The organism is Actinoalloteichus fjordicus (genome assembly GCF_001941625.1).
GTDB lineage: Bacteria > Actinomycetota > Actinomycetes > Mycobacteriales > Pseudonocardiaceae > Actinoalloteichus_A > Actinoalloteichus_A fjordicus.
This window is the reverse complement of sequence record NZ_CP016076.1, coordinates 6,508,674-6,970,046: the sequence shown is the minus strand read 5'-3', so window position 1 is coordinate 6,970,046 and position 461,373 is coordinate 6,508,674. Positions and strand designations below refer to the sequence as shown.

Sequence of the window (461,373 nt, the reverse complement as noted above, 5' to 3'; positions counted from 1 at the left end):
GACGTGGACCCGGCCAAGGCCGGTCGAGCCGCCCGGCCTGCACGCTCCGACCGTGCCTGCCATCCGTGCCGCGCGCGGAGGCCTGACATCCGCCTGCCGAGCAACGACGGCTCCCGACCAGCGACGCTGATCGGTCGCCTGACCTCGTTCCGTTGTCGGATCGGGCTCCACCCAGCCATCGGCGGGCGAGCGGGAACGGGAAAGCACGCAGTGCGCGATCCATAGCCGAGCCTGCCCGCCGAGGACGGCCCCTCCAGAACCCGCCATCCGAGTGGTGAACAAACCCGCCGCCGCACCGCCCGCCTGCCGCAGGCGAGAACGAGAACGGCCGGGTCGGAGCTGTCTCCCGACCCGGCCGCCTGCGCTCGATGACGCTATTCGGACGTCACTCGTCGCTGTCGTCGCCGCCACCGCAAACGATGCGGGGCTGCGGGTTGTAGGTGACCGAGCGGGGGCCGTCGCGCCGGACCTCGTTGCCGGAGAGATCGCGGAGGATCCGCGTGTCGGTGACGGTGAAGCCCCCGCCGCCGTTGCTGGGGCTGCACGGCTCGCCCTCGGGGATCTCCTTGGTCTGCGGCTCGGTGGGGTTGGTGCGCGGGCCGGTCACGGACTCGACCTCATAGCGCTTGGTTCCCCAGATCGTGACGGTGACCTCGCTGGGCGTCCAGTTCGTCTGGATCGCCACGCCGGTGTCGCTGTCGTTGACGAAGCCGACGTCGATGACGCTGCTGCCGTCCGGGTTCTGGAAGACGGTCGCCTCGCGGCCCTCGGGATAGCGGCTGATGTAGTAGCTGTGCTCCTGGTGGCCGTTGTCCTGGAGCCCCGCGAAGTAGTAGGCGTTGTAGAGCGTGGTGGCGAACTGGGAGATGCCGCCGCCGACCGCTCGGCCGGGCGCACCGTCCTGGATGATGCCCGCGTCCACGTAGCCCTCGGCCGCGCCACGCGGCCCGGTGTGGTTGTTCAGGGTGAACGTCTCGCCGGGCGGGACGATCGCGCCGTTGACCTCCTGAGCGGCCTGCCGGATGTTGATGCCGGAGTCGGGCGCGAACCCGCCGGTGGTGAAGCTGCTGATCACCTCGTTGATGCCGAGGCCTTCGACCTGTTCGGTGGTGATCTCGGCGGGCTGTTCCTCGTACTCCGCCGGGAGGGTGCGCTCGGCGGCGTCGGCGGAGCGCAGCACGTCGGGCAGCGTCTCCAGCGTCGTCTCCCAGTTGATGCCTCGGCCATCCACGGACGGCTCGATCGTCGGCGATCCGCCGGTGAAGAGGATCTCGGCGTCCTGGCCCTCTTCCTCGGTGTCGGCGAGCTGCGGCGCGAGCGACTCGGTCACCTTGCCCATGTCCAGCTCCGGAGTAAGACCGCCCTCGTCGTCCGGGGTGAAGGTGAGTGCCGAGGCGATGGCGCCCGGCTCCAGCATGGCGTTCTTCCCGTCGCCGGTGATGGTGACGGGCGAGGCCACGGCCGGTGCCGCGTAGTCGGTGATCGCCTGCTGGACGCCCTCGCTGGTCGTGCTCACCTCGACGACGTTGACCGGCAGGTCGAGGCGCCGCCCGTCGGCCCAGCCCGAGTACAGGACGTCGACCGAGCGACCGACGTCGAGATTCTGGCCGTTGACCGGCTCGACCGCGACGGGCGTGGCGCCCTCGAAGGTGATGGTGCCCTCGGCGGGCTCCCGGTTGACCTCGGGTGCCAGTGCCTCCACGGTGCTGGTGAGCGCGGCGCGGTCGGTGGCCGTGACGACGTCGACGTCCCGGCTCGTGAAGAAGGACGAGAGCCGGACGAAGGGGTTCAGCGGCTGATCCTGAACCTGGGTGAGCGTCCGGTCCCAGTCCAGGGTGAGCCCCGCCGACTCCGGGTCGATCTCGGTCTCGACGTCGCCCGCCTGCACGGCGACCGGGTCGTCCAGTCGCGGGCCGATCTCGGTGCGCAGCCGATCCTCGGCGGCGTCTCGCTCCATGCCGCCGATCTCGACCCCCGCGACGGTGACGCCCCGAGGGATGTGGTTGGAGGTGAGCATGAGGTCGGCGCCGTACAGCAGCCCGAGCACCCCGACGGCGGCCGCAGCGATCAGACCGCCACGCTTGACCTTGTCGAGCCTGCGGGCGTACTCGGCGTCGCTCATCGGATAATGAGAGTCCGGCTCGGCGCCGGCTTCACGGCGAGCGGATTCCTGCCGGGCGTGCTCCGCCGCCGCCTCGCTGCCGTCGAAGAGCGCGGTCAGGCCGCCCTGCGGCTCCTCGATCTGCATCGCAGGGCCTGCGGCGATCCGGGGGATCACCACCGTCTGCGGCTCGTCCGCGCCGGGGCTGCCGGGCGGCGGCAGCGTCACCGAGCCGAGCAGCGCGCCTTGGAACGCCGGATCGCCGTCGCGGCCCTGATCGCCTGCCGTGAAGTTCTCGGTGGGCCGGGACGCGTTCAGGTTCGTCGTGGCCTGCTGCGCGTTCTGCGGCAGCGCCGTGGTGGAGATGGCCTCGGTCTGCGCGGCGTATCCGTCGCGGTTCTGGAGTGAGCCCGCTGCGACGTGGGTGGTCGCCGACTCGTCGCCGAGCCTGCCCGTCAGCGAGGACTGGGACGACGGGGCGGGACTGCCGGTGCCCTCGAAGCGAGTGGTCTCGGCGTCTCGGATCGGGGAGAACGTGGTGGTGCGTTCCGGCTCGGCCTCGGCGGCGGGCGGTCGCGTTCCGGGTGCGTCAGGCGAGAGTGAGCCGGAGAGCCCACCGGACAGCGAGCCGCTCAGGGCGGAGCCGTCGCCCTGCTGCGGGCGAGTGCCCTGCGGTCCGGTCCGGTCGCCCGGCTGCGAGCCGTGTTCCGGAGCGCTGCCGCTCAGCGAGCCGGTGAGCGATCCGGAGAGCCCGGCGGTGCCCTGATCGGCCGGGCGGTCCGGTCTGTTCTGCCCAGGCCCGGTCTCCCCGGGCTGATGCTGACGCTGGGTCTGCTGATTCTGGTTCAGCGGCTGCTGCTGACCCGGCTGGCCCGGCTGCTGCTGACCCCCCTGGTGCGGGTTCGGCTGCTGTTGTCCCGGCTGCTGTTGGAACGGCTGGAAGAGCGAGGTGCGCTCCTGCCCGCCTGCCCCGCTCGGCTGGCCGCCCTGCTGTTGTGGCTGTCCGCCCGGTGACTGTCCACCGTGTGACTGAGCACCGTGCGGCTGCCCGGCGGCGGGCGGCTGCTGGATCGGCTGGAACAGGGAGGTGCTCTCCTGACCTGCCTGCTGCCTGCCCGGCTCCTGTCCCGACGACGGCCCCGCCTCGGTCGGCTGGACGGGACGGAACAGCGAGGTGCGTTCCTGGCCCGCCGGGGCCTGCCCGGTCTGCCGTTGTGGCGTCGGCGAAGGGTCGGTCCTGCTCTGATTCGGACCGTGATTCGGCGGGCCCTGCTGCGGTTGCGAGGTGCTCGCAGACCCGGCGGGAGCGGCGGCGGAGCCGTCCGATTCCTGGCTCGGCCGCACCGGCCGGAAGGGAGCGGTGTCTGCGTCTACCGGCGGACCCGCCTGCTGCGCGGGATGTGCCTGCGCGGCCTCGCGGGCGGCGTCGCCGTCGTTCCGCTCGGGCCGTGGGTGTGCTGGTACGTCTGACACGTCGTTAGACGCCGCAGCCTGCGGCGAGGTTGCCGCCGCCGTCGGCGAGTTCGTCTCCCTCGAGGTGAGGAAGGTGGTGTGCTCTGACTCCCCGTGCCGAGTGTTCCGCGGTTCAGACGGGCCAGTGCGCTCCGACACCGCTCCCCCAATCTTTCGTGCTCGATCGTGTGGGGCTTGCAGAGAGTGCCTACCTGCCCATCGTCACATCGGGGTCACGATCACAGATAGAGTCCGGTCCCGTGCTCGGCCTGCTCATGGGCGACCGCATGCAGGTCACGTTCCCGCATCACCAGGTGAGCCTGGCCCTGGATCTCGACCTCGAACTGCTCGTCAGGACTGAACAAGACGCGGTCGCCTGCCTTGACCGCGCGGACGTTGTTCCCGACTCCGACGACCTCGCCCCAGATCAGACGCTTCGCGACCTGGGCGGTGGCCGGAATCACGATCCCGCCACTGCTTCGGCGTTCCCCGTCCTCCGATGTGACACGGACCATGACCCGGTCGTGCAGCATCTGGATTTCGAGCTTCGCTACTGACACTCGCTGGAGTCTACTTGTCCCTCACCTGCTGACGTCACCGTCACGGGTGGCTGAACGCCGAGGAGCTCGGCTACCCGGCTGGGTGCGAGCCCAACGTTACACCGGGTGATCCAGCCCACTCGGCACTAGGGGTAGTCGTTCGGATGCTGAGCGCGCATAGGCGATCGGGGCTCCTCGGGCGCCCTGATGAGGCGGACCTGCGGCGATGTGGATCGTCCTGTGCAGTGCCGCTCATCCGCAGGCGTCGGACGTCCCGGTCCCCGACCGCGCGACCTCCCGGACGACCGCGCCGAGACAGGCCGTCAGAGCCTGTCTTTGATCCTCCTTCGTCGTGAGCGGGGATCAGCGTGGCTGAGCTGCCAGGCGGAGGAAGGAGGCATAACGGAGTTATGTTGACTGACGACAACGCCGCAGATCGCCGCGCTGGCCCCGCGCAACAGGAAAGTGGGGATCAAAGACAGGCTCTATAGACCCCGGCGAGGTCGAGCCCGCTGTGCCTTGCCTCTGACGGCCGGTCGGCCGGGCTCGGTCGGCGATTCAGCTCTCGTGATCCAGGCCGCCCATCATCAGCGGGAGGCGAGTGGCACCGGAGGGCACGACGCGGATCGGGATGCCCCAGTCCTGACGCGCGAGCCTGCATGCCGGGTGCTCCACGGCGGGATCGTCGTCGCAGGCCGCTGCCTGGGCCACCACGTGCAGCACGCCGCCCTCGACGTCGTCGGCGATGACGAGCTGCCGCGTCAGCGCCGTGTCGGTCCCGGCACCGGACACGAGCAGCTCCGGCGGCGACGAGGTGATCTCGACCCTGGTCGACGGGCCGTAGCGCTCGTCGAGCTTCTGACCGGGCGGCGGCGTGAACACCACGGCCAGCTCCACGGGGCCGGGAGCCAGCTCGCTCGGCGGACGCCGCACCTGATGGGCCTGCCCCGCGACCAGCGTGGCCGCGATTCCCGGCGGGATCGGCCGGTCGACGCGATGTGCCGCCGAGCTGACCACCACCAGTTCGTCGTCGAGCAGCGCTGCGCCGGAGGGTTCGGCGAGCCCGTCGACCAGCGTCGACACCGAGTCGGCCGCCGGATCGTAGCGGCGGAGGGCACCGTTGTAGGTGTCGGCGACTGCGAGGCTGCCGTCGGCCAGCGCCGTCACGCCGAGCGGATGCTGGAACAGGGCCTGGGCCGCCGGGCCGTCGCGGTGGCCGAAGTCGAAGAGCCCGGTCCCCACGGCGGTGCGCACGGTGAACCGGCCTGCCTCCAGACCCACCCAGCGCAGCGCCGAGGTCTCCGAGTCGACGAACCAGAGCCGATCCTCGGTGGCCGCGAGGCCTGCGGGCTGGGCGAGGAAGGCCTCCTCGGCCGGGCCGTCCGACAGGCCCTCGACGGTCGTGCCCGCGAACCGGGACACCGTGCCGCGCCGAGGATCGAAGAGACCGAGGGTGTGATTGCCCGCCATCGCGACGATCACGGCGTCCGCCCGACCCCACCAGGCGACGTCCGTCGGGCTGGTCAGCGGGACCTCGGTCGCGGGTCCGGCGTCGACACCGGAGCGCCACTGCTCCCCGGTGCCCGCCACCGTCTGTACCCGGCCGGTGGTCAGGTTCACCCCGCGCAGCGTGTGGTTGACCGTGTCGGCGACCACCAGGTGATAGCCGGCCTCGGCCGCGACGTCCTCGGGCAGCAGCGCCAGGCCCGACGGCTCGGAGAACTCGGCGGTCGCCGAGTCGCCGTCCCGGTCGCCTCGCGTTCCCCGGCCGATCCGACGGAGCACCGTCTCGCCGTCGGCGTCCAGTTCGACCACGCGATGGTGCCTCGTGTCGGCCACCAGCAGGGTTCCGGCCGCCGTCGCGATGGCCTTGCTCGGGAAGCGCAGCGTGGTCTCGGCGGGCTCCGGCGCGACGTACGGGCCCTCGCCTCGGTGCAGCGTCCCCTTCGACTCGTGCTCGGCGATCAGCTCGACGATGACCGCGCGCAGCGCCTCGACGTGGCCTTCGCCCGCCGCGACGTGCACGACGTAGCCCTCCGGGTCGATGACGACCAGCGTCGGCCAGGCCCGGACGGCGTGCGCCTGCCAGGTGATCAGCTCCGGGTCGTCCAACACCGGATGAGTGACCTCGTACCGTTCCACGGCCGCCGCGAGTGCGGCCGGGTCGGCCTCATGCACGAACTTCGGCGAGTGCACCCCGATGGTGACCAGCACGTCGGAGAACTCCTCCTCCAACGGCCGCAGCTCATCCAGGACGTGCAGGCAGTTGATGCAGCAGAAGGTCCAGAAGTCCAGGAGGACGATGCGTCCCCGGAAGTCCTTGATCGAGTAGGACTCGCCACCGGTGTTCAGCCAGCCACGGCCCGCCAGCTCGGGAGCCCGGACTCGGGAACGGCGCAGATTCGATACGGCCATAATGTCCTGAACATACCCGCTGACCAGCTTGTTCCCGGCCGTGTCCAGCATGTGGACCGGGGGCGGGCCTGCGGTGTCGACGGCGGGAAGACGCGGTCGACCGTGGCTACTCCTCGATCCGCCCGATGTCGAAAGGCCGCCGCCGAGCCTGCCCGGTCGTCAGGCCTCGTCAGGTCTCGTCGGGCCGGTCTCGGCGGCCCGGCTGCTGCGTGCGGAGGTCGTGCCGGGACACCGTCGAAGCGGCCTCCAACAGCATCCAGGCACTCAGCTGCACCGAGAGATCCCGCTCCGGCCGCCGGGCTCCGTCTCGATCGCGTGCCGAGCCGGTGGTGCCCGAGACCACGGAGGCCCTCGGAACGCTCGGGCCCGCCGGGACCACCGCCTTCGTCGACCAGTCCGGACCGAACAGCGGGCCGCCGTCGGCCGCCGCCCGGTTGCGCCAGGCGGCCTCGGCCGAGGCGAGCACCAGCCGTCGGGCGGTGCCAGCCGCGTCGGCGTGGTGCGTGGGCAGCGTCGTGACGGCGAGCGCCAGGTAACGGGCGAGGATGCCGCCGAACAGCCCGCCGTCCCCGCCGCCGTGGCCAGGTAGCACCCCGTCGCCGTCGGCGAGGTGCGTGTCGACGGCCTCGATCGTGCGCCTCGCCCGCTCCCACCACCGCTCCTCGTCGGTGTCGCTCCCGAGTTCGAGGAAGGAGCCCAGCAGCACGCCCTGGCAGTAGGTGTAGATCCGCTTCACGATCAGTCGGACTCCCGGCGCGACCGGCGGGCCGGACGGCTCGGCGCTCGGCTGCGCGCCCGGCGCGTCGGTGACGCGCAGGCCGTCCCAGGCCAGTCCGGTGTCCGGATCGACGAGCAGGCGGTCCATCCACTCCGCGGTGTCGACGGCCCGTGCCAGGTCCGAGCCGGGCCCGCCCGCCCGCGCGTTCCTGGCCAGCAGGATCGCGGCCGGTCCGTTGGACGGCACGTTCTTGAAGTCGTCGCGGTGACGTTCGGGCCGCCGCCACCAGATTCCGCCGCCCGCGTGGTCGGTCCACGCGCCGCGCAGCTCGGTGAGGAGCAGCCGCATCGCCCTCGGGCGGGCGATCTGGACCGAGTCCTCCGCCCGTTGCAGCGCCAGCCCCAGCCAGGCCATGTCGTCGAAGTAGTGATTCGTCCAGCCCGCGTTGCGCAGGGGGACGGCCCGGACGACGTCGTGGATCACCGCGCGGCGGCGCGGCGACGGGCTGCGCAGCCAGGCGTCGATCGCGCAGTCCAGCAGGTGCGCCTGCCACCAGTAGCCCCATGAGCCGACGCCGAGTCGTTCCAGTCGGCTCGGCGGCCAGTGCATCCGCCCGAGCCGCGCGCCGGGCAGCCCCCAGACCGGCCGCAGATGCCGGGTGCGTACCGCGTGCTCGGCGGCGCCCGCCCGATCCGCCCAGACCGCGGCGGTCCGCTCGGCGGCGTGCCTGCCTGCGGTGTCGTGGCCCGCGCCCGGCTGGTCGGAACTGCGTGCGTCGCTCTGGGAGTCCCGCGTCATCCCGCCATGGTGCTGGTTACCGGCCGGTGTCCGCAGCCGGAGGTGTGGAGTTCTCGCGTCGGGATGTCCCCGGCTGCGGCCTGTTTCGAGGACGTAGTGCCGAGTCTGCTGCTCGGCAGGCGAGGAAGGCGACCCCTGCGCAGCCGTCGGCAGGGCCGAGCCGACGCCTGCGTCACGCAGGTCGAGCCGGCCCGGCGAGAAGCGGGCCTGGCGGAACCGGCGGGGGAGGCGCGGCCGTCACCAGGCGGTCGAGAGGTCCGCGTGTCGGCTGACCCAGTCGTGCATGACGATGCCCGCCGCGACTCCGGCGTTGATCGAGCGGGTGGAGCCGAACTGCGCGATGGAGACCAGCAGGTCGGCGCCCTCGCGTGCCGCAGGCGAGACGCCTGCGCCCTCATGGCCGAACACGAGCACGCAGCGCCGGGGGAGCGCGGTCTCCTCCAGCCGGACCGAGCCCGCCGTGTTGTCCACTGCGACGACGCTCAGGTCCTGTTCGGCGGCGAAGGCCAGCAGCGCGGCGACATCGGGCTGATGCAGGACGTGCTGGTAGCGATCGGTCACCATCGCGCCGCGCCGATTCCAGCGCCGCCGCCCGACGATGTGCACGGCCTTGGCGGCGAAGGCATTGGCGGTGCGCACCACCGTGCCGATGTTGTGGTCATGCTGGAAGTTCTCGATGGCCACGTGGAAGTCGTGTCGACGCTCGTCCAGGTCGGCCACCACGGCCTCGCGCCGCCAGTAGCGGTAGGCGTCCATGACGTTGCGTCGGTCGCCCTCGGCCAGCAGCGTCGGGTCGTAGCGATCGTCCGATGGCGGCGGGCCCTGCCACGGCCCCACCCCCACCGGCTCGCCGAAGATCCACTCGGTCGGACCCGGCTCCTCGGCGGGCTGCGGCTCCTCGGCGGGCCTCGGCCGGTCGGTGCTCAGGACTGGCTCGGCGGCTGCGGGGGGCCTGCGGGGTGACCGCCCGGTGCGGGCTGTCCCTGCGGCTGCCAGCCCTGCGGGGCCTGCTGGCCGAAGCCCTGCTGGCCGAATGCCTGCTGCCCGAAGGTCTGCTGGCCGGGGCCCGCCTGCGGCAGCCCGGCGTGCGGAACCTGCCCTGGCTGCGGAGGCTGGCCGGGGCCAGCGGGCATCCCCGGCTGTCCCTGCCACGCCTGCTGGTACTGCCCCGGCTGGTGGAGCGAGTCGAACGCGCCGGACAGCGTCGGCGATGCCCGCACATACGGGTCGTCGACCTCGAAGTACTCGGCCTGGGTGATCTTCGCGATGCTCGCCACGATGCTGGACGGGATCGACTGCACGCGGGTGTTCAGCGCGCGCACGTTGCCGTTGTAGAACCGGCGGCCTGCGGCGATGCGGTCCTCGGTGTCGGCGAGCTGCTTCTGCAGATGCAGGAAGTTCTGGTTGGACTGGAGTTGCGGGTAGCTCTCGGCCAGGCCGAGGAAGCCGTGCAGGGCGCCGGTGAGCTGCTGCTCCGCGCGGCTCTGGTCGTGCACGCTCGCGTGCGCCTGCCTGGCCTGCATCGCGTGTGATCGCGCCGAGATCACCTGCTGCAGGGTGCTCTGCTCGAACTGGGCGGAGGCGCGCACCGTCTCCACCAGGTTCGGGATCAGGTCGTAGCGCCGCTGCAACTCGACGTCGACCTGTCGCCAGGACTCCTCGACGGTGTTGCGCTGCGCGACGAACCTGTTGTAACTGACGATGTAACCGACTCCGAGGAGTACGACCACGGCCAGTACGAGCAGCAGGATCAACAGCACGGGGTCCACTCTTGGAGGCTACCGGCTGTACACGCCGGGGTCACTGGCCCGCAGGAACCCGCCGCCGATCACGCCGGGAGCGGCTGACGGCTGGCGGCGCTGATGAGATGCCCAGTCGGCCAGGCTGCGGGCCAGACCTCTGACCACCTGAGCAGGCCGAGGTCAGAACACGCATTCTCCCCTTTCGGAATCGCCATCGGCCTGGTATCCGACTCGGTCGGCGTTCGGTAACTCTTTCTTGATTCGTGCGGCGAGTTCACCTCCATTTTCTATCCATTCTCGGTGTTCTCTCCGAGGTGAAGTCGGAGTCTTGCGGGATGTTCATGTGCGGCGTGTCCTGATATTCTTGGTTCCATCGATCAAGCTCCTGAATCACGTTGTCGCTGGACTGAAAGAACCTGCCGTCCTCTTCTGGTGTGTGAGCGATTAATTATTTCTCGCTCTCCGTCGTTAAATAAGTGCGGCGGCTGACGGTATCTGGCGAGAATCTTGAGGTTGACTAGGTCGACTCCCATCGGATTGCCGTTTTCGCATTTTGAGGTTGGGTGGGATTATTTCCCCTCTTACGCGATGCACGTGCCTTTGGGGATGCTGCCGTCGGCCTGGTAGTCAACACTGGTCACCACTGGCGACTCGCGCTTGATCCGCACTGCCAGCTCCTTTCCTTTCTCGATCCAGTTGACCTCGGCCTCGGCGGATGGGAAATTCGACTCGCGGGGGTCGTCGGAATTGTAGATACTCTGGAACTCATTATCCCAATCTGTAAGATCGTTGATGAGGCTCATGCTAGGTCCGAGAAATTCTCCTGCGTCTTCGATAACGTGATTTGTTCCCCATGTATGTGCGTCGCCTGCATCGTAATAAAACGGACCCTGCGTGAATCCGGCTAGCATCGAGATTTTCATGTCATCCTCGCTCGCGATACCGTTTGAACTTTGCTTTCCGGCCTATTGGATAGGCGGTTACAATGTAACCATTGCTGCCGACGACTACACATATTGGTCTGACCTCGCCATTCACCTCGGTCTCGTATACTGCTCCGTCTTTGCCGCTCTGGCCGACTGGAACGTGATTCTCGATCAAATCGAAGATGAGGTCGATGACGTGGTCCGGAGACACTCCCATATTTTCGAAGCTGTCCTCCCGTTCGGGTCGGAATATATGTGCCTTGCCCGAACGGTTCCATATCCCCTCTTCGAGCCAGACAGGATGTCCTCGCGATGTCGGCCGACCCGAATGACCTCCGACGGGGTGATCTTTTTGCCCGCCCTCAGCAGTTCAGTGATCTGCGCGGCGTAACAGACCTCGGGATTCTCTGTGGGGTGACTGGTCGATGTGGGCAGGGGCGCGGTTGGCTCCTCGGAGCGCGACGCGACCGATGGCGCTGCGCCGCCTGCGATGCCGTGTCCGGCGACGGCGTGGCAGTAGACGTCGATGAGGGTCTGGGCTTGTTCGAAGAGTGCGTGGGCGGTGCGGACTTCTGTCCCGGCGGCAGTCGTGTGGTGTCGTGCCGCCTCGACACAGGGCTGTCCTGATCCGGCGGTGGCGGCGGCGAAGAGGTGTGCGCCGTCGGTGATCGCTTCGTCGGCGACCGCCGCCGCCCGTCGGGCGTCTTTGATGAGGGCGTGGGCTCGCTGCAACCGCGCGACCACTTCCATGACGGACACCGCTGGACTCCTCACGTTCGGTGATCACTTGAGGATGCCGGACGGTGCCGCGCCCCGGTCACGCGGGGTGACCGGAACGCGGGTGTGTGGGGTCAGTCGAGTCTGTGGGTCTTGATCGCCTTGAGGAAGCTGTCGAAGTCGGCGTGGCCGACGGTGAGTGTTCCGCCGTCGCGGTTCTTGGTGTCCCGGATGCCGACTAAGCCGGGGGAACGGCCGATCTCGACACAAGCTGTCGCTGTCTGTGATCGACGGGATTTCCGCCAGCCGTCCGGTGCGGTCATGGTGATGCCTCGTTCCTCGCGTGGCTGTCTGCGTACGTCGCGATGAGGCGGGCCGAATCAACTGGACTCATCGCGACGTCTTGCAGGCTACTGGCCGCCTCGACAAAGGATCTTGTGTCGGCTGGCTCATGCAGGAAGACCCCGCTGTCAAGGTGTTCGAGGTGAACGACGACGCCGTCCGGCATGTCCAAGATCATGAATCCGCCTGCCATCCCTCGGTGTGCGCCGATGCTCGTCGGGATGATCAGTACCTCGACATGGCCGGTATTGCTCCAGTCGAGTAGCGCCGTCATCTGCTCAGCCATCACGGCGTGACCACCGATCTGCCGCGTGAGCGCCCCTTCGTCGATGATCGCCGTCATCGCTCCGGCACGACGCCGCAACACCGATTGGCGTCCCATGCGGTAGATCACGCGATCTTCGATTCCGTCGTCAGGGATGTCGCCAGTCGACATGACCGCACGAACGTAGTTCTCCGTCTGCAACAGGCCGGGGATCAACACCGCGTTGACCTCGGTGATCGCTACCGCTTCACGCTCGTAGCGGACCAGAGTGGACAGCTGAGCCGGGACGGCATGTCCGACTGCCGACCATGCAGACCGGCCGACGTCCCGTACCAGTGCCAGCACTGCGGCACGCTCGTCGGCCGTGGCACCAAGGTGTGCCAGCCATGCCGCGATGTCGTCGGTGCTCAGTCGACGACGGCCCTCTTCCGTGCGCGTCACGGCGGTGTGATGCGTCTCCATGCGTCGGGAGACTTCGCGCACTGACAGGCCGGCACGTTCGCGAATAAGTCGCAGCGACTCTCCGACAGCGACGGCGATCGGGCTACGACGTGACGTGGACATGCGCAGACGGTACCGGCTCTGATCAGGCCCGTGGAGCACCCGACTGGGGCATTGACGCCTGTCGGAGCATCTGTCCTACTTGGGTGCGCCAATATGCTCCGAAGTGCTCCAATGTGCTCCATTGTTGAAGATGGAGCGGACGGGAGGCTGTTCGTGCCTCATGCAATCTTGACAATCGGCCTGATCGGCATGGTCGCGTTCCTCGCGACGATCTGGGCAATCTGGCCCGACCGCGACCTACGAGGCGGCATCGGTACGCCGAGTATCTCGTGGAATGGAACCCGCAGCGCGAGCTGTGCACGACCAGCGCAGCCCGTCGCCCCGCAGCGCCCCGGCGGCGTGTCGTGAGCCCGTTCCTGCCGGTCGGGTTGGTGCTGGTCGCGAGTGGTCTTCCGCTGACGATCTGGGGTTATCGCCCGCCGCCGCCCCGGCGCCGAAGCCACGTTCGCACGGTGGCCCTGTCGTCGATTCTGGCTCGGTTGGCCGAGGAGCGGCTGGCCGTGGCGGTGGGCCGATGAGCGGTCTGGATGCGTTGTTCCTCGTCCCCGACTCTTGTTCTCGGAGTAGCAGCATGTTCGTCACCAGCGGCGGGCACGGCGTGCTCGTCGAAGGCGCCCGACCCGGCGCCGATCCTGTTCGCGCCGCCATCAGTGCCACCGATGCCGTCGACGTCCTCGACGCGCTGCGCGCCGGAAGCGCGATCGACCTGCCCGCCGTCGACGATCGCACCGAGCTGCGGCGGCTCCTGCTGCGTCACCGGCCCGACGGCGTGGAGATCTCCCTGCGTACCCGCACCTGCGTGCTCGGCCGCTGGTTCGTCTATGCCGACCGCGTCCCCGAACTCGCCCACGCCCTCCGCCGCGCACTGGATGCCGTTCGCAGCACCGGAGCCCGGCGATGATCGGCCCGTGGTTCGTCCGCACCGTCGGCGACGGCGACACCCACCGCGCCCGCACCGAGCACTGGACCGCCGACGGCCGCGCCCAGATCCGCCCGATCTGCGACCCGACGACGCTGTTCACCGCGCTCAACCGCGAACCCGTCGCCGTGCCCTACTACGACGACCACCGCTGTCCCGGCTGCCTCGCCGCCGCCCACACCCGAGCGCCCTACCGGCCACGACACCTGGCACTCGTCCGATGAGAACTCTCACCGCGCAGAAGACCATCTCGGTCGTACACCGCCTGCGCGCCGCCCGAATCCGCCCGTACATCCTGGCGATCACCGGGAGTCGACGATGACCGGCGAGCGCGAGATCGCCGCCGAGCCGCTGCTCATCGAGCAGGACACCCCGCCAGCGGCAGGCCTGATCCCCGACCGCCATCTGGTGTTCCTCGACCTCGGCGACGCGATCCCCGTCGATGGTGACCAGGTCGCCGCACTCTGCGGTGCGACGGTGACCATCGGCCCGCCGCCCGCCGAGATGCTGCCCGGCATCCCCGCCGCACCCGCCGCCGACTGCGCGGACTGTCAGGCGGTCGTCACCGACACCGCACCGGCTGAGGCCTCGGACACCGAGCCCGCCGTCCGGTTGCTCGTGCGACGAGCGGGCACGGTGCCGGTGCACGTCGTCGAGATCCGCGAACCCGGCGCCGGGACCGAGCCGCCCGCCGTCCTGACCGCCTTGTGCGGGCAGCAGTTTCGCGGGGGCGACGAGCTGGACACCCTGGCGCCCGGTGACGGTGCTCCGTGCGTCCGCTGTCTGCTGCGCTCGTTATCGGCGCGGCATGGGGGTTTGCGCAGATCGGTCGGCCGGGCAGACGTTGAGCGTGCCGGGAGTCCCCGGCCTGCTCGATCAGTTCAGCCCGAGGTCCGGCAGGCCGAGCAGGTAGCGATAAGACAGTCCCTCGGCCTCCACGCGCTCGCGGGCTCCCGTATCCCGGTCGACGACGGTCGCCACGCCGACCACCTCGGCGCCCGCCTCGCGCAGTGCCTCGACGGCAGTGAGCACGCTGCCGCCGGTGGTGGAGGTGTCCTCCACGGCCAGCACCCGGCGGCCCGTGACGTCCGGTCCCTCGATCCGACGCTGCATCCCGTGCTGCTTGGTTGCCTTGCGCACCACGAAGGCGTCCAGCGCCACCTCGTCCCGCGCGGCGTCGTGCAACACCGACATCGCCAGGGGGTCGGCACCGAGGGTCAGTCCGCCCACGGCCGCGTAGTCCCAGTCGGCGGTCAGCTGCCGCAGCAGCCTGCCCAGCAGCGGCGCCGCCGCGTGATGCAGGGTCACCCGCCGCAGGTCGATGTAGTAGTCCGCCTCGGCGCCGGAGGAGAGCACCACCCGGCCGCGCACCACGGCCAGCTTCGAGACCAGCGCGGCCAGCTCACGCCGGGCCGCGTCGTCGACCGAGGGCAGCGCCGGGGTCACCTGAGAGTTCGATTCGCCTCGCACAAGGCCCCAGACTGGCACATCCGTCCCGAGCGCCGCGAGACGCCTCGGCCCCGCCCTCGAATCGATCAGATCCCCCGGGGGCCGGCGTCGCGCCGACGGGCGACGCGGGGTGCCTGTTGCACGGGAATCGGAGCGGGCGGCCTGCGTGAGACTGGGCGGCCCGTCTCGTGGCGCGGTCACCCCGCGAGCCTGCTCAGGTGCGGTTCTGCCAGACGTAGTCGGGCACTCGTTCCAGGATGTCGACCACGAACGTCGCCAGCGGCGCGATGTCCGCCGGGCGCAGCCTGCCCTGTCGCCAGCTCATCAGGTCACCGTTGTCGATGCGGAACGGCAGGGCCTTGAATCGCTCGTCGCCGAGCATCCATTCCATGGTCCTCGGGTGCAGGATGTCGTAGGCGAACCGGTCGTCCTCGGTCTGGATGCGGAAGGCGCGGTTGAACTCCTCGCTCTCCAGTTGAAGGTCCTTGACGCCGAAGACGCCCAACAACCGGTGTCCGACGTGTTCCCGGCTCACTTCCAGCGTCGGTCGCGGTGCTGGGGTGAACACCGAGGCCACGGCGAATCGGTAGGTGACGTTGCGGCGGTTCTTTCCCGACCCCTGCCGTTCCACGTAGAAGTACTCGAAGACCACGAGCCGCCTGCCGCGATGACTACCTTCCACGACGTGGTGCGCGCCCCGCCGATGGCCTCGGTGGAACAGCGGCGCCCGGAAGTGACCGGCCCACCGATCGTCACGGGGCCGATACGACCAGCCGTGGGCGTCCGCCCAGGCCTGGAACTCCGCGCGTTTCCGACGCTGTAAGTATCGGCCGAGGAGGAAGATGCCAAGGATCAGCAGCCCGAAGGCCAGGATCGTCAGAACCCCTAGCGCGTCCATCGGGCTCGCTCCTTCTCGGCCGTGCCTGCTGCTAGTTCGCCCGCGCGTTGACGCGCGAGGTGAGTCGACGTACCAATGCCCTCGGCAGCAGTCCGGCCAACGCGGTGATGGCCTTGTACTGCACTGCGGGGATCGACAGCACGCGATCGCGGCGCAGATCGCGGAGGCACTCGTGCACGACGCGATCGGCGTCGAGCTGAAGCCTGTCGGGGAATCTGGTCATGTCGATGCCCGCGCGCAGGTGAAACTCGGTCTTGGTGAAGCCGGGGCAGAGCGCCAGAACACGCACCTTGCTGCCTGCGGTCATGGCTGCCAGCCCCTCGGTGAACATCGTCACCCATGCCTTGCTGGCCGTATAGGTCGAGCCTCGGCCGGGCAGGAAGCCCGCCACGCTGGACACGTTGATCACCGCGCCGCCGTTCCTTGCGAGCATCGGTCCCAACGCGGCGTGGCTGAGCTGGAGCACTGCGGTGACGTTCACGTCGAGCTGGCCGCGCAACTGCTCGAAGTCCAGATCCAGGAACTTCTCGACGAAGCTGAACCCGGCGTTGTTGACCAGCAGATCCACCGGCCGGTCCTCGTCACGGAGTCGATCGGCCACTCGACCTCGGTCGGCGTCGATCGACAGGTCGGCGGCGATCACCTCGGCGTCGATACCGTGTCGCTCGCGCAGTTCCGCCGCCAACGCGGTCAGTCGGTCCTGATTCCGTGCGACCAGGATCAGGTCGTGGCCCTCGGCCGCGAGCCTCCGGGCGAACGCCCGGCCGATCCCTGCGGTCGGCCCGGTGATGAGAGCGGTGGTCATGACCCGCACGGTATCGGCAGACTCGAGGGCCTGTCACCGGAATCATCGACCCGGGGCGGCGCGGCGAACCGGTCTGCGGGGGCGCGACGCAGGCCGAACGGCTCCGCGATCCGCGCCCGGCGGGCCGGCGGGTGCGGCCTGCGAGGGCGGCGGGCCGCGCAGTGCCTGCCTGCGGCTTCTCGCCGCACGGCATCGCCGAGCAGGAGCAGACCCCCGTCAGGAGCAGACCGGGATCAGGACGACGACGGCCGGTAGACCTCGTCCTGTTCGCGCTTGTCTGCGGAGGGCGCGGCCTCCAACGCCGGGATCTCGTCCTCGACGACGTCCTCGGCGTCGGGATCGAAGGGGTCCACCAGGTCGGCGATCTCGCCGACGTCGCGCAGCAGCTGCTCCAGCCGGGCGGGCGTGGCGCTCGGCGGCGCGGCGGCCACCACCCACTCGTTCTCCAGCCACACCACGACGACGTCATCGCCGATCTCCTCGGCGGCCTCGACGAGGTCCGGGGTCATCAGGGCGCGGGCGGCGTTCAGGTTGGTGACGAAGGCGTAGCGGGAGCCGACGGGGCCGAGCAGGTCGAGGCCCGACTCCTGCGGAACCGGGACGCTGGGGAGCCACAGCTCGACCACGACGTCATGCTTGCGGCGGCAGCGGACGGCGATCAGCACCGAGCTGATCCGGCCGCCGGTCTCGTGGTCGAAGACGTAGACCTGACGCCTGCCGTCGGCGGTGAAGGTGGAACCGGCGACCACGTCCTTGGCGAGCCCGCTGCCGTGCGGAGCGAGCGCGCCGTGTTCCCACCTGGTCGGCAGAACCTGATCGACCTCGGCGAACTGCCAACCACGCAGTGCCGCCCACCGGCGACGCTCCCGGTTGCGCGCCGTGCGCTGGGCACGATCGGCAGCCAACAGGACGAAACCACCCACGGCGAAGAGCACGGCCACCGTGAACCAGACCCAAGTCGGCACGTTCACAGTGCGAAGGGTAGCGACGTGATCGGCGATTGGCGAAGATCGCGGTACCGATAAAGCCAGATCTGACGCAAAGTGACGCCGCTCGGCCTAGAGTCCGGTGGTCACGCGGGATGTTCGCGAAATTCGATCACGTTCGGTGATCACTCGTCGGGCTGTCAGCGGTCGTCGAACCGGCCGCGCTCGGGCGAGGCAGGGCCGGACCGGCGTCGAGCCGCCGGCAGACCGGACGTCCCGCCTGCGCAGGCCGCGTCCCGGCTCGCACGGCCTGACCACGCGACGAGGCCGGCCGGGGACCACCGGAGACCGTCTCGCGTCGGTGCACGGATGCGATCGATGATCCCCCGGCCGGTGTCGCCTTCGGCGTCTCGGACCGGCGCGCTGTCCGGTGCCGCGCGCCGCCCGATGCCCGCCGACCGCTGCGCGCGGTCGCCGAGCGCCGCCTGCCCTCGGCGACCGCCTGCGCGGCGGGGCCTCAGCCGTTCACGGGCTCACCTCGCAGCACCTGGAGTCCCTCGGCGTCCTCGGCCAGTTCGACGACCGCTCGGTCGCCGTCGCGGATCTCGCCAGCGAGCAGCTGCCGGGCCAGCTGGTCGCCGATCGCGGACTGGATGAGCCTGCGCAGCGGCCGGGCGCCGTAGACCGGGTCGAAGCCGTTGATCGCCAGCCATTCCTTGGCGGCCTCGCTGATCTCCAGTTCGAGCCTGCGCTGCGCCAGCCTGCGGGCCAGCCGGGCCACCTGGATGTCGACGATCCCGGTCAGTTCCTCGGTGGCCAGCGAGTGGAAGACCACCAGGTCGTCGAGTCGGTTCACGAACTCCGGCTTGAACCGCCTGCGCACCTCCGTGAGCACCGCGTCCCGCCGGTCGCGTTCGCTCAGGTTGAGGTCGGCGATGGCCTGCGAGCCGAGGTTCGAGGTCAGCACGAGGATCGCATTGCGGAAGTCGACCGTGCGCCCCTGGCCGTCGGTGAGCCTGCCGTCGTCGAGCACCTGGAGCAGCACGTCGAAGACGTCGGGATGCGCCTTCTCCACCTCGTCGAGCAGCACCACCGAGTACGGACGCCTGCGCACCGACTCGGTGAGCTGACCGCCCTGGTCGTAGCCGACGTATCCGGGCGGCGCACCGACGAGCCGCGCCACCGAGTGCTTCTCGCCGTACTCGCTCATGTCGATGCGGATCATCGCCCGCTCGTCGTCGAAGAGGAACTCGGCCAGCGCCTTGGCCAGTTCGGTCTTGCCGACGCCGGTGGGACCGAGGAACAGGAAGGAGCCGGTGGGGCGGTCCGGGTCGGCGACGCCCGCCCTGGCCCGGCGCACGGCGTCGGACACCGCCCGGACGGCCTCGGGCTGCCCGACGACCCGACTGCTCAGCATCTCCTCCATGCGCAGCAGCTTCGCCGTCTCGCCCTCCAGCAGCCTGCCAGCCGGGATGCCCGTCCAGGCGCCGACCACGTCGGCGACGTCGTCGGGAGTGACCTCCTCCTTGAGCATCACCTGTGACTGCGCGCCCGCCTCGGCCGCCGCCGCCAGCTCCTTCTCCAACGCGGGTATCCGGCCGTAGCGCAGTTCGGCGGCCCGGCCGAGGTCGCCGTCCCGCTCCGCCCGCTCCGATTCGCCCCGAAGCTGTTCGAGCTGTTCCTTGAGTTCGCGGGTGCGGTCGATGGAGCCCTTCTCGTTCTGCCAGCGGGCGGTGAGCCCGGCGAGCAGTTCCCGCCGTTCGGCGAGTTCGGCGCGCAGGGCGGCCAGCCGCTCCAGCGAGGCGGCGTCCTCCTCCTTGGCCAGCGCCATCTCCTCGATCTCCAGGCGACGCACCGCGCGCTCCACCTCGTCGACCTCCACCGGCCGCGAGTCAATCTCCATCCGCAGCCGGGACGCCGCCTCGTCGACCAGGTCGATGGCCTTGTCCGGCAGGAAGCGAGCGGTGATGTACCGGCTGGACAGCGTCGCCGCGGCGACCAGCGCGCCGTCGGTGATCCGCACGCCGTGATGGACCTCGTAGCGCTCCTTGAGGCCCCGGAGGATCGCGATGGTGTCCTCCTCGGTCGGCTCGCCGACCAGGACCTGCTGGAAGCGCCGTTCCAGGGCGGCATCGGACTCGATGTGACTGCGGTACTCGTCGAGCGTGGTCGCGCCGACCATCCGCAGTTCGCCCCTGGCGAGCATCGGCTTGATCATGTTGCCCGCGTCCATCGCGCCCTCGCCGGTGGCGCCCGCCCCGACGATGGTGTGCAGCTCGTCGATGAAGGTGACGACCTGGCCAGCCGAGTCGGTGATCTCCTTCAGCACCGCCTTGAGCCGCTCCTCGAACTCGCCTCGGTACTTGGCGCCAGCGACCATCGAGCCGAGGTCGAGACCGACGACGCGCTTGCCGCGCAGTGATTCCGGCACGTCGCCCGCGACGATCCGTTGCGCGAGGCCCTCGACGATGGCGGTCTTGCCGACTCCCGGCTCGCCGATGAGGACCGGGTTGTTCTTGGTCCGCCGGGACAGCACCTGCACGACCCGGCGGATCTCGGCGTCGCGGCCGATGACCGGGTCGAGTTCGCCGCGCCGGGCTCGGTCGGTGAGGTCGACGCCGTACTTCTCCAGGGCCTTGAAGCTGCCCTCCGGATCGGGACTGGTGATCCGCGCCGAGCCGCGCACCTGGGCGAAGGCCTCCCGGAGCGTCTCGGGCGTGGCGCCCTGCTCGCGCAGCAGATCGGCCACCCGGCCGCCCTCGGCGGCCAGCCCCACCAGCAGGTGCTCGGTGGAGACGTACTCGTCGCCCATCTCGGTGGCCAGCCGCTGGGCGTGCGTCATGGTCTTGAGGGCCTCGGCGTCGAACTGCGGGGCGTTGACCGTGGCGCCCACCGCAGAGGGCAGGACGGCGCTCAGCTTGTCGAGTCCGGTCCGCAGCGCGGTCGAGTCGGCGCCGACGGCGGACAGCAGCGGGACGGCCACCCCGTCGCTCTGCGACAGCAGGGCGCCGAGCAGGTGGGCCGGGGCCACGTTCGGGTTGCCCGCCACGGTGGCGGCCTGCGCCGCCGACGAGATCGCCTGTTGCACCTTCGTGGTCGGGTTGAAAGCGTCCATCCCTCACCTCATCGCAGTCGTCGCACAGTCGTTCCCGGCATCGGGAGTCCCGGCGTCTCTTCCGCAGACTTCCGCAGACTTCCGCAGACTTCCGCAGGCGCGCTCGGCGCGCATCGGAGGCCTGCGCCTCTCGGAGACAACGTCAGGAAAGTTGAGTCAGTTCCACTCAAGTTACCCGTATCACCGATCGAATGACGCCGCAGGGGAGGGCGAGAAGCCTCGACAGGCGGGCCACCTGGGCGAACCGGGCCGTCCTCGGGGGCGCCCACTCTCGTCGACGGTTCTTTCGTGCGGCCCGGTCGGCCGCCGGCTGCGCAGGCTGCCTGCGGGGCGGAGGGTGAGCGCGGGTCACCGCCGATCGCAGACCTGGCACGACAGTGCCGGATCGCTCGGAGCCTGTCGGCGGCGGGCTCACGCACCGGCCGATGCAGGTGTGCGCGGGCGACGGTCTGCTCGGCGTGGGGCAGCCGGGGCTCAGGGGCGTCGGCGCGCGCAGTCTTCGTGCCGGGGGACGGCCGACCGCGAAAACAGTCGGCGTTCGGCGCCTGGTCGACCGCGAGAGGAAGCAGGTCCGAGTAGGAACCTCAGCTGCCGGGCGCTCCGAGACCGGAACCGACTCGAAGACAGCGCTTCCGGCCCCGGGTGGAACCAGCGAGCAGTCGGGCCGGGACCGGCCGAGAGTCGTTCATCCTCGGTTCTCCCGCCTGCCTGCCGAACGCACGGGAGCGGGGCGACCGCAGGTCAGCCGAGCGAGATCGAACAGTCAGGCGGGGCCTTACGTGCCGAAGCCCGCCCCGCGCCGGTTCGCAAGGCGCGGGACGGGCTGCACGGCCGAGGCCGGGCAGCACCGTCGATCGGTCACAGCGTCAGGCTGAAGACCAGTCCACCGAGGCCGTACATCGCTGCGGTGATGAGGACCACCGCGATGATGTTCAGCCAGATGCCCGCCCGCACCATCTGCCCGATGGCGACGTAACCGGAGCCGTAGGCGATGGCGTTCGGCGGCGTGGCCACCGGCAGCATGAAGGCACAGGTCGCTGCCAAGGCCACGGGGATGGCGAGCACCATCGGATCGAGTCCGAGGCCGATCGCGACCCCGCCGAGGATGGGCAGGAAGGTAGCGGCGGTCGCGGTGTTGCTCGTCAACTCGGTCAGGAACAGGACCAGCACCGCGACCAGCGCGATCAGCAGGATCAGCGGGAGCACGCCCAGCGCGGTCACCCGCTCGCCGATCCAGGTGCTCAGGCCGGTGGCGGTGAACTGGCCCGACAGGCTCAGCCCGCCGCCGAACAGCAGCAGGATGCCCCAGGGCAGTTCCTTGGCAGTCTCCCAGTCGAGCACGTTCGTCCCGGTGCGCGGCTCGACCGGCAGCAGGAAGAGCAGGATCGCGACGACCATCGCGATCACCCCGTCGCTGATGTTGGCCAGCCAGGGCAGGGTGGCGGCCACCGACTCCACATCGGCCAGCAGCGGAACGCCGATCCAGGAGAGCGCCGCGAAGACGAAGACCCCGAGCGTCAACTTCTCGCCCCGACTCAACGGGCCCAGCTCGTCGAGCTGCTGCTGGATCAGCTCGCGTCCGCCGGGCAGCTCGCGCAGCTTCGGCGGGTAGATGAAGCGGGTCAGGACGAGCCAGGCCAGGAAGAGGAACACCACCGCGATCGGGACGCCGAAGAGCATCCACTGACCGAAGCCGATGGAGATGTCGTGGTTGTCCGCGAGGTAGCCGACCAGCAGGGTGTTCGGCGGGGTGCCGATGATGGTGCCGAGCGAGCCGATGGACGCGGCGTAAGCGATGCCCAGCATCAGCGCCGTGCCGAAGTTCGGATCACCCTTGCCGTCGCCGAGCTGCTTGGTGAGGACGAGCACCGAGAGGCCGATGGGCAGCATCATGACGGCCGTCGCGGTGTTGCTCACCCACATGCTGACGAAGCCGGTGGCGATCATGAAGCCCGCGATCAGCATCTTCGGGCTGGTCCCGACGACGAGGACCGTTCGCAGCGCGATGCGCTTATGCAGGTTCCACCGCTGCATGGCCAGGGCCAGCATGAACCCGCCCATGAACAGGAAGATGATGTCGTTGGCGTAGGGCGGTGCGACGTCGGCCAGCGGGGCGACGTTCAAGATCGGAAACAGCACCAGGGGCAGCAGCGCCGTCGCCGGGATCGGGATGGCCTCGGTCATCCACCAGATCGCCATCAGCAGTGCGATCGCCGCCGTGGCCCTGCCCTCCACGGGCAGGGAGTCCGGGAGCAGGAACAACGCGGCGAGGAAGACGACCGGGCCGACGACCAGACCGATCCACCGACGTGATCCGCCGGAGGGCGTTGCCTTCGCCCCGGCAGCGGACGCCTGCTGATCGTTCGAACTCACCTTGCCACCGTTCGTCGGCTGTTCGTCGGCTTGAGTCACCGCTTCCCTCCCTGGACGCCACCGGCCGTGCCAACGCCGAGGTCATCCGATGGGCATCGGCGACGTCGACAGGCCCTGGGGAGCAGAAGCTATCTCATCGGTGACGCGTCTTACTACGAAAGTTTTTCTTGATCTTGTCGGGCAGGCTACGGGTCGTTGCCTTGTCACGAACTTGCCTCATCGCGTGGTGAAAGATGTCTTTTCGGCTACGGCAGGTCATTTCCTTGCGCCAGCCCTTGTCTCAGCGGCGCGAACCACGTCCACTACGGGGTCATGTCTTGGGACACACTTGCGCCGCCGGATCACGTGCCGTGGGCAGCCGGCTTCACTCAGTCAACGCCGATCGCCGCGGAAGGGGGAGGGCTCTCCGGCATTGAGGAGGGCATCAACAGCGGCTTCGCTCCCGTGGAGGAGTTCGCCGACCGACTGATCTTCGGCGAGATCACCATCTTCGGCATCGCCTTCCCCTGGATCGTCGGCTGGCTGGTCATCGCCGCCGCGATCTTCACCGTGTACTTCGGCCTCATCCAGTTCGGGAAGTTCCGGCTCGCCATCCGTATCGCGCGAGGTCAGTACACCCGGGACGACGAGCCCGGTGAGATCACCCACTTCCAGGCGCTGTCCTCGGCTCTGTCCGGGACAGTGGGTCTCGGCAACATCGCGGGCGTGGGCGTCGCGATGGTCATCGGTGGTGCAGGCGCGACCTTCTGGATGATCATCGCGGGCATCCTCGGCATGTGCACGAAGTTCGTCGAGTGCACGCTCGGGGTGAAGTACCGCGAGATCCATGCGGACGGCACCGTCTCCGGCGGCCCGATGTACTACCTGCGCAAGGGCATGGCGGAACGGTTCCCGAACGGCTTCGGACGTGCGGCGGGCAAGGTCATGGCGGTGGGCGCCTCGGTCTTCCTGCTGTTCTTCGCCCTCGCGGGCGGCAACATGTTCCAGGCCAACCAGACCTTCGCGCAGGTCCAGTCGGTTACCGGCGGTGACGAGGGCCTCTTCGGCGGCGACGGTGCTGCGCTGATCTTCGGCCTGGTGCTGGCGGGCGTGGTGGCGATGGTGATCATCGGCGGCATCAAGTCGATCGGCCGCGTCACCGAGAAGCTGGTGCCCGCGATGGGGATCGTGTACGTGCTGGCCTGTCTGACCGTCATCCTGGTCAACATCGATCAGGTGCCAGGGGCGGTGAACGCCATCATCTCCGGTGCCTTCAATCCGCAGGGCGTCGCAGGCGGCGTCGTCGGCGTCCTGATCGTCGGCTTCCAGCGTGCCGCGTTCTCCAACGAGGCGGGCGTGGGCTCCTCTCCCATCGCACACGCCGCCGTCAAGACGAAGCACCCGGTCACCGAGGGCTTCGTCGCGCTGCTGGAGCCCTTCGTCGACACGGTGATCGTCTGCACCATGACCGCGCTGACCATCATCATCGCCAACACCCAGTTCTGGCGGGACGGTCAGGCCGCCGTGATGGCGGGCGGCGATGCCCCGGACGGCGTCACGGTGACCTCGTCCTCCTTCGAGACGGTGCTGCCGTGGTTCCCCTACGTGCTGACGATTGCGGTGATCCTGTTCGCCGTCTCCACGATGATCACCTGGGCCTACTACGGTCAGAAGGCCTGGACGTTCCTGTTCGGCAAGAGCCGGGGCAGCGAGATCGCCTACAAGGCCGTGTACTGCTTCTTCATCGTCGTCGGCACCGTGCTCACCCTTGGACCGGTGCTGAACTTCGCCGACGCGACACTCTTCGTCGCGGCCCTCTTCAACATCGCCGGCCTGTACTTCCTGGCGCCGATCGTGAAGCGCGAGGTCAAGGACTACCTGGCCAGGCTGCGCTCGGGCGAGATCGTGCGCATCACCGGTAAGGGCGGTGACACCGGTGCGGGCGGGTCCGGCTCCGGTGAGGTGGAGCCGACGAAGGTGAACGACTGAGCCACTGGGCAGACCGAGTGGCAGCGGACCGCCGAGTAGGCAGGCACCCCGTCCTGTCCACAGTGCTGGTCAAGCTGTCCCGAGGTCGGAGCAACTAGTCCACCGGTTATCCCCACCTGCTCCCCGAGTTGTCCACACAGCCTGTGGATAACTCGGGGATGCCCTTGTTCTGGGCTCAAGTTATCCACAGGCTGTGGACCGTCTAGTTGATCTCTGTGTGGACCGCCTGCCCGTCCGGACCGTCCAGCTGAGCTCTAGAGCTCGGCTCATATTCGGTCAGACGTTGTTCACACGGTGGTGCGCAGCGGCACCTCTCGAATGAACAGCACCGCCACCAGTGTGACGACTGCTGCGACTGCGGAGATGCCGAAGACCAGGCCGGTCGCGTCGCCGTAGGCCGCGTGTACCACGTCTTGCAGCGGCTTGGGCAGCGTCGCGATGTCCAGCGAGGCGCCCGCCTCGCCCGCCGCACCGCCCGTCGCCGCCGCGACCCGAGCGGCCACCTGCCCGGAGAGCACCGCGCCCAGCACCGAGACCCCGGTGGCGCCACCGAGGGAGCGGAAGAAGGTGACGGTCGCGGTCGCGGCCCCCAGATCGCGGGCGTGCGTGTTGTTCTGCACGGCCAGCACGAGGTTCTGCATGCTCAGGCCCACTCCCGAGCCCAGCAGGGCGAGGTAGCAGCCGACCAGCCACAGCTGGGTGTCGTGGTCGATCGTCGCCAGCAGGCAGAGGCCGAGCAACAGACTGATGCTGCCTGCCGTCAGGAAGCCCTTCCAACGGCCCCAGCGCGAGATCAGCCAGCCGGACGCGGTCGAGGTGACGAACAGCGAGAGCACGAGCGGGAGGGTCAGCAGGCCCGCCGCCGTCGGGGAGTGCCCCCTGCCGAGCTGGAAGTACTGTCCGATGAACAGTGAGCCGCCGAACATCGCGATGCCCAGCCCGATCCCCGCGACGGTGGCCAGGGTGAACGTGCGGTCGCGGAACAGCCGCAACGGCACGACCGGCTCCGACACCCGCCGTTCCACCAGAACGGCCCCCGCGAGGCAGAGCAGCGCGGCGCCCAGCAGGACCAGACTGGTCGTCGAGGTCCAAGCGAAGGCATTGCCCGCGAACGACACCCAGACCAGCAGCAGGCAGACGCCGCCGACGATCAGCGTGGCGCCCAGCCAGTCGATGCTGACCTTCCGCTTGATCAGCGGCAGCCGCAAAGTCCGGCCCAGGACGATGAAGGCCGCGATCGCCACCGGGACGACGACGAAGAAGCACCACCGCCAGCCGAGCCACGAGGTGTCGACGATCAGCCCGCCGACCAGCGGACCGCTCACGGTCCCCACCGCGAAGACCGCGCCGAGGTAGCCGCTGTACCGGCCGCGTTCCCTCGGGCTGACCATCGCGGCGATGATCACGGCGGCCAGGGCCTGCACCCCGCCGAGGCCGAGGCCCTGAACGGCACGGAAGCCGATCAGCATCGGGACGGACGTGGCGAGCCCGCACAGGATCGAGCCGAGGGCGAAGAGGCTGATCGAGGCCTGCATCAGCACCTTCTTGCTGAACAGGTCGGCGAGCTTGCCCCAGACCGGGGTGGTCGCGGTGGCGGACAGCAGGGTCGCGGTGACCACCCAGGTGTACTGCGACTGGGTGCCGTTCAGCTCGGCCAGGATGGTCGGCAGCGCGTTGGTGACGATGGTCGAACTGAGGATCGCGACCAACAGGGCCAGCAGCAGCCCCGAGAGTGCCTCCAGGATCTGTCGGTGGGTCATCTGGTCATCGGCGACCGGAACGGGCGGCACGGGCGAAGCGGGCGGCGGTGGCGGGGCCTTGGTCGACGGAGCGGGCGCCCCGGAAGTCGAATGCCGCCCGACGGGTGTCGAAACGGGTGTTGAACCCGTCCTGTCGCGCAGCGCGGACCGCGACCGCATCACATCACTCCTCCGGCCTGGTTATTTAGTTGCCGAACACAACTTTACTGGCGCAGGGCGGCGCCCGTCACGGGAATCAGGGAGGCATCCCTCACACCGGGCGATGCGACGCCCGGCCGTCGGGCCGTTCGTGTCGTCTGCCGAGCCCGGCCGAGGGCGGATCTCGCGGGGAGCAGGCCATCGGCTCCTGAGCCGAGCGCGACGGCATCGGGCCGGGCGGGACAGACACTTCCTGCGCGCCGAGACGGCGATCTCGCCCTGGTCGCGCTGCCGCTGTGGGCCGCGTACCGACGCGCGCGCCGGGGCGGCAGGGCGAATTGCGGGGAGCCGGGGAGCCCGGCCTGCGCGGGGTCGGCGTCGGCCGGAACGCCCGGCCTGCACGGGTCGAGCGCGAACGTGTCCGGTCGTGGTCAGCCCTGGTCGGTCGGACGCGACTCAGGCGGGCGCAGCCGGGCTCCCGGGGCGGGCCCCGCCAGTTCCGGCCCTGCCTGCTCGAGCGATGCCGAGCGGGGCCGTGCCGAGCCTGCCGCCGCCGAACCTCCCGCCGCCCAGCCGGGCCCGACCGGGTCCGGCCCGGCCGAGACGAATCGGCGAACGCAGGGCTGCCGGCCCGCGCCGACGCGCCGAGGGGATCAGAGCATCTCGTTGAGCAGCGGCAGCAGCCGCGCCAGTTCGTCGAGGTCGTCCGTCGACCAGGTGCTGAAGTGCTCGTGCAGCCGTTGTCGTCGGCGCTCCCGCAGTCCGCGCAGCCTGCGGTCGCCAACCTCGGTGATCCGTACGAGTCGGGCTCGTCCGTCGGTGGGGTCGGCGACCCGCGCCACGAGGTCCAGTTCGACGAGCTGGGCGATCTGCCTGCTGATCGTGGACTTGTCCAGGCCGAGCATCTCCACCAGTTCGGTGCCGCGCAGCGGCCCGGCGTCGGCGATCAGCGCGAGGGTCCCGTAGGCGGCGGGCTCCAGCGCAGGGTCGATCTGGGCGGCCAGGCTCAGCGAGATCCGCCTGGCACGCCGGAACAGCATCGAGAGCTCGCGTTCCACCGCCTCGGCGGCCACCCGCCGCCGAGGGTGCTCCTCGCCGTCCGAGGCGTCGATCACCGCGATCGAGTCATCGCCCGACTCCGCTCCCACCGAAGCTCCTACCCGAAACTCTCATAACGGTCTCCGGAGTCCAGTGTCGCACTCTCGGCGTCGGTCACCGACTCCCGTCCGACGGCATGTCGCTGCCCGGCACGGGCCGGCTGTCGTTGCCCGGCATCGGCAGGCCGCCGGAGAGCGCGGGCGGGCTCTGCGGCGGGCTCCACGGCCGAGGCATGCCCTTGGCGGCGAAGTAGTCCCCGCCCTTGCGTCGGGTGTCGTCCGTGCCCCAAGGTCGGTCCCTGGCGATCGGCATCAACCGAGGGATGTGCTTGCGGCAGTGGATGTAGGCCTCCTCGACGGAGACCACGACCCAGCGTTCCGGGGTCCGGCCTCGATCGAAGTCGGTCGGCAGACCCGCGTGCTCGGCGCGCAGATCGGCATCCTGGACGACCTTGGCCTTACCGTTGACGTGCAGCCCGATGAGGTCCTGTACGAAATCGACCATGAGGATGCCGACGTGAGGGTTCTCGCTGATGTTGCCGAGACTGGCCATCACCCCGTTGCCTCGGTACTCGGGGTAGGCCAGCGTGTACGGGTCGAGCACCCGGATGAAGCCTGCGGGCCCGGCGCGCAGCGACGCGTCGCACTCGCCGCCGGAGTCGGCCGAGGCGACGAACGCCATGTCCATCCGTCCGATGAACTCGATCATCATGTCGTTGAGCCGGTCCAGCACCTGATCGCGATAGAAGCGCTGGGCACGCTGCTCGCTGCCGAAGGCGGCCTGCAACCGGTGCTCGCCCGCCGAACCGGGAGCCGCGTGCGGATTCGGCGCGACGGGAGGGACCTGCCCTGGGGCGGTCTGCGGCGGCGTGGGCGGCCTGCCAGGTGCGGGAGCAGGGGCCGGCCGGAACCCGGTAGGCGGCGGTCCGAGGGGCTCGACACGGCGAGGGCCCGGACTGGAGATCGGTTCGGCGAGTTCGAGTTCGAGGAGCTCGGCTGCCGCAGTGCCGCTCGGTACCAGTGTCTGGTGGATCACGTGCCCCACCGTGTCATGCCCCACGTCGAAGTTCCACGCCTGTCCCTCTACCTTCATCCTTCTGCCACAGGCATCATCAACGGTGAGTCACTGGCCTACGCCCAAAGGTGGCATCAAGGAACCATTCTGTCCAATGAGGAGTTAGTGTCCCTCTCGGCAGGGACTGTGAACAGGAACGGCGCGTCTGACCGGGCGCGGCGAACTATTTGGAGAAGACTGCACCCGGACCATGACAGCCAACGCCGTGCTTAGCCCTGAGCCTCCCTCACGACGCGCGCCGTCGCCGGGGATCAGTGCCACCGTGCGCCTGATCCGAGACAGCTACGCGCTCATCGAGCCGCACGCCGACGAGGTCGCCAGATTCTTCTACGGGATGCTCTTCAGCCTCGCTCCTCAGACCAGGGAACTGTTCCCGGTCAACATGGAGGTGCAGCGAAGCAGGCTGCTCCGTGCGCTGGTGCACTTCGTCCAGATGGTCGACAGACCCGACGACCTGCTGCCCTTCCTCCGACAACTCGGCCGCGACCACCGCAAGTTCGGCGTGGTGGTCTCGCACTACGAGGCCGTCGGCACCGCACTGCTCTCCGCGATCAAGAAGTTCGCCGGTGACGCCTGGAACCCCAAGATCGAGCTGGCCTGGGCCGAGGCCTACACGATCATGGCCACGACCATGCAGCAGGCGGCCGACGCCGACGAGAACCCCGCCTGGTGGAACGCCCAGGTCATCGATCACCAGCGGCTGAGCTGGGATCTCGCCCTGGTGCGAGTGCAGCCGCAGCATCCGGTGCCCTACCGCGCCGGGCAGTACGTCAGCGTCGAGGTGCCGCAGCGCCCCCGGCTGTGGCGCTACCTGACCCCCGCGAACTCGCCCGGTCCGGACGGTTCCATCGAGTTCCACGTCCGGGCGGTCGACGGCGGCTGGGTCAGCCGCTCGATCGTCGGCCACACCCAGTACGGCGACCACTGGCGCATCGGCCCGCCCATGGGCCGGATGTCGGTGGATCGCGAGCAGGGCCGGGACGTCCTGATGGTGGCGGGCGGGACCGGTCTCGCGCCGATGCGCGCCGTCCTCGACGAGCTGGCCAGGTACGGGGAGAACCCGAGGGTGCACCTGTTCGTCGGCGGTCGCACCCTGGACGACCTTTACGACCTGGACAACCTGCATCGGCTGAGCATCACCAACCCGTGGTTGACCGTGGTCCCGGTGGTGGAGTCGGGGCCGCTCCGATCCGGTATGGAGCAGGGCACCCTGGCCGATGTGGTCACCCGGTACGGAGCCTGGACCGAGCGCGAGGTCCTCGTCTGCGGCTCGCCCTCGATGATCCGCGCGACCGTCTCGCGGATGCTGGTGGCGGGCACGCCGCTGGAACGCATCCGCTACGACCCCTTCACCCTCGACTGACCCTGCGTCCGCGACGGCCGCCTGGTCCGGCGGCCGTCGCGGTCCGCCGGCGAGCCGTACCACCGACTCCGCAGCTCGCACCGGATGGCGCGCCCGACCACACCGTCACGCGGCTGCGCTCACCTGTGCCACGCGACCGCGGTGTCGATCCGGTCCGGGGATGACCCGTAGGCGGGGCACCGGAACGCGAGGGTCGTCTCGGGGACGGGTTCAGGGCGATCACGGATCAGCGGGGCCTGCTGGTGCGGGACCGTGTCGGGGTGAGCCGATCTGGTACGCCCCAGGCCAACCGTGATGCAGCCCGCTTCGTGTCGGCGCCGACCGAGGAACGACGATGATCGAGTCCGTCGGCCTCACCCGGCGCTACGGCCGCGTCCTAGCGGTGAACGACCTCTCCTTCACCGTCCGATCCGGACGCGTCACCGGTCTGCTCGGCCCGCGTGGTGCGGGCAAGTCGACGATCATGCGGATGATCCTCGGCAAGGAACGACCGACGGCGGGCCGGGCGCTCGTCGACGGCAGGCCCTACCGCGAGCTCGACCGGCCGTTGCGCAAGATCGGCGGCCTGCTCGACACGAGTCGGATTCGATCCCGACGATCCGCACGAGCGCGGCTCGGCAGGCTGGCCAGCCGGAACGGACTGCCTGCCCGCCGGATCGACGAGGTGCTCGACCTCGTCGGACTCGCCGAGATGCGGGCGCACGGCGCCGGGCAGTTGTCGCCGCGCGACACCCGCAGGCTCGGGCTCGCAGGCGCACTGCTCGGCGATCCGGAGATCCTCGTGCTCGACGAACCGACCGTCGGCCTCGATTCCGACTGCGTCGGCTGGCTGCGCACGCTGTTACGACGACTGGCGGCCGAGGGGCGCACCGTGCTGATCTCGGGACATCGACTGTCCACCACGGCCGACGTCGCCGACGACCTGGTGGTCATCGGTCGCGGCGAGCTGATCACGCAGTGTCCCGCGGAGGAGTTCCTCGACACCGCGGGCGAGGCGACCATCCGGGTGCGGAGTCCACAGTGCGCGGTGTTCGCCGCCGAGCTGCGGCGTCGGGGGATCACCGTCCACGAGGATCTCGACGGCGAACACGCGGCGCTGCTGATCACCGGCTCGACGAGCCAGGAGATCGGCGAGCTGGCGGCCGCACTCGCCGTCGTGGTGCACGAGTTGTCGATCCACCGCACCTCGGTGGACCAGGCCTTCGCGCTGATCGCCGACCGGGCGCTGCACCGAAGCGACCTGCACCCGGCGGCGGTCGTCGCGGGAGACGCCGCGGTTCTGCACCGTCGCGCCGACGGCGGGCGTGGCTGAGGCGCGGCAGGCGGACCGAGTCTCAGCGGCTCGCAGCGGTCCTCCGCGCTCTTCCTGATCGACCACCTCGTTCGAGGGACGGCGAGAGACCTCGTCGAGCAACTGCGGCGCGAGGTCGAGACCGGCATCGAGCAGTGGTGGACCGAGCACCCCCCGAGCTTCAGCGCCTATCTCGTGCTCGCCGGGCGGGCGACCCCGATCGGGTTCCGCTCGCCGGACCGCCCGCATCCGACCGCCCGACTGCCGAGGCCCGGCCGCCCGGCCGCCCGGCCCGCAGGACATCGATCGCAGTCACCCCGGACGACGTCGGCTCGTCGGGCAATTTCGACGCCCACGCCGCACCTCTCGGCTGAAAAACGCACGTCAGAGACTCGCGCTAGGAATAACTGATATCACTTTGCTAGTCTTCTGATGTACGAGACAACTGGAGGGGACGATGATCGAAGCGAGTGGCCTGACCAAGCGATACGACAAGACCCTTGCTGTGGACGACCTCAGCTTCAGCATTCGTCCCGGCAAGGTCACCGGCTTCCTCGGGCCCAACGGCTCCGGCAAGTCCACGACGATGCGGATGATCCTGGGGCTGGACCGGCCGACCGAGGGCGACGTCCGCATCGACGGCAAGCACTACCGCGACCTGGCGCAGCCCCTGAGCAAGGTGGGGGCCATGCTCGATGCGAAGTGGACCCACCCGAACCGTTCGGCGCGAGCCCACCTGAGCTGGCTCGCCAAGTCCAACCGCCTCCCGGCGAGGCGAGCGGACGAGGTGCTGGAGATCGTCGGACTCAGTGCCGTCGCGCGGCGGCGGGCGGGCGGCTTCTCACTCGGGATGGCCCAGCGGCTCGGCATCGCGGCCGCACTGCTGGGCGACCCGGAGATCCTGCTCTTCGACGAGCCGGTCAACGGGCTCGACCCCGAGGGCATCCTCTGGATCAGGCAGCTCATGCAGCGGCTGGCCGCCGAGGGACGCACGATCCTGGTCTCCAGCCACCTGCTCTCCGAGATGGCGCTCACCGCACAGGAGCTGGTGGTGATCGGCCGAGGCAGGCTGATCGCCCAGTGCAGCACCGCCGAGTTCGTCGATCAGGCCAGCGACACGACGGTCCGAGTGCGCAGTCCGCAACGCGATCGGCTGCGGTCCGCGCTACGCGGCGAAGGGATCACGGCGGCCGTGTCGAGCACCGACGCGAACGAGCTGATCATCAGCGGCAGCACCAGCGAGCAGATCGGCGAACTCGCCGCGGCTGCGGGCGTGGTGCTCCACGAGCTGACGGCTCAACGAGCCTCGCTGGAGGAGGCGTTCCTCGCGCTCACCAACGAGTCGCTCGAATACCAGGCCCGTAGCGAACGCAAGGGCGAACTCGTCGGCGTGGGCACCGCCTCCGCCGCACGACAGGAGGAGAACCGATGACCCTGATCGCCGTCGAGCGCATCAAGCTGCTCTCCATCCGATCACCCTGGTGGTGCATCGCGGCCGGTGTCCTGGTGTCGGTCGCACTCGCGGGTCTCATCGCGGGCTTCTCCGACCCCGAGATGCTGTCGATCGGGCTCACTCAGACGACGAACCAGTTCGGTTTGATCCTCGTCATGGCGATGGCCGCCCTCAGCATCACCACCGAGTACCGCTTCGGTACGATCCGGGCGACCTTTCAGGCCGTGCCAGACCGGGGCTCGGTCCTGTTGGCCAAGGGCGTCGTGATCGCCTTCCTGGCCGGAATCACCGGCCTCGTCACAGCCTTCGGCTCGTGGGGCCTCGCGGTGCTGCTCTCCCCGGAGGCCCAGCTCGCCATCACCACGGCCGGGCAGTGGCGCACGGTCGCGGGCACGGGACTGGTCTACGCGATCGCGGGCGTCTTCGCCCTCGCCGTCGCCACGCTGGTCCGGCAGCCCGCCGCAGCCACCACCGCCGTGATCATGTGGCCGCTCGCGGTGGAGGCCCTGGTCCCGTTGATCCCGAGGGTCGGGCCGGCCGTGGAGCCGTGGCTCCCCTTCTACGCGGCCAACCACTTCCTCTTCGGCGGACAGGATGACTTGGCGGTGAGCATGAACGCGGCCGGGGTGCTGACCAGGTCTGACATGCCTTTCGGGCCGTGGGGCGGCCTCGGCTGGTTCGCGGCGATCTCGGCCGTGCTGCTGGTGCTGGCGGTGATCGTGACGAAGCGGCGCGACGCCTGAGGGGCCTGTCTTCGATCCCGGTCTTCCTGTTGCGCGGGGCAGGCGAGGCGATCTGCGGCAGCTCAGCCACGCCGATCCCCGCTCACGACTCCAGAGGGAGCAAAGGCGGATTCCGCGAACCACCAGATGACGACCGATCGGCAGATGTTTCGGGGACATGTCCGATCGGGTCGGGGGAGAGGTCCGGGCAGGCTCGGTGCGAGCCTGCCCGGACCTTTTTCACTCCACGTGCGGGTGGATCGGTCACTGTTCGTAACCAATCTCGTGATCTCCAACACAACTACATAATAATACTGTTAATTGGAAAGAGGGGTCCCGGCTCGGACGTTAACGTTGGTGATGCTGATAGTCCTACCTACCCCTAGGAGGCATGGATGCCAGCACTCCGCAGCAGGCCCGAGCCGAGCGAATCCGAACGGCCGGACCTCAACCCCGCTGAACGCGCCACGGCCGCAGGCACCTTGTCCGGTACCGGGCTGGCCGACCGAATCCCACTTCCCTCCGCCGACGGGTCAACTCGTCTGACTCTCACTCAGGCCAGATCCACCGGAGACTCCTTGTCCTGGTTGCAGCCCCTCCCCGAGCTCGAATGGTCCCTGGCGCTGGAGGGCAGCGGACCCAGCGTCGCCGACTCGCCGTCGGACGCCCGCAGCTCGTGGGTGCACTTCGGCGCCGAACAAGACGTCCTTGACCTCTACCGGCAGGCGCTCGTCGCAGGCGCCGACCCGGCCGCGCCATGGTGGCTGCGCGCCGTGCACCACGGTGTCCTGGCGTCTCGCGCGGCAGGCTATGCGGTCGAGGACGCTCTGCACGCCGTCCTCGTCGAGCGTCCCGGCTGGGTCTTCGTGCCCTGGGCGGGCAACGGTCGCAGCTGCTACTGGGAGTACACGCCGTCAGACGACGGTCGCGCCCTGCACCCGACCACGATCATCCTGAGTGAGAATCACCCTGGTCTGGTGCTCGTGCTCCCCGCACAGAGCAGCACCCCGGTCCCGCCGGTCCGGTTGGCGGGCGTGGACGAACTGCGTGACCGGCTCACCGAGATCGGAAGCTGGCGGGTGGCCTGAGCCATGGCCGGATCGCAGAAGACGATGGTCTCGGCAGGCGGGCGCGGTGGGCAGGTCCCTGCCGCGCCCGCCTGCCGAGGCGGAGGCGCGAACGCGTCGGGGGGCGAGCGCATTCGCCCCTCCTCGTCTTGATCTTGCCGCACGGGTCCCGGCTCGACAAGGTCGTCGCCCGCCGGAGCATCGACCGCGTTCCGGCTGAGAGCCTGTCTGTGATCCCTGCTGTCGGAGTTGCGCGGGGCAGGCACGGCGATCCGCGGCGTTGTCGTCGGTCCCCATGACTCCGTCCTGGCTCCCTCCTGTCGCCTGGCAGCTCAGCCACGCCGATCCCCGTTCACGACTCCAGCGGGATCACAGACGGACTCTGAGGTCGTCGGCCGAACGACCGTCCCGACTGGACTGATCCTCGGGGCCTGGGGCAGTCTCGGACACCGCGCCAGGTGGCGGAGCCGAACGACGATCTGCCGCGTCTCACCGGACGAGCCTGGCGAAGTGGTCCAGGCCGGAGTCCAGGGAGGCAGATCGGGTGCGAGAGCTCGCCGTGGACTTCGGCACCTCGAACACCGTCGCGGCCGTCCGTACCGGCCCAGAAGCCCCGGCCCGGCTGTTGGGCATCGACGGCAGGCCGGTACTGCCCTCCGCTGTCTGGCTGTCCCCCGACGGGACCCTGGTCGTCGGGCGCGATGCCGAGCGGCAGGCACGGCTCGACCCCAGCAGGTATGAGCCGAACCCGAAGCGACGGATCGACGACGTCGAGGTCCTGCTCGGCGACACGGTCGTTCCGGTGGTCGACCTGATCGCGGCCGTGCTGCGTCGGGTGGCGGAGGAGGCTCGCCGCCAGCTCGGCGCGAACCCGGACCTCGTCCTGCTGACCCATCCGGCCGACTGGCATCGCATCCGGTGCAACACCCTGCGCTCCGCCGCTCGGGCGGCGGGCTGGGCCGATTCGGTGCGGCTGCTCGCCGAGCCTGCCGCAGCGGCTGCACACTTCGCCGGTCTCGAGGATCAACAGCGCAGGCTTGCGCCCGGACATGCGCTGGCCGTCTTCGACATGGGCGGCGGCACCACGGACGCCGCGCTCGTGCTGCGCACCGGAGGCGATGACTGGCAGGTCCTCGCGGAGGCGGGCCTGTCCGATGTCGGCGGCACCGACATCGACCAGGCGCTCCTCGAACACGTGCGTCGGGCGGTGGGCGAGGGCAGACCGGAGTGGCCGGAGCTGCTGCGCCCGACGACGGCCGCGAGCCGCCGATCGGCGCGCGCGATGATCGACGACGTGCGAGAGGGCAAGGAGGCGCTGTCCCGCTACGCGCAGACCGACATCCCGCTGCCCGCCCCGCTCCCGGACGCGCATGTGACCCGCGAGGAGCTGGAGGCGCTGGTCCGACCGCAGCTGGAACGGGCCGTGGCGATGCTGTCCAGCACGATCAACAGCGCAGGCCTGGCTTCCGGTCAGCTCGCGGGCGTCTATCTGGTCGGCGGTGCGTCCAGGATGCCCGCCGTCGCGCAGTCGATCTCCGAGCGCCTCGGGCTGATTCCGGTGGCGGTGGAGTCGCCGGAGAACAGTGTGGTGCTCGGGGCCTTGTCCGCGCCGCCCGCTCGCGACTTCACCGATCCCAGGGAGCGGACTCCCGCGGGCGCGAGTCCGCTCGGCGGCGTGCCAGGGCAAGTTAGGCCTGGCCTCACCAGGCCGGTCTCCCCGGCGTCGGGCACTGCCGGGCCTGCCGTCGGTTCGCACCCCGCCGGGCCGCCGAACCTCGCAGGGCAGGGGCGGTCCCGACCGCCGTCGTCCGAGCCGGTCCCGGTGCAATCGCCAGCCGGGTGGCAGGCGACGAGGTGGCAGCCGATCGCCTCCGACCAGTCCACCGGGTCCTCGGGGCCCGACGAGCCGGTGGGTTCGCAGGTCCCCGAGGGGCCCACTCACGTGATGAACGCGCCGAAACGGCCTCGACGCTCGCCCGGCGCGCTGTGGATCGTTCTGACTGCGGTCGTCGCCGTCGCCGCTCTCGCCGTGGCGGGCGTGGCCGTGTGGTCGCTGAGCAACCGGGAGGACCCGATGGCGGGCGGCGACGGGCTGACGACGGGATCCGGAGCGGACGACCCGACGACCGGAGATCCCCGCCCGCCCGACCCGGACCCGGATTCGACGTCCTCCGGCGGCGAAGATCCCGCGGACGGGTCCGACGCGTTCGGTGACGCCGAGGAACTGCGGGAGTTCGCGGGGGTCGCGGTCGAGCGGGCGGACTCCTGCACCGACGTCAGCGACGACGAGACGTACTCCTACCTGGTCGACGCGGCCGTGCGCTGCGACTACGCGACGGCCGATGGCGACTTCGAGGCGTACTTCTACGACGGCTCGGCCTGCGATCTCATCTTCAGCCCCATCATGGGCTCCGGCGAGACCGGTGAGTGGTCCGGCGCGGGGATGACCGGCGACTGGGTACAGCAGCTGATGCCGACGGACGGCACCGAGCACCTGCTCTACCGGCCGGACGACGGCGGCACGATCTGCGGAGACGCCACCAACGCCGAGGACGACCCGCGCACGGCGGACGAGGTCGTGGCCTTCTGGGAGTCCACGATCCGGCCCGGGAGCTGACGGGCGCCGAGCCGCCTCGTTCGCCGCACCGGTCCGCGATGCGGCGCGGACACGCTCCGCAGTCCGGGCGGGTGCACAGCGTGGAGCGGTCGGATGGCACAGTCTCTTCCTCGGGAGAGGAGCGTGACCAGTCATGTCACCCACTGATCAGCAGGCGCACCACCGCACGGTGGTCAGCTATGTGCGTCGAGGCGAGCGGCTGACCGCAGGCCAGGAGCGTGCCTGGCGACAGCACTGGGGCACCCTGGGGCGCGATCTCGCGACGCTGGACGCAGGCGAGCTGCCGGTCGAGGACTGGTTCGGCAGGCAGGCGCCGCTGACGCTGGAGATCGGCTCCGGGATGGGCGAGACCACCGCACAGCTCGCTGCGGCGGAGCCTGCGGTGAACTACCTGGCGATCGAGGTCTACAAGCCGGGCCTGGCGCAGTTGCTGATGCGCAGCGTGGAACTCGGCGCGACCAACCTGCGTGCGCTGCGAGGCGACGCCGTCGACCTGCTCAACGCGCACCTGCCGCCAGCGTCGCTGGCCGGGGCACGAATCTTCTTTCCCGATCCCTGGCCCAAGACACGCCACCACAAGCGGCGGCTGATCCAGCCCGCCTTCGTTGCGCTGCTCGCCACCCGGCTGGCGCCGGGGGCGACCCTGCACCTGGCCACGGACTGGGCCGACTACGCCGATCAGATGGCGGAGGTCTGCTCGGCGGAGCCGACCCTGCGGAATCGGTACGCCGCCGAGCCGGGCGGCTGGGCACCGAGGCCGGACTGGCGACCGGTGACGAAGTTCGAGCAGCGCGCGAGAGCCGAGGGACGGATCTCGCGCGACCTGATCTTCGAACGCCGGGACTGAATACTCGCCGGCGGGCAGTAGGTTGTCCGGGCGGGATGCTCGATCGCGGTCCGCAGGCAGGCACCCGATCGCACGACACCGAGCGAGGACCCGGCCGGGCCCGACTATCGGAGCATCCACCCCACTCGTCCTCGACCGCAGCGAGCGGTCGCCGGTCGATGGGCGCAGAACGTAGGAAGCCCGCTTGGACGACTTCCGATCCTTGACGACCGTGGACAGCGGGGTGATCCCATCTCGATCGAGCAGAAGCAGGGCAGCACGGCGCGGACGACCGATCACGCCGCTGCCGAGGAGTTCGTCCGCGCCTTTCACGAGGCGCATCCGAGGGCGGGCTCGATGGCGGAACGGCTGGCGAGCGTGCACGCCGAGATCGATGCGACCGGGACCTACCGACATCTCCCCGCCGAACTGGCCTACGGGGCCAGGATCGCGCTGCGGGACAGCGGCTGGTGCGGCAGCGGCGTGCCATGGTGGGCCACCCAGGTTCGTGACCTTCGCGCCGTGCACACCGCCTCAGCGGTGGCGATGCAGTGCTTCGAGCATCTGCGACTCGTCGTCAACCAGACCGGCGTCACACCGATGGTCACGATCTTCGCCCCGGACACGCCGATGGGCTACGGCCCGAGGATCTGGAATCAACAGCTCGTCGGCTACGCCGGACACGTCGACGGCGACGGCAGGGTGCTCGGTGATCCCCGGCAGGCCGAGTTCACCGAGGCGGTTCGAGGACTCGGCTGGCAGCCGCCGGTCGGACGGACGAGGTTCGACCAGCTGCCCCTGGTCGTGGCGACCGAGCAGGAGGGACCCCGGCTGTTTCCGCTGCCTCGGGACGTCGTGGCGGAGATTCCGTTGGAGCACCCGGAACTGCCCTGGTTCGTGGAGTTCGGGCTTCGCTGGTACGCGGTCCCGGTGATCAGCGACATGCGATTGTGCGTCGGAGGCATCGACTATCCGGCCGCGCCGTTCAACACCTGGTTCATCGGCGGAACGGTCGGCAGCCGTGACCTCGGTGCCGAACAGGCCTACGCCATGGCGTTGCCGGTGGCCCGCCGAATGGGGCTGGACACCACGAGCGAGCACACCGGCTGGTACGAGCGGGCCTGTGCCGAGCTGGATCGCGCCGTGCTGCACTCCTTCGGCGCCGCAGGCATCCCGCTCTTCGATCAGGATGCCGAGGCCGCGCAGCGGATGGCCTGGCTGCGGGCCTGGCATCGGCCGGGTGGACGTCATGCCTGCTACGTCCGAGGCGGTTGAGGGCCTTCTCGTGCAGTCGGCGGTTGGCGCCGATGGTGGCAGCGGCGCCGGGGCGGTCGTGGCCGGTGACACCGCCGACCGGGGTGACGCAGGCCGTCCGAGGCTGCGTCGACGGCGCTGCCGTGGCGGCGGGGCCGGGCGGGTCGGGCCAGGCTCTGCCGCTACGGTCGGCCGCCTGCCTGGCCCGGTCGCGCCGGCGGCTCCGTGGCTCCGTCGCCGCGTCTCGTGCCACCGCCGGGCCTCACTGATGACGGACGGCGGCGGCGAGGCGGGGCTCGAACAGGCTCGAGCGGCGGGCGGTCCGCTGCGAAGTGCCCTGCGCGGTGACTCCCTCGGCCGCCGCCTTCCTGGCTGCGACGCGCGGACCCTCGGCTCGCCGCTCCGTGAGGTCGGGCAGCAGGGTGCTCAGCGCCATCAGCAGCAGCATGGTCAGTGCCAGCACGCCTGCGGTCCAGGTCAACACGATGTTCATCATCTTCGGCTCCCGAGTTCGTTGGGTCATCGTCGTGCTACGAGTCTCGCTCTCGAGGGGGCCGGTCCGGATCGGTCGGACGGCCGAGATCGACGGGCCGATCGGCTGGTCTGCACCCGACCGATCGGCCGGGGCCGAGCGACGACCTGTCCGGCGGGGCCTCGGCTGGGCCTCGGCAGGCAGCGTCCGGCGGCGCGGCACGGTCGTGCACTGTGGACGACGAAGCGCAGCGGCGGCGACCCCCGCCGTTCGGCGCGCGGGCACCGCAGCGGACGGCGGCGGCCTGCGACCGTGCCGTTCGCAAAGCCTGTCTTCAATCCCCACTTCCCTGTTGCGCGGGGCAGGCGGCGGCGATCTGTGGCGTTGTCGTCAGTGGACATGACTCCGTTATGCCTCTTTCCTCCGCCTGGCGGCTCGTCCACGCTGATCTCCGCTCACGACTCCAGGGGGATCAAAGACAGGCTCTAGAAGACGCGCCGCGATCCGGCTGCGGCATGGTCGTCGACCAGGCGGATCGGGCGGTCGTCCTCGCGAGTACGCGGGACGAGACGACGGGCTCGGCGCTCTCCCCGGCGATCAGGAGTCGCCCGCTTCCGCACGAGCCGTAGGGCGAAGCCGACGTCCGACTCGCAGGCCGCGCCTGCGAAGCGGGCGCACCGTGCGCTCCACGACGCAGGCGACTCTCGCGCCCTGCTATCCGCGATCGTGCCGAGACGCTGCCCACGGGACGACCGATCGTGCGGTCGCCTGTCCTGGCGGCCGGTGACACCCGCCGTCGTGTCGAACGATCAGCACCGGCCGCCTGCCGCCAGGACGGCGGTCACTCCTCGGCGAAGGGCTCGTCACTCACATTGCGCAGCACCCGGCCCGCCGCCCAGGCGGCCGACACGGCGACGGCGACACCGAGCGCCACCGGAACCGCCAGCGAGGGATGGATCACGAGTTCCAGGCCGAACAGCCGCACGAAGCCCGCGCCCACGCCGAAACCCGCGAGAGCCGCGCCGAGGGACGCCACCAATGCAGGCAGCGCGGCCTCGGTCCGCAAGGCCCGGGCCAGGACCTGCACCGAGGCCCCGGTGGCGGTCAGCGCGCCCAGAGTCCGGCGGCGGTCCAACACCGAGCCCGCCGAGGTGACGACGGTGCTCGCGCAGGCGAGCAGGGCCGCGATACTCAGACCGATGATCGTCACCCGGCGTAGATCGTCGAGCAGGATGCGGCTCTGGACCTCGGTCATGGCGACGCTGTCCACCTCGACTCCGGGCGCAGCCCGGCCGAACGCGGTGCGGACCACCTCGGTCCGGTCGGCGGGCGCACTGACCAGCACGGAGGTCTCGGCGATCGCGGCGGAGTCCTGGACGAGAGCGGGATCGACCAGCACCGACCCGGCCAGCTCCGCAGTCGATCCCGCCATGGCATGCACGGTGACCGGCTCCCCGTCGGCCAGCGGCACCCCCGGCACCGACTCGTCCTGCGCTGCGTCGTCGGGACTCGTCCCGGCCCCGTCTTCGGTTGCGGGCCCGGCCTGCTCCGGTTCTCGGGCGGTCCGAACGTTCTGGAGTCGCAGGCCGGTATCGGGCAGGAACAGTTCGCTGCCCACCCAGACCCCCGGCTCCTCGGCACAGCGGCCGATCGGCAGCCGAGTCAGTTCCGCCGCAGGCGCGCACGCCAGTACCAGCGCGGGGTACTCGTGGTTGCCGTCGCCGGTGCGGAGCCGCGCCCGGCCTGCGGTGACCACCTCGCCGGGCACCTCGTGCTCGGCGAGGCCGATGCGGAGCCGCTCGGCGATCTCCTTGGCGTCGGCGGTGGGCACGTCGGCGTACAGGACGTCGGACTGGAACGAACGTCCGACCGGACTGCTGTTCGCCAGGCTGGGCAGCACGGTCAACGCCAGCGCCCCGACGAACACGGCCAACACCACACCCGAGGACGACCGATAGGCCGCCTGCGGGTCGTCTCGCAGCCGTCGCCCCGCGAGCAGCGTCGACGGTCGGCGCCACAGCGTGGTGAAGAGCAGGCCGATCATCGAGGTCAGCCACGGGCCCACCGTCGAGGCGGACAGGACGATCGCGGCCATCGAGAGGATCAGCAGACCGGGGCCGCCGCCGTTCTGGGCGACGAGCAGGCCTGCGGCGAACAAGGCCCCCACCATGACCAGGACCACCAGTCGCCACGTGCTCGGTGCTCGGCGGCGTCGTGCGGCCACCGCACCGAGCGGGTTCGCCACCACCCGACGGAGGCCGAGAACGGCGGCGAGGACCACGAGCAGCGGGATGCCGAGTCCGACGAGCAGCAGCGTCGAGGCGGCGGGCGTGAAGTCGCCGGGCAGCCAGGTCCCGCCCTGCCAGGAGACCCGTGCGACCAGGCCCGGCACCGGGATGCCGAGCAACAGCCCGAGTGCGGTGCCCGCGACGGCGGCGATCCCGGACTCGACGGCGGTCAGGAACAGCACCTGCCCCGGGGCGGCACCCGCCAGCCGCATCGAGGCGAGCCTGCGTTCCCGGCGGGCGGCGGTCAGCCGGGCGGTCGAGGCGACCAGCACCAGGCTCGGTACCGCCAGGACGGCCAGGCCGATCATCGCGAGGGTGAGCAGGAAGATGTCCGGGCCGCCTCGGTCGCTGATCAGTCCCGAGATCGCATCGGCGTCCGCACTGAGATCAGCCTCGTGGTGTCCGACCACGGCCACCAGCTGTTCCGGAAAGGCGAGGGCCTCCTGACCGAGTTTCCCGACCACGACCCCGGGGAACCGGTCGGCGAGTTCCTCGGGCGGCAGCTGTGCCGCCAGATCGGCGAGGGCGGGAGAGAGCAGCACCTCGCCGGGAGCGGGGAAACCGGGGATCCCCGCCGTGACCGGGACGGTGTCCGGCGCCGCGTCGTCCTGCACCGCCACGTCGAGCCGGGTGATCGGCTGCGTTCCGACGACGTCGGAACTCTGATCGACCAGCGCGGCCGTCGAGGTCGGGGTGCCGTGCGAACCGACGTACTGCCAGGCAAAGCGCTCGCCGCGTGCCGCCGACGCGTCGGGCAGGGTCAGCAGCAGGACGACGAGTGCGGTGCCGACCGCGACGCCTGCCGAGGTCAGGGCGGCGGAGATCCGACTCCGCCGGTCGAAGCGAAGGATGCGCAGGGCGAGCCCGACGGGGTTCATGCCGAGGGCCGTCCGGCGACGAGGCCGTCGCGGATCTCCACCCGACGCCCGGTCCGATCCGCCACGGCGGGGTCATGGGTGACGATGACGACGGCCGCCCCGGTCGTGCTCGCGGCGTCGAGCAGGGCGGTGATCGTCTCCTGCCCGGTGTGCGTGTCCAACGCGCCGGTCGGCTCATCGGCGAAGATCACCTTTGGCTCATGCGCGAGCGCCCTGGCGATGGCGACCCGTTGAGCCTGGCCGCCGGATGCCTCGCCGGGCCTGCGCTGCTCCAGCGCGGCGAGCCCGAGCCGATGCAGCCAGGTCCGGGCCGTCGTCAGCGCGGCGGACCGGTTCGTGCCGCCCAGCAGCAGCGGCAGCGCCACGTTCTCCAGACAGGTCAGCTCCGGGACCAGCATCCCGGCCTGGAACACGAACCCGAAGGCGCTGCGCCGGAGTTCGCTGCGCTTGCGTTCTGGCAGCTTGTCGATCCGCTGATCAGCCAGGAGCACCTCGCCCCCGTCCGGCGGCAGGATGCCTGCCAGGACGTGGAGGAGGGTGGTCTTGCCGGACCCGGACGGCCCGACGATCGCGACGACCTCGCCCCGGTTCACGGTCAGGTCGACGCCCGCCAGGGCATGCTGCTCGCCGTAGCGCTTCGTCAGGCCGTTCCCGACGAGCAGCGTCGCCTCGCGGCCTCCTGGCGTGGAGGTCCCGTGATCTGCGGCCTCAGGTGCGGTGGTCATCGGTGGCACGGTCGGTTCACCTCGGGTTCGCGTCGGACGGAGGTCCCGGCGCCTGATCGACGCGGCGAGCGCGCATCGCCGTGGTGCGGGACCGGACATCACAGTGCCCGGGCGCACCTGCGGGACGCTTCGGTCCAACGGCCGGCGATCTCTGCCGCGCCTCAGCCGTTCGGTCGGCGAGCGCAGGCCGAACGGCCGAGGTCGACATCGACGGCCAGGACGTACGGTCACCGGCATGAAACGGGGGCTGTTGGCAGGGTGGATAGAGGGCATGCCGTCGCGATACCGGGCACTGGCCCGGCAACAGTGGCCGCTGGCCTTGGCGCTGGGACTGTTCCTGCTGCTCCAGCTGGGCGCGCTCGGCTTCGGGCCGTCGGCGCAGATGGGAGTGGGTCTCTCGGCGGTGCTCGTGGTCACGGCCGTGGTGGCGCCGTTGCGGCCCTTCCGGGCGGCGATGGTCACCTCGCTGCTGCTGGTGGGCTTCGCGGTCCTCATGACGGCGGTCGGCGGCCACTCGACCCTGCAGTACAGCCTCGCGGGGCTCTGCGGCGCGATGGCGGTCCTGGCGTACTCGGTGCGCTACCTGGAGAAGGCGCAGGCCCGGCTGAGCGTCGTGACGCTGATCGTCTCCCTCGAGATGAGCATGGCGCCGGAGCTGGTCAGGCATGCGTCCGATCTCGGAGACCTGGTGCGGGGATTCCTGGCCCTGCAACTCTTCGCCGGTCTGATGGTGGTGCCGTCCCTGATCACGGGCCTGTACTTCCGAGGTGCCGACCGGGAGCGTGATCAGCGCACCGGGCGGAAGGTCCTCGCCGCTCAGCAGGCGGAGCGGATGGCGTTGGCCAGGGAATTGCACGACGTGGTCGCGCATCACGTGACCGGCATCGTGGTGCAGTCGCAGGCCGCCAGGATCGTGGCGGCGAACAATCCGGAGGCGGTCGCCAAGGCGCTGGAGCTGATCGAGCACAGCGGAACCGAGGCGCTGACGGCCATGCGCAGGCTGGTGGGGACGATGCGGGAGGGCACCGCACCCGGCGACTCCGCCGCCACGCAGGCGACGATGGACCTCGACTCCGACCTGCGGGCGCTCGTCGATCGCGCCGGGCGCAGCGGCATTCCCGCCCGGCTGGACGCCGTGCCCGGCGGTGACGTGCCGCCCGAGGTGGGCCGCTCGGTGCTGAGGCTGGTGCAGGAGGCGTTGACCAACTCCGGCAAGCACGCCAGGAACATCACCCTGGCGCTGGTCGCGGTGTATCGCACCGAGTCGGGTCTGCGGATCCTGGTGACCGACGACGGCGACGGCGGGGTGCAGGAGCCGGTCGGCGGCTCGGGTGGCTACGGTCTCATCGGGATGCGCGAGCGGGTCGATCTGCTCGGCGGCGAGTTCAGCGCGGGGCCGGGACCACACCACGGATGGCGGGTGGAGGTCCTGCTGCCCATGCAGGATGTTGAAGCGGAGTAGAACATGACGATCAGAGTGCTGATCGCCGACGACCAGGAGATGGTCCGCGCCGGGTTCCGGATGATCCTCGAGGCCCAGCCCGACATCGAGGTGGTCGCGGACGTTCCCAACGGCGTCGAGGCACTGCGTCGTGCCCAGGAGTTGCGGCCCGACGTCTGTCTGCTGGACATCAGGATGCCGGAGCTGGACGGCCTCGAGGTGGCGCGCAGACTGGCCGGTCCCGACGTCGCCGATCCGCTCAAGGTCGTGATCGTGACGACCTTCGACCTCGACGAGTATGTCGCGGCGGCGCTGGCGGGCGGGGCGAGCGGCTTCCTGTTGAAGGACGCGGGCCCCGCGCTGCTGGTGGAGGCGATCAAGGCTGCGGTGCGTGGCGACGCGCTGGTGTCTCCGCAGATCACCGTGCGGCTGCTGAAGCATTTCAGCGCCCCGGCCAAGTCGACCGTCCGTCAGCCCGTCGACGCGCTGACGGAACGCGAGATCGACGTGGTGCGCGAGGTGGCACGGGGCTGTACGAACACCGAGATCGGCGGCGAGCTGTTCATGTCGTTGTCCACGGTGAAGACCCATCTGGCGGCCGTCCAGCAGAAGCTCGGCGCCCGTAACCGGGTGGAGATCGCCGCCTGGGCCTGGCGCTCCGGGATGATGGCGGACGACTGACCGCGCTGGTCGAGGGGATCGGCGGACTCCGGGTCGCCTGCGCGGCCCGGAGGGGGTTCTCGACCGATCGTGATGCGGTGCCTGCTGCGGCGTTGCCTGCCGACGCAACTGCGCCGCTTCGTCATCGACGGTCGGTCCCCGGCCTGCCGATGCTCACCGAGCGCTAGCGAAATCCTCCGGCGGACCGTCGTCTGCGCCGCCGACGGACGTCGTGATCCGGCCGAGCGAACTCGACCTCGACGGTGCCCTCCTGACCGGTCTTTCGCCGCAGTCCGTTGATCTTCCACTTCGCTGCGGTCTCGGTCATCGCCGACGAAATCACTGTTCATAGAGCCCGCAGCCGTCGTCCGGTAGCGATCGTTCTGGCGTGAGCGATGACCAGGAATGGGGAGTCCCCTCGACCACCGACCGACTGACGACCCGTCGTCTGCGGCGGCCTGCCACTTCGGCCACCGCCATCCTGGTTGGTGGCTTGACACTGAGAGTGAGCGCCGAACATGATCGATCCTGTGAACAGTCCGGATCACGAGCAGGTGCCCTCGGCGGCGACCATACGGGCGTTGACCCGTCGGCTGGCCACCGAACAGCGGGACGGCCGGGTGCCCTCGGTGGTGGCCGGTCTCGTCCGGGACGAGACGACCGTCTGGACCGGCTCGCGGGGACGCGTGAACGACGCGACGCCCACGCCGCACACCCAGTACCGGATCGGCTCGATCACCAAGACCTTCATCGCCGTGCTGGTGCTGCGACTGCGTGACGAGGGCCTTCTGCAACTGTCGGACCCGGTCGAGAAGCACCTGCCCGGCACCACGTTCGGCGATCGCACCGTCGCGGCCCTGCTGGCGCACGCGGGCGGTCTGACCGCCGAGCCGCCCGGCCCGTGGTGGGAGCGGACCCAGGGCACCTCCTGGTCGGAGCTCGCCGACCGATTCAGCGCCGAGACCACCCCGCATCGAGCAGGCCGCAGGCACCACTACTCGAATCTCGGCTTCGCGGCGCTGGGCGAGATCGTGGCGCGTATCCGGGGCGAGGACTGGCTCGCCGCACTGGACCGCGAGATCCTCGTGCCGTTGGAGCTGACCCGCACCACGGCGATGCCCGTCGCCCCCCATGCACAGGGCTGGGCCGTGCACCCGTGGGCGGACGTGCTGCTGCCGGAGCCCGCGCACGACGGCGGCGCGATGGGACCGGCGGGCCAGCTCTGGTCGACGGTGACGGACATGCTCCGCTGGTCGACGTTCCTCGGCGGCGACACGGCCGAGGTCCTGCACCCGGACACCCTCGCCGAGATGTCCGACCCCGTGGTGGTCGAGGACGGGGACGGCTGGCGCTCCGGCCAGGGACTCGGACTCCAACTGCTGCGGCACCAGGGCAGGCGGCTCGTCGGACACGGCGGATCGATGCCAGGCTTCCTGTCCACGGTGTGGGCGGATCGCACCGAGAAGAGCGGCGTCGTGTTCCTGGCCAACGCCACCTCCGGCATCGGCGGCGCCCTGGCGATCGGCCTGCTCGACATCCTCGTCGAGCAGGAGCCGAGGGTGCCTGCCGAATGGCGGCCGCAGGCGACGCAGCCCGATCCGGAACTGCTGGCACTGACCGGCGAGTGGTACTGGGGCACTGCGGCGTACGTGCTCCGGCTGCTCCCCGACGGAATGCTGAACCTGACCCCGATGGGCGGCCGGGGACGCACCTCGCGGTTCCGGGCCGTCGACGACGGCTGGATCGGCCTGGACGGCTACTACGCGGGCGAACACCTGCGGGTGGTCCGTCGATCCGACGGCACGGTGAGCCACCTGGACCTGAACACGTTCATCTTCGCCAGGACGCCCTACGACCCGACGGCCCCGATCCCCGGTGACGTCGACCCGGGCGGCTGGCGCGGTTCGGCGACCTACTGAACCCCCGGGCGGCCCGCGCTCTAGGTCGTCGCGGCCTATAGGCCCGGTCGCCCGCCGGTCCGACGGCGGCACCCGCCTGCTGCGGATCGGCGAAGAACATCGAAACTCCGCGAGTCGTCGGACTCGCGTCTGGGGAGGAACCCGCGTCGTGTCGGCTCTGGACACACGACGCGGGTGACGGCGGGCTTGTCGCCACGATCAGATCTCGCACGGAGACCGCAGGGAGGTCTACCGTGACAGGCGTGAAGGTCACCGGACACGCGGCGTTACTGGCGGAGTTGCGTGCCGTGCTCGGGCGCGACGCCGTCCTGACCGATCCCGACGTCGTCGAGGGTTATCGACGGGACATGATGCCGCTCGCCTCGGCCGGGCACCCGTTGGCCGTGGTGCTGCCCGCCACCACCTCCGACGTGCAGCGCATCGTGCGAGCCGCTGCCGCCGCCGGGGTGTCCATCGTGCCGCGTGGCGCGGGCAGCGGGCTGTCGGGCGCCGCCAACGCGATCGACGGCTGTCTCGTGCTGTCCACCGCACGGATGCGGTCGATCGTGGAGATCGACGCGGACAATCGCGTGGCGGTGGTGGAACCGGGCGTGATCAATCTCCAACTGCGCGGTGCCGTCGAGAAGCACGGACTCTTCTATCCTCCCGACCCCTCCAGCTACGACTGGTGCACCATCGGCGGCAACCTGGCCACCAACGCGGGCGGGCTGTGCTGCGTCAAGTACGGCGTCACCACCGACTCCGTGCTGGGCCTGGAGGTGGTGCTCGCCGACGGCGAGCTGCTGCGCACCGGCCGACGCACCATGAAGGGCGTCGCGGGCTACGACCTCACCAAGCTGTTCGTCGGCAGCGAGGGCACGCTCGGCGTGATCACCAAGGCCACCCTCGCGCTGCGTCCGCTGCCCCAGGCACCCGCGACGCTGGTCGCGACCTTCGCCGCCACCGAGACGGCCGCCTCGGCGGTCAGCCGCATCGTCCGGGAGGGCATGGTGCCCTCGTTGTTGGAGATCATGGACGCCGTGTCGATCGACGCGGTGGAACGGCACTTGAACACCGAACTCGGCGCGGGAGCCGGCAGCGCCGCACTCCTGCTGGCCCAGTCGGATGTCGGCGGCGACGCCGGACGCGCCGAGATCGAGGCGCTCGAACGGGTCTGCACTGACAGCGGAGCCGAGTTCACCTACAGCACCGCCGACCTGGCCGAGGGACGCCTGCTGCTGGCGGCCCGCCGAGCGGTGCTGCCCGCGCTGGAGCTGCTCGGCCGAGGCCTGACCGACGACGTCTGCGTCCCGCGCACCCGGATCGGCGAGCTGATCAGCGGCTGCGCGGCCATCGCCGATCGGATCGGGCTGACGATCGCCGTGGTCGGCCATGCGGGCGACGGCAACATGCATCCCACGATCGTCTACGACCCCGACTCGGCGGCCCAGGAGGCGGCGGCCCGTCAGGCGTTCGACGAGATCCTGGCGCTGGGCCTGTCACTCGGCGGCACGATCACCGGCGAGCACGGCGTCGGCAAGATCAAGCAGGACTGGCTGGCGACGGAGATCGGCCCCGTCGGCCTCCGTGCCCATCGCGCGGTGAAGCGGGCCCTCGATCCGGAGAACCTCTTCAACCCTGGCTCGATGTTCTCGATGGACTGATCGGCGGCGATCGGGTGACGCCTGCGCACCGGAGTTCCAGCGCACCCGGAGTCCGGTGCGGCACAGTGTCCTTGAGGTCGCGCAGTCGCTAGAGCAGCGACACCAGTCCCGCCAACGTGCCTGCCAGCAGCCCCACCAGCAGGATCAGCAGCCAGCCGGTCCACCGGAGCGGCCTCGGCTCGTGCCTGCGTCGGCGCGGCGGGGCGGCCTCGGCCGGATGCGTGCCGGAACCGCCGCTGACCGCCTGCGCACGCAGCGCCTGGGACAGCAGCTGTTCCGGATCGCGGGCGGTGCTCACCATGGCACCGTAACCGACCCCGACGACGGCCGGGACCGCCGGCCGACGCTCGCCGTCCGGCGATCCGGCGGTGTCTCGACCCGGGCCGGCGCCCGACCGGTGCCGGACGCCGACGCGACTCAGCGTTCGACCACCTCACCGCGACGCAGCACGTTCCGAACGTGCAGCTGCTCGTCAAGGACCACCAGGTCCGCCCGGTGACCGGGGGCGATCTGCCCGATCTCCTTGTCCATGCCGAGCACGGCGGCGGGCCGCGCCGAGGCCGCGGCGACCGCCTCCTCGACGGTCAGGCCGCAGACCTCCACCAGGTTGCGAAACGCGACGTCCATGGTGAGGCTGCTCCCCGCCAGCGTGCCGCCGTCCAGCAGCGGCACCCCGTCGGTGACGGTCACTCGCAGGCCGCCCAGCTCGTACTGGCCGTCGCCCATTCCCGTGGCGGAGATCGCATCGGTGACCAGCACCGTCCGTGCAGGCCCTGCGTGCCGGGCGGCCAGCCGCACGGTGGTGGGATGCAGGTGCACCAGATCGCAGATCAGCTCCACGGTGACCCGCTCGTCGTCGAGCAGCGCTCCGATCGGCCCCGGCTCGCGATGGTGCAGCGGGCGCATCGCGTTGAACAGGTGAGTGGCGACGGTGGCGCCTGCGGCGACGGCGGGCAGCACCTGCTCCTCGACCGCATCGGTGTGTCCGAGCGCCGCGATCGCACCGCCGTCGACGAGCTGGCCGACCGCTCGGACGGCGCCGTCCAGTTCGGGCGCCAGCGTCACCATGCGCACCGACCCACGCCCGGCCGTCAGCAGCCGGGCCACCGCGTCGCGGTCGGGCGGCAGCAGCAGCTCCGGCGCGTGCGCTCCGCAGCGGGCGGCGGACAGGAAGGGGCCTTCCAGATGGATGCCCGCGAGCAGGTCGTCCTCGACCAGCTCGGCGAGACTGCCGACCTGTCGGGCCAGCTCGGGCACCGAGGCCGAGACGAGGCTGCCGAGCATCGTGGTGGTGCCCCTGGCGCGGTGCGTGCGGATCGCCGTCTCGACCCGCTCCGCAGAGCCGCCGCTGAAGGACTCGCCTCCGCCGCCGTGGCAGTGGATGTCGACGAAACCCGGCACCACCCAGGCGCCGTCCACGGCCTCGGTGCGCGCCGCCGAGGGCGCGACACCCTGCCCGACCTCGACCAGTCGCCCGGCCGCGATGGCCACCCAGCCGTCGTCGAGCACTCCCTCGGCGGTGACGACGCGACCGCCGGACAGCACCAGGTCGACCTCGGTGCGGGGGGCGGTGGTGTGAGCCTGAGTCATCGGTCCTCCTGAATGCCTGCTGCCAACAGTGCCGCGCCGAGGCATCCCGCCTCGTCCCCGAGCTCGGCGGTGCGAAGCACGGGGACGCGCTGGAACGAGATCAACGCGGTGAGTCTCTCGCGCAGCGGGGCGACGAGCAGGTCGCCCGACAACGCGAGGCCGCCGCCCAGCACGATCACCTCCGGGGCGAGCAGCGTGACGAGCAGCAGAATCCCCCTGGCCAGCCCGTCCAGCGCGTCGTTCCACACTTCGACGGCCGCGGGATCGCCCGCCTCGACCTGGACGGCCACCTCGGCGGCGCCGGACACCGGCCGTCCGACCCGCTCGGCGTAGCGGCGGGTCAGGGCGGCGGAGGACGCCACCGCTTCGACGCAGCCGACGGCTCCGCAGGTGCAGCGTTCGTGGTGGCCGATGTCGACGTGGCCGATCTCCCCGGCGAAGCCGCCGCCGCGCAGCATCCTGCCGTCGACGAGCAGCGCCGCCGCGATGCCGGTGCCGATCGGCAGGACCACCGCGTCGCGACAGCCTCGGGCCGCGCCGAGCCGGACCTCGGCCAGGCCGCTCGCGCGAATGTCGTGACCGAAGGCGACCGGGAGATCGGTCCTGGCCCGCAGCAGCTCGCGCAGCGGCGCGTCTTGCCAGCCGAGATTCGCCGAGTAGACCGCGACGCCGCGATCCTCGTCGACGATGCCGGGCACCGCGACGCCCGCCGCGTGGACCGGGCCGTCGGCCTCGGCACGCAGCTCGTCGATCAGCTCGCTCACCGCCTCGATGACGAGTTCGGCCGTCCGAGCCCCGGCGGCGGCCCTGGCGTCGTCCGGGGCGTTCTCGTCGATCGCGGCGCGTGGCGTGCGTCGTCGTCGACGGAGGAGCGCGACGGCGCTCTCGGGGCCGACGGAGACGAGCGCGGCCTTGATGTCGGTGCCGCCGACGTCGACGGCGACCACCTGACGGGTGTCCTCACGGGTGATGCCCACGAGGAGGATCCTGCGGCACGTACCCCACATTGGTCTATACAACCCACGAAAGATCTGGGTTCGTCACCGAATCGGCAGGATGTCGCCTCCCGTCGGATTCGGCGGTCGAGCACACCGCAGGGAACGGCGGGTGAGCCGGATCAGACCCGGTGTCCGCGCGCCGTCCTCACGATTCCCCGCCGTCGGCGGACCGGGTGATCTGCCCTGTGAGCAGGCGCGATGTCCGGATCGCCCCGCTCGGCCGCCGACGAGGTCTGCTCAGGTCGACGGCCGGGCCCCGACCGATGGGGACCCCGTGCCGCCGGGCTCAGCGCCCGGAACGGATGATCGCCTGGAGGGCGTCCAGCGCGCGGGACGCGGTGGACTTCACGGTGCCTCGGGAGATGCCGGTCGCCTCGGCGATCTCGGCCTCGGAGAGGTCTCCGTAGTAGCGCAGCACCAGTACCTCGCGCTGTCTCGGCGGAAGCTGGGCGAGTGCGCGCACCACGGTCTGATGTTCGGCGGTCAGCATGGCCAGCGACTCGGCGGAGCGGGCGTTCGGGTTGTGGGGCGGTGTGTACTCCCGGGCGGTCTTACGCCTGCGCAGCACCGAGCGGCTGCCGTTGACCACGGCGGTGCGCAGGTAGCCCACTGCCGCGGTGGCGTCTCGCAGCCCGGACCAGTTGCGATGCAGGCCGGTGAAGGCCTCCTGGACCACGTCCTCCGCAGTGGAGATGTCGTCGACCAGCAGGATCGCCAGGCGCACCATGCGCATCCGGTGCTGTCGGTAGAGATCTTCGAGCGTCAGCGGCTGCTGTTCCCCGGAGCGTGGCAAGGGCGAGTCGAGCGTTCTGAGATGGCCGAACGTCCGTTCGACCGGGTTGTTCCTGCCATCGCCGACGCCTGGGTGGAATCTGTCCGCCGCCACTCGAGCAAGGTACCCAGGAGGCCGCTCCCCGTCGTAGGCAGTGCGAGCTCGTGCCCAGGACTGCCGGACTTCGTCACACCTTCGTCAGCTCCCCGTGACCGAATGGACACATGGTGTGGATGCTGTCAACAGGATCTCGGCCCTTTCGGGGCCGCACGACGGCGGGTTCGGCACGCCGAAAGGGTCTCTTTCGGGTCACTACTGCGCGGTAGCACCGCGTCGAGGTCCCGGCCGTCGCGTCGCAGGCGGCTGCCGCGACGGAGTCTGGCCGCTGATGACCTGGAGTTTGCCGATCGGCGGTCGAGATCATTTATTCGAGTCGGCTCATCCTGCCATTTCGGTGAATTCGCGCAACTCCGAGTCAGATTCACCTCGTGGAGCTAACTGGCATGGGTGGTGTGGCGGCGGTACCGGCGCGGGGTCAACATTGTGCTCGGTTGGGATTCGGGACCAGCCGGTCGGAGAAAATCAATACGGAGGTCAGACCGTGCAGATTCGTAAGATGCTCGCCAAGACGCTCATTGCAGGCGCCATCGTGGTGGCCCCCGTTCTTGCCGCGACCCCCGCCATGGCGGGCGAGTACGACAAGGGCCACGACGACAAGGGCAAGGGACAGGAGTTCCGCCTCGACGTCGGCGAGTGGAACACCTACAAGGTCTACAGCGACCTCGAGGTCAAGGTCGACTTCAAGACCGGCTTCGAGTTCGAGGGTGGCGACTTCGCGTTCGCCTCGATCGACTTCTGATCGATCTCATGGCGCGCTGAAAATGATCTCGATGAATCAGCTCCTCGGTTCATCGAGATCATTTTTTTATGCCGGCAGGTCGGCCTTCTGATCATTTTCTTCTGATCAATTCGATGCCGAATCGACTGCCGCGTTCCAAGTGGTCTCCGGCGGCTCGATCCGGTTGATCGAATTACTGCTTCTCGGCTGCCGTCGGGTCTCCGGCAGCGATTGATCGACATTTTCTCCGCTGGTCGCGCACCCGCGTCAGGCTGCCCCGCCGGGTGCCGTCGTCTCTGGCGGCTCGCCATTCTCGGACCGTTTCCGGCGGCAGGCTCGGCACGCCCCGAGATCCTCGGTCTGCGTCGGCTGCGGAGGCCCTCGGTTCCGGCCTGCCCGCGCGGCCTCGCACCGCCGACGCAGCGACGGCGGGCCTGCCGAGCGGCGGTAGCGTCGACTCCCGTCAGGACACGCTGTCGACATCGCGGGAGAGACAACGGCATGGCCAGATTCGCAGTCCAGCTCGTCTTCACCTCGGACACCGAGCGGCGGCTCGGCGTCCGCCCGGCGCATCGGGACTACCTCACCACGCTCGCGGAGAAGGGTTCGCTGCTCGTAGCGGGCCCCTGGGCGGACGACACCGGCGCGCTGCTCGTGTACGACGTGGCAGACGAGAACGAGCTGCAGCGACTGCTGCACGAGGACCCCTACTGGCCCGCCGAAGTGGTCGCCGAGGTGATCATCAGGGAGTGGACCCCGCTGATCGGGGCGTGGTTAACGGCTACCTGACGGCGTGTCGTTGTCGACGCGCCGAGGGAGCGGCGAGTCAGGGCTCGAATCAGGACAATCCCTGAGCCGACCGATGGTCACAGCGTCAACAATCGTCGGCATGCGTGACGCGACTGTGGCCGACACTGATCATTGGCCGGCTCCTGCCGTGCGAGCGGTGGCCGGGCTCTCCTTACTGGGAATCCTGCTCTCCGCCATCGCCTTCACCGCGATGCACGTCGGCTTCGGCGACGGTTTCGACGCCGTCAGTCAGACGCTCAGCGAACTCGTCTACGTCGAGGGCGGCGCGTCGCTGATCCCGATCAGCATGGTCACGCTGGGCCTCGGCTCGCTCGTGCTGCTGCCGCTGCTGCGCGGCAGCGGCGCGCTCGACGGCAGGCTGCTGCCGGTGCTGGTCGGCCTCTGGGGCGTCGGCCTCGTCCTCTGCGCGTTCTTCCCGGCCGACCTGCCCGACGCGGCACTCACCTTCTCCGGCTGGACGCATCGGCTCTCCGCCTGCATCGCGTTCCTGAGCCTGGCCGTCGCCGGGCTGATCATGTCGGAGCGCTTCCGCGACCATGCGATCTGGCGGCCGGTCGCGGGCTGGACCCGAGTGCTCGGGGGTCTGACCTTCGTCCAGTTCATCGTCTTCCTGCTCGCCTCGATGCCGATCGTCACGCCCCGGCTGTGGGGCGCACAGCTCTTCGCCGACTTCCTCGTCCGAGGCTTCGTCGAGCGCACCATGCTCGGTACCCAGGTCGCGATGCTGGTGCTCTGGATCGGCAGGCTGATCTACCTGACCCAGGCGCGTCGGGTGCCCGCCGCCTTCGTGACGGCCGCGCGGGCGCCGGAGCCGGGTCCCGAGTTCCTCGCCGCGTCCGACGCGGTGAAGCCCGAGCCGAGCCTCGTCGGCGCCGTCACCGCAGGTGCGGCGGCCGGAGCGGGGTCGGGCGTGCCTGCTGCGGAGGGCCAGGAGATCGAGCGGATCGCGCTGGATCGATCCACTCGGGAGGAGTTGCTGGTCGCGACGGGGGCGGATGATCCTCAGCCGGCAGGAGACCGCGAGCGGGTCTGATCGTAGGATGCTCACCGGGTAGCCGAACGACAGCCATCAGCGCGGACACGCTGCGCCGGGCACCACAGGAGGAAGACCGATGCCCATCGCAACCCCCGAGGTCTACGCGGAGATGCTTGACCGGGCCAAGGCGAACGAGTTCGCCTACCCGGCCATCAACGTCACCTCGTCCGAGACCCTCAACGCGGCATTGCGCGGACTCGCGGAAGCCGAGAGCGACGGCATCATCCAGGTGTCGACCGGCGGCGCGGAGTTCGCCTCCGGCACCAAGGTCAAGGACATGGTCACCGGTGCCACGGCCCTGGCCGAGTTCGCTCACGTCGTCGCCGCGAAGTATCCGGTGAACATCGCGTTGCACACCGACCACTGCCCCAAGGACAAGCTGGACGGCTTCGTCCGGCCGCTGCTGGCGATCAGCCAGGAGCGCGTCGACCGGGGCGAGAACCCGCTGTTCCAGTCGCACATGTGGGACGGCTCCGCGGTGCCGGTCGACGAGAACCTGGAGATCGCCGCCGACCTGCTCGCCCTCTCGGCGAAGGCCAAGATCGTCCTGGAGATCGAGGTCGGCGTCGTCGGCGGCGAAGAGGACGGCGTCGACAACGAGATCAACGACAAGCTGTACACCTCGCCGGAGGACTACCTCAAGACGCTCGACGCACTGGGCAGCGGCGACCGAGGCCGCTACCTGCTCGCGGCGACCTTCGGCAACGTGCACGGCGTCTACAAGCCGGGCAACGTGAAGCTGCGTCCGGAGATCCTCAAGCAGGGCCAGGACGTCGTCTCCGAGAAGCTCGGCCTGCCCGCGGGCTCGAAGCCGTTCGACCTGGTCTTCCACGGCGGCTCCGGCTCGCTGCTCTCGGAGATCCACGAGTCGCTGAGCTACGGCGTGGTGAAGATGAACATCGACACCGACACGCAGTACGCCTTCACCCGTCCGATCGTCAGCCACATGTTCGCCAACTACGACGGCGTGCTGAAGATCGACGGCGAGGTCGGGAACAAGAAGGTCTACGACCCGCGCAGCTACCTCAAGGCCGCCGAGCAGGGCATGGCGGCTCGGGTGGCGCACGCGTGCGAGAACCTGCGGTCCGCAGGCCGCATGCTCGCGGGCTGACCCGCACCGCATCGACGCAAGGCTTTTGACGGGGGCGTCTCGGCGAAACAGGCCGAGGCGCCCCCGCTCGCGTGTTCGGTCGGGGACCTGCCGACCGAGGCGGGAACGCCGCTGATCCTCGGTGGTGTCGAGCGGGACGTTGTGCGGCGTCCGCCCGGCGTCGAGCCGGTGACGGAGGCGACCGAGGGACGCCGAGGCGACCGTTGGCAGAATGAGGTCATGACCCACGCGAACCTGCTCGGCCCGGAGCCCACCCTGCTGCCCGACCTGCCGGGGCCGCAGCAGGAGTTGGACGCAGGCACCGACCCCGCGACGGTGGCCGCGCAGCACCCGACCTTCAGCGAGGCCTGGGCCGCGCTGGCCGAGGCGGCACTGGCCGCCGACGAGTCGGTGGCCGCTTACGCATACGCGCGCACCGGCTACCACCGGGGCCTCGACGCGCTGCGCCGAGCAGGCTGGAAGGGACACGGACCGGTGCCGTGGGAGCACCGACCCAATCAGGGCTTCCTCCGGTGCCTCGCCGCACTGGCCAGGGCCGCGGGCGCGATCGGCGAGGACGACGAGCACCAGCGCTGCCTGACGTTCCTCGCGGACTCCGACCCGAAGGCGCCCGCCGCCGTCGGACTGGCCTGAGTCGATGGCGGACAGCTCCTATGACTTCCACACCCGCTGGCTGATCCCGGCGCCGGTCGGGGAGGTGGCGGACACCCTCTTCGACCCGGCCGACCTGTCTCGATGGTGGCCGTCGGTCTATCTGGACGTCCAGACGCTGCGGCGCGCCGAGGACGGCGGGGTCGGCTCGTCCTATGAGCTGTTCACCACCGGCAGGCTGCCCTACACCCTGCGGTGGCAGCTCCACGTCGAGTCGGTCGCCGAGCACGGCTGCTCCTTCACCGCCACCGGCGACTTCGTCGGCCGAGGCGTGTGGCGGCTGGTCGAGCTCGGCGACGAGAAGACCCAGGTGGACTTCACCTGGAAGATCCGTGCGGACAAGCCCCTGTTACGGAGCAGCCCGAGCTGGCTGAAGCCGGTCTTCGAGGCCAACCACGACTGGGCGATGCGGATGGGCGAGGAGAGCCTGGTGCTCGAACTCCGGCGCCGGGCCGGGGACGCCGTTCCGCCGCCCCGCCCCCCGACTCCGACCTCGTCGGTGCTGATCGCCGCAGGGGGAGCGGTTGCACTGACGGCCTGCGCGGCCGTCCTCGTCAGACGAGCGGGGGCCCGACGCAGCGCGCGTCACCCGCGTTCCGGCGGCTAGTCGTCCTGCGGATCTTGCCAGGGGGCGGACAATCGACCCGTGGACCGGGTGAGTGTGGAGGCGACACGGCGGTTGCGCAGACTGCTGCGCAACCTGATCCCCGTGTTGCAGTGCTCCATCGCGGCGGGGATCGCCTGGTTCATCGCCTTCCACGTCATCGGACACGAACGGCCGTTCTTCGCCCCCATCGCGGCGGTGATCAGCCTGGGCGTGTCGCTGGGCGAGCGGCTGCGCCGGTCGGCCGAACTGGTCGTCGGGGTCAGCGTCGGCATCCTCGTCGGCGACCTGCTGATCTCGGTGATCGGTTCCGGAACCTGGCAGATCGCGTTGGTCGTCGCGCTGGCGATGTCGGTGGCCGTGCTGCTCGACAGTGGGACGGTCATCGCCATGCAGGCGGGCTCCTCCGCCGTGCTGATCGCCACTCTGCTGCCCCCCGGCGCCGTCGGCGGCTTCGACCGCTTCATCGACGCGCTGGTGGGCGGGCTGGTGGGCCTGGCGGTCGCGGCGCTGCTCCCCGCCAATCCGCTGGCCGTCGTCCACCAGAAGGGCCGGGTGGTCCTCGGCGTGCTCGCCGACGCGCTGCGCGCCACGGCGGTGGCGGTGTCCATCGGCGATCCGGCACGGGCGGGCGCCGTGCTGTCCAGCGCGCGGGACGCCCAGGACACCGTCGAGGAGTTCACCACCGCGCTCGCGGCGGGTACCGAGATCGCGAAGATCTCGCCGCTGCGCTGGCGACGTCGCGCGGACCTCGATCGGTACCAGAAGGCCGCAGTGCGGCTGGATCACGCGCTGCGCAACACCAGGGTGCTGGCGCGGCGCGCTCAGGCCGCGCTGCGCGACGGCGAACGGGTGCCGGAACGGCTGCCCATCCTCCTCGAACAGCTCGCGGGCGCCGTCGTCCTGCTCCGAGACGAGTTGTCGGCGGGCCGGGACCCCGTCCAGGCCAGGGCCGCCACTCGGGCGGTCGCCCGGCTGTCGGCGGCCGATCTCATCGGCGCGAGCGGCTTCTCCATGCGGGTCGTCATCGCCCAGTTGCGGTCGATCTCGGTGGACCTGTTGCAGGCAGGGGGTCTCAGCCGCGACGAGGCGGTGGCGGTGCTGCCGCCGCTGCGCAGTGGCCGCACTGACGAGTGACCTTGCGGGCGGGTTCGGAGCAGCAGCGGTGCGGGCCTGCGGCGGCAGTGGGCCTGTCGCCGGTGCAGGCTCGGCGCCGGAGCGGGCTTTCGGACCGCGATGACTGAGAGCGGCGATCCGGCGTTCGCGACCGGCCGCCGTCGGGCCTGAGCAGGACGCCGGGCCGATGAGGACGCCGGATCTCGGGCTGATGCCCAGGAGCGTCGTCGCGCCCGTCTCCGGCCGCCTGCCCCTTTCCGACCGGGCCACGCAGCGGGGCGACGACGTTCCGCGGCCGTAGTCCTCGGTGCACGCCCGCCGACGACACGCCAGGGCACGGCTGCGAGCGATGGGCTCATGAGCCGCCTCGGACGGCTACCGTGGCGTTCGACGTCCCGCGCGGCCGTGCGAGACGGACGAGACGTCGGGCAGCGGAGGAGACTCCCATGGCGGAACTGTGCACGAAGATCACGGTGGCTCGGGGCGGCGTGATGACCGACGAGGTCGGCGTGATCACCGGCGAGCTGGAACTCTGCACCTCGTGTGACGAGAACGGTCAGGTACGGGTCTCCGTGCGCTACCTGGGCGCCGACGAGTTGTACGCCCTCTCGGCGGCCGGCTGCACGCTGCACGATGCCCGCGATCACCAGGCCCTGCATCAGTCCCTCGTCGGCGTGTTGAATCGGCCCGAGGGCTGATCCGGCCGATTCCGCCGATGCGCCCGGCCTCGCGGGCGAAGCCGACGGGAGCGTGGTGCCGGGGTGCCGACGACTGCGGTGCCCTCCGGACGTCTCCCGCGAGGTCGGGCGACTTCGTGCCGGGACCCCTGCCGATGCTGATCCCGACCTGTCCGAGGAGGTGGGCCGGGCCCGCGACGGCATCGCGTGGCCCGGCCCCAACGTGCTCAGCAGGTCGAACTCAGCAGGTGTCGAGCAGACCGGTGAGTGCGGAGCGCTCGCTGGAGGTCACCGTCAGATCCCAGGCGTGCTTGCTGCCGATCCAGATCCGGGCGTAGGTGCAGTGATAGGCGGTGCGCGGCGGGACCCACTCGTCGGGCGTCTGGTCGCCCTTCGAGCTGTTCACGCTGCCGGTGACGGCGATCAGCTGCGGGTTGGTGAGGTCGTTGGCGAAGGCGGTCCGGCGGGAGGCGCTCCAGGAGGACGCCCCGGACCGCCACGCGGCGGCCAGCGGCACGACGTGATCGATGCTGATCTCCGAGGGCACGGTCCGCGTCTGGCCGTCGAACTCGCTGTACCAGCTGCCGGAGGTCGGGTAGCAGTCGTTGCCCACCTGCACGTTGTCACCGTCGCGCCGCAGCACCATCTCGCGGGTGTTGCAGTTGCCCTCCACGGCATTCCAGTGGGGGAACAGATCGCGGGAGTAACCGTCCATCGAGCCTTCCGGGGCCACGGTCAGCGAGGCGAGCTGACTGCGGGCGGTCGCCTCGCTCGGGATTCCCGGCGGTGCGGCGGAGGCGGGCCCCTGTAGGGCAAGCGACAGCAGAGAGGTCAGTAGGGCGAGCAGGCTCAGCCTGCGTAACCGGGTCGAACGGCGAGACGTCATCGGGCGCTCCTATCCCCGTCGTGGGAAGACCCGTCCACCGTTACCTGTCCACATTGATCTGGCAAGACCCGTGAATGAACAACGGATCACCGCGCGCGGAAGAGTCGTGCCGGGGTGGCAGGCAGCCGACGCGCCGGATCTCGCGGCGGTCGCCTGCCGGGCAGCGTCGATGTCGAGCGCACCGTCGAGGACCCTGGGAACCTCGCCGCCCGGCTCCGGTGGGGCTGCTCGGGTGCCGACGCGGGGCTCGGGGGCGCCGAGCGCCGCTACTGCGCGTCGATCACCGAACCGCTCCGCACCGGCACGAAGATCGGTCCCGAGCCGTGGAGTACGCCTCAGGTAGCCGCCCAAGGCAAGTTTTTTGATAGTTTCCGGGTGTCGGGTAGCGCAAAACTAAAGTTAGTTTGTAGTTGGCTGTCCATTCCCTGCTGGAGTGCCTGGTGCTCAGGGATCGGATCATCGGGCAAGGGAACCACCGCGCGAACCCGGCTTGAAACGACTACCCGAACACCTGGCGATCGGCCGAATGCCTCGGCGCGGTCGGGCTCCGATGAGAACGGCCGGTGGCGGATTGTTCGTTCACACTCCGGCGCCCCGCCCGCTCGTCGGTCGGATCAGGCGCTGCGCGCAGAGGGACGCTCCCAATGCGAGCAGCGCGAGAGCGGCGGCCAAGAGGCTGACATACCGGCTGCCGAGGAGTTCGATTCCGGCGCCTCCGACGAGCCCGGACATCGCGATTGCCAGGTACAGCACGCTCTGGTTCAACGAGATCACGATCGGGGTGGCATCGGGCCGTAGGCCGATCAGCCGATGCTGCTGGGGGGTGGTGATCGCGAAGGCGCCCACCACGTAGAACCCGACGACCGCGAGCGCGGCGCCGAAATGCCCGACCGCCAAGGGCACTACGAGCAGCCCCGCCGTCAACCAGCTGAGCGCGACAGCGACCACACGAGCGCCGCCGAGACGATCGGTCAGGAATCCGGCGGCGAGATTGCCGACCGCACCGGCGATGCCGCCGGTGAGCATCAGCACCGCCAGTGCCACGCCGCTGCCGCCGGTTGCCGGAGCGTAGATGACGCCGATGTAGGTGTAGGGGACGAATACTGCTGTGAAAGCCACCAATGTCGTCACCAGCAGCAACAAGACGCGACGGTCTCCCAGCGGGCGGAGTTGCGCACGAAGCCCACCGGCCGAGGGAACGTGCAGGTGCTTGGGCACGAGCACCCAGACGCCGACCAGACCGGTGACCGCCAGGGCGGCGGTGAACCACATGGTCGCCCGCCAGTCCAGCAGCCCGCCCAAAGCGGTGCCGATCGGAGCACCGAAAGCCACCGCGGCGGTGAAGCCGGTCACCACCAGCGCAATCGCCCGGCCCTGCAAGCGCGGCGCGACCAAGGTCGCGGCGGTCACCGAGGCGTTCGGGATGAACAACCCCACCCCGGCTGCGGCCACGATCTGGGCGGCGAGGATCTGACCGTAGGAACCGGCCAACGCCGTGCCGACCGCTCCGAGTAGATAGATGACCGTCGCCGTCACTAAGACGGTGCGACGCCGCCACGCCGCCGTCAGCGCGGTCAGCACCGGCGCGCTCACCGCGCACGTCAGCGCGAACACCGTCACGATCTGCCCCGCGCCTGCCACGGAGATCTCAAATGCCTCGACCAGCATCGGCAGCAGCCCGGCCAACACGAACTCGCCGGTGCCGACCGCGAACACACCCAGGGCCAGGACCGCCACCCGTCCCATTCCTCCGGAAGAGGTCTGCTCGCTCAGAGCCTGCGGAGGGTGCGTCATGCGCTGCGTCCTTCCCTGCGCGGAGTGGGTCGACACGACCATCCGCACTGCTAAAATGGTACCGATCGGTGCCGTTTTTGGACGGTACTGATCGGTACCGTCTGTGTCAAGGATGCATCCTGAAGGAGTCGAACGATGGCCACCAACGCTCGTCAGCGACTGTTGGACGCTGCGGAGAAGCTCTTCTATGCCGAAGGAATCCAGGCCGTTGGCCTGGAGCGGCTGCTCGCCGACTCCGGAGTCGGGCGCGCCTCGTTCTACCGTCACTTCGCCAGTAAGGACGACCTGGTCGTGACCATGCTGAGCAACTACGACCAGGCCTACCGAACGTGGCTGACCGAACGAACCACGGCCCTCGGCGGCACCCCGATCGCGGCCTTCGACGCGCTGATCGAACATGCCAAGACGTCTGGCTTCCGTGGCTGTGCCTTCATCAATGCCATCGCCGAGGTCGCCGAACCGGACAGCCAGATCCGTGCCATGGCCAATCAGCACAAGGAGGCCGTCGCCGACTACCTGCGCCTGCTGCTGGCCGAGGCCGGATACCCCGACGACACGGACCTGGCCCGGCAGCTCCTGCTCCTGATGGACGGCGCCGCGGTCACCGAACTCTATGAACGATCCGATCGAGCCGCCCGGCAGGCCAAGACCATGGCCTTGGCGCTCCTGGACCGGTGAACGCCACCGCAGCGGTTCAGTCCACTGTGGATGAGCCGACACGGTAATTGCAGGCGACGGCGACCGAGCTCTGACTTCTGTCGCAACGACAAGGGCAGCGCGCGAACGGACGCAGCGAAGATCAGCTCGGTGATCAGGTCTCATCGTGTACCCAAAGCCTCGAACTCGCCAGGCCCCTCGGCGAAGCATGTGGCCGAGCCCGGAGTCGCCGTTGCCGCGCTCCATCCGGACGGTGCGCCCGCCACGTAGGCGGTGACCGACACGTCTGCTCCTCGGGTTCGTCGTCATCTGTGCGCGGTGTTGCCGCGAAGAAGCTCGAATGTCACTGACGGTGCCGATCTGTGCGCGGTACGTTGATGTCCATCGGACATCACGTCACGGAAGGTCGCCTTTGTCTGTTACTGCCGTCGTGACGGCCCTCCGACGCGCTCACGCCCTCCTCGCCGAGGCCTACCGCGCCACGACCGACGCCGAGACGGCGATCGACGAGGGTGCCGCCCTGTTCGCCGCCGCCACCATCGGATCGACTCAGCCCGAGGTCGAGTGGATCGCGCACTGTGCCGCCGCGTCCGGTGACGACGTGCGCGCGGCACGGGCGCTCTTCGTCCAAGCCCAGGACCTCATCGACGGCTACTGCTGGACCATCGCCGGACACGGGATCGACGCCGCGTCCAGCACGCCGACCGCGACCGTCCCGACCATCGGGGCACCGGTCGCCGAAACGCCGCCCGAGAGCGTCGAGCGCCGCTACGGCGAGTGGATCGCCGAGCTTCTCCGTTCCGGCACTAAGATCAGTCCCGAACGGGTAGTACGTATGGGGCGGCACTTCGAGGGGCACTTGGTGTGGCTGGAAACCGGCGACATTGATGAATCTGGCCGTGCGCATATCATGCGACCGGAACGGAAGGGCAACTTCGATGACATCGGGATTCCGCCGGAACGAGTGGTAGACACGATATTTGAGTTGGTTGAGACCAGAAAGCCTGTTGGATACCTCGGCCGCAGCGGCGAAGTGTACGACGTAGAGATAGATGGTTGTCAAGGACGATTGCTGGTTGTCATCGGAAGTAACGGGTACATCGTCACGGCATACCCGATAAAACTAGGGCGCAAAATTCGACCGCACCGCAGAAAGTGACGTGATCGCCATGCTAGATGTGTCATTGCACGCCGGTTATGAAGAGGGGCCGTTCTTCTACGTGACAGGACGGCATGAGGGAACCAATCACTTCATTGATGAAGCCCAAGAATTTCTCGGGTTGAGTGATGATCTTGTGAAGGACCTCACGGAGTGGGATGACGAATACCAGTCGTACTACAATCCCGACGTGCCGCAAGATTCCGGATTCCCGTCTGTCGAGGTCAAGCGCGCTTGGGTGGAACGGGGTCGGAAGCTGGCCCCGCGAATCAAGCAGGAATCGTCCAAGGACATCACGGTTCACTACCAGGCGAACGGGTCCATTGAGCGGGGGGACTGTGTTTTCTGAGCTGCGGAAGGATGACTTCCGAGCACGGCAAGATTCTATTGGCCGAGTGATGGGCGCGATATTTGACGTGGTTGGGACCGGCGGCCTGAACGACGACAGTGTATCCGGTCGGCGAGCAGCGCGGAGCCCGATCGGGGACTAGTAGGAGATGAGTGACGTGCTCAACGTGTCCTTGCACGCCGGTTTCGTAGAAGGCCCATTCTTCTATGTGACGGGGAAGCATCGGGGAACGAATCATTTCATCGATAGCGCTCAAGAATTCCTCGGATTGAGTGATGGTCTGACGAAAGACCTCACCGACTGGGACGATGAATACCAGTCATACTACAATCCCGACGTCCCGCAGGATTCCGGGTTCCCCTCCGTCGAAATCGAACGTGCTTGGGTGGAGCGGGGGCGGGAGCTGGCTGCTCGGATCAAGCGGGAATCGCCCATGGACATCACCGTGCACTATCAGGCGAACGGGTCGATGGAGCGGGGGGAATGCGTATTCTGAACTGCGGAAAGAGGACTTCCGAGGGCATCGGGACTCCGTCGGATCGAGTGCCGTCACGGCTGGCGGGCGATGGGTGAGCGCCGCCATGCTGGTGGCCTGATGTCACCGGGTTATCGACGTAAGGAAGGCGATGAACGCCGCCCGGTCGACGAGGAGGGTGCCGCCGTCACGATTCTTCGTGTCGCGGATGCCCACCAGGCCGGGAGTCTGGCCGATCTCGACGCAGTTCCCCTCGCCTCCACTATGGGTTGACACTCGCCAGGCGGTGATGACGGGCACGCTCGTGTTCACTGATCCACCATCTCTGCTGCGACGTGATCGATCAGCCGGGCACCGTGTGCCGAACCGATCCCTTTGTCTGGGGCTGACAGGTTGACGGGGCATGAAGAGTCCCCGCCGCCGGTGCGCTGGTGGCGGGGACGTTGTCGTCAGGCCACTGCCCGCCGGGCCTGGTGGTCTCGTGTTGGTTGTGGGTATGCGCTCAGCGGTGGGCATCCTTCACGGACGCCACGAACGCGGCGAACACTCGGCGGTCGACGATGAGGGTGCCGCCGTCCCGGTTCTTGGTGTCTCGGATGCCGACCAGACCGGGAGCTTCACCGATCTCGACGCAGGTCGAGGATGTCTCGGTGTAGGTCGACGTCCGCCAGTGGCGGAGGTGATGGTTCATCCTGTCCTGCTCCCATCATGTGTATGCCTGGATCGTCGCTCGGGACTCGTCCGGCCCGAGCGTGATGTCCAGCAGGGCTGAGCGTGACTCGATCTGAGGTGCGGTGTCCCGCTGCTGGTGCAGCCACGTCCCTAGCCCTCTGTGCTCAAGATGCACGACGGGTGGTCCATTGTCGAACTCGAAGATCACATAGCCTCCGGCCAGGGATGGATACAGGCCCACGGTCTTCGGAATGATCCTGATGTCCACATGCGGTCGGTGCGACCACTCGATCAGGCGGAGCGCCTGGTGCTGCATTACTTCTGGTGCACCAGCAGGACGCATGAGGACGAACTCATCGATGATCGCGGTGTAGTTCGGCGGGCGACGTGATCTCAGGACTTCCTGTCTGGCCATCCTGTTAGCCACACGAGTCTGAATCTCCTGGGCTGGCAGCCTCCCACTGGCCATGATGGCGTGGGCATAGTCGTACGTCTGCAAGAGACCTGGGATGACCAGCGGGTTTATCTCCGTGATGCTCGCAGCGTCCTGCTCATACTTCACCAGCGCGGCCAGACTCCGGGGCAGGGACTTCGCGCCGGTTGCCGACCACGTCTCGCGGCCCACGTCGCGGGCGAGTGCGATCACGTGCTCGCGCTCGTCGGCTGGTGTCGCATAGATCCCGAGCAGGACGGCTGTCTCATCGACGGTGACCGTCCTCCCTGCTGCCTCGATGCGCCCAATCACCGCTTGGGAGACGCCGAACTTTTCGGCGGCACCCCGCTGCGTCAGCCCAGACGCATTGCGCGCATCGGCTAGCGCGGCCCCCAGCGCCAACGCTCGCGGTGACTTGTTGAGTCCAGTCATGGCCGACACCGTAGATCGCGGCGGCCTCGACGGATACACCCAATTAGGGGATTGCCATGCCGTGACTACGTAGTCGACTGTTGATTACGTAATCCAGACTCCGTGACTTTCAGCACGCGGGAGGCTAGCGGTGAGTAACCAATTCTTGATCATCGGCTTGCTTGGCGTCGTCGCCATGTCGGCGGCGCTCTGGGCGATATGGCCTGATCCCGGCCGCAGGCGCGATTGGACACTGGATGCGTCGGAGCACGGGTGCCGCAGTTTGAGCCGCTCGCAGCCCTCGCCGTCGGTTGCCGTCGCCGACACGGTGGCGATCACCGGAGCATTGCGTCGATGGGGCGGTGCCCTGTGATTGGCCTCGTTGCCCTCGCCCTGGCACTCATCGCCGCAGGCATCCCGCTCACGGTCTGCGGGTATCGGACCCCGCGCCCAGCGCGGTCCCGCACCGTGTCGGCGGTGTCGATCCTGGCGCGGTGTGCGGCGGAGGCGGCGTCGGTGCCTGCGGGTTTTCGCCCGGCGTGGCGGATGCAGGTTGTGGCGGGTCGGCGATGAGCGGGGCGCGGTCGGTGGCCGCGCAGTGGATCGTCCGCTGTGTCCGCCAGCCCGCCTTCGTGTCCGTGTCCCCGGCGGGGCGTTGCCTGCTGGTGGCCGGTGATCGCGGCGATCGGCCCGAGGTGGCGGCGGAGATCACCCGCTCGGACGCGCGGATTCTGCTCGCCGCGTTGGACGGCCGCCAGGACATCTCGCTGGCGGCGATGCACTACGGCGAGGATCGGCGGGTCCGGGTGCTGCACACGGCCGAGGTCGTGGAGCTGTCCATCATGGACTTCCGGGATCTGCTCGGCCGGTGGCTGCTGGACTCGGCACGGGTGCCGGAGCTGGCCGAGTCGATGCGGGCCGCGCTGGCCGAGGCGATGGCGTCGTGACCGGCGTCCGGATCGCCTCGGTGACGAGGCTGCGGCCCCGCCGGGCCGGCCGCCCGGCCGGCCACGACGCCGCCCGCACCGCCGAGCCGGTGGAGTGGTTCGTCCGGTCGGTCCGCCAGGCCGACACCCACCACGGGCGAACCGAGCATCGCGCAGGCTCGACCCTGGTCCGGCCCGCCTGCGGGGAACAGAGCTTCTCGGCGCTCAACCAGCAGCCGATTCTCCAGTGCTATTACGACGATCAGGAATGTCGGCGCTGCCTGGCCCTGCTCGGCATTCGCACCCTCGTCTCGGTGGCAGCGCCATGACCGCCGCAGGCCGACCGCGCAGCCGAGGCGGGCTGACCCTCAGCCGGCCGTTGCCGTCCCGACGCGCGGCACGAATCCGGCCCTATGTCCTGGCGATCACCGGGGGTAGGTAGTGACCGGCGGACGGAGGATCGCCGAGGAGTCGCTGCTGCTGGAGCAGTCCGCGCTGCCGGCGGCGGGATTGTTCCTGGACGTCCATCAGCTTCCGGTGCTCGCGGGCGAGCCGATCCCGGTCGACGGCGACCAGGTCGCCGCGTTGTGCGGGACCTCGGTGGTCATCGGGCCACCACCCGCTGAGGTGTTGCCGGGCATCCCCGCCACCCACACCGCCGCCTGCGCGGACTGCCAGGCCGTCATCGATGACGTCGACACGCCGTCGGTGCTGGTCGAGGACGGCGAACCCGTGGCACCGGCCTACCTCCGCCGAACCGGCACCGTCCTCGTGCACGTCATCGAACTCGCCGCCGCCGAGGTGCTGCCCGCCGTCCTCATCGCGCGATGCGGCGTGACGTTCCACCCCGGCGACCCCGTCGACCGAGTCGAGTTCGGCGACGGCGTCCCGTGCACCCGCTGCCTGCTGCGCTCGTCATCGAGCCTGCTCGGCAGGTCGGGTGCCTGCCTAGCCGAGGCACCCGAGAACGACACGACACACCATCCCGACCCGGCCAGAGGAGCGAACGACGAATGTCCGACACCAGCCCGACCGACACCGCCCGCCTTGTCCCGAATTCGCCCGGTTCGCGGGTCGGCGGCTCGTCCTCGACGGGATCGGCGACCCCGGCAGCGCGAACGGCCTCGCCGCCCCTCGTCGGCGGTCGGCCGACGGCCGCCGACCCGCCCACTCCACCGGTCGCACTGGACATCGCGGTGGGGGCGCGCACGGTTGCGGCCGAGCCCTGGGTGATGTGGGAGACGCTGATCGCCGCCGTCCAACGCTGGACCGTGCAACCCGCCGACGCCCTGCGCAACAACCACGGCATCACCGTCTACGACTACCGACTCCTGCGCCTGCTCGCCCGCGCACCCCGACCCATGCGCAAGGCCATCACCAACACCGCACTCGACCTCCCACCCCGCAGCCTCGACCACAGCGTCACCCGCCTCGCCGACCGCGGCTACCTCACCGTCACCGGCCGAGGCAACGAGAAACGACTGGCACTCACCGACCTCGGCATCGCCTTCCTCGAAGCGGTCATCGACACCCTTCGGACGGCGACGGCGGACAGCCTCCCCGCGAACGCCCTGTCACCCCGAGACCGAACGGTCCTCGTCACCCTCCTCAACCGACTACGCCGCTGAGTTCCACGCCGTGAGCAGCCCCGATGTGCCGTCGGGTCCGTTGGACGGGGGCTGAGGGCGCTGTGGCCGGTCGGCAGTCCGTCTCGCTGCGACGACGGCTCAGACCAGTCCTCGGACCAGCCGAAGGTCCTCGGTGTGCCGGTACCAGATCCACTTGTTGACCGGCCGGGGATGAGTGACGCCGTCGCGGACCACGCGCGTCGGCAGGCAGCCGATCTGCACCGCGCGGCCTGCCGCCGAGGCGCCTCGGCCGCCGAACAGGCTGCGGCGGACGGTCCGCACGACCAGGCCCTCGCCCGCGCCGGGGTCCGGGGTGACCTCGAGCCTGCCCGCCTGGCCGCGCAGCACCAACTCGTCGTCGCAGTAGGCGACCCCGCGCAGCGGCCCGAGGACGCCCCGGCCCAGCAGCACGCCGCCGACGTCGTCGCGGATCAACGGGACCCGGTCCGGATCGCCCGCCAAGGCCAGGTCCAGGGCGCGGCCGGGGTCGCGGGCAGGCAGGTCCCACAGGTCGGCCACCACCGAGGACGCCTCGGCGGGCACGTAGCCGACGGCGACCGAGTCGAGCAGTTCACGGCGCAGCAGTCGGAGCACCACGGCGGACAGGTCGGCGTCGGTGCCGTGGACCAGCAGCCTGCCGTCGGGAAGGTCCGTCAGCAGCGGATCGATCTCCGTCTTCCCCGGCGCAGGGCTCACTCGATGCAGTGAGATATCGCTACGCTGAGTGAGGCCGGGGAACTCGTTGTTTCCGCAGGCCAGTGCGACCACAGCCACCATTCGCTCCTGGTTTACCCTCGTTCACCGGCATTGCCCGTTCAGGCTGGTTGGAGAATCCATATGCCCGCGATCGTGCTGATCGGCGCCCAATGGGGCGACGAGGGCAAGGGTAAGGCCACCGACTTGCTCGGTGGGAGTGTGCAGTGGGTGGTGCGGTACCAGGGCGGTAACAACGCCGGGCACACCGTGGTCCTGCCCGATGGTCAGGACTTCGCCCTGCACCTCATCCCGTCCGGCATCCTCACCCCGCAGATCACGAACGTGATCGGCAACGGCGTGGTCATCGACCCCGCCGTGCTGCTCGAGGAGCTGGCCGGACTCGAAGGTCGCGGAGTGGACACCTCGAAGCTGCTCATCTCCGCCGACGCGCACCTGATCATGCCGTATCACGTCGCCATCGACCGGGTGACCGAGCGTTACCTCGGCAAGGCGAAGATCGGCACCACCGGCCGGGGCATCGGCCCCGCCTACCAGGACAAGGTCGCCAGGGTCGGCGTCCGGGTCCAGGACCTTCTCGACGAGAAGATCCTCCGGCAGAAGGTGGAGGCGGCCCTGGAGTTCAAGAACCAGGTGCTGGTCAAGGTCTACAACCGGCGCGCGCTGGACCTCGACGAGGTCGTGACCGACGCGCTGGAGTACGGCGCCCGCTTCGCGAGCCGGATCGCCGACACGCGGCTGCTGCTCAACCAGGCGTTGGAGCGCGGCGAGACGGTGCTGCTGGAGGGCTCGCAGGGCACGCTGCTCGACGTCGATCACGGCACGTATCCGTTCGTGACCTCCTCCAGCCCCACCTCGGGCGGGGCGTCGGTCGGCTCGGGCATCGGCCCGACGCGGATCGGCACGGTGATCGGCATCGTGAAGGCCTACACCACGCGCGTCGGCTCCGGTCCCTTCCCGACCGAGCTGAACGACGAGATGGGCGAGCGGCTCCGCAAGACCGGCGGCGAGGTGGGCGTGACCACCGGCCGGGCCCGCCGGACCGGCTGGTTCGACGCGGTGATCGCCCGGTACGCGCAGCGGGTCAACGGCATCACCGACTTCTTCCTCACCAAGCTCGACGTGCTCTCCGGGCTGGAGAAGGTGCCGGTGTGCGTCGGCTACGAGGTCGACGGCACGCGGGTCGACGACATGCCGATGACGCAGACCGACGTCCACCACGCCGTCCCGGTGTACGAGGAGCTGCCCGGCTGGTGGGAGGACATCTCCCAGTGCCGGACGTACGAGGAGTTGCCCGCCGCCGCCCGCGCCTACGTCGAGCGGCTGGAGGAGCTGTCCGGCGCCCGGATCTCGGCCATCGGCGTCGGACCGGGCCGGGAGCAGACCATCCAGCGGCACTCGCTCCTCGGCGGCTGACGACGACCCGACGGCACGGACCGGCGCCCGCCGGTTCGTGCCCCGGCGGCCGCCCGCCCGCCGCGCGGTGGGCGGCAGGGGTTCGGCGGCGATCATCGACGACGCCGGGCGGGCCGCGTCGAGTTCGACCGGCGGCGCGTCGTCGGTTCAGCGGTTGCGCCACGAGTTGGAGAGAGCCGCCTCCTCCAGATCCAGTTCCCGCAGCACCCGGCGCAGCACCTCCTCGTCGATCCGGCCGGTATCCCGCTGGTTGATCAACTCGACCCGCTGTGCATCGATCAGCTCGCGTCGAAGTCGCGTGAACAGGCGCTGGGTGTTCTCCCGCCGTTCCGACTCGCTCTGCCCGAGCAGGCGGATGGCCTCGTCGCCCGCCAGCCGCACACTGGTGCGCAGCCTGCGGGCGACCTTCTCGGCCTCCGCCTCACTGGGGAAGTCCTCCTTGGCGATCAGCACGTCGAGTCTGCGCAGGGCGGCCTCCATGGCGCTGCGTCGTGCCTCGATCTCGCTCACCGCGTCCTGTTCGTCCTCCTGTGGATCGCTCATCCCGAGCCTTCTGATCAGCCACGGCAGGGTGAGCCCATGCACGAGCAGGGTGCCCACGGTGACCACGAAGGCGGCGAACTGGATCGATTCCCTGGCCGGGAACGGGCTGCCGTCCAGCGTGGTCAGCGGCACGGCTCCCGCCGCGGCGAGAGTGACGACGCCGCGCATGCCGGTCCAGGACAGCACCAGCACCTGGCGCCACGGTGGTCGATGTCGGCCGCTGGTCGGCCCGAACAGCGACGAGATCACGGGGATGTAGGTCGTGCCGAACAACCAGACCACCCGGATGAGGATGGCGGCCACCAGCAGGAGGAACGAGGCGCCGACCAGTTGGAGCAGGTCGCGGCCCTCGTCGCGGACCGAGGCGATGATGGTCCGCAGCGTCAGACCGATCAACGAGAACACCACGCACTCCAGCAGCAGGTTCACCGCTCGCCAGATCGTCTGCACTTCCAGCCGCTCCCGCGCGCTCAGCTTGTGGGAGTGGTGGCCGATATGCAGCCCGGCGGCGATGACGGCGAGCACCCCGGAGCCGTGGAACTCCTCGGCCAGGCCGTAGGCACCGAACGGCAGCACGATGCTCATCGCCGTGCCGACCCGGCCCGCCACGTCGCTCCCGGACATGCGTTCCCAGGCCAGTCGAACGCCGACGGCGAGCGCCATGCCGATGAGCAGCCCGATGACCACGGCCTGGGCGAAGATCAGGAATCCACCGGAGACCGACGTCGCGGCGCCCAGCGCTGCGGCGAGCGCGATCCGGTAGATCGTCAGCGCGACGGCGTCGTTGATCAGGCTCTCCCCGGTCACCACGGTCATCAGCCGCCGGGGCAGCCGCATCCTGCGGCCGACGGAGGCTGCGGTCACCGCGTCGGGTGGGGCCAGGACCGCGCCGAGCACGAGCGCCGCAGCCAAGGGCAGGTCCTGGATGAACAGGTCCGCGAGGAGCCCGAGGGAGACGGCCGTGACCACCACGAGCACGACCCCGAGCTGGAGGATCGGGCGGGCGCTGCCCCTGAGCCTGATCAGCGAGGAGTCCAGCGCGGCCGTGTACAGCAGGGGCGGGAGCACGACTGTCAGCAGTAGGTCCGGGTTGATCACGAACTCCGACAGGCCCGGAATGAGGGACACGATCAGACCGACCGCGACGAGCAGCAACGGTGCGATCAGGTTGTTCTTCTTCGCGAAGGCGGTCACCAGCAGGGCGCAGAAGAGCACCACGAGCAGCTGACCCACGTGCGCTCCCCGCCTCTCGACGCCGCGACGGATCGACCGTAAACGGGAACGGACGCCCCTGCCGGGTGGCTCGACACGCGTGGGTCCGGGGGCCGCAGGTCGCCCCGACCGAGGCGGAACTACGCTGCTCGGCGTGCGAATCCTGGTAATCGGAGCCGGTGCCCGCGAACACGCGATCCTGCTTGCGCTGTCGCAGGACCCTGCCGTCACGGCCCTGGCCGTCTCACCGGGCAACGCGGGTATCGCCGCGCTCGCCGAGACGCTGGGGATCGATGCGACCGACCCGACGGCCGTGGTGTCGGCGGCGACGAGCTGGGCGGCCGACCTCGTCGTCGTGGGCCCGGAGGTGCCGCTGGTGGCCGGGCTGGGCGACGCGCTGCGCACCGCAGGCATCGCCTGTTTCGGCCCGACGAAGGCCGCGGCGGCCATCGAGGGCTCCAAGGCCTTCGCCAAGGACGTCATGGCGGCGGCGAAGGTCCCGACCGCGCACAGCGAGGTGGTCGACAATCCCGCCCATCTGGACTCGGCGCTGGGCCGGTTCGGCCCGGTCTGGGTCGTCAAGGACGACGGGCTCGCTGCGGGCAAGGGCGTCGTGGTCACCCGTGACGTGGACGAGGCCCGAGCGCACGCGTTGACGCTGTTGGACGGCGGACACCCGGTGCTGCTCGAAGAGTTCCTCGACGGGCCGGAGGCGTCGCTGTTCTGCCTGGTCGACGGGACCACGGTGGTGCCGCTGCTGCCTGCTCAGGACTTCAAGCGCGTCGGCGACGGCGACACCGGGCCCAACACCGGCGGCATGGGCGCCTACGCGCCGCTGCCGTGGGCGGACGAGCACCTCGTGGACCGAGTGGTGGCCGAGGTCGTGCGCCCGACCGTCGAGGAGCTGAGCAGACGCGGGACGCCGTTCTCCGGCCTGTTGTACGCGGGGCTGGCCCTCACCGAGGCAGGCCCGCAGGTGATCGAGTTCAACTGCCGCTTCGGCGACCCCGAGACGCAGGCGGTGCTGGCCCTGCTGCGCACCCCGTTGAGCACCGTGCTGGCCTCGGTGGCGGGCGGCACCCTCGCGGACCTCGCGCCGCTGGACTGGGCGCCCGGTGCGGCCGTGACCGTGGTGATCGCCGCCGAGGGTTATCCGGGCAGGCCGCGCACCGGGGACGTCATCAGCGGCAGCGAGTCGGACGGCGTGCTGCACGCGGGCACCCGACGTCGGGAGGACGGCGCGGTGGTCTCCTCCGGCGGGCGCGTGCTCTCGATCGTCGGCACCGGCGGCGATCTGGCCGAGGCCAGGGCCGACGCCTACCGGCGCGTGGCGGGCGTGCACATCACCGGCTCCCACCATCGGGCGGACATCGCCGCCGCAGCCGTGCGTGGCGAGGTGGTCGACCCGGCGCAGTCGCACGCCTGAGCGCCCGGGAATCCCGTGCGGGACGTCCGGCGAAGACGGCAGACGGCCCAGGCCGCCCCTGTGGCGGAGTGATCCTGCCTGCCCCTCGACGCCGCATCGAACGACCGCATCGCCGAAAGCGGCCGTTCGAGCTGCGGTTGTTCACCTAAGGTGAATCCGACTTCAGCAGGACGACATCGAGGGACTCATGACACCAGGCAGCCGACCACGTCCAGCCGAGGCCTTGTTCCATGAGAAGAGGTACTCACCGCTGTGGAGCCAGCTGGTCGTCGTGTTCGGTGGACTGGCCGCGATCACGGCGGGTGTGGTCACCTACCTGAACGGTGAGGAAAGCCTGGCAGAAGCACTGGTCGCCGGGCTCGTCGGCCTGGCGATCATCGTCGTCCTCCTGCCGGTGGCAGGCACGGTGCTGGTCGCCGACGACTCGCTCATGCTCAGCCTGCGTCCGTTCAGCCGCCGGATCATCGCGGCCGAGGACATCAGCGACGTGCAGCAGCTCGATCAGGTCTCCGGCATGTACTACGGCGGCGTGGGCTGGCGCCGGAGTAGGGACGGACGGGTGCTGATCATGGGATCGGGGACCCGCGTCCAGATCCGGACGACCTCGGGCCCGACCTATGTCGTCGTCACCCGGCGCGCCGAGGAGCTGACGGACGCCCTGCACCGGATCGTGCGCTGACCAGCGGGCGCGACGCATCCGCCGGTACGCGGGATGCGCCGCGCCGACCGGGTGGTCAGCTGCGGCGGGCCAGCCACGGGCCCAGCCTGCGCAGGGCCTCGGCGACATCCTCCGTCGAACCGGCCACCGACATGCGCACGAAGCGGCCGCCGTCGATCGGGTCGAAGTCGATCCCCGGTACGACGGCCACCCCGGTGTCGGCCAGCAGGTGCTCGCAGAAGCCCATGCTGTCCTCGGTGAGGTGCGAGACGTCGGCGTAGACGTAGAACGCCCCGTCGGCCGGGGCGACTCGGGTGATGCCCAGCTCGCTCAGTCCGCGCAGCAGCAGGTCTCGATTCGTGCGATAGCGGACGACCTGTGCATCGGCCTCGGCATAGCTCTCCGGGGTGAACGCGGCGAGCGCCGCCTGCTGGGCCAGCGAGGACGGGCAGACGGTGAAGTTGCCCGCCAACGCCGAGACGGCCGACCGCAGGCCCTCGGGCACCAGTGCCCAGCCCAGCCGCCAGCCCGTCATCGACCAGTACTTCGAGAAGGAGTGCACGACGACGGCGTCCCGGCTGAACTGCCAGGCCGACGCGGTCTCGGCACCGTAGGAGATGCCGTGATAGATCTCGTCGCTGATCAGCCGGACGCCGTTGGCCCCGCACCAGTCGGACAGCGCGCCCAGTTCGGCGGGGCTCACCACGCTGCCGGTCGGATTGGCCGGGCTCGCCACGATCAGCCCGCGCACCGGCTCGTCCAGTGCCGCCAGCATGGCCGCCGTCGGCTGGAACCGGGTCTCGGGGCCGGTGGGCAGCTCGACGACCTCGCAGCCCAGGGCGCGGAGGATGTTGCGATAGGCCGGGTAGCCGGGTCGGGCCAGTGCCACTCGGTCGCCCGCCTCGAAACAGGCGAGGAACGCGAGCAGGAACGCGCCGGAGGCACCCGAGGTGACGACGACGTCCTGCGGGGCGACGGCCAGGTCGTAACGGGTCCGGTAATGGCCCGCGACGGCGGCCCGCAGCTCCTGCGTTCCCAGCTGCTCGGTGTAGCCGAGGGTGGTGGTGTTCAACGCCTCGGCGGCGGCGGCGCGAACGGCGGTGGGGGCGGGTGAGGAGGGCTGCCCCGCCACGAGTGACACCACGTCGCCGTGCTCTCTGGCCCGCTTCGCGGCGGCCGAGACGACGTTCATCACGTAGAAGGGTGCAACCTGCGCTCGGGTCGCGACGCGCAGTGGATCGAGTGCTGCTGGCATGACGCCAGATTAGGTCCGCAGGTTCGGCGGCGGGGTTGGGCGGGATGCGTCGTCGGCGCCTGCGGCGGAGGGGGTCCGGCGATGCGCGCCGGTCGGCGGCGGTCGGGAGGCTGCGGTTCCGTTCCTGACGCGGTATGCGACGCCCGCCTCGGCCTGCCCGCCCCGCCGCCTCGACCCTGCCCGGTCGAAGTCGCCGCCCCCGAAGTCGCCGCCCCCGAAGTCGCCGAGTCGGGCTGGGCAGTCCCGAGATCGACCGGCCTGATCGTGACGCGATTCGATCTCGTCCGGCGGCAGCCCCGCCCCGGGCACCGCCTGCCCGGTCCCGCCGGGTGCCGCTCCGCGTCGGCGCCGCGCCACTCGGGTCCCCTTGGCGACCTGGCACCCGTGGCCCCGCACCCGCCCGTCGGCGGCGGGTCGGGGATGCCCTGAGCTTTCCCTGATGTCTGGTGTCGACTTCTTGTCCCCGCACCAGCTCATGCGAAGCTGGGGGAGCGGTGCTCCCGCGCCGTGGAATGGAGGCTCTTTCGTGTCGACTGTGTGGAAGGTCGTCGGCGTACTGCTCGTCGTCTGGCTGGCACTCTCTGTCCTGGGCGCCGTCGTCAAGGGACTGTTCTGGCTGGCGATCGTGGGTGGCGTGCTGTTCGTGGTGACGGCGGCCGTTGGTGCGCTCAAGAGCGGCAACAAGAAGCAGCTTCCGTAGCCGGGTCCGGCTCGGCGGATCGCCGAGGCAGGCGCACCTCCCTTCGGCGCGAGCCTGCTCGGCGAGGACGGCCTGGGCGATCGACCGGGTGCGGACGGGCGAGGAAGGACGCTGTGCGGGGGAGGCGGCTCCGCCGAGCGCGGGTCGGTGGGCGACCCTGCTCGGCGATCGCCTCAGCCGAGTACGCCCAGCTCCGTCAACCGACGGCGGATGCTCGCCGCGTCGTTCCAGGCCTCGGCCCACAGACCGGCCGTCCTGGCGCCGACCACGTTCGTCTGACGGTCGTCGAGGAAGAGGCAGTGACCGGGCTCGGTGCCGAGCGTCTCGACGAGGCCGCGCCAGATCGCGGGGTCGGGCTTGGCGATGCCGAGGTCACCCGAGAACACGAGGGTGCGGAAGTGCCGGGTCCACGGCTGCTGCTCGGCGGTCCGCGCGAAGGTCGTCGGCGCGTTGGAGAGCAGCGCTAACGGCACGCCGCTCTCGTCCAGTTCCGCGAGCAGCGCCAGGGTCGCCGCATCCGTGTGCAGCCAGCCTGCGACGTCGATCCCGGTCAGCGTGGCGGAGACGTCCTCGTCCACCTCGACCCCCAGCTGGTCGCCCACGGATCGCCAGTAGTCGAGGTCCGCGCAACCCCGGTCGTACGGATCACGGACGGCCCAGTAGGCCTCTTCGAACCGCTGCGGGGTGACGCCGAGCGTGGCGGCCAGCTCGGGCAGGGCAGCCGTGCGGCGGCTGATCACCTCTCCGTAGTCGAATACCACCCAGCGGATGTCGGGTTCGGTCGTCGGCATGGCGTCCTCCAGGGGTCTCGGCACGATCTTGTTGAGCCTGCCGTCCATCCTTGCCGCCTGCTGCGGAGGCGGTCATCCGCGGACGAGGGGCGTCCGTTGCGGAAGTCGGCGGTCGGCGGCGGAGTCGGCAGGCGGTCGTCGCAGACGTCGCTTCAGCGGGCGATTCGGCGCAGCACTGTTCGCAGGTCGCTGCGGGTGACGTCTCGGTGAGTGACGAAGCGGACCCGGCCGGCCATGGGCGTTGCGAGGACTCCCTGGCTCGCGAGCCGCTCCAGCGTCGATCGGACGTCGGCTACCGAGGCGAGCACGATGTTGGTCTGCGGCAGATCGACCTCCCAGCCCAGTTCGACCAGGCCCTTGGCCAGGAAGGTCGCGTTCGCGTGGTCCTTGCCGAGCTGGTCGATCCGGTCCAGGGCGACCAGGCCCGCCGCTGCGAGGACGCCGCCCTGTCGGACGCCGCCGCCCAGCATCTTGCGGACGCGACGGGCCTCGGCGATGAACTCGACGGAACCGGCGATGACCGATCCGACGGGCGCCCCGAGCCCCTTGCTCAGGCAGACCTGGACGGTGTCGACGCCGACGGTCAGGGCGGCAGGCGGCACCTCCATCGCGATCGCGGCATGCCACAGCCGAGCCCCGTCCAGATGTACCCGCAGCCCGCCCGCCGAGGCGGCCGACACGAGCAGCGCGTGCTCGTCGGGCGGCGTCACGACCCCGCCCGCGGCGTTGTGCGTGTTCTCCAGGCACAGCAGCGTGGTGCGCAGCGAGTAGTACGGCCCCTCGGCGGCGGCGGCCTCGGCCACGTCCGACGGCGAGAGACGACCCGCTCCGTCGGTCCACGGCAGGGTGCGGGGCATCCCGCCCGCCAGCCAGGCGGCGGTGCCCAGCTCGTTGTGCAGGACGTGCGCGTGCTCGGCGGCGAGGAAGACGTCGCCCCGCCGGAGGTGGAGCATCAGCGCGATGGCGTTGCCCATGCATCCGGTCGGGACCCAGAGGGCGGCGGCCGTGCCGAGCAGGCCTGCCACGCGCTCCTCCAATGCGCGCATGGTGGGGTCGCCGTCGAGGACGTCGTCGCCGACCTCGGCATCGGCCATGGCGTTGCGCATGGTCTTGTCGGGGCGGGTGACGGTGTCGGATCGGAGATCGATAGGCGGTAGTTTGGTCACGAACAGATCACACCACAGTCGAGACGGCGGTGCGAAGACGGCGTTTCGTCGGGACTTCGCCGCCTGATCGAGAGGATTCTCCTGAAGGCATGTCTGACTTGTCCTGCACCGTCTGATTCGACCACGCCCGCTGGTCCGCCTGCTTCGCCCAGGCCGGCTCGGCGGGCCGAACGCGCACATGCAACCGTCTGGCGGGGATGTTCCGTCTGAAGACATAGAGACCAGGAGCGGAGAGTTCCGCGTGGACCAGCGTGAGGAGCAGGAGTTCGCGACGTACTTCGCGGCTCGGCGGGAGGCGGTGCGTCGGATGGCATATCTGCTGTGCGGCGACTGGCATCGTGCGGACGACCTCGCTCAGACTGCCTTCGTGACGCTGCATCGTCGGTGGCACAAGATCCGCGACCGTGAGGCGTTGGACGCCTATGTCCGCCGGGTCGTGGTCCGGGCGATGATCGACGAGACGCGGCGGCCGTGGCGACGAGAGCACTTCGTCGACCAGCTGCCCGACCAGCCGGACAGCGCGCCGGGGACGGCGGACCGGGTCGCCACCAGGCAGACCCTGTTGGCCGGGCTTCAGCAGGTCGCGCCCCGGCAGCGCGCCGTGCTGGTGCTGAGGTTCCTGGAGGGTCTGGACGTGTCGGGCGTGGCAGCGGTGCTGGGCTGCACGGAGGGCACGGTGAAGAGTCAGACCGCCCGAGGTCTGGAGTCGCTGCGGAGTGTTCTCGGCGACGCTTTGGATGATCTGAGGTCGGCATCATGAGCTGGATGGCCGCACAGTGCCGCGAGGAGGTGGGTTCGGATGGATGAGAAGAAGCTGTCCGGGCTGTTCCACGATGCGGTCGGCGACGCGCCACCCGCCTCGTTCGACGAGCAGGACGTCGTGCGCACGTCGCACCGGGTGACGGTGCGGCGCCGGATGACGGCGGCGGGCGGTTCGGTGCTCGGCGTGGCCGTGTTGACGGGCGGTCTCGTCTTGGGTGGACTGCTGCCGGGATTCGACGGACCAGGACCGAGCGGCGACCTGGCACAGACTGAGGCGCCCTCGGAGGACCAGCGGTCTCCCAGCGTCATGGTGCAACCCCTCCCCGAGTCCTCGCAGGAGTCCGGTCCGACCGCGAGCGAGGGATCGCCGATGAGCAGCGCGGAGACCGGATTCCAGGACGGCTGCGGCGAGGTGGACCCGGTGCTCGCCGATCTGTTGGCCCAGGAACTGCCCGAGACCGCCGACGAGACGCCGCAGCCCGCCGCTCTCAACTGCCTGCCCGGCGCCAGAGCGGTGAGCGTCGAGGTCCAGGACGACTCGGGCATCGGGGTGCTGTCGGTCGTGCTGGCCCCGGAGCCCGCCGGCAGCCCGACCGCCGCCGAGCTTCCCGAGGAGGGCGTGAACGCCTCCATCTCCACGGCGAACGGCGAGCTGCTGACCGTGACGGTGGAGCCGCGACAGGGCTCGGGCGACGCACCCCATGCCGATGAGGTCGGCGATCTCCTCAGTCGCCTCGCGGACCGGTTGTAGCGACGATCCGGGTCTGACGGCTCGCCGCTGACGGGGCGAGCCGGCCTCGGCGGTCCGGCCACGGCGGCGCGGGTGCCGAGACGCGCCGACGGCCGCACGGCCTGTCCATGGCGGCTCGGCTTCGCCGCTGCGCGCTTCCCGGTTTCGCGGTCGTCGCCGTCGGCTCGTCTCGCCTTGTCCTCCGTCGCCGTCGTCTCCGGTCGGCCCTTGCCCGTCTCGCGCCGCCCGACCCGTCGTCCCACGTCTCCCGCCGCCGCGCGGGCCTGCCGCCTGAGGTGGCAGGTCGCGCTCCGGCTGACGCCGCCGCGAATCGCTCAGATCGCCGAGTCATGGTCTCCTTCAGCTGCACTCTTCTCCTTCTTTCTCCGAGCGTCTCGCCGCCCAACGCCCTGGGACGAGCCCGTCGTGTCGTCGTCGGATACGCTCGGGTGCGAAATAGTGGTACGACCGTACAGGAATTGGAGAGGGTAACGATGGCGTGGCTGGTGTTGATCATCTCCGGGGTGTTCGAGGCGGGCTGGGCGATCTCGTTGAAGCTGTCGAACGGCTTCTCCCGGCTGTGGCCGACGGTGAGCTTCGCCGTCCTGGCGGCCGTCAGTTTCAGCGGCCTGGCCTGGGCGCTGCGCGAACTGCCGGTCGGCCCCGCCTACGCGGTCTGGACCGGCATCGGTGCGTCGCTCACCGCGATCATCGGGATGATCTGGCTCGGGGACTCTGTCTCGACCCTCAAGATCGTCTCGCTGGTGCTGATCGTCGCGGGAATCATCGGGCTGAATCTTGCAGGCGGCGGTCACTGATTGGCCCGTCGATCCCGGCTTTGATCGGTGAACCCGCCCCGGACCAGCGAGAACGGGTCCGACGGCGGTCAGCCGGTTCGGCGACGGCCACCCGCATGGCAGCATGGCCCTCTCGAGACGCATGTGTTCCGGCGGCGGAGGTCCGATGACGAGCGCGAGCACCCCCAAGGGGGAACGACGCAGGCAGGCCTTGGTCCAGGCGGCGGCCGACCTGCTGGTGGAGGGCGGCTTCGACGTCGTGCGGCATCGAGCGGTGGCCGAGCGGGCGGGCGTCCCCCTGGCCTCGACCACCTATTACTTCTCCTCACTGGATGACCTGCTCGCCGAGGCCGTCAAGCACACGGCACACGTCGAGCTGACCCGCGCCAGGGACCGCCTCGGCGAGCTGGCCGAGCGCCGACGCAGTGTGGACACGGTGGTGGAGCTGATGCTCGACCTGCTGCTCGGCTCCGCCACGCGCGGCAGCCAGTCGGAGTTGATCCTCGTTCGCTACGAGCGGCTGGTCACCACCGGACGCAGGCCCGCCCTCGCTCCGCTGATCAGGGAACTCGGTCAGGACCTGAGCGAGGTGCTCTCGGAGGCCTTCACCCGCTCGGCGATGCCCGTCGATCGTGCCGGGCTGGCTCGACTGATCGCGCTGGTCGACGGCGCCGTGGTCAACGCACTGATCGACAGCGATCCGGATCCCCGGTCGGCGGCCAGGGAGATGCTGCGAGCCGAGCTGGTCCGGCTCTACCCGGATTCCTGATCGGCCACCGCCGAACAGGGCATCGCCGTTCGACCCCGGACCTCATGGCGGGCGACGATCCCGACTGGCTGCGTCGACCGTGCAGCCGATCCCGCCCAGCGCCGCAGCGGGACCCGACCTCGGCTTCACCACGTCAGCGGGGTCCCGCCGTGATCGCCGAGTCGTCGATCGCCGGAGCACCCGGCCTCGGGCACAGTGCGGCCTCGGCCACCGATCGGCAGTTGCCCTGACGCTACGTCAGGGCGGCAGGCTGGCCTGCATGAATCGCATCGTCGTGTTCTTCCTCGGCGCGGACTTCGCCTCCCTGCTCGGCAACTCGGTGATCGCCGTCGCGCTGCCCTGGCTGGTCTTCCAGCGGACCGGCGATGCCGCCGCGACGGGCACGGTCGCCGCCGTCACCGCGATCCCCGCCCTGCTCGCCGCGTTCTTCGGCGGCCTGCTCATCGACAAGTTCGGGCGCAGGAGGATGAGCATCGTCGCCGACCTCGGCAGCGCGCTGAGCGTCGCGGCCCTCCCGGCCGTGGACGCCGTGTTCGGCCTGGACCTCGGCCTGTTCATCCTGCTGGGCGTCCTCGGGGCACTGTTCGACGTCCCCGGCCTGACGGCGCGGGACGCGCTGCTGCCGGACATCGCCTCGGCCGGGCGGATCGACCTCGATCGGCTGGCGGGCATCCGCGAGTCCCTGTTCGCGGTGTCGTTCCTGGCAGGCCCGGCGCTGGCCGGGCTCGCGCTGACCCTGTTCCCGATCGAGGCGGTGATCTGGTCGGCGGCGGTGATGCCCGCCCTGGCCGCCCTGTTCACCAGCCTGCTGCCCGCCGAGGTCGGTCGGGTGCGCCGCCTCTCGGCGAACGAGGCCAACGGAGCCGCCGATCCCGCCGAGCGCGGTACGAGGGGCCTGCTCGTCGGATTCCGCATCATCATCCGGTCGTCACTGCTGTCCGCCCTGACCATCCTGAGCATCGGATCGGTGCTGGTCATGGGTCCGCTGCAAGCCCTGGTGCTGCCCGTTTACTTTGCCGAGGCAGGCGCCCCCGACCTGCTGGGTTACACGGTGAGCGCGATGGCCCTCGGGATGCTCGGGGGCTCGGTGGCCTATGCGGTGCTGGCCGCGCGCATCAGTCGTCGCGCCGTCTTCCTGACCGCCCTCGCCTGCTGCTCGTTCGGACTCGCCATCGTGGCGTTCCTGCCGCCCTTCCTGCTGTTGGCCCTCGGCCTGCTCCTCGTCGGGATCGGCTCCGGACTGCTGGGTCCGCTCGTGCCGGTGTTGTTCGCCGAGCGGGTGCCCGAGGCCTCGCGAGGCCGGGTCATGGGCGTGCAGAATGCGGCGACGCTGGCCGTCATGCCCCTGGGCGTCATGGCCGCCGGGCTGCTGATCGAAGGGGCGAGCCTGCGGGTCGCCACGGCGGTGATCGCGGGTTCATGGCTGCTCGTCGGGGTCTACGCCATCCTGGCCAGGGGCATGCGCGACCTCGACACTGTGAAGGACGAGCCCGTGCTCGTCGGCGATGAGGGCGAAGGCATGCTCGTCGGACAGAAGGACGAGCCCCGGCTCGTCGACGACAAGGACGAGCCCCGGCTCGTCGACGACGCGACGGGAGGCGGGCGATGATGTTCACCATCGGGCGGCTGAGCGAGATCGCCGGGGTCTCGATCCGCACCATCCGCCACTACCACCAGATCGGCCTGCTGGCCGAGCCCGCCCGCGACGAATACGGACACCGACGCTACGGCTCCGCCGAGCTGATCATGGTGCTGCGGGTGCGGCGCCTGGTCGAGATCGGCTTCGCCCTCCGCGAGATCGGCGACCTGCTCGACGCGCCCGCCGAGACGCTGCGGGCCTCGCTGGACGAACTCGACGCCGAGCTGGCGAGCAGGCAGGAACGGCTGGCGACGCGGCGGGCCGCCCTGGCGCGCTTCCGCGAGCTGGACCGAGACCCCCGACTCCCGGATGCGGTGGCGAACGCCCAGACGATGCTGGCTGCCTGGGGACTCTCGCCCACCGCCATCGAGGCGGAGCGAGACATCGTGCTCCTGGCCTCGGCGGTGCTGCGTCCCGCACTGGTCGATCGGTCGGGATCGGCCGAGCCCGGCGCGCGGTCCGGACCGATCGACGACGCCGAGACGTCGATGGCGAAAGCCCTGTTCGACGACGTCTACACCCGGCTGATCGGCGTGGACGGCGGCCGGGTGAGTCGAGCGATCTATGCGGAGATGGAGGCCGTCCGGGATCTGCCTGCGGACCATCCCCGCGTCGACGCGCTCATCGAAGCCTCCACCGCGTTCCTGCACCGGCATGCCGAGCTGCTGCGGCACTGGGGAGACAGCCAGTGGCAGGCTGCCCCCTCGCTCTCCGAGGCGATGGTCACCACCCTGTTCGAAGACTTCGTTGGCTCGTTGCCGCCCGCCCACGTCCGGCTCATCCGCTCCCTGCAACGGGTCTTCGCCGACCTGGACGCCGCGCCTGCGGACCCCGACACCATCTGATCCGCTCCGCTCGTCGGTCTGCCAGCGCAGGACGCGGCCGGTCCGCGCACCGCTTCGGCCCGGATCAGGCCGAGTCGGGGGATCTCTCGTGCAACCATCTCGCGCGCCTGCTCGTGAGAAAGGGCGGTACTGCGAGAGGAGAACGATGCGAGCCGAGGAAGAGGAACAGTTCCGCGTCTTCGCCAGAGAGAAGGCGGCGTCGTTACGTCGAATGGCCTACCTGGTGTGCGGTGACTGGCACCTCGCCGAGGATCTCGTCCAGACGACGCTGATCAAGCTGCACGGCGCATGGTCGCGAGTGCAGCGCAAGGACACCGTGCACCGGTACGTCCACACCGTGTTGATGCGCTGCTGGCTCGACGAGTTCCGGCGCCCGTGGCGGCGTCGAGAGCACCGCGACGGCGTCGTCCCGGAGGTCGTGGACCCGGCCGTCGACCCGGCCTCGGCCGGGCAGCGCGACTGGGCCAAGGGCGTCGTGCATCGCGCGCTGGCCAGCGTGCCACCGCGTCAGCGGGCGGTCCTGGTGCTGCGGTACTTCGAGGATCTCTCGGTCGCCGAGTCCGCCGCGATCCTGCGGTGCTCAGAGGGAACGGTCAAGAGCCAGACGTCCCGAGGGCTGACGGCCCTGCGGGCGGCGATGGAACGCCAGGACGAGGACCTGCCTCGGCTGGCCGTGGAAGGGATGGCGTGGTGAACGAGGACGAACTGCGGGCAGGCCTACGGGCCGCCGTGGCCGGGGAGCCGCCGATGCGGCTGGACCCGGATCGGATGGCGACGAAGGCGGAGGTCCACACCCGGCGACGGCGGTCCATGTTCGGCGCGGCCGTCGGCACCCTCGCGGTGTTCGGCGCGGTGGCGGTCGCCCCGGCGCTGACGGGGCAGGGCGGCGGGGACGGGATGTCGGCGGCGGCGATCTCCTCCTCGATGGCGCCGCCGCCCCCGGAAGCGGCCGAGCGGCTGCCCGACCTGACCGACATGGAGAAGCTGGCGATCCTGCCGGACGGGTTCGTCTTGGAGGAGCCGGAATTCGTCTGGCCGCCTGAGGGCGTGTCGGCGCCCGAATACTCGAGGGGAGAACTGTACGAGCGGAGCCAGGCGCTGCGGCCCTACCTGGACGAGCGAATCGATCAGGTGGTGCCGGAGGCGTCGGGGGCGTACTACACGGAGGCCTTCGGCACGGAGGGCGTCGGCGACATCGACGAGGACGCGCGGTCAGTGGGCGCGCCGATCTATTTCGAGGATTCGCTCGGCGACGGCATGGCCTTCGTCCAGGTGATGGCGGGCGGGCCGCCCGAGCGGGACATCCTGTGTCAGCCCGGCCAGTTCGCCTGCGGCTATCAGCTGCTCGACGACGGCTCGTTGCTGGTCGCCTACGCGCATGACGCGAGCCAGACCATGACGGCCGGGTTCGCCAGCGTCAACCATCTGCGACTGGACGGCGAGGTCGTGCGGTTCAGCGCCTATGACCACGGCCGGATCGTCGGGGACGAGGTACCGGACCTGCGAGACGGGCCCAGCCTGAACTGGGACCAGCTGATCGAGCTGGCCACCGACGAGTCGATCACCATCTTCTAGAACGTCATGGCGATGCAGCCGTGAACCAGCCAGGGGCAGACCCGATCGCGGGTGTGCCCCGGTGCTGTGCGTGGCACCGCCGAGGCCGCAGCGTGTCGGCGCCGCTGCCGCCGAACCCCACAGCCGCCCAGCCCGTCGCCGTCGAACCCGCAGCCGACGAGGCCTTAGGCTCTTCGGGTGACCGCCACGCCGCCCATCCCCAATGTCCTGGCCGCCCGCTACGCCTCGACGGACCTGGCCACCCTGTGGTCGCCCTCGCACAAGATCGTGCTGGAGCGCAGGCTGTGGCTCGCCGTGCTGAGTGCGCAGGCCGAGTTGGGCGTCGCCGTTCCCGAGACCGCCCTGGCCGACTACCAGCGGGTGCTGGAGCAGGTCGACCTCGCCTCGATCGCCGAGCGGGAGCGGATCAGCAGGCACGACGTGAAGGCCAGGATCGAGGAGTTCAACGCCCTGGCGGGCCACGAGCAGGTGCACAAGGGGATGACCTCTCGGGACCTCACCGAGAACGTCGAGCAGTTGCAGATCCGGCTCAGCCTGCTGCACGTCCGCGACCGCGTCGTCGCCCTGCTCGCCAGGCTGGGCAGCCTGGCCGCCCAGAACTCCGAGCTGGTGATGGCGGGCCGCTCGCACAACGTCGCCGCGCAGGCCACCACGCTGGGCAAGCGCTTCGCCAGCGCCGCCGACGAGCTGCTGTGTGCCTATGACCGGCTGGAGGACCTGCTCGGGCGCTACCCGCTGCGCGGGATCAAGGGACCGATGGGCACCGCCCAGGACATGCTCGACCTGCTCGACGGGGACGCCGACGCTCTGGCGACGCTGGAGAAGACCGTCGCGACCCACCTCGGCTTCGAGCGGGTGCTGACCAGCGTCGGCCAGGTGTATCCGCGTTCGCTGGACTTCGACGTCCTGACCTGCCTGGTGCAGCTGGCGGCGGCGCCGTCGAGCCTGGCCACGACGGTGCGGCTGATGGCGGGCCACGAGCTGGTCACCGAGGGCTTCAAGCCGGGACAGGTCGGCTCCAGCGCGATGCCGCACAAGATGAACACCCGGTCCTGCGAGCGGGTCAACGGGCTCGCCGTGGTGCTGCGCGGCTACTCGTCGATGGTGGGCGAGCTGGCGGGCGACCAGTGGAACGAGGGCGACGTCTCCTGTTCTGTCGTGCGGCGGGTCGCCCTGCCGGACGCCTTCTTCGCCTTCGACGGCCTGGTGGAGACCATGCTCACCGTGCTGGACGAGTTCGGCGCCTTCCCGGCCGTCGTCGACCGCGAACTGAACCGCTACCTGCCGTTCCTGGCCACCACCAAGGTGCTCATCGCGGCCGTGCGCGCCGGCGTGGGCCGCGAGACCGCGCACGAGGTCATCAAGGAGCACGCCGTGGCCGCCGCCCTCGCGATGCGGGAGCAGGGCGCCGAGCAGAACGACCTGCTCGACCGGCTGGCCGCCGACGAACGCCTGCCGCTTGATCGCGGCAGGCTGGCGGAGCTGCTCGCCGACCGGCTCTCCTTCACCGGCGCGGCCACCAGCCAGACCTCGGCCGTGCTCGCCCGGATCGGCGAGGTCGTCGAGCGTCATCCCGGCGCCGCGTCCTACTCGCCGGGCGCGATCCTCTGAGCCGAGCGCAGCCCGCCCGGGGCGTCGCTTCTGATCTGCCGGGCGGTGACGGCGAGGGCGGGCAACCTGCTCCGACACCCCGTCGCCGCGCACGTCCACCGGACGGCATCGACCCCTTCACCTGGGTTTTCCCAGGCAGGGTGCAGGGTGAACACCGGAGGTCGCCGCCGTGCTCACCGAGGCCGTCGGCGAATCGGCGAATCGAGCAGGGGAGTCGCGGCCATGGCCGGTCAAGTGAACATCACCGCCCCGCTGCCCGCCGCCCTTGCGAGCGCATCCGGCGCGGGCGAGGTGTCGTCGGCGGGATTTCAGATCGACATCGAGGCGGTGCCCGCCTTGCGTGAGCGGCTCCTCATCGCGATCGAGCACCTGCGCGAGGCGGGCAGTTCGGCCGAGGAGCTGACCGATCTCAGCGCGCCGGGCGACGATCCGGCCAGCACCGCAGCGGTGCCGGAGTTCGTCGGGCGGGCCACCGATCCGGCGGGTTCGCTGGCCACGACGGTGGCCGCCGCCGTCTCCGCGTTGCACGACGTGATCGCCCGGCTCGATCGGGCCGCAGTCCGCCACCAGGCGATGGACGAGGGGCAATCCGACCTCCGCACCACCTCGACTCACCACTCGGAGTGATTCATTCGTTATTGACCCGAGACTCACGGGGACCCTGCGATGATCGGCCCGTCGTACGAGCTGGGAGGCCCGGCGTTGCCGATCGTCTTGGAACGATCCGAACTGAATCTGCTGTGGCGACACCTTGAGCTGGGCACCAGACCGCTGACGCTGGCCACTCGCGAGTGCGGCGTGACCCTGGCGGAGGCTGCGGAGTTCGATCGGCGCAGCGCCGCGACCCTGCGCGAGCGCGGACTGCTGGACGGGCCGGCCGTCCACCCTGAGCTGGCGGCGGCGCTGCACTGCCTCGCCGCGCCACGTCATGCCGTCGACCTGCGGTGGACGGTGGAACCCGGCCGGGAGATCCGAGCCATGGCGGCCGAAGACGGCAGGCGCGGCGCCCGAGGCGTGCTCGACGAGGAGCGGCTCTTCGTCGACGATGTCCACCCGACGGACGTGATCCCCTCGGTGATCGCCGTGTTGGCCGAGATGCGGGCGGGCACCGGCCAGATGGTGCGCCTGCCCGCCCCGGTCGTCGAGGCCGCCGGGGCGGACGGGCCCCCATCCGACGCGCGGTTCGAGACCGCTTTGGTGGAGCACGGCATCCCGGCCGGTGAGGCCAAGGAGGTGCTCGGGATGCTTGGCACCGCCCGGCTGCGGGGCGGCCAGCTCGGCGTGACGAGCCGGGATCGGCTGGGCGTTCCTCACCGGGCGCCCTGGGTGATCGACGTCTACGACACCGTGCAGGGCCGATACGCCGTGCACCATCGGGACGACTGGATCACCGTCGCGCCTGCGGACTCCGCCCGGCTCGCCGAGATGCTCCGGGAACTGCTCGAGGCCGGGACCGAGGAGGCGTGATCCGGATGCCCGGACGGCGCGGCGAGCAGGACTCGGCGAAGAGACCCGGGTTCGGGTCCGGTCGGCTCGAGCGAGGTCGGCTCGAGGTGACCGACCGTCGGAGGTGCCACCCGGACGGCCCGCCAGATCGAGTCCAGGCCGGCGACCAGCGCATCCGGGCGGCCGACCCCGTGATCGCCGCCACCCGCACCCGTTCGGCATTCCGTCCACGTCGAGCCTTCGATCGCCCGCCGGGACTCGCCGACCTGCTGACGAACCCGCTATCGCCGACTTCGCTCGGGAGGCAGCCGACATGACCGCCACCAACTGGGACGGCATCGCCCACCAGCAGCTCGTCGACTGGTTCCGGGCGGGCTCGACCGACTCGGCCACCGCCTCGGCCGTCCGCTGGCGGGAGCATGTCGGCGGCAGTCTCGGCCGCGTCGCCGAACTCGTCGACGGCGCCCTCCGGGACGGCGGTGCGGTCTGGCACGGGGCGGCGGCGGAGGCGATGCGCGACGGCGTGTCGCCACTGGCGCGGTTCGCCCTCGACGCGCAGGACGCCTCGGTGCGCATCGGCACGGGCGTCGATCAGTGGGTGGCGGCCTTCGAACACGTCACGCGGGAGCTGCCTGCGCCGATTCGCGTGACCGACGACGAGGCATGGCGTGACCAGCCGGTGGCGGCGCTCCTCGGCACGGTGACCGACCGCGAGGCCGTGGAAGGGCAGGCGCGCGAGGCCGAGGAACGCGCCAGGGCCCTGGCGCGAGCCTACGAACGCACCGTGGGCACGACCATCGACGAACTGCCGCTCTTCGCCCCGGCCCTGCCTGCGGGCGCGGCCGGGACCGACCGGCCGCCCGGCGCCTCGGCTCCGCACCCGCCCGCACCGGCGGCGGGACTGCCTGCACCTCTGGGCCAGCCGGACGCGCGACCTGGCTCGCACGCCGCGCCGATCAGCGGCCTCGGGGAGGCCGCCCGTCGAGCCGGGCCACCGAGCGGGCCGGGCCTGCCCGGCCGGTCGCCGCACACGCCGCAGGGCACCGTAACGCCGTACCAGTCCGCACCGCAGCACCCGGCCGCGCCGCATCCATCCCCGTCGTATTCGCCGCCGGGGATGCCGGTGCCCGGACACTCGTCACCGGCTCCCCCCGCTGCACGGACCCCGCAGGCCCAGCCGCCGCAGGGTCCGATCCCACCGGGTCCGGCTCCGCAGGGTCGGATTCCGCAGGCCGCGATCTGGCACGGCCGAGGTTCCCCCGGCGCGACTCCGCAGGCTCGGACCCACTCCGGCCCGGCGACACCTGCCCCGTCGCAGGCCGCACCCCCGTCGGCCGGCGTGGGCCCGACACCCGGCGGGGCGGTTCCGGGCCTGCCGCGTGCGGGGTCCGGCGGCTCGACACACACTGCTCCGGGCGCCCGGAATCGGGCGGTCGCACCACCCGCGACGGCCTCGCATCCCGGCACACCGCAGGCCACGTCGATCAATCCACCCGCACCAACAGGCTTCCACCCACCAGGTCCGAGCGTCGCCGGGCCTGCCTCCCGGCCGCCTGCGGCCCAGCCGCCTGAGCTCCAGGCACCCATGCCCCAGGCACCCGGTTCCCCGGCCGCCCCGCCGCCCACCCAGCCCTCGGCGGAGCCCACGCTCGCCCAGCAGTTCGGTCCCGAGGCCGTCCGGCAGTACGACATCGCCGACTCGGCGGGGGGCTCGGGAAGCGCGGGGAGTTCGGCGGCGCCGTTCCAGCCATCGGTGCTGGACCGCCCCGCCTGGGGGCCGGATGCGGGGCCGAGCCGGTCGGCGCCGAGGAGCTCCGGCCACGCCCACCAGCGGGAGCGCGATGCCCCGGAGTACCTGGAGCCGGTCGACGAGATGTGGGGCGACACCGGTCACGCCGCGCCTGCCGTCCTCGGCGACGAGCTGTTCGACCAACGCTGACCGGCGGCCGGACCCGTCATGAGTCCGGTACGGGTCCGGCGCGGTCAACGGTGCGAGCAACGGCCCGTCCGTGGTCTGGCCGCGAGTCGCCGCGTCGGAGTAGACGCTGACGCTGGAGACGAAGGTCCAGTGCCCGGCGTCGGCGGCAAGCGCCGCGCGTGCCTCGGCCACCCGGGGCAGCGAGGACGTCGCGACGTCCACCACGGCATCGAAGCGCTCGCCCGCCAGCTCGGCGAGCGCGTCCGGCCGGTCTCGGTCCACCACGACCGACCGTGCCCCCGCAGCGGCGATCCGCTGACCCCCTCGGTTGGCGCACACCACCTCATGCCCCCGGCGGACCGCCTCGGCGGCCGCGGCCTTCGAGAGGAACACGCCGCCCGACACCAGTACACGCACGAGAGGTGACTCTCCGCCGCCCGCCCGCTGCGGGGAAGACGCGTTCGCCGAGGCGTTGAGTCTCAGCCGGGGTGTGCCTGCGCCCACCCCGCCCGCGACGTCGGTCGAAAGCACTGCTCAGGTAGCCTCGGTGCCACATTCCGCCGACCTGAACAGCTGGAGCAGCAGCAGTGGCCCGAGTCGTCGTCGACGTCATGCCCAAGCAGGAGATCCTCGACCCCCAAGGCCAGGCGGTGGCAGGCGCGTTGCCCCGGTTGGGCTTTCAGGGAGTGACGAGCATCCGTCAAGGCAAGCACTTCGAGCTGGAGGTCGACGACTCCGTCGACGACGCCACGCTCGAACGCATCGCCGAGACGCTCCTCGCCAATCCGGTCATCGAGGACTGGGCGATCCGGAGGGAACAGTCATGAAGGTCGGGGTGATCACCTTCCCCGGCACCCTCGACGACGTCGATGCGGCGCGTGCCGTCCGCCTCGCGGGCGCGGAGGCGGTCTCGCTGTGGCATCGGGACGCCGACCTGCGCGGTGTCGACGCGGTGGTGGTGCCCGGCGGGTTCTCCTATGGCGACTATCTGCGCTGTGGCGCGATCGCCAGCTTCGCCCCGGTGATGACCGAGGTCGTCGCGGCTGCGGGCCGGGGAATGCCGGTGCTCGGCATCTGCAACGGCTTCCAGATCTTGTGCGAGGCCGGGCTGCTGCCCGGCGCGCTGGTGCGCAACGCCGGACTGCACTTCGTCTGCCGCGACCAGTGGCTGCGCGTCGAGCGCACCGACACGGCCTGGACCGGCCGCTACGAGGCAGGCGCGGAGATCATCGTCCCGCTGAAGTCCATGGAAGGTCGCTACGTCGCGGACGAGGCCACCCTCGACACGCTGGAGGGTGAGGGCCGGGTCGTCCTGCGGTACCTCGGCGACCCGCCCAACGGCGCGCTGCGCGAGATCGCGGGCATCAGCGATCCCAGCGGCCGGATCGTCGGCATGATGCCGCATCCGGAGCATGCCGTCGACGCGCTGACCGGCCCGAGTGACGACGGGCTCGGCGTGTTCCTGTCCCTCCTCGACGCGATGGTGAGCGTGTGACCGGCAACGAGCAGTCCGTAGACACGAACTCCGCCGACACGAACTCGGCAGCCACGAGCTTCGTCGACACGGTGGAGCACGCCCGGGCCACCCCCGACACGGCGCAGCCGCATCGGGAACTGGGCGTGAAGGACGACGAGTACCAGCGCATTCGCGAGATCCTGGGCAGGCGGCCCACGGACGCCGAGCTGGCCATGTACTCGGTGATGTGGAGCGAGCACTGCTCCTACAAGTCCTCCAAGGTGCACCTCGGCTACTTCGGCGAGACCACCACCGAGGAGATGCGCTCGACGATGCTCGCGGGCATCGGCGAGAACGCCGGTGTGATCGACATCGGCGACGGCTGGGCCGTCACCTTCAAGGTCGAGTCGCACAACCACCCGTCGTACGTGGAGCCCTACCAGGGTGCGGCGACCGGCGTGGGCGGCATCGTCCGGGACATCATGGCGATGGGTGCCCGGCCGGTCGCGATCGCGGACCCGCTGCGCTTCGGCCCGGCCGACGCACCCGACACGAAGCGGGTGCTGCCCGGTGTGGTGGCAGGCGTCGGCGGTTACGGCAACTGCCTCGGGCTGCCCAACATCGGCGGCGAGGTCGTCTTCGACGAGAGCTATGCGGGAAACCCGCTGGTCAACGCGCTCTGCATCGGCTCGATGCGCGTGGAGGACCTCCACCTGGCTCATGCGTCCGGGGTCGGTAACAAGATCATCCTCTTCGGTGCTCGGACGGGTCTGGACGGCATCGGCGGCGTGTCCGTGCTGGCCTCCGACAGCTTCGCCGGGGGCGACGCGGGCGGTGGTCGCAAGAAGCTGCCCGCCGTGCAGGTCGGGGACCCCTTCGCCGAGAAGGTCCTGATCGAGTGCTGTCTCGAGCTGTTCGGCAGCAGGCTGGTCGTGGGCATCCAGGACCTGGGCGGCGCGGGGCTGTCCTGCGCCACCTCCGAGCTGGCCTCGGCGGGCGACGGCGGAATGCGCGTCGAGCTGGACCGGGTCCCGCTGCGGGCTGCGGGCATGACCCCGGCGGAGGTCCTCTCCAGCGAGTCGCAGGAGCGCATGTGCGCCGTGGTGCGACCGGAGGACGTGGACGCCTTCCTGGCCGTGTGCGAGAAGTGGGACGTCACCGCGACGGTGATCGGCGAGGTCACCGAGGTCTCCGAGGAGGAGACCGCCCGAGGCGGCAGGCTGATCATCACCTGGAACGGCGAGGTCGTCGTCGACGTGCCGCCGCGTACCGTGGCCCACGAGGGCCCGGTGTATCGGCGTCCGGTGGCCCGGCCCGCCGATCAGGACGACCTCATCGCGAACGACACCTCCGGTCTCGCGCGGCCGAGCGGCCCCCAGGAGCTGAGTGACACGCTGCTGCGGATGATCGCCTCGCCGAACCTGGCCAGCCGGGCCTGGGTGACCGATCAGTACGACCGGTACGTGCAGGGCAACACGGTGCTGTCGCAGCCAGCCGACGCGGGAATGATCCGCATCGACGAGACGACCGGTCTCGGCGTGGCGGTGGCCACCGACTGCAACGGGCGTTACTGCAGGCTCGACCCGTACACGGGCGCGCAGCTCGCGCTGGCCGAGGCGTATCGCAACGTCGCGGTGAGCGGTGCGGTTCCCGCTGCGGTGACGAACTGCCTGAACTTCGGCTCGCCGGAGGACCCTGGCGTGATGTGGCAGTTCGAGCAGGCGGTGCGCGGCCTGGCCGACGGCTGCCGTGAGCTGGGCATCCCCGTGACGGGCGGCAACGTCAGCTTCTACAACCAGACCGGCGCCACGGCGATCCTGCCGACGCCGGTGGTCGGCGTGCTCGGCGTCATCGACGACGTCCATCGGCGGATCCCCAGCGGGATCGGCAACGAGGCGGGCGAGTCGTTGCTGCTGCTCGGCACGACCGCCGACGAGTTCGACGGCTCGGAATGGGCCCGCGTCGTGCACGGTCACCTGGGCGGCAGGCCGCCGAAGGTGGACCTCGCCGCCGAGCGACTGCTCGCGGAGGTCCTCTTCGCAGGCTCCCGCGACGGCATGGTCTCGGCCGCACACGACCTCTCCGAGGGCGGCCTGGCTCAGGCCGTGATCGAGGCGGCGCTCACCGGGCAGACCGGCTGCCGCATCGTGCTCCCGGAGGACGCCGACCCGTTCGTCTGGCTCTTCTCGGAGTCGGCGGGCCGGGCGCTGGTGTCGGTCACCCGCACCGAGGAGCTGCGGTTCACCGACATGTGCACCATGCGCGGACTGCCGTGGACGAAGGTCGGCGTCGTGGACCCCGAGGCCGACGCCGTCGAGATCCAGGGCGTCGGCGACTTCCCGCTCGCCCGGCTGCGCGAGGCGTGGGAGGGCACGCTGCCTGCCCTGTTCGGCTGAGGTCGCACACACTGATCGATGGTCCGGGCCGTCGGCGTCCCATGCGGATGCCCGCGGCCCGGACTGCTTGGTGGTCCCTGCCTGGGGAGTGCCCGCGTCACGGCCTCGGCGGCGTCGTTCCGGCGGCCGCCGGAACAGCTGATGCGGCCGTAGACCGGTCGACGGCGATGGTGGCGGACGGCGGCGGGTCGTCGCGGGCAGGCTCGAGCCGTGCGGTTCCCGACCTGCCCTGATCGCCAGCCGGGGCCGCAGAGGCCGCCGGGGCCGCAGAGGGGCCGCCGGAATCCTGCGGCCCGCAGCGCGCGACATCGCCTGCCGATCATGATGGACTCGTCCGCCCACTGCCGACCGTCATGGATCGGGGTGCGCACCCGCCCACAGGTGCGCACCCCGGATGATCGTGGTCGTCGGAATCATCCGTTCGCGAGCGCCTGGAGCCGGTCGTGGGCGCCGTTGAACCAGTTCTGGTCGCCGGGGAAGATCCCGCTGTCCGCGTACTGCCAGATGGTGTGGAATCCCCAGCCGTTCGGCAGGGTGCCCACCGAACTCGCGTATCGGGCGATCCACAGCGGGTTCGTCGCACCGAATCCGCCGTTGTTCCCCGTGCAGGTCTGCCACCAGCTCGTACTGGTGTAGATCGTCGGGTAGCGAGTGGTCAGCCGGTGGACCTCATTGCTGAAGTCCCTGATCCAGGCCACCATCTGGGACTGGCTCAGCCCGTAGCAGGTCGCGCCGTAGGGGTTGTACTCGATGTCGAGTGTCGGAGGCAGCGTCCGGCCGTCCTTAGACCAGCCGCCGCCGTTGGCCACGAAGTACTTGGCCTGTGCCGCTCCTGTCGAGCGATCGGGCAGGGCGAAGTGGTAGGCGCCGCGGATCATGCCCACGTTGTAGGAGCCGTTGTACTGCTGGGCGAAGTCCGGGTTCCTGAACCCGGTGCCCTCCGTGGCCTTCACATAGGCGAACTTCGCCCCGTTCGCCCAGGCGTTGTCCCAGTTGACGCTGCCCTGCCAACCGCTGACGTCCATGCCATGGGTCTGGCTGGCCTGCTTCGTAGTCATGTCAGGACTGCCGTGTCGTCCTTCGTGCTTCACGATCTGAGAGCCCGCGTAGTGCTCGTTGGAGCCCTCGGGAAGTGGTGTCTCCTCGGTGGTCTGCTCGGTCTCGACGGCAGTCCGGCCCGCGATGGCGGGAGTGACCGCACCCAGAAGGAGCAGCGTGGTGGTGGCGGCGATGATGCCGACTCTGGCGCGTAGGCGATTCGTCTTGGTCAACTGGCACCCCTACGTGAATTCCTGTCGGAATATCCGACTGAGAGTGAGGGTCGGGTGAGTAGCCACGGAACATGAAGAGTGGCTCGTGATTTCCCGCTCACCGTAAGTCGGATACCGCCGTCCCGCCCGGAGACCGCACGCGACCGGGCGAGCCGAGTGAATCCGTCTCGAGATCGGGTTGCGAAGTCCCGGCGCGGCCCACTCCCACCGTCGAGAGTGGACCGACACGGACCGAGTCCGGTCGCTTCGACCCGAGCCGACCGGCGCCGAGTCGGGGGCCGTCGCGGGGCGCGCTCGCCGGGGACGCGCCGTTGACCAGCGTGATCCCCGTCGGTCCTCCGTTCTCGATCGAGCTGTGGCCGTCTCTCCGGGGCGCCGAGGTGGGATGTCGTCGGCCCCGCGTCGACCGGGTGTCGCCCGCTGGCGCAAGTGACCGGACAAAAGGACACGGAACGCGGTCCTGCGGTGACGGCGGGCGATCGACACCGCTTATGCTTATCGCCTGATCGAGTGGTCTTGGCGAACAGGAGTGCTTCCGTGGCAGGAGAACGTCCTTCTTGGGTGCCCAGCGAGGTCGACGTGGAGCGACCGAGCGCGGCTCGGATGTACGACTACTTCCTCGGCGGAGCCCACAACTTCGCCGTCGATCGGCAGATGGCCGACCAGGTGATCGCGACGTTCCCCGGCACCAGGCGGTTCGCTCAGCTCAACCGCTCGTTCCTCCGTTGGTCGGTGCGTCTGCTGCTCGACGCCGGGGTCCGCCAGTTCATCGACCTCGGTTCCGGCATCCCCACCGTCGGCAACGTCCACGAGACCGCGCAACGCATCGATCCGACCGCCAAGGTGGTCTACGTCGACAACGATCCGGTCGCCTATGCGCACAGCCGGTCGATCCTGGCGCACGACAAGCAGGCCGCCGTCGTCAACGCCGATCTCCGTGACGTCGACGCGGTGCTGACCGACCCGACCGTGGTCGACCTGCTCGACCTCAGCGAGCCGGTCGGTCTGCTCACCGTCGCCGTGCTGCACTTCATCCCGGACGCGGACGACCCGGCGGCCACCCTCGCGCAGTACTACGAGGCCGTCGCCGCAGGCAGTCACCTGGTGGTCTCGCACGGGCTCGCCGAGCCGGTGCACGAGGGCGAGCAGGAGGACGAACGCGCCACCACCGTCAAGAAGGTCTACAGCCGCAGCGCGACTCCGCTGACCCTGCGCACCGAGGCGCAGATCGCGGAGCTGTTCGGTGACTTCGCGATCATCGACCCGCCTGGGGTGGTCAACGCGGGACTGTTCAGCGGCGGCGACCTCTATGCGGGCCCGGACCCGGACTGGGCCCCGGGAGCGGTGGGCGTTGGACGGAAGGCGTGACCCCCGACCCGCGTCGGCCGAATCACCTTGCGTCGTATGCTGCTGACAACTGGTGATACTCCAGACGGGTGATGGGGGGAGGCTGTCGTGACAGTTCCTGCCCGTCGCCACGGCTGTCGGGATCACCCGCCGCCGCCGAACGGACGAGGCGGACGATGCCATGCGGGGCGAGGGATTCGGTCGGGCGTTACCCTCGAACTCGTGGTTGACGATCCGGCTGCGGCCGGGTGCCACGGAACGGTCCCCGGCGCGTCACGGCAAGTCGCGACGCCGCCCGCCGACCTGACGCGGCGGCCCGTGTCGTCGCCTCAGCGGTTCGAGACTGGTGAGCAGGCCTCATTGTGCGCATGACGGAGCGACCCGGCGACCCTGCGGGGGCCGGTGACCACGACGCGGATCACGCGATCGCGGCCCGACGACTCGCGCAGGGGTGGGCTGCGGCGATCAACGGCACGAGCTATGTGTCGATGTCCCAGGACGAGGTCGTGGAGTACCTCGTCGGGTTGGCGACTCGGATCCTCACGGCGCTGGCCGCAGAGCCGTTCAACGCCCGCGCCGCCTGGGAGGTCGGCGTCGACCTGGTCGACAGCCACTTCACCAGCTCCGCCACGTTGGAGCGCAGCATCACTCTGCTGGGTGAGGAGATCACGCAGGCCCTGCCCGACCTCGCCGCCGGGCGGGTGTCCGCGGTGCAGGGCGCGCTCGCGGGCGGTTACGGCTACGCGCTGCGGCAGCGCACCCTCCACGAGCAGGAGGCGATCCGCGAGGCGGTGCTCGACGCCCGCGAGCAGGCCGAGGCGGCGCTGCGCGCCAGTGAGGCCCGCTTTCGCGCGCTATTCACCGAGGCCGCCATCGGCATCGGGCTCGCCGACGTGGACGGCCGGATGCTCGACGCCAACCTCGCCCTGCAGCAGATGCTCGGCTACTCGCTGGAGGAGTTCCGGGGCTTCTCTCTTCAGGAGTTCCTGCATGCAGGCGACCCGGAGTCCACTCACGAGGCGTACCGGCAGCTGACCAGAGGCGATCGCGAGTACTTCCGGGCGGAGAAGCAGTTCTTCCGCAGCGACGGCGACTCCGTGTGGACCAACCTCACCGTCTCGCTGGTCCGTGGTCCCGACGGCGAGCCGCAGTATCAGCTCGCGATGATGGAGGACGTCACCGACCGCCATCAGCTTCAGGACCGGCTGCGCTATCAGGCGCTGCACGACCCGCTGACCGGGCTGGCCAACCGCGCGCTGTTCCTAGACCGGCTGGCACGCGTGTTCAACCGACCGGAGCGCGATCGCCGAGTAGGCCTGTGCTTCATCGACCTCGACGGGTTCAAGGTCATCAATGACAGCCTCGGCCATCACGTCGGCGACGAGCTGCTGGTCGCGGTCGCGAAACGGCTCGCGGCGAGCGTCGCCCTGAACGACTGTCTGGTGGCCCGCCTCGGCGGCGACGAGTTCGTGCTGCTGGCCGAACGCAGCTCCGGAACCGATCAGCTCATCGAACTGGGCAACCAGGTGCTGGACGTGCTCGCCGACCCGATCAGGATCGGCGGCCACCAGCTCTCGGTGTCGGCCAGCATCGGCATCGTCGAACGCCCGGTCGTCGCGGGCGGCTCCGGCGACCTGATCCGGGACGCCGACGTGACGCTGTACTGGGCGAAGTCCGAGGGCAAGAGCCGCTGGGCGCTGTTCGACCCGGAGCGCAATGCCCGCGAGGTCGCCAGGTTCCGGCTCTCCGCCACCATGCCTGCGGCGCTGGAACGCGAGGAGTTCTACGTCGACTATCAGCCGCTGGTGGCCTTGGCCGACGGACGGGTCATCGCCGTGGAGGCCCTCGTCCGCTGGCAGCATCCCGAACACGGCCTGCTCGCTCCGGACAGGTTCATCGGGCTGGCCGAGGAGACCGGACTCATCGTCCAACTCGGCCGGTGGGTGCTCGAACACACCTGTCGACAGGCGCGGCAGTGGAGCGACGAGTTCGGCGACGACGCACCCTTCGTCAGCGTCAACCTCGCCGCCCGCCAGTCGCGGGACCCGTCGCTGGTCAGCGACGTCGAGTCCATCCTGCGAGAGACCGGACTGCGGGCAGGCCAGCTCCAGCTCGAACTCACCGAGAGCGCCGTGATGGGCACGGCCGAGGATCAGACCAGCGCGTTGCGCAAGCTCTATGACATGGGCGTCCGCATCGCCATCGACGACTTCGGCACCGGCTACTCCAATCTCGCCTACCTGCGACGGCTTCCCGTGCACGAGCTCAAGATCGCGGGGTCGTTCGTGGAGGGGCTGCGGGTGGCGGGCAGGCCCGACCCCGTGGACGAACAGATCGTCGGCGCACTGGTCACACTCGCGCACGCCCTGGGCCTGACCGTCACGGCAGAGGGCGTCGAGACGGCGGCGCAGGCGGAACGACTGCGGGACATCGGCTGTGAGGCAGGTCAGGGCTGGTACTTCGCCCGGCCGGGGCCGCCTGCGGCGATCAACCGCCTGCTGACGGCCCAGCGGCGGCACTAGCGTCGAAGGGCGACCGGGCGGGGATGCCCCGTGGTGGCCTCCGCGCGCATCCGACGCCCGGGACCGGCGACTGGACGGCCCGCAGGTCTTGCGAAACCGACCGATTCAGGAGCAGCCCGGATGCCCGTCGTCGGCGTGTCGACGGGCGTGGTGATGACGAGACACCTGGCCGTCCCTGCGGTCCTGCTCATGTCTGCGCGGTGTGTTCAATGCCAGCAGCGCCGCCGAGTCGACCATGGCGAGCTGGCTGAATGCCTGCGGGAAGTTGCCGGTGAACCGCCGGGTGTCGGAGTCGTACTCCTCGGAGTACAGCCCCACGTCGTTGGCCAGCGCCACGAGCCGGTGGAACATCGCCAGCGCCTCGTCACACCGTCCGGAGAGCTCCAGCGCGTTGACGAACCAGAACGAACAGGCGATGAACGAGCCCTCCCGGCCGCTCAGCCCGTCGACCGGCGAGATCCCGGGGTCCGTGGAGTAGCGGTCCACCAGGTCGCCGTGTCGCAGATCCCGGTCGATCGCCGCGATGGTGCCCAGGATCCGATCATCGGTGCCGGGCAGGAAGCCCAGCATGGGAAGCATCAGGGTGGCGGCGTCCAGCTCGGTCCCGCCGTAGTACTGCGTGAACGCGCCGAGCTGATCGTTCCAACCGTCCCGGAGCACCTCGGCATGCACCCGGTCTCGCAGATCGCGCCAGCGCTCCACCGGCCCCGGCAGACCGAACTCCTCGACGGCGTGCACCGCACGATCGAAAGCCACCCAGACCATCACCCTGGAATGGGTGAAGTGTCGTTCCGGTCCGCGCACCTCCCAGAGACCTCGGTCCGGCAGCCGCCAGATCCGCTCGAGGTCATGCAGGAGGGCGCGCTGCAGTGCCCAGGACTCGGCGGTCTCGGCGAGCCCGCGCTCCCTGGCCAGATGCAGGGCGTCCATCACCTCGCCGTAGACGTCGAGCTGCCGTTGCCGGAACGCGTTGTTGCCGACTCGCACCGGCCCCGCACCGTGGTAGCCGGTCAGCCAGTCCGCCTCCCATTCGAGCAGGTGACGGCGACCGTCGATGGCATACATGATCTGCAGGTCGGCCGGATCGCCCGCCACCGCGCGCAGCAGCCAGTCCCGCCAGGCCGCCGCCTCCGCCCCGCAGCCCAGCGAGTCCAACGCGAGCAGGGTCAGCGTGGCGTCCCGCAGCCAGCAGTATCGGTAGTCCCAGTTGCGCGATCCGCCGAGCGCCTCCGGCAGTGACGTGGTCGGGGCCGCGACGATGCCGCCGCTCGGGGCGTAGATCAGTCCCTTGAGGGTGATCAACGACCGGCGGACGGACCCTTCACAGGGACCGGTGTACTGGATCTTCCCCGCCCACTCGCGCCAGAATCGCTCGGTCCGCCGCAGGCACTCGGCCGGGTCCACCCAGGCCGGGGGCGTCTGCGCGGTCCACGAGTACTGCATCACCCAGGCGCGGCTCTCGCCCGCACCGAGCGTGAAGATCGCCTCGTGGGCGCGCTGATGGGGCACCGGCTTGGGCAGCGGCTCCCCACGAAGCACCACGGCGTCGGGGCCCGCGACGGCGAAGATGCACTCCGTCGACTCCTCCTCCTGGACCCGGCGGACCCACGGGACCGAATCGGCATACGCGAAGCGCACCACCCAGTCGAGTCGCATCTGCACGGAGCCCGAGATCCCGTAGACGGTGCGGATCAGTCGGGTCGGCAGGTCTTCGTGATCGGGATGCGGCTCCATCGCGTCGACCAGGCGTACGACGCCGTGCGCGGTGTGGAAGTCGGTCTCCAGGATCATCGTGTCGTCGCGATAGCGACGCCGCACCTCGATGACCTCCTCGACCGGCGTGATCCGCCAGTGGCCTGCCCGGTCGTCGCCGAGGAGCCGGGAGAAGCAGGACGACGAGTCGAACCGGGGCACGCACAGCCAGTCGATCGATCCGTCCTTGCCCACCAGGGCGGCGGTACGCAGATCGGAGAGCATCGCGTAGTCCTCAATGAGACCGGGCAGGCCCGCGCCACTCGCGGGCGGCACCTCCGACGAGGGGATGTGTGGTTCTGCGGACAGCCCCATGGATCGAACGGTAAGCCCATCGACGCGCCGCTGCCTGCCGGCGGCCGGCTAGGCTGCACGGCATGGCTGCGCGACGTCGGCTCGATCCGCACGAGGTCAGGGCCGCCGTGACGGCGGTCCGAGGCTGGCTGGACGACGAGGCGGCCGCCCCGCCGGAGCGCACGGTGCTCGCCGCCGCGGTCCGGCTCAGCCTCCGAACCCTGGAGCAGATCGCGCCGGGTCACACCGTCGAGGTGCGGGTGCCGCCCTTCGCGGCGGTGCAGTGCGTGGCGGGCCCGCGACACACCAGGGGAACACCGCCGAACGTGGTGGAGACCGATCCGCGCACCTGGCTTGAACTCGCCACCGGCAGGCTGACCTGGTCCGATGCGCTGGACGAAGGCCGCGTCAGCGCCTCCGGCTCGCGCGCCGACGTCTCGCACTGGCTGCCGCTGTTCTGACGTCCTGCGCACCGCTCGACCCGCCCGGCGGCCCGCCCGCGATCACGACCGCACGAACCAGGCGCATCCGCCCGTCGTGGACGCCTCCTCGGCGACCTCGTCGCTGCCCCGCGTCTGGCCTGCCTGACTGCGTCGTCCGACGTTCGGACGCCGTCCCATGCGCCCCGAGGACCTCTTGCGCCTCTCCCGTCGCTCGACGCCCCGCCCCGGCCGGTGGGTCGCGCGACACGTCGGGGCCACCGGCATTCGGACTACACTCGGGCGGTATCCCGCCTTCCATCCATAGGGAGATCTCGGTGGTCGTCCACCAACCGGCGGCAGCAGGCGCCAACGGCACAGAGAAGGCAACCCTCGGCCCCACGGCAACCCCCGGCTCCGCACCGGCCGACATCGACAAGGACGTTCCTCGCGAGGAATGCGGTCTGTTCGGCGTGTGGGCCCCGGGCGAGGAGGTCGCGAAGATCACCTTCTACGGGATCTACGCACTTCAGCACCGCGGCCAGGAGGCGGCGGGCATCGCCGTCGGCGACGGCCGCAAGGTCGTGGTCTACAAGGACCTCGGCCTGGTCAGCCAGGTGTTCGACGAGCAGGTGCTCTCCTCGCTGCGAGGACATGTCGCCGTCGGACACACCAGATACTCCACCACCGGCTCCGGGAAGTGGGAGAACGCCCAGCCGACGTTTCGCACCACGGCGGCGGGCAGCGGCCTCGTGCTCGGCCACAACGGCAATCTGGTGAACACCGCCGAGCTGCTGAGCCGCGCCGTGGAACTCGGCGCGGTGGGCACCGGCGGCGCCGCCGACATGGCGGCCACCACCGACTCCGACCTCGTCTGCGGCCTGCTGGCCCATGCCGCAGCGGATCTCACGATCGAACAGGCCGCGCTGGACCTGCTGCCGACCGTCCGAGGCGGCTTCTCCCTCGTCTTCTCCGACGAGTCCACCCTCTACGCCGCCCGCGATCCGCAGGGCGTGCGACCGCTGTGTCTCGGCAGGCTCGAACGCGGCTGGGTCATCGCCAGCGAGACGGCGGCACTGGACATCGTCGGCGCGTCCTTCGTTCGAGAGATCGAACCGGGCGAGCTGCTGGCCATCGACTCCGACGGCCTGCGCAGCTCGCGCTTCGCATCCCCGGACCCCAAGGGCTGCCTGTTCGAGTACGTCTACCTGGCTCGTCCCGACACCACCATCTCCGGTCGTTCGGTCCATGCCACCCGCGTCGAGATCGGGCGCAAACTCGCGGCGGAACACCCGGTCGAGGCCGACCTGGTGATCCCGGTCCCCGAGTCGGGGACGCCCGCCGCGATCGGCTACGCGCAGGCCTCCGGCATCCCGTACGGGCAGGGTCTGGTCAAGAACTCCTACGTGGGTCGGACGTTCATCCAGCCCTCGCAGACCATCCGCCAGCTCGGCATCCGGCTGAAGCTCAACCCGTTGCGCGAGGTGATCAGGGGAAAGCGCCTGGTCGTCGTCGACGACTCGATCGTGCGAGGCAACACGCAGCGTGCCCTGGTTCGCATGTTGCGGGAGGCCGGGGCGTTGGAGGTTCACGTCCGGATCGCTTCGCCGCCCGTGCGGTGGCCGTGCTTCTACGGCATCGACTTCGCCTCCAGGGCAGAGTTGATCGCCAACGGCGTCGACATCGACGGCGTCCGCCGATCAGTGGGCGCGGACACATTGGGCTACGTCTCCCTGGAGAACCTGGTCGCGGCGTCCGAACAGCCGAGAACCCGCTTGTGCGCGGCGTGCTTCGACGGCGAGTACCCCATCGCCCTGCCCTCGGATGAGATGCTGGGCAAGAACCTGCTGGAGGCCTGGGACGCGGACGTCTCGGGTACGGCAGGGCCCGCCGAACCGGTGGTGCCGAGTTCGTACGGGGCACAGGATGCCGTGCAGCGCCCCTGACGCAGCGCAACGCGACTACCTCGACCACCTGGTCGAGGTGGTCGCCGTCCGGCGATGGTGCGACAACCGTTACGTTGTGGATCTAGATCAGCGCGTAGCGTGGTTGTCGAGAACGCTGGCAGGGCCCGCTTTCCGGCGGCGCCGGGCCTGACGAGGCCCTTCGACCCCTCAGATATGTCTTCGGATGACATGGAGCCTGTTGTGACTGCCCAGACCGAGATGTCAGGTGCCACCTATGCCGCTGCCGGAGTGGACATCTCCGCTGGTGACGAGGCGGTAGAGCGACTCAAGCCCTGGGCGGCCAGGGCGACTCGTCCTGAGGTGCTCGGCGGGCTCGGCGGTTTCGCCGGGCTCTTCAAGCTGAAGCTGGACCGCTGGCGTGAGCCGGTGATCGCATCCTCCACCGATGGCGTCGGCACGAAGATCGCCATTGCCCAGGCACTGGACCGGCACGACACGGTGGGCATCGACCTGGTCGCGATGGTGATGGACGACCTCGTGGTGTGCGGTGCCGAGCCGCTGTTCATGCAGGACTACATCGCGGTCGGCAAGGTCATCCCGGAGCGCATCGCCGAGCTGGTCAAGGGCATCTCCGAGGGCTGTGTGCAGGCGGGCTGCGCCCTGCTCGGCGGCGAGACCGCCGAGCACCCCGGGCTGATGGTCCAGGGCGACTACGACATCTCCGGCACCGGCGTCGGCGTCGTCGAAGCCGATTCCGTGCTGGGTCCGGACCGGGTCCGCCCCGGCGACGTGGTCCTGGCACTGGGCTCGTCCGGCCTGCACTCCAACGGATACTCGCTGGCCAGGCACGTGCTGCTGGACATCGCGCGGATGCCGCTGTCCGGGCACGTCGAGGAGTTCGGCCGCTCCCTGGGTGACGAACTGCTCGAGCCCACCCGCATCTACGCCAAGGACTGCCTGGCGCTGATCGCCGAGACCGATGTGCGGACGCTGTCCCACATCACCGGCGGCGGCCTGGCAGGCAACCTCACGCGCGTCATCCCCGACGGCCTGACCGCCGTGCTCGACCGGGGCACCTGGACGCCCTCGCCGGTGTTCTCGCTGATCGCCCAGCGTGGCCGGGTGGCCCGCGAGGAGATGGAGCGCACCTTCAACATGGGCGTCGGCATGGTCGCCGTGGTGGCCGCCGAGGACACCGACCGCGCGCTGGCGCTGCTCACCGCCCGCCACGTCCCCGCCTGGGTGCTCGGTGAGGTCGCCCGCTCCGGCGACGTCGCGGTGAACACCGACGGCACCGCCGCGCCGAGGGTGACGATGATCGGTCAGCACCCGCGCTTCTGACTCGACGGGCGTGGCCTTCGGCGATCCGAGCCGATCCTGGTGAGCCAAGAGGCGGCGAAGCCGATGGCGGCCGCCGGGAGCGTGGCGGCCTCCGTCCGCGTTTCCACGGCGCGGTCCGGGGCCCCGAACTTCCGTGCTCTGGTGCTTGTGCTCGGCATCGTCGACCTTCAGCGCCGTGGATTCGCGATCCGATAGCCGTCGATTCATCGCCGTCGACTGCTGATCAATGTCGTCGCGCTCCCCACGGTCGGTCGGCCCGGTGCTGCTCAGCGGCTCGGCTCTGTCGTTCGCGACGGCTGAGACCGGCCGGTGAACTGCGGCCCTGTGCCGACCGACGGCCGGTGTGGGCTGCCCGCGTCGAACGCGGGCAGCCCGGTGCTCGGGACCCGGAGCAGCGGCTCAGCGCCGCCGAGGCGCCACGGACTGCAGGACCTCGTCGAGCTGACCGGCGAAGCGACTGCGGTCGGTCGGCGTCATGGTGAACCAGCGGCCGCCGCTTCGATCGGGTTTGTGCTGGAGGAGGTACCGCCCCGCCACGGTGTCCAGGATGTCGGCGCGGAACTCCGACTTCCGCGTCCGCCCACTGAGCTGGTCGAAGCTGCGGGCACTGAACTCGCCGAATCGCACTCGCCTTGCCGAGAGCACCGTGGCCAGCATGTCCGCGTCGGCTGGTCGGATTCCCGACTGGATGAAGGCGTTGCGTGCCGCACCGGAATCGCGACCGATCAGCTTTCCCGCTGCCTCGATCTCGGCCGAGGAGCAGTTCACCGACCGACCGGGGCCTGCCTGATGCTCGGGAAGCAGCCCGGCCGCCGCCCACGGCAGTCCGGAGCCGCGTACCGGGTCCAGGTTCAGGTCACGATCATGAGGGTGGCGGTCCTTGTGCCCATGATGGGCGGCGAGCACGGCGAACTCCCCGCTTGCCGCGATCACGGCGTCGATCTCCTCCATACCGCCCAGCTGGATGAAGGCCCAGATCGACTGGGTGGGACGGGCGAGTACCCGGAAGGCGTTGACCAGGAACGGGTGGAGTTCGCCGCGTTCCACCAGGCCCTTGCGCTCCAGGCCCTGCCAAGCCTGTCGATGCAGCTGCCTGCGCTCGTCCTCGGTGTCCCCGAAACCGAGAAACTGGAACGCGGTGGGCAGTGCGGTCTTGAGTGTGGTGAGAATGCTGTCCACCTCTAGGGCGGACAGAGTGATGCGCCCCCTGACGTCCACTGTCACCCACCGTATCCGGGCGGGTTCTCGCCGAACACGGCCGGCGCGACCTTGATTCCGTCGCCGAAGACGTCCTCGGTCTCCAAGAGGTAGTCGGCGCGCTTGTGCTCCTTGTCCTCCTCGCCGGGTCCTCCCCGGCCGCCCGCGCCACCACCGGCCATGCCGCCGCCCGCAGCACCACCGCCACCGGGCCCGAAGCCGCCGCCCGCAGGCCCGAATCCGCCCGGCAGCCGGCCACCGGGACCGCCGACACCCGTCGTCCCGCCCGCACCGAGCCCACCAGCACCGGGGCCGCCGGGGCCGAACCCACCGGCGCCGCCCGGCCCGAAGCCGCCCGGCATTCGCCCACCGCCGCCGAAGCCGCCACCGGTACCGCCCGGACCGCCGCCGAATCCGCCAGGCATCCGCCCGCCGCCAGGACCGCCCAGACCGCCGGGCCCGCGTCCGCCGCCGGGACCGCCTGCGTGGCCGCCCGGCCCGCCTGCACCCCCGCCGGGAAGGAAGCCACCGGGCCCCGGCTGCCCGTAGCCGCCCCCGGGCGGCGTCGGGCCGAGGTGTCCGGGCGGCACGTTCGGCCCTGGGGCAGGTGCGACCGGTGTCGGGTTGGAGATGTGGTGATCGGGGCTGATGCCGGGCGCAGGACCACCGGGAGGAGGCCCGCCGTTCCCACCACCTGCAGGCGGGCTGACGCCTCCGCCGGGAGGAGTCCCGCCAGAGCCACCGCCGGGCACGTCACCCGGCGAGGCCCAGCCGCCCCCGGACCCGCCGGGAAGCCCGCCGAACCCGCCCCCGCCGCCGGTCCCCGGCCCGCCGATACCGGACGGCGGTGTAGTGATCACATTGCCGCCACCTGGACTGACGTCGGTCGGCGTGGACCCCTTCGCCGAGTACTCGACCTGCGGCGGCTCCTCGAAGAGTGGGACTGCGCTGAGCCGCGCGTTCGTCTCGCTCTGATAGGCGTACATCGCATCGCGAGCCGCCTGATTCTCGGCCTCGTAGGCATCCATCCGGTCGCCATGCCCGGTCCACTGCGACGGCAGTACCTGCTCGAATCCCTCCTTCTGCGGCGGCGCAGCCTGGCCTGCTGGGGTCTCGTTCTCGACGGTGAGATGAGTCAGCTGTTGCGCACTGATCACGTCTCGGATGGCATCGGCTTGCGCCTGTCCCTGCCGGGCGTACTCGGAAAGCGGAGCGACTGCTCCCTGCGACGCATCCGCCGCCGCACCGGCGTGCGCACCCGCCGCCTTCCGCAATGCCGAGTCGATGTAGTCCCCGATATCGGCGAACTTCGTGCTGACGTCAGACCAGCCAGCGTAGGCGGTATTGAAACTGCCATTATGCCCGTCCGCATCGACCTCAGCCTTGATCTGATGCGCGGTCTTGCCGTCGAACGACTCGTTGGTGGTTCTCAGGACGAGTTCTGGCATTTATGCGACCTCCTTTTACGCCGTTGGAAGACTAGGTACGAGGGCTTCAGCGAAGGATTCTGCCTGTACGCAGGGATCGCCATCCTGGCCATATCCCTATACTGGAACCGAAGGAAACGAACTGAGTGTCGTAAATTCCAACGTGGATAAAGTATGAACTATCGGTTGATTCGCCAAGTGACGCTTGAACGGACGGGTATCCCGCTACCTCGAATTCTCGGAAATCGGGGTAGGTCTCTCGGGGAAGTCGGTACATTTCGCTGATCCCGTTCCGTTCGACATCGGCCCAGATTGTCACTCCGCCATCGCGTTGTCCCGATGGACGCCATGTGCAAGAAGCGTATTCTGTTCCAGCGGCGCCATCTTCGGGAATTCCGGCGGGATCATATCCCAGGCGGGAAGCGTCCTCGGTGGTGAAGAGCGTACAGGTGTCGACGTTGTCGACTTCTTTGGGTTCTTCGACCGGGGGCGCGAGGAGGTCCGCCGCTTGAGTCGTACTTCCTTCGCTGCTCTGATCGGCTGCCGGAGGAATGGAGGAAGGTGATTCATCGGGCATTCCCTGTCCGCCTTCAGTCTCATTGCAAGAAGTGAGGGCGACTGCGGCAATTATCATCGACGCGGTAAACGAGATAAAAGCGTTTTGTGCTGGCTTTGCGGTCTTCATGCCCATCTCCCGTCGTCCTTTAAACTGCCACATTCCCATTGCCGTGATGGTAGCCTTGCCTGGCGCGCTCTTGCTCGGCATAGCTGGGGCTCGATGAGTATGGCGTCGGTTCGCCCTCGAAGTCAGGTATCACTCGGCGGTTGGCAGTCCAGGAACTACGGATTCGGCCGTACGAACTGCTAGTTGGCATGGGTCGCCTTCTTCGTCGAATCCCAGCCCTGCACTAATGGTGATGAATTGATCTTCCGCGACTCCGATATGGATCTCGCAGGAGGTGTCAGTGGCGCCACCAAGCGACGCTTGTACCGCAGGATAGCCTGCGATCTCAAATTCGCGAAAGTCTGGATACGCGTCACCGCGTAGCAGGTACATCTCATTGAGTCCAGTGCGGTCGACGTCAGAGTATATGTAGACTCCCGAGCCGTCGTTCCTTCCAGTGGTTTCCCACGAGCAGGGATCTGAACTGGCATTAACGGCGCTTTCTTGCGGGATTCCCTCTGGATCGAACCCCAGCTCTGTGGCGCTTTCTGGGGCGAGAACCGTGCAGATATCTACGCCGCCGACATCTTTTGGATCCTCAACTGGAGGAGCCAGGCTGTCGTTGTTCGTGCCGGTAGATTCTGTGTCGTCGGTTGTCGTAGGTATTGCGGTTGTCTCGGTCGGATTGGCCTGCCCATCCTCGGTTGTGCTGCATGAAACGAGAATCAGGATTGTGAGTACTGCGACTATTGCCGTGCTGAATCGACGAAGCTTCTTCACGTGGTTACCGATTTCTTCTCGGGTTAGACTGCGATATTCCCATTGCCGTGATGGTAGCCTTGCCTGGCGCGCTCTTGCTCGGCATAGCTGGGGCTCGATGAGTATGGCGTCGGTTCGCCCTCGAAATCAGGTATCTGGTTAACGTCCTCCAGCTCAAGATATGATGCGAGCATTTGGCGGAAGTTTTCCAGGGTCGCGTCGATGGCCTCCTCGTACATATTCACGGTGTGGATGAGCGATCCACTTGATGCATCGCCTGCCACGCGCGAAAGTTCGGTCCCTGAATTGAGGCTGACCTGATCGGCGCCGCGCCCGGGTCGATTTCTGGCCAGTTCCTGTGCCTTTTGCCTCAGATCCCGCAACTGACTGCGCGCTTCGATCAGATCCGCGATCGCCTGCGGTAGCAGTTCCGGATCGACCTGATACGAATCCCCCATCGTCTCCTCCTCGTCGCTGCGGCTGGCGGTCGGCCGCTCACCCTGGGTCAAGGTTATCGGGGGGATATGACCGTTGTCTGCGGCTTGGGTGATCACCGGGAGGGGTGTGGCTCACGCTTGCGCCGAGCGGAGTAGCGGCCCGCGAGCTCGCAGGCTCCTCAGGATCTCCGGCGGCACCCGCCGGGCAGCCCCGGACAGAACGAGGCCCCACATCCGTGGCGGATGTGGGGCCTCGTTCGCTCGGATGGTGCGTCGAGTCGGATCTCACGCGCGCACCATGTGTTGTGGACAGGACAACTCATGCCGGGTCACGCCCGCTAGGGCGTAACCCGGCATCAGTCGTTCGAAGGCCCGAACTCAGGTACAGGGACCTTGACGATGACCAGGCTGAGGGCGCAGCCGTCAGACGAGAGACCCCCAGGGGAGGCGACCCGCCTGATCGTTCGGCTGAGTCAACCTCGATATTCGTCGTACCGGTCGTCGTACGAGTCTCCGGGTCGGTCATCATCGGACCGCTTGCCAGAGGACTCGCCGCCTGACAGCTCGCGCTGCAGAGCGTCGAAGTCCGTGGCATGGGTGCTGTACTTGAGCTCCCGGGCCACCTTCGTCTGCTTGGCCTTAGCTCGGCCGCGCCCCATGGCTCGACCCCCTCGCACAGGGACGGGGCGGCCGGGGGAACGGCGGCCCCGTATCGTCTCGACAACTCTTCCTGCCCCCACCGTACCGTGACAGGCAGGGTCGATGCGACGTGGCACCGCTTGTTTGAACGTGATGCCGACCGCTGTGCCGCCACAGCGCCGACCATGGCACGATTTCAGGGTGCCACGACCGTTCGTCGCCTACCTCAGGGTGTACGAGCCGCTGTCCTCCTTCGACGCTACGTCACGGGACCGACTGGAGCGCGCACTGCGTGCCGGACCGGTCGCTCCGTCGGTGGTGGCTGATCGCGAACGAGAAGTGTGGCTTCGGACACAGCTCGCCTCGCCGACCCGGTTGTTCCCCGGTGATGGAGTCCCGGCAGGCAGACGGCTGGAGGGCCTCACCGACGTTCTGGTGATCCGTCCGGAGGACGTCGTCTCCCTCGACGCCCCTGGCGCGGACACCGGATCGACCGTCGCCGGGGATGACGAGGAGTCCTCGACGGCCCATGACCTGCTGGTCTGCCCGCTCGACATCCGGGCGCGAGCGGCGGCGGGCATGGTCGGATTCCTGTCCACCGCCTCACCGCCGCTGTTGGCCGAGGCCCTGCCGATGGCTCCGGACGCCGTGCGGTCCAGGGCGGCTGCCGTGGTGGCCGAGATGGCCGGTGGAGCGGTGCACGTGGTCAGCTCCACCTGGAGCGTGCCGTTGCCGTGGTTCTCGCTGGTCGACCCCGCTGCTCGTCGGCTCGTGCTCGCCCCGCTCGACGACCCGGAGCGACGGGTGAGCTGGCGGGTGCCCCTCGCCGACGCCCGCAGGCGTGCCGAGCACGCACACGGTGTCGTGCGCGAGTCCATCGGACCGGAAGGGCCTGCGGCGCTGCTGCGGGACACGGGACGGTGGCTGGACCACTTCCACCCCGGGTCCGCCCTCGAACTCGACTACGGCGGCCTCGTGCAGCTCATGGACGACGAGGAGCTGTCCGAGGACACCTCGGCGCAGGACGTGCACCGGATGGTTGAGGCGTTCGAGGAGGGCGAGGCAGCGGTGATCGCCGAGCTCTACGAGAAGCTCCGCGACTTCTGGGCCGAGGTGGCTTCTCGGGAACGGTTCAGCTGAGCTGTCCGGCGAGGTCGAAGACGTCCGGCATCAGCCGGACGTCGCCGACCCGGCTGCCCGCGCCGAGGACCGGTTCCGTCGCGAGTGCGTCGAGCGCCTCGGACGGTGCGACGCCGAGTTCCCGCAGCGCGCCGACGAGGACCGGCAGCCTGGCTCGGGCGTGACCGTCCTCGATCTTGATCGCCGCGGCTCGTCCGCCCGGAAGCGCGACGGCGGCGACACCCTCCGCACCCGCCTTGCTCAGCACGCCGGGCACGGCGGTCATCATCAGGTTGTCCTCGCGTCCGGTGCCGGACACCAGGAACGGGTGCTTCCGCATCACGTCGGCGATCCGGCGCTGCGGCGTGCCGGGAGGTGCCTGCACGAGGCTTGCGAAGGCGCGAACCAGCCCGGTCAGCGAGAACGCCGCCAGCGGGGCGCCACAGCCGTCGACAGCGGTCGCCGCGACGGGTTCGCCCGTCAGCTCCTCGATCGTTCGGCGAATCTCCACCTGAAGCGGATGCGACGGTGCTCGATAGTCCTCGGTCGACCAGCCCGCGCGAACACAGGCGGCCAGCATCGCGGCGTGCTTGCCGGAGCAGTTCATCGCCAGCCTGCGGGGCCCGCCGCCCGATCGCAGCACCGCATGGCGGGTCTCCTCGTCACCCGGCAGGGCGGGCGGGCACTGGAGGTCGGCCTCGCCGAGGCCGTGCGTGCGGAGGACGGACTCGACGCGCCGAAGGTGCTCGGGCTCCCCGCTGTGTGATGCGCAGGCCACGGCGAGGTCGGCATCCGACAGTTCGAGGCCGCAGCGCAGCATGGCCAGGGCCTGGAACGGCTTGTTGGAGGAACGGGGGAACATCGGAACGTCGACCGCCCCGACACTGCGCGCAGACAGCCTGCCGTCCGCCCACAGCGCCACCGAGCCACGGTGCACACACTCGCGGAACCCGGAACGCACGACTTCGACCAGAGGGACGCTCATGCCGACGACCGTACGGCTGTCGGCCCGGAGAACGAAGTGCTAGCGCGGTTCGTCGTCCGCAGGCGTCCTCGGCGCGGGGCGTTCTCCCTCGCACGCCTCGGCCAGCAGTTCGTCCACCGAGGCGCGGCCTTCCCGATACCGACGGGCGATCTCCGCGTTGAGCAGATCCACCACGTCCTGCACCTCGCGTCGCCGCAGTGAGACCGACTCCTCCTCCTCGCCGTAACCGTTCGCGGCCTCGACGAGTTCTGCGTCCGAACGCGAGGTGACGTCGGAGAGGTCGACGTCGGAGACCAGCGCCTCGACGTGCCTGCGTCGCGCCTCGGCCCTCGACGGCTCCATCGTCTGGTAACGACCGGAGCCGGTGGCGGGCCCGACGGCATTGCGAGCCAGGATGTCGGTGAGCTGCTCGACCACCGAGAATGGGCCGTTCTCCTCGCGTCGGATCTGCTCGGCGCGCACGATGTCGATCCGTGCATGCAGCAGCCTGCGCAGATAGGAGAGATCGGTCTCCTCCTGGGCCGCCTCGTCGCGCAGCGCCCGCACCTCGCTCAACGGCTTGGTCTGGACGCCGTCCAGATAGTCCGGGGCGAGTACCCGGTCTATCCGCCTTCGGCCGCCAGGTCGGACCTCGATCACGGCATTGTCCTCAACGACATCGGTCCGTCCCACTTCATCCGAGTCTCCGGCTGCGCGTCATGCGGTCTGTCGACGGCTCGTCGGCTCGCCGCGAGCCGGTCAACCACCGATCCTTGCGTGAACACGCGTCGACGGGCAACCGCTTGCCTGATTCTTTCGCATCTCGGCCCGTCTTCGGGCGATGAGATGTCCCTGCTCCGCACGCGATCCTGACACAGGAGCAGACGTCAACCACGCAAACGCTGGGCAGCCACCCGACCGGGTGGTTCTCCGGTGTCGACCGGGACCGAGTCGGGGTCGATCGACCCGGCGATCTGTCGATCCTCGGCGCCCACCGTCAGCTCTGCGTCGATCGGCACGCTCCGTTTGATCAGCGCCAGCGCGACCGGGCCGAGCTCGTGGTGGCGGATGACACTGCCCACCCGACCGACGACACGATCACCACTGGTCACCGGGTCGCCGGTCTCGGGAAGCACCTCCGAGGACCCGTCGAGGTGCAGGAGCAGCAGGCGCCTCGGCGGCTTGCCGACGTTGTGGACCTTCGACACCGTCTCCTGCCCTCGGTAACAGCCCTTGCTGACGTGGACCGCCGAGGGGATCCAGCCCAACTCGTGCGGAATCGACCGATTGTCGGTGTCCATGCCCTGCCGAGGTCGAAACGACTCCACCCGCAGTGCCTCGAACGCCCAGCTTCCCGCCCGACGTGCTCCCGCGTCGGTCAGCCGCTCCCACCACGAGACGAGTTCGGACCTCGGCACCAGTAGGTCGACCGCGTCCGGGCCGGGCCACGGCATCCGCCGAACCAGACCACCGCCCGCCAGCGCCGTCACCGCATACTTCTCCGCAGGCACCGGCACGCCCACCGAGGCCAGCACCCGGCCCGCGTCGGGTCCCAACACCGACAGCAGCGCCCAGTCGGCGCTCACGTCCTGCGGCTCGACCTTGGACCAGAAGCGCATTCCTTCGAGGTAGCCCAGCAGTGACTCGGTCCTGCCGCCGATCGCGCCCGTTACCGTGCTCGACGCCTCGGTGTCCAACCAGACCGTTCCGTCCAGGTGGGCGAGCACCATGTGGGCCTCCACCCGCCCCTGCCCGTCGAGGACCAGTGCCTCGGTTCCGGTCCCGTCCGGCAGTGCGGACACGTGCTGGGAGAGCAGCAGATGCAGCCAGCTCAGCCGTTCTTCGCCGGGGACCGCGAGCACGGTGCGGTGGGACCGATCGACGACCACCGCGCCGCGAGCAGCCGTCCGCTGTTCGGCGAACGGATCGCCGTAGTGCCACGGCACGCCGAGGTCGGGGGAGTCGTCCGGAGGCGGCACCGCGCCAGGCGCGGCGAGCAGCGGCGAGGAGATCGAGGTGGTCACTGGCAGTCCCTTCGTCTCGCGGCCGAAACGCTCCAGCACGATAGGAGGCGATCTCGCACGGCGCCACGTCTCGCCGAGGAGCGGTCCACCCCGCGCACGCCCGTCAGGCCACGATCCTCAATGGTAGACGTCGTCCGAGTGCGGTGACCGGGACCGATCCTGCGATGGCTGCCTCGCTTGAGTGACACCGCCCACGCCTGCGGCAGCGGGCGGCATACTGTCGAGCCATGACGGTGCTTGCGTTGCTGGATGGAACGATCGTCGACCACACCGCTCCGCTGCTTCGCGTGGACGACCTCGCGGTGCAGCGCGGCGACGGCGTGTTCGAAACGATCATGGTGGTCGACGGCCGCCCCCGAGAACTCGGTCCCCACTTGGACAGGCTCGCGCGCTCGGCCGCGTTGCTCGACATGCCGCCGCCGGACCTCGCCGCATGGGAACGCTGTGCCCAGGTCGTCCTCGACGCCTGGCGGGGTGGTCGCGAGATGGCGCTCAAGCTCGTCTACTCCAGAGGAGTCGAGGGCGAGGGAAGGCCGACGGCGTTCGCGATGGGACTCCCGGTGGGGCCCGAGACGATTCGCAAGCGCAACGAGGGCCTCTCGGTGATCACCCTGGAACGCGGATACGCCGCTGACCTACAGGAACGGGCTCCGTGGCTGCTCCTGGGCGCCAAGACGCTGTCCTACGCGGTCAACATGGCCGCATTGCGGCATGCCGAGCGCAACGACGCGCAAGAGGTCATCTTCACCGCGACCGACGGCACCGTCCTGGAGGGCCCGACCTCGACTGTGGTGATCGCCCAGGGCCGCACCCTGCGCACGCCGCCGCCGAGCAGCGGCATCCTGCCCGGCACCACCCAGGGAGCGCTGTTCCGCGCGGCGGAGGCCGCGGGCTGGAACACCAAGGTCGAGCCGCTTCGCATCGAGGAGCTGTGGGACACGGACGGCCTCTGGCTGGTCTCCAGTGTCCGGCTGATCACCCGGGTGCACACGCTCGACGGCAAGACCCTGCCGGACGATGAGCAACGAGCCGCGCTCCATCGGGAGATCACCGAGCTCTTCGAGTCGCAGTACGTCTGATTCCGGCCATTCGGCAGGCGGCGATCGCCGCCTGCCGGGCGACTCGGACCGGATGATCGACGGGATGATCGACGACGGTCGTCCGCGGGTCGAAGCCGATCGGCGGGGCCGTCGAGAGGCGGATCGGCCGCGACCCGCCCCGCCGCGGGCGCGCCCGTCGCCCGTCGTCAGAGGACGCCCCGGTTATGGAGGCCGGTCCGGTCCGCACCATCCTCGGCCGCGCTCGGTGCGCAGGGTGGTTCGTCGTCTTTCCTGCCTGCCCGTGATGCTGCGGTGCCGGTATTCGATTTCGGCATGGTCCTTCAGTGCCCCCTCGACTCACTCGATCTGCCAGGGGGCATCGAGCGGTGGGAGAGGCTGGACGGCGGGGCAGGCCTGCGGCAGCTCGGGGAATCGCCATGCGGCCACGCGGGCGTGCCGAGGATGCAACGCGGTCGGCAGGCTGGCCGGAGCCGCCGGAGGACCGGCGACCTGGCTCTGTGACGACGCTATTCAGCCGACGACGCGACTCAGTTTCGCCGAGATGTGCGGTGCCAGGGGCTGGCCGCTCAGCGAGCGTTCCTCCACGTAGGCGAGATCGCCGTCGCCGACGACGCCGTACAGGCGTTGTGCCGCGCTGATCTCTTCGGCGGAACTCGTCCTGGCCACCGCATCGGTGCCCAGCTCCCAGGAGGTCTGATTGCGCGGCTTCCCGTAGAAGATCTCGACGACGCCGCCGGAATGCGCCAGGAGCAGCTCGATCGTGTCATCGGGTTGCGGTCGCCACCAGCCGACCTCGCGCGAGCCCGCACCGAGGACCTCGCCGTCCGCGTCGAGCAGCCAGGACCGTGCCTCGTAGTACAGGAACGGCCTGCCGTCGTGCGCGAAGGTGATCTGCTGGCCGTAGCGGTAGGGCTCGTCCAGCGACGGGTGCTCCGCGACTCCCTCGCCGCGCCAGACCCCCACCAGGGGCAGCAGGGCGAGACAGGCCGGATGGAGTTCGGGGCCCATCCGCAGATTCGCGGTGTCTGCCGGAATCGGCAGATCCTCGAACTGCGGCAGGTTCAGACCCCGCGTCGCCTCGGCGCGTTCGGCTGCCGCCTGCACTGCGGCGTCACCGCTGACGGTGTTCGGCTGCTCAGATGTCATATCGCAGACTCACTCAGCGCTGATCGCTGTACAGCCGGTAGACGACGTAGACGGCGAACCACAGGACCAACACCGTGGCCAGCACGAGAAGACCGGTAAAGAACAGTTCCACGCTCGGAGCATACCTTTCGACAGGCGGAACCGGTGGTGGGCAAGGCGTGGCCTCCCCCACCACCGATCACGTCGACGATCCTCCTTATCGAGGCCACGTCCCCGCCTCGTGGCGTTCCGCCCCGTTCGCGCGGAAACGTCAGGCAGACGGCGGGGCGCGTCGGGAGGAGTGTCGTGATCGAACACGAGGACGATCAGGCCAGTGCGATGTCTGCCTGGTGGAGTCCGGCGCCCGCCGCGACGATCTCGGCCTGTCCACTGCCCGCCTTGTGCAGGGCACGCACCGTCCAGGTGCCCGAGGCGGCGTAGAAGCGGAAGTCGCCGGTCGGTGCGGACACCACCTCTGCGGTGAACTCGCCGTTCGCGTCCAGGAGACGGACGAACGCTCCGGAGACGCCCTCGTCGCCTGCCCGCACCCGGCCCGCCAGGACGACCTGATCGGTGCCTGCGACGTCCTCGGCACTGGTCGTCGTCTGTTCCGGGGCTCCGCATGTGCTCATGATCAAGGCTCCACTTCGCGTTCTCGCGTGTGATCGATTCCTGGCGGGAGGACGGATCAGCCGGACTGTGCCGCCGACGGGTTCGACACCGGAACGCCGATCAGGCTGCCGTACTCGGTCCAGGACCCGTCGTAGTTCTTGACGTCGGACTGACCGAGCAGCTCGTGCAGCACGAACCAGCTGTGCGAGGAGCGCTCGCCGATCCGGCAGTAGGCGATGGTGGCCTTGGTGCCGTCCAAGCCTGCTTCGGTGTAGATCTCCCGCAGCTCCTCCTCGGACTTGAAGGTGCCGTCCTCGTTGGCCGCCTTGCTCCAGGGCACGTTGACGGCGCCCGGGATGTGGCCGCCGCGCTGGGCCGCCTCCTGCGGGAGGTGCGCGGGGGCGAGCAGCCTGCCCGCGAACTCGTCTGGGGAGCGGACGTCGACCAGGTTCTTGGCGTCGATCGCCGCCACGACCTCGTCACGGAACGCCCGGATGGAGACGTCCTGCTCGCTCGCGGTGTAGCTCGTCTCGGGGCGCTCGACCGCCTCGGGAGAGAGCGGCCTGCCGTCGAGCTCCCACTTCTTGCGGCCGCCGTCGATCAGCTTGACGGCCTGGTGGCCGTACAGCTTGAAGTACCAGTAGGCGTAGGCCGCGAACCAGTTGTTGTTGCCGCCGTAGAGGATCACGGTGTCGTCGTTGCCGATGCCCTTGCTGGACAGCAGTTTCTCGAAGCCGGATCGGTCCACGAAGTCGCGTCGGACGTGGTCCTGCAGATCGTTCTTCCAGTCGAGTTTCACGGCACCGGGGATGTGGCCGCCGTCGTATGCCGTGGTGTCCTCATCAACCTCGGCGAACACCACTCCAGGCGCGTCGAGGTTGGCCTCGGCCCATTCGGCGGTCACCAGGAAGTCTTCGCGGCTCATCTCGGGTGCTCCTCGTTGTTCTCATCGCCAGTGGTGATCGGATGTCGATGTCGGATCGATGTCTCGGGTTCTCGAGGTGACTGCTCGGTGCCGGGCACCTGAGCGCGGTGTCGACGTCGTCGCATCGTGACGTCAGACGAGATTGGACGGGCGGGGTGCCCGGAACCGCTGAATCAGCAGGTAGAGCTCACAGCCGACGCAGAGCCCGAACACCGCGTTGAGCAGGGCCGCCACCAGTGCCAGCGAGGTCGCGACGATGCCGAGAGCGGTGAGTCCGCTCGCATAGCCGATCACGCCGATCACGCTGAACACGAAGCCCACGCCCTGGGAGAACTGCACGGGTGCGACCGGTTCCTGTTCGCCACGTCCACGAAGCCTGGGCCGGATCAGCCTTCGGTACACGAGGCCCCACGGGTTCAGCCGCAGACCGATGAAAGCGCATAATCCGAATAACAGCGCCTGTGCGCCGAGCAGCCGCCAGCTCTCGGTCAGCAGGACGACGGCGAGGATCAGACTGGTCATCGTGGCGGAGAACCGGGGCCCTCCCGCATCGATCAGCTGTGCGTCGGATTCACGTGCATCAGACATACGACCTCCATGACGGTTTCGCGGTGAGAGAAGTCCGTCCGAGGCGGGCCTGCGCAGTGCGGCGAGAGTGAGGCGGCATCAGCCGACAGCGCTACAGCCCGATCAGGAAGTGCGACACAGACTGCTCGCGAGGCGGCAGAGGTCTACCGCGCGGCGTCTGGTCAGCAGGAAGTGCACGCCTGCGACGGTACCGGAATGCCCGATGGTCGGGAAGCTCTCTCAGTCCTCGGAATCCGCAGCGAGCAGGTGCGGCCGCAGGGCGTTCAGGAGCGTCTCGCGGTGTGGGACGCCTCCGACGCGAAGCAGCTCTCGGCCGGCCGGATCGAAGGCGATCGTCGTGGGGACTCGGTGGACGCGCAGTGCCGTCACCACGTCAGGTCGATCCGTGACATCGAGATCCACGTGACGTACCGAGGTCAGCCCCGAGACCAGATCGGTCAGCAGCGCCCGAGTGTGCCTGCACGGCGCGCAGAACGTCGTGGACAACTGGAGCAGTGTCACCACGGGCCGGGGCTCCACCGCTGAACCTGCGGTGGCGTCCGTGAGTGCTTCCTGCACCGCAAGGGGCAGTCCAGGCGACGTGACGGCGGACTCGCCTGCCTCGGCAGCGACGGAGACACGTCCCTGTGCCCGGCGATGCAGCGCGCCGATCAGCAGGGCGGCGACGATCGCCACGACCAGAGCCGACAGGCCCGCCATCTCGCCTCCAGTGCTCTCGCCGGCGCGCCGGGGCGTGGCGCGCTCGTCCGAGGACGTTCCGAGTACATGCTGCCTGTCACGGTCCCACCGACCCGGACTCGCCGACTGGAGTCACGCCGCGTCCAGCCGCCTGATCCGCTCGGCAGGCGCCCGGAGCGCTTAGTTCCGGATGACCACGTCACGTGCGGTGCCGCCCGCGATGAGTGCGCCGTGTTCGGCACGCACGGAGGTCGGCGTCACGTCCAGCGGCAGCCCGCCAGGGTCGATCCGGGCGGTGAAGGTGCTCAGCACCGCATCCTGGATCTCGGCGGGAAGTTCGAGCGCCCCGGTTCCGGGGTCGATCTCCAGCCGCCGAGGCTGGATCTCGATGATCCCGTCGGTCAAGGAGAGCGTGCCGACCACGGTGATCTCGGTCTTGTCTCCGCCGATGTCCTGACTGCCGGTGAGCTGAACGGTGGCCGTGGTGTCGTCGTCGGCCTGTTCGGCCTGAGCCGCGTCGGCGTTTTCCCCCTCGCCTGCCTCGTCACCCTCCACCGGCTCCACGAGCTCGCCGGTGAACGGTTCGATCCGGAGGTCCGGGATGTTGATCAGCCGACCGATGTCGCTCGCGGTCAGCCGTACCCGGCCTGCCACCTCGTCGACGCGCACCTCCCGGAGCGTGCCGCCCACGATGTCGGAGAACGGCACTCTGACGTGGCGCAGCGTCGCCTCGATGTGGACGTCTTGAAGCTCGCCGACCCGTACCCCCTGCGCCTGCACCTCGACCTCGCGGTAGTCGCCTGCCATCGCCTGGAAGGCGAAGGGGAAGCCGTTCACCCGGACAGCTGGATCATCACTGAGACCCAGTTCGTTACGCAGCCGCTTCGAGACCTGGTACTCGGCTGCGGCGGCAGCGCCGAAGTCGGCTGCGGTCAGCAGTCCCGCGATGATCACGAGGACGATCAGTAGTCTCTTCAACGCTCGGTTCCCGCCTTGATCAGCTGTCGTTGCCGGGTCACATGAAGGGCGTTTCGGTCAAGCCACTGTGCCATCCGATCCACCAGGGCCGGTGTCATGCCCGTCTCGGCATGACGGATCTCCGGTTCGATCCACAGCTCGCCTCGGGAGCTCGCGGCCGAGTGCAGCTGGCGTGCGTGATCGGGAGAGAAGTAGTCGTCCTGCTCGCCGTGTACGAGTAACAGCGGCGTGGGGTGGACGTGTTCGGCCGCCTCCAGCGGTGACATCGGGATGGTCTCCCAGGCCCGGTCCAGTCGGACGCCCACCAACGGAGCGACGAGCCTTCCGTGCGGCTGCTCCAGCAGCCAGTGGACCCGTCGCATCGGAGCCGTCTCCCTGATCCACCACCGGGACGGTCCGCTCACCGCCGCGACGGCCTCCGGCCGGTCGCCGGGCCCGGCCAGCGCGGCATGCCGGATCACGATCGAGGCGCCCATCGAGAAGCCGAGGGTCGCGACTCGCCGGAAGCCGCAGCGTCGCGCATACTCCACGGCCGCCGCCACGTCCAAGACCTCGCGGTCGCCGACGGTGGACAGCCCGCCGGACCTGCCGTGGCCCCGGAAGTCGAAGGCGAACACCGCCGCACGGCGAGACAGCCGGACGAGCGTGCGCATGACCGCCGGCTTCCGGACATGGTTGGTGAAGCCATGGCCGACGACGATGGCGAGATCGTCCGCCGTCGCGGAGCGTCGCTGCCGGGCGGCGGAGCCCGCCTGCCGAGGCAGGAGGACGCCGTGGATGGGCACGTCGTCGGCGGTGCGAGCTGTGATCTCCGCGATGAGTACTCGGTCAACGGTGGTCACAGGGGGTATCCTCCATCATGTCCGGAGGGCAACGGGGCCCGGTGTGCGGGCACGAGGGACTCACCTTCGATGCCCGGCAGGAAGGAGTCCCGACATGTCCAGCCTGGATCTCTTGCTTCTGACCTCCGCTTCGAACGCGGGAGCCGTGCTGCCCGCGCTGTCTCTGCTGCCGCACTCGGTTCATCTGGGTGCGCCGGAGGTCTCTGGTCTTCTCGAACGTCGTCCCCATGATGCCGTCCTCGTCGACGGCACCCAGGACCTCGTGGGCGCTCGCAGGCTCTGCGGCCTGCTCGCCGCCGCCGACGTCGAGGCGCCTGTCGTCGCAGTCATCGGCGAAGGCGGACTGGTGGCACTCAGCGCGGACTGGGGCGTGGCCGAGATCCTGCTCCCGACCGCAGGGCCCGCCGAGGTCGACGCCAGGCTGCGTCTGCTGCACGGGAGGGCCGAGCAGCAGGCACAGTCCGAAGGCGAGATCCTGACGTTCGGCGAGCTTGTGATCGAGGAGGCCACGTACACGGCGCGGCTTCGCGGCAAGCCGATGGAGCTGACCTACAAGGAGTTCGAACTCCTCAAGTACCTCGCCCAGCACGCGGGCCGCGTGTTCACCCGGTCGCAGCTCCTCCAGGAGGTGTGGGGCTACGACTTCTTCGGCGGAGCCAGGACGGTGGACGTCCACGTGCGGCGGCTGCGGGCGAAGCTCGGGCCGGAGCACGAGCAGCTGATCGGCACGGTCCGCAACGTCGGTTACAAGTTCGTTCGACCCGGCGGCACGACCCAGGCGCTCGCGGAGCACCGGGCCGAGCGCAGGCTCGTGCGTTACGGCGCGGACTCGGCCGACCTGCTCGCGGACAACGTGTCGGAGCTGATCGGCCGTACGACGGCGTCGCGGCACTGACGCCGTCGCCGTGAGCCGCGAATCGGTCTTCTCGTCCGGCGGCCACGGCCGTGCCTGCGGCAGGCGCCGGGCGGACGGTCTCCCTGGGCATGCGCTCACTCGAACTCATGTTCGAATAATGACGGAGTGGTGCGGAGTCCGGCAAGGAATCCGCAGGTGATCCACTCCAAGGTGTGAGCAGGTGTCCTAGGGCGGGTTTGCCCCCGTGGTCTGCCGCTTTTGGGCGGGCAGGGGGGTTACCGTGGACCTCGTGACGATCACGAGCTGGCACAACGGTCTTCTCGACGAGGTCGCCGACGAGGTGACCTCGCTGCTGGCCGAGGCGACGGAGGCAGACGGCAGGGCCCCCGTCTCCGAGCGCGGCCTGACCGCACTGCGTCGGCGCGGCCCGGCTGCCGTGCAGGTGGAACAGGTGCGGGCCGACGTCGGCGGCACCGAACACTTCCTGGTCCGCGAGCCAGGGGGGCTGCTGGTGGGCTATGCACAGCTCGACACCGAGACCGACAGCGCGGGCAGGCTGGTCGCCGAACTGGCGGTCCGGCCGTCGGCACGGGGCCACGGAGTGGGCACCACCCTGGTCCGGGCGCTTCTCGAACGAGCCGAGCTGCCCGAGCAGCCTGCCGAGGTCGCGGCCGACGAACCATCTGCTCCGGCGGACGTCCTGCTCGTCTGGTCGCACAGCGGCCATCCCGCCGCGATCACGCTGGCTCGGCGGTTCGGGTTTCACACCGTCCGCGAGTTGCGACGCATGTGGGTCGACCTGGCCGAACACCCGCCCGGCGCGGCCACGCCGCCTTCGGATGTGCTGATCAGAACCTTCGACGTCGGGCAGGACGAGGCCGCCGTCGTCGACGTCAATCGGCGGGCCTTCTCCTGGCATCCGGAGCAGGGCGGGATGTCTGAGGCCGACGTCGTCGACAAGGAGTCCGAGAGCTGGTTCGATCCGGCGGGCTTCCTGCTGGCGGTCGACGCCGACGGCAGCCTGCTGGGCTTCCACTGGACCAAGGTGCACCCGCCGGGCTCGGCGGCAGCCGAGGCCGTCGGCGAGGTGTATGTGGTGGGTGTCGACCCCGACGCCCAGGGCAGGGGGCTCGGCGGCGTTCTCACCCAGGCGGGGTTGCGTCATCTGGCCGATCAGGGACTGCGCCACACGATGCTTTATGTCGAGGCGGACAACCCGGCCGCGATCCGCGTCTATGAGCGGCTGGGATTCACCCACCGTGACAGCGACATCCAGTTCGGTCGGTAGCAGCGGTACTGCCAGATCACATCACGGAGAGCGAACGCACAGGTCACGACCAGGCTACGCAGTACCGCCACTGGTGGTCGGTCTAGTCACTTCCCGTGTCATGTTCACCTCGCGTTCATCTCTTCAGCGGCCGTCGTCCACCCCGGCTGCCTACCTTCGCATCGGGCGGCGACCTGCCGCTCGATGAACGTGCAGGCTTCGCACTGGAGGAACACTGTGAAGATCAAGCGGCACTCTGCTGCTCTCGGGCTGGTGGCGGCGAGTGCGCTGCTGCTCTCGGCCTGTGGCTCCGACAACGCGGCCCAGGACGCGAACGGCGGCGGCTCGACCGGGGGAGAGCCGACGGCCGCGGAGTGCGGTGGCGTCGACCAGATCGTCGCCGAGGGAGCGTCCTCGCAGGCGAACGCCATCGACGAGTTCGCCGCGGTGTTCAGCGGGGAGTGCGCCGGGCAGAGCCTCGCCTACAACCCGAACGGCTCCGGCTCCGGCCGTCGGCAGTTCATTGCAGGCCAGGTGATGTTCGCGGGCTCCGACTCCGCGATGGACGAGGAGGAGCGCGCTCAGGCCGAGGAGCGGTGCGACAGCCCGGCCTGGCACCTCCCGCTGGTCTTCAGCCCCGTCGCGATCACGTACAACCTGCCGGGCGTCGACGAGCTCGTGCTGCCCAGCGAGGTCGTGGCCAACATCTTCAACGGCACCATCACGGAATGGAACGACGAGGCCATCGCCGCCGCCAACGAGGGCGCGGAGCTGCCGGAGACCCCGATCACGGTCTTCTACCGCAGCGACGAGTCCGGCACCACCGGCAACTTCCAGGAGTACCTGACCGTCGGCACCAACGGCGCATGGACCCAGGGCGACGGTGAGACCTTCGCGGGCGGCGTCGGCGAGGGCCGTGGCCAGTCCCAGGGCGTCTCGGAGGCGGTGTCCAGCACCGAGGGCGGCATCACCTACGTCGAGGTGTCCTTCGCCAACAACGCAGGCCTGGGCATCGCCCAGATCGACGCGGGCAGCGGCCCGGTTCCGCTGACCGACGAGACCGTTGGCGCGGCGATCACCGGTGCCGAGATCACCGGTGAGGGCAACGACCTGACCATCGACCTCGAGTCGGTGTTCGGCACCACCGAGGCGGGCGCGTACCCGATCACGATGGCGACCTACGAGATCGTCTGCTCCGCGTACGAGGACCCCGAGGTCGCCGCAGGCGTCAAGTCGTTCCTCAACGTGGCCGCCACCACCGGCCAGGAGAACCTCTCCGAGATCGGCTACACGCCGCTCCCGACCGAGTTCCAGGACCGCCTGCTGGCCGCGATCGACGAGATCGCCTGACCCGTCAGGCATTAGCCCGATCGGGTAAGAGAAACTGAGCGAGACGCAATGAGCGACTCGACGCGCCGGGGCCGCTCTCTGACGACAGGGAGCGGCTCCGCTCCGTCACCGGATGCTCCGGAGGATCTCATCAGCACGGCAGTCGACACCCCGAGCAAACCCGTCCGCCGTCCGGGCGACCGGATCTTCCGCGGCTTCGCGGTGGGCTCCGGCACGTTCGTCGTCGTCCTGATCGGCGCGATCGGCCTGTTCCTGCTGTTGCAGGCCATTCCGTCGCTCGCGGCCAATCAGACCAGCTTCCTCTTCTCCGGAGACTGGAACGCCTCCAACCCGAACGATCTCCGGTTCGGCATCCTCTACCTGCTGTACACGACCGTGTCGGTGTCCCTGCTGGCGCTGGTGCTGGCCATGCCGGTCTCGCTCGGCATCGCGCTGTTCCTGACCCAGTACGCGCCGAGAAGCCTGGCCAGGCCGTTCGCCTACATCGTCGACCTGCTCGCGGCGGTGCCGTCGGTGATCTTCGGTCTGTGGGGCATCCAGGTGATCGGCCCGGCGATGGTGCCGGTGGCCGACTGGCTGAACACCAATCTGTCGTTCATTCCGATCTTCGACCAGGGCAACGTCAGCATCGCGGGCGCGGGGAACATCTTCACCGCAGGCGTCGTGGTGGCCGTCATGTTGCTGCCGATCATCACGGCCATCAGCCGCGAGGTGTTCGAGCGGACGCCCCGCGAGCACATCGAGGGAGCGTTGGCGCTGGGCGCGACCAAGTGGGAGGTCGTGCGCACCACGGTCTGGCCCTTCGGCAAGTCCGGCTATGTCAGCGCCTCCATGCTCGGCCTCGGCAGGGCGCTCGGGGAGACGGTGGCGTTGTTCCTGATCCTGTCGTCCACCACGGCAGCCCCGTCGTTCAGCGTCTTCGACGGCGGCGCCACCATCGCCTCGCGTATCGCCGCCGCCTCCGCCGAGTTCAGCAATCCGCTGTCCATCGGCGCCTACATCGCGGCAGGCCTGGTTCTGTTCGTGCTCACGTTCCTGGTCAACGCGGTGGCCAGGTCGATCGTCGCTGGGAAGAAGGAACGGTCATGAGTCTCAGCACCTCGGAGCTGGACCGACCCGCGCAGCCGCCCGCCTTTCAGGGAGTCAGCACTGGGCGTCGTACCAAGGACGTCGTGGCCAGGGTCGTCGTGTGGCTCTGCTTCCTGATCGCGGTGATCCCGTTGATCTGGGTGCTCTACTCCGTCGTCTCCCGCGGCATCGCACCCTTTCTCCGGCCGGACTGGTGGCAGTACTCGTTGGCAGGCGTCCGGGCCACCGAGGACATCGGCGGGGCCAACCACGCGATCGTCGGTACCGTGCTCCAGGGCCTGGTCACCGGTGTGCTGTCGATCCCGATCGGCATCCTCGTCGGGATCTACCTCGTCGAGTACGGCGCGGGCTCCCGGTTCGCGAGGGTCACGACCTTCATGGTGGACATCCTCAGCGGGGTGCCGTCGATCGTCGCGGCGATGTTCGTCTACGCCGTCTGGATCACCATGTTCGGCTTCGACCGCAGCGCCTTCGCGATGTGTCTGGCATTGATGCTGCTGATGATCCCGATGGTGGTGCGCACCACCGAGGAGATGCTGCGGATCGTTCCGAACGAGCTGCGAGAGGCCTCCTACGCGCTCGGCATCCCCAAATGGAAGACGATCATGAAGGTCGTCCTGCCGACCGCGATGTCGGGCATCGTCACCGGCGCCATGCTCGGCATGGCCAGGGTGATGGGCGAGACGGCGCCCGCGCTGGTGCTCGTGGCGTACTCGCCGTCGATCAGCTACGACCTCTTCGCGGGGCCGATGGCCAACCTGCCACTGCTGATCACCAGTCAGTTCGCCAACCCGGAGGCTGCGGGCTTCAACCGCACCTGGGGCGCGGCGATGACCCTCATCTTCATCATCATGTTGTTCAACCTCGCGGCCACGATCATCTCGCGGCTGTCGTCGGTCAAGACCAAGTAGGCGGGGCACGGATTCAGATGGCCAAGCGCATCGACGTCAAGGACCTCAACATCTACTACGGCAAATTCCACGCCGTACAGGATGTGACCGTGGCCGTGCCGCCGCGCGGGGTGACGGCCTTCATCGGGCCGTCCGGCTGTGGCAAGTCCACCGTGCTGCGGTCGTTGAACCGGATGCACGAGGTGATCCCCGGCGCTCGCGTCGAGGGCCAGGTGCTGCTCGACGGCGAGGACGTCTACGCGAGCTCAGTCGACCCGGTGGCGGTGCGGCGGACCATCGGCATGGTCTTCCAGCGGCCGAACCCCTTTCCCACGATGTCGATCCGGGACAACGTGGTCGCGGGCCTGCGGCTCGCCGGGACCAAGAACAAGACGCAGCTCGACGAGGTCTGCGAGCGCTCCCTGCGCGGCGCGAACCTGTGGGAAGAGGTCAAGGACCGGCTGAACAAGCCGGGCGGCAGCCTCTCCGGCGGTCAGCAGCAGCGGCTGTGCATCGCCCGCGCCATCGCGATCCAGCCCGACGTCCTGCTGATGGACGAGCCGTGCTCCGCGCTGGACCCGATCTCGACGCTGGCGATCGAGGACCTGATCACCGAGCTCAAGCAGGACTTCACGATCGTCATCGTCACGCACAACATGCAGCAGGCCGCGCGGGTGAGCGATCAGACCGCGTTCTTCAACCTGCCCGGCGTCGGCCAGCCCGGCAGGCTGGTGGAGATCGACGAGACCAGCCGCATCTTCTCCAACCCGACGGAGAAGGCCACTGAGGACTACATCTCGGGACGGTTCGGCTGAGCCACAGGATCTTCGACGCACCGCCGAGGGCTGGGCGGCTCCCGCGAACCTGGTCCGGGTGACCGGGACACGGCTCGACGGCGGTCCTTGGCTGCCCGGGGCCGCACCGCGCTGGGTGCCCGACCGGTCTCCCCGCAGGGCAGCCGTGCCGCGCGGGCCTGCCGCGGCGGGAACGAACGGTCAGTCGGGAAGCGCGTCGGCGATCTCGGCGATCAGCCTGCCGGAGTCACGCGCGTCCAACGCCGAGTCGTCGAGCCTGCTGAACGCCGCGACGTATCGGCGGGTCTGGACGGGCTTGTCCAGATAGGTGCAGCTCGCGGAGTTCTGTAGGCACACGACGTTCGGTGCTGCTGGATCGGGCACCTCCACCAGCGAGACGTTGTCACCGACCAACGGGTGGGCGCCCGCGTCGAAGGGCAGTACCCGCACGCTCACATTGCGGCGGTAGGACATCAGCACCAGATGTTCCAGCTGGGCACGCAGCACCGCGACACCCCCGACGGCCCGGTGCAGTGTCGCCTCGTCGAGTAGGACGGAATACTCCAGCGGAGTACTGCCGATCAGCCGTTCCTGCCGCTTGTCGAGCGCGTCGAGCAGCAGGCCGATCGTCGCCGTCGACGCCGTTCCCGCGCCGAGCACGGCGCGGGCGTAGTCGTGGGTCTGCAACAGGGCGGGGATCAGATCCGAGTGGAAGGCGAGGACGCGCCGCGCGGCCGACTCCAGGCCGATGTAGGTGTCGAAGCCCGGTTGCATGACCTTCGTGTACGGCTGCCACCAGCCGGTCTTCTTCGATTCGACGGCGAGCCCTCGGAGTCGGTCGATCGACTCGTCCGGTGCGTCATAGAACTCCAGCATGAGTCGCACGTCCGAGGTCCGCACCGGAACCTTGCCCAGCTCGATCTGGCTGATCTTGCCCTGCGAGCAGTCGAGGTGATCGGCGACCTCGCGGTGTGTCCGGCCTGCGGCCTCTCGCAGTGCGCGCAGCTCGCCGCCCAGGAGCCGGCGATCCAGGGCCGAGTTGTGTCCCACGGCTGCCTCCAGACCTGCGCCCTACTTCGGCCGATGACGACCGGGCCGACGACGACCGGGCACAGCATCGCAGAGCTGATCCGCGCAGGCGGGGAGAAACGCCGGCAGCCCTTCCCGGTGCGGCAACGGCGGTGCCGGGAGGACCTCGAGGTCAGGAGCCGCTGTCGGCCTGCTGCGGGTGTTCCCCGGTGACGACGAAGACGACGCGCCTGGCCACCGAGACGGCGTGGTCGGCGAACCGCTCGTAGAAGCGCCCGAGCAGCGTGATGTCGACGGCGGCGGGCAGCCCATGCTTCCAGTCCTTCTGCATGAGGACGGTGAACAGGTGCCGATGCAGGTCGTCCATCTCATCGTCGGCATCCTCAAGCTGCCGGGCGAGGCTCACACTTCGGGTGCGGATCACCTGTTCGGCTTGTTTGCCCAGTTCCGACGCGACGCGGCCCATCTCGACGAAGTACGGTGCGACCTCGTCCGGCAGCACCGCCTGCGGGTGACGACGGCGCGCGGTCTTGGCGACGTGGAGCGCGAGGTCGCCCATCCGTTCCAGGCTTTCGGCCGCGTGCAGGGCGGCGACGACGTTGCGCAGGTCGCCCGCCACGGGGGCCTGCAGGGCGAGCAGCGCGAACGCGTGCTCCTCGCCCTGACTCCGTGCCTCGTCGAGCTTCGCGTCGTCGGCGATGACCTGCTCCGCGAGCGTGAGATCAGCGGTCAGCAGGGCCTGAGTGGCCAACTCGATCGCGGTCGTCGCCATGCCGCACATCTCGGCAAGGGCGTCGGCGAGCTGTCCCAGCTGGTCACGATAGGCCTCACGCATACCGACACCCTACGTGATCGTAGGTCGTCACATCCGCCACCTGGGTGAACAGCGGGTGAAGGCATGTCGTCAAGTGTTCCTCACCCGCCCTCCCAGAACCCGCATTCGGCGTTCTCCGCGTTGATGGTGTTGAGGTTGTCCGGCACGCCGGAGGGCTCGCCGTCCGCTCCGCCAGCTGCGCCTTCGGAGTCCTCGGTGCCTTCGCCGCCTTCTCCGCTGTCCGCTGCCGACAGCGAGGACGGGCCGATGCTCACGCCGCCCGCCGAGGTGCCGCGGCTCGGCGCCGACACGTCGCCGTCATAGTCGGGACCGATCACTAAGACGACTGCACCGCCCACAGAGGGGTCTTCCTCCAACACGGCGTTGTTCAGCGTCGCCGCGAGCGTGGCTGCCTCCGCCGCCCGCTGTGGGGCGTAGCGAACGGTGGTCTGGTCGACCGGCGCAGGCGCGTTGCCGTAGAACACCACGTCGAAGCCGAGCTCTCCCAGGGAGGCCGAGACGGTACGCGATGCCCCGCTCATCTCACTGCCGTTGAGAACCTGGATTCGGATGCCGTCGGGGGACACGAGGTCTGCAGAGTCGGCGGATCCCGCACCGTCGTCACCAGCTGCCGCGCCCGCGTTGTCGGAGTCCGCGCTCTCGTTCTCCTCGCCGGGCAGCGGTGCCTCATCCGGCAGCGGCTGGTCGTCGATGATCGCCTGGAAGAGCGCGTTCACGTCGTCCGGACGCATGACCTCGTTGTTCCGCTCGTTCGCGGTACCGACAGTGGGGAGGGTCACGAAGGTGATCCGCCCGGTCTGCAGCGACTGCAACGACTGCGCCAGGGTCATCAGGCCGTCCACCGACAGGTTCTCGCCGAATGTGTTCCGAGCGAAGGCCTGGACGAAGCCGGTGAGCTGGCCGGGGTCGAGGAGGACCTCGGAGGACATCACCTTGCGCAGCAGGGAGGAGAGGAAGAGCTGCTGCCGGTACATCCGGCCGTAGTCCGAGGTGATATCGCCCTGCACGCTGCGGGCCCGGACGTAGTTGAGTGCGGCTGCGCCGTCGATGACCTGCTGACCGGCCGTGGGGATGACGGTGCCGAGCTCGTCATCGATCAGGGGAATGGGCGTGCAGATCTCGACGCCATCGACGGCGTCGACCATGTCGCGGAAGCCGTTGAAGTCGATGCCGACGAAGTGACTGAAGCTCAGACCCGAGATGCTCTGCACGACCTTGCGCAGGCACTGCGGTCCTCCGATGCCGTACACCTCGTTGAGCTGGGCGTACTCCTCGGGAGGGATTTGCTCGCCGAGGTAGTCCCCGGTCGTGGAGTCCCAACGCTCGCATTCCGGCCGCGCCACCTCGAGGTCGCGGGCGAAGCTGACCACGACGACCCGTTCCCGGCTGGCGGGAATGTGCGCGACCATCACGGCGTCCGCCAGCGCGCCGTCGTGATCCTCGGTCGTGCCGACGTTGTCGCCCTCGCTCGCGCCTGCCCGACTGTCGGACCCGACGATCAGGAAGTTCTCGTCGCCGTACTGCTTCTCCGGTTCGTTGACCAGACCGGAGTCGTCGTCCAGCGCCGAGATCTCCCGGAACTGGTTGTCGACCCAACCGCGAGCGCCCCAGCCGAACCCCGTCACCAGGAAGATCATCGAGGCGAGGACGACGGCGACGGCACGGCCCGCCATGCGCGCGGGCGCTGGTTTCGCCGATGGCGCGGGCACGACCGTCTTCGCCTTGACCGAGGGCGGCGGCGGATCGTCGTCATCGTCACCGTGATCGAGCTTCGCGTCGAACTCGTCGTCCTCGTGCGGCTGCTCGGCCGACTCCGCGCCGTCCGCAGGGGTGGTGCGACGGGCGAACCGCCGTCGGGGGTTCGCATCCACACGGATCGTCGTCGTCGGCGGGTCGCCGTCGTCGAAGGGTTCATCGTCATCGTCGATGAACTTGTTGATGATCTTGCCGAGCTTGCCTCGGCGCCGTTCCTTCTCGGCCAGCTCGGCCTGCATCTCGTCGTGTACCGCCGAGAACCGGGCGAGGGTCTCATCGATGTTGCGGGTGTGCCGGGTGAGCGGGGTCTCCTCCGTCATCGGCCCGGGATCACGCCGCGCGTCGCTGACGGGCGGCATGCCCTGCTCCGCCTGCTGCGGTGGACGTGGTCGCGACTGCGGCGGGCCTGCGGGCGGCGCGGCCGCGCCGGGCGGCGGTGTCGGGCGGCCGGGCGGCATCGGCCTGCGGGTAGCGGCCGTCTCGGGGTTCGCCTGCGGTCCATCGTGGACGGCAGGTCCGGCGAGGTCTCGGCCGGGAGCCGGTGGGCGGGGCTGACGCCTGCGGACGTCGCCCGGCGCAGGCGCGGACTGTGCGTCGACACCGGGTTCCGATGGACGAGGTCGATGGGGCCGGGGCCGCTGCTCGGTCCCCGGGGGCGGTGCGGTCTCCGGCCGATCGGCCAGCGGGACGACGCCGAAATCGCGAGCCTCGCCGGTCGAAGCGGGCGGCGGCGCGGGTGCGGGCTGTGGTCGACGAGGCGGCCGCTGCCGCTGCGGCGGGCTCTGCCGTTGCCGAGGGTCCGGCTGTTGCGGCGGCCTCTGCGCTGCGGAGGTCTGCTGGTGCGGCGGTTCCGATGGTGGCGCGGCCCGATCGAACTCGGGCTCCACCTGCTCGGGCGCTCGCCTGCGGCCGGACTCGGCCCGACGACCGGGCCCGGGTGCCGGGCGACCGACCGGGTGCTGCGTCGTCGGCTCTTCGATCGGCGGCTCCGGCTCCCGTGATCCCCGAGCGGATCGCGGCGTCCGAGGCGGTGCGGCTCGCTCGGTGGGCCCGGGGTGCATCGGCGGCGGTGCGAAATCCGGGGCCGGGGTGTGCTCCGCCGACGCCATCTCGTCGTCGGGGTCCGGCGCGGCGCGGCGCCCTCGGCGCGGGCCGCCGTGTCGGGCGAGCAGGTCGGACACCGTCATGCCGCCGGGATCGTCGGTGGAACGCCTGCGACGTCCGGTCGGCGGCTCGCTGTATCGGCGGCGGCGTCCCTCATCGGCTTCGGCGTCCTCGCCGTGCGATGCGGTCGATCGGCGCGGGCGGGAACCGTCGGCACGATAATCGTCCGGCACCCGATCTCCTTCCTCGTGAACGCGCTCACTGCAGTGCACGTCGCGCAGCAAGCATCTGGTCCGATACGTGGGGTGACTGTCAAGCTGCCCGATTGGGTGATTAAGCGCGCCATGATATTACGGCTTGGTCACCACGCCGTCGATACTATTCGTGTTTCCTGCCACGTTCGGACGGGAGGAATCACGGACGGTTTACACGGTTTCTCAAGCCTTGTCGAGTGAGCGCCGATCTCTCAGTAGTAACCCACCACACGGGGAGCGACGACCGTTCGCCTGCCTGCTGCGGCGCCTGCGAGATGAGCGACGCCGTCCTCCTGATAGGCGACGGCGTTACGGCCGGACTGTTTCGCCGTGTAGAGCAGGCTGTCGGCGCGAAGCAGCTGCTCTTCGTGGCTGGTCGGCAGCCGTCCTGCGGCCTGTGCGACTCGCTGCTCATGAGCGAGACCGATGCTCACGGTCACCCGTAGACCCACGACGAGCTGTTGCCAGGCATGGCGCTCGATGCGGGCTCGGGTCGTCTCACACACCGCGACGGCGGTGGCGGCGTCGACGTCGGGCAGTACGAGGACGAACTCCTCGCCGCCGTAACGAGCACAGAACGCCCCGGCGGGCAGGCCCTCCTGCAGCAACTCCACGACACGTTGCAACACACGATCGCCGAGCAGATGTCCGTAGGTGTCGTTGACCTGCTTGAACCAGTCGAGGTCGACCAGCGCGACAGCGAGGCCTGCGCTGCGCTCGTCCATCTCGCCGGGAAGCGCGAGCAGCCGCTGATCGAGGTAGCGCCGGTTGTAGCTCGACGTGAGACTGTCCCGAAGACTCTGTTCCTGCACCTCGGCGTGCTCCTTGCGCAGCCGGTCGACCTCGCGTCGCAGCTGTTCGGGGACGTGGATCGGCTCGGAGCCCTTGGCGGAGGCGAGATCGAGTGCGGAACGCAGATGGTGATACGCCTGCCGCCACTGCCCGCGAGACGCGAGCAGTGCTGCGATCGACTCGTGCAGCCGCACCAGCCCCGAGCTGTCCGTCAGCTCGTCGGGGTGCCGTCGCGTCGTCATGGCTTCGGCAGACTCTCTCGGAGGCACTGGGGCAGCCGGCGACTCTGCTGTCGCCTCGCGTCGGACCGGATCGGACTCGCCGATGTCGGGTTGTAGTACGGTCACCGCACTCACCTCCCTACCTGTCTTAGTAGTCGTCTGCTTCGCCGTCGGGCTTGAGGCGGACGGCCCCGAGACGGTCGGTTTCGCTCATCTGGCTGACCGGGTAGTAGTCCATTCAACCCATTAGAGCTAGTCCATTCGTTGGAGCATCATTTACCCGAGTTGGACGCTCCGACCAAGCCGTTCGCCTGCGGGTGACCCGGTTGGAGCAGCGTTGTGGCGGATGATGCGCCCGGTCGAGTGAAACCAGTGACGTTCATCACGGAGGGGCCGATGCGTCGGCGGACCGACCGTCGAGCCCTCGGAGACTTACCGAGGACAGGGCGCGAAACCGTAGACCGTGTCGTCCGACACCACGAGATGCTGCCCGCTGATCTGGTTGCTCACCGTGCTGCCCCCCTGCCGCCAGACGGCTGACACGGCGACCACGTAGCTCACTCCGTCGGGAGACTGCCCGCCCGCGGGCTGCCAGTGCGGATCGGTGCGCAGCGTGGACAGGGTCGGCTCGATGCTGATCGTCAGTTCGCCGAGGTCACAGGGCGTGCCTTGCCCGGGATGCCCGGTGCGTTCGAAGAAGTCGCGCTGCGCCTCGCGGCCCGCCAGCCCGGCCGAGTTCAGGCCGGCGAAGTAGGCGCGGATCAGCTCGCGGTGTTCCTCTGCCTGCTCGTTCGGCGCCTCGTCTGCCGCGCCCTGGCGGCCTGCCGCGCCGCCATGCTCCACGTCCCGTGGCGGCGCGGGCGGGCCGCTGCATCCGGTCGACAACAGCAGGCTCAGCAGCACGGCGGCCGGGGCCGAGCGACCGCGTCCCATCGTCAGCCGCCGGAGCTGTCGACCTCGGCCGCATGCGGCACCGAGACGTCCTCCGGGTCGTCCAGCCAGCCCTCGGGAAGGGACACCCGCCCCGCCGAGCCCTGCCTGCCCCGAGGACCCTCGGCGTCCTCGGGGAAGGGCACGGACGGATCGAGTCGGGCCAGCAGGTCCTCGAGTTCACCGAGACCGGACACCATGCCGAAGGAACGCCGCAGATCCGATCCGATCGGAAAGCCCCGGAGGTACCACGCCATGTGCTTGCGAAGGTCCCGCAGGCCCTTGTCGTGGCCCAGATGCTCGGCGAGCAGGACGGCGTGACGATGCATGACCTCGGCGACCTCGCCGAGATCGGGGCCCGCGGGCACCGGCCGTCCGGCAAACGCCTCCTGCAGGTCCCGGAACAACCATGGACGTCCGAGGCACCCGCGCCCGACCACGACGCCGTCGCAGCCGGTCGTCTCGACCATCCTCATCGCGTCCGCCGCACTGAAGATGTCACCGTTGCCGAGCACCGGAATGCTGCGGACCGCCGACTTCAACGCGGTGATCGCGGCCCAGTCCGCCGTTCCGGAATACCGCTGTGCGGCAGTCCTGGCGTGCAGCGCCACCGCAGCGGCGCCCTCCTGCTCGGCGATCCGACCTGCATCCAGGAACGTCGTGTGATCGTCGTCGATTCCGATTCGGAACTTGACCGTGACCGGAATTCCGGCGGGTGCGGCCTCGGTCACCGCGGCCCGAACGATCGCGGCGAACAACCGCCGCTTGTACGGCAATGCCGCGCCCCCGCCTTTTCGCGTGACTTTCGGCACGGGGCAGCCGAAGTTCATGTCGACGTGGTCGGCGAGATTCTCCTCGACGATCATCCGGACGGCTTTCGCCATCGTCTCGGGGTCGACGCCGTAGAGCTGCAGCGACCTCGGATGCTCCTCCGGATCGAAGCTGATCATGTGCATGGTCTGCGGGTGTCGTTCGACCAGTGCCCGCGTCGTGATCATCTCGCAGACGTAGAGCCCCGCCCCGTAGGTGCGGCACAGTCTGCGGAAGGCGACGTTGGTGATGCCCGCCATCGGGGCGAGCACCACCGGCGGGTCGACCGCGTAGGGGCCGACCTTGAGCGCAGGCCTGGAGAGGGTCTGAGATGACACGTCCGCCATTATCGCTGGTGGCGTCCACCGCACGCAGCCGACGGGTGCGAGGAGGGTCTTTCGCCCGCCGCGCCGTTCGGAGCCTGGCGGGCCCGCCACGCCTGGGTGTGCCGGGCCCGAGCCTCGCCGTCGCAGCTCCTCGAACGCGCCGGAATGATCCGGTCAGGCCCGGACGGTGACGCAGGCCAGTCTCTCGCCCGCAGTTCCCGCCTCTCCCTCGCCCGTCGCGGTGTGGTGGGCATGGATCACGACCGAACGCCGCTCGCTCCCGGTGGGACGCCAGCCGACCGAGGTCATCGCGACGGCCTCGCCGTCGGCGTCGGGGGTGAAGTCCAGCCACACCTCGTTCTCCGGGTTTGCGTAGGCCGGATCGACGGACGGCTGAACCGGATCGACCTCGTTCTGATAGTGCGGTCCGGCATCCTCGGGTTCGTCGCCGCAGGGCTCCTGGTGCAGATGCGCGCCGTAGGCATGGCCGGGGGTGAGCCCCGTGACCCCGAGCACGATGTTCGTGCGGCCGTCCCAGAGCCCCCACGCGGTGACCGCGACCTTGGAGCCGGTCGGAACCATGACCGGGTCGTAGGTGACGGCGCTGGTCCGCGCGGGCGGCGCGACGAACGTCGAGGTGGTGATCCGCAGAAATGAGGAGGACACCTGGAATGAGGAGGATGCAGAGGAGGTCGAGGATGCAGAGGATGCAGAGGAGGTCGAGGAGGTCGAGGAGGTCGGAGAGGTCGGAGAGGTCGGAGAGGTCGGAGAGGTCGAGGAGGGCGGAGAGGGCGGAGTAGGCGGAGTGGGGCCTGCGGCGGCGACTGGCGTGATGCCCAGCCCGCACACCGCCAGCACGGTGGTCAGCGCAGTCGTCGTCTTCTTCAACACGAGTCCCACCATCACCTACCGCACCCTGCGTCGCCATCCCGTCACGCATCGCCGAACGACGCCTGCCCGTGATGTTGGGCATGTGGAACATCACATCGGAAACAGCAGGTCGACCTCGGTTTCGGCTGATCACGACGGCCGATTCGAAAAGCCGTCGTGATTAGCTTGTTCGAGTGAATCGAACCGCAGTGAACAGTTCGTCGGGGACCGTTGCCGACCGAACGTGGCTGGTCGCCTGTGCGGCGGCGTTGTGGGGGACGGACGGCCTGCTTCGGCAGCCGCTCGCCGAGGCGCTGCCCGCGGCCTCGGTGGTCTTCTGGGAGCACCTGATCATCGTGCTGCTGGTGCTTCCCTTCCTGCCGAGGGCTCTTCGCGCGTTCGCCGCCTGCTCCTGGCGCGAGCGCCTCGCGCTGGTCGTCATCGGCGCGGGCGCGTCGGCCGTGGCCACGGCGTTGTTCACCGCGTCGTTCGCCGTCGGCGATGCGATCACGCCGCTGGTGCTCCAGAAGCTCCAGCCGCTGTTCGCCGTGCTCGCGGCCTACTGGCTGCTTGCCGAGCGGATCAGGGCGACGTACTGGTTCTTCGCGGTGCCCGCGTTGATCGGTGCCTGGCTGCTGAGCTTCCCGAATCCCCTCTCGGTGCAGGTCACGGCGGCGCAGTCCGCGTTCTTCGCCCTTGGGGCCGCCGTGTTGTGGGCGGCGGGCACCGTGCTGGGCAGGCTGGTGAGTGCGTCGATGTCGCCGAGAGACGTCACCGTGCTCCGGTTCAGCATCGGACTTCCCGCCGCCGCCGTCGTCCTGCTCTGGCAGGGCGACCCCGTTCTGGTCGGCTGGGACAACGCGCTCGGCCTGGTCCTGCTCGCGGTGGTCCCCGGTCTGCTCGGGCTGAGCCTGTACTACGTCGGCCTTCGTGCCACGCCCGCATCGCGCGCCACGCTCGCGGAGTTGGCGTTCCCGGCGACGGCCGCGCTGATCGGGGTCGGTCTGCTCGGGGTGGAACTGTCGCTGACGCAGTGGATCGGCTTCCTGGTCGTGGTGGGCTCGATCACGGGTCTCGGCTGGCACGAGAAGGTGCGTTCGAAGCCGGTGGTGGCGCTGCACTGAGCGGCGGCACCGTCCGCAGGTGCCCGCCCGTGGCGTGTCCGCCACGGAAGCCTCCTCGCGCGCGAGCTGTTGGTGGATACGGCCTGCTTCAGATGCGGCCCGGGCGGGTGTCGTGTGGTCTGTCCCGTGGAGGCCGGGCGGGGCGGACCATGCGGCGACGGCGTCGGGCGTCGGCCCGCCGACGAGGCTGCCGAGCCGCAGATCCGTGGCGGCGACAGACCCGAGACGCGGTTCGCCGAGACGCCTGCTCGCCGGGACCGTTCCCGCCGAGGTCTACGTCCCCCGGAAAACGACGGGAGATTATTGAATTAGCGCTGTTACATTGGCGCGGTGGATATGCCGGGACAGCCGCCGTGGCCCGCTGTCGGAGTGCCAGGGTGAGCCTTGCGAATCGATTGATCGACCTTCGGCCGCTGCGCTCCAGTCGCGCATTCCGGGAGTTATGGCTCGGATCACTGCTGTCCGGACTGGGGCAGCAGGTCGCCTCGGTGGCCGTGCTGCTCCAGGTGTGGCAGCTCACCCACGACCCGGTCTGGACGGGCGCGATCGGACTTGCCACCGCTGTTCCGCTGCTCGTCTTCACCTTTGTCGGTGGTTCGTTGGCCGACGCCCTGGATCGCCGCAGGCTCGTCCTGCTGACCTCCGTCGGGCAGTTCCTGGCGGCGCTGGGCCTGGCTGTGCAGGCGTTCTCCGACACGGCCTCGCTTGCCCTCGTGCTGGGTCTGGTCTCGGTCCAGGCAGCCTGCGGCGCGCTCGGCGCGCCAGCCCGTCGGACGATGCCGACCCGGCTGTTGGTCACCGGGCAGGTCGCCGCAGGAGTGGCCTTGCAGAACATCGCCTTCCAGGCATCGATGCTGCTCGGGCCCGCGCTGGCCGGGCTCATCCTCGCCGAGTGGGGCCTCACCGCCGCCTACCTGGGGCAGGCCGTTGCCTGTGGGGCGGCGCTGATCAGCATCGTCCGGCTGCCTGATCTGCCGCCGCTCGGCCGTCCGGATCGCCCCGGTCTGCGCGCGACGATCGACGGATGGCGTCTCGTCGCGCGCAGGCCAGAGTTGTGGGGCTGCTTCGCGACCGACCTCGCCGCCACGCTGCTGGCGATGCCGGTCGCGCTGTTCCCCCTCGTCAACGAGATCCGATTCGACGGCGACCCGCGCACCCTCGGCCTGTTCCTCACCGCTGTCGCCGTCGGCGGCATCGGAGCAGGCCTGATCTCGGGGACGGTGATCCGGCTTCGCCGCAGCGGCGTGGTGCAACTGGTCGCCGCGGGCACCTGGGGGATCGCCCTGGCGGTCTTCGGCCTGGCCGGACCCTTCTGGCTCGCCTTCGTCGCTCTGGTGGTCGCCGGTGCCGCCGACACGGTCTCCGTGGTCACCAGAGGGGCGATGGTCCAACTGACCACTCCGGACTCGCATCGCGGCCGCGTCTCCGCCGTCGAACACGTCATCGGCGCCGCGGGGCCCGAAGTCGGGAACTTCCGCGCCGGACTCGTCGCGGGGGGAACGTCCGCCCCGTTCGCCCTCGTCACCGGCGGCCTTGCCTGCGTGGTGGTCGTCGCGATAGTCGGAATGACCAACCGGCCGTACCGGAGATTCTGCCTTCCGACACCAGAGGAGTCGGGACACTGACCAGCCCACGCTGCTCTTGTGGCGGGCGCATTCACAATCAGACCGATGTCGGCGGCCTCGGCGCGGTCGATGCAACCGAAGCGACCAGCCGTTCCGCTCCGTCCTGAACCTGATCGGCCGCGCATGATAATCGCCCAGGCGCGTCCAGTGCAAGTGTTTCAGCACTACCCCTGAGTTGTCTCGAAGGCCGCCGTATCGAAGTCATCTACGCTGTCTTTGCAACCGTCGACCTACCTCGCGCCGGTCTTCAATAAGCCCGGAACAGGATTTTGAGCGACGGTTCGTCGAATCTCAGCGACGTGCGCCCAGAAATAGGAGACCCCATGCAACTGATGCGACTGTCGGACGGCCGAGATCTCGAGTACGAGATTTCGGGGCCGGAGGTCGGCCCAGTCGTTCTGGTCCACCATGGAATGCCGGGCTCGGCCGTGCCGATGGGAACAATTCTTGATCCATTGATTGAGCGCGGATACAGAATGCTCACCTATTCGCGGGCTGGTCACGGGGAGTCGACCCCCTCGCCTGGTCGGACGGTCGCCGACTCGGCGAGAGACTGTGGCCAGCTTCTCGACCGGTTGGGGATCTCTGAGTATCTCTCCTTTGGCTGGTCTGCGGGTGGCCCGCACGCGCTGGCGAGCGCGGCGGTAGACGCCGGGCGGGTGGTCGGGGTGCTCACCAGCGCGTCGTTCGCCCCGTTCAATGCTCCGGGTCTTGATTTCATCGGTGGAATGGGTGTGCAGAACCAGATATCATTCCGCAGCGTTGAACGAGGCGAGCAGGCCATGCGTGAGGTCATCGACTCCATGTCGGCGGCGATGCTGGGCACGCAGCCGGAAGGAGTGGCCGACGAACTGAACTCCGTTCTACCGGACGTGGATGTCGCTGCGATGCAGTCGGCCTTCGGGGTAGAGAATGCCGTGTCCGTGGATCACGCGCTCCGGTTGGGGAATGAAGGATGGGTGGCCGATCTCGCCGCCCTCACCCGTCCTTGGGGCTTTGACCTCGATGAGATCAAGGCCCCGGTAGAACTGTGGCATGGCGATCTGGACAAAATGGTCCCGTTGGCGCACGGAAAATGGCTCGCCAGCAATCTCAACAACGTTGTTTCTCATCTGGAGGCTGGGCATGGCCACCTTTCGTTGACCGTAGATAATCTTGGTCGGATGCTGGACCTCTTAGCTTCCAGGGCAAGGTAGCAAGTCGGCGCTCGCGTCGTCGTCGCTGTTGATGGCGGGGATGACGGCTTTGGCCGGGCGGACTGCCACCTGACTCGCTGCGGGCAGAACCTCGCGACGTCCGTCGTCGGTGAGGGCCTGCCCGCAGGAGTTCGAATCATGATCTTCGACGCCGCTGTGTGAGCTGCTGACCGAGACGATGCGGGGCGTAGTTCGGATCTGTCGGACCCGCATCCGGAAGGGTTCTCGGCCCTGGTCGGCACTCGCTCACAGCGGCTCATGGCTGCCGCTGCGGTGCCAGCCGAGCAGATCGCCGACACCGACTCGAAGGACCGCAGGCCTGCTGGTCGACTCTGCAGCGCAGAGCGACGCACCACGCTGCCGGACACCCGACCCCGTCCCGCTAGACTGCACTGTGCGGGCCGTTAGCTCAATCGGTAGAGCTGCTGACTTTTAATCAGTAGGTTCCGGGTTCGAGCCCCGGGCGGCCCACCAAGGTCAACATGCCGTTCACCAGCTCGGATGCAGCGATTCATGATCGTCTTGATGGTCGCTGCACTGGGCGCTGTCCAACTTCGTGTCCAATAGATCGGCGCTAACGTGCTGGTCATGTCCAGGACGAAGAAGACCAAGGACCTCACCGGCATCCGTCCACGAGGGACGCGCTACCAGGTACGAGTGTTCACCGGGTACGACCAGGACACCGGCAACCCGGTCATGGTCACCAGGTCGGCTGGGACCGAGGATGAGGCGATCGAGATTCGTGATCGCTTGCGCGCCGAGGTGCGGGACCACAAGACATCGAAGACCAACGCGACACTCAACCAACTCTTAGACGAGTGGCTGCGCAGTCATGAGGTGGCGAAGACCACGGCGAGTTCGTACACGTTGCTGGCACGCAACTTCATCCGTCCCGTGCTCGGCGAGAAGAGCCTGACGCGCCTGATGCAGCTCGGGCCGAAGATCTACGAGGACCTTGCCTCCGAGTTGAAGCGCTGTCGTCGCCGGTGCCGGAAGACGAAGACACGGGTCGATCACCGGGTGACGAAGCCTCATGAGTGCGATGCACGGTGCACGCCGCACGTGTGCAAGCCGCTGGCGGTCTCCTCGGTCCGACAGGTGCACGCCGTGCTGTCCGGCGCGCTGAACGCCGCTGTTCGGTGGGGATGGATCTCGTTCAATCCGGTGGAGGCTGCCCGCAAGCCGCGCGCACCACGTCCACAACCCCAACCTCCGACATCTGACGAGGCCGCCCTCATCGTCAATAAGGCATGGGAACAGGGAGCAGGTTGGGGGATGCTGGTCTGGCTGGTGATGGTCACCGGAATGCGACGCGGCGAACTGGTTGCACTTCGGCCGTCCCGCGTGCTGTTCAATCATTCGGAAAAAGGTGAGCACGACTGTGTGGAGCATAGATGTCGCGCAGTCATCGAAGTGCGAACCAACCTCGTCAAAGCTGATGGCGTGCTCGCCGAGAAGGACACCAAGAGCCACCAGATGCGCAGGATCTCAGTGGATTCGACGACGACGGGCCTGTTGGCCGATCACATCGCCGACATCGAACAGCGTCGCATAGAACTCGACTCGCCCGTAGCTGACGATGTCTTCCTCTTCTCCTATTCTTCTGCGCATGATCGACCATGTGATGCGGACGGCATCACGCACCGGTATTCGAGGATGGTCGCCGACCTCGGGATCACCACGCACCTACATGCGCTCCGTCACTACAGCGCTACTGAGCTCATCACGGCAGGCGTCGATCTACGCACGGTGGCAGGGCGACTGGGCCATGGCGGCGGCGGAACTACCACGCTTCGGGTGTACGCGGCATGGGTTGCCGGGGCAGACGCGCAGGCAGCGGAGCTGATGGCGTCTCGGATGCCGAGTAGGCCTGTCGCCGACGGCGAGTAAGAGCTAAGCTCGGTGAGCCGATCCAATCGGCTCCCTAGAGGGACACCTGTTGATAAGAGTGCTCTTGTGGTCCACGCTGTGTCCGGACCTCATTGCGGCTCGTCAGTGGCAACCATAAAGGAGACGACTTCACTCTTGCGGCGTTCGTGTTGGGAAATCTCCCGATCTTGATTGCGGCTTTCCTGCCGGTTGTCTTCCTAACCGTCCTGGTGATCTCTTTTGCGGTGCGCTGTTCGGCAATGGTCGCGGCTCGGCTGAGTCGCGGTAGCCGACCTCGTTCGGCGTACGTGCATCCACGCCGGCTCAACGCGGTATCGAGCCATTCGATCGGGAATGTGGTGCAGGCAGGAAAGATATCCGGGGACATCGTGTTCGGATGCTGCGTTCGGTCTCCGAGTCAAGCTGTTGTCCGGTGCGATAGTTGCTATGCGGGAAATTTAGCGAGGGCAGGGTGTCAAGAATCTAGGTGAACCGAACCTTTGTCTCGGCTATGCGGTTGTTCGTACTGCGGCCGAGACGGCTCTTCTGCCGTACCGACCCGATCTGTTGTGCCAGCAGCCGCGCACGATCTCCGTGCGCGGCTGCCGCATCCAACTCGCCACGCGCAGTGTGAACGTGCGTGAGATCGACTCTCAGCGCCGTTTCCGCTCGGGTGAAGCTGGGATCGAGTCTGTCGAGCGCGGCGGAGAGCGCCCCGTATGCCTCGCCATGCCCTAGCCGCGCGAGCGCGCTTCCACGCCACCGTGCGAGGTGGGTGGCGTCGAAGACGAGGTAGGGCGTCTCTGCCGAGTCTTCCCCGACGCACAACGAATCTGACGCGGCATCGAACAGGGCAAGGCTCTTCACGTCTTCGCCACAGGTCGCCAGTGCCTCCCCGTGTCCCGCCGCGAGCCAGGCGGCCAGTAGCCGAGATGCCTTGCCGGTGGCGATCCGTCGCGCGTGGTCGGTGAGTTCGACGGCTTCGGCGGTCTCGCCGATGTCGAGCAGTACGACGGCCTGACTTGCGGAGGCGTAGGCCTCTAGCGACCGGCTCTCAGCCTCGCGTGCCGCCGCTCGTGCTCGGTTGTAGTGGTTCCATGCCTGCCCGGTCTCGCCTTGATCAAGCGACTGCCACGCGGCCAGCGTCGAGGCGTCCACAAGTAGCGCGGCGAGTTCGGATCGGGTGGGTTCGCGGAGTACGTCGGACAGCAGGCGTTCCAACTGGTCGATCTGGCCGCGTAGTTCGCCGAGCAGCGTCGTTCCGCCCAACCGGCGATCGAGTACCCGCGTGATGTCGAGTCGTTGGCGGAGCAGCGCCACCGTGTCGGCGTCCACGGTTCGCCCGGCTGCGATCCGGGCTCGCAGCTCGCGAACCACGTCGGCCGTCGTGGCGTCCTCGCTCGGTTCGACCTGTGCCGGTTGCAACAGCCGGTCGATCGGCACCCCGAACATCTCTTCGAGCAGGCGTCGGGTGACGGGCCGGACCTGTCCGAGTGGCTTGCCGTCTGCGCGGTGTCCCGATGCCAGTCGTTGGACATGCCGGACGCTCAACGTCGCATCCATGCCGTGTTCGCGGGCGAAGCGCTCGGCAGTCTCGCTGAACTCCTCGGCCGTCTGGCCACGCTGGCGGATCAGTTCGCCTAAGAGGGTGCGCGGTGGGTGTTCGCGAGGTGGTTCGCTCATCGGCTGCGCTCCGTATCACTGATGTCAGCGCCGATGAGTCTAGGTCGCAAATGGTCGCCATAGGTCGCTGTCAGGTCGTTCCTTCTGCATCTCACCCGATCGAAGCTGACTTCTGCTGTTGAACGTCAGCGGGAGGTGTCGGGGTGTCAGATGAGGGATTGTCGAAACAGAGAACCGGTCGGTTGTGGACGACGTGGCTGACGTCGACCGAACACGGCGTGGATCACGCGGTGACCGATGAGAGCGTGCAGGCAGGCCGCGCGTCCGGTGAGTACGTCGCGGTCTGCGGCGCGACGGTGCTTTCCGCGCCGTTGACCTGTGAGCCGTTGCCGCCGTGTCGGCAGTGCGCGGCCACGGTGCGAGCGGGTCACCCGTCGCGGCAGGCCGCCGAGCGAGCCCCGCGCGGCCCGGTCCGGCGCGGGTCGTGGCTGCTGTCCCGGCTGCTGCGGTGCGTCGGTGTGCCGGGTGGTGCCGAACGTGGCTGATCTCGTGACTGTGATCGTGCGGTTCCTACCGGGTGTCGTCGGTGAGACGTGGCGCACGAGTCACCTGGTGCCGGTCGACATCGAGGTGGGCATCCCCGAGACGGTGTCGACGTACTGCGGGGTGCGGATCGCGCGGGGAACGGCCGAGGTGTTGGAGGCCTACGCCGGAATGCCCTGTGAGCTGTGCCTGCTGAAGCAGCCGCGATCCGGGGCGGGTGCGTGATGGGGACCGGGGTGCCCGTGCCGCGCGACGGCCGAGACGAGCCGATGGGCCGACACCGGCACGACATCGGGCAGCCGGGGCGCCATCACGGCAGGCAGGCGGACGCCGTCCCGGTGCGGGACCTGTTGGCGCGTGCCATCCGATCCGGCGATGCCCTGGGGCTCGCGTGGAAGGACGTCGACCTTGACGCCGGGACCGGCATGGTCCGGCCGTACGTGCAATCCCAGTTTCCGACCGCCGTGCTGCCCGCCGTCACAGCGTGGCCCGACGACGTCGACACCGGCCCTGCCCGTTGACGTCCCGCCGAGTGTCCGCGTCCCGACGACGTGACGCGGTCGTCATCACCCACCATCGAACGAAAGGAAGCTCATGACCACTTCGACGATGCCCTTCGCTCCGTCACATCCGCCGCTGCCGGATGTGGTGATCGACGAAGAGTTGCGGTTGCGGCTGATCGGCCGCGTGTTGAAGGATGCCGAGTTCCGCGAGCGGTTCGGCACGGCCGATGACGCCGAGCAGCGATCGTGGGCGGAGCGGATCGTGACGGGAACCGTGACCTTCCTGCGGCTCTGCGCGGCTACCAGCCCTGGGAAGGGCTACAGCCCGTCGCCGCTGGTCGACATCGGTTGGCACTGCTTCATCCTCTACACCCGCGAGTACGCCGCGTTCTGTCGGCAGATCGCGGGTCGGGTCATCCATCACTCGCCGCACGACCGTCCGGGCGTCGATTACGGCACGGGCGACGGGACGAGGGACACCGTCGCGGCGTTGGCGGCACATGATCTGCCGATCGACTCGGCATTGTGGGCCGGTATCGGGGTCTGTGATGAGGAGATCAGGGACCACACCAAGGATGACGAGGAAGACGGGTCCTGACTGAGTCACTTGCCGCAGGCTCAGCCTTGAGTCGGTGACAATCTGCCCTTATGGCCGAGGAATAGTGACGGGTGACGGGTTCTCCCGTCACCCGTCACACCCGTCACGGCGGTCTGTTCGTGCAGCTAGCGCCCGGTCTTCGCCCCGTCACCACCGCTGTGACGGCGTGACGGGTCGCAGCGCTGCGCTGTGACGGGTCACGACTCATCCTCGATCACCTCGGCATCCCACACCGCCGAGTCGCGAGCCGCCTCGACTGCCGCCGCGATGTCCGCGAGGAGATACCCGCGTACCTGCCGGACCCCCTCGGCGGTCGCCACCCGTTCGCGGGTCGGTCGGCAGCCCAGTTCCCGCATCCGCGTACCGAACGCGGTCGGCTCGACTCCCAGTGCCGCCGTGAGTTCGGCGGTCGGCACGAACTCCCGTTGTCTCGTGTCGAGATCGTCCGCGAGGTAGGCCGCCACCGACGCCAACGGTTCCGGTGTCTCCGCCTGCTGGACCCGCTCGGCTTCGGCCCGTGCCATCCGGCTGCCGACCGCCCGTGCGGCGGCGGAGCGATCGACACTCGGCCCGGTGTCGCGTCCCGCCGCGTGACCGGTCAGTGTTCCGGCTGCCTCGCGGAGCGTCCGCCCGTGCCGACAGACGGCCTGCCAGTCCTCGTTCGGCATGTAGTAGGTCCGCACGGTCACGGCAAGAGCGTCCACACCGGCCTGTGTCTCACCGTCCGGTCGCAGGATGCCGACTCCCTTGTGGGAGGACAGCAGGCGGCTGCTGTCGTACCCGCGCGTGTTCATCTGCTCGCCTAAGACGATGTTGCTGTCCCGCCAGTCCATCACCCGCAGCGCGAACCGAGAGCCCAACACGGCCCGCAGACCGGAGGGGATCGTCTTCGTATCCGGCCGCTGGGTGGCGAGGATGAGAACGATGCCCGCCGCCGGTCCTTTCTTGGCAAGCCAGGTGAGTAGCTCCCCCACGTACTCGCCCGCAGTGAGGGTCCTGCCCGCCACGTCCACCGGCTCCCGATGTTCGAGCGGCACCTGCACTTCATCGACGATCACGGCCGTGATCGACATGTTCAGCGAGGGATCGCGGGACATCTCCGGAGTCACTTTCGACTCCGGACACGTCGCGTCGTCGAGGTCCCGCATCCGTCGATAGCGGCCCTGAACCTCGGCGACCAGCTCGGCAAGCCAGTCGATCAGCGCCACCACGTCGTCGGCATCGTCGCCGGACATGAAACGGTGGGCGACCTTCGCGGCGGCCTCCCAGTCCTTGCCCGCCTTGAAATCGGCCACGTACAGCCGGGTGTGTGGATCGAGGAGGAGACCGGCCGCCGCGAGCCGAGCGGCGAAGGTCTTGCCCTGCCGAGGAATCGCACCCATGAGTACCGACGTCCACACCAACGGCAGATCGATCCGCCGCCCGCGCGCGTCCCGGCCGAAGGGCACCGGCCGCCACGCATCCCAGCGCGACACGGTCAACAGCGGCGTCCGTACCGGTGGTGCGGCGTAGGGGTCGTCATCGGCGACCCACATCGCCACCCGACCGGCGTGGCCGCCGCTGCCGCGCACCCGTTCGACGACTAGTTGGATCTCGTCGACGGCCAGCGCGGAGGCCAACGCCTCCCGGTTCTTGATCACGTCGGCGGCCTTGCGGGTCGCGGGCAGGTCCACGGTGACCGCCCATCCGTCGCCCTGCCGGACGGCTCGTTCGACGAGTCGCAAGGTCTCGTCCTTGCCGATCAGCTTCGCGTCGCGGAAGGCGTCCACCAGGACTTGCGGGTCCATCGTCCACGTCAGCGTGCGCGGACCGGCCAACGTTGGTCTTCGCCCTGGGCTGCCGTCCTTGCGCCTGCCCAGCACCGCGAGTGCCACCGACACGAGGCCGCCCGCGATCCAGAAGGCACCCGGCCCCCAGACTAGACCGATCACCAGACCGGCCGCCGCCACCAGGACGGCGGCAACGCCGGTGACCTTCCATCGGAACAGGGTCAGCTCGCGGATCTCACGGAACTTGTCGGCCAGCTTCTCGGCCTGCTCGGCGGCCTCCCGGTAGTCCCGCACCCGAACCCATGACCGCCACCACCGCACAGCGGCGACCAGGCCGCGCACGACGGCACGCAGGTAGACCAGCGGCGAGCGCAGCAGCCGCACTATCGCGTCCTTGATCGCCTGGCCGAACTGGGCTCGATCCTTCAGCACCGCGGGGATTCGTGGGGAGCGCGTCCACCAGGCCCACACGCGCCGTGCCCAGCGGAACCGACTCGGCGGAGCGTCGGCCGTCGGTTCGTCGTCCACCGGGGCGTTCACCAGATCGGCTGGTGAACGGTGCGCGAGCGAGGCACCGGCCTCGGCCGTCTCGCCGTTCACGGGCTCCTCCCCGGATTCCGGGATTGGTCTGACGTCCTGCTCGGCGCTCATGACGGGTCACCCCCCGGTGTGTCGGTGGTGGTGTGCTCGGCGAGTTCGGCCGTCAGCGCGGCGGCCAGTCGCGAGGAGAGGCCCCGCGAGCAGCCGGTGGCCCCACGGACCCAGGCCGGACTGATCTGGACGTCGGGCGACCAGGCGTGCCGAGCACGGGCGAGGTAGTCCGCGAACGACGTCCGGCCGCCGTCGCGCCGCTGCCGTCTCGCTGATGACCGCTGGTCAGGTTCGTGAACGGCCGTCCGTTCAGCTGTTCGCGGGTTCACGGCGGCCGGTTCCGGTGCGTGGCGGGCAGCGTCGCCGACCGCCACGTTCACCGCTTCGGTGAGCTTGTCCCGCAGATCGGTGACCGCCTCGGCGGCCACGAACACCACGAGCGGCGGCACGGAGTGCAGCACCACGCCGGACACCGATCCCGCCGCGAACGACTCCCAGGTGTTCATGACGTAGGTGGCCGCGAGGGTGAACCACTTCGCCCGCCGCACCCACGGCCCGGTGCGGACGCGGTATCGGGCGGTCACCTGCTCGGCGCGCAGGATCGCGATCAACACCAGCGAGACCATCGGATCGAGCAGCCACGCCGCGAGCCACGGCAACGACCACGGCTCGGTTCCTGCCGCCGCGAAGTGCTGAACGTTGGTCATCGTGAACGCCAAGCCGAGCACGATCCCCGCCCAGCACAGCCGGTCCACCTGGGCTCGGACCCGCTCGACGCGCAAGGCGACGACATCCGGATGGGTCTGGTAGGCCCGGACCTCCCGCGCCTGTTCCGCGTCGCGGGCAAGCCGCTCGACTCGGCCGCCGTCCGTCCCGCCGCCGGGGGCGGGTGGCCGCCCGACGGCGGCCACCCTTTCCCATCCTCGCCCGGTCATCGCCGATCACCTCGGCGACGCTGGACGTCCGACGTGGTGACGGTCAGCGCCCGTGTCACCGTGTACGCGGCGAACAACGCGGGCAGGCCGAGCACCACGAGCAGGACCGGAGTACTCGCCCGGTAGGTGATCACGATCCACTGAACACCGACGATGACACCAGACATCGCCACCACCCGGCCCATGAGAGACAGCAGCCGACTTCCGCCGCGTGCCTTGTCCGCCGCCGCCCGCGCCCGCCGGGCACCCGCCCGCCAGACCAGGCCGAGCGTGAGAGCCACGCCGAGACCGGCGAGGAGATGCGTCGCGGTCAGATCAAGTTCCATCGTTCCCACCCCCGCGCCGTTCGTCGTTCTCCCGACGGGCCAGCCAGACGGGGAAGAGCGCGCGCCGGTCCTCATCGGTCAGCGCTCCCCACACACCGACCGTGGACGCGCCCGCCGTGCGCAACTCCGCTTCCAAACACGCCCGCTGCACCGGGCATCCCGCGCAGATCGACGCGGCCAACTCCCGATCGGTCGATGCCGTTCCGATCCACTCCGGACCGTCGCCCTCGGCCGCCATCGCCATGCAGACGCCATCGCGGGTGACCACCCGCCACAACACCTCATCGGGTACGCCCGCGTACCGGTCCAGCTCCGCCGCCATGACCTCGAAGCGCTCTTCGTTGCCCTCGAACCCGGTCACCACGCACCACCCCCGGCACGCTCGAAGTCCCGCGCCATCCGCCGCTGTGCGGCGAACTCCGCGACGTCCACCACCGAGCCCGACTCGGCCGCCCGCTCCGCCAACTCGGCCACCGCACGGGCCGGAATCACGTAGCGGGTCCGTACTCGCACCGCCGGAAAGGCGTCCTGCCGGATGGCGCGGTAGAGGGTGGCCGAATCGACGCGCAGAAGCCGAGCGGCTTCCGGCACGGTGTAGAAGGTCGGACGCTCGATTTCCTTGCGCTGAGTACTCGTGTCCGCACTCATCGCGAGATTGATAGGTCTGGTCATTGCTCGTTCACCTCGCCCATAAACGCTGAGATCAGCTTTGATTCACTGCTAATTACCGCTGATTCGCACTTTCTCCGCGTGTGCTGTTCCGCTTGGCCGCTAACGTCAGCGCTGAGGCGGAGCACGGAGGCGAACGTGAACGAGGACTGGACGGCAGTCGCCGAGGCGGTCAACGCTCGGGCGCGTGAGCTGTCCATGCGACAGAAGGAGATCGCGGACGCTTCCGGCGTCTCGCTGGCGATCGTGCGCGAGATTCAGCAGGCCCGAATTCAGCGGCGCCGCAATCCGCGCACCCTCGAAGCGCTCTCGCTCGCGCTCGGCTGGCACCCGCAGCACTTGACAGCCGTATTGCAGGGCCAGACTCCGCCGAGTTCGAATCCCGCTGCGAACCCGGTCGAAGATCCGATGATTCCGCTGTTGAACACGATCATTCGGGAGCTTCGCGGGCTTCGTGCGCAGGTAGGGACGCTGACCAGCCGACTCAACGAGGTAGAGAGGTCGGGAGGTGAGAAGCCGCCGAGAAAGAGCTAGCGAATTCTCAAGCTGTCCGGTCTTCGGTGCGTTTCGCATGGCACTAGAAGACCGCTCGGACAGGGTGATTCGTAATTGTCGGCGGTTAACCGGTGGGAGTTAAGTCGAGTTAACTTCGCAGCTCAGCGGGGTTGGGAGCGCCGAGGAATCGATGGCAGGACAGCGCGGGAAGCCACCAGCGACACGGCTCGCTGCCGTGCGTCGCGAGCAAGGTCGCACACAGGACAATGTCATCCGCATGATGCTCGGCCGCGCCCTCCGCCTGAACATCCCCGTAGCGTCGGAGAACGCATTGAAAGTGATGCTCTCCCGGTGGGAGAACGGGCGCGACGAGGTCAGCAGCCCCGACTACCAACGCCTGTTCCGCGAGGTCTACGGCCGGACTAACGAGGAACTCGGGTTCCCGCCGATGCCGGTGAACGAGGGAACCGAGGAACTACGGGATCGACTGCTGATCGCCCGGAATCTCGACACGGGCACCCTCGATCTGTTCCAACGCCAGATCAACGACCTACGCAGCTCGGATCTGAAATTCGGCGCCGTCGCGGTACTCGATCAGCTCAACAACCACATCGCGCAGATCGAGAACCTTCGCGACTTCACCGTGAGCACCACGCATCGACGACGGCTGTCCGCCCTCATCACCGACGCGCGCACCCTCGCGGGCTGGACAGCCCTGGACCGGGGCTCGGCCTTGCAGGCATGGCGCTACCACGAAGATGCGAAGGTCTCCGCCCGCGAGGCCGAGGCACCGCACCTGCTGGCACACGCCGCAGCGCAACAGGCCGTGATCCTCATCGACCTCGGCGAGACAGCCGCCGCCGTCGAGCTACTGGAGTTCGCCCGCGACGTCGCAGGCAACCGGGTTCCGCCGCTGCTGGCCGCGTGGCTCGCCGCCGCCCACGGCGAGGGACTGGCATCCGTCGGACGCCACGACGATGCCCTTCGTGCCTTCGACCAGGCCGCCGCGACGCTCCCCGACGACCCTGCCGACCCCTCGTTGCCCTTCCTACTGCTGGACGCCGGAAACCTCGCCCGCTGGCGCGGCAGCGCACTCCTACGACTCGGCAACCGCGAGGCGATCGAGCACCTGGAAGACGCCGTGCGCGAGCTGACCGCGTCACCCCGAGCGGCCGTGCGCGGCCAGACCGGGATGTACGTCGATCTCGCCTATGCTCACGCCGCCGCAGGCGACCGCGAGGCAGCCTTGAACTACGCCCGGCAGGCGAAGCGCCTCGCCGCACAGATCGGCTCCGACCGCCAACGCCAACGACTGGCCGCGCTAGAGCTACCGGGAACCGGCAGCACCGGAGTTGCGTGACGCGAGGTAGTACATGAGCGGCACGATCGCCCCAGCCCCCAACACCTCACCCCGCCCGACCAGCTCCACCATCCGCGTGATCGGTATCCACTCCAGCCGCGCGGCCTCCTCGGCGTCGGTCGGCTCGCCCACCTTCTCGACGTCCCGGATCACGAAGACGTCCACCGGTGAATCCACCATCCCCGGCAGCGGCTGAAACGAGATCAAGTGCTCCGGCTCCCCCACCGGCCGATACCCCGTCTCCTCCTCCACCTCCCGAGCCGCCGTCGTGGCCAACTCCTCTCCCTCCTCGACGAGACCACCGATCAGCTCATAGCCCCACTGATCGATCGCGAACCGATACCGCCACAGCGTCAACACCTCCTCACGCTCGTTGATCACGAGCGCGATCACCACGTGGTCCAGCTTCACCACGTGGTGTTCGAACCGGCGGCCGTCCGGCGGCTCCACGTCCACCAGCTTGAGCTTCACCCACCGGTTGTCGTAGACGGTGCGCTCACCGTGGGTCTTCCAGCTGAGCTTCGCGTCCGAAAACTTGTCCACCTGCATACTCTACTTAACCAGGTACACGACCGGTGGAGGACGACATGATGGAGTGGCATTACGTATGAACTTTTCGAAGGCAGTGTTGTCGATGGCTAATTTCTAGTCTTACGAGTCAGGTATGCGCTAGCATGTGAGTGTGGACGATCGAGAAGAAGAAAGCGTTTGGGGGCACTTTTCACCCCATATAAAGGACGTTTTTGAGTCGACGCTGAGGATTGGTGATCTGTCTGCTGAAGCGCTTGCTATGTACGCTAGGTGGTGGCAGTTCGAGCGATGGCTTAGGTCGATCACTTATGTGGAACTCCGGTCTAGGTCTGGGATTGATTGGGCACAACCATTAACCGAGGGTGAATTCGGGCGAGCCGGTTATCTTCGAGGTAAGGACAGTAGTGTCGAGTACATGGCTTCACCGGACTGGAATGACCCTCTCTGTTATCTAGATGCAAGTAAGCTTCTCGATCTTCTCGAAGAAAATTGGGAAGTATTTGAGCCGGTCATCATGGATCGAGGCGCATGGACAGGACGCAGGTCAGAGCTTCTCGCGATGCGTAATCGTATAGGGCACTTGCGACGTCCACACAAAGATGATATCCGGCGAATGGAGCAGGTCCTCCGGGATCTCGAAGTTGGAGCCGTCAGGGCAGTTGCAGCGTATAACCGAAATCTCGACATTTCTAAGGTAAATCGAAAAGATCCGGTTGTGGAGGCTTTCAGTAAGGACACGCTGCCTGAATGGAAGGGGATTCTAGCGCATCTGGAGCGAAAATACGATGCTTACGTACGTCTAAGCTACACGCGGCGCCCTTGGGTAAAATTACACGAGGACAAAGAGTGTCTTACCGGAAGAAGCGGTTTCTTCTGGAAGCTGACGATTCACCGTGCCTCGCGTCGGTACTGTCCTATGACTATTTGGAGGGAGTGCAGTTCTCTCACTCGCCAAGTGGTCGTACATCTCCTCTCGTCGGACCCTGGGAATATTTCTTTCACTTTTGCAACAGTAGACAGCTTCGAGCTGGTTGGCATCGGAATTGCGGATGCTGCAATGAGCGCGTTAAACTACAGTAAACCTGAAAACTTCTTAACCACGAATGAAGGTTCGATCAGTCAGTATTCTAACTCCGACCGCGAAACTGACCCACGCTTACAAATCGGAAGCCCCTGGTCTCTCTTTGACGAGAGCATGGTGCCTGTGTCCATGTTCGGTGCTTAACGTAAGTCTCGGGTGTGAGGAAATTCCAGTTGGGAATATTGAACAGGACGAGCATGGAGAGGGGCTTAGGTTGAGCGAGGTCAGGCTTGCTAATTTGGCCGAGTTCGCGCGCCGTGAGGGCTGGGCTACAGGAGTCATGCCATTGCCGATCCTTCGGCTTGAGGCGAGCAAACTCGGTTGGACGCCAGTTCCGACTCGTAAGGGTGAGGAACCGGTTGTAGAGCTACGCCCGAAGACGTCAGATGAGGCCAGCCCAAGATCTTTAAGCGCCATTCATGGCCTGAATGCTCAGCCTCTTCATACCGATGGTGCGCATTTTCTCGACCCGCCGGATTTCGTAGTCTTGCATGCTGAGGATCCGAATGATGTCGCGACTCTCTTATGGAGTCCTTTAAATAAGAAGACAAATTCAAAGTATCCAGTAATTCCTGCGCCGGAGTATCTTCAGGGTGGTATGTTTGTTGTGGGGGGCGGCGCCGAAAAATTCTTGGCCTCTGCGGGCGCTGCGGGCGTCAGGTACCGCTATGACCCTGGCTGCATGATTCCGTGTGACGAACGCGCTCGGAAGGTTGTGCGTTACTTCGAAGAGGTTGCAAAAGACGCGTACATTCACGAATGGACGAAACCACAACAGTTTCTTCTCATTAGTAATCGAACAGCGCTGCATGCTCGCGCGGATGCAAATAACAGCAGCGATCGTATAATAACTCGTATTGCATACCAGGCGGAGATTTCACGGTGAATGAGGCTTACGACTCCGGTGCATTGTGGCAGAAGTCTCGGCTTTTCCTGAACCATGCTATGGACGTCGAAGAGTTTAGAACCTTCGATGAGAGAGCGTTATGGGCATCACTCGCGCTTGAACTGTTAGCCAAGGCAGCACTTGCGCGAGTGTCGCCTCTGCTAGTTGCGGCGCCGAACGAAGAAGGGTCTAATCTACTCGTGGCGGCAGGGCTGACACAAGGCAAGGGTGGATTTAATTCGGTGACGGCCTCAACGCTGTTCACGCGGTGCGCGAAGGCATTTAGGCCTTTCGATGTAGCTGAAGCAAAGGGAATATCGAGAGCGCGGAATGATTATCTACACGGGGGAGCGGCAGTTTTCAGTACGATTCCCGAAGAGGCTTGGTGGCCCAGGTACTGGGCTCAAGCTGCAATACTTATAAACGCGCAAGACAGGGATATCGATGAGTTGGTTGGCCCGGATCGGGTCGCAATAGTAGAAGATTATCTAGCCCGGAACAAGAGAAACATTGAACACCGCGTGGAGATGTTGATCGCGCGCGCCGCGCAGCGATTGAAGCAGTATCGTGATGGTGTTTTACCAGCTAAACTATTTTCTGAATGGAACAAAACATTCGACCACGGAGTAAGTCTTTCATACTCTGCGATCGAGAAATGCCCTGCTTGTGGTGAAGAGGGCGAGGTCGAAGGGGACATCGTCGAGTCGTCCGACGTGCAGTATGCGCAGGTCAATGACGATGAATGGGATGTTTGGGCAAATACTACTGTCCTGTCAGATCTATTTAGTTGCTCGACGTGCAAACTTGTACTCGATGGCTCCGACCTTCTCGCGGTCGCAGGTATATCGATGGAGTTTGTTGTGGTTGAAGATGTAGGGGATATGATCGAGCCTGAGTACGGAAACGATTGAAGTTTGCCGTAGGCGCAGCGTTCTAGCGTGAAGATGATGTTGGGCGGGAGGCGCATCGGAGGAGTTTGCTGTCCAACTTCTTGGCCAATAACTACCGTCCAACCCGGCCCCCAGGGCCTCCCCCGCCAACCTTTAGCCACCCATAGCCCCAGGTAGCCGTACTCCGACTGGGTGAACTTTGGACTTTTAATCAGTAGGTTCCGGGTTCGAGCCCCGGGCGGCCCACCATCCGTAGCAGGTCAGACGCCATCTTACGCCGCGTCCCCGGTGGACTTATCGGGGCCTGGTGGACGTTTAGGTGGACGGAAACGCGGCAGGCAACGCCGTTTCGAGGATCTCGGCCGTTCGTCGGTCTGTGAGACCACGTCCGAGGTACACGCCTTAAGTCATGCCCCCGCTTCCCGCGCGGTCTCGGACTCGCTGGCCGAGTTCACCCGGGGCATCGCCGTCCCCCTCGCGGGATCGTGCCGACGGTCCGGGTAGACACTGCTCGCCGAACGCCGCCCGGCCCGCAGCGGGATCAGGGCAGGAGCGTGCCACAGAAGACCGCGAACCAGGCCCAGCCGACGATGATCATGGCGCGCTGAATGAGGCCGGTCCGAGGGGAGTCGTTCTCCCATGCCTGCCCGAACGAGGCGGACAGCGCGACGAGCGCCGCAGTGGTGGCTCCGGAGTAGACGGTCAGGAGCAGCTCGTCAGACTGCAGCGTCGCGATGAGCGCGGTGATCGGCAGCGAGACGAACACCGCGGCGCCTGCCCAGTCATGCCATTGGTGAGTCCTGCTCGTGGTCGACGGCGTGTCGTCCGGGGTTCCCGGCGGATAGCCGCGCATCGGATCCATCGGGAAGACGCCGGAGGCGACCAGCGACAGCCCGAACACCCCGGCCGCCGCCGCGAGCAACGGGTTGTCGGTCGCCAGCAGGATGCCGACGGCGGCGGCGGCGAGGAGAAGGCCGCACACGATGAAGTTCGCGGCCTGCACCCATCCCCTCGAGCCGAGCGCCAACGCACTGACCGGATGACGGACGGGGTGGTAACCCGGCCTGGTCAAGCCGTCAATCAGGAAGGTGACGACGAACAGCGAACTGCCGATGACACCACAGAGCAGGAGCACGGCCATGGCGGAACAGTAATGCCTCATCCGTTCGAGTGGATCTGTGGTTGTCCGGTTTGTCGGTCGACGGCAGTCAGGAAGCGGAGTCCGGCCGGGCCGGTGCGTCGACGCCTCCCCCGAACGTGCGAGTCCCGCGATGCGGTCGGCGTCCAAGCCGACGACCGATGACGGCCCCGATTCGGCACGCGGGCGATGTGCCCGGCCCGGCCGGGCTTGAGATCATCATCGGCATGACCGAAATCCCCGATGAGCCGCTGCCCGTGCTGACCAGGAGCGCGCTGATCGTTCCGGTTCCTTCGGCCGAGCCGGTGGTCGGCCGCCATCGACGGATCATGGACCGATCCGCCGTCGGAGGCGTTCCGGCCCACGTCACCGTGCTCTATCCGTTCCTGCCGCCTGCGGAGATCGATGACGCCGTCGTCGAGGCCGTGGCCGAGGTCCTTCGCGAGGTTCCGGCCTTCGACTGCACGTTCTCCGAGGTCGCCTGGTTCGGTGAGCACCTCGTCTGGCTGCGTCCCGATCCCGACCATCGGTTTCGGGCGCTCACGAACGCGGTCTGGGAACGGTTCCCCCTGCATCGTCCCTATGCGGGGGTCCATGACCCGGTCCCGCATCTCACCGTGGGGGACGCCCAGCTTGCGGACCTGCCGACGCTGCAGCGGGTCGCCGAGGAGATCGCGACCGAACTGCCTATCACGGCACACGTCGACGAGGTGCGGCTGATGGCGGGCGCCTACGAGCCCGACTCCTGGCGTTCTCTCGCGGTGTTCCCACTGGTCGCGCTGTAGAAGTCCGGTCCAGCCGAGGCCGAACGCGTGGCCGGGGTCGTCGATCCGTCTGCGCCGCGATGCGATGCCGCCGCACATTTTGCTTGACGAAGTGTGTCAAGTGCTTTACGTTCATCGTGAAGTAAGGGGGCGTGAATGACCGCGTATTCGACCGCCGAGCATGTTGCGCTGGCCGAGGATCTCCGACGACTGGTCGCGAGCCGGGTGCTCGACTCGGTGGAGATCCTGCTGCCGGTCGAGCCCGCCCACTCGGCGCTGCGAGATCGGCTGCGCATCGACGCCGAGGTGTGGGCGGCCCAGCTGCTGGGGCCGGATGATCGACTGGCTCGCGAGGTGTCGGCTCGGCTGATCGCCGCGCTGTATCCGGGCGACACGGTGTTCGATCCGCCTGCGGACTGGTGGCAGACGCCGTTGGGGCGGATCACCGCTCGGCGGGCGGGACATCCGACCGAGGAGAGCGTGTCGTTCGCCTTGGCGGGAGCCATGCTCGGCATCACTCGCCAGGGAGTCCACGATCTCGTCCGGCGCGGAAAGCTGGCCGGGCACTCGGCGGGCGGCGTCGTCGCCGATTCGATCCGCGACCGGCTCACCCGGCTGCACGCCCCCTCTGCCGACTGAGGACAAGGAGACTCCCATGCCTGACACGCCACGAGACCTGACCGTCGATGCGGCCGGAGTGCCGATCGCCGTTCGGGACCACGGCGGGGACGGTTCGCCGCTTCTGTTGGTCCACGGGTTGGGCGGCAACCTGCTCGCCTGGGAGCTGGTCGCTGCGCAACTGCTCGCCCGCCACCGCGTCGTCGCCGTCGACCTGCGCGGACACGGGGCATCGGGCGATGCCCCGTGGGACTGGGACGCCGCGCTCGACGATCTCGACGCGGTGATCACGACGCTCGAGCTGGACCAGCCTGCCGTCGTCGGTCACTCCCTCGGCGGGATGCTCGCGGGACGGTGGGCACGTCGGCATCCCGACCGCGTGGCGATCAGCCTGGACGGACATCGGTCTCAGGCGACCCACCCGGAGCACTATGCCGACATCGCACCGGACGAACTGCGCACCGCACTGGCCGCGCTCACCGCGATCTTCGATGCTCAGCTTGCGGGCATGGGCAGCCACCTCACGGTCGAGCAGGCCGACGCACTCGCCCAGCAGCAGGCCGACCACGCGGCGGCGACGGGCCTGCCCCCGGAATTGATCGTCGCGCAGTTCCGACGTTCACTTGCCGCCGACGGCGACGGATTCGTGACCCGTCCCAGCGCCGAGTTGGCTGCCGGTCTCCGGACCTCGCCCCAGATGCTGGACTCGCTGCCCGTCTTCGCCGAGGTCGTGAGTCCTTTCCTGCTCGTGCTCGCCACCCGTAACCTGCCGGGGCTGCCGCCGGACTTCGACGGGCTGGCCGCAGCCCATCGGGCGGGCCTGCGCCGAGACGTCGCGCCGCTGCTCGCCGCGAATCCGGCGCTGCGGGTGGTGGAGGCCGACGCCAGTCACGGGCTGGTCATGGAGCGTCCTGAGCTGGTCGCCGAGCTGATCGTCGGCTTCGTCGGCGAGCAGGGCGTCCGCCTGAGCGAGGCGCACTGACGCGAGGTCACACCTCGGCGTTGCCGCCCGAGGGCGCCTGCCGATCGGCCGACGCGGGCCCGCGGCTGGGGGCCCAGAGGGTCTCGCGCAATGCGGCGACCAGCACGGCCAGCTCCGGCCGTTGCTCGGCCTCGGTCAACGCCGCCGCCAGCGTCCGGTCGTGCACGGTCCTGGCCCTGGCCAACCGTGCGCGGCCTGCTTCGGTGACCTCGGTGTAGATGCCGCGTCGGTCGGTGGCGCAGATGTATCGAGACAGCAGGCCCTGGTCCTCCAGCCTGCTCACCAGGCGGGTGGTCGCGCTCTGGCTCAGCACCACGGTGTCGGCGAGCTGGTTCATTCGCAGGTGATGTTCGTCCTGGCGGTTGAGGACGTCTAGCACGGTGTACTCGGTGACGCTGAGCTGGTGTTCTGCCTGGAGGGAGCGTTCCAGCCGGTCCTCCAGGCGGGCGTGCAGGGCGGCCAGGGTCCGCCAGCCCTGTCCGCGCCCCTCGACGTCGTCATCGTGACTCGACACGAGTCCTCCTCCATCACTTGCGATGCACGATACCCAGGTGTAGGAATACAAGGCGTACGCAACTAACGGCTTGTGCAACTAAATGGGGGTCTTCGTGGCTGACGTGTTCGTGACCGGGGTGACCGGCTACATCGGCGGCTCGATCGCGGTAGGTCTGCTCGCCGCCGGTCATCAGGTGACCGGCCTGACACGTGACCCGGCCAAGGACGAGGCTCTCCGTGCGCTGGGCGTCGTGCCCGTGCACGGCAAGCTGGACGATCTCGACCTCCTCCGCGCCCAGGCGGCTCGGGCCGATGCCGTGGTGAACGCTGCGAGCAGTGACCACCGGCAGGCGGTGGACGCGCTCGTCGAGGGGCTGGCGGGTTCGGATCGGCCGCTGCTGCACACCAGTGGCACGAGCGTGGTCAGCGATCAGGCGGGCGGCGAGGCATCCGACCGGGTGTTCACCGAGGCCACGGAGTATCAGCCGGTGCCGGACAAGGTCGCGCGGGTCGAGCTCGATCGTGCGGTGGTGTCGGCGGCGGAGCGGGGGGTGCGCTCCGTGGTGCTGTGCAACTCGCTGATCTACGGCACCGGTCGCGGCCTCCGTCCGGACAGCCTCCAGGTGCCCGAGCTGATCAGGCAGGCGCGGGAGAGCGGCATCGCCCGGCATGTCGGTGCGGGCGCCAACGTCTGGTCGACGGTGCACATCGACGACCTCGTCGCCCTCTACCTCGCCGCCCTGGGCTCGGCGCCCGCGGGCTCCTTCTTCTATGTGGAGAACGGTGAGGTCTCCTTCGCCGCGCTGACCGCCGCCATCGCCGAGTCGCTCGGTCTCGGCGAGCCCGAGAGCTGGGACGAGGACAGTGCCGCAGCCGAATGGGGCGAGGAGGTGGCGCGACACGCCCTCGCCTCGAACAGCCGGGTCCGCTCCGATCTCGCGCGAACCGTCCTGGGATGGCGGCCTCGGCATTCCTCGGTGCTGGACTGGATTCGCACGGAGTCCACGCGGCCGAGTGCGGGTCAGCCGGCCGCCAATCGGTAACCAACAATCTTCGTACTACGTCAAACGGCCCTATCCGATGTCGATCGGTTGCGCTTGACTCCCGATGTCGTCGTCATTGACCAGCTGTGCTGGAGGACGTGCCATGGGGATGCGTAGAAGAATCACGAGGCTGATCGGCTCGCTGTCGCTGGCCGGGGTTCTGCTCGGCGGGGCACTGGTCGCACCGGCGCAGGCGGCCGCAGCGCAGGTGCCGACCCGACTGACCGAGATCAGCGCCGAGCCCTATTCGCTGGCCGAGAACGGCAGCTTCGAGACGTATGCGCCGCGCATCGCCTCGCTGAACGGCAGGCTGGCGGGTGCGGACGTCGCCGACGTGCTCGCCGACGCGAATCGAGCGGGTCGATCGCTGTGCCACAGCACCGGGGTGTCCGGCGCGACCGGCTTCTGCTGGGCGACAGGTGACGACAACACCCCCGACTGGTACCCGCAGGGACTGACCGGCTCCTGGGACGCCTCGGCGGGCGGTACCTACGCAGGCAGGCGCGTCATGCTCGCGAGCTGGTACGACGCCACCGGTGATCGCGGAGTGCGGATCTCCTTCGTCGACTACGACGACCCGAGCGACGTCCGCTACCGGCACGTGCTGCTGGTCGAGCCGACGAGCACCACGAACTTCCGCGCGGTGAACATCCACGCAGGCGGCGTGGCGTGGGCAGGCGACTACCTCTATGTGATGGACACCAACCGAGGCATCCGGGTGTTCGACCTGCGCACGCTCTGGCGCACGGCGGGCGACACGACGAAGTCGAGGATCGGCCTGGTCGACGGGCAGTACTACGCGCACGACTATCGCTACGTGCTGCCCCAGGTCGGCAGCTATACCCAGACCGGCTCGTGCAGCAGGCCGGTGTCTTCGGTGACCGCTCCGCTGTGCTTCTCCTACGGTGCCGTCGACCGCAGCACCTCGCCGGTGACGATCGTGACCGGCGAGTACTACGACGGCATCGGCGGCGCCCGGCTCGTTCGCTGGCCCGTCGCGGGTAACGGCCTGGCCACCGATTCGACCGGTGTCGTCGCACCGACCGCCGCCTACCAGAGCCCGCACACCAATCTGCAGGGCGTCGCGTCCTACGGCGGCGACTACCTGGTGGATCGAAGCCGGGGCAGTTCCACCAGGGGAATCCTCTACCGGTCCAGGGTGGGCGGCACCGCGACCTCGTCGAGCCTGCCGATCGGACCGGAGGATCTGTCCTACCAGGCGGCGGCGGGCCGTGCCTGGACCCAGTCGGAGTATCCGGGCAGTCGGATGGTCTTCAGCGTGCCGATCACGCTGGGCTGAAGCGGGGCCGCTCCGGCGACCGGGCACGGCGAAGCGGTGCGGATCAAGACCGTCGAGCGGCGGTCGAGGCGGTCGGCGCCGACGCGATTCACGGGCTGGACCGGCGTCGGGCGGCGGCCCCCGCGAACGTCGGGGACTCGGCCTAGCCTCGCCGCATGGCCGGGCCCGACGTGACCGCATTCATCAGCTACGCCCATGTCCGTGATCTCGGATGCTCGATCGACTTCTATCAGACTGTGGGACTCCCACTGGCGGAGTCGGTCGAGCGGGCAGGCCGCACCGTCTGGGCGCTGCTCGGGACCGGTGCCGCACGGCTCATGCTCGCGCAGGCCGACGAGCGCGTCGATCACCGGCGACAGGGCGTGCTCTTCTACCTGTACGTCACCGGGGCGGCCGAATTGCATCGCCGGCTCGTCGACGCCGGGCTCGATCCAGCTCCGATCACCTACCCGGAGCACATGCCCGCAGGCGAGTTCCGCCTAGCGGACCCGGACGGGTACGTCCTGCTCCTCGGCGACCCGACGGCGGCGGACCAGAACTGACGGACGCCCCGCCGTCTCCGCCCCCGAGCAGCGCCCGGCGGTCCCGCCCGGAATGCGTGGTCCACTTGGTGAGCACCCCGGCGGTGACGCCGTGTGTTCCTGCTCACTGTCACCCGATCGGCCGAGTGTCTTGATCTCGGTCGCGTCCTGTCGCCGCCGATCAACGGCCCGAGGTCGACGGCTGTTCCCGGTGCTGGTCGAGCCGCGCACCCGGCGGCCGAGCCTCGACTGCGACGGCTGTTCCGTCGAACGACGGCAGTCACGGATGGTATTCGCCGGTTTGCACTAGGTCGTCACTGTGCGAATGCGCGCGGTGTTAGTATTACCCAATGGCGCGTGATGAAGATAACGAGCTGATCCCGCTCCGCTTGTCTTTCGACGTCGTCTACCGCGGGTACAGCCGAGGTCAGGTCACTGAATATCTCCGCGGGATGGAGAATGACCTGCTCACCGTGGCCGCGGACCGGGATGCTGCGTTATCGCAATGCGCCGAGGTGCAGAATGTGCTGGAAGCGACCCGGAGCGAGCTGGAACGAACCCGGTCGCAGCTCGGTCGTCTCTCCCATGCGCCGGTGACCACCACCGGGCTCAGCGAGCGGCTCCAGCACATGCTCGCGCTGGCCGAGGACGAGGCTGAGTCGCTCAAGGCCCAGGCTGCGGAGTATGCCAGGAATGTCCGAGCCTCGGTCGATGCCGAGATCGCGGAGCAGAAGGCCCGCTACGAGGGCCTGATCGCCGAGCAGGAGCAGCTTCGACGACAGCTCGTCGCTGACTTCGAGGCACGTGACGCCGCATTGACGGCCGAGTACGAGCAGCGTTATGCCGCCAGGGAGACGGAGACCGCCCGGCGACTCGACGAGGGCAGGAAAGAAGCCGATCGACTGGTTCGCGAGGCGACAGAACGCGTGACGCGAATTGATGCGGCAGGCAAGGCACGCCGCAAACAGGTGGAAAAGGATTTCGAGTTGGCGATGTCGGCGCGGCGCGCCGAGGCGTCGCGCAGTCTGGCCGAACGCGAAGCAGGCGTGAATCGCGAATGCGAGCAGCGAGTGCGCGAGATCGACGAATATTCGGCGGCCCGGATTCGCGATCTGGAAGCCCGCAGTGGTGAATTGCACGATCAGCAACAATGGGCGCTCACCCGTATCGGGGATGCCCAGTCGGCATTGCACGCGGCGATGCGCAGTATCGAGGCGGCCGCAGAACCGCCGCCGGCTCGCGCGGACCGGTCCGAAGAACGCGGCGAGGGTGATTCCGAGGCAGGCCCCGCAGGCGCCGAGTCGGGCGGCATCGCCTCGGCAGCCGATGCCGATGCCGACGCCGCAGACGTCGTCGACGCTGCCGCCGCGACCGACGGGCGCGGCGCCGGATCGCGGGCGGACGACTCGGCGAAGGACACCGAGCGTGCGGCACCGGCCGCAGCGACACCGGGGCGCACCGCCGACCGTCCCACGGGGTCTCGCCAGCAACGCAAGCGGAGCGCGCGTCGTCAGCAGCCGAGGAACCAGTCGACTCCGCGTCGGGCGGGCTGAACTCGGCCGTGGCACGGTCGGCCGCCGTCGGCGCACGCTGAACTCGGTCGCCTGCCTTGACGTCGGTGCGTCGGCCGCCCGGTCGGTCGCGCTGATCGAGCAGGCCCGCCGCCTGCCGGTGTCGCCACAGGCCCCCGATGTCGAGCCGCCGTTCTCCGGCTGATCAGCCTGCGGTCACGTCCCGGCGCCCCGCCACTCGGGCCAGTGTCCTCGCGGCCCGCAGTGCGTCGGTGAATCCGACGTACAGCGGTGCGAAGCCGAAGCGCAGCACGTCCGGCGGGCGGTGGTCGCCGACGACCAGTGCGTCGGCGAGGCGGGGCAGCAACGCGGCGGCGTCGGGGGCGCTCAACGAGACCTGGCTGCCTCGATCGTCGCCTCGGGGCGTCAGCACCCGGAACCGTCCCGGTTCCGTCAACGCGTCCACGCACTCCATGAAGAACCCCGTCAGTGCCAGGCTCTTGGCCCGCACCTGTTCGATCTCGACGCCCTGCCAGACCTCCAGGGCGGCCTCCAGCGCCAGCAGCGACAGGATCTCCGGAGTGCCGCCCCGCGCTCGGACGATTCCAGGGGCAGGCCGATGGTCCGCCTCCATCGCGAAGGGCTCCGCATGCGAGGACCAGCCGGGCAGCGGCTGATCGAGCCGATCCTGCAGCTCGGATCGCACGTAGAGGTAGGACGGTGCCCCCGGACCGCCGTTGAGGAACTTGTAGCCGCATCCCACGGCGAGATCGACGCCGTGGCGGTCCAGGTCGACGGGCATGGCTCCCGCGCTGTGCGACAGGTCCCACACGATGCGTGCCCCCGCCCGCTGCGCCCGCGAGGTGACGGCGGGCAGATCCCAGCGGCGACCGGTGCGGTAGTCGACATGATTGATCAGCGCGACCGCCGTGTGCTCGTCGAAGGCGTTCACATCCGTCGGGTGTGCTCGTCGCACCCGCGCACCGAGAAGCCTGCCTGCGGATGCGGCGAGGTAGCCGTCGGTTGGGAAGGTGGTGTCGTCGACGACGATCTCGGTGCGTCCTGGGTCGTCCTGCTGCGCCAGCCGCCAACCCGCGACCACGGCGCGGAACACGTTCACGCTGGTCGAGTCGCCCACGACGACCTGGCCGGGTGCGGCTCCCAGCAACGGCGCGATCAGCTCGCCGACCCGTTGCGGCGCCTCCCACCAGCCTGCGTCCCACCACGAGGCGATGAGGCCCTGTCCCCAGTCCCGCCGGATCGTCTCCGCGACGCGTTCCGGGACCGCCGTGGGCAGCGCCCCGAGCGAGTTGCCGTCCAGGTAGATCAGCCCGGGCGGCAGCGAGAACCGTTCCCTGGTCGTCGCGAGCGGGTCGGATCGGTCCAGTAAGTGGGCACGTTCGGCCAGTTCGGCTGTCTCGGCCGATCCCGACCAGCCGTCCCGGTCGCCGTCGTTCGTACCGGCTGCACCGCGCTCAGACATCTGCTCGCACCGTCCACAGTTCGGGGAACACCAGTCTGCCCGCTCGCCGCTCCAGCCAGGCGACGCCCGCCGAGCCGCCGCTGCCCGGCCTGGTGCCCATCGCGCGGCGGGTGGCCATCAGGTGGTCCGACCGCCACCGCCAGAAGCCCTCGGCGATGTCGGTCAGCACCTCGCCGAGTTCCACCAGTCGATGGTCCGCACCCCGATACACCCGGGCCCAGGCCTGTTCGACGGCCGGATCAGCCGGATGGGTGCGAGTGCGGTCGCGCTCGCGCACCTCGGCGGGCAGCGGGCAGCCTCGGCGGTGCAGAAGTTCCAGGGCCGCGTCGTACAGGCTCGGCGCGTGCAGCGCCTCGGTGAGTTCGGCATGTGCCCTCGGCGTGCCCTCGTGCGGCTTGATCATGTTGGCGGACTTCTCGCCGAGGAGGAACTCCAGTTCGCGGTAGCGGGCGGACTGGAAGCCGGAGGCACTGCCCAGCGCGGGTCGGTAGGACTCGAACTGGGCGGGGGTCAGCCGGGCGATCGGCTGCCATGCCGCATTGAGCGCCGCCAGCTCGGGCAGACTGCGCCGCAGCGCGCTCAGCGCTCCCGAGAGGTCGTCGCGGCCGAGCAGGACGACTGCGGTCCGCCATTCATGGACGAGCAGGGCGAACCAGAGCTCCATGACCTGACTGGTCACCAGGAACGCCATCTCCGCCGGATCATCGGTCCTGGGCAGCGCGAGCCTGGTCAACGCGTCCGCTCGAACGTAGTCGTCATAGGGCGTCGTCGCCTCGAAGCCGAGCCGGGGTCCGGCAAGCGGGCAGGCGGTTGTCTCCATGGTGAACCCCCTTCGTGCGGTACGACTCAGATCCTTCGCCCGATCCTTCCCCGTCTTCGCCCCGTCAGGAATGGGCGATGCCTGCCGAACCATTCGATCGAGCGGTCGTTCGTAAGCGAAGTGATCTGCCGGCTTTACAGTCATGAGATGGAGCTGGATGACCTGGACTGGGCGCTGCTCGACCACCTGCAGGCCGACGCCCGGATGTCCTTCAACGCGCTGGCTCGACAGGTCGGCGCCTCAGCACCGACCGTCGCCGCGCGGGTGCGCAGGATGGAGGAGTCGGCGGTCATCACCGGCTATCGGGCCGAGGTGGACCTGGCCGGGGTCGGGCTCGGGGTCGAGGCCCTGGTGCGGATGAAGTGTTACGGGCCGCGGTGCATCACGCTGCGGCCGGAGCAGATCACGGACTGGCCTGAGGTGTTGGGCGTGCTGCGGCTCACCGGCGACATCTGCTCGCTCGTGCATGTCGCCACTCCGGACATCGCCGGGCTGGAACGGCTCCTGGAGCGACTGTGGCAGTACGGGGAGACCGCGAGCGCCATGATCCTGTCCTGGCCGATTCCGCTGCGTGGCGTCCGCCGCCCGCCGGGCTGGGGGAGCCTCCCGCCGGACGCGCCGGGTGCCGGGCAGCGGTCCTGATCGGTCGCCGAGGCATCGCCTGATCGGCGCGACGCGGCGCACGCGGTGAGCCCGGGCATGGCCCGGCGGCAGCAGGATGCACGAAGACTCGGACGACCGGCCCGGCTGGCAAGCCCCGGTCTCTGCCTGCCAGCCGGGCCCGTGCCTGTCACCCTCGTGCGGGCTCAGCGGAAGGCGGGAATCCCCGTCACCGCCGCGCCCAGCGACAGCGCATGCATCTCCTCGGTCCCCTCATAGGTCAGCACCGTCTCCAGGTTCGCCGCGTGCCGCATCACCGAGTACTCGACGGTGATGCCGTTCGCCCCGAGCACACTGCGGGCGGTGCGCGCCACGGTCAGCGCCTCGGAGACGTTGGCCAGCTTGCCGAAGCTGACCTGTGTGTGGTGCAGATTCCCGGAGTCCTTGAGTCGGCCGAGGTGCAGCGCCACCAGGGCGGCTCGGTCCGCCGCGACCAGCATGTCCGCCAGCTTGCGCTGGGTGAGCTGGAAGGCCGCGATCGGCTTGCCGAACTGCTCGCGCGACAGGCTGTACTCCAGGGCCGCCTGGTAGCACGCCCGCGCCGCCCCCGCCGCGCCCCAGACGATCCCGTATCGGGCCTCGTTCAGACAGCTCAGCGGCCCACGCAGCCCGACGACCTCGGGAAAGACCGCATCGGCAGGCAGCCGTACCCCGGTGAGGACCAGCTCGGCCGTCACCGAGGCCCGCAGCGAGAGCTTGCCGTGCACCTCGTTGGCGGTGAATCCCGGCGTGTCGGTCGGGACCACGAAGCCTCGGATGCCCTCCTCGGTCTGCGCCCAGACCACCGCCACGTCCGCCAACGTTCCGTTGGTGATCCACATCTTGCTTCCGTCGAGCACCCAGTCGGTGCCGTCCCGGCGGGCCCTGGTTCGCATCGATCCGGGGTCTGAGCCTGCATCGGCCTCGGTCAGGCCGAAACAGCCGATCGCCTCCCCTGCGGCCATCCGGGGCAGCCACGCCTGCTTCTGCTCCTCGGAGCCCCAGCGGTGGATCGCGAACATCGCGAGTGAACCCTGCACCGAGACGAAGCTGCGCAGCCCGGAGTCCACGGCCTCCAGCTCACGACAGGCCAGGCCGTAGGCGGTGGCGCTCGACCCCGCACAGCCGTAGCCGGTCAGGTGCATCCCCAGCAGACCCAGCGCGCCCAGTTCCTTGGCGAGGCCTGCAGGCAGGCTGCCGTCCTCGTACCACTGCGCCACGTTCGGGGTCAATCGATCGGCGGCGAAACGGCGGACCAGGTCACGGACGTCGCGCTCCTCGTCGGTGAGTTGACCGTCGACGTCGAGGAAATCGCGGGGATCTGGGGTGGTGGACCTGCTCATCTGCACTCCGTTCAGTTGTCGGCATGGAGGTTTTCATGCGGTGGCCCGGCATCGTCGGTGCTCACCGGGGTGCTCGCGACATGATCGGAGCTCGGGGTGATGATCGACCGGGCCCGTAATGCGGCTCGCTGTGCCGCGTCGACTCCGATCTCGGCGAGCACCTCGTCGGTGTGTTCGCCGAGCAGCGGCGGGGGTGCGACGGCGAGAGACCCCGACCCGGCGAGCGTGAAAGCGGGACGCACCGTCTCCAACGGCCCGACGACGGGGTGGCGCAGTGTCTCGATCGCGCTCGGGCCCGCGTCCCGCAGGGCGGCGAGCACGCCGTTGACCGGGCTCGCCGGGATACCGCCTGCTCGGAGCGCCGCAGTCCAGCCCGAGGTGTCCCTGGTGCGGAACTCCTCGGTCAGCTGGTCGATCAGCGCCTGCCGATGCCGGACGCGGTCGGAATTGGTGTCGAAGCGGGCGTCCTCGGCGAGGTCGGGACGGTTCAGGACCGCGCACAGCCGCCGATAGAGCTGGTCGTTGCCCGCCGCGACCATCACCGCGCCGTCACGAGTGGGGAAGGCCTGATACGGGACGATGCTGGGATGCGCGTTGCCGTGCCTGGTCGGCTCGGTGTCGGTGATCAGGGCGTTCTGTGCGACGTTGACCAGGCCCGACAGCGCCGAGCCGAGCAGGGAGACCGTGACGTGCTCGCCCTGTCCGGTCTGCTCGCGGCGCCGCAGCGCGGCCAGGATCGCGGTCGAGGCGTTGAGCCCGGCCAGCACGTCGACCAGGGCGACGCCGACCTTGGCGGGCGGTCCGTCCTGGTCGCCGGTGATCGCCATCAGACCGCTCTGGGCCTGGATCGCGGCGTCGAATCCGGCGTCGGCGGCCTGGGGATGTCCCGCCGGATAGGCGCTGATCGAGCAGTACACCAGGCTCGGAACGGCCGCACGCACCTGTTCGTGATCCAGGCCGAGCCGGGCCGCTCCGCCGGGGCGGAAGTTCTCCACCACGACATCGGCTCCGGCGCAGAGCCGCAGGGCGAGGTCGCGTCCCGGCGGGCTGGCGAGGTCGAGGCCGATGCTGCGCTTGCCCCGGTTGACGGCCAGGAAGTAGGCGGACTCGCCCGCTGCCTCAGGCGGCGTCCAGTACCGCGTGTCGTCGCCCCGGACCGGGTGCTCCACCTTGATCACCTCGGCGCCGAGATCGGCCAGCAGCATGGTGGCGTAGGGGCCCGCCAGCACTCGGGACAGATCAAGCACCCGAAGCCCCGCGAGTGGACCCGGCACGGGATCGGCGGACGGATCAGGCCTGGTCGTCACTGGTCTGCCCGGTCGAGGTCGCGAGGTGCACACAGTTCTCCATGCAGCGCTTGAGCGCGGTGAGCAGCGCGGGACCGGACTGGCCGTGGTAGCGCTCGCGCACGGTGTCGAGGATCGCCGCCGGTTCGGTGAACACCGAACGGTTCTCGACCAGTGCGCGGAAGAAGTCGGTGCCGAGGCGGGTGAGCAGCGTCGTGTCCGCGGCGGCGATCAGGCCGGTACGTCGATCGACGACCAGGACGACGCCGATCCGCTCGTACTGGGAATGACCTGCGACGCTGTCCGGCAGCCTGGCGTAGCCCGAGGTCAGGAGGAGATCGTCGCCGTCGAGCAAGGCCTGGCGCAGGCGGTCGGACAGCCGGTCATCGGACATGCACCCTCCACAACACGAATCGACCCGTCTCGAATGATCACGGGAATCGTGACCCTCGACAGGCTCGGTCGCTGGAGGACTCGCGCCACTGTCCGCATCGAGGCGTGCGACGTCCGACACCGACGGCGAGAGGGCAGCCGCGTCCAGGATGCCTGCTGCTCGGCCCGGCCGTCAACGCCGTCGCGGCCATCGGGTCGCCGGGGCGTCCACGGACGGATCTGCAGGCAGCGGCTGGCCAGCACCGACCCGACCTGCCACGAGACTGCAGGTGAGCACGGGTTCGCCGCGCCCGGCAGTGTGACAGGGGTGGACTGACGGGCAGAGATCGACAACCCTCGGTGATCGCGGAGGCAACCTCGTAGGCGAGGATGCGTCTTGTTGTGTAAGAGCCTGTCTCTGGTTCCGCTGGAGTCGTGAGCGGGGATCGGCGTGGCTGAGCTGTCCGGCGACAGGAGCGAGCCATGACTCCAGTCATGGTGACCGACGACGCCGCAGATCGCCGCGCCTGCCCCGCGCGACAGGACAACTAGGGATCAAGGACAGGCTCTAAGGGAGTCTCCGGTCGGCGACTCCTCCGCCGAAATCGACCGACGGATGCGAAACGCATGAGTGGCAGATGGGATGGCAGGCCCGAGCCGGGCCGACGACCTCCGATGGATCGCACCGCGATGATGCCGGAGGCGGGATCGCGGCAGGGGCCTTACTCGCGATCGCGACAGAACCAGTACTCGCAGCAGCGCCAGGGTCCTCAGACGCCCCCGTACGGGACCGCGCTGCCCCCGCGTGAGCGAGAGCGCGAGCCGATGAGGAGGCCGCCAGTGCGTCGGAAACCGAGATGGGGCCGTCGGATCGGCGTGTTCCTCCTCGTCATCCTGCTGGCGATAGGCGGACTCGTCTTCTGGATCGACTCCCAACTCACCCGCGAGGAGGCACTGACCGATTACCCGGGCAGGCCCGCCGAGACGGCGGGGACGAACTGGCTGATCGTCGGCTCCGACAGTCGGGAGGGCCTGGACGACGACCAGCAGGCGGATCTGGCGACCGGCCAGGCGGCAGGCAGGCGCACCGACACCATCATGCTGCTGCACATCCCGGACAACGACGTGGCGCCGACGCTGCTCAGCCTGCCGAGAGACTCGTTCGTCCCGATCGAGGGTTACGACGCCAACCGGATCAACGCGGCGTTCTCCTTCGGCGGGCCGCAGCTGCTGACCAGGACCGTCGAGACCGCCACCGGACTGCGCATCGATCACTACGCCGAGGTCGGCTTCGACGGCTTCGCAGGCATCGTCGAATCGGTCGGTGGCGTGGAGATGTGCATCGACGAGCCGATGCAGGACCCGCTGGCCGGTCTCGATCTGCAAGCAGGCTGTCAGGAACTCGACGGGGCGCAGGCGCTCGGCTACGTCCGTACCAGGGCCAGCGCGCTCGGCGACCTGGATCGCGTCGAGCGTCAGCGGGAGTTCCTCTCGGCTCTGATGCAGAAGGCGACCAGCCCCGGCGTGCTGTTCAACCCGTTCAGCAGCATCCCGCTGGCCCTGGACACCGCGGAGCTGGCGATCGTCGCCGAGGACGACCACATCTGGCATCTCGGTGGCCTGGCCTTCGCGATGCGCAGCTTCGTCAACGGCGAGGGCGTGACCACCACCGTGCCCTTCGGGGGCTTCGGCGACGAGCGTGGCATGTCGGTCGTCTACTGGGACGAGGCCAGGAGCCAGGAGCTGTTCAGCGCGTTGGCCGAGGACCGCCCGGTACCCGAGGATCTGATCGTCACCGAGTGATCCGGGCAGGCCGAGAACCGGCCCGGACAAGCAGGAAGGCCGTCACCACTGGTGACGGCCTTCGTCATTCTCGGGGGAGGAGAAGGGGGCTGATCGGGGCAGGCGAGCTTCGGGGGACGCCGTGAGCCCGACCTGGATCAGAGGCTGCCCTGCAGGGTCGCCTGCGGGGCGGGAACCCACCGTTGTTCCTGCTGGCGGGCCTCCCAGGCGAGTCGTTGCAGCAGCCAGTCCTGCAGCAGCTCGCGGGGCGAGGTCTCCAGTTCCTCGGCGAGGCTCTGGAGTTGTTCGTTGGCGTGGATCGGAAGTCGAAGCTGGTAGACCCCCGCACCGCCGAAACGGCTGCCGGTCGCCGTGGTCTCCAGATCGCTCTCTGGCGCGAGCGCGGCCAGGTAGGACTCCAGCTCGCTGTCCTGCTGCACGGCGGCTTCCTCAGCCGCGGGGCGGTGTCGACCGTTCTTGATTCGTCCAAAAGCCACGGCCGACACGATAACGAAACGGTTGCGGGCATGTGTCGAGATGTGATGGCGGCCACAGGGGGCGTCACTGGCGTACCGCGACACGGCCGCAGCCGGAAATGGAGAAGCCCCCGCGCCAGGGGGAGGAGCGCGGGGGCTTGGAGGGGGGAATCTCCACAGTTGCTGACTGGGGGTGTGTCAGCAACGAGATTCTTGCATGGTCCATAGCGGGATGGCACCCACTTCGCCGAAATTTCGTTACCTTTTGTTTATCCCGGCGGTCGGGTACGAGCGCGCGCGAAACCGGTCCCTGCCGGTGTGCCGCTGGTCGACTTCCGTGTTTCACCAGGTGGGAAGCGGCTGTCTGCGCGGCTGCCAGGCCGACGAGACCACTGCACCGACTCGTGCCTGCCCGTCGGCCGCCGAGGTGGATCTCGCTTCTGCTGCCGACCGTGTTGGGCGTGTCGGGCAGGCCCGCCGACACGGAGTCGCCGAGGTCGCGTCGCCCGGCGAACTCCGTCCGGTTTCCCGCATCTGATCGGAAAGTGTGTTCTTCCCTCGACGGGGGGCCTGCTGACTCCGGAATGCCTGGTGAGAGCGTCACCCATGGAGTGATCACTCCGTCCGTCGGGTGACGGCCCGTTGAACCGGAGTCGAACGAGGACCTCGGCTACGGGCCGACCGTTCCCCTCTCGAGAGGGGGCCGCCGAGGAGTTCGGCTCGGACGGCGTCGGGGGGTGGGAAACGACGGCGCGCCACCGGGATGCGCCCGGGGTCGCCAGCCGCCCGATGCCGGTCGTCGGGCCGTCGCGGGCCGCCTGCCGCGTCGAGGCCCGGGTCGGCTCGGTGTGGTGAAGCCGATCTTCAGAGGCAACCCGTCAGCGATCTTTGTGACCGAGAGTAGCGCTCTGCCGTGGTCGAATCACTCTGCGGGGGGCTGCGGGTGTCTGGACAGACAGATAATCTGCGGCCGAAGCCGAGTCGGGGAGGCACCATGAACGGGTCGCTTGACGTGCGAAAGTTCTTGTGGCAGACCGAAGATCAATTCGATCGGACGACTCCCGCAGTGCCCGCGCAGCGCAACGGAGAGTCACCGCGTATCTCCGAAGGTCAGGTGCATCGGGCGCGGGTCGCGGTGGCAAGAGGCGCCCACGGTGTCGAGGACTGTCGGATGCTGTTGGACATGCTCGGCCTCACGCCGGGCGAGGACGGCGTCCCGCCGGTGCGGCGCTAGCGGGCTCAGCTGATCTCGCGGACGCCGGAGGCAGATTTCGCTGGTTCCGGCGTGCCCGCGGGGGGCGGCCGTGTCGATCACCGACGGTGATCGACTTCAGCGGCGGCTCCGGCGTGGGCCGGAGCCTGCGACGTGTCGGTCGGCGGCGGCCGACCATCTCGTGGCCGAGCCCGATCAAGAGTGACGAGGGCCACTGTGTGCCGGTTGGTGGAGTCGTGGGCGGCGACCGTCCGGTGCCTCCTCGGCGAGATCGGCCGCTTTTCGGTGCAGTCAGTGCTCTGACCAGCGAGGATGTTCCCGACGTCTGGTCTCCCGCAGGTCGGGTCGGGAACGTCGTCCGGCGGTCGAAACCGCTGTGACCACCCGCTTTGTCATCTGTCGATGATGTGTTCTAAGCTATCGTCGCTCCCAACGAACACCGTTGGAAAGCGAGGTCGGGTCGGACCCGAGTCGGCCCCGCTCCCATCGTCTAGCGGCCTAGGACTCCGCCCTTTCAAGGCGGCAGCGCGGGTTCGAATCCCGTTGGGAGCACGCATTACACTAGGCCAGACAATGGCCCCGTGGCGCAGTTGGTTAGCGCGCCGCCCTGTCACGGCGGAGGTCGCGGGTTCGAGTCCCGTCGGGGTCGCAACAGCAAACGGCTGGTTCAGCCGGGAGCGAACGGCCAGGTAGCTCAGTTGGTACGAGCGTCCGCCTGAAAAGCGGAAGGTCGCCGGTTCGATCCCGGCCCTGGCCACCATGGTTGAGTCGCCTAGTCAAGCCCCTGCCCTGTCGGGTGGGGGCTTCGCCGTTGTCGGCTCCTGACAGCTCGGCTTCGAGATCACGGCGCAGAGTGCACGCCCTTCGCGGGCACCACGTCTCGGACACCTCGCCTGACCTCCTCCCTCGACCGGCCCGCTCTGCCGAGATGTCGACCGGCGAATCCGAGGGCACGCGTCGCGCGGACGCTGGGCTGTGTGAGTGATGTCCTGCGCGTCTGGGGGAGTCTTCCTGCGGCGTCAGTCTGCGGCTTCGCCCCGCCATCGAGCGGTGACGGCTGTCCGCCTGGCCGTGCGGTGGCGGCGACCGGCGGCGACGGACCTTCCGGTGATCGGAGCTCCCCGATCGACTCCGACGGCGTCCAGGTCATGCGCGGTGGCGGCAGGACCGTGGGAGCAGCGCCGCGAACCGGCGTGCGGTCGGGCTGCCGAATGTGAGCGGAGTTGCCTGTTCCTCACCCTGCCCGTCGCAGGGACTCGTGCGGGCTCGGTGTCCGGTGCGGGGAGTCGGCCCGGCGAAGACCTCGGGGCGTGCACCCCGACGTCGGCCTGTCGCGGCGATGGGCGGCGGCGACCTGGTCGGCACGGCCGGACGGACGGCTTCGTCGGGCGGCCGGTTCGCAGGCTTCCGGTCCCCCGATGAACGATCCATATTCGAGTTAGGCCAGGTGGTCCAGTGCGCTACGGTGCCATTCAGACTGCTTGCGATGACATCCCGTCTATTTCTGCACATGGGCAACATATCAATGCCGTAACACCTCGCCGTGTCGCGCCGGAAAGGTGATGATCACCGAAAGTCGACGCTGCTCAGGGCCATTGTCTCTTTCTCAGTCGAGTGTCGCAGGTCTGGTCCACATTAGTCGTCGAGATTGATTGCTATGCGTGACTAAAGTCGCTGAACAGTGTGATCTTAAACGAACCTAATGGATTAATCACGCTGCGGTTCTTCGGCCGTCAACTGCCCTCGACGGATGTTTCACTGCCTTCGCAGCACTAGAGCCCTCCGACAAGACGAAGGAATTCCCAGCCGTGATGGCGACCCGTACGGGGACGGGGTCCCAGCCGCTGTGCAGGGCACAGCCGCCACAGGGGGAGATGACGTCGAGGGCGTCGCAACCCTGGTGTCGGTTACCCGGTCGGCGTTCCCGCCGTGCTTCGTCGACGTGTTCGATCCTGCGGACAGAAACGGGTGAGAAGCCAGGTGAACGACAGACAGACGGTGACTGAGGCCCCGAGCGACCTCCGGCTGGACGTCATCCCCGCAGTGCTCCGACCATCCTCGAACGCCTGGGAACGGCGGCATCGACGCGACGTCGTCGTCGCCGATCATCTGACCACGCTGGTGGTGGTCGTCTCCGCCGCGGTCCTGATGGCGGGGGCGTCCGGCGCTGCCTCGATGTCCTGGAACGCGCTGTCGGTGTTCCTCGCAGCGGGCACGACGGCGGCCTGTGTGCTCGGCGCGCTGATGGCGGCTCGTGCCTGGGACCCGCGCGGCCTCGGACACGGCGCGGAGGAGTACCGCCGTGTCGGACGGGCGCTGCTCGGCACCATGCTCCTGTTGGCGTTGATCGGCTTCGCATTCCAGCTCGTCGTGCTCCGGCCCTGGATCTTCGCGGTCGTTCCGGCGATCGGGCTGGTGGCCTTTCCCGTGCGCTACGTCCTCCGTCAGGCGCTGCATCGCCGTAGGCGTGCGGGCCACTGTCTGCTGCCGGTGCTTGCCGCCGGGGGAGTCGAGGCGCTCGGCGAGCTGATCAGCCGGACCCGCCGTGAGCCGCACAACGGCTGGCGGATCGACGGGGTCTGCATCGCTCGCGACAGCTGGTCCGGATTGGCGGCCTGGGAACGCGGCGAGATCGACGGGGTTCCGGTCGTCGGCACGATCGACGAGCTGGCCGAGCGGATCGGCCTCGGCGACTACCGAGTGGTGGCCTTGGCACCGGATCCCTATTGGACGCCGGGACGGATTCAGCGCCTCGCCTGGCAGCTGGAAGGCAGTCAGGCCGAGATGGTCGTCGCGCCGATGCTGTTGGAGGTCACCGGCCCTCGGCTGAACGTCTCGCCGGTGTTCGGGCTGCCGCTTCTCTGGGTCAGCCAGCCCACCTTCACCGGGGTGAAGCGGGTGGTGAAGGACTGCGTCGACCGCGTCTTCGCCGTGCTCCTGCTACTGCTGGCCGCCCCGCTGCTCCTCGTCATCGCCGTCCTCGTCCTGCTCGACGGCGGCGGACCCGTGCTGTATCGCCAACGCCGCGTCGGTCGAGAGGGCCGCATGTTCACCATGATCAAGTTTCGTTCGATGGTCCGGGACGCGCATGTGCTGCGCACCGGCATGGCGCAGGGCAACCAGGGCGCCGGACCGCTGTTCAAGATGCGTCGCGATCCCAGGGTGACGAAGATCGGTGCCTTCCTGCGCCGCTATTCGATCGACGAGCTTCCCCAGCTGTTCAACGTGGTCGCCGGGACGATGTCGCTGGTCGGTCCGCGCCCGCCGCTGCCGGAGGAGGTCGAGCGCTACGACCCGGCGGCTCGCCGCCGTCTGCTGGTCAAGCCCGGCCTCACCGGGCTCTGGCAGGTCAGCGGGCGCAGCGATCTGTCCTGGGAGGAGTCCGTCCGGCTGGACCTGCGCTACGTGGAGAACTGGTCGCTCGCCCTCGACTTCGTGATCTTGTGGAAGACGGTCTGGGCCGTCATCCGGGGCCAGGGGGCGTACTGATGAGCTGTCGACTCTGCGGCCACCCCGGCCTGGTCAGCATGGTGGACCTCGGCGCGACGCCGCCCTGCGAGCGGTTCCTGACCAGCGCGGAGCTCTCGGAGCCCGAGCAGACCTATCCGCTGCACCTGCGGGTCTGCTCCTCGTGCCTGCTGGCGCAGCTGCCCGCGTTGATCACACCGGAGGAGACGTTCACCGAGTACGCCTACTTCTCCTCCTTCTCGACGTCCTGGGTGGCCCACGCGGAGCGCTTCGTCGCCGAGACCGTCGACCGGCTCGGGCTCGGCGCGCACTCCTATGTGGTCGAGGCGGCGAGCAATGACGGCTACCTGCTCTCGCACGTGGTCCGACGCGGCATCCGGTGTCTCGGCATCGAGCCGTCGGCCAACGTGGGCGCCGCCGCCCGGGAGAACGGCGTCCCGACGCTGACGGCCTTTTTGGACGAGGAACTCGGCCGTCGGCTTCGCACCGAGCACGGCCCGGCCGACCTGGTGGTGGCCAACAACGTCTATGCCCACATCCCGGATCTGCTCGGCTTCACGGCGGGGCTGCGCGGGCTGGTCGCCGACGACGGCTGGATCAGCATCGAGGTGCAGCACCTGCTCAGCCTCGTCCGGCATCGCCAGTTCGACACGATCTACCACGAGCACTTCCAGTACTACACGGTCCGCTCGGCGCAACAGGCGTTGGCGACCGGCGGCCTCGCGGTGGTCGACGTCGAGACGCTGTCGACGCACGGCGGATCGGTCCGGCTCTGGGTCAGGCCCGTCGAGGCCGCCGGGCCGCCGTCGGCTCGGATGCTGGCCGTGCTCGCCGCCGAGGCCGAGGCCGGGATGCACACGCTCGCCGGACACACCGGATTCGGCACCTCGGTGACCGCCCTCCGTCAGGAGCTGCTCGGCTTCCTGCTCGACGCGGCGCGAGAAGGCCGCACTGTCGTCGGCTACGGCGCTCCCGGCAAGGGAAACACCTTGTTGAACTACTGCGGGATTCGCACCGATCTGCTGAGGTACACCGTCGACCGAAATCCCTACAAACACGGCAGATTCACGCCGGGCATGCGGATTCCCGTCCTGCCACCAGAACAGATCGCCGTGGATCGGCCGGACTACGTGCTCGTCCTCCCGTGGAATCTGCGGACGGAGTTGACCGAGGCGCTGCAGTACGTCGGCGAGTGGGGCGGCCGACTCGTCTTCCCGATCCCGGAACTCGACGTGGTGGACGCGACCCCCCGAACGATGAGGAGTGTGCGGTGAAGGTCGTGCTGTTCTGCGGCGGCTACGGAATGCGGATGCGCAACGGGACCGCCGACGATCTCCCCAAGCCGATGCACGCGGTCGGCCCGCGTCCGCTGCTCTGGCATGTCATGCGGTACTACGCGCACTTCGGACACACCGAGTTCATCCTGTGCCTCGGCTACGGCGCGCGGCACATCAAGAACTTCTTCCTCAACTACGCCGAGACTGACTCGAACGACTTCGTGCTGCGCGACGGCACGGTGCGGCTCCGTTCCGCCGACATCAGCGGCTGGAGCATCGACTTCGTCCACACCGGGCTCGCCTCCAGCATCGGCGAGCGGCTGCGTCGAGTGCGTCACCTGGTGGCGGACGACGAGGTGTTCCTGGCCAACTACGCCGATGTGCTCACCGACGCGCCGCTGGACGGCCTCGTCGACCGGTTTCACACCGAGGGCGCCACCGCCGCGATGCTGGTGGTCCCGCCGCAGTCGTCGTTCCACTGTGTGGAGCTCGGCGAGCGGTCCATGGTCAGTGCCATCACCCCGGTGAGCAGCCTGCCCATCTGGGAGAACGGCGGCTACTTCGTCCTGCGACAGGACGTGTTCGATCACCTGCCGCCGGGCGGGGACCTGGTCGACGACGCCTGTGCCGAATTCGCCAAGCGCGGTGAGCTGCTCGCCTATCCCTATCGCGGCTTCTGGCAGCCTGCCGACACGGTGAAGGAGCGGGCGGCACTGGAGAACGCCTATCTCCTGGGCGAACGGCCGTGGATGCTCTGGGAGTCCGAGCACCCGTCGGGCCCCGATGCCTTCGCGGCGTCCGACTCCTTCGGACAGCCCGCCGCTCGAGCCGGGATCGAACGCTGATGCGCGGGCTGCGGCTTACCGACGTCCGTGAGATCGCGATCCTGGGTGCGCACTGCGACGACATCGCGATCGGCGCGGGCGGCACCCTGCTCAACCTGTGTCGTAGCGTGCCGGGTCTGCGGGTGACCGCGATGGTGCTCACCGGCGCCGACACCGCCAGAGAGGTCGAGGAGAAGTCGGCGCTCACCGCCTTCTGCCCCGGCGCGCGGCTCGACCTGCGCGTGTTGTCACTGCCGGACGGGCGGGTGCCCGCGCACTGGCAGGCGGTCAAGGACGCACTGGAGATCCTCCGGACGGACTGCGACCCGGATCTGGTGATCGGCCCGGCGCCCCATGACCAGCATCAGGACCATCGGATGCTCGCGACGCTCGTCCCCACGGTGTTCCGGGATCACCTGATCCTCGGCTACGAGATTCTCAAGTGGGACGCCGATCTGGCCCAGCCTTCCGTGTACCTCCCGATGACCGAGTCCGTGGCGAAGGCCAAGGCGGAGCTGCTCGTCGAGCACTACCCGTCTCAGGGCACGCGGTCGTGGTTCGACGCGGAGACCTTCCTCGCCCTGGCCAAGGTGCGTGGCGTGCAGAGCAGGAGCACCCACGCCGAGGCCTTCTTCACGAACAAGATCGTTGTGGAGGGAATCGACTCATGCGAGTTCTAGTCACCGGGCACCTCGGTTACCTGGGCGGAGTCCTCGTCCCGGTGCTGATGGGCGGCGGGCATGAGGTCGTCGGAATGGACTCCGGTCTCTTCGCCGACTGTCTGCTCGGCCCTGCGGTCGCCGATCCCGGCGGACACCGGATCGACATCCGCGACGCCACGGAGGAGCAGTTCCGGGGGGTGGACGCCGTCGTGCACCTCGCCGCGCTGTCCAACGACCCGCTGGGTCATCTCGCCCCCGACGTGACCTACGAGATCAACCACCACGCCTCGGTGCGGCTGGCCCGTCTGGCCAGGGCGGCGGGCGTCCGCCGATTCCTCTACGCCTCGACCTGCTCGGTCTACGGGGCGGCAGGCGACGAGCTGGTCACCGAGGACGCCGTTCTTCGGCCGGTCACCCCGTACGCGGAGAGCAAGGTGCGGGTCGAGGACGATCTACGGGAGTTGGCCGACGACCACTTCAGTCCGGTCTTCCTGCGCAACGCCACCGCGTTCGGCGCCTCGCCCCGGCAGCGAGTGGACATCGTGCTCAACAACCTCGTCGGACACGCGATGCTCACCGGGAACGTTCGAGTGCTCTCCGACGGGACGCCGTGGCGCCCGCTGGTCCACGTCCGTGACATCGCCGCGGCCTTCCTCGCCGCGCTGGAGGCACCGCGCCCCGCCGTGCACGCCGCCGCGTTCAACGTGGGGATGTCGAGCAACAACCTGACCGTCGCACAGATCGCCGAGCGGGTGGTGGCGGCCGTGCCGGGTTCGACGCTGCTGATCACCGGCGAGAACGGGCCGGACCCTCGTTCCTACCGGGTCGACTTCAGTCGGATTCGTGATCGGCTGCCCGCCTTCTGCCCGCGCTGGTCGGTCGGCGACGGAGCCGAGGAGCTGTACGCCACCTACCAGGCCTACGGCTTGACTTGGGCGGACTTCCATCAGCGCTTCACCAGGCTGGCCTGGCTCACGGGTCTCCGGGAGGCAGGCAGACTCGCGGAGGACCTGCGCCCCGCCAAGTTCGCCTCGGCGCGATGAGCGCCCGGTTCAGCGTGCTGCGGGGGTCGGGCCCGTGGTCACGGGGCCGAGGTCCGCAGGTTGTGCCGCTGCGGGCCGACTCAGTCGGCTGCGGGCCTGCGGACGCTTCGGCTTCGGATCTCCTGCTGGTGCATCGCCTGCTTGCCAAGGCCCCGGCTCCGACTCGCACGTACCTCGTCGCCGTGCCCGCGTCAGCCGAGGGCGACTCGCAGATCGGTCCAGGAGCCCGCCGCCCCATCGCGCTCGCTGAGCACGCTGATCGGCAGCGGCCAGTCGATGGCCAGTTGCGGGTCGTCGTAGCGCACGGCGAGATCCTCGGCCGGGTCGTGCTCGGCGTCGATCCGGTAGCAGACGTCGGCCTCGTCGGTCAGCGCCTGGAAGCCGTGGAGGAAGCCCGCCGGGACGAACAGGTGCGCGAAGTCCTGATCGTCGAGTCGGAACGCGACATGCCGTCCGAAGGTCGCCGAGTCGGGACGAGCGTCGACCAGCACGTCATGGACGGCGCCCCTGGCGCAGCGGACGAGCTTCGACTCGCCTCGGCCCGATCGGCCGTGCAGGCCGCGCAGCACGCCGCGCCGGGACCGCGACTGCGAGTCCTGCCGGAAGGTGCTCGCGTCGATGCCGTGCCGGGCGGCGACGGCGGTGTCGAAGGTCCGGGTGAACAGGCCGCGCCGGTCGTGTCGGGGCTCGGGCAGGAAAAGCAGGACGCCTCGCAGCTCGCTGGGGACTACACGCATCTCGTCATTGTCCAGGACCGGTGGTCACGATGAGTGCGCACTCCTGTCGTTACTGTGATGCCGGTGGCGTCGAGATCGTGCTCGACCTCGGCGATCAACCCGCCTGTGACGATTTCCCGCCTGCCGACGATCCCCGGGCCGATCCGTTGTTCCCGTTGCGGATGGGCATGTGCACCGCATGCGGGCTGGCGCAGCTCCTCGAGGACGACACGGCCGCCGAGGAACCGCGCGGCATCGAGTCCCATGCGCTGATCAGGCAGGCCGAGCAGGCCGTGGCCAGGGCCGCCGCCGCAGGCCTCCTGCCTGCCTGCGGGCGATTCGTCGAGTTCGGCAGCCCGCACGGCGGCTCCTGGGCAGGCCTGCTGACCGATCGAGGGCTGACGCGGGCCGAGCCGGGCAGACCCGCCGATCTCGTGCTGGACTGCTTCGGCCTGATGCACGAGCCGGACCAGGCCGCGGCGCTGGCCCGTCGGGTCGACCGCCTCGCCGAGGGCGGGACGCTGCTCGTCCAGTTCCACTCCCTGGCGGCGATACTCCGCGACGGCGAGTGGAACGCGCTGCGCCACGGGCATTACGCCTACTACTCGACGCCCGCGCTGGTGAACATGCTGGAGACGGTCGGGCTGGTGGCTCGGCGGGCCTGGACCTTCGACCTCTACGGCGGCACGGTGCTGCTCGCCTGCACTCGCGAGGGCAGGCAGTCCGACGGGGTCGCCGCGCTGGTCCGGGAGGAGCGGGCGTTCGGCGTGCTCGACGTCGGGCAGGTCAGCCGCCTGCAGCTCGCGATGGAGCGCGGCGCGTTGGAGCTGTGGTCCTGGCTGGAGCAGGCCTCGGGCAGCGGGCTGCGCGTCCTCGGATACGGCGCGGCGTCTCGGTCGGTCTCGCTGCTCTGTGCGGCGGGTGCCGGTCCCGGCCTGCTGCCCGCCGTCGTCGACGCCGCCGAGTCCAAGCGCGGCAGACGGCTGCCGGGCGTCGGCGTCCCGGTCGTGGGTCCCGAGTTGTTGCGCACCGACCGCCCTGACCTGGTGCTGTTGTTCGTTCCAGACCTGCTCGCCGAGGTCCGCGCCGCCTATCCGGAGGTCGAGGCAGGCGGCGGCCGGTGGGTGCGGGCCGACCACATCGGCCTCGGCATCCGAGTCCCGCTCGCGCGCGGCGCCGAGCCGTCGGTGCTGGAGATGAGGGAGACCTGATGCACCAGAAGCCACCCGTTCCTCGGACTCCAGGGCTCATCGGGCGGGCCTGCCCGCCGGTCACCGTGGGACTGCCGGTGTACAACGGCGAGGACTACCTCGAGCGGGCTCTCGACTCGCTGATCGGACAGCAGGGCGTCGACTTCGAGATCCATGTGGCCGACAACCACTCGACCGACGCCACCGAGGAGATCTGTCGCGGGTACGCCGCGCGGGACGAACGCATCCGCTACATCCGACGCGGTCGGGACATCGGCGTGATGGCGAACCACAACCAGTTGGTCCAGCAGGCACGCAGCCCGTTCTTCGCGTGGTCCGGACACGACGACGTGTGGCTGCCGAACCGGCTCCGTCGCTGCCTCGACGCGCTGCTCGCCGAACCGGCAGCCGTGCTCGCGAGCACCTCGGCGACCGAGATCGACCCGGCCGACCAGCCCGTCGGCAGCTGGCACAACCGGTGTCGTGTCGACCATCCCGACCCGGTGACCAGGCTGTTCGATCTGCTCTCCGTACAGCATCACAACTACTACTGCTACGGGCTGATCCGCAGGACCGCGCTCGTCGAGACGATGCTCAATCCGCCGATCAAAGCGGGCGACCGCGTGCTGATCGCCGAGCTGGCCCTGCGTGGGCCGTTCGTCGACATCACCGAGGAGCTGCTGTTGCACCGCATGCATTCCGGACGTATCAGCCAGAGCGTCGGGCCACGCGAGTTCTACCGCAGCCAGTGCGGCGATCACGCCAGGACCATCGTGCTGCCCAACGTCGAGGAGGGCCGCTGGTTCCTCCGCGCGGTGCTGCGCTCGCCGCTGCCGCCCAGGGACCGGGCGAGGGCCCTCTACGCCCTGCGGCCCTGGCTGCGCAGCAATGCGGTGCCGATGGCGCGGAACCTGGCCCGAGCGGCGGTCGACGGCGCCCGGCTGCTCGCAGACGGCTCGCGAGGCGGGCCGAGGAGGTAGCACGTGATCAGGGAGGAACACGGAACCGTCTGTGCCGAGGCCAGGGCGGAGCGCATGGCCAGAGCGGCGCGGACGGCGACGGCGGTCGGCGGACGAGCGAGGCAGCCTGCCCTGCCCGACCCGGTGCCAGGGCCGGGCATGGACGCGGTGCAGGTCTTTCGAGTGCTGCGCAGGCAGTGGCGTCTGACGACGGCGCTGATCACGGTGCTGCTGGCCCTGTGCGCCGCGACCGTGTTGGTCGTGCCCGTCCAGCACCGGGTGACCGGGGTGCTGCTCGTCCTCACCCAGCCGGGTCCTGAGGGCGGCAACCCGTACGCGCAGGTCGACCGGGCCCAGGCTCAGGCCGCGGCGCTGGTGGTCACGGTGCTCAACGCGCCCAGGACGCGGGCGGAGCTGGCGGCGGCAGGCGCGACCGGTGACATCGAGGTGTCCAATGAGGACGGGCAGCTTGCCGAGGACAGTCCGTTCCTCACGGTGACCGTGACGGCGGTCGAGTCGGCTGCCGCCCTGCGGACCAGCGCGATCGTCATCGATCGGGCGCGGGAGGAGCTGGTGCGTCGACAGGACGCCTCCGGCGTCGCCCAAGGCGAGCGAGTCGAGTTCAGCGAGGTTCTGCCTGCCGACCTCGCGACCACGACCCGTGCCTCGCAGCTGCGTGCCGTGGTGCTCGTGTTCGGGCTCGGGCTGATCGCCGTGATCGGCGGCGTCGTGCTGGTGGACCGGGTGCGGGCGAGTCGTTCGACGACGGCGCCCGACGCGCGTCCGCAGCGGAATCAGTATTCGCGGTGACCCCTCGACTGCTCGCCCGTGCCGCCGGCGCGCCGACACCGGCGGGGCTGGTGGTCGTCCGGCCCGCACTGGTGCTCGCGGTGTTCGCCCTGGCACTGGCCCTGCCGCAGACTGCGGTGTTCGCCGGGGTGGGCGGGGCGCTGACCCCGGCGCGGCTGGTGGCCTGCGCGGCGCTCGGCTGGTGGCTGCTGGCCCGATTCGCGGGTGGACTCGGGCTGCGGACCGCGCGGAACGGCGTGCGCCGTGCCGCGTTGCTCTTCCTTCTCCTCGCCGCCCTCGCCCATGCCGGGGCGTCGGCGCGCGGCATCCCCGACGAGCTGCTCGCCGCCTCGGATCGGCAGGTGGTGTTGTTCCTGCTGGCGTTCGGGGTGCTTCTTCTCGCCTGCGACGGGCTCGGCGATCTCCGGGCGGTCCGGATCGTGCTCGGGGCGCTGGTTCTCGGCGTGGCGGCCTCGGCGGGCGTGGCGATCGTCCATTTCGGGCTCGGGGTCGATCTGCGTCCGGTGGTCGTTCCACCGGGACTGGTGATGCAGGGACTCTGGGACGCGGACCTGGCCCGAGGCGGCCTGCTCCGAGCCATGGGGCTGGCCAACCATCCGATCGAGCTCGCGGGGCTGTGCGCGCTGGTCCTGCCGCCTGCCCTGTATCTGACCTGGTACGCCCGGCATCGACTGGTGTGGCGGTGTTGCTGTGCCCTCCTCGTGCTGGGAGCGCTGACCACGATCTCGCGCACGGCGCTGCTCGGCATCGCGGTCGTGGCCGTGCTGCTGCTGCCCGTGCTGGGCCTGTTCCGGTGGGCGCTGTTCGGCACGGTGCTCGCGGCGCTGCTCGGCGTCGCGGCCCTGTCTTGGCCGAGGCTCAGCGCGGTGCTCCAGCGCACTGTTCTCGGCTCTCCCACCGACAACAGCGTGCAGGCCAGGCTGAACGACTACGCCTATGTCTCGGACCGGCTGGCCGGGGCCCCGCTCAGCGGGCAGGGCTTCGGGACGTATCTGGCCCCGCCGCAGCCCTATCTGGACAACCAGTACCTGCTGACCTCGGTGGAGTCCGGACTTCCCGGCCTGGTCGGCCTCGTCGCCCTGCTGGGGGCGACGGCCGTGGCGGCGGCGGGGACGGCATGGCGGTGGCGGGCCGGTCGTCGGCTGTTCCGGGGCGAGGCGGCGTCCATGCCTGCCGGGCGGGGAGTCGGTCGGCGGGGCGGGCTCGGCGCCTCGGAGATTCACGCGGCGGCCTGGGCGGTCTTCGCCTCGACGGTCGTCGGTGTGCTCTGCCTCGGCACCTTCGACGCCCTGGCCTTTCCACAGTTTCTCGGCTCGCTGTTCCTGCTGATCGGTGTGGCGGGAGCGCTGCTCGCGTTGCGCGAAGACTCGAATTCGATGACGGGGGGTCTGTCCGGTGCGCGTTGAGGTCGCGGACGGAACGGTGTTGGTCGCGGTGGTCACCTACAACTCGGAGCGTGACCTGCCCGCATTGCTGGGCAGCCTGCCCGCAGCCATGGACGGGCTGCGGGGGTGGCGACTGATCGTGGCGGACAACGGCTCCACGGACGACACCGTGGGGTTGGCACGCACACTGGCGCCGTACGCGCAGGTGGTGACGAACGAGGCGAACCTCGGGTACGCGGCCGGGGTGAACACCTGCCTCGCGCTCGCGCGAGAGGGCGAGGCCGTGCTCGTGCTCAACGCCGACGTCTACCTGACACCACGAGCGGTCCCCGCGCTGCTCGCGGCCTGTGCGGACCCGGAGGTCGGCATGGCCGTTCCCCTGGTTCGCCGACCCAACGGTGTTCGCGAGGCGACCCTGCGGCGGCGCCCCACCGTGCTCCGGCAGTGGGGTGAGGCGTTGCTGGGCGGCGCGGCGGGCCGGATTCCCGCCCTCGGCGAGCGGATCACTCCCGGCACGGCGATCGAGGCGGACTGGGCGAACGGCGCGGCCCTGCTGATGCCGTCCAGGGTGGTGTCGCGGATCGGCTGGTGGCGGGAGGACCTCTTCCTCTACTCCGAAGAGGTCGACTACTGCAGGCGGATCACCGACGCGGGATGGCGGATCAGACAGGTGCCCTCGGCCGTCGTCTATCACCGGGGAGGCGAGTCGACGACGGTGCCGGAGCTGTGGGCACAACTGGTCACCAACCGGGTGGTGCACCTGGCGAGGTGGGAGGGCAGGCGCGCTGCGCTGCTCGGGTGGCTCGCGCTGGTGGTCGGGGCGCTGTTGCGGACTCCGCTCGGCCGGGCCACGCATCGGCGTGCTCTCGGCGCTCTGCTCCGGGGCAGGTCGCGGCTGGTACGAGGCCTGCCGTCGCACCCGGCGACGGGCGGTCGGCTGCCCGCTCGCGCGCTCACCGACGAGTCTCGGGTGCGGACATGAGCGCCCGGCATCGTGCGCTGCCGAGGGTGGCCAAGGACGTCCTGCGTCGACTGATCGGTCGCCACGTGGTGGCCGAACGCTGGTGGCGGCTGCGCTTCGCGGCGCGGCGGCGGGCCGACCGACGGGCCGAGGAGGCCGAGGTGCGCAGGCTGCGCCCGACGCTCCCGCAGCTGCCCGCCGCGGAGGTCGTCGTGGTGATTCCGACGTATCGCAGGCCGGAGCGCCTCGCCCGCGCCGTGCACAGCGTGCTCGCCCAGACCGTCACCGACGTCGAGATCATGGTGATCGACGACGGGGGCGGCGAACCGGGTGTCCTGCCGGACGACCCGAGGCTGACGGTGCTGACGCTCTCGCGTAACCACGGGAGCTGCGGGCTTCCCCGGAACGTGGCGATGCGGCTCTCCCGATCGCCCTTCGTCGCTTTCCTGGACGACGACAACACCTGGCGCCCGGACCATCTGGAACGCACGCTGCGGGCACTGCACGCGGGATCGGGCCTGGTGTACACGGCGGTACGGCGCGTTCGCGAGGACGGTTCGCAGCTTGACGTGCTGGGCAGGGACTTCTCCCGTCGCGCGCACTCCGACGACTCCTGGGTGGACGCGAACTCGATCGTGGCGCGGCGGTCGGCCCGGCTGCGCTTCGACCCCTGGGCCAGGCCGAAGTGGGTCAATCCGAAGGAGGACTGGGAGTTGGTTCACCGGCTGTCTCGACGGGTCGCGGTGACCTATCTCCCGGTGGTGACCGTCGACTACGCGGTTCACGACGGGAGCTACTTCACCGAGTGGCATCGCGTGCCCGACGACGTGATCCGCGAGCACCAGCGCGACGAGCGGACTCCGTCGTGACCTCGGACGTCCCCGCGACCCCGGCGGCGAGGTCGTTGCTCACCGTCGAGGGGGCGGCCGCGCGGGACCCCGCGCGAATGAGGGGCAGACGATGACCGCCCAGGCGAGAGGCAGACCCTCGGCCCGCTCGGGGTCCGGCGGGTCCGGCCGGGCGGCCGAGAAGCCCGGGCGGGACGCAGGCTCGCTCGGCGGTCGATTCCGCCGAGGCCTGCGACTGAGCCTGCTGAACACGGTGCTGTCGCGGGCGGGCACCTTCGCGTTGGGCGTGCTGCTGGCCAGGGTGTTCGTCCCGGAACAGTTCGGTGTGTACGCCGCCGCGCTCGTTGTCCAACAGCTGTTGTTGACGGTGAACGACCTCGGCGCCGCGGCCGCGTTGGTACGTCGCCCGGAGACCGCGGCCGCAGGGGGCGCGGGCGAGGTGGCGGCGGGGGGAGCCGTGCGGGCCGACGCGGGGTCGCCGGGTGCCGGGCCCGGGGCTTTCCTGCCATCGGCGACGGGCTCGCCTGCTGCGTCCTCGCCGTCCTTGCCGCTCACGGAGCCCGGACCGGCTGCGGACCGGCCTTCCCCGGCGGGGCTGCCGACGGTGCTGCGCACCGTGTCCGGGCAGATCGCCGCTGGTGATCGCCCGGCAGGCGGCCCGGCCGCTGCGGCGGCCGATCCCGATCCCGCCGGGCGGACGAGCCGGGGCGAGCCGATCCGGGTGGACTCCGCCGACGGGATCGACGCCATGCTGCCGACCGCGTGGACGCTGTCGGTGCTGTGGGGCGCGGTGGGCGCGGTCATCTGCCTGGCCGGAGCGGGCGGGCTCGCCGACCTGCTGGGCAGCCCCGCCGCGACGGACCTCATCCGGGTCATGGCGGTGACGCTCCTGCTGGACGGGTTCGCCTCCGTTCCCGCCGCGATGTTGACCAGAGAGCTGCGGCAGGCCCGGCGGCTGGTGGCCGATGTGTCGGGCATGGCCGTGAACCTGACCCTGACCGCGCTGCTGGCCCTCGGCGGGCTGGGCCCGTGGGCGCTGGTGATCGGCAACGTGACCGGAACGGCTCTGACCGCCGTGCTGGTCATGGGGCTGGCGCGGGTCTGGCCTCGATTCGGCTTTGATCGCCGGTACGGCGCGGAGATCACGCGGTGCGGTGCCACGATGCTGGGCGCGTCGATCCTGCTGGTCGTCGTCCAGGCCACGCCCCAGGCGGTGACGGGCAGCCTGCTCGGGGCGAGCACCCTGGGCTTCTTCTATCTCGCGTCGAACATGGCGAACTGGCCCGCCGTCCTGGTGTCGGCCACCGTTGAACGGGTGGCCCTGGCCACCTTCTCCCGTGCCAGGGATGCCGGGAGAGACCTCTCCCATGCGGTCTCGACGGTGCTCGGGCTGGTGTGTGCCGTGGTGCTGCCCGGCGGGGTCGCCTTGGCGGTCCTGGCCGAGCCGCTGATCCAGGTGGTCTACGGGTCGAGGTGGTCGCTCGCGGCGGCGGCGCTGTCCGGACTGGCGCTGGCCGCGGTCGCCAGAGTGGTCGCGGAACTGGTGTTCTCGCTGCTGATCGCGGTGGACGCGATGTCCTCCTCCGTACTGCTGCTCGCCTGCTGGGCGGCGGCATCCGTGCCCGCGACGATCTGGGCGGCCGGGGTCTGGGGCCTGCCGGGCGTCGCATGGGCGCAGGCCGCGGTGGCCCTGCTCGTCGCCCTGCCGGTGCACCTGCTGGCCCTGCGACGGGCGCGCGTCTCGCTGCTCACCGTGGTCGGCGGAGCGGCCGTCCCGCTGTTCTCCGCGCTTGGCTGTGGCGCGTTGCTACTCGGGCTGCGCGGCCTCGCGCTGCCTGCGGTGATCGAACTGGCCGTCGGCGGTCTGGTCGTCGGTGCGGTCGTCTTCGCGGGCGTCCTGCGTGCCCAGCGCAGGGTCGGTGCGGCCCTCGGTGATGTCGACCCGGCGGGCGGAGGACCCCTGCACGGCGATCCGCTGCACGGCGATCCGCTGGGCGGAGACACCGTGATCACCGACGCGGCGACCGACACCATGGCGGTCGGGGCCCCGGCAGAGACGGGCTCGGCGAACGCGCCCCGATCGGATGCGGTCCAGGGTGATGCCGCGCGGTGAACGACGGCCGTCCTCGGAGGATCGCCGAGCGATGGAAAGGCGAATGACCTTCACTCTGCGGAGTGATGTCGACGCAACCAGTGAGTTTCGATGGAAAGGTGGGGTACCAGAGGGGCAACGCCCGGCCGGGAGCGGTCGGCGGAGCGGGAGGTCCAGAATGGTTCGGTTTGCCAAGGCCTTGTTGGTGTTCGCCCCGATGCTGAGCCTGTTCGGCTGGTGGGACGACGATGTGCACCTTCCGAGACCGTCCTCGGTGCAGGAGACCCTCGAGTCGATCGAGATCGATCTCGACTTCGGCGGTTGGTGGCCCTTCAGCGACTCCTGGCCGTTCTTCAACCCCCGGCCCCCGGGCGGACCTTCCCCCGCCCCGCCGGACCCGCCTGCGACTGCTCCTGATGATCCGTCCCCGCCCGTAGCCGAGGAGCCGACGGAGCCGACCACTCCCGGCGTGCCCCCGCTGTCCGACTGGCCCGAGTGGCTGGCCTCCGGCGGGGACCCGGCGGATCTCGTCGGGTTCAACGGTTTCTACGGTGACCAGCGGACCGGGGTGCATCGATGGATCAGCCAGAACCCCCGTGACCCGCTGGCGGTACTGCTGACCAGGGAGATCGCCTCACAGCCGGTCGCATACTGGGTGGCCGACGGGGCAGGTGCCGAGCTGAGCGTCTTCGTCGAGACGGCGGCGGCCGAGAACATGGTTCCCGTCGTGGTCGCCTACAACATTCCGCATCGCGACTGCGGTCAGCACTCGTCGGGCGGTGCGGCCGACGCCGAGGCGTACCGGGACTGGGTCGACGAGGAACTCGTGCCCGCCTTCGGGGATCACGCGGCCATGCTGATTCTGGAGCCGGATTCGCTGATTCACCTCTCCTGCCTGTCCGGCGGGCTCCAGGACGAGCGCCTGTCGCTGCTGTCCTATGCCGTCGAGATGCTGGCCGAGCGGGCCCCTAACACCGCCGTGTACCTCGACGGCGGCGACGGCGTCCACAACTCGCCTGCGGAGATGGCGCCGCGACTCGCGGCGGCGGGCATCGAGAACGCGCGAGGGTTCGCGGTCAACGTCTCGAACTACAACACCGACGAGCAGACCGACGCCTTCGCCGCCGAGATGCGTCGGCTGTTGACCGAGGATCACGACGTCGACGCCGGTTATGTCGTGGACACGAGCCGCAACGGGGCAGGTCCCGGCGGCGACTGGTGCAACCCGCCCGACCGCAGGCTTGGCGAGCCGCCGAGGCTGGCGACCGAGGGCGAGGCCGCCGACGCACAACTCTGGATCAAGCACCCCGGCACCTCCGACGGCGACTGCGGCATCGGTCGCGGCACGGTCTCCGGCGAGTTCTATCCGGACATCGCGCGAGAACTGCTGTCGTTGAACTGATCCCGCCGGCGACGCCCGCCGGTCAGCACCACAGACCGGCGGGCGTCGTCCAGACCGCTCGGCTCTCGGCCCACGACAGGACGGGGGGGACGTGCTCGCCGCGCCGCCAGCGCAGGATCGCGTCCGCCGTCTGCACCGGGTCGTCCGCGATGAGCCATGGCCCGGCAGGGTCGATGGCCTCGGCCAGCGCCGCAGGCAGGACCGACGCCACACCGTGCTCGGCCGCCTCCAAGACCTTGACGCTGATGCCGGTGGCCGAACCGAAGCGGGGGATCACCGCCAGGCCGACTCGCCGGTAGAAGTCCGACACCGAGTCCACCGGACCTGCGGCCCGCACCCTCGGGTGATCGGCGAAGGCCTCGGTTCCCCGACCTGCCAACACGTAGTCCAGTCGGACGTCGAGTTCGCCGAGCCGGTCGTGGACCGGACCGAGCAGTGCCTCCAGCGCCCGCGCATTCGGCGGCCAGCCCGCCTTGCCGATGAAGCCGATCGTGGCGGGTACGTCCGAGGTTCGCGATCGACCCGGCTGCGGGCACAACGGCACGGAGATCGGCTGTGCAGGCACGCCCCAGGCGGCGAGACGCTCGGCATCGAGGCGGGACAGCGCGTAGACCCCGGCGGGCCGGGCGAGCAGCCGTCGTTCGGCGCGGCCGAGTCGGGCGGCCTCGCCGAGCAATCGCAGGGGCCGTGGCGAGTGCTCCCGTGCGATGACGGTCTCCACGTTGTGCGCGATGTGCGCCACGACGTCGACGTCTGCGTGCTCGGCGAGCAGCAGGCCCGGCCAGCCGCTGGTGATCACCCGACGGCCCTTGGCGCGTTCGCCGAGCAGCGACACCGCAGCGGACCAGCCGGGGAACGCGGTGAACTTGCGGCTCAGATAGGGCTCGCCGCTCACCAGCATCCCGAGTGCGATGCGCAGCAGCCTGCCGGGGTCGTCACGGACCTCCAACGGCACCCGGCCCGCTGACCTGATCGGGATGCCGGGCGTGCGGACGCCGGTGGCGGGCGCCGAGTCCGATCCGGTGGTCAGGGTCGCGGCAGGCGTGGTCTGGTCGATCGGCAGGCTGCGTTCGCCGGGCGGGCCGGTCACGCTGACGATCTCGATCTCGTGTCCCTCCGCCCGCAGCGCGGTGAGCAGCCGTCGGTCGACCCAGCCGCTGCCGCCCAACTCGGCACGGTCCGGGGGATAGGTGCAGACGAAGCAGACTCGCATCAGAGGTCCTCTCTGCGGCCGTCACCGCTCGCCGCGTGCGGCAGGCGGCCCGAGCGCGGATCGACCGGGCGCTCGTCAGTGCGGCGGACGACGTCGACGTGGTGTGTCGGGGCGGGCGCCATCGGTTCGCGGGCCGGGGCGAGGGAGTCCTGCGGGCGCCGCGCAGAGCGCACGCGTTCGCGGGCGACCCTGACGAGGAACAGCGGATTGCCGAGGACATAACGCCGAAACAGCCTGCGGGGTTCGCGACAGAGGCGGAAGAGCCATTCGACCCCGGTGCGGCGCATCCAGCTCGGCGCGCGGGACGTGCGTCCCGAGGCGAAGTCCAGAAAGGCGCCGACCGCCACTCCGAGCCGGACGCCGGTGGCGGGCAGGTGCCTCGCGAGCCACAGTTCCTGGCGCGGATTGCCCATTCCGACGACGAGGACGCCCGCGCCGCTCGCCTTGATCCTGGCGGCGACGGCGGGACCGTCGGCTGCGGAGAAATAGCCCGGCAGGCTTCCCGCCGATCGCAGGCCGGGAATGCGGTCGGCCAGGCGCGCCGCTGCCAGAACTCCGACCTCGTCCCGACCGCCGAGGAAGAAGACGCTCAGTTCTCGGTCAGCAGCCAGCCGAAGCACCTCCGGCGTGAAGTCGGTGCCGTTCAGATTCGTCGGGAAGGGAGTGCCGTGCCATCGGGCCGCCATCGCCATTCCCGATCCGTCGTTGAGCACGAGGTCGGCGTCCCGGAGGACCCGGTGGTAAGCGGGTTCGGTCGCCGCGAGGTTGGCGGAATGCGCGTTGACGTAACAGAGCAGCGCGGGGCCGGGCTGGTCGAGCAGCCTGCCCACCTCGTCACGCGCCTGGTCCAGCGTCAGCCGGGCCACCGGAATGCCGAGGATAGGTGCCGTGGGAATATCCGAGGGCATGGATGAATCGTGCCCGCATACGAGAAGTGCTGGCGTTCGCCGCCATTAATCAGATCAGGTGACTTCTTTCGGTCGAGCAGACCGAGAATTTTCAATGCTCTGGGTGTCGGCATTCCGGCATTAGGGTCGGATCTTCGGTCATCAGAGTAAGAGCCTGTCTTCAATCCCCACTTTCCTGTTGCGCGGGGTCAGCGCGGCGATCTGCGGCGTTGTCGTCAGTCAACATAACTCCGTTATGTCTCTTTCCTCCCCTGGCAGCTCAGCCACGCTGATCCCCGCTCACGACTCCAGGGGGATCAAAGACAGGCTCTAAGAGCGAGGATGACGACATGGCCTCACGAGAACGAGTCGAGCCGTCCTTCGCCCGATCGATGCAACTGCAACGACGGCTCCACGAGCTGGTGCCCGGCGGCGCTCACACCTACGCGCGCGGTTCCGATCAGTACCCGGAGCGAATGGCGCCGATCCTGGTGCGAGGAGCGGGTGCCCGAGTGTGGGATGCCGACGGAAACCGGTTCGTCGAGTACGGCATGGGCCTGCGGTCGGTGACCCTGGGCCACGCCTATCCGCCGGTGGTCGAGGCCGTTCGGCAGGCCGTGGCCGACGGCACCGGGTTCTCCCGCCCGACCACGCTGGAACTCGCCGCCGCCGAGGACTTCCTCACGCTCATTCCCGGCGCGGACATGGTCAAGTTCGCCAAGAACGGCTCCGACACGACGACCGCGGCCGTTCGGCTGGCCAGGGCGGCCACCGGGCGGGACCTGGTCGCCGTCTGTGCTGATCAGCCCTTCTTCTCCGCTGACGACTGGTTCATCGCAGGCGTCGGGATGAACGCGGGCATTCCGGCTGCCGTCCACGCCACGACGGTGCGATTCCGCTACAACGACCTCGATTCGCTGCGCGCGCTCTTCGACGCACACGACGGGCGGATCGCCTGTGTCCTGCTGGAGGCGGCCACCGCCTTGGCCGAGCCTGCCCCCGGCTTCCTCACCGGGGTGCGCGCGTTGTGCGACCGAACTGGCACGGTGCTGGTCTTCGACGAGATGATCACGGGTTTCCGCTGGTCGGCGGGCGGTGCGCAGGGCGTCTACGGGGTGACGCCCGACCTTTCCTGTTTCGGCAAGGCGATGGGGAACGGCCTGCCGATCTCGGCCTTGGCCGGGCGCCGCGAGCTGATGGAGCTGGGCGGGCTGGCCACCGACGCGCACCGGGTGTTCCTGCTCTCCACCACGCACGGCGCGGAGACCGTGTCGCTCGCCGCCTTCCGCGCCGTGGCGGCGGCCTATCGACGAGACGACCCCGTCGGAGTGATGGAGCGGCAGGGTACGGCACTGGCGGCCGGGGTGAACCAGGCAGCGGCAGAGCTGGACCTCGCCGACTTCGTCGCCGCCGTCGGCAGACCGAGCTGCCTGGTCTTCACCACGCGCGACGCATCGGGGCAGCCGAGCCAGGCTTTTCGCACCCTGTTCCTCCAGGAACTGCTCAAGAACGGTGTCCTCGGTCAGTCCTTCGTCGTCTCGGCAGCGCACACGGACGACGACGTCGCCGACACCGTCGAGGCGGTGACCCGCGCGCTGGACGTCTATCGAAAGGGGCTGGAGTCCGGTCTCGACGGTCTGCTGCACGGCAGACCGGTGGCCCCCGCACTGCGCAGCCATGCCGCGCCTCGGCGGCTCTGACGAGGCGGCGGTGGTCGGCGGAGCCGGTGAACGGAACTGATCCGGGGCTCTGCTCGACGGCTCTGGTCGGAGAGCGGGCCTCGAACGCGGCGCGGTCGGGCAGACCGGGCCGCGCGGCTCGGGGGTCGTTCGTCGGGCGGCCCACGGTGGGCGGTGACCTGAGCGATCCGGCAGGTCGGGGTCGCCGGACGCGGCGGGTTCCTTGTCGGATCGTCTCGGCGGTGCACACATCCGGCTAGGAACCCTCGGAGTCACTGCGTGGGCCGACGGTGTGATCGGGTCGGGCGGAGTACACCGGTCTGCTCCGGCCGTCCTGACTCCGTGTGCGCGGGGATCGTCTCGGACAGCCGGCAGGCGGCCGGGCCGTGCGAGGTGCTCGGGTGTGCCCCCTCAGCCCAGGACGACTCGGACGAGGCTCTGATCGTCATGCCGCTTGGCGCGCGGCCACCGCCGCCCGTCGGGGTCGGACTCCTCCGCGGCGCGGACGTCGTCGAGCACCGCCTGGACGCCCGCCGTCCTGGCCCGATCCGCCAGCGCGTTCCAGTCGGCGAAGAGGCCGTAGTCGTCGACCCCGCAGGAGACTCCGTCGCTGGCCAGGAGCACCTCACGGACCTCCGACCTCGGCCAGCTCGACACCACGGCCTCCCATGCCGCCGCAGGCAGGGCCTCGGCCACCCAGAACCCGCCGGGGACGTTGCGCAGCCGCGCCGTGCGACTCATCGCGGCTCCCAGCGCCTCTCGATGCCCCCCGTCAAAACCGCCGCCCGTGCGGAGGCGCTCCCGGAAACCTCGGGACGTCGAAGATTCCTCCGACGAGGCCGCCCCAGATGCGGCGGCTCCGACAGTCGCAGCCCTCGGCGGATCAGCGGATGTCGCGCCGCCTCTGCCTGCCTGGTCACCAGAATCGGGGGCGGACGACCTGCGGGACGAGCGCAGGCCTGCCAGCCGGTCGTCGGTCACCGGCCGGACTCCGGAATCGGTGAAGGCCACCACCGGACTGTCGGCGAGCACCAGGGCCTCCACGATCTCGTCGTCCCAACGCAGCAGTGCGACCGTGCTCGAGGGCGAGTCGCCGGGCGTGAGGTCGTGCCTGCTCACCAGGGTGGAGATCGCCTCGGCCAGAATCGCTCGCAGATCGTCGCCTCGGCCGGGGAGTCGGCGGGCGAGTTCGTTCGCGAGTCGCTCGGCGTACCAGCCGCCGTTCTGCTCCCTCGGCGTGAGCATGGTCGCTCCGTCCAGCAGGACGATCGCCTGCGGCAGCACGACCACGCGATCCTCGGATCGCACGGTGCCTGCCCGCTCGGCCACCTCGACAGTCGGCATCGACTCACCCTACGGGCGGCGGGCGTCGCCGCGAGCCGGACCGGATCAGGCGACGGCCCAGCCGCAGGGCATCGCCTCGGCCGGGCCACATCGGGTCAGCCGGTCGGCCCGTCAGTCGAGGGCCGTGCGACCGGGGCGGTCGGAGTCGGCGGGATCGTCGTCTCCGGTGCGTCGGGTGTCCCTGCCGATCGATGCTCGCAGGCAGCGGCCTCGGCCTGCGGCTCCGGTCGCGCGGCCGGACCGGAGGACTCCGGTCTGATCGATCGGTTGCGGACGGCGACGAGGGGCAGGAAGAACTGGGTGATCGGTCCGATCGCCACCGCGTAGCAGATCGTGCCGAGACCGAGCGTGCCGCCGAGGAGCCAGCCTGCGGTCAGCACGAAGATCTCGATGCCGGTGCGCACGAGCTGGACTGACCAGCCGGTGCGAGCGGCGAGGCCGGTCATGAGGCCGTCACGGGGGCCCGGACCCAGCCGAGCGCCGACATAGGTGGCGGTGGCCAGACCGTTCAACACGACCCCGGCGACGAGGAAGGCGAGCTGCGGAGCCGGCGTCTGCGGCGAGGGCAGGATCGCAAGTGCGGCATCCACGATCAGGGCGATGACGAGGACGTTCGCGACGGTCCCGATGCCGGGGCGTTGCCGCAGCGGAATCCAGGCCAACAGCACCAGGCCGCCGGTGATGGCGGTGACCTGGCCGAAGCTCAGTCCGAGCCGCCGAGTGAGACCCTCATGCAGCACATCCCACGGCGGCAGGCCCACGCCGCTGCGCACCATGATCGCCATACTCGCCGCGTAGAGGACGAGGCCCGGCACGAGCCTGCCGAACCTGGCGGTCGGCCGGTCGGCCAAGGGGAGCATGGAGAGATCGATACGAGGGCCATTCGCTGCCATGTCGTCATCCTGCGAGAACTTGGCCTGCTATATCTCGGGCCAATCTGGAACAATTGGCCTCATGTCAGCCGTGTTCCCGCTCGGTAGCCGCATCTCCGGGAGCCGGCTCGCCGAACTGCTCGGACCGTGGCGCGACGGCAGCGGCAGACAGGGCACGGCCCGGCTCGCCGCCGCACTACGCCAGCTCGTCCTCGAGGGCAGACTCGTGGCAGGCACCAGGCTTCCCTCGGAACGCGAATTGAGCGCCACGCTGGCGGTGAGCCGCACCATGGTGACCTCGGCCGTCGACCGGCTCCGCGAGGAGGGCCTGCTCGCCAGCAGACAGGGGGCGGGAACCTGGGTGACGCTCGAGGGGGCGGTTCGGGAGCCGGGCGGCTGGAGTGCGATGTCCGAGCCCGCCCCGTTGGACCTGGCCCTGGCGAGCCCGGCGGCGATACCGGAGTTCCCCGCCGCCGTCGAGCGGGCCGCTCGCAGACTGCCCCCGTTTCTCGCGGGCGGCGGACACCAACTGCAAGGCCTGCTGGAACTGCGCGAAGTGATCGCCGACCGCTTCACCCGGCGCGGCCTGGCCACCGGACCGGAGCAGATCCTCATCACCAACGGCGCTCAACATGCCTTCGCCCTGGTGCTGCGGATGCTCGTCGCCCCCGGTGACCGAGTGCTCATGGAACAGCCCGGCTATCCCAACGCCTATGAGGCCGTCCGCGCTGTCAACGGACGGATCGTCGTCGCCGCGCTTCGTGAGGACGGCTGGTGTCTGGCCGAGATCGAGGCCGCCGTCCGGCAGTCCGCGCCCCGCCTCGCCTACCTGATGCTCGACTTCCACAATCCCACCGGTTTTCGCATGGCGGCGCCGGAACGCGACCGGCTGGCAGGCTTGCTCCGACGCACCAAGACCATGGCCGTCATCGACGAGACCCTGGCGGAACTCGATTTCGACTTCGACCCCGCCGCCGTCCCACCGCCCCCGATGGCCGCCTTCGCTCCGGAGCAGGTCATCACCATCGGCTCGTCGAGCAAGCTGTTCTGGGGCGGTCTGCGGCTGGGCTGGATCAGGACGACCCCGGAGCTCGTGCACCGGTTGGGCGCCGCCCGACTCGGCATGGACCTGGGCTCGCCGATCACGGAACAGCTCGTGCTCACCGAGCTCTACACCGAGGCCTTCGCCGATGACTCCGCAGTCGTGGCGCGGCGGCTGGCTGGTTTCGCGCGCAGCCGCGACCTCGTGCTCGACCTCGTCGGGCAGCACTGTCCGGACTGGTCGGTGCGGCGGCCTACGGGCGGGCTCTCCCTCTGGTGTGACCTGGGTGCCCCGATCAGCGCCCGGCTGGCCGCCTCGGCGAGAGACCGGGGCGTCCGGATCGTGTCCGGGGACCGCTTCGCCGTGCACGGCGGCCTGCGGGATCGTCTCCGGCTGCCGTATGCGCTGCCGCCGGAGCAGCTCCGCGAAGCGATCCGACGACTCGGGATGGTGGCGGCCGGACTCTCCACACGGGGCGGTCCGGAGCAGGAAGGACCGGTTCTCCCCGTGACCTGAGCGGTGCGATCAGCGGGCACGAACGGGACTTCCGGCGGGCCTGATCGCGGGCTGATCCGGTTCGATGATCTCCCGGGATCGCGGGGCGGGCCGCCTGCCCGCCCCGCGACCTGCTCACCGGCACGGCCCCTCGACGTGCCGGGGAGGGCCGGCTGTACTGCCGGCTGTCCCAGGTGCCCGCTCGGTGGTACGCGGGTGGTCTGATCGATGTCCCTCCGACCAGTGGGCTGGTCGGAAATGCTGATGGGGCCGACTCCGGCGGGCGGGCGGCCCATCGGAGTCGGCGGTGAGCGGGTGGCTGCAACGCGCTCGATGCCGAGAGAACTCGAAGCGGGGAACAGAAGAGCCTGCGTGCGAGGGGCGGCGGGCGCCGGATCGGCTGTTCTGGCGAACTCGCGGGCCGTATGCGGCGGCAGCTGCCACCACGGCGGACGGCGGGACGAAGACGCCCGAGCCTGCGTCCGCGCCGGTCAGTCAGGAGTCGGCGCCGGGCGGCGACTGAGGTCGCCGGTCGGGCAGCCGACTTCGTCTTCCGGGACCGACGACAGCGTGGGCTCCGGCAGGTTCGCCTGACAGGTCAACACGCCCTGGAGGCTTCGCTGCGGTCCGTGATCTGTTCCGATCGACGCCGAGGACAGCGCTGCGGGATTGAGCGCAGGCTGCTCCGACCAGCGACGCAGGGGGCCGGACTCCTGTGCGGATGTAGAAGGCGGGGCGATCGTCGACGCGGCACCGGGCGCGGGCGCGCTCGCAACAGCTCGGTCGTCGTGACCGGTGGTCGAGTCGAGAAGAGCGGCTGCGGCCTTCTCGGCGGAGCGGCCTGCCACGGTCCCGGCAGAGCCCGCAGCTCGGTCGGTCTCCTGGTTCTGGTCGTCTCGCTCGTCGTGCCCGACAGCAGGCCCTGGCGGTCGTGGGCTGTCGTCCGGCGCTGCCTGCGGCGGAGTTGGGATGAACGGGGTCGCGACGAGTGGGGTCGGGACGAGTGGGGTCGGGACGAGTGGGGTCGGGACGAAGGGAGTCGGTATGAGCAGCGCCGGGACGTCGAGCACGGGCTCCGGCAGCAGCGGAGCAGTCTGCTGCATGTCGGGCCTGCCGACGAGGTCGGGCAGCAGGCCGGGTCCGGCAGAGCTGATCTGCTTGAACGGCGCCTCGACGAGCCCGCCCCGCACGGGTGCCACGACCTCGCCCGACGCGTCGATCTCCTGATCGCCGAGGTCGACGTCGGCGAGCGAACAGCAGATTGCGGCGATCCTGTCAGCGTGGCCGGGCAGACCTGGCTGGTCGTGCGGCAGCTCAGCAGCTTCTTCTGTGTGTGCGGCCTGCGATGCGGCCGGGAGTACGGCCTGTGAAGCGTCCTCGGCATCATGCTCGGTCGGCGCGGCCTCGGTGTCCTGCACTGCTGCGGACGCCGTCCCGGCTGGCGCCGTCCCCGTCGTCATCCCGGTCCCCGTCTCCGTCCCCGGTGTCGGTGCCGTTTCCGAGGTCGCGGCCGGAGACCGCACGGATGCCGTTCCGGCAGTGGCTTCCGAAGTCTCGGGCGCCGCAGCGATCGCCGAGGCTGCCGTCGTGGTCTCGGCAGTCGGGCTCGCCGTCGTCGGGGTCGGCGTCTCGCGAACTCGACGGTCTTCCTGATCAGCAGGACGAGGCGATACGGATGTCTGATTCCAGGATTCAGGCGGGGATGGGCTCTCCGCCGCGGCGCTCGCTTCGACCGGCCTGGCCGCCGCCAGCGCCGTGTCCGAGGGATTCAGGTCGTTCGCACTCGCTGCCGGGCGCGGCTCGTCGGGTTGTCCGGCCCGCGGTGCGATGCCCGCGTTCGCCCCTGCCGACGCGTTGCCTGCGGATCTGCCGAGATCGCCGGAGCGGTCGGACGCCTCTGCCGTGCCGATCGATGCCGAGCCCACCAGCCAGACGGCTGCGATCATCCCCGCCACGACTGCCAGCCGCACCCCGATTCGGCACAGCCGTCGCCTGCCGCCGTGCTCTGTCGCGGTGCGGAGCACCCTCACCACCACCTGCGGATGACTGGCCTCGTCTCGACGATCACGCGTGATCAGTACGCCACCCCATAGTCGGTGGTTCGCCGTTCGATCACGAGAGGCACCGCCGCTAACCACTCGGAAAGGCGGCTGATCTATCACCGTACGAGTGATTCTCCGTTAACTGGTTACACAGCGTCATAGCCGATCTTGCGGTGCCCCGTCTCGTGGTCGCCCGCCGGGTGGACGGCGAGTTCTTCGCATTCTTCTGCCCATCGACACGGCGAATTCGACGGCGGGAGGAAGACCGATTTTCAGCCGGTCGGCACGCCGAGCGATGCCCCGGTCGTCGCCCCCGGCCTCCGCGACGCATCGGCGCTGCCCTGGCGATTGAAGCCGGCGCGCCCGTGGACCCTCCTCATGAATCTCCCGACAGCGAAACTCCAGTGCGGAGAGGACTCGACACGTCAAATCGTCGATCGATCCGACTGGCTTGTCTTGTCGAGGCCGCTCAGCGGGTTGCCGGTCCGGTACATCCGGTCACCTGCCGGGCTGGAAGTGAGATCCGGCGGCTCAGGCTTCGAACCATCGACTCAGCTTGTGGTCCACACGCCAGAGGCACCTCGACGATGACTGCTGAGAAGATGCGTGTCGACCATTCCGACGGCCTCCATCAACGCGAACATCGTGGTGGGACCGACGAAGGAGAAACCTCTCTTGCGTAGAGCCTTCGACAGGGCGATCGACTCGGGCGAGGTCGTCGGGATCTCGGCGATCGTACGCGGCTCCGGAGTCACCTCGGGCTGGAAAGACCAGACGAAGGCGTCTAGGCCGCCGTCCGCACGAAGCGCCATCGTCGCCCGTGCATTGGCGATGGTGGCGAGGATCTTCGAGCGGTTCCGCACGATGCCTGCATCGGCCATCAGCCGTGCCACGTAGGCATCGGAGTACGCGGCGACCGTGTCCGGGTGGAAATCATGGAAGGCAGTGCGAAAAGCCGGTCGCTTCCGCAGGATCGTCACCCAGGACAGGCCTGCCTGGAACGCTTCGAGGCTGATCCGCTCGAAGAGCTCCTGCTCACCGTGAACCGGCATTCCCCACTCGTTGTCGTAGTAGTCACGCAGCAGCGGATCGTCGACGGCCCAGGGCGGGCGGGCCAGCCCGTCGGCACACAGCACGGTGCCGTCGACGGACGGAGTGCGGTCTGCGCGTGTCATCGGTTCTCATCCTCCCGCCGGGTCGTCGGTGATGTTCGACCCTGTCTGTCATGCGACATCCCGGTGACCCGCATGGTGATGTTCACTCTTCCGTTCGTCAGGCCGAGCTCGGGAGCCGCCGTGTTCGGATAGACCTTCGGAACGCCGTGATACGCAAAGCGCGCGGGGCCGCCGAAGACGAACAGATCACCAGAGGCCAGCGTGACATCGACGTACGGGCGGCCCCGTGTCTCGGCGTTGCCGAACCGGAAGAGACAGGCGTCTCCGAGACTCAACGACACCACCGGATCGGCGGACTGCTCGTCGGCGTCCCGATGCATCCCCATCCTCGCGTGCCCGTCGTAGAAGTTGACCAGTACGGCGTCCGGTTGATAGCTCGTACCGGCCGCCCGGTCTTCGAATGCAGTCGCCACCGCCACCTTGCCCAGCTGGATCAACCAGGGCGGCAGCCGGGCGACGCGTGCCCCGTTCACATCGCCTGCGGTGCGGGTGTAGCGGTAAGGCTGCCAATGCCAGCCCAGGCACACCGTGCGCACGGACATCCGATGGCCGCTCGGCAGCGTCGCCGCGCGCATCGGCACGGGCCCGCGTGCCCACTCACGACACGCCGTCAGCAGCCGTCGCTGCTGCGCAGGGTCGAGCCAGCCGGGTATGTGGACTGCGCCGTCGCCGATCTCACGGCGCCCAGGGGTGAAGAGGGTGTCCACTGCGATCGACCTCCTCGCTACGACGTTCGGGCGGATCGGGACTCCCTCGCCGCTCGATCTTCGACAAGCCGATGTATCGGCAGGCTGCCTGGCTCCTGGCGCCCGGCTCAGGTCGCCGAAGCTACCGGGCTTCATGACTCGGCGACGGTGCTGGTCGGCGTCTGGTCATCGAGAACCTGCGGTGCGCATCCTCGCCCGGCCGGTGGCCGGAGCCCGGTGGCGCGTCGGGCTTGATCACGCTGTCTGGCCGTCACGACGAACCAGGCGGCATCGGGTGAACTGTGCGTCAGGCCGTCGGCCGCAGGGCCACGGGGTCACCGACCTGCCGACCTGCCGCCTTACCGACCTGCCTGCCGCCTTACCGACCTGCCGACTTACCCGGTGGCTGACTCGCCGAGTAGCCGACTTGCCGAGCGCCGAGGCGCCGAACGCCCACCTACCGAACGCCGAGAACTCGAACGCTGAGGAGTCGAGCGCCGAGGAGCCGAACGCCGAACCGCCCTGGGCCGGCCCTCGCCCGCCTGCCCAACCAGGCTGATGAACCGGCCACCCGTGTGGGAGATCCGGACCTGGCCGCCGGATGCCTGGATGCGCCGTCGCCGTGGCTGACCGTTCTTCGCCGGTTCTTCGCAGAACCTGTGATCGACTGGTCGACACGAGCACCAGGCCGCCGGAGCTTCGGTCGAGTGCGACCAGGCACGACGGCTCCACCGCAGCGTGTGCGGTGAACTCGATGCCAGCCGTTCGTCCCGTCCGTCGGTGACCGCCGGCAGCGCGCCGTCTTGCCACCGTCGTCCCGGGCTTCGCCCTCCTCGCTGCCCTCGCCGGCGTGCCGCACCGTGTCGCCGTCGCCGGTCCGACAGCGCTCCGGCGTCATGCGGTCTCCAGCTCGAGCAGTGTGTGCTTGGCGTCGGCGCCGCCGACGTAGCCGCCCGGGGAACCGTCGGAACGGACCACGCGATGGCAGGGCACGACGACCGGCAGTGGATTGGTCGCACAGGCCGTCCCCACGGCGCGAACCGCTTTGGGGCTTCCAGCGGCGACCGCGACCTCGGCATAGCTCGCGGTGCGGCCGTAGTCGATCGCAGGCAGCTTGCGCAGCACCGTCTGCCGGAAGCCCTTCGACAGGCTCAGATCCAACGGAACGTCGAAGCGCCTACGGTTGCCTTCGAAGTACTCCTCGAGCTGTCTGATCACCTCTTCCAGGCGTGACGGGACGTGCAGGATGCGAGGACTGATCCGCTCGGCGAGGTTCGCCAGGACGTGCTCGTGGTCCTCAGAGTCGTACGCCACCCTGGCGAGTCCGTGCCTCGTGGCGGCGAGCAGCAGGACCCCGACCGGGGTGTCGACGGTGTGATAGACGATGTCGATCACACCGGCGGCGGCTGCTGCCGTGGCCAGGCGTGCGTGGAGGCGTTCCGTCGTCGTGGCGTCGACGGAGTCGAGGGGCGCGAGGAGCGTGTCGACCTCCGGCTCGGCATAGTTGTTCATCGGGTGTCTCCTCTCGGTCCGAGACTGCCTGCATATGTCCTGCGCAGCGTTCGGATGCCGTCGGCCGCGGCCCGGCGCGCGGCCTCGGTGGTCCCGCCCGTGATCTCGGCGATGCTCTTGTGCGGCAGGCCGCCCAGGTAGTGGTAGGCGACCGTCTGACGCTGCTTGGACGGCAGCTCCTGGAGCGCGGTCCAGAGATCGTGGTTCCAGGCTTCGGGCAGGCCGGTAGTGGCGGGACGATCCGGCAGGCTCTCGGCGGCGACCGTGACCGGGTCTCTGGCGCGGGCTCGGGTGATGTCGACCGCCTTGCGGTGGGCGATGGTGACCAGCCATGCCTCCACGTTGACGGCGTCGTTGAGGTCGGGGTAGGCGCGCAGTGCGGCGAGGAAGGTCTCCGACCAGGCATCCTCGGCGTCTGCCTGACCGACGACGGCCCGGCACACCCGCAGCACCATGGAGCCGTGCTCGGTGACGATCTGTTCGAAGGGCTTCATGCTCACACCAGGTAGACGCGCGAGCGCCCTGGAACGTGAGGTGTCGATTTCGCAGATAGCTCTTTCGATACCAGGTTCGAATCGGAGCACCCGTTCGTGCTGCTGCGGCGCGCACCGGTCGCCCTGGCGAATCTCAGCTCGGGGGAGAGCCGACTGTCTGCGGCTTCGCCCCGCCGCCTGCGTCCGCACCCGACCGGTGCTGCGGGTGGAAGCGGCGGGCGCTTCGAAGCGCTGCCGGTGGTTCGCGGCCGGCGGGTTCGCGGTGATCGAGGTGCCCGGCGACGGCCGTCTCTCGGCAGGTGAGCCGCCTGCTCCGGAGTCGGACGGCCTTCGGGGGCAGCTCGATCCTGCGGCCTGCCCCGCGATCGGCAATCAATATGCAACACTGGGTATATAGCTAGCTCGGCATTAATGGGATTGGTTCGTAGGACGGGCCCACCGGCGACAACGAACGGAGTCGACATGCTCACCGCCTCGGGGATCACCGATGACGGACGCTTTCACCTGCGCTTCGAGCGCGAACTGGGACATCCTCCGGCCAAGGTCTGGCGGGCCCTCACCGAGATCGATGAGCTGCGCCGATGGTTCGTCGACATGCTCGACTACGAGCGAACCGTGTTCGAACCGCAGGCGGGTGCGGAGCTCCTGTTCGTGCCGCGAGCCGAGTATCAGGGGATGGCCGTCGGCCACGGGGTGATCACGGAGGTCGACCCGCCTCGGCTGCTCGAGTACACCTGGGGCGACGAGACCCTGCGCTGGGAGCTGGAGCCCGACTCGGCCGGGGGCAGCCTCCTGGTGTTCACGACCGTCTTCCCCGATCGCGCCGACGCGGCGCCGAACGCGGCGGGTTGGCACGTCGGTCTGGAACGGCTCGCCGCGCGCCTCGACGGCTTGGCGGCGGATCTCTCGAACCTCACAGAACTCGAGGACGAGTACGCCCGACTGCTCGCCTGACGGTAGATCCGCCGGACCAGGCATGTTCGGTCGGCCGACGAGGAATGAACGGGCCGGTCGGAGGTGCGGGCCGCGCCCGCCTCGCTCTTACGATGGACCGAACGGCCGAAGGGCGCGGGGTGCGGGGATCTGAAGGCGGGGTCGTGGTGAGGAGACCATTCGAATGCGGCATCGACGCAGCGGTCGACGTCATCGGTGGCAAATGGAAGGTGTTGATCCTCTGGGCACTGGATTCCGAGCCCAGGCGTTCCGGGGAGTTGAGGCGGATGCTGCCGGGGGTCAGCGAGAAGATGCTGATCCAGCATCTGCGTGAGTTGGAGACCGACGGGATCGTCCATCGCGAGGTCTATGCCGAGGTGCCGCCCAGGGTGGAGTACTCCCTCACGGAGACCGGGACCGCGCTGAACAGCGCGCTGGCGCCGCTCGGCGAGTGGGGAAGACAGCACAAGCAGCGCATCGAGCAGGTTCGCGGCGTGGGCGCATGACCATGCCGCGACCGATCGGCCCGCGCACCGGGCTGTGTTCGGTGACACGGGCTCCCCTGCGTGCCGCAGGACCTGTCGATCAGTGGTCGATCTGGCCGACGATCAGCAGGCCGGTTCGTCGTCGTCCGTCGTCTGAGCGGAGCCTGACTCGCTCGGCAGCCCAGCCGATCTTCGGGCGAGTCAGGCTCGCCCTCGTGGATCGGAGCGCGCGTAGGGTGATGCTCTGATGCCGCAGCTTCGGAAACACTGCGGCCTGCCCGACCGGGTGCCGGTCCTGGGTGGACCGTGAGTGCCCCCGGCGCATCTCGGCTGTGTAGCCGACCTGCCCTGTTCTGCTGAAGCGGCTTTGTGACCAGGCGATTTGACTATGTCGCATGAGGATGAGTACCTTCTCCTCTGCCGCAAGGAGCACCGGACGGAACAGGACTTCGAGAGCCTGGCGGGGACGGTCGAAAGAGCGGTTCGGCGTGGTGGTACTCTTCATCAAGTCGGACAGTGTTTCACCGGGTCGTGTGGCTTGACGCCACGTCGCGGACCGGGTACTGTTTTGCGGCACCCCCCAACTGGTTACGAGGCTTCTCGGCGCCGAGGCGTCTAGAGGCAGCGTGCGTATGCACGGATTTAAGGTCATGCCGAGTTCACGCAGAACTGCGGTCGCCGACGGATTCGTCGCAGACAGCCGGTAGGGTTTTGATAACCGGATATCTGGCGCGGTTCATCGGCGCGAATTGCTCGACAGAGTCGATTTGACACGGTGATCAACGCGAGACTACGGTTTTGACAGTTCAATATCTCGACAAACGGTTGCCAAGTCAGAAGTGCTGCTGCACGCAGCGCGGATTTGACAGAGTGATCAGCGGCGGGATACGGTTTGACTTGATAAAATGAATACGGTTCGGTGGTGGTCGGATGCCTTCGGGTGTTGGTCGTCAGGTGGTGAATCGGGTGTTCGACTTCGGTTGCTCCCCGATTTGACAGACTGAAAATCGACTTGCTAAGGTTTCACCACAACGAGCCGAGAGAAACACCGAGGATTGCCCGGCAGGGTGGTCGTGGGGTGGCTCTGATAAGCTTGACAATGTGTAAGACAATATGGCGTGGATCGCTGAAGCCTCCGTGGGGGGTGTGGGTGGTGGTGCGCGTGTTCTTTGAGAACTCAACAGTGTGTCGAGATAATAGCCAGCAGATGCTTGTTTGGTTGTATGAAAATCCTCCGTGTGAGGATTCCTTTGAGATAAAGATCAGTCATGGTCGATTCTCATCATTCATTGATGGAGAGTTTGATCCTGGCTCAGGACGAACGCTGGCGGCGTGCTTAACACATGCAAGTCGAGCGGTAAGGCCCTTCGGGGTACACGAGCGGCGAACGGGTGAGTAACACGTGGGTAACCTGCCCTGCACTTTGGGATAACCTCGGGAAACCGGGGCTAATACCGGATATGACATGCCATCGCATGGTGGTGTGTGGAAAGTTCCGGCGGTGTGGGATGGGCCCGCGGCCTATCAGCTTGTTGGTGGGGTGATGGCCTACCAAGGCGACGACGGGTAGCCGGCCTGAGAGGGCGACCGGCCACACTGGGACTGAGACACGGCCCAGACTCCTACGGGAGGCAGCAGTGGGGAATATTGCGCAATGGGCGAAAGCCTGACGCAGCGACGCCGCGTGAGGGATGACTGCCTTCGGGTTGTAAACCTCTTTCAGCGCCGAAGAAGCGAAAGTGACGGTAGGCGCAGAAGAAGCACCGGCTAACTACGTGCCAGCAGCCGCGGTAATACGTAGGGTGCGAGCGTTGTCCGGAATTATTGGGCGTAAAGAGCTCGTAGGCGGTTTGTCGCGTCGGCTGTGAAAACCTGGGGCTTAACCCCGGGCGTGCAGTCGATACGGGCAGACTTGAGTTCGGCAGGGGAGACTGGAATTCCTGGTGTAGCGGTGAAATGCGCAGATATCAGGAGGAACACCGGTGGCGAAGGCGGGTCTCTGGGCCGATACTGACGCTGAGGAGCGAAAGCGTGGGGAGCGAACAGGATTAGATACCCTGGTAGTCCACGCCGTAAACGGTGGGCGCTAGGTGTGGGGGATTTCCACGTCCTCCGTGCCGTAGCTAACGCATTAAGCGCCCCGCCTGGGGAGTACGGCCGCAAGGCTAAAACTCAAAGGAATTGACGGGGGCCCGCACAAGCGGCGGAGCATGTGGATTAATTCGATGCAACGCGAAGAACCTTACCTGGGTTTGACATGCACCGGACAGCCTCAGAGATGGGGTTTCCGCAAGGTCGGTGTACAGGTGGTGCATGGCTGTCGTCAGCTCGTGTCGTGAGATGTTGGGTTAAGTCCCGCAACGAGCGCAACCCTTATTCCATGTTGCCAGCACGTAATGGTGGGGACTCATGGGAGACTGCCGGGGTCAACTCGGAGGAAGGTGGGGACGACGTCAAGTCATCATGCCCCTTATGTCCAGGGCTTCACACATGCTACAATGGCCGGTACAAAGGGCTGCTAAGCCGTGAGGTGGAGCGAATCCCAGAAAGCCGGTCTCAGTTCGGATCGGGGTCTGCAACTCGACCCCGTGAAGTCGGAGTCGCTAGTAATCGCAGATCAGCAACGCTGCGGTGAATACGTTCCCGGGCCTTGTACACACCGCCCGTCACGTCACGAAAGTCGGTAACACCCGAAGCCCATGGCCCAACCCGTGAGGGGGGGAGTGGTCGAAGGTGGGACTGGCGATTGGGACGAAGTCGTAACAAGGTAGCCGTACCGGAAGGTGCGGCTGGATCACCTCCTTTCTAAGGAGCATGACTCTCGCCGACCGGTCCATGAACGTCGAGTTTGTGGGTGGTGGGTGGGGTTGGGTCGTCGGACTGCCCGTTCGTGGTGGTGGCGGCCTGCTCAGTGGATGTGGACTGTTGGTTATCTCGGGATGGTCGTCTGGTTGTTCGGGTGAGTACTGTCTGCTGCTTCGGTGGTGGGCGTGGAAAGTTCGGGTGGCGGGGTGAGGGTTCCGGGTCGGCACGCTGTTGGGTCCTGAGGGAACACGCCGTGTGGTGTGTTGTCTTGGATGTGTGAACGGATGGACTGTTCGTCGCGATCAAACTGCTGTCGGGGATGTGAGTTCCTGGGGGTGTGTGGTGGCGGGTGGCGGGTGGTCTGGTTGTTCTTTGAGAACTACACAGTGGACGCGAGCATCTTTGTGGCAAGTTAGTAAGGGCATACGGTGGATGCCTAGGCATCAGGAGCCGATGAAGGACGTAGGAGACTGCGATAATCCTCGGGGAGCTGTCAACCGAGCTATGATCCGAGGGTGTCCGAATGGGGAAACCCGGCATCCGTCATGGGGTGTCACCCGCATCTGAATATATAGGGTGTGTGGAGGGAACGCGGGGAAGTGAAACATCTCAGTACCCGTAGGAAGAGAAAACAACCGTGATTCCGTGAGTAGTGGCGAGCGAAAGCGGAAGAGGCTAAACCGTGTACGTGTGATACCTGGCAGGGGTTGCGTATGCGGGGTCGTGGGACCGACTGGTCAGTGCTGCCATGCTGGCAAGGAGTGAGAAAACGTTGTGGTTAGCGGAAGGTGTCTGGAAAGCACCGGCGTAGAGGGTGATACTCCCGTACGCGAAAACCTGACGTCTCCTGGTCGTGTTCCCAAGTAGCAGCGAGCTCGTGAAATTTGCTGTGAATCTGGCGGGACCACCCGCTAAGCCTAAATACTTCCTGATGACCGATAGCGGACTAGTACCGTGAGGGAAAGGTGAAAAGTACCCCGGGAGGGGAGTGAAATAGTACCTGAACCCGTATGCCTACAAGCCGTCAGAGCCTTTTGGGGTGATGGCGTGCCTTTTGAAGAATGAGCCTGCGAGTTAGTGATGTGTGGCGAGGTTAACCCGGGTGGGGTAGCCGTAGCGAAAGCGAGTCCGAATAGGGCGTTCTGAGTCGCATGTCCTAGACCCGAAGCGGAGTGATCTACCCATGGCCAGGGTGAAGCGCGGGTAAGACCGTGTGGAGGCCCGAACCCACCAGGGTTGAAAACCTGGGGGATGAGCTGTGGGTAGGGGTGAAAGGCCAGTCAAACTCCGTGATAGCTGGTTCTCCCCGAAATGCATTTAGGTGCAGCGTCACGTGTTTCTCATTCGAGGTAGAGCACTGGATGGCTAATGGGCCCTACAAGGTTACTGACGTCAGCCAAACTCCGAATGCGGGTGAGTGAGAGCGTGGCAGTGAGACTGCGGGGGATAAGCTTCGTAGTCGAGAGGGAAACAGCCCAGAACACCAGCTAAGGCCCCCAAGTGTGCGCTAAGTGGGAAAGGATGTGGGGTCGCCCAGACAACCAGGAGGTTGGCTTAGAAGCAGCCATCCTTTAAAGAGTGCGTAATAGCTCACTGGTCAAGTGGTCCTGCGCCGATAATGTAGCGGGGCTCAAGCGCACCGCCGAAGCTGTGTCATTCACATGTGTGCCCGGCCTGCCTTTCGGGGTGGGTCTAGGTGTGTGGATGGGTAGGGGAGCGTCGTGCATCGGGTGAAGCGGCCGTGGAAACGAGTCGTGGACGGTGTGCGAGTGAGAATGCAGGCATGAGTAGCGAAAGCAGAGTGAGAAACTCTGCCGCCGTATGACCAAGGGTTCCTGGGCCAGGTTATTCCGCCCAGGGTAAGTCGGGACCTAAGGCGAGGCCGACAGGCGTAGTCGATGGACAACGGGTTGATATTCCCGTACCCGTGTAGATGCGCCCATGGCGAGGCTGGTGATACTAACCGCCCGGATTATTGTTGCCCTTTCGGGGGTGGTGGTGGTCTGCGCGGGATCTGAGCTGGTAGTAGTCAAGTGATGGGGTGACGCAGGAGGGTAGCTCCGCCAGTGAGTGGTAGTACTGGTGTAAGCGTGTAGCCTGCTCTGATAGGTAAATCCGTCGGGGCTTATAGGGTGAGACGTGATGCGTAGCCGAATGAGGCGAAGTAGAGTGATCCCATGCTGCCGAGAAAAGCCTCTAGCGAGTATCTTCGCGGCCCGTACCCCAAACCGACACAGGTGGTCAGGTAGAGTATACCGAGGCGATCGGGTGAACTGTGGTTAAGGAACTCGGCAAAATGCCCCCGTAACTTCGGGAGAAGGGGGGCCGTGTGGCGTGAAGCCCTTCGCGGGCTAGCGTTGTGTGGCCGCAGAGACCAGGGAGAAGCGACTGTTTATTAAAAACACAGGTCCGTGCGAAGTCGTAAGACGATGTATACGGACTGACGCCTGCCCGGTGCTGGAACGTTAAGGGGACCGCTTAGCTCTTCGGGGCGAAGGTGAGAACTTAAGCGCCAGTAAACGGCGGTGGTAACTATAACCATCCTAAGGTAGCGAAATTCCTTGTCGGGTAAGTTCCGACCTGCACGAATGGCGTAACGACTTCTCCGCTGTCTCAACCACAGGCCCGGCGAAATTGCACTACGAGTAAAGATGCTCGTTACGCGCGGCAGGACGGAAAGACCCCGGGACCTTTACTATAGCTTGGTATTGGTGTTCGGTTCGGCTTGTGTAGGATAGGTGGGAGACTGTGATGTGGTCACGCCAGTGGCTGCGGAGTCGTCGTTGAAATACCACTCTGGTCGTACTGGATGTCTAACCTCGGACCCTGATCGGGTTCAGGGACAGTGCCTGGTGGGTAGTTTAACTGGGGCGGTTGCCTCCCAAAGGGTAACGGAGGCGCCCAAAGGTTCCCTCAGCCTGGTTGGCAATCAGGTGTTGAGTGTAAGTGCACAAGGGAGCTTGACTGTGAGACTGACGGGTCGAGCAGGGACGAAAGTCGGGACTAGTGATCCGGCACTGGCTGGTGGAAGCGGTGTCGCTCAACGGATAAAAGGTACCCCGGGGATAACAGGCTGATCTTGCCCAAGAGTCCATATCGACGGCATGGTTTGGCACCTCGATGTCGGCTCGTCGCATCCTGGGGCTGGAGTAGGTCCCAAGGGTTGGGCTGTTCGCCCATTAAAGCGGCACGCGAGCTGGGTTTAGAACGTCGTGAGACAGTTCGGTCCCTATCCGCCGCGCGCGTAGGATACTTGCGGAAGGCTGTCCCTAGTACGAGAGGACCGGGATGGACGAACCTCTGGTGTGCCAGTTGTACCGCCAGGTGCATGGCTGGTTGGCTACGTTCGGGAGGGATAACCGCTGAAAGCATCTAAGCGGGAAGCCTGTTCCTAGATGAGGTGTCCCACCCCTTTGTGGGTTAAGGCCCCCAGCAGACCACTGGGTTGATAGGCCCGAGATGGAAGCCTGGTAACAGGTGGAGTTGACGGGTACTAATAGGCCGAGGACTTGCTCACGAAGATGCTACGCGTCCACTGTGTGGTTCTGAAGGAACAACTGTTCCCCTTCAGACACCGAAACTCTCCAGGTGGGGGGTGTGCCAGTCCCGACTACGGTCAGGGCACGGCACACCGGTCACCGTGGAGGGTGGGGTGTCCGGGGGTGGGGGTTGTTCGTTCGCTGGTGTGTCGGTGGTCATAGCGGTGGGGAAACGCCCGGTCCCATTCCGAACCCGGAAGCTAAGCCCTCCAGCGCCGATGGTACTGCACCCGTGGGGGTGTGGGAGAGTAGGACGCCGCCGACCTTTACCTCAACCGATGGGTGGAGGGGAGACTGGTTGTAGCACCCTTGTGTGTGGTGCTCCCGGTTTTCCCTCCACCCATTTTTTGTGCCCGAAACCCATGGCACGGCCTGCCCGGGGTCGACACCACCTCGACACCCCCAGCTACCGTGTGGTCTTGCCGGGTGCGAAGCAAGTCGGGGCACGTTGAGAACAGGGCGGCCCGGCTGTCGTCGCGAATGCGGGCGCTGATGGTGCTGGGTTGACCAGCCGGGATGTTCTGGAAGCGGGCTGCCTGCTTGCGCCGTTCTTCGTGGCGTCGCCGTGCGGATTCGTGCAGGGGGCATCCGCGTACGGTTCCGGCGGTGTGTCGGACGCGGGATCGAGAGCGGTGAGTGACATGACGGTGAGCGGGATCGAGGAGATCGAGCAGCAGGCGGGGGCCTCGGCTGCGGCGGCGTCGGGTATCGATCCGGAGCGCCTAGCCGCCTGTCTCGCGGTGCTCGCCGAGGTCCAGGAGCTGCCGACCGAGCATCCGGACGCCGTGGCGGTACGACGTGCCACCGCAGGCATCTACAAGACTGTCCGCAAACAACGGCGCAATGCCAAGCGGGACGCCCAGCGCGTGGCCGACGACGCGGTGATCGCCGCGACCGCGACCGGCGCCCCTGGACGCATCGACGACGAGACGCGGGGGCTTCCGCTGGTGTCGTCCGTGCAGGGCGCCACCGCAGGCACCTACCAGCGCGCCAGGTCGTGCTACACGTGCAAGAACCGGTATCGCGAGGTGGACGCCTTCTACCACCAGCTCTGCCCGTCCTGTGCCGAGCTGAATCGGAGCAGGCGCGACGCGCGCACGGACTTGAGCGGCAGGCGGGCGCTGCTCACCGGCGGCCGGGCGAAGATCGGCATGTACATCGCGTTGCGGCTGCTACGCGACGGCGCGCACACGACCATCACCACCCGGTTCCCTTCGGACGCGATCCGTCGGTTCACCTCGATGCCCGACAGTGCGGACTGGCTGCATCGGCTGCGCGTCGTCGGTGTCGACCTGCGCGACCCCGCCCAGGTGATCGCGCTGGCCGATTCGGTGCGCGAGCAGGGGCCGCTGGACATCCTGATCAACAATGCCGCGCAGACGGTTCGGCGTTCGCCGGGGTCCTACGCGCCCCTGGCCGCCGCCGAGTCGGCACCGTTGCCTGCCGGACCGCTGCCGGAGACCATCACCTTCGGGCATTCGGCCGCGGTGCACCCGGCGGCCCTGGTCGGCGCGATCAGCGAGTCGAGCGGGAGCGAGTCGCTGACCCCGGAGGTGGTGACGGCGCTGGCCTTGACCGCCGATCCGTCGGCGCCCGTCCGGCTGGCTTCGGGTGCCGTCGTCGATGCGGGGGGTCTCGTGCCGGACCTGGCGGAGCACAACAGTTGGACCCAGCACGTGCAGGAGGTCGAGCCGACGGAGCTGCTGGAAGTGCAGCTCTGCAACATGACAGCCCCCTTCATCCTGGTCAGCAGGCTGCGTCCCGCGATGGCCGCGTCGGCTGCCCGGCGAAAGTACGTCGTCAACGTATCGGCGATGGAGGGTCAGTTCAGCCGCGCCTACAAGGGGCCGGGCCATCCGCACACCAACATGGCCAAGGCTGCGCTGAACATGCTGACCAGGACCAGCGCCGAGGAGATGTTGACGGACGGCATCCTGATGACCAGTGTCGACACCGGCTGGATCACCGATGAGCGTCCGCACACTCTCAAGATGCGACTGGCGGACGAGGGCTTCCACGCGCCGCTCGACCTCGTGGACGGTGCGGCGAGGGTGTACGACCCCATCGTGCGTGGCGAGGCGGGCGAGGACCTCCGGGGCTGCTTCCTGAAGGACTACGCGCCCTCTCCCTGGTGACGGCCTGTGCCTCGGACGACGAGGTTGACGGGCCCGTTCGACGCCTTCGCTGCCGCTCCCACGGGCGAGGACGTCCGCGAAGGGGCAACCTGGTCTTGGTGACGTGCGTCTCTCATGGCAGAGGCGTAGGGAGCAGCTTTCGGGTCTCTGGCCCAGGGGCTGCCGGGGATCAGGGGAGCTACGGATGGGGAATCGATTCAGAAGCCGGGCCGTTGCGGCGTCGATGGGGTTGATGCTCGTATCGGGACTGGTGGCGTTGGGGCCCGTCGCTGTCGCGGCGGAGGGTGCTTCGAACACGTCGGCGGCGGCCACCACGGCACAGGACGTCCGGGACGTCGACTGGTACAACGCCACCTTCACGGTGTCGGAGGTGGGCGGCTGCCCGCCCGCGACCGTCACCTTCACCGACGGCGCCGGGGAGACCGAGGACCGGGTGTACCGGTTCGCCCCAGGTGCGGAGATCGTCTACGGCGACGTCATCGGGAGCGGTCGGGAGTCGGCGCTGCTGATCTTGCAGTGCGGCCCGCGCAATTCGGAGTACTCGACCGCAGTCGTGGGCGTCGATGTCAGCGAGGACGGGGTGATCTCCGGATTGGGAACCGTCGGCAACAAGGACTCCTGGGAGATCGTGCCCGTCGATGTCGCGATCTGGCACGGGGACGTCGCGGTGCGCTTCGAGGACTTCGGGACCGGTCAGTTCACGAACGAGTACTACCGCTTCTCCCCGCGAGAGGGCTTCGTGCGGATCTGACCCGCAGACATCGGTCGGCGGCGAGGGCCGACTGCCTCGGTACCGGGGTGGATGAGGCCGTCGGGCCGGGAGCTGGTCGAACTCGACTCGGGTGCCGTCGGAGCTGATGCGAGCAGAGCCGACCTGGCGCGCGGGGTGCGCCCTGGCGGTGCGAACGGCGTGGGACCTGACCCTGATCGACATGCCGCAGCCCTGTTCCCGGCGCCGCGTGGCGTGGCGGCGGCTGTCGTACCTGATCCTTGCCGCCGTGAACGCGATGGGCCTGCGCTCGGTCCCGTCGACAGGCCGACCGCAACGGATTACCGACGGGGCAGCCGTCACCCGATCTCCCGCCCGCCCTCACCCGTCCATCTGGTGATACTCGATGCGCTCACCATCGTGTCGGGGCACGCTTCGATCGGACGACCCGGTCGGGAGAACTGCTGGGCAGCCGGAGCGGGGCCGACCGGGTGGAGGTGAGTCGCGTGAGCGGACCGGAATCGAATCCACTGCGCATGTTCGGGACTGCGGCGTGCATTCTCGGATTGGCAATGGGCGCGTCGCCTGCCGCCGTTGGGCGGTCGGGAGCAACAGCTCGACGTGCTGTTCGTGCGGTGGACTGGCGCAACGCTCGGTTCGTCATGCCGGGGACCGGTCGATGTCCGGCCCGGCCGGTCCGCTTCGTCGACGGCATCGCGGAGAGCGAGGACGGCTGCTACCGATTCGAAACCGGTCCCGGCCTCGACAGGGAGATCGTCTACGCCGATCTCACCGGGGACGGGCACGAGGACGCCCTGCTGATGCTGCGATGTGGGCAGCCCGACGCGACGGCCCTCACGGTCGTCGTCGCCGTGACCGTCGACGCGCGGGGCGTGGTGCTGCCCTTGGGCACCGTCTTCCTCCCGGACGTCTGGACGTGGCAGCCGGTCGATCTCCTGGTCTGGCACGGCGACATCGCCCTGCGGGTGCTCGACCTGGACACCGGGCGCTGCTGGACTCGATATCACCGCTGGTCGGAGACCGCCAGGGACTTCGTGCGCCTCGACGGCGGCTGACGTCGTCCTGATCTCGGACGCCGCGTGTCCGGGCCACCGGCCAGCCGAGCATGATCGAGGCGGACACGGATCATCGAAGGCGGAGGAGATCGACATGGCCAGTGTGTTCGTGACCGGTTCCTCGGACGGGATCGGCAGGGAGACCGCAGCGACGCTCGCCCGAGCGGGACATCGCGTGACGCTGCACGCTCGCTCTGCGCATCGGGCGGAGCAGGCCCGCGAGGCGGTCCCCTCGGCCGTCGGCGTGCTGGTGGGCGACCTTGCCTCCTTGGCGGAGACGAGGGCGTTGGCGGCGGCTGCGACCGAGGCCGGTCCGTTCGACGTGGTGATCCACAACGCGGGTGTCTACACCTTCCCCGAGCGTGCCGAGACCCGCGACGGGCTCGAGCGCGTGTTCCAGATCAACGTGCTCGCTCCCTATCTGTTGACAGCCCTGCTGCCCCGGCCGAGGCGCCTCGTCTACCTGTCCTCGGGCGGACAGGCCTCGGGAGAGATCGCGCTGGAGGACCTCCAGTTTCGGCGGCGGCCCTGGTCGGGCCTGCAGGCCTACTGCGATTCGAAGCTGCACGACGTCCTGCTGGCCTTCGCCGTCGCCCGGCGGTGGCCCGAGGTGATCAGCAATGCGGTCGACCCCGGCTGGGTCCGCAGCAGGATGGGCGGGTCGGCCGCTCCCGACTCGGTGGCCGACGGCGCCGACACCCCGGTGTGGCTGGCCTCCTCAGACGAGCAGGCTGCCGTGGTCAGCGGCCGGTACCTGTCTGGACGTCGAGCGCGGACGCCGCACCACGCGGCGGCCGACCCGGCCGTCCAAGACGCCCTGCTGGCTGCCTGCGCAGCATTGACCGGGGTCGAACTGCCCTCGTGAGCGTGTGGTCGACGCTCACTGTGCGATCGAGGCGGTGGACACGTCGAGCGAGTCGGGCGACCGGCTCACATCGGTCTAGCGAGGCACGGGGAGGCCGCCCCGGACAGACCTGGACGACGGAGCACGTCGCGCCGGTCGAAGCTGGTCGTCCCGCAGCGCTCCGGCCGTCGGAGATCAGGTGAATCAAGGCTGTGTCCAGCGGCTCCGGCACTCTACTGTCGGTTCGTGCGCCGCATCGATCGTGCCGTCCTCATCTACAACCCGAACAGCACCGGCTCCGCGCCTGAACTGGCGGAGGGACTGCGCGCCGACCTGGCCGAGCGTCTGCCCGCGCTGCCCGTCACCCTGCGGCCCACCCGGCATGCTGGCCATGCCCGCGACCTGGCGGCGGAGGCCGCAGGCGAAGGCAGGCCGTTGATCGTCTCGGTCAGCGGCGACGGCGGGTACAACGAGGTCGTCGACGGGGTAATGCGGGCCGAGAGGACGCACGCCGTCTGCGCGGTCCTCGCCGCAGGCAATGCCAATGACCACCATCGCGTCCTGCGAGATCGTCCGCTGATCGAGTCGATCGTCGCAGATGAAGTCCGGCGGATCGACCTGCTGCGGCTGACGGTGGCCGACCGTGCGGGCGCTCACGTCCAGCACGCCCACTCCTATATCGGGCTCGGCCTGACTCCGATCGTCGCAGTGGACCTGGAGAAGGGCGGCAAGGGGTCCTTCCGTGAGATCGTGACGGCGGTGCGGACCTTCACTCGGTTCCGGCCGTTCACCATCGTCCGGCCGGACGGCACCCGACATCGTTTCGACAGCCTCGTCTTCGCCAACATCCCCGAGATGGCCAAGTACGCCACCCTCAGCGAGCACGGCCGCCCCGACGACGGGCTCTTCGAGGTCGTCGCCATCCCGCACACCGCGAAGTGGCGGGTGTTGGGCACCGCGTTGCGGGCGGCCGTGCGCGGCCTCGGGCCGCAGCCGGGCGTCCGGGAGTACGAGTTCACCACGGCGGCGCCGACGCCGATGCAGATCGACGGCGAGGTCATCCGGGTCCCCGAGGGCGCCACCGTGCGGGTCGAGGTGCTCCCCGGCGCCCTGACCACCCTGGTCTGACGGCGTTCGCCACCTGCGCGGCTGTAGGCGGCGAACGCCGAAGTCTGACGCCGTCCCGCTCAGCGGGGGGTGACTCGGCAACGCATCGGCCCGCGCACGCCGATGGTGACGCCCTGTTCCACCGGGACGTCGACGTCGACGGCCTCGATCTCGTGATCGCGCAGGATCATCGCGAGCGTCAACACCGACTCCAGCATGGAGAACCGCCTCCCGATGCACGCCCTGGGGCCGCCGCCGAACGGCATCCAGGCGTACCGGTGTCGGGCGGACTCGCGCTCCTCGGTGAACCGCGTCGGATCGAAGCGCTCGGGGTCCTCCCAGTGGTCGGGATGCCGGTGGATAGCCCATGGGACCAGGATCACGTCGGACCCGGCGGGGATACGGCGTCCGTCCACCTCGATGTCGACCTTGTTACGGCGGCCGAGGGCGGGTGCGGGCGGGTACAGCCGCATCGCCTCCTTCAAGACCATCGTCAGGTAGGGCAGTCGATCGACGTCGGCGGCCTCGGGGTCCGCGCCGCCGAGAACCCGGTCGACCTCCGCCCTGGCCTCCGCCTGCTCTGCGGGATGGCGGGCCAGCAGATGCAGGGCGAAGGCGAGGGCGGTGGCCGTCGTCTCGTGGCCGGCGAGCAGGAAGATGAGGACCTGTTCGCGGATCTCCACGGCGTCGAGGCGGTCGCCGTCCTCGCCCACCGCCTCGCTGAGCAGGGCGAGAAGGTCGGTTCCGGTGCCGTCGGCGACGTCGTCCTGCCTGCCTCGGCTCGCGATGATCCGATCGCACACCTCGTACAGCTCGGCCTGTGCCGCGTTCGCCTTGATGTTCCCGGGCGTCGGCCAGGTCCTGGGGACGTTGACCGGGGCGAAGCCGCGTCGCCGGGTGTGTGCCGACAGGATCGGGAAGCCTCGGCGCACGGCGGGGATCATGTCGTCGGCGTCGGCGCCGAACAGCACCCGGGCCACGGTGCGCAGGGTGAAGCTGCCCGTCTCCTCTAATGCATCGATCGTCCCGTCCGGCGCGGCGCTCCAGCCGTCCGTCATCCGCCGGGTCTCCTCACGGATGGCGTCCGCATAGAGGTCGACCCTGCGCGGGGTGAACAGCGGCTGGATGAGACGACGTTGTCGCTGGTAGTCGTCGTGCTGGCTGGTCAGCAGTCCGTTGCCGAGGATCTGTCGCACCTCCTCGTAGAACTGGTTGTCCTTGCCGAAGTCGGCTGCCTTGGTCGCGAGCACCTCTTTCGCCCCCTGCGGGGAGAAGACGGCGTAGAACGTGGCCCGCAGGCCTGGCGGTCCGGCGATGAAGCGGACCACGTCGCCGTGCTCGGCGCGGGCCCGCTCGTAGGCCTGCAACGCGCCGCGTTGGAGATCGAGCATCGAGCCGATCAGCGGCAGCCCGCTCGCGCTCGGAATGTGGTCGACGGTCATGAGTCCTCCCGTGCGCGACTGTGTCGAGTCGAGGGTTCTCTGGTGCCGTGCCATGCGCAATGATCTAGAGACCGGAACACTGATTCGGACGATGGACGAGCGGACCGAAGGCTGCGGGTCGAGCGGGCGGCGCAGCGGCTGCCCGGATCATTCGGCGGTGTGCGGCACGGTCAGCAGCCTCGGCCAGGACCAGCCGATGCCGACGGTGCCGGGCCCGACGTCGAGTTCGACGGTGTGCACCGTGTGCATCGAGTTCACCGCCGGTGGTCTTCGGCGGCCTGCATCCCCTGGTTCGAGCGCGGTGCCGACGCGATGAACCCTCGTCGGCAGCCGTGCCGGGTGGAAGGCGATCTCCAGCAGGTACTCCCGCACCGGTGTCGGAATCGCCGCGAGCACTCCATGGCGGCGGCCTCGGCGGCCGAGCGGCCGCCGCCGACGAGCTGGTACTCGAGTACGGCCGTCTCCCCACGTGCCAACGGGTGCGGCAGGACGAGTTCCGCCACGACGAGATCGGTGTGATCAGAGGTCACGACCCTGCCGAGACGACAGCTCTGCAGCGGACGCAGAGTCGGGGCGGTCGTTCCGGTGCTCTCGCCGTCGAACACGGCCACGGCCCGATCGGGGCCGTCCTGGCGGGCCCGTAACACCTGTCTGACCCGCACGCCGACGAATTCCCCGTGTGCCCGAACACGTAATGATCATGTTGGCTGATCCGATCCAGCAGCATGTCTGATTCCACGTCGACGCCGCCCAGCAGCTCGACGACTCGGCGGTCGTCCTGCCACAACGAGACGGTGCTCGGTTCTTTTCGCTGAATTCTTCGACCCCGAGGTCGAGGTGGTCCGAGCAGCGTGTGCAGGGCCTGCGGCGGTAGTCGGAGTATTCCCTCCAAATGGCTCAGTGCGACCAGGGATTCGCGACGTTCTGGTCTGCTGCGGCCCGACTGCCAATAACTGAGGGTGGCGGCGCTCACGGGGTGCCTGTGCTGCCGCAGCCGATGACACACTCGGTCGAGGCTCAATCCGCTTGCCGCGATCGCGGCGCGCAGCGCATCGGAGAACGGGCCGGTCACCAGGAGTTCCGCCAGTGGCGGTACGTCCGATCCGGCGTTGAGGCGTGGCTCTCGGTCACTTCATGCGGCGCCGAGCATCTGTTCTCCCCGTAGCCGGTCGGTAGGCCGAGTTCGACGCTAGCGAGACCCTCCTGGCTTGTCATCAGCGCGGTGAACGGTTCCAGATGTCGGGATGTGGCGTTCGGAGTGCACTCTGTTAACTGACAATAAGACACGCTTCCGAATCGTTCGACGTCCCGTCACGAGCCGATGCCTCGTGCGACACGGACCCCGGCCTGCGGAGGCGACTCCGCCGGTCGGGGTCTTCGCCGTGGCGGGTCCCTCCCGGCGCGCGAGTGCCACGCGGCGCGGCCGGGTCCCGATGTGCGTGCCTGCTCTCCTCGGCTCCCGTTCCCGGGCGTCCCCTGCCCTCGCGCGGTCGGCGTGGGGGTGCGCCGAGAGCATCGAGGTCACCCTCCCGGCCGGGTACGTCCGCTGAGGGTCTTCGGGGCTCCGACCAGCGGCGGTGCTGGTCGGCAGCCTCTCGGCAGATGATCTCTGTACCCGATCAGGGCATTGAGGATCGTTTCGACGGCGACGATCACGTAGGTGAGAAGCGGCCTTTCCTGATCAGGAGGCACCATGGTGATCGACGAGGTGACCGCGACGGTGCTCGGTGGCTGCGGGCTGCTGATCGGCGGTTCGTTGCTGATCTGGTTCAGCATCGTCGGAATCGAGAAGACTGTTCGGCCGGGCAGGCCCGCCGTGCCGCAGGCCCCGGTGTCGCCGCAGGCCCCGGTGTCTAGGCTGCGCATGCGTTCCCGAGGTCCTGCCGAGCCGCCCGTTGAGGTGCCTGCCGGGGTGCCTGCGGGGGTGTCGGTCGACCAGGGGGAGGACGTCTTCGGCGTGGCGGCGATCCTCCGGCGGTGTGACGGCGGGTCGGCTCGGCTGTCGAAGAGCGCATCCCCCGCAACGGCCCGACACGCTGCCGACCATGCTTCGCTGCTCGCGTCTCCGGTTCGGGGCGGCTCGCCCGCACCGAGTGGGCGGGCGGTGGACGTCCCTCGGGCGGTGCATCCCCGATGACCGGCCCGATGCTCATCGAACAGGACACGCTCCCCGAGGCCGGGATCATCCTCGACCGGCATCTCGCACTGGTCGACGACGGTCCGCCCGAGGACGGTGCGGCGCTGACCGCCTTGTGCGGAGTCCGGCTGACGGTCGGCCCGCCGCCCGCCGAGGTGCTGCCCGGCGTGCCCGCCGCGTACACCGCCGACTGTCCGTTCTGCCAGGACGTCCTCACCGCGACACTGCTCGACACGCAGGCCGAGGACCTCGATCGGACGCCTGCGGACTCCTCGGCCGCCGGTGAATCGCACCGAAGCGCCGGGACGGCGCCTCCGTTGATGGCGGTGCGGCTCTCACCGGGTGAGCCGGTGCATCTCTGCCGACTGCCGCTGGCCGGGCCGACCCTCACCGCGTCCTGCGGTGCGGCGCTCCCTCGGACGATGGTCGAGATCGTCGATCCCGGTGACGGCGTGCCGTGCACCTGCTGCCTGTTGACGTCGTCGGGGTCCGACGCCCTGCTCGAATGCCACCGCGCGGAGGACCGCGAATTCGACGCCGCCCCTGCTCGCCCGAGCCTGCTCGTTCCTGGCAGGCTCTGCGACGACTGATGCGCTGAGTCGGCGCCGTGCGGCGCCGGATCGCGTGCGCACCAGACCCTCTTCACAGTCGTGGAGTTCGACCGCATGTCCGGCCGGAACCCGAGCCGCCTCGTCCGCGCTTCGCCGGCGAGGCAGCAGGCACCGGGCACGGACTCTCCAGCCGACGGGAAGGGCCCGAACGATGACGGTCGACGATCACGACGTCGACGCACCCCTGTGGGAGGCGCTGAGCGCGCTCTATCTCACGGCGACCGAAGCCCTCGATCAGCTCCTCGCCACCCGCTACCGCCTGACGACTCCGGAGTATCACCTGCTCGCCGCGTTGTTCGCCGCCCCGGAGCCCCAGGCCGTCGTGGCGCTGAAGGGCCGCGTGTCGCCCGTCGGGCTTCGCGACACACTGCGTGGCCTCGTCGACGCAGGCCTGGTGCTCGTCGAGGGCTGCGGCGTGGACGAGCGGGTTCGACTCACCATCAACGGTCGGGATCGGGTGGGCGCCGCGCGCCGCGATGTCCGTGATGTCACCGACGGTGTCGCCGCGCCGCTGACGGCGCAGGAGCGCGGCACCCTGGGCGGGCTGCTACGGCGGATGCGATGCACGACGCCGGGTTCGCGGGAGTCGGACCGACAGATCGTCGGTGTCGCTGAGCCGACGACAGCAGGCGGCAGCCCGGTGCCCGAGACCTGCGACGTCTGAGAGCCTGTCTGTGATCCCCCTGGCCCCGTGCAACAGGAAAGTGGGGATTAAAGACAGACTCCGAGGTCGCCCGGGGAGCCGGTCGCGGCGCCGGCGGGACGCGGCCGGATCGCCGACGCGGTGACGAGTGGCGGCCGTGACGACGAACACGGACCTCGGCTTCGGATGCCGAGACAGCGTGTTCGGTGCGTTCGCCCGGCGATCGGGCGCTGTTCGCGGCTCGCGCACGAGACGGCCGACCGGCCGGATCGGCGAAGGCGTGCTTGCGTGGCGACCCGGTGGCGCGAGCCGTCCGGAGCAGTGCGGCTCCGGACGCCCCGCCGACCTCACCGGTCGCCGCTGCCGTCCGGCCCGGCCCGGCCGCCGCCTCGGACGACGTCGAGCGCGGCAGCAACGCAGGCAGTCTCCCGCGCCAACCGGGATGTGCCGCTCACAGCAGCAGCTGCGAGATCGTGTGGATCGCCAGGCCAGCGAGCGCGCCGACGACCGTGCCGTTGATCCGGATGAACTGAAGATCCCTGCCGACCTGCAGTTCGATCTTGCGGGATGTCTCCTCGCCGTCCCAGCGTTCGACCGTGTCGCTGATCAAGGTGGTGATCTCTCCCTGGTAGTTCGTCACCACGTAGACGGCGGCGCCCTCCAGCCACCCGTCGGCCTTCGCCCGCAGCGCGTCGTCCTTGACCAGCCGCTCGCCGAGCGAGCGGATCCCGCCTTCCACCCGAAGACGCAGTTCGCTGGAGGGGTCCTCGGCGGCGTCCAGGATGAGCTGCTTGATCCTGCTCCAGACTGAGCCCGCGAGGTTCTGCACCGCCGGGTGGTCGAGGACCTGCTGCTTGAACTGCTCCGCCTTGTCCATCGCGACCGGATCGTTCTGCAGGTCGGAGGCGAACTCGGTGAGGAACTTGTCCAGCATCTGCCGGACCTCGTGGTTCTTGTCCGTCTTGACCGCCCAGGCGAAGGCGAGGATCTCGTTGTAGATCCGATCGCCGACCATGTCGTCGACGAATCTCGGCGACCAGGACGGCGCCCGTTTGCTCACCAGCCCGCGCAGGCTCTCCCGATTGCGCTCCACCCACTCGTACGCGCGGTCGCAGAGCATGTCCACCAGTCGGTGATGTGACCGCTCCTCCACGACCTGTTCGAGGACCTTGCCGATCGGCGGGCCCCACGGGCGGTCGACGAGCTTGCGGAGCAGCGCCTGCTCCAGCACGGCCTGGACGTCCTCGTCTCGCAGCACGGTCACCGCGCCCCGAGTGGCCGCCGCCAGCTCGGAGGTGAGCCGGGCGGCGTTCTCCGGCTTCGCCAGCCACGTCCCGACTCGCCTGGCGACCTCGGCGCGCTTCAGCTTCTCCCTGATCACCTGTTCGGAGAGGAAGTTGGAGCCCACGAAGTCGCCGAGGCTCTTGCCGAGAGCGTCCTTCCGGGTCGGAATGATCGCCGTGTGCGGGATCGGCAGGCCCAGCGGTCGGCGGAACAACGCCGTCACCGCGAACCAGTCGGCGAGCGCACCGACCATGCCCGCCTCGGCCGCGGCACGCACGTAGCCGACCCAGGCGGCGGCGCCCTGGTTCTCCTGCCATCGGGCGATCACGTAGATCACCGATGCGACCAGCAGTAACCCGGTGGCGGCCGCCTTCATCCGGCGCAGGCTGCTGCGCTTGTCCAACTCGCTCGCGGTAAGTGGCTGCACGGGTCGATTCTCGCTCACCAGGACGCCTGACAGGATCAGAACTTGTGCGCACACCTGCTCTCGTCTCCCGACTTCAGCCGTTCACGTCGACGATCTTCGCCGAGATGACCGCCTCGGCGGTGCGAACCGGCGCCATCAACCTCGGTCAGGGGTTCCCCGACACGGACGGGCCGATGGGAATGCTCCAGATGGCCCGTCGGGCGATCGCGGAGGGCGTGAACCAGTACCCGCCGGGTCTCGGCAGGCCAGAACTGCGGCAGGCGATCGCGGATCATCGGCTGACGCAGTACGGCACCGAGTACGACCCCGACACCCAGGTGCTGGTCACCACGGGTGCGACCGAGGCCATCGCCGCCGCCCTGTTGGCGCTGGTCGAGCCGGGTGAGGAGGTCATCGTCATCGAGCCGTACTACGACTCCTACGCGGCGGCCATCGCGATGGCGGGCGGGGTGCGACGGGCGGTGCCGTTGCGGGCGAACCCCGACACCGGGCGCTTCGAGCTGGACCTGGTCGCCCTTCGCGCCGCCGTCGGCCCCGCCACCAGGGCGATCCTGGTGAACTCACCGCACAACCCCACGGGAACGGTCTTCAGCAGCGCGGAGCTGGCCGGGATCGCCGAGGTGTGTCGTGAGCACGACCTCCTGGCCATCACGGACGAGGTGTACGAGCACCTGATCTTCGACGACGCCAGGGAAGGGCATCGACATCGTTCGCTGGCCGCCCTGCCGGGGATGTCGGAGCGCACGCTCGCGATCTCCAGCGCAGGCAAGACCTTCAGTGCCACCGGCTGGAAGATCGGCTGGGTCTGCGGCTCCGTCGAGCTGGTCCACGCGGTCAAGGCCGCCAAGCAGTTCCTCACCTTCACCGGGGGTGCGCCCTTCCAGCCTGCCGTCGCGCACGCCCTGCGGCACGAGCTCGACTGGGTGGAGCGGATGCGCAAGGACCTGGCCGCCAAGCGGGATCGGCTGAGCGAGGGACTGGCCACGGCGGGCTTTGGCGTGCTGCCCAGCGAGGGCACCTACTTCGTGTGTGCCGACGTCCGGCCGTTGGGTTTCACCGACGGTGCCGACCTGTGCCGGGCACTGCCCGAGCAGATCGGGGTGGCGGCGATTCCGGTGCAGGCGTTCTGTGACGAGCCCGACATGGCTCGTCACCTGGTGCGTTTCGCGTTCTGCAAGCGCAACGAGATCCTCGATGAGGCGCTGCGGAGGCTGCGGCGTCTCTGAGGTCGGTGTCGTGCCCGCATGACGGCGGGCATCGGTGCCTGCCGGGCCCGGGTGGTGCCCGACGACCGCAGGCGCGGCCGGATCGGCGGCTCGCTGGCTCGACCGGGTGTCGGCCGCCTGCCTGCTCGGGACCGGCGACTTGGCAGGTGCGCGGCCTGCCTGCCGCCGCAGGCCGACGAGGGAGAAGGCGGCCGCTGCCCGACGACCTACCGAGGGCGGCGGCGGGTCCAGCTCGTCGAAGAGGGCGGCGAGTCTGCTCAGCAGGCCCTGATCGCCCTCGTTCACTCGGACCGCACCGTGTCGGGCGCGACGGGGCCTGATCCCGGTCCCGGTGCTCCGAGGCCGACGGCGGTCCGGGCCGCATCGGGGGCGGGCGCCGGGTCGTCGTGTCGGACGAGACCGGGACGTCCTTCGCCTGCGTCCCCGGGAGCAGCTGCGTCGCGGTGGGGGACCCGCCCTCCTGCCGCAGACTCGCTCGAGCGGGCCGACCGTGCAGTGGCCGGGCCCACCAGCGCGCGAAGCCGGGCGAGACACCGGTTCCTGGTCGGACCGACGCTGTTGGCAGGCATGTTCATCGCCTCCCCGACCTGGGCGTACGTCCAGTCGGGATGAAAGGCCATCGCGCGCAGCAGCCTGCGGCATCGGGCGGGCAGCCTGTTGAACGCCTGCCACAGCGCGCGGTCCTGTTCGGCGAGCAGGACGACGTTCTCCGGCGTCTCCTCCATCGGCCGATCGGCCTGTCTCGGCTCTGCGGGGTGTTCTTCCCAGGTCTGTTCGCGACGTCGCAGGGCCACCATGCGCAGTGACTCGCGGCGGGCCGTGGTCATGAGCCAGCCGGGGAGCTTCTTCGGCTCCCGCAACGAGGCCAGCCGTTCGGTGAGCCGCAGCCAGGTGGCCTGGCAGACGTCCATGGCATCGGCGTTGGGCAGTCGGTGTGCTCTGGCGACCGCCCAGATCAGTCGCGAGTAGCGCCGAACCAGGTCCTGCCAGGCCGTCCGGTCGCCGTCCATGGCACGCAGCACCAGCCGCTCGACGTCTCCCGTCGATGAGTGGGGTCGCACGTCTCCTACCTCCGATGTCGTCGTCCGCTGAGTCCGCGCTTGGAGCCTTCGCAGGTGGGACGGGCTCCGTTGATCGACTGAGAACGCCCGAAGGGGTGAGCGGCGCCCGCGTGCGGATCACTGGGCCGGGTGATGGCTGCCCGCGTGCCGCCGGTCCACCGCACGACTGACCGCCGTCATGTGTCGAGGGGTCTCCCGTCAGGAGTCGAGGCGGACGACCTGATCGTCGAGCACGCGCGAGTGGTGGCGATCGGTGCGCGAGTCCTGGTGGCGGAGCCTTCCCGAGGCTGCCGCGTCGATGCCGATCCGGCCGGGCAGTGCTGCTGCCTTTACGCCTGCTGAGGCGGGTGCCTGCCTTCGTCCTCGGCGCGGGCCGCGCAAAGAACACCGGGTGTATAGCTCAGGTGTATACACCCGGTGTACTGTGTGACCATGTCAATCAGCCAGACCCTTCTCGGGTTGCTCGAGAACGGGCCGAGGCACGGGTACGACCTCAAGCGCGCTTATGACGAACGCTTCGGTCGGGACCGTGCGCTGCACTACGGGCAGGTCTACTCGACCCTCGCGCGGCTGCTCCGCGACGGCCTGGTGGAGATCGACGGCATCGAGGCGGGCGACGGGCCGGAACGTAAGCGCTACGCCATTACCGAGGCGGGCCTGGCGCAGGTCACCGCCTGGTTGGAGACGCCGGAGAAGCCGGACTCCTATCTCCAGAACAAGCTCTACACCAAGGTCGTCCTCGCCCTGATGTCCGGGCGGGACGCCACCCTTCTGCTGGACGCGCAGCGGGCCGCTCACCTGGCGGTGATGCGCGACCTCACCCGCCGGAAGCGCGGCGCGGAGGTCACGGACCACATCGTCCTCGACTTCGCGCTCCTGCACCTTGAAGCCGACCTGAAGTGGCTCGACCTCGCCGCTTCCCGTCTCGGGCCGCTGGCCAAGGAGATTCAGTCATGACCACCGCGTCCGACCAGCCCGATTCGACCTCGGGTGCACCGATCCTCACCGGCGCCGACCTGCACCTGGACTTCGGCCAGACCCGTGCCCTGCGGGGAGCGGGGCTGTCGGTCTGTCCCGGCGAGATCGTCGCCGTGATGGGCACGTCCGGTTCCGGCAAGTCCACCCTGCTGCACTGCCTGGCGGGCATTCTCAGCCCGAAGTCCGGGTCGGTGACCTTCGCCGGGCGTGAGGTGACCGCGATGACCGACGTCGAGCGCAGCGCGCTGCGGCGCAGCGAGTTCGGCTTCGTCTTCCAGTTCGGGCAGCTCGTGCCGGAGCTGTCGATCGTCGAGAACGTGGCGCTGCCGCTGCGGCTGTGCGGTGTCAAGGGCAGACAGGCCGCCGTCGACGCCAAGGGGTGGCTCGACCGTCTCGACGTCGCACACATCGCCGACCACCGGCCCGGTGAGATCTCCGGCGGCCAGGGGCAGCGGGTGGCGATCGCACGGGCGCTGGTCGCGCGTCCGAAGGTGATCTTCGCCGACGAGCCGACCGGCGCGCTCGACACGTTGCAGGGCGAGCAGGTCATGACCCTGCTCACCGAGACGGCACGGGAGACCGACGCCGCCGTGGTGCTGGTGACCCACGAACCCACCGTCGCCGCCTTCGCCGACCGCGAGGTCATCGTCCGCGACGGCATGACCCGGTCGGGGGAGATCAAGGCGGAGGAGTTCGCCCGATGAACGGTGACCGACGCGGCGTGCTGCGCCGATGGGCCCAAGACCTGGCCCTGGGGGTCCGACTGGCTGTCGGGGGCAGTCGGACCCCCTGGGGCCGCATCTCGCTGACCGCGATCGGCGCGGGCCTCGGCGTGGCGGTGCTGTTACTGCTGGCCTCGGCGGGCTCGGTGGTCGAGCAGCGTGCCGCGCGGGAGTCCGCACGGGCGGCCGACCGAGGCTTCGAGATCACCGATCCCAGCACGGCGCTTCACATCTATGAGAACCACATCGACCACGGTGGAACACAGTTTCGAGCCTTCTTCGTCGACGTCGCCGGAAACAGCCCGGAGCCGCCGCCCGGAGTCGAACGGCTTCCCGGACCGGGTGAGATCGTCGCCTCGCCCGCCCTCGCCGAACTGCTGAACTCGCCGGACGGCGCGGGACTGAGCCGGCGTCTCGGCGACGAGGTCGTCGGCGTGATCGGCCGCGACGGCCTGCTGGACCCGCATGAGGTCATCGCCTACGTCGGCACCGATCAGCTCAGCGACCGCAGTCCCGACACCGCTGTGCGTGGATTCAATCTCGACGGCTGGGTCGGCTTCGGTCAGATCACACCGACGGCGATGATCATCCTGCTGGTCGGCGTCGCCGTCATGGTGGTGCCCGTCGTCGTGTTCGTGGCGAGCAGCACCCGACTGGCCGAGGCCGCCCGCGACCGACGGCTGGCGGCGCTGCGTCTCGTCGGCGCGGACGCCGGGCAGGTCCGGCGGATCGCAGCAGGCGAAGCACTCCTCGGCGCCGTCGGCGGGTTGATCGTCGGCTTCCTGGCGTTCTTCCCTGCTCGCGTTCTGCTGGAGCAGATCAGCATCCTGGAGTTCGGGGTCTTCGCCTCGGACCTGGTCCCCGCCTGGTGGGCGGTGCTCGCCATCGTCATCGGGCTGCCTGCCGTCGCGGTGACGACGGCCGTCGCGGCGATGCGGCGGACGGTCATCGAACCGTTGGGGGTGGTCCGCCGGACCCGGCCCGTCCGCCGGAGGCTCTGGTGGCGCCTCGTGCCGGTCGTCGCAGGCGCGGTCGGCATGGTCTACGCCAACCCTCGATGGGCGTCCGATTCGGTCGAGTCGGCGGCGCTCTTCAGCCTGTCCGTGGCGTTGTTGCTCATCGGGGTGCCCGCCCTGCTTCCCTGGCTGGTGGAGCGGGCGGTCGCCCGGCTGCGCGGAGGCCCGCTGCCCTGGCAGCTCGCGGTGCGCAGGCTTCAGCTGGATTCCGGCACGGCGGCCCGCGCAGTCAGCGGAGTCGCGGTGATCCTGGCAGGCATGATCGGATTACAGACGATCGTGGCCACCTCGCAGGCGGAGGTCCGCGCGAACGAGGCGGCCCGCGCCGAGCGGCTCGAATCCGCTGATCACTCGGATCATCTGATTCCCCAGAGTGAACGAGGGCTCTTCTCCGTGTACTCGGACCTTGACGACTCCACCGAACCCAGCTTTCAGGACCTGGTCGCCGCCTTAGCAGCCGAACCTGCCGTCGACGACATGTTCGTCGGCTGGACGATCAACCTGATGCAGGACGTTGGTGGATATCAGCGACGGGACCAGGCTGTCGTCGCCGACTGCGAGCAGCTCGCGAAGCTGAACGCCCTGCCCTTCTGCGAGCCGGGGGATTCCTTCGTCTTGACTGACCAGGAAGGTCAGGACCGTCCTGACGGGGTTGCGCCGATCGTGGGGGAGCATTTCCAGGCGGAGAACAACCCGGACTACGGGCGCTCGGAATTCACCATTCCGGCGGATGCACAATCGATCCCCTGGAGTCAGGAACGCTTTTTCTGGATGGACTACGATGCCCCTGCAGTACTGCTCACTCCCGAGGCGGCAGGGGAACTGCCTCCCCTGGACCTCCTCCACCAACGTCTGATCATCGCCGTCGACCCCACTGACCGTGACGCCGCCGAGGCGGCCCTCATCGCGGTGTCCGATGTCGATGCCCTCGCGCAGGTCGCCGACCTCGGCCGGGCGCTGCCCACGACGAGCGTCAGTGCGGAACAGCAGACGCTCGACACCATTCTGCTTGCGCTACTGGTGGCCGGAGTGCTGACCTTCTCCCTGATCGGCAGCAGCCTGCTGGTGGTGGCGATCGAGCAGATCGGGGAGCGACGGAGGCCGTTGGCGGTGATCTCCGCAGTAGGAGCGCCGCGCCGAACCCTGGCGATCTCCGTGCTGCTGCAGACGGTGATCCCGGTGGCGGCCGGGCTGGTGATCGCAGCGGTGATCGGGGTCACGATGGCGGTGCTGACACTCCTGCCCTCTGAGCAGGTTCCGCGATTCAGCCTGACGGGAATCGGCTTGATGGCCTTGGCCGCCCTGATCGTCACGGTGATCGTGACCCTGTGCACGCTGTCCAGCCTGCGGCGGGCAACTCGGCCGGAAGAGCTGCGGACGGAGTAGTCCCTACCGCGATGGCCCGGCCCGCCAGGTCTGGTGGGTCGGGCCCCGGTCCTGGGCGTGGGGGCTGCTGCGGCAGGCGGTGTCGACTCTGGTCAGAGGACCGTGGCATAGGCCCGCACGGACTCGTCGAGCCGAACCAGGAGCAGGAACGCGGACTCCAACTCCTCGGCCGCCCGGCTCAGTGCACCGACGGCTTCCCACGCCCGTTCGTCCACACTGCCCTGCCAGGCCTCGCGAAGCTCCGCAGCGGCGCCGACGCCTGCCGTCCGGTTCGCCGTCAATCGGGGAACCGGCAGGTCCGAGGCCACGGTCGTCAGCCGATCGAGAAGGTAACCGGCGGAGTGCATGAGACCACCTGTTCGCGTGTTGTTCCTGCGGTCGGGAGTCAGTGGGCGGGGTCGTCACGTGCGGGGCGCCGCAGGGTCCTCTCCTGCCGCTCTCGCCGCGATACGCCAGGGGAGGTCGAACCAGGCGATCTCGCCGGGGTAGACGATTCTGTTCGGTTCGTCCCAGGATTCGGCTTCGGCGGTGATGCGTTGCGCGGATTCTTCCGGTGACATCTGCCAGGGAACGAGGCCGTCGTCGGTCAGGTCTCCCGGCGTTATCCGGCCAGCGCGAATAAGGTGGCTCGCGATGGCCGCTGCCATTCGTAGCGCCTCAGCTTGGCTGGCGGTCAGGCGATGGGTGAAATGCATGATATCGGTCAGGTCCAGGTAGTCGTCCTCGGCGGCCTCCATGACGCCCTCGATTATCTCGCTGTCGATCATCCTAGTGGGCTCCCGATTGTCCATATCCACGTGGATTTTGAGCTTGCCAGTGGCGGTGTTGATATCGATGTCGGGTCGATGGAGCTGTTCGACTGTGTGGTCGGGAGTCAGTTGAGAAGAGGTCACGCGCGCGGCGCAGCAGGATCGTCTCCCGCCGCTCTGGCCGCGACACGTCGGGGCAGGTCAAACCAGGCGATATCTCCCGGATACACCTCCCGCTCTTCGTCGGCTTGGGAATTCGCTTCCGCGACTATTCGCGCGGCCGAGTCTCGGGGTGAGGTCGGCCAGGGGATGAGGCCTTCGTCGGTGAGGTCGCCTGGTACGACTCTGCCGGTGATGACTACATGCTCGGCGACGATGGCGGCGATGCGTAGCAGGGAGGGAACGTCGTCGGTCTGCTCGCGGAGGAGCGACATGATGTCAGTCATGTCGAGGTAGTCGTCCTCGACGACTTCCATGACCCCTTCGAGAATTTCATCGTTGATTACAAACACCATTTCTCCCGGTTGACATGGATCTTCAACTTCTCCATCTTTTCTGTCGTGATGTCAATCGTTGGGTCGGGCGATGTCGAAGCCTTGGTTCGGTAACCGATCTTGGTCCCGTCGGGAAGCCTTGTCATCGTCCCCCTTGTAGGTGGGGGAGGTCAATTTTCTCACCGCTGCGGGAAAGCTCCATAAATATCTCGTCAAGCTCTGCCACGCTACGTACCTCCCGCGTCGCGTACTTCTTGGATCCAGGCGCCTTTCGACCGATGTCCTCGCCATTGGTCCGAGCATGTTCCGTGGCGGTCTTGCCCTTCCAGCGGCCTGGTTGGGCCGGGGCGGCCTTCTCGTGCGGTGGTGCGGACTCCGTCGTCCGGCCCGTTGCGGCGACGGAGATTGCGGGTTCGGTGTCGTGGTCGGCGATGTAGGAGTGGGTGAGGTGGGTGGCGTGGTCGTAGAGGTCGGCGGCGTTGCCGATGGCGGTGAGGGCGTTCGCGAGGAGTTCGGGGGTGGCGGCGAGGTCGGGGTTGGTGGTCTCGGTGGCGAGTTGGGTGAGGAGAGGTTGGAGGTTGTCGGTGAGGTGGTGGTGGATCTCGCGGAGTTCGTCGGGTCGTAGGCCGGTGAGGGCGGCGCGGAGTCGGGCGATGACCTCGGGCATAGAGGTCATGGGCGCCGTCCGGGCCTCGGCGGCGGTGGCGGCACGGTCACAGGGTCGCCCCCTTGGTGATCACGGTCAGTGATCCATGGTGGCTGGCCCGTTGCGGAGACCGTCAAGGAACTGCACCCGGACGGGTGAGGAGACACCCCGAAGCCCGACGTGCTGTCGGGGAGAGTCGCTCGCTAGACGATCGGCACCGCGACGATCAGCACCGAGACGACCGTGCCTGCGCGTCGACGCGGGCCGATCAACGTCAGCCGATCAGCTCCCCGGGATCGGCTTCAGCCGCCTCAGCCCCGGTCCGTCCCCACCGCGTCGCCGATGCTCGCCAGCCCGGCCGCCCGCACCTTCCTGGCCAGGTCCCGGTGGATCCGACGCGGCCACAGCGGGCCGCCGTAGATCAACCCGGTGTAGGACTGCGCCAGCGTCGCTCCGGCGGTGATGCGCTCCCAGACGTCGTCGGCGGTCTCGATGCCGCCCACGGCGATCAACACCAGTCGATCGCCGACCTTCGCCCGGAGCCTGCGCAGCACCGCAAGGGATCGGGCCTTGACCGGCGCCCCGGAGAGACCGCCTGCGCCCAGCCTCGCGACCTCGGCCTCGGCGGTCCGCAGGCCCTCCCGCGAGATGGTCGTGTTGGTGGCGATGATCCCGTCCAGGCCTAGTTCCAACGCCAGTTCGGCCACCGCGTCGACGTCGGTGTCGGACAGGTCCGGGGCGATCTTCACCAGCAACGGGACTCGGCGCCGAGTCGTCTCGTCCAGCGCGGTGCGCACGGCGATCAGCAGCGGACGCAGTTGCTCCACCGCCTGGAGGTTCCGCAGGCCCGGTGTGTTCGGCGAACTGACGTTGACGACGACGTAATCCGCGAGGCCCCCGAGGCGTTGCGCGCTGCGCACGTAGTCGGCGGCGGCCTCGGCCTCCTCGACGACCTTGGTCTTGCCGATGTTGACGCCGACGACCGTCTCGTGTGGCGTCGGCCTGCGGCGAAGGGTGCCTGCCGCGACGTCGGAGCCCGCGTTGTTGAAGCCCATCCGGTTCACCAGTGCTCGATCCGCCGGGAGACGGAACAGCCGGGGTTCGGGATTGCCCGGCTGGGCCTGTCCGGTCACCGTGCCGATCTCGACGAATCCGAAGCCCAGCGCGCCCAGCGCGTCGGCTCCTCGCCCGTCCTTGTCGAAGCCTGCCGCCAGGCCGAGCGGGCCGGGCAGGTCGAGGCCGAGGGCGCGGACCCGCAATGCGGGATCACGGGGCGACAGCCACCGACGCAGCAGCGCACGGACGCCGGGCACGGCCGCCAGTATCCGCAGCGCACCGAAACTCAGCCGGTGGGCCGCCTCGGCGGGCACTCGGCTCAGGACCAGGGAATACAGGACTCGGTACATCAATCCGAGGACGCTACCCGGTGGCGGGCGCCTCGGATCGACCCGGCCTGCCGACGGGCGTGGATCCGTCGGGCTGCGCCGCCGCTGCGACGGCGCAGTCGAACGGGCCACGCCCACCGGGTCGGCCGGGCCTGCGGTCTCAGAGCCTGTCTTTGGTCCCCTGGCCCCGCGCAACAGGACAGTGGGGATCAAAGACAGGCTCTCAGTGCTGCGCTGCGGCGTACGCCTCCAGCGAGGCGAGCTGAGCCGGGTCCAGCGAGGGGCGGACGCCTTGGCGCGCCGTGTCCAGATGCGCCGAGGTCACCTCGGCGGCCGCGAGGTCCTCGCGCATCGCCGTCAAAGCGGCCTCGCGGATCAACGCCGTGCAGTCCGCCGCCGAGTATCCCGACAGCCCGGCCGCGAGCGCCGTGAGGTCGACGTCCTCGGCCAACGGCGTGTTCTTCGCCGCCGACTCGAGGATGGCCGTTCGCGCGTCGGCGTCCGGCGGCGGCACGTAGACCAGGCGCTCCAGTCTGCCGGGTCGCAGCAGCGCCGGGTCGATCAGCTCGGGCCGGTTCGTCGCCGCGACGACCACGACCTCCCGCATCGGCTCCACACCGTCGATCTCGGTCAGCAGCGCCGCCACCACCCGGTCGGCCACCCCGCTGTCTCCCGACTGCCCTCGGCGCGGGGCCAGTGCGTCGACCTCGTCGAGGAACACCAGCGCCGGGGCCGCCTCGGCCGCGCGGTGGAACAGCTCGCGCACGGCTCGTTCCGACTCGCCCACCCACTTGTCCAGCAGCTCGGCGCCCTTGACGGACAGCACGTTGAGCGCCCCGGTGCCCGCCAACGCCCGGACGAGGAAGGTCTTCCCGCACCCGGGCGGCCCGTACAGCAGCACGCCGCGCGGCGGCCGCACCCCGAGCCGGGCGAAGGAGTCCGGGTACTGCAACGGCCAGAGGACCGCCTCGGTCAGCGACTGCTTGGTCTCGGCCATGTCCCCGACGTCGTCCAGGGTCAGACCGCCGGTCTGGAGCGAGTCGGTGGTGGACATCGCGATGGGGCGGACCGTGCGCAGGGCGTCGAGCAGGTCCTGCTGCTCGATGCGCGGCCCGTCGTCCTCGCCGGAGTCGGCCTCCGGGTGCCGCAGCGCAGCCTGCACCGCCGCGTCTCGGCGCAGGGCGACCAGGTCGGCCGCCACGAACCCCGGGGTGCGTTCGGCGATCACCGACAGGTCGACGTCGTCGGACGAGGGGACGTCCCGCAGCAGCATCCGCAGCAGTTCGGTCCTGGTGCGCGCGTCGGGTGGCGCGAGGCTCAGTTCGCGGTCGAGCAGGTCGGCCGCCCGCAGCCGGGGGTCGACCGACTCGGGATGGGAGCTCGTCGCGATGAGCGTCACCTTGGGAAGCCCGCTGATGCCTCGGAGCGCGTCGAGGACGACCGTCGCCAGCGGCGGCGGGTCGGTCGCGGGCAGCAGCGACTCCGCGTCGGTGAGCAGCAGCACCACCGACCTGCCCTGCTGCGCCGCAGCACGGACCGCCGCCGTCGCGTCGTGCACCAGCTGCGAGGCCGCGCCTGCCTCGATCGCGACGACGCTCGGGGCGGCCAGCTCGACGAGATCGGCGTGCACGCTCGTGGTCACGGACCGCACCAGCGTGGCCTTGCCGACGCCCTCGGGACCGGTGACCAGGACGCCGAGCCGAGGTTGTGCGCCCAACTTCGCCAGCAGCTCCGGCCGGTTGATGGTCAGCCGAAGCCATTCGCCCAGCAGCTTCGCCGCGCTCTGGGCGCCGACGAGGTCGGCTATCGCGGGCGGTTGGGAACGTTCGCCGGACTCCTGTTCGGACGGGGAGACGACGACGCCGTCGATGGTCCCGTCCGCCGAACTCGACGTCCCGTTCCGGGCGGGCACCGTGCGCAGGCCGGGCGAGCCGACACCGGCGGGGGCGAACCCGGCGGCTGCGGCCACCGGCTGCGCGACGCCTGCGGCCGCGGCCGCGCCCGAACCGGCTCGCCAGGACACCACCGTCGAGGGCTGCACGGCGATCGCGCCGGGCGGATCGACCGAGGTGATGGTCAGCAGTTCGTTCGTCCAGGTCAGGCCGATGGCACCGGAGAGGCGGCGGCGTGCGTCACTGACGTTCGCCCCGGCGGGCGGCGCGAGGTCCTGCGGCAGCAGGGACACCGAGTCGCCCTGGCTGATCACCTTGCCGATGAGCGCGAGTCGGACCGTCTCCGGCGACAGCGCGGCCGTCGCGAGGCGCGAGCCCGCCACCGTGACCGACCGGCCCGCACTCACCTCGACCGGGGCCACCACCACCTCGGAGCCCTCGGTGAGTCCGAGGTTGGCCAAGGTCACGTCGTCGACCAGCACCACACCGGGCCCGGTGTTGCCCGCGGTCCCCGGCTCGATGGCGGCTGCCAGCGCGGCCGTCACCCTGGCGCCGGTGAGCCGGACGGCGTCCCAGGCGTGCAGGCCCAGCGCGTCGAGCACCTCGCGGTGCAGACGGACGACGCCTCGGCGGGTGTCCAACGCGGATGGCGAGAGTCTCGTGGTCAGCGTGATCACGGGTCCACCCTACGGTCGTCCGGCCGCAGGCGGGCCGCATCGTGGGCGAATGCGATGCGGCGACGGCGACTTCGGGTCCGGGCCTGCCGGTTGCCGCAGAGCTGAGGGCCGCGCACCGAGCGCGGCTGCCGCGTCGTGGCGATGTCCCTGCGGCGGGGTCCTTGTGCCCACAACCGAAAACGGACCGTGCACCCCCCGACGGCACACGGTCCATTCTCGGCTGTGACGGCCTGTTCTCGGCCGGTGAACATTCGGACGAGCAGCGGTGGTGCAACCCCGGTCACCACGTCGGATGAACGACGGCGACGATCCGGCCCGAGTGAACGATGCGGTGACAGGTCGATGTTCTCGGCTGGCTGCTCACCACGATCATTTCACGGTGATCCCGACCGCGGCTAGTGATCATTGCCGAGGCGTGATGGAACCGGTACGGCCGGTCATCGCCTCGTCGGGAAGTCGATCAATGCCGTCGGCCGCTGACCAGGCGAATCAGCACCAGAAGCACGATTGCGCCGAGAATGGCGACACCGAGACTCGCGAAGTTGAACTGGAAGCCGATCTCCTGCCCGGTGATCAACTGATAACCGAGCCCACCCAACGCCGCACCGACCACGCCGACCAGAACACTGACCAGACAGCCTTGCGGTCTGCGGTCCTTCCCGCCGACCACGACGTTGGCCGCCCAGCCCGCTATCGCACCGAAGAAGATCCAGGAGAGCACGCCCATGCGGCCGACTCTACTGTCCGGCGGACGGCGGCACCGCACTGTTCTGCGGCTCGTCGAGCAGCCACACCGTCACCTGGGCGCCCGGCTCCACCATGGTCGTCTCGGGCGGGATCTCCAACAGGCAGTTCGATGCCGCCATCGCGGACAGCAGATGCGAGCCGGGCGCGCCGAGCACCCGGACGGAACCGGTGTCGAAGTGATAGCGCCCTCGCCGATACTGCCGCTTGTCCGACGGGGATCGGAGCGCGGCGCCCTCCAGCGTCGCCGACGTCCTCGGCCGCAGCACCTCGCGGAAGCCCGCCGCAGCCAACAGCGCGGGCCGGACGAACACCTCGAAGGACACCAGCGCGCTCACCGGATTCCCCGGCAACGTGACCACGGGCACCCCGCGATACCGCCCGGCGCCCTGCGGCATCCCCGGCTGCATCGCGATCTTGCGGAACTCCACGCCCTGATCGGCCAGGGCGTCCTTCACCACCTCATAGGCCCCCGCGCTCACTCCGCCGGAGGTCAACAGCAGGTCGACGTCGCCGAGCCGGGGCTCCACCGCCGCCCGGAACTCGGCGACGTCGTCGGGCACGATGCGCAGTCGGGTGGGCTCGCCGCCCGCCTCCAGCACGGCAGCGGCCAGCATCACCCCGTTGGATTCGTAAATCCGGCCCGGAGCCAGCGGGCTGCCCGGCTCGGTCAACTCCGAACCGGTGGACAGCACCAGGACGCGGGGCCTGCGGTGCACCGACAACTCGGCGATGCCCAGGGCCGCCGCAACGCCGAGCCGGGCCGGGCTCAACCGATCACCGGCCCTGGCCACCACGTCTCCGACGCCGACGTCTTCGCCCGCTCGTCGCAGGTGTCTGCCCGTCGTGGTCGAGGAGAAGATCGTGACCTGGTCGACGCCCGCGTCAGTCGACTCCACCGGGATCACCGCGTTTGCACCGTCGGACAGCAGGGCCCCGGTCATGATCCGGTGTGCCTCGCCGCATCGCAGCGGCGGCGCGTCGCCCCGGCCCGCCGGGACGTCCTCGGCGACCGGCAGCGTCACCGGGCTCTCGGCGCCTGCCGAGGCGGCGTCGGCTGCGTGCACCGCATAGCCGTCCATCGCGGAGTTGTCGAACGGGGGCAGCGGGATCGGCGCGGTCAGGTCCTCGGCCAGCGCCAGTCCGAGACACTCGATGAGCGGACGGCGCCGAATCTCGGTCCTATCCATCAGGCTCGCCACCTCGGCCTGATGGGCGGAGACGGGCATCAGGCCGGACGTCCGGTTCGGTTGCGTCGTCACACCGGTCATCCTGCCGTCTGCCACATGCCACACTGCCAGCCGACCTGTCTGGCCGACGCCGGTGCCAGGTTCTGCGGCCGTCGAGGTGCGGTCGGCGTGGCGGGACCCGAGACGACGTCGCCGCGCCCGCCGGACGCCGCAGGGCCGAGGGCCTGCTCGCGGTGAACGGGTCGCGGGACCCCAACCGGCTGTACACAGGAGGTAAGCGGTGCAGGTCGTGACCCGCCACACGCCGTCGTTCGGGGTGGCGAGGCTCGTGCTCGGCCCCGGCGAGCAGATCAGGACCCGGGTCGGGGCGATGATGGCGACGAGCTACGGCATGGCCGTCCGGCCGAAGGTCGGTGCGGCCAAGCCCGCCAACAGACAGCTCGGCGGCGGGCCCGCTGCGGCGGAGTTCGCCGCCCCTGCCCTGGGCGGCTGGGTCGACGTCACGCCGAACAGAGCCGGGGAGCTGCACACGCTGGAACTGGCGGGTCCGCCCGGCTGGTGCGTCCATCGCGATGCCTGGCTTGCGACGTCGGCCACCGTCGGCCTCGCCGGGCAGTCGCCGCTACTGCGAGCGGTGCTCGGCTCGGACGACGGCTTCCTGCTGCACGCGCTCGGCGCGGGAACGCTGTTGTTGGCCTGCTTCGGGATGCTGGACGTGGTGAACCTGAAGGCGGGGGAGGCGGTGACCTTGGACACCGGACACATCGCGGCCTTCCGCGAAGGGACTCAGGTGCGAGTCCGTGCGCTCAGCCAATCCGGAACGCAGTCGATGCGCAGCGGTGAGGGACTGGTCGCGGATTTCGCCGGACCGGCACAGATTCTCACTCAGACCAGGAACGCGCGTACGGTGAGCCACTGACGGTCGGCCGTATCACCGTTGCCCTCTGCGAGGCTGCACGTCGATGGCGGTGATCGGCTTCGTCGACCGCCCACGAATCACATACACCGAGCGTTAGGCTGCGTTGCGTGTCGGAGGACCTCACCGGACGTCGTCTGGGCCATTATCGGATCACCGGCGTGCTAGGCCGTGGCGGCATGAGCGTGATGTATCGAGCGACCGATGAACGCCTGGGTCGCAAAGTCGCGCTGAAAGTGATCGCAGAGCATCTGTCAGGTGACGGCGAGTTCCGAGAACGCTTCGTCGACGAGGCTCGCAACACCTCCGCGATCGATCACGCGCACGTCGTTCCGCTGTACGACTTCGGCGAGGTCGACGGACTGCTCTACATCGCCATGCGCCTCGTCGACGGCGCCGATCTGGCCGAGAAGATCAAGGACGGTCCGCTCTCGCCCACGCGTTGTCTCGACCTGCTCGGCCAGGTCGCCGAGGCGCTGGACATGCTCAACGGTCGAGGGCTGGTGCACCTGGACATCAAGCCGGCCAACGTCCTGGTCACCAGCCGCGAGTCCTCCGGCGAGCACGTCTACCTCGCCGACTTCGGGCTGACGCGGCGCGGTGCGACGGGCCACCGCACCCAGGGCGGCGACTTCCTCGGCTCGCCGACCTACGCGGCGCCGGAGCACCTGCGGGGAGAGCCGGTCGACCCGAGGACCGACGCCTACTCGCTGGCCTGTGTGCTGTTCGCCTGCCTGACCGGAAGGCCGCCGTACCGGGGTCAGGTCTCCGAGGTCATCGAGGGCCACCTCGCCAAGCCGGTGCCCTCGGTCACGTCCGTGGTCGCGTTGCCGCCCGCCATCGACGAGGTGCTGCGCCGAGGGATGAACAAGGACCCCAAGCAGCGCTACGCGAACTGTCGCGAGCTGATCGCCACCGCGCGCACCGCGCTCGCGTCGACGCCGCGACCCGACCAACCGCCCGCGCCTGCGCAGCCCGACACCGGCTCGCGCCCCGCGCTGTCCGGCGCCGGACTTCCGCCGGGCGCCGCACCACAGGGTTCGGCACCGCAGGGTCTGACTTCACCGGGTCCGACTTCACAGGGCGCAGCCTGGGGCCAGCAGAGCTTCCCGGCGACGCCGGGGGCGGGCCAGCAGTACGTGGGCGGCGCGCCGATGGCCGAGCCGATGCGCCTGCGCCCGCCCTCGCCCGCCCAGTCGGCGGCGAGCTTCACCGGTCAGCGCGGCGGCGGCAACAGATGGGTGCTGCCGATCCTGGTCGGTGCGGTGGTGCTGGCGGTCACGGTGCTCGTCATCGTGTTGATCAACGGCGCCGAGGCAGACGATCAGGGGCTCCGCGCCGAGGCGGGCGTGGAGCGGACGGACGCCGTCGGCGGAGTCGTCGACCGTCAGGAGCAGGCAGCGCACCACCACGCCGCCGAACACTGAGAACTCCTCTGACGAGGTGCGATGCGTCTCGCGGCCGGGTGACCGACGATCAATCACCTTGCACTCGACCCCCCGGAGTGCTAAACACGGGTTGGCACTCATTACACTTGAGTGCCAGAGGTCGGGTCGGTGAGATCGAGTCGCGACAGTCCTGCCTGAGGGGCTGCCGTGCCGGTCGTCCGTCGCGGGCGCCGTGCCTGGCCGTGCATGTCCTTGCTGTGGGGGTGAAAGCGTCCGCAGCGACCAATTGCCGGAGGACGACACAGCAATGGCAAAGTTGATCGCGTTCAACGAGGATGCGCGTCGCGGCCTTGAGCGCGGCATGAACACCCTCGCCGACGCCGTGCGGGTGACGCTCGGCCCCAAGGGCCGCAACGTCGTGCTGGAGAAGAAGTGGGGCGCCCCCACGATCACCAACGACGGCGTCTCGATCGCCAAGGAGATCGAGCTGGAGGATCCCTGGGAGAAGATCGGCGCCGAGCTGGTCAAGGAGGTCGCCAAGAAGACCGACGACGTCGCGGGTGACGGCACCACCACCGCCACCGTGCTGGCCCAGGCCCTGGTTCGCGAGGGTCTGCGCAACGTCGCGGCAGGCGCCAACCCCCTCGGTCTCAAGCGGGGCATCGAGAAGGCCGTCGACGCCGTCGCCGAGCAGCTCCTCAAGACCGCCAAGGAGGTCGAGACCAAGGAGCAGATCGCTGCCACGGCAGGGATCTCCGCAGGCGACGCCAGCATCGGCGAGCTGATCGCCGAGGCGCTGGACAAGGTCGGCAAGGAAGGCGTCATCACCGTCGAGGAGAGCAACGCCTTCGGGCTGGAGCTCGAGCTCACCGAGGGTATGCGCTTCGACAAGGGCTACATCTCGGGCTACTTCGTCACCGACACCGACAGGCAGGAGACGGTCCTCGACGACCCGTACATCCTGCTGTACAGCTCCAAGATCTCCTCGGTCAAGGACCTGCTCCCGCTGCTGGAGAAGGTCATGCAGGCAGGCAAGCCGCTGCTGATCATCTCCGAGGACGTCGAGGCCGAGGCCCTGGCGACCCTGGTGCTGAACAAGATCCGCGGCACCTTCAAGTCGGTCGCCGTCAAGGCTCCCGGCTTCGGTGACCGCCGCAAGGCGATCCTCCAGGACATCGCGATCCTCACCGGCGGCCAGGTCATCAGCGAGGACGTGGGCCTCAAGCTCGAGACCGCCGACCTCTCCCTGCTCGGCCAGGCCCGCAAGGTCGTCGTCACCAAGGACGAGACGACCGTCGTCGAGGGCGTCGGCGAGTCGGACCAGATCGCGGGCCGCGTGAGCCAGATCCGTTCCGAGATCGAGCGCAGCGACTCCGACTACGACCGCGAGAAGCTCCAGGAGCGGCTGGCCAAGCTGGCAGGCGGCGTCGCGGTGATCAAGGTCGGCGCGGCCACCGAGGTCGAGCTGAAGGAGCGCAAGCACCGCATCGAGGACGCGGTGCGCAACGCCAAGGCCGCCGTCGAGGAGGGCATCGTCGCCGGTGGCGGCGTGGCTCTGCTCCAGGCTGCCGAGGCCGCCTTCAGCGGGCTGACCCTGGTGGGCGACGAGGCCACCGGTGCCAACATCGTCAAGGTCGCCGTCGAGGCCCCGCTCAAGCAGATCGCGGTCAACGCAGGCCTTGAGGGCGGCGTCGTGGTCGAGAAGGTCAAGGGTCTCAAGGCGGGCGAGGGCCTGGACGCCGCGACCGGCGAGTACAAGGACCTGGTCGCAGCCGGCATCACCGACCCGGTGAAGGTCACCCGCTCCGCGCTGCAGAATGCGGCGTCGATCGCGGCTCTGTTCCTCACCACCGAGGCCGTCGTCGCCGACAAGCCGGAGAAGGACAAGGCCCCGGCCGCTCCCGACGCCGGCGGCATGGACTTCTGATCCATCGCTGACGCGCACGACAGCACGACACGAAGAAGGCGGCTCCGCGTTTCGGCAGATTCGCGGGGCCGCCTTCTTGTCGGCTGTGTCCCCGTGACGTCCGAAAACCTCGCCGTCCCGCAGTGCATCGGCGGAGCTGCTCCAGGACGAGTCCGCCGAGGCTGACTCGCCGATCGGTTGATCGAGGAGCACTCGCGTGCCGCATCGGCAGTTCCGGAAGGCACTCACCCTGCTGCTCAGGCTCAGGTGCCGGAGCCTAGGCAGACGAAGGGGCGCCGCAGCGGCTCGCGGGCGACGGCCTCGGCCAGCGCCGCAGCGGGCGGGCGTCCCTGGACGAGCAGTCCGTGGAACTCGGCCATCGTGTCGGCGGCCGCCTGATCGCCGACCTTGCTCGTCGCGGCGATCACGGTGCGGGACCCGCTGGCCAGTAAGGCGCCCGCGAAGCCCAACGCCTCGTCGCCGGGCCGGATGCGGTTGAGCGCCAGCTCACAGGCGGCGAGCACCACCCGTTCCGGCGCACGGCGCAGCCGTGCCGTCTCATGCGCGAACAGCGACCCGTCGGTGAGTTCGAGCCGAGAGAACATCGCGTTCTCGGACTCGTGTGCACCATGCGCGGCCACATGGGCCAGCCGGGCTCCGTCGAGCGCTTCGAGGACCGCTCCGACGGTCGCCTGTCGACCCGCCAGCACCCGGGCGTCCGGATGGTGCGTGCGGAGCCCGGCGACCTCACCCACAGCGCCGAGCAGATCCGGGCCGCTGATCAGGACGACGTGACCGTCGTCCGTGCCGCCGCCGCGCGTCCCGTCGGCCCGACCGTTTCGGCTGCCCGGCGCGGCCTGCCAGCTCTGATCCACGGCTCGGCCTGCGCTCGGCCCGGCGGCGTGCCCGGCAGTCGTTTCGGTGACGTGGTCTTTCGGGACCTCGGAAGCCGCCCGTCCGGGGGGTACATGGTCGGGACCGTGCTCGGCTCTCTGGTCGGCAGTCAGCCATGCCGTCGCGGAGGGCGCCACCGTCAGGGACCGGCCGTGCATCGAAGGCAGCGTCCCCCACGCGACCGCGTACAGCGCCCCGGTGGGAATGATGATCAGCTCACGGTGTTGGAGAAGACCGACCAATGGGCTGAGCAGCTTCTCGTCCAGCCGTTCGGCGCGGCGGCGTGCCGAACCCGCGATCACCGCGACCAGGGGGCCGGACAGGTGGTCCGGAGCGAGCGCGTCGAGGTCGGCGTGCAGCTCACGGGCGGCGGCCATGATCTCCACTGCGGGCCCGAGCCGGACCAGCCGGGCTCGACCCTCGACGATCACCACCGCCACCGCATTCCCGTCGGAGACGGCGAAGCTCACCAACGCCCGATCACCGAGGTGCCGAGCCACGTCGGCGAGCGTGGCGATGGGGGTAGGGCTGCCCCACAGGTTCGACTGCCACCCGAGCCGGGTGATCTCCCGCTGGAGGGCGGCATGGCGAGTCGCCAGCTCGCCGGGGTTCCGGCCGTCCAGCCGGGCCTGCTGCAACTCCTTGCTCAGCACGCGATAGTCGTCGACTCGCTCGGCGAGCACCGGGTCCGCGATGGGCGGCTGCGGTTGATACCGGTACACCTGTGCTCGCGTCCGTTCCAACCAACTGAAGAGCCTGCCCGCATCGACCCGGCCACGGGTGGGGTCGAGGACCAGCCGGATCGCCAGTTCACCGAGTTCCCTGCCGTGCACGGCGGTGCCGCTGACCAGGTCGAGCCCGCCCATCCGGTCGCGAATCCGCCCCAACTCCGCCAGACCGGCGCGCGCCTGGGCGAGGGCCCGCCGTCGATCGCCCTGCATCACGGCCAGCTCGGCCCGCGAGAGCCGCAGGAGCATCCGGTGGTCGATCGGAGTGATCTGCCGGGGACGGGGAACCCGCGCCAGTTCTGCCGCCGCCACGTCGAGCCTGCCCAGTCGGAGTGCTGCCCGCACCGCCAACGATCGGGCCACCCCGGATTCGTCGGTGAGCTTCAGTTCCGTCAGCCGGTCAGCGAGCCGCAATGCGCGTCGGTGGAGCCCTGCACTGACCTGGCCGGTGCGGAAGGCTGTGGCGGTGTCGGCGCGTAGTCGCGTGAGAGCGGCCATTCGTGCCCAGCTGAGGTTGCCGCGCCGTAGCATTCGTCGTTCTGCAGAGGCCGCGAGCCTGCGGGCGGTGGTCGAATCGCCGAGTAGCAACGCTGCGATGGCGCGAAAACTCTCGGCTTCGCCGAGATTCTGTCGTACGCGGCCATGCGCCAGAACAGGTAAAGCCTCATCCAGGTATTTCGCCGCCTCCTCGGCGAGGCCGCCTGCCAACAGGGCCTCGGCCTGGTCCATCTGGATATGGGGAAGCAGGTTCGGAGCCACGTTGCTGTAGCTCAGGTTTGCCTGTTCGTAATAGCGGATCGATTCTGGGATCGATCCCATTCTCAACGACAGGGCGCCCAGGTTATGCTGGGCTTTCGCGATGATGAGTGGCAACCCGCTGGCTTCGGCCAAGGCCAGGCACCGTTCGAGATCCCTGACGGCGGATTTGGGGTCCTCTGCCCTGATGAAGGCAAGCGCGCGGTTGAGTAGGGCGCGAGGGAGGAGAGACACCTCTTCCAGGTCTGCGCTCTCCGTCTGTTCAAGGAGTGTGACAGCTTGATCGAGGCGGTCTATCGCCAGCTCGTTCTGGCCGGCCTGAGAAAGCATCGATCCGTGCTGGATGTCGACGATAGCTTGGAACAGAGCGCGTTGCCCGGCGTCGGGAAGGGCCTTTATCAAGGATTGCGCAGAGCGCAGAATGCTCAACCCGTGACGGTTGCTCCGTGTCGCGTCCTGAGAATATGCCAGACTGACTAGCAGCCGAATTCGCAGTCGGTTGAACGCTACTGTGAGATTCTCGTCGAGGCGGCCCTTCGCCTCGCCGCTGTCCAGGAGCCGCAGAGCATGGCGCAGGAGCCGACTGGCCTCGGCTGGGCGGTATGCCGACGCGGCAGACGCAGCAGCAGTCCGCAGCCCTTCGGCTCGGCGCAGGAGCCTGACTTGGTTGTCATGACCAGTCACCGTCTGCATTGCTCCGGTAGCAAGGACAAGGGCGAAGCGGACCCTACCAGTGTGGTGTGGCCCACCCGATCCCCGCGCCGCTTCGTCGGTGAGCCTGCGGTATCACGCCCACCGTGGTCATGTCACAAGACGATGCTGGGAGTAGCGATGGTTCGGCCGGGCCTGCCCTCGACCGTACTCAGATGGACCAGGATCTGAGTCGTTCCTTTCGGCACTATGTCGAGGGCGAACCGGCCCCCTTCGTCGGCTGCGATCCTGCTGGACTCGTACCCGGCGACGCGCACCTCCACGATGTGTGGACCGCCGGGCACGAGCCAGCCGTCGAAGCGATGACCTGAACCGCTGGGGGCAAGCGTCAACATCAGTGTGAGGTCGCCGACCGTGAAGGTCATCGTGCTGGGCTCCTCACCGCGCACCCCAGCAAGCGCCTTAGGGCGGACCCAACGGCCGACCTCCACGTCAAGGTTATCCAGTTCGATGGCGAACTGTGCCCGCTCGATCAGACCTGCAGGCACTGGTTCGGTGTAGTCCAAGAGTTGGCCCAGCTCGGCCAGCAGTACGTCTCCTTGATAAAACGAGTCAACTGGATCTTCGCCGCCCGGGGGGTGCCCGGAGCCGTACCCGGTCGGACTCATGGTGAGCCTCCTTCCACAGTGAGCAGAGACCGCAACTGCGTCAGACAGCGGCCTCTCGTCGGTCCCACACTTCCTCGAGGTATCTGCAGTGCGTCCGCGACGCCCTGGTACTCCACGCGGCCTGCCAACACCGTCAGGCTCAGCACCTCTTGGCAGCGCGCAGACAGCCGATGAAAGGCCGCCCAGAGCTGTCGATCACGATCGTGACGCAGCGCCTCAGGCTCTGGCAGGTGGTGCTGCGTGGGTAGGTCGTCGAGTACGTCGGCAGGCAATGAAGGGTCTCGGTCGCCACGGAGGGATCGGATGGCTTCCCGCCGGGTCGTCGTGATCAGCCAGGCTGCCAACGCTCGTGGGTCTTCCAGCGAGTGCAGGCTGCGGAGTAGCAGCAGCCAGACCGTCTGCACCACGTCTTCCGCCACCGGAGTACTGAGACCCCGTGCCCTGGCGACGCGCCAGACCAACGGGGTCAGATCGGTGACCAGCGCATTCAGCGCATCGCGGTCGCCCGCGCGTGCCGCGATCAGACAGGCCTCATGCCGTTCATAGCCGTCGAGTTCATGCCAGGACAGCTCTGACTGGCCCGCCCGCGTGTGGTTCACGCTGCTTCCCCCTTCCGACCCCCAGTCCGCCATCGTCTCAGCCAGGACGCCGCAAGGCCGGTTCCGGCCCGCAGTAGGGGCGGAACCGGCCTATGTAGATAAGAGCGACAACATCTCAACCAGATACATCGGCCACACGAATGGACTAGTGGCACTGATCACAGAAACCAGTTGGTCAGTTGAGCTTGCCGGGCTCGCTCACCGGGTCCTGAATGCCCCCGCCAGGGGTCGGCTTGCGGGGTGGCACCCGGCCGGGCCGCTCCTCGGTCTCGGTCGCCGCACCGGCCTCGCCTGCGGCGTCCTCCTGGACCGGCGGGAACTCCGCCTCGAACTCCTCGATGTCGACCTTCTGCTGCTTCTCGGAACTGGTCACGCTGTTTCTCCCTTGGTCGGCTGGCCGGTAAGACGCAGGCGATCTTGGAACGGTGCCCGTCCGGCGCAGCGCTACTGAACAGATGTCGTGCGTGATCATCAGTGCGAACTGCCCCCAGTACGCACGATCGTTCGGGAGATGTTCAGGCGGCTGCCGACGGGTGGGGCGTCCCCCGTGCGCCCCACCCGTCGGCAGCCGTGCCCCCCCCCCGCCCCTTCACACCCCCAGCCATCCGCGAAGGGACCGCGCCGCGGACCACGGCAGCCGAACGGCGTGTGGCATTCGCTCCCCCAAGCGAACTCCTGCCGCTCCCCCTGCCACCGCGATCCGCGGCTTCCCCCCACCGGCCGTGTGAACGACCTGTGAGACAGGAGGGAGCGACCGGCCGCCAGATACATCTGCGGGCAAACTTTTTTGAACTCTTTCCGTCGGAGGGTGGGTCCGATCTCGACGGTGGACCTGTCTGTCCAGTTCAGCCGGGGTTCCGGGGAGGTTGCCGGACTGTCGAGGATCACCGAGATTCTGCCGCGATGGGCACGATTCGCCTGCCCGTGAGACCGCCCCTCCCGGCTCGGCCGGGCAGCCGGACTCGGCCGACGCGGCTGCGACCCGACAGGGTGGGGATCGCGGTTCCCCGTCGGGTCCTCAGCCGCGACCGTCAGTCGGGAAGCAGGCCATGCCGTCGACCGTCGACTGCCACACCAGTCCTCGGGGGAACGGCGCTCGGCGGTCCGACCGCAGTCGCCGACGCGCCGTGTCCACCCGCCCATTCCGCCAAAGAGGTCTAGACCACACCGCTAGGCTGGTCGGTGGGCGGCGCACCCGCGCCAGAGCAGAGGGGACGAAGCGAGTGGCCGATGGACTGCTGGAGGTCATCGCGCTCGACGCGGTGGACGCGGAGGCTGCGCAGGCCGGGGGAGCCGACCGGCTGGAACTCGTCGCGAACATGGCGGCGGACGGGCTGACCCCCGACGTCGCCACGGTGCGCAGCGTGCTGGCCGCCACCGATCTGCCCGCGCGCGTGATGCTTCGGGACGCGGCAGGCTTCCTCCCGCACGACCTGGACGGGCTGCGTCGTTCGGCGGGTGAGCTGCGAGACGCGGGCGTGGAGGAGTTCGTGCTGGGCTTCCTCACGGTGCACGGCCGAGTGGACGAGGCCGCCTGTCTGACTCTGCTGGCCGAGCTGGACGGCTGCCGCTGGACCTTTCATCGCGCGGTGGACAACGCGACGGACCGGCGGGCCGCGTGGGCCCAGGCCGAGGCGCTCGGCTGCGACGCGGTGCTCACCGCAGGCGGCCCTGCCGGGGTCGAGCGGGACTGGCCGGAGCTGATCGACTTCGTCGACGCCTTGGCTCCCGCCGACGAGCTGCTGCTGGTGGGCGGCGGCCTGCGCGCCGCCCACGTCGCGCGGCTGCGGGAGCGAGGCGTCCGCCGCTTCCACGTCGGCGGTGCCGTCCGCCGGGACTGGCACTCGCCGATCGAGGCCGATGCCGTGCGTCGCTGGGTGGAGCTGGTGCACCAGTGACCGCGCCCGACGATCGCTGCGGCGCACTGGTGTCCCGGCCCCGACCGGCTCGGTCCGACGGCGGGACGCTCGTGCTCTCTCCGGAGGCCGCTCTCTCGTCCGGAGTGGGCACCGGGATCGTCCCCACGGGCTCAGCTCGGTGTTCGGGCAGACCCTTGGGCTCTCGCCGCCGTCGGCCCCGCCGGGTTCGGCCCCGGTAGGCGGGGCTGTTGCACGCCGCAGGATCTCGGGAGATCGGCACCTACGCGGCGACTCTGGCCACGCTCGCGATCGAGTGCACGGTCGCCGCCGCGCCCCGACCGCGCCTGTCCGGAGCCGGGAGTCGTCTGCGTTGGTCGGGGTGCGGACGAGCCGGGCTGCGGGCAACGGACGACAGCCTGCGGTTCGTCGAGAAACGGCTTCGAACAGTTGCCTGCTGTCGGGCCCGGTGAATGGATCTGCATCGGCGGCGACGAGGTGACCACCGAGCAGCGGGAGAACAGTGAGCGAGGTGCCGCGACTCGCGCTGTCCGGTGTTGACCGCACCGACCGGCAGAGTGCTTCGGGAGCCTGCCGCCCGCCTGCGTTCGCGGGGGCGGCGGGTGTTGGGCTGGGACGAGATCGTCGATGCCGGGCGCTCGACGAGTCAGTCGAGTTCATGGTTCATGGTGGTCGGGTCCTGGCGCGGCGAGGAGGCGGGCAGACTCGCCGCCGAGGCGGGCTTTCGACGTGGTGCTGTGCCCGGAGATGCGGTGGTACCTCGATCAACGGCAGTCGACGGACGAGCGGGAGCCGATTCCGGAGCGATGGGTGCACACCCTCGCGGACGTCTATCGCTACGAGCCGCTGCCCGCAGGACTGCCGATGGCCGATGCCGTCCGGATTCTCGGTGCACCGGCCCGGATCTGGTCGGAGATGTCTGGACGGTCCGCGTCGAGTCGACTACGCGGCGTTCCCGAGCCCGGCCGCAGCGGCCGAGGCGGTGTGGAGCGCAGCGGACCGGGACGGGCCGGAGTTCCTGATGCGGCGGGAACGAGATCGGCTGCCGAGCCAGGCCGCCGTGGGCGTGGAGCAGCGACCGCTGGACGGACCGCTTTCGCGGCGGACTCGCCCTGTGATCGTGGGTCTGCCGCGGGCGCGCACCTCGGCGGCGGGCCGAGACTCCGGCAGCGAGGCGGGCCGCATCAGTAGTCCTCCTCCGGGATGATCAGCCAGCAGACGGCGTAGGCGGCCACGCCGAGGCCGAGGCCGATGATGCTGAGCACGACGAAGCCGATGCGGACCAGCGCCGGGTCGACGCCGAGGGCCGTGCCGAGGCCGCCGCTCACGCCTGCGAGCATCCGATCCTGCCTGCTACGACGGATTCTTCGAAGCCGGGACTTCGCGTCGGTGACCAGTCTGTGTTCTGTCATGGCTCAAGCTTCGCTCGGCGGCGGCCCGAGGCCATCGGGCGGACACCCGAGATCGACCCCTAGCCCGCTCTGCGGACCCGTCAGGGTTTCTCCCCGTCACCCTGTCCGGGTTCCTTCGAGGTAGCGCATCCCGTTGCGCAGGTGATCCACCAGCTCGGCCAGCTCCCGCGAGTCGAAGACGACCGTGATGGGGCTGTCCTCGACGGTCAGCGAGAGCGCCATCTTCCGCTTGTAGACCTCGACCAGCAGGGCGATCGGTCCGTGTTCCTCGTGCACACAGGGCACGCCGAGCGTCGTGTCGGTCTCCAGCGCCTCGATCAGCGAGAACACCCCTCGCCAGTCGAGCGTCACGGCGAACCGCGCGGTGGAGGCCAGCCGCAGGTACAGCCTGCGGCGATCCTCGCTCAGCTCCACCTGATTCGTGCAGGGTCCGTAGACGGTGTCTCGTCCCCGGACTCGCCGGTAGAAGAGGAAGCTTCGAGTGGGCGCCATGGTCGCTCACCTCACTGGTGACTCAGTGTTAGCGGCGGCGTGGATCATGATAGTCGACTAGTCGATCTGGGCGATAGCCCGAATGGCCCTTCTGCTCGATTTGGGTGTTAGCGCTACTTTCAGTACATGTTTAGTGGCTTCGACGCTCGCGATCAACACTTTCGTGTGGCCACTGTGGTGGCCTTAGGCATGGTGGCGACGATGGCGGCCGGGTGCGTCGGGAGCCCGGTCGTGGCCACGCCGACGCGACCTGTGGGCGAGGCGCCCGGCGAGTCGGCACAGGAGTCGACATCGGACGCCGGGCCGCAGGACTCCTTCTCTCTGGTCGCGACCGGAGACGTCCTGATCCACCCCCCACTCACCGAACAGGCCGAGCTGGACGGTGCCGAGTCGGGCGGTGGACGGGACTTCGCCCCGTTGTTCGCCGGACTCGAACCGCTGCTGTCCGCCGCCGACGTGGGGTTATGTCACCTGGAGGTGCCGCTCGCGGCTCCAGAGGGCCCGTTCTTGGGCTGGCCGTTGTTCAGCGCGCCGCCCGAGGTCGCCGACGGCCTCGCCGCAGCGGGTTACGACGTCTGCACCACGGCGTCCAATCACACGGTGGATCAGGGGGAGGAGGGCGTCGTGCGCACCCTGGACCGGCTCGACGAGGTCGGCATCGATCAGACGGGCGCGGCCAGAACCGAGGAGGAGGCGACGACTCCGCTGGTCCGGGACGTCGACGGCGTGCAGGTCGGTCACGTGTCGCACACCTTCGGCTTCAACACCGGCACGAGCCTGCCGCCGGACAAGCCGTGGATGTCGAACCTGCTGGACGCCGACGAGATCCTGGCGGGCGCGCGGGCCGCCGAGGAGGCGGGCGCGGACGTGGTCGTCGCCAGCCTGCACTGGGGCGTGGAGTACCAGCACGAGCCGAGCGAGTCCCAGATCGAACTCGCCGAGCAGCTGGCGGGCGACCCGGCGATCGACCTGATCATCGGGCACCACGCCCACGTGGTGCAGCCCTTCGAGAAGATCGGGGACACCTGGGTCGCCTACGGGCTCGGCAACAGCGTGGCCCGGCATGCCGAGCCACGCGGCATCACCGAGGAGGGTGTGGCCGCCCACTTCACGTTCGAGCGGACTCCCGAGGACGACTGGGCCGTCGCGGAGGCGTCCTTCGTCCCGACGCTGGTCGATCTCGGACCGCCCGTCCGGCTGGTGGATCTCACCACCGCCGAGCCGAGCCCGGCCTACGACGCGGCCGCGACGCGGATCGAGGAGATCGTGCTCAGTCGGGGAGCGGCCGAGGACGGCCTGGTCCGTCACGACGGCTGACCGCCCGCCGCCCGCCGCTTCGGTCCGCGCCGCGCGGTCGTCGCCGGAGGTTCCCCGCCCGGTCCGCAGCCGTCAGGCGATGTCCGGCAGCGACGGCCCGAGCAGGTCGTCGGCGTCCACGATCCGATAGGCGTAGCCCTGCTCGGCGAGGAAGCGCTGCCGGTGTGCCGCGTAGTCGGTGTCCAGGGTGTCCCGCGAGATCACCGAGTAGAAGTGCGCCTGCCTGCCGTCCTCCTTCGGCCGCATGACCCGGCCGAGCCGCTGGGCCTCCTCCTGCCTCGAGCCGAACGTGCCGGAGACCTGAATAGCGACCGAGGCCTCGGGGAGGTCGATGGAGAAGTTGGCCACCTTGGACACGACCAGCGTGCGCAGCTCGCCCTTCCGGAACGCCTCGAACAGGGCCTCCCGCTCCTTGTTCTTGGTCGATCCCTGAATCACGGGCGCGTTCAACGCCTCGCCCAGCTCGTCGAGCTGATCGAGGTAGGCGCCGATGACCAGCGAGGGCTCGTCGGGATGCCGATCGAGGATCGCCTGCACGACCGGCACCTTGGTCCGCGCCGTGGCGCACACCTTGTAGCGCTCCTCCGGGTCCGCCGTGGCATAGGCCAGGCGCTCCGACTCGGTCAGCGTGACGCGGACCTCCGTGCAGTCGGCAGGCGCGATCCAGCCCTGCGCCTCGATGTCCTTCCACGGCGCGTCGTAGCGCTTCGGGCCGATCAGCGAGAAGACGTCGCCTTCGCGGCCGTCCTCTCGGACCAGGGTCGCGGTGAGCCCGAGCCTGCGACGGGACTGGAGGTCGGCGGTCATCCGGAAGACCGGCGCGGGCAGCAGGTGCACCTCGTCGTAGAGGACCAGGCCCCAGTCGCGGGAGTCGAACAGTTCCAGGTTCCGATACTCGCCCTTGGACTTGCGGGTGATCACCTGGTACGTGGCGATGGTGACCGGCCGGATCTCCTTGCGCTCCCCCGAGTACTCGCCGATCTCGTCCTCGGTCAGCGAGGTCCGCGCGATCAGCTCGCGCTTCCACTGCCTGCCCGCCACCGTGTTGGTGACCAGGATCAGCGTCGTGGCGCTTGCCTCGGCCATCGCCGCAGCGCCGACGAGCGTCTTGCCCGCTCCGCACGGCAGCACCACGACGCCCGATCCGCCCGCCCAGAAGGCGTCGACGGCCTGTCGCTGGTAGTCGCGAAGCTGCCAGCCGTCCTGGGCCAGCGAGATGGGATGGGCCTCGCCGTCGACGTAACCCGCGAGGTCCTCGGCGGGCCAGCCGATCTTGAGCAGGGCCTGCTTCAGCCTGCCGCGCTCGCTGGGATGCACGACGGTGACGTCGTCGTCGACCCGATCGCCGAGCATCGGAGCGATCTTCTTGTTCCGCAGGACCTCGGTGAGCACGGCTCGGTCGAGCGACTCCAGGACCAGGCCGTGCACCGGGCTGTTGACGAGCCGTAGCCTGCCGAACCGGCCCATCGTGTCGACGACGTCGACCAGCAGCGGCTGCGGAACGGGATACCGCGAGTATCGGACGAGGACGTCGACGACCTGCTCGGCGTCATGGCCCGCCGCCCTGGCGTTCCACAGCGCCAGCGGCGTGATCCGATACGTGTGCACGTGCTCCGGCGCGCGTTCCAACTCGGCGAAGGGCGCGATGGCGATCCGCGCGTCGTTCGATCGGGCGTGGTCGATCTCCAGCAGCAGCGTCTTGTCTGACTGGACGATCAGTGGGCCGTCGGTCACCGCGTTCGTGCTCCTTGCTCTGGCGGTCAGTGCGCTTGTCCAGTGTGCCTGTCCAGGCCCGTTCTTCCCGCTCGACTGTTCTCAGAGCCTGTCTTTGATCCCCGCTTTCCTGTTGCGCGGGGCAGGCAGCGGCGATCTGCGGCGTTGTCGTCGTCAGGAGACATGACTCCGTCATGTCTCCTGCTTCCGCCTGGCAGCTCATCCACGCTGATCCCCGCTCACGACTCCAGGGGGACCGAAGACAGGCTCTCAGGCCTGCTCCGCGTGGGGTCGGCCGCCTGCTCGCGGCGAGGGTGTCCGCAGGTGGCGGGCCGGTCCGAGTCCGGCCGTCGATCTCGATCCGTGCTCGGCCCGGCTGCCTCGCCCGAGTGTGCCAGGTGGCCACGCCGCCCGGAGCGTCCCAGCCGTGCGCCGAGCCGGGATCGGGCCTGGTCGACGTGCCGACGGCGCGCACGACGTCGGCTTCGAGGGCTGGGCCTGCCGACCGGTGTCGTGAATCGGAGCCGGGCGGCCGGTGTGCGTGACCGGGCCGGTCGCCGTGACGCCCGTGGCACCCGGTGGAGAGGCCCGTTCGTCGGCCGCGCAGGTGTGTGGTGCTGCGTCGAGGGACGCCCGCTACGGCGACGGACACTGCGATCCGTGTCACGTCGAGGCGCCGGGTCGGCGCGGCGAGGAATGCGAAGGCCCGGTGTGGCAGCACACCGGGCCTTCCTGCCTGGACGGCGGAGCACCCGCGCCTGGCCTGCGCGGACGACCGGCCCGGACCGTCACGACGTGTCGAGGAGCCTGCCGTGTCGAGCGGGCCGAACGGGCCTGCCGTGCTAGCCGCGTCGGGTCAGGACTTCGCCGCGACCACGGGCTCGACGTCGACCGAGTCGGCCGCGCCCTCGGCGTCCGCCACGACCGGCACGTTCTCGGGGCGGCGCAGCAGCCGCGCGACCTCGCCACGCAGCTCGATGAAGCGAGGGTCCTCCTTGGTGGTGATCTGATCCCGTTCCGGCGGGAGGTCGACCGGGAGGTCGGCGACCACCGACGCGGGCGCGGTGGACAGCACCAGGACCCGGTGCGCCAGGTACACGCTCTCGTCGATGTCGTGGGTGACCAGCAGCACCGTGGTGTCCTGTTCGCGCTGGACCTTCAACAGCAGGTCCTCCAGTTCGGCCCTGGTCTGGGCGTCCACCGAGGCGAAGGGCTCGTCCATCAGCAGCAGGGCGGGCCTGCACGCCAGTGCCCTGGCGATGGAGACCCGCTGCTGCATGCCGCCGGAGAGCTGCCGAGGGTACTTCGCCGCGGCGGCAGAGAGCCCGACGGCTTCGAGCGCCTCGGCGGCGCGCTCCTTGCGCTGTGCGGCCGGAATACCCCGGCTGCGCAGCGGGAACTCCACATTGCCCGCCACGGTCAGCCAGGGAAAGAGCGACCGGCTGTAGTCCTGGAACACGACGGCGAGGTCCTCGGGGACGCCGTTCACCGGGTCGTCCTGCAACCGCACCGTCCCTCGGCTGGGGCGGTGCAGCCCGGACACCGCGCGCAACAGCGTCGACTTGCCGCAGCCGGAAGGGCCGACGATGCAGACCAGTTCGCCGGTGTTCACCGTGAAGGAGAGGTCGTCGATGGCCGTGTAGCCCGCGTCGCCTCCATAGGTGTGACCGAGATCGGTCACCTGCAACATCGTCGTCATGTCACCCTCCTGTCCTGGCCAGGCTCGTGCCTGCGCCTTGCGCCTGCTGCCACCCCAGTACGCGGCGTTCCACCGCGAGGAGAACCGTGTTGAAGACGTAGCCGAGTACCCCGAGCAGGACGATCCACGCCCAGGTCTCGTCGAACCGGAACAGTCGTTGCGCGGCGATCAGCTGGTAACCGATGCCGTTGATCGCACCGACCAGCTCCGAGATGACCATCAGCACCAACGACAGTGACAGTGCGACCCGCAGCCCGGCGAAGATCTTGGGGCCTGCCGAGGGCAGCACGACCATGCCCATCCACTGCCAGTACGGGATGCGGAAGGACTTGGCCGTCTCGACCTTGGTCTTGTCCACTGCCTGCGCACCGTCGACGGCGTTGAGCAGCACGGGCCAGACGACGCCGAAGATGATCGTCGCCATCTGCATGGGCGTGCCGATCGAGAACAGGGCCAGGAACACCGGGACCAGCGCGGGCGAGGGAATCGCTCGCGCGAAGGAGAACAGCGGACCGACGTAGTCCATCGCGGTGCGCGACCGCCCGAGCACGAGGCCGAGCGACACCCCGATCACGCCCGCGACCAGCCAGGCGCTCAGCATCCGGACCACGCTGGGCACGATGTCGCCCAGCACGGTGTCACTGAGGAAGAGCTGGCCTGCGGGCCCGGAGAACCAGAGGCCGACCGCCGTCGCGCCGATCTCGGTCGGCGGCGGGAAGAAGACGCTCTCGCCGAGGCGGGCGGCGACCTCCCACACCAGGATGAGCCCGACGAAGACGACCCAGCGTTGGGCGAAGCCCTTGAGTGCGAGCGCCGACGCGGTCACCTGCTCACCTCCGCCTGCTGCGACGCCGACCATCGATGTGATGTCGGACTCGTGGGCGCCCTCATCGACCGGCCCTGCCTCTGCTCATCGCCGTCCCGGTCCGGCAGGCCTTCTCGAATCGTCGGAGAAGGCGAATTCGTGAATTGACGGTGAATTCCACTCTGCCCACGCCTCACCGGACGGCCTCGACGGTGTTGTCCCAGCCGAGCCAGCGTCGTTGGGCCCGCTCCAGCAGTTCATTCGTCAGATAGCCGACGGCGCCCGCGACCACGGTGCCCGCCAGGACGACGTCCATCCGACCCACGCTGGAACTCGCCTCGAGGATGAACACGCCGAGGCCTACCCTGCCGCCTGCGAGCAGTTCGGTACTGATGACCAGGATCAACGCGATGGAGGCCGCCACCCGGATGCCCGTCGCGATGAACGGCGCCGAGTTGGGCAGTGCCACCGTGGCCAGCGTGCGAAGCCTGCCCAGCCGGAACGACCGCGCGGTGTCGATCATCATCGAGTCCATCTCGTCCAGCGCGTAGATGGTGTTGAACATGATCGGCCAGATCGCGGCGTAGACCGCGAGAGCGATCTTCGTCTCCGGGCCGGTGCCCAGCAGGACCAGCGCCAGCGGGATCAACGCCACCGACGGGATGGGCCGCAGGAACTCGATGACCGAGCGAGTCGCGACCCGCACCGCCTTGACGCTGCCGAGCAGCAGTCCGGCGGGCACCGCGATGCCGACGGCGATGCCCATCGCGATCAGCCAGGCCAGCACGGTCGCGACGACGTGCATCAGGAAGCTCTGATCGACGAGCAGGCCGCCGAGCGTGGTGAGGACCACCGAGGGCGGGGGCAGATAGTACGAGGGGACCAGGCCGGACCGGCCGACGATCTCGCACAGGGCGAGAAAGCCGGCCAGCCCGACCAGGCCGCGAAGAACCGAACGCATCAGGTCAGTTTCGCGGCTGCGAGAGGATCATCGACTCGGCCTCGATCGGCTCGTCGATCAGTTCGTACTCCAGCATCAGGTTGGGGATGCGCTGCAGCCTGGACGCCTCCAGCGTCGTCGGCCAGCCGCCGAGGTTCAGCAGCGACGCGGTCTCCGGCTCGATGCTCGCGTACTCCTGAACCATCTGCTCGACGCGCTCGCGGTCGGAGCTGGCGACCTCCTGACCACGGGAGAAGGCGCGCTGGAAGGCCGCGACGGTCTGCGGGTTCTCCGCAGCCCACTCGTCCTTGGCCGCGAAGCCCGCGATCGGGATCTCCTCGGTGGGGCCGGAGGCGGCGTCGAAGACCGGCACCGCGCCGATCTCCAGCTCCGCGTTGGTGATGAAGGGCTCGGCCATCAGCGCCGCGTCGACCTGGCCCGAGTCCAGCGCCGCCGCCATGTCGGGGTAGCCCATCTCGACGAAGCTGACGTTGTCCGGGTCGAGGTCGTTGGCCCGCAGCACCGACTTGATGGTCACCTCGGCCAGGCTGCCCTGGCTGGTGACGCCGATGGTCCGGCCCATCAGGTCTTCCGGCTGGGTGAGCCCGCTGTCCGGGGTGGTCATGACCATCCAGGTGTTGGGCAGCGCGTAGTAGCTGTCGGCGACGAGCTTGATGTTGCCCAGTGCCGAATGCGCGGCGAAGATCGACACCCAGTTACCGAAGACGATGTCGAGTTCACCTGCCTCCAGACCGGGCATCGCCGCCGCGGCACCCTGAATGGACGTGAGCTCGATCTCGACGCCCTCTTCCTCGAAGAATCCGTCTTCGATGGCGATGTGCACAGAGGCGACATCGACGACCGGGAGTAGTCCCAGTCGGATGACCTCCTGCTCCACGACGCCGTTTCCGCCGTCGCCGCTGCTCTCCTCCTGACCAGCGGAACCATCGAGCAGTCCGCAGGCGCTGGTAGCGAACAGAGTTGCCGTCGCCATGATGGCGGTGGCGACTCTGGCGGGTCTGGCGAGTTTGGTGGCCGGCGCACCGGAGCCCACACGTGGGGCCATGCCCCCTCCTTAAGGAAGCCAACTCTATTGCTGAGTGGGGCCACCCTAAACGGCGGGAACAGCCTTAACAACCCGTGTGTGACCTGGTCTAAGTTACGATCTAGTACCGCCGAATGGGTGCATTTCCTTTACGGGCGGGGGACGCAATGGGTCGCGTTGTGTGAGTATAGTTTCGGCTGGCCGCCTGATGGGGTGGTCTGTTCGACCTTCCCGGCGGGCATGATCACGGCAGTCTGCTGAACTGACCAGGGAGCGTGATGGCGAGTCCGGTGGTGACGGCCAGGGCGAGGGCGGAGTCGATGACTTCGCTGTTCCAGGCCTTCGCTGTGATCGATGCGGGTCCGGCGAGTTCGACCGATGGTCGACCCGACCCGCGAGACGGCGGCTTGCGTCGAGAGTCCGATGCCGGGGACGCGGGGGCGTTCCTCCCCGGGCATCGGTCGGTCTCCGCGCCGTCGGGCACCAAGTCAAGGTCCGAGGTCGAACACTCGTTCGATTTCTCCGCCTGCCCGAGTTGGAGGGTCTGCTAGTCGTGGCACGCCCCGAAAAGCCTTCGCAGGGCAGAAAGCCCGCTCCGCTCGAACTGGAGAGCGAAGGAGTGGAAGACCGCCAGGAGACGGCGGCATCAAGTGAGGCCGCTGAGGCCTCCTCGCAGAGCAGTCAGGGGTCCGGCGGGACCCGCAGCGCCCGATGGCAGCTACGGAACTGGCGCCTGCGCACCAAGCTCGTCGCGGTTCTGCTGCTCCCGACGCTGGCCGCCCTCTTCTTAGGCCAGCTCCGAGTCTTCGACCAGATCGACGCGGCCGACGAGTACGCCCGCAACGTCCGGGGCTTCGACGTCGTCGAGCGCAGCACCGACCTGATCCACGAGCTCCAGCGCGAACGGGACGTCGCATCGTCCTACATCGCCAGGGGCAGGCAGGGCGGTGGTCAGCCGGTCGACGAGCAGGTCGTCCGGGTTGATCAGGACGTCCAACGGCTGCGGGACAGCCTCGGGCAGCTCGACGACTTCGACACCCAGGTGATCACCAGTCGCACCAGGGCGCTGGAGCGCCTCGGCGGCCTGGCGGGCCTGCGTGGCGCCGTCCGGGAGACGGAGTACTCCGAGACGGCGGCGATCAAGACCTACACGAGCATCATCCAGTTCCTGTTGCAGATGAACCGGGACATCGTCGCGTCGATCACCGACAGCGCCGTCAGCGCTCCAGCGAGGGCGACGGAGGCACTGGCCAGGGCCAAGGAGGAGATCGCTCAGCAACGGGCGACCCTGTTGGCCGCCGGGCATCGGGACGAGCTGCGGGAGATCCAGTTCCAGCAGCTCCAGGCCTCCAACGCGCAGTTCTCGGCGGCGGTCAACGAGTTCTACGCCATCGCCAGCCCGAGTGAGGCCAACCTCTACAGCGACACCGTCGCAGGCCCTGCGGTCGACGACGTGAACAGCATCAAGGGGATCACCCTGGTCCGGCACCAGAACGGCATCCCGCTGGGGCTGAACTCGGTGCTGTGGGACCAGTCGGCCAGCACCACGATCGGCCTGACTCGTGAGGTCGAGCTGGATCTCCAGGAAGACCTGCGGGCGCGCGGAGAGTCGCTGGCCGACCAGGCCAGGATGACCGCCTTCCGGGACGCGGCCCTGGTGTTGGGCTTCCTCGTCGGCGCGCTGGTGCTGATGCTGCTCGTCGCCCGGTCGATGCTGCGTCCGCTGCGGGTGCTGCGGAAGACGGCGCTGGAAGTGGCGCACGAGCGACTGCCCTCGGTCATCGCCCAGATGCGCGAGACCGAGAACGACATTCCCAAGGTCACCGTGCAAAGCGTCGACATCCACACTCGCGAGGAGATCGGCCAGCTCGCGCGGGCCTTCGACGCGGTGCACAACGAAGCCGTCCGGTTGGCGGCCGAGCAGGCCCTGCTTCGCGCCAACGTCAACGCGATGTTCGTCAACCTCTCCCGCCGCAGCCAGACCCTGGTGGAACGGCAGCTCGGCCTGATCGACCGGCTGGAGCGCGACGAGCAGGACCCCGATCAGCTCGCGAACCTGTTCGAGCTGGACCACCTCGCCACCCGGATGCGGCGTAACAGTGAGAACCTGCTGGTTCTCGCGGGCACCGAGACGACGCGGCGGATGGCGCGGCCGGTTCCGGTCACCGACATCCTCGGTGCCTCGGTCTCCGAGGTCGAGCAGTATGCCCGCGTCACGGTTTCGGCCACGCCGGAGCTGATGGTGCAGGGTCGAGCGGTCAACGACCTCGTCCACCTCATCGCCGAGCTGCTCGACAACGCCACCGCGTTGTCGGACCCGCAGACCAAGGTCACGGTGCGCACCGCGCACAGCAGGAAGAACGAGCTGATCATCGAGATCACGGACCGAGGCGTCGGCATGGCCGACGACGAGCTCGCCGAGGTCAACGAACGGCTCGCCAACCCGCCGAGGGTCGACGTCGGGGTCTCCCGCCGCATGGGCCTGTACGTGGTCGCACAGCTCGCCAAGCGACACGAGATCCGCGTCCGACTGCGCAGCGAGTACCTGGAGGGCGGCATCATCGCCCTGGTCGTGGTGCCGTCGATCCTGGTGGTGCGGCCGACCTCGCTGCGCGGCGGCGGCCAGACCGGCACGCAGGCACTGGCGGCGCCGAGGGAGAACCTCGCGCTGCCGACCGTGGTCAACGATCACGGCGGACCCGCCTCCGGGGCGGGCTCGCTGCCTGCACTGCCGTCGGTGGCGCCCGAGCCCGGCCCGATGGAGCCGTTCGGCGAGCAGCTGCCGAGCGACCCGGCATTGAGCGACATCGCCAGGGCCGACTCCACGGACTACTTCGGCTTCTACGGCGAATCGGCCGAGTCGGAGCTGCGCGGCGGTTACCGAGACCCCGCCGAGGACGAGCAGCCGCAGCAGGGCAGGCCCGCCGCCGGACGACCGGCTCCTGAGGACACGGCGTACTTCACCGCCGCCGACATGGACGAGGCCCAGGAGCCGGACGAGGACGAGTGGGAGGCTCAGTTCCCGCAGCAGGACCACCCGCAGGCCGAGGCCGCCCCGCGGCAGAACGACCGTTCGCAGGGCGGCGTGTCGCGTGCGGCCATCGCGGACGGTCGCTCCTCGGAGGCGCCGAAGGCGCAGACCGACTTCGATGCGCCGACGGAGCGACTGCCGATCTACGAGGCCGTCCTGTCCCAGTGGTTCCAGGCGGGCGACGGCGGCACTCCGCAGGACCAGCCCGCCAACGGTGCCGGTGCTCAGGCGGCGCGGCAGAAGGGCGCCGCGTCCAAGAGTTCGGCCAGGAACACCCCGGCCCCGGCGGCTCCGTCGAGGAACGGCGTTCCCCCGACTGCGCCGCCGCAGGCTCCGCCCCGACGCGAGGCGGCCACCCCGCCGCCGGTCGCCTCCCGCAGGCGTCCGCAGCCCGCTCAGGAGGAGCAGGCACCCCAGCGGCAGGCGGCGCCCGGTGCCGGGCGTACGCCGCCGGTCGCGGACTCGCAGCCTCCCGCCACCCCGCCGCCGTCTCCCACTCGCCGCCAGCCGGCGCGGCCGGAGCGGCCTGCGGCGGCGCCGTCGGAGGGCCAGGGATGGCATTCCGCAGGTGACGATGGTTGGGAGGCAGCCAAGACGGTGCTCGCTCAGACTCCGGAAGGCGTGACGCAGGCAGGCTTGCCAAAGCGCGTGCCGAAGGCCAAGTTGATGCCCGGCTCGGTCGCGCCGCAGACTAAGACGCAGCGGCAGGCCGCACCCGAGCAGTCGGATGCGCCTCCCCGGTCGGCAGAGATGATTCGAGGCAAGATGTCGAACTTCCAACAAGGACTGCGGAAGGGCAGGCACCACAGGGTTGACGCCCTGGCCGGTCCCGGTAGTTCCACAGATCCATCCCATCAGTCCGCTAGCCGCCACGACGAGGAGCAGGAGTGACCGCGTCCGCCCAGCAACCAGGTTCCTTCGGTTGGTTGATCACTGACTTCGTTCGTCGCGTACCTGGTGTCGCGCACGCCGTGGTCGTCTCAGCAGACGGCCTGCTCCTTGCCGGATCCCACGGGCTTCCCCGGGATCGTGCGGAGCAGCTCTCTGCCGTCGCCTCCGGGCTGATCAGCCTCACCCAGGGTGCTGCCCGCGTGTTCGAGGCAGGCGAGGTCGCACAGACGGTGGTGGAGATGGAACGGGGGTTCCTGTTCCTGATGTCCATCAGCGACGGCTCCTGCCTGTCCGTCTTGGCCGCGCCGAACTGTGACATCGGACTCGTCGCGTACGAGATGACCTTGCTGGTCGAGCGCGTCGGCCAGCAGCTCACGCCGGAGCTACGTGCTCAACTACAGGGTGTGATTCGCCGGTGAACCCACAGGCGCACTTACCTCGACGGAGTGATGGGCAATGACCTCTGGACCTGGTTTCGGCGACGGCCGTGCCGGCGAGTGGGCAGGCCAGCTCGACTTCGACGGCTTCTACGGTCGAGGGCGGGATGGTCAGAGCGACCCGGACGCCGACTACCTGATGGGCGGCGCCGATCGGGCGCTGTTCGGCGGGCCCGGCGCCGATCTGCTCGGGACGAGCATGTCCGGCGACTTCGACGACTTCTCCTCGGCTCCGGTCCAGGAGGTCGAGCAGAGCTGGCCCGAGTACGAGCCAGACGACGACAGCAGCCGGGATCCGCTGGTGGAGACCGGGTCGCTGGTCCGTCCCTATGCCAGGACAGGCGGCCGAACCCGGCCGGATTATGATCTCCCCATCGAGGCGTTGATCTCCACGAGTGACCGTGGTCGAGAGCGGAACTCGATGTCGCTGGCCGAACACCGTTCCATCTGCGGTCTGTGCATCGAAACCCGTTCTGTCGCCGAGATCGCGGCGCATCTGCGTCTTCCTCTCGGCGTGGTTCGTGTGCTGATCGGCGACATGGCCAGTCTCGGCTTGGTTCTCGTCCACAACAGCGGTCTTGTGATGGGGGACGGGCCGTCACTCGCGTTCCTGGAAAGGGTGCTCAGTGGGCTTCGCAGGCTCTGAACCCCAGCGGACTCCGGCCGCCAGCAAGCACGCCACCACGTCGACGAAGATCGTCGTGGCGGGTGGCTTCGGGGTTGGTAAGACGACGTTCGTCGGCTCGGTCTCCGAGATCGTGCCGCTGACCACCGAGGCGGTGATGACCGAGGCCAGTGTGGGTGTCGACGACCTGAGCGCCACCCCTGGCAAGGTCACCACCACGGTGGCGATGGACTTCGGTCGTGTCTCGCTGGACAGCGACCTGATCCTTTATCTGTTCGGCACGCCCGGCCAGCACAGGTTCTGGTTCATGTGGGACGACTTGGTGAAGGGTGCGATCGGCGCCGTCGTGCTGGTGGACAGCAGAAGACTGGCCGACGCCTTCGCCTCGATCGACTTCTTCGACGACCGTGAGCTGCCGTACGTCGTGGCGTTGAACTGCTTCGACGGCGTGCTGCATCACCGGATCGAGGACGTCCGTGAGGCGTTGACGATCGATGAGAGCGTGCCGATCGTGGTGTGTGACGCACGGAATCGGGACTCGACCAAGCAGGCATTGATCACGCTGGTCGAGCACGCGATGCGGCAGTGGATGGCGGTTCGCGCCACCGGATGACGATCGCAGGCCGGCGTGACGCCCGCTCCGCTCGTCGGAGCCGCCGTCACGCCGGCCCGCGCAGTGCCGAGGCAGTCCGCCGCTCGGGTCGACCCGTCTTGGGGCGACCCGGCTGGGGGCGGCGAGCCGCGCAGCCGGGACTGGCGTCCTCCTGGCCTTCGGGCCGTGCGTTCGTCGAGACGAACGGCGGCGACGCACGATCGCCCGGCCTGATGCGGCCGACAGCCGACACTGCGGCGGCGTGACACGGCCTCAGTCTGCGGCGCCCGCCGCGTCTGCCGAGCCTTCGACGAGGGCCGCCGTGCTGATGCGATGCAGCGGATAGCGCTGCACGGCTCCCACGCTCTGATCGAAACCCTCCAGGAACCCGCCGCTGATGCTCACCGGATCGATGATCCGCTGGGTCGCGACGCCGTGTGAGTCGACGAAGCCGATCCACAGCTGGTGGCGGGAACTCACCGCGTCCTGCAACAGCGTGAAGGTCGGCGAGATCCGATGCCCCTCGGACGCGGTCGAGGCCGAGGCGCCACGCCGCACCCCCGAGGTCCGATCCCCGATCCGAATCCCGGTGACCACCTCGGCGAGGCGCTCCTCGTCGATCGGACCCGGCGACACGACCCGGCGGCCGGTCCCGGCGCGTCGGGAGAGCCTGCGGCCCGCCGGGCGTAGATCCAGCAGCCGCCCGTCCAGACCCTCGGCCACCGGAGCCAGTCCCGCTCCGCGCAGACCGTCCAGCAGTTCGGCCAGCGGCAGCGGGCTCACCAGCACCGTAGGCGCGAGACGTCGCAGCTCGAACTGCGCGGCCTCCGGCCTGCCGAGCACCTCGGTGAGCAGCACCGGATCCTCGCAGCGCAGGAACGAGCCCGCCGAGCCGCCACGCAGCCTGCCGTGTCTGCGAGCCACGTCGTCGATCAGATAGGTCAACGACTGCGGAATCGGCGTTCTGGAGCGTTCCGCGAACAGATCGTGCAGTTCGGTGGCGCTGCGGCCCGCATCGAGCGCGCGTCGCACGCTTGCCTCGCCGACCCGGTACACGGTGGCGCTGCCCGCCGACTCCACGTCGGCGACCAGTGCCATGTCCGAGGCGAGGTCGGACTCCAGCGGGCCCGGCGCGATCACTGTCAGATCGGCCTGCACCAGGATGTGGTCCAGTGGCGGGGGCATCGCCGCGCCCATCAGTCTGGCCGCCTCCGCCTGCCCGTCGGAGAGCAGCGCCCGCCCTGCGGAGGAGAGCCTGCCCAACGCGCTGACGCCGACGGCCGCGGCCTCGCTGAGCGCCCACCGGACCTGCTCGTCTCGTAAACGACCGCCCTGCCGAGGCGCCCGCCAGGCGAGCAGCTCGACGAGTGAGTCGTCGGACCGCAGGGCGGTGTTCGCGGGAAGCGTCCCCAGCTCGTCGAGGGCCCGCCTGCGGGCCAGCGGCGCACGAGGCCTGCGCAGCTCCTCGGCGAGCACCGAGAGCAGCCGCTCCCGGTCGTCCCGGCTGCCCGCCAGCGCGGGGAGCCGGGGCATGTCGAGCCAGGCGAGCGCCAGCGTGGCCCAGCGCTGCTCGGAGTGGGAGGCCGTCCAGGTGTCGGCGGCGACGGTGAGCAGCCAGTGCGGCTCCGTGTCGTCGCTCGCGGCGACGAGGCCTGCGGCGACCACCAGTTCGATGATCAAGGTGGCACGCGGCTCGGTGCACTCCAGGGCGCGGGCCGCTCGCCGCAGCTCGCGGACGCCGAGGCCGCCCGAGCGCAGCACCGGCGGCGGCTCGGTCGACCACAGGCGCAACAGCGTCTCGACATGGCGACACAGCTCCAGGGCCTCGCCCGCCGCAGCGGCGTCGGAGTCGGCGGCGCTGCGGCGCACCGTGTCGAGTTCCGGCTCGTCCAGTCGGACCGGGCCGAGGGGGTGCTCGCCACGCAGCAGGAGGCCGAGTTGCCTGGGCAGTTCCACCGTCTCGGCGTCGCGGCGCAGCAGCAGCCCGGCGGCCAGCAGCCGCTGGACCGGGGTGCGTGCCCGGTCGGGCGGCACCATCGTTCCGGCGTCCTTCGTCTGGCCCACCGGTGCCCCGGCGGCCAGGGCCTCCAACAGCCTGCGTTCGGCCTCGGACAGGCCCGCCACGACGGCGGGGAGGTCCTGGCGGTCCAGGTGTGGAGCAGACCTGCCCAGCCCGGCGGGGAACGGGCCGATCACCTCGCGTGCGGTCGGGACCACCGACAGCGTCGGGTCGGCTCCCCAGGCCAGCGCCCTGGCCCGCAGGACTGCCAGCCCCTCCCGGACCCGGTCCGCGGAGACTCCGCCGCCGAATAGCTCGAGGATCGACTTCTCCGGAACGGGCTGCTGGTCGGCGTCCGCGACGAGCAGCGCCTCCAGCACCGCGAGGCTGAAGGTGTCGAGTTCCTCGCAGGCTCGGGCCACGGAGATCCCGATGCCCGCGCGGGTGGCGAGGACCGTCGTGTCGGGCGGAGCCGGGGTGGCCAGGTCCGGTCGGGCGCGCAGCAGTGCGGCGAGCATCGAGTCGTCCTGGTCACGCAACCAGTCGGCCAGTGAGGTGCCGGGCATCCTCACCACGATACTTCGCGATGCGGCAGACTGAGGGGAGTCCTTTCCGACACTCCGCCCGGGCACGCCGCCGAGGCGGGGCCATGCCATGCGGATGCGTGCGGCAGGTCGGTGAGGTCGTCGGATCGAATCTCAGGAGGAGCCGTGGCCAAGGCAGCCCGTAAGGACCGCATCGACCCGAGCTGGCCGCAGGTGCCCGAGGGCGGGCATGCGGTGTCCGAGCTGAGGGCGGCGACGGCCGGAGCGCCGTCCCCCTTCGGCGAGACCGAGTTTCCGCTGGCTGAGGGCGCGGTGCACTACGAGCACCCGGTCACGGTGATCAACAGGTAGTTCGTCTCCACCGGCCGGGCTGTGGGCGCCGGGAATCGTCTGGTTAGGCTGTTCCCCCTGCTAGAACAGCGTTGACCAGGGAGGTCGTCATGCCGGTTCCCGGCCCCGGCTATGCCATCACGGTGCGCGTCGAGACCCCGCCGTCGTCCAGCGCGGCGGGTGACCTCACCAGCGCCGTCGGCCGGGTCGGCGGTGTGATCACCGCGCTGGACGTCGTCGAGTCGCACACCGACCGAGTCGTCATCGACATCACCTGCAACACCCTGTCGGCGGAGCACGTCACCGACATCACCTCCACGCTGGACGCGCTGCCCGGCGTCGCCGTGCGCAAGGTCTCCGACCGGACCTTCCTGATGCACCTCGGCGGCAAGCTGGAGGTGCGTTCGAAGGTCGCGCTGCGCAACCGAGACGACCTGTCCCGTGCCTACACGCCGGGCGTCGCCCGGATCTGCCAGGCCATCGCCGCCAATCCCGACGACGCCCGCAGGCTGACGATCAAGCGCAACACCGTCGCCGTGGTCACCGACGGCTCGGCGGTGCTGGGCCTGGGCAACATCGGTCCGGCGGCCGCGCTGCCCGTGATGGAGGGCAAGGCGGCGCTGTTCAAGAAGTTCGCCGACGTCGACGCCTGGCCGGTCTGCCTGGACACCCAGGACACCGAGGAGATCATCCGCACGGTGGAGCTGCTCGCTCCCGTGTACGGCGGCATCAACCTGGAGGACATCGCCGCGCCGAGGTGCTTCGAGATCGAGCGCAGGCTGCGCGAGAAGCTCGACATCCCCGTCTTCCACGACGACCAGCACGGCACGGCCATCGTCGTGCTGGGAGCCCTGCGCAACGCGCTGCGGGTCGTCGGCAAAGACCTCGGCGACTGCCGGGTGGTGGTCTGCGGCGTCGGAGCGGCGGGTTCGGCGATCATCCGGCTGCTCCTGCGGGACAAGCCGGGCGACGTGCTCGCGGTGGACATCGACGGCATCGTGCATCCGGAGCGGGAAGGGCTGGGCGACCACCTGCAGTGGATCGCCGAGCACACCAACACGGAGAACCGCAGCGGCTCGCTGCATGACGCGCTCGTCGGCGCCGACGTGTTCATCGGGGTGTCGGCACCGAACCTGTTCGGTGCGGAGCAGGTCGCGACGATGGCGGACTCGGCGATCGTCTTCGCCCTGGCCAACCCGGACCCGGAGATCGACCCGCTGGAGGCCCAGCAGCACGCCGCCGTGGTGGCCACCGGCCGCAGCGACTACCCGAACCAGATCAACAACGTGCTGGCCTTCCCCGGCTTCTTCCGGGGGATGCTCGACGCCCAGGCACACAGCATCACCGACTCGATGCTGCTGGCCGCCGCCGACGCCATCGCCGACGTGGCCGACGGGGAGCGCCTGAACGCCTCCTTCATCGTGCCCAGCGTCTTCGACACGACGGTGGCCCCTGCGGTGGCCGAGGCAGTGCGGCGGGCGGCCGAGGAGGGCTGAGGGCGGACACCGGGGCGGGCGATGCCGTCCCGCCCCGGCCGGTTCGCTGCTGGGTGACTCATTAGTGGCAGCGGCTGCTCTGTCATGCTCGTGACCGTGCTGAACCGGGGGCAGAACGGCTGCCATGGGCTTCCGGCAGACGGGATCGCGGACCAGCCGCTGACCGTCGACGACCTTCGAACGCTGTCGGACGACGGCGGCCGGTACGAGCTCGTCGACGGGCGGCTGGAGATGTCGCGGGCACCAGTCACCACACATTCGCTCATCGAGTCTCGATTGATGTTTCAGCTGGGGAGGCTCGCTCCTGACGAGCATGCGGTCCTCCGCGGCCTGGGGATCGACCTCAACGCCGATCGGACCCACCACCGCATCCCGGATCTGTCGGTGATTCGAGCGGACGACCTCGAGCACCCCGGTCTGACCCGTCCGCCGCTGCTCGCCGTCGAGGTCGTCTCGCCGAGAGCGTGTTCCGAGACCATCACACCAAGCGCGTCGAGTACGCCCGGTTCGGCGTCGAGTCTTACTGGATCGTGAGTCCCGACCCGGAGAAGCCCGGGATCGTGGAGCTTCGGCTGGCGGACGGCGGCTATCACGAGGTCGCCCAGGTCTTCGGCACGGACGTCTTTGAGACCGACGCGTCCTTCCCCGTCCGGCTGGTCCCGCACTGGCTCGTCGCGATGGGGCCGTGGCGGACGCACATCGGCGGCGACTGACCACCCGCAGGCGGACACCGGCGGCCTCCTCGCTCGGGAGCCAGGCTGACGCCCCGCCGTTCGACGTGTCTCGTCGGCCGTGCGAGCCGTTCCGCCGGGTCTGTCGCGCGACCCGTGACCCGGCGCGACTCGGACTGCTCGCGGAATCCGGCTCGCGAGGCCGTCCGTTCCGGTCCCGTTGCCGCCCTGCGGGCACGAGCACCCGACCAGCCCGCCTAGCATCACCGGGCATGGAGCTACCGCATCTGGATCGTGGCGGCGCGGCCCGCATGGTCGACGTCTCCGCCAAGGAGGTCTCCGCCAGGACCGCCACCGCCACCGGAGTGCTGCGCACCACCGAGGCGGTGGTGGACCTGCTCGCCGCCGGCACCCTGCCCAAGGGCGACGCGCTCGCCACCGCGCGCATCGCCGGGATCATGGGCGCCAAACGCACGCCGGACCTCGTTCCGCTCTGTCATCCGATCGCCCTGTCCGGGGTGACCGTGGAGCTGCAGCCTGCGGGGGTCGAGGTGCGCATCAGCGCGACGGTCCGCACCACGGACCGCACCGGGGTCGAGATGGAGGCCCTGACCGCCGTCGCCGTCGCGGGGCTCGCCCTGCACGACATGATCAAGGCGGTCGACCCGGCCGCGGTGCTGGACCAGATCCGGGTGGAGCGCAAGGACGGCGGGAAGACGGGGACATGGACCAGACCGGAGTGACGGGCGAGACCAGGCAGGCCAGGGTGATCACCGCGTCCAACCGCGCGGCCGCGGGCGTGTACGCCGACACCACCGGGCCGATCATCGTGGCCTGGCTGCGCGAGCGGTCTTTCGAGACGCCGGACGCGGCGGTCGTGCCCGACGGGACGCCGGTGGGTGCACAGATCCGGGCCGCCGTCGCGGCGGGCGTGGCGGTGGTCGTGACGACCGGCGGCACCGGCATCAGCCCCACCGACCGCACCCCCGAGGTCACCGGTGAACTGCTGGACTACGAGGTGCCCGGCGTGGCGGACGCGATCCGCTCGGCCGGGCTGCCCGCCGTGCCCACCGCCGTGCTCTCCAGGGGCGTGGTCGGGGTCGCGGGCCGGACGCTGATCGTCAACCTGCCCGGGTCGCGGGGCGGTGTTCGCGACGGACTGGGCGTGCTGGCGGGTGTGCTCGCCCACGCGGTGGACCAGCTCCGGGGCGGCGATCATCCGCAACCGGGACGGGCGGCGGGCGGGGCGTCGATCGTCGCGGGCACTGCTGCGGGAGACCAGGGGCCTGCTGCTCCTGCGGGGTCGGCCACGGCCGGGGGAGACCCGGCAGCGGCGGAGACCGTCGATGCAGGCTCCGCCGGACCGGTCGAACCCTCAGCCGCGCAGAAGCCGGGCGGGAACGTGCTGGTGGTGCGCGCCGAGGTCGTTGACGAGGACCTGGCCGCCGTCGATCACGAGGCCCTGGTGGGCGATGCCGCAGCGGGGGCGGTGGTGGGCTTCCGGGGCGTCGTGCGTGATCACGACGGCGGTCGGGGCGTGCGCGAACTGGAGTACGTGGGGCATCCGAGCGCTCCCGACACGGTGGGCCAGGTGGCGGCCGACGTGGCCGCCAGACATCCGGGTCTGCGGGCGATTGCCGTGACGCACCGGCTGGGCCTGTTGGGGATCGGCGACCTCGCCCTGGTCTGTGCGGTCTCGGCCGCGCATCGCGCCGAGGCGTTCACGGCCTGCGCCGATCTGGTCGACGAGATCAAGGCACGACTGCCGATCTGGAAACGCCAGGTGTTCGTCGACGGCGAGGAGGAGTGGGTCGACTGCCCATGAGGCGGTCGCCTGCCGGCGGCCCGGGGCGTGGTGACGGTGACGGGCTGCTGCACGGTCCGGCGTCGCGATGGCGCGCGGGAGGCGGAGCGGCTCGGTCACGACGCAACTCTACCGCCGTCGATCCGGCCTGCCCAGGTGCCGATGATCATCGATGCCGTTCGCCGCAGGTTCTGCGGTTCACGGCCGTGGCGAGGTCTGCTCGGAGCTCGAGCGGTCGGGGAGACGGCTCCCGTCGAGACCGTGTGGAGCGGCGCGCCCCGCCGATGACGGGTGCTGACGCGGAGTCCTGCTCGACTCGGGCGCGGGTGGCTGCTCGTCGGGTCCGGCCGTCGTCGTGACGGCCGAATCGGGTCCGCTCCCCGCCCCCCGGGGGATGGCGGCGGGGAGCGGACCCGGCAGGGATCACCCCACCAGGAGCTTCTGACCGGTGAAGATCAGATCCGGGTTGGCGACGACCTCTGCATTCGCCTCGTGCAGCGACTGCCAGTCGGTGCCGTTCTCGTTCGCGATCTTGGACAGGGTGTCGCCTGCCTCGACCGTGTAGTCGCCCTCCGGGTGATCCAGGATCGGGCCGACGTGGCTCGGCGCCTGCTCCTGAACCTCCTGCGGGGCGGGCTGCGGCTCCGGCTGGGGCGCCGCGCTCTGCTCCGGAGCGGCCTCCGGGGCAGCCGGGGCGGGTGCTGCAGGCTGCGGAGCGGGCTCTTCCGTTCCGCCGCCGAGGTGCCAGCCCGTCTTGGCGCTGCATGCGGGCCATGCGCCCGGTCCCTGCTCGGCCAGGACCCGCTCCGCCACGGCGATCTGCTGCTCGCGGGTTGCCTGGTGTGCATTGGGTGCGTACTCGGTGCCGCCGAAGGCGGCCCAGGTCTGCGGGTGGAACTGGAGTCCACCGCTGTAACCGTTTCCGGTGTTGATGGCCCAGTCGCCGGTGCTCTCGCACTGCGCGAGCGCGTCCCAGTCGGGCGCCGCGACGGCTGGTGTGGCCATTGCCAGGGGGGCGCCGACGAAGGCGCCTGCGACTGCGATTCGGGTGATGGTGCGGCTAGTGCTGGAAGGCTTGCGGTGCTTGCCTTGGTAGCGAGCCATGTCCCTCTCTCCCACCGCGCCGACTCCGTCCCCGCTTGCGCGGGGCCCCGATCGCCGTCGTCCCCGGTTCGCGGGGCCGTCGAAGATCGAGTTCTCGTCCCTGTCCGGTCTGTGATTCGGGGAAGGAATGCGCTGGACAGGGCTTGGCGCTGCGCACTCCCGGTTTTCTTGCGGCCGTTCGGGGCGACCGAGACGCGACGGTACGTAGCCGAGAGGGAATTCCCAAACGATACCAATGGTGACGCTCGTCACAGTAACGCGGGTGGGTGATCGGCGATCATACTGTTTCCGCAGGTCGGGGCACCGTTACCGGTCCGTTTCCGGTTCGATATCGATCACCCACCGTGAGGCATGGGTCACCATGCCCTGCTTACTGTGAGCGATTTTCTGATATGCGGGGAGTAGCTGTACAGCTTCGAGTGAGAGTAGGGACACCGGTGGGGGAGGCCGGGCCGGCTTTCGGTGACGGAGAGCAAGATATTGCGGCCAGCGCAAGATCCAATCGGGTCCGACGACTGTGTGCTACAGAGTGTGATGGATGATCGCTCTGCGAGATCAACTCGTGATCCATCGGGCCCGAAAGGCTGGCTTCGCTTCGCCGACAGAGCAGCGTGAAGGTCGGTCAGCCGCCTGCGAAGGGTGGCAGGACGTCCAGGACGACGGCCTCGGTGAGCGGTCGCTCCCGGTTCGTCACGGCCACGCCGTCCACGAGGAAGCTGCATGCGCTCAGGACCCGAGCCAGCCCGGCTCCCCGGCGGTCGGCGAGCAGCGCGAGCGTCTCGCGCACCGAGGCGCCTCGGTGCATCGACACCGACTCCTCGGCGACCTCGGCGGCGGCCCTCGCCCCGGCGAAGTACCGGACGTGCACGGTGATCTCGTCGGTGCTGTCCACCGATGTCCCTCCTCCGTTCGGCGACCGGCGTCCGTACTCGCCGACCGGCTTGTCTCCGCATCCTGACCACGAAGCGCCGAGAGCATCCGGTCGTCGGCGCCTCTTCGCCTGCGACGCCGACGCTCGCGGCCGATTCCGGTCAGCTCAGCCGCCGATGGCGCTCATCGGCCGCCGGGGCTGCGTGAAGCTCTCGTCGTCGATGCCGTGCCCGGCGGGTTTCCCCCACATCGCCGCCCGCCAGATCGTGGCGAGTTCCTCGTCGTCCGCCCCCGACCGCAGGGGGCCGCGCAGGTCGGTCTCGGTCTGGGAGAACAGGCAGCTTCGAAGTTGTCCGTCGGCCGTGAGCCTGGTGCGGTCACAGGCCGCGCAGAACGGCCGGGTCACCGAGCCGATGACGCCGACCGTGCCGGGCCCGCCGTCGACGGACCAGCGTTCGGCGGGCGCCGAGCCGCGCTCGGCCTGATGCGGGGTCAGGGTGAAACGCTCCTGTAGCAGCCGGAGGATCTCCTCGGCGGTGATCATCTCGGAGCGCTGCCAGCCGTGTTGGGCGTCCAACGGCATCTGCTCGATGAACCGGAGGTGATATCCGCCGTCCAGGGCGAAGCGCAGCAGGTCGGGTGCCTCGTCGTCGTTGACCCCGCGCAGCAGCACCGCGTTGATCTTCACCGGGTCCAGCCCCGCGGCACTGGCCGCCGCCAGCCCCGCCAGCACGTCGTCGAGCCGTCGCCTGCGGGTGATGGTGTGGAAGAGGTCCGGGCGCAGGGTGTCGAGCGAGACGTTGATGCGGTCGAGGCCTGCCTCGGCCAGTTCCACGGCCCGAGCCCTCAGCCCGATGCCGTTGGTCGTCAGGGAGATTCTCGGTCGCGGGCGCAGTCGGGCGGTATTGGCCACGATCGCCGTCAGGTCCTTGCGCAGCAGGGGTTCCCCGCCGGTGAAGCGCACGTCGCGGACGCCGAGCCGTTCGACGGCGATCCGCAGGAGTCGGCGAAGCTCCTCGGTGTCGAGCAGGCTGCTCTTGGCCAGCCAGTCGAGACCTTCGGCGGGCATGCAGTATGAACAGCGAAGATTGCAGCGGTCGATCAAGGACACTCGCAGATCGGTGGCCGTGCGTCCGTATCGGTCGATCAGGCCGTCGGCCGCCGGACGCGGCTCGCCGCCCGCCGTGCCGCCCGTCGCGCCGGGAACGACCGGGATGCCCAGCTCCACCGCACTCACGACTCGAGACTAACCACTCGTCGGCGTCGATTCCGCAGGCGTCGACGCCTATGCGGGCCTCGGCGGCGGCCGGGACCGTGGTGAAGATCATCTCTCGGCGGCTCCAGACCCGCCTCCCGCGGCCTGTCGTGACGTAAGGTCCGATCTCGTGCCCCGATACCGCATCACCGAGTCCGCCTCCCTGTTGGGGGTGAGCGACGACACGGTGCGCCGCTGGATCGAGCTCGGTCAGCTGTCCGCCGGTCGCGACGAGTCGGGTCGGATGGTGATCGAGGGAGCGGTGCTTGCCGCGTTCGCCGCGGGCCAGGCTCGCGAGACACCCGATCCCTCCGCTGTCGGCCGCTCCGCCCGCAACCGCTTCGTCGGCCTGGTCACCGAGGTGGTGGTCGACCGGGTGGCGGCGAAGGTCGAGATGGTCTGCGGGCCCCACCGGGTGGTGTCCCTGATGACGGCCGACGCGGTGGCCGAGCTCGGCCTCGAGCCGGGTGTGCTGGCGGTCGCCGTGGTCAAGTCGACCCATGTCGTCGTGGAGACCCCCCGCCAGAACGGCTAGGGAACCAGGCCGACACCGATGGCGCTTCCGCCGTCGGGCGGGCAGCATGAAGTGGTGATCGGATCAGCGGAGACTCGTCAGGAACGCTGGAACTACCTGTTGGACATGGACGGGGTCCTCGTGCACGAGGAGCACCCCATCCCCGGGGCCGATCAACTCCTCGCGGAGCTCGCCGAGCGTGAGATCGACTTCATGGTGCTGACCAACAACTCGATCTACACTCCGCGCGACCTGCGGGCGCGGTTGTCGGCCAACGGCCTCGAAGTGCCGGAGAAGTCGATCTGGACCTCGGCACTGGCCACCGCTCGCTTCCTCGACTCGCAACGCCCCGGCGGTTCGGCCTACGTGATCGGCGAGGCGGGCCTGACCACCGCGCTGCACGAGGTCGGTTACGTGCTGACGGATCGCGACCCCGACTACGTGGTGCTCGGGGAGACCCGTACCTACAGCTTCACCGCCATCACCAAGGCCGTTCGCCTGCTCGAGGCGGGCGCCCGCTTCATCGCGACCAATCCCGACGAGACCGGACCCAGCCGTGAAGGGAAGCTTCCCGCCACCGGAGCGGTGGCCGCGCTCATCGAGCGGGCGACCGGCCGGGCACCGTATTACGTCGGGAAGCCCAACCCGCTGATGATGCGGTCGGCGCTGCGGGCGCTGGGCGCCCATTCGGAGAACACGTTGATGGTGGGCGATCGGATGGACACCGACATCCGCGCGGGCATGGAGGCCGGGATGCAGACCATCCTGGTCATGACCGGGATCTCCGGGCCCGCGACCGCCGACAGCTTCCCGTTCCGGCCCACGCGGGTGATCGAGTCGATCTCGGAACTGGTCGGTGCGGCGCATCTGCCGTTCCCCGAGGACTCGCCTGCCAGGACGATCCTCAGCGCGGATCGCGGTCTGGGCGGCGGGGACGGCCCCGCCGACTGAGCCTGCTGGTCGGGCGGTCGGTCTTGGCCGGACGGACCGCGACGCCTCCGGCGGGCGGGTTCCGGCGGGCAGTGCCCGGCCGCTCAGCTGTAGAGACTGCCCCGCAGCACCGTCGTGGCGCGGCCCGAGATGCCGACCCGGTCGCCGCGCACGGCGACCCGGACCGTTCCGCCCCGCGCGGAGAGCTGCTCGGCGACCAGTTCCGTCAGCGCGAGCCGCTCGGACCACCAGGCCGCCAGGGTCCGATGCGCCGAGCCCGTCACCGGGTCCTCCTCAACGCCGACGCGCGGGAAGAAGCATCGACTGACGAAGTCGACGCCGTCGCGTCCTCCTGCCGCCGTCACGATCACGCCGCGATGCGGCAGCGCGCCCAGGGCGGCGAGGTCGGGGCGGACGGCCGCGACGGCTGCCGGGGAGTCGACCTCGACCAGCAGATCCGATGCGCCCGAGGCGACAGCGGTCACCCTCGCCCCGCCCAGCGCGGCGGACAGCTCCGAGGGCGGCTCGGCGATCACCGTCGTCGGATCGGCGGGGAAGTCCATGTCGATCCGGCCGTCCTCGGTGGCGACACAGGACAGTTCGCCGCTGCGGGTCGCGAAGACCTGATCGCCGCCGAGGACGTGCGCGGTGGCCAGCGTGGCGTGACCGCAGAGGTCGACCTCGACGGTGGGGGTGAACCAGCGCAGGGGCTTCGGCGCGTCGGCGGGGCCGTCGACCTCGACGAAGGCGGTCTCGGAATGCCTCAGTTCGGCGGCGACGGCCTGCATCCACTCCGGGTCCCGGAAACTCGGCAGCAGTACGACGCCCGCGGGGTTCCCCCCGAAGGGTCGATCGCTGAAAGCGTCCACGACGTACACGTCCACCGCCATGCGGAGAATGTAGAGCCCTCACTCAGCCAGGCGTCGCCCGGTGGCCGTCTCGGGGCGGCCGCCGCAGGTCATCGAGGCCGTAGGGGGCGAGGCTTCAGCTGGCCGATCGGGAGATGCGGGCTGAGGACGGCGGCGGCGATCGCGGTCACCGCGTCGGCGGCCTCGGCGGTGGTCGCGGTGGGGATGAGCAGGTGGCTGATGGTCAGCCGGACGACGGTGTCGGCGTAGAAGGTCGTCGAGGCGGGCGGTAGCTGCGGAAGCTGGGAGTGCAGCTGGCGGCTGATCAGCTCCGTCAACGCGCGCAGCGTCGGCAGATCGGGCACCGGGAGGAAGGGCAGCAGCGCCTCTCGGTCGATTCCGGTGAGCAATGAGGTGAGCAGCGGATCGTTCGCCGAGATCTCCAGTATCCGCCGGACGGCCGCGCGAATTCCGGCAACCGGATCATCAGCGCCCCTGATTGCCTGTCCTACCCGCTCCAGACAGATCCGCGCCTGGTTCAAGACCACGGTGTGGGCAAGAGTTTCCTTGCCGCCGAATTCGTTGTAGACGGTCTGTCTGCTCACACCCGCCATCGCTGCGACCTCACTCATTCGCAGTCTCGCGAAGCCGCGTTCGGCGAGCAGGTCGGCGGCCCCGCACAGGAGGTTGTCGCGTAACGACATCTTCACCCGCACGGTGAGCCGAGGGGCTGGGGTCACCTAGATATTCTGACGCACCGTGACTGGATGTCAATTGGGCTACGCTACTCGTTGAGTAGTCAAGAAAGTGGGGGATCGTGATGGGTCCGGTCATCGGCTTCGATCTCGACATGACGCTGATCGATCCGCGACTGGGAATTCGCCGGATCATGCGGTTTCTCTCGCAGGCGACGGGCATCCACGTGGACGGCGCGCGTCTCGCTGAGAATCTGGGCCCGCCATTGGAAGACGCGCTGCATGCGCACGGCCTTTCGGCGCAACAGGTGCGGACGGTGGTCGACCGGTACCGGGCCGACTATCTCGAACACGTCGTCCCGGAGACGGTGGCGATGCCGGGCGCGGCCGAGTCGTTGGCGGCGGTCCGCGAGCTGGGCGGCCGGGTCGTCGTGGTCACGGGCAAACATCGGCCGAGCGCGGCGCTGCACCTCGCGGCCTTCGGCTGGGAGGTGGATCACCTGGCGGGCGGAGTGTTCGGGGTCGGCAAGGCCGCCGTCCTGACCGAACACGGCGTCGGGCTCTACGTGGGAGACCACGTCGCCGACGTGCTGGGGGCCAGAGCCGCAGGCGCACGGGCGGTCGCCGTGGCGAGCGGGCCGTGTTCGGCGGCGGAGCTGGCGGCGGCGGGCGCGGACGTCGTGCTGCCGGACCTCAGCGGCCTGCCCGCCCTGCTCCGCGAGATGACCAGCCCGCCCGCGGCCCCGGCTCGCTGAGCCTCCGGCGTCGTCGGCACGGAGAGCTGCACCGCACCCGGGCCTGCGCGGGGTCGTCCCGACGGCGCCGAGGACCGGTGATCGTCACGCCGGATCGTTGCGAGGCCAGGCCGACTCGGTCGGCGGGCGCCGAGCGAGTCCTGCGCCGGCCTGCGGGCCGCCCGGCGACGTCACGGGGCCTGGGACTCGTCGCGCGACTGCTCAGCGGCGGCGTGACTGCCGAAGCATCGCGATCACGCCGAAGAACATTCCCAACGGAGCCAGCAGGCAGGCCACATTCAGCCAGACCGGCTGATCCGAGTAGCCGAGGGCGAAGAGCACGAACGTCGCGAAGACCGCGAGAAGTCCGATGCCGAAGGTCGTCAGGGACAACGGGAAGAGGGGACTTCTGCTCGCCTGCGTGCTCACCGGACCAGCGTAGCCCGGCCGTACGTCGATCGATCCCCTCGGCGAGCGCCGCCTCGATTGAGGGAACCTCTACCCTGGGATTCGTCGTGCCTGCCACTGGCCTGGTGCGACCCGACGACGAGTAGGAACGGTGAGGACAGTGCCGAGCGGCAGGGTCAAGTGGTACGACGCGGAGAAGGGATTCGGCTTCGTGACCCAGGACGGAGGCGAGGACGTCTACGTCCGTGCCTCCGCGCTACCGCCGGGGGTCGAGGGCCTGAAGGCAGGCCAACGAGTCGAGTTCGGCATGGCCGAGGGGCGCCGTGGTCCACAGGCTCTGTCCGTGAAGATCCTGGACGCACCGCCCTCGGTCGCCGAGGCGAGGCGCAGGCCCGCTGAGGAGCTGCACGGGCTGATCGAGGACATGATCACGGTGTTGGAGGCGAGCGTTCAGCCGGAGCTGCGGCGCGGCCGGTACCCCGACCGCAAGAACACCAAGCGGATCGCCGAACTGGTCCGCGCCGTCGCTCGGGAGCTGGAGCCCTGAGCACCGGCCGCTGACGAACACCCGGGGCCGGGCCGAGACCTCACTCCGATGACTGCCTGCGGCGATAGGCCCGCTGTTGGCAGCTACGGGAACAGTAGGACCTCGGCCTGCCCCGGCGCGGCTCCGGCATGACCGCTCCACAGACCTCGCAGCGCACCGGCTTCTTTCCATCACGATTTTCGTCACGGCGCCGGACGAGGAGTTCGATTCCGTCGAGTGTGCGTTCGAGACCGAACTCGAAGGCGTCCACCGGCTGGTCGTAGCCGCCCGACTCCCAGAGCCTGCGCAGCGTCGGGTAGTCGCCCACGCGCTCGTACAGCGAGTCCCGGTCCTCCCACCACTGCTGATGGGTCTGTCCGGTCCGCTGCTCCGTCTTCTCGACCTCCTGCTCGCTCCGCGCGGCACTGTCCACGAAACCGCCGATCAGGTCGACCACCGCCAGCACCTCGGCGGGCGGCAGCCTGCTGCTCGCGGCGATGGCGAGCACCCGCTCGAAGTTGCTCATGATGTTCGGTCCGGGCACCCGGCGACTTCCCGTGCTGTCCACCAACCAGCGGTGTCGACGGTGCAGGTCGCGGTTGTCGCGGGCCCAGGCCGCGAGGCCCGACCGCCAGTCCGAGGCCCCTGCCGAGGCCTCGATCTCCGCGTAGACGGCGTCGCGCATCAGGTCGATGAGCTCGGCTTTGCCCGGCACATGCCGATAGAGCGCCATCGTCGTGTAGCCGAGGCGCTCCGCGATCCGGCGCATCGACAACTCCGCCAGGCCGTCGGCGTCGGCGAGGTCGACGGCGGTCGTCACGATCCGCGACAGGCTCAGCCGTACGTCCGTGACCTGGTCCGCACCGGTGTTCCAGAGCAGCTCGACCGTGTGGTCCGGGTCGAGTGGTCGATCCTCGTCCGTCCCCATCCTGCCTCCGTCGTGCCCGCTGCGACTTGACTGCACTGCCGCGTGGATGTTTATGGTGTAATCAGAAGTATATGCCATAACTATGGAGGACCAGCAGACATGGCAGACACCACGATCATCGTCGCGCCCTGGGGCAGCGACAGCTCGCCGGGCACCCCGGAGCGGCCGTTGGCGACGCCTGCCGCCGCGCAGCGCCTCGTGCGCGAGCGGACCGCCACGATGGCGGCAGACCTGGTGGTGCAGTTCCGGGCTGGTACCTATCTGCTGGATGACACCCTCGATTTCCAGGCCGGACAGGGAGATTCCGGCACCGGGGGCCACCGGGTGGTCTACCAGCCGCACGGCTACGGAACCGCCGAACAGGAAGAGGTCGTCCTCAGCGGCGGCCGGGTGATCACCGGCTGGGAGCGGTCCGACGACGGCACGTGGTCCGCTCCCATTGGAGACCTCGAGCCTCGGCAGCTCTACTGCGACGGCCGCCGGATCGGCCGCGCCGTCTCCACGGCCGGGCTGCCGGGATCGTCTGTGACGAAAACAGAGTTTGGATACGTCACGGACAGTCCGCTCCCGCAGGAATGGGCCGATGCGGACGGCATCGAGTTCGTCTACACCGGCATCTATCCGTGGGCACAGGCGCGCTGCGCGGTCGCCCAGATCACCGGCGACGCCCGTTCGACGAGAATCGTCATGGCACAGCCCGCCTGGGATTGGGCGCGACGGCTCTACGTCGGCGAGTGGAACGGCGGTGACGGCGAGTCGAGCTGGGAGCCGCTCGCCGGACCGTCTGAGATGGAGAACAGCCGCACCTTCCTCACCGAGCCCGGCACCTTCGTCCTCGATCGCTCCGTTCCCGGCAGCCATGTCCTGCACTACCTTCCTCGGCCAGACGAGCGCCCGGACGCCGCCGTCGTCATCGCCCCGGTGCTGGAGACGCTGATCAGCGGCTCCGGGACGGCGGAACGGCCGCTGGCCGACCTGACGCTGCGCGGGCTGACCTTCGCCCACGGTGCCTGGTCGGGCATCCGCACGACGGGTGGTCACCTGCACTATCACGGCGACACGCACTACGTCGGCGGCGAGGTCATGGAGGTCGTGCTGCCTGCGGGCATGGGCAGCGTGACCGTGCCGGTCGACTCGGAGCAGCTGCCCGCGAACGTGGCGTTCTCCCACGCCGCGCGTGTCGTGCTGGCGGCGAACCGTTTCACCGCGCTCGGTGCGGGGGCGCTCGGGATCGGTCCTGGCTGCGCGGAGGTGATCGTGCGTGGCAACACCGTCGACGACGTCTCCGGCAGCGGCATCACGCTGCGCGAGGCAAGGGACTGTCTCGTCGAGGACAACCTGGTGCACGACATCGGCGCCGAGTACCGAGGCGCCCCGGCGATCCTGCTGGCCGAGACGCAGGACGTCGTCGTACGGCACAACGAGGTGCATCACGTGCCGCATGCGGGCGTGGTCGTCACCGGCGGCGAGCAGGCTCGAGGGGCACACATCATCGCGAACCTGATCCACCACACGATGACGGTGCTCGCCGACGGCGGCGGCGTCTACGTCTCGGCGCCGCAGGGCTCGTCCTTCGCCAGCGGAGCGGTGATCAGGGGCAATGTCATCCGGGACACGCTCACCTCCTACAACTTCGGCCTCTACACCGACTACGGCGCCGCCTGGGTGACCATCGCGGGCAACGTCGTCCATCGCGGAGACACGCCGGTGGTGCTGGAGGTGGCGCCGCCGTTGCGTGACGTCGTGTTCATCGGGAACTTCTGGGACGACCAGCCCGCAGGCCAGGACGACCCGCCGGACACGGTGATCCTCGCCGGGAACACCGTGCTGCCGAAGGAGGGCTTCGAACAGGCGCTGGCGGCCGATCCGGCGAGCGCCGACATCGTGGCCTCGGCGGGAAGACGGTCGCGCCAGGCGGGTTGAGCCGCTCCAGTCGCGGCAGGGGGCGTCGGTCTGCGCGATGGCCGGGTTCCCCAGCCTGGCGAGCAGGGTTCGGCGACCAGCGACCGGTCGGCAGCCCGAGAGACGGCGGCATGCCTCGCCGCCGTCTCTCGTCACGACTGTGCGACTCCGGCTGTGTGGCGAGCCGCCGAGGCCCACGGCAGGCCGGTCAGCGGTCGTCGACCGAGAGCACCCAGATGCCGCTGGTGATGAAGCCGACACCGCTCTCGGGGTCCTCGACGAGGACCGCGCCGAACTGCTGCACCTCCAGGGCTTCCAGCTGGGCGTCCTCCTCGGGCAGCCGCAGGGTGTAGGCCAGCCGCTCGTCGGGCGCGAAGACCTCGCTGCGACCGTCGACCACCTCGCCGTCGACGCGGTAGCGGAACACGACCTGCCACGGCGTATCCCCGATGTGATGGGGCACCGAGATCTGGAGCGGCGCACCGGGCGGGACCCGCAGCACGCCCACCGCGCCCTCGTTCACCGAGCACTCGGTCAGCTGGGCGTCACAGAGCTGTGCGGGCTCGACGTGGACGGTCTCCCGGTTCGAGTAGAAGGTCACCTTGGGCGTCGCCGGGACAGCGCAGCCCGCCACCGCGAGGCCGGCCAGCATGGTCACGGCAAGTCTGGCGAGCCGGGACCTGTTCACCGGCGGGGCGTGGGACACGACAGGGAGCCTAGTTCGCCGTCGATCAGCGGCGGGCCGGGTGGTCGCTCGCCGCCGTGGCGGTGCAGGTCAGCCGCCGGGTTCACCTGGCAGGTACGACGCTGCCGAGTGTCCGCGAGTCGGGCGGGAGGCCTTCACCGCGCTCGTCACCGGGGACGCCCTTCGCGGTTCAGCGGTCCGGCGGTGCCTCGATGGTCGCCGCCGACGGGGAGCCCGGCGTCGCGGCGTCCGACCGGCCCCGGCCGAGCTGCGGGCGTCCGGGAGACTCCCGCCGACCCTGCGGGGGCTGCGTGGGCCGGAATCCTCGAGAAGGCAGCAGCGACCTGCCGTTGCCTGCCAGCACCGTCTGCACCAAGCCGAGCACCAGCAGGACCGACAGCACCGTGAAACCGATCCAGTACGAGGGCGGCAGCAGCAGTCCGAGCACGCCGCCGAAGACCCACGCGAGTTGCAGGATTGTCTCGGAGCGACCGAAGGCAGAAGCCCGCGACTCCTCCGACGTCTCCCGCTGGACCACGGAGTCGAGTGAGATCTTGGCCAGCGCGCTGGCGGTCGAGCCGACCAGGGCCACCAGCGCCGCCGTCAGGATGCCCGGCACGATCGCCGCGAACACCGTCGTCGCCAGCGCCGCGCTCACGGAGACGACGATGACCTGGTGCGGCCTGCCCATCCGCAGCCGGGCACCGACGCCGTTGCCGACGAAGTTGCCGAGCCCGGCCGCGCCGACGATCAATCCGAGCAGCATCACCTGGACGCCTGCGGACTCCTCGGTCTCCGCCTTCACGACGAAGGCCGCGAAGAAGGTGAGGAAGCCGGTCAGGGTGCGCGCGGTGCCGCTGCCCCAGAGACCGACGATCACGCTCGGCCCCATGGGTTGTCGGCGTGCCTTACGCGGGCCGGCGCTCAGCGAGGCGGGGACCTCGCCCTCGGTGACCTCCACCCACGCCGGGATGCGCAGACACAGGACGGTGCCCGCCCCCGCGAGGAGCACGGCGAACCACAGCGCGCCGGAGGAGTCGAACACCGCCGCCAGGCCGCTGGCCAACGCCCCGAACACCCCGCCTGCGGCCAGCCCGAAGATGTTGAGTCGGGCGTTCGTCTCGACGAGCGTGATCTCGGAGGGCAGCACTCGCGGGGTGACCGCGCCCTTGAGGACGCCGAACGACTTCGACATCACCATGCTGCCCAGGGCGGCCGGATACAGCAGCCAGCTGTCGAAGTTGACCGCCATCATCGCCAGCAGCGTGACGCGGGTGGCGAACGACATCGCCAGGGCGATGCGCCTGCCGCGTTGCAGCCGGTCGAGCGCGGGCCCGATCACCGGGGCGATCAGGGCGAAGGGCGCGACGGTGATCAGCAGGTAGAGCGCGACCCGGCCCCGACTCTCGCCGGTGGCCGCGGAGAAGAACAGGGTGTTGGCCAGTGCGACCGCGATGGCGGCGTCCACCGCGTAGTTCATCATCACGGCGTAGGTGAGCCGGTTCAGCCCGGACTTGTCCGCGCCGTCGGCGTGCGCGGCCCGCCGGAACGCCTGGAAGGCCTGGCCGGTGAGCTGCCTGCTCCGATACATCGCCACGCGGGTGACGGTCAGCTTCTTCGGGCCTCGGAGATGCTCCGCGTGCTCTGCCGCATCGTCGGGGGCGTCATCGGGCGGGACGTCGGTCCGGTGGACGGGCACGACAGGCCTGCCGGGGCGCTCGGCCTCGTCGGCCGGTTCGTCCCGGCTGCGCAGTCGCCGGGTGCCGGAAGCGGCCCGGCGGGGTTCGTCGTCCTCGTCGGATCGGTAGTCGTCCCGATGGTCGTCGCGGTAGTCGTCGCGACCGGCGTCGCGGCGGTCCGGGTGCCGGTCGTGATCCGGCCGGGTCCGGCGGGGCGCGCGACGGCGGTCGCGGTCCCCGTCCCCGTGATGGTCTCGGTGGTCGTCATCCCACTCGCGGTCGTCCGGCCGGTCGGCGTACGCGGGGCGCTCGTCCGCCCGGTCCGAGCCCCGAGGCGACCGGCCTCGAGGCTCGTCCGTCCTGCGCCGAGGCCGGTCGTCGTACCGATCGTCGTAGTCGTCCGCGTACCGGTCGTCATACCGCTCGTCGGACCGGGGCCGGTCGTCACGCCGATCCCGGCGATCGTGCTCCCGGTAGGACCTGCCGTCCTCGTCCCGATCACGTCTGCGGTCGTCCTCGTAGCGATCGTCCCGGCGTCGATCATCGCGATCGGGTGCCGACCGTGCATCGCGCCGGTCGTAGTCCTCTCGGTAGGACAGGTCGTCGTGGTCGTACTCGTCGGCGTAACGCGCAGGCCGTCGCCTTCTGGGCGACGGCTCGTATCGATCGCGACTCCGGACCGGCGGCTGCCTGCGGGTCGGCGTCTCGCGTGCCGAGCGGGTCTCGGCCGCGTCGTCTCGACTCGGCCCGTCGTGGTGCTCGATCTCGGTCCGTCTACTCGGACGCAGCATGCCCTTCCGCCTGGCACGGCCGCGACGATGGTCGGGCTCTTCTGGCGGATCGGAACGCAGCACGGGCTCAATCCTGCCGTACGCGACCGGGTTCGCGGACCCGGTTCCGGCAGTGAATCGGTCGCGGTCGCCTGATCATCGTCCGCGACCGTGCCGCCTGCGGTCGATCATCGCGTCCCTCGCGTGCCGCAGGCGCGATCACTCTGCGGGAACGAATCGGACCCGGAAGGTGCTCGGCCAGCGTTTGCCCGTCAACAGGAACTCGTCGGTGTCCGGGATCGCGGCGATGCCGTTGAGCACGTCGGCACCCGGCTGCTGGTCGGAGGGAAGAAGACCGGTGGCGTCGACCACGCCGGTCACCTCGCCGGACTCCGGGTCGATCCGGAGGATGTCGTCGCTGAACCAGACGTTGGACCACACCTCGCCGCCGACGCATTCCAGCTCGTTGAGCTGATGGCGCGGCTCGCCCTCCTGGAGCACCCGAACCGAGCCGAGCAGCTCGAAGCTCTCCGGGTCACGGAACTGGAGCTGATCGGTGCCGTCGCTCATCACCAGTCTGGTGCCGTCGTGGCAGAGACCCCAACCCTCGCCGGGGTACTCGAATCGATCGATCTCGGCCAGCGTGTCGCGATCACGTAACAATGCGATGTTGTTCTGCCAGGTCAACTGCCAGATCCGATCGTCGACGACGGTGATTCCCTCGCCGAAGAGCGGGCTGGGCAGATCCTCCTGGTTCAACACCTCGCCGGTGATCGGGTCGGTCGCACGCAGCGACGACTGCCCGACCAGTCCGGTGCCCTCGTAGAGGATGTCGTCCGCGATCTCGAAGCCCTGGGTGAAGGCCGTGCGATCGTGCGGACGGGTTTCGAGGACCTCGACGTCGTAGCGCTGTGGCACCCTGCCCGAGTGCGCAGCGTCCTGATCGGCATGATCGCTCTCGGACTGTCGATCATCCTGTGCTGGTGCCTCCGGAAACGCACCGCAGCCGCCGACCAGCAGGCCGCAGAGCATCATCACGACGGTCTTCGACAAGGCGGATCTATGCAGGCCCACTCCGACAGCGTGGCACGGGACGAAGCCGAGCAGAAGACGTCCGGCACAATCGGAGGGGTGATGTCTCCCAGCACCCCGAGGTTCGTGCCGGAACCCCCCTCCGGTCAGGTCGGCGTGGATGCGACGTCTGCCCGTCTGCCCGCCCCCGCTCTGGCCGAGGCAGTCGAGCAGGCCAGGGCAGCGGCCCAGTCGGAGGCAGGTGAGGAGAGGGTCGGCGAGCACGTCGGCATCCAGGCGGAGGACGACTCCTCTGCCACCCACCAGTTCGTCGCCACCAACGCCGGATACGTCGGCTGGCGGTGGGCGGTCACGGTCGCCTTCGCGGGCCCCGGCACCCCGGTGACGGTCAGCGAGGTGGTGCTGCTGCCGGGGCCGGACGCACTCGTGGCGCCGGAGTGGCTGCCATGGGACCAGCGGGTCCGGGCCGGTGACCTGGGAGTCGGCGATCTGCTGCCCTCGGCTCCCGACGACCCGAGGCTGGTACCGGGCTACCTGGCCAGCGACGATCCCGCGGTCGAGGAGGTGGCCAGCGAGCTGGGCCTCGGCAGGCGCAGGCTCCTCGGTCGACATGGCAGGGTGGAGACGGCGCGACGCTGGTTCCAGAGTGACTTCGGTCCAGAGGCACAGATGGCCCGCAGCGCGCCCGCACACTGCGGGACCTGCGGTTTCTACCTTCCACTCGCCGGTTCGCTGCGGGCGGCCTTCGGCGCGTGCGGAAACGAGATGGCACCCGCCGACGGCCGCATCGTCCACGCGGAGTACGGCTGTGGTGCGCATTCCGACGCCGAGGTGGACAACGCCTCGCCGGTCCCGGTCGCCGAGGTCGTCTTCGACGACGCGGGCGTCGAGCTCATCCCGGTGGGTGCGGTCCGGACTCTTGACTCCGGTGACTCCGACGCCACGCAGGCCGCCGTCGAGGGCGGCGCCGCCGACGAGTCGGCCGATGCCGTCGCGGCGGACGTCGCATCGACCGAGGTCGATGCGCACACAGGGGCCGAGGCGTCCACGGTCGTCACCGAGCCGTCGCACAGCGCGCGTGTCGACGAGGCCGAGGCTCGGCCCCAGGTCCAGGACTCCGGTCCCGCCGACTCGGCTGCGGCAGGCGTCACCGCCTCCGACTCGACCGCCTCCGCCGATGCGGCCGCCACCGCGCCGCAGGCGGGCGAGACGGGCGAAGCGGCCGCCCCCACCCAGCGGGACGCGGCACGGCCCCGACGAGTCCGGTCCCGTCGTGGCCGGTCCTCGGCTGCCGAACCGGCCGAGGAGACCGGGAAGGTCGACGAGGCAGAGCAGGACAAGGCAGCGAAGACCGAGAAGACAGCGAAGCCCCGGAAGTCCCGTAAGGCCGGGAAGGCCGAGAAGGCGGGCGCGGTCGAACAGGGTGCGGGGCAGGCGACGAGCGATCCGCAGTCCACCGACGACGGTGGCGCGACCACGTGACGGAGGCAGCTCCGGCGCAGGAGCCGGTGGTCGATCCCTTCGACACGGCGCGACTGCGCGAGTCCGTCCTGCTCGCCTGGCGCAGCTCGCCGACCCGGTTTCGGGAGGACGCCAACAGCGAGGACGACCTGCGCTTCGGCGGCTATCGGGATCGGCTGCTGGTCGAGCTCGCGCAGAATGCGGCGGACGCTGCGGTCGAGGCGGGCATCGGCGGGACGCTGCGTCTCGCCCTGATCAGCGCCGACGGAGTCACCGAGCTGCGGGCCGCCAACACCGGCACGCCGCTCACCGCAGACGGGGTGGCTGCGCTGAGCGCGTTGCGGGCCTCCGCGAAGCGCGGCGAGACGAGCGTCGGGCGCTTCGGTGTCGGCTTCGCCGCCGTGCTCGCGGTCAGCGAAGAGCCCGCCGTGATCTCGTCCACCGGATCGGTGGTCTTCTCCGCCGCCCGGACCGGCGCGATCGTCGCGGGCGAACCCGCACTGGCAGCCGAGTCCGCCGAGCGGGACCACACCGTCCCGGTGCTGCGCCTGGTCTGGCCGGTCGAGTCGGCGGAGCCGCCGCCCGCGGGTTTCGAGACCGAGGTGCGCCTTCCCCTGCGCGCCGAGGTCGACGGCGCGGCCGTGCTCTCGGCCTGTGCCGAGCAGGCCGCCGACCTGCTGTTGGCTCTGCCGGGACTGGTCAGGATCGAGATCGAGGACCGGTCGTGGCGGCGCGAGGATCACGCTGACGGACGCGTGACGGTGCACGGGCCCGCCGGGCCTCGGCACTGGCTGTGCAGACGCTCCGACGGAGTGTTGACCGAGGACGAGCTCGGCGAGTCCGGGGCGGAGGCCCGGCGACGTCGTCGCTGGTCGGTCTGCTGGGCACTGCCGGTGGATGCCGACGGGACGCCGGAACCCCAGGCCGCCGATCGACTGCACGCGCCGACCCCCACCGACGACCTGCTCTCGCTGCCCGCACGCCTGCTGGCCACGGTCCCGCTCGAAGCCGACCGCAGGCGGGTCCGGCCGGGCACCGCGCTCGACGCGGTCCTGGACCGCGCCGCACAGACCTATGCCGAGCTGCCCGCCGCGCTGGCGCCCGATCGTCGGATCGCCGTGGTGCCCGCACCGGGCTTCCCCCGTTCCGAGCTGGACGAGGTGCTGCGAGATCGACTGCTGCCCGCCCTGCGCGAGGCGGCCTGGCTGCCCGCCGCGACCGGCGCCGAGGTGACCGCCCGCCGAGCCGTGGTGATCGAGGACGGCACGCCCGAGCTGATCGAACTGCTCGCCGAGGTGATCCCCGGACTGTTGTCCGCAGGCCTCGGCGAGGCTCGGCACACGGCGGTGCTGTCTGCGCTGGGCGTGCGCCGACTCGGGCCTGCCGAGGTCGTCGCGGAGCTGTCCGGCCTGCGACGCGAACCCCGGTGGTGGCGGCGGCTCTACACCGCGCTGGTCCCGATCGCCGAGGGGCCCGCGACCCGCCGCGACGAGTTGGGCGCGCTGCCTGTGCCGCTGGTGGACGGTCGCACGGTCACCGGGCCTCGAGACGTGCTGCTGCCCGACCCGGAGCTGGCCGCGCTCACCGAGACGACGGTGGTCGACGTGACGGGCCTCCGGATCGCGCACCCCGACGCGGTGCATCCCCTGCTGGAGACGCTCGGCGCCGTGCGAGCGGGCCCGGTGGATCTGCTGGACTCCGATCCGGTGCGACAGGCCGTGCTCATCGGACTCGACGAGGCCGAGGCGGGCGGCGAGGTCACCGCGCTCGTCGACCTGGTGCTTGGGCTGGTCGCGAGGGCGGGGGACGGCCCGAGGCCCTGGCTCGCATCGCTGCCCCTGCCCGCGACGACCGGTGAGCTGCGGGCCGCCGACGAGTTGATGCTGCCCGACGCCCCGCTGGCCTCGGTGCTCGACGAGGACGCCGGGCTGGGCGTGCTCGCCGCGTCGGTCGCCGACCGCATCCCGGTGGACGTGCTGCGTCGCGTCGGCGTGATCAGCGGTTTCAGCGTGCTGACGGTCGAGTCACCCGACGGACCCGATCACGACCTGGCCGACGAGGAACTCTGGTGGGCCGACGTCGACGGCGATGCGGAGCCGCCTGCCGAACTGATCGCGGTGCGCGATCTCGACCTCGTCGCCGCCCATGCCTGGCCCGCCGCGCTGCGGCTGCTGCGCGCGGAGCCCGCCACCTGGCGGGCGGTGCGTGCACCCGGCTACACCGCTTGGTGGCTGGCCCGCTACGCGTCGCTTGCCGGACGTCCGCCCAGGCAGTGGCGGCTGCCGAGCGCTGGTGAACTCGCGGGGCTCTACGACCCGGTTCCCGAGGCCGTACTCGCCGAGACCGACGAGGAACTGTTGGTGGCGGCCGGTGTCCGCACCGAGTTGCTGATCACCGGGAACGCGGATGCGGTGGAGCTGCTCGCTCGGCTGGCCGACTCGGAACTCTCGGTCTCGGCCGGGACCGCCCTGCGCGTCCATCGGGCGCTGGCCGATGCGGTCGCCGCCGGGCTGATCGACGCGGCGCGGATCGATCCGCCGGACTCGCTGCGCACGCTGACCGGCGCGGTGGCCGCCGCCGAGGACGTCGTGGTGCTCGACGAGCCGTGGCTGCTGGCCGTCGGCGATCCCGCGAGCTGTGTCGCCGTCGCCGAGCCGGACCCGTTCGCCGACGACGAAGGCGGGCCCCGGCAGCAGGGCGCCGGGAGCCAGGTCGCGCCGGGTGATCTCGGCAGCCTCAGGGCTGGGGCGGAGCCGGGCGGCGCGGTGGAGTTGGCCGAACTGCTGGACCTGCCGTTCGCCTCGGACGAGTGGGCGGGTCGCGTCGCCGAGCCAGGCCGTCCGATCGACTGGGCGGCCCACGACGGCATCGCCCGCGTGGTCGACCTGATGGGCGTCCGCGTCCCGGACGGTGTGCTGTGGCTGCACGAGAAGCTGCCGGTGCGATCCCGTGACGTCGAGCATCAGGTGCCGTGGTGGGTCGACGAGGACGGCGGCGTGCATGCGGCCGACACCCATGAGGGACTGGCTCGCGCGCTGGCCTGGCGGCTGGATCGCTGGTCGCAGCGGCACCTCATCGCCGCGCTGCTCATCGAGTCCACCGCCGTCGGCCTGTTGGGCTGATCCGTCCCCCTAGGCGGGCGGGGCGCACCGGCTTGCTCAGCTGCGGTGTCTGGGAAGATCCCGAAGGTGTCGGGGCGTTCTCGAATCGCCTCGGGTGCGGCTGGACACGCGGCGGATTCGGCGCCGATATGTCGGCAGGGTCTGTGTGCAGCGGCCGTTCCGGTCGCGGTGACCCGGAGGTCGTCGCGGGTGAAGCGGGCCGTGCGGCGGGATGCGGACCCGAGAGGAGAGTCAGACCCCGGTCTGCGCCGAGCGGGAGCCGCTGCGGGCGGCGGCGCGCTGCCACCGGAGGACGCCGTAGCCGAGCAGGCCGAGCACGGTGCCCGCCAGGCCGGTCCAGAGCCAGATCGAGACGTCGAAGTCCGTCATCAGGTTCACCAGCAGCAGCACGACGCTGGCGAGGCCCCACATGCCGGTCCCGACCAGGACCACCGGGTCCGGCTCGGCGAGCCGGGGGTTCAGTGGTGGCGGAGTCTTCCACTGCCGGGGGGCTGGGGGAGGTTCGATTTCGGTCGGTTCTGGCACGAGGTGCAGGTTACGCCCTTCGACGTCGGGTCCGGGCGTTGTCGCTCGACCCGCCCCGTTCGGCGGAACCGCCCGGGTGCGGAGCGGGTGCCTGTGCGAGCGTCGAGGCTGATCAGCGAGTGAGGCGGGTCTCCTTCGTGTGGCGCCGAGCATGGCCAGGGCGATGCAGACCGGTCACGCCGAGCCCGTACCGTCTCGTCGGTTGCATCGTCGCTGCCGCAGAGCAGGATCGTCGCTGCCGCAGGGCAGGTCAGGACCAAGGAGTGCAGATGGCTTCGGCGCAGGAGGATCGGCCAGAGGGCTCGGCGGAGCAGTCCGCCACGCCTGCGGGGTCGTCAGGGGCGGGCGCCGCCGAGACGCAGGCCGCCGCCTCCGGCGACCCGGCGAACGCCCGAGGTCGCGGCTCGGTGCTGGATCGGTTCTTCAAGATCTCCGAGCGGGGCTCTTCGGTGGGCCGGGAGGTTCGCGGCGGGCTGGTCACCTTCGTCACGATGGCCTACATCATCGTGCTCAACCCGCTGATCCTGGGCAGCTTCGCCGCCGACGATCCCAGTGCCAAGACCGACGTCCTGGGCGGCATCCTCACCGTGCCGCAGGTGGCGGCGGTGACCGCACTGGTCGCGGGCGTGATGACCCTGCTCTTCGGGCTGATCGCCAACTATCCGTTCGGCTTCGCCGCCGGGCTGGGCATCAACACGCTGGTGGCCGTGACGATCGTCCCGCAGGTGACCTGGGCGGAGGCGATGGGTCTGGTCGTCGTCAACGGGGTGCTGATCCTCATCCTGGTGGCGACCGGCTTCCGCACGGCGGTCTTCAACGCGGTGCCGCCGCCGTTGAAGGCGGCGATCGCGGCAGGCATCGGCGCGTTCATCTGCTTCATCGGCCTGGTGGACGCAGGCTTCGTGCGCAGGCTGCCCGACGCGGCAGGCACCACCGTCCCGGTGGGCCTGGGGATCGACGGCTCGGTGGCCTCCTGGCCCACCGCCGTCTTCGTCTTCGGCCTGCTGCTCACCGGCATCCTGGTCGCGAGGAAGGTGCGGGGCGCGATCCTGATCGGCGTCGCCGCCGCCTCCGTGCTGTCGATCGCGATCGAACCGCTGGTGGACGCGGGGCGGGGCGGGCCGGACAACGCGACCGGTTGGAGCCTGAGCTACCCGTCACTGCCCTCGGACGTCTTCTCGCTGCCCGATCTGTCGCTGGTCGGCGACTTCTCGCTCGGCGCCTTCGTCCGGCTCCCGATCATCACGGTCTGCCTGCTGGTCTTCACTCTTCTCCTGGCGAACTTCTTCGATGCGATGGGCACCTTCACCGGCCTGGGCAAGGAGGCGGGCCTCATCGACAAGAACGACCAACTCCCCGGCGTCGGCAAGGCGCTGTTCGTGGAGGGCGTCGGCGCGGTGGCGGGCGGCGCGGCCTCGGCCTCGTCGAACACGGTGTTCGTCGAGTCGGCGGCGGGCATCGCCGAGGGCGCCCGTACCGGCCTGGCGAACGTGGTGACCGGCGTGCTCTTCCTGGCCGCGATGTTCCTCACCCCGCTCTACCAGGTCGTGCCGATCGAGGCGGCGGCTCCGGCGCTGGTGGTGGTGGGTGCGTTGATGATTGGTCAGGTTCGGCACATCGACTTCACCGACTTCACCCTCGCCCTGCCCGCATTCCTGACCATCGTGGTGATGCCGTTCACCTACTCGATCGCCAACGGCATCGGCGCGGGCTTCGTCAGCTACGTGCTGCTGCGCGCGGCGACCGGGAAGGCACGCGGCATCCATCCGCTGCTCTGGGTGGTCGCGGGCGCCTTCGTCCTCTACTTCGCGGTCGGCCCGATTCAGGAGCTGTTCGCCTCCTGAGGGAGCTCCCGGTCCCGGGCAGCCGAGGCCGGAGCTCGCAGTCGTCGGCTCGCCGTGGGGCCGCCTGCCCGGTTGTGTGGGGGCGGTCACTCCGACGGATCCTCGAGACATGAGCAAGGATCGCTTGAGACGGAGCTCGCGACGTGCTGAGCGCCCCAGATAGTGAGGTAGGCTAACGAGGTGTCGGATTTTGACGACTCCGGTCTTGCCAGCAGACTCCGCGTGGCGGTGGTGCGGCTCAACCGCAGGCTTCGGGCCCAGCGTGCTGACTCCTCGGCGACGCTCACTCAGCTCTCCGCGCTCTCCTGCCTGCACAAGTGCGGGCCGCTGACTCCTGGGGAGCTGGCCGCCAAGGAGAACGTGCAGCCGCCGTCGATGACCCGCGTGATCAGCGCGCTGGAGGACGCCGGATTCGTCAGCAGGCGCCCGCATCCGACCGACGGCAGGCAGGCGATCGTCGAGATGACCCCTTCGGGCAAGGGCTACATCAAGGCCGAGGTGAGCGCGCGGGAACGGTGGCTGGAGCGGAAGCTGGCCGAACTCGACGACTCCGAGCGCGTGGTGCTGTCTCGCGCGGCGGAGATCATCGAGCGAGTGGCGGGGAGCTGATCGGATGACCTGCCCGAGCGCCGCACCGCGAGACGCGAAAGAAGCGCGCTGAGTCATGCCGGCGTACGCATCCGACGACGCCGGCAAGCCCGCGAACGGACCCCACCCCGCCGAGGCGAATCCGACCCTGCCGCCGCCCGGTCGCCGAGTGCGGCCGCCGAGGAAGGCGGGCATGTTCGCCTCCCTGCGGGTGCGCAACTACCGGCTCTACGCCAGCGGGCAGATCATCTCGTTGATCGGCACCTGGATGCAGCGCATCGCCCAGGACTGGCTGGTGCTCAAGCTGTCCGGCGACAGCCCGGTGGCGTTGGGCTTCGCCATCGCGCTGCAGTTCCTGCCCACCCTGGCGCTCACGCTGTGGGCAGGCGTGCTGGCCGACCGCCTAGACAAACGCAAGATCCTGCTCGTGGTGCAGACCGGGGTGGGCCTCTGTGCGCTCGGCCTCGGCCTCCTGGATCTCACCGGCGTGGTCGTGCTGTGGCACGTGTACCTGTTCTGTCTCCTCCTCGGCTGCATCACCGCCGTGGAGACGCCTGCCCGGCAGTCGTTCGTCATGGAGATGGTCGGGCGTGAGCAGGTGGCCAACGCCGTCGCCCTGAACTCGATGACCTTCAACACCGCGCGGATCATCGGACCCGGTGTCGCCGGTTACGTGATCGCGGCGATCGGCACCGGCTGGCTGTTCGTGGCCAATGCCGCCAGTGTCGGGGCGGTGATCCTCGTCCTGCTGCTGATGGACACCGCGAAACTGCACCGATCGCCGCCGGTGCCCCGAGGCAGAGGGCAGCTCCGCGAGGGACTGCGATACGTGCGCAGCAGACCCGACCTGACGGTGTTGATGGCCCTGGTCTTCCTGGTCAGCACGTTCGGTATGAACTACAACACGACGCTGCCGGTCATGGCGAACAACTTCTTCCAGACCGGGCCGGAAGGCCTGGGGCAGCTCTCGATGCTGATGGCCGTCGGGACGCTGAGCGGGGCCGCACTGGCCGCTCGGCGGAGCAGGAACGGCAGGCCGAGGCTCCGGCTGCTGCTGACCGCGGGCGCGGCCTTCGGCCTGCTGTCGGTGGTGGTGGGGCTGATGCCGGAGTTCTGGTCCTTCGGCCTGCTGCTGATTCCGGTCGGCATCACCTTCATGACCTTCAACCTGTCGGCGAATGCCACCGTCCAGCTCACGGTGGAGCCGACGATGCGCGGTCGGGTCATGGGGCTGTACATGCTCGTGCTGCTCGGCGGGATGCCGTTGGGCAGCACCCTGTCCGGCTGGCTGGCCGAACGGGTCACCGTCCCGTCACCGATCATCGTGGGCGGGGTGATCTCGCTGCTGGCCTCGGTGGCGGGCGGCGTGGTCCTGGCCAGGGTGACCGGCGTGCGGCTGCGCACCGTGCTGAGCAGGCGGCGGGCCGGTGCCGACGGCGGGCTGCCGACGGCCGCCGACGTCGCGTCGGATCGGGCGCGGCAGGCGGACGGTGCGACGACGTCGGACGCGGGGGACGTGGCGTCGGCGCGGGCGACCGAGGCGACCGCGCCGGGTGGCGAGGTCGCCGAGCGGGCGCCGGTTCCCGACGTCGCGATGCCCGAGGTCGCGGTCCCGGAGTTGTCCGTGCCTGCTGAGGCACTGCCCGGCTCCGCCAAGACCGACTGCATCGCCGCGGCCCGGTCCGACGCGGCCGAGTCTGGTGCGGTCCGTGCCGATGCGGCCGAGTCTGCTGCGGGCGAGTGCGCTGCGGCCGGGTCTGTCGGGGCCGAGTGCGCCGGGACCGAGGCTGCTGGAGCCCGAGACGACGACGCCGACCGCGATGCGGACGGCCCTGCCGCAGCTGCTCTAGACCCGCACCCGGCCGGCCTTGCGCTGGCGAGTCCGGCGGGCTCGGAGACCGGGGACGAAGACGAACGTCGACGGAACGTGCGGGACCCCTTTGCAGGGAAGGAAACTTAGGCTAACCTAATCCTAGTTCGCTTCGTGGTGGGAGCGGCAGTCAGTTCGGGAACCGATTCGGCCCCGGCACCGCTTCGGCGGTGTCGGGGCCGAATCATCTCCAACACCTCGACGATCCGGTCGAGACGACGAAAGCGCTCAATCCGTCGGCCAGGTGTGCACCGGATCACCGTGGTGCATCAGCTCGACGTACTCCCGCAGCATGGCCAGCAGGGCCTCCCGCCGGTTCGCACCCCGCTCCTCGAAGGTCGCGACCCTGCTGCGCTGCCAGCTCGACCCGGTCTGTCGGGTGAGGCAGCGCTGCTCGATGACGGCGAGGTAGCGCTCGCGCGCCGCGTCGGACACTCCGCACCGGGCGAGTCCGTCGTGTGCCATGGGCAGCAGGGTGCGCAGCACGAGCTCGTGCGGCGGCGTCCAGCCCTGACCAGGCCAGAAGAGCTGAGCGTCCATCCCGTGTCGCGCCCCGGAGTACAGGTTCTCCTCGGCTGCGTGGAAGGACATCTGACTCCACAGCGGACGCTCCTGATCCGCCAGCGCACGTTGCGCGCCGTAGAAGAACGCCGCGTTCGCCATGGTGTCGATCACCGTGGGGCCTGCGGGGAGCACGCGGTTCTCCACCCGCAGGTGCGGCTGCCCGTCCACGACGTCGTATACCGGCCGGTTCCAGCGCCACACCGTGCCGTTGTGCAGCCGCAGCTCCGAGAGCCGGGGAGCGCGCCCCGCCCGCAGGGCCGCCAGGGGGTCTTCGTCGTCGGTCTCGGGCATCAACGCGGGGAAGTACCGGGCGTTCTCCTCGAACAGGTCGAAGATCGACGTGACCCAGCGTTCGCCGAACCAGACCCTCGGCCGGACGCCCTGATTCTTCAGTTCCTGGGGGCGAGTGTCGGTGGCCTGCTGGAACAGCGGGACGCGGGTCTCATGCCAGAGCGCCCGATCGAGCAGGAACGGCGAGTTCGCCGCCGTGGCGACCTGGACGCCTGCCAGGCACTGTGCTGCGTTCCAGTGATCGGCGAAGTCCTCGGGAGTGACCTGGAGATGAAGCTGGACGGAGGTGCACGCCGACTCCGGGAGGATCGAGTCGGCATAGCTGTGGAGCCGTTCCTGCTCCTGCCCCGACAGCGACACCCCCTCGATGTTCAGCATGATCTCCTCGCCGCGCGAGGAGAAGATCTCGTGGTTGAGTACCGCGTACCGATCGTTCTCCGACAGCCAGTGCGGATCGAAGTGCTCGCCGCGTAACGTCGGCAGAATCCCGATCATCACCAGGCCGGTGCCGACGGTCCGCGCCCGAACCTCCGCGCTGTCCAGTGACGCGCGCAGTTCGTCCTCGAGGAGAAGCGCCTCGTCGCCGCGCAGCGGGTGCGGTCGGACGTTGATCTCGATGTTGTGCTGGCCGAGCTCCGTCTGAAACGAGGGATCGTCGATCTGATTCAGCACCTCGGCGTTGGCCATCGCGGGCACGCCCTGTCCATCGATCAGATTCAGCTCGATCTCCAGCCCGATGTGCTCTCGCTCCGGCGAAAAGCTCCTCTCCGCGAGCATCCTCGCCAGCGCGTCCAGACAGCGCTGCACCTTGTCTCTGAATCGTTGGCGGTCTTCGGGACTGAACGACCGGGCGGCCGGATCATTCCCCATGGTGCCTCCCTGCTGGGCGCGGTAGCGGATGCTCACCGTGACACAGGGAGTAACCACCAGGGCAGCGGCCAAAACGGTGCCCGGTGTCACAAGTGTTTAACGCTGCGTACACGAGGCAGGTCATGGGATCTGCGCGGGAAAGTGCCTTTCGCCACCGCCGACGTCCGTCGATGCGAGACTGCCTGTGTGGCGCACTGGACCCTGATCTCAGACCCCGACGACGCGGAGGTGGACGACTTCCGCGATCTCTCCGCCGCTGATCGACGACCCGACCGCCCCGGCGGCCGAGGTCTGGTGATCGCGGAGGGCACCGTGGTCGTCCGCAGACTGCTGGAGTCCGGATATCCGGTACGGGCGCTGCTGGGCGTGGAACGTCGCGTCGCCGATCTGATGCCGGATCCTGGCGGATCTCGACATCCCCGCCTTCGTGACCTCGGCCGAGGTCATGGCGAGCATCGTGGGCTTCCATCTCAACCGGGGAGTGCTGGCGGTGGCCGATCGGGCGCCGCGGCCCAGCGCGGAGGAACTGCTGAGCACGGCGAGAACGCTCGCGGTGCTGGAGGGGATCGGCGATCACGAGAACCTCGGCGCGCTCTTCCGCAACGCCGCCGCCCTCGGGATCGACGGCGTGCTTCTCGGCGGCGGCTGTGCCGATCCGCTTTACCGCCGCAGCGTCCGGGTGTCGATGGGCCATGTCCTGCGAGTGCCGTTCGCCGAGCTGCGTCCCTGGCCGGACGGCCTCGGTGCGCTGCGGGAGGCGGGTTTCCGCGTCGCGGCGCTGACGCCGGACGCCTCCGCCCTTCCGCTCTCCCACTTCGAGCTGGCCAGCGGACAGGGCGCGGTGCTGTTGGGCTCGGAGGGGCCGGGGCTCACCGCCGAGGCGATGGACTGGGCCGACCTGCGGGTGCGCATCCCGATGGCGGTCGGCGTCGACTCGCTCAACGTGGCCACGGCAGCGGCCATCGCCTTCCACCATCTCGGTGTGTTCCCCGAGCCTGCCGAGTATCGCAGCCGCTGACGCGGCCGTCGCCGCCTGCGCGCACCTCGCGGTCATCGTCGAGAAGACGACGGCCGCGTCAGCACCACGCGTCGTGGTCGTGAGGAGCGCGCCGGGTGGTCCCGGCGTCGCCGGGCTGTCACCGTGAGAGCAAGAGGGAACGCCGCCCAGGAAGGGGACGGTCGTCGTGGAGCTGCGGGTTCGAACCGGACGTCCGGTACTGAGCCGCAGGCCTGCCTCGGCAGGCGAGGAGGAGCGCTGCCCGCCCGATCTCAGTGCACTGCCCCCAGGTCTGCGTGCCGCGCTGACCGAGTGGGCTGCGGTCGCCGAGAGCGTCGCCGACACCGAGGCGGCGGAGGGCACGCTCGGATCGGCGGTCTCCGATCGCGGCAGACGTCTCGCCGGGCTGCTCGCCACGGTCACGGACAGCGATGTCGTCTATCTCGATCCGATCCGGGAGGTTCAGGTGCGGATCAGGCCCCCGGACAAGCGTGCCGACTCCCTCGCCCGGCAGGCCAGAGGACGGTCTGCCTGCGGCGAGTCGACGCCCTGGGCCACCGGGCTCACGGTGAGCGCAGTCGTCGCGATCATCGTGACCATCACGCTGACGACCGTCTCGGTGGGCTGGGCGGAGACCGCCGCGTTGTTCGCGGCCGGGGTGAACCTCGTGGTCGTCGGCGGACTGGTGCCCGCGATGTGGCTGCTGCGCCGGACGCCGGTCTGGCGCTGGATCGTCTACGGCGCGGCGGCCGGTGTGCTGTTGTCCTGGACGGGTCTGCTCATCGCCGCTCTTGCGGCCCTCGGCTGAACATGGCGGCGACGGCGGATCAGGCCGTGGAGCCGGGCCGCCGTCGTCGCAGGCCGGGGCACTCGCCTGCGGTGGACGACGGCAGCAGGCCTGCCCACGTCGAGCACCGCCGCCTCGGTGCGGAGCGATCGGGGCGGACGGGCGGAGCGACGGACGGGGCGGACCCGCCGGACCGCTGATCATCGGGCAGGCAGGCGGGCAGGCGGGCAGGCAGGTCCGGCATGAAGCAGACAGGCGACTGCCGCTGCGCCGCGCGTCCGCCCGTGGCCGTCGGGTCGTCGTCCGGCTCGACACCCGACGCCGGCCGCGGCGGTTGGCACCGCCGGGCGGGGCGCGCGGCGGCCGCCGATCGCCGTCGAGGCCCGCCGTGTCGACTCGCCGTGTTGAACCGCCTTGTCGAATCGACCCGGTGTCCGCGCCCCGTCGCAGGCACCGGTCGGCTGATCGGGTTGATCGAGATCAGACCAGCGAGTCCTGCCAGGCACGGTGCAGACCCGCGAACCGACCCCCGGCCGCGATGAGCTCCTCGGGCGCCCCGTCCTCCACGACCCGGCCGGCGTCCACCACCAGCACCCGGTCGGCGATCAGCACCGTCGACAGTCGGTGGGCGATGATCAGCGCTGTCCGGCCCGCGAGCACCGTCTCCAGCGCGTGCTGCACCGCGCGCTCGGTGGGCAGGTCGAGGCTGGAGGTGGCCTCGTCGAGCACCAGGACCCGGGGGTCGGCGAGGAAGGCGCGAGCGAAGGAGACCAGCTGGCGCTGGCCTGCCGAGAGCCTGCCGCCCCGCTTGCGAACGTCGGTGTCGTAGCCGTCGGGCAGGGCCGCGATGAACTCGTGCGCCCCCACCGTGGCGGCGGCGTGCTCGATCTCGGCACGGGTGGCACCGGGCCTGCCCAGCGCGATGTTCTCGGCCACCGAGCCCGAGAACAGGAAGGACTCCTGGGTGACCATCGCCACCGAGCGTCGGAGGTCGGCCTCGGCCAGCTCCCGGAGATCCACCCCGTCCAGCCGCACCGAGCCCGCGCTCGGGTCGTAGAACCGGGCGACGAGCTTGGCCACCGTGGACTTGCCCGCCCCGGTCGTCCCGACCAGCGCCACGGTCTGCCCCGCCGCGACGTCCAGGTCGAGCGGCTGCAACACCGTGGGCAGGTCGGCGCTGTAGCGGAACTCCACCTGGTCGAAACGCAGCCGCCCCCGCGACTCGGGCAGCTTCTTCGGCTCGGCAGGCTCGGGGACCGAGGGAGCCTCCTCCAGCACTCCGGAGATCTTCTCCAGCGCCGCCGTGGCGGAGATGTAGGAGTTGAGGAACATCGCCAACCGGTCCATCGGGTCGTAGTACCGGCGCATGTAGAGCAGGAACGCCGTCAGGATGCCCAGTTCCAGACTCCCGGTCGCCACCGCCCAGCCGCCGACCACGAGCACCGAGGCGATGCTCAGGTGCGCGATCCACTTCACGAGTCCGGTGAAGACGGCGAGCACGTTGAGCGCGCGTCGGTTCGCGTCGCGGAACTCCTGGTTGAACTCGTCGATGATCGCGTCGTTGCGACGTTCCCGACGGTAGGCCTGCACGGCCCGGATGCCGTTCATCGTCTCGACGTACTGCACGATCACCTTGGCCACCGAGGACCTGGTCAGCCGGTACGAGCGGCGCGACCGGCGCTGGAACCAGCGAGCCACGATGGCGAGCGGCACCGTCGCGGCCAGGGTGAGCAGCGCGAGCGGCGCGTCCAGCCAGATCAGCAGCACCGCGATGCCCACCATGCTCAGCAATGAGGTGAACAGGCTGTCCAGGCCCTCCTCCAGCAGCTCCTTCATCGAGTCGAGGTCGCTGGTCATCCGGGAGATCAGCCGACCGGAGGTGTACTTCTCGTGGAAGGAGACGGACAGGAGCTGGCCGTGCCGGAAGATCCGCTGCCGCAGGTCGAGCAGCAGGTCCTGGCTCGCCCGGCCGGACACCAGCGCGAAGCCGAGCTGGAAGAGGCCGGTCAACAGGTTGGTCACCGCATAGCCCGCCGCGAACAGCAGAACCGGGACGGGGTCGCCGTCCAGTGCGGCCGGGACGCCTCGGTCGATGGCGCCCGCCACCAACAGCGGGCCCGCCAGGTAGCTGAGGCTGCTGAGCGTCACCAGAACCAGGGCGGCCACCACCCGGCCTCGGACCGGGCGGACCAGCGAGCCGAGCAGCCTGCGAGACCTGGCGGCCAGCAGCAGGTTCGTGTTCCTGCTCAGCTCGTCCTGGTCCTCGGCTGCGACGCCGCGCCATGCCGCGTCCGTCCGGTCGTCCGCCGGGTCGTCCGGACGGCCCTGTTCGGTCGAGCCGGTCATCGCGCCTGCATCTCCTCGTTCGTCGGGGCCTGCCCGCTGCGTACCCGATCGCGCCCATCGGTCGGCCGGTGCGTCTCGGCGCGGACGATCTCCTGCGGACTTGCCGCCTCGGACTCCACGGCGTCGGCCGGGGACGTCTCGTCGGGGCAGGCACCTCGACCGGCGTTCAGGCTGTCGACGTCCGCAGCAGGCGCGGGATCGGTGGCCGTCGCCGCGACGACCTCCTCATCGAGCGTGGACAGCATCCTGCGGTACTCGGCACTGGTGGCGAGCAGCTCCTGATGAGTGCCCACCGCCCCGATCCGGCCGTCGACGAGCAGCGCCACCCGGTCGGCCAGGGCCACCGTGCTCGGTCGGTGCGCGACGACCAGCGCCGTCACGTCTCGCAGCACCTGTCGGAGCGCGGCCTCGACCTCTGCCTCGGTGTGCACGTCCAATGCGGAGAGCGGATCGTCCATCACCAGCACCGACGGTCTGCCCACCACGGCACGGGCCAGCGCCAGTCGTTGCCGCTGACCGCCGGAGAGCGACAGGCCCTCCTCGCCGATCCTGGTGTCCAGACCCCACGGCAGGGCCCCGACGAACTCGAGTGCGTGCGCCACTCGCAGCGCCGCCACGATGTCCTCGTCGCTCGCCTGCGGAGCACCCAATGCGACGTTCTCCCGGACACTCATCGAGAACAGCACCGGGTCCTCGAAGGCGGTGGCCACCCGGGTGCGCAGCAGCTCCAACGGCAGGTCACGCACGTCCACGCCGTCGAGCGTGACCCGGCCGCCGGTCACGTCGTAGAGCCGGGAGGGCAGTGCGGTCAGCGTCGTCTTGCCAGAGCCGGTGGTGCCGACCAGCGCCAGTGTCTCGCCGGGACGGACCACGAGGTCGACGTCGCGCAGCACGGTCGTCGGCGCGGCGGTCTGCCTCGTCCTCGCCGCGCCGTCGTGGCCGTCCGGGGCGGACCGGCCGGGCCCTGCGGCCTCGGCCGCGTAGGCGAAACTGACGTTCTCGAAGCGGAGCTCGCCACGTGCGTCGGCGGGCAGTGCGACGGGACGGGAGGGCTCGTCGACGGTGCGGACGGCGTCCCGGACCTCCCAGTAGCGGTCCGAGGCGGTGGCGGTCTGGCTCGTCTCGGTGAGCAGCCAGCCCATCGACTCGATCGGCCACCGCAGGACGGTGGCCGTGGTGATGCCCGCGACCAGCGCCCCGAGCGTCAGCGATCCGTCCGCGACGGCGAGACCGCCGAGAGCGATCATGACCGCGATTCCCGTCTCGGGCAGCGCGATCACCACGAGCCACAACCTGCCCATGATGCCGACCTTGCGCATCTCGGTCGTCCGCAGCGCCCGAGCCTGTTCGGCGAACTTCCTGCCGAGGTGCCTGCCCCGGCCGAACGCCTTGAGCACCCGGACGCCTAGCACCGACTCCTCGATGGTGGTGGCCAGGTCGCCGGTCTGATCCTGGGAGCGTCGTGAGCTGACGCTGTACTGCGCCTCGTAGCGGGCGCACAGCACGGCGACCGGAATGCCCGCCACCAGCAGGACGATCCCGAAGAAGGGCGCCAGGTAGAACAGGACGCCGAGTCCCACGATGATCGTGATGGTATTGACCACCAGGAAGATCGCGATGAAGGCGAGGAACCGCCGCACCTGCGCCAGGTCGTTGATGGCCCTGGACAGGAGCTGGCCGGAGGACCATTGATCATGGAACGACGCGGGCAGGCGTTGGAGATGGTGGTAGAGGTCATGCCGCATCGTCGCCTCGATACCGGTCGTCGGACCCGAGATCAGCCTGCGACGAAGGAAGATCAGGACGGCCTCGGCGCAGCCGAGCAGCACGACCAGCCCCACCATCCACAGCAGCCCCGACCGGTCCGACTCCGCGATCGGCCCGTCAATGATCCGTTGGACGACCAGGGGTATCGCCAGTCCGGCCAGCGTGGCCAGCAGGGCACTGATGCCCGCCGCGATCAGCGGGAGCCGAACCGGCCGAACGTACGGCAGCAGCCGAAGAAGACTGCGGACGGCGGATCGACGTCTCGTCGTGTCCCCGGCTGCGGTTGCGTCGAGTCCGCGCGGCAGGCTGCCTGCGTTCTGGTCACCGGATGCGTCGACGGGACCGTCGTCGGCACGGAACACGGTGCGGACGGCGTCGGTGCTCGGTTCAGCTGGCTGAGCTTCCGGACTGACACGAGAACCCACGTGGGGAAGGTCGGTACCCATAGCCGAGTTGACGTTACGGACAGGGTCGCGCCGAAGCATCCTGATTTCTCACCCGGCACGGTGGATCGGACGGCAGGGACGAGGGCGGTCGACGGCCCGTGCCTGCCGATCGGTTCGCAGGTGAGGAGATGCCGCGCTCCCGTCCTGCGGGCATGATCCGAGACCATGACCGACCGACGTTCGGTGACCTTCCTCCGTACCCCGTCCAGCATGGCCTTCCCGGTGGGACGACTGCTGGTCTCGGTCGACGGCGTCGGCTACGTCCTCGCGGCGGACGGCTGGATTCGGCTCGGTGCGATCCTGCCCGCCGTGACGGCCGAGCTGTCCAGAGCGGGTGCCGAGGACTGGTGCGAGCAGGAGGGCTGGGATCTGAACCTGTTGGACGAGGCCTACCGCCTGTAGACGTCCGGGTCCCGACACCCGCGTCCGACGGCGTCGTGCCGGTCGGCGGGTCTCGTGTTCGAGAGCAGGCGCTGAGCGTTCCCCGGTTGATCGGCCTGCCCTGGGCGGCTGCCGCGTGACCTCCGCACTCGAGGCCTCCGCCCGACTCGTCGCGGGTCGGCCGCTGTCGTTCCACCGCCTGGCCGGACCGGATCGACCTGCCGTCCGCCTTGCGCGCGGGGCGGTCCGTGGACGTCGAATCTCTTCCCTGCGGCAGCCCGATGACCGAATTCCAGCGATCCGCCCGTTCGGATGACGTGAACTGCTCGATCGAGTGGACTCCACGGAACGCCTGTCTCGCGCGCGGCGCGTTTCCCTCAGTGACCGATCCGACACTGGTAGGTGTCTTCGGTGAACGATCACGTCGACGTCGGTCCGCTCGCCGCGCGCTGCGCAGCCGACGACCGCGTCTGCCGGAAGGGCCGGGCCGACTGACGGAGTGCGATGGTGCATAGGCAACTGCCGAAGGTGGGGCGGACACAGAACTGGCGCTGGCTGGCGATGCTGGTTCTCGTGCCCGCCGTGCTGTCCACGGCCGGGATGGTCTGGCCGGGTGCGGCGATCGAGGAGACGTTGACCCGACGATCCGAGGAGGCCTTGACCGAGGCTCGGATCTCCTGGACGGGCCTGGAGGTCCGAGGTCGGGACGTCCGGGTGTCCGGCGTGCCATCGGGCAGGCGGGCCGAGGCACGAGAGAAGATCGAAGAGGTCGCAGGCGTTCGTGCCGTGTCCGCCGTCGCCGACGGCGCTGCGGGCGGCGGCCTGTCGGTGATCCCCCGAGGCAGGCAGCTCGCGGTGTCGGGCATCGCTCCCGACGAGCAGGCCGCCCGGCGGCTTCTCGACGAGATCCGCGACCGGCGGGACGGCCGAGAGGTGGTCGACGCCGTACTGGTCGTCGACGGCTCCGCGCTGCCCGCCGACCCGGCTCTCATCGCCGAGGTGCTGGCCGAGGTGCCGGAACGGACCGCGGCGACGGTGAGCATGTACTGGTGGTCCGACACCTTGATGCTCACCGGTCCGGTGATCGACGAGCAGACCGCGATCGAACTCCGCACCTCGGTGCGTGCGGTGCTGCCTGCGGAGATCCGGCTGGAGGACCGCACCTGGCAGGCCCGGCTCGGTGAGACCGCCACCTTCGGCGCGGAGGCCTTCCAGGAGACCGTCAGCACGATGCTCGCCGACGGTGGCGGCCTCCGCTTCGCGGCGGGCTCGGCCCGGTTGACCACGTCCGGAACCGAGGTGCTTCGACAGCTCGTGGGGCTGTTGCGGGTGGCGCCCGGCATGCCGGTGATCCTTCACGGCCGCGCGGCAGACGGCGAGGCCGATCTCGCCGGAGCCCGCGCGGAGGCGGTCCGCGCCGAACTGCTCGATCAAGGTGTGTCCGGTTCGCTGGTCACCATGCGCAGCTCGGTGGATGCCGCCGATGACAGTGACGTCGACGTCGTCGACGTGCAGATTGGTTAGGAGAGAGCGGTGGCCTGGTTGTTCGGGCAGGTGTTCCTGTTGTGCGCGTTGTCGTTCCTGCTGGGGTCGTTGGTGACCTGGCTGTTCGTGACGCGGCAACGGCGGATCGAGACCGGGCGGGCCGTGCGGACCGTCCCGGTGGGCGAGGTCGCCGAGGCCGCACGGCCGCAGGCGATCGAACCGGAGCGTGGCGACGGCGCGGCGAAGGCAGGCGGGGCGGTGAAGGGATTCGTCGAACCGTCGGGCGGTCCCGGCCCGGAGGTCCTGCCGGGGTCGGTGCTGCCGACGGAGGCTCGGTCGGCAGCACCGAAGGTCAAGGACACGAAGTTCGGGGACACGAAGTTCGAAGACGCCGAGTTCGAGGATTCGTTGTCGGTCCGGCTCACCTATGCGGCGGCGGACGGCGAGCCCGCCTGGCATGAGCCCGGCGAGGAGCGGAGGCAGCCCGAGACGGCGGGGATCGCAGGCGACCCGAGGAGTAACGGGCAGGAGAAGAACGGCGCTGCGGGCGACGGGCAGAACGGTGCAGGACACAACGGCAACGGGGCCCAGGAGAGCAAGGCCGTGCAGCCCTTGGCTGCGGCTCAGGTGCCTGCTCAGACTCGTGGCCCCGTCGACGAGGAACCGGAGCCTGCGAGGTCGGCCCGTCCGGAGCCGTCCGAGGAGGAGCAGCAGGTATCCCCTCGCATGGTCGTGCCCGGTCCGTACCGGAACTCGGCTCGCCCGTCGCCCGACGGCACGGCACCCGCGCCCGACTACCGGGTGAAGGGGAACCAGAAGTCGAAGCTCTACCACACCAGCGACTCGCCGTATTTCACCCGGACCAAGGCGACGGTGTGGTTCCAGACCGAGACCGACGCGGAGCAGGCGGGTTTCACGTCCAGCGCCGTACGCCGATCGACGTCGGTCCGCTGAGGCAGATCTCGTCCTGATCCGAGCGGCCGCACCGGCCAGGACGGACCCCGACGAGGCCTAGGCGACGACGGAAGGGGCGGTCACCGAGTGGTGACCGCCCCTTCCGTCTCGTCGGTTCGGGTGTCGAAGTGCCGGACCGGCCTCAGCCTCGTTGGGAGCGGACGCCGAGGAGCACGTCTTCCCACGAGGGCACGATCGGATGGTTCTTCTTCCGCCGAGCACCGGCCTTGCCCGCGTCGCCGACGTGATCGGCGTCCGCCGTGCCCTGGGCAGCGGCCCCGTCCGAGCCATCGCCTGCCCCGCCTGCCCGTGCCGCAGCCCGGCGATCACCGGGGCGGGGACCCGCCGTCAGCGGCGGCGGCACGATCGTCTCTCTGGCGGTCGCGTCGATCGCCGTCTCGGCGCCATCGCCCGGCCGTAGCGGCTCGCGATCACCGCCGGAATCGCCCGCCACCACGTGCTCCTCGACAGCGGGTTCCTCGTCGGTGATGGCGGGGATGATCGTGGTGTCCTCGTAGGGGTTGTCCAACGCCTGACGGGCCAGCTGGGTGACCGGTCGGACCGTGCGCAGCGGTCTGCTCGGCGACGGGTCGAGGAGGTCTGCGGCGTGCTCGTCCAGGGCGATCACGGTGCCACCGTGTGCACCCCGGTGGAAGACCCAGTGCGCACGGTTGTCGGACCGGCCCGCGTGCCAGTGCAGCGAGATGACCCACTTGCCGTCCTCGCCCCGCCAGGAGTCCCACTCCGAATCGGAGTACTCCTGCCCGCGCAGGCTGAACGCGTGCGAGACGACCTCGCCGAGGGTCTGGACGTCCGGGCCGTCCTCCCGCATCGGGTGTGCCCGCTGGGCCAGATCCGCCGTCCGCGAGCGCTCCAACAGCACCGGGTACGCGAAGCGCTCCACCCGGTGTGGTGGAATTCCCGCTGCCTCGGAGACCTGCTCCACCGAGGCCCCCGCCCGGATTCGCGCCTGGATCTCCTTCGGACGCATCTGGCTTTCCATCTCGACCTGCACCTGGCCGAGGTGAGTGGCATCGCCCCGGGCGGCAGCACGCAGCCGCTCGTCCACCGGGATCGAGAAGCGCTCACCGCGCGCCGGGTCTTCGCAGATGACGGTCTTGCCGTCGTCGTCGAGCCCGACGACTCGCAGCGCTCGCATCACGACCTCCCCCGATGACCACAGGCCTCCTCGGACGACAGGAGTGGCTCGGTGCGACACCCGAATTCTCGAGGCCGCACGGCCCCGCCCCGGTCCGGGAGGTCCGTCTCATCTACCTACAGTGCCGCCATTTCACCCACACGGCAGCTTGTCTCCACCTCCGATCTTGCCCTCTCTGTAGTCATCGCGCCAGTTCAATGCCGATTAGCCGCCCGTTCAGACCAGTCGTTCAACCACCCAGTCGACGGCGCGGGTCAGGATTTCGACGTCTGACGGCTCGATCGCGGGGAACATCGCGACGCGCAGCTGGTTGCGTCCGAGCTTGCGATACGGCTCGGTGTCGAGGATTCCGTTGACGCGCAGGGCCTTCGCGATCGCGGCGGCGTCGACGGTCTCGTCGAAGTCGATGGTGCCCACGACGGCGGAGCGGTTGGCCGGGTCGGCGACGAACGGGGTCGCGTAGGGCGACTTCTCCGCCCAGGAGTAGAGCCTGCTCGCCGAGTCGGCGGTGCGGCTGGTGGCCCAGTCGAGGCCGCCGCCTGCCAGCAGCCACTCGATCTGGTCCGCGAGCAGGAACAGGGTGGCGACCGCCGGGGTGTTGTACGTCTGGTCCTTGCGGGAGTTGTCCAGTGCGGTGGGCAGCGAGAGGAACTCGGGCACCCAGCGGTCGGACTCGCCGATCTCGGTGATGCGCGCCACCGCGGCCGGGCTCGCCAGTGCGATCCACAGTCCGCCGTCGGAGGCGAAGGACTTCTGCGGCGCGAAGTAGTAGACGTCGAAGTCCTCGGCCTTGACCGGCAGACCGCCCGCGCCGGAGGTGGCGTCGATGGCGATCAGGGCGTTCTCGGAACCGGCAGGCCTGCTGACCGGCACGGCGACGCCGGTGGAGGTCTCGTTGTGTGCCCAGCCGATCAGGTCGACACCCTCGTGGGACGTCGGCGCGGGCGCGTCGCCCGGCTCGGCCTTGATCACCACCGGGTCGGCGAGGAAGGGGGCGCCCTGCGTGACCTTCGCGAACTTCGAGGAGAACTCGCCGTAGGTGAGGTGGAGCGAGCGCTCCCGCACCAGACCGAAGGCCGCGGCGTCCCAGAAGGCCGTGGTGCCGCCGTTGCCGAGGATGACCTCGTAGCCGTCGGGCAGGGCGAACAGCTCGCGCAGTCCCGCGCGCACGCGCGCGACGAGGGACTTGACCGGCTTCTGGCGGTGCGAGGTGCCGAGCACGGCGGCGCCTTCGGCCGCGAGGCGGGCGAGCTGTTCCGGCCGCACCTTGGAGGGGCCGCAGCCGAAGCGGCCGTCGGACGGCAGCAGCTCGGCGGGGAGCACCAAGGTGGTCGGGTCGACTGTCTGGGTCATGACGGCGCCTCCGTGTGGAGCAGCGGACAGGTACTCCTCCGGCGCCGTTGCCGGATGAGCAAGTGTTGCAGCTCTATGACGGACAGATGACTTCAGGGGGTCGCGTGATGATCAACTCTATCGCGACTCTCCGAGGGCTGCGCGACGGGCAGGGCGTGGATGATCTGAGAGTCGGTCTTCGGTCCCGCTGGAGTCGTGAGCGGGGATTAGGCGTGGATGAGCTGCCAGGCGACAGGAGGGAGCCATGGCGGTGTCATGGTGACCGACGCCGACGCCGCAGATCGCCGCGCCTGCCCCGCGCAAGCCCGAAGGCAGGGATCAGAGACAGGATCTGAGACGTCCCTGGAGCCCGACTCGACGCTGGATCGGTCACGGGATCGATCCCGCTGCTGATCTGCGCTTTTCTGGTGTCCAGGATCACCCGACGGTTGGCAGGACTTCACCTTCTGGGTGCTATCGGATGGCGGCTCGGTGAACGTACGGTGCCTCGTCACGGGTGCCATTGCGGTCGAGGCGGGGAGTGTGAGACCCATGTCCGAGGTGAACGTCGTTCTGCCTTCCATGCGCGTCGCGTACCAGGCGGGAGCGCTGAACGAGGAGCAGCTCTCCGGGACGTGGTCCGAGCAGCTGCAGCTCTGGCTGGACGAGGCGGCGGCCGCCGGGCTTCCCGAGCCGAACGCGATGGTCCTGGCCACCGCCGACCCGCAGGGCAGGCCGTCGTCACGGACCGTGCTCGCGAAGATGCTCGACGAGCGGGGCCTCGTGTTCTTCACCAACTTCACGTCGGCCAAGAGCCACGAACTGGCCGCGACCCGGTACGCCTCCGCGACCTTCCCGTGGATCGCTCTACAGCGCCAGGCGACGGTGCGCGGGCAGGTGGAGAAGATCGACAGCGCGGAGACGGCCGCGTACTGGGAGCAGCGTCCACGGGGCGCTCAGCTCGGCGCCTGGGCCTCGCCGCAGTCGGCCGTGGTCAGCGGTCGGAGCAGCCTGAATGCGGCCTTGTCGGCCGTGCAGCGGCGATTCGCCGACGTCGAGAACGTGCCGGTCCCGCCGCACTGGGGCGGGTGGCGGATTCGACCGGAGACCGTCGAGTTCTGGCAGGGCAGGCCCGATCGCCTGCACGACCGGCTCCGCTACCGCCAGGGCAGGGACGGCTGGCGGGTGGAGCGCATCGCTCCCTGAACCGGGCTCCTTGTCGGGCACCACGACCACCGGGTCCGCAGCCTGTTGACCACGGCTGCGGGCCCTCGCGTCGGGCACCGTCCGCGCTCGGTCGGGCTGCCTCGCGGCGGTCGATCTCTGGCGAGTCGCAGCACGGCAGGCGTGCCGGGTCCGGCGCGATGCCGACGGCGGGGGCGTCGGTCTGTCGATCCGGCGATGCGGCAGGTTCGTCCACCGGGACGTGACGTCGACATCGGCCGTGGTGCGGGAAGGGCGGCGCTCGCAGGGCCGCCCGGGGACGGACCCGAAGGGCCTTCTCGCGGCGCGGTTCCGGTGGCGTGCGCCGCGCGCCCGCGCCGCCTGCCTGCGACTGAGATCCTCGGCAGGGCAGTTGTTCGCGTCGCTAAGGGCATTAGGCTGCGGCGGTGAGCGAGCCGGGGCTGGACGACAACGACGAGTCATCGACGTCCTCCCCGCCGCCCCGTCGGCCGCGCGGCAGGCTCGGCAGGCTCGGCAGGCTGATGCTGGACACCGAGCCGTTGCGGGTCGCCCCGTTCCGGCGGCTCTGGACGTCGACCGTGGTCACCTCCGTCGGCGCGCAGTTCGCCGCCGTGGCGGTGCCCAAGCAGATCTTCGACATCACCGGTTCCTCGGGCTGGGTCGGTCTGACCGGTCTGTTCGGCCTCGTCCCGCTGCTCGTCTTCGGCTTATGGGGCGGTGCGATCGCCGACAGCGTCGACCGCCGCAAGCTGATGATCGTCACCAACCTCGGCATCGCGACCACGGCGCTGTTGTTGTGGGCCGCCGCGGCGGTGAACACCGACTCGGTGTGGACCGTCCTGCTGCTGTACGCCCTGCAGCAGTCGTTCTTCGCGGTGAACATGCCCGCCAGGACGGCGTCGGTGGCGCGACTGGTCTCCACCGCGCAGCTCCCGGCGGCGCAGGCGCTGACGGCCACCGTCGCGCAGCTCGGAGCCGTGGTCGGCCCGCTTCTCGCGGGCATCCTGCTGCCCTTCGTGGGGCTCTCCACCCTCTACCTGGTCGATGCGCTCTCGCTGCTGGTGGCGCTGGCGGCGGTGTGGCGACTGCCTGCGATGCCGCCGTCGGCGTCCGCGCCGAGGCGGGCGGGACTGCGGTCGGTCATCGACGGCGTGCGCTACATGCGGGTGCACACCGTGCTGGTCGCAGTCCTGGTCCTCGACGTGATCGCCATGGTGTTCGGGCTCCCCAGAGCGTTGTTCCCGGAGATGGCCGAGCGGACCTTCGGCGACCCGCCGGGCGGCGGCGCGGCATTGGGCCTGCTGTACGCCGCCCTGCCGCTCGGCGCCTTCCTGTTCGGTCTCTTCTCCGGCTGGGTGACGCGAATCCGACGGCAGGGCGCGGGCCTGGTGATCGCGGGGCTGTGCTGGGGGCTGGCCGTCATCGGCTTCGGGCTGGCTGACTCGCTGTGGCTCGCCGTGCTGTTCCTCGCGCTCGGCGGCGCGGCCGATCTGGTGGGCACGATCTACCGGGGCGCGATGTTGCAGACGGTCGCCACCGACGACATGCGGGGGCGGACCCAGGGCGTGTTCCTCGTGGTCGTGGCGGGCGGGCCGCGCCTGGCCGACGTGCTGCACGGCACGGCGGGGGCGTCGGTGGGCACCGCAGCCGCCACGGCGGGCGGCGGGGTGCTGGTGGTGGTGCTGACCATCGTGGGCGCGCTGCTGCTGCCTGCGGTCTGGCGATATCGGCCGCCCGTCGACGACCAGGACGCAGCGGGGGCGGGCGCCGCCGGATCGGACGCGGCTCCATCGGACGCGGCTCAAGTGGGCGCGGCTCAAGTGGGCGCGGCTGAATCGGAGTCGGCCCGCGCGGAGCCCGCCGGTCCGGAGCCGGAGTCGACCGGTCTGGTGCCCGGCGGCGCAGCCGCCGTGGACACCGATACGGATGTCGGCGCAGTGGACACCGCCGACACCGGTGTCGGCGCAGGAGACACCGCCGACGCGCCCGTCGGCGCCCTGGACACCGTCCTCGCTGTCGACGCCGTTGACCCTGAGATCAGGACAACCGGCCACGAATCGGACGTGCCTGCGGAAACAGAACGGAACGGGCAGCGGGGCGGCGACGCCACCGTCAGGTGATCGCTGCGCTGAACGAGTGAAGGACTGCGGCGGCGTCCGCCGCTCGTCGGCCGTTCGGCTCACCTGTTCCGGCCTGGATGGCGCAGTCCGTTCCGACAGAAGGGTTCCATCCTCATCGGCCGCTACCCGGATCGTCGGCTGCGCGGCACACTCCATGGTCATGGTGAACGGGACCAGTGGGGGATCACCGGTGCAGCCTGCCTCGGAGGAGCCCGCGCTGAAACGCGTGATGGGCCCTCGGCTGCTGCTGTTGTTCGTGATCGGCAACGTGCTGGGCACCGGCATCTACGCCATCAGCGGCCGGGTCGCGGGAGTGGTCGGCGGCGCGCTGTGGGTGCCGTTCCTGATCGCGTTCGGCATCGCTTTCCTCACCGCCTTCAGCTACGTCGAGCTGGTCGGCAAGTACCCGAGGGCCGCAGGCGCCGCGCTGTACACGAACCGAGCGTTTCGCAGTCCCTTCTTCACCTTCATGATCGCCTTCGCCGTGATGTGCTCCGGCATCACCTCGGCCTCCTCGGCGGCCCGCGCGGTCAGCGGCGACTACCTCCAGGAGTTCGTGACGGTTCCCGCGCTGGTGGTCGCGATCGGGTTCATCGTTCTCCTGGCACTGGTGAATCTCCGCGGTGTCGCCGAGTCCCTCATCGCCAACGTCGTGCTCACCGTGATCGAACTGCTCGGGCTGCTCATCGTGATCGCCATCGGCGTGGGCGCGGTCCTCAACGGGGCGGGCGATCCGGGCAGGCTGCTGGAGTTCAACGCCGAGATGGGGCCGTTGCTGGCGGTGACCTCCGCGACGGCGCTGGCGTTCTTCGCACTGGTCGGCTTCGAGGACTCGGTGAACATGGCCGAGGAGTGCCACGAGCCCGCGAAGATCTTCCCGCGCGGCCTGTTACTCGGGCTGAGCATCACCGGACTGATCTACGTGCTGGTGGCGCTGACGTCCTCGCTGCTCGTCGAGACCGACGTGCTCGCCGCCTCCGACGGGCCGCTGCTGGAGGTCGTGCGGATCGGCGCTCCCGGCTTCCCGCTGATCCTCTTCTCGGCCATCGCGATCTGCGCGGTCACCAACTCGGCGCTGATGAACATGATGATGGCCAGCAGGCTCCTGTACGGGATGTCCAAGGAGAGGATCATTCCCCGGCAGTTCGGGCGGGTGCTCCCGGTGCGCCGTACGCCGTGGGTGGCGATCCTGTTCACCAGCATGGTGGCCGTGGTGCTCGTCAGCACGGTGGACATCGCCCTGCTGGGCGGCACGACCTCGTTGCTGCTGCTGGTGGTCTTCGGCGTGGTGAACATCGCGGTGCTGGTGCTGCGGCGCGAGGAGGTGGCACATGCACACTTCCGCGCCCCGACGGCAGTGCCGGTGCTCGGCGCGATCACCTGCTTCCTGCTGGCCAGTCCGCTCACCGGCAGGCCCGCGGAGGAGTACGGCATCGCAGGCATCCTGCTGGTGATCGGCTTGGTGTTCTGGGCGGTGAACCGGATGATCCTGGGCAGGGTGACAGTCGATCCGGCAGCGGGCTCGCGACGAGCCGACTGACGCGCCTGCCTCCGCCGATCGAACGCAGTTCGCCCCGGCCGGAGCGACCTCGCCGAGGATCAACCCGGTGCCCTCGATCCTGCCGTGCCACCGTGCGGCGGCATCGGATCGGCACGACCGCCGATCGGCAACAGAGTTCGATCACGACAGCCCGTCCGGCGCAGCCGGGCCAGAGTTCCCCTTGAGGAGATCACGACGATGTCGTCCCCTGACCAGGCCGTCCGACCCGTTACCGGCGAGCAGTACGAGATCCGAGACGGCGAGGTTCGTGCGGTCGCGACCGAGGTCGGCGCAGGCCTGCGCGAATTCGAGGTCGACGGGATCGCCTACCTGCACTCCTTCTCCGAACAGCAGCTGCCGCCGTTCGGCGCGGGCACGTTGCTGGCGCCGTGGCCGAACCGGGTCGCGGACGGCAGGTGGACCCTCGACGGCGAGCCGCAGCAGCTCGCCCTGACCGAGCCAGCCCGGCACAACGCGATCCACGGACTGCTCCGGCAGACCTCCTGGGAGGTCGTCGAGCGGCGGGAGGCCCGGATCGAGCTCGCCGCGACGGTCAACGTGCAGGCGGGCTGGCCGGTTCCGCTGCGGGTGGCCGTCGTTTACGAGGTCGGCGCGGACGGACTCACGATCACCCACCGCGCGACCAACATCGGTCGGAGCCGCAGCCCGTTCGGGGTCGCCTCCCATCCGTTCCCGAGGCCGGGGAACACGCCGACCTTGGACTGCACGCTGACGCTGCCCGCAGGCACGGTCCTCCCGGTCGACGACCGGCTGCTGCCGACCGGGCCCGCCGAGCCGGTCGACGGGACGGACTTCGACTTCCGGGCGGGCCGACCGCTGCGCGGGGTCACGCTGGACACCGCCTTCGGCGACTGTCGGCCGGATGAGACGGGTCTGGTCCGGCACAGCCTGCTCGGCCCGGACGGCTCCGGAGTGCAGGTGTGGGCCGAGCCGGTGTTCAGCTGGGTGCAGGTCTTCACTCCGGAGGACCTCGGCGGGAACGGCCCTGCGGTGGCGATCGAGGCGATGACCTGTCCGCCGGACGCGTTGAACTCGGGCGTCGATCTGATCTGGCTGGAGCCCGGCGAGACCTGGCAGGGCAGCTGGGGCATCCGGCGGGTGTGATCGCGGTGCCGGGGGCGGCCTGTCGCCGTCACACCCGCACGCCGACGCCCGGCGCGCGGCTCGACGGCGCAGGCCTCGCTTGGCGGGTCTCGACGGGCTGCGGCCGGGCGCCGGTGGCTGTGTCGCGGAGCCCGATACGACGGTGATGCGGGTGTGATTCGACCGTGATTCGACGACGGGCGGGTGTTCTGCCCGCCCGTCTCGGTCTCGACGGACTGTCTTGTGCGGTGCCGGAGGTCCGCCGATCGCCTGCGCCGACGTCGATGCCGCGTTGCTCTGATCGGCCGAAGAGATTAGCGTTGCTAACCATGACAGATGTCCTCATCACAGGCGGATACGTGGTCCCGGTCGACCGCGATCCGATCTCGGGCGGCTCGGTGTTGATCCAGGCCGGGAAGATCGTCGCGGTGGGCTCGGCCGCCGAGGTCACCGCGCCCACCGGCATTCGCACGATCGACGCGAGCGGGCAATGGGTGCTGCCAGGCTTCGTCGAGTCGCACGGGCACATCGGCGTGCACGAGGAGGGTGAGGGCTGGGCGGGGCAGGACACCAATGAGATGACCGACCCCAACGGCGCCCGCTTCCGCGCGCTGGACGCGATCAACGCAGCCGACATCGGCTTCCACGACGCGTTGGAGGGCGGTGTCACGTCCTCGGTGATCAAGCCGGGCTCCGGCAACCCGATCGGCGGCCAGACCGTCGCGGTGAAGAACTGGGGTCGCACCGTCGACGAGATGCTCGTCCGGCAGCCGGTCAGCGTGAAGAGCGCGCTCGGCGAGAACCCGAAGCGGGTCTACGGCGAGCAGAAGAAGACGCCGTCCACTCGGCTCGGGGTGGCCGCGATCATCCGGGACGCCTTCCTGAAGGCCCAGGACTACCGGGAGCGGCGGGAGCACACCCGCCAGGAGGGCAAGCCCTTCGAACGGGACGCGACGATGGAGGTCCTGGTCAAGGTCCTGGACCGGGAGCTGCCGTGGTGCCAGCACACGCACCGGGCCGACGACATCGCCACCGCGATCCGGCTGTCCGAGGAGTTCGGCTACCGACTGGTGATCAACCACGGCACCGAGGGTCATCTGGTGGCCGATCTGCTCGCCGAGAAGCAGATCCCGGTCATCATCGGCCCGCTGTTCACCACCCGGTCCAAGGTCGAGGTGCGACAGCGGCACCTGCGCAACCCCGGCATCCTGGACCGGGCGGGCGTGGAGATCGCGATCACCACCGATCACCCCGTCATCCCGATCAACTTCCTCGTGCACCAGGCGACGTTGGCGGTCAAGGAGGGGCTCGATCCGGCGGCAGCGCTGCGCTCGCTCACGGTCAACCCGGCGCGCATCCTCGGCCTGGACGACCGGGTCGGCTCGCTGACACCCGGTCTGGACGGCGACGTCGTGCTGTGGTCCGGTGACCCGCTGGACGTGATGAGTCGGGCGCTGCGGGTGTTCGTCGACGGCCGGGAGGTCCTGACCTACGACGAGGCCACCCGCGAGCAGACCATCGCCGATCCGTTCTATCGCGAGGGCTGAGGCCTCGCACCTGCTCCCGTCGACCGCCGAGGATGGCGATCGACGTCTTGCCCACGCGGCCTCGGGTCTGATAGGTCAGGGCGACGCCGGTCTGAAAGTCTGTCTTTGATCCCCCTCCGTCGCCGCGCTGGCCCCGCGCAACAGGACAGTGGGGATTGAAGACAGGCTCTGAGGCGGTGACCTTGTCGATGAGGAGTACGGATGATCCTGGTGGGCGGCGAAGCGCTGGTCGACCTCGTTCCGGAGCAGTCGGCGGATCGGCGAGCCTGCGAGGACGATCTCGCTTCGCTGTCGCCCCGGCTCGGGGGCGGCCCGTTCAACGTGGCGATGGCGGCGGGCAGGCTCGGTGTGCCGACGGGCTTCCTGTCGCGGATCTCCACCGACTCCTTCGGTCGGGCGCTGCTTGCCAGGCTCACGGCCTCCGGGGTGGACGTCACACTGGTGCAGCGAGGTCAGGAGCCGACGAGTCTCGCCGTCGTCGACCTCGACGGCGGCGGCTCGGCCCGGTACACCTTCCATGTCGCCGCGACGGCCGATCGGCTGGTCGAGGAGCCCGCCACCCTGCCTGCCGAGGTGACCGCCCTGTGCCTCGGGACCCTGGGCATGGTTCTGGAGCCGGGGGCGAGCCGGTACGAGTCGCTGCTGCGGCGGGCGGTGCGACGCGGCACGCTGACGATGCTCGACCCGAACATCCGGGCCGCGCTCATCCCCGACGCGGCGGCGTATCGCAGCCGGTTCCTGTCCTGGCTGCCCGACGTCGGCGTACTCAAGCTCTCCGACGACGACGCGGCCTGGCTGGCCGACGTCGAGCCAGGAGAGCCTGCCCCGCTGTCCGAGCCTGCCGAGGTGACGCACGGCGTCGACGGTGCCCAGGAGTCGCTCGGCGTCGATCCTCGGGTGCTGGCGGCGGCCCGTCGATGGCAGGAGGCCGGGCCCGCCGCCGTGATCCTGACCAGAGGCGCCGACGGCCTGCTGGTCCTGTTCTCCGGCGGCCGCCTCGTCGAGGTGCCGGGCGTCCCGGTCACCGTCGTGGACACCATCGGCGCGGGCGACACCGTCTCCGGCGCGGTGCTGGCGTGGCTGCATCGGCACGGCGCCGTGACCCCGGCCGGTCTCGCGGGCCTCGACGAGGGCGGCTGGACCGACTGCCTGTCGTTCGCTGCGGCCGCCTCGGCCCTGACCTGTTCTCGGCAGGGCGCCGAACCGCCCTGGGCCGCCGAACTGGCGGGGTGGTCTACGGGATGAGTTCGGCATGGCGCCTGCCGAATCGATTGATCCTGGTCGTCCCCGGATATTCGGTCCAGGCGCCGACGATGACCTCATCCTCGGTTTCGGATGCCCTCGGTGACTGGTGAGCCGACTATTCGCGGGCGGCCGAACATCTTCTGATCGAGGGCACCGGAAATTGTCACTTTCCGTGTCCTCGATCAGTGCCCGCATCCGGGTTTCTTTATCGTCCCGGCACGAGAATGGGAACGGATCGACACTTCATCCGGCCCGATCGGGGTCGAAATGTGAAGAATCTATGCCTTCGGTGTCTCCGCCGTCGTGCTACCCCGGACGGCCCAGCGGCCGGAAACGATCACTGTGTGTGATGTCCGTCTCATTCCGTTCCGGGTGATCTTCGCGGACGCCTCCGATGCTGCACCCCGTCCTGGTGCCGGGGTCCGGCCGTTCGACCGCCGTAGGCATCCGTCTGATGGAGTAGTCGCCGACTCCGTAGCGCAACCGTCGGTCGGGGGTGTCCGCTCGCCGGAGACCGCGCGGGCGGGCGGAGCGGCCTCAGCGGGCTCAATTGTGAGCTGAGCCTCTCCCCAATCTGTGATTGTGATCCCAACTGGGCCTGCCGGCTAACGCGATGGGTAGGCGGCGGCCATTCCGAGGACTAGCGTGGCGAGAGACAGGACCCCGACGAGGCGGTGCTGACGTTTCAGCTGTGGGCAGCCGATTCGGCTTGCGGTGGCGTAGTGCGACTAGCACGGTGAGCGTTGTCTCGTCCGAGTGTTGAGAGGGACCAGTATGCCCGACGACGCGAATGCTCACCGTTCCGTCGCGCTGCGCCACAAGGGCGGCGACCATGAGATGTCAGTCGTGCCCGCCACCGACGGGGCGTCTGGTATCGATCTCGGCAAGTTGCTCGCGAAGACGGGGTTGGTGACGCTCGACTCGGGCTTCGTCAACACCGCGGCCTGTTCCTCCACCATCACCTACATCGATGGTGACGCAGGCATCCTCCGCTACCGGGGATATCCGATCGAGCAGCTCGCGCAGCGGTCGAACTTCATCGAGGTCAGCTACCTGCTGATCTACGGTGAGCTGCCCACCCAGGCCCAGCTCGACGATTTCACCGACAAGATCCAGCGGCACACGCTGCTGCACGAGGACCTGAAACGGTTCTTCGACGGGTTCCCCCGCGATGCGCACCCGATGCCGGTGCTCTCCTCGGCGGTCTCGGCGCTGTCCACGTTCTACCAGGACAGCCTCAACCCGCTCGATCCCCATCAGGTCGAGATGTCGACGATTCGCCTGATGGCGAAGCTCCCCACCATCGCGGCCTACGCGTACAAGAAGTCCGTGGGACAGCCGTTCCTGTACCCGGACAACTCGCACGGGCTGGTGGAGAACTTCCTGCGGATGACCTTCGGTCTGCCCGCAGAGCCCTACGAGGTCGACCCGGCGCTCATCCGCGCCCTCGACCTGCTGTTCATCCTGCACGCCGACCACGAGCAGAACTGCTCGACGGCGACCGTGCGGATGGTGGGCTCGTCGGAGGCGAACCTGTTCGCCAGCGTCTCGGCGGGCATCAACGCCCTGTTCGGGCCGCTGCACGGCGGGGCGAACCAGGCCGTCCTGGAGATGCTCGACGGCATTCGTGCCGACGGCGGCAACGTCGAGAGCTTCGTGGACAAGGTCAAGAACAAGGCCGACGGCGTCAAGCTGATGGGCTTCGGTCACCGGGTCTACAAGAACTACGACCCTCGCGCGGCCATCGTCAAGAAGACGGCCGACGAGGTGCTCGGCAGGCTTGGCGTCGACGACCCGCTGCTCGACATCGCGCTCAAGCTCGAAGAGCGGGCCCTGTCCGACGACTACTTCGTGGAGCGCAGGCTCTACCCGAACGTCGACTTCTACACGGGTCTGATCTACAAGGCGATGGGCTTCCCGACCAGGATGTTCACCGTGTTGTTCGCGCTGGGCAGGCTGCCCGGCTGGATCGCACAGTGGCGGGAGATGATCGAGGACCCGGCCCGCAAGATCGGCAGGCCTCGGCAGGTGTACACCGGCGCGACCGACCGGGACTTCATCCCGCTCACCGAGCGCTGATCCGCCGCACCGCAGGCACCGTCACGAAGGGCACTCCGCAGGGGTGCCCTTCGTGGTGTGTCGGCCGGTTCCTGTGCCGGTGGTGCCGGATCGCCGCCGACGACACCGCTGCGCAGGCGATGCTCTGCGGCTAGCGTCGCGAGCATGGTTTGGGACGACACGAGCGTGCTGTGGTTTCGGCGTGACCTGCGCTGCGGGGATCAGCCTGCGATGGCGGCGGCCGGGGAACGGGCAGGCCGGGTGCTGGCCCTGTTCGTCCTCGATGATCGGCTGCTCGGGCCTGCGGGCGCCCCGCGTCGCACCTTCCTCTTCCGCTGTCTGCGGGCGCTGGCCGAGCAGCTCGACGGACGACTGCTCATCGTGCACGGTGATCCGGTCGAGGCGGTCGCGGCCGCAGCCGAGGCGGTGTCCGCCCGCACCGTGCACGTCACCACCGACACCGGCCCGTACGGACGACGTCGGGACGACGCGGTGCAGCGACGGCTTGCCGGACAGGGCGTGGAGCTGATCGGCACCGGGACCGCCTACGCGGTCTCGCCAGGCCGAGTGCGCAAGCCGGACGGCACCCCCTATCGCGTCTTCACACCGTTCCGCCGGGCCTGGGGTGAACACGGGTGGCGGCAGCCCTCGGCGAGTGATCCCTCGACGATCGACTGGATCGACCCCGGCACGCTTCGCGGCGGCCCGACGGCGGTGCCCGTGCCCGCTGACGACGACCTCGGCGAGGTCCGACTGCCCGCAGCGGGGGAGCGGGCCGGGCTGGACCGCTGGGCGTCCTTCCGCGACGAGCGACTCGCCGACTACGCGGAAGGCAGGGATCGGCCCTCGGCCGACGGCACCAGCAGGCTCTCGACCTATCTGCACTGGGGCTGTGTCCACCCGCGCACCCTGCTCGCCGACCTGGCAGGCGATCGAGGAGAAGGCGCGACGGCCTTCCGACGTGAACTGGCTTGGCGGGACTTCCTCGCCGACGTGCTGTGGCATCAGCCGGAGTCGGCGCGGCAGAACCTCGACCGGCGCTTCGACCGGATCTCCTACGACACGGGTCCGGACGCGGACGAGCGCTTCGAACGGTGGCGAACCGGACGGACCGGCTTCCCCTTCGTCGACGCCGGGATGCGACAGCTGGCCCGCGAGGGCTGGATGCACAACCGGGTGCGGATGGTCGCGGCGAGTTTCCTGGTCAAGGACCTGCACCTGCCCTGGTGGTGGGGTGCGCGGCACTTCATGACGGCGCTGGTGGACGGCGACCTGGCGTCGAATCAGCATAACTGGCAGTGGGTCGCGGGCAGCGGCACCGACTCGGCGCCGTACTTCCGGGTGTTCAACCCCGTGACACAGGGGCGGCGCTTCGACCCGGACGGCGACTACGTGCGCAGGCACGTCCCGGAACTGCGGGGGATCGCAGGCAAGGCGGTGCACGAACCGTGGAAGGCAGGGGAGGACGCGCCCGCCGACTATCCGGAGCGGATGGTCGATCACGGCGAGGAACGGCAGGAGGCGCTGCGCCGCTTCGGCGAGATCAGCGGTCGCTGACGGACCGCTGCCGAGACGGGACTCGGCCCCGCTCCACGAGTCGAGAGCGGGGCCGAGTCGGTCTGCGGCGTGGGATCAGGCCTTGCTCAGCGCGTCCTTCAGCTTCACCCGGCTGCCGGTGCGCAGCACGGCGTTCGAGTAGATCCGCGACGCCAGCGCCAGCAGCACCGCGGCCGCCACGAGGCTGAGGACGACGGCCACGCCGATCTGCCAGATCGGCACCACCGAGGTCGCGATCCGGACCGGCATCATGAACGGCGAGAAGAACGGCAGCAGCGACAGCCATTCGCCCGTCTCGTTCTCCGGATCACCGACCAGCAGCGTGAAGGTCAGGATGAACGGGATGAGGACCAGCATCATCATCGGCATCATCACCGACTGCACGTCCTCCTGCCGGGAGACCAGCGCCCCGGAGGCCGCCGCCAAGGTGGCCAACAGGAAGAAGCCGAGCAGGTACCACAGCAGGCCGGACACCGCGGCGCTCAACGCCGCCGTCGGCACCGTCAGCAGTCCCGCCGCCACGGCGCCGCCGACGCCGATGATCGCGATGGACAGCAGCTGTACGAGCCCGACCGCCCCGATGCCGACGACCTTGCCGAGCATCAGCTGGTAGGGCCGGATGGTGGCGAGCAGCAGCTCGACGACCCTGCTCGACTTCTCCTCCACGACGCCCTGCGCCACGTAGGAGCCGTACATCATCATCGACATGTAGAGCAGGAAGCAGGTCGCGATGCCGATGAAGAGCTGCTCGACCTGCTGGGGGTTGGCCTCGTCGAGGTGCGTGATCTGGACCTGCGCCGCCGCCGCGACCTCCTGCTGGACCTGCGCCGGATCGAGCCCGCCTGCGGTCAGCTGGGCGTTCAGCGCCGCCTGCTGGGCGATGCCGGACAACAGGACCTCGACGGTGTCGGGGAGGCCGGTCTTCACCGTCACCTGGGGTTCGGCTGGAGTGCCGCCGACCAGGACGTCCAGCTCCTCGTCGCGCACCTGCTGCTCGCCGGTGGCGGCGTCGGGCACCTCAGTGACGACCAGGTCCTCGCCGAGCGCCTCGCCCGACGCGGACAGCTCCGCCGAGATCGCGGTCATCTCGCCGGTGAGCCCGATGGACGTCGAGCTGTCACGGCCGCCGATGAAGGTCATCATGGCGATGTAGAGCGCGATGGCTGCGACGAGGCCGAGCGTGCCGAACACGAAGCTCTTCGACTTCAGTCGGGTGTCGATCTCCCGCTTGGCCACCAGCATGATCGCCTTCGTGGGGCTGACCGCCCGGCTGCGGGAGGGAGTCGGGGCGCTCACTGCGCCACCTCCTGACTGACGACGTTGCGGAACAGTTCGGTGAGGGCGGGGCGGTGGGGGGAGAACTCGCGGACCGGCCCGGTCGCCAACGCCGCGGCGAGCAGCTGCTGGTCGTCGACGCCGTGGGACAGCTCGACCAGGTAGGCGGAGCCGGTCTGCTCGACGACTCGCACGCCCGAGATCGCGTCGGTCCACCCCGGCTGCGCCGAGGGGACGTCGATCCGGATGCGCAGCGCCGCGTCACCGCGCAGCTCGTCGACGGTGCCGCAGGCCACCATCTCGCCCGACCGGATGATGCCGACGCGGTCGCAGAACCGCTCGACGAGTTCGAGCTGGTGGCTGGAGAAGATCACCGGCGCTCCTGCCGATGCCTTCTCGCGCAGCACGCTGCTCATCACGTCGACGGCCATCGGGTCCAGCCCGGAGAACGGCTCGTCCAGGATGAGCACCTCGGGGTCGTGGACGAGTGCGGCGGCGAGCTGCACGCGCTGCTGATTGCCCAGGCTGAGCTTCTGCACCTCGTCCTTGCGGCGTTCGGCGAGGCCGAGCCGCTCCGTCCACTCGTCGGCGGCCCGACGTGCGTCGGCCGTGGCCATCCCGTGCAGCTCACCCAGGTACACGAGCTGGTCGTGCACCTTCATCTTCGGGTAGAGCCCACGTTCGGAGGGCATGTAGCCGATCTTGCGGCGGGTGTCGAAGTCGACGGCGTGGCCCTGCCAGCGGACCTCGCCGGAGTCGGTGGCGAGCACCCCCATGGCGATGCGCATCGTGGTCGTCTTGCCCGCACCGTTGCTGCCGACGAACCCGAAGAGCTCTCCGGACCGGACCTCGAAGGTCATCTCGTTCAGCGCGACCAGTTCGCCGTAGCGTTTGCTCAGCCGGTCGATCTCTAAGGTGGACTCGTTCACTGTCGTCCTCCCCCATTTCTGTCGTGCGGTGTTCTCTGTTCTGCGTCGCCGAAGCGGGCGACGCGGGGCTCCACACCGTGGGCGGCCTCGTCGGTGGAAGCCTCGCGGTGGAAGTTCTGGTCTCGGGTCGACTCCGGTGTCTGTGGTGGGGCCTCTGCGGTGGGGACAGTCTGGGCGGTGGGCGCGTTCTCCGCGCTCTCTGCGGTGACTGCGGTGGTCGAGCCTGCCTGCCGAGGCGTGGCCGCGGCGCCGCCCGCCTCCTCGACCTCGTCGAGCAGGTCCGCCGGGTCGTCGTCGGGCAGGGTCCAGGCCAGCACGCCGACGGGGACCGTGCCGCAGAACAGGGTGACCGAGGCGATCACCACGGCCAGGTGTGCCGCAGTGACCTGCTGGGCGCCCAGCGAACCCAGTGCTCCACAGACCGCCCCGTTGAGAGTCATCGCGGTGATGAAGCCGTACCGGGTCGCTCTGTCCCGCAGGGCGCTCTCTCGTTCGTCGAGCACCAGCGTGCTGGATTCGGAGATGCCTCTGGTGACGACACGCAACAGGATCCACTGCGCGATCCAGAGGACCACCAACCCGAGCCAGAGCAGCTGACGCCAGCTCGGTTCGCCGCCTGAGGTCACGGTGACCAGCACGCCTGCGACGGCGGTGGCTCCGCAGGTCACCACCAGCGGCCTGCGGTGGGCTCGATCGCGCCAGGCGGGCAGCGTGCGGTCCAGCCGCTCCAGGCGGCGTTGATGCGCGCCGACGCGGATCTCGCGATAGCGCTGCCGGAGCGTCTCCTGCCGGTTCACGTCTCGCCCCGCCTGCCGTAGAGCTCCTCGGACAAGGGGGCGAACGGGGTTCGACTGAACACCGCCTCGACGGGCAGCCCGAAGACCTCGCAGATTCGCAGGGCGAGGTCGAGGCTCGGGTAGTGATCCCCGCGTTCTAACGCCCCGATCGTCTGTGGATTCACCTCGACCGCCTTCGCCAACGTCACTCTCGACAACCCCCGTTCGGTCCGAAGCACCTGAATCCGATTGAAGATCGGCAGGTCTTTCCCCCTACGGACTGGGCTCACGCAACACAATGTTGCAAAAACACAACAGGAAGTCAAAACGAACTCATGTTCGGTGGTCGTGGACCCGCCCAGGCCGAGATCCGGTCTCGCGAGGTGATCGGGTGGCTACGATCGGTGCCCGTCGAGGCTCGTCGGAGGGCATTGCCGGACGAGCTGGGACGCCGCACCCTGGGGCGTGTATCCGGACCTGCCCGTCGGGCCCGGCCGCCGCAGGCGTGCGGCGACACCGAGATGCCTACTCGCCACTGGGAGGAGAGCGGGATGACGATGTACAGCGAGGCGGACCGATGCGAACCGTGCTCGCACCGGGCCCTGCTCGACGAGGGCACCGCCAATGCGCTGGTCCGGGTCGCCGACGGCTGCCTGGTAGCCCGCCGATGCCCGCACTACGACGACGGATGGCACGTCTGGGCGCCCGAGACGGAGACGGCCGGGCCCGCGACCGGAGGCAGCGTTCCGTCCTCCGGGGAGTGACCGAATGCGAGGCGTCGAGCCGATCGGCCCGGTTCGGCGGGGCGACTCCCTGTGCAGCCCCGCGCCGTCGGCCCGGCGGCTGCGACGGCGCAGGCCCTCAGTCCGGCTGGCCTGCCCCGATGCCTTGCCGACCGCGCAGGCTGGCGGCGGCCGTGCGAGATCGCTGCCGAGCCAGGCTGCTCTGCCCCGGCTGGCGCCACCCCCCGGCTGACTCTGCCCGCCTGCCGAGTCGAAGCCGCCGGGAGGCCGCGCACGCTCCTGCCGAGACCCCGTCAGAGGGTGACGACCATCTTGCCCATGTTCTCCCCTCGCATCATCCCGATGAGCGCGGCAGGGGCGTTCTCCAGCCCCTCGACGACGGTCTCCCGGTACCGGAGGCTGCCGTCGCGCACCCAGCCGCCGACCTCGCGCAGGAACTCGGGACGAAGGTCGGCGTGATCGATGACCAGGAAGCCGCGCATGGTCAGCCGACGGGCGACGAAGCGCAGCAGGTTGCGGGGGCCGGGCGGCGGCTCGGTCGCGTTGTATCCGGAGATCCCGCCGCACATCGCGATGCGGCCGTTGCGCCGCATCGCGCCGATGGCGGCCTCCAGGTGCTCGCCGCCGACGTTGTCGAAGTACACATCGATGCCCTCGGGCGCGGCGGCGCGGAGCTGGTCGGCCACCGGCCCGTCCTTGTAGTCGAAGGCGGCGTCGAAGCCGAGCTCCCCGGTCAGGTACCGCACCTTCTCGGGAGAGCCCGCGCTGCCGATGACCCTGGCCGCGCCCTTGAGCCTGGCCACCTGGCCTGCCACGGAGCCGACGGCGCCCGCCGCGCCGGACACGAAGACGACGTCGCCCACCGCCAACGCCGCCACCTCCAACATCCCGGCATACGCCGTCAGGCCGGGCATGCCCAGCACGCCGAGGTATGCGCTCGGCGGCGCGAGATCGGGGTCTACCCGGGTGGTGTGCCGGGCGTCGACGACCGCGTGCTCCCGCCAGCCGAGGTTGTGCAGGACGAGGTCACCGGTGCGCACCGACTCGGTGTCCGACATCACCACCTCGCCGACGGCCAGGCCTTGCATCGGCGCCCCGATCTCGAAGGGCGGCGCATAGGACTCGACGTCGTTCATCCGACCGCGCATGGCCGGGTCGACGCTCATCGCCAGGTTGCGGATCAACACCTGGCCCGGTCCGGGGGCCGGGATCGGCACCTCGACGAGGTCGAAGTCCTCCGCGACCGGCCAGCCGACCGGACGGGCGGCGAGTCGGATCTCCCTGGAGTTCGACGCGGTCATGACGACCAGCTCCTCACGCTTGGCGGCTGTGACGGTGACGGGAGGGCGGCGGGGTGAGCGAGCGGGTCCGCGGGCTCACCGCTGTCGGGCTGGATCGGCGGTCTTCTCCGGTGACCTCCGTGCCCGACTGGCGACCGCCCATAACGCGGTCACCCGGCGATAGTCGAAGCCGAGCCGTCGATAGACGCGAATCGCCGCCATATTCTGTTGATCGACCATCAGAGTCGCTCGGCCGTACTCGGCGATCAGCGAGTCGCGGATGAAGCCGCACACCGCCGTCGACGCGCCTCGGCCCCGATAGTGCGGCTCGGTCGCGACGCCGCCGAGGAAGCCGACCGTCGGCCCGCTCCACGCGTTGCCGCCGACCGACACCAACCGGCCCTTCGTGTTGTGCCAGCCCGCCCATCGGCTTCGCTCCGGACCGGAGGGCAGTACGAAGGCGTCCGGATTGCTCCGCCGGACCAGCTCGTCGGCCTCGTCGATCTCGTCGTCCCGCAGCCAGCGCGCCCGATGCGTCTCCACCGGTGTTCCCCGCCTGCTGAGCTCCATCCAGCCGAAGTCGGCTCGGCCCGCCTCGCTGAACCCGGCGAGCAGCGGTGCGTCGGCCAGGTCGGTCCACAGCAGGGGCCGATAGTCGGGGCCGTGCCGTTCCCAGGCGGAGATGAGCAGCTCCGCGACGTCGCGTTCCGGCCCGTCCACCACGATCCGATCGTCCCGGTTCAGCCGAGGTGCCACGACGGCCACCGCGTCGCCGAGTCGGTAGGCCCGGCCTCTGCCGTGGGGATGGGTCGGCAGCAGCACCTGCGAGGCCCACTGGACCAGCAGGCTGTCTGTCGAGGCGGCCACCTCGTCGGGGCCGAACAATTCGTGCACGCGCCGGATCATCCGCTGTGGGGGCTTTCAGCTCTAGAAGTTGGGTGCAAGGCCACACGCCCTCCGGTCAGGACCGACGACGGGTCAGCATCGGCAGGTCGAGCAGGCCTCGGCGGCGCAGAGCCTCGTCCAGCCGATCGAAGGCCCGGTCGATGTCCCGTTCGCAGTCGTCGAGGTCGTAGGCGAGTGCCACCGCCGCCGGTCTGGGCAGCGGCGTCATGGTCAGCCAGCGCTGATCCCACAGGGCCTCCACCGCAGCCTCCCACCGCAGTCGCACGATGAGCCGGGTGACCCGCTCCCGGTCGGCGGCGCGCAGCACGTCGTCGCGCGCCTCGGCCACGGACTCGCGCAGCTCTGCCGCGAGTCGTTGATCCTGTGCGCGCATCGCGGCCAGTGCTCCGGTGGCCGTCCCGCAGAGCTCCTTGTACCGCTCGCCTGCCGAGCCGAACTCAGTCATCGTCACTCCGTGGGTCGGGCGAGGGGATCGGGCCGGGGGTCTCTCGTTCGCCCGCGTCGCAGGGAATGACGACCTGCGGCCGGGAATGATGGAAGCGGTCGAAGAACAGGCCGCGTCGAGGCCGAGGCGACCAGGTGATCACCTGGTTCGCGGCCAGGCTGCCGAGCTCCTGCCCGTGCACGTCGAACGCCACCCACGCCCCGATGTCCTCCAACCCGCCCATCGCCAGTGCGCTCTTGAGTCTGCCGGTACTGCGCCACCAGCCGATCACATGGGTCTGGAGTTCCGGTCCGTGCTTGAGCACCAGCCGGAGGCTGTCCAGACCGGTGCGGGCCTTCTTTGTGTCGCGATCCTCCAGCCGAGGGTGCGCCGAGTCGACGCCGAACAGCAGCAGGTAGTGCGGAAGCTTCTTCTCGTCTTCGGCGGGCGGTTCATCGGAGAGTCTGGCCTTCAACTCGTCGGCCGTGGCGTCGATCAGGTCCCTGGCATCCACGAGATACTTGATCTCGGCACGGTGTTCGAGATCCTTCAGCTCGCCGTGCAGGCTCTCCGCCGCCTGCTCCGAGCCCTCCACCAGCGACGCCACCGTGAAGCGCACCGTCCCCGCCTTGTGCTGCCTGGCCAGGGACAGCGCCGCCGCGGTGAGCACCGCGCTCGCATCGCGCTGCACCGAGCCCAGCACCGCGATGTTGCGGCCGGGACTGGCCGCCAACGGTACGACCGCGCCGCTGCCCGCCATGTCGATGACCTGGCCCAGCAGGGCGACCGGGACGTGTCGGGACCCGGTCGCGGGCGCGGCCAACCGGGTGAAGTCCGGCAGCGTGCGCAGCTTCGGGGTGTTGCTGCCGTCGAAGAGCCGAGGCTCGGTCAGCTCCGGGGGCCTGCGCTGCCACAGATCGGCCTGTAGCCGATCGGCGGTGCCGCGCGCCGTGGAGTCCGGGATGCGGGCCACCTCGTTGCCGTGCGGGACGCCGGAGTCGTGGTTGATCACCGCGTGCCTGCGCGGGATCTCCATCGCGGCCTGATTGACCTCCGTGAGCACCCGGCGCGCCTTCGGGAGCGCGATGCGCACGGTGAACTGCTCGAAGATCGCGGGCTTGCCCCAGAACACCTCGATGCCGGAGACGTCCTGGCTGGACAGCACCAGGTGGATGCCCTGCGACCGGCCCCGCCGTGCGACGTCCTCCAACAGGGCGGCGGCCATGCTGGTCACCTCGTCTCTGGCGGCGAACAGATACTGGAACTCGTCGATCACCGCGACGATCCGAGGCCACCGGCCCGTCGGGTCCTCGGCGCGCAGCTCCTCCAGCTTGGTCACCTCGTGCTGCTTGGCGCGCTCGGCCCTGCGTCGCATCTCGTCGGAGAGGTAGCGCAGCAGGGCCACGCCGAACTCGCGATCCTCGTTGACGTTCACCCCCACCAGCCGCGCGTGCGGCAGCCAGCTCGGGTCGCGACGGCCGGGGGCGAACTGCGCGAACGACACGCCCTCCTTGAAGTCCAGGACGTAGAACTCCAGCTCGTGGGGCGAGTACCGCGCGGCGAGCCCGCCGAGCATCGCATAGAGGAAGTTCGTCTTGCCGGAGCCGCTCGGCCCGCCGATGAGGGCGTGCGGCGAGGCGTCGCCCAGTGACACGTACACCGGGTCGCCGTCGGCGTAGCCGATCGGCGTCTGGAGCCCGGTGGCGGAGTGGTAGGTCCACGGCTCGTTGGGCAGCAGGTCGTCGAAGCTGGAGACCCGGCTGCGTCGGGTGAGCAGCTCGTCGGCGATCGCATTGCAGGCCCGAGGCACGAGTTCCCTCGGCAGCGCCGGATCGAGGTAGACCGTGGCATGCGGCCCGGTCATGCTGCATCGGGCCGTCTGATCGTCGTGGAGCCGGAGCGTCTCCACGGCGCTGTTCACGGTGATCGGCAGGTCGACGATGATGAGCTGCACACCGCAGGAGAGCCCGTTGCGCGCGATGCGCTGGAGCTTCTGCTGATGCTCCTCGCGCAGTGCCGTGCGATTGCCGAAGAGCACCGCGACCCGCCACGGCTCCGGGCGTCTGCCGGTCTCCGAGTGCAGCGCCCCGATCGAGCGTCTGCCGTCGACGAGCACGCTGGTGTGAATGCGCCGGATGTGCTCGGCGAACTCGTCGAGCAGGTCATGCAGCCGGGCCGGGTCGTGCACGGTCAGCAGGCCCGCCCTGGTCAGCGGGTACAGGCCCGGCAGCGATCCGGTGAGCGCGCCGACGTCCCAGACGTGCACCTGCACCAGACCGGGCTGGAAGTGGCTGAGCACGCGCAGCAGCAGCGTCTCCACCAGGTTCTCGGCGTCGACTCTGGACTCCGGTGACGACGTGATGTGCAGATGCGCGCCGTCCAGGAGCGGCACTGCGACCGGGAACGGCTCCGGGACCGGGGCGCTGTCCATCACGGCCGTGCCGATGCGCCAGAGCTCGGGAACACCGCCGTCGCCGACACTGCCGTCGCGTCTGCCCGGCGAACCGAGCCACTCCGGATACGGCTCGGAGGCCGAGCCCGGGGCCGACCGGGCCACCAGGCTCGCCAGCTCCCCTGGCACGGTGCCCGTCCAGTCGGCGAAGTGCGCGTCTCGATCGTTCGTGGCTCGTTGCACCACGGTCTCCAGCGCCGGATTGCGCAGCCCGACGGCCAGCTCCGGGTCCACCAGCGCACGATCGATACCCGCGTCCCGCAGCCACAGCTCGAAGATGCGTTCGGCGTGAATCTGCTGAGCGGCGGTGTGCTGCCGGACCGCGACTCCGAGGGCGCGAGCCACGGCCAGCCGAAACTCCTCGAAGGACTCCGTGATGCGACGTCGTCGCTCGTCTCGCCTGTTCACCAGCACACCTCGTGACGCCTCTCCCTGGTCGGCTCGGTGACCACCGGCCTGTCGAGATCAACGTTACTTGCGATCATCACAGCCGGCTGAGCACCGCATCCACCGCCTGTTCCGAACCCGTCAGCGACTCGAGGGTCCGATCGAGGTCTCCTCTGGCGCGGCTCGCCTCCGGCGGGGTGATCGTCTCGTGGTGATCCGACTCGACCTCGGCCACGATGGCCAGGGCCTCCTCGACCAGACGCAGGGCCGTGGCCGTGCTCAGCCGTGCCCGGTTGATCTCGTCCTTGACCTGCTCCAGCGCGGCACGCACGTCCTCGACACTCGACATCTCCGCGTCACCTTCCGACCACTACTCGATCACTGCCGTGTCCGCCGTGCCTGTCCCGGGGCATCGACGCCCTGCGGGTCAGATTCGTACCGCGCCGCCATGCCGCAGCTGCTCGATGCCCTGACGACTCCGAACGAGTCTTCGAGAGTCTGTCTCTGATCCCTCTCGAGCCGTGAGCGAGGGCTCAGCGTGGCTGAGCTGCCAGGCGACAGGAGGGAGCCATGGTGACCGACGACAACGCCGCAGATCGCCGCGCCTGCCTCGCGCAACTCCGAAAGCAGGGTCAAAGACAGGCTCTTAGAGCCGTGAGACGTACTCGTCGGCGAACCCCACCCAGCCGTTGAGATTCCCGTTGGCGGCGGTGAGGTTCTCGCCTGCCTGCGTCAACATCCCGAGGCCCTGTGGCACCGCGACCTGGGCACTGCCCTGCGTCGCCGAGGAGAAGATGGAATGTGCGTCCTGCGTCGCCTCGACGGCTGACGCCACTGCGGCGAGTGCCTGATTGACCCTCTCGTTGGCCAGTGCCACGCTCGCCCGAACCTCTTCGATGCCTGCCATGCCCCCTGCCTCCACATCACTGCCGAAGTCGCGTCCGACGATCGTCGCCACGCGTGTGTGTTCGAGGTTAGTGGGTGATCACCTCGGCCATGCAAGGAACATCACCGTCGTTCGGCACGCCTGCCGCCCGTGCTTTCCACGCCTGGCCGAGAGATCCCTAGTCAGGTGCAGCGGAATGGCGTCTTGCCGGTGTGCGCGACCCGTGCAGAGAATTCAGTGTCCGTCTTCTTCGTACTCGTCTCAGGCGGTGCAGATGCCCATGGCCAGACGTGTTCACCGACAACGGATCGGGCTGCTGCTCCTCGCGGCGGCCGTCTCTCTCGCCACCACCCCTGCCGCCGTCGCCGTGGCGGACTCCGCCGTCGACCAGCCGGGGGTCGGGGATCAGATGCTGCTCCTTCAGGTGCCGGTCGGCGACCAGTCGCACACCGCCCTCGCCGAGCGGCTCGCTCACGAGGGCTTCGAGGTGGTCGGGCGCGAGGGCGATCACCTGGTCGTCCTCGGCGTCGCCGAGGACGCCGACGAGCTGGCGGCGACGGGCCTCGAGCCGATTCGGACCGATCCTGCCGCGCCTGCCGCACTGCCGCTTTCGGAGGGCGAGCATCCGCTGCCCGACCGACTTGGCGGCCGGGAGTATCCGACGTTCTACGGCGGCTACCGGACCGTCGCCGGTCATCAGCGGTTCGCCGACGATGTCGCCGCCGCCTATCCGGACCTGGTCCGCAAGGTCGAGTACGGCGACTCGTGGCGGCGACAGCAGGACTGGTCGACGGGCCACGAACTCACCGCGCTGTGCATCACCGCCGACGCGGCCGATCACTGTGCCCTGGACCCGGACTCGCCGAGGCCGAGGTTCCTGCTGCTGGGTCAGATCCACGCGCGAGAACTCACGACCAGCGAGCTCACCTGGCGGTTCATCACCGAGCTCCTCGACGGTCATCGACGGGACGCCGAGATCACCACGCTGCTCGCAGGCACCGAGATCTGGGTGGTCCCGCAGATCAATCCCGACGGCGTCACCGTCGTCGAGGACGGCATCGAGGAGGTCGGCCTCGGGTCGAGCAGCCCGGCCTGGCAGCGCAAGAACGTCGACCACGCCAACAACGTCGCGGAGTGCGGGACGGGCAGCTCCTGGTCGTCCAATCACGACGGCATCGACCTGAATCGCAACTGGGACACCCGCTGGGGCGGCGTCGGCACCAGCCCGAACCCCTGTGGACAGACCTATCCCGGCCCGGCGGGCAACTCCGAACCGGAGACCGACCAGCTCGCCACGCTGATCGAGAGCCTCTTTCCCGACCAGCGTGGTCCCGGCGAGGACGACGCCGCGCCGCAGACCACCACCGGCACCATGATCACCCTGCACTCCACCGGCGATCTGGTGCTCTTCCCCTGGGGGCACGACGCGGCACAGCAGGCGCCCAACGACGCGGGACTGCGGTCGCTGGGCTTCCGGCTCAGCCACTTCAACGGCTACACCACCGGCCAGCCGCCCGAGGTGCTCTACGCGGTCACCGGGGCCACCGACGACTGGACCTACGACACCCTGGGCATCGCCTCCTACACCTTCGAGATCGGCTCCTCGGCCTCGGGATGTCCCGGATTCCACGCGGCCTACTCGTGCCAGGACATGTTCTGGGATCTCAATCGGGACGCGCTGCTGTACGCGGCGAAGACGGCGCGGCAGCCCTACGCGCTCTCGCTGGGGCCGACGGTGTCGGAGGTGACGAGCACGAGGGCGCTGGGCCGGTGGGCCTCGGTCCACGCCACGGCCGACGACGACGCCTACGGGGAGGTCGGCGTCGACCGACCGGCCGCGCAGGACGTGGTGGCCGCCGAGGTCTACCTGGACGCGCCGCCGTGGGCGGGCGGCACTCCGCAGCCCATCGGGGTGCAGGGCTCCGGCGCCGAGGTGGAGCTGGGCGGTGTCATCAGCATCGCCGGGCTGCCCGCCGGGAGGCATCCGATCCACGTCCGAGCCCAGGACGCCGACGGGAACTGGGGCCCGGTCACCTCGGCGTGGCTGGCGGGCTCCTGAGAGCGTGTCTTTAATCCCCACTTTCCTGTTGCGCGGGGCAGGCGCGGCGATCTGCGGCGTTGTCGTCAGTCAACATAACTCCGTCATGTTTCTTTCCTCCGCCTCAGCTCATCCACGCTGATCCCCGCTCACGACTCCAGGGGGATCAAGGACAGGCTCTCAGGGCGGTCGCGAGGAAGGACCGAGTGTCGGACGGAGCCAGCGCCATCGCCCGCAGGTGGTCGAAGGCGTTGCGGAACCGTTGCACCTCCGCGGCGTCCTCGACGGCGACACTGCCTGCGACGTTGTCCAGCAGGACCACGCCGGGGTCGGGCGCAGGCAGACCCAACCACGCGAAGGGGCTCCCGATCGCGGGATGCGGTCCCGCCGAGAACGGCAGCACCTGAAGGGTGATGTTCGGATGATCGGCGAACTCCAGCAGGGCCGCCGTCTGCTCTTGCCAGGCTCGGCCCGTCACGATGCGCGGGCGCAGCGCCGCCTCGTCCATGATTGCCCAGAGGGTCGACGGTCCGGTCAGGAGGCGCTGTCTGCGCGCCAGGCGCAGGGAGATCCTCGCGTGTGCCGTCGCCTCGGGGACCCGCGGAATCCACGACTCCACCAGCGCCCGGACGTAGCCCTCGGTCTGCAACAGGCCGGGAACGACGTCGATCTCGAAATTCCGGACTTCGCTGGCGTCCGATTCCAGTTCGAGGAAGTCCCGGAAGGCGCCCGTGGCGCCTGCCGCATAGGGCTGCCACCAGTCGGGCTCGCCGAGTCTCGCGGCGATCCCCACCAGGACGGCCTCCTGCTCCGCAGTGGCCCGGTAGAGAGCGCAGAGCGCACGGACCTCGGTGACGCTCAACGACGTCGTCCCGTTCTCCTTCCGCCGCGCCGTGCTGCGTGACCAGCCCATCTCCGCCATGACCTGCTCGATCTCGATGCCGGTGTCATTCCGCATCCGGTGAAGCCGTGCACACAGTCTCCGGTGTCGGATCGTCGGTCGCCCTTTCATGGCGCGCACGATAGTCCGCTGTCGATCACGCCAGACGACCATGATCAATAAGCGGGCGCGGACACCGCCCACGCAGGCGGACGCGGACCGCCGCTGCTCACTGCGACCACCACGACCAGCGCTGTTCGTCTCGTGGCAGCGACCGTCGATGCTCGACCGACAGCAGCTCTGCCTTCGACGGCGTCGACGAGCCCGCCCGGCCTCCCCGCGTCGCCTCCGCCGACTCCGCCGCCGGACGTCGACCACCCTCTGCCGTCGAGAAGTCGTCGGACTGTTCGTCGACGCCGTCGGCGTCCGCCAGGTCGTCGGCATCCGACTCGGTGAGCTGTCGTGCCGCGAGCCGCAGACCGAGGAGTCCGTTGCGACCGGGAGAGGCCGCCGCCCACTCCGTGATCGTCGACTCGCCGGCCACGCGGAGTCGGGACCAGCCCGACTTGCCCAGGGTCGCCGCGGCCTCGCGGGCGACCTCGTCCGGCGGACCCGGCCTGCTGCCGAGGTCCATGGTCACCGCGAAAGTCCGCCCGTCGGCCGACTCGGTGCGCAGGATCGTCGCCCTGCTCGCCAGCCTGCTCGCCACGGCGCGGGCCTGCCAATGGGCGCCCGCCTGCCGCTCGGCCTGGACCTCCACGCGCAGCCGCACCGTCGATGCGACCGCAGGCGTCTCGTCCTGGTCGACGCTGGGGAAGCCGAACCCGGCCTCGGAGTCCGCAGGACGGTCCGGCTCGACGTCGGGCAGCGCGCTGTCATCGGACCACGCCTCCACCAGCAGCCGTTCGCCCGAGGGCACGATGGCGCCGAGCAGTTCGGGATCGTCCAGGACGGTCCAGGCCGTCGGCGGCTCGCAGGAGACCCGACTGGTGCCGTACTCGGGACCGAGTCGGCGCAGGAACCGGCGGATCGCCCGGCTCAGGGTGACGCTCTCGTCGTCGCCCGCCGTCACGTCCGCCGGTCTGCGGATCGTGACCGACCAGCAGCCCGGCTCCTCGGCCGAGCAGTCTCCTGACTCGACGATCCGGCCGCCGACCAGGGACAGCAGGCCCTGGCAGGCCGCACGAGCCCGCCGGTCGTCCTCGACGCCGACCACCACGGTGATGAGCAGTTCGAATCGGTCCTCGCCCATTGGACCAGGATTCTCCCCCACCACTACCGGCCACCGGAACCGCACCGGCCAAGGGGTAATCGCAGTGTGATCCCACTCTTTCGGGTGAACTTCGATCATGGACGGTAATCATTCGACGTGGCATCGTGCGTCGAGCTGGGCTGTTAGAGCCTGTCTTCGGTCCCTCTGGAGTCGTGAGCGGGGATCGGCGTGAATGAGCTGCCAGGCGGAGGAGAGAGCCATGGCGGAGCCATGGTGACCGACGACAACGCCGCAGATCGCCGCGTCGGCCCCGCGCAACTCCGAAAGCCAGGGATCGAAGAACCGTTCTCAAGAGAATCGTGGGGCGACCGGACGGCTGCGTGGGTGACGGCGACCGATCATTCGACCAGGCGTCATCCCCGGAGGACGCTCACCGAGAGTCCGTCGCCCAGCGGCAGCACTGTGGACTGGAGCCGGGGGTCGCCCGCGATCCGCTCCGCGAAGACCCGTACGGCGGCCGCCCGCTCGTCGACCCCTTCGCCGGTCGAGGCGGCCACGGCCCCTCGACGGAACAGGTTGTCGGCGATCAGCAGGCCGCCGGGGCGCAGCAGCGGCAGGCACCGATCGAGGTAGTCCGGGTACTCGGTCTTGTCCGCGTCGATGAACACGGCGTCGTACGGGCCGGTGAGCGTGCCCAGCGTGTCGAGGGCCGCGCCGACGTGCACGGTGACCTTCGAGCCGAGCCCGGCCCGTTCGAACCACTCTCGGGCGGCTTCGGCATGCGCGGGGGAGAGCTCCAGGGTGTCCAGCGTGCCGTCCGCAGGCAGCGCCCGGCCGATCCACACGCCGCTGTAGCCGAACAGCGTGCCGATCTCCAGCACTCGCCGGGCGCCTGCGGCCATCAGCAGAGTGGTCAGCGCCGCGCCCGCCTCGGCCTGGATCTGGATCTTCGGCGCGCGGGCCGCGATGTCGGCTCGCAGCGCGGTCAGCAGTTCGTCCTCGGCCCAGAATCGGTCCGCCCAGAAATCGGTGTCGCCGTTCGGCTCCGTCATCAGCACATCCTCGTTCCCGCCGTCGCGCCCGCCCCCCTGCCCTCGGCGGTCGGATCGCGCCGTCGACGATACGTCGGGACGCAGGCGTCGTGCTCGATTCGGCGGGCGTGCGACGGCTCGGGCAGCGAGGCAGACGCCGCGCTGCGGGGGTTCCGGCAGGGGCGGCTCCCGGCGCGCCTCGATTGCCTGCTGCGGAGCGCGTTCGGCCCGCGCACGCCCGCTGCCGTCGACCGGCGGCGGGCGCCGGGACGTAGCGGGGCGCCTGCTTGATCGGACGCCTGGCGATCGGACGCCGCGCCTGGTCTCGGCAATCGCGGCCTTCGCCGAGACCGGTGACCGGCGGTCGCCGTGCGGGCCGGTAGCCGACCCGCACGGCGTGCGCTCAGCTCGACACGTAGACGCTGCCGTCGATCCGGCCGTCCTGACACACCGGACCGAGCTCCCAGTCCACGTTCAGCGAGTCGGTCTCATCGGGCGGGATCACCCGGATGCTGGTCGGCTCCGTCCCGCAGTCACCCTCGGGCTCCTCCTCCTCGCCGGGAACCACGCCCCAGTGCAGCAGCTTGGTCGCGTGTTCCCCCGGCGCCAGCTCGACGAGCGTCGGGGCAGGGTCGGCGACCCGTTCGAGCTGCGTCGGCAGCGCAGTCCCGTCCGTGTCGACGAGTTCGAGACCGCCGTATCCGTAGATCGCGCATGGTTCATCGCCGTCATTGGTCAGGATCAGGTTCGCGTAGCGGTTGCCCGCCGCCGAGTCCAAGGACTCCAAGGAGCCGCTGAGACCGCCTGCGTGACAACGATCCGGCTCGTCGGCCGCCCGTGAGGACTCCGGCCTCTCGACATCCCCACCGGTCGCCGGGGCGGACTCGGACGGGGGACTCGTCTCGGCCTGGCTCGTCTCGGACGGCTCGGTGGTCGGCGCGGCGTCTGTCGTCTCCGTCGCAGCCATCGAGTCGTCCTCGCCCTGATTCTGGGTCGACTCCTGGCCGCATCCTGCGACGCCGAACAGTGCGGCACAGGTCAGCGCGGACAGCCACAGCGTCCTGCTCGTGAAAGCCAACGGGATCACCTCCTGGCCACCGCGTCGCTGCGGCGGCGATTCGTCGGAGTGCATTGATCGGCGCCTGCCCAGAAGACGGGACAGACCCGGCCGAGGTTGTCTCGGCCACCGACCGATCATCCGGAACGAGTAGGGATCGCGCAGCGCGAGCGGTGACGGACGGCCGGCTTGCGCGCGGCGGAACGAGTCGATCGTCGCTGTTCTCGGCGGCGGTGCGGCGTCCGACGGCGACCGGCCGGGCGGGGGGAAAGCAGCGCGCAGCAACCGATCGAGCCGCAGCCCGGCAGCGAAGGCGCCCAGGCGGCGGACGCGGCGTCCGCCCGTCCTCGCCGCCCGTCCGTCGGTTCGGTCAGTCCGCCAGCTCCGGCGGGAACCCGCCGGTGGCGACCGGCCCCCAGCGCTGCGGCGTGATGCGGACCAGCGACTTGCCCTGATCGACCATGGCCTGTCGGTATTCCGCCCAGTCCGGATGCTCGCCCGCGACGGATCGGAAGTACTCGACGAGCGGCTCCACCGACTCCGGGATGTCGAGGACCTCTGCGGTGCCGTCCACCTGAACCCACGGCCCGTTGAAGTCCTGCGACAGCGCCACCAGGCTCGCGGCGGCCGATCGCCGCAGATTGCGGGATTTGGCTCGCTGCGGGTAGGTGGAGACGACGATCCGCCCCGCCTCGTCGACGCCGTAGGTCACCGGCGACGCCTGGGGACGACCGTCCGAACGGCTGGTGATGAGCAGGCCCTGATGGCGGGCGCGGAGGAATTCCAGCAGCTGCGGCAGTTCGACGATGTCCGTGGTGGCGATCTGACGAGGCATGGGGCGAGTCTAGCCGGCGGGACGCGATGGCGAGCGAGGGAGAAGACCGGGCGGCAGGCCACGGCGCAGAGCTGTCACCGGGTCGTCGCGGCCTCGGATCCGGCTCGGCGGCAGGCAGGCGTGCCGGCGGCAGGTGGCGCGGCGAGGCGGCTGGGCACGGGCGGACGGGACCGCAGCGGCGCGGGCTCGGGGCGACCCGGCTCGACGCAACAGGTCACGGCGCCGTCGAACTCGCGATCAGGTCTCATGACGGGTGCTGATCGGCGCGGGCTGCCGAGCTGAGGGCGTCGATCATCGCGTGCACCGGCCGGTTCCCCACGTCGTGGACGACCCGGAGCCGCCGACCCGCGCTTACGGCCACGTGCCTGCCACCAGCGAACCCGAGACGACCAACTCCTCGATGTCCACCGGGTCTGACGGCGGACCGAAGAGCTCCCCGTAACCCAGCTCGCAGCCCATCGTCCGCAACCTGCGTGCCTGCGCAGCGTCGTCGACGTCGCTGGCGATGACGGCCGGACCCAGCCTGCGGAACATCGCGACCATGCTGCGGAGGGCGAACTGGTCTACCGCGTCGGACCCCGCATGGGGATCGCGCGCGGGCCCGCCGGACACCAGGACCGCCTCGACGGGCAGCAGCCGCAGCCGGGAGAGCATCCGTCCCATTGTGCCGAGCCCGCCGACGGTGAGGCGGACGCCCAGCTCCGCCAGGATCGACCAGGTGTCCAGCGGCTCTCCGGTGTCCGCGAAGGCGGCTCCGGCGGGCACCTCCAGCCGGAGACTCGCCGCAGGCAGTCCGGTTTCCGCCAGGATGGTTCGCACGTCGCGCACCAGGTCCTGATCCCGAACCTGCCGGTCCACCAGGGTGATGCTCACCGTCGGCGTGGTGCCGAGGCTCTCGCGCCAGCGCTGCGCCTGCTCGCAGGCCTGCCGCAGGAGCCAGCGACCGTAGGCCACCACCTGCCCGGCGTCGGATGCCAGCCCGACGAAATCCTCCTGCGACAACAGGCCGAACTCCACGTGATCCCAGCGGGCGACGGCCCGCACACTCGTCAGCCGCCCGTCGCACAGCCGCACCACCGGCTGATAGTCGAGATAGAACTCGTTGTCGCGCAGGGCGGCGGGCATCGTGGCCGCGAGCCGGGAACGGCGGTGTCCGGCCTGGTCACGCTCCGGGTCATAGAGCGCCCACTGCGCACGGCCCTCCTCTTTGGCTGTCCGCAACGTCAGATCGCCCGCCCGGATCAGCTCCAGGGGACTCACCTCGGCGGCGGGGCGCTCCACCACGCCGACGCTCACCGACACCGACACGTCCTGCGAGCACACCTGCATCGGCTCGGTGAGACTGCGGAGCAGGTGCTCGACGCGTTCGATGACCGGGGCCGTTCCGCGAGTGTTCGGGATCAGCACCACGAATTCGTCGGCGCTGATCCTGGCCACCAGCTCGTCGGTCGTTCCCACCCCGGCGGCAAGCCGACCCGCCACCTTGCGGAGCACCTCGTCGCCGACGTCGTAACCGAGTCCGTCGTTGATCAGCCGGAAGCCGTCGAGCCCGAAGTAGCACAGTGCCAGTCGTCCGTCGGGCAGCAGTGATCCCAGGATGGTCTCCATCTGCGAGACCAGGACCGATCGGTTGGCCAGTCCGGTCAACGGGTCCACCATGAGCTGCCTGCGGATCATCTCCTGATTGAGAAACGACTGGGTGCAGTCCTCGATGAACAGCACGAGCTGGTCTGGCCGCCCTTGCTTGTCCCTGATCAACGAGCCGGTGACCCGAGTCCACACCGGCTGTTCGCCGTCGATCAGGAACCGCAGTGCCGAGCGGAACTTGTCGCACAGTCCGGTGCTCAGCGCGGCCAGGTGCTCGCCTGCACCGGGCAGATCCTCCGGGTGGATCAGGGCGTGGATGTCGTGTCCGATCAGCTCCGACGCGCGGGTGCCGAACAACTCCTCCAACGCGGAGTTGGCCGTCTGGACCCGCCCCGTGATGTCGAGCGTCGCCACCCCGGTCGCGCACCCTTCGACGGCGGTCCGGAAGCGTGCGTCGCTCTCCTGAAGCATGGCGTCGCTCCGCTGGCGTTCCAGCATCATCGAGACCTTGAGGTCCTCCTGCTGCCGCAGGACGTGATCCTGGAGGGCGGCGGCATACCCGGCGGCCAGAGCGCTGATCAGCGCGGTCAGCCGCGCCCCCACCTCGCGCTCGCCGAGGTGCGGGGGCGGGCTCAGGCAGGGCCGCAGCCGGGTGCCCAATACGCGGAGCGTGTTCTCCAGGGTCGTCGAGTCGGTGAAGTGGGCGTCGATCAGCGCGGTGCCGATCCGCCTGCCCTCCTCCGGGGTGAAGGGCTCCCGCCGCAGGGCGGCCTGCAGTCGGTGGGCGAAGCGCGACAGCAGGTCCTCGGTGTCCTGACGGGTCATCGCGACGTAGCTGGTCCGGAATACCGAGGCCGCCCAGTCGTGGGCGAACTCCGCCAGCGCCGGGCTCCGCCGATCGACCGACCTGGTCTCGTGAACGAGGGAGGTGCTCAGCTCGTCGGTCACCCGGACGGCTCCGTTCGCGGCGCCGCCGTCGGCTGGGGGTGGACCTCCTGCCCTCGGTGCGCCCTCGCCCTCGCCGCCGATGACATCGCTGCCCCCGTCGGCACCGGGTGCTCGCCTGAGTCCATGAGGTAACCAATTCAGCTGCTGGGTCACGGTAAGCCTCGCAGTGCGCTTCCTCGGTCTGCCAGTTGATTCTTACAGCAATAAGACCGGGTTGTGCGACCGGGGCGTTACAGTCAGTGCGCTTCATGGAAACTGTACCGATTTTTCGGGCCCGGGTTCAGCCCTTGATGCCGACTACCAGATAACCCAACGCCGCGACATGCTCCAGACCGGTGATCTCGTCCTGGTCGTGTACCCAGGACATGCCGTCGCTCGCACCGCCCACGGGAGTGAATCCGCTCAACAGCGCCTCGATCTCCGCCCGCGTTCTGATCACCACCGGAGTCGGCGTGTCGTGATAGAGCTTCGCGAATCGACCCATCTCGTCCGGCCGATGGTCGGCGGTGAGATGGGTGTACGCGAAGACGCTGCCGGGAGCCAGCGCGTCGTGATACCGGGACAGGAAACCGGTCGGGCGGTCGGCGGCGGGGATGAAGTGCAACAGGGCCGTCATCAGCAGCGCCACCGGGCGACTCAGGTCCAGTAAACCGCTCGCGGCGGCCGCGTCGAGGATGAGCTCCGGATCGCGGACGTCCGCTTCGACGATCATCGTGCGGTCGTTGCCCGCCAGCAGAAGCCTGCTCTGCCCGACGGTGAGCGGCTCATTGTCGACGTAGACGACTCGACTGTCGTCGACGAGCCGCTGGGCCACCTCGTGGGTGTTGCCGACGGTCGGAATACCGGAGCCGATGTCGAGGAACTGTCGGATTCCGCCTGCGATGAAGTGATGCACGAGACTGCGGCCGAGCAGACGGTTGTAGATGCACAGATCTCGAATCTCGGGCATCACCCGGATCGCATGGCGAGCGAACTCCCGGTCGGCGGCGAAGTTTCGGCTGCCGCCCAGGTAGAAGTCATACACCCGGGCGGCGTTGGGCATCTCCAGCGTCACCGGAAACGGAGTTCTCGTCTGCCGGGTCATGAACCACCTCGTGCCGTGCCGTCGTCGAGTGGAAGATTACCGAGCCTCCACTCGACGACGCTCAGCGCCCTGTGGTCCCCATCACTTTCGGTACAGATCGGCGATCTCGGCCGCGTAGTCCTTCGCGATCGCGGCCCGCCGCAGCTTGAGCGAGGGGGTGATGTGTCCGTCGGCAATGGTGAAGTCCGTGTGCAGGATGCGGAACTTGCGTACCGACTCGGCCCGGGAGACCCGCTCGTTGCCCGCGTCGACGGCCTCTTGCACGGCGGCGATCAGATCGACGTCGTCCGCCAGGTCGGCGACCGTGGCATCGGCGGGCTTGTCGTTCTCCGACTTCCACTGCGGAAGTGACTCCGCGTCGACGGTGATCAGCGCGGCGATGAACGGCTTGCCGTCCCCGACGACCAGAGCCTGGCTGACCAGCGGGTGTGCCCGGATGACGTCCTCGATGCCTGCCGGGGCGACGTTCTTGCCGCCCGCGGTCACCAGGATCTCCTTCTTCCGGCCGGTGATGCGCAGGTAGCCCTCGGAGTCCAGCTCGCCGAGGTCGCCGGTGGCGAACCAGCCGTCGCTGAACGCCTCGGCGGAGGCCGTCGGGTTGTTCCAGTACTGCGGGAAGACGACTCCGCCCTTGATCAGGATCTCGCCGTCCTCCGCGATGCGGATCGCGTTGCCGGGCAGCGGCTGGCCGACCGTGCCGAGCTTGATCTTCTCCGGCGAGTTCACCGCGGCGGCCGCCGTCGTCTCGGTGAGGCCGTAGCCCTCGAAGACGAGCAGGCCGATCCCACGGTAGAAATGGCTGAGGCGTTCGCCGAGCGGGGCTCCGCCGGAGATGGCGTAACGCACCCGGCCGCCGAGCACCGCCCGCAGCTTGCTGAACACGAGCTTGTCGAACAGCAGGTGCCTGGCCTTGAGCAGGAGGTTCGGCCTGCCCGCGTCCAACGCCTTGCTGTAGGCGATGGCGGTCTTCGCGGCCAGGTCGAAGATCCGGCCCTTGCCCTCGGACCGTGCCTTCTGGCTTGCGCGGTTGAACACGCGCTCGAAGACGTGAGGAACCGAGAGGATGAAGGAGGGTCTGAAGGTCTGCAAATCCGAGGTCAGCTCGGTGATGTCGGGGGCGTGCGCGGTGTGCACCCGTGCCCGCACGACGGCGACCTGCACCATGCGGCCGAACACGTGTGCGACGGGCAGGAACAGCAGGGTGGAGGGCACCGGTCCTTCCGGGGACTGGTTCACGAAGAGCTGCGGCAGGCGGGCGATCGCGTTGTCGACCTCCGCGTAGAAGTTCGCGTGGGTCAGGACACAGCCCTTCGGCCGTCCGGTCGTCCCGGAGGTGTAGATGATCGTGGCCGGGTCGTCCGCCTTGGCGGCCGACCGGCGCTGTTCCACCTCGTCGTCGGCGATCTCGCGGCCCGCCTCGACGATCGCCTCCACCGCGCCTGACTCGATCTGCCACACCGTCTTCAACGCGGTGGCGTCTGCCCGAGCGGCCTCGACGTCGTCGGCGTTCGCCTGGTTCTCCACCACGGCGGCGACCGCGCCGGAGTCGGCCAGAATCCAGGCGATCTGATCGCGCGCGGACGTCGCGTACACGGGCACGGTGATCGCCCCCGCCGCCCAGATCGCGTAGTCGAGCAGCGTCCACTCGTAGCGGGTCCTGGCCAGCAGCGCGACGCGGTCGCCTGACTTGATGCCCGAGGCGATCAGGCCCTTGGCCGTCGCGGTGACCTCGTCGCGGAACTGGCTGGTGGTGACGTCTGCCCAGGTGCCGTCGCTCTGCTTACGCCCGAACACCACCTGTGTCGGAGCCTCGGCGGCGTTGACGTAGACCATGTCGGCCAGTCCGCCTCCCGGCTGCGTCGTTACCAAGGGAGGGACACTGAACTCGGTCACGACGGCTCCTTAGATGACGGATGAGGTCCTGTCTGGTCGCTTCAGGAGACATCCTGCCTCCCGACTACCCGATGCCGGTTCTCATCACGTGAACGCGATGAGTCCGTATCGTGTCGGTTCCTCGAGGCCTGGGCAAGGGGCTCACACCGCTCGGTGTGGCATGGATGCATGACCGTTGCCTTGGACGAGGCTGCCAGGCGGCCCGTGACGGCCGAGCGACGGTCCGGCGAGGCTTTCGGGGACGTCGCTGGTGGCGGGCGGGCACGTTCCGGCAGACCTTGACCACAACCGCCCCACGGCTGGTGAACCCGCGACATAATGTGCGCCTCAGATCAACTTCGGGGGTGGTCACATGCCGATGTCCAGGTCCGGCGGAACAATGCTGTACGCGAGCCTGCCGAGAGGACTGCCGTGCTGGGTCGACCTCTGCTCCACTGAGCCGTCGGCCGCGTTGGACTTCTACGCGACGCTGTTCGACTGGGAGTATCAGACGCAGTCGGCCGAGCAGGGCGGCGCGGGCGACGACTACTTCGTGGCGACGCGGGACGGCATCCCGGTCGGTGGCATCTCCGCCCGCCGCGAGGCCGCGTCGAGCTGGGTGCTCCACCTCGCCACCCAGCGGCTCACCGAGGCCTCCTCGACCGCGCAGCGACTCGGGGCGCAGGTCCTGCGGAAGGAAGAGGAGCTCGGCGCACTGGGTCGCCGTGTCGTACTGCGTGACTCGAGCCTCGCCGAGATCGCGCTGTTACAGGCGGGCAACGGCTGGCAGTTCGAGGTGGGCAGGCCGGGATCGTTGATCTGGGCCGAGCTGATCACCAACCGGGTTCGATTCGCCGATCACTTCTACGAGACGCTCTTCGAGTACGAGACCAGGGAGTTCGGCGACAGCAGGCGCTCCGACTTCGTCGTCTGGTACGTCGGCGGCGACTCCGTGCTGGCTCGCGTGCGGATGGTCAAGGACACCGGTCCGCAGACGGAGCCGCATTGGCTCGTGTACTTCGGGGTCGATCCGGCCGTCGGGGTGGATCAGACGGTCGCACAGGCCAGGTCGCTCGGCGCCGAACTCAGGGTCGACCCCTTCGATTCCGCGTACGGGCGGATCGCGGTGCTCCGCGACGTCACCGGCGCCCGTTTCGGGCTGATCGATCCCGGTGAGGCGACGGGCCATGAGACGGCGGCCATCTACGACCCGTACGACGACTGACGGACCCGCGTCGACGACGAGCCAGCTCGCGGCTCGCGGCGGGTGCCTACCGGCCTGTCGAGCAGGCCTACCCTGCCGCCCCGGCCGGTCGTGATGCCGCCGACCGGGATCGCGGGCCGGGTCCGGCGGACCGCGCCGGGCACGAGTCGGGCCCGGTTCAGAACAGGCTGACCCAGTAGCTCCAGAACGACTGAATCACCAGGGCGACGATCACCAGCGACCAGGTCAGCATCACGACATGGCGATAGTCGACCAGCGCGCGCCCGACCGCGCCGAGCGGCAGCCTGCCCGCGCGGATGTTGGCCACCGTCGTATACCAGAAGATCGGCAGCATGACCGCCCACACGACCATGCAGTACGGGCACAGTGCCCTGATCTCGAAGAGGCTCGCGAACATCAGCCAGTGCACGAACACCACGCCGAACACGGTGCCCGCCTGGAGGCCCAACCAGAACCAGCGGCGGAATCGGGCGCCCGCGAGCGCTGCTGCGCCGATCGTCGCCACCACGGGGAACGCCGCCACCCCGATGATCGGGTTGGGGAAGCCGAAGGCGGCGGCCTGCGGAGTGGTCATCACCGATCCGCAGCTCAGGACGTCATTGAGACTGCACGAGGGAATGTAGAGCGGGTCGATCAGCAGCTGGATCCGCTCGATGAGCAGGACGAAGGCGGCGGCGAACCCGATGACCCCGCCGATGGTGAGCAGCAGCGCCAGCCCACGTGAGGCGGCCTGGCCGACCGGCCGATCGGCCTGGGCGGCCGAGTCGTCGGGGTGGTCTTCTGGTGCGGTCGAATCGAGCGCGCCTGCCGCGCTCTCGTCCGCGAGCTGGTGAGCCACGCCCGCGATCCTAGTCCCGCCTCGACCATCGACGTTCGTGAACCGCGTGGTTGATGTCACGGTGTGTCACCATCCGCCCGCTGGATCGTTGTCCGACCATGCCCTGCCGCCGAGCCGGTCGCCGGACCGGCCACCGTCGGTGATCCACGCGGCGACGGCCCGGTTCCCCTTGATGCATCGCGCGGCGTTCTCGACGGCGTGCGATGCGGGTCAGCAGGCCTGCCGCGCCGACATCTCCTTCGTGTCGTCTCCCACGATCGAGCGATTCTTGTTCTGAACGGCCCCGCCGCACACGGCACGCGGGGGCTCCTGTCGTCCTCGATCGGCGGGTGCCCGTGCCGAGTGACCGCCGATGTCTCGGGGTGCGGCCGTCGTCGACGAAGAAGAGATGAACGCCGAATGGAGAATAGGATGAATAGTCGACGATAATCGTCCTTCGGAGTCGGCGGCGTAGCCGAGTCGGCCTAACGGCAATGCGCGCCTGCAGGCGCGCGACCTCCGTGCCGGGTGTGGTCGGGCGGTCCGCAAATCGCCGATCGAACCTTGAATACCGACCGGTAACGGCGGGCGTCAGCAGGCCGTGGGCACCTGTTCGACGGGGCCGAAGCCGGAACGTGATGCGAGTCACAGAAAGGCAACCTTGGTGGCCGATGGCACTGACCAGGCGTTCTGTCGGCCGCTTGGCCCTGTGTCGCAGGTCGGTAGGTCGAATTCGGTGGTTGGCTTCATCGCCGTCTGGCGGCTAAAGTGATCGAGTCCCCGGGGAGTTCTGACGTTTCAGGGAGTTGTTTCGGTGGGGAGCTTCATCTCGACCCAGCTTGTCCCCTTTTTGTTCATCATCGCACTTATTCTGATTTTCAGCGGAATTGTGGGCGTTGTACTCAGCTCGATGGGACCGCGAACGACGATCATGGCCTGTGCGGTCATCGCGTTCTCGTTCGGGTTCGTCGTGCCGATTCTGCCCCTGATCGCCTGCGCTGCCCTCGGTATCCCCTTCGGGTTCTTCGTCTACCGTCGTCGGATCGGGATGCCGCTTCGGCTGCCGATGGCGCTGCGCACCGCAGGCCGCTGATTCATCAGCTCGTGGCACAGGTGGTCCGACGGTCCTCTCTCGTCGGATGACCTGTGCCACTCTGTGTTCGTGATCTTCGCGTGCGACGTCGACACCGCTCGTCCGCTCCGGCGGCGACCGGCGGCGTCGTGCTCGTCGCCCGCCGCCACGCACTGCCGCGTCCTGTCGTCCGACACCCCGGTGGTGACCGACGATGCGCCTTGATCTCGCGCGATGCCGCAGGCGATTCGAGAGCTGTCTGATCGCGAGGCTGGGCACCATCGACGCGGTCGGTCGTCCCCAACTCGTGCCGGTGACCTTCACGATGATGGGGGAGTCGGTCTATCTGGCGGTCGACCAGAAGCCGAAGTCCACGAGGCAGCTCGCCAGGCTCCGCAACATCCGCAGACATCCGGCGGTGTCGCTTCTCGTCGACCACTATGAGCCGGACTGGTCTCAGCTGTGGTGGGTCCGCGTCGACGGGACGGCGCGGATCGAGGCCGAGCCCGCCGTGATGGCGACGCCGCTGCGCGCGCTGGCGGCGAAGTATCCGCAGTATCGGACGGACCCGCCTGCGGGGCCGGTGATCAGGATCGACGTCGATCACTGGTCCGGCTGGTCGGCACACTGAGCCCGCCTGCACCTGCCGTGCGCGGCTGCGCCACGCCTGCCGGGACCGGATACATGCTGATGTCCGGTCACGGCCGTGCCGCCGTCGAGGGGTGCCGCAATCCGGAAACCTGCCTGAACCGCCCCGGACCAAGGATGCACGCCCGGCCGAGTGCGCGGGCGAGGTCCGACTGAGGTTCGCCGTAGGCGGGACCGGCTCTGGTCGAATCGGCCGCAGTCGGAATCGGCCGCAGTCGGAATCGGGCACCGTCCCGAGCCCGCGCCGGGCAGGAGGAGTTCCCGCCGAGCGTCAGACGAGGAAACGGGGCTGCCCGGTTCGCGTGGCGCCGCCCGCCTCACGCCCGGAGCGCGAAGCCGCCCGCGCGGGCCCGAATGCCCGATCGGCACCCGAGGGCGCGCACGCGGCCTGACTAGTCCCCGCGCCGTACCGGGCCGAGGATCTCCTGTTCCTTCTTCGTCGTGATCAGGCGCAGCGGACGCCAGAGATTGTGGCCCAGCGCCACGACGCCGTCGTCCTTCAACGTCGTGAGCTGCTGCATCATCGGCGGCGGGAGCCGCCACACCCGAGCCGCGAGCTGCGCCTGACCGACCGGCATCCGCTGCAGCAGCACCAGATCGGCGGCGTTGGCGGTGGCGGTCGCGTTGGGGTGCAGATAGGGCAGCACGTACAGGGTCGTCTGCCAGGGAGACCGAGGCGGGAAGAGGTCGTGCGGCAGGTGTCCCTCGTCGTGCACCACGAGCAGCGGGGAGTCCTCGGTCGGCCGAGGCAGTTCGACGGGGCTGAGCCTGCGGATCTGCACCAGCGGCACCGGGCGACCGTCGGGAAGCTGCCCGGCCGCCCGCACCAGCATCTGCCAGGCGGCGGGTCTGCCCGTGGCGATCACCACGGAGGCACCGGTGGCCATCGCCCGCAGGGCGACCTGGCGGGCGAGATACAGACCGCCCACCATGACGACCCTGGTCGGTGCCGAGCGCAGCACCGAGATGGTCAGCGGCTCGCCCTTCATGCCGGAGCCCAGCACCATCCCGCCCCGGTCGCCGGAGGGGCTGACCGAGTCCAACATCGCGGGGGACACCAGGAACTCCGGTGCGACACCCGCGTCACCGCGCTGGCTGTAGGCGATGCGACTGCTGCTCATACCGTGCCTCCCAACGGCAGCGTGGCGGCGAAGCCGGGGACCTGGAGGCCCCGCAGCGGCGTCAGCGTCACGCCCAGCTTCCCGCTGAGCTGATTCAGCCTGGTGTGCGCCGCAGCCAGCTCGCTCGGCGTGCGGGCGCTGACCCGCACCAGCCCGCGCAGGCTGACCTGGCCCTCGTCCTCCGTCGGCGAGATGGACATCGTGACGGTCGAGGACAGCGCCCGGACCCCGGTCAGTGCGTTGAGGCTGTGTGCCGCTCGGCTCGGCCACGACGTCACGGCGTAGCTTGCGTGGCCCACGCCGCCTGCGGTGACACCCGCCCACCGCTCCCGAAGGCCGACCTTGACCTGGGCCCCCGCCACCGACTGAAGATTGGCGGTGGAGATGCCTGCACGAAGAAGTTCGTCGACGTCTAACGGACGAGTGGGCACCCCCTGGCCCTCCATCGCATTGCGCACTCGAGACAAGGCGCCGATGAGTGCCCGATGCGCACCGACCACGCCGCCGCCGCGCTCGGACACCGCGCTCTGGCACCGCCGGGGGTCCAGCCGCACCGCGACGAGCGTGCTGCGACGGGCGGCCGCGGGCAGCGGTCCGAGTACCTCCAGGTAGGAGTTCAGCGCAGGGGAGGTGGCGGGCAGCGACGCGCTGCCGGGGTAGCAGTGCCAGATCACCTGGATCGAGTCGAGGATCACACCCCGGTCCTCCAGGCACGGCGCCAGCGCGCCGAACGGCAGGTTCGGCGCCGCGCCGACGTGCGTCACCAGTGCCGGGGCGGGCTCGACCATCAGCACCGCGGTCCAGGCGCCGTCATGCCAGGCGAGGCCGAGCGGCCTGCGTTCGTGATCCTTGGCGTGCGCCACGACCAGATCGGGGATCACCAGCCGCAGCAGCGCGACCCTGGCGTCCTCCGGGCCCGTGACGGTCTTCTCCTCCGGCGCGGGCACCTCGCCGTCGGTCGGTGCGGGCGGCGTCACGACCCGGGAGTGCGGACGAGCGAGATAACGCAGCGTCAGTCCACTCCACTGCACCACCCATCGGCCACGCCACCGGGTGAACGCGATCGCCAGCGCCAGCACCAGCACCCCGGCCGAGACCGGCCAGAGGTCGATGTTGATCGCCATCACGAGCAGACCCACGGCGAGGCCGACTTCGAGCACCACCAGGTTGGCCACCGGCAGCGCGCCGAGGCTGGCGCCCACGGTCCGTTTGCGAGCCTTGCCGATCGGCCGGGCCGCGTTCCCGGGCGCGGGCCCTTGTCCTGGTCCTGGCGGAGCAGGACGCGCTGCTGCCGGATGCGGTGGTGTGGTCACGGACATGTGTTCGGTCTTCCCCTCGCTGACGCGTGACGGCGTGGGTGGTGTGGGGCGGTGCGAGCGTGATCGCCCGACAGCGGTGAAGCATGACGGGCTCACAGTGTGACAGCGGCTCCGGGCACGGCTTCTGCGCAATCCAGGCTCAGGCCGCGCCCGCGCCCGCTATTCTTCCGAACCGTACCGTGGACTAGAGAGCTGTAGGTTCGAAATGCCGTCAACACCTACCACCAAGTCCCAGGTCCAGGCTTATCGCTTCGTTTTGCGACGAATGCAGTCGGCGCTGGTGCGCAAGGACGCGGTGATGTTGCACGATCCGATGCGCACGCACATGCGTTCGGTCGGAGCCGGGGTCGCGCTGGCCGTGGTCGGCCTGCTCGGATTCCTCATCTTCGGGATCATCTCCCCGCGCGCGCAGCCGCCTGCCGCGGGCGCGGTGGTCGTGTCCGAACCGTCCGGCGGGGTCTACGTCGCGGTGGACAACGACGGGATGCAGCTCATCCCGATGACGAACATGGCCTCTGCCCGGCTGCTGCAGATGCAGCTCGGTGCCGACTCCAAGAGTGAGATGGAGGTCATCGGCGACGACGTCCTCGCCGACATTCCGCGCGGGCAGCTCACCGGACTGATCGGGGCCCCGGACTACATGCCGGGCTCGGACCGGCGCATCGTGCCGAGTTGGGGACTGTGCGACGTCGCCGAGTTGGACGCCAGCCACCCGGACGCGGAGGCGGTGGCCAGGCCGGAGACCACGGTCCTGGCGGGCGTCGAGGACATGCCCGGCACGCCGATGACGGACGAGCAGGCGCTGCTGGTCCACTCGGCGGAGAACGACCGGCACTACCTGGTCTATCGTCCGTCCGGCGACGACGGCGGCTCCCGGGGCGTGGTCCGGGCACCCATCGACGTGGAGAACGACCCGGTCGCGGCCGCGGCGGTGCTGAACTCCAACCCGACGCCGCGCGCCGTCAGCCTCGGTCTGCTGAACGCGATCCCCGAGGTAGGCGCCTTCCGCGCCCCGCAGATCCCGGGCGCGGGCAGCCCGCTGCCGAACCCGGTCCAGCTCAGCGACCAGTCGGACGCTCAGGTCGGGACGGTGGCGTTCTCCGAGACCGCTGCGGGCGCGCGGGGCTACTACGTCCTGTTGGCGGACGGCTACCAGCGGATCCCCGAGGGTGTCGCGGACCTGATCCGGGCCGATCAGGACCTCACCGTCGCGACGCCGGGCATCCAGTCCGATCAGCTCACTCAGATGGAGGAGTCCGAGAACCCGATCGACGTCGCGGACCTTCCCGAGCAGCTGCCGACGCCGGTCTCGTTCAGCGAGTCGGAGATGTCCTGCTTCACCTGGGACGGCTCGGACGGCCAGCGCATCGGTGTCACCCTGGGCGACGAGGTCGTGCTGCCGAAGTCCGATGAGGACAGTGACGTCGAGATGCGCGCCGTCTCGTTGTCCAGCAGCCCGGACGTGGACTACTTCTTCATGCCGCCCGGCAACGCCGCCGTGGTGCGTGCCGCCACCGGCGAGGAGGGCTTCGAGCGCGGGCCGCTGCACTTCGTCTCCGATCGAGGCGTGATCTATGGCATTCCGGACATGGCGCACGTGGTCGGGCTCGACCTGGCCGCCGAGGGCTCCACAGTGGACGCCGGGCCCGAGTCGATCCTCGGCCTGCTGCCCAGCGGCCCCCGACTCGACCAGGAGGACGTCAGCCGGGTCTACGACGCGGTGCCGTTCGACGGCAGCGGCGGTGACCGGATGATCCTCGGCCCCGAGGCCGGTCAGGCGGAGGAGACCGAGTCGGAAGAGGATCTGTTCGGCTTCTAGCTCGTGCGTGCGACCTGAGACGAGTGGACTGCGGCGGGCATCGATCCTTGACGAGAGGATCGGTGCCCGCCGTCGTGTGCGAGGCTTTCCGCCGCAGGTGGGGAACCGTTCGGCGTCACATTCCGTCTCAGGCGGGCAGCGACCGCGAATCACGATCATGACTTTCTGGGGGCGAGCCGTGTCCGACATCAGCATCGACATCGACTGGCTGAACAACTACGCGAAGAGCGTCAACAACGCCTCTGACGACTTCACGACCGCCGACGAGAGTCTCAACGAGGCACGGATCAGCGCGGAGAGCTTCGGCGAGCTGGGCGCGGAGGTCGGCACCGACGTCGCGTACGCGCGGGTGGCCGACCACCTCTACGAGCAGGCTCGACGCGGCTGCGAGGTGCTGGCCGCCGCAGCCGTCGGCCTGCGCAACGTGGTCACCCTGCATCAGACGCAGGACGAGGACGCCGCAAGTGAGTTCACCCGCACCGAACCGGCCTGATCACTCTCGAAAGGAGGTCGGTCGCCGTGCGACCCGACCAGTTCAGCCAGGACAGCGCCGCCGACGGCCGGTGGAGCCGAGCGACGGCCGACCGCGTCGCCGCTCCCGAACGAGGTGACTCCCTCGGTGCCCTCGGCGCGAGCCCGATCGCCCACCAGGGCAGGCTCGCCGCCCCCGCGCCTGCCGAGATCGCGCCGACCGGCCCGCCCGCTATCGGCGGGATCGGCGGGCCGGACGGCGAGCAGATCGCGGGCGGTGCGAGCAGCCACCTCGAGTACCTCTCCTGGATCAGCCGGGAGCTGGGCGTGCCCGACCCCGTTCAGGAGTATTTCGGTCCGGTCGTCGGCCGCTGGAACGACATGCACGAGCAGGCCGAACGGTGGCGCAGGACGGCCGAACTCGTCGACGACGTCGCCATCGACGTCGCGAGCCCGCTCGGCGGGATGGACGAGGGCTGGACCGGTGCCGACGCGGAGTCCTTCCGGGGCCACATCGACCAGTTCGGCCGCGCGACCACGTCGCTCTCGGAGACGATGGTGGCGCTCGGCGAGGCGCTGGACGCCACCGCCGACGGCATCCGCCAACTGGTGATGGACATGGTGGAGGTGCTTGCGCACGGCGCCGAGTCGGTATCCGAGGCGATGGTGCTCCCGCTGGAGGGCGAGCAGCGCGCGCGGAACTACCTGCAGGAGATGCAGGGCCCGGTGCTGGAGATGTTCGAGCTGGTCCGTGAGGTCCTTCAGGCGCTGGTGAGTGCCTGTGAGGGCTTCGAAGGCGAGAGCGCCTTCGCCGACATCGAGATGGCGCACACCTATCCCGGCGAGGACTGGAGCTTCGAGATGCCGACCGTCGGCGGCGGCGGTCCCGCTCCGGAGACGGCGCCTGCGGGTGCAGGCGGTGGCGGTGGCGGTGCGGGCGGCGGTGCAGGTGGCGGTGCAGGTGGCGGTGGTGTCGGCGGCGGAGCAGGCGGTGGTGTCGGGGGCGGCCTCGGCGGCGCGGGCGGCGGGCCGAGCGCGCCTGCGGCTCCGACGGGCACCGGCGCCTCGACCGGCGTCGCGGCGGTCTCCGGGGGCGCCCCGTCGTCCGTGGTCCCGAGCGCTGCCGGGGGCGGCGGCGCGGGCGGCGGAATGATGGGCGGGATGATGGGCGGCGGCGGAATGGGCGGCGGCGGCGCTCAGCAGAACGAGGACAAGGAACGCAAGAAGTCGTCCCGAGTGATCTCCGATGCCACCGAGCTGTTCGGCGAGCCGGAGGCCACCGTCGCGCCGGTCATCGGTGCCGACGACGACCTCCGCTGACGTCGGGACTGCGCTGACGTCGACACACTCGCGGACAGAAACGGTCGGCCGCCCTTTTCGGCGGCCGACCGTTTCCACTCGGGCTCCTCAGGCCTCGCTGCCCTGTCGGGTGTGGCGGACGGCGCGGACGATGAAGAGCGTGATCCCCAGCAGGACGAGGCCGCCGCCCGCACCGGAGACCGCGACGATGGTGGGCGTCCAGTCGAACGGCGGCATCGGTGGCAGCTCGTTCCTCGCCTGTTCCGGCGCGGCAGGCTCGATGCCGTGCTCCTCGGGAAGGACCTCGGTCAGGGCCGCCACCGGATCGAGGACGCCGTAGCCGACGCCGAAGCTGCGACCCTCCAGCCCGCCGGGGTGCTGGGCCGTACGGACGAGTCGGTTCACCACCTGCTCGGCGCTGAGGTCGGGGTAGCGCTCTCGGACCAGCGCGGCGACCCCGGCGACGTAGGGAGCCGAGAAGCTGGTGCCCTCGATCGGACCGAGGTCGCCCTGCGGGCTGGCAACCTGGTTCGCCAGCGACGTGGCGCCTGCCGCCGGGTCCAGCGAGATGATGTCCTCGCCGGGCGCCACGATGTCCACCCAGTCGCCCTGGACGGAGAACTCGGAGAGCGCCCCGTCCCCACCGATCGACCCGACCGTCAGCACCTCGGGGAACACGCCGGGGAAGGTGTGATTCTGCAGGGAGTTCGGGGTGTTGGAGTTGGCGCAGGCCGGATCGTCCTGGTTGTGGTTCCCCGCTGCGGCGATGACCACGATGTCGCGCTCGATCGCATAGTTGATCGCCGCCCGCAGCTGCGCCGTGTAGAAGTCGTCCGGGTAGGTCGCGACGACGCAGGCCGTCTCGGAGAGGTTGATCACGGTCGCGCCTCGGTCGGCGGCCAGCACGATCGCCCGAGACATCGTCTCGAGGTTCCCGGCCTGGATCGCCTGCTCCTCCAGCCGGTCGACCGGACCGTAGAAATGGGAGACGTTGCGGATCGAGAGGATCTCCGCATCGGGGGCGACCCCCGTGAAACCGGTCACCGGGTCCTCGGCGGCCGCGATGATTCCGGCGACGATCGTGCCGTGGCCGTCGCAGTCGGTCAGGCCGTTCGCGTCCGCGATGTAGTCGCCGATGCCCTCGACCCGGCCCGCGAGCCTGGGGTGCACGCTGACGCCGGTGTCGATCACCGCGACCCGCTGGCCCACGCCGGTGGCATACCGCTGCGCCTCGTCGATCCGCAGGAACATCTGTCCCCACGGCGTCTGCTGGAGATCGGTGGGCAGGCTCCCGTTCGGGCTGATGCACTCCACCTCATGCGTGAACTGCGAGTGATCGCCGCTGCCCGAACTGGGATTGCCCGGCACCATGGCCGGATCGGCAGGCGGGTACTGCGCGGCGTCGGTGACGGTGTCCTCGACGTCCGCCTGCTGGGCCAGGGCGGGCGCCCCGGCCAAGGGCAGCCCCAGCGCCAGCAGCCCGGCGGAGAGGGCGACCAGGACACGTCGTGTCATGCGGGTGGAGGTCATCGCGAGCCCCATCGACTAGAAGCCCAGATCGATCTGGATCAGGTGGCGGAACGTGCTGTAGAGGTCCATCACCGCCAGCGCCAACGGGATGACCGCCGCGATCATCACCGCCTCGAAGATGTCGACCGAGCGACGCAGCACCGGGGAGAACTTCTGCTCGGGGAAGACGACGCCGAAGACGAAGCCCGCCACCGCCAACGCCAACAGGCTGCTCATCGTCCACAGCAGCAGCGTCAGCGTGTCGCCCGCGCTGATCATCAGCCAGCCGATCATCAGACCCGCGAAGGTCGCGATCCCGCACATCAGCAGGGCGATGGCCTGGACGCCGTTGGCGTAGGTCCGCGACCGCATGAGCAGCACGATCGCCACCACGACGCCGAAGATCGGCCCCCAGATGGTCTCGGAGGCCGCGGCGATCACCGAGCCGACGGCCGCCGTGGCGCCACAGCCGATGATCATGCCGGTCATGTACTCGTGGGCGAGGCCGGAACGGCGTTCGATGACGGCGTAGTCCGGGAACCCGCCGTCGTCCTTGAGGTCCTCCGCGTTGCCTGGCACCTGCGGCAGCGGCAGCTTGGCCAGTTGGATCGTGAGCCGGGGCAGCAGCGAGATCGTCGCGACGCCGACTGCGGCGGCACCTGCGGCGATGCCGGGGCCGGGGTGGGCGACGAAGGTGGCGATGAAGAAGGCGATGGTGCCGAAGAGACCGGCCGTCGCCGATGCCACGAACACCGTGATCCCGGTGCCCAGCAGCATGATGCAGGCTGCGGATGCGACCAGGATCAGTGTGAAGGCCAGCAGGAAGGCGGGGCGGGGCTGAGCCCCCGGCACGATGTAGAAGCCGGAGACGAAGGCCATCGGCAGGCCGCCCGCCGCCGCGATCAGCAGACCGGTGGTCACCGCGCGGTAGACGCGGGCGATCACCGTGCCGAGGCTGATGGCGACGATCGCCGCGACACCGCCGGTGATGGCGGCGGCGAGGTTGTTGGTGGGCCCGGCGAGGAAGACCGCCACGGCGGCGGCGAGCAGGCCGAGCACGCCTGCCAGGTGCCCGAGCCGATGGGCCGTCTCCTTGGTCCAGGGCCGGAAGCTGTTCGGGTCGGAGTCCGAGATCGCGTCGACGACGTCGTCGTAGAGGGGCGGCGGCGGATTGTCGATGCGACGCCGGAGCTGGAGGATCTCCCCGTCGACGACACCGAGGGACGCGAGGGTGCGATTGGGCGTCAGCGGCCCCTCGCCCATCTTGCTCAGGCACCAGCCGCCGTGCCGCGCGCCGCCGTCCGGGGTGACCTCTTTGGCCATCTCCAGCACCATCGGGAGGATGTCGGCCACTGCCACGTCGGCGGGCAGTGCGACATCGATGCGTGTCTTCGGCGCAACCACCGTGACCCGGCTGAACACCGTCGTACCGGTCGCCACTTGAGTCTCCTGGTCTTGTCGTCGGTCCAAGTCTCCTGCGGCGCGGCGGCGCGATGATCGAGGCCGGTCCTCGGCCACCGAGTGGATCGCCGGAAGACTGTCGTCGCTCGCTCCCCGCCGAGAGGCGGGCATTAAGGTCTGGTTGTTCGAAACCGTCCCGGCCCGTCGCCGAGCGACCCTAGTATGGCGGCACCGGCAGGCTCGCGTCCGGGAGTTCGAAGACAACGATCAGAATGTATGCGGCTCGTCGTCCAGCACGTTGCCCGATCGTTCGTCGAGACCCATCGGATGTCGTCGAGCGACAACCACCACATCGAGTTCGAGAGGTGCGTCTTCGGTGAGCACGCTGAGGTTCAAGCGGTCGCCGCGACTGGCAGCCCCCAGGCTCCCCGGCGGAGAGGTGCACCTCGAACCGCCGCCCGAGGTGCCGAGGACCATTCCCGGCAACATCATTCAGAAGTTGTTGCCCGTGATCATGATCGTGGCCTCCATCGGCATGATGGCCTTCATGTTCATGGTGCGACGCAGCCCCATGATGATGATGATGGGCGGCATGTTCCTCATCTCGACCATCGGGATGATGGCGGGCGGTCGCGGAAACGGACAGGCCCAGAAGAAGGCCGAGATGAACGAGGACCGCAAGGACTACCTGCGGTACCTCGGACAGATGCGGGATCGCGCGCGGGAGGCCGCCGACGAACAGCGGGCGGCCCGCGAATGGAGTCACCCCGACCCGCAGGCGCTATGGTCCATCGCCGCGAGCAGCCGCAGACTGTGGGAGCGTCGGACGAACGACCCCGACTTCTGCCAACTCCGATCCGGTCGCGGCCCGCAACGGCTGTCCACCCGCCTCGTCCCGCCGCAGACCGGCCCGGTCGACGAGCTGGAGCCGCTGACCACGCTGGCCCTGCGTCGATTCGTACGGGGACACTCGATCCTGCCCGACATGCCGATCGCGATCTCGCTGCGCGGATTCGCCGCGATCGGGCTCAACGGCGAGCGTGAGCACACCCGACCGTTGGCCAGGGCGCTGCTCGCGCAGCTCGCGACGTTCCACAGCCCCGAGGACGTGTTGATCGCCGTCGTCGCGGCGGGCAAGACCAAGCAGGAGTGGGAGTGGGTCAAGTGGCTGCCGCACGCGCAGCACCCCACGCTCACCGACGGCATCGGCCAGCTCCGGATGATGGCGGGCTCCCTCGGCCAGATCGAAGCCTGGCTCGCCGACCAGATCCGGGATCGGCAGCGGTTCAGCCGCAACGCGCCCGTGCAGCCCGATCAGCCGCACATCGTCATCGTCATCGACGACGGCGATGTGAGCCGCGAGGAGCACATCCTCATGGAGGAGGGCCTGGTCGGCGTCACGCTGCTCGACCTGTCCGACTCGCTGGGCAACCTGACCTCCCGCCGAGGCCTGCGCATGGTGGTCGAGGCCGATCGCCTCGGCGCGAAGGGCGCGGGCGGCGTCGAATGGTTCGGCGCTCCGGACGGCATCAGCCTCGCCGAGGCGGAGGCGTTGGCCAGGCGGCTGGCCCCGTATCGGATCAGCGCCGCCGCGCAGCAGGAGGAGGAGGACGAGCCCCTGCTGTCCAACCCCGGCGTGCTCGAGATGGCGGGCATCCCCGGCGACCCGATGACCTTCGACGTCCAGGAGGCCTGGCGCCCCCGGCCGGTGCGCGACCGTTACAAGGTCGCCTTCGGCGTCGGCGAGCACGGGCAGCTCGTGGAACTCGACATCAAGGAGGCCGCCGCAGGCGGCATGGGCCCGCACGGCCTGTGCGTCGGCGCGACCGGTTCCGGTAAGTCCGAGTTCCTGCGGACGCTGGTGCTGGGGCTGCTCGCCACGCACTCCTCGACCTCGCTGAACATGATCCTGGTCGACTTCAAGGGTGGTGCGACGTTCTCGGGACTGGACGTGGCGCCGCACGTCGCAGCGACGATCACGAACCTCGCGGGCGACCTGACCATGGTCGACCGGATGAAGGACGCCATCGCGGGCGAGATGGCCCGCAGGCAGGAAGTCCTGCACAAGGGCAATTTCAAGAACGTCTGGGATTATCAGAAGGCACGGGAGAACGGCGCCGATCTCGATCCGCTTCCCGCGCTGTTCATCTGCATCGACGAGTTCTCCGAGATGCTCGTCGCCAAGCCGGACTTCATCGATCTGTTCCTTCAGATCGGTCGAGTCGGCCGATCGCTCCAGGTGCACATGCTGTTGGCATCGCAGCGGTTGGAAGAGGGCAAGCTGCGTGGTCTGGACACCTTCCTGTCCTACCGAATCGGTCTGAAGACGTTCTCGGCCTCCGAGTCGCGGGCCGCGATCGGCGTGCCCGACGCCTACGAACTGCCGTCGATCCCCGGCTCTGGCTACCTGAAGTTCGACACGACGAGCATGGTGCGGTTCAAGGCCTCCTACGTCTCAGGCCCGTACCGGCCTGCGGGCATCCAGGTCGGCCCGTCCTCTGCACCGGTGACGGCGGACCGTCGTCCGAAGTTGTTCGTCCCCGACTACATCGAGATTCCCCAGGAACCGGTGCAACAGGTCGAAGAGGTCAAGGAGGAGAAGAAGGAGGAGAAGGCGGATGAGCCGAGCAGCCTCGACGTGCTCGTCGGCAGGCTCGTCGGCCAGGGACCGCCCGCCCACGAGGTGTGGCTGCCGCCGCTGACCGAGCCGCCGTCGCTCGACCAGCTCCTTCCGCCGCTGTCGCAGACTGAGGACCGGGGGCTCAGCCCGGTCGGGTTCTACGGCAACGGCAGGCTCACCGTCCCGCTCGGCCTCGTCGACAAGCCCTTCGACCAGCGGCGTGACCTGCTCTGGGCGGACCTCTCCGGGGGTAAGGGCCACGCGGCGGTGGTCGGCGGCCCGCAGGCGGGCAAGTCGATGCTGCTGCGGACGCTGATCATGTCGATGGCGTTGACCCACACGCCGCAGGAGGTTCAGTTCTACTGCCTGGACTTCGGTGGCGGCACGCTCGGCAGCCTCGCGGGGCTGCCGCACGTCGGCGGCGTGGCGAGCAGGCGCGACCCGGACACGGTGCGCCGGACCTTCGCCGAGGTCAGTGGGATCATCGCCGCCCGAGAGGCGAGGTTCGCTCAGCTCAACGTCGACTCGATGGCGGACTATCGGGCCAGGAAGCGCCAGGGTGAGGCCGCCGACGACCCGTTCGGCGACGTCTTCTTCATCATCGACGGCTGGCTGAACTTCAAGACCGAGTTCGACGCCCTGGAGAAGCAGGTCCAGACGCTGGCGGCGCAGGGCCTGTCCTACGGCGTGCACATCATCGTCGCCGCGAACCGCTGGGCCGAGGTGCGCCCCGCGTTGAAGGACCTGCTGCTCACCAGGCTGGAGCTGCGGCTCGGTGACACCACCGAGTCCGAGGTGGACCGGCGCGCCGCGGTCAACGTTCCCCAGGGCATCCCCGGCCGAGGCCTCTCGCCGGACAAGCTGCACTTCCTGACCGGACTGCCGAGGGTCGACGCCGTCAGCGACGCGGGCGACATCGGCAACGGCGTCGGCGACGCGGTCGCCAAGATCACGGCGGCCTGGAAGGGCCCGCACGCCCCGAAGGTCCGACTGCTGCCGCAGCTCCTGCGGTACGAGGAGATCCCGGCGTTCCAGCAGCCCGCCGGAAAGAAGCTGGTGCCGATCGGCGTCGACGAGAACGAGTTGGCGCCCGTCTTCCTCGATTTCGAGTCCGACCCGCACTTCGTGGCCTTCGCCGAACGCGAGGCGGGCAAGACGAACCTGCTGCGGACGATCATCAGCGGCATCGTCAACAACTACACCTCCAAGGAGGCGCTGATCCTGCTGGTGGACTACCGGCGGACGCTGCTCGGCTACCTCCAGACGGATCACCTGCTCGAGTACGCCGCCTCGGCGCAGCAGGTGAAGGGCTATGTCGCGGACATCAAGAAGTCGCTGGACAAGCGGCTGCCCGGTCCGAACGTGACCCAGGAGGAGTTGCGGAACCGGTCCTGGTGGAAGGGCCCGGAGCTGTTCATCATCGTCGACGACTACGAGCTGGTCTCTCCGCAGGGGGCCAACCCGCTGGCCCCGCTCGCGCCGTATGTGGCGCAGGCCAAGGACGTCGGCCTCCACCTGATCCTGGCCCGCAACATCGCGGGCGGCACCAGGGCGGGCTTCGAGCCGATCATCGGCAAGATGAAGGAGGTCACGAGCCCCGGCATCATCATGAGCGGGCCGAAGGAGGAGTCCAACATCCTCGGCAACGTCAAGCCGACGGCGCTGCCGCCCGGCCGAGGCACCATCGTCAGCAGACGGACCGGCCAGCAGCTCATCCAGATCGGTTGGGTGGAGCCGGAGTACTAGAGTCGGCCCTGGAATTCGCCAGGTGCCCGGGGACGACCGAGCGGAGACGTTTGTGAGCCTGCACGTCGCGGTCGACTTCGGCACCTCCAGTACCTGCGTGGTCCTCTCGGTCGACGGCCGGGAACCGCAGGTGGTGGTGGTCGACGGGCAGCCGCTCGTCCCGTCCGCGGTGTTCGCCGCCGTGGACGGGACGCTGTTCGTCGGACGCGAGGCCGAACGGCAGGCGGGGATCGACCCGTCTCGCTACGAGCCGCATCCGAAGCGGCGGATCGACGAGGGGGAGCTGCTGCTGGGCAGCACCGTCCTCGCGGTGCTCGACGTGGTTCATGAGGTGTTGACCAGGGCGGTCGCCGAGGCGCGCAGGCTTGCCGACGGCGCACCGGTCGACCTGTTGGTGTTGACCCATCCCGCCGACTGGGGCGCGATGCGCACCAGGGTCCTGCGACAGGCCGCGCACGGTCTCGGTCGGGAGTTCATCCTGATCGAGGAACCCGCCGCCGCCGCCGTGTTCCACGCGGGCACCAGGGCGGGTTCGACGGTGGGGGCCGGTCCGCTCGCGGTGCTGGATCTCGGCGGCGGGACGGTCGACGCCAGCGTGGTGCGCAGCCGGGGCGCGGGCTTCGAGGTGCTGGCGAACAAGGGGATTCCCGACTACGGCGGCGCCGACATCGATCAGGCGCTGCTGGAGCACCTCGGCATCGAGGTCGGCTCGCACGACCCGGCCGCCTGGCAGCTGCTCGTGGCGGGCCGCGAACTCGCCGACCGCCGCCGTCGCCGGGTGCTGCATCAAGACGTGCGCGGGGCGAAGGAGACGTTATCCCGGCACACCTTCACCGACGTGCCGATGCCGCACCCCTTCCCGGATGCGCACGTGACCAGGGTCGACCTGGAACGACTGATCCAGCCCGCGGTGACCAGGGCGGTCGATCTGGTGACCGCGACGACGCAGGACGCCGGGCTCCGGACACGCGACCTCGCAGGGGTCTTCCTCGTCGGCGGCTCCAGCCGGATTCCCCTGGTCGCGCGGCTGGTACACGAGCGGATCGGCATCGTCCCCACCACGCTGGACCAGCCGGAGACCGTGGTGGCGCGGGGCGCGCTGCGGGCCGCCGCACTCGACCCGGAACGCACCAGCGGGCTGCCCGCACCAAGGCAGGGCCCCCCACCGCGCATCGGCGGGCCTGTGGTCAGGACCGGCCCTCCGACGCCGCCGGGACTACCGGCGCCGTCCGTGTCGGGCGTGCCGGGCGTGCCACAGCCACTACCGACGCCTGGGCTGTCGCCGACACCGGGGTCCGTAGGCCCTACGCCGCCCGCCGATCATCGGAACCGGCCTGCGGCCTCGGCCGGGCCGGGCGACGCGACGTCCCTGCGCCGTTGGGCACTGCCGGTCACACTGGGAGTCGTTCTGCTGGCCGGGATCGTCGCCGTGCTCGCGTTCCTCAGCGGAGACCGGAAGGGCGATCCCGGCACTGCGCTCACGGGCGGTGAGGTCGGCGGCGACACAGTCGACGGGGACGCGGTCGGGGAGGGCGTGGAGATCGCCCAGTACGACTACCGCTTCCTCGCCCCGGCGGGCTGGGAACAGAGCGGCGGGGACGCGCAGCGCCGTTCGGTGCAGATCCGCCCCGTCGACTCAACACCGGACACCGATCTCATCGTGGTGGAGGAGTGGCTGTTGGACTACGACAGCGACGCCGATCGGGAACGGGCAGTGGGCGAGGTGCGTCGCAACTACGATGCGGCCAGCGCCGAGGTGTCCGGTCTGGACGAGACCGCGGAGTTCGCGGGCCGCGAGGTCATCCACTATCGACAGCAGTTGTCCACGGCCGAGGTCGACTGGTACGTGTACTTCGACGGCGAGGTGCAGGTGAACGTGGGCTGCCAGCACACCGAGGCGGGCGCGACAGCAGTTGCGCAGGCCTGTGAACAGGTGGTCGCGAGCCTGGCGGTCACCAGGTGAGGCGGCCGGACGAAGCAGGGCACGAGACTGCGGGCCGTGCTCGACGGGCCGGGACGACAGGCCGCAGCGGATCGCCGGAGCGCAGATCGTGGGACGGGTCGCACGTGCGGCGTGAACTGTCTGCGGCGGGAGAACGAGGAGCTGACTGAAGCGATGAGCGGAGCCCAGGAGGCAGTGGCAAGACTGCGCGGCGTGGTGTCCGGTGCGGTGAGCCGGGGCAGGCAGGCGGCGGTACGGGCCAGGGAACAAGGTGACCGCTTCCGCGCCGACAGTCGTGAACTCGCCGAGAAGGTGGACCGACGCTCGGCGAAGCCGACCCGAGACGACGTCACGTCCGACGAACTGCGGGCATCTGCGGCGGCGTTTCGCCAGGACGCCGGACTGTCCGTTCCGGCACTTCCCTCCGGCGAAGAATTGTTGGCAGAAGCACAGAAAGCCGAGGAAGTGAGCCGCGCAACACCGACGCCGTTTCGGAAAGCACATTCTCCCGCCGGGCTTGAGACCTACGGCGAGGACGATGACGACGATTTTTCGCAACAGCGAATACTCGGCTGACCAGCGTTTTCCCCGCTGATCGTTTACTGCCGCAACGATTGGCGTTCACTGGCGCAACGACTTCGCCGAAGTGTCGGACAAAGCGGAACCGAACCTGGCAGTCTTTGCGTCGCACCACGGAACACATCGACTTGAGCATGAATGGGGAGCCCTCAGATGGCTGACGCTTTCGGCACTACCACCGACGAGATGGTCACCGCGGCCAGCGACGTGGCCACCGCGAACGAGGAGATCACTGCCGTTCTGGCCAGCCTCCAGTCCACGGCGGGCGGCGTCGCCGGTCTCTGGCAGGGTGCTGCCGCCCAGCAGTTCGAGCGGCTGATGGAGGCCGCCGACCAGGCGGGCAAGAGCATCAACATGGTGCTTGAGGAGATCGGCATGAACCTGGCGGGTTCGGCCGAGGAGTACGCCCGGATGGAAGAGGAAGAGTCCAGCAACATCAGCAGCCTCGGCGGCCGCCTCGAAGGCCTGTGACAGTCGGGTTCGCCCGCGTCACCCTCCGCGACATCCCATGCGGTCTCCGCATGGCTGCACTCGGCAGATCTCGAAGTTCGGCACTGAAAGGAGCCCACGACCATGGGCGGCGCAATCAAGGTTAGTTTCTCCACCATCGTCAACGCCTCGGAAGAGGTGACCAACGCGGGGAACCAGACCGAGGAGATCCAGAACAACCTGAAGACCCGCCTCGCGCCGATCGTCTCCAGCTGGGAAGGCCAGGCGCAGGCGAACTGGCAGGACGTCCAGGCCCGCTGGGACACGAGCGCTCAGCAGCTTCGTGAGGCCATCGCGGCCATCGGTAGCGCGCTCGCCGCGGCCGCCGAGAACTACCAGGCCGGTGAGGCTGCGAACGCGGCGCGCTTCTCCTGAGTCACCCCGGTGTGAACTGCGCCGACGGCCCTGACGGGTCCCCGATGAGGGGGTCCTCGGGGCCGTCGGCGCGTCGCCGCCGAGGTGCGGCGGCGGGCTGATCGGAACGGTCGGGGCTTCCTGCCCCGCGCGGCTCGCCCAACGCGTGGCCGTGGTCGTGGCAGAGCCGTTCCGACCCCTTTTCGAGGGGTCGTTTTGACCCGACGAAGCAGCAGCGGGTATCTTCCCTCTTTGTTGTGCGGTGCGCGGTGAGAGCTGATCCGGCGCGTTCCTCGGTGCGGAGGCATCCAACTGAGGGGGCCGCAGTAACATCCTGGAGCCCATCCATTCCGATGCGAACGACGACGAGGTAGATCCGTGCGCACGTACAGCCCGAAGCCTGGCGAGGTGAAGCGCGCCTGGCATGTGATCGACGCCGAGGACGTGGTGCTCGGCAGGCTCGCCACCCAGGCAGCGATTCTGCTGCGTGGCAAGCACAAGCCCAGCTTTGCCCCGCACGTCGATACCGGTGACTTCGTCGTGATCGTCAACGCCGAGAAGGTGGCCCTCACCGGCAACAAGCGGGACAACAAGTTCGTCTACCGCCACAGCGGCTACCCCGGCGGTCTGCGGAAGAGGACGTTCGGCGAGGCGCTGGAGAAGCAGCCGGACCGCCTGCTGGAGAAGACCATCAAGGGCATGCTCCCGAAGACCCGGCTCGGCCGGGCGATGGCCAGCAAGCTGAAGGTCTACGCAGGCTCCCAGCACCCCCACGCGGCGCAGGCGCCGCAGGCGTTCGAGATCGGCAAGGTGGAGAAGTGACCGCCCCAGAACATGGTTCGGAAGAGAACACGGTGAACGACGCCGTCGAGACCCCCCAGGGCGAGACCGTCGAGACGCCGGAGGCCGTTGAGGCCGAGGCCGTCGAGGCTCCGGAGGGCGAGGCCCTCGAGGGCGAGGCCCACGAGGGCACTGACGACGTCGAGGTCGCCGAGGACGGCGAGGCCCCGGTCGACGAGGCGTTCGAGTCGGACGAGGAGCACCTCTTCGAGGACGAAGAGGCCCCCGTGGCCTTCGTCAGCGGCCCGGTGCAGACGGTGGGCCGTCGCAAGGAGGCCGTGGTCCGGGTTCGCCTGGTGCCCGGCTCCGGCGAGTTCAAGCTCAACGGCAAGGCGCTCGAGGAGTACTTCCCGAACAAGGTTCACCAGCAGCTCATCAAGGAGCCGCTGGTGACGCTGGAGAAGGTCGACGCCTTCGACGTCTTCGGCAACCTGCACGGCGGCGGCACCTCCGGCCAGGCAGGCGCGCTGCGGCTCGCCATCGCCAGGGCGCTGATCGAGGTCGACGCCGACGACCGTCCGGCTCTCAAGAAGGCCGGTTTCCTCACCCGCGACTCGCGGGCCAAGGAGCGTAAGAAGTACGGCCTGAAGAAGGCCCGTAAGGCGCCTCAGTACAGCAAGCGCTGATTCGGGTCCTGCTTCTGGGCAGGCAGTGAGCGGGAGCAGTCATCGCCGAAGGGCGAGGGCTGCTCCCGTTGTCGTCTGTGTTCCCTGCGGCGCCTTCAGCGCGGCGCGATGAGGAGGTTTCTTCGACCATGGCCCGGCTCTTCGGCACCGACGGAGTGCGTGGACTCGCCAACGCGGATCTGTCCCCGGAACTCGCACTGTCCCTGGCCTCGGCGGCTGCCGAGGTGCTGTCCGAGCATTCGGAGAGCCGTCGCCCGGTCGCGGTGGTCGGCCGTGATCCCAGAGCGAGCGGGGAGATGCTGGAGGCGGCGGTCACCGCAGGCCTCAGCGCCGCGGGCACCGATGTGCTGCTGGTCGGGGTCCTGCCCACGCCTGCGGTCGCCTACCTCGTCGGCGAGCTGAGTGCCGACTTCGGCGTGATGATCTCCGCGTCCCACAACCCGATGCCGGACAACGGCATCAAGCTCTTCGCCGAAGGCGGCCACAAGCTCCCCGACGCGCTCGAGGACGAGATCACGGCGCGGCTGGGGAAGGCGGTGCGCCGTCCGACGGGTGCCTCGATCGGCCGGGTGCGGCCGGTCGCCGACGCGGACAGCCGCTACGCGGACCACCTGCTGGTCGCCACCCCGCAGCGGCTCGACGGCCTGCGGGTCGTCGTGGACTGCTCGCACGGCGCCGCGTCCTTCGTCGCCCCCGACGTGTTCCGCCGGGCGGGTGCGGAGGTCATCGCCCTGCATGCCGAGCCGGACGGCCGCAACATCAACGACGACTGCGGCTCCACGCACATGGACCACCTGCGCGAGGCGGTGCGCAGGCACCAGGCCGACGTGGGCATCGCCCACGACGGCGACGCCGACCGCTGCCTGGCCGTCGACGAGACGGGCGAGCTGATCGACGGCGACCAGATCCTCGCCGTGCTGGCGCTGGCCCTGCGGGAGACGGGCGAGCTGGTCGAGGACACCCTCGTCGCCACGGTGATGAGCAACCTGGGGCTGCATCTGGCCATGCGGGAGAACGGGATCACCCTGCGGACCACCGCCGTGGGTGACCGATACGTGCTGGAGGAGCTGCGGGCGAACGGCTTCTCGCTGGGCGGCGAGCAGTCGGGCCACGTCGTGCTGCCCTCGCACGCCACCACCGGCGACGGCCTGTTGACCGCACTGCGGCTGATGGCCCGGATGGCCTCCACCGGCAAGCCGCTGTCCCACCTGGCCTCGGTGATGCGCAGGCTGCCGCAGGTGCTGATCAACGTCACCGTCGCGAACAAGGCCTCGGTGGCCGAGGCACCGGAGGTGGCCGCAGCCGTCGCGGAGGCGTCGGCCGAGCTGGGGGAGAACGGCCGCGTGCTCCTCCGCCCCTCGGGCACCGAGCAGATCGTCCGGGTCATGGTCGAGGCGACCAGCCAGGACGTCGCCGAGGCTACGGCCCGCAGGCTCGTCGAGGTCGTCTCCTCGGTGGGGTGACACGTCGTTCTCCACTGACGCCCGCCCTCGACCCGTGCCCTCTTCAGCGGGGATGAGGGCGGGGATGATGTCAGTTTCGCGTTAGCAAGTAGTTGGAAGGTGTCCCCCCGCAGCGCCCGTCCGCCTGCGATCCTGGGAACCGGAGATCGGACGGCCGCGTCGGAGTCGTGGACGCGCTCGTTGACTTGACGACGTGATGAATGAGGACGGGGGGCCCGTGAGCGACAATTACCAGACGACCCTGGATGAGATGTCGGCTATCGGTGGGCAGATCGAGGGAGAGGCCGAGGCGATCGATGAGCAGGCGACCGCGCTGGCGCAGAGCGTGCTCGGCCCGAGTGACTTCGGTGGGGAGAACTACCATTCTTATGGTGAGAGCTATGCTGCCGGTGTAGATGACAATCTGGTGAAAGCAGTTCAAGAATACGCTCGTCAGGCGCGTGCGCTCGCGGAGAACATCACGCAGTCTTACCGGACTTATTCGGCACTTGAAGACGATGAGGCCGCGCGTATGCAGGAGCTGGGCTGACCGTGCTGATGAGGGTGGAGTGAGACGAGCATGGCAGACAATCGTAGGAGTGAAGTCGACGAGTCCATTTCCGATGCGGAAGTGCAGCGGATTCTAGACGATCCGGGTATACCGGACCACTTGAAGACGCAGATCATCGGGGAATGGGCCGGTACCTACCGGGGGAGCTCCGACGGCGATCTTCCTGATCATGTTCAGGATTACGTCGACCGCTATGATGCTGCCGACGCGGTCGAGACCTATCGGCACGGTCGTGAGGCGGACAGCAAGACTGAACCAGACCGTAAGCTGGGCGATTACTACGATAACTCGCACGAGGGCATCGCAGAGCTGGACCTCATGGATTCCATCGAGGAAGCTCGCGGAATCGAGGAATCCCTCGAACGACGGGCGGGGAATCGGGGCCACCTCGATAGCGCGGCGAATGCGCACGACAGCGGCAACCCGTCGGGCGACGCTACTTCCGAGCCGATGTTCAACGCAGGTGCGGTCGGACTGGAGTTCTTCCACAACTTCATTCCGCAGTACAACGACTGGGCGGGGGCGTCGCTCGACTACGATGCGATCTGCCGCAGCTATGACGAACAGCGCGAGGTGGCCTTCGGCAGGCTCCAGGCCGAGGTCGACCGGCTGAACAGTGCCTATGATGCACTGGACACGATTCGCGAGAATCTGCGCGGCCACGGCAGCGCGCTTGCCCAGGTCTGGTCCGGGGGGGCAGCCGCCCAGGCGCAGAATCAGATCCACAACTTTCTGACTAATTCCGACACTTTCATGGCGAAGTTCAAGGAGTTGGCCACCACTCTCGAGTCATCCGCGTTGGCGGCGGAAGAGGCCTGTTACTATAAAGCAGATTATATGTGGGTCTTCGAGCCGGATGCGACGGAACTTGGTGGCTCGTATTCGCCGAATCAGGTTGCGCTCTTGATCAAGGTCGCCCGCAAGGAGGCCAATGATGAGGAGCTGGCCTCGATTGCCAGTCAGCTCGGCGTCGAGTACGACACCGGAGGCTGTGGGAACAACGTCCCAGACTCGGTGAGGGACGAGGCTGCCTATGAGGCGAATCGCTGGCTCAATGCCTGGCTGATCCCCCGAATGGAAGGCCACAAGGCCCAGTTCGACGATGCATGCATCGCCACGGACGGGCTGCTTGTCGAGGCTTGGGGCCAATTGAATGACGCCTTGGCCGACATCGGACCTGAGATCTTCGACGCGGTCAGCCAAGGCGGCGGCGACGGTAGTGGCGGCGACGGTAGTGGCGGCAACGGTTCCGGCGGCGGCATGCCCGACTCTGGTGCGGGCGGCGGCGGTTCCGGCGGCGGTTCCGGTGCGGGCGGCGGCGGTGCGCCCCCGATGCCCGATCTGCCGCCCGGCGGCCTGCCCACGCCGCCGGAGACCCCGGAGATCCCGGACCCCGGTCCGATGCCGGAGATCGGCGACCTCCCGCCCGGCCTTGAGAGCCCGGACGGGCCCGGTACCGGCACCCCGGAAGACCCCTTCCGAGTGCAGCCGGACGTGCCCGGCGGCCCGGTCACCATCGAGAACGGCGAGGACGAGATCACCGTCAACCCGCCCGGTGACGACGGTCAGGTGGAGCTGGAGATCGTCGGCCCGGACGGCGAGAAGCAGAGCTACGAGATCGACTTCGGCCCCGGCGGTCCCGGCACGGTCCCCGGGCAGTACCAGACGATGCCCGACGAGGCGTCGTTCGGACCCGGAGCGCCGAGCACGATGCCGGGCGGTCCGACGGCTCCGGTGCAGGTCCCCGGCGGGCCGGATGGTCTCGCAGGCTGGGAACGGCCCGGCGAGGACGGGCCGCAGCCGATTCAGCCGGACGCGGACGGCCGGGCAGTCATCCAGGACGGCGACTCGACCATCAGCGTGCAGCCTGCTCCGGCAGGTCAGCCAGGCCACCTGATCACGGTGGAGGACGCCGAGGGCAACTCCACCAGCTACCTCACCGAGTTCGGCAGCGGCGATCCACTGGCCGACCGGGTCGGCAACGGCCTGCGGGATCAGCCGTCGGGCTTCCAGACCATGCCCCACGCGGTGAACCCGGACTTCCGCCCCGGCGGTGGCGAGGGCCCTCGCTTCGAGGGAACGTGGCAGAGTCCGACCGGCGAGCAGTCGCAGCCGATCGGCGCCCAGGGCTTCGGTGGGGGGAATCAGCAGGCCCAGTTCGGCCCCGGCGGAACCGGCGGGTTCGGCAATGACGTGCCGCAGGCGCCGGGTGCCGGTCAGGGCGCTTTCGGCCCGCCGCAGACGATGCCTGCGGGCGCGGGCGGATTCGGACCTCCGCAGGGCTTCACCCCGCCCGGCTTCACCCCGCCAGAGGGCTTCGGCCCGAGCCCCGGTGGCGGTCAGGACGGCGGCCCGCCCGGCATCTCGGCGGCGGCCGCACACTCCTCGGGACCGGGGATGCCCGGCCCGTCGGGGGCGCCGCAGGGCTTCGCGCCGGGCGGTGGCGCTGCCGCGCAGTGGGGGCCGCCGAGCGACGTCCCCGGCATGGCACCCTCCACCAGCACCCCGCAGGCGCCGCCTGCGGGCCAGGCGGGCTTCGGTGTGCTGCCAGACAGCGGCCAGCCCGGTCAGCCGGGCCAGGCAGCCGCGGCAGGGTCGGGCGGCGGCCAAGGCGCAGCGGGTGGCGGCATGATGGGCGGAATGGCGGGCGGCGGCATGGGCGGCGGTGGCGGCGGCCAGGGCGGCGGCGAGAACCAGGAACGCGGCGCGAGTCAGTGGCGGGTTCAGGGCGAGCTGTTCGACGCGGGCGAGGCCGCGAAGACCACCAACCGGATTCGCGCACTGCTCGGCGACGATGACTGACCAGAGGGCCAGGACTGGCAATGAGGGAGAGGGGATCGGTGGAAGGACGGGCTGCCCGACTTCGCGCTGAGTTCGACTCCCGGCTGCGCTCCTTACGGGAGAACCGGGAGTACTACCGCGACAAATCCGCACAGATGAACAAGGACGCTGCGGAGGCGACCAAGAAGACCACCGACCGCTGGGGCAAGCGGATCAGTGCTTTGCAACGGTGGGCGAAGGAGAAGGAGAAGCGACAGGCCGATCCGTTCGGCAGGCAACACACGGAACAGACCCTCAATGTCGACTACGACGCCGACGAGATGCGCGACGCCTCTGCGGAGATCGACGAGATGGAACGGGTCATCGAGGCCGAGGCGGCAGGCGCCGGATATCAAGGCGTGCAGTCCGGTCCTCTTTCCGAGCCCACGCCGTTGAGGGCTGAGCCGCCGCATCAGCCGCCGCCGGTCGCCCGTCCCGCGCCCGAGTCGTTCCGTGCGTCCGCGCGGCGTCGTGCAGAGGACGATGACGACGATTACTCGACGGGTAACTGGCTCCAGTAACAGGCCGATCCGGAGGCTCGTCGGTTTTCTCGGCGTTCGATGACGGTGTCGGATCGTGCTCGACGAAGAGGGGTGTGCGCGGATCACACCCCTCTTCGCATGGTCGGGGAGTCCTGCCGACCGAGCCGCCGAAGCCTGACCGTTCCGATCGCTGCCGTCAGCCCGGCCGAAGGACGAGACCCGCCCAGGGGACACGGGGCCGGGCTCGAGAGACCGGTCTGTCTTCTCCTCGGCTCAAAATCTCGGCGGCGGCCCGGCCTGCGGGCCCGGTGGGGGTGCCATCGGCATGCCAGGACCGGGACCGCCGAGATGACCGGGGCCCGGCCGCGGCTGCCCCGGTCCCGGGCCGCCCTGCCATCCCGGTCCACCGGGGCTGACGGGGCCTGCCGGTCCACCGGGGCCCGCCGGTCCATTCGATCCCAGGTGCGACGGTGCCGACTTGTAGGTGGCGGCCCAGCTCAGCGGCGGGACGAAGGGCAACACGAACAGGGCGAGCGCCCCCAGGCCCAGACAGACGGCCATCACCCAGTCACCGGTGTCCGGCGGCTCGCTGGTCCCGCCGAAGACGACGCCGACCAAGACCCCGATCCCGATGCCGCCGAGGACGATGAGTATCTGAGCGACGCGCCGGATCAGACTGATGAACGCGACACCGAGGAGGGGGAGGATGACCGAGGCCGCCGCCATCATGGTGTACGAGTTCATGAACCAGTTGACTGGGAAGAAGATCAGGAAATTGGTGAAGATGAGGGCAGGCGTCACAGCGATCACGACGAGCACCATGCCGAGAATCAGTGATCCGATCGAGGGCGGACGTGGTCCTCGGCGCGGGGGGCGGGGTCCGGGTGGGAACCCGCCTGCCGGTCCGTTCATGCCGGGGCCCGGCATCCCATAGGCAGGTGGACCGAACTGCGGGGGCGGCCCGGGGGTGTGAGCCTGCGGCATCGGGCCGCTCGGCGGTCCGCCGAAGCCTGGTCCTTGCTGCCGGTGGTCGCCTGGCGGATACGGCCCGACGGGTGGTCCTGGCTGTGACATGTCCTGCTCCCGAATTGTGCTCGTCGACGTGAGTGCCTCAGGCTGTCGCCCGCGGGCGTGGAAGAGTCCTCCCCCACCGGCTGGTGGCGGGTCGGCAGTTGTCTGCCGCCGGGTGCCGTCTCGGTCGGCCGCGCGGAGCGACGTCGGCGGTGCGGTGCGAAGCGCCCGCCCCGCCCGCCGGTCGTCATGGACCTTGCTGCCGTCTCGTCATCTGATCTCACCAGCCGGGTTCATCGACCCTGCATCGATTGCGGCGGTCCGGTGGGCATCGGCCCCGGTCCGGTGCCGGGCCCGCCCGGATATCCGACCGGCCCGGTGGTCGGGTCGGACATCGGCGGCCTGCCTGCCGTCTTGCGCGCCGCACGGGAGAGCGGCGGCACCAGGGGCAGAACGATCAGCGCGACGGCACCCGCTGCCGCGCTTGCGGACAGCCAGATCGGCATGGACGTGGGATCGCCGACCAGACCGACGAAGGCGACGAATCCGGAGAAGCCGCCGCCGAGAACGATGATCAACACCTGGCTGATCCGGCGGCCGTAGTGGATGAGCGCCGCGCCGAGAATCACGATCAGACAGGCGATCCCGCTCAGCGGAGCAGGCGCGAAGAGTCCGAAGCCCGAGGAATTCCACTCCAGCATCGCGGGAATGCCGAGTATCGCCAACGGCATCGCCGCCAGACAGACGAGCAGGATGCCGAGGACGAGCATGCCGATCGACGGTGGCCCCGACGGCGCGGGTCTGCCTGCCGGGCGCGGCATCCCGCCGCCCGGCGGCCCGAACGCTCCCGGCGGCCCGAAGCCGCCCGGTCGGGGACCGCCGAACCGGGGACCTCCGGGGCCGCCGGGAGGCCCCGCGACACCGCCGTGGGGACCGTTCTGCGGCGATCCGCCCGCGAACCCCGGCGGTCCGCCCGCGTAGGGGCCTCCCGGCCCCTGCACAGGCGGCCCCGGCGGGTGCTGTGGTGGTAGCGACATGTCCTGCCCCCGAACTCGGCGTCGTCGATGTGCGAGACGTGATCGGCCAAGGCTATCGATCGCGTGGTGTGAGCGAGGTCCGGCGGCGGATCGAGGACACGGTGTCGGGTCCGGGCGGACACGGGACTGGGTGAGGCGGACCGGCACGCCGAGGATTGGAACGTGGTCGTCGGTTCGGACGACCGTCGGCTGCGGCGCGGGTCTTGGAGCTCCGGACGGCAGTGTCGGCCGTCCGGAGCTCCACTGTGGTGCGCCGGCGGCGCCGGTCGGTTCGGAGCTTCCTGCGGCGGCCTGCCGTACGGCTGTGCGGCTGCCCGGATGCATCGGAGACGGCGGCTGGGCCCGAGCGCATCCACAGACCGTGCGAGCCGAGCCGTCCCTGCGCCGCTGCTGCGCTCGGCGCCCGAAACGGGCGGATGGATGAGCAACCCGAGGGTGCGGACGATTCGGCGACCTGCCGGGGCCCTGCTCCGCTTTCGTCCGACCTCGGAGGAGGCTGGCCCGTCGCGATACACGCTGTCACAGCGTGCGACCGGGACCCGCCTCGCCGACCGTGGGGCGTGCCGCAGTGCCGTCGGCACCGGCCGGGACGGCGCGCGATGCGGCGGATCAGCTCGCTTCGGCGAGCTTCGCGCCCGGCAGGCTGCGCCTGCTGAACTCCAGCTGCGCCCCGGGCACGTCGTTCTCCAAGAGCGGGTCCATGTCGCGGTTGCCGGTGAGTACCCGGAGCAGGAACGCGGTGGTCAGCGCGGTGGCCAGCCGTCGGGGGCCTCGGGAGGCGCGGCCGTCCATCAGCAGCTCGCTCCAGTGCCGCCCCTCGGTGACGCCGAGGTGATCCGCCTTGGTCAGCGTGCGGAGTTGGACGGGCCCGGCCCAGCCGTGGGCGAGCGGCTCAGCGGTGGCCTCCGGCGGGGCGACCCGGTCCTCAGCGCCCGCCAGGTGCAGCGCGGGCACGCGGACGCCGGCGCCCGTGCTGATCGCCGACGGCCGGGACTCGGTCGGTGAGATGGTCACCACCGTGCGGATGCGCGAGTCTTCTGCGGCGGCGATGACGGCCGCCCCGCCGCCGAAGGAGTGACCGACGACGCCGAGCCGGTCGGCGTCGATGCTGATCCGACCGTCGCCCAGCCGTACCCCGGTGCACACGTCCAGTGCGGTGCACAGGTCGGCGGCGAAGAGCCGGTGCGAGGGCAGCGGACCGCGCTGGGTGGCCGGGGCGGCGACCACGATGCCCCAGGACGCCAGATGTCGGAGCATGGCTCGGTACCTCGGCAGCGGCTGCATCCAGCCGTGCCCGAAGGCGACGGCGGGCAGGTCAAGGCCTCGGCGTGGCGTGACGACGAGGCCGGGCAGACCGACCAGGGCAAGATCGCCGTAGAGCACCTGATGCGGTCCGGGCCTGCTCAGCTCGGCGAGCAGCTTCTTGGCGGGGGCGGCCATGAACGACGACGGTAGTCGATCAGGCGGTCGAGGGCCGCGCTGACCCGGCTTCCGACGGCTCGGTCGGGCAGCGGACAAGATCCACACTGGTCTATACCAAAACTCGCCCGAGTGAGCGTGCTACCTGCGACGATGCGGGAGTGTCGTAGGCGAGGAGAGTGCGCCGCTGCCGGCTTACGCTGTGGCTGTGTGCGGAATCGTCGGATATGTGGGCCATCAGCAGGCACGTGACGTGGTATTGGCTGGTCTGCGGAGGCTGGAGTACCGGGGCTATGACTCTGCGGGCATCGCCGTGGTCGACGGCGGGCTGGCGGTGGAGCGCAAGGCCGGTCCGCTCCGCAACCTGGAGACACGCCTCGACGAGGTGGGGCGGGAGAGGTTCGACGGGACCACCGGTATCGGGCACACGAGGTGGGCGACCCACGGTGCGCCCACGGACCGCAATGCCCACCCGCACACCGATGCTGCGGGCCGGGTCGCCGTCGTGCACAACGGCATCATCGAGAACTTCGCCCAGCTTCGCGCCGAGCTCGAGGCGGCGGGCGTGGAGATGGCCAGCGACACCGACACCGAGACCACCGCGCATCTGATCGCCCGCGCCTACCTCGGCATCGACGGCGGCGACTCCGAGGGAGACCTTCCCTCGGCGGTGCGCGCGGTGTGCCGCAGGCTGGAGGGTGCGTTCACCCTCGTCATCACCCATCTGGACGAGCCGGACATGATTGTCGCGGCTCGCCGGTCGTCCCCGCTGGTCGTGGGGGTCGGCGACGGCGAGACCTTCGTGGCCTCCGACGTGGCCGCCTTCATCGAGCACACCAGGAACGCGGTGGAGCTCGGGCAGGACCAGGCCGTCGTCATCACCCGGGACGGCTACCAGGTCACTGACTTCCACGGCACGGAGATCACGCCCAAGACCTTCCGCGTCGACTGGGACCTCGCCGCCGCCGAGAAGGGCGGCCATGAGTACTTCATGCTCAAGGAGATCGAGGAGCAGCCGGAGGCGCTCGCCAACACCCTGCGCGGCCACTTCGCCGACGGCCGGATCGTCCTGGACGAGCAGCGGCTCGCCGATCAGGACCTCCGCGAGATCGACAAGGTCTTCGTGGTGGCCTGCGGATCGGCCTACCACTCCGGTCTGGTCGCCAAGTACGCGATCGAGCACTGGTGCAGGCTTCCGGTGGAGGTCGAGCTGGCGAGCGAGTTCCGTTATCGCGACCCCGTGCTGGACCGAGACACGCTGGTGGTGGCGGTCTCCCAGTCCGGTGAGACGGCCGACACGCTGGAAGCCGTCCGGCATGCCAGGGAGCAGAAGGCCAGAGTGCTGGCGGTCTGCAACACCAACGGGGCGCAGATCCCCCGCGAGTCCGACGCGGTGCTCTACACCCATGCAGGCCCCGAGATCGGGGTCGCCTCGACCAAGGCCTTCCTCGCCCAGATCGCGGCGAACTACCTGGTCGGTCTGGCACTGGCAGGCGCACGCGGTACCAAGTACCCGGACGAGGTGGCCAGGGAGTTCCACGAGCTGGAGGCCATGCCGGAGGCGGTCAGCCGGGTGCTCGGCACGACGGGTCACGTGCGGGAGCTGGCGAGGGGCCTCGCCGACTCCAAGGCGGTGCTCTTCCTCGGCAGGCACGTCGGCTACCCGGTGGCGCTGGAGGGCGCGCTGAAGCTCAAGGAACTCGCCTACATGCACGCCGAGGGCTTCGCGGCGGGTGAGCTGAAGCACGGCCCGATCGCGTTGATCGAGGAAGGGCTGCCCGTGGTGGTCGTCATGCCGTCCTCGAAGGGCCGGGCGACGCTGCACTCGAAGCTGCTCTCCAACATCCGGGAGATCCAGGCGCGCGGCGCGCAGACGATCGTCATCGCCCAAGAGGGTGACGAGACGGTCCGGCCGTTCGCCGATCACCTCATCGAGGTGCCTGCGGTGTCGACGCTTCTCCAGCCGCTGGTGTCCACCGTCCCCCTGCAGATCTTCGCCGCCGAGATCGCCAAGGCCAGGGGTTACGACGTCGACAAGCCGCGCAACCTGGCGAAGTCCGTCACGGTCGAGTGAGCCCGTTTCCGCCTCTCGTCGCCTGAGGACGTGCGAGGGGAGGCGGGAGCACCGCCGGCCTGCGCAGGCCGTCCTCGGCGGGCTGATGCGCGGCGGGCAGGCGTGCCGCCAGTGTCGTCCTCGTGGGCGGTGGTCGCCCCGACGTGTCGCCGCGCGGAGCCTCGGCCCGTCGCCGCGCGGAGCCTCCGCCCCGACGAGCCCGGTTCCTCCGCGACGCGCAAGCGAGGTCGCCTCGAACGGACTTCCAGCCCGGCCTGGCAGGCTGACCGTCATGATCGTGGGGATCGGCACCGACCTGGTGGGCGTGGTCCGGTTCGAGGCCGTCATCGCCCGTACCCCGGACCTGCTCGACCGGGTGTTCTGCCCCGAGGAGCGAATCACCGGATCGGGCGGCGACCGGTCGGCGCGGTCGTTGGCGGCGCGCTTCGCGGCCAAGGAGGCGGCGGCCAAGGCACTCGGCGCCCCGGCAGGCTGTGGATTCCGTGACTGCGAGGTGGTCACGGCGGCCGACGGCAGGCCGACGCTGCGGATCACCGGCGTCCTGGCGGAACACGCCGCCCGCCTCGGCGTGCTCCGCTGGCATGTCTCGCTGACGCACGATGCGGACCTCGCCGCCGCCATCGTGATCGCGGAGGCCGCCGAGCCGGGGCCTGCGGCGACCGGGCCCGCGCGGGCCTGAGTGCGACCGGCTGCTGCCGCGCACGCCGGGGATCTCCGGTCGAAAGGTGCGTCACCGGGCTTCGGTCGTCAGGATGATCGTCGGGTGTGCTGAACAGTCGCGGTCTTTGAGGAAGGAAGCCGGATGCGCGGAGTGTGGACCGCCGACCAGGTGCGGGCGGCCGAGGAACGACTGATCGAGCAGGTTCCCGAGTCGACGCTCATGTATCGAGCGGCCTTCGGCGTGGCCGTCGCCGCCTCGGACCTGCTCCGGGAGCATGTGGGCCGGGTCTCGGGCGCACGGGTGGTGCTGCTGGTCGGCGCGGGCAGCAACGGCGGCGACGCGCTCTGGGCCGGGGCCTTCCTGCGGCGCCGCGGAGTGCGAGTGGACGCCGTGCTGCTCGCCCCCGACCGGGCGCACCCTGCCGGGCTGGCCGCCCTGCGCGCGGCGGGCGGACGGGTGCTGGCGGTGACGGGGTCGCGGTCCGGCGGCGTGGCCTCGGCCGAGTCGCACTCGGCGGGCTCGGACTCGGCCGAGGCCGCCGCCGAGGTGACGGCGCGGGCGGACCTGGTCGTCGACGGGATCGTCGGCCTGTCGGCTCGCGGCCCGCTACGGCCCGCCGCCGCCGCGCTCGTCGAACTCGTCACCGCCCCGGTGCTCGCGGTGGACCTGCCCAGCGGCGTCGACCCGGCCACCGGCGAGGTCACCGGACCTGCCGTCTCGGCGACGCGCACGGTGACCTTCGGCGGGCTCAAGCCCTGCCACGTCCTCGGCGCGGGTGCGATCCACTCCGGACGGGTCGACGTCCTGGACATCGGCCTGACCGAGGAGCTGGGTACGCCGGAGCTGTCCCTGCTCGACCCCGCCGACCTGCGTCGCAACTGGCCGGTGCCCGGCCCGCAGGACGACAAGTACAGCCAGGGCGTGGTGGGCGTCGCGGCGGGCTCCGCCGTCTATCCGGGTGCCGCCATCCTCGTCACCGGGGCGGCGGTGCACGCGACCTCGGGCATGGTGCGGTACGCGGGTCCGGCCGCCGACGTCGTCCGGGACCACTGGCCGGAGGTCGTCGCCACCGGGACCGTCGCCGACGCCGGGCGGGTGCAGGCCTGGTCGGTCGGGCCGGGCATCGGCACCGGCGAGTCGGGTCGTGAGGTCCTCCGCCACGTCCTGCGGTCCGGGCTGCCCGCCTGCGTCGATGCCGACGCCATCACCCTGCTCTCGCAGGACGAGACGCTGTGGGACCTGCGCGATCCCGGTGTTCCGCTGGTCCTGAGCCCGCATGCGGGGGAGTTCGCCAGGCTGTTCGGCCCGGTGGGAGCGGACCGGGTCGCCTCGGTCCGCCGGGCTGCGGCGCACTTCGACGCGGTCGTCCTGCTCAAGGGCAACACCACGGTCATCGCCGCGCCGGACGGGCGGGTCCTGGTCAATCAGGCGCGGGCCTCGTGGGCGGCGACGGCGGGTTCCGGGGACGTCCTCTCCGGGCTGATCGGCGCGTTGCTGGCCTCGGGGCTCGACCCGTGGGCGGCGGCGGGCAACGCGGCGCTGCTGCACGCCTCGGCCGCCGACCTGGCCGCGCGGGGCGCACCCATCGGCGCCTCCGCCCTGCTCGCCGCCGTCCCCGCCGCGATCCGTCGATTCCGACGCGCCGAGGACTGAGGCTCTCGCGTCGGCGGGCGGCCGGGGCGGGACCGTCGTGCAGGCGGCGCCCGGCAGGTCGGCGCCGACCGGGCGCCGGGACATCCTCGGCTGCGGACCACGGCGGCTCGCCCCAGACGTGCGCGCCGACTCAGCTCACCCGTCTGCCGCGTTGTGACACCATGGCCGGGTCATGGACGCACATCACACGGTGCCTCCGTCTCGGGCCGAGCTGGTCGTGGACGCCGAGGCGATCAGACACAACGTCGCCCTGCTGGCCGAGACGGCTCGGCGCTCCGGCGCCGCGACGATGGCCGTGGTCAAGGCCGACGGCTACGGACACGGCGCGCTGACCGCCGCGAACGCCGCGCTGGCAGGCGGCGCGACCTGGCTGGGGGTCCGCTCGCAGGCCGAGGCCCTCCAGTTGCGTGCGGGCGGTGTCACCGCCGACATCCTGTGCTGGCTGCACGAGCCGGAGGAGGACTTCACCGAGGCGGTCCGGCAGCGGGTCACCCTGTCGGCGGCCACCCCGGCCACGCTCCGCGCCGTCATCGCCGCCGCACGCCGGACGGGGACCCCGGCCGCCGTCCATCTGAAGATCGACACCGGGCTGAGCCGCAACGGCGCGTCTCGGGAGGACTGGCCGAGACTGGTCGCCGAGGCCGCCGAGGCCTCGCATGCGGGGCACGTCGCCGTCGGCGCGGTCTGGTCGCATCTGGCGTGTGCCGACGAGCCGGGGCACCCGTCGATCGACGCCCAGGCGGCTCGCCTCGACGAGGCCTACCGGGTGGCATGCGCTGCGGGACTCCGGCCGATGAGACACCTGGCGAACTCCGCCGCCACCCTCACCCGGCCCGACCTGCACTTCGACCTCGTCCGGCCGGGCATCGCCTGTTACGGCCTGAACCCGGTGCCCGGCCACACCTCGGCGCCGCTGCGTCCGGCGATGACCCTGCGCAGCACGGTGGTGCTGGTCAAGCGGATCTCCGCCGGAGAAGGCGTGTCCTACGGGTTGACCTGGGCCGCCGAGCGGGACACGACGCTGGCCCTGGTCCCGGTGGGTTACGCCGACGGCGTGCCCCGACTGCTCTCGGGCCGGATGTCGGTCTGGCTGGCGGGGGCGCGACGGCCGATCGCGGGCCGGATCTGCATGGATCAGTTCGTGGTGGACTGCGGTGACGACACCGTCGAGCCGGGGGACCCGGTCGTCCTGTTCGGTCCGGGTGATCACGGCGAGCCCACCGCGACGGACTGGGCGGACGCGATCGGCACCATCGACTACGAGATCGTCACCGGGATGCACCGGCCGAGGGGACGTCGGGTCGTCGTCGACGGAGCGAATGCCGCCGTCGACGGAGGCGAGGCACGTCCCGAGCACCACGCGGAGGCGGACGAATGAAACCGTGGCATGTCGTGGGCGTCGTCGGCGGCCTGGTCGGCGCGGCCGTGGGTGGTGCCGTCGTCGGCGTCGCCGCCCAGAGCGCCCGGCTGGCCGCCCAGCGCGCAGGCGAAGCGGACCCGCTGGCTGACGAGCAACTGGGAATGCTGGCACCCGATCGCGAGTACACGGTGGCCGCCGACGACGGACTGCCGATCGCCGTGGAGGAGGTGGGCCCCGCCGACGGCGGCGAGCCCGAACTCACGGTCGTCCTGGTGCACGGCTACGTGTTGGACCGCCGGTGCTGGCACTTCCAACGGCGCGACCTGCCGTTGATGACCGATCCTCGGGTCCGGGTGATCTCCTACGACCAGCGCAGTCACGGCCGGTCCGGCCGGGCGCGGCTGGCGTCGTCGACGATCGAGCAGCTCGGCCGTGATCTGGCGGGGGTACTGCGGGTGGCCGCGCCGGAGGGTCCGTTGGTGCTGGTCGGGCACTCGATGGGCGGCATGACGATCATGGCGCTCGCCGAGCAGTACCCCGAGCTGTTCCTCGAGCGGATCAAGGGCGTCGCCCTGATCGGCACGGCGGCGGGCGAGCTGGGGAAGTCCGGCCTGTCCCGGTCGTTCCTCAACCGGCGCAATCCGATGACGAGGGGCCTCGGACGGGTGGCCTCCTGGCAGCCTGGGCTGTTCGAGATGGTCCGACGCGCGGGCGGCGGGATCACCAGGAGCGGGGTGCGCTCGATCGCCTTCGGCGACCGGAAGGTCAGCCCGTACCTGGTCGACCTGATGGCGGAGATGATCACGTCGACGCCGTTGCAGGTCGTCACCGACTTCCTGGAGACGCTGGGCACCCACGATCGCTATACGGCGCTGGTCGGGCTGCGGCACTGCGAAGTGCTGGTGTTGGCGGGCGACGCCGACCGGATCACCCCGTTCTGGCATTCGGAGGTCATCGCCAGAGAACTGCCGAACGCGGAGTTCGTCCGGATCGAGGGCGCGGGGCACATGGTGATGCTGGAACAGGCGGACCGCTGCACGGAGGCCGTGCGGCAGCTCGTGCGCAGGGTCAGCGGCAGGCGCCGGGCGCCGATCCGACCGGAGGAGGCCGAGGCGTGATCGACGACGCGACCGCAGCAGACCTGCCCGGCCGGAGCGTGTCCCCCGCCCGTTCCGGCGCCGAGGGCCGCGTCGCCGACGGCACGGCGGCGGCCGTGGAGCGACGCCGGACCCTGCCCACACCCGCCGACACCCATGCGCTGGGGCAGCGGCTGGGCGGGATCGTCGAGGCAGGCGATCTTGTGGTGCTGGCAGGCCCGCTCGGCGCGGGCAAGACGGCACTCACCCAGGGCATCGGTGCCGGGCTGGGCGTCCTCGGGCGGGTCACCTCGCCGACCTTCGTCATCGCTCGGCTGCACCGTCCCGCGCCGGACGGGCGTGGGGTGGCGCTGGTGCACGTCGACGCCTACCGGCTCGGCGGGTTCGGCGAGCTGGAGGATCTCGACCTCGGACTCGACCTCGACCAGGCCGTGGTCGTCGTGGAATGGGGGGAGGGGCTGGCAGAGACGTTGACCGACGAGCACCTGCTCATCAGGATGGACCGCCGACCCGACGACACGCGCGAGGCGATGCTGCTCGCGGGCGGCCCGACCTGGGCTCGGCGGCTCGCCACGCTCTGAAGCCGGTCTGTGATCCCTGCTGTCGGAGTTGCGCGGTGATCGGGCGCGGGTCGCGATCGTGTGTGCCTGTCGGTAGTGGTCTGCTGCCCGTTCGACCTGTCCCAGGGCGGCGGCGAGGTGACCGAGGTGTTGTGCGGTGGGGCCGAGGGTGAGCAGCCCGCTGCCTGCCCCCGCGAGTTCTCCTGCAGCCGGGAGCGGTCGTTCATAGAGCCGTGCCATCGTCGGCCGGTCGGCTGCCCTGATCGCGATCATGGCGTGCAGGCAGGTACGCGCCTCGAACAGCAGATCGGGTGGGGAGTCCGGCACGCTGCCTGCGACGTCGCCTCACCATGGCTCGCTCCTGTCGCCTGGCAGCTCATCCACGGCGCTCCCCACGCAGGACTCCAGAGGGATCGAAGACAGACCGAGAGTCTGTCTTCGATCCCTGCTTTCGGAGTTGTGTGGGGCCGGCGCGGCGATCTGCGGCGTTGTCGTCGGTCACCATGGCTCCGCCATGGCTCTCTCCTCCGCCTGGCAGCTCATCCATGCCGCTCCCCGCTCAGGACTCCAGAGGGACCGAAGACAGACTCTGAGTCGGTTCCTGCTGCTCGGCGTACCTGATCGGGGTGCGGAGTCGGCCTCGTCGCGTGCGGTTTCTCGGGTCGCTTCCGACGTCGACTGTCGCCGATCTCGGCCGGGGTGGAACGCCAGGCCCGTCGCATCCGTTTCCTGCGTCGCCCGAGCCGCCCGGGGCTCGGTCCGCGTGCGGACCCGACGCGCACCCGGTGTGGGCTGCCCGCTCGTCGTCCGCTCCGGTGCGCAGCAGGCAGCGGAGGAAGCATCCGGCGTCTCGACTCCTCGGGCCCGGAAACGGGGTCGGGCTCGGCACAGTCGGTGCCGTCCCGCGTCGCCGTTCCGGCACCGCACCGCGCAGCTGGACGATGGCTGCCGGGTCACCGGGGCTTCCGCAGGCCGGATCGGGTCGACGCCGCGCCCGGCTCGTGATCAGCTTCGGGTACCGCGCTGACCGCGTCCGGTCAGTTCCTCGGCTACCGCCTCGGCGGCCCGCCGCAGGGCGGGAAGCAGCGCCGCCTCGCCGATCCGCTGCATGCGGTCCTGCGGACCGCTCACCGAGACCGCGGTGGGCGTGTCTGCGGTCGGCACGGCCACCGCGAGGCAGCGCACCCCGAGTTCCTGTTCCTGAGCGTCGATCGCGTGGCCCGTGCGACGGATCTGCCGCAGCTCGTCGATCAGCGCGTCGGGCGTGGTGATGGTGTGCTCGGTCTGTGCAGGCATCCCGGCGCTGCGGACGAGGTCCAACGCCTGTTCCTCCGGGAGCAGCGCGAGCACCGCCTTGCCCACCGCGGTGCTGTGTGCGGGCACCCGCCTGCCGACCTCGGTGAACATCCGCATCGAATGAGGCGACGGCGCCTGGGCCACGTAGACGAGCTGGCTGCCCTCCAACACCGCGAGGTTGGCGGTCTCGCCGGTCGCCTCGGTCAGCTCCGCCAGCCGGGGGCGGGCCCAGGTGCCCAGTGCCCGTCCGGCGGTCTCGCCGAGCCGGATCAGTCGCGAGCCCAGCGCATAGCGCCGGTCTGGTCGTCGGCGGACGTAGCCGCACTGCACGAGGGTGCCGAGCAGCCGGTGGATGGTGGGCATCGGAAGTCCGGCGGCCTCGGCGAGTCGGCTGAGTGTCATCTCGCCCCCCGCGTCCGCCAGCAGCTCCAGCAGCCGGATGCCGCGCTCGACCGACTGCACCCCGCCTGCCTGCGCGGGCCCGGTCGGTGCAGGACCGCGCTGTCCTGAAGCGATCTGGTCGGGGTCGTCTGGGGACATCCGAATGGGACTCCGCTTCTGTCCGGTCGGCGAGGTTCTTCTCGGGCCCGCTCCGAGCAGCTAGTCTAGCTATCGCAGTTCGGAAACATAGTTCCACAATGCGGAAAAGGGAGTGCTCATGTCCGATCAGACCGAGCAGGGCGCCCAGGTGCTGGGAGCGCCTGTCGAGCGCGGCGAGGAGATCCTGACGCCCGAGGCGCTGCGTTTCCTCGCCGGTCTGCATCGTCGTTTCGACCCGCGACGACGGGAGCTGCTGTCCAGACGAGTCCTGCGCAGAGAGGACGCGGTCCGCCGTGGCGGCCTGGACTTTTCGCCCGAGACGGCCGAGATCCGGGAGTCCGACTGGCGGGTCGCACCCGCACCTGCGGACCTGCGTGATCGCCGGGTCGAGATCACCGGTCCCACCGAGCGCAAGATGACGATCAACGCACTCAACTCCGGCGCGGAGGTCTGGCTGGCCGATCTGGAGGACGCCAACACCCCGCACTGGGAGAACGTCGTGGGCGGGCAGATCAACCTGTTCGACGCCGTACGACGGACGATCTCGCATACCGGTCCGGACGGGCGCTCGTACACCCTGCGCGAGGACGTCGACCCCGCCGTCATCGTCGTGCGCCCCCGAGGCTGGCACCTGTCGGAACGACACCTGCGCGTCGACGGCGAGCCGATCGCCGGGGCACTGGTCGACTTCGGCCTGCACTTCTTCCACAACGCCGCCGAGCTGCTGGCCAGGGGAAGCGGCCCGTACTACTACCTGCCGAAGCTCGAGAGCAGCCTGGAGGCCCGACTGTGGAACGAGGTCTTCGTCCACGCCCAGCAGGAGCTGCGGGTGCCGGTGGGCAGCGTCCGGGCCACCGTGCTGATCGAGACGATCCCGGCCGCCTTCGAGATGGACGAGATCCTCTACGAGCTGCGTGAGCACGCCGCCGGACTGAACGCCGGACGCTGGGACTACCTGTTCAGCATCATCAAGACCTTCCGCGACGCGGGCGCGTCCTTCGTGCTTCCCGATCGCAGCGGCGTCACGATGACCGCCCCCTTCATGCGTGCCTACACCGAACTGCTGGTCCGCACCTGCCATCGACGGGGCGCGCACGCCATCGGCGGCATGGCGGCCTTCATCCCGAACCGGCGGGACGAGCAGGCCACCGCCACCGCCCTGGCGAAGGTGCGCGAAGACAAGGAACGCGAGGCGGCCGACGGCTTCGACGGCTCCTGGGTCGCCCACCCGGACCTCGTCCCGCTGTGCCGGGAGGTCTTCGACAAGGCCTTGGGCGACGCGCCGAACCAGCTTGATCGCACCAGGGACGACGTGCGTGTCGCGCCACGACAACTGCTCGACGTCGCCTCGGCGGGCGGCGCCGTCACCGAGGGCGGGCTGCGCGCGGCCGTCGACGTCGGCATCCGATACCTCGTCGCCTGGCTCGGCGGCAACGGAGCCGTCGCGATCCACAACCTGATGGAGGACGCGGCCACGGCGGAGATCTCTCGCTCGCAGCTCTGGCAGTGGGTGCACAACGGGGTGCAGCTCGACACGGGCGCCACCGTGGACGTCGAGCTGGTGCGCGAGGCCGCGCAGCAGGTTCGTGAGTCGCTGCTGGCCGAACTGCCCGCCGACCAGGCGGACCGGCTCGACGAGGCGGTGGAGCTGTTCGAGGAGGTCGCCCTCGCCGAGCGGTTCGTGGACTTCCTCACCCTGCCCGCGACGGAGCTGCTGCCCTAGCAACCGGCGCGTCGACCGTGCGGCGCGTCGACCGTGCGGCGGGTCGACCGTGCGGCGGGTCGACCGTGCGGCGTCCGGGCAGTCCGCCCGGTCGACCCTCGGTGCTGCGCCGCCGGTCGGTCTCGGTGTTGCTCGGAGCGGCGGGCTCGCCTGTGCAGATCCGGCTACGCCGTCGATCGACAGCGCGTTCGGCGCGTGCCGGCGTGGGGACCGGCCGGCCGGGCGGAGCGGGCCGGCCGTGGGCTCCTAGGCTCTCCCTCGTGTTGTTGCTGGCCATCGATACGTCCACCCCTGCGGTGACCGCGGGGCTGGTCGAACTCGACCCTCGGTCCGCACCACGACTGCTGGCCGAGCAGATCGTGGTGGACCCGCGAGCCCACGGTGAGCTGCTCACCCCGCTGATCTCCTCCGCCGTCCAGACGGCGGGGCGCACGCTCGCCGACCTCGATGTGATCGCCTGCGGCGTCGGACCGGGCCCCTTCACCGGGCTGCGAGTCGGCATGGTCACCGCAGCCGCGCTGGGCGACGCCCTGGACCGACCCGTGTATCCGGTCTGCTCGCTGGACGCCGTGCGGGCGGCCTGCGTCGCCGAACCCGCGACGCAGGCCGAGTCGGGCTCGGGTTCCGCCGCCGATGCGCACTCGGTCGGATCGCTGCTGGTGGTCAGCGACGCGCGCCGCCGCGAGCTGTACTGGGCGAGGTACGACGCCGACGGCGTTCGGACCCACGGACCGGAGGTCGCCGCCCCGGACGCCCTGGCCGAGCGGCTGCCAGACCTCGACGTCGCCGCGCTGGCGGGACCGCAGGCGAGCCAGGCGGCCGAGCGATTCGCCCTTCCGGTGCACGCCACGACGGGGCCGACCCCGCTGGGCCTGGCACTGGTGGCGGCCGAGGCCGCCCTGGCGCAGCGGAGCCCGGAACCGCTGGTGCCCCTGTACCTGCGCAGGCCCGACGCCGTCGCACCCGGCGCCCCCAAGCGGGTGAGCCCGCGATGACCTTCCGACTCGTTCCGTTGACCGAGTCCGACCTGTCCCGCTGCGCGGAGCTGGAGGCTCGGCTCTTCCGGGGCGATGATCCATGGCGGGAGTCCGCCTTCCGGGCCGAGCTGGCGGCCGGTCATCTGTACCTGGCGGCTCGGCGCGGAGCCGAGCAGGACGAGGTCCCCGGCCCGGCGGGCCTGATCGGCTACGCGGGCCTGGCGGTGGTGGGTCGGGCGCCGGACTTCGAGGCCGAGGTGCACACCATCGCGGTCGACCCCGACTACCAGGGCGGCGGTGTCGGCACGGCCCTGCTGCGCGCGCTGCTGCGGCGGGCCGACGAGGTGAGCGCCACGACCTTCCTGGAGGTCCGCACCGACAACCGGCAGGCGATCACGCTGTACGAGCGTCACGGCTTCGAGGTGGTCGGCCTGCGGAAGCGGTACTACCAGCCGTCGGGAGCGGACGCCTACACCATGCGTCGGCCCGCGCAGCCCCCGCAGCGCAACGCCGCAGCGGGATCGGACCTGGGATCGGACGCAGGATCGGACGAGGAGACCGTGCGATGACCAGGCCGAACAGCCGACCCGAGTCGATCGTGCTCGGCATCGAGAGTTCGTGTGACGAGACCGGTGTCGGCCTGGTCGGGCTGCACGCCGACGGCTCGGTCGAGCTGCTGGCCGACGCCGTCGCCTCCAGCGTCGAACAACACGCCAGGTTCGGCGGCGTGGTGCCGGAGGTGGCGAGCCGGGCGCACCTGGAGTCGATGGTCCCGATGGTGCGCAAGGCCTTCGCCGACGCCGGCCTGCGGCTCTCCGACGTCGACGCGATCGCGGTGACCGCCGGGCCGGGCCTGGCAGGCGCGCTGCTCGTCGGCGTGTCGGCCGCCAAGGCCTACGCCGCCGCGCTCGACCGGCCGCTCTACGGCGTCAATCACCTGGCGGGACACGTCGCCGTCGACACACTGGAGCACGGCCCGCTGCCCTCGCCGAGCCTGGCACTCCTCGTCTCTGGCGGGCACACCCAGCTGCTACTCGTCGAGGACGTCGCGAGCTCGATCACCGAACTCGGCTCGACCATCGACGACGCGGCGGGTGAGGCCTACGACAAGGTGGCCCGACTGCTGGAGCTGCCCTATCCCGGCGGACCGCCGATCGACGCGGCGGCCCGACGCGGCGATCCGCGCGCCATTGCCTTCCCCCGGGGGCTGACCGGACCGAAGGATGCTCGGCACGACTTCTCGTTCTCCGGCCTGAAGACGGCCGTGGCCCGCTGGGTCGAGCAGCGGCAGGCCGCAGGCGAGCCGGTGCCGGTCGACGACGTGGCCGCCTCCTTCCAGGAGGCCGTGGCGGACGTGCTGACCGCCAAGGCTGTGCGCGCCGCCCAGGACCACGGTGTGCGGACCATGGTCATCTCCGGTGGGGTGGCGGCGAACTCGCGGCTGGGGGAGCTTGCCGCGAGCCGCTGTGCGGCCGCGGGCATCGAGCTGCGCGTCCCTCGGCCGCGGCTGTGCACCGACAACGGGGCGATGATCGCCGCATTGGGTGCCCGACTGCTCGCGGCAGGCGCCCCTCCCTCACCGCCGGACTTCGGCGCCGACCCCGCCCTCCCGGTCGGCACCATCCTCGTCTGAGGTCGCTGGCTGCGGTCGCCGTCGGGGCAGGGCACGGCGAACACTCTCCTTGCGGGCTTGCGGGCTTGCGGGCTTGCGGGCTTGCGGGCTTGCGGGCTTGCGGGCTTGCGGGCTTGCGGGCTTGCGGGCTTGCGGGCTTGCGGGCTTGCGGGCTTGCGGGCTTGCGGGCTTGCGGGTCGCGCCACGGTGCGTGTCGATGGTCGCGTCGTCGCCGAAGATCGCGATCCGATCGGGATCAGATCGGTGTCGCCCTGCCGCACCGCCCACGTCTGGGGGCGGCCGTCGGACTTGGTCGTCGCGAGGACGCCGAGGCGGGCCTCGGCGAGCAGAGTCCGCAGGCGGAACGGGCCAGCGTTCGCCGCCTGCGCGGCGTTCGCCCGGTACGTCCGGACGAACGCCACGCAGGCCGCCTGTTCTCCGCTTGCCAGCCTGACGGGGACGGCCGAGGACGGCTGCCGTCCCCGCCGGGGTGAAACGCCGTCGTGAGCCGTCGTCGACCAGGGACAAGGACTTCGTGGGGATGCGTTGATTGATCACGCCATAATGATCGAACAGGTGTTCGATCGAGGCAAGATATCGATCGAGTGGATCTCCTGCCCTTGCGCCTCCCGGTGCGACTCGATTCACACCTCGTGCAGCGTCGCCTCCCGGTCCGGCACCACGAAAGACGCCCTGGTGTGCACGGGCGCACCGGTCCGGCTCACCTGCGGCACCACCCGGAAGTCGGCTCGCCCGACCGGCGAGTGGTGCCCGCCCGTCCGGAATCGAGAGAAGTACTCCGTCCCCGACCGCAGGCCGGACAGTTCCACGTGGACGCTGTGTCCCAGTTCCGGTCTGGCGTGCTCGGTGCCGCGTCGCACCACCCGACGGAAGCGCTCGTCGGTCGCCAGCTCCCACTGCACCCTGACGCTGCGGGCGGGCATCCCGCCCATGCCGTCCTCGGCCAGCGGCTCCGGGGCGAGCCGAGTCCAGAGCACGAACCCGTCCGGGAAGGGGTCCCCGGAGGCGACGCCGAGGGTGAACGGATCTCGACGCCCGCCTGCCGTCATCGAATCGGACGGGGCACCCGAGGTGCCCTGGCGGCCTGCCGCCCAGCTCGCAGCCGGGGCGACGACGGTGAGGCCTGCTGCGGCGGTGCCCGCGACCAGCATCGAACGGCGGGATAACGCGGAGCGGGCGGGAAGCGCGAGAGCGGGTGGGGTGCTGCGTTCGGTCCCGTCGTTCCTCTGTGGCGGGATCTCGACAGGCGAGCCTGCTGTCGCCAGCCCAGTCGAGGCTGGTGGACCCGTGTGGCGACTCCGTCCACACCAGGTGATGTGCCGATCACCATTCGGTGAACGGGACGTCGCGACGACGGGTTCCGGGACCGTGAGTGCATCGTGAACGCCCCCGAACCCATGCCCTTCGCACCTTCGTCGGAGCCGACGGAGGCGAGGCGGCGTCACAGTCGGGACAGCGTCGGCCCGCTGAACGAGGAGCTACTGCATCGGATGTCACCGATCACTGATCACCCGACTGTCCTCTCGACGACTGTCGGCCGTCCGGGCGCTTCTTGATCGAGCTCGTCGTCGTCCGGCAGTTCCCGCGATAGCTTGCGGTTCATGTACCGAAGCGAGGAAAAGCGGCGGTTCATCATCAGGAGCACGCCTGCCGCCGACGCCGATCCCATCGCGCGCGCGAGCGGACGCTTTCCGCTAGACGGCTTCACCATCCTCGACCGCCACGACGATGCCGCCTCGCCTGCAGGCGTTCGTCCTTGGGGACTGCGGCGAGCTCGCCCGGTGGGGCAGGGTCTGGAGCTTCCTGCCCACGGTTCGACGCCGCACGGCAGCTGTCGGTGGATGCCGACGGACGCCCCTTGATCGACCTGCCACTCGCGGGTGACCCGACCGCACTGAAGACGGAATCGGTTGATGGTGAGGACGGCCCGAGTTCCGTGGACTGGATCAACGACTGATGACAGTGCTGATACTGGCAGCGGAGCGTGATTTCTCGGCTGATCGGATGGTGCGGGCACTTCAACTACGGGAGGTTCCTGCGGCACGCATCGACACCTCCTGGTTCCCTCGACGAGCTGTCCTCGACGCCGAGATCCGGGCAGGCCGCTGGATGGGCACAATTGAGATTGGTGATCGGGTGATCGAGCTTGAGACGGTGCGGTCGGTGTGGTGCCGTCGTCCGTCGGCGTTCAGATTCTCCACGCAACTCAGCCTGACCGAGCGGCATTGGTGTGCAGAGGAGGCGAAGTTCGGCTTCGGCGGGGTGCTGTCGTCTCTGCCCGTTTTGTGGGTGAACCACCCATCGCGCAACGCTGACGCGGCGTATAAGCCGCTCCAGTTGGTAACAGCGCTGCGAAGCGGGTTGAGGGTGCCGGACACACTGGTCACCAACCGCCCCGAGTCGGTCCGACGATTCGCCGCCGGGGGCGAGACAGTGGCGAAAGGGCTCGGTCCTCCGTCGATCTTGGAGGAGGGCGCGCGTCGGGCAATGTTCACGCGACGTCTTGACGAGACCGATCTGCGAGATCTGCGCGGGGTGGAGACTACGGCGCACCAGTTCCAGCGGTGGGTGGTCAAGGCACGGGAGGCTCGACTCATCGTCGTCGGTGATCGGCTCTTCGCGGTGGGAATCGAGGCAGACTCGACTGCGGGCCACATCGACTGGCGCTCCGACTACCCGGCATTGCGTTATGTGCGGCTTGACCCGCCTGCCGACGTCGTGACCGGTGTGATCAGGTACTGCGCCGAGTTGGGCCTTGCCTTCGGTGCCTTCGACTTCGTGATCCAGCCGGACGGCGAGTGGATCTTCCTCGAATGCAACTCAGCAGGCCAATACGGCTGGTTGGAGAGCATCCTGAGCCTGCCTATCACCGATGTGCTCGCCGACCTGCTCGCTTCGGCGTCGGCATGACTCCGCCCGCCCTCGAGTGGAGGCAGTCCGCGCGGCGCCTGGCCGCTCGGCTCTGGGAGAGCGATGTCCTGCATGACGACGGGGTGCGGGCCGCGATCGAGGCGACTCCGCGGCACGTCTTCGTCCCACGATTCTTCGTACAGGAGCCCACCGGAGCGTGGGTGGCGAGCGACCAGCGGACTCCGGGGTACCTCGACGAGGTCTACCGAGACCGACCACTGGTGACCACACTCGGCGAACTCTCCGACGGGCAGCGGGTCACGGTGTCCTCGTCGACCACCCCGGGCCTCATGGTGCGGATGATCGAGGCGCTCGAACTCGACGATGCGTCGCGGGTGCTGGAGATCGGCACCGGCACCGGTTACAACGCGGCCCTGTTGACCCGCCTGCTCGGTGCCCGTCAGGTGTTCTCCCTGGACGTCGCAGCCGAACTGATCGAAGCCGCCCGCAGCAGGCTGGCGCGTCTCGGTTTGACACCGACTCTGCTCGCCGCCGACGGCGCCGCAGGACTCCCCGACCACGCCCCGTACGACAGGATCATCGCGACGTGCTCGGTGCGACGGGTGCCGTGGTCGTGGGCCGACCAGACCCGGCCCGGCGGCCTCGTACTGGCGGATCTCAAACCGGCGCTGCACGCGGGAAGCCTCGTCGCACTGCGCCGTCAGGAGGATCGACTCGAGGGTCGGTTCCTCCCCAGGTGGGCGGCATTCATGGCGATGCGCGGTGCGGCGGCTCCTGCCGAGATCGTCGAGGTGCGACGCGGCGAGGAGGGCGCGCGCGGAACGACGTCGCTCGGCTCGGACCCGGCGAGTGAGCTCGTGCCGTGGTTTCTGGTGCAGGCGGAGCTGCCGCGCATCGTCGCCACCGGCCTGCGCGGCCGCGCTCCGGACGGTCGGCCGAGCTGGGCGACGGTGGCCGCCGAGGACGGCTCGTGGTGCGAGGTGGCGATGCAGGCGGACGGCACGGGGAGCCGAGTCACCAGGCAGGGCGGGCCGGTGCGGATCTGGGATCGCTTCGAGCGAGTCGTCTGCGAGTGGGAGAACCTCGGTCGCCCAGGATGGGGGCGGTTCGGGCTGACGGTTCGGCCCGACGGCTCGCACATCGTGTGGCTCGACGAGCCCGCGAGCCCACATCGCCGGGTGCTGCCGCCCACTGAGTGACGCCGTGGCCTCGGTGCCGGGTGGCCGATCACCGGAGTTCGGTTTCGATGTGCTGCGGGTGGTGGCGGGAATCCCGGGGAAACCGAACCCAACTCTCGGCGACGTCCGGGTAGGCGCGGGTCTCGGCTCCGGGCGGGTCCGTCTGCTCCGCCGCGCCTCGTGAGCGGGACAGACCGGCCACTGTGGAGGGCTGCCGTACCCGCGCATCTCTGCCCGCGGTGCCGTCGGCGACAGGTGATCTGCCTCTCACGACTCGGTGACCGTAGGGTGGTGCATCTGGGCCTGCCTGCGGCGGATCAGGCTCTGCCGTCCGGCGGATCTCCCTCTGCTCGAGCGATGACGGGCCGGGTGAGTGCCCCCCGGCGTTGATGATTGGCACTCCCCTCGGTAGAGTGCCAGTCATACGGCGCTGAACCGCCCCGGCACCCGCGACGGCGGGGTGGCAGGAGCCGTCAAATCCTGCCAACGCTTCCGAGGCCCCAGAAGGTGGAGGTCACATCGTGGCGAGCGTGAACATCAAGCCACTTGAGGACAAGATCGTCGTCCAGGCGAGCGAGGCCGAGACGACGACCGCGTCCGGGCTCGTCATCCCGGACACGGCCAAGGAGAAGCCCCAGGAGGGCAAGGTCCTGGCCGTCGGACCGGGTCGTGTCGACGACAACGGCAACCGCGTCCCGCTGGACGTCGCCGTCGGTGACGTCGTCATCTACTCGAAGTACGGCGGCACTGAGGTCAAGTACAACGGCGAGGAGTACCTGATCCTCTCCGCGCGCGACGTGCTGGCCGTCGTGAACTGACGAGTTCATGACAGAGCCCGTCTCCGGCCTCCTCCTGTCGTGACAGGAGCGCAGGGATCAGAGACAGGCTCTCAGGTCGACTACGCACCGCCCCGGCGGTCCCGGACCCTCGGGATCTCCGGGGCGGTCGCGTCTTCCCCCCTGGTTGTATCTGGACCCGCGCAGGTGGTCCGCGCCCTGCTGGTCACCCCCGTGGTCCTCCAGGCACGCTTCAACACCCCTTGAGAGGGACCAGAGAATGGCTGCAAAGCAGATCCGGTTCGACGAGCAGGCTCGACGCTCGCTGGAGAGCGGTGTCAACAAGCTCGCCGACACAGTCAAGGTCACGCTCGGCCCGCGCGGCAGGCACGTCGTGCTGGACAAGAAGTTCGGCGCGCCGACGATCACCCTCGACGGTGTGACCGTCGCTCGCGAGGTGGAGCTCGAAGACCCCTACGAGAACCTGGGCGCTCAGCTCGCCAAGAGCGTCGCGACCAAGACCAACGACGCGGCGGGTGACGGCACCACCACGGCCACCGTGCTGGCCCAGGCGCTGGTCCGGGAGGGCCTGCGCAACGTGGCGGCAGGTGCGAACCCGATGGTGCTCGGCAAGGGCATCCAGGCCGCCGCCGACGCCGTGGTCGAGACCCTGAAGGCCAAGGCCACCCCGGTCAAGGGCCGCGACAACATCGCGCAGGTCGGTCAGGTTGTCTCGCGGGACGAGACGATCGGCGCCCTGCTCGGCGAGGCCATCGAGCGGGTCGGCGAGGACGGCGTCGTCACCATCGAGGAAGCCTCGACGATGTCCACCTGGCTGGAGGTGACCGAGGGCGTCCAGTTCGACAAGGGCTTCCTCTCGCCGCACTTCGTCACCGACGCCGACCGCCAGGAGGCGGTGCTGGAGAACGCCCTGGTGCTGTTGTACCGGGAGAAGATCTCCGCGCTGGCCGACTTCCTGCCTCTGCTGGAGAAGGTCGTCGAGGCGGGCAAGCCGCTGCTGATCATCGCCGAGGACATTGAGGGCGAGGCCCTGTCCACCCTGGTGGTCAACTCGATCCGCAAGACCGTGCGCGTCGTCGCGGTCAAGGCGCCGTACTTCGGCGACCGCCGCAAGGCGTTCCTGGACGACCTCGGCGTGGTCACCGGCGCGCAGGTCGTCGCGTCCGAGGTCGGGATGAAGCTGGCCGACTCCGGGCTCGACGTGCTGGGCACCGTTCGCCGCGTGGTGGTCACCAAGGACGACACCACCCTGGTGGACGGCGCAGGCACCCGCGCCGACATCGACTCGCGCGTGGAGCAGCTGCGTCGTGAGATCGCGGCGACCGACTCCGAGTGGGACCGCGAGAAGCTTCAGGAGCGGCTGGCCAAGCTCTCCGGCGGCATCGCGGTGATCAAGGTCGGCGCGGCCACCGAGATCGAGGTCAAGGAGCGCAAGCACCGGATCGAGGACGCGATCGCGGCCACGAAGGCGGCCGTCGAAGAGGGAATCATCCCCGGCGGCGGGTCCAGCCTGGTGCACGCGGCCAAGGAGCTCGAAGGCGGCCTCGGCCTCACCGGCGACGAGGCGACCGGCGTTGCGCTCGTGCGGGCCGCGCTGAGTGCCCCGCTGTTCTGGATCGCCTCCAACGCGGGCGAGGAGGGCGCCGTGGTGGTCTCCAAGGTCGCCGAGCAGAGCTGGGGCGGCGGCTTCGACGCCGCGAGCCTCACCTACCGCGACCTGTTCGATGCGGGCATCGTCGACCCGGTGAAGGTCACCAGGTCCGCCGTGGTCAACGCCGCTTCGATCGCGCGCATGATCCTCACGACGGAGAGCGCCGTCGTCGAGCTGTCGGAAGAGGACGCCGCGGCCGGACACGGCCACGGGCACGGCCACTGACCTGGTCGATCACTTCACGAGCTCACACACGGGGCGGCACCGACTCTGCGCGGTGCCGCCCCGTCATGTGTGAACTCCGGACCGGAAGGGCCCCGAGACGGCCGGATCAGGAGGCGAGCCCCGCCATCCTGCGGCTCTTGGACTTGATCAGCAGCGTTCGCTCGGCCTCGGACAGGCCGCCCCAGATGCCGTACGGCTCTTGAACCGCCAACGCGTGCTGCCTGCACTGTTCGAGCACCGGGCACTGCTGGCACACCTCTTTCGCCCTTGCCTCCCGCCGTGACCTCGCCGGACCTCTCTCGCCGTCCGGATGGAAGAAGAAGGCGCTGTCCATGCCTCTGCATGAGCCCTGAAGCTGCCAATCCCACAGGTCCGCGTTCGGCCCTGGCAGCCGCCGAGTGTCGGCCATTTGTCGACCACCTCCCCGCAAGTGGTGCACTTGTCGCGAGTGCGACCGCACCCCCGTATGGGGATCTACGCTAGAACCGCGCCATAACTTGTTCAAGACCCTTCGCTCCATAAGTTGTTCACACTAATGGGCGTTATCCTGTGGCGCGGAGCACTTCGTGCCCCTGTGACAGCCGAGAACAGGTGATCAGATCACCGCCCAGACGACCGGAACGGACATGGCCTCGTGAGCACGCAGCCAGGACCCGACGACGGTGGTGAGACCGACGAGGGCTGCGTGGCTCCGCTTGGCGAGATCGAGCCGCTGCCCGCCACGACCAGTGACGAGCCGACTCTCACCGTCGCCGCGGTCGCCCGTCGGCTCGGCGTCGCGCCCGCCACTCTGCGCACCTGGGACCGGCGCTACGGCCTGGGCCCGAGCGGGCACACCAGCGGAAGACACCGTCGGTACGGCCCGCTGGACGTCGCGCGGCTCGAGCTGATGCAGCACGCGCTGTTGCGGGGCGCCTCGCCCGCCGAGGCGGCGCGGTATGCCCTGAGCACCTCCTCGCCTGCGCCGAGGGTCGCGCCTGAGGCGGAGTCGACCTCGGTTCGGGTGACCGGACGGGTCGTGGAGACCGACGAGACGCTGCCGCAGCCTCCTCGGCCCCGGCTGGTCCACGATGCGGGACGCCTCGGTGCGGAGCCGGGGGGGTCCGCAGCCGCGACCGCCTCGTCGCCTCAGGGCGGCTCCTCGGCGACCGACGCGGCCTCGACGGCCGCCGACGGTCCGCTGCCGGGGCTGACCTCCGGACTGCTCTCCGGCGGCCTGGATCTGCCCTCCTTCGAACACCGGGCCCGGTCCGGCGGTCGCGGGCTGCGGCTGCCGGGTGCGAGCAGCCGAGCCAGGGGGCTCGGCCGCGCGGTGACGGCGATGGACTCCTGGTCGGTGAACCGGCTGCTGCTGGAGGCACTGCACGAGGACGGCGTGCTGACGGTGTGGCAGGAGCTGGCCGAGCCGGTGCTCGCCGCGTTGAACGAACGGTGGGAGCACTCCGGCGAGGGCCGGGAGATGACCCGGCTGTTGAGCGAGTGCCTGGTCACCGTGATGAGCACCGTGACGGCCGGGGCGGCCGAGCCGAGGACGGCGAGGTCGGTGCTGCTCGTCGGTGCTCCCGGCGAGTCGCACGGCCTCCCGATGTACGTGTTGGCGGCCGAGCTGTCCCAGCGGCGACTCGGGGCGAGGCTGCTGGGTGTCGGGCTGCCGATGGACGGGGTGGTCGCGGCAGTGCGGCGGGTAGCCCCCGCCGCGATGGTCCTGTGGGCGCAGCGACCGCGCTGCGGCGATCCCGGGGTGTTCGAGGCCCTGCCGAGGACCCGGCAGCGGGTGCGGCTGTTCGCGGGCGGGCCTGGTTGGGACCAGAGCACCCTCCCGAGCCGGGTGGAGGCTGTGACGGAGCTCGCATCCGCGGTGGACCTCATCGAGCGAACCGTCGTGGTCCGGGGCGGGCGCGGGTAGTCGTCCTCGTCCTTACCAGGGGTGATCGCGCAGGCCCGGCCGGGAAAACCCCGCGTTTTCGTCGGTCTTCTGGGTAGGGTCGGGTGTGCTCCATTCCGGTGAACCTCAGGTGGCTACCCGATGGAGCAAGTACTTGACGGATTAAGCACCAGATCGGGTCAAGGTTTGGCGACCGGCGTCCGATAGGGAAGTGGAACGTCACTCGGCTGCAGGAAGGAGTTCCCGTGACGACGGTCTTGATCTGCGATGACCGGCGGAGCGTCCGGGAGGGGCTCACTCGCGTGATGTCGGCGGTCCCGGGTGTGAGCCGGATCGATTGTGTAGCCCATGGTGACGAGCTGCTCGCTCGTTTCTCCAGGCAGGCTGTCGATGTCGTGCTGGTGGGAACGCAGCGCGCCGTGCCAACGGGCGTGGAGGCCACCAGGCGGCTCGTCTCGGCTCACCCACAGGCTAACGTCATCGTCTTCGGCGCCCCGGACGACGCGGGCAGCATCGCTGCCGCGATCGCGGGTGGAGCGCGCGGTTACCTGCGATGGGACGCCTCGCGTCCCGAGCTGGTCGCCGCCTTGGCGCACACGCTGGCGAGCACTGCGGTGCCCGCTCCGCGTCAGCCCTCTGATCCGGGAGTCCAGCTCACCGAGCGTGAGCTCCAGGTGCTGCGGGGCATGAGCCAGGGAAAGAGCAATGGTCAGATCGGGCGCGAGCTCTATCTGTCCGAGGACACCGTCAAGACACACGCGCGACGTCTGTTCCGCAAGTTGGGCGTGCGCGATCGCGCGCAGGCAGTTGCCCACGGCTTCCGCAGGGGACTCGTCTCCTGACTTCGCGGCACCACTGGCGCCGACCGGCACATGATGCTGGTCGGCGCCTTGTGCTGCGCTCTCACGCTGGTCGTGGCGCGGAGGCATGCGCTGGGTGCCGTGTGTGCGGGGGGTCTGCCGTACGGTTCATCATCGTGTTGAGACACTGGGCCATGCGGTTGTCCTGCCGTCGGTGTGGCTGAGTCGAGGTCGGTCACGACGCGTCGTTCTGGTTAGGTCAGGTGATGTGATGCCCAACTCTCGGACGACACCAGCTTCACCGGTACGGTTGAATCGGCCGGTGCGTTGAGTGACGTACATCAAGCTGACCACCTCACGGACGCTCGCCGGTAACACCAGGGCTGCCTACTGCGATGACTAATTTGGGGGACGGACTGGACGCCGTCGTCGGCGAGGCCGTCGGCGGTAATCGTCGGGCGATCGAACGGTTGTTGGCGGCCATTCGTCCCCTTGTGGTGCGGTACTGCCGTGCCAGGGTCGGTAGACAGGAACGGTCGTCAGCCTCAGCTGACGACGTCGCCCAGGAGGTGTGTCTCGCCGTGCTCACGGCGCTGCCGGGCTACCGCGACCAGGGACGTCCGTTCTTGGCGTTCGTGTACGGCATCGCCTCGCACAAGGTTGCGGATGCACACCGGGCTGCGGCGCGGAACAAGTCCGAGCCGGTGCCCGAGGTTCCTGACGCACCGGGTAACGAGGCTGGTCCGGAGCAGCGGGCCATGCAGGACGAGCTGTCCGGTCGGATGGGAAAACTGCTTCAGGTGCTGCCGCCGAAACAGCGAGAGATCCTGCTGCTTCGGGTGGTCGTCGGGCTCTCCGCCGAGGAGACGGCTGAAGCCGTGGACTCGACGCCCGGCGCGGTGCGAGTCGCCCAGCACCGGGCCCTGACCAGGCTGAGGAAGACGCTCGCCACGGAGGAGGTGGTCTGAAGTGGCCGACAGACACGATGATGACGAGCCCACGTCGGGTGATCGAATCGAGAACGGGAACCCCTCGCCGTCGTCATCTGACGAGACGGGGCACCTCGACGGCTTCGCATCCCAGGCGGAGCCGGAGTCTCCGGCGGAGCACATCGACCTCTCCGCAGTACAGGCCGATGACGCGCTTCTCGACGCGCTCGGCGGAACGGACCCGACGGTCGGCGAGGAGCAGTCCGCCGACCAGGACCTCAGCGCCATGCTGGTCGCGTGGCGGCGAGAGGCCGACGCCGAGCCGTTCGGCGAACTCATCGACATCGACACCGCCGTGGCGACCATCGCCGCCGCCCGGCCTCCGGTGCGGCGCAGGACTCGATTCCTGGTTCCGCTCGCCACTGCTGCCGCCGTGCTCGCCATCGCCTTCACCGGGGTGAGCGTCGCCGCGCGCGAGGCACGCCCCGGCGACACCCTGTGGGGACTGTCCCGCGTGTTGTTCACCGAGCACGCGAACTCGGTGGAGGCGGCCGTCACGGTCCAGGACGAACTGGCCGCGGCCGAGGCCGCGTTGTTCGCGGGCAGGCTCGATCAGGCCGAGGCGGCGCTCGAGCGCGCGGGTGCCTCGCTCGACTCGGTGTCCGACGACGACGGGCATGCCGACCTTCGCGCCACACACGATCGGCTGCGGGACAGGCTCGATCCGGCCGCTCCGCCGCCCGTCGAGGATGACGACGAGGCCGAGGACTCCGAGAACACGACGGGTGGCGGCGAACCGCCGGTGCTGGTCGACACCACCACTGAGCAGCCCCCGCCGACTCAGCCGACCGAAGACTCCGAGCCGACTCCGCCGGACGAGACGACGACCCCGCCGCCGGAGGAGACGACGCCGAGCACACCGCCGACGCCGAGCACTCCGCCGTCGCCCAGTACGCCGTCGGGCAGCGAGCCGGACACCAGCACCGGGTCCCGGACGGAGGACTTCTCGACGGTGCCATCCGGCGGCGAGTGATCCCCGGCGAGTGATCCCCGGGGAGTGATTCCCGGGAGCGAAGCCTGGAAGTGCTCTCCGACGGCACCTGCCCGCCGGATCGCCCGGCTCGCCGGGCAGCCCGGCAGCCGGGCGTGGCTCAGGCCTCGGTGGCCTCGGTCGCGCCTGCCGCGTCCGAGTAGCCTCGGCAGTACTCCCAGGTCACGTAGTGATTGGGGTCGGGGTTGTATGCGGGTTCGTGCGGTCGCATGTGACCATCGGCCAGGAGCTGCGTCAGGCTCGATCGGAGCAGCTCCCAGTCGTGATAGTGCGGTTCGGCACAGTCCGCGCAGTCGACGACGATGCCGCGCAGGCCGCGCTGTTCCAGCAAGGCCTGGTAGACCGCCAGGTCAGCGAGGTCGGCCAGCAGTTCGGCCCGTTCGTCTTCGTCGAGTGCTCGGTCGTCGTCGTCCGCAGGCTCGCCTAGGGCGCGCGCCGGGTCCTCCGGGTCGCTCGCGAACGGATCTGGGGGCAGGGCATCGTGCGGCACGAAGCGCACGGTACCGGGCGAGACCTCGCTGTTGTCGTCGATACCATGGAAGAACCCGCCCCGCGAGGATGTTCACCCTCATACGGTTAACCCTCACACGGAGGACGAGCGGGACATCAGGCAGTCGCACACGCGTGAGGCTTCGCGGCCGACGCGGACGCGGCAGGTGCTTCAGGAAGGCAATTCCCAGTGACCACCAGCGATTCGGTTGACGAGCGAACCTCTTCGGTGCTTCGCGACATCGAGAGCGGACTGCCCGCGAAGTTCGCCTCGCTCGGGCTCACCTTCGACGACGTGCTCCTGCTGCCCGCGGAGTCCGACGTGATTCCCAGCGGAGTCGACACGAGCACACCGCTCTCCCGCAACGTCCGGCTGCGCATCCCCCTGCTGTCCTCGGCGATGGACACCGTCACCGAGTCGCGGATGGCGATCGCGATGGCCAGGCAGGGCGGCATGGGTGTGCTGCACCGCAATCTGCCGGTCGAAGAGCAGGCTGCCCAGGTCGAGGTCGTCAAGCGGTCCGAGGCGGGGATGGTCACCGACCCCGTGACCTGCTCTCCGGAGGACTCCCTCGCCGAGGTCGACGCGCTGTGTGCTCGATTCCGCATCTCCGGCGTCCCCGTGACCGACCCGGACGGCACGCTCGTCGGCATCATCACGAATCGCGACATGCGCTTCGAGGTCGACTTCACCCGCCGAGTGCGTGAGGTGATGACCCCCGCGCCGCTGGTCAGCGCCCAGGTGGGCGTCACGGCCGAGGCCGCGCTCGGCCTGCTGCGCAGGCACAAGATCGAGAAACTGCCGATCGTCGACGGCGCGAACAAGCTGCGCGGACTGATCACCGTGAAGGACTTCGTCAAGACCGAGAAGTACCCGAACGCGACGAAGGACACCGACGGCAGGCTGCTCTGCGGCGCGGCGGTCGGCGTCGGCGCGGAGGCGCGGGAACGCTCGATGGCACTGGCCGACGCGGGCGTGGACGTGATCATCGTCGACACCGCGCACGGGCACTCGCGGGCCGTGGTCGACATGGTGGCGCTGCTCAAGCGGGAGCTCGGCGACACGGTCGACGTCATCGGCGGCAACGTCGCCACCCGCGCCGGGGCACAGGCCCTGGTCGACGCGGGCGCCGACGGCGTGAAGGTGGGCGTCGGCCCCGGCTCCATCTGCACCACGCGCGTGGTGGCCGGCGTCGGAGTCCCGCAGATCAGCGCGATCTACGAGGCCGACCTCGCGTGTCGCCCCGCAGGCGTCCCGGTGATCGGCGACGGCGGCATCCAGTACTCCGGCGACATCGCCAAGGCGATCGCCGCAGGTGCCAGCTCCGTGATGCTGGGCAGCCTGCTCGGCGGCACCGCCGAGGCGCCCGGCGAGCTCGTGCTGGTCAACGGCAAGCAGTACAAGACCTACCGGGGCATGGGCTCCCTGGCGGCGATGAGCTCGCGTGGTCCGTCGAAGTCCTACTCCAAGGACCGCTACTTCCAGGACGACGTCCTCTCGGACGAGAAGCTGGTTCCGCAGGGCATCGAGGGCCGGGTGCCGTTCCGGGGCCCGCTTGCGCAGGTCATCCATCAGCTCGTCGGCGGACTCTCCGCAGGCATGGGCTTCGCGGGTGCCCGCACCGTCGCGGAGCTCCAGGACGCTCAGCTCGTCCGGATCACCGCCGCCGGGCTTAAGGAGAGCCACCCCCACGACATCACCATGACGGTGGAGGCGCCGAACTACACCACGCACTGACGCCTCCTGTGATCATGGCGAGGACGTCGTCTGCTTCTCGGCCGCCGTCCGTCGGCAGCGGTGCGAGGCGTCGGGGCAGGCAGGCTCGAGCCGAGCCGGTCCGGATCTGCGGAGCTCCGAAGCGGCAGGCCGGTGTCGCCGAAGCGGCGGATGTGCGCTGGTGAGAGCCCGCTTCCGGCCGTGACGGCCTTCCCTGTCCGCCGCCCGAGCCGGGCGGCCCGACCCCCCGGGGTCGGCGCCGTCTGCCCGGCGCTTCACAATGGCTTCCTCTGCTGGAACGGCGTAGGGAGACAGACGTGCGGGATCAGGTGGAGATCGGTAGAGGACGTACCGCGATGCGTGCCTACGACCTCGACGACGTGGAGATCGTGCCGTCTCGTCGAACGCGCTCCTCCAAGGACGTGTCGCTGGGCTGGCAGATCGACGCCTACCGCTTCGGCATCCCGCTGGTGACCCATCCGACGGACGCCATCGTCTCGCCCGCCACCGCCGTGCGCGTCGGCGAGCTCGGCGGCCTGGCCGTCCTCAACGCCGAAGGGCTCTGGGCTCGGCACTCCGACGTCGAGGATGTCATGTTCCGGCTGGTCACCGCCGCCGAGGACGACGACGACCCCGCCGCTGCAGTGCGACTGCTCCAGGAGCTTCATGCGGCGCCGATCCGGCTGGACCTGCTCTCGCAGTCGATCAAGGAGATTCGCGAGTCCGGGGCGCACGTCGCGGTGCGGGTCAGCCCGCAGCACGCCGAGGAGCTGACGCCGGATCTGCTCGCGGCCGGGGTCGAGATCCTGGTGCTCCAGGGAACGATCATCTCCGCCGAGCACGTCGCCAGGGACGGTGAGCCGCTGAACCTCAAGCGCTTCATCGCCGAGTTGGACGTGCCGGTGATCGCGGGCGGCGTCGGCGACTACCGCACCGCCATGCACCTGATGCGCACCGGCGCCGCAGGCGTGATCGTCGGATTCGGCCACGCCACCAGCACCACGACGACGGAGGTCCTCGGCATCGGCGTCCCGATGGCCACGGCGATCGCCGACGCGGCCTCCGCGCGCCGGGACTACCTGGACGAGACCGGTGGCCGGTACGTGCACGTCCTCGCCGACGGCGGGATCAGCACCTCCGGCGACATCGCGAAGGCCATCGCCTGCGGTGCGGACGCGGTGATGCTCGGCGAGCCGCTCGCCCTGGCCAGCGAGGCGCCCGCGCAGGGCTACTACTGGACGTCCGCCGCCGCGCACCCCTCGCTGCCGCGCAGCGAGATCTTCCCGGTGCCCAGCACCGACTACGACCTGGAGACCCTGCTCTTCGGCCCGTCCTCCGACCCGCTGGGTACGGTGAACCTGTTCGGCGCGCTGCGTCGGGCGATGGCCAAGACCGGCTACTCCGATCTGAAGGAGTTCCAGAAGGTGGGCCTCACCGTCCGTCGGTGACGACCACGTTCGGCCTGCTGCGGTCGCCGGCGTCCGTCGGCTCCTCTCCAGGATCGGCGTCGCCCGGACCGCTGCGGCCGAACCTGCGGGCCTGCGGTCGCCCGACGGCGCGGCCGGGTCCCGCGCCTCGTCAGTAGACGACGCGGATGTTTCCGATCAACCGCTCGGTGCGCGATGCCACGGTTGAAATTCGTTCCGGCGAGGCTCATCTCGGCTGCGATGAGCCTCGCTGCGGGGCTGCGTGTGCCTCATCTGCTCAGAGGTCCATGCTCGGGCCAGGACTGTTCCTCAGGCTGTTCTTGCGGGCCGAGGCGTCGGCTGGTGGGAACAGCTGGAACCCCCCATGGGGGCCATGAGGACACCGACGGCAAGCCCGCGTGGAAGCCGTCGACCACGTTGGAACCCCTCGTAGGGACGATGAGGACCTGTTCGGCTACGAGGCCGGGCTAGAGCACACGCTGTTGGAACCCCTCATAGGGACGATGAGGACCCGAGAGTAAATCCGCGCCAGTCGGGGCCGGTGGTCGAGACTCACACCCCGTCGTCCTCGCCGAGACGCCGGATCATGGCGGCGATCCGCGCTCCGCGCAGCGCGGGCACGGCCGTGATGATCGGCAGCAGCAGGGGATATCGCTCACCTGCGGTCAGAGCTGCGAATCGGGCTGCTGCGGCAGGCGACGCCGTCAGCGCAGCGAGGACGTCTGCAGGCACCTCGACGGTGGCCGAACCCGGGTATGCCCGCTCCCACCGACCGTCGAGTCGTGCCCGCTCGATCTCCGCGTGTCCGCGAAGGCGCATGCGACCTTGTTCGATCAGAGAGCCGACGAGCCCGACATTCCGTTGCGACCAGATCGACCTGCGCCGTCGGGGTGTGAAGCGTTGCAGGAACGTCGCGTCGTCGCGCCCCTTTCGCTGCCCGTCGATCCACCCGCTGCAGAGTGCTTCATCCAGCGCCTGGGAGTAGGTCAGTGTCGTCGGTGCGACCGTCCCCTTCTTCGCCAGCACCAGCCACACCCCGTCCGAGACGTTCTCGTTCACCTCGAGCCAGGCCCGCCAGTCGGCCGCGTCCGGGATCACCAGCGGTTGTTCGTTCACGCGTTCATCCTTCTCGCAGACGATGGTCAGGTGATCCAACCCGGTCCGACGGGTCGGCGAGCCGCACCCCCGGGCGGTGCCGGCGAGACGACGTCAGGCCTGGGCGTGCTCAGCCGCGACGTCGAGGACCCAGGTGATACCGAAGCGATCGGTCAGCATCCCGAAGGCGGGCGCCCACTGAGCCGGGGCGTAGGCCTCGATGACGGTGGCGCCGTCCGCCAGCCGCTCCCACAGCGCGCCGACCTCCTCGACCGTCTCACCTCGGACGGAGAGGAAGAACGGCTCCTCGGTGAGGGTGACACCGTTCTCGCGGCGTGTGGTCGGCGCGCCCTCGGCGACAGGTGCGTCTTGACCGGGGACGTCGTAGGCCATGATCCGGAAGCCGTTGTCCGCGATGACCTGGCCGAACACCACCTTGTCCGCACCGGGCAGCTCGGCTGGCATGCCGAAGTCGCCGTAGGTGGCGGCGATGACCTGCCCGCCGAACACCGACTGGTAGAACCCCAGGGCCGCGCGGGCCTGCCCGCGGAAGTTCAGGTGGGCGACAGCATTGATCGACATGGTGATCCGGTCCTTCACACGTGGATGTCGTCGCTGGAGATCTCCGGCGACGAGACCCAATCTGTCACCCGTTCCGGTCAGGGAACGTCCGCTACTCGTGACAGTGTCGAAGACATGCCCACCGCCTCGTCGACGACGACCTCGTCTCGCCTGCTCGCCCTGCTGTCGTTGCTGCAGGTCCGCCGGGACTGGCCGGGGGAACAGCTGGCCAACCGGCTCGGTGTCAGCGACCGCACGGTGCGCCGCGACGTCGACCGTCTGCGCGAGCTCGGATATCCCGTCCAAGCGGTCCGGGGGCCCGAGGGCGGTTACCGGCTCGAGGCAGGCAGTGAACTGCCACCCCTGCTGTTCGACGACGAGCAGGTGGTCGCGCTCGCCGTGGCGTTGCGCATCGCGACCGTGACGGGAGCGGGCATCGAGGAGGCCGCCGCGCGCGCCCTCGCGACGGTGCGCCAGGTCCTGCCCGCCCGTCTGCGGCAGCGCGTCGACGCCCTGGAGGTCACGGCGATCGCGTTGGCAGGGCGGGGGGAGGACCCCCAGGTCGGCACCGACGTCCTGGTCGCGCTGAGCGCCGCCATCCGAGCCGGGGAGGAGGTGCGGTTCGACTACCGTTCGCCGGGACGGTCGGACGGTGCCGAAGCGCAGCCGCCTCGGCGGTTGGAGCCCCACCACCTCGTGGTCCACCACGGGCGCTGGTACCTCGTCGGCTGGGCCGCGGAACGCTTGGAATGGCGGATCTACCGCGCTGACCGGCTGACACTTCGCGTGCCGAACGGGCCCCGGTTCACCCCGCGAGAGGTGCCGGGCGGCAACGTGGCCGCCTTCCTCTCCGCCCGCTTCACAGGCTCCGAGGGCGCGAACGAATGGCCGTGTCAGGGCGAGGTGATCCTCGACCTGCCCGCCGCGCAGGTGGTTCCGTTCGCCGCCGACGGACTCGTCGAAGAACTCGGCCCCGCCCGAACCAGGCTGCTGATCGGCTCCTGGACCTGGGCCGCCTTGGCCGCCACGCTGGCACGGTTCGCTACGGAGATCGAAGTCGTCGGTCCGCCCGCGCTGCGAGACGCCTTCGCCGAGCTGTCCCGCCGCGCCGGCCGCACCGCAGGCCTCCCGGTGCCATAAGGCCCGCTCCGATCACCGGGCGTCGGCGTGGCGAGACCCCCGATTCGGTTCCAGAGGCGAACCGCCCTCGGTCCTCGGCGATCTTCACCTGGCCATGGGTGCGGGTGCCGGCATCAACACGTATGTCCGGAATTCTGTCCAGGGGCAGGCTCGTCGTGCCGGAGAGCTTCGTGCCGACGGACTGCCGATCCTCGTGGACTGCGGTGCCGCCGATGAGTTCCTGCTTCATGACGGCGCAGTCCACCTGCACGAAGTCGTGACTGAGCTTGGCATCGCGCATTCGTTCCGACTTGTCGAAGGTGCCGGGCACGTCGGGCCGGAAGCGGCGTCACGAACCAAGGACGCGATTCGCTTCATCGGCGCCGCCGTCACGTCGCGTGGGCCCCGTCCCACCGTGGGCTCATCGAACAGGTAGAACAGGTCCGCGAGCGCGCTGCCGTGGGGCGAGGCGGCGGTAGGCGAATCCGCGCGTCGACACTGGTTCGAGACGGACCCCGTCGGCATGGATCGCCGCCTTCCATCGGGGCGGCGTGCCGGGCAGCCGCACTGCCCGGCCGCACCTCGGTACCGTCACCCCACTCTCACCGCCACCGCAGCCGGTTCCCCCTCGTGTTCCTGGCCAGGAACAGCGTCAGATACGCCTGGGCGGCCATGACCCCGATGCGGTGCTCGCGGCCGTAGTACGTGTTCTCTCCGTTGGCGCCGTAGGTGCGGCCGTCGGGGAAGCGGGACATCAGGTTCAGCTGGTCCTCGTTGTGCAGCCGCTCCCAGGTCGCCGCGGCCGGGTCGATGCCGGTGTCCTGGGCGGTGAGGTCGACCAGCAGATCGAAGTTGCCGAAGTAGAACGGGAAGTGTGTGCCCCAGTCGTTGCCCTCGGGGTAGTAGATCTCCGCCGATCCCGGTCGGTAGATCGTGCTGGTGCCCCCGTCCGGCAGCGGGAACGGCTTCTCCACCAGCGCGGCGTACGTCCGCGTGATGTTGTGCAGCGCGGCTCTCGGCGCCGCACGGTCGGCCAGGCCGAAGACGAAGCCCTGGTAGAGGCTCTGATCGAAGGAGACCATGTACAGCGGATGCAGGCGATCATGGTTCTGCAGGGTGCCGTCGTCGGCGATGTTCGTGCCCTGCAGCCAGCTCGACAGCCGGATGCCGTTGATCGTCTCGCCACTCGTGAGGTCCGCAGGGCAGGCGGCTCCCGCCACCAGGAGTTCGACGTTTCGGCGCCGCCAGCTCGCGGCGTCGGGGTGGTTCGGCATCATCACCGCCGCCAGAGAGAGCGCGGCTGCGCTCCAACTGTTCTCCTCCGCCTTGCTGTCGCCGGGGGTGACGACGGTGCCGTCGCGGCGCGTCATGTAGAGCTGGTCACCGCTGCCGCCGACGAGGTAGACGTCGTCTCCGGTGGTCAGCCGCTGTGCCTCCCAGACCAGCATCGCGACCAGATGCTCGCGCTCGGCGGTGTCCAGCTCCGCCCAGAACAGCCAGCCTGCCAGCGCGGTGTAGTAGGCCCATAGCGCGGTCTGCCAGCCACTGCCCCACCGCGTCGCGGGGTCGGCGTTGTTCGCCCGGTGCCGCGCGGCCAGAGTGCGGATGAGGTTTCGCGTTCGGATGGCGGCGTTGGCGGCGGACAGCGTCTGCGGGTCGTAGGTACCGGTGGTCAGCGCGGTGGCGGCGGACACGGCGGCCATGGCGGGCAGCCGGACGGCCCGCTCGTCGGTGCCCCGGAGATCGATATAGCCGTCCGGGAGATAGCGCGGGTACATTCCGGCGTACCAGGGTCCGATCAGATAGCGGGTGCTGCCTGCGAGAATCGTCGTCACCCGCTGCCCGGCGGTATCGGCCCCCGGATACGACCCCAGGTTCGGCCAGTCGATCGGGATGACGTCATTCTCGGCGGCCTCGGCGACAGCGGGCGCACCGAGCGCGGTCACGGCACCGAGTAGACCGGCGGTGCCGAGGAATCGGCGGCGGGAGAACGGGGGAAGTGCGGGCATACGGGCACTCCAATCGCGGGCCGAATGTCCGAGCGCAATCAATCATGGCAGCAGGGACGACAGGGCACAAGGGTCTAGACCATGAGGGGATTCCCGCTGCTCATGGCAGTTCTGGCAGCCGCTGAACAGCCGGCCGGTCAGCATCGTGACGTGCGGATAGGGCGCACGCCGTATCGCTGCCGAGATTCCCGAATTCCGCATCACCCGGCCGTCCGGACCGACGACGGTTCCGGCGATAATCCCGGCCGAGCGCGTCACCGACACCGGAGAACGAATTCGGGATGTTTCTCGTGCACCGACTGACTGGTGATTCCTGCCGATCTCGACCTGCCGGCATTGACGTTTCGAATCAGCGTCGAACAGCGTTCCTCGTTCCTCGTCGACGATGGACGGCGAGCACTCTCCGACGTCGATGCGGCGGACCTGTAACGTGCGCTGATGCGCGGAATCGAGGGTCAGCAAGCTCCCGAGCGAACCCGCCGCCTGCTGCGAATCGGCGCGGTCGCCATGGCCAGTCTCCTGCTGGGAGGCTTGACCTTCTTCGCCCAGGGATGGTTACCGGAGTCATTCTCCTCCTTGGCCAACTCGGCCAGCGGGTGGGCGCTGCTGACCGCACTGATGGTCTTCGGTGCGCGGTTGACCGGGGTGACCGCGAGCATCGTCGGCGCGATCAGCTTCGTGCTGCTCGTGCTCGGTTACTCGCTGGCGGCGCAGCTCCAAGGCCTGTTCTACAGCCCCGTCCTGTTCGGCGTCATCGGCATCGTGGCCGGCCCCTTCGTCGGCATCGCCACCGCCTGGCTGCGTTCGTCATCGCAGTTGCGGGCCGCCGCCGGCGCCGCTCTGCTGTCGGGTATCGGGATCGGTGAGGGTGTCTACGGCCTGACCCAGGTCGCCGAGACCACGAGTCCGGTCTACTGGATCGTGATCACGGTGGCGGGGGCGGCCCTGCTGGCCGGGATGACCTTCCGGCGACTGCGCGAGCTGCGCGCACTCGCCGTCGCGGTGGTCGGCACCGCGGTCGTCGCGGCCGCCTTCAACGTCGCCTACCTCGCCGTGGGCTCCGTCGGCTCGGTCGGCTGAGTCGGCTGCGGCTGGTCCCTCGCCCGCTGTGCCGGTGGAACCACGGCACCGTGGGCGGTGCTGCGGACTCGGTCGGGCGGCGCTTCAAGCCAGGGTGTCGCCGAGGGATTCCGACCGGAGTCAGCGAGTGATCGGCCCGATCGATGCCGCACCGACCAGCCGAAACCCGACCAGGCGGGGCCGGCCCGGCTCGGCCCGATCAGCTCAGATCGTCGGCGAAGACCGTGCGTCGTTCCACGGTGAACTCGCGCATCAACCGGTGCAGCGCCGCGCGATCCGGCGCCTCGACGTCGGCGCCCCGCTCGTGTCTGGCCTCCACGGCGGGCACGTCCCCGATCACCAGTTCGTCGGCGGCCAACGCCGTGCCTGCCCGCAGGACGGCGTGGCGATCACGGGTGAACACCGATGCCCGGCCGCCGGGCAGCGAGTCCTCGATCTGGCCGAGCGCCGCGTCCAGCCCGGCCGCCGCCGAGACGACGAGCACCGGCCCGAACGCCTCCTCCCGCCACAGCCTGGCCGTCGTCGACGCCCCCACCAGCACCGTCGGTTCGACGGTGGTGCCGGAACGGTTCCCGCCGACGAGCACCTCGGCGCCGGTCTCGACGGCCTCCGTGATCCAGTTGCCGACCCGGATCGAGGCGGCCTGGTCGATCAGCGGACCCACCTGAACCTCGGGATCGTGCGGGTCGCCGGTGCGCAGTTCGCCCACGGCCGCCGTCAGCCGCGGCAGGAAGTCCGCCAGCACCGACTCGTCGACCACCACCCGCTGCACCGCCTCGGCGGACTGGCCTGCCTGGTGATTGCCGAACTCCGCGATGCGGCGGGCTGCCAGGTCGAGATCGGCAGGCGCCGACCAGTCGGCACACACCAGGGCCGTCGTGACGCCGCCGAGTTCGAGCACGAGATGTCGATCGGCCACGACCCGGCGCAGGATCGCGGCGGTGTGGCGGGAGCCGGTCAGCGAGACCACGGCGGCCCGCTCGTCACCCGCGAGCGCCTGCGCGGCCTCGTCGTCCAGCGGCAGCACGGAGAACGCGCCCTCCGGGAGGTCCGCCTCGGCCAGCAGCTCCCCGAGCATCAGGGCCGACAGCGGAGTGCGCAGCGGGGGCTTGACCAGCACGGGAGCGCCGACGGCGAGGGCAGCGGCCACCTGTCGCGTCGCCGTGTACAACGGATAGTCGACCGAGGTGAGCGCCAGGACCGGGCCGCGCGGGACCCGCCTGCTCGACGCGCCCGTCGCCCACCGGTCCGCCTCGCCGCCGCCCGCGTCGACCGAGGAGGCGGCCAGCCGGAACACCGAGGCGGCCCTGGCGGCCTCCAGCTCGGCCCACCGCAGCGGCTTGCCGTTCTCGGCCGTGATGATCTCGGCGAACTCCTCGGCGCGGTCGGTCAGGCCGTGCGCCAGTGCCGCCAGCGTCGTGGACACCGCCCGGCGGGAGCGCGTCGCGATCTCGCCGCGCACGGCAGCTGCCCCCCGCACCGCGCGCCAGACCTGGTCGGAGTCCGGTACGCAGACGGTCGCCACCTCCGTCTCGTCGTAGGGGTGGCGGACCTCCTGCCTGCCGTCGCCCGACTCCGGTCTCCCCGCGATCCAGCAGGGGCGCGGGGTAGGGGTGAAGGCGTCCACTCCGCCGTCTTGGCTGTTCGTGATGTCCACTGCGACACCGTATGCGGACGATCTTGCGGCGCGGGCGGACCTCGGGTCGGTGTGGCCTGAGACTCACCCGGCTGAGGGAAGCCGACGCCGCTGGTCGGCCGAGCTGTCTCACCTGGGACGATGTGCGGGTCACCCGAGGTCTCGTCCGTCTTCAGGAGGTTCGCCAGTGCCCAGCAGTGCGAAGGGGCCGGTACTCGTCGTCGACTTCGGCGCGCAGTACGCCCAGCTCATCGCACGCCGCGTCCGAGAGGCGCAGGTGTACTCCGAGGTGGTGCCGCACTCGTCGTCGACGGCGGAGCTGCTCGCCCGCGACCCGGCCGCCGTGGTGCTCTCCGGCGGACCGTCCAGCGTCTACGCCGACGGCGCGCCCGGGTTCGACCCGGAGCTGTTGTCGTCCGGCGTGCCGGTGTTCGGCATCTGTTACGGCTTCCAGGTCATGGCCCAGGCCCTCGGCGGCACGGTGGAACAGACCGGCACCCGCGAGTACGGGCGGACCGATCTTGATCTGGAGTCGACCAAGGGCGTCCTGCACACCGACCTGCCCGGCCACCACCCGGTGTGGATGAGCCACGGCGACGCGGTGACGAAGGCGCCGGAGGGCTTCGCGGTCACCGCGACCAGCGCGGGGGCCCCCGTCGCGGCCTTCGAGGACGTCGAGCGCAGGCTCGCGGGCGTGCAGTACCACCCCGAGGTGGCGCACTCCCCGCACGGACAAGAGGTGCTGCGGCGGTTCCTGCGCGACATCGCGGGCCTCGGCCCGGCGTGGACCACCGCGTCGATCGTCGACGACCAGGTCGCCTTGATCCGCGACCAGGTCGGCTCCGGCCGGGTCATCTGCGCCCTGTCCGGCGGCGTGGACTCCGCCGTCGCCGCGGCGCTGGTGCAGCGGGCCGTCGGCGACCAGCTCACCTGTGTGTTCGTCGATCACGGCCTGCTGCGGGCGGGTGAGCGGGCCCAGGTGGAGCGGGACTTCGTCGGCGCGACCGGCGTCCGGCTGATCACCGTCGACGCGAAAGAGCGTTTCCTCGCCGCCCTGGCAGGCGTGACCGACCCCGAGCAGAAGCGCAAGATCATCGGCCGGGAGTTCATCCGGGTGTTCGAGCAGGCGGCCCGTGATCTCCAGGCCGAGGCCGGGGAGCACGGCGAAGAGGTCGAGTTCCTCGTGCAGGGCACGCTGTACCCGGATGTGGTGGAGTCCGGCGGCGGCACCGGCACCGCCAACATCAAGAGCCACCACAACGTGGGCGGGCTGCCGGACGATCTGCGGTTCGGCCTGGTCGAGCCCCTGCGAGCCCTGTTCAAGGACGAGGTCCGTCGGGTCGGACTCGAGCTGGGGCTGCCGGAGACCATCGTGCAGCGTCAGCCGTTCCCCGGCCCCGGCCTCGGTATTCGGATCATCGGCGAGGTGACGGCCGAGCGGCTGGAGACCCTGCGTGCCGCAGACGCCATCGCCCGCGAGGAGCTGACCGCCGCAGGCCTGGATCGGGAGATCTGGCAGTGCCCGGTGGTGCTGCTGGCCGACGTCCGCTCGGTCGGGGTGCAGGGCGACGGTCGCACCTACGGTCACCCGATCGTGCTGCGCCCGGTGTCGAGCGAGGACGCCATGACGGCCGACTGGACCCGGCTGCCCTACGAGGTCCTGGAACGAATCTCCACCCGCATCACCAACGAGGTCGCCGAGGTGAACCGGGTCACGCTGGACGTCACCAGCAAGCCGCCGGGCACCATCGAGTGGGAGTGACCGTCGCTCGTGGCGACGAGCCCGCCGGGCAGGTCGATCAGCGATCGGCGTGTATGACCGAGGACTCGGGGTGCGCGGCGGGCTGGGGTGTGCGCGGGCCTCGACCCGCGCCGTCCGGCCGTGTCACGCCGATCCTCGGCGCACCAGGTGCACCGGCAGGACCTCGCGGCCGGGCGGGACGTCCTCGCCCGCGATCAGCCGGGTGAGCAGGTGCACCATCCGGCGGACCTGCTCCTGGGCGTCCTGCGCGACGGTGGTCAGCGGCGGACTGGTGTGCGGGGCGACGGCGGGCTGATCGTCGAATCCGACGACGGCGACGTCCTCCGGCACCCGTCGGCCTGCCTTGCGCAGCGCATCGATCGCACCCGCTGCCATCAGGTCGCTGGCGGCGAACACGCCGTCGAGATCGGGAACCCGGTTCAGCAGCGTGCGCATGGCCTGCTCGCCGCCCTCCCGGGCGAAGTGACCTGACTCCGTGCGCAGGTCCGTCGTCGCCTCGTCCGCCCCGGTCGCCAGCCGCCAGCCGTCGAGCCGGTCGATGGCGGCATGCTCGTCCAGCGGCCCGGTGACGCTGACGATCCGTCGCCGTCCGAGATCCATGAGGTGTCGGCCTGCGAGCCTGCCGCCCTCCCGGTTGTCGGTGTCCACCAGGTGCAACCGGTGGCCGCCCGCCCACGGCCTGCCGCCGAAGACGGTCGGAATCGGCAGGGCTGACATGGCCGAGGGCAGCGGATCACCGCGATGCGGCGTGAACAGCAGCGCGCCGTCGACGTGCCCGCCCAACAGGAACCGCTCGGTGCGTGCCTCGTCCTCCGGCGAGTGGACCAGCATCAACACCATGGCCGCGTCGAGTTCGCCCAGCCTGCCTGCTGCGGCGCGCACGACGGTGGCGAACCGAGGATCGTCGAAGATCTTCGACTCCGGCTCCGAGATCACCACGGCGACCGCGCCGGTCCGCCGGGTCACGAGCGTCCTGGCCGCGCGATTGGGCACATAGCCCAGCTCCCTGATGGCGGAGTACACCGACTCCTTGGCCTCCGGGCTCACCCTCGGCGAGTCGTTGACCACCCTGGACACGGTCGCCCGTGAGACGCCCGCCAGCGCGGCGACATCCTCCAGCGTGGGTCGATGCTCCCCCTGCGTCTGTGTCGACACCGCTCCCCGCACCTCCCCGGGAAGACTACTAGTGCCGATCCGCTCGCCGAGTTCCCGCTGAAGACGGCGGTGCGCCTCGATGCGGGTCATCGCTCCTTCCGGCGGCCGGGCCGCGTGATCAGTCCTCCCGACGTGACCGGAGCGAGCCTGCCAACAGCGCCAGGCCGATGGTGACCGCCCCGGCGGCCAGGACCCACCGCAGGTTCAGCAGCGGGAGCCAGTCGTTGCCGTCGGAGAACGTGTACGCGGCGATCAGCAGCGCGATCACGCCGCCGATCAACGTCAGCAGATCCATCGGGCCGCGACGCCGCACTGCCTTCTGCTTGTCGGCACGCTCAGCCACGCCTGACCTCCAACTGTCCCGCACCCATGTACATGTCGAGTTCCAACACTCCGCTGTCGGAGTTCTCCGGGATGCTCGTGACGCTCGTCGTCGCCCGGTCGTAGTGATCCTGATCCAGGCAGGACGATCTGCCGAGCCGCGTCTCGCAGTTCGCTCGAACCGGCAGGTCCGGCGGCACGATCACCTCGATGTCGCCGCCGAGGTTGACGACGACGCTGCTGTGCAGGGTCTCCCCTTCGGGGATCTCCAGCTCGGTGAGGTCGAGCAGGATCACGCCTGCCGAGAGCCGGTAGGACTCCTGGAGCTGACCCGGATCGGTCACGCGAAGCTCCTGGGCGCCCGCGCCGTGCCAGCCGCCGGTCTCGTGCAGCGGCACCAGCCCGAGCATGAACGTGAGCGCGGCGACCGGGGTCGTGAGCCAGATCAGTCCTCGGCCGCCGCTGCGGACGGCGCCGAGCACCATGCCGGTGCCGAGCACGGCGAGGACCAGTGCCAGCAGCCGAGGTGGTGTCAGCCAGCTTCCCGGCTCCATGAGCGGCAGGCCCGCCGCGAAGGTCAGCAGCGCCAGCGCCACGGTCACCGGGGTGATCCGGGACCGGACCCGGCGCCGGGGTTCCGGCTCCGGCTGTTCCGCCGGCTGGTGGCCGACCGGATCGGGCAGGTCCCAGGCGAACGGTGCGACGCCCAGCGGATCCCAGGCGGGGGGTGTCGGCTCCTCGTAGGGTCCGTACTCGGCGTCTTCCTCGGCGGTCGAATCCGGACTCGGCCTGCCCGCAGCGGCGGTCGACAGGTCCGTGGTCGAGTCGATGTCCGTGTTCGAGCCGGGGTTCGTCCTGGGCGCCGTCGTCGTGCCGCCTGCGCGGCCGAACGCCATGGTGCGTGCCTCGGTGGGCGCACCGTCGCCTCGGGTCTGCGGCTCGTCGGGCAGCCCGAAGGCGGCGGGATTCTCGGTCTCCGGCCAGTTGATCGTGCGCGGCGTGGTGTGTCCTCGGTTCAGGTGCAGCAGATAGAGCGCCACACCCGAGCCGCCGAGGCAGACCGCGCTGTTGAACGTGCCGTTCAGCACCCATTGGACGACGGGGACCATCGCGATGCCCAGCAGTGCGGGCAGCACCACCGTCGACAGCTGTCCCGCCGACTGGTCGCGGCCTCGACCCGCCAGCGCCTCAGCCGGGGAGGACAGCTCGTTCTCCTGACGCAGCAGCAGCCAGCCGAGCAGGTAGATCAGCACACCGCAGCCACCCCAGAACGAGGTCACCACGAGGACGACCCGGACCAGCGTGGGGTCGAGGTCGTACCGGCGGGCGATCCCGACGGCCACGCCCGCGATCTTGCGTCCCTCGCCGAGCCGGACGGGGCGAGTCCGCCAGATGTCCTTGATCGTCTCCTCGAAGCGCGGTCCGGTGGTCGAGGTCGCCCCGTTCGGTTGCCCCTGGCCTGCTGCGTCCATCCCATCCCACCGTTCGCACCGTCTCGAGTTGCCTGTCGTTCGTGTTCTCCACCGACGGAGACTGTTCCTCGACGTCCGGTCGATCAACGCCGCCGCCGGTGTCAGGCCGTCGTCCCTCCGTCAGGACTGCCGCCAGTCCGCCACGTCAGAACGGAACAGCCCGGCGGCTCGCCTGTCCCAGCATGACCTGATCCGCGACCCACGCCATCGGGGTTACCCCTGAGCCCTGCCCTCGCCACGGCGTGCCCGCGTCCGGGTCGCTCCCTGATGACGTCCGCCGCGCAGGCGTGTGACGATGTCATCGTGGCAGTACAGGCTGATCGCGAGGGGAGGCAGCCCGTGCCGGACGACGCTCCGGTGGACGACGCACATCGCATCACGCAGCGGGTGGCTCCGGCCCGGAGAGACCCGCGCGTCGGGGGCGCGGGAGGCGAGAACACGCCGAGACCCACCCTGCGTCGGCGTCGATCCTCGCGGGTGGTCGCCGGGGTCGCGGGCGGGCTGGCCGACCATCTGAAGGTCGACGTGCTCTGGGTCCGGGTCGTCATCACCCTGTTGGCCGGGGTGGACGGGCTGGGTGTCGTGCTCTACGCCGCACTCTGGGCCCTGGTGCCGCAGCGTCCGGTCGACGTCCCGGAAGCGGTGAACTCCCGGCAGCGCACCCAGGCGCTTGGTCTGGTGGTGCTCGGCTTCGGTCTGGTCGTGGCGACCACGTCGTTCGGCAGCGGCTGGAGCGGACGGCTGTTCTTCCCCGCCTCGGTGGGTCTGATCGGCGCCTTCCTGGTGTGGCGGGAGGCCGACGAGACTCAGCGTCGGCGCTGGGCGCAGGGCGCCAGGACGGGCGTCGCCGAGGTCTTCATCGGCAACGGCGGTCGCGGTGCGGTCGTCCGCAGCCTGACCGGGGCCGGACTGGTGCTCACCGGCATCATCGTGCTGCTGGCCAACAGCCTGTCGTTGGCGCGACTCCAGTTCGCCCTGCTGTCGGTGATCGTCACGCTGGTGGGCGCGGCCGTGCTCACCCTGCCCTGGTGGCTGCGGCTGGTCCGGGATCTGGATGAGGAGCGCCGGGTGCGCATCCGCACGGAGGAGCGTGCCGAGATCGCCGCCCACCTGCACGACTCGGTGCTCCAGACCCTGGCCTTGATCCAGAAGCAGGCGGAGAACGACAAAGAGGTGCGCAGGCTCGCCCGGAGTCAGGAACGACAGCTCCGTACCTGGTTGTACGGCGCGACCGGCTACGGCGGATCGAGCAGGGCGAGTGCGGAGCCGGACGCGGAGGCGTCGCCCTCGGCAGGCGAGCCCGCCTCGGCCCGCACGTTGGCGGCGCTGATCAGCGAGGTGTGCGGCGAGGTCGAGGACACCTTCGCCATCAAGGTGCAGCAGGTCGTGGTCGGTGACTGCGAGGTGGACGACCGGGTGCTGGCCGCCGTCTGGGCGGCCAGGGAGGCGATGGTCAACGCCGCGAAACACGCCGAGGTCGGCGAGGTGAGCGTGTTCGTCGAGGTGGAGCCCGCTCAGGTCGAGTTGTTCGTCCGAGATCGAGGCAAGGGTTTCGACACCTCCACCGTTCCCGGGGACCGGCATGGCCTGGCGGACTCGATTCACGGCAGGATGGAGCGTCACGGGGGAACGGTGCGACTGCGCACGGCTCCCGGCGAGGGCACCGAGGTCGCATTGCGGCTGCCACGCACCGCAGACAAGCGCTGATGCGAAAGAGGACGTGACGGGTGAGGGACATCGAGTGAACAACACCGAGGACACTGCGGCGCAGGCCCGGCCGGTCCGGGTCTTCCTGGTCGACGACCACGCGCTGTTCCGCACCGGAGCCAAGGCCGAACTGACGAACGCCACGGGCGTGATCGAGGTGATCGGCGAGGCGGGTTCGGTGGGCGAGGCGGTGGCGGGCATCGGGCACTTCCAGCCCGACGTGGTCCTGCTCGACGTCCACATGCCCGACGGCGGCGGCGCCGAGGTGTTGCGCCGGGTTCGCAAGTCCCACCCGGACGTGGTGTTCCTGGCGCTGTCGGTCTCGGATGCCGCAGAAGACGTCATCGCCGTGATCCGGGCGGGTGCGCGGGGCTATGTCACCAAGACGATCTCGGCCCGCGAGCTGGTGGACGCGGTCGTGCGGGTGCATCACGGCGACGCGGTCTTCTCGCCCCGGCTGGCGGGCTTCGTGCTCGACGCCTTCGCCGACCGGCCGGGGGCCGCGCCGATCAACGACCCGGAACTCGATCTGCTCACCCCGAGGGAACGGGACGTCCTGCGCCTGCTGGCCAGGGGCTATGCCTACAAGGAGATCGCTGCCGAGCTGTTCATCTCGGTGAAGACGGTGGAGACCCACGTCTCCAGCGTGTTGCGCAAGACCCAGCTCTCCAACCGCTACGAGCTGTCTCGCTGGGCGACGGACCGCAGACTGATCTGAGCGGCGGTCGGCGTATCCCGGTCGGGCCCGGCCGAACCGGCGCGGAGCCGAGCCGAGGCCAGACCGGAACGTGCGGTGGCGGAACCCCTCGACGCCGCCCGATCTGGTGGGCGGCGTCGATCCGGTCTGATCAGCAGGGTGTGTGCTGTCGATCTGCCACGCGCGACTCGGGCTGCGCAGGCTCGGCGCGAAGCGGTTGAGCTGCGGTGTCCGGCTGGACTGCGGTGGCCGTTCCCGTCGCGGCGTCCGCCGAGGTGGGGCGGGCCGCCTGCGTCGGTGCTGCCCCCGGCGTGGCGTCGTACTCGGGCGAGGCATCCAGGGCGGCGCCTGCCGCGACCGCGGTGCCTGCTGTGAGGGCGGTGCCTGCCGCGACCGCCGCGGCCTGCCGGACCGTCCCCTGCTCCTGCCGACCGCGATGCCGGGTCAGCGCGACCCCCAGCAAGATCACCGCCATGCCTGCCCACTGGAAGGCGGCAAGGCGCTCGTCGAGGAGGACGACGCCGAGCAGCACGGACACCAGCGGCAGCAGGTAGCCGACGGTGGACGCGGCCGCGCCGCCTTCGTCGGCGATCAGTCGATGGTTCAGCACGAAGGCCACCCCGGTGCCCAGCACGCCGAGGACGAGGATCGCCAGTACCGGGCCGAGCGCAGGCTCGATCGGCTGGGTGCCGAAGAAGGGCATCGCGACGATCGCCAGGCCGCTGCCCGCGATGAGCTGCATGCAGGCGAGACCTGCGGGAGCGAGCCCGCGCCCGCTGAGGAAACGCTCGACATAGATGTAGCCGACGGCGTAGCTCACGGCGGCGGCCAGGCACAGTGCGGCGCCGAGCAGATGCACTTCGCCCTGCTGCCACGGCGCCAGCAACAGGACGACGCCGACGAAGCCCAGCAGCACACCGAGGACGTTCCAGCCGGTCACGCGCCGCCTGCGTCCGACGGCCACCGCGAGGGCCAGCGCCCACAGCGGGGTGGTCGCGTTGAGCACGCCGCTCAGCCCGACGTCCACCGTCTGGCCTGCGACGGCGAACAGCGTGAACGGCAGCGTGTTCGCGAAGAGTGCGGCGCCCGCGACGACGAGCCAGAGGCGAGGCTCGCGCGGCAGGGTGATGCGGCGTACCGCGCACACCCCCACCAGCACCGCCGCGCCGAGGACCAGCCGCAGCAGCGTGATCTGCGCGGGGGAGAACGAGCCGAGCGCGATCTTCATGAAGAGGAAGCTTGACCCGAACAGACTCGCCAGCGCCGCCATGCGGACCAGACTTGCCCCGCTACTCACCATGATCGTCGGCCTCGCTCTCGGTCCTCGTCGACGACATGTCGACACCGCCACTCTCCGGAGAACAACAGGTCAGCACAACTGAAATGTCCTTAAGGACGATGAAGTACTGCTGTATCGTTGAATCATGCTCGACGTGCGCAGGCTTCAGGTGCTCCATGCCGTGGTGACCAGCGGTTCCGTGTCCTCGGCCGCGACTGACCTCGGATTCACGCCGTCTGCGATCAGCCAGCAGCTCGCCACCCTGGAACGGGAGGTGGGGATGTCGCTGCTGGAGAAGGCGGGCCGGGGACTGCGGCCGACTCACGTTGGCCAGACGCTGTCCGATCGGGCCGGGGGAGTGCTGGCCGATCTCGCCGACATCGAGCAGACGGTGGCCGACCTGCGTGCGGGCAGCACCGGACGGGTGCGCATCCGCTACTTCGCCACGGCGGGCGCCGTCCTGGTGCCGCAGGCGGTGGCGGAGTTCCGTCGCGAGTACCCGCGCGTCCGGCTGGAACTCCTGCTCGACGACGTGGAGCCGCTCGCCGAGCTGTGCAGCGGCCGGGCCGACGTCGCACTGATCGTGCAGACCTCGGAGACAGCCGAGTTGCCGGGGCTGCGTCATCTGCCGCTGCTCGTCGATCCGTATCGTGTCGTGCTGCCGCGCGGTCACCGACTGTCGAGCCGACGGTCGGTCGAGGTGACCGAGTTGGCCGAGGAGCAGTGGGTCGACTCGGACCGCTCGCACGGGCCCTGCCGCGAGCCGGTGCTGCGGGCCTGCGCGGCGGCGGGCTTCCAACCGGACTTCGCGGTGCAGACCGAGGACTACGCCACCGCGCAGGGGTTCGTCGCTGCGGGCATGGGCGTCGCGATCATGCCGATGCTCGGCCTCGGCGCCGTCCACCCCGGGGTGGTGGTTCGGCGACTGCGGCAGCCGGAGCCGATGCGGCGCATCGCGCTGGTGATTCGTCAGGCGGTCGAAGAGCAGGTCGCCGTGCGGCGGCTGGCCACGGCGTTCCAGGCCGTCGCGGCCTCGGTGGTGACCTGATCAGGAGGTGCCCGGCTACGTTCTGATCGCCGGCGGCAGCCTGCGCCTGCCGATCAGCACGGCCGTCGACGTCCGACAGCACACCTCAGCGGTGTCGACCAATGCGGCGGTGCGGATCGCAGAAGCGAGGTGCTCGTCGATCGGACGGCCGCGATCGGAATGAGCCTGCTCCCGTGGTGCCGGAGGTGAAGAACACGGAGGCAGAGCCGGTCCCGAGGGCGCGGGCACCGGCCAATGGATGTCCCGATCGGTCGCGGTCAGCGCGTCGGCGTCGAGCACGCGGAGCTGTGCCACCCACCGTCTCCGGCACGGCTCCTCGTCCAGCCGAGGGAACCAGCGGGCTCGAACAGGCTGCGTTGTCGGGAGGCCGGTGTCGCCCGGGCGATCGGCGATGACACCAATGCGCGGCAGCGACCCGGACTCCGTGTCCCGCCACGGCCCTGCGGCTCGGCTTCGCCGACGGCGTCAGCGTGGCCGCAGGTCTCGTCGCGTCACTTGTCGACCTTGCCGATACGCAGGTCGTCGCCCTCACCCTCGATGTGGATGTCCCATCGCTCGTCGACCTCAACACCGTCCGTGCGCACGAAGTGCAGGTCGACCCGTACCCGGCCTCGACGGAAATCCGGGCCTCGCGTGATCGTCACCGACTCGACCGAGTCACCCCACCAGCTCTCGTAGCCGCCGAAGTCGCCCTGGAAGTCCGAGTCAAGCAGGTTGAACGCCTGCTGGTAGTTGTCGGGCAGCAGGTCGAAGTACTGGGCGACCAGCGCCTCACTGCGTTCCGGACGGCTCTGCTCTGAGTCTTCGTCCTCGTCTTCGCCCTGCTCGTCCTCATCCTCTTCCGTGACGGACGGTGCCTCTTCCCGGGGAATCGAGCGCTCCGGGGTGTCGACCACCGGCGGGGCCTCCTCCGAGGGCGGCGCCTCCGTGGTGGTCTCCGCCGACTCGGATGTGCTGGGGCCGGCAGCACCGGCTCCGCCCGCCGCGCCGTTGTTCTCGGTGAAGAACACTCCCGCGATCAACACGCCGATCAGCGCAGCGGCGATCACCGCGACGGCCGTCAACAGCACGGCGCGTCCTCGGAAGCCTTCTTCCGGTTCGTTCCGAGTGGGGCGGGGTTCCGGCTTGGGCTGATGTGCGCCCTGGGGCGCCTGCGCCGCCGTGGAGACCGTCCTGGCCTGCTCGGGCCGGTCGGTGACCGGCCGGGCGTCCAAGCGCGTCGGCGTCGGCCCGCCTGCGGGCTTCGGTGCTGCCGCGCCGTGTGCGGCGGCAGGCCGGGGCGGCCCGGCGGGCATGGGCGGCCCAGGGGCCGGTCTGCCCGCGGCGACGGCCTGCATGCCTTCCCTGGCCTGCGCCATCGTCGGCCGTTCGATCGGCTCGGCACGCAGGAGACGCATCAGCAGTGCGGTGAGCGGCCCCGCCTGTCTCGGCGGGTTGATCCGGCCCGCCGCCACCAGGTGCAGCAGCGCGAGGGTGTTCTCATGGGTGCCGAAGGGCGGCTCGCCCTCGACGGCCGCGTACAGGGTCGCGCCGAGCGAGAAGACGTCGGCGCCGAAGCCGGGGTCGTAGCCCTTCGCGACCTCGGGTGCCAGATAGGCCGGGGTGCCCGCGAGCATCCCGGTCTTGGTGACCGTCACGTCGCCGGTCGCGCGCGAGATCCCGAAGTCGGTGATCTTGACCTCGCCGTTGTGCCCCAGCAGGATGTTGCCCGGCTTGATGTCGCGGTGCACGATGCCCGCCGCGTGCGCGGCGGCCAGGGCACCCGCGACACTCGCGCCGATCCTGGCGACCTCGGTGGGCGGCAGCGGACCACGCTCGGTCAACGCCGTGGCCAGGCTGTCCGACGGCAGGTACTCCATGATCAGGCACGGCTGACCGTCGTCCTCGGCCACGTCGTAGACGGCGATGGCGTTCTGATGCTGGAGACGGGCGGCGATCCGGCCTTCCCGCATCGCCCGCTGCCGAGCCTCCTCGGTCTCCGCGGGACTGAGACCGGGCTGGAGCAGCAGCTGCTTGATCGCCACCACTCGGCCGAGCCGATCGTCGGTTCCCTGCCACACCACGCCCATCGCGCCGCTGCCGATGCGCCGATCGAGTCGATAGCGTCCTGCGACCAAGCGACCCTCGTCGCTCACTGGCGGCTCCCGGTTCTGCTCACGGCTCCAGGGTAGGACCCGGTTCCAGCACGGCGAAATCCGTGTCGTCCTCCGAGCGGCCTCGCTCCTGCGCGGTACTTCTGCTCATCGGCCACCGAGGCGGTGTCACGGCGGACCGAGACACGCCGTCGACCTTGACGACGACCTCGGCCCGGTCACGAACGAAGTCCAGACGACGATCGCGAGTCGGACCCCTCGACGCGGCCCGACCACGAACACGCTCCTGACGAGCATGACGCCGGCCTCAGCCCTGGTGTGTCTCGCTCTGCTGCGCGCCCAACAGCCTGGCCTCGGTGATGCGCTTGGGAGTGTCGCCGACTACGAGCTGATGGGTGAGATACAGCCGCCCGCCGTTGGCCCCATCGATGGCCACGGTCGCCACCACACTACCGGCCTGCCGTTCGTCGATGGTCACCACCTCGACACCGTGGACGTCGTCCCAGGCTTCGATGAAGTCCGAGCGGTCGCCGCCGCGCAGTTCGGGAGCGAGCAGACTCGCCGCAGCCGTCGGATTGTCGTCCAGCAGCGTGAAGAACTGTTCGACCAGTTCGCGGTCGGTGTACACCGTGGCCGGTCCGCCTGCCACGACCCGCTGCTGTCCTGGCGGCACCCGATCGCCGAGCGGCTGGGTGGCGTCAGCGGCGTCGTCGGAGTCCTCGATCACAGCGAGCGGCTGTGGCGAGATCTCGGGTCGGGCCAGATATGCGGTCAGCACGTCCGGACGCATCACCAGGGGACCGGCGAGCGTGATCGGCGACAGGTCGGCACCGCCGGGGAGGTCCACCCTCGGTGCATTGGTGATCATTCCCGTCGCCAGGATCGAGCTGGACAACACCAGCAGACCTGCCACGAAGGCGAGCGTTCGCAGCGGCGTGGTGCGGAACAACGCTCCGGGTTCCTCCTGGTCCGAGGCGACTGCCTCCGGCGGGTCGGAGTGTGCCGGGGCATGCTCCCATGGCGATTCGATGCGCAGCCGCGCTCTCGCCGCCTTCGGTTGACGCCTGACCAGCTCGGCGACGGTGATCGACCCGGCTCGGTTGCGTCGTCGACCGTCTGTGGAACGCCCCACGTCCCTGCCTCCGTACCCTCGGTGCTCGTCAGAACTCGTATCGTGAGTGGAGGCGGTCGCGCCAGAGCTTGACGGAAGTTCGTTCTTACGTGGCGTCAAGCGGTCGTTCCCACAAGATGAGAGGCATGCCGGTGCCGGGTGCGGCGCCATCGCTACGGTCCGTGTCTACCACTGTGCACGGGGGATCACTCGGTCGACGGTGATGAGCGGATCGGCCGACGGCGCGAACCGCAGCTCGCGATACTCCGTCGACTGCGAGCCGTCGTCGTGCGTGACCACGACGGTGGAGATCGTGATCCCCTCGACCGGATCGACGGTGATGTGTCGGAGTTCGACGGTGGCGACGTCGTCGTGCAGTCGGGTGAACACCGGGAGTCCCGCCTCGGCGAGTTCTCCGGTGACCAGCTTGAACGCCGCATCGACATCCGGGCCGATGGCGTTGAAGAAGGCGATCGTCTGTTCTCTGATCTCCGTCCCGCTCACCACGGGGGTGCCTTCGCCGACCGTGACGAAGGGCACCGCCGTCGGCGTGGCGGCAAGGTCCGTCGTCGAATCCGTCTCAGCTGGCTGCGGGGCGCCGGACCCGCCCGCCGATCCGCCGGGCGGCGGACCCTCGGGGTCGGCGCCCGCCTGTCGGGCGCGGCCTGCCGAGGTGCCCGACCCGGCCGAGGTCGGCTCGGCCGGGTTCGTCGCCGTCGTCGAATCCTGGGCGGCCAGCAGGTGCGGGGCGCCGATCGTGGGGACCGTCGTGGTGGTCGCCTGCGGCGCGGGCAGCCGGGTGCCGCTGGGGAACACCGGGAGCGAGTCCGGCGGCCTGCGATGGGGGTCCGGCCCCAGGAACAACGCGGTCGTCACCAGCAGGGCGGCCAGGGCCGTCATGGAGGTCGTCACGGTGAACCAGGCCGCGTTCCGCCAGCTCCTCGGCGGCGTCACCGAGGCAGGCACCATCCCGAGATCGAACTTGCGCAGCCCGACGGCGTCGCTGTCGATGACGGGATCGGGCTCGGGGAACGGCCTAGCCCCGACGGGAACGGGTTCGGCCGGGGAGAACGAGGCCGAGGACAGCGACTCGATGGGCGGCGGCGCCGAGGAGAACGGCACCGCAGCCTCTTCGAATCGGGTCCCACCGGGTGGTCTCCCGCGCCGGTGCCGCCCCGGTTCTCGCTGTGGTTCGCCGTCCATCGGCTCGTCGACCTCTCTACGCCAGGAGGCGGGCCTGCCAGGGGTTCGCGGGTCTTCGCCGACGCCGCCGAGATGGTTCATGCGGTGTCGACCACCTGGAACGTCTCGGCCAGCCTGGCCTCGCCCGACCCGCCCGCCTCGGGGAGCAGCGCGGCGGACGCCTCGGCCATGACGGCGCGCAGCTCCTCGATCAGCTCCGGGAGATGCGCGGTCTGCGAACGATGCGCGGCGAGGGCGGCCGCCTTGCGATCGAAGGTGTCGGTGACGTCGACCGCGTGATTGATCCGTTCTGCCGGGCTGCCCACCAGCCACAGCTCGCGCACCGTCCATGCGTCCAGACCGTCACGGCCGAGTTCGGGATGCGCGAAGGGATTGCGGGCATCCGGATACACCGCAGCCATCGCGGCCGCGCCGACGGCACGATGATCGGGATGGGCGACGGCGATGCGCCGCCAGTCGATCTCGGGGGAGTGCGTCACGACCCGGTCCGGCCGCAGTGTGCGGATCACGCGGGTGATGTCGCGCCGGAGTTCCAGCGACTCGACGACGCGACCGTCCGGATAGCCGAGGAAGCGCACGTCCTCGACGCCGACCGCTGCTGCGGCGGCCTGCTGCTCGGCCTGCCGGACCGCGGCCATCTCGCCGCGCGGGGTGTCGTCGAAGCCGCCCGCGTCCCCTGCGGTGCAGACGCAGTAGGAGACCTGGATGCCCTGGGCCGTCCAGCTCGCGATGGTGGCCGAGGCGGCGAAGTCGACGTCATCGGGATGTGCCGTGACCACCAGCACTCGTTCCACTGTGTCGGCAGGAGGACCGGATGCGATGGCCACGAGAGCAAGGGTAGGGCGCCCGACGGCGGAAATGACCTTGGTTAGCCATGCCGGGCAGCACTGCCACTCGAAAGGAGTGAACGCCACCGCAGAGCGTGATCGCCTGCGGCGGCTTATCGGGTCAGGACTGGTAGCGCTTTCGAGTGGCGTTCAGCGCGTTGGTCGCGGCCACGCCGCTGCCCGCGCCGACGACGATCGCCAGGATGTCCAGCGGCACGCTGCCGTTGGTGAACAGCAGCGCCAGCAGCGCGGCGGCTGCGATGCCGCCCGCCTGCGGGAGTTTGCCCTTGACGTAGTCCGTGACCGGGCCGCCGCCCGCTCGCTTCTTCGCCGCAGCGTTGAGCATCGCGAGGTACCCGCCGTTGCCGACGGCGGCCACCAGGCCGACCAGCGTGACGATGACGGCCAGAAAGTGGATCACCGAGTCCATGCGGTCCAGTCTGCCCGTTTTCCAGGCCCGAGACATCAGTGGTTTCCCGGATGTGACCTAGGGAGCTTCCAGGCCTTTCGCGACGAGGACTGAGCAGACGCCGTCATCGCCTGCGTCGGCGGTCTCGCGCCGGGCCGCCCTCGGGACGGCTGAGCCTGCCGCTGCGGGCGCCTCGCCGCCCTCGGCCGGATCTCCCGGCGTCGAGCTTCCGGAGTCGACGTCGGCCTCCGGCCGATGCGTCGTCGCCGAGGGGGACGACCCCTGGGACACCGGGATGCGCCAGCCCGCCGGATTGCCCGAGTCGACCGGGTCGTGCCCGTTCGACCGGGCGGCCGCTGCTGCGGGATCGCCGCATTGTCGCTACTGCCGGTGCTCGTCTGTGGCGTCGGAGTGACGATGGCGGTGCTCGGGCACCATCGCCGGCGGGGCGAAGGCGCTCACTCGGAGCGTTCGCCGCCCAGTCTGCCGCGCCCGAGTCGCAGCAGCGCCATGGCCAGCTCGCGTCCGTCCGGCCCCAGCTCCCGGTATCGGGCCAGCACCGCCATCTCACGATTGGTGACGATGCGGGGACCTCCTGCGGCCATGCGCGCCTTGCCGACCTGCTGAGAGACCTCGATACGCCTGCGGACCAGCCGCAGGATCTCACTGTCCAGGTAGTCGATCTCCTTGCGGAGCTCGGCGATCTCCTCCGGAGCGGGCTCGCCTGCCCCCGCGGTCGCTGAGTCGGAACTGGCCACGTTCATCTCGGCTCTCCTTCGAGAAGACATTCGACACGACGTCGGGGTCCGGGCCCCGGAACCGAGAAAGCCCCGGGTCCGAGAGGACTCCGGGGCTTGCGTGGTGGCTGATCGTGTTCAGACCACGGACGCCGGAGTCCGGTACCCGTGAGCAAAGTAGCGCTGTGTGAACACCCGTCCAGTCTGCCACAACGCTCGTCAGGCGGTTCGCTGCTCCGACTCCTGAGCTCGGGCGTGTTCCCGACGGCGCCTGCTGATCGAGCGCCACAGCACCACACCCGACACCAGGATGCCCAGGACGCCGAACCCGAGCGTGCCCCACTGGTGACCGATCGCGCGGCCCGCACCACCGATGAACAGTCCGAAACCGGTCCAGGTGACCGCCCAGAGCGCGGCCCCGAGGGTGGCCAGGCGAATGAAGCGCAGGTAGCTCATGCCCAGCGAGCCGACGACGACCGGCACCATCGAGTGGACGACGGCCACGAATCGGGTGGTGATCATGGCGCGGGCGCCGTCACCCTTGGCGATCGACTCCGCCTCGGCCCAGCGCTGGTCGCCCATCTTGCGGCCGATCCAGCCTCGTCGGATGCGGTCGCCGATCAGCCTGCCGATGAGATAGCCGCCGGACTGTCCGACGAGCGTGCCGAGGAAGCTGATCAGCACGATCGCCAGGCCGTACTCCCAGCCCAGTGTCGCGGCGGCGACGAGTACGGCGACGTCGCCGGGCACCACCAGCCCCACCAGCAACGACGTCTCCAGGATCATGATGACCAGCAGGCCGAGCAGGAAGACGAGAGGATCAAGCGAAGCCAGGTACGAGACGATTCCGTTCACGAAGTCGGGCATCGCGCACCGTATTCCTTCGTCTTGGGATCCAGGTGGTCCAGCCGCACGTCGGCTCCTTCCGATTCGGTCTACCCACTCTGTGCCGCGACGACTGCCGTGACATCGGGAAGGACCCTGGAACCGTGATCGGGGCGTGGTGGGGATGTCCGGGATGTCCCTGAGCGTGCCCCACGGCCGTGACGGTCGCCGATGATGACCGAGCGTCATCGTGGTGTCCGACCCCCGGCGCCGCACGCCGGGTGCGGAGCGTATGTGAATGTTGCCGAAAGTAGTCAGATGCGGCGACCGTTGCGATCACGGGCCGGGGCGGCGATTCGCGTGTCGGGGCGATGCGGTAGGCAGAACCGCCGCCTGCCTCAAGCGCTGGAGGGATGGACCCACTCCGGCCTGTACCGTGGAGTGTCGATGAACACCCTGTTCGAGCTTTCCCCAGACGCGTCCACCTCGGCTCCGGCGCGGCGCGCCGTCGACTCGGCGGCCCTGCTGGCGGGACTCAATCCGCAGCAGCACCAGGCCGTGACCCATCAGGGCAGCCCGCTGCTGGTGGTGGCGGGCGCCGGATCGGGAAAGACGCGGGTGCTGACCAGCCGCATCGGTTATCTGCTTGCTGAGCGTGACGTCCACCCTGGTCAGATCCTGGCGATCACCTTCACCAACAAGGCCGCCGCGGAGATGAAGGAACGCGTCGCAGATCTGGTCGGCCCCCGAGCCAATCTGATGTGGGTCTCCACCTTCCACTCGATGTGCGCGCGACTGCTGCGGCGCGAGGCGAGGACCCTGCGGGAGCTGCTGGCAGGCGACGACTCGGCAGGCACCGCGAACTCGAACTTCTCCATCTACGACGGCGACGACGCCAAGCGGCTGATCACCCAGGTCGCCCGTGATCTGGAACTGGACCCCAAGCGGTTCCCGGCTCGGACGCTGGCCGTGCACATCTCCAATCTGAAGAACGAGCTGATCGGGCCTGTGGAGGCCGCAGAACAGGCCGCCGACGAGCTGCAACGGCGGGTGGCGCAGGTCTATGCCGCCTATCAGCGCCGACTGCACTCCAGCAACGCCCTGGACTTCGACGACCTGATCCTGCGCTCGGTCGAGCTGTTGCAGCGGTTCCCCGACGTCGCGGGCTACTACCGGCGTCGCTTCCGGCACGTCATGGTCGACGAGTATCAGGACACCAACCACGCCCAGTACGTGTTGGTGCGCGAGCTGGTCGGCGCGGCCACCGGGGATCAGGGCCCTGCGGTGCCGCCCGCGGAACTGTGCGTGGTCGGCGACGCGGACCAGTCGATCTACGCCTTCCGAGGCGCCACGATTCGCAACATCGTCGAGTTCGAGCGCGACTACCCGGACGCGCGGACGATCATGCTGGAGCAGAACTACCGCTCGACGCAGACGATCCTCTCCGCGGCCAACGCCGTGATCTCCCGCAACCCGGATCGGCGGGACAAGCGGCTGTGGACCGACTCCGGCGAGGGCGAGAAGATCGTCGGCTACGTCGCGGACAACGAACATGACGAGGCGGCGTTCGTCGCCAGGGAGATCGATCGGCTGGTCGACGCGGGCGAGGTCGTCAACGGCGACATCGCGGTCTTCTACCGGACCAACAACCAGTCCCGGGTCTTCGAGGAGATCTTCATCCGGCTCGGCCTGCCGTATCGCGTGGTCGGCGGCGTCCGGTTCTACGAGCGTCGTGAGGTCCGCGATGCGCTGGCCTACCTGCGCGCGCTGGCGAACCCGGACGACGCCGTGGGGCTCCGGCGCATCCTCAACACCCCCAAGCGCGGCATCGGGGACCGGGCGGAGGCGGTCATCTCGGTGTACGCCGAGCAGCAGGAGATCGGCTTCGCTCCGGCGCTGCGAGCCGCAGCCGAGGGGCGGGTCGCCCTGCTCAACTCGCGGTCGCAGAAGGCCGTCGCCGGCTTCGTGGCGTTGATGGACGAGTTGCGAGCCGAACTCGACGCGGGCCACGACGTCGCCGAGATCCTCGAAGCCGTGTTGGAGCGCACCGGCTACCGCGCCACGCTGGAGGACAGCGACGATCCGCAGGACGCCTCGCGGTTGGAGAACCTGACCGAACTGGTCACGGTGGCGCGGGAGTTCGTCGCGCAGGCACTGGCGGTCGAGAACGAGGCCGCACCGGTGTCCCAGGAGACGGCCGAGCCGCTGAGCACGTCGACCGATGCCGACGCGGACGCCGAGGACGGACCGCCCGCAGGCTCGCTGGCCGCCTTCCTGGAACGGGTCGCGCTGGTGGCCGACTCCGATTCCGTGCCGGAGTCCGAGGACGGCGTGGTCACGTTGATGACCCTGCACACGGCCAAGGGCCTGGAGTTCCCGGTGGTGTTCTGCACCGGCTGGGAGGACGGGATCTTCCCGCACCTGCGGGCGCTGGGTGATCCGGCCGAGGCAGCGGAGGAGCGCAGGCTCGCGTACGTCGGCATCACCAGGGCGCGGGAGCGGTTGTACCTGTCGCGGGCGCTGGTGCGCTCGGCCTGGGGACAGCCGATGACCAACCCGGCGTCCCGGTTCCTGGAGGAGATCCCGACGGACCTGATCGACTGGCGCCGCCTTGCCCCGGACCGCTCCGCACCGAGCGTGGCGACCCGCTGGGGCGGCCGGTCCGGCTCGGGATTCGGCTCCGACTCCGCGCAGGCCGCCGTGGCCCAGGGCGGGATGAAGACCACCGGATTCGGCGGCTTCGGGCGGGGCGGCGCGGCCAACGCGGTGCCGATGAAGCTCGACGTCGGCGATCGGGTCAGCCACGACAAGTACGGGCTCGGCAAAGTGGTCGCCACCGACGGCAGCGGCCCGAGGACCACCGCCACCATCGACTTCGGCACGGCGGGCCGGGTGAAGCTCATGCTCATCGGCAGCGTTCCGATGACGAAGTTGTAGGGCTGCATGCGGGCTGTATCCAACTAACGTGTTACGGAAGTTTCTGTCCTAACATGCGTCGAAACTGCATACTTGGGTCGTCGGTGACCTGAGGAGATCGTGATGCTGCTTCGCTTCCGGGTGGCGAACCACCGCTCGCTGCGCGACGAGCAGGAGCTGTCACTCGTCGGGGTGCCCGGCCGTGGGCAGCCGAAGCCGACCGGCCCGGTGCCGCCCACGGTCCGCGTGGCGGGCATCTACGGCGCGAACGCATCGGGCAAGTCCAACGTGCTGCACGCGTTGGGCTACCTTCGGGACGCCGTGGAGCACTCGCACACCAGGTGGCCGGCCCTGGGGGGAACCTATCGAGACCGGTTCCTGCTGGACGCCCGGTCGGCGGAGGAGCCGAGCGGCTACGAGATCGACCTGCTGGTAGAGGGAGTCCGGTACTCCTACGGTTTCGAGATCGATGACAAGGCCGTGCTCGCGGAGTGGCTGTACTCCTTCCCACACGGCGCCCGTCGGCGGATGCTCTTCGAACGCGAGGAAGCCGATTTCAAGTTCGGCCGCAGCCTGCCGGGACGTAACGCGGCGATCGCCGGGATGACTCGGCCCAATGCGCTGTTCCTCTCGGCTGCGGCGAGCAATCAACATGAGATCCTGCTGCGAGTCTTTCGGGCGGTGGTCGGCATCTCTCCCGTCTTCCACGAGGGACTCGGAACATCACCTGTGCCGACGGCGGACTGGCTTGGGACGGACGAGGACCTGATCTCCACTGTCAATTCCTGGCTGCGGGTCGCCGATGTCGGAATCGACAGCGTCTCGGTCTCCGAGATGATCCTCGCGGATGACATCAAGCAGCAGACCCAGGTGCTGATCGAGGCATTTCGGAAGATCAGCGATGACGACTCCTTGGATGATGTACCGGGCGAGTCAAGCGAGATCCGGATCCCGGAGTTGCAGTTTCGGCACCATGCCGACTCGGCGGACATCTCGGTGCTGGGGTTCCACCAGGAGAGTTCGGGGACCCGGATCTGGTTGGCCGTTCTCCCGCTTCTGATCAAGACTCTCCGGCACGGTCTCACCCTGGTGCTCGATGAGATCGACAGCAGCATGCATCCGGCGTTGAGCGGCGCGATCGTCACGGCGTTCAAGGACCCGGAGATCAACCGATCCGGAGCCCAGCTCGTCTTCAGCACCCACGACGTCTCGCTGTTGAGCGGGCTGCTCGACGGTGGCCTGTTGGCGCGGGACGAGGTCTGGTTCACCGAGAAGGATCGGGCCGGAGCGACAAGCCTGTACCCGCTGAGCGACTTTCACCCTCGGCAGGGGGAGAATCTCGAACGGGGGTATCTGCAAGGGCGTTACGGGGCGGTTCCCTTCATCGACGTGCAGGCGCTACGGCTGGTGTTCGCGGCCAAGGGGGAGTGACACGATGGCTCGATCGAAACCAGGTTCTCGATCGATAGCACGGCGTCCCTCCTCTCGGTCGTCACGGTCCTGTATCTGGGTCTTCTGTGAGGGGTTCACGGAGCGGACGTACTTCGAGGCGCTCGCTCGCTTCTTTCGTGACAACGGGATCAAGGCGACCCCGATCGAATGCCGAGTCCTGGGGCGGGACCCGTTGAGCATCGTGCAGACGGCGGTCGAGGCACGGGACAACGGAGTCGGGCGAGGCAGCATCATGCCGCACGATCACGTCTGGTGTCTCGTCGATCGGGATGAACACCATACGTTCGAGGACGCCCTCCGATACGCCGGCCGCAAGGAGATCGACATTGCCGTCTCTACGCCGTGCTTCGAGTTATGGCTGCTCCTGCATTTCGGTGACCAACGTGCGTATCTGACGGCGAAGCAGGCCGAGCGTGCGGTCCGTCGACACCTGCCACGTTATGCCAAGAAGGTGGAACCGGATTTTCCGCTCGATGCGCATCCGGCCGCCGCCGACCGTGCGCGGAGCACGCTGTCGACGGGAGCTTTCGGGGGCAATCCGTCGACCTCGGTCTGGCGGCTGCTCGACGTGATCACCGAGACCCGTAGGCAGGCCCGCCGCTAGGGCCGGACCCGACGTCGTCGTCGCTACGGCTACCGCGAGTGCAAAGAAAAGCTTGCAAACAGAAGTGTGCAAAGGATACTTTGCACCCATGATCGAGCCGCCCCGGCCGCCAGTGCCCCCCGCTCCGCCCGAGCTGCCCGCCCTGCCTGAGCCACCCGCTCCGCCCGCCCGCAAGACGATCGATGTCTCCGGCTTGCGCGCCCTCGCCCACCCGCTGCGGGTCGAACTGCTGGATCAGCTCTCGCTGTACGGGCCTGCGACGGCGTCGCAGCTCGGCCGTCGGCTGGGCGAGAACAGCGGGTCGACCAGCTACCACCTGCGGCAGCTCGCCCGACACGGACTCATCGAGGACGACGATCAACATCGAGCGGGGCGGGAGCGGTGGTGGCGACACCGGGAGGGCGGCCTCATGCTGCACGGCCACGAGTTCCTGCGGCGCGAGGACACCAGGGCCGCCGCGCAGCTCGTCATCCGGGAGTTCCAGCGGGGTAAGGACGAACGGCTGCAGCGCTGGATGGAGACGCACCAGCAGTGGGGCGAGGAGTGGATCGACGCCTCGATCGACGGCGTGATGATGATGCGACTCGATGCCGCCGAACTCGGTGAGCTGGTGGCCGAACTCGGCGCCGTGATCGACCGTTATCGACACCGGCCCGCGCGCCCCGGCACCGAGTCCGTCGAGATCCAGCTCAACGCCTTCCCCAACCCACCCGTCGGCGACGCCGAGCCCAAGACGCAGGCCGAGGCTCCTCGGCGCGACTCCACCGAGCCGAAGGACGAGAACAGATGAGCGCCCCAGGTTTAGGCAGGCCCTTCTGGACGCTGTTCGTCTCCAGCACGGTGTCCAACCTCGGCGACGGCATCGGCCGCGTCGCCCTGCCGCTGCTGGCGGCGACCCTGACACGCGATCCGCTGCTGATCGGCTCCCTCTCCTCCTTCGTCTTCGTGCCCTGGCTGATGTTCGCTCTGCTCAGTGGTGCCCTGGTCGATCGAATGGACCGTAGGAAGGTGATGATCGCGGCCAACCTCTTCCGGTCGGTCGTGGTCGGCGGGCTCGCGGTCGCCGTGTTCACCGAGCAGGCGGCCGTCTGGATGCTCTTCGTCGCCGCCTTCATCCTCGGGGCCGCCGAGACGCTCTACGACAGCGCGGCGCGGGCCATCCTGCCGGGAGTCGTGCGGCGTGATCAGCTCGCGGCGGGCAACGGGCGGCTGGAGAGCGGCGAGGTCGTGGCGCAGAACTTCCTCGGGGCCCCGTTGGCGAGCTCGCTGTTCGTGCTCGTGGCCGCCGGGCCGTTCCTGGCGAACTCGGCAGGCTTCCTCCTGGCCGCGCTGCTGCTTCTTCTACTGCCGGGGAGCCATCGGGCGAAGCCCGCCGCCGACGCACCGGTCGCGCGGCCGAACCTGCGCCGGGAGATCGCCGAGGGGTTCGGCTGGCTGTGGGGCCATCGCCTCTTCAGGCCGTTCGTTCTGGTCGCCGCCTTCGGCGCTGCGGCGGTGGAAGGCGCGACGGCGTTGATCGTCCTGTTGATCATCGACGTGATGGCCCTGCCGGAGGCCTCCTACGGCTTCTTCGCCCTGGTACTCGGTGTCGGCGGCCTCATCGGCGGCCTGACCACGCCCGTTCTCCTGCGTCGATTCCGGCGCCGGACGCTGCTCGTCGTGTCGCAGGCGGCCATGGGCCTGTCGTACCTGCTCGTCGGACTCGCGCCGGTACCCGTTCTGGCGGCCGTGACCTTCTTCCTCGCGGGGGTGAGCGTCCTGATGTTCAACGTGGTGTCGATGTCGATGCGGCAGGCGATCATTCCCTCGCATCTCTTCGGCCGGGTGCAGGGCGCCTGGCGCACCCTCGCCTGGGGAATGCTCCCGCTGGGCGGCCTGCTGGGCGGGCTGCTCGCCCGCGTCACCGACGTGCCGACGGTGTTCCTCGTCAGCGGCGGCGTCGGGCTGGTCGTGGCAGTGATCCTGGCTCTGCTGCTCAAGGCACGAGGGCAGGAGATCGACGAGCTGGACGACTCCGACTGGGCCGAGCTTCGCGGCGCGACCAGCGCCCAGGCCGTCGCAGACGACCTTCCGGCCCCCGGCGCTGGACTCGCCGAGATCGGCGGCGATCCGTCGGAGGAGGCTCCTGCGGCGGCCCAGGGCGAGAAGCGCCCCATCGGTGAGGCCGCCGGCGCTCAGGTCCCCACCCCTTAGCCCGCTCGCCCCATGATCGCCGCCGACCGCGTCGGCGGTGAGCGGTGCGGCCCCGGCCCCCTCCTGTCGGGGCCGCACCGGCTCGACACGTCGTGGTTCCTGGGTGTTCTCGGGAGAAGGATTCCGGGTTGAGCGGGCTCTTCGTCGGCGAAGCCTGATGAACGTCGCGTCGGGAACATCCCTGCTGCGAGACATCGCGTTGACCTGGCATCGTCCGCGATTCATCAGACGCAGAACGCGGTGAGATCCCGTCGCAGTGTCCGGGCGCCGGGTGCGTCGGACCAGGCCAGCGATCGCCTGAGTTCGACGGCCAGTCCTCGGGCCTCCGCCGATCGACAGCCTGCCGCCTCACCAAGCGACTGCCGAGCGACGGCGACGGCTTCACCCTGCTCGCCGTGTCGAGAACGGGCCAACGCGAGAAGCAGCCCGTACCGCAGCCGCTGCCGCTTCGACGAGGCCGGGATCGCCGGGAGTTCCACGGCGAGGATCTCGGCGGCAGATCGTGGTTCGTCGAGGTCGAAGAGCACCCGAGCCCGCACCACCTCGACGACACCAGGGACGGTGCGACTGCACCAGTTTCCCGGGGCGTCGTCGTCTCTGGCATGCCATTCATCGGCGGCTTCGAGCGAACGGTGTGCCTGTGTGCGCTCGCCTCGCCGGGCGTGCCCTTCGGCTTCGCGCAGGTAGGAGGCGGTTCGGAGTGACGGTCCGACTCGAGAGTGTCGAGCCTTCACAGCCGCTTCGACCGCTCCTGCGGGGTCACCGGTCGAGGCGAACACCCTTGATCTGCGCACCCACATGTATGCCGCCATCTCAACGTCACCGCCTGCTTCGGCCATCCGTTCCCCCTGGCTGATCCAGTGTTCGGCCGATGCGTGGTCGTCGACCTCCTCGAGCATGTAGGCCAGATACTCGGCGTAACGCGCGCCGAGAGCGAGAAGGTCGGATCGGACCGAGCCGCTGGCAATCGGGGTGAGCGTGCCGATCGTCGACACCTGACCGGACAGTCCGGAGATGAGTACGGCGGGGTCGGTGATCCGACCCAGGCGCCAGAATTCTTCGAGGACGCTCCGCAACCCGGTGATCGTCTCCGGCGACGGGTTTCCCGTGGCGGCGTGAGCCGGTGTGGTCGAGCCGGCGGTGGCGCCGCCTGCGGCCGCAAGTATCGCGGTGATGAGGTCGCGGCGAGACAGGGCCATCGGGGTTACCCCCTCAGTGGTAGGGACCAGCACCCAGACGAGGCTGACGTCAGTATCCGTCGTCTGCCGGGCCGTGTGCCAGAGCTCGATCAATGTGCCCCGTGCGTCCAGGGCGGTGTCCAGGTCCTCGGCCAGTTCGCGGCTGGCCCGTCGATGCCCGGTCTCGACCTTGGAGAGGGTGGACGGGTGATAGCCCGTCCGCTTGGCCAATGCGGTGACCGAGATCTTGGCGGACTGCCTTGTTTGACGCAGGACCACGCCGAACGGGTCTGCTGCGATGTGGTGTGCCACGTGATCACCCCCCGGCGTCCAATCGTAGTGAATCGATCACAGGAAGTAATTCTCGTTGACCAGCGCTGCCAACGGCTGTCAACGAGAGGGTGTTCCCACGCTTCGCGTGGTGGCTGATTCTTAGTGGGTGGCTGCGGCCCATCTGCCGCAGCTCAGACAGTCGGGAGCGAGTGACCACAGAAAGAGAGAAGAAAGACATGCCTACTGATGTCCTGGTTCCGACCTTGTTTCCTGCCGGACCCTTCCGAGTAGGAATTTCATCCGACATGCCGTCGGCAGCCCGCCCGTTCGGTCTGACGATGACCACACCTTTGGCTGGTGATGATCTGACGCGACTCGCCACCGTCGCCTACGACGAGCAGCGTCAGGTGAGCGTCACCGCCGACGGCACACCATTGTGTGATCATCCGCTTGCCGCCGTGACCACCAGTGCCCGTCAGACGATTCAGGACATGCAGGAATGGCCTGACTATGACCCCGACGACTGAGTCAGGAGTATGACGTGAGCGGTTCCGTCCTGGTGATCACCAGGAGGTTCGACCCGACGGCGGACGACGTGATCGTCCGCCTGTCCGCTCGAGACGTTCCCATTCTTCGTCTCGACCTTGCCGATTTCCCAAGGGAGTTCCGGTTGTCCGGACGTATCGCTTCGGGATGTTCCGGGTGGTCAGGCAGAGTCAGCGGGACCCGGCGTGGGGTCAGCCTGACCGAGGTGGGTGCTGTCTGGTATCGCAAGCCATCGCAGTTTCATGTGCTGGATGCGATGAGCCGTACTGAAGAGACGTGGTCGATCCGGGAGGCCAGAGCGGGGATGGGAGGCATACTGGCCACCCTGCGCTGCACCTGGATCAACCATCCGCATCGAAATGTGATCGCCGATCAGAAACCGCTTCAACTGGTCACCGCAGACGAGGTCGGGTTGGCGATTCCGGAGACGATCATCACGAACGACCCGGTCCAGGCTCGTTCCTTCGTTGCAGGGCAAGCGACAGGCGCCGTCTACAAGTCACTGCGCGGCGGGCCGCGGTCTGAGGGGGCAGGCCGGTGGCGCTGTACACGACGTCGGTGAGTGCCGACGAGATCACCGACGCCGTTCGGCACACGGCCCACCTGTTCCAAGCCCGCGTGCCGAAGGCTTTCGAGGTGCGGGTCACCGTTGTGGGAGACCGGATGTTCGGCTTGCGAATCGACGCTGAGACCGAGCGTGGCAAGCAGGATTGGCGGTCCGACCACCGACGTCTGAACTACAGCGTGATCAAGGTTCCCGAGTGTGTCGCGGTCGGCGTGCAGCGATTGATGAGTCGGCTGGATCTGGTGTTCGGTGCGCTCGACTTCGTGGTCACTCCCGCCGACGAGTGGGTGTTCTTGGAGATCAACCCCAATGGACAGTGGGCATGGCCGCATCCGCAACGTGACGCCATCGCCGAGGCCGTCGCGGACGTGCTTGAAGAAGGGACTCGCACCAGATGAACACAGCTGACGACGTCGACACCGAGAGTCTGGCCGCCTGCCTGCGCAGCCGCTTCATCGCGAGCCTCATCGACGCCGGGGCGATTCCCGATCCGCGCTGGCAGGATGCGTTTCGGGCGATACCGCGCCATCGGTTCGTCGCCCGATTCACCGCGTACGGCACCCAGACGGTGTTCGACATCGCACGTTCAGACCAGCGCCGCGCCGCGCTCGACGCCTGCTATTCCAACGAGACATTGTTGACTCAACAGGATGCTGGCGGCACCCCCACCAGCTCATCGACCGAGGTCACGCTGATGGCCCTCATGCTCGATCGGCTGGACATCAGCCCAGGCCATCGGGTCCTGGAGATCGGCACCGGGACCGGCTACAACACGGCGCTGCTCTGCCACGCACTCGGCGACGAGTCGGTGACCAGCATCGATATCCACCCCGAGCTGGTCGACAAGGCCGTCCCGGCGCTCGCCGAAGCGGGGCACCATCCGGTCGTCGTGTGCGGTGACGGCGCGGGAGGTGTTCCTGAGCGGGCGCCGTTCGACCGAATAATCGCCACGTGTGGTGTCCTCCGTGTTCCGCAGGCCTGGCAGCGGCAGCTCGCCCCGCACGGGGCGATCCTGGTGAACGTCGGGCTCGGCCTCGCGAGGCTGGTCCTCCGATCCGATGGCAGCGTCACCGGACCGTTCATCAGTGAAGCAGCCTTCATGCGCCTCCGTCACGACGTCTCCGCACCGGCCGTCACCACTCGCGAGATTCTCTCGATGACCACCACCGGGCAAGGCGATTCGAGGGTGACGGACCTCCCTGCCGCGTTGGCCGACCGATCGTTCCAGGTGATCGTGTGCTGGGTACTGCCCACCGTCGAGTGGGTGACCATTCTCGACCCGCGGGTTCACGTCTTCGTCGAGCCGGGCAGTGGTTCCTGGGTGCGTGCAGGGTCGACCGACGCGGGGCGCGCCGAGATACTCGAACACGGCCCGAGGAGTCTGTGGCGCGAGCTGCTCGCCGTCGCCGAACTGTGGGAGGGGGCCGGCCGGCCCGAGCCGACGCGGTTCGGGTTGACCGTCGCCGCCGACGGCAGCCACACGTTGTGGCTTGATCGACCGGATGAGCTGTTCTGCGAGCTGGACTGACCGGAGGTGAGTCTCCGACCGGCGATGCGATCGACGACGGCCATGCCTCCGGCGTCGGCGGGCGTCTCATGGTGTGCGCTGGTCGTCGGCCGAATGTTCCGGGAACCAGCCCCGTCGGACCGCAGGCCCACCGAGGGCCTGCCCTCGGCCGCATGGATGCCGAGATCCTCGACACCGTGTCGTCGCGCCGCCGATTCACTCCGGCCCCTGTAATCGCCAGATAGCGCACGGTAACTTGTCCCGCATGGTGTCTGCCTTCCCGTCGCCCCGATCGAGCCCGCACCGATGTGGCGGAGATCGTCGGTGAGCGCGGCTCGGCTCGGGTCGCGGTTCTGGACACTGTTCAGCGCGACCACGATCTCCAATCTCGGTGACGGCATCGGGCGGGTGGCACTGCCGTTGTTGGCGGCCACCTTGACCCGCGATCCGGTGCTGGTCGGCAGCCTCGTGTCGTTCAGCTTCGTCCCGTGGCTGTTGTTCGCGCTGCTCAGCGGCGCTCTGGTCGACCGGATGGATCGCCGGAAGGCGATGATCGGTGCCAACCTGGTCCGCGCGCTGATCGTCGGCGGGCTCGGCCTGGTGGTGCTCACCGGCTCGGCGGCCATCTGGATGCTGTACATCGCCGCCTTCCTGCTCGGTGCCGCCGAGACCCTCTACGACAGCGCGGCCAGAGCCATGCTCCCGGCCGTCATCGATCGCGATCAGCTGGAGACCGGGAACGGCCGGATGGAGGCCTCCGAAGTCGTCAGCCAGGAGTTCGTCGGCGCGCCGCTGGGCAGCGTGCTGTTCGTGCTGGTCGCCGCCGGGCCGTTCTTGGCCAACTCGGCGGGCTTCCTCCTCGCCGCGCTGCTGCTCGTCGCGCTGCCGGGTTCCTATCGGGCCAAGCCCGAGCCCGTCTCGAAGCCCCAACCCGTGGCCGGCATCGAGGCCGCCGCCGGGACCGGTCCTGCCTCGGAGACCGCTGCTGCGCGGGAACAGCCCGCTCAGACGGACGGGCAGGTCCAGGGCGCGACCAGGAGTCTGCGCAAGGAGATCGGCGAGGGTCTGCGGTGGCTCTGGAGCCATCGCCTGCTCCGCACCCTGATGCTGTTGACGGGGCTGGTCACCGTCGCCCTGGAGGCGTCGATGGCGATGGTGGTGCTGCTCGTCGTCGACGAGCTGAATCTGAGCGAGGCCGTCTTCGGACTCTTCGCGCTGGCGATGGGCCTCGGCGGCCTGCTGGCAGGTCTGCTGGCCGGGGCGGTCACCAGTCGACTGCCTAGGGCCGTCATCCTGGTGGCCAGCGTGGCCGTGACGGGTCTGAGTCTGCTGTTGGTCGGTGTGTTCCCCGTGCCGGTCTGGGCCGCCGTCATGCTGGCGGTCAGCGCGCTGTCCATCGTGCTGTTCAACGTGATCACGATGTCGCTGCGACAGGCGATCATTCCCGCGCACCTGTTCGGCCGCGTCCAGGGCGCCTGGCGGACCGTGGTCTGGGGGCTGATGCCCTTCGGCGGGCTGCTGGGTGGTCTGGTGGCCGCGATGGCCGGGCTCCGGGCGGTGTACCTGGTGAGCGGCATCGCCCAGCTGCTGATCGCGGCGGCGTTCTGGGTCCTGGTCCGCAGGCCCGACATCGATCTGGAGAACCTGCACTCGCCGACGGAGCCGGGGCCTGCGAGCGTTCGAACCGGCGGCGGACAGGACGAGACAGCGGAGGGCGTCGCGGGCGACGGGGCGGACTCGGGAGGGCAGCCGGCAGAGCGGAGATCATGACGGGACGAGCCGCCCCGCGAGTCGCGAGGGGATCGCCCTGCCCGCCGTCCCGATGCGGCGACGGGCCGAGTTCGGACGGCACCACCTCGACCCTCGATTCTGGACACCACAGCCTCTCCCGCGCCGATGGGGCGCGGCCGCGACCGTCCTAACCGGAGGGTGGGTGCTCGACATCGCGGATCGGAGTCGTTGATCTCAGCCCGGCAGTCCCGGCCGCGGCGGGAGGCGGCCCTCGCCTGCGGCCGGAACGGCTCGGCGGTCCTAGGCCTGCCTGCGTCCCGACGTCCCCCGCGTAGGACTCGGCTCTTCTCGAGACTCGATGCTCGGCACCACGTCGTGTTGCCCGACACCCGACGCACGCCTGCACCGTCGGACACGGGAGATCGCGGTGTGGCGGCCTGCGCTGGTAAACCGGCAGACCACCATCGTCCCTCGAACCGATGTTCGAATCTGTCGGTGGGCTGGTGTTGACTGGGCCACATGATCGACGAGACCGAGGCCACGGGAGTCGCGGGGCGGTTGCGCCCTCGCTCGGTCCGCTCGCGATCAGAGGTAGACGCCGCGCTCGGCCAGCCAAGCCTGGGGGTCGATCTTCTGGTTGCTGCCCGGCGCCCACACCTCGAAGTGCAGGTGCGGCCCCGTGGAGTCGCCTCGATTGCCCATCTGGGCGATCTGCTCGCCTGCCTGGACGATCTGGCCCGGACGCACGGAGAAGGAGTCGATGTGGCCGTAGACGGTCGTCGTGCCGTCCGCAGCCTGCACCTTGACCCACAGACCGAAGCCGCTCGCGGAGCCCGCCGTGGTGACGACTCCGTCGTGGGCGGCGTAGATGGGCGTGCCGATCGCGTTGGCGATGTCGATGCCGAGGTGGTTCTCGTTGAAGCGGCTCCCGAAGGAGCGGAGGCCGTAACCGGAGGTGAAGCTGCCGACCGAGGGAACCCAGAACTTGGGGCGGGCCGCCTCCTCCTCGGCGGCGACGACCTCCACCTCCATCTGGGTGCTCTTGACCATCTGTCCGACGGCCGCGTCGGGGGCGACGTCCTGGACGATGGGAAGCACCTCGGGAGCGGGCATCGTGCCACCGACACCGGTGAACGACGCGCTCGCGCCGCCTGCGGCGAGCGGGGCCACCTCGTCGACCGTCTGATGCTCGGAGCGCTCGCTGCCGAGCATCGCGGACTGGCCTGCCGTGACGAAGGCTCCGGCGGCGACGGCGGCCACGACCAGCTTGCCTCGCATCGAGGGCGGCGGTGGCAGACGGTGCGAACCTCGGGGGCGCGGGGAGCGTTCTTCCAGTGCCTTGTCGATGACGGGAGACGACGGGTTGGCGCCGCCTGCGGTGCGATGTCGAGACAACGCCTGACCTTTCTTCGAGGACTCCGGACGGGGGTTCCGGCTCGCCGGTCGGGGGTGCCGACGAGATGTCCTGTCTGCACTGCGGTCTCGGCCCTCCCGGGCCTTCTCTCCTGCTGCTGCTCGCGGCTCGTCGACGCTCGGCAGGACGCCGAGGGCACCGGGCCGCTCACGATCGATCACGTCTGGACGCCGCGCTCCTGCAACCAGGCTGCGGGGTTGATCTTCTTACCGTCGCCCGGCGCCCACACCTCGAAGTGGAGGTGCGGTCCGGTGGAGAAGCCTCGATTGCCCATCTGGGCGATCTGCTCGCCTGCCTGGACCTGCTGGCCGGGGCGGACCGAGTAGGAGTCGATGTGGCCGTAGACGGTGACTGTGCCGTCCGCGGCCTGCACCCGGACCCAGAGGCCGAAGCCGCTGGCGGGACCGGTCTCGATGACGACTCCGTCGTGTGCGGCGAGAATCGGCGTGCCGATGGCGTTGGCGATGTCCATGCCGTAGTGGGTCGTGCCCCACCGGGCGCCGTAGCCGGAGGTGTAGGTGCCCTGGGCCGGTGCCCAGAACTTGGGTCGAGCGGCCTCCGCCTCGGCGGCGGCGGTCTCGACCTCCATCTGCTGGCCCTTGACGATCTGACCGACGGCGGCGCCGGGCTCGGCGGCCTGCGCGATCGGCAGCACCTCGGGGGCGATCATCGTTCCGCCGACGCCGGAATAGCCGCCTGCGGATGCGGAGGGGGCCGCGTCGGAGCCTGCGGCGAGATTGGTCGTCTCGGCGCCATACGCCTGTCCGCCGTCGGAGTCAAGACCGAACTGGGTAGACTGGCCGGCAGCGACGAAGGCGCCTGCCGCGACGGCTGCGATGACGAAGCGACCACGTAGTGCAGGAGAAGGCGTACTGAGCCTGTGAGCGCCACGATTCCGCGTCGCCGCGCGCTTGCGCGCAGCATCACGTGCCTCGGGGGAGCTCTGGCCGCCGGGTGAGCGGTGTTGAGACAAAGCCTGCCCTTCCGTTCAGCCTCGGGGAGTCTGAAACGAACGTCCGGGCGGGGGATCCCGGTGCCGCTGACCGGCCTTCGCCGGCAGCGATGTGTTCGTGATCAGACCGTGACAACGGACCGGGGGACAGTAACGGGGCGAGACCCTTAAGGGCAACTCCCTGAGATCACGCTCTGCCGAATGGGGGGTGGCTTCCGGGCCTGGTCGGAGAAGTGTGACCGTCTGTGTTGTTGACTTTTTCGGCCGAAGAGGTTTGAGAAGCGGGCTTCCTGGTCAGTGCGGCAGTCGGGTTGCAATGATCATTGGGCCGGCTGGCTCAACCGATCTACTCCGTCCTCAGTCCGAGGCCGATTAAACGGTGATTTGGTGTGATATATGTCACCGCAACCTCGGGAATGGTCGCCGCCACGAATGTCGTACTCATCGGTAGGGGGCGTTGTGCTGATCACGACGGCCTGCGGGCCTGGGACGCCCGCCCGCCCCTCGACCCGCGATCCCGATGACATCCCTCGGGGATGACCCACCCCTTGCTAGCGTCGGCGCGGTGAATGCGCGGACTGGATCGATCGCGGGCCGTTCCCCCGGTGAACGGGCTCGGCCTGTCGGCAGGCGGACGCCGCGAGACGGCGGATCGAGTTCGACGACTCCTCCCCTCGACTCCGACGCCGCCGGGCTGTGGATCGCGATCGCGGTGGCGGGCGGTGGCGCGCTGCTCGCGGTGCTCGCCCCGCTCGTGGGCTTCACCGAGCCGACCACGGCGCCCGGGTACGGGTCCTGGCCGCTGCTGGCACTGATCCACCTCCTGCCCGTGGCGCTCGCCGGGTTGTTCGCCGCACGGGGCAGGTCCGGCGCCGCCGTCGGCATCCTGATCGCCTCGGCTCTGGTCGCGCCGGGTCGGGCGCTGCTCGACGGCGTGCTGCTCGTCGACGCCGCCTCGGTGGTGCGCCCGGAGCTGGTCCGTTTCGACAGCCTCGCATCGGCCGGGGCAGGACTCGGCGCCTTCCTGCTCGTCGCCGCGCACCTCGCCGCAGTGATCGCAGGCGTCCTCGCCTACCGCAGCGGCGGGGAGGACTTCGGCCGGGACCAGGGCGCCGCCTTCGGTGCGACGCCGGATCAGGGGCTCGGCGCAGGCTTCGGCACGGAACCGGCCGAGAGGGATCGGTCCGTCGCCTCGGACCCCCTGGAACGACTGTCCGGTATTCCGGCCGGGCGAGCCCGGCCCGCGCAGAGCGGCAGGCGACAAGGTCTGGCGATCGCGGCGTTGTTCGTGGTCGTGGCCGCCTGTCTCGGCCTGGCAGGCGCCCCCTTCTCCTCCGACGATCCCTACCTGCTGCCGCGTGCGGTGCTGGACGCCGACGGGCTCGTGCTTGTGGGCTGGGTGGTGACCTTCCTCGGCCTCGTCGCCTCGACGCTGCTGGCCACGGCTGCTCGCGACGCCGATCGTGCGCTGGGCGGGCTGCTGGGCACCGCGCTGATGGTGATCGCGCTCGCCGCGCCGTTCTCGGCCGCCGGGCTGTTCGCCGACGACCTCGGTCTGACGGCCGGACCGGTGTTCGCGCTCATCGCTGCCCTCGTCCTCGTGCTGCTCGCGCTGCGGACCGCGCCGCGCTCGGCAGGCCGAGCCGCTGCGGAGGGCACCGACGAGGTCCGGCTGCCCGGTGCTGCGCGGTTGCGACGTGCGGCGGGCGTGCCCGCGTTGCTCGCCGGAATCGCCCTGTCGGCCGGTGTCGTCCTGCCAAGCCTGGCCCCGACCGATCAGCTGATCTCCGAGCCGGTCAATCACCAGGCGGGCCTGCTCGTGCCTGCCGGGCTGCTGCTGGTCCTGCTCGGCCTCGGGCTGCTGCTGCCCGTCAGCTCCACCGTCGCCCGCCCGGCGCTCGTCGTGGGGTGGCTGGCCGCTCCGATGGTCGCCGCCGTCTCCCTCGACGTCGTCTTCGCCGCCAACCAACTCGTCGGGGCGGGCCTCGGCGCCGGTGCCTGGCTGGTGATGGCCGCCGTGCCGCTGGCCGCGACGGGCGGCTTCCTCGCCTGGACGGCGGGCGCGGTCGAGCGCGAGGAGGTGGACCTCTCCGAATGGCCGACCGACTGGCCCGCCGTGGTCCCCTCGGCGATGGGCGCGCTGTGGGCGCTCGGTGCGTTCACCCTGCCGGTGCTGGAGTCCGAAGAACTCACGGCGCTCACCGGGTCCGCCTCGGCGGGCATCTTCTCGAACTTCCAGATCGCGTCCTGGAGCCAGGTGCTCGGCGTCCTCGGCGTGGTCGTCGCCGCAGCGCTGGCTCCCCGCTCCCGACCCGCGCAGGCTGTCGGACTGTTCCTCGGCGCAGCCGGCCTGCTCCTGCTACGCGTGCTGGAGTACCCCTTGACCGCGGCCCGCGCCGCCGACGCGCAACCCGGTCCCGGCCTGTGGCTGGGACTCTGCGGAGTGATCGTGTTGGTGGCGGGCGCGGGTGTGGTGTTCCGCGTCACCCGGCGCACCGCTGACCCGACTCCGAGGCGCTAGTCTGCGATCAGCGAGTCCGCCCGCGAACCCGCGAGCGGCCTTCGTGTTCCGTGTGAAGGCGGGACATCGACAACGTGGTCGTCTGACGGGTCGTCATAGGTGCCGCGCGAGCCTGTCGATCCAGGTCTCGAAGGGCCGCGACGCCCAGGTGGGAGGAAGCCGTGAGCGGTCGTATCCGGGTGGTCGTGGCGAAACCGGGACTCGATGGTCATGACCGAGGGGCCAAGGTCGTCGCCAGGGCACTGCGCGACGCCGGCATGGAGGTCATCTACACGGGCCTGCACCAGACCCCGGAGCAGGTGGTCGAGACCGTCCTTCAGGAGGACGCCGACGCCGTCGGGCTGTCCGTGCTCTCCGGCGCCCACATGACGTTGTTCGCGAAGGTCGTCGCCCTGCTCAAGGAGCGGGATGCCGACGACGTCGTCGTCTTCGGCGGCGGCATCATCCCCGAGGAAGACCTCCCCAGACTCGCCGAACTCGGCGTGGCCAAGGTCTTCACTCCTGGTGCGCCGACACACGAGATCGTCGACTGGGTCCGCAGCAACGTGGCCCAGACTGCCGGTACCTGAACCGCTCCTGACGTGAGCGGCCCACGCCGATGAGTCGGTCGTCACAGTCGTCCGCCTGGTCCGTCGCGTCGCCGCTCACCGATCGAAGAGTCCGGCCGCTCGCCGCTGAATCGACGAGGTCCGACGGCGAGTCGGCTGCGACGCGCGGCGAGTCGGCGCCGAAGACGGCCCGAGTCGCGATGCCGAATCTCTGCGACGCAGGTCACGCGGTGATTGACCTCACCGGATGCGACGTGCCTGCCGTCATCGCAGGTCGTTAAGGTCTGCGGAGTCCGACACCGACGTCGCAGGAGACTCGAGTGGACCTGTACGAATACCAAGCGAAGGACCTCTTCGCCAAATACGGCGTTCCGGTGCTCCCGGGCACGGTCGCCACTACCCCAGACCAGGCTCGCGGTGCCGCCGAGGAACTCGGCGTCCCGGTCGTGGTCAAAGCCCAGGTGAAGACCGGCGGGCGAGGCAAGGCGGGCGGCGTGAAACTCGCCGAGAACCCCGCAGAGACCCAGGAGAAGGCGGAAGCCATCCTGGGCCTGGACATCAAGGGCCACACGGTGCATCGCGTGCTGGTGACCCCCGCCTCGGACATCGCCGAGGAGTACTACTTCTCCTTCCTTCTCGACCGCACCAATCGCACGTTCCTGGCGATGGCCTCGGTCGAGGGCGGCATGGACATCGAGGAGGTCGCGGCCACCAAGCCTGAGGCGCTCGCCAAGGTTCCGGTGGACCCGATCGCAGGCGTCGACTCCGCCAAGGCTCGCGAGATCGTCGAGGCCGCGAAGTTCCCGGCCGAGGTCGCCGATCAGGTGGCCGACGCGATCGTCAAGCTCTGGGCCTCGTTCGTCGGCGAGGACGCCACGCTCGTCGAGGTGAACCCGCTGGTCCGCGACCCCGAGGGCAAGATCATCGCTCTCGACGGCAAGGTCACGCTGGACGAGAACGCCGCGTTCCGGCACGCCGACCACGCCGAGCTGGTCGACAAGGGCGCCGAGGACCCGTTGGAGGCTGCGGCCAAGGCCAAGGACCTCAACTACGTGAAGCTCGACGGCCAGGTCGGCATCATCGGCAACGGTGCGGGCCTGGTGATGTCGACGCTGGACGTGGTCGCCTACGCGGGGGAGCAGCACGGGGGCGTCAAGCCTGCCAACTTCCTCGACATCGGCGGCGGCGCCTCCGCGGAGGTCATGGCCAACGGGTTGGAGATCATCCTCTCCGACCCCGACGTCACGTCCGTCTTCGTCAACGTCTTCGGCGGCATCACCGCCTGTGACGCGGTCGCCAACGGCATCGTCGCGGCCTTCGCGCTCCTCGACAGTCGGGGCGAGGCCGTGACCAGGCCGATCGTCGTGCGGCTCGACGGGAACAACGCCCAGGAGGGGCGGCGCATCCTCACCGAGGCGGCCCTGCCGGGGCTGGTCCAGGTCGACACCATGGACGACGCGGCCACCAAGGCCGCCGAACTCGCCGCGCAGGGGGCGTGACACCAGATGGCTATCTTCCTCACCGAGAACAGCAAGGTCATCGTCCAGGGCATCACCGGCGCGGAGGGCACTAAGCACACGCGCCGGATGCTCAAGGCCGGGACGCAGGTCGTGGGCGGGGTCAACCCGCGCAAGGCGGGCCAGAAGGTCGACTTCGACGGCACCGTGCTTCCGGTGTTCGCCACCGTCGCCGAGGCCAAGGAGGCGACCGGCGCGGACGTGTCGGTGATCTTCGTTCCCCCGAAGTTCGCCAAGGCGGCCGTCTTCGAGGCGATCGACGCGGGCATCGGCCTCGCGGTGGTGATCACCGAGGGCATCCCGGTGCACGACACCGCGGCCTTCTGGGCGCACGCGGGCGCCACGGGCAACAAGACCCGGATCATCGGGCCGAACTGCCCCGGCGTGATCTCTCCCGGCAAGTCCAACGCAGGCATCATCCCGGCGGACATCACCGGGGCCGGTCGGATCGGCCTGGTCTCGAAGTCGGGCACGTTGACCTACCAGCTCATGTACGAGCTGCGGGACATCGGCTTCTCCAGCGCAGTCGGCATCGGCGGCGACCCGGTGATCGGCACCACGCACATCGATGCGCTGCAGGCCTTCCAGGACGACCCGGACACCGAGGTCATCGTCCTGATCGGCGAGATCGGCGGCGACGCCGAGGAGCGCGCGGCGGCCTACATCGCGGAGAACGTCACCAAGCCGGTGGTGGGCTACGTCGCGGGCTTCACCGCTCCCGAGGGCAAGACGATGGGCCACGCAGGCGCCATCGTGTCGGGCTCGTCGGGTACCGCAGCGGCCAAGAAAGAGGCGTTGGAGGCAGTCGGCGTCAAGGTCGGCAAGACCCCCAGCGAGACGGCGGCACTGGCCCGCGAGGCCGTTCAGGCACTCGTCGGCTGATACCAGGCCACTCCGTACAGCAGGGCCGGACATTCCTTGCGGATGTCCGGCCTGCTGTCGTCTCGGGCCTGGGCGACGGGTGCTGCGCACTGCTCGGCGGGCGGACCGACGCCGACACGTCCACCTGATGAGTTCGTCGTCACGAAAAGTGCGGCCATCCCTACTTGATCGGGTGAGGGTGGTGCACTGTGGTCCGGGGAAAAGGAAACCGAGGGTGATCGACGGAACCTCGTGAGACCGAGATTCGTCCTATCCGGGCGATCGGCTAGCGTTCCGACTGCCCGATAACGGCAATGTTGCATCCGGTGGAGGAGGAGACCCCGCCATGTCCGTGCCCTACGGCGCACCTCAACAGCAGGCTGGCAGTCCAGCGCAGCCTGCGGGAGGTTTCAGCCTTCCGTCCATCCTTGCCCTCGTCGGAGCCGGGCTCGGCCTCATCGTCTATCTGCTCGCCTTCGGCGAGGCGGGCATCGCCCCGTCCCTCGGCATCGGCGGCGGCCCCGGCACCGCCACCTCACTGTTGCTGATCGCAGGCCTGCTCGCGGGCATCTCGCTGCTGCCCAAGGGACCGCAACTGCACCTGCTGTTCGCGGTGCTCGCGGTGCTGGGTGTGCTCGGGCTCCTCCAGGTGGTGGTCCACTGGTCGGGTGACCTGCCCCCCATGACGATCGTGGCCCTGATCGTCGGGCTGGTCGAGGCAGGCGTGCTGGTCACGGCGTGGCTGTTCAACGCGGAGATCCTCAAGGTCACCCCCAAGCCGGCCTACCCGCAGGGCAACTGGAACCCGCAGAGCGGCGGCATCCCGCAGGCGGGACAGCCCGGCCAGTACGGCCAGGCCCCGCAGGGACAGTTCGGCCAGCAGGCCCAGTTCGGCCAGGCCGAGCAGCAGTACGGACAGCAGAACCCCGGTACCGGGGGACAGCCCGCCCAGCCGACGCCGTATGCCCAGGGCACCGAGGTGTTCGGCGGCACGCAGCAGCCCGGCCAGTACGGCCAGCAGCCCGGCACCACGCCGCCGCCCGGCGGCTACGGCCAGAGCTGAGCGTTCGCCGGGCTTCCCGCCCCCTGCGCGGTGGAGCCCGTCGGCGCTTGAGCAGCCGACACCGAGCGCAGTACAGGTTCTGACGATGCCGTGACTCGACCCGTCGAGTCACGGCATCGTCGTCTCTGCTCGACGATCTCCGAGGTGCTTCGGTTCTGCCCGGGTGCGCTCGCGGGTGCCGAGCGCACCTGCCTGGCGCTCACCTGTTCGGCGCCGCTGTCGCGCGGTTGTCTCGCCGCGCGGTGCGCGGCCGTCTTGTGCGCGGCCGTGACGTGCGTAGTCGCCGATGCGACCGACATCGGTCCGAGTCGCCCCTCCGACGTCGACCGGCAGGACGATTCGGCGGCAGGCTGCGCGGGTGACGGCAGGCGGTTCGAGCCCCGCCCGTCTCCCGTCGCCCTCACCCGTTCGGGAACGGCGCGGCAAGCCGGAACGGCGTGGTGGCGGTGCGACCCTGCCCGCGTGATCACGCTCCGAGCGGCCGTCGACGAGGGCGCGGATCGCGCTGCGATCCCGGAGGCAGGCCAACTAGAACGGGCCAGGGTGCTCGTGTCGTCCGTGCTGGGTTCGCTGTTCCTCGGCTGCCTGACGGTGATCGCCCTGACGGTGCTGACTCTGGCCACCGCGGGCGATGACGCCTTCTCGCTCGGGGCCGTGCTGAGCGTGTCGGTGCCTGCGTGGCTCGCGGCTCACCAGGTCCCGCTGATGATCCTCGGGCAGCCGGTGGGAGTACTGCCCCTGCTGCCGACCCTGATCCTGCTCTCGTTGATCGCCACGAGTGTCGCCTCGACGCTGCGCAGGCTGGCCGCGACCCTGTGGACCTCGCTGCTACTGGTGGCGTTGACCGCAGCCGGTCACGGGGTGCTCGCCGTCGCTTTCGCCGAGGTCGCCACCGGAGGCAGCGCAGGGCTGGTCATCGTCTCGCCGTCGAGCGCCGGGCTGACGAGTGCCCTGTTGGCCGCCGCGGCCGCCGCCGTCGGGGTGCTGCGCTGCGGCGTCCTGGCCGCCTGGTTCGACGGGCGGCCCAGGGCCGTGCAGGACGGAGTCCGGGCGGGGCTGCTCGGCGCGGCGTGCCTGCTGGCGACCGGCGCCTCCGTGACCCTGTTCGGACTGTTCGCCTCAGGACCTGAGGTCGTCGAGTTGTTCAACCAGGATCGCCTCTCCGACGCGCTCGGTCTGCTGCTCTGCTCGCTGGCCTACCTGCCCAACGCGGTGACGGCGGGCGTCGCCTTCGCCGCCGGGCCGGGGTTCTCGCTCGGCCAGGCGGTCGTGACTCCCTTCGCGGCCCGGACGGGACCCGAGCTGGAACTGCCCCTGTTGGCCGCCCTGCCGGACACGGCTGCGCGGCCGTGGTGGGCGCTGGTCCTCCTGCTGCCGATCGCGGTGGGGGTGCTGCTCGGCTGGTTCGGCGGTGGCGGCGGCACACCGCGACGCGATCGACTGAGAACGGCTGTCGTCGGCGTCGTGATCGCGGCCTCGATCGCCTCGGCCGCCGCCGTCGTTGCGGGCGGACGGCTCGGCAGCGGGGCGTTCGATCCGGTGCAGGTGCCTGCGGCGAGCCTGGCGCTGGCCGTCCTGGTCTGGACGGGACTGCCCGCCGTCCTCGTGGCGTGGCTCGGTCGGCCGCAGCGGGCGGCGGACGAGACGGCGGCCGCCACCGTTGAGGCGGCGCATGACGTGGACGAGTCCGCCGGGGATGCCGCGAGCGGGGACGCCGCAGCTGGGGATGCCGAGACAGACGACGAGGCTGCCGACGACGCGGAGCCCGATGACCCCGAGGAGTCGGAGCCTGCCGACGAGCGGCTGCCCGCTGCCGAGACGGCGGACGACGCTGCGGCTCGCGACGACGCGGAGCCCGACGTCGGCTCGGACGATGTCGCCGGGAACCCGAGTGCGGCCGAATCGGCCGTCGTCGGGAAGGTGGCAGGTGCGAAGACAGGTACCGCCACCGACGACGTCGAACGGGTCGGGGCCGTGGCCGAGGACGCCGATGCGCGGCGGACTCCCCGCGCCGCCCGACCCGGCACGGCAGACGGTCCGGATGCCGTCGTCCTCGTGCCCTCTCCTCGGGAGGACCCCGCCGTCGACGCTGCCTCCGGGCCCGCCGGTCGCGGGGCGCAGGCCGAGAGGCGGGAGCACTCCGTCGCCCGGTCGGCCGAGGTCAGCGGGGTCGTCCTGCCCTCGCCAGGCGTCGAGGCGGCTGCGGTGTCGAGGCGGCGCGGCTCGGTCGAGGAATCGGCGGAGGTCTGGCCGCAGGACGATCCGGACGCTCCCGGCGCATAGTCGAGACGCGCCGCCTGCGGCGTGGATCGGGGCGGGGCCGAGGAGATCAGCCGATCGGGTCGTCGATCGCCCTGGCCGCAGTGATCGAACCGGCGCGACCTAGGCTTGGGCCCACTCCTCCCCGGTTTCGTCAGGAGATCACGCTGAGCGCTTCACCCCCGGATGCAGGGCCCGTCTCCTCCCGGCTTCGACTTCCCGTGCCCGCCCGCGTCGTCACGTTGCTCTCGGGCGCCGGAACGCTCGCGCAGGCACTGTTGGACGCCGCATCGGCTCCCGACTTTCCCGCCGAGGTGGTCGCGGTGGGCTCAGATCGCCCTGGCGCCGCCGGGCTGGCGCGTGCCGAGCAGGCAGGCCTGCCGACGTTCGCCGTGCGGCTCGCCGATCACTCCGATCGGGCGAGCTGGAATCGGGCATTGGCGGACGCCGTCGCGGCACACCGGCCCGACCTGGTGGTCTCCGCCGGATTCATGAAGATTCTCGGCCCCGAGTTCCTGGCGCGGTTCGACGGTCGTGTGGTGAACACGCACCCGGCCCTGCTGCCTGCCTTCCCCGGAGCCCACGCGGTGGCCGAGGCCATCCGCTACGGCGTGCGGGTCACCGGCTCCACCGTGCATCTGGTGGACGCCGGAGTGGACACCGGGCCGATCCTCCAGCAGGAGGCGGTTTCGGTGCTGGCCTCGGACACCGAGCAGACCTTGCACGAACGAATCAAGACGGTGGAACGCCGGCTGCTCGTGGACGTGGTGGCCCGGCTCGCCCGTGAGGGCTGCACCGTGATCGGACGAAAGGTGACAATCCCGTGACCGACCCCGTGATCGACGGTTCGGACCAGACCGACCAGGACGGCGCCGCCCGTCGCCCGGTGCGACGCGCGTTGATCGCCGTGTCGGACAAGCAGGGCCTGATCGAGTTCGCGAGGGGCCTGCACGCTGCGGGAGTGGAGATCGTCTCCACCGGCGGAACCGCCGCGCGGATCGCCGAGGCGGACATCCCGGTCACGCCGGTCGAGAAGGTGACCGGGTTCCCCGAGTGTCTCGACGGCAGGGTCAAGACGCTGCACCCCGGCGTCCACGCGGGTCTGCTGGCGGATCTGCGCCGCGCGGAGCACGCCGAACAGCTCCGGAGCCTGGACATCGCACCCTTCGATCTGCTGGTGGTGAACCTCTACCCGTTCACCCAGACGGTCGCCTCCGGCGCGGCGCCGGAGGACTGCGTCGAGCAGATCGACATCGGCGGTCCGGCGATGGTGCGGGCGGCGGCGAAGAACCACGCCAACCTCGCCGTCGTCGTGCAGCCCGCCCGGTACGAGTCGGTGCTGGCCACTGTCTCGGCAGGCGGGTTCACCCTGGCCGAGCGGCAGGGACTGGCCGTCGATGCGTTCCGGCACACCGCCTCCTACGACATGGCCGTGGCCTCCTGGATGGGGGAGACGCTGGCTCCGGACGCGGCGGAGGCAGGCTTCGCGAGCTGGCTCTGCCGGAGCTGGGAGCGGGACCGAGTGCTGCGGTACGGGGAGAATCCGCACCAGCAGGCCGCCCTCTACCGGAGCGGCGACTCGGCCGCGACCGGGCTGGCAGGTGCCACGCAGCTGCACGGCAAGGGCATGTCTTACAACAACTACGTGGACGCCGACGCGGCCTGGCGATCGGCCCACGACCATGAGCTGCCCTGCGTTGCCGTGATCAAGCACGCCAATCCCTGCGGCATCGCGGTCTCGGCGCTCACCGGCGACGACGCCATCGCGGACGCGCACCGTCGTGCCCACGCCTGCGACCCGGTCAGCGCCTTCGGCGGGGTGATCGCGGCGAACCGGCCGGTCACCGTGGAGATGGCCGAGCAGGTGTCGGACATCTTCACCGAGGTGATCATCGCCCCCGCATTCGCCGACGGGGCGGTCGACGTACTGACCAGGAAGAAGAACATCCGCATCCTCGTCGCCGAGCCACCGGTGCGCGGCGGTGCCGAGCTGCGGGCGATCTCCGGCGGCCTGCTGGTGCAGACGGCCGATGCGATCGACGCCGAGGGCGACGACCCGGCGAACTGGACTCGGATGGGTGCCGAGGTCGACGAGCAGACGCTCGCCGATCTGGCCTTCGCCTGGCGGGCCTGTCGCGCGGTGAAGTCGAACGCGATCCTGTTGGCCGACGGCGGGGCGACCGTCGGAGCGGGCATGGGCCAGGTCAACCGGGTGGACGCCGCGCGGCTGGCGGTCGCCAGGGCGGGCGACCGGGCGAAGGGCTCGGTGGCCGCGTCCGACGCGTTCTTCCCCTTCCCCGACGGCCTTCAGGTGCTGTTGGACGCGGGCGTGCGGGCCGTGGTGCAGCCCGGCGGCTCGGTGCGCGATGCCGAGGTGCTGGCCGCTGCCGAGGCGGCAGGCGTCACGGTGTTCCTCACCGGCACCCGGCACTTCGCACACTGAGTTCGGATCGCTGAGTCGCCCTTCGTCGGAACACGACGCGGGGCGGCTCGCGTGGCAGGGCCGCCTGCGCACCGTGAACGCGGCGGAACGTGCGCTTCACGAGCGAACGGCGCTCGCCTGCGCGGCGGCGTGGGCCGCCCGGGGGTGGCGGGTCGGCTGTCGTCCTGGACGGAAGCGGATCTGGCCTTGGTGCCTGCCGCCGAGCCTGCGCTCGGTCTTCTGTCAACCGTGTCCGGAGTGACGTCGACGAACGCGTTCGCGGTGGGCGAGTTTCTCACCAGACCGGCCTGGGATGGCATCCGTCCTGCGGTGATCGTCGCGATCACCGCAGGACGGGCTGGTGGACGGGACCCTGGCCGCTGCGGGCCTCGTTCGCGGTGCCGACCGGTTCCGGGCCTTGCGAGGACTCGATGCCGACCTCGGGGCAGGCACGGTTGCTGCTGACCCGAGGCTGCTGATGCTGCTGCTGCCGATGCCGGGGCTGTTGGTGCCGTCGGGGTCGTCGACGTGGCCGAGGTCAGTGCCGACGTCGCAGGCTTCCTTCTGGTGTTGACGGCAGGCTACGAGGTCGGTGGTCCGGTCGCGGAGTTCATCGGGGCCGAGCATCGACTTCCCGGCAGGCGGCGATTCCTGATGTCGGAGCAGGGGACTCCGATCGGGCGGCGGCCATGACGGTGCACGGTGACATCGCCGTGCACCGGCGGTGCGTCGACGCTGCTCACGCAGCGGGGGCGCACAGCAGCGACTCCGCAGGCACCGGCCGGCGCAGACTGCCGAGACGGGCTGCACCGCAGCGGTCGCCACGGCCGTTCCCGGTTCGAAGAGCGCGACCAGTCTCTGCCGTGCCGGTCACCGGCTCCACGTACGTCCGACCTGGCGTCGGCTGTGAATTCGCCGGGCTCCTGACGCCGACTCCGGAGTGGGGCACGTTCGACCTCACACCGGTTCGCAGCTGGACTGCCACCGGCACCTGGGCGTGTCCTCCTCGCGGACCTGTCTCGCGGGAGCCACAGGGGATGCCGCAGCGGCGGCGAGCGGTCGTGCCGCCGAAGTCGCCGATGCCGTGCCGGTGACTTCCGCGTACGTCTTCGCGGATTCCGCGCGCCCGCGCCCGAGACCACGATCTCAGGCGGCAGGTCGGGCGATCCTCGCCGATCAGGCCGGGTGATGAGGGCGGTTCTCGCCTGCGGACAGGCCTGCCCTGCCGGTCCCTTCTGGACTTCACCCGGTCGTGGTGTCCCCCACCCTTGACGGGCTCTTCGGCGGCGGCTTTACTGGGTCATGTCGGTCGAACAAGTGTTCGATCAGTGGTGCGGCCGGTGTCGGGGGCCTGCCGCATCGCAGGGAGAAAGGGGAGCCGGTGTCCCGGGCTGCGGTCACCACGTTGGCAGCGTTGGACGGGGTGGTCACGGCGTCGGGGATGGCCGTGGGCACAGCGGACTTCGCAGCTCGACAGGTGTTGCCGGTCCGGGAGCAACTGGGTGCGCTACTCCCCTGGGGCGGTCTTCGTCGGGGCAGCACGGTGGCGGTGCGCGGGTCCACCATGCTGCTCTTCGCGTTGATCGCCGAGGCCACCGCCGCCGGTTCCTGGGCAGCAGTGGTGGGGATGACCGGGTTGGGCGTGCTCGCCGCCGCCGAGGCAGGCGTTGCGGTGGAGCGTCTCGTCCTGGTGCCCCATCCAGGTAGGGACCCGGCGGCGGTGGTCGCCTCGTTGATCGACGGCGTCGATCTGATCGTCGTCGCGGAGACACCGGGGCTGCGATCGGCCGAGGCCAGGAGTCTGTCGGCCAGGGCCAGACAGCGTGGTGCGGTGCTGCTCCCGGTGGGTCGGCTCGACGACTGGCCCGCGCCAGACCTGGACGTGAGCTGCGTCGAGCAGGTCTGGCGCGGACCGGGAACGGGCGAGGGTCGAGTGCGTGACTGTCAGGCCACGGTGCGGGTGGTCGGGCGGGGCGCCGCCGCACGGCCGAGGTCGGCGCGGCTGTCTCTCATCGAGGACGCAGGCCGGTCAGTCGGGCCTGCGAGTCGGGGCGAACGAACCGTCGGGCGGTCCCCGGCGACGAGCGTGGGCTGAGGCGGTTCTGCCTCGCGTGGCGACGGCCACGTAGGCGCAGGGCCTTCCTCGGCAGGGCTCTCGTCTGTCGGGCGGGCGAGTCCGCGACAACGGAGATCCTGCGGCCGCAGGCTCGCCGACCGGCCCAGCACGCGATACGCGACGGCACGCGGCCGAACTGAGCCGCATCACCACGCGAGTGGCGATGCGGCAGTCGGCAGGCGACGAATCCGCCTGTCGCCATGAAACCGACGTGATCACCTCGGGCGGCCGCGCGCCGGCCCGTGCCCGGCGCGATCACGTCGGATCGCCACGCCTGCGGGCCTGGGGACAGCCGACGAGACGCCTGCTCGGTCTGCGGGCCCGCCTGCGTTCTCGACACGAATGCAAGACACCCGCCACAACGGGGTCAGGAAGCGACCCACGACACCGGAATGAGGAGGACGTCATGACGGATTTCCCCGAGCCCCCCGCGATGGTCATGCCGTCCCAGCCTCAACCGCAGTCTCAAGCCCAGCCCCAAGCTCAGTCCCAGTCCCAGTCCCAGCCCCGGTCTTCGTCCGAACCTCGGCCTACGGCAGGGCCCCCGGCCTCGCCGGGGCCGCCATCCGAGGCCGGTCCTGTCATCGGGCAGGCGACCGAGTCGCCTGCGGAGCCGGAGCCGGAGCCGGAGCCGTTCGCCGGGACACCGCTGCGCCTGCTCGTCCTCTGGTGTCCGGACTGGCCGGTGGTGGCGGCCTGTGCCGATGCCCGGCTGCCGCCGGAGACTCCTGCGGCGGTGCTCGCCGCCAACCGAGTTCTCGCCTGTTCGACGGCGGCCCGCGCCGACGGCGTGCGGCGGGGAGCACGGAAGCGTGATGCCCAGTCGCGTTGCCCGGATCTCGTCGTCCTGCCTGCCGACGAGGCACGGGACGCCCGACTGTTCGAGCCGGTCGCCTCGGCGGTGGAGGAACTGGTCGTCTCGGTGGAGATCGTGCGGCCGGGGGTGATCGCGATACCCGTCGCGCGGTCCGCAGGCTACTTCGGCGGCGAGGAGTCGCTCGCCGAACAGCTCGTCGACGTCGTCGCGGCTCGGGCGGGCGTGGAATGCCAGGTCGGGGTGGCCGACGGGCTGTTCGCCGCCACATTGGCCGCCCGCCGGGGGCTGCTGATCCCGCCGGGTGACACTCCCGCCTTTCTGGCGCCGTTGCCCGCAGGAGAGTTGATCGACCCGGCCGATCGACGCGAGGAACGAGAGCGGCTGGTCGATCTGCTGCGCCGACTCGGTCTTCGCACGCTGGGAGACTTCGCCGAGCTGGCCGCCGCCGACGTGGCCTCCCGGTTCGGTGTGGACGCGATCCTCGCGCATCGACTGGCCAGGGGAATGGAGGAACGCCCGCCTGCCCTACGTCGGACCCCCGTCGACTCCTCGGTCACCCAGGAGTTCGATCCCCCGGTGGAGCGGGTCGACGCGGCCGCCTTCGCCGCGCGGGCGCTGGCCGAACGGCTGTACGCGGACCTCGTCGAACGCGGCCTGGCCTGTACCCGGCTCGGCATCGTCGCTTGTACCGAGCACGGCGAGGAGCTCACCAGACTCTGGCGTTGTGCCGAGCCGCTCACCTCGGCAGGCATCGCCGACCGGGTCCGTTGGCAGCTCGACGGCTGGCTGCGTCGTACGGGCAGTCGCGGCGGCGACGGCGATCCCGACGGCGAAACTCTCGGCACTCGCACCGCCCCGCGCGACACCGTCGAGGAGGACGGGCCGACCGCCGGACTGGTCATGCTGCGGCTGGAGCCTGCGGAACTGGTCGGTGCGGGCCGCCTGCAACTCGACCTGTTCAGCGCCGGAGATCGGGCGGGCACGGCGGCCGACCGGGCAGGCCGGGCGCTGGTCAGAGTGCAGGGCCTGCTCGGTCCCGACTCGGTGTTGACTCCGGTGCTCGGCGGCGGCCGAGGGCCTCGGGAGCAGGTGCGGCTGGTGCCCTGGGGCGACGAGCTCACTCCCGGACTCGACCCGAACCAGCCGTGGCCGGGCAGGCTTCCTGCGCCTTCGCCGTCGCTGCTGCCCGATCCGCCGACGCCGGTCCGGCTGCTCGACGCGGCGGGCGGGTCGGTCGGCGTCACCGGTCGCTATGTCCTGACCGCGCCGCCGAATCGGCTGATCGTCGGAACCGATCCGGCATTGGAGGTGCTGGCCTGGGCGGGGCCGTGGCCGGTGGAGGAGCGATGGTGGACGACGGCCTTCGCCGACGTCTCCATGCCCGCGAGTCTCGGCCGTCCCGAAGCAGCCGCTCGCCGGGTCGCCCGGCTTCAGGTGATCACTGCGGCGGGCCGGGGCGACACGGGCAGCGGCGCCTATCTGCTGGCCAGGGAACGTGGCGGCTGGTTCATCGAGGGGAGGTACTGACCATGGCCTGGCACAATCCGCCGGTTCCCTGGCCGGAACTGGAACGCAGACTCACCGGTGACGCGCGTCCGGCGGCAACTGAGGAGGAGCCGCCCGCCTGGAGCAGGCGACGGAGACGGACTCGCGACAGTCTGCTGACCTCGGTCATCGACGAGCACCGCGATTCCCGAGCCGCCACGCCGGACTCTGCCGAACCGACCGAGCCTGCTGCGCCCGCCGTGGTGCCCTATGCGGAACTGCACTGTCACTCCAATTTCAGCTTCCTCGACGGCGCCGCCCATCCGGAGGAGCTGGTGGCGGAGGCCGCCAGGCTCGGTGTGCGCGTGCTGGCGCTCACCGACCACGACGGCATGTACGGCGTGGTGCGCTTCGCCGAGGCAGCTGCGGAGCACGGCGTGCGGACGGTCTTCGGCGCCGAGTTGAGCCTGGGGCTCACCGGACCGCAGAACGGGGCGGCCGACCCGGAGGGCACCCATCTGCTGGTGCTGGCCCGCGATCCGGCCGGCTATCACCGGTTGTGCCGGGCGATCAGCGAGGCTCAGCTGGCGGGCGGCGAGAAGGGACGGCCCGTCTACCGGTTGGAGCGACTGGCGGAACATGCGGACGGTCACTGGGTGGTGCTGACCGGCTGCCGTAAGGGGGCGGTGCGGACGGCACTGGCCGAGAGCGGATCGGAGCGGGCGGCGGAGGAGCTCGAGCGTCTGATCGGTCTGTTCGGCGCGACGAACGTGGTGGTGGAACTCGTCGATCACGGTCTGCCCGCCGACAGCGAGATCAACGACGCCCTCGCCGTACTGGCCGAGCGGTTCGGTCTGACGGTGGTGGCGACCAACGCGGTGCACTACTCGATGCCCTCCCGACATCGACTCGCCACGGCGGTCGCCTCGGTGCGGGCTCGCCGCAGCCTGGACGAGATGGACGGCATGCTGCCCGCCTCGGGGGCCGCACACCTGCGTTCCGGCGGCGAGATGGCGGCCAGGTTCGCCAGATATCCGACGGCAGTGGCGGCTGCGGCCCGACTGGGCGAGGAGTGCGCCTTCGACCTGCGGCTGGTCGCGCCGGAACTGCCGCCCTTCGACGTTCCCGACGGGCACACCGAGTCGAGCTACCTGCGTGAGCTGGCCGTGCGGGGTGCGGAAGCCAGGCACAGCACGGAGAATCTGCCCGCCGCGCTGCGCCAGATCGAGCACGAGCTGAAGGTGATCAACGAGCTCGGCTTTCCCGGCTACTTCCTGGTGGTCCACGACATCGTCCAGTTCTGCCTGCGAGAGGACATCCTCTGCCAGGGGCGGGGCTCGGCGGCGAACTCGGCGGTGTGCTTCGCCCTCGGCGTGACCAACGTCGACGCCGTCCGGTTCGGGCTGCTGTTCGAGCGATTCCTGGCGCCGGAGCGAGACGGGCCGCCCGATATCGACCTCGACATCGAGTCGGATCGTCGAGAAGAGGTGATCCAGTACGTCTACCGGCGATACGGACGCGATCATTCGGCGCAGGTGGCCAATGTCATCACTTATCGGTCCCGATCCGCCGTGCGCGACGTCGCCAGGGCACTGGGATTCTCACCGGGACAGCAGGACGCCTGGAGCAGCCAGATCGAACGATGGGGGCCGTTGAACGGCACCACCGACGACACCGACATCCCCGGCCCGGTACTGGAGCTGGCGGCCCAGCTGGAGGGTTTTCCCCGCCACCTGGGCATCCACTCCGGTGGAATGGTGATCTGTGATCGGCCGGTCAGCGAGATCTGCCCGGTGGAGTGGGGCCGGATGCCGGGTCGGTCGGTGCTGCAGTGGGACAAGGACGACTGCGCCTCGATCAACCTGGTCAAGTTCGACCTGCTGGGGCTCGGCATGTTGTCCGCACTGCACTACATGATCGACCTGGTCGCCGAGCATCACGGGGTCACCGTGGATCTCGGCGGCCTGGACCTGACGGACGACCGGGTCTACGAGATGGTGCGTCGGGCCGACACGGTCGGCGTGTTCCAGGTCGAGAGTCGCGCGCAGATGTCGACCTCGCCCCGGCTGCGACCTCGGGAGTTCTACGACCTGGTCGTCCAGGTCGCCCTGATCAGACCGGGGCCGATCCAGGGCGGGTCGGTGCATCCGTACATCCGGCGGCGAAACGGGCTGGAGGAGTGGGATTACGAGCATCCTCGGCTGAAACCCGCGCTACAGCGCACGCTGGGCGTGCCGCTGTTCCAAGAGCAGATGATGCAGCTTGCAGTGGATGTGGCGGACTTCTCCGCTTCGGAGGCCGACGAGCTGCGTCGGGCCATGAGCTCCAAACGGTCGAGCAGGCGGATGGAGCGGTTGCGCCAGCGGCTCTTCGACGGGATGCAGGCGAACGGGATCACCGGTGAGCTGGCCGAGCAGATCTATCGCAGGCTGTTGGCCTTCGCGGACTTCGGCTTCCCGGAGAGCCATGCGTTGAGCTTCGCGCTGTTGGTCTTCGCCAGTGCCTGGTTCAAGTCGTACTACCCGGCCGCCTTCTGTGCCGCGTTGCTGCGCGCGCAGCCGATGGGCTTCTACTCGCCGCAGTCGTTGATCGCCGATGCGCGGCGGCACGGCGTTCGGGTGCTGCGGCCCGACATCAACGCGAGCCTGCCGCATGCCACCTTGGAACAGGCGCAGGCCGCCTCCGCCTCCGCCTCCGCCTCCGCAGAGCCTGCCTGCCAAGCAGGCCCTGTCGGCTCTGCCGGCTCTGTCGGCCGAGCCGACTCCGTGGGTCGAGCCGATTCCGCAGGCCCAGCCGACCCGGTGCACCCTGCCGCCGCCATGGGCTCGGCCGACCCTGTCGGGTCTGCCACACTCGCCGGGTCCGCCACCGAGACCGCCGCCGACTGCGCTGCTGCCGAGCCCGAGCCCGCCGCCATGCCGTCGGTGCGGCTCGGGCTCGGTGAGGTCCGCACCATCGGTGCAGATCTCGCCGAGGCGATCTGCGCGGACCGAACCGTGAACGGGCCCTACCTCGACATGGCCGATCTGGCCCGTCGACAGCGGCTCACCGTCGCGCAGCTGGAGGCACTGGCCACCGCAGGTGCCTTCGAGTGCTTCGGCATGAGCAGACGGGCGGCGTTGTGGACGGCGGGCG

At 69.6% G+C, this 461,373-nt stretch carries 401 protein-coding genes, 4 tRNA genes, 3 rRNA genes and 4 pseudogenes (1 of these 412 cut by a window edge); 233 read left to right on the top strand and 179 right to left on the bottom strand.

The window, feature by feature from the left end:
- Nucleotides 1–385 precede the first annotated feature (385 nt).
- From UA74_RS33890 to UA74_RS34370, 11 genes and pseudogenes are all read right to left on the bottom strand, one after another.
- The gene (locus UA74_RS33890) at nt 386–3,574 is read right to left on the bottom strand and encodes a VanW family protein (protein WP_232237562.1); all 3,189 of its coding nucleotides are present in this window, start codon (nt 3,572–3,574) and stop codon (nt 386–388) included.
- A 218-nt stretch (nt 3,575–3,792) separates the two neighbouring features.
- Complete coding sequence (locus tag UA74_RS29855; RefSeq protein WP_157434688.1) at nt 3,793–4,086, bottom strand: GroES family chaperonin; 294 nt, start codon at nt 4,084–4,086, stop codon at nt 3,793–3,795.
- A 564-nt stretch (nt 4,087–4,650) separates the two neighbouring features.
- A complete protein-coding gene (locus UA74_RS29850) occupies nt 4,651–6,507 on the bottom strand; it encodes an NHL domain-containing thioredoxin family protein (RefSeq protein ID WP_075766376.1) in 1,857 nt (618 codons plus the stop codon).
- A 169-nt stretch (nt 6,508–6,676) separates the two neighbouring features.
- Nucleotides 6,677–8,023, bottom strand: coding sequence for a glycoside hydrolase family 76 protein (locus UA74_RS29845; RefSeq protein ID WP_083683830.1), 1,347 nt, complete (start codon nt 8,021–8,023; stop codon nt 6,677–6,679).
- A gap of 237 nt (nt 8,024–8,260) precedes the next feature.
- Nucleotides 8,261–8,860 carry a TrmH family RNA methyltransferase gene (locus tag UA74_RS29840; protein ID WP_232237561.1) on the bottom strand — a complete coding sequence of 200 codons (600 nt, stop codon included), beginning with the start codon at nt 8,858–8,860 and terminating at the stop codon, nt 8,261–8,263.
- Between the two features lie 86 nt (nt 8,861–8,946).
- Nucleotides 8,947–9,792, bottom strand: a complete 846-nt coding sequence (locus UA74_RS29835; protein WP_083683829.1) for a LemA family protein — start codon at nt 9,790–9,792, stop codon at nt 8,947–8,949.
- A gap of 554 nt (nt 9,793–10,346) precedes the next feature.
- Complete coding sequence (locus tag UA74_RS32600) at nt 10,347–10,688, bottom strand: hypothetical protein (protein WP_157442345.1); 342 nt, start codon at nt 10,686–10,688, stop codon at nt 10,347–10,349.
- A 174-nt stretch (nt 10,689–10,862) separates the two neighbouring features.
- Nucleotides 10,863–11,450, bottom strand: a complete 588-nt coding sequence (locus tag UA74_RS32595; protein WP_157434519.1) for a hypothetical protein — start codon at nt 11,448–11,450, stop codon at nt 10,863–10,865.
- Between the two features lie 92 nt (nt 11,451–11,542).
- Nucleotides 11,543–11,731: a DUF397 domain-containing protein gene (locus UA74_RS29820; RefSeq protein WP_075743140.1), complete on the bottom strand. Its 189-nt coding sequence runs from the start codon at nt 11,729–11,731 to the stop codon at nt 11,543–11,545.
- Nucleotides 11,728–12,360, bottom strand: coding sequence for a DUF5753 domain-containing protein (locus UA74_RS29815; protein ID WP_232237560.1), 633 nt, complete (start codon nt 12,358–12,360; stop codon nt 11,728–11,730). Before UA74_RS29815 ends, UA74_RS29820 begins: the two co-directional genes overlap by 4 nt.
- A gap of 12 nt (nt 12,361–12,372) precedes the next feature.
- A pseudogene (locus tag UA74_RS34370) lies at nt 12,373–12,579 on the bottom strand (helix-turn-helix domain-containing protein); the annotation flags it as partial.
- 269 nt (nt 12,580–12,848) lie between these two features.
- Between UA74_RS34370 and UA74_RS32590 the strand changes: the two are divergent.
- Genes UA74_RS32590 through UA74_RS29805 form a run of 3 tightly spaced genes read left to right on the top strand, consistent with a single transcriptional unit; the run spans nt 12,849 to nt 13,722 of the window.
- Nucleotides 12,849–13,097, top strand: coding sequence for a hypothetical protein (locus UA74_RS32590; RefSeq protein ID WP_075743138.1), 249 nt, complete (start codon nt 12,849–12,851; stop codon nt 13,095–13,097).
- Complete coding sequence (locus UA74_RS29810; protein WP_157434517.1) at nt 13,094–13,480, top strand: hypothetical protein; 387 nt, start codon at nt 13,094–13,096, stop codon at nt 13,478–13,480. Before UA74_RS32590 ends, UA74_RS29810 begins: the two co-directional genes overlap by 4 nt.
- Entirely contained in the window at nt 13,477–13,722 is a 246-nt protein-coding gene (locus UA74_RS29805; protein ID WP_075743136.1) for a hypothetical protein, read from the top strand. The genes UA74_RS29810 and UA74_RS29805 overlap by 4 nt, the downstream gene beginning before the upstream one ends.
- A 652-nt stretch (nt 13,723–14,374) precedes the next feature.
- Here UA74_RS29805 and pyrE read toward each other — a convergent pair.
- The 6 genes from pyrE to UA74_RS29775 all read right to left on the bottom strand — a co-directional run bounded on the left by pyrE (nt 14,375) and on the right by UA74_RS29775 (nt 22,992).
- Nucleotides 14,375–14,944, bottom strand: coding sequence for an orotate phosphoribosyltransferase (gene pyrE, locus UA74_RS29800; RefSeq protein WP_075743135.1), 570 nt, complete (start codon nt 14,942–14,944; stop codon nt 14,375–14,377).
- A gap of 217 nt (nt 14,945–15,161) precedes the next feature.
- On the bottom strand, nt 15,162–15,845 hold the full coding sequence (locus tag UA74_RS29795; protein WP_075743134.1) for a hypothetical protein: 684 nt from the start codon (nt 15,843–15,845) through the stop codon (nt 15,162–15,164).
- Between the two features lie 31 nt (nt 15,846–15,876).
- On the bottom strand, nt 15,877–16,650 hold the full coding sequence (locus UA74_RS29790; protein WP_075743133.1) for an SDR family NAD(P)-dependent oxidoreductase: 774 nt from the start codon (nt 16,648–16,650) through the stop codon (nt 15,877–15,879).
- Between the two features lie 233 nt (nt 16,651–16,883).
- A complete protein-coding gene (locus tag UA74_RS29785; protein ID WP_083683825.1) occupies nt 16,884–17,621 on the bottom strand; it encodes a type III secretion system chaperone family protein in 738 nt (245 codons plus the stop codon).
- A 472-nt stretch (nt 17,622–18,093) separates the two neighbouring features.
- The gene (clpB, locus tag UA74_RS29780) at nt 18,094–20,691 is read right to left on the bottom strand and encodes an ATP-dependent chaperone ClpB (RefSeq protein ID WP_075743132.1); all 2,598 of its coding nucleotides are present in this window, start codon (nt 20,689–20,691) and stop codon (nt 18,094–18,096) included.
- Between the two features lie 858 nt (nt 20,692–21,549).
- Nucleotides 21,550–22,992, bottom strand: coding sequence for an SLC13 family permease (locus tag UA74_RS29775; protein ID WP_404800008.1), 1,443 nt, complete (start codon nt 22,990–22,992; stop codon nt 21,550–21,552).
- A 384-nt stretch (nt 22,993–23,376) separates the two neighbouring features.
- On the opposite strand from UA74_RS29775, the gene UA74_RS29770 reads away from it, so the two are divergent.
- Nucleotides 23,377–25,032: an alanine/glycine:cation symporter family protein gene (locus UA74_RS29770; protein WP_083683824.1), complete on the top strand. Its 1,656-nt coding sequence runs from the start codon at nt 23,377–23,379 to the stop codon at nt 25,030–25,032.
- Between the two features lie 287 nt (nt 25,033–25,319).
- On the opposite strand, the gene UA74_RS29765 is transcribed toward UA74_RS29770, so the two are convergent.
- From UA74_RS29765 to UA74_RS31295, 3 genes are all read right to left on the bottom strand, one after another.
- Nucleotides 25,320–26,792 carry an MFS transporter gene (locus UA74_RS29765; protein ID WP_083684192.1) on the bottom strand — a complete coding sequence of 491 codons (1,473 nt, stop codon included), beginning with the start codon at nt 26,790–26,792 and terminating at the stop codon, nt 25,320–25,322.
- A gap of 791 nt (nt 26,793–27,583) precedes the next feature.
- Nucleotides 27,584–28,078, bottom strand: coding sequence for a MarR family winged helix-turn-helix transcriptional regulator (locus UA74_RS29760; RefSeq protein WP_232237558.1), 495 nt, complete (start codon nt 28,076–28,078; stop codon nt 27,584–27,586).
- Between the two features lie 64 nt (nt 28,079–28,142).
- A complete protein-coding gene (locus tag UA74_RS31295; RefSeq protein ID WP_083683822.1) occupies nt 28,143–29,120 on the bottom strand; it encodes a pyridoxamine 5'-phosphate oxidase family protein in 978 nt (325 codons plus the stop codon).
- Between the two features lie 172 nt (nt 29,121–29,292).
- On the opposite strand from UA74_RS31295, the gene UA74_RS29750 reads away from it, so the two are divergent.
- The 8 genes from UA74_RS29750 (at nt 29,293) to UA74_RS29715 (ending at nt 39,716) form a co-directional block, all read left to right on the top strand.
- Entirely contained in the window at nt 29,293–30,465 is a 1,173-nt protein-coding gene (locus tag UA74_RS29750; protein ID WP_083683820.1) for an FAD-binding oxidoreductase, read from the top strand.
- A 334-nt stretch (nt 30,466–30,799) separates the two neighbouring features.
- The gene (locus UA74_RS29745) at nt 30,800–31,777 is read left to right on the top strand and encodes an ABC transporter ATP-binding protein (protein ID WP_075743129.1); all 978 of its coding nucleotides are present in this window, start codon (nt 30,800–30,802) and stop codon (nt 31,775–31,777) included.
- Nucleotides 31,778–32,213: 436 nt separating this feature from the next.
- Entirely contained in the window at nt 32,214–33,188 is a 975-nt protein-coding gene (locus UA74_RS29740) for an ABC transporter ATP-binding protein (protein WP_075743128.1), read from the top strand.
- The gene (locus UA74_RS29735) at nt 33,185–33,952 is read left to right on the top strand and encodes a hypothetical protein (protein ID WP_075743127.1); all 768 of its coding nucleotides are present in this window, start codon (nt 33,185–33,187) and stop codon (nt 33,950–33,952) included. The genes UA74_RS29740 and UA74_RS29735 overlap by 4 nt, the downstream gene beginning before the upstream one ends.
- Nucleotides 33,953–34,326: 374 nt before the next feature.
- Nucleotides 34,327–35,019, top strand: a complete 693-nt coding sequence (locus UA74_RS29730) for a hypothetical protein (protein ID WP_157434516.1) — start codon at nt 34,327–34,329, stop codon at nt 35,017–35,019.
- A gap of 523 nt (nt 35,020–35,542) precedes the next feature.
- Nucleotides 35,543–37,615: an Hsp70 family protein gene (locus UA74_RS29725; RefSeq protein WP_075743126.1), complete on the top strand. Its 2,073-nt coding sequence runs from the start codon at nt 35,543–35,545 to the stop codon at nt 37,613–37,615.
- A 133-nt stretch (nt 37,616–37,748) separates the two neighbouring features.
- Nucleotides 37,749–38,462, top strand: coding sequence for a tRNA (guanosine(46)-N7)-methyltransferase TrmB (gene trmB / locus UA74_RS29720; RefSeq protein ID WP_075743125.1), 714 nt, complete (start codon nt 37,749–37,751; stop codon nt 38,460–38,462).
- A gap of 42 nt (nt 38,463–38,504) precedes the next feature.
- The gene (locus tag UA74_RS29715; RefSeq protein WP_083683819.1) at nt 38,505–39,716 is read left to right on the top strand and encodes a nitric oxide synthase oxygenase; all 1,212 of its coding nucleotides are present in this window, start codon (nt 38,505–38,507) and stop codon (nt 39,714–39,716) included.
- Between the two features lie 241 nt (nt 39,717–39,957).
- Here UA74_RS29715 and UA74_RS32585 read toward each other — a convergent pair whose 3' ends face one another.
- The 3 genes from UA74_RS32585 to UA74_RS29700 form a co-directional block, all read right to left on the bottom strand.
- On the bottom strand, nt 39,958–40,191 hold the full coding sequence (locus tag UA74_RS32585) for a hypothetical protein (protein ID WP_157442344.1): 234 nt from the start codon (nt 40,189–40,191) through the stop codon (nt 39,958–39,960).
- 817 nt (nt 40,192–41,008) lie between these two features.
- On the bottom strand, nt 41,009–43,333 hold the full coding sequence (locus UA74_RS29705) for an FtsX-like permease family protein (protein ID WP_075743122.1): 2,325 nt from the start codon (nt 43,331–43,333) through the stop codon (nt 41,009–41,011).
- The gene (locus UA74_RS29700) at nt 43,330–44,058 is read right to left on the bottom strand and encodes an ABC transporter ATP-binding protein (protein WP_083683817.1); all 729 of its coding nucleotides are present in this window, start codon (nt 44,056–44,058) and stop codon (nt 43,330–43,332) included. Before UA74_RS29700 ends, UA74_RS29705 begins: the two co-directional genes overlap by 4 nt.
- Before the next feature lie 235 nt (nt 44,059–44,293).
- Between UA74_RS29700 and UA74_RS29695 the strand changes: the two genes are divergently transcribed.
- Nucleotides 44,294–45,520, top strand: a complete 1,227-nt coding sequence (locus UA74_RS29695) for a sensor histidine kinase (protein ID WP_083683815.1) — start codon at nt 44,294–44,296, stop codon at nt 45,518–45,520.
- A gap of 3 nt (nt 45,521–45,523) precedes the next feature.
- A complete protein-coding gene (locus UA74_RS29690; RefSeq protein ID WP_075743121.1) occupies nt 45,524–46,180 on the top strand; it encodes a response regulator in 657 nt (218 codons plus the stop codon).
- A gap of 163 nt (nt 46,181–46,343) precedes the next feature.
- On the opposite strand, the gene UA74_RS32580 is transcribed toward UA74_RS29690, so the two are convergent.
- Nucleotides 46,344–46,487, bottom strand: a complete 144-nt coding sequence (locus UA74_RS32580; RefSeq protein WP_157434513.1) for a hypothetical protein — start codon at nt 46,485–46,487, stop codon at nt 46,344–46,346.
- Nucleotides 46,488–46,677: 190 nt separating this feature from the next.
- Here UA74_RS32580 and UA74_RS29685 point away from each other — a divergent pair, with 190 nt between their 5' ends.
- The gene (locus UA74_RS29685; RefSeq protein ID WP_075743120.1) at nt 46,678–48,078 is read left to right on the top strand and encodes a serine hydrolase domain-containing protein; all 1,401 of its coding nucleotides are present in this window, start codon (nt 46,678–46,680) and stop codon (nt 48,076–48,078) included.
- A gap of 233 nt (nt 48,079–48,311) precedes the next feature.
- On the top strand, nt 48,312–49,721 hold the full coding sequence (locus UA74_RS29680) for an FAD-binding oxidoreductase (RefSeq protein ID WP_232237557.1): 1,410 nt from the start codon (nt 48,312–48,314) through the stop codon (nt 49,719–49,721).
- An 88-nt stretch (nt 49,722–49,809) separates the two neighbouring features.
- On the opposite strand, the gene UA74_RS29675 is transcribed toward UA74_RS29680, so the two are convergent.
- From UA74_RS29675 to UA74_RS29660, 4 genes are all read right to left on the bottom strand, one after another.
- Nucleotides 49,810–50,022 (bottom strand): hypothetical protein, encoded by a 213-nt coding sequence (locus UA74_RS29675; RefSeq protein WP_075743119.1) that lies wholly within the window; start codon nt 50,020–50,022, stop codon nt 49,810–49,812.
- A gap of 116 nt (nt 50,023–50,138) precedes the next feature.
- On the bottom strand, nt 50,139–51,311 hold the full coding sequence (nagA, locus tag UA74_RS29670) for an N-acetylglucosamine-6-phosphate deacetylase (RefSeq protein WP_075743118.1): 1,173 nt from the start codon (nt 51,309–51,311) through the stop codon (nt 50,139–50,141).
- The gene (locus UA74_RS29665) at nt 51,308–52,288 is read right to left on the bottom strand and encodes an ROK family protein (protein WP_232237556.1); all 981 of its coding nucleotides are present in this window, start codon (nt 52,286–52,288) and stop codon (nt 51,308–51,310) included. The genes nagA and UA74_RS29665 overlap by 4 nt, the downstream gene beginning before the upstream one ends.
- 307 nt (nt 52,289–52,595) lie before the next feature.
- Nucleotides 52,596–53,195 (bottom strand): SigE family RNA polymerase sigma factor, encoded by a 600-nt coding sequence (locus tag UA74_RS29660; RefSeq protein ID WP_075743117.1) that lies wholly within the window; start codon nt 53,193–53,195, stop codon nt 52,596–52,598.
- Nucleotides 53,196–53,682: 487 nt separating this feature from the next.
- Here UA74_RS29660 and UA74_RS29655 point away from each other — a divergent pair, with 487 nt between their 5' ends.
- The 8 genes from UA74_RS29655 (at nt 53,683) to UA74_RS29620 (ending at nt 59,945) form a co-directional block, all read left to right on the top strand.
- A complete protein-coding gene (locus UA74_RS29655; RefSeq protein WP_157434512.1) occupies nt 53,683–53,940 on the top strand; it encodes a hypothetical protein in 258 nt (85 codons plus the stop codon).
- A gap of 480 nt (nt 53,941–54,420) precedes the next feature.
- Entirely contained in the window at nt 54,421–54,708 is a 288-nt protein-coding gene (locus UA74_RS29650) for a YciI family protein (RefSeq protein WP_075743115.1), read from the top strand.
- A gap of 100 nt (nt 54,709–54,808) precedes the next feature.
- A complete protein-coding gene (locus tag UA74_RS29645) occupies nt 54,809–55,762 on the top strand; it encodes a DUF998 domain-containing protein (RefSeq protein ID WP_198042881.1) in 954 nt (317 codons plus the stop codon).
- 79 nt (nt 55,763–55,841) lie between these two features.
- Nucleotides 55,842–56,876, top strand: coding sequence for a class II fructose-bisphosphate aldolase (gene fbaA / locus UA74_RS29640; protein ID WP_075743113.1), 1,035 nt, complete (start codon nt 55,842–55,844; stop codon nt 56,874–56,876).
- A 219-nt stretch (nt 56,877–57,095) separates the two neighbouring features.
- A complete protein-coding gene (locus UA74_RS29635) occupies nt 57,096–57,509 on the top strand; it encodes a DUF3151 domain-containing protein (protein WP_075744385.1) in 414 nt (137 codons plus the stop codon).
- A 4-nt stretch (nt 57,510–57,513) separates the two neighbouring features.
- Nucleotides 57,514–58,134 carry an SRPBCC family protein gene (locus UA74_RS29630; protein WP_075743112.1) on the top strand — a complete coding sequence of 207 codons (621 nt, stop codon included), beginning with the start codon at nt 57,514–57,516 and terminating at the stop codon, nt 58,132–58,134.
- Nucleotides 58,135–58,173: 39 nt separating this feature from the next.
- On the top strand, nt 58,174–59,268 hold the full coding sequence (locus tag UA74_RS29625; RefSeq protein ID WP_232237555.1) for an FUSC family protein: 1,095 nt from the start codon (nt 58,174–58,176) through the stop codon (nt 59,266–59,268).
- Nucleotides 59,269–59,693: 425 nt separating this feature from the next.
- Nucleotides 59,694–59,945 carry a hypothetical protein gene (locus UA74_RS29620; RefSeq protein ID WP_075743111.1) on the top strand — a complete coding sequence of 84 codons (252 nt, stop codon included), beginning with the start codon at nt 59,694–59,696 and terminating at the stop codon, nt 59,943–59,945.
- Between the two features lie 220 nt (nt 59,946–60,165).
- Here UA74_RS29620 and UA74_RS29615 read toward each other — a convergent pair whose 3' ends face one another.
- Together UA74_RS29615 and UA74_RS29610 are read right to left on the bottom strand one after the other, a co-directional pair.
- On the bottom strand, nt 60,166–60,810 hold the full coding sequence (locus UA74_RS29615) for an HNH endonuclease family protein (protein ID WP_075743110.1): 645 nt from the start codon (nt 60,808–60,810) through the stop codon (nt 60,166–60,168).
- 579 nt (nt 60,811–61,389) lie between these two features.
- Nucleotides 61,390–62,604, bottom strand: a complete 1,215-nt coding sequence (locus UA74_RS29610; RefSeq protein WP_232237554.1) for an MFS transporter — start codon at nt 62,602–62,604, stop codon at nt 61,390–61,392.
- A gap of 135 nt (nt 62,605–62,739) precedes the next feature.
- Here UA74_RS29610 and UA74_RS29605 point away from each other — a divergent pair, with 135 nt between their 5' ends.
- The 4 genes from UA74_RS29605 to UA74_RS29590 all read left to right on the top strand — a co-directional run bounded on the left by UA74_RS29605 (nt 62,740) and on the right by UA74_RS29590 (nt 65,265).
- Nucleotides 62,740–63,282 (top strand): TetR/AcrR family transcriptional regulator, encoded by a 543-nt coding sequence (locus tag UA74_RS29605; RefSeq protein WP_075743109.1) that lies wholly within the window; start codon nt 62,740–62,742, stop codon nt 63,280–63,282.
- 409 nt (nt 63,283–63,691) lie between these two features.
- A complete protein-coding gene (locus tag UA74_RS29600) occupies nt 63,692–64,420 on the top strand; it encodes a hypothetical protein (protein ID WP_075743108.1) in 729 nt (242 codons plus the stop codon).
- Nucleotide 64,421: 1 nt separating this feature from the next.
- Entirely contained in the window at nt 64,422–64,769 is a 348-nt protein-coding gene (locus UA74_RS29595) for a hypothetical protein (protein WP_075743107.1), read from the top strand.
- Nucleotides 64,770–64,917: 148 nt separating this feature from the next.
- Entirely contained in the window at nt 64,918–65,265 is a 348-nt protein-coding gene (locus UA74_RS29590) for a hypothetical protein (RefSeq protein WP_075743106.1), read from the top strand.
- 102 nt (nt 65,266–65,367) lie between these two features.
- On the opposite strand, the gene UA74_RS31290 is transcribed toward UA74_RS29590, so the two are convergent.
- The 3 genes from UA74_RS31290 to UA74_RS29575 all read right to left on the bottom strand — a co-directional run bounded on the left by UA74_RS31290 (nt 65,368) and on the right by UA74_RS29575 (nt 66,781).
- Nucleotides 65,368–65,556, bottom strand: coding sequence for a DUF397 domain-containing protein (locus tag UA74_RS31290; protein WP_232237553.1), 189 nt, complete (start codon nt 65,554–65,556; stop codon nt 65,368–65,370).
- 190 nt (nt 65,557–65,746) lie between these two features.
- The gene (locus UA74_RS29580) at nt 65,747–65,935 is read right to left on the bottom strand and encodes a DUF397 domain-containing protein (RefSeq protein ID WP_075743105.1); all 189 of its coding nucleotides are present in this window, start codon (nt 65,933–65,935) and stop codon (nt 65,747–65,749) included.
- Nucleotides 65,936–65,950: 15 nt separating this feature from the next.
- Complete coding sequence (locus UA74_RS29575; protein WP_075765866.1) at nt 65,951–66,781, bottom strand: helix-turn-helix domain-containing protein; 831 nt, start codon at nt 66,779–66,781, stop codon at nt 65,951–65,953.
- A 130-nt stretch (nt 66,782–66,911) separates the two neighbouring features.
- Here UA74_RS29575 and UA74_RS32575 point away from each other — a divergent pair, with 130 nt between their 5' ends.
- From UA74_RS32575 to UA74_RS29555, 5 genes are all read left to right on the top strand, one after another.
- A complete protein-coding gene (locus UA74_RS32575) occupies nt 66,912–67,133 on the top strand; it encodes a hypothetical protein (protein ID WP_157442343.1) in 222 nt (73 codons plus the stop codon).
- Nucleotides 67,134–67,329: 196 nt separating this feature from the next.
- Complete coding sequence (locus tag UA74_RS29570) at nt 67,330–67,707, top strand: hypothetical protein (RefSeq protein ID WP_075743103.1); 378 nt, start codon at nt 67,330–67,332, stop codon at nt 67,705–67,707.
- On the top strand, nt 67,704–68,015 hold the full coding sequence (locus UA74_RS29565; RefSeq protein ID WP_075743102.1) for a hypothetical protein: 312 nt from the start codon (nt 67,704–67,706) through the stop codon (nt 68,013–68,015). Before UA74_RS29570 ends, UA74_RS29565 begins: the two co-directional genes overlap by 4 nt.
- 112 nt (nt 68,016–68,127) lie before the next feature.
- The gene (locus tag UA74_RS29560; protein ID WP_075743101.1) at nt 68,128–68,919 is read left to right on the top strand and encodes a hypothetical protein; all 792 of its coding nucleotides are present in this window, start codon (nt 68,128–68,130) and stop codon (nt 68,917–68,919) included.
- Nucleotides 68,883–69,314, top strand: coding sequence for a helix-turn-helix domain-containing protein (locus UA74_RS29555; RefSeq protein ID WP_075743100.1), 432 nt, complete (start codon nt 68,883–68,885; stop codon nt 69,312–69,314). Before UA74_RS29560 ends, UA74_RS29555 begins: the two co-directional genes overlap by 37 nt.
- Nucleotides 69,315–69,413: 99 nt before the next feature.
- Here UA74_RS29555 and UA74_RS29550 read toward each other — a convergent pair whose 3' ends face one another.
- Nucleotides 69,414–70,091, bottom strand: a complete 678-nt coding sequence (locus tag UA74_RS29550; RefSeq protein WP_075743099.1) for a hypothetical protein — start codon at nt 70,089–70,091, stop codon at nt 69,414–69,416.
- 60 nt (nt 70,092–70,151) lie between these two features.
- Between UA74_RS29550 and UA74_RS29545 the strand changes: the two genes are divergently transcribed.
- Nucleotides 70,152–71,444, top strand: a complete 1,293-nt coding sequence (locus UA74_RS29545; protein WP_075743098.1) for an adenylosuccinate synthase — start codon at nt 70,152–70,154, stop codon at nt 71,442–71,444.
- Between the two features lie 147 nt (nt 71,445–71,591).
- Here the strand turns inward: UA74_RS29545 and UA74_RS29540 are convergent, their stop codons facing one another.
- The gene (locus UA74_RS29540; protein WP_075743097.1) at nt 71,592–73,220 is read right to left on the bottom strand and encodes a Na+/H+ antiporter; all 1,629 of its coding nucleotides are present in this window, start codon (nt 73,218–73,220) and stop codon (nt 71,592–71,594) included.
- Between the two features lie 133 nt (nt 73,221–73,353).
- Here UA74_RS29540 and purD point away from each other — a divergent pair, with 133 nt between their 5' ends.
- Both purD and UA74_RS29530 read left to right on the top strand, forming a co-directional pair.
- Nucleotides 73,354–74,625 (top strand): phosphoribosylamine--glycine ligase, encoded by a 1,272-nt coding sequence (gene purD, locus UA74_RS29535; RefSeq protein ID WP_075744381.1) that lies wholly within the window; start codon nt 73,354–73,356, stop codon nt 74,623–74,625.
- 187 nt (nt 74,626–74,812) lie between these two features.
- Entirely contained in the window at nt 74,813–75,304 is a 492-nt protein-coding gene (locus tag UA74_RS29530) for a hypothetical protein (RefSeq protein ID WP_157434511.1), read from the top strand.
- Nucleotides 75,305–75,359: 55 nt separating this feature from the next.
- Here UA74_RS29530 and UA74_RS29525 read toward each other — a convergent pair whose 3' ends face one another.
- A complete protein-coding gene (locus UA74_RS29525) occupies nt 75,360–76,538 on the bottom strand; it encodes an aminotransferase class I/II-fold pyridoxal phosphate-dependent enzyme (protein ID WP_075743095.1) in 1,179 nt (392 codons plus the stop codon).
- Between the two features lie 526 nt (nt 76,539–77,064).
- On the opposite strand from UA74_RS29525, the gene UA74_RS33180 reads away from it, so the two are divergent.
- Nucleotides 77,065–77,238, top strand: coding sequence for a hypothetical protein (locus UA74_RS33180; protein ID WP_198042879.1), 174 nt, complete (start codon nt 77,065–77,067; stop codon nt 77,236–77,238).
- A gap of 173 nt (nt 77,239–77,411) precedes the next feature.
- On the opposite strand, the gene UA74_RS29515 is transcribed toward UA74_RS33180, so the two are convergent.
- Both UA74_RS29515 and UA74_RS29510 read right to left on the bottom strand, forming a co-directional pair.
- Nucleotides 77,412–78,029 carry an HAD-IA family hydrolase gene (locus tag UA74_RS29515; RefSeq protein ID WP_075744380.1) on the bottom strand — a complete coding sequence of 206 codons (618 nt, stop codon included), beginning with the start codon at nt 78,027–78,029 and terminating at the stop codon, nt 77,412–77,414.
- A gap of 152 nt (nt 78,030–78,181) precedes the next feature.
- Nucleotides 78,182–79,195 carry a threonine aldolase family protein gene (locus UA74_RS29510; RefSeq protein WP_075743093.1) on the bottom strand — a complete coding sequence of 338 codons (1,014 nt, stop codon included), beginning with the start codon at nt 79,193–79,195 and terminating at the stop codon, nt 78,182–78,184.
- A 241-nt stretch (nt 79,196–79,436) separates the two neighbouring features.
- Here UA74_RS29510 and UA74_RS29505 point away from each other — a divergent pair, with 241 nt between their 5' ends.
- The 15 genes from UA74_RS29505 (at nt 79,437) to purL (ending at nt 95,139) form a co-directional block, all read left to right on the top strand.
- A complete protein-coding gene (locus UA74_RS29505) occupies nt 79,437–79,955 on the top strand; it encodes a SigE family RNA polymerase sigma factor (protein WP_075743092.1) in 519 nt (172 codons plus the stop codon).
- A gap of 39 nt (nt 79,956–79,994) precedes the next feature.
- On the top strand, nt 79,995–80,708 hold the full coding sequence (locus tag UA74_RS29500; RefSeq protein ID WP_075743091.1) for a hypothetical protein: 714 nt from the start codon (nt 79,995–79,997) through the stop codon (nt 80,706–80,708).
- A 473-nt stretch (nt 80,709–81,181) separates the two neighbouring features.
- Nucleotides 81,182–81,505 (top strand): DMT family transporter, encoded by a 324-nt coding sequence (locus tag UA74_RS29495; RefSeq protein WP_075743090.1) that lies wholly within the window; start codon nt 81,182–81,184, stop codon nt 81,503–81,505.
- Nucleotides 81,506–81,650: 145 nt separating this feature from the next.
- Nucleotides 81,651–82,253, top strand: a complete 603-nt coding sequence (locus UA74_RS29490; RefSeq protein WP_075743089.1) for a TetR/AcrR family transcriptional regulator — start codon at nt 81,651–81,653, stop codon at nt 82,251–82,253.
- A gap of 259 nt (nt 82,254–82,512) precedes the next feature.
- Nucleotides 82,513–83,862, top strand: a complete 1,350-nt coding sequence (locus UA74_RS29485) for an MFS transporter (RefSeq protein ID WP_075765864.1) — start codon at nt 82,513–82,515, stop codon at nt 83,860–83,862.
- Nucleotides 83,859–84,737, top strand: a complete 879-nt coding sequence (locus UA74_RS29480; RefSeq protein WP_075743088.1) for a MerR family transcriptional regulator — start codon at nt 83,859–83,861, stop codon at nt 84,735–84,737. Before UA74_RS29485 ends, UA74_RS29480 begins: the two co-directional genes overlap by 4 nt.
- A gap of 145 nt (nt 84,738–84,882) precedes the next feature.
- Nucleotides 84,883–85,431 (top strand): RNA polymerase sigma factor, encoded by a 549-nt coding sequence (locus UA74_RS29475; RefSeq protein ID WP_075743087.1) that lies wholly within the window; start codon nt 84,883–84,885, stop codon nt 85,429–85,431.
- Entirely contained in the window at nt 85,428–86,312 is an 885-nt protein-coding gene (locus UA74_RS29470) for a hypothetical protein (RefSeq protein ID WP_157434510.1), read from the top strand. Before UA74_RS29475 ends, UA74_RS29470 begins: the two co-directional genes overlap by 4 nt.
- A gap of 177 nt (nt 86,313–86,489) precedes the next feature.
- Nucleotides 86,490–87,923 (top strand): adenylosuccinate lyase, encoded by a 1,434-nt coding sequence (gene purB, locus UA74_RS29465; RefSeq protein WP_075743085.1) that lies wholly within the window; start codon nt 86,490–86,492, stop codon nt 87,921–87,923.
- 222 nt (nt 87,924–88,145) lie between these two features.
- Complete coding sequence (locus UA74_RS29460) at nt 88,146–88,550, top strand: hypothetical protein (protein ID WP_157434509.1); 405 nt, start codon at nt 88,146–88,148, stop codon at nt 88,548–88,550.
- Between the two features lie 39 nt (nt 88,551–88,589).
- Nucleotides 88,590–89,390, top strand: a complete 801-nt coding sequence (locus UA74_RS29455) for an ESX secretion-associated protein EspG (RefSeq protein ID WP_075743083.1) — start codon at nt 88,590–88,592, stop codon at nt 89,388–89,390.
- A 292-nt stretch (nt 89,391–89,682) separates the two neighbouring features.
- Nucleotides 89,683–91,308, top strand: a complete 1,626-nt coding sequence (locus UA74_RS29445) for a hypothetical protein (RefSeq protein WP_075743081.1) — start codon at nt 89,683–89,685, stop codon at nt 91,306–91,308.
- A 566-nt stretch (nt 91,309–91,874) separates the two neighbouring features.
- Nucleotides 91,875–92,114, top strand: a complete 240-nt coding sequence (gene purS, locus UA74_RS29435; protein WP_075743079.1) for a phosphoribosylformylglycinamidine synthase subunit PurS — start codon at nt 91,875–91,877, stop codon at nt 92,112–92,114.
- Nucleotides 92,111–92,782: a phosphoribosylformylglycinamidine synthase subunit PurQ gene (purQ, locus tag UA74_RS29430; protein ID WP_075743078.1), complete on the top strand. Its 672-nt coding sequence runs from the start codon at nt 92,111–92,113 to the stop codon at nt 92,780–92,782. Before purS ends, purQ begins: the two co-directional genes overlap by 4 nt.
- A 71-nt stretch (nt 92,783–92,853) precedes the next feature.
- A complete protein-coding gene (gene purL / locus UA74_RS29425; RefSeq protein WP_075766372.1) occupies nt 92,854–95,139 on the top strand; it encodes a phosphoribosylformylglycinamidine synthase subunit PurL in 2,286 nt (761 codons plus the stop codon).
- 413 nt (nt 95,140–95,552) lie between these two features.
- Here purL and UA74_RS29420 read toward each other — a convergent pair whose 3' ends face one another.
- A complete protein-coding gene (locus UA74_RS29420; protein ID WP_075743077.1) occupies nt 95,553–96,410 on the bottom strand; it encodes a lysozyme in 858 nt (285 codons plus the stop codon).
- A gap of 537 nt (nt 96,411–96,947) precedes the next feature.
- Between UA74_RS29420 and UA74_RS29415 the strand changes: the two genes are divergently transcribed.
- Together UA74_RS29415 and UA74_RS29410 are read left to right on the top strand one after the other, a co-directional pair.
- The gene (locus UA74_RS29415) at nt 96,948–97,778 is read left to right on the top strand and encodes an SAM-dependent methyltransferase (RefSeq protein WP_157434508.1); all 831 of its coding nucleotides are present in this window, start codon (nt 96,948–96,950) and stop codon (nt 97,776–97,778) included.
- 347 nt (nt 97,779–98,125) lie between these two features.
- Nucleotides 98,126–100,279 carry a putative bifunctional diguanylate cyclase/phosphodiesterase gene (locus UA74_RS29410; protein ID WP_083683806.1) on the top strand — a complete coding sequence of 718 codons (2,154 nt, stop codon included), beginning with the start codon at nt 98,126–98,128 and terminating at the stop codon, nt 100,277–100,279.
- Nucleotides 100,280–100,384: 105 nt separating this feature from the next.
- Here the strand turns inward: UA74_RS29410 and UA74_RS29405 are convergent, their stop codons facing one another.
- Entirely contained in the window at nt 100,385–102,346 is a 1,962-nt protein-coding gene (locus UA74_RS29405) for a glycoside hydrolase family 15 protein (RefSeq protein WP_075765860.1), read from the bottom strand.
- 62 nt (nt 102,347–102,408) lie between these two features.
- On the opposite strand from UA74_RS29405, the gene UA74_RS29400 reads away from it, so the two are divergent.
- The 3 genes from UA74_RS29400 (at nt 102,409) to purM (ending at nt 105,992) form a co-directional block, all read left to right on the top strand.
- Entirely contained in the window at nt 102,409–102,786 is a 378-nt protein-coding gene (locus UA74_RS29400) for a sterol carrier family protein (RefSeq protein WP_075765858.1), read from the top strand.
- 389 nt (nt 102,787–103,175) lie between these two features.
- Entirely contained in the window at nt 103,176–104,690 is a 1,515-nt protein-coding gene (gene purF / locus UA74_RS29395) for an amidophosphoribosyltransferase (protein WP_075744375.1), read from the top strand.
- Between the two features lie 189 nt (nt 104,691–104,879).
- Nucleotides 104,880–105,992 (top strand): phosphoribosylformylglycinamidine cyclo-ligase, encoded by a 1,113-nt coding sequence (purM, locus tag UA74_RS29390; protein WP_075743074.1) that lies wholly within the window; start codon nt 104,880–104,882, stop codon nt 105,990–105,992.
- A gap of 399 nt (nt 105,993–106,391) precedes the next feature.
- On the opposite strand, the gene UA74_RS29385 is transcribed toward purM, so the two are convergent.
- From UA74_RS29385 to UA74_RS29360, 6 genes are all read right to left on the bottom strand, one after another.
- On the bottom strand, nt 106,392–107,210 hold the full coding sequence (locus UA74_RS29385; RefSeq protein WP_198042878.1) for an ESX secretion-associated protein EspG: 819 nt from the start codon (nt 107,208–107,210) through the stop codon (nt 106,392–106,394).
- A 2-nt stretch (nt 107,211–107,212) separates the two neighbouring features.
- Nucleotides 107,213–108,637: a hypothetical protein gene (locus tag UA74_RS33175; RefSeq protein ID WP_075765856.1), complete on the bottom strand. Its 1,425-nt coding sequence runs from the start codon at nt 108,635–108,637 to the stop codon at nt 107,213–107,215.
- Between the two features lie 46 nt (nt 108,638–108,683).
- Nucleotides 108,684–109,340 (bottom strand): DUF3558 domain-containing protein, encoded by a 657-nt coding sequence (locus UA74_RS29375; protein ID WP_198042877.1) that lies wholly within the window; start codon nt 109,338–109,340, stop codon nt 108,684–108,686.
- Nucleotides 109,341–109,430: 90 nt separating this feature from the next.
- Complete coding sequence (locus UA74_RS29370) at nt 109,431–110,060, bottom strand: DUF3558 domain-containing protein (RefSeq protein ID WP_075743070.1); 630 nt, start codon at nt 110,058–110,060, stop codon at nt 109,431–109,433.
- A gap of 23 nt (nt 110,061–110,083) precedes the next feature.
- On the bottom strand, nt 110,084–110,593 hold the full coding sequence (locus UA74_RS29365; protein WP_075765852.1) for a hypothetical protein: 510 nt from the start codon (nt 110,591–110,593) through the stop codon (nt 110,084–110,086).
- 356 nt (nt 110,594–110,949) lie between these two features.
- Nucleotides 110,950–111,135, bottom strand: coding sequence for a DUF3073 domain-containing protein (locus tag UA74_RS29360; protein WP_075743068.1), 186 nt, complete (start codon nt 111,133–111,135; stop codon nt 110,950–110,952).
- 181 nt (nt 111,136–111,316) lie between these two features.
- Here UA74_RS29360 and UA74_RS29355 point away from each other — a divergent pair, with 181 nt between their 5' ends.
- Nucleotides 111,317–112,255, top strand: coding sequence for a hypothetical protein (locus UA74_RS29355; RefSeq protein WP_075765850.1), 939 nt, complete (start codon nt 111,317–111,319; stop codon nt 112,253–112,255).
- On the opposite strand, the gene UA74_RS29350 is transcribed toward UA74_RS29355, so the two are convergent.
- The 3 genes from UA74_RS29350 to ygfZ form a co-directional block, all read right to left on the bottom strand.
- Nucleotides 112,248–113,219 (bottom strand): asparaginase, encoded by a 972-nt coding sequence (locus tag UA74_RS29350; protein ID WP_075765848.1) that lies wholly within the window; start codon nt 113,217–113,219, stop codon nt 112,248–112,250. The genes UA74_RS29355 and UA74_RS29350 overlap by 8 nt on opposite strands.
- 39 nt (nt 113,220–113,258) lie before the next feature.
- Nucleotides 113,259–113,858: an RsiG family protein gene (locus UA74_RS29345; RefSeq protein ID WP_075744374.1), complete on the bottom strand. Its 600-nt coding sequence runs from the start codon at nt 113,856–113,858 to the stop codon at nt 113,259–113,261.
- A gap of 227 nt (nt 113,859–114,085) precedes the next feature.
- The gene (ygfZ, locus tag UA74_RS29340; protein WP_232237552.1) at nt 114,086–115,222 is read right to left on the bottom strand and encodes a CAF17-like 4Fe-4S cluster assembly/insertion protein YgfZ; all 1,137 of its coding nucleotides are present in this window, start codon (nt 115,220–115,222) and stop codon (nt 114,086–114,088) included.
- A gap of 227 nt (nt 115,223–115,449) precedes the next feature.
- Between ygfZ and UA74_RS29335 the strand changes: the two genes are divergently transcribed.
- On the top strand, nt 115,450–116,301 hold the full coding sequence (locus tag UA74_RS29335) for an aminodeoxychorismate lyase (RefSeq protein WP_075765846.1): 852 nt from the start codon (nt 115,450–115,452) through the stop codon (nt 116,299–116,301).
- A 492-nt stretch (nt 116,302–116,793) separates the two neighbouring features.
- Here UA74_RS29335 and UA74_RS29325 read toward each other — a convergent pair whose 3' ends face one another.
- The 8 genes from UA74_RS29325 to UA74_RS29295 all read right to left on the bottom strand — a co-directional run bounded on the left by UA74_RS29325 (nt 116,794) and on the right by UA74_RS29295 (nt 122,031).
- Nucleotides 116,794–117,429, bottom strand: coding sequence for an FABP family protein (locus UA74_RS29325; protein WP_075743063.1), 636 nt, complete (start codon nt 117,427–117,429; stop codon nt 116,794–116,796).
- 305 nt (nt 117,430–117,734) lie between these two features.
- Nucleotides 117,735–118,040 carry a DUF1416 domain-containing protein gene (locus tag UA74_RS29320; RefSeq protein WP_075743062.1) on the bottom strand — a complete coding sequence of 102 codons (306 nt, stop codon included), beginning with the start codon at nt 118,038–118,040 and terminating at the stop codon, nt 117,735–117,737.
- Nucleotides 118,041–118,096: 56 nt separating this feature from the next.
- Nucleotides 118,097–118,945 (bottom strand): sulfurtransferase, encoded by an 849-nt coding sequence (locus UA74_RS29315; RefSeq protein ID WP_075743061.1) that lies wholly within the window; start codon nt 118,943–118,945, stop codon nt 118,097–118,099.
- Between the two features lie 132 nt (nt 118,946–119,077).
- The gene (locus UA74_RS29310; RefSeq protein ID WP_075743060.1) at nt 119,078–119,533 is read right to left on the bottom strand and encodes a DUF4395 domain-containing protein; all 456 of its coding nucleotides are present in this window, start codon (nt 119,531–119,533) and stop codon (nt 119,078–119,080) included.
- Nucleotides 119,534–119,635: 102 nt separating this feature from the next.
- Complete coding sequence (locus tag UA74_RS34365; RefSeq protein ID WP_376700089.1) at nt 119,636–119,710, bottom strand: putative leader peptide; 75 nt, start codon at nt 119,708–119,710, stop codon at nt 119,636–119,638.
- Nucleotides 119,711–119,752: 42 nt separating this feature from the next.
- Nucleotides 119,753–120,232, bottom strand: coding sequence for a TlpA family protein disulfide reductase (locus UA74_RS29305; RefSeq protein ID WP_075765844.1), 480 nt, complete (start codon nt 120,230–120,232; stop codon nt 119,753–119,755).
- A 159-nt stretch (nt 120,233–120,391) separates the two neighbouring features.
- A complete protein-coding gene (locus tag UA74_RS29300) occupies nt 120,392–121,189 on the bottom strand; it encodes an LmeA family phospholipid-binding protein (RefSeq protein ID WP_075743059.1) in 798 nt (265 codons plus the stop codon).
- On the bottom strand, nt 121,186–122,031 hold the full coding sequence (locus UA74_RS29295; RefSeq protein WP_232237551.1) for an alpha/beta hydrolase: 846 nt from the start codon (nt 122,029–122,031) through the stop codon (nt 121,186–121,188). Before UA74_RS29295 ends, UA74_RS29300 begins: the two co-directional genes overlap by 4 nt.
- A 94-nt stretch (nt 122,032–122,125) precedes the next feature.
- On the opposite strand from UA74_RS29295, the gene UA74_RS29290 reads away from it, so the two are divergent.
- The 6 genes from UA74_RS29290 (at nt 122,126) to pstB (ending at nt 128,298) form a co-directional block, all read left to right on the top strand.
- A complete protein-coding gene (locus UA74_RS29290) occupies nt 122,126–122,926 on the top strand; it encodes a winged helix-turn-helix transcriptional regulator (protein ID WP_075743058.1) in 801 nt (266 codons plus the stop codon).
- 250 nt (nt 122,927–123,176) lie between these two features.
- A complete protein-coding gene (gene mshD / locus UA74_RS29285) occupies nt 123,177–124,175 on the top strand; it encodes a mycothiol synthase (RefSeq protein ID WP_157434507.1) in 999 nt (332 codons plus the stop codon).
- Nucleotides 124,176–124,391: 216 nt separating this feature from the next.
- The gene (gene pstS / locus UA74_RS29280) at nt 124,392–125,504 is read left to right on the top strand and encodes a phosphate ABC transporter substrate-binding protein PstS (protein ID WP_075743057.1); all 1,113 of its coding nucleotides are present in this window, start codon (nt 124,392–124,394) and stop codon (nt 125,502–125,504) included.
- A 48-nt stretch (nt 125,505–125,552) separates the two neighbouring features.
- The gene (pstC, locus tag UA74_RS29275; protein WP_083683799.1) at nt 125,553–126,593 is read left to right on the top strand and encodes a phosphate ABC transporter permease subunit PstC; all 1,041 of its coding nucleotides are present in this window, start codon (nt 125,553–125,555) and stop codon (nt 126,591–126,593) included.
- A complete protein-coding gene (gene pstA, locus UA74_RS29270) occupies nt 126,590–127,504 on the top strand; it encodes a phosphate ABC transporter permease PstA (protein WP_075743056.1) in 915 nt (304 codons plus the stop codon). Before pstC ends, pstA begins: the two co-directional genes overlap by 4 nt.
- A gap of 17 nt (nt 127,505–127,521) precedes the next feature.
- Nucleotides 127,522–128,298: a phosphate ABC transporter ATP-binding protein PstB gene (pstB, locus tag UA74_RS29265; RefSeq protein WP_075743055.1), complete on the top strand. Its 777-nt coding sequence runs from the start codon at nt 127,522–127,524 to the stop codon at nt 128,296–128,298.
- Between the two features lie 180 nt (nt 128,299–128,478).
- Here the strand turns inward: pstB and UA74_RS29260 are convergent, their stop codons facing one another.
- From UA74_RS29260 to UA74_RS29225, 7 genes are all read right to left on the bottom strand, one after another.
- Nucleotides 128,479–129,327 carry a helix-turn-helix domain-containing protein gene (locus UA74_RS29260; protein WP_232237550.1) on the bottom strand — a complete coding sequence of 283 codons (849 nt, stop codon included), beginning with the start codon at nt 129,325–129,327 and terminating at the stop codon, nt 128,479–128,481.
- 151 nt (nt 129,328–129,478) lie between these two features.
- Nucleotides 129,479–130,141 carry a phosphate signaling complex protein PhoU gene (gene phoU / locus UA74_RS29255; RefSeq protein ID WP_075743054.1) on the bottom strand — a complete coding sequence of 221 codons (663 nt, stop codon included), beginning with the start codon at nt 130,139–130,141 and terminating at the stop codon, nt 129,479–129,481.
- 80 nt (nt 130,142–130,221) lie between these two features.
- Nucleotides 130,222–132,216 carry an LCP family protein gene (locus UA74_RS29250; RefSeq protein WP_232237549.1) on the bottom strand — a complete coding sequence of 665 codons (1,995 nt, stop codon included), beginning with the start codon at nt 132,214–132,216 and terminating at the stop codon, nt 130,222–130,224.
- Nucleotides 132,217–133,466: 1,250 nt separating this feature from the next.
- Nucleotides 133,467–134,288 (bottom strand): GGDEF domain-containing protein, encoded by an 822-nt coding sequence (locus UA74_RS29240; protein ID WP_083683796.1) that lies wholly within the window; start codon nt 134,286–134,288, stop codon nt 133,467–133,469.
- Between the two features lie 411 nt (nt 134,289–134,699).
- Nucleotides 134,700–135,200, bottom strand: coding sequence for a hypothetical protein (locus UA74_RS29235; protein WP_075743050.1), 501 nt, complete (start codon nt 135,198–135,200; stop codon nt 134,700–134,702).
- Nucleotides 135,201–135,202: 2 nt separating this feature from the next.
- Nucleotides 135,203–136,354, bottom strand: coding sequence for a tRNA dihydrouridine synthase DusB (gene dusB, locus UA74_RS29230; RefSeq protein ID WP_075765840.1), 1,152 nt, complete (start codon nt 136,352–136,354; stop codon nt 135,203–135,205).
- Nucleotides 136,355–136,507: 153 nt separating this feature from the next.
- Nucleotides 136,508–136,999, bottom strand: a complete 492-nt coding sequence (locus UA74_RS29225; RefSeq protein ID WP_232237548.1) for a superoxide dismutase family protein — start codon at nt 136,997–136,999, stop codon at nt 136,508–136,510.
- Between UA74_RS29225 and UA74_RS33885 the strand changes: the two genes are divergently transcribed.
- From UA74_RS33885 to UA74_RS29200, 6 genes are all read left to right on the top strand, one after another.
- Complete coding sequence (locus UA74_RS33885) at nt 136,974–137,384, top strand: hypothetical protein (RefSeq protein WP_232237542.1); 411 nt, start codon at nt 136,974–136,976, stop codon at nt 137,382–137,384. The genes UA74_RS29225 and UA74_RS33885 overlap by 26 nt on opposite strands.
- 13 nt (nt 137,385–137,397) lie before the next feature.
- Nucleotides 137,398–138,327 carry a DMT family transporter gene (locus UA74_RS29220; protein ID WP_232237541.1) on the top strand — a complete coding sequence of 310 codons (930 nt, stop codon included), beginning with the start codon at nt 137,398–137,400 and terminating at the stop codon, nt 138,325–138,327.
- A gap of 377 nt (nt 138,328–138,704) precedes the next feature.
- A complete protein-coding gene (locus UA74_RS29215; RefSeq protein WP_075743047.1) occupies nt 138,705–139,952 on the top strand; it encodes an MFS transporter in 1,248 nt (415 codons plus the stop codon).
- A gap of 323 nt (nt 139,953–140,275) precedes the next feature.
- Nucleotides 140,276–141,148: an alpha/beta fold hydrolase gene (locus tag UA74_RS29210; RefSeq protein WP_198042876.1), complete on the top strand. Its 873-nt coding sequence runs from the start codon at nt 140,276–140,278 to the stop codon at nt 141,146–141,148.
- Nucleotides 141,149–141,546: 398 nt separating this feature from the next.
- A tRNA-Lys gene (locus tag UA74_RS29205) sits at nt 141,547–141,622 on the top strand.
- A 114-nt stretch (nt 141,623–141,736) separates the two neighbouring features.
- Nucleotides 141,737–143,038, top strand: coding sequence for a tyrosine-type recombinase/integrase (locus tag UA74_RS29200; protein WP_075744365.1), 1,302 nt, complete (start codon nt 141,737–141,739; stop codon nt 143,036–143,038).
- A gap of 462 nt (nt 143,039–143,500) precedes the next feature.
- Here UA74_RS29200 and UA74_RS29195 read toward each other — a convergent pair whose 3' ends face one another.
- Nucleotides 143,501–144,700 (bottom strand): hypothetical protein, encoded by a 1,200-nt coding sequence (locus UA74_RS29195; RefSeq protein WP_075743046.1) that lies wholly within the window; start codon nt 144,698–144,700, stop codon nt 143,501–143,503.
- Between the two features lie 158 nt (nt 144,701–144,858).
- Here UA74_RS29195 and UA74_RS29190 point away from each other — a divergent pair, with 158 nt between their 5' ends.
- The 4 genes from UA74_RS29190 to UA74_RS29175 all read left to right on the top strand — a co-directional run bounded on the left by UA74_RS29190 (nt 144,859) and on the right by UA74_RS29175 (nt 146,284).
- On the top strand, nt 144,859–145,185 hold the full coding sequence (locus UA74_RS29190; protein WP_157442342.1) for a hypothetical protein: 327 nt from the start codon (nt 144,859–144,861) through the stop codon (nt 145,183–145,185).
- The gene (locus UA74_RS29185) at nt 145,178–145,408 is read left to right on the top strand and encodes a hypothetical protein (protein WP_083690939.1); all 231 of its coding nucleotides are present in this window, start codon (nt 145,178–145,180) and stop codon (nt 145,406–145,408) included. Before UA74_RS29190 ends, UA74_RS29185 begins: the two co-directional genes overlap by 8 nt.
- On the top strand, nt 145,408–145,704 hold the full coding sequence (locus UA74_RS29180; RefSeq protein WP_075743044.1) for a hypothetical protein: 297 nt from the start codon (nt 145,408–145,410) through the stop codon (nt 145,702–145,704). Before UA74_RS29185 ends, UA74_RS29180 begins: the two co-directional genes overlap by 1 nt.
- 73 nt (nt 145,705–145,777) lie before the next feature.
- Complete coding sequence (locus tag UA74_RS29175) at nt 145,778–146,284, top strand: glycine-rich domain-containing protein (RefSeq protein ID WP_075743043.1); 507 nt, start codon at nt 145,778–145,780, stop codon at nt 146,282–146,284.
- Between the two features lie 197 nt (nt 146,285–146,481).
- Here UA74_RS29175 and UA74_RS29170 read toward each other — a convergent pair whose 3' ends face one another.
- The 5 genes from UA74_RS29170 to UA74_RS29150 all read right to left on the bottom strand — a co-directional run bounded on the left by UA74_RS29170 (nt 146,482) and on the right by UA74_RS29150 (nt 150,577).
- Entirely contained in the window at nt 146,482–148,593 is a 2,112-nt protein-coding gene (locus tag UA74_RS29170; protein WP_404800007.1) for an FtsK/SpoIIIE domain-containing protein, read from the bottom strand.
- Between the two features lie 107 nt (nt 148,594–148,700).
- Complete coding sequence (locus UA74_RS29165) at nt 148,701–149,579, bottom strand: hypothetical protein (protein ID WP_075743041.1); 879 nt, start codon at nt 149,577–149,579, stop codon at nt 148,701–148,703.
- Complete coding sequence (locus UA74_RS29160) at nt 149,576–149,905, bottom strand: hypothetical protein (protein WP_075743040.1); 330 nt, start codon at nt 149,903–149,905, stop codon at nt 149,576–149,578. The genes UA74_RS29165 and UA74_RS29160 overlap by 4 nt, the downstream gene beginning before the upstream one ends.
- Nucleotides 149,895–150,266: a WhiB family transcriptional regulator gene (locus tag UA74_RS29155; RefSeq protein ID WP_318533278.1), complete on the bottom strand. Its 372-nt coding sequence runs from the start codon at nt 150,264–150,266 to the stop codon at nt 149,895–149,897. Before UA74_RS29155 ends, UA74_RS29160 begins: the two co-directional genes overlap by 11 nt.
- Complete coding sequence (locus tag UA74_RS29150; protein WP_318533277.1) at nt 150,263–150,577, bottom strand: helix-turn-helix domain-containing protein; 315 nt, start codon at nt 150,575–150,577, stop codon at nt 150,263–150,265. The genes UA74_RS29155 and UA74_RS29150 overlap by 4 nt, the downstream gene beginning before the upstream one ends.
- Before the next feature lie 135 nt (nt 150,578–150,712).
- On the opposite strand from UA74_RS29150, the gene UA74_RS29145 reads away from it, so the two are divergent.
- Nucleotides 150,713–151,108, top strand: a complete 396-nt coding sequence (locus UA74_RS29145; protein WP_075743038.1) for a helix-turn-helix domain-containing protein — start codon at nt 150,713–150,715, stop codon at nt 151,106–151,108.
- A gap of 238 nt (nt 151,109–151,346) precedes the next feature.
- On the top strand, nt 151,347–152,429 hold the full coding sequence (locus UA74_RS29140) for a tetratricopeptide repeat protein (protein WP_232237540.1): 1,083 nt from the start codon (nt 151,347–151,349) through the stop codon (nt 152,427–152,429).
- Here UA74_RS29140 and UA74_RS29135 read toward each other — a convergent pair.
- Nucleotides 152,397–152,972 carry an NUDIX hydrolase gene (locus tag UA74_RS29135; protein ID WP_232237539.1) on the bottom strand — a complete coding sequence of 192 codons (576 nt, stop codon included), beginning with the start codon at nt 152,970–152,972 and terminating at the stop codon, nt 152,397–152,399. The two genes, UA74_RS29140 and UA74_RS29135, sit on opposite strands and share 33 nt — an antisense overlap.
- A 403-nt stretch (nt 152,973–153,375) precedes the next feature.
- On the opposite strand from UA74_RS29135, the gene UA74_RS32570 reads away from it, so the two are divergent.
- The 3 genes from UA74_RS32570 (at nt 153,376) to UA74_RS29130 (ending at nt 155,838) form a co-directional block, all read left to right on the top strand.
- Nucleotides 153,376–154,185 carry a hypothetical protein gene (locus UA74_RS32570; protein WP_157434504.1) on the top strand — a complete coding sequence of 270 codons (810 nt, stop codon included), beginning with the start codon at nt 153,376–153,378 and terminating at the stop codon, nt 154,183–154,185.
- Between the two features lie 70 nt (nt 154,186–154,255).
- Nucleotides 154,256–154,927, top strand: a complete 672-nt coding sequence (locus UA74_RS32565) for a Fe(II)-2OG oxygenase family protein (protein ID WP_157434503.1) — start codon at nt 154,256–154,258, stop codon at nt 154,925–154,927.
- Nucleotides 154,924–155,838 carry a hypothetical protein gene (locus UA74_RS29130; protein WP_075743035.1) on the top strand — a complete coding sequence of 305 codons (915 nt, stop codon included), beginning with the start codon at nt 154,924–154,926 and terminating at the stop codon, nt 155,836–155,838. Before UA74_RS32565 ends, UA74_RS29130 begins: the two co-directional genes overlap by 4 nt.
- Nucleotides 155,839–156,358: 520 nt before the next feature.
- On the opposite strand, the gene UA74_RS29125 is transcribed toward UA74_RS29130, so the two are convergent.
- On the bottom strand, nt 156,359–156,958 hold the full coding sequence (locus tag UA74_RS29125; RefSeq protein ID WP_075765836.1) for a DUF998 domain-containing protein: 600 nt from the start codon (nt 156,956–156,958) through the stop codon (nt 156,359–156,361).
- Nucleotides 156,959–157,182: 224 nt separating this feature from the next.
- On the opposite strand from UA74_RS29125, the gene UA74_RS29120 reads away from it, so the two are divergent.
- The 3 genes from UA74_RS29120 to UA74_RS29110 all read left to right on the top strand — a co-directional run bounded on the left by UA74_RS29120 (nt 157,183) and on the right by UA74_RS29110 (nt 159,319).
- Entirely contained in the window at nt 157,183–157,740 is a 558-nt protein-coding gene (locus UA74_RS29120) for a 2'-5' RNA ligase family protein (RefSeq protein ID WP_075744362.1), read from the top strand.
- Nucleotides 157,741–157,875: 135 nt separating this feature from the next.
- Nucleotides 157,876–158,358: a hypothetical protein gene (locus UA74_RS29115; protein WP_075743033.1), complete on the top strand. Its 483-nt coding sequence runs from the start codon at nt 157,876–157,878 to the stop codon at nt 158,356–158,358.
- A gap of 16 nt (nt 158,359–158,374) precedes the next feature.
- Entirely contained in the window at nt 158,375–159,319 is a 945-nt protein-coding gene (locus UA74_RS29110; RefSeq protein WP_075743032.1) for an alpha/beta fold hydrolase, read from the top strand.
- Nucleotides 159,320–159,326: 7 nt separating this feature from the next.
- Here UA74_RS29110 and UA74_RS29105 read toward each other — a convergent pair whose 3' ends face one another.
- A complete protein-coding gene (locus UA74_RS29105; protein WP_075743031.1) occupies nt 159,327–159,833 on the bottom strand; it encodes a MarR family winged helix-turn-helix transcriptional regulator in 507 nt (168 codons plus the stop codon).
- Nucleotides 159,834–159,927: 94 nt separating this feature from the next.
- Here UA74_RS29105 and UA74_RS29100 point away from each other — a divergent pair, with 94 nt between their 5' ends.
- The 4 genes from UA74_RS29100 (at nt 159,928) to UA74_RS29085 (ending at nt 164,231) form a co-directional block, all read left to right on the top strand.
- On the top strand, nt 159,928–160,857 hold the full coding sequence (locus UA74_RS29100; RefSeq protein ID WP_198042875.1) for an NAD-dependent epimerase/dehydratase family protein: 930 nt from the start codon (nt 159,928–159,930) through the stop codon (nt 160,855–160,857).
- Nucleotides 160,858–160,966: 109 nt separating this feature from the next.
- Nucleotides 160,967–162,157 carry a hypothetical protein gene (locus tag UA74_RS29095; RefSeq protein WP_075744361.1) on the top strand — a complete coding sequence of 397 codons (1,191 nt, stop codon included), beginning with the start codon at nt 160,967–160,969 and terminating at the stop codon, nt 162,155–162,157.
- A gap of 155 nt (nt 162,158–162,312) precedes the next feature.
- The gene (locus UA74_RS29090; protein WP_075743029.1) at nt 162,313–162,699 is read left to right on the top strand and encodes a VOC family protein; all 387 of its coding nucleotides are present in this window, start codon (nt 162,313–162,315) and stop codon (nt 162,697–162,699) included.
- A gap of 329 nt (nt 162,700–163,028) precedes the next feature.
- Entirely contained in the window at nt 163,029–164,231 is a 1,203-nt protein-coding gene (locus UA74_RS29085) for a coiled-coil domain-containing protein (protein ID WP_075743028.1), read from the top strand.
- A gap of 163 nt (nt 164,232–164,394) precedes the next feature.
- Here UA74_RS29085 and UA74_RS29080 read toward each other — a convergent pair whose 3' ends face one another.
- Nucleotides 164,395–165,672 (bottom strand): kynureninase, encoded by a 1,278-nt coding sequence (locus UA74_RS29080; RefSeq protein ID WP_083683784.1) that lies wholly within the window; start codon nt 165,670–165,672, stop codon nt 164,395–164,397.
- Nucleotides 165,665–166,492, bottom strand: a complete 828-nt coding sequence (locus UA74_RS29075; protein ID WP_075743027.1) for a tryptophan 2,3-dioxygenase — start codon at nt 166,490–166,492, stop codon at nt 165,665–165,667. The genes UA74_RS29080 and UA74_RS29075 overlap by 8 nt, the downstream gene beginning before the upstream one ends.
- Before the next feature lie 147 nt (nt 166,493–166,639).
- On the opposite strand from UA74_RS29075, the gene UA74_RS29070 reads away from it, so the two are divergent.
- Nucleotides 166,640–167,134 carry an Lrp/AsnC family transcriptional regulator gene (locus UA74_RS29070; RefSeq protein ID WP_157434502.1) on the top strand — a complete coding sequence of 165 codons (495 nt, stop codon included), beginning with the start codon at nt 166,640–166,642 and terminating at the stop codon, nt 167,132–167,134.
- 164 nt (nt 167,135–167,298) lie between these two features.
- On the opposite strand, the gene UA74_RS29065 is transcribed toward UA74_RS29070, so the two are convergent.
- From UA74_RS29065 to UA74_RS29055, 3 genes are read right to left on the bottom strand one after another with little or no spacing between them, the layout of a single operon-like run.
- A complete protein-coding gene (locus tag UA74_RS29065) occupies nt 167,299–168,474 on the bottom strand; it encodes an acyl-CoA dehydrogenase family protein (protein ID WP_075743026.1) in 1,176 nt (391 codons plus the stop codon).
- An 11-nt stretch (nt 168,475–168,485) separates the two neighbouring features.
- Nucleotides 168,486–169,748 (bottom strand): CaiB/BaiF CoA transferase family protein, encoded by a 1,263-nt coding sequence (locus UA74_RS29060; protein WP_198042874.1) that lies wholly within the window; start codon nt 169,746–169,748, stop codon nt 168,486–168,488.
- A gap of 16 nt (nt 169,749–169,764) precedes the next feature.
- Nucleotides 169,765–170,154: a DUF3870 domain-containing protein gene (locus UA74_RS29055; protein ID WP_075743024.1), complete on the bottom strand. Its 390-nt coding sequence runs from the start codon at nt 170,152–170,154 to the stop codon at nt 169,765–169,767.
- A gap of 818 nt (nt 170,155–170,972) precedes the next feature.
- On the opposite strand from UA74_RS29055, the gene UA74_RS29050 reads away from it, so the two are divergent.
- Nucleotides 170,973–171,935, top strand: coding sequence for an LCP family protein (locus UA74_RS29050; RefSeq protein ID WP_232237537.1), 963 nt, complete (start codon nt 170,973–170,975; stop codon nt 171,933–171,935).
- A 137-nt stretch (nt 171,936–172,072) separates the two neighbouring features.
- On the opposite strand, the gene UA74_RS29045 is transcribed toward UA74_RS29050, so the two are convergent.
- Complete coding sequence (locus UA74_RS29045; protein ID WP_075744357.1) at nt 172,073–172,411, bottom strand: hypothetical protein; 339 nt, start codon at nt 172,409–172,411, stop codon at nt 172,073–172,075.
- Between the two features lie 973 nt (nt 172,412–173,384).
- Here UA74_RS29045 and UA74_RS29040 point away from each other — a divergent pair.
- From UA74_RS29040 to UA74_RS28995, 9 genes are all read left to right on the top strand, one after another.
- Complete coding sequence (locus tag UA74_RS29040) at nt 173,385–173,624, top strand: hypothetical protein (RefSeq protein ID WP_075743023.1); 240 nt, start codon at nt 173,385–173,387, stop codon at nt 173,622–173,624.
- Nucleotides 173,625–174,082: 458 nt separating this feature from the next.
- Nucleotides 174,083–174,155: transfer RNA gene (locus UA74_RS29030), tRNA-Glu, on the top strand.
- Between the two features lie 23 nt (nt 174,156–174,178).
- Nucleotides 174,179–174,252, top strand: a tRNA-Asp gene (locus UA74_RS29025).
- A 34-nt stretch (nt 174,253–174,286) separates the two neighbouring features.
- Nucleotides 174,287–174,363, top strand: a tRNA-Phe gene (locus UA74_RS29020).
- A gap of 1,208 nt (nt 174,364–175,571) precedes the next feature.
- Nucleotides 175,572–177,092, top strand: coding sequence for a sugar transferase (locus UA74_RS29015; RefSeq protein WP_157434500.1), 1,521 nt, complete (start codon nt 175,572–175,574; stop codon nt 177,090–177,092).
- On the top strand, nt 177,089–178,345 hold the full coding sequence (locus UA74_RS29010) for a class I SAM-dependent methyltransferase (RefSeq protein ID WP_157434686.1): 1,257 nt from the start codon (nt 177,089–177,091) through the stop codon (nt 178,343–178,345). The genes UA74_RS29015 and UA74_RS29010 overlap by 4 nt, the downstream gene beginning before the upstream one ends.
- Complete coding sequence (locus UA74_RS29005) at nt 178,342–179,193, top strand: glycosyltransferase family protein (protein ID WP_075743019.1); 852 nt, start codon at nt 178,342–178,344, stop codon at nt 179,191–179,193. Before UA74_RS29010 ends, UA74_RS29005 begins: the two co-directional genes overlap by 4 nt.
- Nucleotides 179,193–179,852, top strand: a complete 660-nt coding sequence (locus UA74_RS29000) for a PIG-L deacetylase family protein (protein WP_075765834.1) — start codon at nt 179,193–179,195, stop codon at nt 179,850–179,852. Before UA74_RS29005 ends, UA74_RS29000 begins: the two co-directional genes overlap by 1 nt.
- A complete protein-coding gene (locus UA74_RS28995) occupies nt 179,840–180,877 on the top strand; it encodes an NAD-dependent epimerase/dehydratase family protein (protein ID WP_075765832.1) in 1,038 nt (345 codons plus the stop codon). The genes UA74_RS29000 and UA74_RS28995 overlap by 13 nt, the downstream gene beginning before the upstream one ends.
- Before the next feature lie 191 nt (nt 180,878–181,068).
- On the opposite strand, the gene UA74_RS28990 is transcribed toward UA74_RS28995, so the two are convergent.
- Complete coding sequence (locus UA74_RS28990; RefSeq protein ID WP_075765830.1) at nt 181,069–181,614, bottom strand: dTDP-4-dehydrorhamnose 3,5-epimerase family protein; 546 nt, start codon at nt 181,612–181,614, stop codon at nt 181,069–181,071.
- A 29-nt stretch (nt 181,615–181,643) separates the two neighbouring features.
- Here UA74_RS28990 and UA74_RS28985 point away from each other — a divergent pair, with 29 nt between their 5' ends.
- The 8 genes from UA74_RS28985 to UA74_RS31280 all read left to right on the top strand — a co-directional run bounded on the left by UA74_RS28985 (nt 181,644) and on the right by UA74_RS31280 (nt 191,240).
- Nucleotides 181,644–182,804, top strand: coding sequence for a class I SAM-dependent methyltransferase (locus UA74_RS28985; RefSeq protein ID WP_083684185.1), 1,161 nt, complete (start codon nt 181,644–181,646; stop codon nt 182,802–182,804).
- The gene (locus UA74_RS28980) at nt 182,804–183,763 is read left to right on the top strand and encodes a glycosyltransferase (protein ID WP_083683781.1); all 960 of its coding nucleotides are present in this window, start codon (nt 182,804–182,806) and stop codon (nt 183,761–183,763) included. The genes UA74_RS28985 and UA74_RS28980 overlap by 1 nt, the downstream gene beginning before the upstream one ends.
- Before the next feature lie 3 nt (nt 183,764–183,766).
- A complete protein-coding gene (locus tag UA74_RS28975; RefSeq protein ID WP_075765826.1) occupies nt 183,767–184,552 on the top strand; it encodes a hypothetical protein in 786 nt (261 codons plus the stop codon).
- Nucleotides 184,549–185,958: an O-antigen ligase family protein gene (locus tag UA74_RS28970; protein ID WP_075743012.1), complete on the top strand. Its 1,410-nt coding sequence runs from the start codon at nt 184,549–184,551 to the stop codon at nt 185,956–185,958. The genes UA74_RS28975 and UA74_RS28970 overlap by 4 nt, the downstream gene beginning before the upstream one ends.
- Nucleotides 185,948–186,919, top strand: a complete 972-nt coding sequence (locus UA74_RS28965; protein WP_075743011.1) for a glycosyltransferase family 2 protein — start codon at nt 185,948–185,950, stop codon at nt 186,917–186,919. Before UA74_RS28970 ends, UA74_RS28965 begins: the two co-directional genes overlap by 11 nt.
- Nucleotides 186,916–187,767, top strand: a complete 852-nt coding sequence (locus UA74_RS28960) for a glycosyltransferase family 2 protein (protein ID WP_075743010.1) — start codon at nt 186,916–186,918, stop codon at nt 187,765–187,767. Before UA74_RS28965 ends, UA74_RS28960 begins: the two co-directional genes overlap by 4 nt.
- Before the next feature lie 91 nt (nt 187,768–187,858).
- Nucleotides 187,859–189,859, top strand: a complete 2,001-nt coding sequence (locus UA74_RS28955; RefSeq protein WP_075743009.1) for an oligosaccharide flippase family protein — start codon at nt 187,859–187,861, stop codon at nt 189,857–189,859.
- A 157-nt stretch (nt 189,860–190,016) separates the two neighbouring features.
- A complete protein-coding gene (locus UA74_RS31280; RefSeq protein WP_198042872.1) occupies nt 190,017–191,240 on the top strand; it encodes a glycoside hydrolase family 6 protein in 1,224 nt (407 codons plus the stop codon).
- A gap of 22 nt (nt 191,241–191,262) precedes the next feature.
- On the opposite strand, the gene UA74_RS28945 is transcribed toward UA74_RS31280, so the two are convergent.
- Both UA74_RS28945 and UA74_RS28940 read right to left on the bottom strand, forming a co-directional pair.
- Nucleotides 191,263–192,453 carry a glycosyltransferase gene (locus tag UA74_RS28945; RefSeq protein ID WP_075743008.1) on the bottom strand — a complete coding sequence of 397 codons (1,191 nt, stop codon included), beginning with the start codon at nt 192,451–192,453 and terminating at the stop codon, nt 191,263–191,265.
- Nucleotides 192,453–193,361 (bottom strand): WecB/TagA/CpsF family glycosyltransferase, encoded by a 909-nt coding sequence (locus UA74_RS28940; protein WP_083683778.1) that lies wholly within the window; start codon nt 193,359–193,361, stop codon nt 192,453–192,455. Before UA74_RS28940 ends, UA74_RS28945 begins: the two co-directional genes overlap by 1 nt.
- A gap of 329 nt (nt 193,362–193,690) precedes the next feature.
- On the opposite strand from UA74_RS28940, the gene UA74_RS28935 reads away from it, so the two are divergent.
- Nucleotides 193,691–195,040, top strand: a complete 1,350-nt coding sequence (locus tag UA74_RS28935) for a glutamate-1-semialdehyde 2,1-aminomutase (protein ID WP_075743006.1) — start codon at nt 193,691–193,693, stop codon at nt 195,038–195,040.
- 390 nt (nt 195,041–195,430) lie between these two features.
- On the opposite strand, the gene UA74_RS32560 is transcribed toward UA74_RS28935, so the two are convergent.
- Together UA74_RS32560 and yczE are read right to left on the bottom strand one after the other, a co-directional pair.
- A complete protein-coding gene (locus UA74_RS32560; RefSeq protein ID WP_157434498.1) occupies nt 195,431–196,363 on the bottom strand; it encodes a protein phosphatase 2C domain-containing protein in 933 nt (310 codons plus the stop codon).
- Between the two features lie 95 nt (nt 196,364–196,458).
- Nucleotides 196,459–197,256 carry a membrane protein YczE gene (gene yczE, locus UA74_RS28925; protein ID WP_318533276.1) on the bottom strand — a complete coding sequence of 266 codons (798 nt, stop codon included), beginning with the start codon at nt 197,254–197,256 and terminating at the stop codon, nt 196,459–196,461.
- A 61-nt stretch (nt 197,257–197,317) separates the two neighbouring features.
- Here yczE and yczR point away from each other — a divergent pair, with 61 nt between their 5' ends.
- Nucleotides 197,318–198,793, top strand: a complete 1,476-nt coding sequence (gene yczR / locus UA74_RS28920) for a MocR-like transcription factor YczR (protein WP_075743004.1) — start codon at nt 197,318–197,320, stop codon at nt 198,791–198,793.
- 470 nt (nt 198,794–199,263) lie between these two features.
- On the opposite strand, the gene UA74_RS28915 is transcribed toward yczR, so the two are convergent.
- From UA74_RS28915 to UA74_RS28885, 5 genes are all read right to left on the bottom strand, one after another.
- Nucleotides 199,264–200,232, bottom strand: a complete 969-nt coding sequence (locus tag UA74_RS28915) for a hypothetical protein (RefSeq protein ID WP_157442341.1) — start codon at nt 200,230–200,232, stop codon at nt 199,264–199,266.
- A 1,133-nt stretch (nt 200,233–201,365) separates the two neighbouring features.
- Nucleotides 201,366–201,989, bottom strand: coding sequence for a DNA-3-methyladenine glycosylase I (locus tag UA74_RS28900; protein ID WP_075765816.1), 624 nt, complete (start codon nt 201,987–201,989; stop codon nt 201,366–201,368).
- Entirely contained in the window at nt 201,986–202,696 is a 711-nt protein-coding gene (locus tag UA74_RS28895) for an alpha-ketoglutarate-dependent dioxygenase AlkB family protein (RefSeq protein WP_075742999.1), read from the bottom strand. Before UA74_RS28895 ends, UA74_RS28900 begins: the two co-directional genes overlap by 4 nt.
- A gap of 873 nt (nt 202,697–203,569) precedes the next feature.
- Nucleotides 203,570–204,187, bottom strand: coding sequence for a methylated-DNA--[protein]-cysteine S-methyltransferase (locus UA74_RS28890; protein WP_075742998.1), 618 nt, complete (start codon nt 204,185–204,187; stop codon nt 203,570–203,572).
- The gene (locus tag UA74_RS28885) at nt 204,184–204,681 is read right to left on the bottom strand and encodes an RNA polymerase sigma factor (RefSeq protein ID WP_075742997.1); all 498 of its coding nucleotides are present in this window, start codon (nt 204,679–204,681) and stop codon (nt 204,184–204,186) included. The genes UA74_RS28890 and UA74_RS28885 overlap by 4 nt, the downstream gene beginning before the upstream one ends.
- Before the next feature lie 462 nt (nt 204,682–205,143).
- Here UA74_RS28885 and UA74_RS28880 point away from each other — a divergent pair, with 462 nt between their 5' ends.
- From UA74_RS28880 to UA74_RS28825, 10 genes are all read left to right on the top strand, one after another.
- The gene (locus tag UA74_RS28880) at nt 205,144–205,635 is read left to right on the top strand and encodes an SRPBCC domain-containing protein (protein WP_075742996.1); all 492 of its coding nucleotides are present in this window, start codon (nt 205,144–205,146) and stop codon (nt 205,633–205,635) included.
- 170 nt (nt 205,636–205,805) lie between these two features.
- Complete coding sequence (locus tag UA74_RS28875; protein WP_404800006.1) at nt 205,806–206,120, top strand: winged helix-turn-helix transcriptional regulator; 315 nt, start codon at nt 205,806–205,808, stop codon at nt 206,118–206,120.
- 1,268 nt (nt 206,121–207,388) lie between these two features.
- Nucleotides 207,389–208,904: ribosomal RNA gene (locus UA74_RS28865) — 16S ribosomal RNA — on the top strand.
- Between the two features lie 405 nt (nt 208,905–209,309).
- A 23S ribosomal RNA gene (locus UA74_RS28860) occupies nt 209,310–212,421 on the top strand.
- A gap of 170 nt (nt 212,422–212,591) precedes the next feature.
- Nucleotides 212,592–212,708: ribosomal RNA gene (gene rrf, locus UA74_RS28855) — 5S ribosomal RNA — on the top strand.
- Together the 16S, 23S and 5S rRNA genes form the textbook arrangement of a ribosomal RNA operon.
- 376 nt (nt 212,709–213,084) lie before the next feature.
- Nucleotides 213,085–214,578 (top strand): SDR family NAD(P)-dependent oxidoreductase, encoded by a 1,494-nt coding sequence (locus tag UA74_RS28850; RefSeq protein ID WP_075742993.1) that lies wholly within the window; start codon nt 213,085–213,087, stop codon nt 214,576–214,578.
- Nucleotides 214,579–214,762: 184 nt separating this feature from the next.
- The gene (locus tag UA74_RS28845; protein WP_232237535.1) at nt 214,763–215,329 is read left to right on the top strand and encodes a hypothetical protein; all 567 of its coding nucleotides are present in this window, start codon (nt 214,763–214,765) and stop codon (nt 215,327–215,329) included.
- Between the two features lie 593 nt (nt 215,330–215,922).
- Nucleotides 215,923–216,363 carry a hypothetical protein gene (locus tag UA74_RS28835; RefSeq protein ID WP_083683775.1) on the top strand — a complete coding sequence of 147 codons (441 nt, stop codon included), beginning with the start codon at nt 215,923–215,925 and terminating at the stop codon, nt 216,361–216,363.
- A 94-nt stretch (nt 216,364–216,457) separates the two neighbouring features.
- Nucleotides 216,458–217,228 (top strand): SDR family NAD(P)-dependent oxidoreductase, encoded by a 771-nt coding sequence (locus UA74_RS28830; protein ID WP_075742990.1) that lies wholly within the window; start codon nt 216,458–216,460, stop codon nt 217,226–217,228.
- Between the two features lie 225 nt (nt 217,229–217,453).
- The gene (locus tag UA74_RS28825) at nt 217,454–218,335 is read left to right on the top strand and encodes a diacylglycerol/lipid kinase family protein (RefSeq protein WP_075742989.1); all 882 of its coding nucleotides are present in this window, start codon (nt 217,454–217,456) and stop codon (nt 218,333–218,335) included.
- 59 nt (nt 218,336–218,394) lie between these two features.
- Here UA74_RS28825 and UA74_RS28820 read toward each other — a convergent pair whose 3' ends face one another.
- Complete coding sequence (locus UA74_RS28820) at nt 218,395–219,756, bottom strand: cytochrome P450 (protein WP_075742988.1); 1,362 nt, start codon at nt 219,754–219,756, stop codon at nt 218,395–218,397.
- A 147-nt stretch (nt 219,757–219,903) separates the two neighbouring features.
- The gene (locus tag UA74_RS31275; RefSeq protein WP_083683773.1) at nt 219,904–220,128 is read right to left on the bottom strand and encodes a hypothetical protein; all 225 of its coding nucleotides are present in this window, start codon (nt 220,126–220,128) and stop codon (nt 219,904–219,906) included.
- Nucleotides 220,129–221,449: 1,321 nt separating this feature from the next.
- Here UA74_RS31275 and UA74_RS28810 point away from each other — a divergent pair.
- The 3 genes from UA74_RS28810 (at nt 221,450) to UA74_RS28800 (ending at nt 223,168) form a co-directional block, all read left to right on the top strand.
- Nucleotides 221,450–221,893, top strand: coding sequence for a hypothetical protein (locus UA74_RS28810; RefSeq protein WP_075742987.1), 444 nt, complete (start codon nt 221,450–221,452; stop codon nt 221,891–221,893).
- Nucleotides 221,890–222,483, top strand: coding sequence for a hypothetical protein (locus UA74_RS28805; RefSeq protein WP_075742986.1), 594 nt, complete (start codon nt 221,890–221,892; stop codon nt 222,481–222,483). Before UA74_RS28810 ends, UA74_RS28805 begins: the two co-directional genes overlap by 4 nt.
- Nucleotides 222,484–222,655: 172 nt before the next feature.
- Nucleotides 222,656–223,168 (top strand): MarR family winged helix-turn-helix transcriptional regulator, encoded by a 513-nt coding sequence (locus UA74_RS28800; protein ID WP_075742985.1) that lies wholly within the window; start codon nt 222,656–222,658, stop codon nt 223,166–223,168.
- A gap of 430 nt (nt 223,169–223,598) precedes the next feature.
- Here the strand turns inward: UA74_RS28800 and UA74_RS28795 are convergent, their stop codons facing one another.
- Nucleotides 223,599–224,807 (bottom strand): DUF445 domain-containing protein, encoded by a 1,209-nt coding sequence (locus tag UA74_RS28795; RefSeq protein WP_083684184.1) that lies wholly within the window; start codon nt 224,805–224,807, stop codon nt 223,599–223,601.
- Between the two features lie 95 nt (nt 224,808–224,902).
- Here UA74_RS28795 and UA74_RS28790 point away from each other — a divergent pair, with 95 nt between their 5' ends.
- The gene (locus UA74_RS28790) at nt 224,903–226,084 is read left to right on the top strand and encodes a pyridoxal phosphate-dependent aminotransferase (protein ID WP_075742984.1); all 1,182 of its coding nucleotides are present in this window, start codon (nt 224,903–224,905) and stop codon (nt 226,082–226,084) included.
- A gap of 281 nt (nt 226,085–226,365) precedes the next feature.
- On the opposite strand, the gene UA74_RS28785 is transcribed toward UA74_RS28790, so the two are convergent.
- A complete protein-coding gene (locus UA74_RS28785; RefSeq protein WP_075742983.1) occupies nt 226,366–227,145 on the bottom strand; it encodes an RNA polymerase sigma factor in 780 nt (259 codons plus the stop codon).
- 432 nt (nt 227,146–227,577) lie between these two features.
- On the opposite strand from UA74_RS28785, the gene UA74_RS28780 reads away from it, so the two are divergent.
- Genes UA74_RS28780 through UA74_RS28770 form a run of 3 tightly spaced genes read left to right on the top strand, consistent with a single transcriptional unit; the run spans nt 227,578 to nt 231,247 of the window.
- Nucleotides 227,578–228,102, top strand: coding sequence for a PadR family transcriptional regulator (locus tag UA74_RS28780; protein ID WP_075744353.1), 525 nt, complete (start codon nt 227,578–227,580; stop codon nt 228,100–228,102).
- Nucleotides 228,099–228,827 (top strand): ABC transporter ATP-binding protein, encoded by a 729-nt coding sequence (locus tag UA74_RS28775; protein ID WP_075742982.1) that lies wholly within the window; start codon nt 228,099–228,101, stop codon nt 228,825–228,827. The genes UA74_RS28780 and UA74_RS28775 overlap by 4 nt, the downstream gene beginning before the upstream one ends.
- Nucleotides 228,824–231,247 carry an ABC transporter permease gene (locus UA74_RS28770; protein ID WP_075742981.1) on the top strand — a complete coding sequence of 808 codons (2,424 nt, stop codon included), beginning with the start codon at nt 228,824–228,826 and terminating at the stop codon, nt 231,245–231,247. The genes UA74_RS28775 and UA74_RS28770 overlap by 4 nt, the downstream gene beginning before the upstream one ends.
- A gap of 92 nt (nt 231,248–231,339) precedes the next feature.
- On the opposite strand, the gene UA74_RS28765 is transcribed toward UA74_RS28770, so the two are convergent.
- The 8 genes from UA74_RS28765 to moeA all read right to left on the bottom strand — a co-directional run bounded on the left by UA74_RS28765 (nt 231,340) and on the right by moeA (nt 239,063).
- Nucleotides 231,340–231,594, bottom strand: coding sequence for a hypothetical protein (locus UA74_RS28765; protein ID WP_075742980.1), 255 nt, complete (start codon nt 231,592–231,594; stop codon nt 231,340–231,342).
- A 54-nt stretch (nt 231,595–231,648) separates the two neighbouring features.
- Nucleotides 231,649–232,140, bottom strand: a complete 492-nt coding sequence (locus tag UA74_RS28760) for a hypothetical protein (RefSeq protein WP_075742979.1) — start codon at nt 232,138–232,140, stop codon at nt 231,649–231,651.
- A complete protein-coding gene (locus tag UA74_RS28755; protein ID WP_083683770.1) occupies nt 232,137–232,511 on the bottom strand; it encodes a hypothetical protein in 375 nt (124 codons plus the stop codon). Before UA74_RS28755 ends, UA74_RS28760 begins: the two co-directional genes overlap by 4 nt.
- Nucleotides 232,512–232,632: 121 nt before the next feature.
- The gene (locus tag UA74_RS28750; protein WP_075742978.1) at nt 232,633–233,166 is read right to left on the bottom strand and encodes a hypothetical protein; all 534 of its coding nucleotides are present in this window, start codon (nt 233,164–233,166) and stop codon (nt 232,633–232,635) included.
- Nucleotides 233,167–233,447: 281 nt separating this feature from the next.
- Nucleotides 233,448–234,542: a quinone-dependent dihydroorotate dehydrogenase gene (locus UA74_RS28745; RefSeq protein ID WP_198043189.1), complete on the bottom strand. Its 1,095-nt coding sequence runs from the start codon at nt 234,540–234,542 to the stop codon at nt 233,448–233,450.
- A 202-nt stretch (nt 234,543–234,744) separates the two neighbouring features.
- On the bottom strand, nt 234,745–237,090 hold the full coding sequence (locus tag UA74_RS28740) for an AAA family ATPase (protein WP_075742976.1): 2,346 nt from the start codon (nt 237,088–237,090) through the stop codon (nt 234,745–234,747).
- A 460-nt stretch (nt 237,091–237,550) separates the two neighbouring features.
- Complete coding sequence (locus tag UA74_RS28735) at nt 237,551–237,817, bottom strand: GlsB/YeaQ/YmgE family stress response membrane protein (protein ID WP_075742975.1); 267 nt, start codon at nt 237,815–237,817, stop codon at nt 237,551–237,553.
- A 10-nt stretch (nt 237,818–237,827) separates the two neighbouring features.
- A complete protein-coding gene (gene moeA, locus UA74_RS28730) occupies nt 237,828–239,063 on the bottom strand; it encodes a molybdopterin molybdotransferase MoeA (RefSeq protein WP_232237885.1) in 1,236 nt (411 codons plus the stop codon).
- A gap of 241 nt (nt 239,064–239,304) precedes the next feature.
- Here moeA and UA74_RS28725 point away from each other — a divergent pair, with 241 nt between their 5' ends.
- The 3 genes from UA74_RS28725 to groL (UA74_RS28715) all read left to right on the top strand — a co-directional run bounded on the left by UA74_RS28725 (nt 239,305) and on the right by groL (UA74_RS28715) (nt 243,255).
- Complete coding sequence (locus UA74_RS28725) at nt 239,305–239,943, top strand: AIM24 family protein (RefSeq protein ID WP_075742974.1); 639 nt, start codon at nt 239,305–239,307, stop codon at nt 239,941–239,943.
- 107 nt (nt 239,944–240,050) lie between these two features.
- Nucleotides 240,051–241,367, top strand: a complete 1,317-nt coding sequence (locus UA74_RS28720; RefSeq protein WP_083683769.1) for a serine/threonine-protein kinase — start codon at nt 240,051–240,053, stop codon at nt 241,365–241,367.
- A gap of 268 nt (nt 241,368–241,635) precedes the next feature.
- Nucleotides 241,636–243,255 (top strand): chaperonin GroEL, encoded by a 1,620-nt coding sequence (gene groL, locus UA74_RS28715; protein WP_075742973.1) that lies wholly within the window; start codon nt 241,636–241,638, stop codon nt 243,253–243,255.
- 242 nt (nt 243,256–243,497) lie between these two features.
- Here groL (UA74_RS28715) and UA74_RS28710 read toward each other — a convergent pair whose 3' ends face one another.
- From UA74_RS28710 to UA74_RS28695, 4 genes are all read right to left on the bottom strand, one after another.
- Entirely contained in the window at nt 243,498–246,305 is a 2,808-nt protein-coding gene (locus UA74_RS28710) for a CHAT domain-containing protein (protein ID WP_083683767.1), read from the bottom strand.
- Nucleotides 246,306–246,418: 113 nt separating this feature from the next.
- Nucleotides 246,419–246,931, bottom strand: a complete 513-nt coding sequence (locus UA74_RS28705) for a carboxypeptidase regulatory-like domain-containing protein (protein WP_232237533.1) — start codon at nt 246,929–246,931, stop codon at nt 246,419–246,421.
- Nucleotides 246,928–247,530 (bottom strand): RNA polymerase sigma factor, encoded by a 603-nt coding sequence (locus UA74_RS28700; protein WP_075742971.1) that lies wholly within the window; start codon nt 247,528–247,530, stop codon nt 246,928–246,930. Before UA74_RS28700 ends, UA74_RS28705 begins: the two co-directional genes overlap by 4 nt.
- 175 nt (nt 247,531–247,705) lie before the next feature.
- Nucleotides 247,706–247,903, bottom strand: coding sequence for a hypothetical protein (locus tag UA74_RS28695; protein ID WP_075742970.1), 198 nt, complete (start codon nt 247,901–247,903; stop codon nt 247,706–247,708).
- Between the two features lie 850 nt (nt 247,904–248,753).
- On the opposite strand from UA74_RS28695, the gene UA74_RS28690 reads away from it, so the two are divergent.
- Together UA74_RS28690 and UA74_RS34360 are read left to right on the top strand one after the other, a co-directional pair.
- Nucleotides 248,754–249,428 carry a copper homeostasis protein CutC gene (locus UA74_RS28690; protein WP_075742969.1) on the top strand — a complete coding sequence of 225 codons (675 nt, stop codon included), beginning with the start codon at nt 248,754–248,756 and terminating at the stop codon, nt 249,426–249,428.
- 606 nt (nt 249,429–250,034) lie between these two features.
- Complete coding sequence (locus tag UA74_RS34360; protein WP_075742968.1) at nt 250,035–250,598, top strand: family 20 glycosylhydrolase; 564 nt, start codon at nt 250,035–250,037, stop codon at nt 250,596–250,598.
- Here UA74_RS34360 and UA74_RS28680 read toward each other — a convergent pair.
- Together UA74_RS28680 and UA74_RS28675 are read right to left on the bottom strand one after the other, a co-directional pair.
- Nucleotides 250,592–250,819: a PspC domain-containing protein gene (locus UA74_RS28680; protein ID WP_075742967.1), complete on the bottom strand. Its 228-nt coding sequence runs from the start codon at nt 250,817–250,819 to the stop codon at nt 250,592–250,594. The two genes, UA74_RS34360 and UA74_RS28680, sit on opposite strands and share 7 nt — an antisense overlap.
- 96 nt (nt 250,820–250,915) lie before the next feature.
- Nucleotides 250,916–251,311 (bottom strand): hypothetical protein, encoded by a 396-nt coding sequence (locus UA74_RS28675; RefSeq protein WP_157434494.1) that lies wholly within the window; start codon nt 251,309–251,311, stop codon nt 250,916–250,918.
- Nucleotides 251,312–251,500: 189 nt separating this feature from the next.
- On the opposite strand from UA74_RS28675, the gene UA74_RS28670 reads away from it, so the two are divergent.
- On the top strand, nt 251,501–252,628 hold the full coding sequence (locus UA74_RS28670; RefSeq protein WP_157434685.1) for a CapA family protein: 1,128 nt from the start codon (nt 251,501–251,503) through the stop codon (nt 252,626–252,628).
- 72 nt (nt 252,629–252,700) lie between these two features.
- Here the strand turns inward: UA74_RS28670 and UA74_RS28665 are convergent, their stop codons facing one another.
- From UA74_RS28665 to UA74_RS28645, 5 genes are all read right to left on the bottom strand, one after another.
- The gene (locus tag UA74_RS28665) at nt 252,701–254,362 is read right to left on the bottom strand and encodes a DNA repair helicase XPB (protein WP_075742964.1); all 1,662 of its coding nucleotides are present in this window, start codon (nt 254,360–254,362) and stop codon (nt 252,701–252,703) included.
- 835 nt (nt 254,363–255,197) lie between these two features.
- Complete coding sequence (locus UA74_RS28660) at nt 255,198–256,040, bottom strand: ABC transporter ATP-binding protein (protein ID WP_075742963.1); 843 nt, start codon at nt 256,038–256,040, stop codon at nt 255,198–255,200.
- A gap of 1 nt (nt 256,041) precedes the next feature.
- Complete coding sequence (locus tag UA74_RS28655) at nt 256,042–256,866, bottom strand: ABC transporter permease (RefSeq protein WP_232237532.1); 825 nt, start codon at nt 256,864–256,866, stop codon at nt 256,042–256,044.
- A 172-nt stretch (nt 256,867–257,038) separates the two neighbouring features.
- Nucleotides 257,039–257,806, bottom strand: coding sequence for an ABC transporter permease (locus UA74_RS28650; protein WP_075742961.1), 768 nt, complete (start codon nt 257,804–257,806; stop codon nt 257,039–257,041).
- Between the two features lie 4 nt (nt 257,807–257,810).
- On the bottom strand, nt 257,811–258,851 hold the full coding sequence (locus tag UA74_RS28645; protein ID WP_075742960.1) for an ABC transporter substrate-binding protein: 1,041 nt from the start codon (nt 258,849–258,851) through the stop codon (nt 257,811–257,813).
- Between the two features lie 532 nt (nt 258,852–259,383).
- On the opposite strand from UA74_RS28645, the gene UA74_RS28635 reads away from it, so the two are divergent.
- Genes UA74_RS28635 through UA74_RS28620 form a run of 4 tightly spaced genes read left to right on the top strand, consistent with a single transcriptional unit; the run spans nt 259,384 to nt 264,427 of the window.
- Nucleotides 259,384–262,752, top strand: coding sequence for a sensor histidine kinase (locus tag UA74_RS28635; RefSeq protein ID WP_075766362.1), 3,369 nt, complete (start codon nt 259,384–259,386; stop codon nt 262,750–262,752).
- Entirely contained in the window at nt 262,749–263,171 is a 423-nt protein-coding gene (locus UA74_RS28630; protein WP_075742957.1) for a roadblock/LC7 domain-containing protein, read from the top strand. The genes UA74_RS28635 and UA74_RS28630 overlap by 4 nt, the downstream gene beginning before the upstream one ends.
- A 37-nt stretch (nt 263,172–263,208) precedes the next feature.
- The gene (locus UA74_RS28625) at nt 263,209–263,835 is read left to right on the top strand and encodes a DUF742 domain-containing protein (RefSeq protein WP_075742956.1); all 627 of its coding nucleotides are present in this window, start codon (nt 263,209–263,211) and stop codon (nt 263,833–263,835) included.
- Nucleotides 263,816–264,427 (top strand): GTP-binding protein, encoded by a 612-nt coding sequence (locus UA74_RS28620; RefSeq protein WP_075742955.1) that lies wholly within the window; start codon nt 263,816–263,818, stop codon nt 264,425–264,427. Before UA74_RS28625 ends, UA74_RS28620 begins: the two co-directional genes overlap by 20 nt.
- 252 nt (nt 264,428–264,679) lie before the next feature.
- On the opposite strand, the gene UA74_RS28615 is transcribed toward UA74_RS28620, so the two are convergent.
- Nucleotides 264,680–266,971: a helicase-associated domain-containing protein gene (locus tag UA74_RS28615; RefSeq protein ID WP_075765812.1), complete on the bottom strand. Its 2,292-nt coding sequence runs from the start codon at nt 266,969–266,971 to the stop codon at nt 264,680–264,682.
- A gap of 144 nt (nt 266,972–267,115) precedes the next feature.
- On the opposite strand from UA74_RS28615, the gene UA74_RS28610 reads away from it, so the two are divergent.
- The 6 genes from UA74_RS28610 to UA74_RS28590 all read left to right on the top strand — a co-directional run bounded on the left by UA74_RS28610 (nt 267,116) and on the right by UA74_RS28590 (nt 271,272).
- Entirely contained in the window at nt 267,116–267,301 is a 186-nt protein-coding gene (locus tag UA74_RS28610; RefSeq protein WP_075742954.1) for a hypothetical protein, read from the top strand.
- An 89-nt stretch (nt 267,302–267,390) separates the two neighbouring features.
- Nucleotides 267,391–268,776: an NAD-dependent malic enzyme gene (locus UA74_RS28605; protein ID WP_075744348.1), complete on the top strand. Its 1,386-nt coding sequence runs from the start codon at nt 267,391–267,393 to the stop codon at nt 268,774–268,776.
- Between the two features lie 90 nt (nt 268,777–268,866).
- Entirely contained in the window at nt 268,867–269,310 is a 444-nt protein-coding gene (locus tag UA74_RS33935; RefSeq protein WP_250637853.1) for a Uma2 family endonuclease, read from the top strand.
- Nucleotides 269,307–269,489, top strand: a complete 183-nt coding sequence (locus tag UA74_RS33930) for a hypothetical protein (protein WP_250637852.1) — start codon at nt 269,307–269,309, stop codon at nt 269,487–269,489. The genes UA74_RS33935 and UA74_RS33930 overlap by 4 nt, the downstream gene beginning before the upstream one ends.
- 230 nt (nt 269,490–269,719) lie before the next feature.
- On the top strand, nt 269,720–270,190 hold the full coding sequence (moaC, locus tag UA74_RS28595) for a cyclic pyranopterin monophosphate synthase MoaC (protein ID WP_075765810.1): 471 nt from the start codon (nt 269,720–269,722) through the stop codon (nt 270,188–270,190).
- Nucleotides 270,172–271,272, top strand: coding sequence for a molybdenum cofactor biosynthesis protein MoaE (locus UA74_RS28590; protein WP_075765808.1), 1,101 nt, complete (start codon nt 270,172–270,174; stop codon nt 271,270–271,272). The genes moaC and UA74_RS28590 overlap by 19 nt, the downstream gene beginning before the upstream one ends.
- Before the next feature lie 402 nt (nt 271,273–271,674).
- Here the strand turns inward: UA74_RS28590 and UA74_RS28585 are convergent, their stop codons facing one another.
- The 3 genes from UA74_RS28585 to moaA all read right to left on the bottom strand — a co-directional run bounded on the left by UA74_RS28585 (nt 271,675) and on the right by moaA (nt 274,462).
- Nucleotides 271,675–272,355: a LysM peptidoglycan-binding domain-containing protein gene (locus UA74_RS28585; protein ID WP_075765806.1), complete on the bottom strand. Its 681-nt coding sequence runs from the start codon at nt 272,353–272,355 to the stop codon at nt 271,675–271,677.
- A 622-nt stretch (nt 272,356–272,977) separates the two neighbouring features.
- On the bottom strand, nt 272,978–273,247 hold the full coding sequence (locus UA74_RS28580; RefSeq protein ID WP_232237531.1) for a MoaD/ThiS family protein: 270 nt from the start codon (nt 273,245–273,247) through the stop codon (nt 272,978–272,980).
- A gap of 144 nt (nt 273,248–273,391) precedes the next feature.
- Nucleotides 273,392–274,462, bottom strand: coding sequence for a GTP 3',8-cyclase MoaA (gene moaA / locus UA74_RS28575; RefSeq protein ID WP_075742950.1), 1,071 nt, complete (start codon nt 274,460–274,462; stop codon nt 273,392–273,394).
- Between the two features lie 148 nt (nt 274,463–274,610).
- Between moaA and UA74_RS28570 the strand changes: the two genes are divergently transcribed.
- Nucleotides 274,611–275,015 carry a TOBE domain-containing protein gene (locus UA74_RS28570; protein WP_075742949.1) on the top strand — a complete coding sequence of 135 codons (405 nt, stop codon included), beginning with the start codon at nt 274,611–274,613 and terminating at the stop codon, nt 275,013–275,015.
- A gap of 105 nt (nt 275,016–275,120) precedes the next feature.
- Complete coding sequence (locus UA74_RS28565; RefSeq protein ID WP_232237884.1) at nt 275,121–275,945, top strand: HAD-IIA family hydrolase; 825 nt, start codon at nt 275,121–275,123, stop codon at nt 275,943–275,945.
- Between the two features lie 83 nt (nt 275,946–276,028).
- On the opposite strand, the gene UA74_RS28560 is transcribed toward UA74_RS28565, so the two are convergent.
- Together UA74_RS28560 and UA74_RS28555 are read right to left on the bottom strand one after the other, a co-directional pair.
- Nucleotides 276,029–276,814 carry a PhzF family phenazine biosynthesis protein gene (locus UA74_RS28560; protein WP_075742948.1) on the bottom strand — a complete coding sequence of 262 codons (786 nt, stop codon included), beginning with the start codon at nt 276,812–276,814 and terminating at the stop codon, nt 276,029–276,031.
- Between the two features lie 68 nt (nt 276,815–276,882).
- Nucleotides 276,883–277,512 carry a TetR family transcriptional regulator gene (locus UA74_RS28555; RefSeq protein WP_083683759.1) on the bottom strand — a complete coding sequence of 210 codons (630 nt, stop codon included), beginning with the start codon at nt 277,510–277,512 and terminating at the stop codon, nt 276,883–276,885.
- A gap of 80 nt (nt 277,513–277,592) precedes the next feature.
- Between UA74_RS28555 and UA74_RS28550 the strand changes: the two genes are divergently transcribed.
- A complete protein-coding gene (locus UA74_RS28550) occupies nt 277,593–278,222 on the top strand; it encodes an HAD family hydrolase (protein WP_075742947.1) in 630 nt (209 codons plus the stop codon).
- Nucleotides 278,223–278,423: 201 nt separating this feature from the next.
- Here UA74_RS28550 and UA74_RS28545 read toward each other — a convergent pair whose 3' ends face one another.
- Nucleotides 278,424–278,630, bottom strand: coding sequence for a hypothetical protein (locus tag UA74_RS28545; RefSeq protein ID WP_075742946.1), 207 nt, complete (start codon nt 278,628–278,630; stop codon nt 278,424–278,426).
- 139 nt (nt 278,631–278,769) lie between these two features.
- On the opposite strand from UA74_RS28545, the gene UA74_RS28540 reads away from it, so the two are divergent.
- Nucleotides 278,770–279,156, top strand: a complete 387-nt coding sequence (locus tag UA74_RS28540) for a cold-shock protein (protein WP_075742945.1) — start codon at nt 278,770–278,772, stop codon at nt 279,154–279,156.
- Nucleotides 279,157–279,196: 40 nt separating this feature from the next.
- Here the strand turns inward: UA74_RS28540 and UA74_RS28535 are convergent, their stop codons facing one another.
- Nucleotides 279,197–280,063 carry a TetR/AcrR family transcriptional regulator C-terminal domain-containing protein gene (locus UA74_RS28535; protein ID WP_075742944.1) on the bottom strand — a complete coding sequence of 289 codons (867 nt, stop codon included), beginning with the start codon at nt 280,061–280,063 and terminating at the stop codon, nt 279,197–279,199.
- Nucleotides 280,064–280,162: 99 nt separating this feature from the next.
- On the opposite strand from UA74_RS28535, the gene UA74_RS28530 reads away from it, so the two are divergent.
- Nucleotides 280,163–281,986 (top strand): right-handed parallel beta-helix repeat-containing protein, encoded by a 1,824-nt coding sequence (locus UA74_RS28530; protein ID WP_075742943.1) that lies wholly within the window; start codon nt 280,163–280,165, stop codon nt 281,984–281,986.
- A gap of 187 nt (nt 281,987–282,173) precedes the next feature.
- Here the strand turns inward: UA74_RS28530 and UA74_RS28525 are convergent, their stop codons facing one another.
- The 3 genes from UA74_RS28525 to UA74_RS28515 form a co-directional block, all read right to left on the bottom strand.
- On the bottom strand, nt 282,174–282,671 hold the full coding sequence (locus UA74_RS28525; protein ID WP_232237530.1) for a DUF2771 family protein: 498 nt from the start codon (nt 282,669–282,671) through the stop codon (nt 282,174–282,176).
- Nucleotides 282,672–282,840: 169 nt separating this feature from the next.
- Nucleotides 282,841–285,183, bottom strand: a complete 2,343-nt coding sequence (locus UA74_RS34220) for an MFS transporter (RefSeq protein ID WP_318533275.1) — start codon at nt 285,181–285,183, stop codon at nt 282,841–282,843.
- Nucleotides 285,184–285,318: 135 nt separating this feature from the next.
- Nucleotides 285,319–286,131, bottom strand: a complete 813-nt coding sequence (locus UA74_RS28515; protein ID WP_083684182.1) for a glutaminyl-peptide cyclotransferase — start codon at nt 286,129–286,131, stop codon at nt 285,319–285,321.
- A 102-nt stretch (nt 286,132–286,233) separates the two neighbouring features.
- Here UA74_RS28515 and UA74_RS28510 point away from each other — a divergent pair, with 102 nt between their 5' ends.
- A complete protein-coding gene (locus UA74_RS28510; protein ID WP_083684181.1) occupies nt 286,234–287,613 on the top strand; it encodes a DUF3027 domain-containing protein in 1,380 nt (459 codons plus the stop codon).
- Nucleotides 287,610–290,714: a sacsin N-terminal ATP-binding-like domain-containing protein gene (locus UA74_RS28505; RefSeq protein WP_198042871.1), complete on the top strand. Its 3,105-nt coding sequence runs from the start codon at nt 287,610–287,612 to the stop codon at nt 290,712–290,714. The genes UA74_RS28510 and UA74_RS28505 overlap by 4 nt, the downstream gene beginning before the upstream one ends.
- Nucleotides 290,715–290,945: 231 nt before the next feature.
- Here the strand turns inward: UA74_RS28505 and UA74_RS31265 are convergent, their stop codons facing one another.
- Entirely contained in the window at nt 290,946–291,239 is a 294-nt protein-coding gene (locus UA74_RS31265; protein ID WP_232237529.1) for a DUF2530 domain-containing protein, read from the bottom strand.
- Between the two features lie 269 nt (nt 291,240–291,508).
- Between UA74_RS31265 and UA74_RS28495 the strand changes: the two genes are divergently transcribed.
- From UA74_RS28495 to UA74_RS28485, 3 genes and pseudogenes are all read left to right on the top strand, one after another.
- Entirely contained in the window at nt 291,509–293,083 is a 1,575-nt protein-coding gene (locus UA74_RS28495) for an NCS2 family permease (RefSeq protein WP_083684180.1), read from the top strand.
- Between the two features lie 180 nt (nt 293,084–293,263).
- Nucleotides 293,264–293,692 (top strand): MarR family winged helix-turn-helix transcriptional regulator, encoded by a 429-nt coding sequence (locus tag UA74_RS28490; protein WP_075742940.1) that lies wholly within the window; start codon nt 293,264–293,266, stop codon nt 293,690–293,692.
- Between the two features lie 55 nt (nt 293,693–293,747).
- Nucleotides 293,748–295,052 (top strand): annotated as a pseudogene (locus tag UA74_RS28485) (MFS transporter); the annotation flags it as partial.
- Between the two features lie 717 nt (nt 295,053–295,769).
- Here UA74_RS28485 and UA74_RS28480 read toward each other — a convergent pair.
- Entirely contained in the window at nt 295,770–297,266 is a 1,497-nt protein-coding gene (locus tag UA74_RS28480; protein ID WP_075744340.1) for a glutamate--cysteine ligase, read from the bottom strand.
- A 186-nt stretch (nt 297,267–297,452) separates the two neighbouring features.
- Here UA74_RS28480 and UA74_RS28475 point away from each other — a divergent pair.
- Nucleotides 297,453–298,284: pseudogene (locus UA74_RS28475) on the top strand (TrmH family RNA methyltransferase).
- Nucleotides 298,285–298,450: 166 nt separating this feature from the next.
- A complete protein-coding gene (locus tag UA74_RS28470) occupies nt 298,451–299,071 on the top strand; it encodes a DUF2537 domain-containing protein (protein WP_075742939.1) in 621 nt (206 codons plus the stop codon).
- A gap of 459 nt (nt 299,072–299,530) precedes the next feature.
- Here UA74_RS28470 and UA74_RS28465 read toward each other — a convergent pair whose 3' ends face one another.
- Together UA74_RS28465 and UA74_RS28460 are read right to left on the bottom strand one after the other, a co-directional pair.
- A complete protein-coding gene (locus tag UA74_RS28465; RefSeq protein ID WP_075742938.1) occupies nt 299,531–301,396 on the bottom strand; it encodes an ABC transporter ATP-binding protein in 1,866 nt (621 codons plus the stop codon).
- Nucleotides 301,393–303,588, bottom strand: a complete 2,196-nt coding sequence (locus tag UA74_RS28460; RefSeq protein ID WP_232237528.1) for an ABC transporter ATP-binding protein — start codon at nt 303,586–303,588, stop codon at nt 301,393–301,395. Before UA74_RS28460 ends, UA74_RS28465 begins: the two co-directional genes overlap by 4 nt.
- Before the next feature lie 186 nt (nt 303,589–303,774).
- Here UA74_RS28460 and UA74_RS28455 point away from each other — a divergent pair, with 186 nt between their 5' ends.
- From UA74_RS28455 to UA74_RS28445, 3 genes are all read left to right on the top strand, one after another.
- Nucleotides 303,775–304,011 (top strand): hypothetical protein, encoded by a 237-nt coding sequence (locus UA74_RS28455; RefSeq protein WP_075742936.1) that lies wholly within the window; start codon nt 303,775–303,777, stop codon nt 304,009–304,011.
- Between the two features lie 483 nt (nt 304,012–304,494).
- Entirely contained in the window at nt 304,495–305,514 is a 1,020-nt protein-coding gene (locus UA74_RS28450; RefSeq protein WP_075742935.1) for an OmpA family protein, read from the top strand.
- Nucleotides 305,515–305,523: 9 nt separating this feature from the next.
- Nucleotides 305,524–306,429: a sunset domain-containing protein gene (locus tag UA74_RS28445; RefSeq protein WP_075742934.1), complete on the top strand. Its 906-nt coding sequence runs from the start codon at nt 305,524–305,526 to the stop codon at nt 306,427–306,429.
- A 142-nt stretch (nt 306,430–306,571) separates the two neighbouring features.
- On the opposite strand, the gene sepH is transcribed toward UA74_RS28445, so the two are convergent.
- Together sepH and serC are read right to left on the bottom strand one after the other, a co-directional pair.
- On the bottom strand, nt 306,572–307,588 hold the full coding sequence (sepH, locus tag UA74_RS28440; RefSeq protein ID WP_075742933.1) for a septation protein SepH: 1,017 nt from the start codon (nt 307,586–307,588) through the stop codon (nt 306,572–306,574).
- 216 nt (nt 307,589–307,804) lie between these two features.
- Entirely contained in the window at nt 307,805–308,941 is a 1,137-nt protein-coding gene (serC, locus tag UA74_RS28435; RefSeq protein ID WP_075742932.1) for a phosphoserine transaminase, read from the bottom strand.
- A gap of 531 nt (nt 308,942–309,472) precedes the next feature.
- Here serC and pdxH point away from each other — a divergent pair.
- The 8 genes and pseudogenes from pdxH (at nt 309,473) to UA74_RS28395 (ending at nt 321,276) form a co-directional block, all read left to right on the top strand.
- Complete coding sequence (gene pdxH / locus UA74_RS28430; RefSeq protein ID WP_075742931.1) at nt 309,473–310,126, top strand: pyridoxamine 5'-phosphate oxidase; 654 nt, start codon at nt 309,473–309,475, stop codon at nt 310,124–310,126.
- 500 nt (nt 310,127–310,626) lie between these two features.
- Nucleotides 310,627–311,847, top strand: a pseudogene (locus tag UA74_RS28425) (MFS transporter); the annotation flags it as partial.
- Nucleotides 311,848–312,385: 538 nt separating this feature from the next.
- Complete coding sequence (locus tag UA74_RS28420) at nt 312,386–313,765, top strand: APC family permease (protein ID WP_075744339.1); 1,380 nt, start codon at nt 312,386–312,388, stop codon at nt 313,763–313,765.
- 198 nt (nt 313,766–313,963) lie between these two features.
- Nucleotides 313,964–314,890 carry an aldose 1-epimerase family protein gene (locus UA74_RS28415; protein ID WP_075742930.1) on the top strand — a complete coding sequence of 309 codons (927 nt, stop codon included), beginning with the start codon at nt 313,964–313,966 and terminating at the stop codon, nt 314,888–314,890.
- Nucleotides 314,891–315,198: 308 nt separating this feature from the next.
- Nucleotides 315,199–316,416, top strand: a complete 1,218-nt coding sequence (locus tag UA74_RS28410; RefSeq protein WP_075742929.1) for an amidohydrolase — start codon at nt 315,199–315,201, stop codon at nt 316,414–316,416.
- A gap of 201 nt (nt 316,417–316,617) precedes the next feature.
- Nucleotides 316,618–317,661 carry a carbohydrate kinase family protein gene (locus UA74_RS28405; protein WP_075742928.1) on the top strand — a complete coding sequence of 348 codons (1,044 nt, stop codon included), beginning with the start codon at nt 316,618–316,620 and terminating at the stop codon, nt 317,659–317,661.
- Between the two features lie 774 nt (nt 317,662–318,435).
- Nucleotides 318,436–319,740: a citrate synthase gene (locus UA74_RS28400; protein ID WP_075742927.1), complete on the top strand. Its 1,305-nt coding sequence runs from the start codon at nt 318,436–318,438 to the stop codon at nt 319,738–319,740.
- Nucleotides 319,741–319,884: 144 nt separating this feature from the next.
- Nucleotides 319,885–321,276 carry a cryptochrome/photolyase family protein gene (locus tag UA74_RS28395; RefSeq protein WP_075765804.1) on the top strand — a complete coding sequence of 464 codons (1,392 nt, stop codon included), beginning with the start codon at nt 319,885–319,887 and terminating at the stop codon, nt 321,274–321,276.
- Nucleotides 321,277–321,351: 75 nt separating this feature from the next.
- On the opposite strand, the gene UA74_RS28390 is transcribed toward UA74_RS28395, so the two are convergent.
- Genes UA74_RS28390 through UA74_RS28375 form a run of 4 tightly spaced genes read right to left on the bottom strand, consistent with a single transcriptional unit; the run spans nt 321,352 to nt 324,546 of the window.
- Nucleotides 321,352–322,572 carry an ABC transporter permease gene (locus UA74_RS28390; RefSeq protein ID WP_083683751.1) on the bottom strand — a complete coding sequence of 407 codons (1,221 nt, stop codon included), beginning with the start codon at nt 322,570–322,572 and terminating at the stop codon, nt 321,352–321,354.
- Nucleotides 322,569–323,480, bottom strand: coding sequence for an ABC transporter ATP-binding protein (locus UA74_RS28385; RefSeq protein ID WP_075742925.1), 912 nt, complete (start codon nt 323,478–323,480; stop codon nt 322,569–322,571). The genes UA74_RS28390 and UA74_RS28385 overlap by 4 nt, the downstream gene beginning before the upstream one ends.
- Complete coding sequence (locus tag UA74_RS28380; RefSeq protein ID WP_075742924.1) at nt 323,477–324,277, bottom strand: hypothetical protein; 801 nt, start codon at nt 324,275–324,277, stop codon at nt 323,477–323,479. The genes UA74_RS28385 and UA74_RS28380 overlap by 4 nt, the downstream gene beginning before the upstream one ends.
- A complete protein-coding gene (locus UA74_RS28375) occupies nt 324,274–324,546 on the bottom strand; it encodes a helix-turn-helix transcriptional regulator (RefSeq protein WP_075742923.1) in 273 nt (90 codons plus the stop codon). Before UA74_RS28375 ends, UA74_RS28380 begins: the two co-directional genes overlap by 4 nt.
- Nucleotides 324,547–324,807: 261 nt before the next feature.
- Here UA74_RS28375 and UA74_RS28370 point away from each other — a divergent pair, with 261 nt between their 5' ends.
- Complete coding sequence (locus tag UA74_RS28370) at nt 324,808–325,020, top strand: hypothetical protein (protein ID WP_075742922.1); 213 nt, start codon at nt 324,808–324,810, stop codon at nt 325,018–325,020.
- Nucleotides 325,021–325,292: 272 nt separating this feature from the next.
- Here UA74_RS28370 and UA74_RS28365 read toward each other — a convergent pair whose 3' ends face one another.
- From UA74_RS28365 to UA74_RS28340, 6 genes are all read right to left on the bottom strand, one after another.
- Complete coding sequence (locus UA74_RS28365; RefSeq protein WP_075742921.1) at nt 325,293–326,300, bottom strand: NADP-dependent oxidoreductase; 1,008 nt, start codon at nt 326,298–326,300, stop codon at nt 325,293–325,295.
- A gap of 75 nt (nt 326,301–326,375) precedes the next feature.
- Nucleotides 326,376–327,173, bottom strand: coding sequence for a GNAT family N-acetyltransferase (locus tag UA74_RS28360; RefSeq protein WP_198042869.1), 798 nt, complete (start codon nt 327,171–327,173; stop codon nt 326,376–326,378).
- Nucleotides 327,174–327,240: 67 nt separating this feature from the next.
- Nucleotides 327,241–327,630 (bottom strand): hypothetical protein, encoded by a 390-nt coding sequence (locus UA74_RS28355; protein ID WP_075742919.1) that lies wholly within the window; start codon nt 327,628–327,630, stop codon nt 327,241–327,243.
- A complete protein-coding gene (locus tag UA74_RS28350; RefSeq protein ID WP_075744337.1) occupies nt 327,623–330,469 on the bottom strand; it encodes an FtsK/SpoIIIE domain-containing protein in 2,847 nt (948 codons plus the stop codon). The genes UA74_RS28355 and UA74_RS28350 overlap by 8 nt, the downstream gene beginning before the upstream one ends.
- A gap of 76 nt (nt 330,470–330,545) precedes the next feature.
- Nucleotides 330,546–330,797 carry a hypothetical protein gene (locus tag UA74_RS28345; RefSeq protein ID WP_075742918.1) on the bottom strand — a complete coding sequence of 84 codons (252 nt, stop codon included), beginning with the start codon at nt 330,795–330,797 and terminating at the stop codon, nt 330,546–330,548.
- 297 nt (nt 330,798–331,094) lie between these two features.
- The gene (locus UA74_RS28340; RefSeq protein WP_083683749.1) at nt 331,095–331,406 is read right to left on the bottom strand and encodes a hypothetical protein; all 312 of its coding nucleotides are present in this window, start codon (nt 331,404–331,406) and stop codon (nt 331,095–331,097) included.
- Between the two features lie 208 nt (nt 331,407–331,614).
- Here UA74_RS28340 and UA74_RS28335 point away from each other — a divergent pair, with 208 nt between their 5' ends.
- Nucleotides 331,615–333,393, top strand: coding sequence for a M14 family zinc carboxypeptidase (locus UA74_RS28335; RefSeq protein WP_075765802.1), 1,779 nt, complete (start codon nt 331,615–331,617; stop codon nt 333,391–333,393).
- A 145-nt stretch (nt 333,394–333,538) separates the two neighbouring features.
- Here the strand turns inward: UA74_RS28335 and UA74_RS28330 are convergent, their stop codons facing one another.
- The 8 genes from UA74_RS28330 to UA74_RS28295 form a co-directional block, all read right to left on the bottom strand.
- On the bottom strand, nt 333,539–334,384 hold the full coding sequence (locus UA74_RS28330; RefSeq protein WP_257787491.1) for a helix-turn-helix domain-containing protein: 846 nt from the start codon (nt 334,382–334,384) through the stop codon (nt 333,539–333,541).
- Nucleotides 334,385–334,481: 97 nt separating this feature from the next.
- On the bottom strand, nt 334,482–335,504 hold the full coding sequence (locus tag UA74_RS28325; protein WP_075742915.1) for a hypothetical protein: 1,023 nt from the start codon (nt 335,502–335,504) through the stop codon (nt 334,482–334,484).
- A 374-nt stretch (nt 335,505–335,878) separates the two neighbouring features.
- Nucleotides 335,879–336,517 (bottom strand): O-methyltransferase, encoded by a 639-nt coding sequence (locus UA74_RS28320; protein ID WP_075744335.1) that lies wholly within the window; start codon nt 336,515–336,517, stop codon nt 335,879–335,881.
- Nucleotides 336,518–336,899: 382 nt separating this feature from the next.
- Nucleotides 336,900–337,574, bottom strand: coding sequence for a DUF4232 domain-containing protein (locus UA74_RS28315; protein ID WP_198042868.1), 675 nt, complete (start codon nt 337,572–337,574; stop codon nt 336,900–336,902).
- A gap of 349 nt (nt 337,575–337,923) precedes the next feature.
- On the bottom strand, nt 337,924–338,388 hold the full coding sequence (locus UA74_RS28310; protein ID WP_075742914.1) for a PPOX class F420-dependent oxidoreductase: 465 nt from the start codon (nt 338,386–338,388) through the stop codon (nt 337,924–337,926).
- Between the two features lie 351 nt (nt 338,389–338,739).
- A complete protein-coding gene (locus UA74_RS28305) occupies nt 338,740–340,923 on the bottom strand; it encodes a putative bifunctional diguanylate cyclase/phosphodiesterase (RefSeq protein WP_075742913.1) in 2,184 nt (727 codons plus the stop codon).
- Nucleotides 340,924–341,203: 280 nt separating this feature from the next.
- A complete protein-coding gene (locus UA74_RS28300) occupies nt 341,204–342,007 on the bottom strand; it encodes an SAM-dependent methyltransferase (RefSeq protein ID WP_075742912.1) in 804 nt (267 codons plus the stop codon).
- 81 nt (nt 342,008–342,088) lie between these two features.
- Nucleotides 342,089–343,900: an AMP-dependent synthetase/ligase gene (locus UA74_RS28295; protein WP_075742911.1), complete on the bottom strand. Its 1,812-nt coding sequence runs from the start codon at nt 343,898–343,900 to the stop codon at nt 342,089–342,091.
- A gap of 352 nt (nt 343,901–344,252) precedes the next feature.
- Between UA74_RS28295 and UA74_RS28290 the strand changes: the two genes are divergently transcribed.
- Entirely contained in the window at nt 344,253–345,104 is an 852-nt protein-coding gene (locus UA74_RS28290) for a VOC family protein (RefSeq protein WP_157434492.1), read from the top strand.
- A 157-nt stretch (nt 345,105–345,261) separates the two neighbouring features.
- Here the strand turns inward: UA74_RS28290 and UA74_RS28285 are convergent, their stop codons facing one another.
- Nucleotides 345,262–345,942 carry a vitamin K epoxide reductase family protein gene (locus UA74_RS28285; protein ID WP_075742910.1) on the bottom strand — a complete coding sequence of 227 codons (681 nt, stop codon included), beginning with the start codon at nt 345,940–345,942 and terminating at the stop codon, nt 345,262–345,264.
- 37 nt (nt 345,943–345,979) lie between these two features.
- Between UA74_RS28285 and UA74_RS32550 the strand changes: the two genes are divergently transcribed.
- From UA74_RS32550 to UA74_RS28280, 3 genes are all read left to right on the top strand, one after another.
- Nucleotides 345,980–346,219, top strand: coding sequence for a hypothetical protein (locus tag UA74_RS32550; protein WP_157442340.1), 240 nt, complete (start codon nt 345,980–345,982; stop codon nt 346,217–346,219).
- Between the two features lie 516 nt (nt 346,220–346,735).
- Nucleotides 346,736–347,014 (top strand): hypothetical protein, encoded by a 279-nt coding sequence (locus tag UA74_RS32545; protein WP_157434490.1) that lies wholly within the window; start codon nt 346,736–346,738, stop codon nt 347,012–347,014.
- Nucleotides 347,015–347,207: 193 nt separating this feature from the next.
- The gene (locus UA74_RS28280) at nt 347,208–347,624 is read left to right on the top strand and encodes a TIGR03668 family PPOX class F420-dependent oxidoreductase (RefSeq protein ID WP_075742909.1); all 417 of its coding nucleotides are present in this window, start codon (nt 347,208–347,210) and stop codon (nt 347,622–347,624) included.
- Between the two features lie 409 nt (nt 347,625–348,033).
- Here UA74_RS28280 and UA74_RS28275 read toward each other — a convergent pair whose 3' ends face one another.
- Nucleotides 348,034–348,762, bottom strand: a complete 729-nt coding sequence (locus UA74_RS28275) for a hypothetical protein (protein WP_075742908.1) — start codon at nt 348,760–348,762, stop codon at nt 348,034–348,036.
- Nucleotides 348,759–349,937, bottom strand: a complete 1,179-nt coding sequence (gene eccE / locus UA74_RS28270; protein ID WP_075744332.1) for a type VII secretion protein EccE — start codon at nt 349,935–349,937, stop codon at nt 348,759–348,761. The genes UA74_RS28275 and eccE overlap by 4 nt, the downstream gene beginning before the upstream one ends.
- 349 nt (nt 349,938–350,286) lie before the next feature.
- On the opposite strand from eccE, the gene eccB reads away from it, so the two are divergent.
- The 3 genes from eccB (at nt 350,287) to UA74_RS28255 (ending at nt 353,691) form a co-directional block, all read left to right on the top strand.
- On the top strand, nt 350,287–351,900 hold the full coding sequence (gene eccB, locus UA74_RS28265) for a type VII secretion protein EccB (RefSeq protein ID WP_075765798.1): 1,614 nt from the start codon (nt 350,287–350,289) through the stop codon (nt 351,898–351,900).
- Nucleotides 351,901–352,057: 157 nt separating this feature from the next.
- On the top strand, nt 352,058–352,393 hold the full coding sequence (locus tag UA74_RS28260) for a hypothetical protein (protein ID WP_157434489.1): 336 nt from the start codon (nt 352,058–352,060) through the stop codon (nt 352,391–352,393).
- Nucleotides 352,394–352,419: 26 nt separating this feature from the next.
- Nucleotides 352,420–353,691: a WXG100 family type VII secretion target gene (locus UA74_RS28255; protein WP_232237526.1), complete on the top strand. Its 1,272-nt coding sequence runs from the start codon at nt 352,420–352,422 to the stop codon at nt 353,689–353,691.
- An 87-nt stretch (nt 353,692–353,778) separates the two neighbouring features.
- Here the strand turns inward: UA74_RS28255 and mycP are convergent, their stop codons facing one another.
- Nucleotides 353,779–355,185: a type VII secretion-associated serine protease mycosin gene (gene mycP, locus UA74_RS28250; protein WP_198042867.1), complete on the bottom strand. Its 1,407-nt coding sequence runs from the start codon at nt 355,183–355,185 to the stop codon at nt 353,779–353,781.
- Between the two features lie 30 nt (nt 355,186–355,215).
- Entirely contained in the window at nt 355,216–356,619 is a 1,404-nt protein-coding gene (gene eccD, locus UA74_RS28245) for a type VII secretion integral membrane protein EccD (RefSeq protein ID WP_075742905.1), read from the bottom strand.
- 337 nt (nt 356,620–356,956) lie between these two features.
- On the opposite strand from eccD, the gene eccCa reads away from it, so the two are divergent.
- The 11 genes from eccCa to UA74_RS28195 all read left to right on the top strand — a co-directional run bounded on the left by eccCa (nt 356,957) and on the right by UA74_RS28195 (nt 371,130).
- The gene (gene eccCa / locus UA74_RS28240) at nt 356,957–360,946 is read left to right on the top strand and encodes a type VII secretion protein EccCa (protein ID WP_075742904.1); all 3,990 of its coding nucleotides are present in this window, start codon (nt 356,957–356,959) and stop codon (nt 360,944–360,946) included.
- A 52-nt stretch (nt 360,947–360,998) separates the two neighbouring features.
- Nucleotides 360,999–362,909, top strand: coding sequence for a type VII secretion-associated protein (locus UA74_RS28235; RefSeq protein ID WP_075742903.1), 1,911 nt, complete (start codon nt 360,999–361,001; stop codon nt 362,907–362,909).
- Nucleotides 362,910–363,062: 153 nt separating this feature from the next.
- Complete coding sequence (locus UA74_RS32540; protein WP_157434488.1) at nt 363,063–363,464, top strand: hypothetical protein; 402 nt, start codon at nt 363,063–363,065, stop codon at nt 363,462–363,464.
- Between the two features lie 156 nt (nt 363,465–363,620).
- The gene (locus UA74_RS28230; protein WP_075742902.1) at nt 363,621–363,938 is read left to right on the top strand and encodes a WXG100 family type VII secretion target; all 318 of its coding nucleotides are present in this window, start codon (nt 363,621–363,623) and stop codon (nt 363,936–363,938) included.
- 102 nt (nt 363,939–364,040) lie between these two features.
- Nucleotides 364,041–364,331, top strand: coding sequence for a WXG100 family type VII secretion target (locus tag UA74_RS28225; RefSeq protein ID WP_075742901.1), 291 nt, complete (start codon nt 364,041–364,043; stop codon nt 364,329–364,331).
- A gap of 357 nt (nt 364,332–364,688) precedes the next feature.
- On the top strand, nt 364,689–365,132 hold the full coding sequence (gene rplM, locus UA74_RS28220) for a 50S ribosomal protein L13 (RefSeq protein WP_075742900.1): 444 nt from the start codon (nt 364,689–364,691) through the stop codon (nt 365,130–365,132).
- Nucleotides 365,129–365,776 carry a 30S ribosomal protein S9 gene (gene rpsI / locus UA74_RS33880; protein ID WP_157434487.1) on the top strand — a complete coding sequence of 216 codons (648 nt, stop codon included), beginning with the start codon at nt 365,129–365,131 and terminating at the stop codon, nt 365,774–365,776. Before rplM ends, rpsI begins: the two co-directional genes overlap by 4 nt.
- A gap of 128 nt (nt 365,777–365,904) precedes the next feature.
- Nucleotides 365,905–367,239 (top strand): phosphoglucosamine mutase, encoded by a 1,335-nt coding sequence (gene glmM, locus UA74_RS28210; protein WP_075742899.1) that lies wholly within the window; start codon nt 365,905–365,907, stop codon nt 367,237–367,239.
- A gap of 217 nt (nt 367,240–367,456) precedes the next feature.
- Complete coding sequence (locus UA74_RS28205; RefSeq protein WP_157434486.1) at nt 367,457–367,768, top strand: hypothetical protein; 312 nt, start codon at nt 367,457–367,459, stop codon at nt 367,766–367,768.
- Nucleotides 367,769–367,798: 30 nt separating this feature from the next.
- Nucleotides 367,799–370,591: a WXG100 family type VII secretion target gene (locus UA74_RS28200; RefSeq protein ID WP_157434485.1), complete on the top strand. Its 2,793-nt coding sequence runs from the start codon at nt 367,799–367,801 to the stop codon at nt 370,589–370,591.
- A 20-nt stretch (nt 370,592–370,611) separates the two neighbouring features.
- A complete protein-coding gene (locus tag UA74_RS28195; RefSeq protein WP_075742896.1) occupies nt 370,612–371,130 on the top strand; it encodes a hypothetical protein in 519 nt (172 codons plus the stop codon).
- A gap of 234 nt (nt 371,131–371,364) precedes the next feature.
- Here the strand turns inward: UA74_RS28195 and UA74_RS28190 are convergent, their stop codons facing one another.
- The 3 genes from UA74_RS28190 to UA74_RS28180 all read right to left on the bottom strand — a co-directional run bounded on the left by UA74_RS28190 (nt 371,365) and on the right by UA74_RS28180 (nt 374,579).
- Nucleotides 371,365–371,901: a hypothetical protein gene (locus UA74_RS28190; protein WP_157434484.1), complete on the bottom strand. Its 537-nt coding sequence runs from the start codon at nt 371,899–371,901 to the stop codon at nt 371,365–371,367.
- Between the two features lie 494 nt (nt 371,902–372,395).
- Nucleotides 372,396–372,872 carry a hypothetical protein gene (locus UA74_RS28185; RefSeq protein ID WP_075742894.1) on the bottom strand — a complete coding sequence of 159 codons (477 nt, stop codon included), beginning with the start codon at nt 372,870–372,872 and terminating at the stop codon, nt 372,396–372,398.
- Between the two features lie 876 nt (nt 372,873–373,748).
- Nucleotides 373,749–374,579: a dienelactone hydrolase family protein gene (locus UA74_RS28180; protein ID WP_075742893.1), complete on the bottom strand. Its 831-nt coding sequence runs from the start codon at nt 374,577–374,579 to the stop codon at nt 373,749–373,751.
- A gap of 187 nt (nt 374,580–374,766) precedes the next feature.
- Here UA74_RS28180 and glmS point away from each other — a divergent pair, with 187 nt between their 5' ends.
- The 6 genes from glmS to tsaE all read left to right on the top strand — a co-directional run bounded on the left by glmS (nt 374,767) and on the right by tsaE (nt 381,984).
- Complete coding sequence (glmS, locus tag UA74_RS28175; RefSeq protein ID WP_075766358.1) at nt 374,767–376,632, top strand: glutamine--fructose-6-phosphate transaminase (isomerizing); 1,866 nt, start codon at nt 374,767–374,769, stop codon at nt 376,630–376,632.
- A gap of 271 nt (nt 376,633–376,903) precedes the next feature.
- Nucleotides 376,904–377,311, top strand: coding sequence for a holo-ACP synthase (locus UA74_RS28170; RefSeq protein WP_075742891.1), 408 nt, complete (start codon nt 376,904–376,906; stop codon nt 377,309–377,311).
- 123 nt (nt 377,312–377,434) lie between these two features.
- Nucleotides 377,435–378,946 carry an NAD(P)H-hydrate dehydratase gene (locus UA74_RS28165; RefSeq protein ID WP_075742890.1) on the top strand — a complete coding sequence of 504 codons (1,512 nt, stop codon included), beginning with the start codon at nt 377,435–377,437 and terminating at the stop codon, nt 378,944–378,946.
- A 172-nt stretch (nt 378,947–379,118) separates the two neighbouring features.
- Nucleotides 379,119–380,324 carry an alanine racemase gene (gene alr, locus UA74_RS28160; protein ID WP_075742889.1) on the top strand — a complete coding sequence of 402 codons (1,206 nt, stop codon included), beginning with the start codon at nt 379,119–379,121 and terminating at the stop codon, nt 380,322–380,324.
- The gene (locus tag UA74_RS28155; protein WP_083683735.1) at nt 380,321–381,424 is read left to right on the top strand and encodes an alpha/beta fold hydrolase; all 1,104 of its coding nucleotides are present in this window, start codon (nt 380,321–380,323) and stop codon (nt 381,422–381,424) included. Before alr ends, UA74_RS28155 begins: the two co-directional genes overlap by 4 nt.
- A 95-nt stretch (nt 381,425–381,519) precedes the next feature.
- Entirely contained in the window at nt 381,520–381,984 is a 465-nt protein-coding gene (gene tsaE / locus UA74_RS28150; protein ID WP_075744327.1) for a tRNA (adenosine(37)-N6)-threonylcarbamoyltransferase complex ATPase subunit type 1 TsaE, read from the top strand.
- Between the two features lie 984 nt (nt 381,985–382,968).
- On the opposite strand, the gene UA74_RS28140 is transcribed toward tsaE, so the two are convergent.
- On the bottom strand, nt 382,969–383,799 hold the full coding sequence (locus UA74_RS28140) for an IclR family transcriptional regulator (protein ID WP_083683733.1): 831 nt from the start codon (nt 383,797–383,799) through the stop codon (nt 382,969–382,971).
- Between the two features lie 118 nt (nt 383,800–383,917).
- Here UA74_RS28140 and aceB point away from each other — a divergent pair, with 118 nt between their 5' ends.
- From aceB to tsaD, 4 genes are all read left to right on the top strand, one after another.
- Nucleotides 383,918–385,522: a malate synthase A gene (aceB, locus tag UA74_RS28135; protein WP_075744325.1), complete on the top strand. Its 1,605-nt coding sequence runs from the start codon at nt 383,918–383,920 to the stop codon at nt 385,520–385,522.
- Between the two features lie 260 nt (nt 385,523–385,782).
- The gene (tsaB, locus tag UA74_RS28130) at nt 385,783–386,517 is read left to right on the top strand and encodes a tRNA (adenosine(37)-N6)-threonylcarbamoyltransferase complex dimerization subunit type 1 TsaB (protein ID WP_075742888.1); all 735 of its coding nucleotides are present in this window, start codon (nt 385,783–385,785) and stop codon (nt 386,515–386,517) included.
- Nucleotides 386,514–387,068, top strand: a complete 555-nt coding sequence (gene rimI / locus UA74_RS28125) for a ribosomal protein S18-alanine N-acetyltransferase (RefSeq protein ID WP_075742887.1) — start codon at nt 386,514–386,516, stop codon at nt 387,066–387,068. The genes tsaB and rimI overlap by 4 nt, the downstream gene beginning before the upstream one ends.
- On the top strand, nt 387,065–388,132 hold the full coding sequence (gene tsaD, locus UA74_RS28120) for a tRNA (adenosine(37)-N6)-threonylcarbamoyltransferase complex transferase subunit TsaD (protein WP_075765794.1): 1,068 nt from the start codon (nt 387,065–387,067) through the stop codon (nt 388,130–388,132). Before rimI ends, tsaD begins: the two co-directional genes overlap by 4 nt.
- Nucleotides 388,133–388,755: 623 nt before the next feature.
- Here tsaD and UA74_RS33870 read toward each other — a convergent pair.
- Nucleotides 388,756–389,283 carry a PhoD-like phosphatase N-terminal domain-containing protein gene (locus UA74_RS33870; RefSeq protein ID WP_075765792.1) on the bottom strand — a complete coding sequence of 176 codons (528 nt, stop codon included), beginning with the start codon at nt 389,281–389,283 and terminating at the stop codon, nt 388,756–388,758.
- Nucleotides 389,284–389,733: 450 nt separating this feature from the next.
- On the opposite strand from UA74_RS33870, the gene UA74_RS33865 reads away from it, so the two are divergent.
- The 5 genes from UA74_RS33865 to groL (UA74_RS28095) all read left to right on the top strand — a co-directional run bounded on the left by UA74_RS33865 (nt 389,734) and on the right by groL (UA74_RS28095) (nt 394,854).
- Nucleotides 389,734–389,994, top strand: a complete 261-nt coding sequence (locus UA74_RS33865; protein WP_157442339.1) for a hypothetical protein — start codon at nt 389,734–389,736, stop codon at nt 389,992–389,994.
- Nucleotides 389,995–390,088: 94 nt separating this feature from the next.
- Complete coding sequence (tgmB, locus tag UA74_RS28110) at nt 390,089–391,042, top strand: ATP-grasp ribosomal peptide maturase (protein ID WP_075765790.1); 954 nt, start codon at nt 390,089–390,091, stop codon at nt 391,040–391,042.
- Nucleotides 391,039–392,202, top strand: a complete 1,164-nt coding sequence (locus UA74_RS28105; protein WP_075765788.1) for a methyltransferase domain-containing protein — start codon at nt 391,039–391,041, stop codon at nt 392,200–392,202. The genes tgmB and UA74_RS28105 overlap by 4 nt, the downstream gene beginning before the upstream one ends.
- A 500-nt stretch (nt 392,203–392,702) precedes the next feature.
- Nucleotides 392,703–392,999, top strand: a complete 297-nt coding sequence (gene groES, locus UA74_RS28100; protein WP_075742883.1) for a co-chaperone GroES — start codon at nt 392,703–392,705, stop codon at nt 392,997–392,999.
- Between the two features lie 238 nt (nt 393,000–393,237).
- Nucleotides 393,238–394,854 carry a chaperonin GroEL gene (gene groL, locus UA74_RS28095; protein WP_075742882.1) on the top strand — a complete coding sequence of 539 codons (1,617 nt, stop codon included), beginning with the start codon at nt 393,238–393,240 and terminating at the stop codon, nt 394,852–394,854.
- 106 nt (nt 394,855–394,960) lie between these two features.
- Here the strand turns inward: groL (UA74_RS28095) and UA74_RS28090 are convergent, their stop codons facing one another.
- Nucleotides 394,961–395,263, bottom strand: a complete 303-nt coding sequence (locus UA74_RS28090) for a WhiB family transcriptional regulator (RefSeq protein WP_069852475.1) — start codon at nt 395,261–395,263, stop codon at nt 394,961–394,963.
- A 303-nt stretch (nt 395,264–395,566) separates the two neighbouring features.
- Here UA74_RS28090 and UA74_RS33860 point away from each other — a divergent pair, with 303 nt between their 5' ends.
- The 4 genes from UA74_RS33860 (at nt 395,567) to UA74_RS28070 (ending at nt 399,501) form a co-directional block, all read left to right on the top strand.
- Nucleotides 395,567–396,760: a MerR family transcriptional regulator gene (locus UA74_RS33860; RefSeq protein WP_232237883.1), complete on the top strand. Its 1,194-nt coding sequence runs from the start codon at nt 395,567–395,569 to the stop codon at nt 396,758–396,760.
- A gap of 224 nt (nt 396,761–396,984) precedes the next feature.
- A complete protein-coding gene (locus tag UA74_RS28080; RefSeq protein WP_069852471.1) occupies nt 396,985–397,581 on the top strand; it encodes a response regulator transcription factor in 597 nt (198 codons plus the stop codon).
- A gap of 353 nt (nt 397,582–397,934) precedes the next feature.
- A complete protein-coding gene (locus UA74_RS28075) occupies nt 397,935–398,507 on the top strand; it encodes a sigma-70 family RNA polymerase sigma factor (protein ID WP_075742881.1) in 573 nt (190 codons plus the stop codon).
- Nucleotide 398,508: 1 nt separating this feature from the next.
- The gene (locus UA74_RS28070) at nt 398,509–399,501 is read left to right on the top strand and encodes an anti-sigma-D factor RsdA (protein WP_157442338.1); all 993 of its coding nucleotides are present in this window, start codon (nt 398,509–398,511) and stop codon (nt 399,499–399,501) included.
- 118 nt (nt 399,502–399,619) lie between these two features.
- On the opposite strand, the gene UA74_RS28065 is transcribed toward UA74_RS28070, so the two are convergent.
- Nucleotides 399,620–400,018: a DUF5319 domain-containing protein gene (locus UA74_RS28065; RefSeq protein WP_075742879.1), complete on the bottom strand. Its 399-nt coding sequence runs from the start codon at nt 400,016–400,018 to the stop codon at nt 399,620–399,622.
- Between the two features lie 219 nt (nt 400,019–400,237).
- Here UA74_RS28065 and guaB point away from each other — a divergent pair, with 219 nt between their 5' ends.
- On the top strand, nt 400,238–401,746 hold the full coding sequence (guaB, locus tag UA74_RS28060; RefSeq protein WP_075742878.1) for an IMP dehydrogenase: 1,509 nt from the start codon (nt 400,238–400,240) through the stop codon (nt 401,744–401,746).
- Between the two features lie 296 nt (nt 401,747–402,042).
- Nucleotides 402,043–403,173, top strand: coding sequence for a GuaB3 family IMP dehydrogenase-related protein (locus tag UA74_RS28055; RefSeq protein WP_075742877.1), 1,131 nt, complete (start codon nt 402,043–402,045; stop codon nt 403,171–403,173).
- Nucleotides 403,174–403,704: 531 nt separating this feature from the next.
- On the opposite strand, the gene UA74_RS28050 is transcribed toward UA74_RS28055, so the two are convergent.
- Together UA74_RS28050 and UA74_RS28045 are read right to left on the bottom strand one after the other, a co-directional pair.
- Nucleotides 403,705–404,268, bottom strand: a complete 564-nt coding sequence (locus tag UA74_RS28050) for a YdeI/OmpD-associated family protein (protein ID WP_083684176.1) — start codon at nt 404,266–404,268, stop codon at nt 403,705–403,707.
- A gap of 93 nt (nt 404,269–404,361) precedes the next feature.
- Nucleotides 404,362–404,829, bottom strand: a complete 468-nt coding sequence (locus tag UA74_RS28045) for a VOC family protein (RefSeq protein ID WP_075744323.1) — start codon at nt 404,827–404,829, stop codon at nt 404,362–404,364.
- Between the two features lie 114 nt (nt 404,830–404,943).
- On the opposite strand from UA74_RS28045, the gene UA74_RS28040 reads away from it, so the two are divergent.
- Complete coding sequence (locus tag UA74_RS28040; protein ID WP_075766354.1) at nt 404,944–405,948, top strand: helix-turn-helix transcriptional regulator; 1,005 nt, start codon at nt 404,944–404,946, stop codon at nt 405,946–405,948.
- Between the two features lie 581 nt (nt 405,949–406,529).
- Here the strand turns inward: UA74_RS28040 and UA74_RS28030 are convergent.
- Nucleotides 406,530–407,936, bottom strand: a complete 1,407-nt coding sequence (locus tag UA74_RS28030; RefSeq protein ID WP_075765786.1) for a hypothetical protein — start codon at nt 407,934–407,936, stop codon at nt 406,530–406,532.
- Nucleotides 407,937–407,978: 42 nt separating this feature from the next.
- A complete protein-coding gene (locus UA74_RS32525; RefSeq protein ID WP_157434482.1) occupies nt 407,979–408,398 on the bottom strand; it encodes a hypothetical protein in 420 nt (139 codons plus the stop codon).
- Here UA74_RS32525 and UA74_RS28025 point away from each other — a divergent pair.
- Nucleotides 408,375–409,016, top strand: a complete 642-nt coding sequence (locus tag UA74_RS28025) for a DUF6518 family protein (RefSeq protein ID WP_075765784.1) — start codon at nt 408,375–408,377, stop codon at nt 409,014–409,016. The genes UA74_RS32525 and UA74_RS28025 overlap by 24 nt on opposite strands.
- A 199-nt stretch (nt 409,017–409,215) precedes the next feature.
- Here the strand turns inward: UA74_RS28025 and UA74_RS28020 are convergent, their stop codons facing one another.
- A complete protein-coding gene (locus UA74_RS28020; RefSeq protein ID WP_157434481.1) occupies nt 409,216–410,673 on the bottom strand; it encodes an aldehyde dehydrogenase family protein in 1,458 nt (485 codons plus the stop codon).
- A gap of 166 nt (nt 410,674–410,839) precedes the next feature.
- Here UA74_RS28020 and guaA point away from each other — a divergent pair, with 166 nt between their 5' ends.
- Nucleotides 410,840–412,414, top strand: coding sequence for a glutamine-hydrolyzing GMP synthase (guaA, locus tag UA74_RS28015; protein WP_075765782.1), 1,575 nt, complete (start codon nt 410,840–410,842; stop codon nt 412,412–412,414).
- A 123-nt stretch (nt 412,415–412,537) separates the two neighbouring features.
- Here the strand turns inward: guaA and UA74_RS28010 are convergent, their stop codons facing one another.
- The 3 genes from UA74_RS28010 to UA74_RS28000 are packed head-to-tail and all read right to left on the bottom strand — an operon-like array spanning nt 412,538 to nt 415,362.
- Nucleotides 412,538–413,659, bottom strand: a complete 1,122-nt coding sequence (locus UA74_RS28010) for a LacI family DNA-binding transcriptional regulator (protein ID WP_083683732.1) — start codon at nt 413,657–413,659, stop codon at nt 412,538–412,540.
- 28 nt (nt 413,660–413,687) lie between these two features.
- Nucleotides 413,688–413,912, bottom strand: coding sequence for a hypothetical protein (locus UA74_RS28005; protein ID WP_075742872.1), 225 nt, complete (start codon nt 413,910–413,912; stop codon nt 413,688–413,690).
- A complete protein-coding gene (locus UA74_RS28000) occupies nt 413,905–415,362 on the bottom strand; it encodes a PspC domain-containing protein (protein WP_075742871.1) in 1,458 nt (485 codons plus the stop codon). Before UA74_RS28000 ends, UA74_RS28005 begins: the two co-directional genes overlap by 8 nt.
- Before the next feature lie 303 nt (nt 415,363–415,665).
- Here UA74_RS28000 and UA74_RS27995 point away from each other — a divergent pair, with 303 nt between their 5' ends.
- The gene (locus UA74_RS27995) at nt 415,666–417,069 is read left to right on the top strand and encodes an ATP-binding protein (RefSeq protein WP_075742870.1); all 1,404 of its coding nucleotides are present in this window, start codon (nt 415,666–415,668) and stop codon (nt 417,067–417,069) included.
- Nucleotides 417,070–417,103: 34 nt separating this feature from the next.
- A complete protein-coding gene (locus UA74_RS27990) occupies nt 417,104–417,787 on the top strand; it encodes a response regulator (protein WP_075742869.1) in 684 nt (227 codons plus the stop codon).
- A 130-nt stretch (nt 417,788–417,917) separates the two neighbouring features.
- On the opposite strand, the gene UA74_RS27985 is transcribed toward UA74_RS27990, so the two are convergent.
- Nucleotides 417,918–419,066 (bottom strand): DMT family transporter, encoded by a 1,149-nt coding sequence (locus tag UA74_RS27985; protein ID WP_083683728.1) that lies wholly within the window; start codon nt 419,064–419,066, stop codon nt 417,918–417,920.
- Between the two features lie 124 nt (nt 419,067–419,190).
- Between UA74_RS27985 and UA74_RS27980 the strand changes: the two genes are divergently transcribed.
- A complete protein-coding gene (locus UA74_RS27980; protein ID WP_075765778.1) occupies nt 419,191–420,093 on the top strand; it encodes a LysR family transcriptional regulator in 903 nt (300 codons plus the stop codon).
- 491 nt (nt 420,094–420,584) lie between these two features.
- Here UA74_RS27980 and UA74_RS27975 read toward each other — a convergent pair whose 3' ends face one another.
- The 7 genes from UA74_RS27975 to UA74_RS27940 all read right to left on the bottom strand — a co-directional run bounded on the left by UA74_RS27975 (nt 420,585) and on the right by UA74_RS27940 (nt 427,340).
- Nucleotides 420,585–422,228: a serine/threonine-protein kinase gene (locus UA74_RS27975; RefSeq protein WP_075742865.1), complete on the bottom strand. Its 1,644-nt coding sequence runs from the start codon at nt 422,226–422,228 to the stop codon at nt 420,585–420,587.
- Nucleotides 422,229–422,493: 265 nt separating this feature from the next.
- A complete protein-coding gene (locus UA74_RS27970; RefSeq protein WP_075742864.1) occupies nt 422,494–423,318 on the bottom strand; it encodes a hypothetical protein in 825 nt (274 codons plus the stop codon).
- A gap of 165 nt (nt 423,319–423,483) precedes the next feature.
- On the bottom strand, nt 423,484–424,581 hold the full coding sequence (locus tag UA74_RS27965) for a hypothetical protein (protein WP_157434480.1): 1,098 nt from the start codon (nt 424,579–424,581) through the stop codon (nt 423,484–423,486).
- A complete protein-coding gene (locus UA74_RS27960) occupies nt 424,578–425,327 on the bottom strand; it encodes a PIG-L deacetylase family protein (RefSeq protein WP_232237524.1) in 750 nt (249 codons plus the stop codon). The genes UA74_RS27965 and UA74_RS27960 overlap by 4 nt, the downstream gene beginning before the upstream one ends.
- A 121-nt stretch (nt 425,328–425,448) precedes the next feature.
- On the bottom strand, nt 425,449–425,757 hold the full coding sequence (locus tag UA74_RS27955) for a hypothetical protein (protein ID WP_075742862.1): 309 nt from the start codon (nt 425,755–425,757) through the stop codon (nt 425,449–425,451).
- A 437-nt stretch (nt 425,758–426,194) separates the two neighbouring features.
- Nucleotides 426,195–426,500: a chorismate mutase gene (locus tag UA74_RS27945; RefSeq protein WP_075742860.1), complete on the bottom strand. Its 306-nt coding sequence runs from the start codon at nt 426,498–426,500 to the stop codon at nt 426,195–426,197.
- A 192-nt stretch (nt 426,501–426,692) separates the two neighbouring features.
- Nucleotides 426,693–427,340, bottom strand: a complete 648-nt coding sequence (locus UA74_RS27940; protein ID WP_075742859.1) for a DedA family protein — start codon at nt 427,338–427,340, stop codon at nt 426,693–426,695.
- 405 nt (nt 427,341–427,745) lie between these two features.
- On the opposite strand from UA74_RS27940, the gene pcrA reads away from it, so the two are divergent.
- The 5 genes from pcrA to UA74_RS27915 all read left to right on the top strand — a co-directional run bounded on the left by pcrA (nt 427,746) and on the right by UA74_RS27915 (nt 434,463).
- Nucleotides 427,746–430,235, top strand: a complete 2,490-nt coding sequence (gene pcrA, locus UA74_RS27935) for a DNA helicase PcrA (RefSeq protein ID WP_075742858.1) — start codon at nt 427,746–427,748, stop codon at nt 430,233–430,235.
- 102 nt (nt 430,236–430,337) lie between these two features.
- Nucleotides 430,338–431,645, top strand: a complete 1,308-nt coding sequence (locus UA74_RS27930; protein ID WP_075742857.1) for an AAA family ATPase — start codon at nt 430,338–430,340, stop codon at nt 431,643–431,645.
- A 4-nt stretch (nt 431,646–431,649) separates the two neighbouring features.
- Nucleotides 431,650–432,270, top strand: a complete 621-nt coding sequence (locus UA74_RS27925; protein WP_075742856.1) for an RloB family protein — start codon at nt 431,650–431,652, stop codon at nt 432,268–432,270.
- Between the two features lie 88 nt (nt 432,271–432,358).
- Nucleotides 432,359–433,060 carry a winged helix-turn-helix domain-containing protein gene (locus UA74_RS27920; protein ID WP_083683723.1) on the top strand — a complete coding sequence of 234 codons (702 nt, stop codon included), beginning with the start codon at nt 432,359–432,361 and terminating at the stop codon, nt 433,058–433,060.
- Complete coding sequence (locus UA74_RS27915; RefSeq protein WP_075742855.1) at nt 433,057–434,463, top strand: MFS transporter; 1,407 nt, start codon at nt 433,057–433,059, stop codon at nt 434,461–434,463. Before UA74_RS27920 ends, UA74_RS27915 begins: the two co-directional genes overlap by 4 nt.
- A gap of 224 nt (nt 434,464–434,687) precedes the next feature.
- On the opposite strand, the gene UA74_RS27910 is transcribed toward UA74_RS27915, so the two are convergent.
- On the bottom strand, nt 434,688–435,953 hold the full coding sequence (locus UA74_RS27910) for a helix-turn-helix domain-containing protein (protein WP_075742854.1): 1,266 nt from the start codon (nt 435,951–435,953) through the stop codon (nt 434,688–434,690).
- Between the two features lie 170 nt (nt 435,954–436,123).
- On the opposite strand from UA74_RS27910, the gene tgmA reads away from it, so the two are divergent.
- From tgmA to UA74_RS27890, 5 genes are all read left to right on the top strand, one after another.
- Nucleotides 436,124–436,441, top strand: a complete 318-nt coding sequence (gene tgmA, locus UA74_RS27905) for a putative ATP-grasp-modified RiPP (RefSeq protein ID WP_157434479.1) — start codon at nt 436,124–436,126, stop codon at nt 436,439–436,441.
- A 14-nt stretch (nt 436,442–436,455) separates the two neighbouring features.
- On the top strand, nt 436,456–437,022 hold the full coding sequence (locus tag UA74_RS32520; protein ID WP_157434478.1) for an MvdC/MvdD family ATP grasp protein: 567 nt from the start codon (nt 436,456–436,458) through the stop codon (nt 437,020–437,022).
- On the top strand, nt 437,019–437,423 hold the full coding sequence (locus UA74_RS31255) for a hypothetical protein (protein WP_083683716.1): 405 nt from the start codon (nt 437,019–437,021) through the stop codon (nt 437,421–437,423). The genes UA74_RS32520 and UA74_RS31255 overlap by 4 nt, the downstream gene beginning before the upstream one ends.
- Entirely contained in the window at nt 437,420–438,553 is a 1,134-nt protein-coding gene (locus UA74_RS27895; protein ID WP_075765776.1) for a methyltransferase domain-containing protein, read from the top strand. The genes UA74_RS31255 and UA74_RS27895 overlap by 4 nt, the downstream gene beginning before the upstream one ends.
- A 303-nt stretch (nt 438,554–438,856) precedes the next feature.
- Nucleotides 438,857–440,302, top strand: coding sequence for an MFS transporter (locus UA74_RS27890; RefSeq protein WP_075742851.1), 1,446 nt, complete (start codon nt 438,857–438,859; stop codon nt 440,300–440,302).
- A 546-nt stretch (nt 440,303–440,848) separates the two neighbouring features.
- On the opposite strand, the gene UA74_RS27885 is transcribed toward UA74_RS27890, so the two are convergent.
- A complete protein-coding gene (locus UA74_RS27885; protein ID WP_232237522.1) occupies nt 440,849–441,658 on the bottom strand; it encodes a M23 family metallopeptidase in 810 nt (269 codons plus the stop codon).
- 176 nt (nt 441,659–441,834) lie between these two features.
- A complete protein-coding gene (locus UA74_RS27880) occupies nt 441,835–442,650 on the bottom strand; it encodes a M23 family metallopeptidase (protein ID WP_075742849.1) in 816 nt (271 codons plus the stop codon).
- 544 nt (nt 442,651–443,194) lie between these two features.
- Here UA74_RS27880 and UA74_RS27875 point away from each other — a divergent pair.
- From UA74_RS27875 to sucD, 4 genes are all read left to right on the top strand, one after another.
- The gene (locus UA74_RS27875) at nt 443,195–445,150 is read left to right on the top strand and encodes a hypothetical protein (RefSeq protein ID WP_075742848.1); all 1,956 of its coding nucleotides are present in this window, start codon (nt 443,195–443,197) and stop codon (nt 445,148–445,150) included.
- A gap of 161 nt (nt 445,151–445,311) precedes the next feature.
- Entirely contained in the window at nt 445,312–445,719 is a 408-nt protein-coding gene (locus UA74_RS27870; protein ID WP_075742847.1) for a cobalamin B12-binding domain-containing protein, read from the top strand.
- Between the two features lie 299 nt (nt 445,720–446,018).
- Nucleotides 446,019–447,197: an ADP-forming succinate--CoA ligase subunit beta gene (sucC, locus tag UA74_RS27860; protein WP_075742845.1), complete on the top strand. Its 1,179-nt coding sequence runs from the start codon at nt 446,019–446,021 to the stop codon at nt 447,195–447,197.
- Nucleotides 447,198–447,203: 6 nt separating this feature from the next.
- Nucleotides 447,204–448,097 carry a succinate--CoA ligase subunit alpha gene (gene sucD / locus UA74_RS27855; RefSeq protein ID WP_075765774.1) on the top strand — a complete coding sequence of 298 codons (894 nt, stop codon included), beginning with the start codon at nt 447,204–447,206 and terminating at the stop codon, nt 448,095–448,097.
- On the opposite strand, the gene UA74_RS32515 is transcribed toward sucD, so the two are convergent.
- On the bottom strand, nt 448,079–448,255 hold the full coding sequence (locus UA74_RS32515; protein ID WP_157434477.1) for a hypothetical protein: 177 nt from the start codon (nt 448,253–448,255) through the stop codon (nt 448,079–448,081). The genes sucD and UA74_RS32515 overlap by 19 nt on opposite strands.
- A 167-nt stretch (nt 448,256–448,422) precedes the next feature.
- Here UA74_RS32515 and UA74_RS27850 point away from each other — a divergent pair, with 167 nt between their 5' ends.
- From UA74_RS27850 to UA74_RS27820, 8 genes are all read left to right on the top strand, one after another.
- Nucleotides 448,423–449,139, top strand: a complete 717-nt coding sequence (locus UA74_RS27850; RefSeq protein ID WP_075742843.1) for a DUF5336 domain-containing protein — start codon at nt 448,423–448,425, stop codon at nt 449,137–449,139.
- 462 nt (nt 449,140–449,601) lie between these two features.
- Entirely contained in the window at nt 449,602–451,422 is a 1,821-nt protein-coding gene (locus tag UA74_RS27845) for a cell division protein PerM (protein ID WP_157434476.1), read from the top strand.
- A 197-nt stretch (nt 451,423–451,619) separates the two neighbouring features.
- Nucleotides 451,620–452,225, top strand: coding sequence for a phosphoribosylglycinamide formyltransferase (gene purN / locus UA74_RS27840; protein ID WP_083683713.1), 606 nt, complete (start codon nt 451,620–451,622; stop codon nt 452,223–452,225).
- Nucleotides 452,222–453,841 carry a bifunctional phosphoribosylaminoimidazolecarboxamide formyltransferase/IMP cyclohydrolase gene (gene purH / locus UA74_RS27835; protein ID WP_232237513.1) on the top strand — a complete coding sequence of 540 codons (1,620 nt, stop codon included), beginning with the start codon at nt 452,222–452,224 and terminating at the stop codon, nt 453,839–453,841. Before purN ends, purH begins: the two co-directional genes overlap by 4 nt.
- A gap of 507 nt (nt 453,842–454,348) precedes the next feature.
- Nucleotides 454,349–454,513, top strand: coding sequence for a hypothetical protein (locus UA74_RS32510; protein ID WP_157434475.1), 165 nt, complete (start codon nt 454,349–454,351; stop codon nt 454,511–454,513).
- A 688-nt stretch (nt 454,514–455,201) separates the two neighbouring features.
- Nucleotides 455,202–455,915, top strand: a complete 714-nt coding sequence (locus tag UA74_RS27830; protein WP_075742841.1) for a hypothetical protein — start codon at nt 455,202–455,204, stop codon at nt 455,913–455,915.
- Between the two features lie 427 nt (nt 455,916–456,342).
- On the top strand, nt 456,343–458,280 hold the full coding sequence (locus tag UA74_RS27825) for a DNA polymerase Y family protein (RefSeq protein WP_232237512.1): 1,938 nt from the start codon (nt 456,343–456,345) through the stop codon (nt 458,278–458,280).
- 2 nt (nt 458,281–458,282) lie between these two features.
- Nucleotides 458,283–461,373: the 5' portion of an error-prone DNA polymerase gene (locus UA74_RS27820; protein WP_075742839.1), read on the top strand. 485 nt of this gene lie beyond the right edge of the window; 3,091 of the gene's 3,576 nt are visible here — the first part of the coding sequence; the start codon lies at nt 458,283–458,285; the stop codon falls past the right edge of the window.

What these genes read in the sequence shown, in the direction of transcription:
- UA74_RS29855 (WP_157434688.1), bottom strand. Translation starts at nt 4,086, where the DNA reads ATGCTGCACGACCGGGTCATGGTCCGTGTCACATCGGAGGACGGGGAA.
- UA74_RS29850 (WP_075766376.1), bottom strand. Translation starts at nt 6,507, where the DNA reads ATGGCCGTATCGAATCTGCGCCGTTCCCGAGTCCGGGCTCCCGAGCTG.
- UA74_RS29845 (WP_083683830.1), bottom strand. Translation starts at nt 8,023, where the DNA reads ATGACGCGGGACTCCCAGAGCGACGCACGCAGTTCCGACCAGCCGGGC.
- UA74_RS32600 (WP_157442345.1), bottom strand. Translation starts at nt 10,688, where the DNA reads ATGAAAATCTCGATGCTAGCCGGATTCACGCAGGGTCCGTTTTATTAC.
- UA74_RS29820 (WP_075743140.1), bottom strand. Translation starts at nt 11,731, where the DNA reads ATGACCGCACCGGACGGCTGGCGGAAATCCCGTCGATCACAGACAGCG.
- UA74_RS29810 (WP_157434517.1), top strand. Translation starts at nt 13,094, where the DNA reads ATGAGCGGTCTGGATGCGTTGTTCCTCGTCCCCGACTCTTGTTCTCGG.
- UA74_RS29805 (WP_075743136.1), top strand. Translation starts at nt 13,477, where the DNA reads ATGATCGGCCCGTGGTTCGTCCGCACCGTCGGCGACGGCGACACCCAC.
- UA74_RS29795 (WP_075743134.1), bottom strand. Translation starts at nt 15,845, where the DNA reads ATGGACGCGCTAGGGGTTCTGACGATCCTGGCCTTCGGGCTGCTGATC.
- UA74_RS29790 (WP_075743133.1), bottom strand. Translation starts at nt 16,650, where the DNA reads ATGACCACCGCTCTCATCACCGGGCCGACCGCAGGGATCGGCCGGGCG.
- clpB (WP_075743132.1), bottom strand. Translation starts at nt 20,691, where the DNA reads ATGGACGCTTTCAACCCGACCACGAAGGTGCAACAGGCGATCTCGTCG.
- UA74_RS29770 (WP_083683824.1), top strand. Translation starts at nt 23,377, where the DNA reads ATGTCTTGGGACACACTTGCGCCGCCGGATCACGTGCCGTGGGCAGCC.
- UA74_RS29765 (WP_083684192.1), bottom strand. Translation starts at nt 26,792, where the DNA reads ATGACCCACCGACAGATCCTGGAGGCACTCTCGGGGCTGCTGCTGGCC.
- UA74_RS31295 (WP_083683822.1), bottom strand. Translation starts at nt 29,120, where the DNA reads ATGAAGGTAGAGGGACAGGCGTGGAACTTCGACGTGGGGCATGACACG.
- UA74_RS29750 (WP_083683820.1), top strand. Translation starts at nt 29,293, where the DNA reads ATGACAGCCAACGCCGTGCTTAGCCCTGAGCCTCCCTCACGACGCGCG.
- UA74_RS29745 (WP_075743129.1), top strand. Translation starts at nt 30,800, where the DNA reads ATGATCGAGTCCGTCGGCCTCACCCGGCGCTACGGCCGCGTCCTAGCG.
- UA74_RS29740 (WP_075743128.1), top strand. Translation starts at nt 32,214, where the DNA reads ATGATCGAAGCGAGTGGCCTGACCAAGCGATACGACAAGACCCTTGCT.
- UA74_RS29735 (WP_075743127.1), top strand. Translation starts at nt 33,185, where the DNA reads ATGACCCTGATCGCCGTCGAGCGCATCAAGCTGCTCTCCATCCGATCA.
- UA74_RS29730 (WP_157434516.1), top strand. Translation starts at nt 34,327, where the DNA reads ATGCCAGCACTCCGCAGCAGGCCCGAGCCGAGCGAATCCGAACGGCCG.
- trmB (WP_075743125.1), top strand. Translation starts at nt 37,749, where the DNA reads ATGTCACCCACTGATCAGCAGGCGCACCACCGCACGGTGGTCAGCTAT.
- UA74_RS32585 (WP_157442344.1), bottom strand. Translation starts at nt 40,191, where the DNA reads ATGATGAACATCGTGTTGACCTGGACCGCAGGCGTGCTGGCACTGACC.
- UA74_RS29705 (WP_075743122.1), bottom strand. Translation starts at nt 43,333, where the DNA reads ATGAACCCCGTCGGGCTCGCCCTGCGCATCCTTCGCTTCGACCGGCGG.
- UA74_RS29700 (WP_083683817.1), bottom strand. Translation starts at nt 44,058, where the DNA reads ATGACCACCGCACCTGAGGCCGCAGATCACGGGACCTCCACGCCAGGA.
- UA74_RS29695 (WP_083683815.1), top strand. Translation starts at nt 44,294, where the DNA reads ATGAAACGGGGGCTGTTGGCAGGGTGGATAGAGGGCATGCCGTCGCGA.
- UA74_RS29690 (WP_075743121.1), top strand. Translation starts at nt 45,524, where the DNA reads ATGACGATCAGAGTGCTGATCGCCGACGACCAGGAGATGGTCCGCGCC.
- UA74_RS32580 (WP_157434513.1), bottom strand. Translation starts at nt 46,487, where the DNA reads ATGACCGAGACCGCAGCGAAGTGGAAGATCAACGGACTGCGGCGAAAG.
- UA74_RS29685 (WP_075743120.1), top strand. Translation starts at nt 46,678, where the DNA reads ATGATCGATCCTGTGAACAGTCCGGATCACGAGCAGGTGCCCTCGGCG.
- UA74_RS29675 (WP_075743119.1), bottom strand. Translation starts at nt 50,022, where the DNA reads ATGGTGAGCACCGCCCGCGATCCGGAACAGCTGCTGTCCCAGGCGCTG.
- nagA (WP_075743118.1), bottom strand. Translation starts at nt 51,311, where the DNA reads ATGACTCAGGCTCACACCACCGCCCCCCGCACCGAGGTCGACCTGGTG.
- UA74_RS29650 (WP_075743115.1), top strand. Translation starts at nt 54,421, where the DNA reads ATGGCCAGATTCGCAGTCCAGCTCGTCTTCACCTCGGACACCGAGCGG.
- UA74_RS29645 (WP_198042881.1), top strand. Translation starts at nt 54,809, where the DNA reads ATGCGTGACGCGACTGTGGCCGACACTGATCATTGGCCGGCTCCTGCC.
- fbaA (WP_075743113.1), top strand. Translation starts at nt 55,842, where the DNA reads ATGCCCATCGCAACCCCCGAGGTCTACGCGGAGATGCTTGACCGGGCC.
- UA74_RS29635 (WP_075744385.1), top strand. Translation starts at nt 57,096, where the DNA reads ATGACCCACGCGAACCTGCTCGGCCCGGAGCCCACCCTGCTGCCCGAC.
- UA74_RS29630 (WP_075743112.1), top strand. Translation starts at nt 57,514, where the DNA reads ATGGCGGACAGCTCCTATGACTTCCACACCCGCTGGCTGATCCCGGCG.
- UA74_RS29620 (WP_075743111.1), top strand. Translation starts at nt 59,694, where the DNA reads ATGGCGGAACTGTGCACGAAGATCACGGTGGCTCGGGGCGGCGTGATG.
- UA74_RS29615 (WP_075743110.1), bottom strand. Translation starts at nt 60,810, where the DNA reads ATGACGTCTCGCCGTTCGACCCGGTTACGCAGGCTGAGCCTGCTCGCC.
- UA74_RS29610 (WP_232237554.1), bottom strand. Translation starts at nt 62,604, where the DNA reads ATGACGCACCCTCCGCAGGCTCTGAGCGAGCAGACCTCTTCCGGAGGA.
- UA74_RS29605 (WP_075743109.1), top strand. Translation starts at nt 62,740, where the DNA reads ATGGCCACCAACGCTCGTCAGCGACTGTTGGACGCTGCGGAGAAGCTC.
- UA74_RS29590 (WP_075743106.1), top strand. Translation starts at nt 64,918, where the DNA reads ATGAGTGACGTGCTCAACGTGTCCTTGCACGCCGGTTTCGTAGAAGGC.
- UA74_RS29580 (WP_075743105.1), bottom strand. Translation starts at nt 65,935, where the DNA reads ATGAACCATCACCTCCGCCACTGGCGGACGTCGACCTACACCGAGACA.
- UA74_RS29575 (WP_075765866.1), bottom strand. Translation starts at nt 66,781, where the DNA reads ATGACTGGACTCAACAAGTCACCGCGAGCGTTGGCGCTGGGGGCCGCG.
- UA74_RS29570 (WP_075743103.1), top strand. Translation starts at nt 67,330, where the DNA reads ATGAGCGGGGCGCGGTCGGTGGCCGCGCAGTGGATCGTCCGCTGTGTC.
- UA74_RS29550 (WP_075743099.1), bottom strand. Translation starts at nt 70,091, where the DNA reads ATGGTGGCTGTGGTCGCACTGGCCTGCGGAAACAACGAGTTCCCCGGC.
- UA74_RS29545 (WP_075743098.1), top strand. Translation starts at nt 70,152, where the DNA reads ATGCCCGCGATCGTGCTGATCGGCGCCCAATGGGGCGACGAGGGCAAG.
- UA74_RS29530 (WP_157434511.1), top strand. Translation starts at nt 74,813, where the DNA reads ATGACACCAGGCAGCCGACCACGTCCAGCCGAGGCCTTGTTCCATGAG.
- UA74_RS29525 (WP_075743095.1), bottom strand. Translation starts at nt 76,538, where the DNA reads ATGCCAGCAGCACTCGATCCACTGCGCGTCGCGACCCGAGCGCAGGTT.
- UA74_RS29515 (WP_075744380.1), bottom strand. Translation starts at nt 78,029, where the DNA reads ATGCCGACGACCGAACCCGACATCCGCTGGGTGGTATTCGACTACGGA.
- UA74_RS29500 (WP_075743091.1), top strand. Translation starts at nt 79,995, where the DNA reads ATGGATGAGAAGAAGCTGTCCGGGCTGTTCCACGATGCGGTCGGCGAC.
- UA74_RS29495 (WP_075743090.1), top strand. Translation starts at nt 81,182, where the DNA reads ATGGCGTGGCTGGTGTTGATCATCTCCGGGGTGTTCGAGGCGGGCTGG.
- UA74_RS29490 (WP_075743089.1), top strand. Translation starts at nt 81,651, where the DNA reads ATGACGAGCGCGAGCACCCCCAAGGGGGAACGACGCAGGCAGGCCTTG.
- UA74_RS29485 (WP_075765864.1), top strand. Translation starts at nt 82,513, where the DNA reads ATGAATCGCATCGTCGTGTTCTTCCTCGGCGCGGACTTCGCCTCCCTG.
- UA74_RS29480 (WP_075743088.1), top strand. Translation starts at nt 83,859, where the DNA reads ATGATGTTCACCATCGGGCGGCTGAGCGAGATCGCCGGGGTCTCGATC.
- UA74_RS29475 (WP_075743087.1), top strand. Translation starts at nt 84,883, where the DNA reads ATGCGAGCCGAGGAAGAGGAACAGTTCCGCGTCTTCGCCAGAGAGAAG.
- UA74_RS29460 (WP_157434509.1), top strand. Translation starts at nt 88,146, where the DNA reads ATGGCCGGTCAAGTGAACATCACCGCCCCGCTGCCCGCCGCCCTTGCG.
- UA74_RS29455 (WP_075743083.1), top strand. Translation starts at nt 88,590, where the DNA reads ATGATCGGCCCGTCGTACGAGCTGGGAGGCCCGGCGTTGCCGATCGTC.
- UA74_RS29445 (WP_075743081.1), top strand. Translation starts at nt 89,683, where the DNA reads ATGACCGCCACCAACTGGGACGGCATCGCCCACCAGCAGCTCGTCGAC.
- purQ (WP_075743078.1), top strand. Translation starts at nt 92,111, where the DNA reads ATGAAGGTCGGGGTGATCACCTTCCCCGGCACCCTCGACGACGTCGAT.
- UA74_RS29410 (WP_083683806.1), top strand. Translation starts at nt 98,126, where the DNA reads ATGACGGAGCGACCCGGCGACCCTGCGGGGGCCGGTGACCACGACGCG.
- UA74_RS29405 (WP_075765860.1), bottom strand. Translation starts at nt 102,346, where the DNA reads ATGGGGCTGTCCGCAGAACCACACATCCCCTCGTCGGAGGTGCCGCCC.
- UA74_RS29400 (WP_075765858.1), top strand. Translation starts at nt 102,409, where the DNA reads ATGGCTGCGCGACGTCGGCTCGATCCGCACGAGGTCAGGGCCGCCGTG.
- purM (WP_075743074.1), top strand. Translation starts at nt 104,880, where the DNA reads ATGGAGCCTGTTGTGACTGCCCAGACCGAGATGTCAGGTGCCACCTAT.
- UA74_RS33175 (WP_075765856.1), bottom strand. Translation starts at nt 108,637, where the DNA reads ATGCCAGAACTCGTCCTGAGAACCACCAACGAGTCGTTCGACGGCAAG.
- UA74_RS29375 (WP_198042877.1), bottom strand. Translation starts at nt 109,340, where the DNA reads ATGGGAATGTGGCAGTTTAAAGGACGACGGGAGATGGGCATGAAGACC.
- UA74_RS29360 (WP_075743068.1), bottom strand. Translation starts at nt 111,135, where the DNA reads ATGGGGCGCGGCCGAGCTAAGGCCAAGCAGACGAAGGTGGCCCGGGAG.
- UA74_RS29350 (WP_075765848.1), bottom strand. Translation starts at nt 113,219, where the DNA reads ATGAGCGTCCCTCTGGTCGAAGTCGTGCGTTCCGGGTTCCGCGAGTGT.
- UA74_RS29335 (WP_075765846.1), top strand. Translation starts at nt 115,450, where the DNA reads ATGACGGTGCTTGCGTTGCTGGATGGAACGATCGTCGACCACACCGCT.
- UA74_RS29325 (WP_075743063.1), bottom strand. Translation starts at nt 117,429, where the DNA reads ATGACATCTGAGCAGCCGAACACCGTCAGCGGTGACGCCGCAGTGCAG.
- UA74_RS29320 (WP_075743062.1), bottom strand. Translation starts at nt 118,040, where the DNA reads ATGAGCACATGCGGAGCCCCGGAACAGACGACGACCAGTGCCGAGGAC.
- UA74_RS29315 (WP_075743061.1), bottom strand. Translation starts at nt 118,945, where the DNA reads ATGAGCCGCGAAGACTTCCTGGTGACCGCCGAATGGGCCGAGGCCAAC.
- UA74_RS29310 (WP_075743060.1), bottom strand. Translation starts at nt 119,533, where the DNA reads ATGTCTGATGCACGTGAATCCGACGCACAGCTGATCGATGCGGGAGGG.
- UA74_RS29305 (WP_075765844.1), bottom strand. Translation starts at nt 120,232, where the DNA reads ATGGCGGGCCTGTCGGCTCTGGTCGTGGCGATCGTCGCCGCCCTGCTG.
- UA74_RS29290 (WP_075743058.1), top strand. Translation starts at nt 122,126, where the DNA reads ATGTCCAGCCTGGATCTCTTGCTTCTGACCTCCGCTTCGAACGCGGGA.
- pstC (WP_083683799.1), top strand. Translation starts at nt 125,553, where the DNA reads ATGAGCGACTCGACGCGCCGGGGCCGCTCTCTGACGACAGGGAGCGGC.
- pstA (WP_075743056.1), top strand. Translation starts at nt 126,590, where the DNA reads ATGAGTCTCAGCACCTCGGAGCTGGACCGACCCGCGCAGCCGCCCGCC.
- pstB (WP_075743055.1), top strand. Translation starts at nt 127,522, where the DNA reads ATGGCCAAGCGCATCGACGTCAAGGACCTCAACATCTACTACGGCAAA.
- phoU (WP_075743054.1), bottom strand. Translation starts at nt 130,141, where the DNA reads ATGCGTGAGGCCTATCGTGACCAGCTGGGACAGCTCGCCGACGCCCTT.
- UA74_RS29250 (WP_232237549.1), bottom strand. Translation starts at nt 132,216, where the DNA reads ATGACGGAGGAGACCCCGCTCACCCGGCACACCCGCAACATCGATGAG.
- UA74_RS29240 (WP_083683796.1), bottom strand. Translation starts at nt 134,288, where the DNA reads ATGACGACGCGACGGCACCCCGACGAGCTGACGGACAGCTCGGGGCTG.
- UA74_RS29235 (WP_075743050.1), bottom strand. Translation starts at nt 135,200, where the DNA reads ATGGGACGCGGTCGCTCGGCCCCGGCCGCCGTGCTGCTGAGCCTGCTG.
- dusB (WP_075765840.1), bottom strand. Translation starts at nt 136,354, where the DNA reads ATGGCGGACGTGTCATCTCAGACCCTCTCCAGGCCTGCGCTCAAGGTC.
- UA74_RS29210 (WP_198042876.1), top strand. Translation starts at nt 140,276, where the DNA reads ATGCAACTGATGCGACTGTCGGACGGCCGAGATCTCGAGTACGAGATT.
- UA74_RS29200 (WP_075744365.1), top strand. Translation starts at nt 141,737, where the DNA reads ATGTCCAGGACGAAGAAGACCAAGGACCTCACCGGCATCCGTCCACGA.
- UA74_RS29195 (WP_075743046.1), bottom strand. Translation starts at nt 144,700, where the DNA reads ATGAGCGAACCACCTCGCGAACACCCACCGCGCACCCTCTTAGGCGAA.
- UA74_RS29180 (WP_075743044.1), top strand. Translation starts at nt 145,408, where the DNA reads ATGGGGACCGGGGTGCCCGTGCCGCGCGACGGCCGAGACGAGCCGATG.
- UA74_RS29175 (WP_075743043.1), top strand. Translation starts at nt 145,778, where the DNA reads ATGACCACTTCGACGATGCCCTTCGCTCCGTCACATCCGCCGCTGCCG.
- UA74_RS29165 (WP_075743041.1), bottom strand. Translation starts at nt 149,579, where the DNA reads ATGACCGGGCGAGGATGGGAAAGGGTGGCCGCCGTCGGGCGGCCACCC.
- UA74_RS29160 (WP_075743040.1), bottom strand. Translation starts at nt 149,905, where the DNA reads ATGGAACTTGATCTGACCGCGACGCATCTCCTCGCCGGTCTCGGCGTG.
- UA74_RS29150 (WP_318533277.1), bottom strand. Translation starts at nt 150,577, where the DNA reads ATGACCAGACCTATCAATCTCGCGATGAGTGCGGACACGAGTACTCAG.
- UA74_RS29140 (WP_232237540.1), top strand. Translation starts at nt 151,347, where the DNA reads ATGATGCTCGGCCGCGCCCTCCGCCTGAACATCCCCGTAGCGTCGGAG.
- UA74_RS32570 (WP_157434504.1), top strand. Translation starts at nt 153,376, where the DNA reads ATGGCTTCACCGGACTGGAATGACCCTCTCTGTTATCTAGATGCAAGT.
- UA74_RS29125 (WP_075765836.1), bottom strand. Translation starts at nt 156,958, where the DNA reads ATGGCCGTGCTCCTGCTCTGTGGTGTCATCGGCAGTTCGCTGTTCGTC.
- UA74_RS29120 (WP_075744362.1), top strand. Translation starts at nt 157,183, where the DNA reads ATGACCGAAATCCCCGATGAGCCGCTGCCCGTGCTGACCAGGAGCGCG.
- UA74_RS29115 (WP_075743033.1), top strand. Translation starts at nt 157,876, where the DNA reads ATGACCGCGTATTCGACCGCCGAGCATGTTGCGCTGGCCGAGGATCTC.
- UA74_RS29110 (WP_075743032.1), top strand. Translation starts at nt 158,375, where the DNA reads ATGCCTGACACGCCACGAGACCTGACCGTCGATGCGGCCGGAGTGCCG.
- UA74_RS29095 (WP_075744361.1), top strand. Translation starts at nt 160,967, where the DNA reads ATGCGTAGAAGAATCACGAGGCTGATCGGCTCGCTGTCGCTGGCCGGG.
- UA74_RS29090 (WP_075743029.1), top strand. Translation starts at nt 162,313, where the DNA reads ATGGCCGGGCCCGACGTGACCGCATTCATCAGCTACGCCCATGTCCGT.
- UA74_RS29085 (WP_075743028.1), top strand. Translation starts at nt 163,029, where the DNA reads ATGGCGCGTGATGAAGATAACGAGCTGATCCCGCTCCGCTTGTCTTTC.
- UA74_RS29080 (WP_083683784.1), bottom strand. Translation starts at nt 165,672, where the DNA reads ATGTCTGAGCGCGGTGCAGCCGGTACGAACGACGGCGACCGGGACGGC.
- UA74_RS29075 (WP_075743027.1), bottom strand. Translation starts at nt 166,492, where the DNA reads ATGGAGACAACCGCCTGCCCGCTTGCCGGACCCCGGCTCGGCTTCGAG.
- UA74_RS29070 (WP_157434502.1), top strand. Translation starts at nt 166,640, where the DNA reads ATGGAGCTGGATGACCTGGACTGGGCGCTGCTCGACCACCTGCAGGCC.
- UA74_RS29065 (WP_075743026.1), bottom strand. Translation starts at nt 168,474, where the DNA reads ATGAGCAGGTCCACCACCCCAGATCCCCGCGATTTCCTCGACGTCGAC.
- UA74_RS29055 (WP_075743024.1), bottom strand. Translation starts at nt 170,154, where the DNA reads ATGTCCGATGACCGGCTGTCCGACCGCCTGCGCCAGGCCTTGCTCGAC.
- UA74_RS29040 (WP_075743023.1), top strand. Translation starts at nt 173,385, where the DNA reads ATGAACGGGTCGCTTGACGTGCGAAAGTTCTTGTGGCAGACCGAAGAT.
- UA74_RS29000 (WP_075765834.1), top strand. Translation starts at nt 179,193, where the DNA reads ATGCGCGGGCTGCGGCTTACCGACGTCCGTGAGATCGCGATCCTGGGT.
- UA74_RS28995 (WP_075765832.1), top strand. Translation starts at nt 179,840, where the DNA reads ATGCGAGTTCTAGTCACCGGGCACCTCGGTTACCTGGGCGGAGTCCTC.
- UA74_RS28990 (WP_075765830.1), bottom strand. Translation starts at nt 181,614, where the DNA reads ATGCGTGTAGTCCCCAGCGAGCTGCGAGGCGTCCTGCTTTTCCTGCCC.
- UA74_RS28985 (WP_083684185.1), top strand. Translation starts at nt 181,644, where the DNA reads ATGAGTGCGCACTCCTGTCGTTACTGTGATGCCGGTGGCGTCGAGATC.
- UA74_RS28980 (WP_083683781.1), top strand. Translation starts at nt 182,804, where the DNA reads ATGCACCAGAAGCCACCCGTTCCTCGGACTCCAGGGCTCATCGGGCGG.
- UA74_RS28960 (WP_075743010.1), top strand. Translation starts at nt 186,916, where the DNA reads ATGAGCGCCCGGCATCGTGCGCTGCCGAGGGTGGCCAAGGACGTCCTG.
- UA74_RS28955 (WP_075743009.1), top strand. Translation starts at nt 187,859, where the DNA reads ATGACCGCCCAGGCGAGAGGCAGACCCTCGGCCCGCTCGGGGTCCGGC.
- UA74_RS31280 (WP_198042872.1), top strand. Translation starts at nt 190,017, where the DNA reads ATGGTTCGGTTTGCCAAGGCCTTGTTGGTGTTCGCCCCGATGCTGAGC.
- UA74_RS28945 (WP_075743008.1), bottom strand. Translation starts at nt 192,453, where the DNA reads ATGCGAGTCTGCTTCGTCTGCACCTATCCCCCGGACCGTGCCGAGTTG.
- UA74_RS28940 (WP_083683778.1), bottom strand. Translation starts at nt 193,361, where the DNA reads ATGCCCTCGGATATTCCCACGGCACCTATCCTCGGCATTCCGGTGGCC.
- UA74_RS28935 (WP_075743006.1), top strand. Translation starts at nt 193,691, where the DNA reads ATGGCCTCACGAGAACGAGTCGAGCCGTCCTTCGCCCGATCGATGCAA.
- UA74_RS32560 (WP_157434498.1), bottom strand. Translation starts at nt 196,363, where the DNA reads ATGCCGACTGTCGAGGTGGCCGAGCGGGCAGGCACCGTGCGATCCGAG.
- yczE (WP_318533276.1), bottom strand. Translation starts at nt 197,256, where the DNA reads ATGGCAGCGAATGGCCCTCGTATCGATCTCTCCATGCTCCCCTTGGCC.
- yczR (WP_075743004.1), top strand. Translation starts at nt 197,318, where the DNA reads ATGTCAGCCGTGTTCCCGCTCGGTAGCCGCATCTCCGGGAGCCGGCTC.
- UA74_RS28915 (WP_157442341.1), bottom strand. Translation starts at nt 200,232, where the DNA reads ATGACGACGGGGACGGCGCCAGCCGGGACGGCGTCCGCAGCAGTGCAG.
- UA74_RS28900 (WP_075765816.1), bottom strand. Translation starts at nt 201,989, where the DNA reads ATGACACGCGCAGACCGCACTCCGTCCGTCGACGGCACCGTGCTGTGT.
- UA74_RS28890 (WP_075742998.1), bottom strand. Translation starts at nt 204,187, where the DNA reads ATGAACAACTATGCCGAGCCGGAGGTCGACACGCTCCTCGCGCCCCTC.
- UA74_RS28885 (WP_075742997.1), bottom strand. Translation starts at nt 204,681, where the DNA reads ATGAAGCCCTTCGAACAGATCGTCACCGAGCACGGCTCCATGGTGCTG.
- UA74_RS28880 (WP_075742996.1), top strand. Translation starts at nt 205,144, where the DNA reads ATGCTCACCGCCTCGGGGATCACCGATGACGGACGCTTTCACCTGCGC.
- UA74_RS28850 (WP_075742993.1), top strand. Translation starts at nt 213,085, where the DNA reads ATGACGGTGAGCGGGATCGAGGAGATCGAGCAGCAGGCGGGGGCCTCG.
- UA74_RS28845 (WP_232237535.1), top strand. Translation starts at nt 214,763, where the DNA reads ATGGGGAATCGATTCAGAAGCCGGGCCGTTGCGGCGTCGATGGGGTTG.
- UA74_RS28830 (WP_075742990.1), top strand. Translation starts at nt 216,458, where the DNA reads ATGGCCAGTGTGTTCGTGACCGGTTCCTCGGACGGGATCGGCAGGGAG.
- UA74_RS28820 (WP_075742988.1), bottom strand. Translation starts at nt 219,756, where the DNA reads ATGACCGTCGACCACATTCCGAGCGCGAGCGGGCTGCCGCTGATCGGC.
- UA74_RS28810 (WP_075742987.1), top strand. Translation starts at nt 221,450, where the DNA reads ATGGTGATCGACGAGGTGACCGCGACGGTGCTCGGTGGCTGCGGGCTG.
- UA74_RS28805 (WP_075742986.1), top strand. Translation starts at nt 221,890, where the DNA reads ATGACCGGCCCGATGCTCATCGAACAGGACACGCTCCCCGAGGCCGGG.
- UA74_RS28800 (WP_075742985.1), top strand. Translation starts at nt 222,656, where the DNA reads ATGACGGTCGACGATCACGACGTCGACGCACCCCTGTGGGAGGCGCTG.
- UA74_RS28795 (WP_083684184.1), bottom strand. Translation starts at nt 224,807, where the DNA reads ATGAAGGCGGCCGCCACCGGGTTACTGCTGGTCGCATCGGTGATCTAC.
- UA74_RS28780 (WP_075744353.1), top strand. Translation starts at nt 227,578, where the DNA reads ATGTCAATCAGCCAGACCCTTCTCGGGTTGCTCGAGAACGGGCCGAGG.
- UA74_RS28775 (WP_075742982.1), top strand. Translation starts at nt 228,099, where the DNA reads ATGACCACCGCGTCCGACCAGCCCGATTCGACCTCGGGTGCACCGATC.
- UA74_RS28770 (WP_075742981.1), top strand. Translation starts at nt 228,824, where the DNA reads ATGAACGGTGACCGACGCGGCGTGCTGCGCCGATGGGCCCAAGACCTG.
- UA74_RS28765 (WP_075742980.1), bottom strand. Translation starts at nt 231,594, where the DNA reads ATGCACTCCGCCGGTTACCTTCTCGATCGGCTGACGACCGTGGCCTCG.
- UA74_RS28755 (WP_083683770.1), bottom strand. Translation starts at nt 232,511, where the DNA reads ATGGTGTTTGTAATCAACGATGAAATTCTCGAAGGGGTCATGGAAGTC.
- UA74_RS28750 (WP_075742978.1), bottom strand. Translation starts at nt 233,166, where the DNA reads ATGACCTCTATGCCCGAGGTCATCGCCCGACTCCGCGCCGCCCTCACC.
- UA74_RS28745 (WP_198043189.1), bottom strand. Translation starts at nt 234,542, where the DNA reads ATGTACCGAGTCCTGTATTCCCTGGTCCTGAGCCGAGTGCCCGCCGAG.
- UA74_RS28735 (WP_075742975.1), bottom strand. Translation starts at nt 237,817, where the DNA reads ATGGGCGTGCTCTCCTGGATCTTCTTCGGTGCGATAGCGGGCTGGGCG.
- moeA (WP_232237885.1), bottom strand. Translation starts at nt 239,063, where the DNA reads ATGCCCGTCTCCGCCCATCAGGCCGAGGTGGCGAGCCTGATGGATAGG.
- groL (WP_075742973.1), top strand. Translation starts at nt 241,636, where the DNA reads ATGGCAAAGTTGATCGCGTTCAACGAGGATGCGCGTCGCGGCCTTGAG.
- UA74_RS28710 (WP_083683767.1), bottom strand. Translation starts at nt 246,305, where the DNA reads ATGCAGACGGTGACTGGTCATGACAACCAAGTCAGGCTCCTGCGCCGA.
- UA74_RS28705 (WP_232237533.1), bottom strand. Translation starts at nt 246,931, where the DNA reads ATGAGTCCGACCGGGTACGGCTCCGGGCACCCCCCGGGCGGCGAAGAT.
- UA74_RS34360 (WP_075742968.1), top strand. Translation starts at nt 250,035, where the DNA reads ATGCCGGGCGCTCGACGAGTCAGTCGAGTTCATGGTTCATGGTGGTCG.
- UA74_RS28680 (WP_075742967.1), bottom strand. Translation starts at nt 250,819, where the DNA reads ATGACAGAACACAGACTGGTCACCGACGCGAAGTCCCGGCTTCGAAGA.
- UA74_RS28675 (WP_157434494.1), bottom strand. Translation starts at nt 251,311, where the DNA reads ATGGCGCCCACTCGAAGCTTCCTCTTCTACCGGCGAGTCCGGGGACGA.
- UA74_RS28670 (WP_157434685.1), top strand. Translation starts at nt 251,501, where the DNA reads ATGGTGGCGACGATGGCGGCCGGGTGCGTCGGGAGCCCGGTCGTGGCC.
- UA74_RS28660 (WP_075742963.1), bottom strand. Translation starts at nt 256,040, where the DNA reads ATGACGACGATGTTGCAGGTGACCGATCTCGGTCACACCTATGGAGGC.
- UA74_RS28650 (WP_075742961.1), bottom strand. Translation starts at nt 257,806, where the DNA reads ATGCGTTCGGTTCTTCGCGGCCTGGTCGGGCTGGCCGGCTTTCTCGCC.
- UA74_RS28645 (WP_075742960.1), bottom strand. Translation starts at nt 258,851, where the DNA reads ATGGCCCCACGTGTGGGCTCCGGTGCGCCGGCCACCAAACTCGCCAGA.
- UA74_RS28625 (WP_075742956.1), top strand. Translation starts at nt 263,209, where the DNA reads ATGACCTCTGGACCTGGTTTCGGCGACGGCCGTGCCGGCGAGTGGGCA.
- UA74_RS28615 (WP_075765812.1), bottom strand. Translation starts at nt 266,971, where the DNA reads ATGCCCGGCACCTCACTGGCCGACTGGTTGCGTGACCAGGACGACTCG.
- UA74_RS28605 (WP_075744348.1), top strand. Translation starts at nt 267,391, where the DNA reads ATGCCGGTTCCCGGCCCCGGCTATGCCATCACGGTGCGCGTCGAGACC.
- moaC (WP_075765810.1), top strand. Translation starts at nt 269,720, where the DNA reads ATGGAGCTACCGCATCTGGATCGTGGCGGCGCGGCCCGCATGGTCGAC.
- UA74_RS28590 (WP_075765808.1), top strand. Translation starts at nt 270,172, where the DNA reads ATGGACCAGACCGGAGTGACGGGCGAGACCAGGCAGGCCAGGGTGATC.
- UA74_RS28585 (WP_075765806.1), bottom strand. Translation starts at nt 272,355, where the DNA reads ATGGCTCGCTACCAAGGCAAGCACCGCAAGCCTTCCAGCACTAGCCGC.
- UA74_RS28565 (WP_232237884.1), top strand. Translation starts at nt 275,121, where the DNA reads ATGGACGGGGTCCTCGTGCACGAGGAGCACCCCATCCCCGGGGCCGAT.
- UA74_RS28560 (WP_075742948.1), bottom strand. Translation starts at nt 276,814, where the DNA reads ATGGCGGTGGACGTGTACGTCGTGGACGCTTTCAGCGATCGACCCTTC.
- UA74_RS28550 (WP_075742947.1), top strand. Translation starts at nt 277,593, where the DNA reads ATGGGTCCGGTCATCGGCTTCGATCTCGACATGACGCTGATCGATCCG.
- UA74_RS28535 (WP_075742944.1), bottom strand. Translation starts at nt 280,063, where the DNA reads ATGGGGACGGACGAGGATCGACCACTCGACCCGGACCACACGGTCGAG.
- UA74_RS28530 (WP_075742943.1), top strand. Translation starts at nt 280,163, where the DNA reads ATGGCAGACACCACGATCATCGTCGCGCCCTGGGGCAGCGACAGCTCG.
- UA74_RS28515 (WP_083684182.1), bottom strand. Translation starts at nt 286,131, where the DNA reads ATGCTCTGCGGCCTGCTGGTCGGCGGCTGCGGTGCGTTTCCGGAGGCA.
- UA74_RS28510 (WP_083684181.1), top strand. Translation starts at nt 286,234, where the DNA reads ATGTCTCCCAGCACCCCGAGGTTCGTGCCGGAACCCCCCTCCGGTCAG.
- UA74_RS28495 (WP_083684180.1), top strand. Translation starts at nt 291,509, where the DNA reads ATGGCTTCGGCGCAGGAGGATCGGCCAGAGGGCTCGGCGGAGCAGTCC.
- UA74_RS28480 (WP_075744340.1), bottom strand. Translation starts at nt 297,266, where the DNA reads ATGGGGAATGATCCGGCCGCCCGGTCGTTCAGTCCCGAAGACCGCCAA.
- UA74_RS28465 (WP_075742938.1), bottom strand. Translation starts at nt 301,396, where the DNA reads ATGACCGGCTCGACCGAACAGGGCCGTCCGGACGACCCGGCGGACGAC.
- UA74_RS28455 (WP_075742936.1), top strand. Translation starts at nt 303,775, where the DNA reads ATGACCGACCGACGTTCGGTGACCTTCCTCCGTACCCCGTCCAGCATG.
- UA74_RS28450 (WP_075742935.1), top strand. Translation starts at nt 304,495, where the DNA reads ATGGTGCATAGGCAACTGCCGAAGGTGGGGCGGACACAGAACTGGCGC.
- sepH (WP_075742933.1), bottom strand. Translation starts at nt 307,588, where the DNA reads ATGCGAGCGCTGCGAGTCGTCGGGCTCGACGACGACGGCAAGACCGTC.
- serC (WP_075742932.1), bottom strand. Translation starts at nt 308,941, where the DNA reads ATGACCCAGACAGTCGACCCGACCACCTTGGTGCTCCCCGCCGAGCTG.
- pdxH (WP_075742931.1), top strand. Translation starts at nt 309,473, where the DNA reads ATGTCCGAGGTGAACGTCGTTCTGCCTTCCATGCGCGTCGCGTACCAG.
- UA74_RS28420 (WP_075744339.1), top strand. Translation starts at nt 312,386, where the DNA reads ATGGTGAACGGGACCAGTGGGGGATCACCGGTGCAGCCTGCCTCGGAG.
- UA74_RS28415 (WP_075742930.1), top strand. Translation starts at nt 313,964, where the DNA reads ATGTCGTCCCCTGACCAGGCCGTCCGACCCGTTACCGGCGAGCAGTAC.
- UA74_RS28410 (WP_075742929.1), top strand. Translation starts at nt 315,199, where the DNA reads ATGACAGATGTCCTCATCACAGGCGGATACGTGGTCCCGGTCGACCGC.
- UA74_RS28405 (WP_075742928.1), top strand. Translation starts at nt 316,618, where the DNA reads ATGATCCTGGTGGGCGGCGAAGCGCTGGTCGACCTCGTTCCGGAGCAG.
- UA74_RS28400 (WP_075742927.1), top strand. Translation starts at nt 318,436, where the DNA reads ATGCCCGACGACGCGAATGCTCACCGTTCCGTCGCGCTGCGCCACAAG.
- UA74_RS28395 (WP_075765804.1), top strand. Translation starts at nt 319,885, where the DNA reads ATGGTTTGGGACGACACGAGCGTGCTGTGGTTTCGGCGTGACCTGCGC.
- UA74_RS28370 (WP_075742922.1), top strand. Translation starts at nt 324,808, where the DNA reads ATGACGATGTACAGCGAGGCGGACCGATGCGAACCGTGCTCGCACCGG.
- UA74_RS28365 (WP_075742921.1), bottom strand. Translation starts at nt 326,300, where the DNA reads ATGACCGCGTCGAACTCCAGGGAGATCCGACTCGCCGCCCGTCCGGTC.
- UA74_RS28355 (WP_075742919.1), bottom strand. Translation starts at nt 327,630, where the DNA reads ATGACTGAGTTCGGCTCGGCAGGCGAGCGGTACAAGGAGCTCTGCGGG.
- UA74_RS28345 (WP_075742918.1), bottom strand. Translation starts at nt 330,797, where the DNA reads ATGTCGAGTGTCGAGGACGTGCGTGCCGCGCTGGAGCAGGTCAAGGAC.
- UA74_RS28335 (WP_075765802.1), top strand. Translation starts at nt 331,615, where the DNA reads ATGGCCAGACGTGTTCACCGACAACGGATCGGGCTGCTGCTCCTCGCG.
- UA74_RS28330 (WP_257787491.1), bottom strand. Translation starts at nt 334,384, where the DNA reads ATGAAAGGGCGACCGACGATCCGACACCGGAGACTGTGTGCACGGCTT.
- UA74_RS28325 (WP_075742915.1), bottom strand. Translation starts at nt 335,504, where the DNA reads ATGGGCGAGGACCGATTCGAACTGCTCATCACCGTGGTGGTCGGCGTC.
- UA74_RS28320 (WP_075744335.1), bottom strand. Translation starts at nt 336,517, where the DNA reads ATGACGGAGCCGAACGGCGACACCGATTTCTGGGCGGACCGATTCTGG.
- UA74_RS28310 (WP_075742914.1), bottom strand. Translation starts at nt 338,388, where the DNA reads ATGCCTCGTCAGATCGCCACCACGGACATCGTCGAACTGCCGCAGCTG.
- UA74_RS28300 (WP_075742912.1), bottom strand. Translation starts at nt 342,007, where the DNA reads ATGACCCGGCAGACGAGAACTCCGTTTCCGGTGACGCTGGAGATGCCC.
- UA74_RS28290 (WP_157434492.1), top strand. Translation starts at nt 344,253, where the DNA reads ATGCCGATGTCCAGGTCCGGCGGAACAATGCTGTACGCGAGCCTGCCG.
- UA74_RS28280 (WP_075742909.1), top strand. Translation starts at nt 347,208, where the DNA reads ATGCGCCTTGATCTCGCGCGATGCCGCAGGCGATTCGAGAGCTGTCTG.
- UA74_RS28275 (WP_075742908.1), bottom strand. Translation starts at nt 348,762, where the DNA reads ATGAGCAGCAGTCGCATCGCCTACAGCCAGCGCGGTGACGCGGGTGTC.
- eccB (WP_075765798.1), top strand. Translation starts at nt 350,287, where the DNA reads ATGCCGTCAACACCTACCACCAAGTCCCAGGTCCAGGCTTATCGCTTC.
- UA74_RS28260 (WP_157434489.1), top strand. Translation starts at nt 352,058, where the DNA reads ATGACTTTCTGGGGGCGAGCCGTGTCCGACATCAGCATCGACATCGAC.
- mycP (WP_198042867.1), bottom strand. Translation starts at nt 355,185, where the DNA reads ATGACACGACGTGTCCTGGTCGCCCTCTCCGCCGGGCTGCTGGCGCTG.
- UA74_RS32540 (WP_157434488.1), top strand. Translation starts at nt 363,063, where the DNA reads ATGAGCGGAGCCCAGGAGGCAGTGGCAAGACTGCGCGGCGTGGTGTCC.
- UA74_RS28230 (WP_075742902.1), top strand. Translation starts at nt 363,621, where the DNA reads ATGGCTGACGCTTTCGGCACTACCACCGACGAGATGGTCACCGCGGCC.
- UA74_RS28225 (WP_075742901.1), top strand. Translation starts at nt 364,041, where the DNA reads ATGGGCGGCGCAATCAAGGTTAGTTTCTCCACCATCGTCAACGCCTCG.
- glmM (WP_075742899.1), top strand. Translation starts at nt 365,905, where the DNA reads ATGGCCCGGCTCTTCGGCACCGACGGAGTGCGTGGACTCGCCAACGCG.
- UA74_RS28200 (WP_157434485.1), top strand. Translation starts at nt 367,799, where the DNA reads ATGGCAGACAATCGTAGGAGTGAAGTCGACGAGTCCATTTCCGATGCG.
- UA74_RS28195 (WP_075742896.1), top strand. Translation starts at nt 370,612, where the DNA reads ATGAGGGAGAGGGGATCGGTGGAAGGACGGGCTGCCCGACTTCGCGCT.
- UA74_RS28185 (WP_075742894.1), bottom strand. Translation starts at nt 372,872, where the DNA reads ATGCTCGTCCTCGGCATCCTGCTCGTCTGTCTGGCGGCGATGCCGTTG.
- UA74_RS28180 (WP_075742893.1), bottom strand. Translation starts at nt 374,579, where the DNA reads ATGGCCGCCCCCGCCAAGAAGCTGCTCGCCGAGCTGAGCAGGCCCGGA.
- UA74_RS28170 (WP_075742891.1), top strand. Translation starts at nt 376,904, where the DNA reads ATGATCGTGGGGATCGGCACCGACCTGGTGGGCGTGGTCCGGTTCGAG.
- UA74_RS28165 (WP_075742890.1), top strand. Translation starts at nt 377,435, where the DNA reads ATGCGCGGAGTGTGGACCGCCGACCAGGTGCGGGCGGCCGAGGAACGA.
- alr (WP_075742889.1), top strand. Translation starts at nt 379,119, where the DNA reads ATGGACGCACATCACACGGTGCCTCCGTCTCGGGCCGAGCTGGTCGTG.
- UA74_RS28155 (WP_083683735.1), top strand. Translation starts at nt 380,321, where the DNA reads ATGAAACCGTGGCATGTCGTGGGCGTCGTCGGCGGCCTGGTCGGCGCG.
- UA74_RS28140 (WP_083683733.1), bottom strand. Translation starts at nt 383,799, where the DNA reads ATGTCCCCAGACGACCCCGACCAGATCGCTTCAGGACAGCGCGGTCCT.
- aceB (WP_075744325.1), top strand. Translation starts at nt 383,918, where the DNA reads ATGTCCGATCAGACCGAGCAGGGCGCCCAGGTGCTGGGAGCGCCTGTC.
- rimI (WP_075742887.1), top strand. Translation starts at nt 386,514, where the DNA reads ATGACCTTCCGACTCGTTCCGTTGACCGAGTCCGACCTGTCCCGCTGC.
- tsaD (WP_075765794.1), top strand. Translation starts at nt 387,065, where the DNA reads ATGACCAGGCCGAACAGCCGACCCGAGTCGATCGTGCTCGGCATCGAG.
- UA74_RS33870 (WP_075765792.1), bottom strand. Translation starts at nt 389,283, where the DNA reads ATGCTGGTCGCGGGCACCGCCGCAGCAGGCCTCACCGTCGTCGCCCCG.
- UA74_RS33865 (WP_157442339.1), top strand. Translation starts at nt 389,734, where the DNA reads ATGTACCGAAGCGAGGAAAAGCGGCGGTTCATCATCAGGAGCACGCCT.
- tgmB (WP_075765790.1), top strand. Translation starts at nt 390,089, where the DNA reads ATGACAGTGCTGATACTGGCAGCGGAGCGTGATTTCTCGGCTGATCGG.
- UA74_RS28105 (WP_075765788.1), top strand. Translation starts at nt 391,039, where the DNA reads ATGACTCCGCCCGCCCTCGAGTGGAGGCAGTCCGCGCGGCGCCTGGCC.
- groL (WP_075742882.1), top strand. Translation starts at nt 393,238, where the DNA reads ATGGCTGCAAAGCAGATCCGGTTCGACGAGCAGGCTCGACGCTCGCTG.
- UA74_RS28090 (WP_069852475.1), bottom strand. Translation starts at nt 395,263, where the DNA reads ATGGCCGACACTCGGCGGCTGCCAGGGCCGAACGCGGACCTGTGGGAT.
- UA74_RS28075 (WP_075742881.1), top strand. Translation starts at nt 397,935, where the DNA reads ATGACTAATTTGGGGGACGGACTGGACGCCGTCGTCGGCGAGGCCGTC.
- UA74_RS28045 (WP_075744323.1), bottom strand. Translation starts at nt 404,829, where the DNA reads ATGTCGATCAATGCTGTCGCCCACCTGAACTTCCGCGGGCAGGCCCGC.
- UA74_RS28040 (WP_075766354.1), top strand. Translation starts at nt 404,944, where the DNA reads ATGCCCACCGCCTCGTCGACGACGACCTCGTCTCGCCTGCTCGCCCTG.
- UA74_RS28030 (WP_075765786.1), bottom strand. Translation starts at nt 407,936, where the DNA reads ATGCCCGCACTTCCCCCGTTCTCCCGCCGCCGATTCCTCGGCACCGCC.
- UA74_RS28025 (WP_075765784.1), top strand. Translation starts at nt 408,375, where the DNA reads ATGCGCGGAATCGAGGGTCAGCAAGCTCCCGAGCGAACCCGCCGCCTG.
- UA74_RS28010 (WP_083683732.1), bottom strand. Translation starts at nt 413,659, where the DNA reads ATGACCCGCATCGAGGCGCACCGCCGTCTTCAGCGGGAACTCGGCGAG.
- UA74_RS28000 (WP_075742871.1), bottom strand. Translation starts at nt 415,362, where the DNA reads ATGGACGCAGCAGGCCAGGGGCAACCGAACGGGGCGACCTCGACCACC.
- UA74_RS27985 (WP_083683728.1), bottom strand. Translation starts at nt 419,066, where the DNA reads ATGGTGAGTAGCGGGGCAAGTCTGGTCCGCATGGCGGCGCTGGCGAGT.
- UA74_RS27980 (WP_075765778.1), top strand. Translation starts at nt 419,191, where the DNA reads ATGCTCGACGTGCGCAGGCTTCAGGTGCTCCATGCCGTGGTGACCAGC.
- UA74_RS27965 (WP_157434480.1), bottom strand. Translation starts at nt 424,581, where the DNA reads ATGAACCATCTCGGCGGCGTCGGCGAAGACCCGCGAACCCCTGGCAGG.
- UA74_RS27955 (WP_075742862.1), bottom strand. Translation starts at nt 425,757, where the DNA reads ATGGACTCGGTGATCCACTTTCTGGCCGTCATCGTCACGCTGGTCGGC.
- UA74_RS27945 (WP_075742860.1), bottom strand. Translation starts at nt 426,500, where the DNA reads ATGAACGTGGCCAGTTCCGACTCAGCGACCGCGGGGGCAGGCGAGCCC.
- UA74_RS27940 (WP_075742859.1), bottom strand. Translation starts at nt 427,340, where the DNA reads ATGCCCGACTTCGTGAACGGAATCGTCTCGTACCTGGCTTCGCTTGAT.
- pcrA (WP_075742858.1), top strand. Translation starts at nt 427,746, where the DNA reads ATGAACACCCTGTTCGAGCTTTCCCCAGACGCGTCCACCTCGGCTCCG.
- UA74_RS27930 (WP_075742857.1), top strand. Translation starts at nt 430,338, where the DNA reads ATGCTGCTTCGCTTCCGGGTGGCGAACCACCGCTCGCTGCGCGACGAG.
- UA74_RS27925 (WP_075742856.1), top strand. Translation starts at nt 431,650, where the DNA reads ATGGCTCGATCGAAACCAGGTTCTCGATCGATAGCACGGCGTCCCTCC.
- UA74_RS27920 (WP_083683723.1), top strand. Translation starts at nt 432,359, where the DNA reads ATGATCGAGCCGCCCCGGCCGCCAGTGCCCCCCGCTCCGCCCGAGCTG.
- UA74_RS27915 (WP_075742855.1), top strand. Translation starts at nt 433,057, where the DNA reads ATGAGCGCCCCAGGTTTAGGCAGGCCCTTCTGGACGCTGTTCGTCTCC.
- UA74_RS27895 (WP_075765776.1), top strand. Translation starts at nt 437,420, where the DNA reads ATGAACACAGCTGACGACGTCGACACCGAGAGTCTGGCCGCCTGCCTG.
- sucD (WP_075765774.1), top strand. Translation starts at nt 447,204, where the DNA reads ATGGCTATCTTCCTCACCGAGAACAGCAAGGTCATCGTCCAGGGCATC.
- UA74_RS32515 (WP_157434477.1), bottom strand. Translation starts at nt 448,255, where the DNA reads ATGGCCGCACTTTTCGTGACGACGAACTCATCAGGTGGACGTGTCGGC.
- UA74_RS27850 (WP_075742843.1), top strand. Translation starts at nt 448,423, where the DNA reads ATGTCCGTGCCCTACGGCGCACCTCAACAGCAGGCTGGCAGTCCAGCG.
- UA74_RS27825 (WP_232237512.1), top strand. Translation starts at nt 456,343, where the DNA reads ATGACGGATTTCCCCGAGCCCCCCGCGATGGTCATGCCGTCCCAGCCT.